The 450985-nt window shown below is 59.8% G+C and carries 419 protein-coding genes, 11 tRNA genes, 3 rRNA genes and 13 pseudogenes (2 of these 446 only partly in view); 226 read left to right on the forward strand and 220 right to left on the reverse strand.

The window, feature by feature from the left end:
• On the reverse strand, nucleotides 1-577 hold the 5' end (the start) of the coding sequence (gene eat, locus C4J89_RS08105; protein ID WP_124366347.1) for an ethanolamine permease. The gene continues 788 nt to the left of window position 1, outside the view; 577 of the gene's 1365 nt are visible here — the first part of the coding sequence; it begins with the start codon at nucleotides 575-577; its stop codon lies off the left edge, out of view.
• A gap of 412 nt (nucleotides 578-989) precedes the next feature.
• Here eat and kdpF point away from each other — a divergent pair, with 412 nt between their 5' ends.
• The 6 genes from kdpF (at nucleotide 990) to C4J89_RS08135 (ending at nucleotide 9060) form a co-directional block, all read left to right on the forward strand.
• Nucleotides 990-1079, forward strand: coding sequence for a K(+)-transporting ATPase subunit F (gene kdpF / locus C4J89_RS08110; protein WP_124414193.1), 90 nt, complete (start codon nucleotides 990-992; stop codon nucleotides 1077-1079).
• Between the two features lie 9 nt (nucleotides 1080-1088).
• Nucleotides 1089-2783 carry a potassium-transporting ATPase subunit KdpA gene (gene kdpA, locus C4J89_RS08115; protein ID WP_124414194.1) on the forward strand — a complete coding sequence of 565 codons (1695 nt, stop codon included), beginning with the start codon at nucleotides 1089-1091 and terminating at the stop codon, nucleotides 2781-2783.
• A 9-nt stretch (nucleotides 2784-2792) separates the two neighbouring features.
• On the forward strand, nucleotides 2793-4856 hold the full coding sequence (kdpB, locus tag C4J89_RS08120) for a potassium-transporting ATPase subunit KdpB (RefSeq protein ID WP_124414195.1): 2064 nt from the start codon (nucleotides 2793-2795) through the stop codon (nucleotides 4854-4856).
• Nucleotides 4857-4897: 41 nt separating this feature from the next.
• Nucleotides 4898-5443, forward strand: a complete 546-nt coding sequence (gene kdpC, locus C4J89_RS08125) for a potassium-transporting ATPase subunit KdpC (protein WP_124414196.1) — start codon at nucleotides 4898-4900, stop codon at nucleotides 5441-5443.
• An 83-nt stretch (nucleotides 5444-5526) separates the two neighbouring features.
• Nucleotides 5527-8178 carry a sensor histidine kinase KdpD gene (locus tag C4J89_RS08130; RefSeq protein ID WP_124414197.1) on the forward strand — a complete coding sequence of 884 codons (2652 nt, stop codon included), beginning with the start codon at nucleotides 5527-5529 and terminating at the stop codon, nucleotides 8176-8178.
• A gap of 192 nt (nucleotides 8179-8370) precedes the next feature.
• The gene (locus C4J89_RS08135) at nucleotides 8371-9060 is read left to right on the forward strand and encodes a response regulator (RefSeq protein ID WP_124370103.1); all 690 of its coding nucleotides are present in this window, start codon (nucleotides 8371-8373) and stop codon (nucleotides 9058-9060) included.
• 140 nt (nucleotides 9061-9200) lie between these two features.
• On the opposite strand, the gene C4J89_RS08140 is transcribed toward C4J89_RS08135, so the two are convergent.
• Nucleotides 9201-10238 (reverse strand): patatin-like phospholipase family protein, encoded by a 1038-nt coding sequence (locus tag C4J89_RS08140; RefSeq protein ID WP_124361881.1) that lies wholly within the window; start codon nucleotides 10236-10238, stop codon nucleotides 9201-9203.
• Between the two features lie 217 nt (nucleotides 10239-10455).
• On the opposite strand from C4J89_RS08140, the gene C4J89_RS08145 reads away from it, so the two are divergent.
• From C4J89_RS08145 to C4J89_RS08155, 3 genes are all read left to right on the forward strand, one after another.
• Nucleotides 10456-10734 (forward strand): hypothetical protein, encoded by a 279-nt coding sequence (locus tag C4J89_RS08145; RefSeq protein WP_003238638.1) that lies wholly within the window; start codon nucleotides 10456-10458, stop codon nucleotides 10732-10734.
• Nucleotides 10735-10779: 45 nt separating this feature from the next.
• The gene (locus tag C4J89_RS08150; protein ID WP_124414198.1) at nucleotides 10780-11541 is read left to right on the forward strand and encodes a CHAD domain-containing protein; all 762 of its coding nucleotides are present in this window, start codon (nucleotides 10780-10782) and stop codon (nucleotides 11539-11541) included.
• A 90-nt stretch (nucleotides 11542-11631) separates the two neighbouring features.
• Nucleotides 11632-12429 (forward strand): acyl-CoA thioesterase II, encoded by a 798-nt coding sequence (locus tag C4J89_RS08155; protein WP_124361883.1) that lies wholly within the window; start codon nucleotides 11632-11634, stop codon nucleotides 12427-12429.
• A gap of 3 nt (nucleotides 12430-12432) precedes the next feature.
• Here the strand turns inward: C4J89_RS08155 and C4J89_RS08160 are convergent, their stop codons facing one another.
• From C4J89_RS08160 to C4J89_RS08180, 5 genes are all read right to left on the reverse strand, one after another.
• The gene (locus tag C4J89_RS08160; RefSeq protein WP_124361884.1) at nucleotides 12433-12795 is read right to left on the reverse strand and encodes an Mpo1-like protein; all 363 of its coding nucleotides are present in this window, start codon (nucleotides 12793-12795) and stop codon (nucleotides 12433-12435) included.
• Nucleotides 12796-12912: 117 nt separating this feature from the next.
• Nucleotides 12913-13317: an Imm50 family immunity protein gene (locus C4J89_RS08165; RefSeq protein WP_124414199.1), complete on the reverse strand. Its 405-nt coding sequence runs from the start codon at nucleotides 13315-13317 to the stop codon at nucleotides 12913-12915.
• Nucleotides 13317-18029 (reverse strand): RHS repeat-associated core domain-containing protein, encoded by a 4713-nt coding sequence (locus C4J89_RS08170; RefSeq protein ID WP_124414200.1) that lies wholly within the window; start codon nucleotides 18027-18029, stop codon nucleotides 13317-13319. The genes C4J89_RS08165 and C4J89_RS08170 overlap by 1 nt, the downstream gene beginning before the upstream one ends.
• A 198-nt stretch (nucleotides 18030-18227) precedes the next feature.
• On the reverse strand, nucleotides 18228-19709 hold the full coding sequence (locus C4J89_RS08175) for a methyl-accepting chemotaxis protein (protein WP_124414201.1): 1482 nt from the start codon (nucleotides 19707-19709) through the stop codon (nucleotides 18228-18230).
• 96 nt (nucleotides 19710-19805) lie between these two features.
• Nucleotides 19806-20612 (reverse strand): TatD family hydrolase, encoded by an 807-nt coding sequence (locus C4J89_RS08180; RefSeq protein WP_124414202.1) that lies wholly within the window; start codon nucleotides 20610-20612, stop codon nucleotides 19806-19808.
• Nucleotides 20613-20848: 236 nt separating this feature from the next.
• On the opposite strand from C4J89_RS08180, the gene C4J89_RS08185 reads away from it, so the two are divergent.
• The 3 genes from C4J89_RS08185 (at nucleotide 20849) to C4J89_RS08195 (ending at nucleotide 23374) form a co-directional block, all read left to right on the forward strand.
• On the forward strand, nucleotides 20849-22270 hold the full coding sequence (locus C4J89_RS08185; RefSeq protein ID WP_124361888.1) for a transglycosylase SLT domain-containing protein: 1422 nt from the start codon (nucleotides 20849-20851) through the stop codon (nucleotides 22268-22270).
• A gap of 103 nt (nucleotides 22271-22373) precedes the next feature.
• On the forward strand, nucleotides 22374-22808 hold the full coding sequence (locus C4J89_RS08190) for a DoxX family protein (RefSeq protein WP_124357637.1): 435 nt from the start codon (nucleotides 22374-22376) through the stop codon (nucleotides 22806-22808).
• 257 nt (nucleotides 22809-23065) lie between these two features.
• A complete protein-coding gene (locus tag C4J89_RS08195; protein WP_124414203.1) occupies nucleotides 23066-23374 on the forward strand; it encodes a class I SAM-dependent methyltransferase in 309 nt (102 codons plus the stop codon).
• 17 nt (nucleotides 23375-23391) lie between these two features.
• Here the strand turns inward: C4J89_RS08195 and C4J89_RS08200 are convergent, their stop codons facing one another.
• From C4J89_RS08200 to C4J89_RS08210, 3 genes are read right to left on the reverse strand one after another with little or no spacing between them, the layout of a single operon-like run.
• A complete protein-coding gene (locus tag C4J89_RS08200) occupies nucleotides 23392-25131 on the reverse strand; it encodes a Gldg family protein (protein ID WP_124414204.1) in 1740 nt (579 codons plus the stop codon).
• A 15-nt stretch (nucleotides 25132-25146) separates the two neighbouring features.
• Nucleotides 25147-25872: an ABC transporter permease gene (locus C4J89_RS08205; protein WP_124414205.1), complete on the reverse strand. Its 726-nt coding sequence runs from the start codon at nucleotides 25870-25872 to the stop codon at nucleotides 25147-25149.
• Nucleotides 25869-26795, reverse strand: coding sequence for an ABC transporter ATP-binding protein (locus C4J89_RS08210; RefSeq protein ID WP_124414206.1), 927 nt, complete (start codon nucleotides 26793-26795; stop codon nucleotides 25869-25871). Before C4J89_RS08210 ends, C4J89_RS08205 begins: the two co-directional genes overlap by 4 nt.
• Before the next feature lie 239 nt (nucleotides 26796-27034).
• Between C4J89_RS08210 and C4J89_RS08215 the strand changes: the two genes are divergently transcribed.
• Together C4J89_RS08215 and greB are read left to right on the forward strand one after the other, a co-directional pair.
• On the forward strand, nucleotides 27035-28048 hold the full coding sequence (locus C4J89_RS08215; RefSeq protein ID WP_124414207.1) for a hypothetical protein: 1014 nt from the start codon (nucleotides 27035-27037) through the stop codon (nucleotides 28046-28048).
• 125 nt (nucleotides 28049-28173) lie between these two features.
• Nucleotides 28174-28647 (forward strand): transcription elongation factor GreB, encoded by a 474-nt coding sequence (greB, locus tag C4J89_RS08220; protein ID WP_065892558.1) that lies wholly within the window; start codon nucleotides 28174-28176, stop codon nucleotides 28645-28647.
• Between the two features lie 45 nt (nucleotides 28648-28692).
• Here the strand turns inward: greB and C4J89_RS08225 are convergent, their stop codons facing one another.
• Nucleotides 28693-31203, reverse strand: coding sequence for an ABC transporter permease (locus C4J89_RS08225; protein ID WP_124414208.1), 2511 nt, complete (start codon nucleotides 31201-31203; stop codon nucleotides 28693-28695).
• Complete coding sequence (locus C4J89_RS08230) at nucleotides 31203-31886, reverse strand: ABC transporter ATP-binding protein (RefSeq protein ID WP_065885127.1); 684 nt, start codon at nucleotides 31884-31886, stop codon at nucleotides 31203-31205. The genes C4J89_RS08225 and C4J89_RS08230 overlap by 1 nt, the downstream gene beginning before the upstream one ends.
• Before the next feature lie 10 nt (nucleotides 31887-31896).
• Between C4J89_RS08230 and C4J89_RS08235 the strand changes: the two genes are divergently transcribed.
• The 3 genes from C4J89_RS08235 to C4J89_RS08245 all read left to right on the forward strand — a co-directional run bounded on the left by C4J89_RS08235 (nucleotide 31897) and on the right by C4J89_RS08245 (nucleotide 33900).
• Nucleotides 31897-32502, forward strand: a complete 606-nt coding sequence (locus C4J89_RS08235) for an arylesterase (RefSeq protein ID WP_124361895.1) — start codon at nucleotides 31897-31899, stop codon at nucleotides 32500-32502.
• A gap of 58 nt (nucleotides 32503-32560) precedes the next feature.
• The gene (locus C4J89_RS08240; RefSeq protein ID WP_057722836.1) at nucleotides 32561-32854 is read left to right on the forward strand and encodes a hypothetical protein; all 294 of its coding nucleotides are present in this window, start codon (nucleotides 32561-32563) and stop codon (nucleotides 32852-32854) included.
• A gap of 80 nt (nucleotides 32855-32934) precedes the next feature.
• On the forward strand, nucleotides 32935-33900 hold the full coding sequence (locus C4J89_RS08245; protein WP_124414209.1) for a L,D-transpeptidase family protein: 966 nt from the start codon (nucleotides 32935-32937) through the stop codon (nucleotides 33898-33900).
• A 114-nt stretch (nucleotides 33901-34014) separates the two neighbouring features.
• On the opposite strand, the gene oprI is transcribed toward C4J89_RS08245, so the two are convergent.
• Nucleotides 34015-34266 (reverse strand): outer membrane lipoprotei OprI, encoded by a 252-nt coding sequence (oprI, locus tag C4J89_RS08250; RefSeq protein ID WP_003172710.1) that lies wholly within the window; start codon nucleotides 34264-34266, stop codon nucleotides 34015-34017.
• Nucleotides 34267-34878: 612 nt separating this feature from the next.
• Between oprI and C4J89_RS08255 the strand changes: the two genes are divergently transcribed.
• On the forward strand, nucleotides 34879-35160 hold the full coding sequence (locus tag C4J89_RS08255; RefSeq protein ID WP_003233387.1) for a GNAT family N-acetyltransferase: 282 nt from the start codon (nucleotides 34879-34881) through the stop codon (nucleotides 35158-35160).
• A 62-nt stretch (nucleotides 35161-35222) separates the two neighbouring features.
• Here the strand turns inward: C4J89_RS08255 and C4J89_RS08260 are convergent, their stop codons facing one another.
• Complete coding sequence (locus tag C4J89_RS08260) at nucleotides 35223-36299, reverse strand: 3-deoxy-7-phosphoheptulonate synthase (protein ID WP_124361897.1); 1077 nt, start codon at nucleotides 36297-36299, stop codon at nucleotides 35223-35225.
• Between the two features lie 131 nt (nucleotides 36300-36430).
• Nucleotides 36431-36865, reverse strand: coding sequence for a PilZ domain-containing protein (locus tag C4J89_RS08265; protein ID WP_124361898.1), 435 nt, complete (start codon nucleotides 36863-36865; stop codon nucleotides 36431-36433).
• Between C4J89_RS08265 and C4J89_RS08270 the strand changes: the two genes are divergently transcribed.
• From C4J89_RS08270 to cysB, 5 genes are all read left to right on the forward strand, one after another.
• Nucleotides 36864-37250 (forward strand): thioredoxin, encoded by a 387-nt coding sequence (locus tag C4J89_RS08270; protein WP_124414210.1) that lies wholly within the window; start codon nucleotides 36864-36866, stop codon nucleotides 37248-37250. The genes C4J89_RS08265 and C4J89_RS08270 overlap by 2 nt on opposite strands.
• Nucleotides 37247-38209, forward strand: coding sequence for a putative 2-dehydropantoate 2-reductase (locus C4J89_RS08275; RefSeq protein ID WP_124361900.1), 963 nt, complete (start codon nucleotides 37247-37249; stop codon nucleotides 38207-38209). Before C4J89_RS08270 ends, C4J89_RS08275 begins: the two co-directional genes overlap by 4 nt.
• 15 nt (nucleotides 38210-38224) lie before the next feature.
• Nucleotides 38225-39142, forward strand: coding sequence for a 5'-nucleotidase (locus C4J89_RS08280; RefSeq protein ID WP_124414211.1), 918 nt, complete (start codon nucleotides 38225-38227; stop codon nucleotides 39140-39142).
• A gap of 65 nt (nucleotides 39143-39207) precedes the next feature.
• A complete protein-coding gene (locus C4J89_RS08285) occupies nucleotides 39208-39714 on the forward strand; it encodes a universal stress protein (RefSeq protein ID WP_124361902.1) in 507 nt (168 codons plus the stop codon).
• Nucleotides 39715-39811: 97 nt separating this feature from the next.
• On the forward strand, nucleotides 39812-40786 hold the full coding sequence (gene cysB, locus C4J89_RS08290; protein WP_124361903.1) for an HTH-type transcriptional regulator CysB: 975 nt from the start codon (nucleotides 39812-39814) through the stop codon (nucleotides 40784-40786).
• A gap of 39 nt (nucleotides 40787-40825) precedes the next feature.
• On the opposite strand, the gene C4J89_RS08295 is transcribed toward cysB, so the two are convergent.
• Nucleotides 40826-41308: a GreA/GreB family elongation factor gene (locus C4J89_RS08295; protein WP_124414212.1), complete on the reverse strand. Its 483-nt coding sequence runs from the start codon at nucleotides 41306-41308 to the stop codon at nucleotides 40826-40828.
• Between the two features lie 5 nt (nucleotides 41309-41313).
• Nucleotides 41314-41682: a hypothetical protein gene (locus C4J89_RS08300; protein WP_124414213.1), complete on the reverse strand. Its 369-nt coding sequence runs from the start codon at nucleotides 41680-41682 to the stop codon at nucleotides 41314-41316.
• A 132-nt stretch (nucleotides 41683-41814) separates the two neighbouring features.
• On the opposite strand from C4J89_RS08300, the gene earP reads away from it, so the two are divergent.
• Nucleotides 41815-42948 carry an elongation factor P maturation arginine rhamnosyltransferase EarP gene (gene earP, locus C4J89_RS08305; RefSeq protein ID WP_124361906.1) on the forward strand — a complete coding sequence of 378 codons (1134 nt, stop codon included), beginning with the start codon at nucleotides 41815-41817 and terminating at the stop codon, nucleotides 42946-42948.
• Nucleotides 42949-42997: 49 nt separating this feature from the next.
• Nucleotides 42998-43570 carry an elongation factor P gene (locus C4J89_RS08310; RefSeq protein ID WP_003172723.1) on the forward strand — a complete coding sequence of 191 codons (573 nt, stop codon included), beginning with the start codon at nucleotides 42998-43000 and terminating at the stop codon, nucleotides 43568-43570.
• A 65-nt stretch (nucleotides 43571-43635) separates the two neighbouring features.
• Here C4J89_RS08310 and C4J89_RS08315 read toward each other — a convergent pair whose 3' ends face one another.
• From C4J89_RS08315 to C4J89_RS08330, 4 genes are all read right to left on the reverse strand, one after another.
• Complete coding sequence (locus tag C4J89_RS08315) at nucleotides 43636-44652, reverse strand: alpha/beta hydrolase (RefSeq protein WP_124414214.1); 1017 nt, start codon at nucleotides 44650-44652, stop codon at nucleotides 43636-43638.
• Nucleotides 44653-44677: 25 nt separating this feature from the next.
• On the reverse strand, nucleotides 44678-45097 hold the full coding sequence (locus C4J89_RS08320) for an organic hydroperoxide resistance protein (RefSeq protein WP_124414215.1): 420 nt from the start codon (nucleotides 45095-45097) through the stop codon (nucleotides 44678-44680).
• Nucleotides 45098-45327: 230 nt separating this feature from the next.
• On the reverse strand, nucleotides 45328-45780 hold the full coding sequence (locus tag C4J89_RS08325; protein ID WP_124406691.1) for a MarR family winged helix-turn-helix transcriptional regulator: 453 nt from the start codon (nucleotides 45778-45780) through the stop codon (nucleotides 45328-45330).
• 81 nt (nucleotides 45781-45861) lie between these two features.
• A complete protein-coding gene (locus tag C4J89_RS08330) occupies nucleotides 45862-46812 on the reverse strand; it encodes a LysR family transcriptional regulator (protein WP_124414216.1) in 951 nt (316 codons plus the stop codon).
• Between the two features lie 108 nt (nucleotides 46813-46920).
• On the opposite strand from C4J89_RS08330, the gene C4J89_RS08335 reads away from it, so the two are divergent.
• Nucleotides 46921-47670 carry a sulfite exporter TauE/SafE family protein gene (locus tag C4J89_RS08335; protein ID WP_124414217.1) on the forward strand — a complete coding sequence of 250 codons (750 nt, stop codon included), beginning with the start codon at nucleotides 46921-46923 and terminating at the stop codon, nucleotides 47668-47670.
• On the opposite strand, the gene C4J89_RS08340 is transcribed toward C4J89_RS08335, so the two are convergent.
• The gene (locus C4J89_RS08340) at nucleotides 47660-48541 is read right to left on the reverse strand and encodes a LysR family transcriptional regulator (RefSeq protein ID WP_124361912.1); all 882 of its coding nucleotides are present in this window, start codon (nucleotides 48539-48541) and stop codon (nucleotides 47660-47662) included. The genes C4J89_RS08335 and C4J89_RS08340 overlap by 11 nt on opposite strands.
• A 70-nt stretch (nucleotides 48542-48611) precedes the next feature.
• Between C4J89_RS08340 and C4J89_RS08345 the strand changes: the two genes are divergently transcribed.
• Complete coding sequence (locus C4J89_RS08345) at nucleotides 48612-48818, forward strand: DUF1127 domain-containing protein (protein WP_256681786.1); 207 nt, start codon at nucleotides 48612-48614, stop codon at nucleotides 48816-48818.
• Nucleotides 48819-48863: 45 nt separating this feature from the next.
• Complete coding sequence (locus tag C4J89_RS08350) at nucleotides 48864-50093, forward strand: winged helix-turn-helix domain-containing protein (protein ID WP_124414219.1); 1230 nt, start codon at nucleotides 48864-48866, stop codon at nucleotides 50091-50093.
• Nucleotides 50094-50188: 95 nt separating this feature from the next.
• On the opposite strand, the gene C4J89_RS08355 is transcribed toward C4J89_RS08350, so the two are convergent.
• The gene (locus tag C4J89_RS08355; protein WP_124361915.1) at nucleotides 50189-51535 is read right to left on the reverse strand and encodes a class II 3-deoxy-7-phosphoheptulonate synthase; all 1347 of its coding nucleotides are present in this window, start codon (nucleotides 51533-51535) and stop codon (nucleotides 50189-50191) included.
• 125 nt (nucleotides 51536-51660) lie between these two features.
• Between C4J89_RS08355 and C4J89_RS08360 the strand changes: the two genes are divergently transcribed.
• Complete coding sequence (locus tag C4J89_RS08360; protein WP_124414220.1) at nucleotides 51661-52416, forward strand: spermidine synthase; 756 nt, start codon at nucleotides 51661-51663, stop codon at nucleotides 52414-52416.
• 101 nt (nucleotides 52417-52517) lie between these two features.
• Here C4J89_RS08360 and C4J89_RS08365 read toward each other — a convergent pair whose 3' ends face one another.
• Nucleotides 52518-53309 (reverse strand): crotonase/enoyl-CoA hydratase family protein, encoded by a 792-nt coding sequence (locus C4J89_RS08365; RefSeq protein ID WP_124403523.1) that lies wholly within the window; start codon nucleotides 53307-53309, stop codon nucleotides 52518-52520.
• A 424-nt stretch (nucleotides 53310-53733) separates the two neighbouring features.
• Between C4J89_RS08365 and C4J89_RS08375 the strand changes: the two genes are divergently transcribed.
• A complete protein-coding gene (locus tag C4J89_RS08375) occupies nucleotides 53734-55407 on the forward strand; it encodes a DEAD/DEAH box helicase (RefSeq protein ID WP_124366387.1) in 1674 nt (557 codons plus the stop codon).
• Nucleotides 55408-55495: 88 nt separating this feature from the next.
• On the opposite strand, the gene C4J89_RS08380 is transcribed toward C4J89_RS08375, so the two are convergent.
• On the reverse strand, nucleotides 55496-56263 hold the full coding sequence (locus C4J89_RS08380; RefSeq protein ID WP_124361918.1) for a class III extradiol ring-cleavage dioxygenase: 768 nt from the start codon (nucleotides 56261-56263) through the stop codon (nucleotides 55496-55498).
• Nucleotides 56264-56367: 104 nt separating this feature from the next.
• Here C4J89_RS08380 and C4J89_RS08385 point away from each other — a divergent pair, with 104 nt between their 5' ends.
• The gene (locus C4J89_RS08385) at nucleotides 56368-57024 is read left to right on the forward strand and encodes a thiopurine S-methyltransferase (protein ID WP_124414221.1); all 657 of its coding nucleotides are present in this window, start codon (nucleotides 56368-56370) and stop codon (nucleotides 57022-57024) included.
• 57 nt (nucleotides 57025-57081) lie between these two features.
• Here C4J89_RS08385 and htpX read toward each other — a convergent pair whose 3' ends face one another.
• Both htpX and C4J89_RS08395 read right to left on the reverse strand, forming a co-directional pair.
• The gene (gene htpX, locus C4J89_RS08390; protein WP_124361920.1) at nucleotides 57082-57969 is read right to left on the reverse strand and encodes a protease HtpX; all 888 of its coding nucleotides are present in this window, start codon (nucleotides 57967-57969) and stop codon (nucleotides 57082-57084) included.
• 304 nt (nucleotides 57970-58273) lie between these two features.
• Nucleotides 58274-59485, reverse strand: a complete 1212-nt coding sequence (locus tag C4J89_RS08395) for a pyridoxal phosphate-dependent aminotransferase (protein WP_124414222.1) — start codon at nucleotides 59483-59485, stop codon at nucleotides 58274-58276.
• A gap of 202 nt (nucleotides 59486-59687) precedes the next feature.
• On the opposite strand from C4J89_RS08395, the gene msrB reads away from it, so the two are divergent.
• Both msrB and C4J89_RS08405 read left to right on the forward strand, forming a co-directional pair.
• Nucleotides 59688-60080 (forward strand): peptide-methionine (R)-S-oxide reductase MsrB, encoded by a 393-nt coding sequence (gene msrB / locus C4J89_RS08400; RefSeq protein WP_124414223.1) that lies wholly within the window; start codon nucleotides 59688-59690, stop codon nucleotides 60078-60080.
• A 150-nt stretch (nucleotides 60081-60230) separates the two neighbouring features.
• Nucleotides 60231-60716 (forward strand): glutathione peroxidase, encoded by a 486-nt coding sequence (locus C4J89_RS08405; RefSeq protein ID WP_124414224.1) that lies wholly within the window; start codon nucleotides 60231-60233, stop codon nucleotides 60714-60716.
• Here C4J89_RS08405 and C4J89_RS08410 read toward each other — a convergent pair.
• Entirely contained in the window at nucleotides 60709-63021 is a 2313-nt protein-coding gene (locus tag C4J89_RS08410) for a response regulator (protein ID WP_124365121.1), read from the reverse strand. The two genes, C4J89_RS08405 and C4J89_RS08410, sit on opposite strands and share 8 nt — an antisense overlap.
• 167 nt (nucleotides 63022-63188) lie before the next feature.
• Between C4J89_RS08410 and C4J89_RS08415 the strand changes: the two genes are divergently transcribed.
• The gene (locus C4J89_RS08415; protein ID WP_124361923.1) at nucleotides 63189-64079 is read left to right on the forward strand and encodes an ATP-binding protein; all 891 of its coding nucleotides are present in this window, start codon (nucleotides 63189-63191) and stop codon (nucleotides 64077-64079) included.
• The gene (locus C4J89_RS08420) at nucleotides 64076-64558 is read left to right on the forward strand and encodes a GAF domain-containing protein (RefSeq protein ID WP_124414225.1); all 483 of its coding nucleotides are present in this window, start codon (nucleotides 64076-64078) and stop codon (nucleotides 64556-64558) included. Before C4J89_RS08415 ends, C4J89_RS08420 begins: the two co-directional genes overlap by 4 nt.
• 211 nt (nucleotides 64559-64769) lie before the next feature.
• On the opposite strand, the gene C4J89_RS08425 is transcribed toward C4J89_RS08420, so the two are convergent.
• The 7 genes from C4J89_RS08425 to C4J89_RS08455 all read right to left on the reverse strand — a co-directional run bounded on the left by C4J89_RS08425 (nucleotide 64770) and on the right by C4J89_RS08455 (nucleotide 72399).
• Entirely contained in the window at nucleotides 64770-68405 is a 3636-nt protein-coding gene (locus tag C4J89_RS08425) for a transporter substrate-binding domain-containing protein (protein ID WP_124414226.1), read from the reverse strand.
• Between the two features lie 8 nt (nucleotides 68406-68413).
• Nucleotides 68414-69040, reverse strand: coding sequence for a response regulator transcription factor (locus tag C4J89_RS08430; RefSeq protein ID WP_124361926.1), 627 nt, complete (start codon nucleotides 69038-69040; stop codon nucleotides 68414-68416).
• 264 nt (nucleotides 69041-69304) lie between these two features.
• The gene (locus C4J89_RS08435; RefSeq protein ID WP_124414227.1) at nucleotides 69305-69691 is read right to left on the reverse strand and encodes a response regulator; all 387 of its coding nucleotides are present in this window, start codon (nucleotides 69689-69691) and stop codon (nucleotides 69305-69307) included.
• Between the two features lie 167 nt (nucleotides 69692-69858).
• The gene (locus C4J89_RS08440) at nucleotides 69859-71190 is read right to left on the reverse strand and encodes a deoxyguanosinetriphosphate triphosphohydrolase (protein ID WP_124361928.1); all 1332 of its coding nucleotides are present in this window, start codon (nucleotides 71188-71190) and stop codon (nucleotides 69859-69861) included.
• Nucleotides 71191-71352: 162 nt separating this feature from the next.
• Nucleotides 71353-71694, reverse strand: coding sequence for a hypothetical protein (locus tag C4J89_RS08445; RefSeq protein ID WP_124361929.1), 342 nt, complete (start codon nucleotides 71692-71694; stop codon nucleotides 71353-71355).
• Nucleotides 71691-72080: a phage holin family protein gene (locus C4J89_RS08450; protein ID WP_124361930.1), complete on the reverse strand. Its 390-nt coding sequence runs from the start codon at nucleotides 72078-72080 to the stop codon at nucleotides 71691-71693. Before C4J89_RS08450 ends, C4J89_RS08445 begins: the two co-directional genes overlap by 4 nt.
• A gap of 4 nt (nucleotides 72081-72084) precedes the next feature.
• Entirely contained in the window at nucleotides 72085-72399 is a 315-nt protein-coding gene (locus C4J89_RS08455) for a YqjD family protein (protein ID WP_124361931.1), read from the reverse strand.
• Nucleotides 72400-72744: 345 nt separating this feature from the next.
• Between C4J89_RS08455 and C4J89_RS08460 the strand changes: the two genes are divergently transcribed.
• From C4J89_RS08460 to C4J89_RS08475, 4 genes are all read left to right on the forward strand, one after another.
• Nucleotides 72745-73953, forward strand: coding sequence for an ammonium transporter (locus tag C4J89_RS08460; protein ID WP_124414228.1), 1209 nt, complete (start codon nucleotides 72745-72747; stop codon nucleotides 73951-73953).
• Between the two features lie 67 nt (nucleotides 73954-74020).
• Complete coding sequence (locus tag C4J89_RS08465; RefSeq protein ID WP_124370142.1) at nucleotides 74021-74257, forward strand: glutaredoxin family protein; 237 nt, start codon at nucleotides 74021-74023, stop codon at nucleotides 74255-74257.
• Between the two features lie 73 nt (nucleotides 74258-74330).
• A complete protein-coding gene (locus tag C4J89_RS08470) occupies nucleotides 74331-74666 on the forward strand; it encodes a transcriptional regulator (RefSeq protein WP_124403534.1) in 336 nt (111 codons plus the stop codon).
• 75 nt (nucleotides 74667-74741) lie between these two features.
• A complete protein-coding gene (locus C4J89_RS08475; protein ID WP_124414229.1) occupies nucleotides 74742-75632 on the forward strand; it encodes a pseudouridine synthase in 891 nt (296 codons plus the stop codon).
• A gap of 53 nt (nucleotides 75633-75685) precedes the next feature.
• Here the strand turns inward: C4J89_RS08475 and C4J89_RS08480 are convergent, their stop codons facing one another.
• Nucleotides 75686-75907, reverse strand: coding sequence for a YgdI/YgdR family lipoprotein (locus tag C4J89_RS08480; RefSeq protein WP_124361936.1), 222 nt, complete (start codon nucleotides 75905-75907; stop codon nucleotides 75686-75688).
• 79 nt (nucleotides 75908-75986) lie between these two features.
• A complete protein-coding gene (gene mobA, locus C4J89_RS08485) occupies nucleotides 75987-76589 on the reverse strand; it encodes a molybdenum cofactor guanylyltransferase MobA (RefSeq protein ID WP_124414230.1) in 603 nt (200 codons plus the stop codon).
• 76 nt (nucleotides 76590-76665) lie between these two features.
• Here mobA and moaB point away from each other — a divergent pair, with 76 nt between their 5' ends.
• From moaB to C4J89_RS08505, 4 genes are all read left to right on the forward strand, one after another.
• Complete coding sequence (gene moaB, locus C4J89_RS08490; protein WP_048729884.1) at nucleotides 76666-77205, forward strand: molybdenum cofactor biosynthesis protein B; 540 nt, start codon at nucleotides 76666-76668, stop codon at nucleotides 77203-77205.
• Nucleotides 77189-78415: a gephyrin-like molybdotransferase Glp gene (gene glp / locus C4J89_RS08495; RefSeq protein ID WP_124414231.1), complete on the forward strand. Its 1227-nt coding sequence runs from the start codon at nucleotides 77189-77191 to the stop codon at nucleotides 78413-78415. The genes moaB and glp overlap by 17 nt, the downstream gene beginning before the upstream one ends.
• Nucleotides 78416-78545: 130 nt before the next feature.
• Nucleotides 78546-78815: a hypothetical protein gene (locus C4J89_RS08500; protein ID WP_164487592.1), complete on the forward strand. Its 270-nt coding sequence runs from the start codon at nucleotides 78546-78548 to the stop codon at nucleotides 78813-78815.
• 166 nt (nucleotides 78816-78981) lie between these two features.
• Nucleotides 78982-79230 carry a CsbD family protein gene (locus tag C4J89_RS08505; RefSeq protein WP_124361940.1) on the forward strand — a complete coding sequence of 83 codons (249 nt, stop codon included), beginning with the start codon at nucleotides 78982-78984 and terminating at the stop codon, nucleotides 79228-79230.
• Nucleotides 79231-79472: 242 nt separating this feature from the next.
• Here the strand turns inward: C4J89_RS08505 and C4J89_RS08510 are convergent, their stop codons facing one another.
• Nucleotides 79473-79802, reverse strand: a complete 330-nt coding sequence (locus C4J89_RS08510) for an EscU/YscU/HrcU family type III secretion system export apparatus switch protein (RefSeq protein WP_124414233.1) — start codon at nucleotides 79800-79802, stop codon at nucleotides 79473-79475.
• Complete coding sequence (locus tag C4J89_RS08515; protein ID WP_124414234.1) at nucleotides 79799-81376, reverse strand: flagellar hook-length control protein FliK; 1578 nt, start codon at nucleotides 81374-81376, stop codon at nucleotides 79799-79801. The genes C4J89_RS08510 and C4J89_RS08515 overlap by 4 nt, the downstream gene beginning before the upstream one ends.
• A 200-nt stretch (nucleotides 81377-81576) precedes the next feature.
• Here C4J89_RS08515 and ccmA point away from each other — a divergent pair, with 200 nt between their 5' ends.
• The 10 genes from ccmA to C4J89_RS08565 all read left to right on the forward strand — a co-directional run bounded on the left by ccmA (nucleotide 81577) and on the right by C4J89_RS08565 (nucleotide 88934).
• A complete protein-coding gene (gene ccmA, locus C4J89_RS08520; protein ID WP_124361943.1) occupies nucleotides 81577-82212 on the forward strand; it encodes a cytochrome c biogenesis heme-transporting ATPase CcmA in 636 nt (211 codons plus the stop codon).
• Nucleotides 82209-82877, forward strand: coding sequence for a heme exporter protein CcmB (gene ccmB / locus C4J89_RS08525; protein ID WP_124361944.1), 669 nt, complete (start codon nucleotides 82209-82211; stop codon nucleotides 82875-82877). The genes ccmA and ccmB overlap by 4 nt, the downstream gene beginning before the upstream one ends.
• An 84-nt stretch (nucleotides 82878-82961) precedes the next feature.
• Nucleotides 82962-83717, forward strand: coding sequence for a heme ABC transporter permease (locus C4J89_RS08530; protein ID WP_124414235.1), 756 nt, complete (start codon nucleotides 82962-82964; stop codon nucleotides 83715-83717).
• The gene (gene ccmD / locus C4J89_RS08535) at nucleotides 83714-83890 is read left to right on the forward strand and encodes a heme exporter protein CcmD (RefSeq protein WP_057722744.1); all 177 of its coding nucleotides are present in this window, start codon (nucleotides 83714-83716) and stop codon (nucleotides 83888-83890) included. Before C4J89_RS08530 ends, ccmD begins: the two co-directional genes overlap by 4 nt.
• Nucleotides 83887-84354, forward strand: coding sequence for a cytochrome c maturation protein CcmE (gene ccmE / locus C4J89_RS08540; protein WP_124414236.1), 468 nt, complete (start codon nucleotides 83887-83889; stop codon nucleotides 84352-84354). The genes ccmD and ccmE overlap by 4 nt, the downstream gene beginning before the upstream one ends.
• Nucleotides 84355-84357: 3 nt before the next feature.
• Entirely contained in the window at nucleotides 84358-86343 is a 1986-nt protein-coding gene (locus C4J89_RS08545) for a heme lyase CcmF/NrfE family subunit (protein WP_124414237.1), read from the forward strand.
• Nucleotides 86340-86876, forward strand: a complete 537-nt coding sequence (locus tag C4J89_RS08550; protein WP_124414238.1) for a DsbE family thiol:disulfide interchange protein — start codon at nucleotides 86340-86342, stop codon at nucleotides 86874-86876. The genes C4J89_RS08545 and C4J89_RS08550 overlap by 4 nt, the downstream gene beginning before the upstream one ends.
• Nucleotides 86873-87346, forward strand: a complete 474-nt coding sequence (locus tag C4J89_RS08555; RefSeq protein ID WP_124361950.1) for a cytochrome c-type biogenesis protein — start codon at nucleotides 86873-86875, stop codon at nucleotides 87344-87346. The genes C4J89_RS08550 and C4J89_RS08555 overlap by 4 nt, the downstream gene beginning before the upstream one ends.
• The gene (gene ccmI, locus C4J89_RS08560) at nucleotides 87339-88523 is read left to right on the forward strand and encodes a c-type cytochrome biogenesis protein CcmI (RefSeq protein WP_124414239.1); all 1185 of its coding nucleotides are present in this window, start codon (nucleotides 87339-87341) and stop codon (nucleotides 88521-88523) included. Before C4J89_RS08555 ends, ccmI begins: the two co-directional genes overlap by 8 nt.
• 15 nt (nucleotides 88524-88538) lie before the next feature.
• On the forward strand, nucleotides 88539-88934 hold the full coding sequence (locus tag C4J89_RS08565; protein ID WP_124361952.1) for a hypothetical protein: 396 nt from the start codon (nucleotides 88539-88541) through the stop codon (nucleotides 88932-88934).
• A 167-nt stretch (nucleotides 88935-89101) separates the two neighbouring features.
• On the opposite strand, the gene C4J89_RS08570 is transcribed toward C4J89_RS08565, so the two are convergent.
• Nucleotides 89102-89377: a DUF6124 family protein gene (locus C4J89_RS08570; RefSeq protein WP_124361953.1), complete on the reverse strand. Its 276-nt coding sequence runs from the start codon at nucleotides 89375-89377 to the stop codon at nucleotides 89102-89104.
• A gap of 477 nt (nucleotides 89378-89854) precedes the next feature.
• Here C4J89_RS08570 and phnN point away from each other — a divergent pair, with 477 nt between their 5' ends.
• From phnN to C4J89_RS08585, 3 genes are all read left to right on the forward strand, one after another.
• Nucleotides 89855-90421 (forward strand): phosphonate metabolism protein/1,5-bisphosphokinase (PRPP-forming) PhnN, encoded by a 567-nt coding sequence (gene phnN, locus C4J89_RS08575; RefSeq protein ID WP_124414240.1) that lies wholly within the window; start codon nucleotides 89855-89857, stop codon nucleotides 90419-90421.
• 195 nt (nucleotides 90422-90616) lie between these two features.
• Nucleotides 90617-90790 carry a type II toxin-antitoxin system HicA family toxin gene (locus tag C4J89_RS08580; protein WP_124361955.1) on the forward strand — a complete coding sequence of 58 codons (174 nt, stop codon included), beginning with the start codon at nucleotides 90617-90619 and terminating at the stop codon, nucleotides 90788-90790.
• An 11-nt stretch (nucleotides 90791-90801) separates the two neighbouring features.
• Entirely contained in the window at nucleotides 90802-91206 is a 405-nt protein-coding gene (locus C4J89_RS08585) for a type II toxin-antitoxin system HicB family antitoxin (RefSeq protein ID WP_048729935.1), read from the forward strand.
• Here C4J89_RS08585 and C4J89_RS08590 read toward each other — a convergent pair.
• The 9 genes from C4J89_RS08590 to gcl form a co-directional block, all read right to left on the reverse strand.
• Nucleotides 91203-92399 (reverse strand): MFS transporter, encoded by a 1197-nt coding sequence (locus tag C4J89_RS08590; RefSeq protein WP_124414241.1) that lies wholly within the window; start codon nucleotides 92397-92399, stop codon nucleotides 91203-91205. The genes C4J89_RS08585 and C4J89_RS08590 overlap by 4 nt on opposite strands.
• 240 nt (nucleotides 92400-92639) lie before the next feature.
• Nucleotides 92640-93644, reverse strand: a complete 1005-nt coding sequence (locus tag C4J89_RS08595; protein WP_124414242.1) for a sulfate ABC transporter substrate-binding protein — start codon at nucleotides 93642-93644, stop codon at nucleotides 92640-92642.
• Nucleotides 93645-93740: 96 nt separating this feature from the next.
• Entirely contained in the window at nucleotides 93741-94565 is an 825-nt protein-coding gene (locus tag C4J89_RS08600; RefSeq protein WP_124414243.1) for an ion transporter, read from the reverse strand.
• A 31-nt stretch (nucleotides 94566-94596) separates the two neighbouring features.
• A complete protein-coding gene (locus tag C4J89_RS08605; protein ID WP_124414244.1) occupies nucleotides 94597-95472 on the reverse strand; it encodes an urea transporter in 876 nt (291 codons plus the stop codon).
• 136 nt (nucleotides 95473-95608) lie between these two features.
• A complete protein-coding gene (pyk, locus tag C4J89_RS08610; protein WP_124361961.1) occupies nucleotides 95609-97024 on the reverse strand; it encodes a pyruvate kinase in 1416 nt (471 codons plus the stop codon).
• Entirely contained in the window at nucleotides 97014-98294 is a 1281-nt protein-coding gene (locus tag C4J89_RS08615; protein ID WP_124414245.1) for a glycerate kinase, read from the reverse strand. The genes pyk and C4J89_RS08615 overlap by 11 nt, the downstream gene beginning before the upstream one ends.
• Nucleotides 98295-98486: 192 nt before the next feature.
• The gene (locus C4J89_RS08620) at nucleotides 98487-99377 is read right to left on the reverse strand and encodes a 2-hydroxy-3-oxopropionate reductase (RefSeq protein WP_124414246.1); all 891 of its coding nucleotides are present in this window, start codon (nucleotides 99375-99377) and stop codon (nucleotides 98487-98489) included.
• Nucleotides 99378-99543: 166 nt separating this feature from the next.
• The gene (gene hyi / locus C4J89_RS08625) at nucleotides 99544-100326 is read right to left on the reverse strand and encodes a hydroxypyruvate isomerase (RefSeq protein ID WP_124414247.1); all 783 of its coding nucleotides are present in this window, start codon (nucleotides 100324-100326) and stop codon (nucleotides 99544-99546) included.
• Between the two features lie 10 nt (nucleotides 100327-100336).
• A complete protein-coding gene (gene gcl / locus C4J89_RS08630; protein ID WP_124406717.1) occupies nucleotides 100337-102112 on the reverse strand; it encodes a glyoxylate carboligase in 1776 nt (591 codons plus the stop codon).
• A gap of 254 nt (nucleotides 102113-102366) precedes the next feature.
• Between gcl and C4J89_RS08635 the strand changes: the two genes are divergently transcribed.
• Nucleotides 102367-102807, forward strand: a complete 441-nt coding sequence (locus C4J89_RS08635) for a heme-binding protein (protein ID WP_124403553.1) — start codon at nucleotides 102367-102369, stop codon at nucleotides 102805-102807.
• A gap of 148 nt (nucleotides 102808-102955) precedes the next feature.
• Here the strand turns inward: C4J89_RS08635 and C4J89_RS08640 are convergent, their stop codons facing one another.
• Nucleotides 102956-103561, reverse strand: coding sequence for a TetR/AcrR family transcriptional regulator (locus tag C4J89_RS08640; RefSeq protein WP_124361967.1), 606 nt, complete (start codon nucleotides 103559-103561; stop codon nucleotides 102956-102958).
• 135 nt (nucleotides 103562-103696) lie between these two features.
• Here C4J89_RS08640 and C4J89_RS08645 point away from each other — a divergent pair, with 135 nt between their 5' ends.
• Nucleotides 103697-104611: a DUF808 domain-containing protein gene (locus C4J89_RS08645; protein ID WP_124414248.1), complete on the forward strand. Its 915-nt coding sequence runs from the start codon at nucleotides 103697-103699 to the stop codon at nucleotides 104609-104611.
• 104 nt (nucleotides 104612-104715) lie between these two features.
• Here the strand turns inward: C4J89_RS08645 and C4J89_RS08650 are convergent, their stop codons facing one another.
• On the reverse strand, nucleotides 104716-105504 hold the full coding sequence (locus C4J89_RS08650) for a VacJ family lipoprotein (protein ID WP_124361970.1): 789 nt from the start codon (nucleotides 105502-105504) through the stop codon (nucleotides 104716-104718).
• The gene (locus C4J89_RS08655; RefSeq protein WP_057722697.1) at nucleotides 105497-106795 is read right to left on the reverse strand and encodes a serine/threonine protein kinase; all 1299 of its coding nucleotides are present in this window, start codon (nucleotides 106793-106795) and stop codon (nucleotides 105497-105499) included. The genes C4J89_RS08650 and C4J89_RS08655 overlap by 8 nt, the downstream gene beginning before the upstream one ends.
• A gap of 234 nt (nucleotides 106796-107029) precedes the next feature.
• Between C4J89_RS08655 and C4J89_RS08660 the strand changes: the two genes are divergently transcribed.
• Nucleotides 107030-107398, forward strand: a complete 369-nt coding sequence (locus C4J89_RS08660; RefSeq protein ID WP_124366426.1) for a hypothetical protein — start codon at nucleotides 107030-107032, stop codon at nucleotides 107396-107398.
• A 105-nt stretch (nucleotides 107399-107503) separates the two neighbouring features.
• Here the strand turns inward: C4J89_RS08660 and C4J89_RS08665 are convergent, their stop codons facing one another.
• Nucleotides 107504-109057, reverse strand: coding sequence for a glycosyl hydrolase family 17 protein (locus tag C4J89_RS08665; protein ID WP_124414249.1), 1554 nt, complete (start codon nucleotides 109055-109057; stop codon nucleotides 107504-107506).
• 333 nt (nucleotides 109058-109390) lie between these two features.
• On the opposite strand from C4J89_RS08665, the gene C4J89_RS08670 reads away from it, so the two are divergent.
• From C4J89_RS08670 to C4J89_RS08680, 3 genes are all read left to right on the forward strand, one after another.
• Complete coding sequence (locus C4J89_RS08670) at nucleotides 109391-110242, forward strand: glycine betaine ABC transporter substrate-binding protein (protein WP_003233255.1); 852 nt, start codon at nucleotides 109391-109393, stop codon at nucleotides 110240-110242.
• 261 nt (nucleotides 110243-110503) lie between these two features.
• Entirely contained in the window at nucleotides 110504-110815 is a 312-nt protein-coding gene (locus C4J89_RS08675) for a DUF485 domain-containing protein (protein ID WP_124361973.1), read from the forward strand.
• The gene (locus C4J89_RS08680) at nucleotides 110812-112470 is read left to right on the forward strand and encodes a cation acetate symporter (protein WP_124361974.1); all 1659 of its coding nucleotides are present in this window, start codon (nucleotides 110812-110814) and stop codon (nucleotides 112468-112470) included. Before C4J89_RS08675 ends, C4J89_RS08680 begins: the two co-directional genes overlap by 4 nt.
• Before the next feature lie 239 nt (nucleotides 112471-112709).
• Here C4J89_RS08680 and gltA read toward each other — a convergent pair whose 3' ends face one another.
• Nucleotides 112710-113999 (reverse strand): citrate synthase, encoded by a 1290-nt coding sequence (gene gltA, locus C4J89_RS08685; RefSeq protein WP_124361975.1) that lies wholly within the window; start codon nucleotides 113997-113999, stop codon nucleotides 112710-112712.
• A gap of 365 nt (nucleotides 114000-114364) precedes the next feature.
• On the opposite strand from gltA, the gene sdhC reads away from it, so the two are divergent.
• From sdhC to C4J89_RS08740, 11 genes are all read left to right on the forward strand, one after another.
• A complete protein-coding gene (gene sdhC / locus C4J89_RS08690) occupies nucleotides 114365-114739 on the forward strand; it encodes a succinate dehydrogenase, cytochrome b556 subunit (RefSeq protein WP_124361976.1) in 375 nt (124 codons plus the stop codon).
• Nucleotides 114733-115101, forward strand: a complete 369-nt coding sequence (gene sdhD / locus C4J89_RS08695; RefSeq protein WP_003233245.1) for a succinate dehydrogenase, hydrophobic membrane anchor protein — start codon at nucleotides 114733-114735, stop codon at nucleotides 115099-115101. The genes sdhC and sdhD overlap by 7 nt, the downstream gene beginning before the upstream one ends.
• Before the next feature lie 3 nt (nucleotides 115102-115104).
• On the forward strand, nucleotides 115105-116877 hold the full coding sequence (sdhA, locus tag C4J89_RS08700) for a succinate dehydrogenase flavoprotein subunit (RefSeq protein WP_124361977.1): 1773 nt from the start codon (nucleotides 115105-115107) through the stop codon (nucleotides 116875-116877).
• Between the two features lie 11 nt (nucleotides 116878-116888).
• A complete protein-coding gene (locus C4J89_RS08705; RefSeq protein WP_003172807.1) occupies nucleotides 116889-117593 on the forward strand; it encodes a succinate dehydrogenase iron-sulfur subunit in 705 nt (234 codons plus the stop codon).
• Nucleotides 117594-117849: 256 nt separating this feature from the next.
• Nucleotides 117850-120681 carry a 2-oxoglutarate dehydrogenase E1 component gene (locus C4J89_RS08710; RefSeq protein WP_124361978.1) on the forward strand — a complete coding sequence of 944 codons (2832 nt, stop codon included), beginning with the start codon at nucleotides 117850-117852 and terminating at the stop codon, nucleotides 120679-120681.
• A 44-nt stretch (nucleotides 120682-120725) separates the two neighbouring features.
• Complete coding sequence (gene odhB / locus C4J89_RS08715; RefSeq protein ID WP_124366429.1) at nucleotides 120726-121952, forward strand: 2-oxoglutarate dehydrogenase complex dihydrolipoyllysine-residue succinyltransferase; 1227 nt, start codon at nucleotides 120726-120728, stop codon at nucleotides 121950-121952.
• Nucleotides 121953-122060: 108 nt separating this feature from the next.
• Nucleotides 122061-123497, forward strand: a complete 1437-nt coding sequence (gene lpdA, locus C4J89_RS08720) for a dihydrolipoyl dehydrogenase (RefSeq protein ID WP_124414250.1) — start codon at nucleotides 122061-122063, stop codon at nucleotides 123495-123497.
• Between the two features lie 204 nt (nucleotides 123498-123701).
• Nucleotides 123702-124868, forward strand: a complete 1167-nt coding sequence (gene sucC, locus C4J89_RS08725) for an ADP-forming succinate--CoA ligase subunit beta (protein ID WP_003190011.1) — start codon at nucleotides 123702-123704, stop codon at nucleotides 124866-124868.
• Entirely contained in the window at nucleotides 124868-125749 is an 882-nt protein-coding gene (gene sucD / locus C4J89_RS08730) for a succinate--CoA ligase subunit alpha (RefSeq protein ID WP_048729999.1), read from the forward strand. The genes sucC and sucD overlap by 1 nt, the downstream gene beginning before the upstream one ends.
• A 427-nt stretch (nucleotides 125750-126176) precedes the next feature.
• The gene (gene brnQ, locus C4J89_RS08735) at nucleotides 126177-127490 is read left to right on the forward strand and encodes a branched-chain amino acid transport system II carrier protein (protein ID WP_124361981.1); all 1314 of its coding nucleotides are present in this window, start codon (nucleotides 126177-126179) and stop codon (nucleotides 127488-127490) included.
• A gap of 143 nt (nucleotides 127491-127633) precedes the next feature.
• Entirely contained in the window at nucleotides 127634-128374 is a 741-nt protein-coding gene (locus C4J89_RS08740) for a DUF599 domain-containing protein (protein WP_124366431.1), read from the forward strand.
• 83 nt (nucleotides 128375-128457) lie between these two features.
• On the opposite strand, the gene C4J89_RS08745 is transcribed toward C4J89_RS08740, so the two are convergent.
• Entirely contained in the window at nucleotides 128458-128715 is a 258-nt protein-coding gene (locus C4J89_RS08745) for a hypothetical protein (protein WP_124361983.1), read from the reverse strand.
• Nucleotides 128716-128869: 154 nt separating this feature from the next.
• Between C4J89_RS08745 and C4J89_RS08750 the strand changes: the two genes are divergently transcribed.
• From C4J89_RS08750 to C4J89_RS08765, 4 genes are all read left to right on the forward strand, one after another.
• On the forward strand, nucleotides 128870-129316 hold the full coding sequence (locus C4J89_RS08750; protein WP_124414251.1) for a PaaI family thioesterase: 447 nt from the start codon (nucleotides 128870-128872) through the stop codon (nucleotides 129314-129316).
• A complete protein-coding gene (locus C4J89_RS08755; RefSeq protein ID WP_124414252.1) occupies nucleotides 129313-129765 on the forward strand; it encodes a PaaI family thioesterase in 453 nt (150 codons plus the stop codon). Before C4J89_RS08750 ends, C4J89_RS08755 begins: the two co-directional genes overlap by 4 nt.
• 89 nt (nucleotides 129766-129854) lie before the next feature.
• Nucleotides 129855-131759, forward strand: a complete 1905-nt coding sequence (htpG, locus tag C4J89_RS08760; protein ID WP_124414253.1) for a molecular chaperone HtpG — start codon at nucleotides 129855-129857, stop codon at nucleotides 131757-131759.
• Nucleotides 131760-131825: 66 nt separating this feature from the next.
• Nucleotides 131826-132554 carry a dienelactone hydrolase family protein gene (locus C4J89_RS08765; RefSeq protein WP_124361987.1) on the forward strand — a complete coding sequence of 243 codons (729 nt, stop codon included), beginning with the start codon at nucleotides 131826-131828 and terminating at the stop codon, nucleotides 132552-132554.
• Between the two features lie 98 nt (nucleotides 132555-132652).
• On the opposite strand, the gene C4J89_RS08770 is transcribed toward C4J89_RS08765, so the two are convergent.
• Nucleotides 132653-133519: a pirin family protein gene (locus C4J89_RS08770; RefSeq protein ID WP_124414254.1), complete on the reverse strand. Its 867-nt coding sequence runs from the start codon at nucleotides 133517-133519 to the stop codon at nucleotides 132653-132655.
• Between the two features lie 63 nt (nucleotides 133520-133582).
• Complete coding sequence (locus C4J89_RS08775; RefSeq protein ID WP_124361989.1) at nucleotides 133583-133999, reverse strand: OsmC family protein; 417 nt, start codon at nucleotides 133997-133999, stop codon at nucleotides 133583-133585.
• Nucleotides 134000-134170: 171 nt separating this feature from the next.
• On the opposite strand from C4J89_RS08775, the gene C4J89_RS08780 reads away from it, so the two are divergent.
• Entirely contained in the window at nucleotides 134171-135163 is a 993-nt protein-coding gene (locus C4J89_RS08780; RefSeq protein ID WP_372238980.1) for an amidohydrolase family protein, read from the forward strand.
• A gap of 724 nt (nucleotides 135164-135887) precedes the next feature.
• On the opposite strand, the gene fabB is transcribed toward C4J89_RS08780, so the two are convergent.
• From fabB to C4J89_RS08810, 5 genes are all read right to left on the reverse strand, one after another.
• The gene (gene fabB, locus C4J89_RS08790) at nucleotides 135888-137108 is read right to left on the reverse strand and encodes a beta-ketoacyl-ACP synthase I (RefSeq protein ID WP_124361992.1); all 1221 of its coding nucleotides are present in this window, start codon (nucleotides 137106-137108) and stop codon (nucleotides 135888-135890) included.
• Between the two features lie 11 nt (nucleotides 137109-137119).
• Nucleotides 137120-137635: a 3-hydroxyacyl-[acyl-carrier-protein] dehydratase FabA gene (fabA, locus tag C4J89_RS08795; RefSeq protein WP_003210552.1), complete on the reverse strand. Its 516-nt coding sequence runs from the start codon at nucleotides 137633-137635 to the stop codon at nucleotides 137120-137122.
• Between the two features lie 249 nt (nucleotides 137636-137884).
• Nucleotides 137885-139786 (reverse strand): ATP-binding protein, encoded by a 1902-nt coding sequence (locus C4J89_RS08800; RefSeq protein WP_124414256.1) that lies wholly within the window; start codon nucleotides 139784-139786, stop codon nucleotides 137885-137887.
• A complete protein-coding gene (locus C4J89_RS08805; RefSeq protein ID WP_124414257.1) occupies nucleotides 139783-140712 on the reverse strand; it encodes an ABC transporter substrate-binding protein in 930 nt (309 codons plus the stop codon). The genes C4J89_RS08800 and C4J89_RS08805 overlap by 4 nt, the downstream gene beginning before the upstream one ends.
• Nucleotide 140713: 1 nt before the next feature.
• The gene (locus C4J89_RS08810; RefSeq protein ID WP_124414258.1) at nucleotides 140714-142846 is read right to left on the reverse strand and encodes a TonB-dependent siderophore receptor; all 2133 of its coding nucleotides are present in this window, start codon (nucleotides 142844-142846) and stop codon (nucleotides 140714-140716) included.
• Between the two features lie 195 nt (nucleotides 142847-143041).
• Between C4J89_RS08810 and C4J89_RS08815 the strand changes: the two genes are divergently transcribed.
• The 8 genes from C4J89_RS08815 to C4J89_RS08850 all read left to right on the forward strand — a co-directional run bounded on the left by C4J89_RS08815 (nucleotide 143042) and on the right by C4J89_RS08850 (nucleotide 149194).
• Nucleotides 143042-144067, forward strand: a complete 1026-nt coding sequence (locus tag C4J89_RS08815) for an NAD(P)H-dependent glycerol-3-phosphate dehydrogenase (protein ID WP_124361996.1) — start codon at nucleotides 143042-143044, stop codon at nucleotides 144065-144067.
• Nucleotides 144068-144077: 10 nt separating this feature from the next.
• Nucleotides 144078-144425: a DUF4389 domain-containing protein gene (locus C4J89_RS08820; protein ID WP_124361997.1), complete on the forward strand. Its 348-nt coding sequence runs from the start codon at nucleotides 144078-144080 to the stop codon at nucleotides 144423-144425.
• On the forward strand, nucleotides 144422-144871 hold the full coding sequence (gene sixA / locus C4J89_RS08825) for a phosphohistidine phosphatase SixA (protein ID WP_124361998.1): 450 nt from the start codon (nucleotides 144422-144424) through the stop codon (nucleotides 144869-144871). Before C4J89_RS08820 ends, sixA begins: the two co-directional genes overlap by 4 nt.
• A 72-nt stretch (nucleotides 144872-144943) precedes the next feature.
• A complete protein-coding gene (locus tag C4J89_RS08830; RefSeq protein WP_124361999.1) occupies nucleotides 144944-145387 on the forward strand; it encodes a hotdog fold thioesterase in 444 nt (147 codons plus the stop codon).
• A 97-nt stretch (nucleotides 145388-145484) separates the two neighbouring features.
• Entirely contained in the window at nucleotides 145485-146288 is an 804-nt protein-coding gene (locus tag C4J89_RS08835) for an alpha/beta fold hydrolase (RefSeq protein WP_124362000.1), read from the forward strand.
• Nucleotides 146285-147139: an alpha/beta hydrolase gene (locus C4J89_RS08840; protein ID WP_124414259.1), complete on the forward strand. Its 855-nt coding sequence runs from the start codon at nucleotides 146285-146287 to the stop codon at nucleotides 147137-147139. Before C4J89_RS08835 ends, C4J89_RS08840 begins: the two co-directional genes overlap by 4 nt.
• A 102-nt stretch (nucleotides 147140-147241) precedes the next feature.
• Complete coding sequence (locus C4J89_RS08845) at nucleotides 147242-148060, forward strand: DUF4892 domain-containing protein (protein ID WP_124362002.1); 819 nt, start codon at nucleotides 147242-147244, stop codon at nucleotides 148058-148060.
• A gap of 72 nt (nucleotides 148061-148132) precedes the next feature.
• Nucleotides 148133-149194, forward strand: coding sequence for an AI-2E family transporter (locus C4J89_RS08850; protein WP_124362003.1), 1062 nt, complete (start codon nucleotides 148133-148135; stop codon nucleotides 149192-149194).
• On the opposite strand, the gene C4J89_RS08855 is transcribed toward C4J89_RS08850, so the two are convergent.
• The gene (locus C4J89_RS08855) at nucleotides 149191-150225 is read right to left on the reverse strand and encodes a HAMP domain-containing sensor histidine kinase (protein ID WP_124362004.1); all 1035 of its coding nucleotides are present in this window, start codon (nucleotides 150223-150225) and stop codon (nucleotides 149191-149193) included. The genes C4J89_RS08850 and C4J89_RS08855 overlap by 4 nt on opposite strands.
• A complete protein-coding gene (locus C4J89_RS08860) occupies nucleotides 150225-150989 on the reverse strand; it encodes a response regulator (protein WP_124414260.1) in 765 nt (254 codons plus the stop codon). Before C4J89_RS08860 ends, C4J89_RS08855 begins: the two co-directional genes overlap by 1 nt.
• A gap of 259 nt (nucleotides 150990-151248) precedes the next feature.
• Between C4J89_RS08860 and pyrF the strand changes: the two genes are divergently transcribed.
• Entirely contained in the window at nucleotides 151249-151947 is a 699-nt protein-coding gene (pyrF, locus tag C4J89_RS08865) for an orotidine-5'-phosphate decarboxylase (protein ID WP_124362006.1), read from the forward strand.
• Nucleotides 151948-152052: 105 nt separating this feature from the next.
• Here the strand turns inward: pyrF and C4J89_RS08870 are convergent, their stop codons facing one another.
• The gene (locus C4J89_RS08870) at nucleotides 152053-153060 is read right to left on the reverse strand and encodes an NADP-dependent oxidoreductase (protein WP_124414261.1); all 1008 of its coding nucleotides are present in this window, start codon (nucleotides 153058-153060) and stop codon (nucleotides 152053-152055) included.
• Between the two features lie 229 nt (nucleotides 153061-153289).
• Between C4J89_RS08870 and C4J89_RS08875 the strand changes: the two genes are divergently transcribed.
• The 4 genes and pseudogenes from C4J89_RS08875 to C4J89_RS27390 all read left to right on the forward strand — a co-directional run bounded on the left by C4J89_RS08875 (nucleotide 153290) and on the right by C4J89_RS27390 (nucleotide 157748).
• Nucleotides 153290-154051 carry an SDR family oxidoreductase gene (locus C4J89_RS08875; protein ID WP_124414262.1) on the forward strand — a complete coding sequence of 254 codons (762 nt, stop codon included), beginning with the start codon at nucleotides 153290-153292 and terminating at the stop codon, nucleotides 154049-154051.
• A gap of 203 nt (nucleotides 154052-154254) precedes the next feature.
• Nucleotides 154255-155667: a PLP-dependent aminotransferase family protein gene (locus C4J89_RS08880; RefSeq protein ID WP_124414263.1), complete on the forward strand. Its 1413-nt coding sequence runs from the start codon at nucleotides 154255-154257 to the stop codon at nucleotides 155665-155667.
• Nucleotides 155668-156662: 995 nt separating this feature from the next.
• Nucleotides 156663-156839 (forward strand): annotated as a pseudogene (locus C4J89_RS27385) (HAMP domain-containing protein); the annotation flags it as partial.
• A 204-nt stretch (nucleotides 156840-157043) separates the two neighbouring features.
• Nucleotides 157044-157748, forward strand: coding sequence for a methyl-accepting chemotaxis protein (locus C4J89_RS27390; RefSeq protein ID WP_372238981.1), 705 nt, complete (start codon nucleotides 157044-157046; stop codon nucleotides 157746-157748).
• Between the two features lie 36 nt (nucleotides 157749-157784).
• On the opposite strand, the gene C4J89_RS08890 is transcribed toward C4J89_RS27390, so the two are convergent.
• On the reverse strand, nucleotides 157785-158597 hold the full coding sequence (locus C4J89_RS08890; protein ID WP_124414265.1) for an alpha/beta fold hydrolase: 813 nt from the start codon (nucleotides 158595-158597) through the stop codon (nucleotides 157785-157787).
• 160 nt (nucleotides 158598-158757) lie between these two features.
• On the reverse strand, nucleotides 158758-159516 hold the full coding sequence (locus C4J89_RS08895) for a hypothetical protein (RefSeq protein ID WP_124362012.1): 759 nt from the start codon (nucleotides 159514-159516) through the stop codon (nucleotides 158758-158760).
• Between the two features lie 370 nt (nucleotides 159517-159886).
• Between C4J89_RS08895 and C4J89_RS08900 the strand changes: the two genes are divergently transcribed.
• The 4 genes from C4J89_RS08900 (at nucleotide 159887) to C4J89_RS08915 (ending at nucleotide 160301) form a co-directional block, all read left to right on the forward strand.
• A tRNA-Glu gene (locus C4J89_RS08900) sits at nucleotides 159887-159962 on the forward strand.
• A gap of 3 nt (nucleotides 159963-159965) precedes the next feature.
• Nucleotides 159966-160041 (forward strand) — tRNA-Gly (locus tag C4J89_RS08905).
• Between the two features lie 105 nt (nucleotides 160042-160146).
• A tRNA-Glu gene (locus C4J89_RS08910) sits at nucleotides 160147-160222 on the forward strand.
• A gap of 3 nt (nucleotides 160223-160225) precedes the next feature.
• Nucleotides 160226-160301 (forward strand) — tRNA-Gly (locus tag C4J89_RS08915).
• A 69-nt stretch (nucleotides 160302-160370) separates the two neighbouring features.
• On the opposite strand, the gene C4J89_RS08920 is transcribed toward C4J89_RS08915, so the two are convergent.
• A complete protein-coding gene (locus C4J89_RS08920; RefSeq protein WP_124414266.1) occupies nucleotides 160371-161861 on the reverse strand; it encodes a PLP-dependent aminotransferase family protein in 1491 nt (496 codons plus the stop codon).
• Between the two features lie 80 nt (nucleotides 161862-161941).
• Here C4J89_RS08920 and C4J89_RS08925 point away from each other — a divergent pair, with 80 nt between their 5' ends.
• A complete protein-coding gene (locus C4J89_RS08925; protein WP_124414267.1) occupies nucleotides 161942-163597 on the forward strand; it encodes a M24 family metallopeptidase in 1656 nt (551 codons plus the stop codon).
• A gap of 67 nt (nucleotides 163598-163664) precedes the next feature.
• Here the strand turns inward: C4J89_RS08925 and C4J89_RS08930 are convergent, their stop codons facing one another.
• Complete coding sequence (locus C4J89_RS08930) at nucleotides 163665-165404, reverse strand: dipeptidase (protein WP_124414268.1); 1740 nt, start codon at nucleotides 165402-165404, stop codon at nucleotides 163665-163667.
• Between the two features lie 96 nt (nucleotides 165405-165500).
• Nucleotides 165501-165773: pseudogene (locus tag C4J89_RS08935) on the reverse strand (phospholipase D-like domain-containing protein); the annotation flags it as partial.
• Here C4J89_RS08935 and C4J89_RS08940 point away from each other — a divergent pair.
• Nucleotides 165763-166146, forward strand: a pseudogene (locus C4J89_RS08940) (alkaline phosphatase D family protein); the annotation flags it as partial. The pseudogenes C4J89_RS08935 and C4J89_RS08940 sit on opposite strands and share 11 nt — an antisense overlap.
• Before the next feature lie 128 nt (nucleotides 166147-166274).
• On the opposite strand, the gene C4J89_RS08945 reads toward C4J89_RS08940, so the two are convergent.
• Nucleotides 166275-166901, reverse strand: a complete 627-nt coding sequence (locus tag C4J89_RS08945) for an alanyl-tRNA editing protein (RefSeq protein ID WP_124414269.1) — start codon at nucleotides 166899-166901, stop codon at nucleotides 166275-166277.
• 92 nt (nucleotides 166902-166993) lie between these two features.
• Between C4J89_RS08945 and C4J89_RS08950 the strand changes: the two genes are divergently transcribed.
• Both C4J89_RS08950 and C4J89_RS08955 read left to right on the forward strand, forming a co-directional pair.
• On the forward strand, nucleotides 166994-167926 hold the full coding sequence (locus C4J89_RS08950; protein WP_124365122.1) for a LysR family transcriptional regulator: 933 nt from the start codon (nucleotides 166994-166996) through the stop codon (nucleotides 167924-167926).
• Between the two features lie 278 nt (nucleotides 167927-168204).
• Nucleotides 168205-169568 (forward strand): IS3 family transposase gene (locus tag C4J89_RS08955; protein ID WP_124414103.1). Its coding sequence is split into 2 segments (ribosomal slippage): nucleotides 168205-168670 and nucleotides 168670-169568, totalling 1365 coding nucleotides; the frame shifts between segments, so codons are not numbered across the junction.
• A 430-nt stretch (nucleotides 169569-169998) separates the two neighbouring features.
• Here C4J89_RS08955 and C4J89_RS08960 read toward each other — a convergent pair.
• Together C4J89_RS08960 and C4J89_RS08965 are read right to left on the reverse strand one after the other, a co-directional pair.
• Complete coding sequence (locus C4J89_RS08960) at nucleotides 169999-170406, reverse strand: PA2817 family protein (protein WP_124362017.1); 408 nt, start codon at nucleotides 170404-170406, stop codon at nucleotides 169999-170001.
• A 75-nt stretch (nucleotides 170407-170481) separates the two neighbouring features.
• The gene (locus C4J89_RS08965) at nucleotides 170482-172929 is read right to left on the reverse strand and encodes an acyl-CoA dehydrogenase (RefSeq protein ID WP_124414270.1); all 2448 of its coding nucleotides are present in this window, start codon (nucleotides 172927-172929) and stop codon (nucleotides 170482-170484) included.
• Nucleotides 172930-173014: 85 nt separating this feature from the next.
• Between C4J89_RS08965 and C4J89_RS27130 the strand changes: the two are divergent.
• From C4J89_RS27130 to C4J89_RS08985, 4 genes and pseudogenes are all read left to right on the forward strand, one after another.
• Nucleotides 173015-173182: pseudogene (locus C4J89_RS27130) on the forward strand (cysteine protease); the annotation flags it as partial.
• 103 nt (nucleotides 173183-173285) lie between these two features.
• Nucleotides 173286-173903 (forward strand): glutathione S-transferase family protein, encoded by a 618-nt coding sequence (locus C4J89_RS08975; RefSeq protein WP_124414271.1) that lies wholly within the window; start codon nucleotides 173286-173288, stop codon nucleotides 173901-173903.
• A gap of 134 nt (nucleotides 173904-174037) precedes the next feature.
• Complete coding sequence (locus C4J89_RS08980) at nucleotides 174038-174970, forward strand: ABC transporter ATP-binding protein (protein WP_124362020.1); 933 nt, start codon at nucleotides 174038-174040, stop codon at nucleotides 174968-174970.
• Nucleotides 174967-175746 (forward strand): ABC transporter permease, encoded by a 780-nt coding sequence (locus C4J89_RS08985; protein WP_124370200.1) that lies wholly within the window; start codon nucleotides 174967-174969, stop codon nucleotides 175744-175746. Before C4J89_RS08980 ends, C4J89_RS08985 begins: the two co-directional genes overlap by 4 nt.
• Before the next feature lie 133 nt (nucleotides 175747-175879).
• Here C4J89_RS08985 and C4J89_RS08990 read toward each other — a convergent pair whose 3' ends face one another.
• Entirely contained in the window at nucleotides 175880-176419 is a 540-nt protein-coding gene (locus C4J89_RS08990) for a TetR/AcrR family transcriptional regulator (RefSeq protein WP_124362022.1), read from the reverse strand.
• Nucleotides 176420-176510: 91 nt separating this feature from the next.
• Here C4J89_RS08990 and C4J89_RS08995 point away from each other — a divergent pair, with 91 nt between their 5' ends.
• From C4J89_RS08995 to C4J89_RS09005, 3 genes are all read left to right on the forward strand, one after another.
• Nucleotides 176511-177695, forward strand: coding sequence for an MFS transporter (locus tag C4J89_RS08995; RefSeq protein WP_124414272.1), 1185 nt, complete (start codon nucleotides 176511-176513; stop codon nucleotides 177693-177695).
• An 84-nt stretch (nucleotides 177696-177779) separates the two neighbouring features.
• Nucleotides 177780-178928 carry a TDT family transporter gene (locus C4J89_RS09000; RefSeq protein WP_124414273.1) on the forward strand — a complete coding sequence of 383 codons (1149 nt, stop codon included), beginning with the start codon at nucleotides 177780-177782 and terminating at the stop codon, nucleotides 178926-178928.
• A 57-nt stretch (nucleotides 178929-178985) separates the two neighbouring features.
• Entirely contained in the window at nucleotides 178986-180860 is a 1875-nt protein-coding gene (locus C4J89_RS09005; protein WP_124414274.1) for an MFS transporter, read from the forward strand.
• Nucleotides 180861-180967: 107 nt separating this feature from the next.
• On the opposite strand, the gene sugE is transcribed toward C4J89_RS09005, so the two are convergent.
• The 3 genes from sugE to rdgC form a co-directional block, all read right to left on the reverse strand.
• Nucleotides 180968-181282, reverse strand: coding sequence for a quaternary ammonium compound efflux SMR transporter SugE (sugE, locus tag C4J89_RS09010; protein ID WP_124362026.1), 315 nt, complete (start codon nucleotides 181280-181282; stop codon nucleotides 180968-180970).
• Nucleotides 181283-181387: 105 nt separating this feature from the next.
• A complete protein-coding gene (locus tag C4J89_RS09015; RefSeq protein ID WP_124414275.1) occupies nucleotides 181388-182353 on the reverse strand; it encodes a bile acid:sodium symporter family protein in 966 nt (321 codons plus the stop codon).
• 147 nt (nucleotides 182354-182500) lie between these two features.
• Nucleotides 182501-183421 carry a recombination-associated protein RdgC gene (gene rdgC / locus C4J89_RS09020; RefSeq protein ID WP_124357762.1) on the reverse strand — a complete coding sequence of 307 codons (921 nt, stop codon included), beginning with the start codon at nucleotides 183419-183421 and terminating at the stop codon, nucleotides 182501-182503.
• A gap of 159 nt (nucleotides 183422-183580) precedes the next feature.
• On the opposite strand from rdgC, the gene C4J89_RS09025 reads away from it, so the two are divergent.
• The 9 genes from C4J89_RS09025 to C4J89_RS09065 all read left to right on the forward strand — a co-directional run bounded on the left by C4J89_RS09025 (nucleotide 183581) and on the right by C4J89_RS09065 (nucleotide 189344).
• Nucleotides 183581-183656: transfer RNA gene (locus C4J89_RS09025), tRNA-Val, on the forward strand.
• Nucleotides 183657-183675: 19 nt separating this feature from the next.
• Nucleotides 183676-183752, forward strand: a tRNA-Asp gene (locus C4J89_RS09030).
• Nucleotides 183753-183929: 177 nt separating this feature from the next.
• A tRNA-Val gene (locus C4J89_RS09035) sits at nucleotides 183930-184005 on the forward strand.
• A 19-nt stretch (nucleotides 184006-184024) separates the two neighbouring features.
• Nucleotides 184025-184101: transfer RNA gene (locus tag C4J89_RS09040), tRNA-Asp, on the forward strand.
• 158 nt (nucleotides 184102-184259) lie between these two features.
• Complete coding sequence (locus tag C4J89_RS09045) at nucleotides 184260-185171, forward strand: LysR family transcriptional regulator (protein ID WP_124414276.1); 912 nt, start codon at nucleotides 184260-184262, stop codon at nucleotides 185169-185171.
• Nucleotides 185172-185278: 107 nt separating this feature from the next.
• Nucleotides 185279-186208, forward strand: coding sequence for a hydroxymethylglutaryl-CoA lyase (locus C4J89_RS09050; RefSeq protein ID WP_124414277.1), 930 nt, complete (start codon nucleotides 185279-185281; stop codon nucleotides 186206-186208).
• 25 nt (nucleotides 186209-186233) lie between these two features.
• Complete coding sequence (locus C4J89_RS09055; RefSeq protein WP_124414278.1) at nucleotides 186234-187424, forward strand: CaiB/BaiF CoA-transferase family protein; 1191 nt, start codon at nucleotides 186234-186236, stop codon at nucleotides 187422-187424.
• A 12-nt stretch (nucleotides 187425-187436) separates the two neighbouring features.
• Nucleotides 187437-187961, forward strand: a complete 525-nt coding sequence (locus C4J89_RS09060; protein ID WP_124414279.1) for a gamma carbonic anhydrase family protein — start codon at nucleotides 187437-187439, stop codon at nucleotides 187959-187961.
• A 66-nt stretch (nucleotides 187962-188027) separates the two neighbouring features.
• A complete protein-coding gene (locus C4J89_RS09065) occupies nucleotides 188028-189344 on the forward strand; it encodes an MFS transporter (RefSeq protein WP_124414280.1) in 1317 nt (438 codons plus the stop codon).
• Nucleotides 189345-189403: 59 nt separating this feature from the next.
• Here the strand turns inward: C4J89_RS09065 and C4J89_RS09070 are convergent, their stop codons facing one another.
• From C4J89_RS09070 to C4J89_RS09080, 3 genes are read right to left on the reverse strand one after another with little or no spacing between them, the layout of a single operon-like run.
• Entirely contained in the window at nucleotides 189404-190270 is an 867-nt protein-coding gene (locus C4J89_RS09070; protein WP_177413007.1) for a GNAT family N-acetyltransferase, read from the reverse strand.
• Between the two features lie 13 nt (nucleotides 190271-190283).
• Nucleotides 190284-191450 carry a catalase family protein gene (locus C4J89_RS09075; protein ID WP_124414281.1) on the reverse strand — a complete coding sequence of 389 codons (1167 nt, stop codon included), beginning with the start codon at nucleotides 191448-191450 and terminating at the stop codon, nucleotides 190284-190286.
• Complete coding sequence (locus tag C4J89_RS09080; protein WP_124414282.1) at nucleotides 191447-193255, reverse strand: di-heme-cytochrome C peroxidase; 1809 nt, start codon at nucleotides 193253-193255, stop codon at nucleotides 191447-191449. The genes C4J89_RS09075 and C4J89_RS09080 overlap by 4 nt, the downstream gene beginning before the upstream one ends.
• A gap of 246 nt (nucleotides 193256-193501) precedes the next feature.
• On the opposite strand from C4J89_RS09080, the gene C4J89_RS09085 reads away from it, so the two are divergent.
• From C4J89_RS09085 to C4J89_RS09100, 4 genes are all read left to right on the forward strand, one after another.
• Complete coding sequence (locus tag C4J89_RS09085) at nucleotides 193502-194242, forward strand: FKBP-type peptidyl-prolyl cis-trans isomerase (RefSeq protein ID WP_124362036.1); 741 nt, start codon at nucleotides 193502-193504, stop codon at nucleotides 194240-194242.
• 346 nt (nucleotides 194243-194588) lie between these two features.
• On the forward strand, nucleotides 194589-195044 hold the full coding sequence (locus C4J89_RS09090; protein ID WP_124414283.1) for a YkvA family protein: 456 nt from the start codon (nucleotides 194589-194591) through the stop codon (nucleotides 195042-195044).
• Between the two features lie 96 nt (nucleotides 195045-195140).
• Complete coding sequence (locus C4J89_RS09095; RefSeq protein ID WP_124414284.1) at nucleotides 195141-195479, forward strand: helix-turn-helix transcriptional regulator; 339 nt, start codon at nucleotides 195141-195143, stop codon at nucleotides 195477-195479.
• A complete protein-coding gene (locus C4J89_RS09100) occupies nucleotides 195476-195847 on the forward strand; it encodes a hypothetical protein (protein ID WP_005786715.1) in 372 nt (123 codons plus the stop codon). The genes C4J89_RS09095 and C4J89_RS09100 overlap by 4 nt, the downstream gene beginning before the upstream one ends.
• Here the strand turns inward: C4J89_RS09100 and C4J89_RS09105 are convergent.
• From C4J89_RS09105 to C4J89_RS09140, 8 genes are all read right to left on the reverse strand, one after another.
• A complete protein-coding gene (locus C4J89_RS09105; RefSeq protein ID WP_124414285.1) occupies nucleotides 195844-197607 on the reverse strand; it encodes a bifunctional diguanylate cyclase/phosphodiesterase in 1764 nt (587 codons plus the stop codon). The two genes, C4J89_RS09100 and C4J89_RS09105, sit on opposite strands and share 4 nt — an antisense overlap.
• 117 nt (nucleotides 197608-197724) lie before the next feature.
• Nucleotides 197725-199806 carry a carboxy terminal-processing peptidase gene (locus tag C4J89_RS09110; RefSeq protein ID WP_256681668.1) on the reverse strand — a complete coding sequence of 694 codons (2082 nt, stop codon included), beginning with the start codon at nucleotides 199804-199806 and terminating at the stop codon, nucleotides 197725-197727.
• Between the two features lie 366 nt (nucleotides 199807-200172).
• The gene (locus C4J89_RS09115; RefSeq protein WP_124414286.1) at nucleotides 200173-200826 is read right to left on the reverse strand and encodes an HAD family phosphatase; all 654 of its coding nucleotides are present in this window, start codon (nucleotides 200824-200826) and stop codon (nucleotides 200173-200175) included.
• Nucleotides 200827-200856: 30 nt separating this feature from the next.
• Nucleotides 200857-201846: an ABC transporter ATP-binding protein gene (locus tag C4J89_RS09120; RefSeq protein ID WP_124403602.1), complete on the reverse strand. Its 990-nt coding sequence runs from the start codon at nucleotides 201844-201846 to the stop codon at nucleotides 200857-200859.
• Nucleotides 201843-202643 (reverse strand): ABC transporter permease, encoded by an 801-nt coding sequence (locus C4J89_RS09125; protein ID WP_124414287.1) that lies wholly within the window; start codon nucleotides 202641-202643, stop codon nucleotides 201843-201845. Before C4J89_RS09125 ends, C4J89_RS09120 begins: the two co-directional genes overlap by 4 nt.
• Nucleotides 202630-203466 (reverse strand): ABC transporter permease subunit, encoded by an 837-nt coding sequence (locus tag C4J89_RS09130; protein ID WP_164487593.1) that lies wholly within the window; start codon nucleotides 203464-203466, stop codon nucleotides 202630-202632. Before C4J89_RS09130 ends, C4J89_RS09125 begins: the two co-directional genes overlap by 14 nt.
• A gap of 5 nt (nucleotides 203467-203471) precedes the next feature.
• On the reverse strand, nucleotides 203472-204278 hold the full coding sequence (locus tag C4J89_RS09135) for an alkaline phosphatase family protein (protein WP_124414289.1): 807 nt from the start codon (nucleotides 204276-204278) through the stop codon (nucleotides 203472-203474).
• Nucleotides 204279-204466: 188 nt separating this feature from the next.
• The gene (locus C4J89_RS09140) at nucleotides 204467-205543 is read right to left on the reverse strand and encodes an ABC transporter substrate-binding protein (protein ID WP_124366480.1); all 1077 of its coding nucleotides are present in this window, start codon (nucleotides 205541-205543) and stop codon (nucleotides 204467-204469) included.
• A 347-nt stretch (nucleotides 205544-205890) separates the two neighbouring features.
• Between C4J89_RS09140 and C4J89_RS09145 the strand changes: the two genes are divergently transcribed.
• On the forward strand, nucleotides 205891-206604 hold the full coding sequence (locus tag C4J89_RS09145) for a UTRA domain-containing protein (RefSeq protein ID WP_124362047.1): 714 nt from the start codon (nucleotides 205891-205893) through the stop codon (nucleotides 206602-206604).
• 15 nt (nucleotides 206605-206619) lie between these two features.
• Here the strand turns inward: C4J89_RS09145 and C4J89_RS09150 are convergent, their stop codons facing one another.
• The 8 genes from C4J89_RS09150 to C4J89_RS09185 are packed head-to-tail and all read right to left on the reverse strand — an operon-like array spanning nucleotide 206620 to nucleotide 212776.
• On the reverse strand, nucleotides 206620-207582 hold the full coding sequence (locus C4J89_RS09150) for a metal ABC transporter solute-binding protein, Zn/Mn family (protein ID WP_124414290.1): 963 nt from the start codon (nucleotides 207580-207582) through the stop codon (nucleotides 206620-206622).
• Nucleotides 207582-208481, reverse strand: a complete 900-nt coding sequence (locus C4J89_RS09155; protein WP_124362049.1) for a metal ABC transporter permease — start codon at nucleotides 208479-208481, stop codon at nucleotides 207582-207584. The genes C4J89_RS09150 and C4J89_RS09155 overlap by 1 nt, the downstream gene beginning before the upstream one ends.
• A complete protein-coding gene (locus C4J89_RS09160; protein ID WP_124362050.1) occupies nucleotides 208478-209221 on the reverse strand; it encodes a metal ABC transporter ATP-binding protein in 744 nt (247 codons plus the stop codon). Before C4J89_RS09160 ends, C4J89_RS09155 begins: the two co-directional genes overlap by 4 nt.
• Entirely contained in the window at nucleotides 209218-210138 is a 921-nt protein-coding gene (locus C4J89_RS09165; protein ID WP_124362051.1) for a metal ABC transporter substrate-binding protein, read from the reverse strand. The genes C4J89_RS09160 and C4J89_RS09165 overlap by 4 nt, the downstream gene beginning before the upstream one ends.
• Before the next feature lie 19 nt (nucleotides 210139-210157).
• Nucleotides 210158-210718: a DUF6162 family protein gene (locus C4J89_RS09170; protein WP_124414291.1), complete on the reverse strand. Its 561-nt coding sequence runs from the start codon at nucleotides 210716-210718 to the stop codon at nucleotides 210158-210160.
• Nucleotides 210715-211026, reverse strand: coding sequence for a hypothetical protein (locus tag C4J89_RS09175; RefSeq protein ID WP_256658985.1), 312 nt, complete (start codon nucleotides 211024-211026; stop codon nucleotides 210715-210717). Before C4J89_RS09175 ends, C4J89_RS09170 begins: the two co-directional genes overlap by 4 nt.
• 14 nt (nucleotides 211027-211040) lie before the next feature.
• A complete protein-coding gene (locus tag C4J89_RS09180; RefSeq protein ID WP_124362054.1) occupies nucleotides 211041-211577 on the reverse strand; it encodes a thiamine pyrophosphate-binding protein in 537 nt (178 codons plus the stop codon).
• The gene (locus tag C4J89_RS09185; protein WP_124414292.1) at nucleotides 211577-212776 is read right to left on the reverse strand and encodes a PepSY domain-containing protein; all 1200 of its coding nucleotides are present in this window, start codon (nucleotides 212774-212776) and stop codon (nucleotides 211577-211579) included. The genes C4J89_RS09180 and C4J89_RS09185 overlap by 1 nt, the downstream gene beginning before the upstream one ends.
• Nucleotides 212777-213436: 660 nt before the next feature.
• On the opposite strand from C4J89_RS09185, the gene C4J89_RS09190 reads away from it, so the two are divergent.
• From C4J89_RS09190 to C4J89_RS09205, 4 genes are read left to right on the forward strand one after another with little or no spacing between them, the layout of a single operon-like run.
• On the forward strand, nucleotides 213437-214591 hold the full coding sequence (locus tag C4J89_RS09190) for a KamA family radical SAM protein (protein WP_124414293.1): 1155 nt from the start codon (nucleotides 213437-213439) through the stop codon (nucleotides 214589-214591).
• Nucleotides 214592-214621: 30 nt separating this feature from the next.
• A complete protein-coding gene (locus C4J89_RS09195) occupies nucleotides 214622-215989 on the forward strand; it encodes an acetyl-CoA carboxylase biotin carboxylase subunit family protein (protein WP_124414294.1) in 1368 nt (455 codons plus the stop codon).
• A gap of 4 nt (nucleotides 215990-215993) precedes the next feature.
• Nucleotides 215994-216719: a 2OG-Fe dioxygenase family protein gene (locus tag C4J89_RS09200; protein ID WP_124362058.1), complete on the forward strand. Its 726-nt coding sequence runs from the start codon at nucleotides 215994-215996 to the stop codon at nucleotides 216717-216719.
• Nucleotides 216716-217963 carry an MFS transporter gene (locus C4J89_RS09205; RefSeq protein ID WP_124414295.1) on the forward strand — a complete coding sequence of 416 codons (1248 nt, stop codon included), beginning with the start codon at nucleotides 216716-216718 and terminating at the stop codon, nucleotides 217961-217963. Before C4J89_RS09200 ends, C4J89_RS09205 begins: the two co-directional genes overlap by 4 nt.
• 64 nt (nucleotides 217964-218027) lie before the next feature.
• On the opposite strand, the gene C4J89_RS09210 is transcribed toward C4J89_RS09205, so the two are convergent.
• On the reverse strand, nucleotides 218028-219176 hold the full coding sequence (locus C4J89_RS09210) for a DDE-type integrase/transposase/recombinase (RefSeq protein WP_124360843.1): 1149 nt from the start codon (nucleotides 219174-219176) through the stop codon (nucleotides 218028-218030).
• A gap of 114 nt (nucleotides 219177-219290) precedes the next feature.
• Nucleotides 219291-219731 carry a redox-sensitive transcriptional activator SoxR gene (soxR, locus tag C4J89_RS09215; protein WP_124414296.1) on the reverse strand — a complete coding sequence of 147 codons (441 nt, stop codon included), beginning with the start codon at nucleotides 219729-219731 and terminating at the stop codon, nucleotides 219291-219293.
• Nucleotides 219732-219830: 99 nt separating this feature from the next.
• Between soxR and C4J89_RS09220 the strand changes: the two genes are divergently transcribed.
• Nucleotides 219831-220196, forward strand: coding sequence for an antibiotic biosynthesis monooxygenase (locus C4J89_RS09220; protein ID WP_124362061.1), 366 nt, complete (start codon nucleotides 219831-219833; stop codon nucleotides 220194-220196).
• Here the strand turns inward: C4J89_RS09220 and C4J89_RS09225 are convergent.
• Nucleotides 220185-221288 (reverse strand): sigma-54-dependent Fis family transcriptional regulator, encoded by a 1104-nt coding sequence (locus C4J89_RS09225; protein WP_124414297.1) that lies wholly within the window; start codon nucleotides 221286-221288, stop codon nucleotides 220185-220187. The two genes, C4J89_RS09220 and C4J89_RS09225, sit on opposite strands and share 12 nt — an antisense overlap.
• Nucleotides 221289-221299: 11 nt before the next feature.
• On the reverse strand, nucleotides 221300-222487 hold the full coding sequence (locus tag C4J89_RS09230) for an acyl-CoA dehydrogenase family protein (RefSeq protein WP_124414298.1): 1188 nt from the start codon (nucleotides 222485-222487) through the stop codon (nucleotides 221300-221302).
• A gap of 268 nt (nucleotides 222488-222755) precedes the next feature.
• On the opposite strand from C4J89_RS09230, the gene C4J89_RS09235 reads away from it, so the two are divergent.
• From C4J89_RS09235 to C4J89_RS09245, 3 genes are all read left to right on the forward strand, one after another.
• On the forward strand, nucleotides 222756-223025 hold the full coding sequence (locus C4J89_RS09235; protein ID WP_124362064.1) for a hypothetical protein: 270 nt from the start codon (nucleotides 222756-222758) through the stop codon (nucleotides 223023-223025).
• A 233-nt stretch (nucleotides 223026-223258) separates the two neighbouring features.
• Entirely contained in the window at nucleotides 223259-224419 is a 1161-nt protein-coding gene (locus C4J89_RS09240; RefSeq protein ID WP_124414299.1) for a cysteine desulfurase family protein, read from the forward strand.
• A 49-nt stretch (nucleotides 224420-224468) separates the two neighbouring features.
• Nucleotides 224469-226277 (forward strand): aminopeptidase P family protein, encoded by a 1809-nt coding sequence (locus C4J89_RS09245; RefSeq protein ID WP_124414300.1) that lies wholly within the window; start codon nucleotides 224469-224471, stop codon nucleotides 226275-226277.
• A gap of 69 nt (nucleotides 226278-226346) precedes the next feature.
• On the opposite strand, the gene C4J89_RS09250 is transcribed toward C4J89_RS09245, so the two are convergent.
• Both C4J89_RS09250 and rhtA read right to left on the reverse strand, forming a co-directional pair.
• Nucleotides 226347-226628 carry a hypothetical protein gene (locus C4J89_RS09250; RefSeq protein WP_124366501.1) on the reverse strand — a complete coding sequence of 94 codons (282 nt, stop codon included), beginning with the start codon at nucleotides 226626-226628 and terminating at the stop codon, nucleotides 226347-226349.
• Nucleotides 226629-226796: 168 nt separating this feature from the next.
• Nucleotides 226797-227684, reverse strand: a complete 888-nt coding sequence (gene rhtA, locus C4J89_RS09255; RefSeq protein WP_124414301.1) for a threonine/homoserine exporter RhtA — start codon at nucleotides 227682-227684, stop codon at nucleotides 226797-226799.
• Nucleotides 227685-228305: 621 nt separating this feature from the next.
• Between rhtA and C4J89_RS09265 the strand changes: the two genes are divergently transcribed.
• The 6 genes from C4J89_RS09265 (at nucleotide 228306) to mrdA (ending at nucleotide 235690) form a co-directional block, all read left to right on the forward strand.
• Nucleotides 228306-229842: ribosomal RNA gene (locus tag C4J89_RS09265) — 16S ribosomal RNA — on the forward strand.
• Between the two features lie 122 nt (nucleotides 229843-229964).
• Nucleotides 229965-230041, forward strand: a tRNA-Ile gene (locus C4J89_RS09270).
• Nucleotides 230042-230051: 10 nt separating this feature from the next.
• Nucleotides 230052-230127: transfer RNA gene (locus C4J89_RS09275), tRNA-Ala, on the forward strand.
• A gap of 239 nt (nucleotides 230128-230366) precedes the next feature.
• Nucleotides 230367-233257, forward strand: a 23S ribosomal RNA gene (locus C4J89_RS09280).
• Between the two features lie 165 nt (nucleotides 233258-233422).
• Nucleotides 233423-233538 (forward strand): 5S ribosomal RNA (rrf, locus tag C4J89_RS09285).
• Together the 16S, 23S and 5S rRNA genes with 2 tRNA genes alongside form the textbook arrangement of a ribosomal RNA operon.
• Before the next feature lie 259 nt (nucleotides 233539-233797).
• Nucleotides 233798-235690 (forward strand): penicillin-binding protein 2, encoded by a 1893-nt coding sequence (mrdA, locus tag C4J89_RS09290; RefSeq protein WP_124362069.1) that lies wholly within the window; start codon nucleotides 233798-233800, stop codon nucleotides 235688-235690.
• Nucleotide 235691: 1 nt separating this feature from the next.
• Here the strand turns inward: mrdA and C4J89_RS09295 are convergent, their stop codons facing one another.
• Complete coding sequence (locus C4J89_RS09295; protein ID WP_124414302.1) at nucleotides 235692-236093, reverse strand: GFA family protein; 402 nt, start codon at nucleotides 236091-236093, stop codon at nucleotides 235692-235694.
• A 99-nt stretch (nucleotides 236094-236192) separates the two neighbouring features.
• Between C4J89_RS09295 and C4J89_RS09300 the strand changes: the two genes are divergently transcribed.
• The gene (locus tag C4J89_RS09300; RefSeq protein ID WP_124362071.1) at nucleotides 236193-236660 is read left to right on the forward strand and encodes an SRPBCC family protein; all 468 of its coding nucleotides are present in this window, start codon (nucleotides 236193-236195) and stop codon (nucleotides 236658-236660) included.
• 43 nt (nucleotides 236661-236703) lie between these two features.
• Here the strand turns inward: C4J89_RS09300 and C4J89_RS09305 are convergent, their stop codons facing one another.
• Complete coding sequence (locus tag C4J89_RS09305; RefSeq protein WP_124414303.1) at nucleotides 236704-238905, reverse strand: TonB-dependent siderophore receptor; 2202 nt, start codon at nucleotides 238903-238905, stop codon at nucleotides 236704-236706.
• A gap of 208 nt (nucleotides 238906-239113) precedes the next feature.
• On the opposite strand from C4J89_RS09305, the gene C4J89_RS09310 reads away from it, so the two are divergent.
• The 3 genes from C4J89_RS09310 to C4J89_RS09320 all read left to right on the forward strand — a co-directional run bounded on the left by C4J89_RS09310 (nucleotide 239114) and on the right by C4J89_RS09320 (nucleotide 242876).
• A complete protein-coding gene (locus C4J89_RS09310) occupies nucleotides 239114-241471 on the forward strand; it encodes a DNA polymerase II (RefSeq protein ID WP_124414304.1) in 2358 nt (785 codons plus the stop codon).
• Nucleotides 241472-241519: 48 nt separating this feature from the next.
• Nucleotides 241520-242152 carry a glutathione S-transferase N-terminal domain-containing protein gene (locus C4J89_RS09315; protein ID WP_124414305.1) on the forward strand — a complete coding sequence of 211 codons (633 nt, stop codon included), beginning with the start codon at nucleotides 241520-241522 and terminating at the stop codon, nucleotides 242150-242152.
• 151 nt (nucleotides 242153-242303) lie between these two features.
• Nucleotides 242304-242876 carry a DUF4174 domain-containing protein gene (locus C4J89_RS09320; protein ID WP_124414306.1) on the forward strand — a complete coding sequence of 191 codons (573 nt, stop codon included), beginning with the start codon at nucleotides 242304-242306 and terminating at the stop codon, nucleotides 242874-242876.
• A 146-nt stretch (nucleotides 242877-243022) separates the two neighbouring features.
• On the opposite strand, the gene C4J89_RS09325 is transcribed toward C4J89_RS09320, so the two are convergent.
• The 13 genes from C4J89_RS09325 to C4J89_RS09385 all read right to left on the reverse strand — a co-directional run bounded on the left by C4J89_RS09325 (nucleotide 243023) and on the right by C4J89_RS09385 (nucleotide 259473).
• Nucleotides 243023-244066 (reverse strand): acyltransferase family protein, encoded by a 1044-nt coding sequence (locus tag C4J89_RS09325; protein WP_124414307.1) that lies wholly within the window; start codon nucleotides 244064-244066, stop codon nucleotides 243023-243025.
• Between the two features lie 22 nt (nucleotides 244067-244088).
• On the reverse strand, nucleotides 244089-245498 hold the full coding sequence (gene murJ / locus C4J89_RS09330) for a murein biosynthesis integral membrane protein MurJ (protein ID WP_124362077.1): 1410 nt from the start codon (nucleotides 245496-245498) through the stop codon (nucleotides 244089-244091).
• On the reverse strand, nucleotides 245498-246931 hold the full coding sequence (locus tag C4J89_RS09335) for an O-antigen ligase (RefSeq protein WP_124406788.1): 1434 nt from the start codon (nucleotides 246929-246931) through the stop codon (nucleotides 245498-245500). The genes murJ and C4J89_RS09335 overlap by 1 nt, the downstream gene beginning before the upstream one ends.
• Nucleotides 246928-248031 (reverse strand): glycosyltransferase family 1 protein, encoded by a 1104-nt coding sequence (locus C4J89_RS09340; protein WP_124414308.1) that lies wholly within the window; start codon nucleotides 248029-248031, stop codon nucleotides 246928-246930. The genes C4J89_RS09335 and C4J89_RS09340 overlap by 4 nt, the downstream gene beginning before the upstream one ends.
• Nucleotides 248022-249239, reverse strand: coding sequence for a glycosyltransferase family 4 protein (locus C4J89_RS09345; RefSeq protein ID WP_124414309.1), 1218 nt, complete (start codon nucleotides 249237-249239; stop codon nucleotides 248022-248024). The genes C4J89_RS09340 and C4J89_RS09345 overlap by 10 nt, the downstream gene beginning before the upstream one ends.
• Before the next feature lie 8 nt (nucleotides 249240-249247).
• A complete protein-coding gene (locus tag C4J89_RS09350; RefSeq protein ID WP_124414310.1) occupies nucleotides 249248-250576 on the reverse strand; it encodes a cellulase family glycosylhydrolase in 1329 nt (442 codons plus the stop codon).
• A complete protein-coding gene (locus C4J89_RS09355) occupies nucleotides 250566-251756 on the reverse strand; it encodes a glycosyltransferase (protein ID WP_124414311.1) in 1191 nt (396 codons plus the stop codon). The genes C4J89_RS09350 and C4J89_RS09355 overlap by 11 nt, the downstream gene beginning before the upstream one ends.
• Nucleotides 251756-253747 carry an exopolysaccharide transport family protein gene (locus C4J89_RS09360; protein WP_124362083.1) on the reverse strand — a complete coding sequence of 664 codons (1992 nt, stop codon included), beginning with the start codon at nucleotides 253745-253747 and terminating at the stop codon, nucleotides 251756-251758. Before C4J89_RS09360 ends, C4J89_RS09355 begins: the two co-directional genes overlap by 1 nt.
• Before the next feature lie 14 nt (nucleotides 253748-253761).
• Entirely contained in the window at nucleotides 253762-254538 is a 777-nt protein-coding gene (locus tag C4J89_RS09365) for a polysaccharide biosynthesis/export family protein (RefSeq protein WP_124362084.1), read from the reverse strand.
• A 29-nt stretch (nucleotides 254539-254567) separates the two neighbouring features.
• Nucleotides 254568-255479 carry a glycosyltransferase family 2 protein gene (locus C4J89_RS09370; RefSeq protein ID WP_124362085.1) on the reverse strand — a complete coding sequence of 304 codons (912 nt, stop codon included), beginning with the start codon at nucleotides 255477-255479 and terminating at the stop codon, nucleotides 254568-254570.
• Between the two features lies 1 nt (nucleotide 255480).
• Entirely contained in the window at nucleotides 255481-256941 is a 1461-nt protein-coding gene (locus C4J89_RS09375; RefSeq protein ID WP_124366517.1) for a mannose-1-phosphate guanylyltransferase/mannose-6-phosphate isomerase, read from the reverse strand.
• Nucleotides 256941-258380, reverse strand: coding sequence for an undecaprenyl-phosphate glucose phosphotransferase (locus C4J89_RS09380; RefSeq protein ID WP_124403636.1), 1440 nt, complete (start codon nucleotides 258378-258380; stop codon nucleotides 256941-256943). The genes C4J89_RS09375 and C4J89_RS09380 overlap by 1 nt, the downstream gene beginning before the upstream one ends.
• A 412-nt stretch (nucleotides 258381-258792) precedes the next feature.
• Nucleotides 258793-259473, reverse strand: coding sequence for a DJ-1/PfpI family protein (locus C4J89_RS09385; protein ID WP_124414312.1), 681 nt, complete (start codon nucleotides 259471-259473; stop codon nucleotides 258793-258795).
• Nucleotides 259474-259564: 91 nt separating this feature from the next.
• On the opposite strand from C4J89_RS09385, the gene C4J89_RS09390 reads away from it, so the two are divergent.
• On the forward strand, nucleotides 259565-260530 hold the full coding sequence (locus C4J89_RS09390) for a GlxA family transcriptional regulator (protein ID WP_124414313.1): 966 nt from the start codon (nucleotides 259565-259567) through the stop codon (nucleotides 260528-260530).
• Here the strand turns inward: C4J89_RS09390 and C4J89_RS09395 are convergent.
• The 3 genes from C4J89_RS09395 to C4J89_RS09405 are packed head-to-tail and all read right to left on the reverse strand — an operon-like array spanning nucleotide 260519 to nucleotide 264037.
• Entirely contained in the window at nucleotides 260519-261430 is a 912-nt protein-coding gene (locus C4J89_RS09395; protein ID WP_124414314.1) for an alpha/beta fold hydrolase, read from the reverse strand. The two genes, C4J89_RS09390 and C4J89_RS09395, sit on opposite strands and share 12 nt — an antisense overlap.
• A complete protein-coding gene (locus C4J89_RS09400) occupies nucleotides 261418-263244 on the reverse strand; it encodes a glycoside hydrolase family 15 protein (protein WP_124414315.1) in 1827 nt (608 codons plus the stop codon). The genes C4J89_RS09395 and C4J89_RS09400 overlap by 13 nt, the downstream gene beginning before the upstream one ends.
• Nucleotides 263237-264037: a glucose 1-dehydrogenase gene (locus C4J89_RS09405; RefSeq protein WP_124362092.1), complete on the reverse strand. Its 801-nt coding sequence runs from the start codon at nucleotides 264035-264037 to the stop codon at nucleotides 263237-263239. Before C4J89_RS09405 ends, C4J89_RS09400 begins: the two co-directional genes overlap by 8 nt.
• Before the next feature lie 411 nt (nucleotides 264038-264448).
• Between C4J89_RS09405 and C4J89_RS27135 the strand changes: the two genes are divergently transcribed.
• Both C4J89_RS27135 and C4J89_RS09420 read left to right on the forward strand, forming a co-directional pair.
• Nucleotides 264449-265246: a hypothetical protein gene (locus tag C4J89_RS27135; protein WP_256681791.1), complete on the forward strand. Its 798-nt coding sequence runs from the start codon at nucleotides 264449-264451 to the stop codon at nucleotides 265244-265246.
• A gap of 610 nt (nucleotides 265247-265856) precedes the next feature.
• Complete coding sequence (locus C4J89_RS09420) at nucleotides 265857-266801, forward strand: hypothetical protein (RefSeq protein ID WP_256658942.1); 945 nt, start codon at nucleotides 265857-265859, stop codon at nucleotides 266799-266801.
• Between the two features lie 54 nt (nucleotides 266802-266855).
• Here the strand turns inward: C4J89_RS09420 and C4J89_RS09425 are convergent, their stop codons facing one another.
• Nucleotides 266856-268007: an MFS transporter gene (locus C4J89_RS09425; protein ID WP_124362094.1), complete on the reverse strand. Its 1152-nt coding sequence runs from the start codon at nucleotides 268005-268007 to the stop codon at nucleotides 266856-266858.
• 228 nt (nucleotides 268008-268235) lie between these two features.
• Between C4J89_RS09425 and C4J89_RS09430 the strand changes: the two genes are divergently transcribed.
• From C4J89_RS09430 to C4J89_RS09450, 5 genes are all read left to right on the forward strand, one after another.
• Nucleotides 268236-269219, forward strand: a complete 984-nt coding sequence (locus C4J89_RS09430) for a diaminopimelate epimerase (protein WP_124414316.1) — start codon at nucleotides 268236-268238, stop codon at nucleotides 269217-269219.
• Between the two features lie 292 nt (nucleotides 269220-269511).
• A complete protein-coding gene (gene tssI, locus C4J89_RS09435) occupies nucleotides 269512-271530 on the forward strand; it encodes a type VI secretion system tip protein TssI/VgrG (RefSeq protein WP_124414317.1) in 2019 nt (672 codons plus the stop codon).
• Nucleotides 271530-272366 carry a DUF4123 domain-containing protein gene (locus C4J89_RS09440; protein WP_124416010.1) on the forward strand — a complete coding sequence of 279 codons (837 nt, stop codon included), beginning with the start codon at nucleotides 271530-271532 and terminating at the stop codon, nucleotides 272364-272366. The genes tssI and C4J89_RS09440 overlap by 1 nt, the downstream gene beginning before the upstream one ends.
• Complete coding sequence (locus tag C4J89_RS27140; protein WP_124414318.1) at nucleotides 272359-273138, forward strand: hypothetical protein; 780 nt, start codon at nucleotides 272359-272361, stop codon at nucleotides 273136-273138. Before C4J89_RS09440 ends, C4J89_RS27140 begins: the two co-directional genes overlap by 8 nt.
• Nucleotides 273139-273153: 15 nt before the next feature.
• On the forward strand, nucleotides 273154-275292 hold the full coding sequence (locus C4J89_RS09450) for a lipase family protein (protein ID WP_124414319.1): 2139 nt from the start codon (nucleotides 273154-273156) through the stop codon (nucleotides 275290-275292).
• A gap of 9 nt (nucleotides 275293-275301) precedes the next feature.
• Here C4J89_RS09450 and codA read toward each other — a convergent pair whose 3' ends face one another.
• The 4 genes from codA to C4J89_RS09470 all read right to left on the reverse strand — a co-directional run bounded on the left by codA (nucleotide 275302) and on the right by C4J89_RS09470 (nucleotide 279622).
• A complete protein-coding gene (codA, locus tag C4J89_RS09455; protein WP_124414320.1) occupies nucleotides 275302-276537 on the reverse strand; it encodes a cytosine deaminase in 1236 nt (411 codons plus the stop codon).
• A 65-nt stretch (nucleotides 276538-276602) separates the two neighbouring features.
• Nucleotides 276603-277871 carry a cytosine permease gene (codB, locus tag C4J89_RS09460; RefSeq protein WP_124366530.1) on the reverse strand — a complete coding sequence of 423 codons (1269 nt, stop codon included), beginning with the start codon at nucleotides 277869-277871 and terminating at the stop codon, nucleotides 276603-276605.
• Between the two features lie 238 nt (nucleotides 277872-278109).
• Entirely contained in the window at nucleotides 278110-278466 is a 357-nt protein-coding gene (gene queD, locus C4J89_RS09465; protein ID WP_017736453.1) for a 6-carboxytetrahydropterin synthase QueD, read from the reverse strand.
• A 76-nt stretch (nucleotides 278467-278542) separates the two neighbouring features.
• Nucleotides 278543-279622: a patatin-like phospholipase family protein gene (locus C4J89_RS09470; RefSeq protein ID WP_124414321.1), complete on the reverse strand. Its 1080-nt coding sequence runs from the start codon at nucleotides 279620-279622 to the stop codon at nucleotides 278543-278545.
• Between the two features lie 183 nt (nucleotides 279623-279805).
• Between C4J89_RS09470 and C4J89_RS09475 the strand changes: the two genes are divergently transcribed.
• The 4 genes from C4J89_RS09475 to C4J89_RS09490 are packed head-to-tail and all read left to right on the forward strand — an operon-like array spanning nucleotide 279806 to nucleotide 282397.
• Nucleotides 279806-280108, forward strand: coding sequence for a PepSY domain-containing protein (locus C4J89_RS09475; RefSeq protein ID WP_124414322.1), 303 nt, complete (start codon nucleotides 279806-279808; stop codon nucleotides 280106-280108).
• A complete protein-coding gene (locus C4J89_RS09480) occupies nucleotides 280108-280419 on the forward strand; it encodes a PepSY domain-containing protein (RefSeq protein WP_124362103.1) in 312 nt (103 codons plus the stop codon). The genes C4J89_RS09475 and C4J89_RS09480 overlap by 1 nt, the downstream gene beginning before the upstream one ends.
• On the forward strand, nucleotides 280419-281087 hold the full coding sequence (locus C4J89_RS09485) for a response regulator transcription factor (protein WP_124362104.1): 669 nt from the start codon (nucleotides 280419-280421) through the stop codon (nucleotides 281085-281087). The genes C4J89_RS09480 and C4J89_RS09485 overlap by 1 nt, the downstream gene beginning before the upstream one ends.
• Complete coding sequence (locus C4J89_RS09490; protein ID WP_124362105.1) at nucleotides 281084-282397, forward strand: sensor histidine kinase; 1314 nt, start codon at nucleotides 281084-281086, stop codon at nucleotides 282395-282397. Before C4J89_RS09485 ends, C4J89_RS09490 begins: the two co-directional genes overlap by 4 nt.
• A 697-nt stretch (nucleotides 282398-283094) precedes the next feature.
• Here the strand turns inward: C4J89_RS09490 and C4J89_RS27395 are convergent.
• Nucleotides 283095-283850 (reverse strand): methyl-accepting chemotaxis protein, encoded by a 756-nt coding sequence (locus C4J89_RS27395; protein WP_372237494.1) that lies wholly within the window; start codon nucleotides 283848-283850, stop codon nucleotides 283095-283097.
• A 150-nt stretch (nucleotides 283851-284000) separates the two neighbouring features.
• Nucleotides 284001-285269, reverse strand: a pseudogene (locus C4J89_RS27400) (chemotaxis protein); the annotation flags it as partial.
• A 213-nt stretch (nucleotides 285270-285482) separates the two neighbouring features.
• On the opposite strand from C4J89_RS27400, the gene C4J89_RS09500 reads away from it, so the two are divergent.
• The 3 genes and pseudogenes from C4J89_RS09500 to C4J89_RS27410 all read left to right on the forward strand — a co-directional run.
• A complete protein-coding gene (locus C4J89_RS09500; protein WP_164484581.1) occupies nucleotides 285483-286802 on the forward strand; it encodes a Na+/H+ antiporter family protein in 1320 nt (439 codons plus the stop codon).
• Nucleotides 286803-286978: 176 nt separating this feature from the next.
• A pseudogene (locus C4J89_RS27405) lies at nucleotides 286979-287752 on the forward strand (cache domain-containing protein); the annotation flags it as partial.
• Nucleotides 287753-288067: 315 nt separating this feature from the next.
• Nucleotides 288068-288658 (forward strand): annotated as a pseudogene (locus tag C4J89_RS27410) (methyl-accepting chemotaxis protein); the annotation flags it as partial.
• Nucleotide 288659: 1 nt separating this feature from the next.
• Here C4J89_RS27410 and yegQ read toward each other — a convergent pair.
• The gene (gene yegQ / locus C4J89_RS09510; protein WP_124406810.1) at nucleotides 288660-289973 is read right to left on the reverse strand and encodes a tRNA 5-hydroxyuridine modification protein YegQ; all 1314 of its coding nucleotides are present in this window, start codon (nucleotides 289971-289973) and stop codon (nucleotides 288660-288662) included.
• A gap of 175 nt (nucleotides 289974-290148) precedes the next feature.
• Between yegQ and C4J89_RS09515 the strand changes: the two genes are divergently transcribed.
• Nucleotides 290149-291216, forward strand: coding sequence for an AI-2E family transporter (locus C4J89_RS09515; protein WP_124362109.1), 1068 nt, complete (start codon nucleotides 290149-290151; stop codon nucleotides 291214-291216).
• On the opposite strand, the gene C4J89_RS26890 is transcribed toward C4J89_RS09515, so the two are convergent.
• From C4J89_RS26890 to C4J89_RS09525, 3 genes are all read right to left on the reverse strand, one after another.
• On the reverse strand, nucleotides 291213-291389 hold the full coding sequence (locus C4J89_RS26890; protein ID WP_164484521.1) for a hypothetical protein: 177 nt from the start codon (nucleotides 291387-291389) through the stop codon (nucleotides 291213-291215). The two genes, C4J89_RS09515 and C4J89_RS26890, sit on opposite strands and share 4 nt — an antisense overlap.
• 91 nt (nucleotides 291390-291480) lie before the next feature.
• Nucleotides 291481-291675: a hypothetical protein gene (locus tag C4J89_RS09520; protein ID WP_033899765.1), complete on the reverse strand. Its 195-nt coding sequence runs from the start codon at nucleotides 291673-291675 to the stop codon at nucleotides 291481-291483.
• Between the two features lie 232 nt (nucleotides 291676-291907).
• Nucleotides 291908-292267 (reverse strand): hypothetical protein, encoded by a 360-nt coding sequence (locus C4J89_RS09525; protein WP_124362110.1) that lies wholly within the window; start codon nucleotides 292265-292267, stop codon nucleotides 291908-291910.
• Nucleotides 292268-292423: 156 nt separating this feature from the next.
• On the opposite strand from C4J89_RS09525, the gene C4J89_RS09530 reads away from it, so the two are divergent.
• Nucleotides 292424-293242 (forward strand): shikimate 5-dehydrogenase, encoded by an 819-nt coding sequence (locus C4J89_RS09530; protein ID WP_124414324.1) that lies wholly within the window; start codon nucleotides 292424-292426, stop codon nucleotides 293240-293242.
• A gap of 162 nt (nucleotides 293243-293404) precedes the next feature.
• Here C4J89_RS09530 and C4J89_RS09535 read toward each other — a convergent pair whose 3' ends face one another.
• Nucleotides 293405-294055: a YceH family protein gene (locus tag C4J89_RS09535; RefSeq protein ID WP_124414325.1), complete on the reverse strand. Its 651-nt coding sequence runs from the start codon at nucleotides 294053-294055 to the stop codon at nucleotides 293405-293407.
• Between the two features lie 115 nt (nucleotides 294056-294170).
• On the opposite strand from C4J89_RS09535, the gene C4J89_RS09540 reads away from it, so the two are divergent.
• Nucleotides 294171-294680: a DUF1993 family protein gene (locus tag C4J89_RS09540; protein WP_124362113.1), complete on the forward strand. Its 510-nt coding sequence runs from the start codon at nucleotides 294171-294173 to the stop codon at nucleotides 294678-294680.
• 64 nt (nucleotides 294681-294744) lie between these two features.
• Here the strand turns inward: C4J89_RS09540 and sstT are convergent, their stop codons facing one another.
• Nucleotides 294745-295965, reverse strand: a complete 1221-nt coding sequence (sstT, locus tag C4J89_RS09545; protein WP_124414326.1) for a serine/threonine transporter SstT — start codon at nucleotides 295963-295965, stop codon at nucleotides 294745-294747.
• A gap of 161 nt (nucleotides 295966-296126) precedes the next feature.
• Nucleotides 296127-297029 (reverse strand): transcriptional activator NhaR, encoded by a 903-nt coding sequence (gene nhaR / locus C4J89_RS09550; protein ID WP_124362115.1) that lies wholly within the window; start codon nucleotides 297027-297029, stop codon nucleotides 296127-296129.
• Between the two features lie 134 nt (nucleotides 297030-297163).
• On the opposite strand from nhaR, the gene C4J89_RS09555 reads away from it, so the two are divergent.
• From C4J89_RS09555 to mnmH, 4 genes are all read left to right on the forward strand, one after another.
• Complete coding sequence (locus C4J89_RS09555; protein WP_124362116.1) at nucleotides 297164-297415, forward strand: hypothetical protein; 252 nt, start codon at nucleotides 297164-297166, stop codon at nucleotides 297413-297415.
• A gap of 28 nt (nucleotides 297416-297443) precedes the next feature.
• Nucleotides 297444-298193: a TerC family protein gene (locus C4J89_RS09560; protein WP_124362117.1), complete on the forward strand. Its 750-nt coding sequence runs from the start codon at nucleotides 297444-297446 to the stop codon at nucleotides 298191-298193.
• A gap of 93 nt (nucleotides 298194-298286) precedes the next feature.
• Nucleotides 298287-299321, forward strand: coding sequence for a selenide, water dikinase SelD (selD, locus tag C4J89_RS09565; RefSeq protein ID WP_124362118.1), 1035 nt, complete (start codon nucleotides 298287-298289; stop codon nucleotides 299319-299321).
• A complete protein-coding gene (gene mnmH, locus C4J89_RS09570) occupies nucleotides 299321-300424 on the forward strand; it encodes a tRNA 2-selenouridine(34) synthase MnmH (protein WP_124414327.1) in 1104 nt (367 codons plus the stop codon). Before selD ends, mnmH begins: the two co-directional genes overlap by 1 nt.
• A gap of 242 nt (nucleotides 300425-300666) precedes the next feature.
• On the opposite strand, the gene C4J89_RS09575 is transcribed toward mnmH, so the two are convergent.
• Nucleotides 300667-301722, reverse strand: coding sequence for a permease (locus C4J89_RS09575; protein WP_124362120.1), 1056 nt, complete (start codon nucleotides 301720-301722; stop codon nucleotides 300667-300669).
• A 57-nt stretch (nucleotides 301723-301779) separates the two neighbouring features.
• Nucleotides 301780-302481 carry a histidine phosphatase family protein gene (locus C4J89_RS09580; protein ID WP_124362121.1) on the reverse strand — a complete coding sequence of 234 codons (702 nt, stop codon included), beginning with the start codon at nucleotides 302479-302481 and terminating at the stop codon, nucleotides 301780-301782.
• Nucleotides 302482-302735: 254 nt separating this feature from the next.
• On the opposite strand from C4J89_RS09580, the gene C4J89_RS09585 reads away from it, so the two are divergent.
• The 3 genes from C4J89_RS09585 to hemB all read left to right on the forward strand — a co-directional run bounded on the left by C4J89_RS09585 (nucleotide 302736) and on the right by hemB (nucleotide 305360).
• On the forward strand, nucleotides 302736-303434 hold the full coding sequence (locus tag C4J89_RS09585; protein ID WP_124362122.1) for a glutathione S-transferase N-terminal domain-containing protein: 699 nt from the start codon (nucleotides 302736-302738) through the stop codon (nucleotides 303432-303434).
• Nucleotides 303435-303437: 3 nt separating this feature from the next.
• Nucleotides 303438-304268: a PhzF family phenazine biosynthesis protein gene (locus C4J89_RS09590; protein WP_124414328.1), complete on the forward strand. Its 831-nt coding sequence runs from the start codon at nucleotides 303438-303440 to the stop codon at nucleotides 304266-304268.
• Between the two features lie 117 nt (nucleotides 304269-304385).
• A complete protein-coding gene (hemB, locus tag C4J89_RS09595) occupies nucleotides 304386-305360 on the forward strand; it encodes a porphobilinogen synthase (RefSeq protein ID WP_016977356.1) in 975 nt (324 codons plus the stop codon).
• Nucleotides 305361-305448: 88 nt separating this feature from the next.
• Here the strand turns inward: hemB and C4J89_RS09600 are convergent, their stop codons facing one another.
• The 4 genes from C4J89_RS09600 to C4J89_RS09615 all read right to left on the reverse strand — a co-directional run bounded on the left by C4J89_RS09600 (nucleotide 305449) and on the right by C4J89_RS09615 (nucleotide 312074).
• On the reverse strand, nucleotides 305449-305898 hold the full coding sequence (locus C4J89_RS09600) for a hypothetical protein (protein ID WP_305955549.1): 450 nt from the start codon (nucleotides 305896-305898) through the stop codon (nucleotides 305449-305451).
• A 235-nt stretch (nucleotides 305899-306133) separates the two neighbouring features.
• Nucleotides 306134-306520, reverse strand: a complete 387-nt coding sequence (locus tag C4J89_RS09605; protein ID WP_124414329.1) for a hypothetical protein — start codon at nucleotides 306518-306520, stop codon at nucleotides 306134-306136.
• A 323-nt stretch (nucleotides 306521-306843) separates the two neighbouring features.
• Nucleotides 306844-307209, reverse strand: coding sequence for a hypothetical protein (locus tag C4J89_RS09610; protein ID WP_256681792.1), 366 nt, complete (start codon nucleotides 307207-307209; stop codon nucleotides 306844-306846).
• 23 nt (nucleotides 307210-307232) lie between these two features.
• Nucleotides 307233-312074, reverse strand: a complete 4842-nt coding sequence (locus C4J89_RS09615) for an RHS repeat-associated core domain-containing protein (RefSeq protein ID WP_124414331.1) — start codon at nucleotides 312072-312074, stop codon at nucleotides 307233-307235.
• 235 nt (nucleotides 312075-312309) lie between these two features.
• Here C4J89_RS09615 and C4J89_RS09620 point away from each other — a divergent pair, with 235 nt between their 5' ends.
• A complete protein-coding gene (locus tag C4J89_RS09620) occupies nucleotides 312310-313401 on the forward strand; it encodes a DUF1615 domain-containing protein (RefSeq protein ID WP_124414332.1) in 1092 nt (363 codons plus the stop codon).
• Nucleotides 313402-313541: 140 nt separating this feature from the next.
• Here C4J89_RS09620 and C4J89_RS09625 read toward each other — a convergent pair whose 3' ends face one another.
• Genes C4J89_RS09625 through C4J89_RS09635 form a run of 3 tightly spaced genes read right to left on the reverse strand, consistent with a single transcriptional unit; the run spans nucleotide 313542 to nucleotide 316126 of the window.
• Nucleotides 313542-314723, reverse strand: coding sequence for an acetyl-CoA C-acetyltransferase (locus C4J89_RS09625; RefSeq protein ID WP_124414333.1), 1182 nt, complete (start codon nucleotides 314721-314723; stop codon nucleotides 313542-313544).
• A gap of 11 nt (nucleotides 314724-314734) precedes the next feature.
• Nucleotides 314735-315394: a CoA transferase subunit B gene (locus C4J89_RS09630; protein WP_003211625.1), complete on the reverse strand. Its 660-nt coding sequence runs from the start codon at nucleotides 315392-315394 to the stop codon at nucleotides 314735-314737.
• A gap of 33 nt (nucleotides 315395-315427) precedes the next feature.
• Nucleotides 315428-316126: a CoA transferase subunit A gene (locus C4J89_RS09635; RefSeq protein ID WP_124362130.1), complete on the reverse strand. Its 699-nt coding sequence runs from the start codon at nucleotides 316124-316126 to the stop codon at nucleotides 315428-315430.
• Between the two features lie 188 nt (nucleotides 316127-316314).
• On the opposite strand from C4J89_RS09635, the gene C4J89_RS09640 reads away from it, so the two are divergent.
• On the forward strand, nucleotides 316315-317217 hold the full coding sequence (locus C4J89_RS09640; protein WP_124414334.1) for a LysR family transcriptional regulator: 903 nt from the start codon (nucleotides 316315-316317) through the stop codon (nucleotides 317215-317217).
• Nucleotides 317218-317276: 59 nt separating this feature from the next.
• On the opposite strand, the gene C4J89_RS09645 is transcribed toward C4J89_RS09640, so the two are convergent.
• The 6 genes from C4J89_RS09645 to C4J89_RS09670 all read right to left on the reverse strand — a co-directional run bounded on the left by C4J89_RS09645 (nucleotide 317277) and on the right by C4J89_RS09670 (nucleotide 325006).
• Nucleotides 317277-317606 carry a hypothetical protein gene (locus C4J89_RS09645; RefSeq protein WP_057725643.1) on the reverse strand — a complete coding sequence of 110 codons (330 nt, stop codon included), beginning with the start codon at nucleotides 317604-317606 and terminating at the stop codon, nucleotides 317277-317279.
• Nucleotides 317607-318132: 526 nt separating this feature from the next.
• Nucleotides 318133-318975, reverse strand: a complete 843-nt coding sequence (locus C4J89_RS09650) for an NAD-dependent protein deacetylase (protein WP_124414335.1) — start codon at nucleotides 318973-318975, stop codon at nucleotides 318133-318135.
• Nucleotides 318976-318983: 8 nt separating this feature from the next.
• Nucleotides 318984-319424 (reverse strand): CBS domain-containing protein, encoded by a 441-nt coding sequence (locus C4J89_RS09655; RefSeq protein ID WP_124409504.1) that lies wholly within the window; start codon nucleotides 319422-319424, stop codon nucleotides 318984-318986.
• Nucleotides 319425-319556: 132 nt separating this feature from the next.
• On the reverse strand, nucleotides 319557-321506 hold the full coding sequence (locus C4J89_RS09660) for a DNA topoisomerase III (RefSeq protein WP_124416012.1): 1950 nt from the start codon (nucleotides 321504-321506) through the stop codon (nucleotides 319557-319559).
• Nucleotides 321507-321671: 165 nt separating this feature from the next.
• Nucleotides 321672-323294, reverse strand: a complete 1623-nt coding sequence (locus C4J89_RS09665; RefSeq protein WP_124414336.1) for an MFS transporter — start codon at nucleotides 323292-323294, stop codon at nucleotides 321672-321674.
• A gap of 65 nt (nucleotides 323295-323359) precedes the next feature.
• Nucleotides 323360-325006, reverse strand: coding sequence for a GMC family oxidoreductase (locus C4J89_RS09670; RefSeq protein ID WP_124362135.1), 1647 nt, complete (start codon nucleotides 325004-325006; stop codon nucleotides 323360-323362).
• Nucleotides 325007-325135: 129 nt separating this feature from the next.
• Between C4J89_RS09670 and C4J89_RS09675 the strand changes: the two genes are divergently transcribed.
• Entirely contained in the window at nucleotides 325136-326029 is an 894-nt protein-coding gene (locus C4J89_RS09675) for a LysR family transcriptional regulator (protein WP_124414337.1), read from the forward strand.
• 147 nt (nucleotides 326030-326176) lie between these two features.
• Here the strand turns inward: C4J89_RS09675 and C4J89_RS09680 are convergent, their stop codons facing one another.
• On the reverse strand, nucleotides 326177-327523 hold the full coding sequence (locus C4J89_RS09680; protein ID WP_124414338.1) for a glutamine synthetase family protein: 1347 nt from the start codon (nucleotides 327521-327523) through the stop codon (nucleotides 326177-326179).
• An 11-nt stretch (nucleotides 327524-327534) separates the two neighbouring features.
• Nucleotides 327535-328092 carry a helix-turn-helix domain-containing protein gene (locus C4J89_RS09685; RefSeq protein WP_124414339.1) on the reverse strand — a complete coding sequence of 186 codons (558 nt, stop codon included), beginning with the start codon at nucleotides 328090-328092 and terminating at the stop codon, nucleotides 327535-327537.
• Between the two features lie 164 nt (nucleotides 328093-328256).
• Between C4J89_RS09685 and C4J89_RS09690 the strand changes: the two genes are divergently transcribed.
• Complete coding sequence (locus tag C4J89_RS09690) at nucleotides 328257-328565, forward strand: RcnB family protein (protein ID WP_124414340.1); 309 nt, start codon at nucleotides 328257-328259, stop codon at nucleotides 328563-328565.
• A gap of 89 nt (nucleotides 328566-328654) precedes the next feature.
• Nucleotides 328655-329848: an MFS transporter gene (locus tag C4J89_RS09695; protein ID WP_124414341.1), complete on the forward strand. Its 1194-nt coding sequence runs from the start codon at nucleotides 328655-328657 to the stop codon at nucleotides 329846-329848.
• Here C4J89_RS09695 and C4J89_RS09700 read toward each other — a convergent pair.
• Both C4J89_RS09700 and C4J89_RS09705 read right to left on the reverse strand, forming a co-directional pair.
• Nucleotides 329811-330083: a DUF1652 domain-containing protein gene (locus C4J89_RS09700; RefSeq protein ID WP_124414342.1), complete on the reverse strand. Its 273-nt coding sequence runs from the start codon at nucleotides 330081-330083 to the stop codon at nucleotides 329811-329813. The genes C4J89_RS09695 and C4J89_RS09700 overlap by 38 nt on opposite strands.
• 102 nt (nucleotides 330084-330185) lie before the next feature.
• The gene (locus C4J89_RS09705; RefSeq protein WP_124362142.1) at nucleotides 330186-331682 is read right to left on the reverse strand and encodes a helix-turn-helix transcriptional regulator; all 1497 of its coding nucleotides are present in this window, start codon (nucleotides 331680-331682) and stop codon (nucleotides 330186-330188) included.
• Nucleotides 331683-331896: 214 nt separating this feature from the next.
• On the opposite strand from C4J89_RS09705, the gene C4J89_RS09710 reads away from it, so the two are divergent.
• From C4J89_RS09710 to C4J89_RS09745, 8 genes are all read left to right on the forward strand, one after another.
• Nucleotides 331897-332517: a hypothetical protein gene (locus tag C4J89_RS09710; RefSeq protein ID WP_124414343.1), complete on the forward strand. Its 621-nt coding sequence runs from the start codon at nucleotides 331897-331899 to the stop codon at nucleotides 332515-332517.
• Between the two features lie 203 nt (nucleotides 332518-332720).
• Nucleotides 332721-333065 (forward strand): FKBP-type peptidyl-prolyl cis-trans isomerase, encoded by a 345-nt coding sequence (locus tag C4J89_RS09715; protein ID WP_124362144.1) that lies wholly within the window; start codon nucleotides 332721-332723, stop codon nucleotides 333063-333065.
• A 20-nt stretch (nucleotides 333066-333085) separates the two neighbouring features.
• Nucleotides 333086-333685, forward strand: a complete 600-nt coding sequence (locus C4J89_RS09720) for a GNAT family N-acetyltransferase (RefSeq protein ID WP_124416013.1) — start codon at nucleotides 333086-333088, stop codon at nucleotides 333683-333685.
• 562 nt (nucleotides 333686-334247) lie between these two features.
• Nucleotides 334248-336953, forward strand: a complete 2706-nt coding sequence (gene mgtA / locus C4J89_RS09725; protein ID WP_124414344.1) for a magnesium-translocating P-type ATPase — start codon at nucleotides 334248-334250, stop codon at nucleotides 336951-336953.
• A gap of 28 nt (nucleotides 336954-336981) precedes the next feature.
• On the forward strand, nucleotides 336982-337698 hold the full coding sequence (locus C4J89_RS09730) for an MgtC/SapB family protein (RefSeq protein ID WP_124414345.1): 717 nt from the start codon (nucleotides 336982-336984) through the stop codon (nucleotides 337696-337698).
• A gap of 303 nt (nucleotides 337699-338001) precedes the next feature.
• Nucleotides 338002-338628: a response regulator transcription factor gene (locus tag C4J89_RS09735; protein WP_124362148.1), complete on the forward strand. Its 627-nt coding sequence runs from the start codon at nucleotides 338002-338004 to the stop codon at nucleotides 338626-338628.
• Between the two features lie 6 nt (nucleotides 338629-338634).
• Nucleotides 338635-342249 carry a transporter substrate-binding domain-containing protein gene (locus C4J89_RS09740; RefSeq protein WP_124414346.1) on the forward strand — a complete coding sequence of 1205 codons (3615 nt, stop codon included), beginning with the start codon at nucleotides 338635-338637 and terminating at the stop codon, nucleotides 342247-342249.
• A gap of 133 nt (nucleotides 342250-342382) precedes the next feature.
• Nucleotides 342383-342805 carry a chemotaxis protein CheY gene (locus tag C4J89_RS09745; RefSeq protein ID WP_124414347.1) on the forward strand — a complete coding sequence of 141 codons (423 nt, stop codon included), beginning with the start codon at nucleotides 342383-342385 and terminating at the stop codon, nucleotides 342803-342805.
• Between the two features lie 43 nt (nucleotides 342806-342848).
• Here the strand turns inward: C4J89_RS09745 and C4J89_RS09750 are convergent, their stop codons facing one another.
• Complete coding sequence (locus tag C4J89_RS09750; protein ID WP_124414348.1) at nucleotides 342849-343928, reverse strand: 3-deoxy-7-phosphoheptulonate synthase; 1080 nt, start codon at nucleotides 343926-343928, stop codon at nucleotides 342849-342851.
• Between the two features lie 616 nt (nucleotides 343929-344544).
• On the opposite strand from C4J89_RS09750, the gene C4J89_RS09755 reads away from it, so the two are divergent.
• From C4J89_RS09755 to C4J89_RS09790, 8 genes are all read left to right on the forward strand, one after another.
• A complete protein-coding gene (locus C4J89_RS09755; RefSeq protein WP_124414349.1) occupies nucleotides 344545-345294 on the forward strand; it encodes a carbon-nitrogen hydrolase family protein in 750 nt (249 codons plus the stop codon).
• Nucleotides 345295-345732 (forward strand): GNAT family N-acetyltransferase, encoded by a 438-nt coding sequence (locus tag C4J89_RS09760; RefSeq protein WP_124414350.1) that lies wholly within the window; start codon nucleotides 345295-345297, stop codon nucleotides 345730-345732.
• A 141-nt stretch (nucleotides 345733-345873) separates the two neighbouring features.
• Nucleotides 345874-346239: a helix-turn-helix domain-containing protein gene (locus tag C4J89_RS09765; protein WP_124362154.1), complete on the forward strand. Its 366-nt coding sequence runs from the start codon at nucleotides 345874-345876 to the stop codon at nucleotides 346237-346239.
• A gap of 151 nt (nucleotides 346240-346390) precedes the next feature.
• Complete coding sequence (gene uvrY / locus C4J89_RS09770) at nucleotides 346391-347032, forward strand: UvrY/SirA/GacA family response regulator transcription factor (RefSeq protein WP_017530522.1); 642 nt, start codon at nucleotides 346391-346393, stop codon at nucleotides 347030-347032.
• 1 nt (nucleotide 347033) lies between these two features.
• Entirely contained in the window at nucleotides 347034-348857 is a 1824-nt protein-coding gene (gene uvrC, locus C4J89_RS09775; RefSeq protein WP_124362155.1) for an excinuclease ABC subunit UvrC, read from the forward strand.
• A 32-nt stretch (nucleotides 348858-348889) separates the two neighbouring features.
• A complete protein-coding gene (gene pgsA / locus C4J89_RS09780; RefSeq protein WP_034119069.1) occupies nucleotides 348890-349450 on the forward strand; it encodes a CDP-diacylglycerol--glycerol-3-phosphate 3-phosphatidyltransferase in 561 nt (186 codons plus the stop codon).
• Nucleotides 349451-349509: 59 nt separating this feature from the next.
• Nucleotides 349510-349585 (forward strand) — tRNA-Gly (locus C4J89_RS09785).
• A 235-nt stretch (nucleotides 349586-349820) separates the two neighbouring features.
• The gene (locus tag C4J89_RS09790) at nucleotides 349821-351656 is read left to right on the forward strand and encodes an integrase arm-type DNA-binding domain-containing protein (RefSeq protein ID WP_124362156.1); all 1836 of its coding nucleotides are present in this window, start codon (nucleotides 349821-349823) and stop codon (nucleotides 351654-351656) included.
• 82 nt (nucleotides 351657-351738) lie between these two features.
• Here C4J89_RS09790 and C4J89_RS09795 read toward each other — a convergent pair whose 3' ends face one another.
• The 5 genes from C4J89_RS09795 to mobH form a co-directional block, all read right to left on the reverse strand.
• Nucleotides 351739-352410, reverse strand: a complete 672-nt coding sequence (locus tag C4J89_RS09795) for a hypothetical protein (protein WP_124403688.1) — start codon at nucleotides 352408-352410, stop codon at nucleotides 351739-351741.
• A complete protein-coding gene (locus C4J89_RS09800; RefSeq protein ID WP_124403689.1) occupies nucleotides 352407-352784 on the reverse strand; it encodes a hypothetical protein in 378 nt (125 codons plus the stop codon). Before C4J89_RS09800 ends, C4J89_RS09795 begins: the two co-directional genes overlap by 4 nt.
• 181 nt (nucleotides 352785-352965) lie before the next feature.
• Complete coding sequence (locus C4J89_RS09805; protein ID WP_124409517.1) at nucleotides 352966-353544, reverse strand: hypothetical protein; 579 nt, start codon at nucleotides 353542-353544, stop codon at nucleotides 352966-352968.
• A complete protein-coding gene (locus C4J89_RS09810; RefSeq protein ID WP_124362159.1) occupies nucleotides 353537-354514 on the reverse strand; it encodes a hypothetical protein in 978 nt (325 codons plus the stop codon). The genes C4J89_RS09805 and C4J89_RS09810 overlap by 8 nt, the downstream gene beginning before the upstream one ends.
• Before the next feature lie 223 nt (nucleotides 354515-354737).
• Entirely contained in the window at nucleotides 354738-356465 is a 1728-nt protein-coding gene (mobH, locus tag C4J89_RS09815) for a MobH family relaxase (RefSeq protein WP_124403691.1), read from the reverse strand.
• A gap of 221 nt (nucleotides 356466-356686) precedes the next feature.
• On the opposite strand from mobH, the gene C4J89_RS09820 reads away from it, so the two are divergent.
• Nucleotides 356687-356884, forward strand: a complete 198-nt coding sequence (locus C4J89_RS09820; protein WP_007901093.1) for a hypothetical protein — start codon at nucleotides 356687-356689, stop codon at nucleotides 356882-356884.
• 131 nt (nucleotides 356885-357015) lie between these two features.
• Here C4J89_RS09820 and C4J89_RS09825 read toward each other — a convergent pair whose 3' ends face one another.
• On the reverse strand, nucleotides 357016-357978 hold the full coding sequence (locus C4J89_RS09825; protein WP_124403692.1) for an ArdC family protein: 963 nt from the start codon (nucleotides 357976-357978) through the stop codon (nucleotides 357016-357018).
• A gap of 132 nt (nucleotides 357979-358110) precedes the next feature.
• Nucleotides 358111-358439 (reverse strand): annotated as a pseudogene (locus tag C4J89_RS09830) (hypothetical protein).
• A gap of 437 nt (nucleotides 358440-358876) precedes the next feature.
• On the opposite strand from C4J89_RS09830, the gene C4J89_RS09835 reads away from it, so the two are divergent.
• The 3 genes from C4J89_RS09835 to C4J89_RS09845 all read left to right on the forward strand — a co-directional run bounded on the left by C4J89_RS09835 (nucleotide 358877) and on the right by C4J89_RS09845 (nucleotide 360764).
• Nucleotides 358877-359608, forward strand: coding sequence for a hypothetical protein (locus C4J89_RS09835; RefSeq protein WP_011334428.1), 732 nt, complete (start codon nucleotides 358877-358879; stop codon nucleotides 359606-359608).
• Nucleotides 359608-360201 carry a hypothetical protein gene (locus C4J89_RS09840; protein ID WP_124403693.1) on the forward strand — a complete coding sequence of 198 codons (594 nt, stop codon included), beginning with the start codon at nucleotides 359608-359610 and terminating at the stop codon, nucleotides 360199-360201. The genes C4J89_RS09835 and C4J89_RS09840 overlap by 1 nt, the downstream gene beginning before the upstream one ends.
• A gap of 179 nt (nucleotides 360202-360380) precedes the next feature.
• Nucleotides 360381-360764 (forward strand): DUF3742 family protein, encoded by a 384-nt coding sequence (locus tag C4J89_RS09845; protein WP_124403694.1) that lies wholly within the window; start codon nucleotides 360381-360383, stop codon nucleotides 360762-360764.
• A gap of 9 nt (nucleotides 360765-360773) precedes the next feature.
• On the opposite strand, the gene C4J89_RS09850 is transcribed toward C4J89_RS09845, so the two are convergent.
• From C4J89_RS09850 to C4J89_RS09870, 5 genes are all read right to left on the reverse strand, one after another.
• Nucleotides 360774-362318 (reverse strand): conjugal transfer protein TraG N-terminal domain-containing protein, encoded by a 1545-nt coding sequence (locus C4J89_RS09850; protein ID WP_124403695.1) that lies wholly within the window; start codon nucleotides 362316-362318, stop codon nucleotides 360774-360776.
• A 10-nt stretch (nucleotides 362319-362328) separates the two neighbouring features.
• Nucleotides 362329-362637: a hypothetical protein gene (locus tag C4J89_RS09855; protein WP_124403696.1), complete on the reverse strand. Its 309-nt coding sequence runs from the start codon at nucleotides 362635-362637 to the stop codon at nucleotides 362329-362331.
• 3 nt (nucleotides 362638-362640) lie between these two features.
• Complete coding sequence (locus C4J89_RS09860; RefSeq protein ID WP_124403697.1) at nucleotides 362641-364023, reverse strand: integrating conjugative element protein; 1383 nt, start codon at nucleotides 364021-364023, stop codon at nucleotides 362641-362643.
• On the reverse strand, nucleotides 364020-364976 hold the full coding sequence (locus C4J89_RS09865; protein WP_124403698.1) for a TIGR03756 family integrating conjugative element protein: 957 nt from the start codon (nucleotides 364974-364976) through the stop codon (nucleotides 364020-364022). Before C4J89_RS09865 ends, C4J89_RS09860 begins: the two co-directional genes overlap by 4 nt.
• Before the next feature lie 105 nt (nucleotides 364977-365081).
• On the reverse strand, nucleotides 365082-365336 hold the full coding sequence (locus C4J89_RS09870) for a helix-turn-helix domain-containing protein (RefSeq protein ID WP_093432220.1): 255 nt from the start codon (nucleotides 365334-365336) through the stop codon (nucleotides 365082-365084).
• 169 nt (nucleotides 365337-365505) lie between these two features.
• Here C4J89_RS09870 and C4J89_RS09875 point away from each other — a divergent pair, with 169 nt between their 5' ends.
• From C4J89_RS09875 to C4J89_RS09885, 3 genes are all read left to right on the forward strand, one after another.
• Entirely contained in the window at nucleotides 365506-365778 is a 273-nt protein-coding gene (locus tag C4J89_RS09875; RefSeq protein ID WP_124403699.1) for a LasR-specific antiactivator QslA, read from the forward strand.
• A 248-nt stretch (nucleotides 365779-366026) separates the two neighbouring features.
• A complete protein-coding gene (locus tag C4J89_RS09880; protein ID WP_124403700.1) occupies nucleotides 366027-366596 on the forward strand; it encodes a hypothetical protein in 570 nt (189 codons plus the stop codon).
• On the forward strand, nucleotides 366590-367315 hold the full coding sequence (locus C4J89_RS09885) for a hypothetical protein (protein ID WP_124403701.1): 726 nt from the start codon (nucleotides 366590-366592) through the stop codon (nucleotides 367313-367315). Before C4J89_RS09880 ends, C4J89_RS09885 begins: the two co-directional genes overlap by 7 nt.
• Nucleotides 367316-367515: 200 nt before the next feature.
• On the opposite strand, the gene C4J89_RS09890 is transcribed toward C4J89_RS09885, so the two are convergent.
• Genes C4J89_RS09890 through C4J89_RS09930 form a run of 9 tightly spaced genes read right to left on the reverse strand, consistent with a single transcriptional unit; the run spans nucleotide 367516 to nucleotide 374983 of the window.
• Nucleotides 367516-370269 carry a conjugative transfer ATPase gene (locus C4J89_RS09890; RefSeq protein WP_124403702.1) on the reverse strand — a complete coding sequence of 918 codons (2754 nt, stop codon included), beginning with the start codon at nucleotides 370267-370269 and terminating at the stop codon, nucleotides 367516-367518.
• On the reverse strand, nucleotides 370269-370685 hold the full coding sequence (locus C4J89_RS09895) for a TIGR03751 family conjugal transfer lipoprotein (protein ID WP_124403703.1): 417 nt from the start codon (nucleotides 370683-370685) through the stop codon (nucleotides 370269-370271). The genes C4J89_RS09890 and C4J89_RS09895 overlap by 1 nt, the downstream gene beginning before the upstream one ends.
• Nucleotides 370648-372165 carry a TIGR03752 family integrating conjugative element protein gene (locus tag C4J89_RS09900; protein ID WP_124403704.1) on the reverse strand — a complete coding sequence of 506 codons (1518 nt, stop codon included), beginning with the start codon at nucleotides 372163-372165 and terminating at the stop codon, nucleotides 370648-370650. Before C4J89_RS09900 ends, C4J89_RS09895 begins: the two co-directional genes overlap by 38 nt.
• Nucleotides 372155-372967, reverse strand: coding sequence for a TIGR03749 family integrating conjugative element protein (locus C4J89_RS09905; RefSeq protein ID WP_124362172.1), 813 nt, complete (start codon nucleotides 372965-372967; stop codon nucleotides 372155-372157). The genes C4J89_RS09900 and C4J89_RS09905 overlap by 11 nt, the downstream gene beginning before the upstream one ends.
• On the reverse strand, nucleotides 372964-373605 hold the full coding sequence (locus tag C4J89_RS09910; protein WP_124362173.1) for a PFL_4703 family integrating conjugative element protein: 642 nt from the start codon (nucleotides 373603-373605) through the stop codon (nucleotides 372964-372966). Before C4J89_RS09910 ends, C4J89_RS09905 begins: the two co-directional genes overlap by 4 nt.
• Nucleotides 373602-374015, reverse strand: a complete 414-nt coding sequence (locus C4J89_RS09915) for a TIGR03750 family conjugal transfer protein (protein ID WP_124362174.1) — start codon at nucleotides 374013-374015, stop codon at nucleotides 373602-373604. Before C4J89_RS09915 ends, C4J89_RS09910 begins: the two co-directional genes overlap by 4 nt.
• Before the next feature lie 7 nt (nucleotides 374016-374022).
• A complete protein-coding gene (locus C4J89_RS09920; protein ID WP_124362175.1) occupies nucleotides 374023-374394 on the reverse strand; it encodes a TIGR03745 family integrating conjugative element membrane protein in 372 nt (123 codons plus the stop codon).
• 17 nt (nucleotides 374395-374411) lie between these two features.
• Nucleotides 374412-374651 (reverse strand): TIGR03758 family integrating conjugative element protein, encoded by a 240-nt coding sequence (locus tag C4J89_RS09925; RefSeq protein WP_124362176.1) that lies wholly within the window; start codon nucleotides 374649-374651, stop codon nucleotides 374412-374414.
• Entirely contained in the window at nucleotides 374648-374983 is a 336-nt protein-coding gene (locus C4J89_RS09930; protein ID WP_124365133.1) for an RAQPRD family integrative conjugative element protein, read from the reverse strand. Before C4J89_RS09930 ends, C4J89_RS09925 begins: the two co-directional genes overlap by 4 nt.
• Before the next feature lie 329 nt (nucleotides 374984-375312).
• Between C4J89_RS09930 and C4J89_RS09935 the strand changes: the two genes are divergently transcribed.
• The 4 genes and pseudogenes from C4J89_RS09935 to C4J89_RS09950 all read left to right on the forward strand — a co-directional run bounded on the left by C4J89_RS09935 (nucleotide 375313) and on the right by C4J89_RS09950 (nucleotide 377812).
• Nucleotides 375313-375531: a hypothetical protein gene (locus C4J89_RS09935; RefSeq protein ID WP_124403705.1), complete on the forward strand. Its 219-nt coding sequence runs from the start codon at nucleotides 375313-375315 to the stop codon at nucleotides 375529-375531.
• 244 nt (nucleotides 375532-375775) lie between these two features.
• Nucleotides 375776-376105, forward strand: coding sequence for a hypothetical protein (locus tag C4J89_RS09940; protein ID WP_124362178.1), 330 nt, complete (start codon nucleotides 375776-375778; stop codon nucleotides 376103-376105).
• A gap of 107 nt (nucleotides 376106-376212) precedes the next feature.
• A pseudogene (locus C4J89_RS09945) lies at nucleotides 376213-376853 on the forward strand (transposase); the annotation flags it as partial.
• A gap of 14 nt (nucleotides 376854-376867) precedes the next feature.
• Entirely contained in the window at nucleotides 376868-377812 is a 945-nt protein-coding gene (locus C4J89_RS09950) for an MFS transporter (RefSeq protein ID WP_256657463.1), read from the forward strand.
• Here the strand turns inward: C4J89_RS09950 and C4J89_RS09955 are convergent.
• Nucleotides 377725-378636 (reverse strand): LysR family transcriptional regulator, encoded by a 912-nt coding sequence (locus C4J89_RS09955; RefSeq protein WP_124403706.1) that lies wholly within the window; start codon nucleotides 378634-378636, stop codon nucleotides 377725-377727. The genes C4J89_RS09950 and C4J89_RS09955 overlap by 88 nt on opposite strands.
• 143 nt (nucleotides 378637-378779) lie before the next feature.
• Between C4J89_RS09955 and C4J89_RS09960 the strand changes: the two genes are divergently transcribed.
• From C4J89_RS09960 to C4J89_RS09970, 3 genes are read left to right on the forward strand one after another with little or no spacing between them, the layout of a single operon-like run.
• The gene (locus C4J89_RS09960; RefSeq protein ID WP_124403707.1) at nucleotides 378780-380177 is read left to right on the forward strand and encodes an amidohydrolase family protein; all 1398 of its coding nucleotides are present in this window, start codon (nucleotides 378780-378782) and stop codon (nucleotides 380175-380177) included.
• Nucleotides 380178-380188: 11 nt separating this feature from the next.
• A complete protein-coding gene (locus tag C4J89_RS09965) occupies nucleotides 380189-380662 on the forward strand; it encodes a DMT family transporter (protein WP_124362181.1) in 474 nt (157 codons plus the stop codon).
• A gap of 39 nt (nucleotides 380663-380701) precedes the next feature.
• Nucleotides 380702-381517 carry an SMP-30/gluconolactonase/LRE family protein gene (locus tag C4J89_RS09970; protein WP_256657465.1) on the forward strand — a complete coding sequence of 272 codons (816 nt, stop codon included), beginning with the start codon at nucleotides 380702-380704 and terminating at the stop codon, nucleotides 381515-381517.
• A gap of 413 nt (nucleotides 381518-381930) precedes the next feature.
• Here the strand turns inward: C4J89_RS09970 and C4J89_RS09975 are convergent, their stop codons facing one another.
• Nucleotides 381931-382119 (reverse strand): hypothetical protein, encoded by a 189-nt coding sequence (locus tag C4J89_RS09975; RefSeq protein WP_124403708.1) that lies wholly within the window; start codon nucleotides 382117-382119, stop codon nucleotides 381931-381933.
• On the opposite strand from C4J89_RS09975, the gene C4J89_RS26895 reads away from it, so the two are divergent.
• Complete coding sequence (locus C4J89_RS26895; RefSeq protein WP_164484523.1) at nucleotides 382118-382381, forward strand: hypothetical protein; 264 nt, start codon at nucleotides 382118-382120, stop codon at nucleotides 382379-382381. The two genes, C4J89_RS09975 and C4J89_RS26895, sit on opposite strands and share 2 nt — an antisense overlap.
• Nucleotides 382382-382901: 520 nt before the next feature.
• Here the strand turns inward: C4J89_RS26895 and pip are convergent.
• Nucleotides 382902-383882 carry a prolyl aminopeptidase gene (gene pip / locus C4J89_RS09985; RefSeq protein WP_124362182.1) on the reverse strand — a complete coding sequence of 327 codons (981 nt, stop codon included), beginning with the start codon at nucleotides 383880-383882 and terminating at the stop codon, nucleotides 382902-382904.
• A gap of 120 nt (nucleotides 383883-384002) precedes the next feature.
• Nucleotides 384003-384677: an SOS response-associated peptidase family protein gene (locus tag C4J89_RS09990; RefSeq protein WP_124362183.1), complete on the reverse strand. Its 675-nt coding sequence runs from the start codon at nucleotides 384675-384677 to the stop codon at nucleotides 384003-384005.
• A 274-nt stretch (nucleotides 384678-384951) separates the two neighbouring features.
• On the opposite strand from C4J89_RS09990, the gene C4J89_RS09995 reads away from it, so the two are divergent.
• Entirely contained in the window at nucleotides 384952-385950 is a 999-nt protein-coding gene (locus tag C4J89_RS09995; RefSeq protein WP_124403709.1) for an NAD(P)/FAD-dependent oxidoreductase, read from the forward strand.
• Nucleotides 385951-385987: 37 nt separating this feature from the next.
• Here the strand turns inward: C4J89_RS09995 and C4J89_RS27145 are convergent, their stop codons facing one another.
• Together C4J89_RS27145 and C4J89_RS27150 are read right to left on the reverse strand one after the other, a co-directional pair.
• Nucleotides 385988-386407: a hypothetical protein gene (locus tag C4J89_RS27145; RefSeq protein WP_256657894.1), complete on the reverse strand. Its 420-nt coding sequence runs from the start codon at nucleotides 386405-386407 to the stop codon at nucleotides 385988-385990.
• Nucleotides 386408-386564: 157 nt separating this feature from the next.
• The gene (locus tag C4J89_RS27150) at nucleotides 386565-386870 is read right to left on the reverse strand and encodes an alpha/beta fold hydrolase (RefSeq protein WP_256657469.1); all 306 of its coding nucleotides are present in this window, start codon (nucleotides 386868-386870) and stop codon (nucleotides 386565-386567) included.
• Between the two features lie 294 nt (nucleotides 386871-387164).
• Between C4J89_RS27150 and C4J89_RS10005 the strand changes: the two genes are divergently transcribed.
• Nucleotides 387165-388340 (forward strand): hypothetical protein, encoded by a 1176-nt coding sequence (locus C4J89_RS10005; protein WP_124403710.1) that lies wholly within the window; start codon nucleotides 387165-387167, stop codon nucleotides 388338-388340.
• Nucleotides 388337-389062 (forward strand): ferritin-like domain-containing protein, encoded by a 726-nt coding sequence (locus tag C4J89_RS10010; RefSeq protein WP_124362185.1) that lies wholly within the window; start codon nucleotides 388337-388339, stop codon nucleotides 389060-389062. Before C4J89_RS10005 ends, C4J89_RS10010 begins: the two co-directional genes overlap by 4 nt.
• Before the next feature lie 359 nt (nucleotides 389063-389421).
• Here the strand turns inward: C4J89_RS10010 and galE are convergent, their stop codons facing one another.
• Nucleotides 389422-390447, reverse strand: coding sequence for a UDP-glucose 4-epimerase GalE (gene galE / locus C4J89_RS10015; protein ID WP_124362186.1), 1026 nt, complete (start codon nucleotides 390445-390447; stop codon nucleotides 389422-389424).
• 310 nt (nucleotides 390448-390757) lie between these two features.
• On the opposite strand from galE, the gene C4J89_RS10020 reads away from it, so the two are divergent.
• From C4J89_RS10020 to C4J89_RS10055, 8 genes and pseudogenes are all read left to right on the forward strand, one after another.
• Nucleotides 390758-391927, forward strand: coding sequence for a glycosyltransferase family 1 protein (locus C4J89_RS10020; protein WP_124362187.1), 1170 nt, complete (start codon nucleotides 390758-390760; stop codon nucleotides 391925-391927).
• Nucleotides 391915-393108 carry a UDP-galactopyranose mutase gene (gene glf, locus C4J89_RS10025; RefSeq protein ID WP_124362188.1) on the forward strand — a complete coding sequence of 398 codons (1194 nt, stop codon included), beginning with the start codon at nucleotides 391915-391917 and terminating at the stop codon, nucleotides 393106-393108. The genes C4J89_RS10020 and glf overlap by 13 nt, the downstream gene beginning before the upstream one ends.
• On the forward strand, nucleotides 393105-394307 hold the full coding sequence (locus C4J89_RS10030; RefSeq protein ID WP_124362189.1) for a beta-glucosidase: 1203 nt from the start codon (nucleotides 393105-393107) through the stop codon (nucleotides 394305-394307). Before glf ends, C4J89_RS10030 begins: the two co-directional genes overlap by 4 nt.
• Nucleotides 394304-396064, forward strand: a complete 1761-nt coding sequence (locus C4J89_RS10035; protein ID WP_124362190.1) for an ABC transporter ATP-binding protein — start codon at nucleotides 394304-394306, stop codon at nucleotides 396062-396064. Before C4J89_RS10030 ends, C4J89_RS10035 begins: the two co-directional genes overlap by 4 nt.
• A gap of 148 nt (nucleotides 396065-396212) precedes the next feature.
• Nucleotides 396213-396638 (forward strand): HPF/RaiA family ribosome-associated protein, encoded by a 426-nt coding sequence (locus C4J89_RS10040; protein ID WP_124403711.1) that lies wholly within the window; start codon nucleotides 396213-396215, stop codon nucleotides 396636-396638.
• An 11-nt stretch (nucleotides 396639-396649) separates the two neighbouring features.
• Nucleotides 396650-397777: a hypothetical protein gene (locus C4J89_RS10045; protein WP_124362192.1), complete on the forward strand. Its 1128-nt coding sequence runs from the start codon at nucleotides 396650-396652 to the stop codon at nucleotides 397775-397777.
• Between the two features lie 35 nt (nucleotides 397778-397812).
• Nucleotides 397813-398106, forward strand: a complete 294-nt coding sequence (locus C4J89_RS10050) for a hypothetical protein (protein ID WP_124362193.1) — start codon at nucleotides 397813-397815, stop codon at nucleotides 398104-398106.
• 27 nt (nucleotides 398107-398133) lie between these two features.
• Nucleotides 398134-398828, forward strand: a pseudogene (locus C4J89_RS10055) (malate:quinone oxidoreductase); the annotation flags it as partial.
• Between the two features lie 365 nt (nucleotides 398829-399193).
• On the opposite strand, the gene C4J89_RS10060 reads toward C4J89_RS10055, so the two are convergent.
• The gene (locus C4J89_RS10060; RefSeq protein WP_124362194.1) at nucleotides 399194-399496 is read right to left on the reverse strand and encodes a DUF6555 family protein; all 303 of its coding nucleotides are present in this window, start codon (nucleotides 399494-399496) and stop codon (nucleotides 399194-399196) included.
• 631 nt (nucleotides 399497-400127) lie between these two features.
• On the opposite strand from C4J89_RS10060, the gene C4J89_RS10065 reads away from it, so the two are divergent.
• Together C4J89_RS10065 and C4J89_RS10070 are read left to right on the forward strand one after the other, a co-directional pair.
• Nucleotides 400128-400418: a hypothetical protein gene (locus tag C4J89_RS10065; RefSeq protein ID WP_124362195.1), complete on the forward strand. Its 291-nt coding sequence runs from the start codon at nucleotides 400128-400130 to the stop codon at nucleotides 400416-400418.
• A 40-nt stretch (nucleotides 400419-400458) separates the two neighbouring features.
• Nucleotides 400459-400658: pseudogene (locus C4J89_RS10070) on the forward strand (hypothetical protein).
• On the opposite strand, the pseudogene C4J89_RS27155 reads toward C4J89_RS10070, so the two are convergent.
• The 27 genes and pseudogenes from C4J89_RS27155 to C4J89_RS10205 form a co-directional block, all read right to left on the reverse strand.
• A pseudogene (locus C4J89_RS27155) lies at nucleotides 400642-400836 on the reverse strand (site-specific integrase); the annotation flags it as partial. The pseudogenes C4J89_RS10070 and C4J89_RS27155 sit on opposite strands and share 17 nt — an antisense overlap.
• A gap of 232 nt (nucleotides 400837-401068) precedes the next feature.
• Nucleotides 401069-401800: a TIGR03747 family integrating conjugative element membrane protein gene (locus C4J89_RS10080; RefSeq protein ID WP_124362196.1), complete on the reverse strand. Its 732-nt coding sequence runs from the start codon at nucleotides 401798-401800 to the stop codon at nucleotides 401069-401071.
• 88 nt (nucleotides 401801-401888) lie between these two features.
• Nucleotides 401889-403994, reverse strand: a complete 2106-nt coding sequence (gene traD / locus C4J89_RS10085) for a type IV conjugative transfer system coupling protein TraD (protein WP_124362197.1) — start codon at nucleotides 403992-403994, stop codon at nucleotides 401889-401891.
• A gap of 9 nt (nucleotides 403995-404003) precedes the next feature.
• A complete protein-coding gene (locus tag C4J89_RS10090) occupies nucleotides 404004-404519 on the reverse strand; it encodes an integrating conjugative element protein (RefSeq protein WP_124362198.1) in 516 nt (171 codons plus the stop codon).
• Nucleotides 404516-405064 (reverse strand): lytic transglycosylase, encoded by a 549-nt coding sequence (locus C4J89_RS10095; protein ID WP_124362199.1) that lies wholly within the window; start codon nucleotides 405062-405064, stop codon nucleotides 404516-404518. Before C4J89_RS10095 ends, C4J89_RS10090 begins: the two co-directional genes overlap by 4 nt.
• Nucleotides 405046-405765 (reverse strand): TIGR03759 family integrating conjugative element protein, encoded by a 720-nt coding sequence (locus C4J89_RS10100; protein ID WP_124362200.1) that lies wholly within the window; start codon nucleotides 405763-405765, stop codon nucleotides 405046-405048. Before C4J89_RS10100 ends, C4J89_RS10095 begins: the two co-directional genes overlap by 19 nt.
• 9 nt (nucleotides 405766-405774) lie before the next feature.
• Nucleotides 405775-406446, reverse strand: coding sequence for a chemotaxis protein (locus tag C4J89_RS10105; protein WP_124414351.1), 672 nt, complete (start codon nucleotides 406444-406446; stop codon nucleotides 405775-405777).
• Nucleotides 406443-406985 carry a PilL N-terminal domain-containing protein gene (locus C4J89_RS10110; RefSeq protein ID WP_124403715.1) on the reverse strand — a complete coding sequence of 181 codons (543 nt, stop codon included), beginning with the start codon at nucleotides 406983-406985 and terminating at the stop codon, nucleotides 406443-406445. Before C4J89_RS10110 ends, C4J89_RS10105 begins: the two co-directional genes overlap by 4 nt.
• Before the next feature lie 106 nt (nucleotides 406986-407091).
• Entirely contained in the window at nucleotides 407092-407829 is a 738-nt protein-coding gene (locus C4J89_RS10115) for an ABC transporter substrate-binding protein (RefSeq protein WP_124406840.1), read from the reverse strand.
• 52 nt (nucleotides 407830-407881) lie between these two features.
• A complete protein-coding gene (radC, locus tag C4J89_RS10120; protein ID WP_124403717.1) occupies nucleotides 407882-408376 on the reverse strand; it encodes a DNA repair protein RadC in 495 nt (164 codons plus the stop codon).
• A gap of 99 nt (nucleotides 408377-408475) precedes the next feature.
• Complete coding sequence (locus C4J89_RS10125; RefSeq protein WP_124403718.1) at nucleotides 408476-408733, reverse strand: hypothetical protein; 258 nt, start codon at nucleotides 408731-408733, stop codon at nucleotides 408476-408478.
• A gap of 70 nt (nucleotides 408734-408803) precedes the next feature.
• The gene (locus C4J89_RS10130; protein ID WP_124414352.1) at nucleotides 408804-409385 is read right to left on the reverse strand and encodes an STY4534 family ICE replication protein; all 582 of its coding nucleotides are present in this window, start codon (nucleotides 409383-409385) and stop codon (nucleotides 408804-408806) included.
• Between the two features lie 1051 nt (nucleotides 409386-410436).
• Entirely contained in the window at nucleotides 410437-411351 is a 915-nt protein-coding gene (locus C4J89_RS10135; protein WP_124406841.1) for an SGNH/GDSL hydrolase family protein, read from the reverse strand.
• A 233-nt stretch (nucleotides 411352-411584) separates the two neighbouring features.
• Nucleotides 411585-413552 carry a DNA topoisomerase III gene (locus C4J89_RS10140; RefSeq protein WP_124403721.1) on the reverse strand — a complete coding sequence of 656 codons (1968 nt, stop codon included), beginning with the start codon at nucleotides 413550-413552 and terminating at the stop codon, nucleotides 411585-411587.
• A gap of 227 nt (nucleotides 413553-413779) precedes the next feature.
• The gene (locus C4J89_RS10145) at nucleotides 413780-414235 is read right to left on the reverse strand and encodes a single-stranded DNA-binding protein (protein WP_124362207.1); all 456 of its coding nucleotides are present in this window, start codon (nucleotides 414233-414235) and stop codon (nucleotides 413780-413782) included.
• Nucleotides 414232-414750, reverse strand: a complete 519-nt coding sequence (locus C4J89_RS10150) for a DUF3158 family protein (protein ID WP_124406842.1) — start codon at nucleotides 414748-414750, stop codon at nucleotides 414232-414234. Before C4J89_RS10150 ends, C4J89_RS10145 begins: the two co-directional genes overlap by 4 nt.
• Nucleotides 414747-415502: a PFL_4669 family integrating conjugative element protein gene (locus C4J89_RS10155; RefSeq protein WP_124406843.1), complete on the reverse strand. Its 756-nt coding sequence runs from the start codon at nucleotides 415500-415502 to the stop codon at nucleotides 414747-414749. Before C4J89_RS10155 ends, C4J89_RS10150 begins: the two co-directional genes overlap by 4 nt.
• Nucleotides 415503-415720: 218 nt before the next feature.
• On the reverse strand, nucleotides 415721-416908 hold the full coding sequence (locus tag C4J89_RS10160) for an STY4528 family pathogenicity island replication protein (RefSeq protein ID WP_124403723.1): 1188 nt from the start codon (nucleotides 416906-416908) through the stop codon (nucleotides 415721-415723).
• Nucleotides 416905-417453 (reverse strand): DUF2857 domain-containing protein, encoded by a 549-nt coding sequence (locus C4J89_RS10165; RefSeq protein ID WP_124403724.1) that lies wholly within the window; start codon nucleotides 417451-417453, stop codon nucleotides 416905-416907. Before C4J89_RS10165 ends, C4J89_RS10160 begins: the two co-directional genes overlap by 4 nt.
• Nucleotides 417450-419036, reverse strand: coding sequence for a ParB family protein (locus tag C4J89_RS10170; protein WP_124406844.1), 1587 nt, complete (start codon nucleotides 419034-419036; stop codon nucleotides 417450-417452). The genes C4J89_RS10165 and C4J89_RS10170 overlap by 4 nt, the downstream gene beginning before the upstream one ends.
• 14 nt (nucleotides 419037-419050) lie before the next feature.
• Nucleotides 419051-419260: a hypothetical protein gene (locus C4J89_RS10175; RefSeq protein WP_124403725.1), complete on the reverse strand. Its 210-nt coding sequence runs from the start codon at nucleotides 419258-419260 to the stop codon at nucleotides 419051-419053.
• An 84-nt stretch (nucleotides 419261-419344) separates the two neighbouring features.
• Nucleotides 419345-420190 carry a ParA family protein gene (locus tag C4J89_RS10180; RefSeq protein WP_124362214.1) on the reverse strand — a complete coding sequence of 282 codons (846 nt, stop codon included), beginning with the start codon at nucleotides 420188-420190 and terminating at the stop codon, nucleotides 419345-419347.
• A 4-nt stretch (nucleotides 420191-420194) separates the two neighbouring features.
• A complete protein-coding gene (locus tag C4J89_RS10185; protein WP_124362215.1) occupies nucleotides 420195-420419 on the reverse strand; it encodes an AlpA family transcriptional regulator in 225 nt (74 codons plus the stop codon).
• 115 nt (nucleotides 420420-420534) lie between these two features.
• Nucleotides 420535-421284 (reverse strand): hypothetical protein, encoded by a 750-nt coding sequence (locus C4J89_RS10190; protein ID WP_124362216.1) that lies wholly within the window; start codon nucleotides 421282-421284, stop codon nucleotides 420535-420537.
• A gap of 317 nt (nucleotides 421285-421601) precedes the next feature.
• Entirely contained in the window at nucleotides 421602-422165 is a 564-nt protein-coding gene (locus tag C4J89_RS10195) for a cytochrome b (protein ID WP_124362217.1), read from the reverse strand.
• Between the two features lie 98 nt (nucleotides 422166-422263).
• Nucleotides 422264-423718 carry an aldehyde dehydrogenase gene (locus C4J89_RS10200; protein WP_124362218.1) on the reverse strand — a complete coding sequence of 485 codons (1455 nt, stop codon included), beginning with the start codon at nucleotides 423716-423718 and terminating at the stop codon, nucleotides 422264-422266.
• 38 nt (nucleotides 423719-423756) lie between these two features.
• The gene (locus tag C4J89_RS10205; RefSeq protein WP_124362219.1) at nucleotides 423757-425133 is read right to left on the reverse strand and encodes an aspartate aminotransferase family protein; all 1377 of its coding nucleotides are present in this window, start codon (nucleotides 425131-425133) and stop codon (nucleotides 423757-423759) included.
• Between the two features lie 212 nt (nucleotides 425134-425345).
• On the opposite strand from C4J89_RS10205, the gene C4J89_RS10210 reads away from it, so the two are divergent.
• On the forward strand, nucleotides 425346-426308 hold the full coding sequence (locus C4J89_RS10210) for a helix-turn-helix domain-containing protein (protein ID WP_124403726.1): 963 nt from the start codon (nucleotides 425346-425348) through the stop codon (nucleotides 426306-426308).
• A 66-nt stretch (nucleotides 426309-426374) separates the two neighbouring features.
• On the opposite strand, the gene C4J89_RS27415 is transcribed toward C4J89_RS10210, so the two are convergent.
• The 3 genes and pseudogenes from C4J89_RS27415 to C4J89_RS10220 all read right to left on the reverse strand — a co-directional run bounded on the left by C4J89_RS27415 (nucleotide 426375) and on the right by C4J89_RS10220 (nucleotide 430106).
• The gene (locus C4J89_RS27415; protein WP_372237495.1) at nucleotides 426375-427130 is read right to left on the reverse strand and encodes a methyl-accepting chemotaxis protein; all 756 of its coding nucleotides are present in this window, start codon (nucleotides 427128-427130) and stop codon (nucleotides 426375-426377) included.
• A 150-nt stretch (nucleotides 427131-427280) separates the two neighbouring features.
• A pseudogene (locus C4J89_RS27420) lies at nucleotides 427281-428513 on the reverse strand (chemotaxis protein); the annotation flags it as partial.
• Nucleotides 428514-428615: 102 nt separating this feature from the next.
• Complete coding sequence (locus C4J89_RS10220) at nucleotides 428616-430106, reverse strand: MFS transporter (RefSeq protein ID WP_124362222.1); 1491 nt, start codon at nucleotides 430104-430106, stop codon at nucleotides 428616-428618.
• 263 nt (nucleotides 430107-430369) lie between these two features.
• Between C4J89_RS10220 and C4J89_RS10225 the strand changes: the two genes are divergently transcribed.
• The 3 genes from C4J89_RS10225 to C4J89_RS10235 all read left to right on the forward strand — a co-directional run bounded on the left by C4J89_RS10225 (nucleotide 430370) and on the right by C4J89_RS10235 (nucleotide 434752).
• Nucleotides 430370-431818, forward strand: a complete 1449-nt coding sequence (locus C4J89_RS10225; RefSeq protein ID WP_124362223.1) for an APC family permease — start codon at nucleotides 430370-430372, stop codon at nucleotides 431816-431818.
• A gap of 97 nt (nucleotides 431819-431915) precedes the next feature.
• On the forward strand, nucleotides 431916-433337 hold the full coding sequence (locus C4J89_RS10230) for an aldehyde dehydrogenase family protein (protein WP_124403728.1): 1422 nt from the start codon (nucleotides 431916-431918) through the stop codon (nucleotides 433335-433337).
• 92 nt (nucleotides 433338-433429) lie between these two features.
• Entirely contained in the window at nucleotides 433430-434752 is a 1323-nt protein-coding gene (locus C4J89_RS10235; RefSeq protein WP_177412824.1) for a hypothetical protein, read from the forward strand.
• Nucleotides 434753-434778: 26 nt separating this feature from the next.
• Here C4J89_RS10235 and C4J89_RS10240 read toward each other — a convergent pair whose 3' ends face one another.
• Complete coding sequence (locus C4J89_RS10240) at nucleotides 434779-435537, reverse strand: IclR family transcriptional regulator (protein WP_124406846.1); 759 nt, start codon at nucleotides 435535-435537, stop codon at nucleotides 434779-434781.
• A gap of 291 nt (nucleotides 435538-435828) precedes the next feature.
• Between C4J89_RS10240 and C4J89_RS10245 the strand changes: the two genes are divergently transcribed.
• From C4J89_RS10245 to C4J89_RS10285, 9 genes are all read left to right on the forward strand, one after another.
• Nucleotides 435829-437370, forward strand: a complete 1542-nt coding sequence (locus C4J89_RS10245) for an acetolactate synthase large subunit (protein WP_124362226.1) — start codon at nucleotides 435829-435831, stop codon at nucleotides 437368-437370.
• Nucleotides 437371-437381: 11 nt separating this feature from the next.
• Nucleotides 437382-438872: an aldehyde dehydrogenase family protein gene (locus tag C4J89_RS10250; RefSeq protein ID WP_124362227.1), complete on the forward strand. Its 1491-nt coding sequence runs from the start codon at nucleotides 437382-437384 to the stop codon at nucleotides 438870-438872.
• Between the two features lie 27 nt (nucleotides 438873-438899).
• Nucleotides 438900-439694: an SDR family NAD(P)-dependent oxidoreductase gene (locus C4J89_RS10255; RefSeq protein ID WP_124362228.1), complete on the forward strand. Its 795-nt coding sequence runs from the start codon at nucleotides 438900-438902 to the stop codon at nucleotides 439692-439694.
• Nucleotides 439695-439706: 12 nt separating this feature from the next.
• Nucleotides 439707-440747 (forward strand): YCF48-related protein, encoded by a 1041-nt coding sequence (locus C4J89_RS10260; RefSeq protein WP_124362229.1) that lies wholly within the window; start codon nucleotides 439707-439709, stop codon nucleotides 440745-440747.
• A gap of 11 nt (nucleotides 440748-440758) precedes the next feature.
• Nucleotides 440759-441226 (forward strand): VOC family protein, encoded by a 468-nt coding sequence (locus tag C4J89_RS10265; protein WP_124362230.1) that lies wholly within the window; start codon nucleotides 440759-440761, stop codon nucleotides 441224-441226.
• Nucleotides 441227-441241: 15 nt separating this feature from the next.
• A complete protein-coding gene (locus C4J89_RS10270) occupies nucleotides 441242-441844 on the forward strand; it encodes an amino acid synthesis family protein (RefSeq protein WP_124362231.1) in 603 nt (200 codons plus the stop codon).
• Nucleotides 441845-441904: 60 nt separating this feature from the next.
• Nucleotides 441905-443512 carry a bifunctional 3-(3-hydroxy-phenyl)propionate/3-hydroxycinnamic acid hydroxylase gene (locus C4J89_RS10275; RefSeq protein ID WP_124403729.1) on the forward strand — a complete coding sequence of 536 codons (1608 nt, stop codon included), beginning with the start codon at nucleotides 441905-441907 and terminating at the stop codon, nucleotides 443510-443512.
• Nucleotides 443509-444288 carry a 2-keto-4-pentenoate hydratase gene (locus tag C4J89_RS10280; RefSeq protein WP_124362233.1) on the forward strand — a complete coding sequence of 260 codons (780 nt, stop codon included), beginning with the start codon at nucleotides 443509-443511 and terminating at the stop codon, nucleotides 444286-444288. Before C4J89_RS10275 ends, C4J89_RS10280 begins: the two co-directional genes overlap by 4 nt.
• A 75-nt stretch (nucleotides 444289-444363) precedes the next feature.
• Nucleotides 444364-445305: a helix-turn-helix domain-containing protein gene (locus tag C4J89_RS10285; protein WP_124362234.1), complete on the forward strand. Its 942-nt coding sequence runs from the start codon at nucleotides 444364-444366 to the stop codon at nucleotides 445303-445305.
• Here the strand turns inward: C4J89_RS10285 and C4J89_RS10290 are convergent.
• The 6 genes from C4J89_RS10290 to C4J89_RS10315 all read right to left on the reverse strand — a co-directional run bounded on the left by C4J89_RS10290 (nucleotide 445294) and on the right by C4J89_RS10315 (nucleotide 449678).
• Entirely contained in the window at nucleotides 445294-446214 is a 921-nt protein-coding gene (locus C4J89_RS10290) for an ABC transporter six-transmembrane domain-containing protein (protein ID WP_124362235.1), read from the reverse strand. The genes C4J89_RS10285 and C4J89_RS10290 overlap by 12 nt on opposite strands.
• Nucleotides 446202-446564, reverse strand: coding sequence for a hypothetical protein (locus tag C4J89_RS10295; protein ID WP_124362236.1), 363 nt, complete (start codon nucleotides 446562-446564; stop codon nucleotides 446202-446204). Before C4J89_RS10295 ends, C4J89_RS10290 begins: the two co-directional genes overlap by 13 nt.
• 42 nt (nucleotides 446565-446606) lie before the next feature.
• Nucleotides 446607-446816, reverse strand: a complete 210-nt coding sequence (locus C4J89_RS10300) for a hypothetical protein (protein WP_124362237.1) — start codon at nucleotides 446814-446816, stop codon at nucleotides 446607-446609.
• A 48-nt stretch (nucleotides 446817-446864) separates the two neighbouring features.
• On the reverse strand, nucleotides 446865-447956 hold the full coding sequence (locus tag C4J89_RS10305; RefSeq protein WP_124362238.1) for an ATP-binding protein: 1092 nt from the start codon (nucleotides 447954-447956) through the stop codon (nucleotides 446865-446867).
• A complete protein-coding gene (locus C4J89_RS10310; RefSeq protein WP_124362239.1) occupies nucleotides 447953-448681 on the reverse strand; it encodes a response regulator in 729 nt (242 codons plus the stop codon). Before C4J89_RS10310 ends, C4J89_RS10305 begins: the two co-directional genes overlap by 4 nt.
• 169 nt (nucleotides 448682-448850) lie before the next feature.
• The gene (locus C4J89_RS10315; protein ID WP_124408606.1) at nucleotides 448851-449678 is read right to left on the reverse strand and encodes a helix-turn-helix domain-containing protein; all 828 of its coding nucleotides are present in this window, start codon (nucleotides 449676-449678) and stop codon (nucleotides 448851-448853) included.
• Between the two features lie 185 nt (nucleotides 449679-449863).
• Here C4J89_RS10315 and C4J89_RS10320 point away from each other — a divergent pair, with 185 nt between their 5' ends.
• Nucleotides 449864-450985: the 5' portion of a tyramine oxidase subunit B gene (locus tag C4J89_RS10320; protein WP_124403730.1), read on the forward strand. The gene runs 18 nt beyond the window's last position; only the first 1122 of its 1140 coding nucleotides appear in the window; it begins with the start codon at nucleotides 449864-449866; the stop codon falls past the right edge of the window.

Here is a 450985-nt window from a genome sequence, read left to right on the forward strand (position 1 = left end):
TGCCGGCAATCGCCGGGGCACCGAAGGTGTCGGAGCCGGCCCAACCGTTCAGGGCGAAGTTGCTGAAGCTGAATGCCGGGGCAACGACGCCCATGAACACCAGCAATTCGGCGACGGCGAGTACGCACACCACCAGTTCGAAGGTAGCGGCGAGTTTCACGCCGAGGATATTCAGGCCCATGAACACGAAGTAGGCGCCGACGGCGGCGTGTTTCGGGTCCAGCGCTGGAAACTGCACGTTGAGGTAGGCACCGATGGCCAAGGCGATGGCGGGTGGGGCGAAGACGAATTCGATCAGGGTCGCCAGGCCGGCAATCAAGCCGCCTTTTTCGCCGAAGGCGCGGCGGCTGTAGGCGAAGGGGCCGCCAGCATGGGGAATCGCGGTGGTCAGCTCGGTGAAGCTGAAAATGAAGCAGGTGTACATCGCGGCGACCATCAGTGAGGTCACCAGGAAGCCCAGCGTGCCGGCCACGCCCCAGCCATAGCTCCACCCGAAGTACTCGCCGGAAATCACCAGCCCGACGGCGATGCCCCAGAGATGGAGGGTGCCCAAGGTGGGTTTGAGGTGTGTGTTCATTGTGTGGTGCTCCCTGAACGGTTTGGAATGATTCAAGGTGTTGCAGTGGACATGCCACTTCCCAAAGCCGTGTCGTAAAGCACGTCCACTGTCGCCTGGAAGATGGTTTGGCGTTTGAATAGTGGCGACGTCGCACCAGATAAGTGCGAGGGTGTCTTGACTGGCGCCATCGGGGGCAAGCCCCCTCCCACACTTGACCGAGTTGTCATGCCGAGCGCAGATCAATCTGTGGGAGGGGGCTTGCTCCCGATAGCGCCCGCCCAGGCGCCGAAATCACTCGTGTAAACCCCGCATAAAGCCACTCTTTACGCCATCTTTACGCCCCACGCCCCGCCTCGCTCTCGTTCCTTTACACCCCTTCTGCGGACAATTGCCCCACACGCGGCACTCGCCGTTAAACGGAGAAACTTCCATGAGCGTTCTGGACGGGGTGTCACTGCTATTGGCTGTGGCGCTGTTCATTTATCTGCTGGTTGCGCTGTTCCGCGCGGATCGGAACTAGGAGCAGGCTATGCACAGTTATGACTATTGGCTGATCATCGCCTTCTTCGCCGTGGTACTGGTGCCGGCACCGTTTCTGGGGCGGTTCTATTACAAGGTGATGGAAGGCCAGCGCACCTGGCTGACGCCGGTGCTGGGGCCTGTCGAGAAAGCCTGTTATCGCCTTTCGGGTGTGGACGAGCAACAGGAGCAAAGCTGGCAGAAATATATGCTGGCCTTGCTCGCGTTCAACCTCGCGGGTTTTTTGCTGCTGTTTGCAATCCTGTTGTTCCAGAACTATCTCCCACTCAATCCGCAGAAATTGCCGGGCCAGGAATGGACGCTGGCCTTCAACACCGCGGTCAGTTTCATGACCAATACCAACTGGCAGAACTACAGCGGTGAAGCGTCCCTGAGCTACCTCAGCCAGATGGTCGGCCTCACTGTGCAGAACTTCGTCAGTGCCGCCACCGGCCTGGCAGTCCTGGTCGCGCTTTGCCGTGGGATCGGTCGCAAATCCTCCAAGACCTTGGGTAACTTCTGGGTCGACATGACCCGCGCCACGCTCTACGGCTTGCTGCCGTTATGCCTGGTGCTGGCATTGTTTCTGGTATGGCAGGGCGTACCACAGACCTTCGCCCATTACGTTGATGCCGTGACGATGCAAGGCGTGGATCAGGTCATCCCCCTCGGCCCGGCGGCCAGCCAGATTGCGATCAAGCAATTGGGCACCAATGGCGGCGGTTTCTTTGGAGTGAACTCGGCGCATCCGTTCGAAGACCCGACAGCCTGGGCCAACCTCTTCGAAGTGGCCTCGATCATTCTGATCCCGGTGGCCTTGGTGTTTACCTTCGGCCATTACGTCAAAGACCTGCGTCAGAGCCGCGCCATTCTCGCCTGCATGCTGGCCTTGTTCCTGATCGGTGGCGCGACCTCGCTGTGGGCCGAATACCAGCCCAACCCAACTTTGAACAACCCGGCCGTTGAGCAAACCGCGCCGCTGGAAGGCAAGGAAACACGGTTCGGCACCACCGGCACGGTGCTCTGGTCGGTGACCACCACCGCAGCGTCGAACGGCTCGGTCAATGGCATGCAGGACAGCCTTAACCCTCTGAGCGGGATGGTGGCGCTGGTTAACATGATGGTCGGCGAAGTGATCTTCGGCGGGGTCGGTGCCGGTATGTACGGCATGTTGCTCAACGTGTTGATCGCGGTGTTCCTCGCCGGCCTGATGATCGGCCGCACCCCGGAATACCTGGGCAAGAAACTCCAGGCCAAGGAGGTGCAACTGCTGGTGGTGACCCTGCTGGTGATGCCGGTGGGTGTGCTCGTGCTGGGTGCCATTGCCGCCAGCCTGCCAGGCCCGGCCGGCGCCATCAGCAACCCTGGCCCCCACGGCTTCAGCCAGTTGCTCTACGCCTACACCTCGGCCAGTGCCAACAACGGTTCGGCGTTTGGTGGGTTCAGCGGCAACACCGCGTTTCACAACCTGATGCTTGGCCTGGGCATGTTGATCGGCCGTTTCGGCTACATCCTCCCGGTACTGGCCCTGGCCGGTAGCCTGGCGATGAAGAAGACCGCACCGATTGGCCAGAACAGTTTCCCGACCCACGGCCCGTTGTTCGTGACCTTGTTGACCGTGACCATCTTGCTGGTGGGCGGCCTGACTTTCCTGCCGACGCTGGCGCTGGGCCCTATTGCTGAACACCTGAGCATGGGCTTCTAACCAAGGGATATGAAAATGAATATGCCTGTAAAAAATGCGGCCCCGGTCAAACCCCAGGAACCTGCCAAAACCGCGATCTCGGCCCTGTGGCGCGCGGCGTTGGTCCAGGCGTTCGTCAAGCTGGACCCACGCCAACTGCAACGCTCGCCGGTGATGTTGGTGGTCGAGCTGACCGCCATCCTCACCACCGTGCTGTGCTTTGTGCCCGACACCGCCGTGCCGACCTTCGTGGCTGTGCAAATTGCTGTGTGGCTGTGGTTCACCGTGTTGTTCGCCAATTTCGCAGAAGCCTTGGCCGAAGGCCGTGGCAAGGCCCGCGCCGACAGCCTCAAGGCCGGCAGTGAGGGCTTGAGCGCTCGCCGCAAGGAAGCTGACGGTAGCTTCAAGGTGGTACCGGCCACCAGCCTGCGCAAAGGTGATGTGGTGCGCGTCGCCGCAGGTGAAATGATTCCTGGCGACGGCGAAGTGATCGAAGGTATCGCTGCCGTCAACGAAGCGGCGATTACCGGCGAATCCGCTCCGGTGATCCGCGAATCCGGCGGCGACCGTTCCGCCGTCACCGGCAACACCCGCCTGGTGTCGGACTGGCTGCTGATCCGCATCACCGCCAACCCCGGTGAGTCCACCCTGGACCGCATGATCGCCCTGGTGGAAGGCGCCAAACGCCAGAAAACGCCCAACGAAGTCGCGCTGGATATCCTGCTGATCGGTCTTACCCTGATCTTCCTGCTGGTGGTGGTGACCCTGCAGCCGTTCGCTCACTTCGCCAATGGCAGCCTGCCCTTGGTGTTCCTGGTCGCACTGCTGGTGACGCTGATTCCTACGACCATTGGCGGCTTGTTGTCGGCCATCGGCATCGCCGGCATGGACCGGCTGGTGCGGCTCAATGTGATCGCCAAGTCTGGCCGCGCGGTGGAAGCGGCGGGGGACGTGCATGTGTTGCTGCTGGACAAGACCGGCACCATCACCTTCGGTAACCGTCGTTGCTCGGCAGTGGTTGCGGCGCCCGGTGTCAGTGGTCGGGAAGTGGCGGAAGGTGCGCTGTTCGCCTCCCTGGCGGATGACACCGCCGAAGGCAAGTCCATCGTCGAATACCTGCGCGCCTTGCACCCCCAGGCAGAGCCGACGCCGGACGAACTGACTGCGGTCCCCTTCAGCGCCGAAACCCGTTTGTCCGGTGTCGACTATCAGGGCCGCGTATTCCGCAAGGGCGCGGTGGACTCGCTGCTGGCATTTATCGGCCAGCAACGCGGCGACCTGCAGCCGGCGTTGTCGCGGGAAATCGACAAGATCGCGCAAAGCGGCGGCACGCCGTTGCTGGTATGCGCCGATGGCAAATTGCTCGGTGCGATCCATCTGAAAGACGTGGTCAAGCCCGGCATCCGCGAGCGTTTTGCCGAGCTGCGCAAGCTCGGGATTCGTACCGTGATGGTCACCGGCGACAACCCGTTGACGGCCGCCGCGATTGCCGCTGAAGCCGGCGTGGATGACGTGCTGGCTGAAGCCACGCCTGAGAAAAAACTCGCACGTATTCGCCATGAGCAGAACGACGGCCGCCTGGTCGCCATGTGCGGCGACGGTGCCAACGACGCGCCGGCACTGGCCCAGGCCGACGTCGGCATGGCGATGAACGATGGCACCCAGGCCGCACGCGAAGCCGCCAACATGGTCGACCTCGACAGCGATCCGACCAAGCTGCTGGACGTGGTGCAGATCGGCAAGGAGTTGCTGGTGACCCGGGGCGCGCTGACCACCTTTTCCATCGCCAACGACGTGGCCAAGTACTTCGCGATCCTGCCGGCGCTGTTCGCCTCGATCTACCCGCAATTGGGCGTGCTCAACGTCATGCATTTGCAGAGTCCCCAGAGCGCGATCCTGTCGGCAATTGTGTTCAACGCGCTGATCATCGTGGTGCTGATCCCGCTGGCCCTGCGCGGTGTGCGCGTGCAGGCGGCGAGTGCGGCGGCCTTGTTGCGACGCAACCTGCTGATCTACGGCCTGGGTGGGCTGCTGGTGCCCTTTGTGGGCATCAAGGCGATCGACATGCTGCTGACGGCGCTGCACCTGGTGTAACCCTGCGGTCTTTTGTGGCCCGATTTATTGAGGATTTGACGATGACTAATACAATCCGCCCGGCCCTGAGCCTGCTGGTACTCATGACCCTGATCACCGGCGTGGCTTATCCGCTGGTGGTAACTGGCGTCGCTCAGGTTGCCTTCCCGGATCAGGCCAATGGCAGCCTGGTGCGCGATGTCAGCGGCAAGGTGCGCGGCTCCAGCCTGATCGCCCAGGATTTCAGCGGTGACGGCTGGTTCCATCCGCGTCCCTCGGCCGGGGCGTTCGCGACGGTCTCCAGCAGTGCCAGCAACCTTGGTCCGAGCAATCCTGCGCTGGCCACGCGCATCTTCGATGACGCGGATAAACAACAGATGCCCGGCCAGGGGCCCGTACCGTTGGCCTCGCTGACGACCTCCGGCAGCGGACTTGATCCACACTTGCCACCCGCGGCAATTGCCTATCAACTGGCGCGAGTGGCGGCAGCACGGAATGTGCCGGTGTCGACCTTGCAGCGGATGTTGGATGAACACATCGAAAGCCCGTTGGTGGGGCCGCCGGTAGTCAACGTACTGGCACTGAACATGGCCTTGGAAAAACTCTGAACCCCTGTGGGAGGGAGCAAGCCCCTCCCACATGTGATTGACATTGAACCTGACTGCTTTGATACCTGAAGGACACTACCCGCATGAGCGACTCCGGCCGCGCCGATGCCTTGTTAGCCGATCTACCCCGCAACGGCCGTGGCCGGCTCAAGGTTTTCCTCGGCGCCGCGCCCGGCGTGGGCAAGACTTACGCCATGCTCCAGGCGGCCCACGCCCAACTGCGCCAGGGCGTCCCGTTGATTGCCGGGGTGGTCGAGACTCACGGCCGTGCCGAGACGGAAGCCTTGCTCAGCGGCCTGCCGCAACAACCGCTGTTGCGCAGCGAATACCGTGGCGTGATGCTCGAAGAAATGGACCTCGACGGCCTGCTTGCGGCCAAGCCCAAGCTGGTGCTGGTCGACGAACTGGCCCATAGCAACGCCCCTGGCAGCCGGCATGAAAAGCGCTGGCAGGACATTCAGGAATTGCTCGCTGCCGGCATCAACGTATTCACCACCGTCAACGTCCAGCACCTGGAAAGCCTCAATGACCAGGTGCGTGGCATTACCGGTGTGCAGGTGCGTGAAACCCTGCCGGACTGGGTGCTGCAAGAGGCCGACGAGTTGCTGCTGATCGACTTGCCGTCCCGCGAACTACTGGAGCGCCTGCGCGACGGCAAGGTGTATGTGCCCGAACAGGCGCGCGCGGCCATCGATGCGTTTTTCACCCAGACCAACTTGATGGCCCTGCGCGAACTGGCCATGCAGACCGCGGCCGCCCACGTCGACGACGATCTGGCCCAGGGTTACCGCCAACTCGGGCAAGCTGCGCCGGCGGTGCGGGGGCGTTTGCTGGTGGGGGTCGATGGCGACGCACAGGCCGAACGCCTGGTGCGCCATGCCAGCCGGGTCGCCCAGCGGCGGCATTTACCCTGGAGCCTGGTGCATATCGACAACGGCCACGCGCGAGATGAACAGTCACGGCTACGCCTGCAAAATGCCCAGCAACTGGCGGAGCGTCTGGGCGGCGAGGTGGTGTTGCTGCGGGCGGGCGAGGTGGCTAAAACGTTGATCCAGCATGCCGCCGAGCGCCGCGCCAGCCTGGTCCTGGTCGGGCAGTCGCGCATGCGCTGGCGTCGACGGCTGTTCGGCGGTGGCCTTGCTGCACGCTTATTGCGCAGTGCGCGGGGCCTGGAAATCAACGTGCTCGACAGCGACGACATGCCTGCTCCGCCGCGCTTGCCGGATGCGCGTGGGTTGCGCTGGTTCGACTACGCCTTGGCCGTGGTGGCAACCGTTGTTGCGGCCGGCTTGGCCTGGGGCGTGTCCAGTGTATTGCCGCTGCCGAATATTTCACTGGTGTTTCTCGCAGCGGTGCTGCTGGTGGCGGTGCGCAGCAGTTTGGGGCCCTCGCTGGTGTGCGCCGCGTTGTCGTTCATGACCTATGACTTTCTGTTTATTCCGCCGAATTTCTCCTTTGCCATCCAGCGTGAAGAGGACGTGCTGACCCTGTTGTTCTTCCTGTTGATGGCAGCGCTCACGGGCAACCTGGCTGCGCGCCAGCGTCGCCAGTTGCAGGCGCTGCGCGATACCCAGGAAGAAACCAGCGAGCTGCTCGACCTGTCGCGCAAGCTCACTGCAGCCACGGATCGCCAGGCCGTTATCAGTGCGGCGGCTCACCACCTGCAAGGTTGGAATGACTTGGATGTATGCCTGGTCAATCGTGACGGCGAGGGCGGCTGGACAATCGAGACCGGTGGCCCGTTGACCCTTACCGAAGCCGAACGCGCTGCCGCCGATTGGGCCTGGCAGCACGATCAACCCGCCGGCATGGGCACCGGCACCTTGCCGTTTGGGCGCTGGTGGTGGTGGCCGTTGTCGGGCGAAGAGGGGCCCTTGGGTTTGCTCGGTGTCAGTGCCAAGCCGGGCTTGGAGTTGAGCGGGCAACGCCGCCGCCTGCTCACCGCCTTGAGCCAGCCGCTGGCCCAGGCGCTGGCGCGGGCGCAGTTGGGACAGGAGTTGGAGTCGGCGCGTTTGCACGGCGAAACCGAACAACTGCGCAGCGCCTTGCTCGCCTCTGTATCCCACGATCTGCGCACGCCGTTGACCTCCATGCGTGGCAGTATTGACAGCCTGCTGGCGCTGGGCGAGGCGATCCCTTTGGAGGATCGTCGCGAATTGCTCGAAGGCACCCGCGATGAAGCCGAGCGCCTCGACCGCTACATCCAGAACCTGCTGGACATGACCCGCCTGGGCCATGGCGCGTTGAAGCTGGCGCGCGATTGGGTCTCGCCCGGCGATATCGTCGGCAGCGCCCTTGGGCGTTTGCGCGCGGTGCTGGCACCGTTGCAAGTGAGTACCGATGTAGCGCCGCAGCTGCCGTTGCTCTACGTGCATGCGGCATTGATCGAGCAGGCGTTGGTCAATGTAATGGAAAACGCCGCACGTTTTTCACCGCCCCAGGGCCGTTTGCAGTTGAGCGCCGGCGTAGCGGACAACCAGCTGTTTTTCTCCGTGGCCGATGAAGGGCCGGGGATTCCCGAGGATGAACGTGCGAAGATCTTCGACATGTTCTACACCGCTGCCCGTGGTGATCGGGGCGGGCAGGGCACCGGCCTTGGCCTGGCGATCTGCCAGGGCATGGTTGGCGCACATGGGGGGCATATCAGCGTGGCGGATGGCATTGAGGGGCGCGGCACCTGCATCACCCTGTTTCTGCCGCTACAATCTCAGCCGGGCTTGGACACTGACCTTTGAAAACGTATGCCTACCGTGGCGAGGGAGCTTGCTCCCGCTGGGCTGCGCAGCAGCCCCAAAACCATTCGGTCGCGACGCATCACCTGCCTGACTAGTTTGGGAGCGCTTCGCACTCCAGCGGGAGCAAGCTCCCTCGCCGCAACAGGTTCGTTTCTACAATGGTTTGTTTTTAATGGATTTTAATTGGACACCATGAGCCAGACCGCGACGATTCTAGTCATTGATGACGAACCGCAGATCCGCAAATTCCTGCGCATCAGCCTGGCCTCCCAGGGCTATAAGGTGATCGAGGCCGGCACCGGCAACGAAGGCCTGGCCCAAGCGGCATTGAGCAAGCCGGACCTGCTGGTGCTGGACCTGGGCTTGCCCGACATGGACGGCCAGCAAGTGCTGCGCGAGTTTCGCGAGTGGTCGACGGTGCCGGTGCTGGTGCTGTCGGTGCGGGCCAGCGAGAGCCAAAAGGTCGATGCCCTCGACGGCGGCGCCAATGACTACGTGACCAAGCCTTTCGGTATCCAGGAGTTTCTCGCCCGTGTGCGTGCGTTGTTGCGCCAGGCACCGACGGGCGAGTCTCAGGAAGCCGCCCTGAGTTTCGGCCCGCTGACGGTAGACCTGGCCTACCGCCGCGTTCTACTGGACGGTGCCGAGGTGGCGTTGACCCGCAAGGAATACGCGGTACTGGCGCAACTGGCACGGCATCCTGGGCGAGTGATTACCCAGCAGCAATTGCTCAAGGATATCTGGGGGCCGACCCACACTGAAGACAGCCACTACCTGCGCATTGTGGTGGGGCATTTGCGGCAGAAGCTGGCGGATGATCCGACGCAGCCGAGGTTTATCGTGACTGAGGCGGGGGTGGGGTATCGATTGCTGAATACTTAGGGTGGATAGAGTTTCGCTGCCTCAACAAGCGTCATCGCGGGCAAGCCCACTCCCACATTCGACCGCATGCTCATGTTGAACTCAGTCTAATTGTGGGAGTGGGCTTGCCCGCGATGAGGCCACCAGCAGCGCCTACAATCTCAAGACTGCTCACTCTCATACCGATCCAACGTATCACTGGCAATTTCCCGCCCCAGCGCGATCAACTCCGGCGCCTTGTAGAACTCGAAAAAACGGCACACCCGCTTGGGCACGTTGATCAGCACATCCGGCGGGTAGCCGGCGATTTTGTACTGTGCCAATGACGTCTGCATCACCTCGAAACTCTGGTTGATCAGGTCCAGCAGCGATGCAGGCCCGACGTTATCGATAATGAACGAGCCTGTGGCTGACTTCGGCGTGCCGGGTTTTTCCGGCGCGGCGGCGGGTTGCTGGGATTCGGGCTCGGCCGACTCCAGCCATGGGTTGATCTCGGCGGCCTGGGCCTGCAACGCTTCCTGCTCAAGCTTCATCAACTGCTCGGCCTGTTTGCGTCGAAACGGCAGGTGCGAGCCCAATGATTTTGCCAGGCTGTTGAAGCGGCTCTTGAATGCCGGCGGGCGCTGGATCACCGGCAAATGATAGTGCTTCTGGTTGGTGGCGTTGAGGTTGACCGCGATGATCAAGTCGCAATGGCTCGACACCACCGGCACGATGGGCAACGGGTTGAGCAAGCCGCCATCCACCAGCATGCGGTTGCCCTGCATCACCGGCGTGAACAGGCTGGGGATCGCGGCCGACGCGCGCATGGCCTGGTGCAGGCAACCTTCCTGGAACCAGATTTCCTGCTGGTTGGTGAGGTCGGTAGCCACGGCGGTGTAAGGGATGCGCAGCTCTTCGATATTGATTTCGCCGACGATCTTGCGGATCTGCCCGAACACCTTTTCACCGCGAATCGCGCCCAGGCGAAAGCTCACGTCCACCAGGCGCAACACGTCGAGGTAATCGAGGCTTTCGATCCAGTTTCGGTACTCGTCCAGCTTGCCGGCGGCATAGATCCCGCCGACCACGGCGCCCATCGAGCAGCCGGCAATACAGGCGATGTCATAGCCGCGTCGTTCGATCTCTTCGATCACCCCGATATGGGCGTAGCCCCTGGCTCCGCCGGAGCCCAGCACTAAGGCAACACGTTTCTTCATGACCAGATCCTTCGTGAAACAGGTGCCCACAATGCACCCATCAAGGGGGCCGCCACAATCCTCGGTAAGCCTTGGCAATATTTTTCCAGAGTCGCGACTAGGCTCGGGTATGCTCTGGCAATAGGTACTACTGATTTCAGGCTAAGGACAAGGCACTTTTCCCTGTGGGCAACGTCTACAGGCTACGACAGATTTTGTATATTTTGAGGTGTCATCGATGAAAGCCTGGATGTGTGTTCCCGTGATCCTGTTGGCCCTGGCTGGCTGTGCCGGGAAAACCGCGTATCGCGACAGCTGCGGGTCGCAGTTGGATGCCGCCTGGAAAGAACTGGACCTGGCCAAGGCCGAGGGCTTCGCGGGCACCGTCAGCTACTCCAAGGCTTTGTCGTTGTTGACCGGGGCCAAGACCCAACAGCAATTCGAAGCGTTCGAAGGGTGCTCCAACAAGGCCGAGAAAGCGCGCTTCTATATCCGTGAGTCACGCGCCGGGCGTTGATTCGCTAGCCTCGAGTAGGCTGTTTCATCACACGGGGAGGGCAGGATGTCAGCGCTGGTCAATCAGTTGGTCGCTCAGGTCATTGGCCTGGAAGTAGGGTTACTGAGCTGTCAGGCGCGTCTTGCCGCCGTCACCGATGATGAAGCCTTGCATGATCTGCGCACTACCGTGCGCCGCTTGCGCAGCTTGTTGCGCCCCTTGCGCGGGTTACCGGGTGTCGAACAGCTTGAATCGGCCGCCCGCGCGGTCGGCCAGTTGACCACACCGTTGCGTGATCGTGAGGTGCTGGCGGCGTACTTGCAGCAGCAAGGTCATTATGAGGCGGCTGAGCGGCGTCTGCGCCTGCAGCCTGAGGCCTATCGCCAGGTGGCGCAGAGCTCGCAGCTCGCACACTTGTTGCAGATCCTCGATGCGTTTCCACGGTTCATCCGCGCTTCCCAACGCCAGAAATTGCTCAAGGGCCTGCGCTCGCGCATCCAGAAACGCCTGACCAAGCAATGGAAGGTTCTCGATCATGCGCTGAATGACCCCGAGCATGATCGCCACCGTTTGCGCCTGTTGATCAAACGCGTGCGCTACGCCGCCGAGGCGTATCCCGAACTGGATAAATTGCCCGCCAAGGCCCTGTCCGGTCTGAAAAAAGCCCAGGGCGCCCTGGGTGACTGGCACGACTGCTGGCAGTGGTTGATGCTGGCCGAGCATCAAGCCGATCTTGAGCCCTTCGTCGCCACCTGGCGTCAAACCATGGTCAAGGCCGAACGGCAAGCGGACCGGGTACTGGACAAGCTCAGCGCCGATTGTTTCTGAGCCGGTCCGGTTTTTGGCCGGAATAGGTGCTGTATCTGGCGGGCTTGGTGGTTAAGATTCCCTCATCGATTTTCTTGATGTGAGGTCGCCATGCGCTTTAGTGATTTGCTCGACGCTGCCCGTCAAAACCCACAGGATGTCACCATTCCTGCCGAATGGGCCCAAGGCCGCGCCACCTTTGGTGGCCTGGTCGCCGCGTTGCAATACGAAGCCTTGCGCGCCCACGTGCCGGCAGGCCGGCCGCTACGCTCACTGGCAATCACCTTCGTTGGCCCGGTAGCACCGGATGTACCCGCTAGCTATCAGGTTGAAGTGCTGCGCGAAGGCAAGGCTGTCAGCCAATTGCTGGGCCGTGTGGTGCAGAACGGTGAAGTGGCGACCTTGGTCCAGGCCAGTTTCGGTGCGCCCCGCACCTCGGAAATTGACGTCGCGAGCGAGCCGCCACCCATGTTCAAACATTGGGATGAATGCCAGGAGCTGCCCTATATCAAGGGCGTCACCCCTGAATTCATGCGGCATCTGGCAATGCGCTGGAGCGTCGGCGGCCTGCCGTTTACCGGCAATAAATCCCGCGACATGGGCGGTTGGGTACGGTTGCGTGGGGACGTGAAAGAAGAGCCTCTGACCGAGGCGCACATCCTCGCACTGGTCGACGCCTGGCCGCCGGCGTTACTTCCGCATTTGAAGAAACCGGCGCCGGGCAGCACCCTGACCTGGACCATCGAATTCATCCAGCCGTTGCAGCACCTGACCACCCTCGACTGGTGCCAATACCACGTCAACATCGAACACGCCCGCGACGGCTACGGCCATGCCGCCGCCGCGCTCTGGAGCCCGACCGGCGAGTTGATCGCCCTCAGTCGCCAGACCGTGGTGGTCTTCGCCTGACCCTCAATGCCGGTGACGCTGGCGCCACGCCCGCCACCAGCCGCCGCTGAGCACAAAGCGCGGAAACGTCACGAACTGCTCGACCACCAGGCGCTGCACCGCGTCGTTACGATCACTGAACGGCTCGCTCGCCTGGGCTTCCAGGCTGTGACCGTGACGCTGCAGCGCCAAGCCCGCCAAAATGCCGATCACGCCTACGGCAAAACTCACCAGGCTCAGGCTGAACACACCGGAAACGATCAACAGAAAGCCGATGATGAACAGCGGCACGGCAATCAGGTGCAAAGCCAGATTGGTGGGGTGCTGATGGTTTTGTGGGTAATTACGCCATTGCCAGGCGGGGAGATTGGGGTGACGTTTGCCCATGGTGGTGAATCCTCTGTCCGTTTAAACAACTTGGAGAGAGTTTAGGTGTAGATGGGCAAGGGTACGAATTAAGGCTAACTATGGAGTTCATAGGGGGCGCACGCAGAATTTTTAGGGCTAGAAAAAATAATCATCTGGTCCATTTATGTATACATTTGGATCGCAAATTGAAATGGATTTGGCTTTGAATTCAATTAAAGAGTTTTCGTTGGTCGCTTTAAAGTGGAAATGATTATTTTCTTTAGTCATAACGACAAAGAATACTTCTCTAACAGGAATGTTGTGTATTTTTAACTCGCGAATGCCATGACAATCAATGCCCATTCTGCAGGTGTTGTAGCCTTTTCCTTCCCATTTTTTTGGCAAGATATCTGGAAACTCGGGTATGTCGAATCCTAATCCCACAGAAGGTCGATCATTTTCTATTTGTAAAGAAAAAAGAGCGATTTTTCCGATTTCTATGGGCATACTAAAAATCTTTTCAAAAAAAATATTATGATCTAGTTCATTCCAATACTTCATCAGTTTTTCCTAAAGTTGTAATGATCTCTGCCGCCGTCTACGGTTCCGTTTCGAGGCTTTGCAAATGGTCGCAAATTGAAGTGAGCTTTTTGGTCTCCTATACCGTCCGCCCTGCCAAATTTATGCCCGGCAGAATGGTCTTGAATAAGAACCTTAGAACCGTCTGCTCTCGTGAATTGATACACCCTTGAGTATATAGGTCTACCACTCTCATCCAATATGTTCTCATCATTCAAATCAGTCATTTTTTCTATTTGGTACTGTTTCGTCCTTCCTGACTTCGGATTTTTCATCACATCAGGATTTTGGGTTATCGGTATATTGGCGTCCCTTTTTGCTTGCCTAAACGCACCTTTGCGAGAGTGATCAGGTATATCCGGTTCAGCAAGCAAAGAGCAGGTCGGTTTTTTCTTGCCTGGACCGGGACAATTCGCGTTCAGTCCCAGGGGATCAATCCATCCCGTAGGGTTGGGCACGTACTGGTACGCGTTGATCCCGCCCGCCAGCTTCACCGGGTCGGACGTCAGGTAACGACCAAAATCCGGATTGTAGTAGCGATGGCGGTTGTAGTGCAGGCCGCTTTCCGGGTCGAAGTATTGGCCTTGGAAACGTAGCGGGTTGTCGACTTTGCTTATGTCGAGTCGGCTGATTTCGCCGTAGGCGCGGTAGTGGGCGGACCAGACGATTTCGCCGTCGGGCGTGGTGAGTTCCTGCGGTGTGCCGAGGTGGTCGAGTTGGTAGTGGTAGGGCTTGGTTTCTTCTGGGCCGAAGCCTGCCAGCAGTGCCAATGGGTGGAAGCTGTCCGGTTCGTAGATGTAACTGCGATGACGATCCGCGTGGTGCTCAGCGACGATTTTGTCGCCTTGCCAGAAGAACTCGGTGGTTTTCCCATCCACGGTTTTGCTAATGCGCCGACCGAACGGGTCATAGCGATAACTGGCGGTTTGGCCGTTGGGTTTCGTGACGCCGATCAACCGGTGCTGGCAGTCGTAGCGGTATTCGGTGACGAGTTGATGGCTTTTGCCGCGCCGTTCGCGGGTCAGGTTGCCGAAGGCGTCGTAGTCGTAATGGTGATCGCCTTGGATCACTAGGCGGTTGCCCGCGACGATGTCCGGGCCAGGCCTGTCTTGCATCAGCAAGTTGCCGGCAGGGTTGTGGCCGAAGCGTTCCTGGACATCTTGCGAGTGATCGGCGCGGGTCAGGCGGTGGAGCGGGTCGTAGCGGTAAAGGTGTTCGCCTTTGCGGGTGTCGTGCAGGCGGGTGAGGTTGCCGGTTTTGTCGTAGTCGTAGTGGCGTTGGTAGAGGTGGTTTTCCTGCTGCGTGACGGTGTGGGCGTGCAGGCGGTTTTGCTCGTCATAGTGGTAATGGCTGAGCAGTTGGCCTTGTTGGCGTTGGTGTTCGCGACCGGCTTTGAACAGGTGTGAGGTCAGCAGCGAACCGTTCAGTTCGACGGTGGCGAGGTGGCCGCCTTTGTCGTGGTTGAAGGTGAGGCGATTGTTGTCCGGTAGGCGTAAATGCTGAAGTTGGCCGCAGGCGTCGTAGCCGTAGCGCAAAGTGCCCCAGCCTTGGTGTTCGGCAGTGAGGCGGTTTTGGCGGTCGTATTCGTAGGCCAGGAACCAGTGGCCGTCGTCGACGCTGAGGAGGTTGCTTTGGCGGTCGTAGGTGTATTCAACCGTATTGCCGTCGGGCAGGGTTTTTCCTACGAGGCGACCGGCATGGTCACGCTGGTATTGAGTGACGAGCTGACTGCCATCGTCGCCGTATTCGGTTTTCTCCAGCAGGTTGCCGTTGAGGTCGTAGGCGTACGCGGTGCGTTGGCCGTCAAAGCCGGTTTCCTGTTGGATCAGGCCGTTGGGGTGATAGTCGAGTTGGTAGGTTTCGCCGACTTCGTTTTCGATGGCGGTGAGCAGTAAGCGGGCGTTGTCGTAGCGGTAGTTGACCTGGGTGCCATCGGCATTGATGCGGCGGCTGATCAGGTGCAGGCTGTCGGCGTATTCGTAGCGGGTGACGTGGCCGAGTTCGTCGCGCTCGGCGATGATTTTTCCGTAGGGGTTGTAGCTGAATTCTCGTGTGGCACCGTCCGGCACTACCAAGCGAGTTAACCGACCCACGGCGTCCCATTGATACTGGGTCAGCGCGCCCTGTTCATCCTCACGCGCAACCTGCCGGCCCTGGTCGTCATAGCGATAGCGCTTGATCCCACCATTCGGTAGCTGTTCTTCAACGAGTTGCCCGCGTTCATTCCACACCAAGCGATGGCAGCTGTTGTCGGGATACCAAACCCCGGTCAGTTGCCCCTGTTTGTCGTAGCTGTAGTCGGTCGCGTTGCCATCCGGATCGATCTGGCGAATGACATCGCCCTGTTCATTACGCTCGTATTTCCAGACCGCCTCACCGCGCCTTACAACCCGTACGAAACCGTTGTCATGCTCGTAGGACGTCGGCTCATCATCCCCCGGAAACAGCGCGACCAAGCGTCCGGCGTCGTCGTATTGATAGGCCGTCACCGCGCCCAGCGGGTCTTGCTCGACCGTCAGGCGGCCCTTGTCATCGTAGGATTTGAAATGCTGGGCGCCGTCTGGGTCGATGCGCTGTACCAGCCGCGCCCGCTGGTCATGTACGTAAACTTCCTGGCTGCCGTCGGCGTTGTGCACGGTGACGCGACCGTCATCGCCCCAGGCATACCGCGTGTCCATCTGCGAGAAACTGGCCCAATGCCGGACACAGCGCGCCGCCTTGCCGGAACCTTCCCACTCCCAAAAGAAACTCGCCCCACCGGCCAGTTGCCGTTCAAGAATGACGTGCTGCTCGTCGTACCGATAACGCTCACATTCACCGACAGCATTGGTCGCTGAAACCAGTCGTCCACTGTCGTCATAGGCGTAGGCAACGACGTTCTGCTCGGTCACCCAGACGAACGGTTCACGCCCCGTGGCGCGATGAACTTGGTAGTCCACCGCGACAATGCGATCCAGCTCGTAGCGCAAGAGCAAAGAGCGGCCCACGCCGTTATCCAGCCGCTCAATCCGCCCCAACCGATCCCGGACAACCAACAACCGGTTGTCATACGCATCGCTGATCGCCGTTAGCACACCGTCGCGAAAGTGGTAGAAGCGCGACGCCTGGGCCAGCACCAACTCATCAGGCAACGACCCCAAGTAAATCGCAGCTTCCGCCAGGCTGTTGGTAATCGCCGGCCGAGCAGCTGTCGGCAAGGGCAGGGTGGTCGCGCGATTCTCATGGTCGGTCCACACCACCGAATCGCCCACAACCACGAGCCGCTGCGCCAGTGCATGGCTCCAGCCAAACCCCAAGCCACAGTCCACTTCCACCGCACTGCTGCGATACAAGCGCGTCCACTCGAACGGCAAGACCCCATCCAGCGCGCCATCGGTAAGTGTCAGCAGTTCCTCGCCAGTGACCATCGACACCGGGCAGCCGTTCGTAACGGTTTTATCCGCAGAGGCCGCCGCATCACCCTTCGGGTTCGAAGCCACGGCAGGCACATCATCCACCGCCTCCTGCCGCACCAACGCCGTACGCTGGGTCTTGCTGCGCACCGCCGGCACCGCGTTCGAAACCAGCGTGTCACCCGCCTTCAACGGCGCCACCGGCACCGCCTTGACCGCCGTCGCCGCACTGTTCAGCAGCAACGGCTTGGCCGCCTCCACATGGCTTTCCAGCCCAGGCCCCACAACCTGCTTGGCCAGCAGCTCCAACAACGCCCGCGCCCGCCCGGATTTGACGTGGCTGAGCACTTGAGCCCCCAACCGAAGCTGTACCCCAATCCCCCGCGTCGCCCATATCAGCAACAGATTGATCAACACTTCGCCGGTAATCTCACCCAGCAGTTCATACATCTCGGGCGGTGGCAGCATGCGTATCCAGGCCACCGCCGCGGAGAGATAAATGAACAACAGCGGCTCATCACTGAACACCAGCAAACCCTGGGCGAGCGTGTCTTTACCCAGCTTGAGTAACTGATCCAGTTCGGCTTGAGAAAGGTACTGCAGCAACTTCTCGCTGTTGGACTTAAGGTTCGCCAGCAGGTCGTACAGCTCGGTAATGTTGTCCCACAGGTTGTAAAAGGCCTTGCCAATCCCGGTTGCAAAGGCCGCTCCCTGTTTCGCGCTGCGCGTGAAGGGCGGGGCGTTTGCAAAATCTGTCCACTGAAGCTTGAAGCGCTCGTTCCATTGCTGGCGCAGGTCAGCTTCCAGCCCGACGATCACCGACTGATAGGATGCATACAGCGCCTTGACGTGATCCTTGGAAACGTTGGGGTAAAAGGTGACCTGGTACTGCTGGTCGCGAGTGCATTCTGGGACTTCAAGAATGCCGCTGGGGCCGATGGTTCGCTGCAGCGACGCGCCAATGGGAGTGCCGTCCTTGGCGATGGCTTGCAACGTGACCGGCGTGTTGCCGATCGGCACGAACCGGGTGCTTTCGAACAGGTGCACCAGGGTCAGCCCACCCTGGGCTTTGCACATGGCGACGGTGCGACTGGGCATGTCGGAAGAGATCGGCGCGACCAGTGCGACGTCTTCCCCGACCTTGAACACCTGCTCCACTTCCAGTGCCGAGCCACTTAAAAAGCTGTCGGCCCAGTCGTCGAACGTATTCAGGCAGTCGCGCAAATTCCGAAGAATGCTTTCAACATCTGGCGCTTCGGGGTCCATGGGGGCCAGCACAAAGCTGGCGATCACCGGAATCAAAACAGGGCCCCGGCGACCTGGGCCCTAACGAAAAAAACCATCTGCACTCCCTCGCACTGTTTGATCAGGCGAGGGACTTTGCAGAGGTTCGTCGGTAAAAGAAGTCGGCGTTATTCGCAGGAGTGGCGAGGAAGTTTCGTCTTAATCTCAGGTAGGCTGTGGCTTGGTCGTAGGAATCGGATTACGGTCTGAACGGCCCTACAGCTTCAACTGCCCAATCGCTGTGCTCAATTCTCCCGCTAACGCCGCCAGTGCATGGCTGGTGGTCGCCGAATCCACTGTCTGCCGTACGGTGTTCTCGGTTACATCACGAATACTCACCACTGCGCGGTTCATCTCTTCGGCGACATGGCTTTGTTGTTCGGCGGCCACCGCGATCTGGGTGTTGCTCTCGCGCATCTGCGCCACGGCGCCGGTGATGTCGGCGAGCGCGGCACCGGCTTCCTGGGCCTGTTTTACGCAGTCGTCCGCCTTGAACGAGCTTTCCTGCATGAAGTCCACCGCGTCGCGGGTGCCGGCTTGCAGCGCCGAGACCATGCGGGTGATTTCGTCGGTGGAGCTTTGTACGCGCTTGGCCAGGTTGCGCACTTCGTCGGCGACCACCGCAAAGCCACGGCCCATTTCTCCGGCGCGGGCAGCTTCGATGGCGGCGTTGAGGGCGAGCAGGTTGGTCTGTTCGGCGATGCTGTGGATCACCCCGACCACGCTGTTGATTTTCTGGCTGTCTTCGGCAAGTTTCTGGATCATCTCAGCGGTCTGTTGCACGCCGCTGGACAGCCCGGCAATCGAACGCTGCACGCGGATGACCACTTCCTGGCCGCTGCCGGCGAGGGTGTCGGCAGTTTGCGAGAGGTCGCGGGTGGCACCGGCGTGCTGGGCAATGTGGTAGACGGTGGCGGTCATTTCGTTGATCGCCGTGGCGGCCTGGTCGGTCTCGCTTTGCTGGCCGAGCATGCCGCGCTGCACCTCGTTCATGCTGCTGGCCAGCCGCGCGGCGCCCTCGTCCAATTGCCTGGCAGTATGGGCCACGGTGTTGACCACCCGCTGGTAGCCGGCCTGCATGGCGTTGAAGGCGCTGGCCATCTGCCCGACTTCATCCTTACAGGCCAGGGGCACGCGGGCGGACAAATCGCCGGTCTTCTCCACATGCAGCATCACGTCCTTGAGAGTGTTGAGCTGGCTGAGCAGGAAGCGGATCAGCAGTTGTGAGGCGCCAAGCATCGCGAGCATCAGGATCGCCACCGCCAGCGCATAGTTGACGAAACGTTCGCCGAACACCTGGCGCAGGCTTGGCGCGTAGGCGAGTACGGCGACTTGCTGTCCGTCGGCACGGCGGATGACCTCGGCGCCCACCAGCGGATTGACGCCGAACAATGGCAGGTGACTGAGCTCGATCCAGCCGCTCGCGTCTTGCAAGGCTGACAGATCCTCGCCTGCGCGTTGTGGGACTTGGCCACGGGTGAAGGTCAGCCAGTTCTCGCCAGTGGGCAGTGGCTTGTCAGCCGGCCAAGCGTTGAGCAACTGCGCCTGGGCCTGGGCCGACACCTGGGACGCATGGCTGCGCGCCTGTTGTTCGAGCTGGACGGCATACAGCACCAGCAACAGGGTGGTGATGAAGGCCACCGCATTGACGGCCCAGAATTTGTATTTAAGCGAGATATTGCTAAGCCAGGCACCCATGGAAGGTTTTCTCTGATAGCGGAAACAGCATTGGCAAGGTGCCATTATTGTGCCGCTACTCAGGAAAGCGTTTTTGACATGGGTCAATGCGCCGCATCACTCCACGGCAGGCAGGCCGAAAAAGGCGCGGGCACAGGCGGTGCTGTGCATCGCCAGCTCTTGCATCGTTTCATTGCGATGCAGGGCAACCTCGCGCAGCACTTCGGTCAGGAACGCGGGTTCATTGCGGCCGTTCTTCGGCTTGGGGCGCAGCGTGCGGGGCAGCAGGTAGGGCGCGTCACTTTCCAGCATCAGACGGCCACGGGGAATTTCCCTGACCAATGGGTGCAGATGCGTCCCACGGCGCTCGTCGCAGATCCAACCGGTGATGCCAATGTGCAGGTCAAGGTCGAGGTAGCTGAAGAGCGCCGCTTGTTCGCCAGTGAAGCAATGCACCACGGCGGCGGGCAGATGGTCACGGTAGTCCTTGAGAATCTCCAGCAGGCGTTGGTTGGCGTCGCGCTCGTGAAGGAACACGGGAAGTTGCAGCTCGACGGCCAGGGCCAGGTGTTCCTCAAGGACTTTTTCCTGCTGCGGGCGCGGCGAAAAATCACGGTTGAAATCCAGTCCGCACTCGCCGACGGCGCGCACGCGTGTTTCGCTGAGCAAACCGCGCAAACGCTGGGCGCTGTCGCGGTTCCAAGCGCTGGCGGAGTGGGGGTGGATGCCGGCGGTGCTGAACAGGCGTTGTGCGCTTTCATCGAGTTTTACGCACAGTTCCAGGGCCTGCTCGCTGCCTTCGACGCTGGTGCCGGTGAGCACCAATTGTTGCACGCCAGCGGCGTAAGCACGCTCGAGAACGGCTGAGTGCCTCTCGTCGAAACTGGGGTTGGTCAGGTTGACGCCGATATCAATGAGTTGCATGGTGCTATCTCCGCCTGCGGCCGGAAAGCATATCAGAGCTGTAGATTTATAAGAAAAACGAAGAACTACAACGCGTTATCGCTGTCTTTGAACGTCGCAAGCGACATTGTGCGGGGCCCGCTGCCTCTCACCGTGTCGCCGTTGCGCGCCTTGCCAGCGCTTAAAGCGCTCTGTTTCTGACGCCCAACACCTCGTTTTTCACGAAGGCGTTGGCCAGTATTCTTTCCGGAGAGCGGATGATCCGACCCTCGGCTTTGCTTGTAGTGTGCGTGACGTTGCTGCTGCCCATGGCGGCGGTCGCGCGTCTGGATGGGCCGCTGGAAGTGACAAAGCCCGGCAAGGTGCGTGACCTGGCAGACATTCGTTCCAGTCGCACCCTGCGTGTACTGGTCAACCAGAGCCGTAACAGCTCCGGTGAAGTGCAGGGCCAGGCCATCGGTGTCGAATACCATCGCCTGCGTGCGTTCGAGCAATACCTCAATGGCCATGCCCGTGATGGCCAGCAAATCAACCTCAAGATCATCCCCAAGGCCAAGGAGCAATTGCTTGGCGCACTGGCCCGTGGCGAAGGCGACCTGGTTGCCCCTGGCGAATTGCTGGACGTGAAGGCCGCGCACAAGATCAGCGCCAGTGCCCCGATCGCCAGTGATGTGCCGTTGTGGCTGGTCGGCGTCAAGGGTGAACGCCGGTTTACCAGGTTGGAGCAGTTGTCGGGCCGTACCCTGACGCTGACCACCGGCAGCGCGGCGGCGGATGCGATCAGCCAGGTCAATCAGAAGCTGGCCCTGCACAAGCAGCCGCCGATCAAGGTGGAATGGGTCGACCCGAGCCTGGCGGTGGAAGACGTGCTGGAGATGGTGCAGGCCGGGATCTTTCACCTGACCATCGTTGAAAAGCCGATTGCCGAACGCTGGTCGAAAATCCTGCCCAAGTTGCGCTTTGACAAGCAGGTGGCCATCAGTGAGCCGGGTGACGAGTACTGGTTCGTGCGCCAGGATGCGTCGATGCTGCGGGCGAGTATCGATCGCTTCCTCAAGACCTATCACACCCCCTCCGACCAGGATGTGGCGTTCCAGCGTATCTATCGACGTCTCTATCAAGTGCGCAACCCGTTGGCCCGCGCCGATCGTCAACGCCTGGAGAAACTGCGCCCGATCCTGCAAAAGCATGCGCGCGAGCAAGGCATGGACTGGTTGAACCTGGCTGCGCTGGCCTTCAAGGAGTCTGCGCTGGACCCTGGCGCACGCAATAGCGGTGGGCCTACCGGTTTGATGCAGATCACGCCTTCGGCGGCGCAGCGGGTGGGCGTCAACAATATCGAGAATCTGGACAGTAATGTGCAGGCGGGTGCGCGCTACCTGGCGATGATCCGGCGCAAGTTTTTCGCCAGCCCCAAGCTCAATGAGCGCGAACGCATGGCCTTTGTGCTGGCGGCGTATAACATGGGGCCGGAGCGAGTGCAGGGCATGCGTACCGAAGCCAGGCGCCGGGGGCTCAACCCCAATCAGTGGTTCTTTCAAGTTGAACGCATTGCCATGGAGCAGGTGGGGATGGGCGGCGTCAGCTATGTTAATAGTGTCAACAAATACTACCTGGCGTTCGATCGGGAGCGCGAGTCCCTGGAGCCGCCAGCGCCGAAAGTCGCGTCTCGAAAATAATCGATTTTATCGATGTTGATAAGGCAATTTTTCGGCTTTTATCATTGTTTAAACTGATTAATATAGCGGCCAACCAACCCCTACCTGAAAAAGGATTTACCCCATGAGCCCACTGATCACCCGCGTCCTGTCGACCCGTGCCGGCTACGGCCTGACTGTTCTGCGCATCTTCGTCGGCATTATCTTCGCTGCCCACGGCTCGCAAAAACTTTTCGGCTGGTTTGGCGGCGGTGGTCTGGCGGGAACCGCCCAGTGGATGGAAAGCATCGGCCTGGCGCCGGGCACGCTGATGGCCGTGCTGTCGGGTGGCACCGAGTTCTTTGCCGGCCTGGCGCTGATCATCGGCCTGCTTGCACGCCCAGCAGCATTGGGCCTGACCTTCCTGACACTGGTGGCGATTTTTTCGGTGCACATTCATAACGGGCTGTTCATGGCCAACAATGGGTATGAATTCGCCCTGGCCCTGCTTGGCGGCTCGCTGGCGGTGCTGTTCGAAGGTGCCGGCAAACTGTCGGCCGACCGCGCCATCGCCAACTGAGCGTTTCGCACCTCATGAGAGGCCCGCCCTGTGCGGGCCTTTTTCGTTGCTCGGGATTCTTGACACTGCCCCGCCAGCTTCTCTAGGATGCTGCTCATGCGCCGATTTAAACAGCTAATTGCGGGGCGCCACTGGACTCGATGCAGTCCGACAGAACCATGCACTCGTCAGGAGGCACGGGTCGAAATACCGCTAAAGCGCTGGTTCGGTGTTGCCTCTCACCTGCCCGCAGACTTTTGAGGCAGAGACACGACACGATGAATGCACTAAGCCCCCTGATACGCCTGGCCCCGATCACTGCGGACCTGACTCAACGCAACCCGAAAATCCTCCTGGGCGGCAAGCACCAGCCGACGCTGCTGCGTTACCTGGACGGCTGGCCACGTCGCACCGGGCGGCCTTCGGCGTTCTTGATCCAGTTCGTGGAAGATGGCGACTCCCTGGCCCGTTTTTCCAGTAACAGCTTTGACCTCGCGGTGATCCAGGCGCCGAGTGCAGACAACGCCGAAGAAGTGATCCGCCAACTGACGCGGATTGCCCGGCAAGGGCTGATTGCCCGTCGCTGATTTCCAACCCCAAATGTTCAGCTGAAGCCTGCGGGCGGCCATCGGCGTCGACACAGCCAGCGATAACGTACCCAGGCGATCAGGCATAACACCAGCGGTACCGTTACGATCATCAGCAGCTTTAGGTTCCGCTCGAAGCGGTGCAGCGGCGCGTACGCCTGAGTCTTGAGGGCATGAAGTTCCATGGGCAGGCGCAGGCGCTCTTTGTTGAGCGCTTGCAATTGGGTATTGGTGTCCACGGCCTGGGTGCCCAAGCGTGTGGCCTGTGGATTCAACCGCTGCCACGCTTGCTCGGTACGCTCAAGACGACGTTCCAGTTCTGCGGCCGTTTCCCGATAGGCCTGTGCGGCGGCTTCGCGCATGGGTTCCAGGGTACTGAGTGAATGCGAAGTGAGGCGCGGACGAATATTCGCCAGTTCTGCGGGAGCCGCCAGGTTATCCAGGGTATTCAAAACGAACTGCACGTTGCTGTTGGCCGTTGTCTGGCTGACAGCGTCCGCGAGTAAATCGGTATCGGCAACTACCACCACCTCGATTCGGGCAGCCTTTTGTAAGCCTGGCGGCTGCCCCCTGAGACCGTCAGGAAATGCCGAGTAGGCCGGCCCCTCCAGGCGAGCGGCGATCACATGGCGCTGACCTGAGGTGGAAGCTTCGTCGATGAGTGAATCGAACGCCGTCGCTGAAGCGAAACGCCCGGCGTCCAGCAGCGCAGACTGCCGGGAGCTTTGTAGCAGCGGGGTAAACGTCATCCGGCTTTTTCGAGTGCGCAAGAGTGCGCCACTGCTTGATACGCTCAGGCTGTCGAGTTTCCAGGTGCTGACGTCGTGCGCGGTCATTGCCAGGCGTGGCAGTTTTAACCTGGCTGGGTGCAATACGGTAGGCAAGCCTGGCCCGAGCGAGGCCGAGGAGGCGTAAAGACTGTCAACCAACAGCTTGTTCGCGGGCATCCGTATGCCCCATGTGGTCAACAGGCCATCCAGCTCGGAGTCTACCGCTACGGTTTCGGCCCCCATCTCGCTCACCGGGTCGATGAAAATCATCAGCTTGCCGCCGCTTAAGGCAAACTGCTCGATGGCGTAAAGCGTTTGTTCGGCTAACGCCCTTGGCTGCACCACCATCAAGCTACCTATTGATTGAGGTACCTGAGTGATGTTCGCTGCCAACTCCACCAAGTTGAAATGCTCGCGCATCTGCTCCAGAAGATGTCCGGCGGACTCATTCAACGGCAACCCGGACAGGAGGCCGACGCTGGAACGCTGGGGGTGCATCAATTTATGGATCAGCTGGCTGATTTGATACTCGAGCAACGGCTCGTCGTCGGGGTTGAACGCTTCGATACGTTGCGTGCCCTGGCCGGCACGCGTGCCGATAAGTCCGAGGTATCCCTGTGTGTCATCCAAGCCGAATAAGCTGGCTTTGTAGGCGTCTTCTGAAAAAGGAGTGGGGTCAATAATGTGCAAATTGATCATGCCCTCGGCGGCTGCTTCGAATTCCTGGAGCACGTCTTCTACGCGTTGGCCGAAGCGTTTCATAATGTGGCTTTTCTTCGGTGCAGTAAGCGAGTTGAAATAATACAAGTCCAGCGGGCTATCAAGTGTTGCGAGCAGTTGCCGCGTGGATGGCGATAAGGTGTGAATTTTCTGTTGTGAAAAGTCCCAGCGAATATCGGATAGTTTGTTTATCCAGACCAGATTGAATGCCAGGAACAATAATGATATGACGATCAATGTCATACCCGTACGAAGAGCGGATCGCATCAGCGACTTTCCTTCTCAGCTGTTTTTATAGTTGAGTGTGACAATGGATGCAGAGAGAAAAGCAAGGATCATGCTGACAAAATATAAACAGTCATGAAGTGTTATTTTGCCGTTGTCCATTGAGCTGAAGCGGGAAATCGGGTCAAGCCTCATCACGCTATCAACTATCCAGATCGGTGCCTGATGTTCCAGTGCATCCAGGATTGAAGAAAGCCCGCTGATGGTCAGCAGCAAGCCCATCGTCAATAGGAAAATAACAAGGCGCTGGTGCGTGAGTACACAGATAAAACAACCGGCAGCTAGATAACTTCCTGCCAGCAGCCAGCTTGCCAGAAACTGTGATGCGATTACCCCGTTATCAGGCGTTCCAAGATAATGGGCGGCGATCACTATAGGAAAATTCAACAACAGCGCAGCACTGCATACCGCCCAGGCTGCCAGGAATTTTCCGATCACTCGTTCTGCTGAGGTGACGGGCAGGGTTTTGATCATATTGGAAAATCCGGCGCTGTGTTCATCGGACCACATGTGCATGGATAAGCTGGGTATCAGTAGCAGATAGAGCCAGGGGTGCAGCTCGAAAAAAGCCTGCAAGTCGCTGCTGTCTCGCTCCATCCAGCGGTAGGTGTGCAATCCCAGCGCCGCACATAGCACCAGGAAAAACGCCACGCTCAGGTAAGTGATGGGGGTGCTGGCATAACTGGCGAGTTGGCGTTTGAAAATGAGGGGCAGCAGGTTCAAGGCGATACCTCGTGGCTCAGAGGGTGAACGACATCGTTCAAGCGACCTGGCTCCAGATGCAGTGACGTTATGTTCCAGCCGCGATGGGTAATGAGCGAATTGATGGCGGGGAAGATGGCGTGCCCGGGCATGGCCAGAACCGTCACTTTGCCTGGGTTTAGACGGTCTTCTTCGATGCCTGCAACCCCAGGTAATACCGCAAGCGCGAGTAAATCCAGGGGCGGATCCGCTGCGAGTGTCACCGCCTGGAAGTGCCGGGAACTGCGCTGCAAATCCTCCAGCGAAGCGTCGATAATCAATCGCCCGCTTGCGATGACCAGGGCGCGGGTGCAGATGTCGGACAGCCAGTCGTAATGGCGGGAGGCAATGATGACGCTCATTTCCTCGTTAAGGGACTGAACAAGCGCCCTGAATTTGAGCCGTTGCTCGGCGTTCATCCCTTCCATAGGCTCGTCCAGCAGGAGCACGCTGGGGGAATGCACAATGGCTTGCGCAATCGCGACTCTGCCCTTCAAGTCCTGGCTGAGCACATCGATGGGGCAGTTGAGTACGGGAAGTAGCTCCAGTCGTGTGGCGACCCGGTCCACGTGCCTGCGTTTTTCGGCGCCGCTGAACCCTCGAGCGGCGGCAACGAAGTTGAGGATGCTTTTGACCGACAGCGTGTGATGGGTGATTCCCCCTTGAAGCTGGTAGCCAACGGCTTGCCTGGCGAGAACTGAATCGGTCTGGGTACTGAAACCCTGAATACTGATATGCCCACTGGTGGGCTTGATCATGCCGGAAAGCAAATTCAGCAATGTTGTTTTACCGGCGCCATGCTCGCCCAGCAAACCCACGCATTCCTTGCGTTGGGCACAGAACGAAAAGTCGCTGATCACGCTTTTTTTGCCCAGGTACTTTGTCAGGTTGCTGACCTCGATCATAGGATTACCGAATCTATTGGGCGATGCCTGAAGAAAGTTTCGTTAGTGTGTGGCGGTGCCTTAAAAAGACTACGTTCAATACCCGTGCTTGGGAACGCTGGGTGCACTTAATAAGTAAAGTCCTACGTTTGAGTTGATTACGTACTGAAACAATTGTTGTGTGCTGAGTACTTAATAATGGTCGGATATTTGTCTGATATTTATATAAGGTTTTCTTTTTATAATGAGGCCTGACTGCCATGATGCTTCTACGTACCCTTGTTCTTGAGCGCAGCGGCGAGAATGCCCCGGTCAACGGCGCACTGCTGTGTGGGTTCGCTGTCGAACAGACTGCTTCCAACTTCCTGGTGTATAGCCTTGATGAAGAAGCCGAGCCTGGTCATTCCAGGGTGTATATCGCGGCCTTGCGCAAAAAGCTCGAGCGGTATTTCCTTGGTGGCGTCGAGACCAAAGAGGATTTGCAAATAGCGATGCAAGTCTTCAAGCAAATCCTGATGATGGCGGCGGCATCGGGCAATAAGGACAGCGCCCTCAGCGAATCTCAGGTTCCGTTTCATTTCATTGACCTGAAAGGCTGCAGGTTGCCGCCTGCCAGGCCCGAGGACCATCACTCAGTGATCGTCAAGAAAGCGCTGGTGATGAAGGTGATTACATTGGGCATGTCCGCCCCTGCTGCGCCTGCGATCGAAAGCAGCGCAGTCATCGTGCCGTCCATTCGCTTTTCATCGCAAATGGTTGCACCGCCCCGAGGCAAGAGCCCGCCCAAGTCCGCCCCGCCGCCAGTGGAAGAAGCCCTCGTTGATGAGCCACCTCATTCACAGGTCACGGAACCCGAGGTGCCGGAGGTACCGCAGGTGCCAGCCGAACCCCTAGCGCAGTCCGTTCAGGCAGAACACCTCGAAACCCCGTCGTCCTCCCTCTCTCCGAGAGAGCATACCTCCATGCTCGAGATAGACAGTACGCTGAGCAATCTCGCAAGGGTTGCCCAGGAACTGACGCAGAAAACACAGGCCGTTACCGAACGCGAAGAGATGCTTGAACAGTGGCAGGCTCGACTGCAACAACAGCAGACCCAGCAGGATGAAAAAAGCCGGGCGTTGGACCAACGCCATTCGCGACTGCAGGAGCAAGAACTGGAGGTGAGTCAAAAGACCGAAAAAATGGTGCTGATGATGTCGCAGCTATCGCTGATGCGACAGCGCCTGCAAGGCACGCTCGTTGAACTGGACCAGGTGCTCGATGGGCAGGGCTGAGTCGATGAAGTTGTCGATCTGGAAACTTTGCGCCGTTGATTTATCATCGCTCCCCGCCAGACGACGCCAGGGTATGATGCCGTGGCCTGTCGACACTAATGGACATTGCCTGGGGATGTGCGCGTTTGAGTACCAAGCTGATTACCAAAGAAGGCCATGAAGCGCTGAAAAAGGAGCTGGACTACCTTTGGCGTGAGAAGCGCCCGGACACGACGCGCAAGGTGACGTGGGCGGCTTCTCTGGGAGATCGCAGCGAAAACGCGGATTACCAGTACAACAAGAAGCTGTTGCGTGAGATCGATCGGCGGGTGCGCTACCTGCGCAAACGCCTCGAAGATATGCGCGTGGTGGAATACATGCCCGAGCAGGAGGGCAAGGTGTTTTTTGGGGCGTGGGTCGATGTCGAGAACGAGCAGGGTGAGACCAAGCGTTTTCGCATTGTGGGGTATGACGAGATCTACGACCGGATGGATTACATCTCTATCGACTCTCCCATGGCGCGTGCGCTGCTGCGCAAGGAGGTGGACGATGAAGCCATCGTGCAGACTCCCGGCGGTGAGGTGTGCTGGTGGATTACCCGGATTGAATATGTGAAATAGCAACGAATGGCGCTTGTTCCGAGTGGAGCAAGCGCCATTCGTGTTTCAGCCCTCGCGCAGCACCGTCAGCGGGCTGGCGTTCAACGCACGGCGTGTACCGAACACCCCGGCGCCACCGATCAGCACCGCACCGATCACCGGCAGCAGCAACAGCCAGGGGTGAGGGTGCCAGGCCAGATCGAAGGCATAGCGGTACAACACCCAGGTCACCAGTTCCGTGCCCAGTGCCGCCAGCAAACCACTGACCGCCCCCAGCAGGCCGAACTCGATGCGCCGGGCCTTGATCAGCAGCCTGCGCTCGGCCCCCAGTGCACGCAGCAGCGCACCTTGGCGGATTCGCTCGTCCAGGGTGGCCTGCAAGCCGGAAAACAGCACGGCCATGCCCGCGGCGAGCACGAACAGCAGCACGTATTCCACCGCCAGGGTCACCTGGGCGAGGATGCTGCGCAGCTGTTCCAGCAGGGCCTCGACCTGCAGGATAGTGACGGCCGGAAAGGCTCGGGACAGGTCCACGATCTGTTGGTCATGCCCAGGCGCCAGGTAGAAGCTGGTCAGGTAGGTGGTCGGCAAATCCTTCAAAGTGCCCGGTTGGAAGATCATGAAGAAGTTGGGCTGGAAGTTGTCCCAGTTGATGGTCCGCAGGCTGGTGACCCGTGCCTCGCGATTCTCCCCGCCGATGGTGAATACCAGATGGTCGTTGAGCTTGAGTTTCAGGCTTTCAGCCACCTTGGCTTCCACCGACACCCCGGGAATGTCATCGCCCGGTTGCGCGGTCCACCAGGTACCCGCCGTCAGTACGTTACCTGGGGGCAAGTCGGCGGCCCAGGTCAGGCTCAGGTCCCGTTGCACGGCGCGATCACCGCTTGAATCCTTGCTGACAATCTCTTGTACGGGTTCGCCGTTGATGCTGATCAGCCGACCGGGCACGACGGGATAGAGCGGTGCCGATTGCGCCTGGACTTCCAGAAGGCGGGCGCCAAAGGCGTCTTTGTCGGCTGGCAGGATATTGAGCGCGAAGTAGTTGGGCGCATCCTTGGGCAATTGGTTCTGCCAGGTGTCGAGCAGTTCACCGCGTAGCAGGGCGATCAAGCCCATGGACAACAGGATCAAGCCAAACGCCAGGGACTGGCCGGCGGCCGCCAGTGGATGTCGCAGCAATTGGCCCAGGCCCAGTCGCCACGGCAAGGAGGCGCGCGCAAGTAACCGGCGCAGGCTTTGCAATAACAGCAGCAACAACCCGCCGAGGATCAGTGCGGCTACCACGCCGCCGCCCAATAACGCGAAGGTCAACACCAGGTCGAGGCTCAGGCGCCACATGATCAGGCCCAGGGCGAAGAGCGCCGCCCCATAAACCATCCAGGTGCTCGAGGGGATAGGCAGCAGGTCACGACGCAGTACCCGCAGCGGCGGCACCCGGCCCAGTGCGGCCAGGGGCGGGAGGGCGAAGCCAGCGAGGGCGACCAGCCCGGTGCCGATCCCTGCAACGGCCGGTAGCATCCCGCCGGGTGGCACGTCTGCGGGCAACAGGTCGTGCAGGAAGTAGAACAGACCAAATTGCGCGAGCCAACCGAGCAAGGCGCCGGCCAGGCTCGCCAACAGGCCCAGTACGCTCAGTTGCAGGCTGAACAGCAGCATGGTTTCGCGTCGTGACAACCCCAGGCAGCGCAGCAGGGCGCTGGCGTCGAAGCGGCGGCTGGCAAAGCGGTTGGCCGACAGCGCCACGGCCACGCCGGCCAGCAACACCGCCACCAGGCTGGCCATATTCAGGTAACGCTCGGCCTTGCCCAGGGCACCGCCGATCTGCTGGTTACCATCGCGCGAGTCCTGCAGGCGCTGGTTGGCCGCGAGGCCCGGCTTGACCAGGTCGCGATAGGTTTGCAGCGCCGTGCTGCCCGGTGGTGCGCGCCACAGTTCGCGATAGCTCACGCGGCTGCCAGGCTGGACTATGCCGGTGGCGTCCAGGTCCGCCAGGTTGATCATTACCCTGGGCGTGAGGCTGTAGAAATTGCCGGCGCGGTCGGGCTCGTACGTCAGTATGCGTGCCAGGCGCAGGGTCTTCATGCCCACGTCGATGCTGTCGCCGACCTTCAGGTCCAGCGCTGTCAGCAGCCGCGCTTCCACCCAGGCTTCACCGGGTTTGGGGCCGCCGCCTGGGCTTTCGGCGCCAAAGGGCTCAGCCGTGCTTTTGAGTTCGCCACGCAGCGGATACTGCTCGTTGACCGCCTTGATACTGGAGAGCTGGATGCCGTTGTCCGCAGCGATAACGCTGGAAAATTCGACGATGCGCGCATGATCCAGGCCCAGCTCGGTGCCGGACCTGACTTGCTCGGGACGGGCCGGCGAGCTGCCTTCGAGTATCAGGTCCGCGCCCAGGAACTCGGTGGCGCGCAACAGCATGGCGCCGTTGAGGCGCGCGCCGAAATACCCGATAGCGGTGCTGGCGGACACGGCCACCAGCAGGGCGAAGAACAATACACGCAGTTCACCGGCGCGGGCATCGCGCAGTAATTGGCGCATGGCAAGGCTGAACAGACGTAACAACGGCAGGCGTGCCATCAAGGCTCCAGGGGCGCGACCATCAGGCCGGCTTCAAGGCGGATCAGGCGTCGGCAACGATGGGCCAGGCGCTCGTCGTGGGTGACCAGTACCAAGGTCGTGCCGCTCTCTTTATTGAGTTCGAACAGCAGGTCGCTGATGCGCTCGCCGGTGTGGCTGTCGAGGTTGCCGGTGGGCTCGTCGGCAAATAGTACGTCCGGCTCGGCGGCAAACGCGCGGGCAATCGCCACACGTTGCTGCTCGCCGCCGGACAGCTGGCGCGGCGAATGGGTCAGGCGCTTGCCAAGGCCGACGCGCTCCAGTAAGTGCGTGGCGCGCTCGCGGGCATCTTTGCGGCCGTCGAGCTCCAGTGGCAGCATGACGTTTTCCAGCGCATTGAGGCTGTCGAGCAACTGAAAGGACTGGAACACGAAGCCCACGTGTTCGGCACGGATGCGCGCGCGCTGGTCTTCGTCGAGGCTGCTCAACGCTTGACCCGCCAGGGTGACTTCACCGCTGCTGGGCAGGTCAAGGCCGGCCAGCAGGCCGAGCAGGGTGGATTTGCCGGAACCGGAGCTGCCGACGATAGCCAGGCTATCGCCCTTGTTCAGTTCCAGGCTCAGTTCGTGCAGGATAGTCAGTTCACCTTCCGCGCTGGGAACCACTTTGCTGAGGTTTCGCGCGGTGAGAATGCTTGCGCCCATGGAGAATCCGATGCGAATGTGGTTTTTGAGTGCTGGCCTGGCCTTGATGTGCATGGCCCAGAACGCAGCGGCGGGTACAGTCCTGATCGTTGGCGATAGTATCAGTGCCGGTTTCGGCCTGGATACCCGCAAAGGGTGGGTTGCCCTGCTGGAGCAACGGCTCAAGCAGGAGGGTTTCGACGATAAAGTGGTGAATGCTTCGATCAGTGGCGACACCAGTGCCGGAGGCCTCGCGCGGTTGCCTGCGGCGCTTGCAGCGCATAAACCGGATGTGGTGGTGATCGAGTTGGGCGGCAACGATGGGCTGCGTGGTCAGCCGCCGGCGCAATTGAAACAAAATCTTGCTTCGATGATTCAGGCGTCTCAGGACAGCGGTGCCAAGGTGCTGCTGCTGGGCATGCAGATTCCTCCCAACTATGGCAAGCGTTACGTCGAAGCGTTCGCCAAGGTATTCGGCGAGGTAGCAGAGGAAAAAAAGGTACCGCTGGTGCCGTTTTTCCTGGAGGGGGTGGGTGGACATCCCGACCTGATGCAAGCGGACGGCCTGCACCCGGCAGTCCCCGCCCAGAGCAAGTTGCTGGAAAATGTCTGGCCAACGCTAAAACCGCTGTTATGACGCTTTTCTACCGGCAGGCTTTCGGCTAAGGTGGCGCCCCCCCGATTTGGAGCCCCTGATGTCGCGTCCTGCCTGGTCCCTGTTTAATTACCAACTGATCGAGCCGGACGAACAGCTGGATCTGTTCGCCTGCCAGGAAGTCCGGGTGCATCTGGTGGCGCGTCAACTGGAGTTGGGCGGCTCGATTGACCGCACGCTTTGCGGCACCTTATTGCCGGCGCAACCGCTCTGGTCCTCGGTGGATCGTTCGATCTTTCAGGACCAGCGGCTGTGCCCGTTGTGCAGGGCGATTCTCGAGTCGCAAAAGCGCGGTACACCGCCGATCTGGCCAGAGCTGCGCTTCGAACTCTAGCGCGGCCGGCTTGATGCCAGGCGCTCGCTTCACGTATACAATCAGTTTTTTCCTACCGTCGTCTGCGAAGGATTTTCCGGATGTTGTCGCGCCTCTCCGTCGTTACCTGCTGCCTGTCTCTTGCTGCGCTTTGTGCGGCCGGCTCGGCGCAAGCCTTGCAGTTGCCGTTGCCGCACCCTGGTGAGGACATAGTCGGTCAGGTCCAGGTGATCAAGGCCAAATACGAAGATACGTTTGCCGACCTGGGCACCACGTATGACCTGGGTTATTCGGAAATGGTCGCGGCCAACCCGGGCGTCGATGCCTGGCTGCCAGGTGCGGGGACGGACATCGTGCTGCCGACGCGTTTCATTCTGCCGCCGGGCCCGCGTGAAGGCATTGTGATCAACCTTGCGGAATATCGGCTGTATTACTACCCCAAGGGCCAGAACGTGGTCTACACCTTTCCGTTGGGGATTGGTCGTGAAGGCTGGGGATCGCCCATTGCCCATACCAGCATCATCGCGAAGACGCCAAACCCCACCTGGACACCGCCTGCCTCGATCAAGGCCGAACACGCCGCCAACGGTGACCCGCTGCCCAACGTGGTGCCTGCCGGCCCCGACAACCCGCTGGGCCCGTTCAAGTTCACCCTGGGCACGCCGGGTTACCTGATTCACGGCTCCAACATGAAATTTGGTATCGGCACGCGTACCAGCCACGGTTGCTTCCGTATGTTCAACAACAACGTGTTGGAAATGGCCAGCATGGTGCCGGTCGGCACCTCGGTACGCATCATCAACGACGCCTACAAGTTCGGCAGCGCTGGCGGCAAGGTCTACCTGGAAGCTCATACACCGTTGAACGATGATGGCACGCCGTCGGTGGTCGACAAGCACACGGCGGTGATCAATGCCTTGCTCAAGCGTGAAGACCTGGCCAATAGCCTGCGGGTGAATTGGGATCAGGTGCGTGATGTGGTGGCGGCGGAGGATGGTTTGCCGACTGAAATCGGTGTGCCTGGCGTCGCGCCTGTAGCGTCCAGCGCGCCGGTGGACTTTCAATAAAACCCTGAAGCCGGCGCTCGCTCAAGCCCGCGCCTGCCGTCAAGCGCAGCGGATTTCAGGTAAAAAAAAGCCGACCCATAAATGGATCGGCTTGATAACAACCCCGAGGGATTATTACTTGCGGCTTGCTTTTTCAAGCATGCGCAGAGCGCGCTCGTTAGCTTCGTCAGCAGTCTGTTGTGCTTTTTGAGCAGCAGCCAGCGCTTCATCAGCTTTACGGTAGGCTTCGTCTGCACGAGCCTGGGAGCGAGCTGCTGCGTCTTCCGTTGCAGTCAGACGAGCTTCGGTTTCTTTGGAGACGCTGCTGCAACCGGTAGCCAGAACTGCGGCCAGAGCCAGAGCAGAGAATTTCAGAACGTTGTTCATCGTGTTCCCCTTCAAGGACTTTCTATTAGATGGCTACTGTCTCAGAGTGAGCTAATAGCCGGCGTACATACTACCCATTACTTGTAGTAAGTAAACTGACGTAGCGCAAGAAGCAAAAAAAATTCTTGCACCGAATCTATTTTGGCTAATCTTTTGAAGGTTTGTATAAAAACCCGCCAGATTTTTCCATTCTGCCGAAGATTGGATCCAGGCTGAAAGGGCCGGCCCGCATGCGTCCAGCGGTGTATATAGATGAAATTTTATATATCCAAGCCGGCACTTCCGTTGCGGCGGGTTGTCTCGCACCGGGCATCTTTTGCTCATCTAGAGGTGACTTTAACGGCGCCAGTTCGTCTCACGCTTCAACTGCCGGCAATGTTCAGGCGTTCGGTCACCGGGTGATCGAGGCCCTTTCTAATATTCCACCTGTGGCAGGGGATGACGAGTGTGCCTTGAGCAATTGCTGGATTGGTGCCTACTATTCCCTACGTGCAGGTGTGAGCGCTCAGGGTTTTCTCGTTGTCGAAACCGGCACGGGGTGGCGTAGATGTTCCTTCGCCGGAAAAACATCGGTAAGGTAGGGTCAATATTCAAGACCCGCGAGGAGTAGTGATGAGCGAGGCGTTGTCCATCCACCATGACCAGGCTGGTCATCAGTTCGAGACCAATGTGGACGGTCATCGTGCCTATCTGACCTACATGGACCTCGGGAAACAGACCCTGGATATCTATCGTACGTTCGTGCCCAACGCGTTGCGTGGGCGTGGCATTGCGGCCGCGTTGACTGAAGAAGCGTTGAAATTCGCCGAAGAGTCAGGCTACACGGTCATCCCGTCCTGCTCTTATGTGGAACGCTACATGGAGCGCCACCAGCGCCACGCCGCAAAGCTCTGAACGAGCAGCCATAAAAAAACGCCGGGTTTAGCCCGGCGTTTTTGTGTGTGCCTGATTCAGCTTCAGGTGCGTTTGCGATTGGGCAATACGTCCTTGAGCTTGGCGTGCATGCTGCGCAGGGTGTTCTCGGTAGCGGCCCAGTCGATGCACGCATCGGTGATCGACACGCCGTACTGCAAGTCGGCCAGGTCTTTTGGAATGGCCTGGCAACCCCAGTTCAGGTGGCTCTCGACCATCAAGCCGATGATCGACTGGTTGCCTTCGAGGATCTGGTTGGCGACGTTTTCCATCACCAGCGGCTGCAGGGCCGGGTCCTTGTTGGAGTTGGCGTGGCTGCAATCAACCATGATGTTGGGCTTGATCCCGGCCTTGTTCAGCGCCTGTTCGCACAGTGCGACGCTGACCGAGTCATAGTTGGGCTTGCCGTTGCCGCCGCGCAGTACCACGTGACCGTAGGCATTGCCCTTGGTCGTGACGATGGACACGCCGCCTTCCTGGTTGATGCCCAGGAAGCGGTGAGGGCTGGAAACCGATTGCAGCGCGTTGATCGCCACCGTCAGGCCGCCGTCGGTGCCATTCTTGAAGCCCACGGCCGAGGACAGGCCGGACGCCATTTCGCGGTGTGTCTGGGACTCGGTGGTGCGGGCGCCGATGGCCGACCAGCTGATCAGGTCCTGCAGGTACTGCGGGGAAATCGGGTCCAGCGCTTCGGTAGCGGTGGGCAGGCCCATTTCCGCCAGGTCCAGCAGCAGTTGACGACCGATGTGCAAGCCGTCCTGGATCTTGAACGAGTCGTCCAGGTACGGGTCGTTGATCAAGCCTTTCCAGCCGACCGTCGTGCGCGGCTTCTCGAAATACACGCGCATCACCAGGTACAAGGTGTCGGACACTTCCGCCGCCAGCACCTTGAGGCGTTCGGCGTATTCGTGGGCCGCCTTGAGATCGTGGATCGAGCAAGGCCCGATCACGACGAAGAGGCGGTGGTCGGTGCCGTCGAGAATGTCACGGATGACTTCGCGGCCCTTGGTGACGGTCTGCAGGGCAGCGTCGCTCAGGGGGATTTCGCGTTTGAGCTGATCGGGCGTGATCAGGGTCTCGTTGGATTCAACGTTAAGGTCATTGATCGGTAAATCAGCCATCGTGTTACTCGTCAGGGTCACGGGTGCCGGCCGCCAGCCATCCCCGTGCGGCGGAGCACAGCATGATTTGGATGCAGGGGGGAGGAACCTTAGCGCGTAACACGGGCCCGCGACAATGGGCAAAGCCCGCTTTAATCCAGCACTGGCTGCACAACCGTCTCATGGGAGAACTCATTGGCGTGGCGCGATACCCAGTCGCGAGCCAAGGCTTCGAGTTGCTCGGGCGTGGGCTCGGCGGCGTCGTGCAGGCGGCAGTAGCGTTCGATCTGGCACACTTGCTCACCCATTCGTGCGCCGAACAGTGCATGTTCGTCGGCAAAACAGATGCCGATGCGATAGCCGGCCTCCACCCTGCGGCACCACGCGACATAGCCTGGATAGCGGGCGCTGGCGCCCAGGGAGGGGATATGCAGGTCGACCGCGGTGCCAGGGCGCCAGGCACGCGGCCAGTTGCAGGCAATGCCACCACGGCCGATAGTGCGCAGGCGTTGGGAGGGCAGGGCAGGAGAGGGACGTTGGATCAACTCGACAGCGACATCATCAGGGTGAGGTAGAAAACGACCCATGTACACGGACTCCGAACACCGTCCAATGGACGGCAGTGGCAGCAGTATAGTGAAGCAACTGGAATTGACCGACCTGGATATCGACCAGCAATTGCTGGGGTTGCCAGGGTGTTCGCTGGTCGTGTTTACCAGTGTCGGTTGTTCCAGTTGCCGCTGGGCGCGCCAGCAGTTGCCGCGCTGGCGCTTGCCGGTGGACCGGCTGTGCTGGGTGGATGCCGGGCACAACGGCGGCGCGGTCGAACGTTACCAGATCTTTCATTTGCCCGCGTTGTTCCTCGTGTGCGAGGGTCAATTTCTTGGGCAATTACAGACGCGTCTTACACCGCCCGACCTTGTCGACGCGATAAACCAGGCGCTCACCCGCACACCAGAGGATTTGCCATGACCGCACTTGCACACCCTTCGCCACGCATTGGCATCATTGGCACCGGTGCCATTGGCGGTTTCTACGGCCTGATGCTGGCGCGTGCCGGGTTCGATGTGCATTTCCTGCTGCGCAGCGAATACGCGGCGGTCCGCGAGCACGGCCTGCGCGTCAACAGTAGCGTGCATGGCAACCTGCACTTGCAGCCGGTGCAAGCGTATGCCAGCCCTGCCGACATGCCGCCGTGTGATTGGCTGTTGGTGGGGACCAAATCCACCGGCAACCCCGAGCTGGCCCCGACCATTGCCCAGGTCGCGGCGCCGGACGCCAAGGTGGTGCTGCTGCAAAACGGACTGGATGTGGAAGACAGCCTGCGCGAGCACCTGCCATCGTCGCTGCATTTGCTGGGTGGCCTGTGCTACATCGGCGTGCATCGCGCCGCGCCGGGCGTCGTCGAGCATCAAGCGCTGGGGCGGGTCAATCTTGGCTATCACAGTGGCATGGCGGCCAACGATCAAGCGCGCCAGCAAGCGATTGTCGAAGAAGGGGCCGCTCTGTTTCATCAAGCGGGCATCGAATCCCAGGCCATGGCCAGCGTGCATCAGGCGCGCTGGCATAAGTTGGTGTGGAACGTGCCGTTCAACGGCCTCTCCGTCTTGCTGGGCACGGGGACCCGCGCGCTGATGGCGGATGAGTCCAGCCGCGCGCTGATTCAAGCGCTGATGGCCGAAGTGGTTCAGGGCGCTGGCGCTTGCGGCCATGACATTGCGGCAAGTTATGCCGAGCAGATGTTCGCCATGACCGAAACCATGGATGACTACCTGCCCAGCATGTACCACGATCACGCGCACAAGCGCCCGTTGGAACTGGAGGCCATCTACGCCCGACCGCTGGCTGCCGCCAAAGCAGCCGGCTGCGAATTACCGCGCATGCAGGCGCTTTACCAGGCCTTGAGTTTTATTGATCGGCACACTCGCTGATTCGGGGGCAAGCACATGGCGACAGGATTGAGCGACAAACTGGTGCTGGCGATTTCATCGCGGGCCTTGTTCGATTTGAGCGAGAGCCACACGGTGTACCTCGCCGAAGGGGTTGAGCCCTATCGCAAATACCAGATCGAGCACGAGGAGGAAATCCTCGAACCCGGCGATGCCTTTCCGCTGGTCAAGAAACTGCTGAGCCTCAACGCCAGCCTCGGGCGTGCCCGTGTCGAGGTGGTCTTGGTGTCACGCAACAGCGCCGATACCGGCTTGCGAGTGTTCAACTCGATCCAGCATTACGGCCTGGATATTTCCCGCGCCGCTTTCGTCGGAGGGCGTAGTCCCTATCCGTATCTGGCCGCCTTTGGTTGTCATCTGTTTCTATCGACCCATGCCGAGGATGTGCGCAGTGCCCTCGACGCCGGTTTTGCGGCGGCGACTATTTTGTCCGGTGGTGCGCGTCGGGCGTCGAGCGAGGAATTGCGCATCGCCTTCGATGGTGATGCGGTGCTGTTTTCCGACGAGTCCGAGCGCGTCTACCAGGCTGGCGGGTTGGAAGCATTCCAGGCCAGCGAGCGCGAGTCGGCGCGCCAGCCCTTGCACGGTGGCCCGTTCAAGGGGTTCCTGGCGGCACTCAACCTGTTGCAGCGTGAGTTTGCTGATGAGGCCTGCCCGATTCGAACCGCACTGGTCACCGCGCGCTCGGCGCCGTCCCACGAGCGGGTCATTCGTACGTTGCGCGAATGGGATATCCGCCTGGATGAATCGCTGTTCCTGGGTGGCCTGGATAAATCCGCGTTCCTGGAAGCATTCGCCGCCGATGTGTTCTTCGATGACCAGGCCGGCCATTGCGAAAAAGCCAGGCAGGTCGTGGCCACCGGGCATGTGCCGCACGGCATCAGTAATGAGTTGAAAATCCAGGGCGAGCGCTGAGTCGTACCCCCTGGGCGCTGCTAAGCTGATTTAATCTCCGCCATCCTGGCAGTCCAGGGGGTTCTATGATTCGTTCGATACTGTACGCCACGGATCTTGGCCTGTATGCGCCGTACGTCATGCAACATGCCCTGGCGTTGGCGCGAACGTTCAAGGCAGATTTGTATGTGATTCATGTGGTGGAGCCCATCGGGCTGTTCGCAGAGTCGGTGTTGCAGAGCTACCTTGATGAAAAGGCGCTCAGCGAATGGCAGAGCCAGGGGCTGAGCACGGTCATGGCAACGATCGAGCAGCGGGTGCTCGACAGCTTTCGCGAGGAGTTGGGGGACGGGGAGCAGGACTTGAAGTTTATTCGTTCGGTGCGGGTGATCCAGGGCGACCCTTGCGAGGTGATTCTCGACCAACTGCATAAACTTTCCGTGGACCTGTTGATCGTAGGGAGTCATAGCCAAGCCAGCGCGGCGGCGACACCGCTCGGGCGTACCGCCGCACGGTTGCTGCAGCTGGCGAGCGTGCCGGTTTACCTGGTGCCGTCGCTGCAACGTCGACGCAGCGATGATATGGATCGGTAAAAAACGATAAAAAGTTCTAGATTTATATATCTTACCTTTAATATAGTTATATACCGTCGCTGATACCCGTGGCGTCTATCTGCTTTGAGGGATTCATATGAAGCTTCAACAACTGCGCTACATCTGGGAAGTGGCGCACCACGACCTCAACGTTTCCGCTACCGCTCAAAGCCTTTACACGTCGCAACCCGGTATCAGCAAGCAGATCCGCCTGCTCGAAGACGAGCTGGGCGTCGAAGTGTTCGCGCGCAGCGGCAAGCATCTGACCCGCGTCACCCCGGCCGGCGAGCGCATCATCACCACCGCCGGTGAGATTCTGCGCAAAGTCGAAAGCATCAAGCAGATCGCCCAGGAATTCTCCAACGAGAAGAAGGGCACCCTGTCGATTGCCACCACCCACACCCAGGCACGCTACGCCTTGCCGCCGGTGATCCGTGATTTCATCAAGCAATACCCGGACGTGGCGTTGCACATGCACCAGGGCTCGCCGATGCAGATCGCCGAGATGGCCGCTGATGGCACCGTCGATTTCGCGATCGCCACCGAAGCCCTGGAGCTGTTCGGTGATTTGGTGATGATGCCGTGCTACCGCTGGAACCGTTGCGTGGTCGTGCCCCAGGGGCACCCACTGGCCAAGTTGCCGAAGTTGACCCTGGAAGCCCTGGCGGAATTCCCCATCGTCACCTACGTGTTTGGTTTCACCGGCCGTTCGAAGCTAGACGAAGCCTTCAGCCACCGTGGCCTTACGCCGAAAGTGGTGTTCACCGCAGCCGACGCCGACGTAATCAAGACTTACGTGCGCCTGGGCCTGGGCGTGGGCATCGTCGCCAAGATGGCGGTCGACACCCAGCTCGATAAAGACCTGGTGGTGCTCGACGCCAGCGAGCTGTTCGAGTCCAGCGTGACCAAGATCGGCTTCCGCCGTGGCACCTTCCTGCGCGGTTTCATGTGCGATTTCATCGAGAAATTCGCCCCGCACCTGACCCGCGAAGTGATGGCCAAGGCGATCCAGTGCCACAACAAGCAGGAACTCGAAGAGCTGTTCGACGGCGTTGAACTGCCGGTTCACTGATCCCTGTGGCGAGGGAGCCAGCGCCCTCGCCACCGCGCGTTATTTGGCCTCGGTAACCGTGAAATGTTGCCGGGCGGCCGCCACCAGAATCTCTACCTCATCCTCGACACGCTTGCCCAGCAGGCTTTTGCCCAAGGGCGAGCGCGGGGTGATGACGGTTACCGGCTGCCCGACCACTTCAACCTTCAACCCCGCAGCATCCGGCGCCAGGAACAGCCATTGCTGGCGACCGTGCTCGTCTTCCAGGCCCAGCAGCGTACCCACTTCGATCCCGCGTTGGTCATCGTACGCACGCACCTGCAGGTTCTGGCACAGCGCCAGTGACTGCTTGATCTCTTCGACCCGCTTGGCCTGGCCGGCCGCCAGATACGAAGCCTCCAGCCCCAAGGTGTCGTACTTGTTTTCTGCGATGTTCTCCTCGTGTGTCGCCGTCTCGTAGGCGGTCTGCGCGGCGCGCTGGGCGATGTCGAGGTCGGCGGAGAGTTTTTCCAGGATCAGCTGGAGGACGGCGTGTTTATTCATGATCTCTAATCGCAGAATTGCAGGACATTGGCTTTGGATTTTTCATTTGGAGCGTTCTGATCCTGTTGCAGCCAGAACTGGCATTTGGGGTTGGCCAGGTTGCGCGCATTGCTTCGGGCCTGGTCCAGGGCTTGTTGCTGCTCCTGCTTTTGCAGGTTCTGCTGGTACTGCTCGAACATACGGTTCGGCGGCTCCGGCGCGACCACGGTCGGCTTACCCAGTTGCTGCACCGCCTGGGCCACGGGTGCCAGGCTCTGCGGGAACAGGTAGCGCGATGCCAGCCAGCTGGTCAGTGCGATGGCGATAAACCCCAGCCACACGCCTGCGGCAATGGCGATAGACAGCTTGAACAGCGACAGCGGACGGTCAGACATGGTGGCCTCCTGGCAGGCATTGACGGCGTGGCAGCGATTGTCGCACAGCCACTGCGCAGAATAATCGCGATCAAGCCTTCTGCATCGGCGCATTTATGCGGACAATCGAGCCTTTGAGTCGTGGAGCCCGGAATGAAAGCCCGCTGGGATATTTTTTGCAGCGTCGTCGATAACTACGGCGACATCGGCGTGACCTGGCGCCTGGCCCGGCAATTGGTCGCGGAGCACGCCTGCGATGTGCGCCTGTGGGTCGATGACCTGCGCGCCTTCGAGCGCATGTGCCCACAGATCGATGTAAACCTGGCGCAGCAATGGCAAGCGGGTGTCGATGTGCGCCACTGGCCGTTTGACTGGTCGACAACGCCTGCGGCCGATGTGGTGATTGCCGCGTTCGCTTGCCAGCTGCCGCCTGACTACATGGAAGCCATGGCCGCGCGTGAACGCACGCCGTTGTGGATGAACCTGGATTACCTCAGCGCCGAGGACTGGGTGGTGGGCTGTCACCGCCTGCCGTCGGTGAAGTTCAAGGGTGTGCAGAAGTACTTCTTTTTTCCGGGCTTTCGTCCAGGCACCGGCGGGCTGTTGCGTGAGGCGGGGTTGCTGCAACAGCGTCAGGTTTTTCAGCAAGATGCCGATGCGCAGCGACAATTCCTGCAAAGCCTGGGCGTATTTCCGCTTGCCGATGCGCGCCTGATCTCACTGTTCGCCTACGAAAACGCCGGGCTCGGCAGTTGGCTGGACGTGTTGTCGACAGACGGGCGTGCCACTCATCTGTTGGTGCCGGAAGGGCGCATCCTGGGTGACGTGCAGCGCTGGCTGGGCGAGGAGGGGTTGACGGCAGGGGCTGTTCACCAGCGCGGGGCCTTGACCGTGCAAGTGCTGCCGTTCGTGCGCCAGGCCCAGTACGACCTATTGCTGTGGTGCTGTGACATCAATGCCGTGCGTGGCGAAGATTCGTTCGTGCGCGCCCAGTGGGCCGGGCGCCCGTTGCTGTGGCACATCTATCGTCAGGACGAAGACATCCATCTCGACAAGCTCGATGCGTTCCTCGAGCTATACACCGCCGCCTTGTCGCCGGCGGCCAAGGCGGCGCTGGTTGCACTCTGGCAAGCCTGGAATACCGAGGGCGATATGGCCCAACCCTGGAAAATGCTGCTGGAGCACTGGCCGGAACTCAGCCAGCATGCGCAAGACTGGTGTCTGGAACAGGGCTTGCAGGCCGATCTTGCGACGGCGCTGGTACAGTTTTATGAAAGTTGGATATGATACGCCACCTTGATTTTTGTAAATCCCATCCAAATTTCGGATATATGCAATGAAAACTGGTAAAGAACTGAAACCCGGTACAGTGATCCGTCTCGAAAACGACCCTTGGCTGGTTCAGAAAGCTGAGTTCACCAAGTCTGGTCGTAACAGCGCCATCATGAAGACCAAGCTGAAGAACCTGCTGACCGGTTACAAGACCGAGATCGTCTACAGCGCCGATGACAAACTGGACGACGTGATCCTCGACCGCAAGGAAGCGACCCTGTCCTTCATCAGCGGCGACACCTACACGTTCATGGATACCACCGACTACACCATGTACGAGCTGAACGCTGAAGATATCGAAGCCGTTCTGCCGTTCATCGAAGAAGGCATGGAAGACGTCTGCGAAGCGATTTTCTTCGAAGAGCGCCTGGTTTCCGTAGAACTGCCGACCACTATCGTGCGTAAAGTGGCCTACACCGAAGGCTCCGCTCGCGGTGACACTTCCGGCAAGGTGATGAAGCCTGCCAAACTGAGCAACGGTACCGAGCTGCAAGTAGCCGATTTCATCGAAATCGACGACCTGATCGAGATCGACACCCGCGAAGGTGGTTCGTACAAAGGTCGCGCCAAGAAGTAATTCTGGCCCTGCCTTACGAATGGAAAAGCCCGACCATGCGTCGGGCTTTTTTGTGCCTGCGGGGTTTACTTCAGGTGCTGCTTGAGTTCGTCCGACGCTTGCAGCAATGCCGAGCGCACCGCCGGTACCTGGCTGACCACGTTCAGCAAACCGTAGTCGTGGATCATGCCGTTGTAGCGTACGGCAGTCACCGGCACGCCGGCCTGATCGAGCTTGCGGGCGTAGGCTTCACCCTCGTCACGCAGTACATCGGCGCCAGCGGTTTGCACCATCGCAGGTGGCAACCCCTTGAGTTGATCAGGGGTGGCTCGCAGTGGCGAGGCGTAGATCTCAGCCCGCTGGTTGGCGTCGGTGGTGTAATTGTCCCAGAACCATTTCATCATGTTCCGGGTGAGGAAGTGCCCTTCGGCGTACTGGTTGTAGGAACCCGTGTCGAAGTTGGCATCGGTCACCGGCCACAGCAGCAGTTGGAACTTGATCGCCGGCGTACCCTTGTCCTTGGCCATCAGGCTGACCACCGCTGCCATGTTGCCGCCGACACTGTTGCCCGCGACCGCCAGGCGCTTGCCATCGACGTTGATCTCTTTTCCGTGCTCGGCCACCCATTTTGTTGCGCCATACGCTTGGTTGATCGCCACGGGGTAATGCGCTTCCGGTGACGGCGTGTAGTTGACGAACACCGCCACTGCCCCCGAACCCACCACCAGGTCCCGCACCAGGCGTTCATGGGTGGGGTAATCCCCCAGCACCCAGCCACCGCCGTGGAAGAACATGAACACCGGCAAAGCGCCCTTGGCCCCGGCTGGACGCACGATGGTCAGGTCCAGCGGCTGGCCATCGACCTGAATGGTCTTCTGGCTCACGTCTGCCCTGGGCAGGCTCAACTTCACCCCGGCCTGGGCACCTGTCAGCACCGCACGGGCCTGCTGGGGCGTCAATTGCTCGATCGGCTTGCCGGTGCCGGCGTTCAGCGCATCCAGGAAACCCTGGGTGCTGTGCTCCACATCACCGCTAGCGGCGAAGGCGGTGCTGATGGACAGGGCAAGCAGGCTGCCGGTGAGTGCTTTAGCAAAGGTGTTCATGGTCTTCTCCGATCAGGGCGCGTGGTTAAACGGTTACGTGCAGGCGCACATCAACGTTGCCGCGAGTGGCGTTGGAGTACGGGCAGACCTGGTGAGCAGCGTCGACCAGGCTTTGCGCATCGTCTTGCGCCAGGCCTGGCAGGCTGATGTGCAGGTCGATGTCCAAGCCGAAGCCACCGGGGATCTGGCCAATGCCGACATGGGCGGTGATCGAAGCGTCATCCGGGATTTTGCGTTTGGTCTGGCTGGCGACGAATTTCAGCGCGCCGATAAAGCAGGCCGAGTAGCCGGCAGCGAACAGCTGTTCAGGGTTGGTGGCCTGGCCGCCAGTGCCGCCCAATTCCTTGGGAGTGGAGAGTTTGACGTCGAGGATGTTGTCGCTGGAGATAGCGCGACCATCACGGCCGCCGGTGGCGGTGGCTACTGCGGTATAGAGCGTTTGCATGGTGTCGTCCTCTGGTTTGTTAGTGCTAAATATTTGCGCGCTAAATAGTTGATGAGGTGAATGTATAGCGCTAATGTTTAGTGTGCAAGATAAATTTATAAATATTTTTTTGCGATGGGAAAACAATGTGGGAGGGGGCTTGCTCCCGATGACGGTGGGCCAGCCACTCAATGCGTATATGGCTCATCGCTATCGGGAGCAAGCCCCCTCCCACATGTTCAGTTGCGTCTTTAGATTGCGTTCTGCAGGTTGCTGCGCAAAGCAACCAAATCCGCCTGCAGCTTGCGTAGCTGCTCCAGTTCCAGTCCGCTGGCACCCAGGATGCACTGGGGAATACCCATCGCCCGGTCCTGCAGCGCCCGCCCGGCGTCGGTCAACTCCACCACCACCACACGCTCATCTTCGCGGCTGCGGGTGCGGCTCAACAGGCCTTCGGCTTCAAGGCGCTTGAGCAGCGGGGTCAGGGAGCCGGGGTCGGTGAGCAGGCGATTGCTGATTTCACCGACGGTCAAACCATCCTCTTCCCACAGCACCATCATGGCCAGGTACTGCGGATAGGTCAGGCCGAGCGCCTGGAGGAGAGGTTTATAGACCTTGGTCATCAGCAGCGAGGTGGAATGCAACGCGAAACATAGCTGGTTATCCAGCATCAAGGATTCGCAGGGTGTGGGATTCTTGCTCATGGCGGTGCCTCGAAAAAAGCCTGTATGGACTGGAATCTAGCGGGCAAATCTTTAATGCACCAGATAATTCTAGCCGGACGGTCAGGCCATCGTGCCTTGCAGGGCCAGATCCCAGGGCGGCACCGGGCTGAAACGGGACTTCAGGTATTCCAGCAGCAATCGGCTGCGCGCATTGGGTCGTTGTTCCAGGCGTAGCGCGTAAATGCCGGTGGTTTCCGGGCTGGGCAAGCCGTTTTCACAAAACAGGGGCAAGAGTTCACCGCGCACCAGGTATTCGCTGGCCAGCCATGTCGGCAGGTGCGCAATACCCAACCCCGCCAGGGCGCCGCTGAGCAGGGCTTCGGCGTTGTTGGCACTCATGCGGATACGGCGAGGGCGGTAGATGGCACGGCGCCCGTCCAGTTCGAAGCGCCAGGCGAACATCGGCGCCAGACCGTCCCAATCCAGGCCGTCATGTTCGCTCAGCTCCCGCGGGTGCGTCGGCGTACCGCGGCTTTTCAGGTAGCCCGGACTGGCGCAGGCGATGCGCACAATACTGGCGAGCGGCGTGGCGATCAGCCGGGTGTCGGCAATATGCCCGGCGCGCAGCACCAGGTCGACCTTGCCCAAATGCGCGCCCTGCATATCAACAAAGCTGTCGATCAAATGCAGGTGCACATCCAGCCCAGGGTACAGCTTCAGGAAATCTGCAATCACCGGCGCCAGGTGCCGTCGCCCGAAAGCCGCCGGTGCATCCATGCGGATCAGGCCTTCCGGCGCATGGCTCAACGACACTGCTTCGGCGCGCGCCAGTTGCAATTCACTCACAATCCGTCGCGCCCGCTCGGCAAACGCCAGGCCAGCCGGGGTGGGCACCACGGCATGGGTGCTGCGCTGGAACAGGCGGCTGCCGACTGAGTTTTCCAGGCTGTCGATACGCCGTGCCACGGCCGAGGGGGTCAGCGGATGGCGGCGTGCAGCGGCGGAAAAGCTGCCGGTTTCGAGTACATCGAGAAACAGGCCCAGTTGGTCGGTGAGGGTATTGGGATTCATCGGCTCATGCTTATGCGAGGTTGGCACAACCATTGTGCGTTGCTGTGCGTTTCCGTGCCAGGGCCGACTGCGTAGCATGCAAGGCTTGGGATGACGGAGTAGCGAGCGGTGTTGGATTTAGCGATGTACCTGGTATTGGGCGCGGCCCTTGGCACAGTGGGCGGCTTGTTTGGCATTGGAGGCGGGCTGATTGCCATCCCCGTGCTGGGGGTGCTGTTCGGCCTGGACCAGCAGATCGCCCAAGGCACTGCGCTGGTCATGGTAGTACCCAACGTGATGCTGGCCCTGTGGCGCTATCACCAGCGCAACCGCATCGAGCTGCGCCACGCCTTGCCGCTGGGTGTGATGGGCTTCAGCTTTGCCTGGCTGGGATCGATCTGGGCGGTAGGCCTGGATGCCGGGGCGATGCGGATTGGGTTTATCGTGTTTTTGGTGGTGCTGGCGGCCTATAACCTGTTGCGCATGTTCACCCGTAACGCACCGCCGACCGCGCAAATGCGTTATTCCTGGCCCTGGTTGGGCGTACTCGGCGCTGCGTCGGGCGCCATGGGCGGATTGTTTGGTGTGGGTGGCGCGGTGGTGGCCACGCCGGTGCTGACCAGCGTTTTCGGCACCACCCAAGTCGTCGCCCAAGGCTTATCCCTTGCGTTGGCGCTGCCCAGCACCGGAGTAACCCTGGTCACCTACGCCTGGCACCACCAGGTGGACTGGCTGATCGGCGTGCCGTTGGCGGTGGGAGGCCTGCTCAGTATCAGCTGGGGCGTGAAAGTCGCTCATGCGCTGCCCGAGCGCGTATTGCGTGGCCTGTTCTGCGGCTTCCTGGTGGTGTGCGCGATGATGCTGACGTTTAAAGTCTGAAGCCTTCGAGGATGTAGTCGGCCAGGCATTCGGTGATGGGCGACGTCATCTGCGGATTGCGCAACAAGCGCAGGTGCATCGACGGCAAGGGTGGGAAGCCTTCGTCGCTGCCGAGTACGCGCAGGTCCTGGGGCACCAGGCTTTCCATGCTGATCATCGCCGCCAGGCCGGCACTGACGACTGCCAGGATCGCCGCGCCGTTGGAGCTGTGATAGGCCAGGCGATAATCCCGCCCGGCCGCATCCAGTGCCGCCCGCGCCCACTGCGTGTAAACGCAGTCGTCGCCGGAAACCGCCAGCGGCATGGCGTCATGCTCGTCCACGCAGAAACACGGCGAGGCGGCCCACACCATACGCTCAGTGCGCAAGAATTCACCGAGATCATTGCCGGGCTCGCGGCTGATCACGGTCAATGCCAGGTCCCGACGCTGCACCAGCACCGTTGACGACTCGCAGTGCAGTTCGATCTGGATCAGCGGGTAAGCCTTGGAAAACTGCTTGAGGATGCCCGGCAGGAAGCGCATCACGTAGTCGTCCGGCGTGCCGATGCGCACCAGGCCCACCATATGCGGCTCGCGCAGGGTGTTGAACACTTCGCTGTGCAATTTCAGGATGCGCCGCGCATAACCCAGCAACACTTGGCCCTCGGGGGTCAGCCGCACCTGACGGCCGTCGCGTTCGAACAGCTTGCGCTGCAGCACATCCTCTTCCAGGCGTTTCATCTGCATGCTCACCGCCGACTGGGTGCGGTTGACCAGCTCGCCGGCCCGGGTAAAACCGCCCTGATCGGCGATGGCGACGAAGGTGCGCAGCACTTCGGTGTCGATGCTGGGGTACGTGGACAATTGATCAATCTCCGAGATGTATTTCATAAGAAACATTCGTTGGATTGATCATAAGCCCAGGCACACACTGGCGTCATCCCCACTGGAGGGCGAGAAGATGAAAGGTCAAACAGATGTTGTATTGATGGCAAAGTGGCCGCTTTCTGGGCTTCTTCATACGATTTCGCGTTGGCAGGCGCTGCATCGTGAACGCCAGATGCTGGCGGCCATGAGCGACGACGCGCTCAAGGATATCGGTCTTAACCGTATCGATGTGGAGCAGGAAATCCATCGGCATTTCTGGGAAGACCCGCTGCGAAAGTAACCGGGAATGCAGTAGGGTAGGACGCGCGTATTCAAGGAGCTACCCATGCCCGCCGTCCTGTCCTTTTCCCTCAAGCAAGCACGACGCATGGCGCTGGCAGCCCAGGGGTTTTCCGGGCGCCAGCCGCCGGCACAGATAAAAGCCGCGCACCTCAACCGTGTGATCGAGCGCCTCGGTGTGCTGCAGATCGATTCGGTCAATGCCGTGGTGCGCTCCCATTACCTGCCGCTGTTTTCCCGGTTGGGCCGTTATTCTCCCTTGATGCTCGAACAGGCCGCCTGGAGCCAGGGGCGGCAGCGCTCGCTGTTCGAATATTGGGGGCACGAAGCCTCGTTGCTGCCCATGGCGCTGTACCCAATGATGCGCTGGCGCATGGAGCGGGCCAAACAAGGGCAGGGGATCTACGCGCAAATGGCGCGATTCGGGCGTGAGCAGCAGAGCACTGTCCAGCGCGTACTGCGCGCCGTTGAAGAGCAGGGCGCCTTGGGCGCGGGCAGTTTGTCGACCCGCGAGGTGCGTGCCGGGCCCTGGTGGGATTGGAGCGACGAGAAGCACGCGTTGGAATGGCTGTTCGCGGCCGGTCTGGTCACCGTTGCCGGGCGGCGTGGCTTTGAACGCCTCTATGATTTGCCCGAACGGGTGCTCCCCGCCGAAGTCCTTCAAGTCAACCTGAGCGAAACCCAGGCCCAGCGGAGTTTGTTGTTGCACAGCGCAACCGCCCTGGGAGTGGCCACTGAAAAAGACCTGCGCGATTACTTTCGCCTCGACCCCGTCGACAGCCGCCAGCGCCTGGCCGAGCTGATCGAGGATGGACAGTTGCTGAACTGCCAGGTGCAAGGCTGGAAGCAGCCGGCGTATTGCTTGCCGGCACCCAAAGTGCCACGCAACGTGCCGGCCAGCGCCTTGCTGTCGCCCTTTGATTCGTTGGTCTGGGAGCGTGCCCGCACCGAGCGCCTGTTTGATTTCCGTTACCGGCTGGAAATTTACACCCCGCAACACAAACGGGTGTACGGCTACTACGTGCTGCCGTTTTTGCACAACGAGCGAATCGCTGCGCGCGTCGATTTGCGCGCCGAACGAGCCAACGGTTGCCTGGCGGTGCATGCGCTGCACGAGGAAGAGCCGGGCCTGGATGAGCGGGGGATGTCGGCGTTGGCGCTGAACCTGCGGCAGATGGCCGATTGGTTGGGGCTGCAACAGGTCGTGCTCAATTGCCAGCGGCCGAGCGCCGCGCGGTTACGGGTGGCAATGCTCGGTCTGGAGGCTGGTCTTTAGGGCGCCATCGGGGGCAAGCCCCCTTCCACATGTGAAATGCATTCCCTGTGGGAGGGGGCTTGCCCCCGATTGGCGTCAGTCCAGTCGACAACAATCTAACGCTTGACCTGTTTCAAGGTTTCGGCAATCAAAAACGCCAGTTCCAGCGACTGATCAGCATTCATCCGCGGGTCGCAGTGGGTGTGATAGCGGTCCGACAAGCCGTCCTCGGTGATCGGCCGTGCGCCGCCGATGCATTCGGTGACGTTCTGCCCGGTCATTTCGATATGAATGCCGCCGGCATAGCTGCCCTCAGCCTGATGTACCTGGAAGAACTCCTTCACTTCGCCGAGGATCTGCGCAAAGTCGCGGGTTTTGTAGCCGCTGCTGGCCTTGATGGTGTTGCCATGCATCGGGTCGCAGCTCCACAGCACGTGCTTGCCTTCGCGCTGCACGGCGCGAATCAGGTCTGGCAGGTGGTCGCCGACCTTATTGGCGCCCATGCGTGCAATCAGGTTCAAGCGGCCAGGGTCGTTGTCCGGGTTAAGGATGTCGATCAGGCGGATCAGGTCGTCCGGGTTCATGCTCGGGCCGACCTTGACCCCGATCGGGTTGTTCACCCCGCGCAGGAATTCGACGTGGGCGCCATCCAGCTGACGGGTACGGTCGCCGATCCAGAGCATATGGGCCGAGCAGTCGTAGTAGTCGTTGGTCAGGCTGTCACGGCGCACGAAGGCTTCTTCATAGTTGAGCAGCAACGCTTCGTGAGCGGTGAAGAAGCTGGTCTCGCGCAGTTGCGGCGAATCGTCCATGCCGCAGGCGCGCATGAAGGCCAGGGTCTCATCGATGCGGTCGGCCAGTTGGCTGTACTTTTCGGCCAGCGCGGAGTTGGCAATGAAGTCCAGGTTCCACTTGTGTACCTGGTGCAGGTCAGCGAAGCCACCCTGGGCAAACGCGCGCAGCAGGTTGAGGGTGGCGGTGGACTGGTGGTAGCTCTGCAGCAGGCGGTCCGGGTCCGGGACGCGGCTCTTTTCGTCGAAGCCGATGCCATTGACGATATCGCCGCGGTAGGCGGGCAGGGTGACACCGTCGATGGTTTCATCGTTGGACGAGCGCGGCTTGGCGAACTGGCCGGCCATGCGCCCGACTTTCACCACCGGGCAGCCGGCGGCGAACGTCATGACGATCGCCATCTGCAGCAGCACCTTGAAGGTGTCGCGGATTTTCGCGGCGGAAAACTCGGCAAAGCTCTCGGCGCAGTCGCCGCCTTGCAGCAGGAAGGCGCGACCCTGGGTGACTTCGGCAAACTGACGACGCAATTCGCGGGCTTCCCCGGCAAACACCAGCGGCGGGTAACTGGCCAGGCTCTGCTCCACTTGCAGCAGGTGCGCAGCATCCGGGTACCGGGGTTGTTGCTGGATCGGCAGGGCACGCCAGCTGTCGGGGCTCCAGGGTTGGCTCATCATGCACTCGTTGGGTAGGTTGACGTTCGGGCGTCAATGTTAGCAGCAATTAGTGCGTGACCTGCTGCCGTCGCTTGGCCGACAATCGCGCACTTTGCCCCGCAGCCAACCCGTTAGGAGTAGTGATGAGCGAGGAGCGTGTCGAGCGCCTGCTGGCCGAAGTCCATGATGATTTCGGCATGATCCGTGTGTTGGAAGTGGCCGATTACCGTTTTCTCGAATTTGGTGATGCCATCGAGCAAAGCTGTGTGTTCACTGCCGACCCAAGCTGGCTGGAGTACGACTACACCCGCGCCATGTTGGTCGGTGCGTTGTGCCATGAACAGCCGGAGAGCGCGCTGTTCCTTGGCCTTGGCGCCGGCACGTTGACCCAGGCCTGTCTCAAGTTCCTGGCGCTTGAGGACGTCGAAGCCATCGAGCTGCGCCCCGACGTACCGCGCCTGGCGATTGAATATCTGGGCCTGGACGATGATCCACGCCTGTATATCCGTATCGGCGATGCCCTGGAGTTGCTCGACAGCGCCGAATCGGCCGACCTGATCTTCGTCGACCTGTACACCGACGTGGGGCCTGGCGTCGGTCACCTGGCCTGGACGTTCCTGGAGAATTGCCAGAAAAAGCTCAATCCCGGCGGTTGGCTGGTGATCAACCAGTGGGCCACCGATGATGGCAAGCCGCTGGGTGCGGCGCTGTTGCGCGGGTTGTATCACCGGCATTACTGGGAACTGCCGGTGAAGGAGGGCAACGTGATCCTGCTGGTGCCTTCGGAGCTGGATCAGGAGCTGGACCTGGAGGCGCTGTCCTTACGGGCTGAAGTGCTGGCGCCGCGACTGGGGTATTCGTTGCAGGCGTTGATCAAGGTGATTCGGCCGGCGACCTAGGCGTCTGTTCGTACGCCATCGGGGGCAAGCCCCCTCCCACATTTGGAACGCATTTCAACTGTGGGAGGGGGCTTGCTCCCGGTGAGGCCGGCACTGCCCACTCAAATACCCTTGAACACCCCAGGCCGCTTCTCGATCATCGCCCGCACGCCCTCCTTGGCGTCTTCGCTGTTCAGCAACTTGTTCACCATCGGCGGCAACGCGGCGGCCGCCACGGTCTCGCCTTCCTTGTGCGCCAATCGCGCCGACATCAACGTTGCCTGCACCCCAAGCGGCGCCTGGCGTGCGATGCGATTGGCCAGCTCGATGGCGCGCGGCAGCAGGTCTTCGCTGGCCATCACTTCCTGCACTAAGCCCAAGCGCAGGGCTTCATGGGCGTCGAACTCGTCGCCGGTCAGCAGCCAGCGCATCGCATTGCCCCAGCCAGCGATCTGATGAAAGCGTAATGTCGCGCCGCCAAACGGAAAGATCCCACGCTGCACTTCCATCTGCGCAAAGCGCGTGTTGCTCGCGCAAAGATTGATGTCCGCCGCCAGCATCAGCTCGATGCCGATGGTCAGGCAGTAGCCATGGGCGGCCACGATTACCGGTTTATTGACCCTGGGACCGGCGAACACGCCCCAGGGGTCGCAGCCGCCCAGGGGCGGTTGCCAACCTCCCGCCATGACGCCGCTGACATTGGCCAGGTCGAGCCCGGCGGTGAAGTGGTCGCCATGGGCAAACACCACGGCAACCCGCGCGTCATCGTTTCGATCAAAATCGCCATAGGCCATGCTCAGTTCGTTAAGCAGGTCGAGGTCGAAAGCATTGCGCTTTGCCACTCGGTCCAGCCCCAGCAGCAGGACATGGCCCTGGAGTTCACGGGTGACGCGGCTGGTGCTGGCTTGATTCATCTGGGGTGCCCTCGGGGCGCGGATTAAGGTTTCAGACCAAGGGGCAGGCCTGGACAGGTGAACCGTTTAAGCGTGATGACCAACAGGGCCGGGCCTTTGCAAAATAGACCCTGGCGCAGTTATCTGCAAAGGCTGTGACGCAGCACGGTTTATCGGTGCTTTGCGATAAAAAAAGCTCCCTTTTTCAGCTATTTCCGGTATAGTGCGCGCCGGCCTTTAACCGGGCCGCGTTTAGGTAGCGCAATTCCCCGAAGTCAGCTTCGGCTGCACGTCCGCACAGCGGACTCTTCCTTGACGAATCTTTTTCATTCATTCGTTTTCGCAAATCCCCGCCGACAAAGCAGCCAGGGCGACTCTTGAGTCTCAACACGGCATGCGCAGCTTTGGAGCATGGGTCTTTGCGGATGCACTTAGAGGCAGACCCATGACCCAGGAAACCGGCGGCTTCGCCGCTTTTAATCTTAATCCGAACATTCTCGCCGCCGTCATCGCGACTGGCTACGAAGAACCTTCGGCTATTCAGCAGCAATCGATCCCGATCATCATGGCCGGCCAGGACATGATTGGCCAGGCGCAGACCGGTACCGGTAAAACCGCCGCGTTCGCCCTGCCTATCCTGCACTGCATCGATCCTGCCAAGCGCGAGCCGCAAGCCCTGATCCTGGCGCCAACCCGTGAGTTGGCGCTGCAAGTAGCAACCGCTTTCGAAACCTACGCCAAGCAAATGCCAGGTGTAACCGTTGTGGCCGTTTACGGCGGCGCGCCTATGGGCCCACAACTGAAAGCCATCCGTAACGGCGCACAGATCGTTGTCGCCACCCCGGGCCGTCTGTGCGACCACCTGCGTCGCGACGAGAAAGTCCTGTCGACCGTGAACCACCTGGTTCTCGACGAAGCCGACGAAATGTTGAAGCTGGGCTTCATGGATGACCTGGAAGTCATCTTCAAGGCACTGCCACCAACCCGTCAGACCGTACTGTTCTCGGCCACCCTGCCGCAGTCGATCCGTGCCATTGCCGAACGCCACCTGCGCGATCCGCAACACGTGAAGATCCAGACCAAGACCCAGACCGTTACCGCGATCGAACAGGCTCACCTGTTGGTTCACGCTGACCAGAAGACCTCGGCTGTATTGAGCCTGCTGGAAGTCGAAGACTTCGACGCGCTGATCATGTTCGTGCGCACCAAGCAAGCGACCCTGGACCTGGCCAGTGCCCTGGAAGCCAAAGGCTACAAGGCTGCTGCGCTGAACGGTGACATCGCCCAGAACCAGCGTGAGCGCGTGATCGACTCCCTCAAGGATGGCCGCCTGGACATCGTTGTAGCGACCGACGTTGCTGCTCGTGGCCTCGACGTTCCACGTATCACCCACGTGTTCAACGTTGACATGCCTTACGACCCAGAGTCCTACGTTCACCGTATCGGCCGTACCGGCCGTGCGGGCCGCGAAGGTCGTGCACTGCTGCTGGTGACTCCACGTGAGCGCCGCATGCTGCAAGTGATCGAGCGTGTCACCGGTCAGAAAGTGGCCGAAGTCCGCCTTCCGGATGCCCAGGCCGTTCTCGATGCCCGCATCAAGAAACTGACCAACAGCCTGGCGCCACTGGTGGCTGACGCTGAATCGACCCACGGCGAACTGCTGGACCGCCTGACCGCCGATATCGGTTGCACCCCGCGTGCCCTGGCTGCAGCGTTGCTGCGCAAAGCCACCAACGGTCAGGCCCTGACCCTGGCAGCGATCGAGAAAGAACGCCCACTGGTACCGAACAACGCGCCACGCGGTGATCGTCCAGAGCGTACCGGCGACCGTCCGGACCGTGGTGATCGCGAGCGTCGTGCTCCGGTTCCATTGGCTGAAGGTCGTGCTCGTTGCCGTACTGCGCTGGGCGCGCGTGACGGTATCGCTGCCAAGAACCTGCTGGGCGCTATCCTCAACGAAGGTGGCCTGGCACGTGAAGCCATCGGTCGCATCCAGGTCCGTGACAGCTTCTCCCTGGTGGAGCTGCCGGAAGACGGTCTGGAAAAACTGCTGGCCAAGCTCAAAGATACACGCGTTGCCGGCAAGCAGCTGAAGCTGCGTCGCTACCGCGAAGATTGATCCGCCCTTGGGCTGATTGATCGCACATAAAAAATCCCCGACTGGTTCGGGGATTTTTTTGCCTGGGATTTCAGGCAGTGCACCTGTGTTAGCCAAAGCGATAGATGTCCATGCCCAAGGCGCCGAGGGTGAAGCCCTGATGCGCCACGCTGAAATCACCGCCGGCACCTCGCGCAAAGTAAAGCGGCAACAAATGCTCGTCGCTGGGGTGGCTGCGCACTGCATGGGGCGCCAGGAGGCGATAGTCATGCAAGGCTGTTTCGTCACCGGCAGCGAGTTTTTCGACTACCCAGTCGCGAAAGGCTTGCGCCCATGGCGTGATGGTTTCCGGCCCGGCGCGCCAGTCCAGCTCACCGAGATTATGGGTGATGCTGCCGGAGCCGATCAGTAGCACACCTTGATCGCGCAGACTGCAGAGGGCATGTCCAACCCGGGTTTGAAAAGCCGGACCCATGCGGCTTGGCAGGGAGACTTGCACCACCGGAATATCCGCCGCCGGGTACATCAGCGACAGGGGCACCCAGGTGCCATGGTCGAAGGGCCGTCGGTTGTCGACCTGTGCAGTCAGGCCGTCAGCCTGCAATAACTCGGCAATTTCATTCGCCAGCCGTGGATCACCCGGCGCAGGGTATTGCACCGCAAACAGTTCGCGAGGGAAGCCGCCGAAGTCGTGCCAGGTTTCGGGCGCGGCGCTGCCACTGACCAGCAGTCCTTGGCTTTCCCAATGCGCCGATACCACCACAATCGCCTTGGGCCGTGGCAGCGCGGCTGCCAGAGCCTGCAGCGCCGGGCCGCTGGCACCGGGTTGCAGAGCCAGCATCGGGGAGCCATGGGAGATAAACAGGCTGGGGAACATAAGAAGAGTCCTGAAGATTAATATCGGGCTATCTTCATTCAGATCATTAATCGAGATCTAATATAAGATCTAGTGTCTTTTGATCGATTTTTTCAGGGTGATGCATGGACGCAAAAATTTGGCAGGAACGCTGGGCAACCAATCAGATCGGTTTTCATCAGACCGACGTTAATCCTTACTTGCAGCGGCATTGGTCAACGTTGGCCCTGGTCGATGGTGCCAGGGTTTTCGTGCCTTTGTGTGGCAAGAGCCTGGACATGAAGTGGTTGGCGGATCGCGGGCATCGCGTGATGGGTGTGGAGGTGTCGGATAAAGCCGTTGAGGCATTCTTCAGCGAACAGGGATTTACACCGCAGATCGATCACAGAGGCGTGTTCAAGGTGTATCAGGCGGGCCTGATCGAAGTGTGGTGCGGTGACTTCTTCGCCCTTGACGCAAGTGCTGTGGCTGATTGCGTGGCGTTGTATGACCGTGCGGCACTGATCGCCTTGCCGCAGCCAATGCGCTCGCGATACACCGAGCATCTCGATACCCTGCTGACCCCCGTCTGTGAGGGGCTGTTGATCACTGTCGACTACGACCAGGCGCAAAGGGCTGGCCCGCCCTTCGCTGTCCCGGATGAGGAAGTGCAGGCGCTGCTGGGCCCGCACTGGAATGTGGTCACGCTGCAAGAGCGGGACATTTTGAGTGAAAGCAGCAAATTCAAGGCGGATGGCGTTACTCGGCTTGATGAGCGTGTTTATCGGCTGACCAGGCGGTAAATCACGCCCACGAAAAAGGGGCGATCCAATCGCCCCTTTTTGTGTTGCCCTGCGCTATCAGCCGCGACGACGCAATGCGTCAATCCGCTCTTCCAGCGGTGGGTGGCTCATGAACAGGCGAGCCAGGCCCTGCTTGACGCCACCGTTGATGCCGAAGGCGGTCAGGCTGTCCGGCATGTGCACCGGCAGGCCTTGTTCGGAGCGCAGGCGTTGCAGTGCGCCGATCATCGCGCTGGTACCCGCCAAGCGTGCGCCGGCTTCGTCTGCGCGGAACTCACGTTTACGCGAGAACCACATCACGATGGCGCTGGCCAGGAAGCCCAGGACCAGCTCGGCGAAGATGGTTGCCACGAAGTAGGCGATACCGCGGCCTTCTTCGTTCTTGAAGATTACCTTGTCGACGAAGTTGCCGATGATTCGCGCAAAGAACATCACGAAGGTGTTCACCACGCCCTGGACCAACGCCAGGGTGACCATGTCGCCATTGGCCACGTGGCCGATCTCGTGGGCCAGCACCGCCTTGACTTCGTCGGGCGAAAAACGCTCCAGAAGCCCCTGGCTGACAGCGACCAGCGCGTCGTTCTTGTTCCAGCCGGTGGCGAAGGCGTTGGCCTCATAAGCAGGGAAAATCCCCACCTCGGGCATTTTGATGCCTGCTTCTTGAGACAACTGCTCCACGGTTTGCATCAGCCATTGTTCATGGCGAGTGCGTGGTTGAGTGATGATCTGGGTGCTGGTGCTCATTTTCGCCATCCACTTGGAGATGAACAGCGAGAACAGCGAACCGGCAAAACCGAAGACCGCACAGAAAATCAGCAGCTGATTGAGGTTCAGATCAACCCCGTTGGCCGCCATGAACCCGTCGAAGCCAAAAAGGCTCAGGGTGACGCTGGCAATCAATACGACCGCCAGGTTAGTGGCCAAGAACAGCAGGATGCGCATCATGGTTGTAGAGTTCTCCTCATGCTTAATATGTCGCTTACTGCGGGGTATATAAGGTGCGGCATGGGGTGATTCAACCGAGCGACTATTTCAAACTGTGTCCTACAGCGAAAATGTAGCGCCTTGAAGGGTTTTTCCCACAACAATTACCCTTGTCGGTTAGCCGTCAAGCGTGTCGCACCCCCGTTAACACTAGGGGCAGAGCGGCTGGCGTGGTGCTATCACCCGTTCAAGGCCGCCCGTGCCAGAGAAGTGTTGCCAGATAATCGCCGTACGACCAAATGCAGGCCGTACGGGATCATTTGCGTTACTGGCGATAGGACTTCAGGAAGTTGCCGATGCGACCGATCGCCATATCCAGCTCATCCACGCGTGGCAACGTCACCACGCGGAAGTGATCCGGCCACGGCCAGTTGAAGGCGGTGCCTTGCACCACCAGCAGCTTTTCCGACAGCAGCAGGTCGAGCACGAACTTTTCGTCGTTGAGGATGGGGCAGACTTTCGGATCGATCCGCGGGAACGCGTACAACGCACCCATGGGCTTCACGCAACTGACGCCCGGGATCGCGTTGAGCAACTCCCAGGTGCGGTTACGTTGCTCCAGCAAACGACCTTGGGGCAGTACCAGGTCGTTGATGCTCTGGTAGCCGCCGAGGGCGGTCTGGATCGCGTGCTGGCTCGGCACGTTGGCGCACAGGCGCATGTTGGCCAGCATGTCGATGCCCTCGATATAGCTCTGGGCGTTGTGCTTGGGCCCGGAAATGGCGATCCAGCCGGAGCGGAACCCCGCCACCCGGTAGGACTTGGACAGGCCGTTGAAGGTCAGGCACAGCAGGTCTGGCGCTAGGGAGCCGGTGCACACGTGGACGGCGTCATCGTAGAGGATCTTGTCGTAGATCTCGTCGGAGAACACCACGAGGTTGTGTTGGCGCGCCAGTTCGAGCATGCCCAGCAGCACTTCCCTGGAGTACACGGCGCCGGTGGGGTTGTTCGGGTTGATGATCACCAGAGCCTTGGTGTTCGGGGTGATCTTGGCCTTGATATCGGCCAGGTCCGGGAACCAGTCGGCCCCTTCGTCGCACAGATAGTGCATCGGGTGGCCACCGGCCAGGGTCACGGCGGCGGTCCACAACGGATAATCCGGCGCCGGCACCAGCACTTCGTCGCCGTTGTTGAGCAAGGCCTGCAGCGACATCACAATCAGCTCGGACACGCCATTGCCCAGGTAGATGTCTTCAATCCCGACACCTTCGACCTGTTTTTGCTGGTAATACTGCATCACCGCCTTGCGCGCGCTGAACAGGCCCTTGGAGTCACTGTAGCCTTGGGCCGTGGGCAGGTTGCGGATCACGTCCTGGAGGATTTCGTCTGGCGCTTCGAAACCAAAGGGCGCCGGGTTGCCGATGTTCAGCTTGAGGATGCGATGGCCTTCCTCTTCCAGGCGTTTGGCGTGCTTGAGCACCGGGCCGCGAATGTCGTAGCAGACGTTGGCGAGCTTGTTCGATTTGCTGACCTGCATGGTGATGTGATCCTGAAAATGAACGATCCAGACGGCACAGGCACTACCGTACTGTGAATCCCGTGCGGCGCGCACCCATAAATAGGTTTGAATGGTGATGGCGCGGGTGCCAGACTGGCGTTTTGAAGAGGCGCAATCATACGTGCCGCCTGATCCACGGAAAAGACACAGATCAGAGTTTTTCAGTTGCCGAGGTGTACCGATGGAAAAGCTGCAGAAACCCATTGAAGAATGGAAAGCGATGCTCGACCCGGAGCAATACAACGTGTGTTGGCTCAAAGGCACCGAGCGGCCGTTCTCCGGCAAGTACAACGAGACCAAGACCGACGGCGTGTACCACTGCATTTGCTGCAATGAACCGTTGTTCGATTCCAGGGCCAAGTTTGACTCGGGCTGCGGCTGGCCCAGCTTCTACGAGCCGATTGCCGATAACGCGATGGTCGAGATCCGTGACGTCAGCCACGGCATGATCCGCACCGAAGTCACCTGCGCCAAGTGCGACGCGCACCTGGGGCATGTATTCCCGGACGGTCCGCCACCGACCGGCCTGCGCTACTGCATCAATTCGGTATGCCTGGACCTGGTGCCGCGCTAGGCGAGTACCCGCGCGGTCAAAATGTGGGTGGGGCTTGCTCCCCCACGTTAGGCCCTGGGTTGATTGCACATCATCATTGCCGTCAATTGAGTTGACGCTATTGAATGGCAAGCTACCTTTCTGCTTCTTCTCTTAATCAAAGGCACTGCCATGAGCGACAACTTGCTGAGCATCCCTTGCACCACCATCAAGGGTGAGCAAAAGACCTTGGCCGATTTCGCCGGCAAGGCCATTCTGGTGGTCAACACCGCCAGCAAGTGTGGTTTCACCCCGCAGTACAAGGGCCTGGAGCAACTCTGGCAGCAATACAAGGACCAGGGCCTGGTGGTGCTGGGCTTTCCGTGCAATCAGTTCGGCAGGCAGGAGCCGGGCAACGAAGGCGCGATCGCCGAGTTCTGCGAGTTGAACTTCGGCGTCAGTTTTCCCTTGTTCAAAAAGATCGACGTCAATGGCAGCGATGCCCACCCGCTGTTCGTGCAGCTCAAAAAGGCGGCGCCAGGGCTGCTGGGCTCGAAGAACATCAAGTGGAATTTCACCAAATTCCTCATCGGGCGTGACGGCAAAGAGGTCAAGCGTTTCGCCCCAACCACCAAGCCCCAGGACCTGAGCCAAGAGATCGAAGCCCTGCTCAAATGAGACTCGTCGTCTCAGGCACCCACAGGTCCAGCAGGGCCTTGAGTTCTTCGCGGCGAAACGGCTTGGCCAGGTAATCATTCATCCCCGCTGCACGGCAACGCTCACGCTCTTCGGACAGGGCGTTGGCGGTCAAGGCGACGATCGGCAAGTCCGGCCAGCGACCGCTCTGGCGAATCTGCCGGCTGGCCTCATAGCCGTCCATCACCGGCATGTTGCAGTCCATCAAGACCAGATCGAAACGCTGGTCCTCGAGGAACTTGAGGGCTTCGCCACCATGGGCGGCCACGATGACCTCGCAGCCGAGCTTGCCGAGCATGCCCTTGGCCACCAGTTGGTTGACCGGGTTGTCCTCCACCAGCAGGATGCGCGCGCGATGGCTGAGGGGCGCGGCGTCGATTTGGACCGGGTCCAGAATCGGTTGCGTGTCGCTGCGCAAATTACGCTGCAGGATTTGGTACAGCGCGTTACGGCTCAGCGGGCGGGCTTGTTGCTGCAGCGGTGCCAGGGCGACGACTTCTTCGCTGGGCATGAAATTGCCATAGGCGGTCACGACCAGAATCGGCGCGCTGATGCCCGGCCTCAGGCGGAACAGGCACTCCGGGCAGTCGGTGATCAACAGGTCGGGAGACTGTCCGCTCAGGTCGTCTTCCATGGAGTAGCAACGCGGCGCCAACCCCCAATGGGGCAGCAGGGTCGTGAGCAACTCCCCCAGGCCACTGCTGTGGTGGGTGATGACGATCACATCCCCCGCCAATGGAATTCGGGCTGCCGCCGGCAGGTGGGTGGGCAACGGCAGGTCGGCGCAGAACTGGCTGCCGAAGCCGACCTCCGAACTGATGCTCAAGCGGCCCTGCATGGCTTCGCAGAGGTTATGGGTCAATGCGAGCCCCAAGCCGGTGCCGCCGAATTGGCGCGTAATACCAGCGCCGGCCTGGGTGAACGGCTGGAAAATCTTGACCTGTGCATCCTGGGCAATCCCGATACCGGTATCACAGACTTCAATGCGCACTCCGTCGCCGTGGTGGCGCAGGCGCACATCCACCCGGCCGAAGCGGGTGAACTTCAAGGCATTGGACAGCAGGTTACTGACGATTTGCCGTACCCGCGTCGGGTCGCCAATGACTTGGGCAGCAAATAGCGGGTCGATCAGGCAGGTCAGTTCCACGCTGGGCGCGGCGTTCTGTGACAACAGGTTGGCGGTGTCTTCCACCAGTGAGCCGAGGTCGAACGGGATTCGTTCAAGCTCCAGTTGGCCCGCGTCGAACTTGGACAGGTCGAGGATATCGTTGAGCAACTCCACCAGTACCTTGCCGGAGTCATGGGCAATGGACAGTTGCTGGCGCTGCTCGGCGTTGAGCGGGCTGTCCAGCGACAGGGCAATCATGCCCAGCAGGCCATTGAGCGGGGTGCGGATTTCATGGCTCATATTGGCCAGGAACGCCGCCCTAGCCTGGGCCATGCCCAGGGCGGTCATCCGCGCTGCTTCCAGCTCATCATTGATCTGGCTCAAGCGTTGGTTGCTGGTCTTGAGCTCAAGGGTGCGGGCAGAAACGATGTCTTCCAGTTGGCCCAGGTATTCGGTGAGACGATCTTCGGCATGGCGGCGCTGCTGGATCTCGGTTTCCATGTTTTCGAATTGCTGGTTGGCAACGTTGACCAGCACGCCGATTTCGTCGTGCTCATGCCCTGGCGGGCAGTCCAAGCGCGCCTGTTTGCGCGTGCTCAACGCGCGAATAATGCGCACCAGCGGCTGGGTGAGCATGATGTAGAACAAGCCCAGCAAGATCCCGGTCAGCAGCAGGCTGCGCACAAAACCATTGAGCAACGTGACCTCGGCGCGGCGCAGGAAACGGCTGCCAAACGCGTAGGTATCGACATCAAGGCGCAGCACTCCCAGGGATTCGTTGGGCATATGGCTGAGGTACAGACGGTCTTCGAATTGACGGTTGGCACCGAACAGAAAATCGCTGACAGGCCGATAATGGCTTTCCTTGCGCGGCCGGTCGACGTCGGCCAGCACCATGCCGTTGTTGTCGACCAGCTGTGCGTGGGCAATGGCAGGAGAGTGCAGCAGGCCCAGGGTCAGTTCCTGGGCAAGTTCGGCATCGATGTTGTAGGCAATACGCGAGGCAGGGTTATGGCTGATTTCGATCAGCGAGCGTATTTCGCGGTTGATGGATGCGTCTTCACTGGCATAATCAATGCCGATTTGGATAAAACTGAGCAAGGTTCCCAAGACGAAACCGACCAGCACAGTCAATCTGGCTTGTTTATAAGACAAGCGGTGGGCGAACTTGATATCCATCGAGTGTTGAACCACTTCACGTTTCCCTTCGCCCGGCAAGCATAGCTGAACATCCCACCAGCGCTGACTTGCCCGGCATAAATCGATTTTCTTGACGCAGCCTTGTGCGGTCTGCCACAGGGTTGCCAATACGCCATCTTTTACAAGAACTTGCCAGAGGAATAGATGTGGATTCTCGATTGAATGCCTTTCTTGAGCGGGCTGACGCCGTGCTGGCGCGCCTGGAGCCCCTGTTACCCGCACCACGCCAAGCCATCGACTGGAACCAGTGCCTGGCCGCCCGCTGGCAGCGCGAAGGCCGTACAGGCTTCCTGTTGCCGCTGGAAGTCAGCCTGGACATGCGCCTGTCGGACCTGATTGGCGTCGACAAGCAGCGTGAACAGCTGGCGCGTAACACCCAACAGTTTCTTGACGGCTTGCCTGCCAATCATGCGCTGCTGTGGGGTTCGCGTGGCACTGGGAAATCATCCATGGTACGCGCCTTGCTCGCCCAGCACGCCAAGGCCGGCCTGCGCTTGATCGAAATCGAGCGTGACCACCTGGCCGACCTGCCGCGCGTGGTCGAGCAACTGCTCAAGCTGCCGCAGCGTTTCATCCTGTTCTGCGATGACCTGTCGTTCGATGCCGGGGAAGGCGACTATCGCGTGCTCAAGAGCGTGCTGGATGGCTCCCTGGAGCAGGCGCCGGAAAACGTGTTGCTGTATGCCACCTCCAATCGTCGTCACCTGGTGCCGGAGAACCAGAGCGACAACGACAATTGGAAGCGCGTGGATGGCGAACTGCACCCGAGCGAGGCGGTAGAAGACAAGATTGCCTTGTCCGACCGTTTTGGCTTGTGGCTGTCGTTCTACCCGTTTACCCAGGAGCACTTCCTGAATGTGGTGGAGCACTGGATCGGCGAATTGGCCGGCAAGACCGGCCTGCAGTGGCAGCGTGATGAACAACTCGACATTCTCGCCGTGCGCTGGGCGACCGGGCGCGGCAACCGCAATGGCCGCTGCGCCTATCAGTTCGCCCGTTACTGGGTGGGTCTCAAATTGCTGGAGCGTCAACCATGATCAATTTACAACAGGCCGGCACCGGCCTCGAGGGCTATGCGCTGCTGTGTGCGCAACTGGAGTCGCTGCTGGCGGATGAGCGGGATTTCATCGCCAACAGCGCGCAATTCTCCGCGTTCCTGTTCAATCAGTTGGACGACCTGAACTGGGCGGGTTTCTACCTCAATCGCAATGATGAGCTGGTTCTTGGCCCCTTCCAGGGCCAGATCGCCTGCGTGCGCATCCCTTTTGGTCGTGGCGTGTGTGGTGCCGCCGCAGCGTCCCGGCAAACCCAGCGAGTGGAAGACGTGCATGCGTTTGCCGGGCACATTGCCTGTGACAGCGCCTCGAACAGTGAGTTGGTGGTGCCGCTGGTCAAGAACGGCCAATTGATTGGCGTGCTTGACCTCGACAGCCCGTCGCTGGCGCGTTTTACGCCTCAGGACCAGGCGGGTATCGAACAACTCGCGGCTATTTTCCTGCGCTTGACCGATTGCTGAGCGAGCGAGGCGGGCAGGGCAAACCCTAATGCCAGTGAGTTAAGAAGTAGAAAGGGTAAAAAGTAACCTGTGGCGAGGGAGCTTGCTCCCGCTGGACTGCGCAGCAGTCCCATCTTTGGGGCCGCTTCGCGGCCCGGCGGGAGCAAGCTCCCTCGCCACAGGTACAGTGTTCGCCCTTAACTGACTGGCATTAGGGCGAACCCCCTGCCTCCTATTGGCCGTCCAGGTCATGCAGTTGAACCTGCAGTGCCCGTTCCAGCTCCAGCATGAGCTTTTCCAGGGATTTGACCCCCGTTTCGATCACTCGCCGATCATCGTTGCGCGAGCAGGCCTGCTCCAGTGTTTCGCACTGCCCGGCCAAGGCATTGGCTTGGACGATGCGTGCGGCCCCCTTGATCTTGTGGGCCTGTTCGATTATGTCGGTGGATGAAGCCTTGCGATCCAGCAGCGCAATGAGTGCCTGACGATCATCAACGCTGCTGGTCAGCAGTTCTTCGAGCAGGCGTCGACTCAATTGCGAATCCCCTCCGGTCAGCGCGTCCAGGCATCCCAGGTCCAGTTGCGGGCTCGTGGGTTGGGGAATGATCTGTGCCAATTGCCGCTCCAGCACGGTGAGGCTGATAGGTTTGAACAGACAGTCGTCCATGCCCGCTTCCATGCAGCGTTGTCTTTCCTCCGGTTGTGCATTGGCGGTAAACCCCAGTACCACGCAGTGCGCCAACTGTTCGCGTTGCTCGTACTCACGGATGGAACGGCTCAACTCGTAGCCATTCATGATGGGCATGTTGCAGTCGGCGATCACCAGGTCGAACTGTTCCTGGCGCCAGGCCTGGAACCCGGCGGCACCATGCTCGGCGGCAGTGAATTGATGGCCCAGGTAGCCCAGTTGCTGGCACATCAGCAAGCGGTTCGCCGGATGGTCGTCTACCACCAGCACATTGAGCACCGGGGTGGAGGCCGGCTTCGCAGGCGTGTGCTCGCCCTGGGTGGTGATCGGATGCAGGCGCGGCATTTTCAGGCTGATGTGCACCTGGGTTCCGACCATGGGCACGCTGCTCAGGCTCAGTTGGCCGCCCATCATTGCGCAAAGGCTGCGGCAGATCACCAGGCCCAGGCCGGCACCGCTTCTGGCCAGGTGCCCGGAATTATCGGCCTGGGCGAACGGCTCGAACAGACCCAGTTGGTCGTCCCGGTTGATGCCGATACCGGTGTCTTCCACGACCAGCTTCACGTCGACCTGTTCCTGGGTCTGGCTCGGTTGCACCTCCACCTTGATTTTCACCTGGCCGTGTTCGGTGAACTTGATGGCGTTGCTCACAAGATTGGACAACACTTGCTTGAAGCGCAGCGGGTCTATGAGGACTTCGATGTCGTTCAGGTCCGGCTTGAACTCCAGTAGCAGGCTGAGGGTTTTCTGGCGCGCAAGACCGTCAAACACGCGTACCACGGACTCGATCACCTCGCGCAGATTGACGCGTTCCGGCGCCAGGCTCAGACGGCCGGACTCAATGCGCGCGATGTCGAGAATGTCGCCTATCAGCTCCAGGAGATCCTTGGCCGAGTTGTAGGCCACTTCTATCGCCGGACGGTCGAGATGCCCTTGGTCGGCCCGCTTGAGCGTCAGTTCGAGCATGCCGATCACGGCGTTCATGGGGGTGCGGATCTCGTGGCTCATGGTGGCAAGGAACGTGCTTTTGGCGCGGTTGGCCTCGTCGGCGCGCTCTTTGGCGGCGCGCAGTTCATCGAACAACTGACGCCGTTCACTGATGTCGATCCAGCCGCCGATGATGCCCTGGACTTCGCCAGTGGAATCGCGGTAGGGCAGGATCCAGTGGTAGATCGTCAGCTTCCTCTCCTCGATATGCAGGGTGCGGTCCAGAATCAATGGATTGCCCTCAGCCACCACCCGCAGGTAGTCGGCATGGTACTGCGCTGCTTCGGGCGCCAGGGCCATGCTCATCTGGGTCACGCTTTTGCCGATCACGTCCTCCCGCTTGACGTCGAAGGTCTGCAGATAACTGTCGTTGCAGGTTTGCAGCAAACCATTACGGTCGCGTACATAGATGGGGTGTGGTGTTTCGTTGACCAGCGCGCGCATGAACTCGAACTGATCGTTGAGGGCGCGCTCGGTCATTTTTCGTTGCCTGATCTGGCGCCGCATGTAGGCATTCCAGGCCAGGGAAATCAGGAGCAGCAAACCGGTACCGATGACGATCCTGGCAATCAGTTGGTTGTAATTGCGCCAGTAGCTATCGGATTCGACCGTGTAGCCACGCCAGCGACTGTTGATCACGCTCATTTCATCCGGGGCGATACTGAGCAGCGCTTTGTCGAGGATCGAACCCAACTCGGTGGCATGGCGCGAGGTGGCCAGCGCGAACGTCGCCGGCGTTGTGCCGATACTGGTGGTGATCTGCAGCTTGCCCTGGAAAACCTTCGAAGACAGGAAATAGTTAGCGATCAACAGTGTGTTCACAGCGCCGTCCACTTGCCCTTGTGCAAGCAACTCGGCTGCCCTGAAGGCATCGCCGGTTTCCACCAGTTGAATCTGGGGAAAGTCCTTGCGCAGGGCCTCGGCCAGCGGAGTGCCCAGGGTTATCGCCAGGCGCTTGCCCGCCATCTGCTCCAGGTTCAGCGGTGCTCCGGGCTCTTTGCGGGTCAACAGCACATACGAATTTTCCAGGTAGGGACGGCTGAAATTCAGCTGCGCCTCGCGTTGGTTACTCGGCACAATGGCCCCGATCATATCGACTTTTTGCGTGGCAACCTGCGCGATCATATCGTCGATTTCACGGCCGCGCTGCACCGCAAAACGCAAGCCGGTCCGCAAGCGAATGAGTTCAAGAAGGTCGGCGGTGATGCCGCGAAAGTTGCCTTCCGCATCGAAAAAGGTGAGCGGGGCAAAGGTTTCATTGACGATGACCGTTACCACCGGGTGCGCCTTCAACCAGCGTTCTTCGCGCGGGGTCAGTTGCAGTTTCTTGTCGGTCAGCAAGATATCGCTGCCGGCGCTCCAACGCTTGGCGATGCTGTCCCGTTCGTTGATGGGCACAGCCGCCAGCACCGTGTCGACAATGCTCAGGAGAACGGGGTTGTCGTGGCGCAATGCAAAGCTGAAACCATAGGCTTCATGCTTGCCGAAATTGGCCATGCGGATGTTTTTGAGGTAGCCCTTGTTAATCATGAAATGCGTGGAAATCGTGTCGCCAAGAAAAACATCCGCCTGGTCGAATGCCACTGCATTCAGCGCATTTTGATAAGAGGGGTAGGTGTGGATATCTGCCTTGGGGTACAGCTTCTCCACTTCATCGAGCGGCAGGTAATGATAGACGAGGCTCAAGCGCAGCCCTTCAAGGCCATCGCTGAGACTACGGGTTTCCCCCTCGCGAGTGACCAGTACCGGCTGGTCCACGGCGTAAGGTGCCGACAATCTGAGATTGGGGTTCGCGGCCTCAAAGCCATTGGAGGAGCCCAGAAAATCGATGTCGCCAGCCTCGAGGGCTTGAATGGCGGCCACCCGGGTAGGGTAGCGCAGGACCCTCACCGGTATGGCCAGTGCCTTGGCCAGCAGGCCTGCATAATCTGCGGTAAGGCCTTCGTAATCGCGACCACTGGAGGTGAGGTCGAACGGCGGGTAGTCAGGCGCGGCAGTACCCAGGACCAGTTCGCGCTTGTATTGCAGCCACTGGCGCTGGGTCCTGTCCAGTTGAGTGTCCAGTTGAACGATTCCGGCGCGGCTCAGTAAGGTGAGGTGTTGCGGGTTGGTGGAGTCGTCCGCAAGCACGGTAGTGCTGAAGTACAAACCGGCACTCAATATGATCAAATAGTCCTTGATACGGCTGGGCATCCGTTTTCTCACACTAGCGCGTTTCGTTTTGCCATCTCGATGAGCTCGACTAAAGACTGAGCTTTTAGTTTTTGCATTAGTCGCTTTTTATAAGTGCTGACTGTTTTGTTACTCAGGAACATGCCCTTGGCTATTTCTTTGTTGGTGCGGCCTTGTGCAAAAAGTTGCAAGACCATGAGTTCTCGGTCGTTAACTGCCTTGAACAAGTCCAGCTCCTGCGTTTCCATACCTTCCGCTCCATTTGCATTCAATGCCTGGCTGGGGAAGTAGTTGTATCCGGATAGTACGGCGCGGATAGCACTTAGTAGTTCACTCAGGTCGCCTTCCTTGCAGACGTAACCGTCCGCACCCGAACGCATGCAGCGCGTGGCAAACAGCGTCGGGCATTGGGCGGTAAGCACCAGAGTTTTCATCGAAGTGTTCATGGCATTGAATCGGCAGAGAACTTCGAGGCCGTCAAGTTTCGGAATGCTGATATCCAGGATTACCAAGTCCGGCAGGCATTCGCGGACCATTTGTATGGCGTCGCATCCGTTATCCGTTTCTCCAACGACTTTGTAACCTTCGTGTTCCAGTAACATTCTGATGGCGAGCCGTATGACGGGGTGGTCGTCGATAATAAAAACGGTGTTCATAATCACATTCCATGCAGGTGCAAATAAAGCGTTCACATTAGCGCAGAAGAAGAGGCAGCAGCATGAAGCGTGGGGGGGACAAGCGCAAAACAGGAAGTTTCCTACATAAAGAAAGGTATAGGCCTACGAGTAGCTAGGTAATTGTGACACTAAGTGTGTGTGTTTTCAGGGCAGTTGGCGTAGCCAACGGTCACGGGTATTTTGCGACAGCTCTCACCTTGTTTTTCGCGATTGCTAAGGTTTAAATTCCTACACTTATAACGATTAATTTGAATTCATTAAACTCGCAAGTTCATCTTTGTTTAACGGCTTTGATAAACAACCCAGGAGTGGCAGATTGCGCTGCGCAGCTTGTGCGGTCAGTTTGAGCAATTCCGTGGTTGGTAGCCCGCTCAATAGAATCGCTCGCATAATGAACTGACCACGGCTGGCGATTTCTACCAACTCAAGTCCGGGCAGATCGGGCAGGCATTGGTCGCATAACATCAAGTCGAAGGGGAATTCAGACTGGGTCATGGTGCGTATGGCCTGTTCGGCATTTTCGACGGGAGTGAGTTGGTGGAAACCGAAGCTTCTAAGCAAGCATTGGGTGGCGAGGAGTTGAAAAGGGTGATCCTCCACCAAGAGAATACGAAGGGGATAGTTGGGCATAGAGAGTACACAGTGAGTCAAGCGTCGATGGGAGCGTAGGAATTGCTCGTCTTGTCTGCGATGGCGCGCGTGATTATTCCTCGGGAATATGTACGAATTCGATCAGGCCGCTCTGTTCCCATCGTAGGGCAATTCGTTTCAGGCAACAGAGCGACTCGATCGAGTCGTTATTGAGGGCTGGAGCGCCCGGTCATCTCTCGCGCCATCTCGGTGGCATAGCTGTCGGTCATGCCGGCGATGAAATCGATCATGCGCAGGAACGAGGCGTGCAATGGCCAGGCAGGGTCCGGCGCGCTGTTGCCCAGCAAGTCGAGAATGCGCCGGTGCTTGAACGACGGCGTACGCCCGCCGTGCTGCTCCAACGCCGCACCGCAAAAAGCGTTCAGCAGAATTTCCAGGGTGGTGTAGGCGCCGATTTCATGCAGGGTCTTGCGTTTGTCCTGGAAGATTTTCTTGCGCGCCATGTCCTTGGCATCCAGTACGCAACGCTTCGCCGGACCGTGCATATGCTCAACCAGGTCGCCAGGCAGGGTGCCGGCAAGCAGGGCGTCCTGTTGTTCGACGAATGCGCGCGCCGCTGCGTTGGTCAGGTGCTCGATGGCCTTGCCGCGCAGGATCGCCAGCTTGCGCCGACGGGAATCCTGCGGGCCCAATTGCCGATACGTCTGCGGCAGGTCATCACCCACCAGGTCGAGCAGCAGTGACTCGACTTCGGCGTACTCCAGCAAGTCCATCTCCAGGCCATCTTCCAGGTCAATCAGCGCATAGCAGATGTCGTCGGCGGCTTCCATCAAGTACACCAACGGGTGGCGGGCCCAGCGTTGCTCCTCCAGTTGAGGCAGGCCGAGTTTATGCGCGATCTGTTCCAGAATCGGCAACTCGCTCTGGTAGCAGCCGAACTTGTGTTTCTTGTAGCCCAGCGAGTCCGCGTGGCGGGCAGTCCAGGGGTACTTGAGGTAAGTGCCCAAGGTGGCATAGGTCAGCCGCGTGCCGCCGTCGAATTGATGATATTCAAGCTGGGTCAATACGCGGAAACCCTGGGCGTTGCCTTCAAAGTTGAGGAAGTCATTGCGCTCGGCGTTGCTCATGTCATCCAGCCAGCCGCGCCCGGCGGCCTGCTGGAACCAGTGGCGAATGGCGTCTTCGCCGGAGTGCCCGAATGGCGGATTGCCGATGTCATGGGCCAGGCAGGCCGATTGCACCACCATGCCCAAATCGCTTGGATCGCACCAGTCGGGCAGGGCGCCGCGCAACGTTTCACCGACGCGCATGCCAAGGGAGCGGCCCACACAGCTGACTTCCAGCGAGTGGGTCAGGCGCGTGTGGATATGGTCATTGCTCGAAACCGGATGCACTTGGGTCTTGCGGCCCAGGCGACGGAAAGCGCCGGAAAAAATAATGCGATCATGGTCTTTGTGAAAAGGGCTGCGGCCCAGCTCTTCAGGGCTGTGCAGGGGCTTGCCAAGACGTTCGCGGGTCAGCAGGGTAGGCCAATCCAAGGCAGGTACTCTCCGTACGGTGAATGACACCTGCAGCTTCCCGTTTCCGCGCGGGCGGGGCAAGCGGAAATCTTCAGGTCGACAGCGGCTGATAACAGGCGCTGACCGCCGTTGCGCAGTTGCCCGGCGGTCAGGTTGTAGCGTGGGACCAGCGAGCGGGGCTTATTTTCTGCGAGAAGCGCCTTGCATGGCCAGTTTGATCAGCGGGATCAACCCTGCCCCCAGCCGCACCAGGCGCGTCACGCTGCTGATGCTGCCGCCCTTGGCGCCCTTGCCGGTAAAGAACCCCATCAGTGTCACCGCCGCCACGCCCCACAGTGGTGCGTGCTTGATGCCCAGGCTGTCTTGCCAGTTGTGACGCAGGTCGCGCACTTTGTGCAGCGGCGCCATCAGTTGCTGGGACTCGTGACGGATTTCCTGACGGTGCATTTCCATGCGCAGGCGGATCAACGCCTTGCGCATCTCCCGACGGGACGAGTTTTGCGGGATTTCAGGCAGGCTCATGGCAGCAGGCGCTCCCGGTCATTGGCCAATTCTTCGAGGGTGGCGTGGAAGGGTGTGGACTCATCGAACACGGCCGCCTTCAAGCGTACCCCGCAGAATGCTGCGGCCAGGCTGTAAAACACGCACAGACAGATGATCCCGGTCAGGCGGTAGCCGGTGTCCCATACCAGGATCATCACCAACGTCGATAGGCCTACCAATAACAGCAGGGCAAACACTAACGCCAAGCCGGCAAACAGCAGCAAGCTGACCGTACGTGCCTTCTGTTCCTGTAACTCGATGCCAAACAGTTCAACATGGCTGTGCAGTAAGCCGAGCACGGCAGCGCCCAGGCGGCGGGAAGTGGTACCTGCGCCCTTTGACGAGCTGAATTCGTCGATAGCCATGATATTAGCGCCTGGTAGCCAGCAGACCGATCAAAAAGCCCACGCCCGCCGCAATGCCGACAGACTGCCATGGGTTGGCCTGCACGTAATCTTCGGTTGCGGTAATGGCCGCCTGCCCGCGCTCGCGCAGGGAGTCTTCGGTCAATTGCAGGGTTTCGCGGGCCTTGAGCAGACTTTCGTGGATCTTGGTGCGCAGCTCATCGGCCTGGTCACCGGCCAGGATGGCAGTGTCGTCCAGCAACCTTTCGGTATCGCTGACGAGGGTCTGAAAATCCGCCATCAGTATTTCTTGAGCAGTCTTTGCTGTTTTGCCGGCCATGGTTATCTCCGTGTGTGGCTGTTCTGTACGTGTGGTTTCGAGTCGCCGGGTTCGCCGAAGGTTCACTGCGATTGTGTGGTACAGCTTTTGCTTTGCCTTGGTGCGCATGCCCTGGGGCCTGCGCTGAATCCGGGCGGTCTAGGTGAAAACCTTGAAAAACCTTACCCTAATTAACTGAAACTCGCGCAAATACCCCGTCGGGGAGCGCCGGTTGTGTTGATCGCTGCGCTAAAGCAGTTCACGTCCTCTGAAGAAGGACGGCGGCTTTGGTGCCAATTTGGTGCGGGCAACCCCGGCTTGAACCGCTTTGGTGCTGTTTGCCTTACCGCAGGCCTGCCAACCTCCATGGAAAATCTGCAAAGTGCGGTGGACACCCTTGTCCATAGCTCCAATACCCTGTTCATCCTGATTGGCGCGGTCATGGTCCTGGCCATGCACGCCGGTTTCGCCTTTCTGGAAGTCGGTACGGTGCGCCAGAAGAATCAGGTCAACGCGTTGTCGAAAATCCTCAGCGACTTCGCGATCTCTACCCTGGCTTATTTCTTTATAGGCTATTGGATCTCCTATGGGGTCAGCTTCATGCAGCCGGCGGCGGTGATCAGCGCGGATCATGGCTACGGCCTGGTGAAGTTTTTCTTCCTGCTGACCTTTGCCGCCGCGATCCCGGCGATCATTTCCGGGGGGATCGCCGAGCGCGCGAAGTTCGCGCCGCAGTTGTGCGCGACGGCATTGATTGTGGCGTTCATCTACCCGTTCTTCGAAGGCATGGTGTGGAATGGCAACTTCGGTGTGCAAGCCTGGCTGCTTGCGACCTTTGGCGCCAGCTTCCATGACTTCGCCGGATCCGTGGTGGTCCATGCCATGGGCGGCTGGCTGGCGTTGGCAGCGGTGCTGCTGCTCGGCCCGCGCAACGGACGTTACCGCGAAGGACGCCTGGTGGCGTTTGCTCCTTCGAGCATTCCGTTCCTGGCGCTGGGCTCGTGGATCCTGATCGTGGGCTGGTTTGGTTTCAACGTGATGAGCGCGCAAACCCTCAATGGCGTAAGCGGTCTGGTGGCGGTCAACTCGTTGATGGCAATGGTCGGCGGCACCGTCGCCGCGCTGGTGATCGGCCGCAATGACCCCGGCTTTCTGCACAACGGCCCGCTGGCCGGGCTGGTGGCGATCTGTGCCGGTTCCGACCTGATGCATCCGGTGGGCGCGTTGGTCACCGGCGTGGTCGCGGGGGGCTTGTTCGTCTGGTGCTTCATGGCGGCCCAGGACCGTTGGAAAATCGATGACGTGCTGGGCGTATGGCCACTGCATGGCCTGTGTGGGGTATGGGGCGGCATTGCCTGCGGCATCTTCGGGCAGACGGCGCTGGGTGGGCTGGGCGGTGTGAGCCTGGTCAGTCAGTTGATCGGCACCGCCCTCGGCGTCGCCGTGGCGCTGGGTGGCGGCCTGCTGGTGTACGGTGTGATCAAGCGCGTGTGCGGGCTGCGCCTGAGCCAGGAAGAGGAGTATTACGGGGCGGACTTGTCGATCCACAGGATCGGCGCGGTCAGCCAGGATTGATCGGCGCGCCGGTTGCCCAATGTTGGGTTTAGAATGGTGGCGTGTTTTCCATTCGAGTTGATTTGCCATGCTTCCTGAATGCCAGCTGTTCGGCACCCTGGGTTGCCATTTGTGTGAAATTGCCGAAGCCGAAATCATGCCGCTCGTCGAACACGGGTTGCTCGTGGAGCTGGTGGATATCACTGATCCCGACGACTTGACCGAGGTCTACGGCCTGCGGATTCCGGTGCTTAGACGGGTGGACACCGGGGCTGAACTGGATTGGCCGTTCGACGCCGAGCAGGTGGTCGCTTTCCTGCGCTGATGTTTAGGCCATGGCGGGGTTTCCAATATTACGTTACTGTATGTTTGTACAGCGATGAATAGAGGGAACGCCCGTGGTGAATGTCGAACAACTGAAAAGCAGCGTCAATCGCATGTCCGCCGACGTCGTGCGCGATGCGGTGAGCGAGCTGCGCCTCGATGGCCTGGTCACGGAAGGCAAGACGCCCTTCAACAAAGTGCATTTCAATACCTGCTTTGCGGAAATCGAGGCGCTGTTCCAGCGTGCCGGTTATCACAAGCAGTTGGACGTGGTGGGTTACCAGGGCTTGCTCTACGCCCTGTACGATCCGGGCCGTTGGGAGGCCGTCGACGTGCTGCGCTGGCTCAAGGAGTTTACCGAGGCGGCGAGCGCTTCGAAGGTTTTGCGCGCGCAATTGGTCAAGGCCTGAGATCTCTCCTAGGCTCCATCCCGCGCCATGCGGGATAATGCCCGCCTGTTTTTATTCCAGGCTTTGAGCATCTGCATGTCCACTTCCGGTTTTTCCCCGTCCCAGCACCAAGCCAGCACCTTGTACCTGCCGCCTGGCCCGTGGGCAACGGTGTTCGATTGCCTGTGCGATCATTTCCCGGCAATCGCCCGTCAACACTGGCTGGACCGCATTGCCCGTGGCCGGGTGCTGGATATCAACGGTCACCCCATCCGCCTGGATCTGGCGTACAAGGAAGGTCTGTGCATTTATTACTTTCGCGAAGTGCCTAACGAGAAAGTGATCCCGGTACAGGAAACCATCCTGTACGCCGATGAACACTTGGTGGTGGCCGACAAACCGCATTTTCTGCCGGTGACCCCCGCCGGCGAGTACGTCGAACAGACGCTGTTGCGCCGTTTGATCCGGCGTCTGGACAATCCCGCCCTGGTGCCCCTGCATCGCATCGACCGGCATACCGCAGGGCTGGTGCTGTTCTCGGCCAATCCCGACAGCCGCGCGGCCTATCAGCAGCTGTTTCCCACGCGGCGTATTGATAAATTCTACGAAGCCATTGCTCCGGCGTTACCTGGCCTGACCTTCCCGCTGGTGCACAAGAGCCGGCTGGTGGATGGCGAACCGTTCTTCCGCATGCAGCAAGGCCCCGGTGCCAGCAATACCGAAACGGCGGTGGAAGTGCGCGAGAAACACGGCGATTTATGGCGCTATGGCCTGTTCCCGGTCACCGGCAAGAAGCACCAGTTGCGCGTCCACATGACTGCGCTCGGGGCGAGCATCTGCAATGACCCGTTCTATCCCAACGTAATCAAGGACGCGGTGGACGACTACGCCAACCCGCTCAAGTTGCTGGCCCAGGGCGTACGTTTCATCGACCCGGTCAGCGGCCAGCAACGCACCTTTCGCAGCGAAATCACCCTGGACTGGTAAACGCCAGAAACAACAAGGCCCGCGCGAGGCGGGCCTTGTGTGCAAGCGATGGCTTACAGGTCTTTAACGGTACGAACCTGATCTTTGTTGATACGGGTGTGTTTGCCGTCCAACTGTTCGAATTCGTAGAAGCCCGAATCTTCATCGAATTTCGGGGTGTCGACGGCCTGGATTTCGCGACCGTCATTCAGGGTGATCACTGTTGGCGAAGCGCAACCGGCGAGGGTGGCGAGGCCCAGTGCAAGCATGAGAGCGGCGATGGTCCGTTGAGTCATGAGTGTGTCTCCGAGAGAATACTTTTGAAATGCTGACCTTGTGACGTGTGCAACGCCGGCAAAGTTCCTGATGCAAGGCTCATTCTGACACGCCAGCCTGTGGGTGCAACAGCTCGGGGGTATTAAGATTGGCCAGGCGCGGGTCATCGGTGGCGCATTCGAGCGCCACGCCACCCAGTTGCAGAAAAATTTTCCGCGGGCTGCGTTCGCCCGCTTGCCAGGCTCGTTCCACTTGTTCTTTCAGGGCGGTGGGGAGGATGCAGAGCAAGGGTTCCCAGAACTCGCCGTGGCGAATCATCACCGGAACCTGCTGGTTGCAGTGCGCTGTGGCGCGCAAGTCGGCCAGCAGTCGCGCATCGATGTGCGGCACATCGCAGGGCAGGATCAGCAGATGCCCATGGCGTGCGGCGAACAGTCCCGCGCGGATGCCGGCAAGTGGCCCGGGAAAGTCCGGGCTATCGTCGCTCACCAGTTGGTCGGCATAGGGCGCATACCGCGCGTGGTTGCGATTGCACGAGATGATCAGGTCGTCCGTCAGCGGCCGCGCCAGGCGTTGCAGGTGCGCAATCAGGGGCTCGCCGCGCCATTCCAGCAGCCCCTTGTCCTGGCCGCCCATGCGTTGGCCACGCCCACCGGCCAACAATAAAATCGAGCAAGGCAGGGGTGAAGATTCAACAGACATGGCGGTTCCGCTGCGGCATGGAAATAGGGGCCTGTGATATAACATCGGGCTGTTCCTTCGACAACCGGACCGTGCCATGAACGCCAAGGCCGATGCGCCCTTCGTACCCCTGAATATCGCTGTATTGACCGTCAGCGACACCCGTACCCTGGACACCGACACGTCGGGCCAGGTCTTCGTCGACCGCCTGACCGCCGCCGGCCACACCCTGGCCGAACGGGTGCTGCTCAAGGACGACCTCTACAAAATTCGCGCCCAGGTTGCCCATTGGATCGCTGAGGACGTGGTGCAGGTCGTGCTGATCACCGGCGGCACCGGCTTCACTGGCCGCGACAGCACGCCCGAAGCGGTGAGCTGCCTGTTGGACAAGCAGGTCGATGGTTTCGGCGAGCTGTTTCGCCAGATATCTGTAGCCGACATCGGCACGTCCACGGTTCAGTCCCGCGCCTTGGCCGGCCTGGCCAATGGCACCCTGGTGTGCTGCCTGCCGGGTTCCACCAATGCGGTGCGCACCGGTTGGGACGGCATCCTGGCGGAACAGCTGGATAACCGTCATCGGCCGTGCAACTTCGTCCCCCATCTGAAACAGGCCGAGCCTTGTGAATCGCGTGGATAAGCCCGGCAAGTCCGGTGCCTTGATGCCGGTGGAAGTGGCCTTGCAGCGTTTATTAGACATGGCCGACGCGTCGCCGATCCGCGAGCACGAAAGCATGCGCCTGGCCGAGTGCGATGGCCGCGTATTAGCGCAAGACCTGGTCTCCACCCTCGACCTGCCGCCCTGGCCCAACAGCGCCATGGACGGCTACGCGCTGCGAGTGGCGGATTGGGCCGGCGAACCCTTGCCGGTCAGCCAGCGCATTTTCGCCGGCAATGCGCCAGAGCCTCTGGCGGCCGGCACCTGCGCGCGCATCTTTACCGGCGCGCCGGTGCCCCAGGGTGCGGACTGCGTGGAAATGCAGGAAAACGCGACCCTTCACAGCGATGAGCGCGTGAGCTTCAGCGAGCCACTGCAAGCGGGCCAGAACATCCGCCCACAAGGCCAGGAAACCACGGTCGGCGAGTTGGTGTTGCCCGCGGGCACGCGCCTGGGCCCGATCGAGTTGGGCCTGGCCGCTTCGCTTGGGCGCGATCGCCTGGACGTGGTGCGCCGGGTGCGGGTGGCCGTGCTGTCGACCGGCGATGAGCTGATCGAGCCCGGTTTGCCGCTGGGGCCAGGCCAGATCTACAACAGTAACCGCCGCGTGCTGTGCAGTTGGCTGACGCGAATGGGCTGTGAAGTGATCGATGCCGGCATCTTGCCGGACGACCTGGAACAGACGCGCACGCGATTGGCTGGCGTGGGCGGCGTCGACTTGATCCTGTCCACTGGCGGTGTGTCGGTGGGTGAGGCGGATTTCCTCGGCATTGCCCTGCGTGAAGAGGGCGAGCTGGCGCTATGGAAATTGGCGATCAAACCGGGCAAGCCGCTGACCTTCGGGCATTTTCGTGGCGTGCCGGTGATCGGCCTGCCGGGTAACCCCGCGTCGACCCTGGTGACGTTCGCCCTGTTGGCGCGGCCTTACCTGCTGCGCCGCCAAGGTGTGCAAGACGTTGCACCGCTACGTTTCAATGTGCCGGTGGGGTTCGTATGGCCCAAGCCAGGCAACCGCCGTGAGTATCTGCGCGGGCGTATCGAGCAGGGCCAAGCGGTCATCTACGGCAACCAGAGTTCCGGCGTATTGCGCAGTGCAGCGTGGGCGCAAGGGTTGGTGGAGGTGCTGGAAGGGACGACCTTGGCGGTTGGCGATCAGGTCAACTTCATTCCGCTGAGTGACGTCCTGAATTGAGACCCGAGCTGAAAATCGCTCACCCTGTTTCGACGCAGCAAAAATTTGAACCGCCCGTGAATGCGCTTACCTAATGATTAGCTTGTGACGAATCGCACAGGCAATTTGCCAATATCGGCATATCCGAGAGGTGGGCAACGTGGCTAAAGACGAGAAGAAAAGCAAAGGTGAAGGTTCGAAAGCCAGCAAGGAATTGAAAGACAAAAAGTCTTCACCGGCAAAAAAATCCGCGGCGGCATCGACTCTTTCAAAATCTTCGGAAAAGAAAGACAAGAAAAAAGATGCCGAACCCAAGAAGCCCGTAAAAAAAGCTGATAGCAAGCCAGAAAAGGCGAAGAAGCCGGAGAAGGCAGAGAAGAAGTCAGAGAAAGCAGAAAAGCCGGCGAAAAAGAAAAAATGATACCTGCTAGGGCCTTGCGCCCTAGCTTCTCCACGCTCAGGGCCTTCGATTCCGGAGGCTCATCAACTTTGAACTAATCATAATGCCCGTCCCCCTAACGCTGTGCAGATAATCCCTGGCTTGGGTCGATCCTGAGCTGATCAATGACACGCAAAGGTGGTGAATCATGAAGAGTGAACAAGTAGAAGGTGTGGCTGAAAAACTCGCCGGCAAGGCACAAAGTGCGGTCGGAAAGTTGTTGGGTGATTCGAAGATCGAAGCAGAAGGTGCTGGACGACAAGCTGCCGGTCAGCTGACCCAGACCTATGGCGACGCACTGGACAGCGTATCTACATTCGTTAAAGAAAAACCAGTCGCCGCACTCGCGATTGGGGCGGTGGCCCTGCTGGTGCTCGACCGTCTGCTGCGCCGCTGAGGTTTATCGGCTGGGTCCGATAGCGGAGGTTCAGGTGACTGATACACCGCTATCGGGGCAAGCCTCAACGCCGATCAGTTAAGCGAAAGGGACTCATTGTAGGAGCGAGCTTGCTCGCGAAAAACGTCCAGGCAACGTGTTTATTCTGGATAAACGCGGGGGCTCTGAGTCTTTCGCGAGCAAGCTCGCTCCTACATAGCAAGCCCCCTCACACATTTGAATCGGTGTTGGCCTGGCTTTATTCAGTAGTCGTCGCCGCGCTCCGTCACATCCCGCTCCACCGGCCCCGCGTTGGGGTCATAGCCCACCGGAAACTTGCCCTTCAGGGTCCAGGCAAACGCGATGATTTCGGCGATCGTGCGGTACAACTCTTCCGGAATACTGTCCCCCAGTTCCATGCGCGCCAGCAGCTTCACCAATTCGGCGTTTTCATAGATGGGCACTTCATTTTCCCGCGCCAGCTTGAGGATCGCTTCAGCCAGGGCCTCATCGCCCTTGGCGGTCAGGGTGGGGGCTTGCTGGCCGTCGTACTTGAGGGCGATCGCCTGGCGGGGCGGTGAGGGGTTCTTCATGCGGTCTCATCCACCCAGCGTTGTTCCAGTCCGGTTTTAGGCCCGCGCGGCGGGGTGCCGAGGTGGCAATCCAGGTCGCCAACGTTAAGCCCGGACGCCACCAGGCGTTCGCGCAGGCTGCCCAGGTGGTTTTCGATCAGGCTGGCGGTAAAGGGCCGGGTCGCCCATAACTGGCTGGAGAGTTTGCCCTGAGTCAGCTGCGCTTGCACTTGCAACGGCCCCAACGGCTCCATATCGAACGCCAGTTCCACGCGCCAGAGCATCTGCTTGGGGTCTTTGCGCTCTTTGCGGTCGGGCTGCTCTTTATCCGCGGGCGGCTCCTCGCGCTGGAATTTCACCTGCAGCGGCACGATGTCCTGCAGGTTGCGCATGGGGATTTCCAGTTGCCAGGTGGTTTGCAGGCGGCCATCGGCGGTGGTGCCGGTCTGTTCCAGGCTCGACAGTTGGTGGCTCTGTAAGCGAGCGATCGCCCCGGCGGCCAGGCGCAGCAGGTTTTCCAGGTCGCCTTCGCCTTCCAGTTTGGCCATCAGCCGCTCGGGCAGTGGGAAACTCGCGGGCGTCTGACGCGCACTGACCTGACCGAGGGTGCCCAACGGGCTGCGCACAAAATTGGGCAATACCTGGGCCAACGTATTGGCGGCGAGGATGGCATTCAGATTGGTGCTGGCGGGCAGGGCAGGCAGTAGATCCGCGACCAGGCGCAGCAGCGCGCCCTTCATGTCCAGCGGTGGTATTTGCGGGTTCTGCCCGGCAAGCAGCTTCGCCTCCAGAAAGGCCCCGCTATTCTGCACCAGTTGCGCCAGCACCTTGGGATTGCTGACTTGTGCCAGGTCGGGGAGGGCCGCCAGTAAACGCTCGGCCGCCCCACGCAGGTCGGCGGAGGTGCTGTCGCCACGGGGCAGGTTTTGCAGGGCGGTAAACACCGCATCCAGCGAGCCTTGGCGACTTTGCTGGGTCGAGAGCTGCTGCGCCACAGCCAGTTGGTCCTTCAGCCCGCTCAGCGGCACAAAGCTCAGGGTCTGCGCGTCCTGCACCACCGCGCTGAGCAAGCTGCCAACCCTCAACGGCTGCGGGCTTTCCACGGTGAGGGTGGCAGTGGTCATGGCGCTATTGAGCACGCTCACCAGCGAGCGATAGACCGCCGGCTGCGCGGTGCCCTGGGGCAGCATCTGGGTGGTCAGCACCTTGGCTTGCAGCAGCGTGCCCACCGGCATTTGGGTAGTGTCGATGCGGGTGAGGGCGGCGACATTGGCGCTCAACGCCTGCTGCAGCGAGAGGGTAAGGTTGCCCGCTGGCGTCTGGCCCACAGCCACGTTACTGCCCAACGGCAGCGGCTGGGTGCTGCTGGCCTGCACCAGGGTCTGGCGACCACCCTCAAGCGTCAACTTCAACAGTAACTGAAAAGCTTCGCCGCCTTGTTTAAGCGCGATGACCTCGGCGTTGACGGTTTTTCCAGGCGCGATCAAGCCGGTCTGCGGCTCCAGCAGCTTGAGCAACTCGCCGGCCGCAGGCAGCGGGGCGGGGCCTGAAGTCGCGGTTGGCGGCAGGGTAGGAAGGTTGATCTCACCGGTCATCGTGCGCATCGTCTCTGGGGAAATTGCCCTCTTTAGAGTAGGGCATCGCATGTATAATGCCGCCCGTCTGCAACGAGAGCGGTAAAAACCTCACAACTATTTGATCCAGCTCTCTAAAATCGGTCGCCAAAGCCGTTATTGTGCATTTCTCTATAACGGCCGCTGCACCGCCGACTTGAACCGTAAAGGCCCGCGATCTCTTGACCAGCCCTCTTCTTGAAGCCGTAGCGCTTGCCTGTGAACGCGACCTGCGCCTGCTGTTCGAACACCTCCAATTGCGCCTGGCGGGCGGCGACATGGTGCAAGTCAGTGGCCCCAACGGCAGTGGCAAGACCAGCCTGCTGCGCTTGCTGGCAGGGTTGATGCAACCGACGGCGGGTGAGGTTCGGCTTAACGACAAGCCCCTGCATGAACAGCGCACCGAGTTGGCCCGCAACCTGATCTGGATCGGCCACGCCGCCGGGATCAAGGACGTACTCACCGCAGAAGAAAACCTCAGTTGGCTCAGCGCCCTGCATCATCCCGCTGGCCGCGATGCAATCTGGCAGGCGCTGGCCGCTGTCGGTCTCAAGGGCTTCGAAGACGTGCCCTGTCACACCCTCTCCGCCGGCCAGCAGCGTCGTGTCGCGCTGGCGCGCCTGTACTTGCCGGGCCCGCCGCTGTGGATTCTCGACGAACCATTCACCGCCCTCGACAAACAAGGCGTGGCCCAATTGGAAGAACACCTGGCCCGGCATTGCGAGCAGGGCGGGTTGGTGGTGCTCACCACCCACCACACCCTGGCGCGCAGGCCCGCCGGTTACCGTGAACTGGATCTGGGGCGGTGGTCGGCATGAGCGTCTTTGCGCTGCTGGTCGCCCGCGAAGCACGCCTGTTGTGCCGTCGCCCGGCAGAGCTGGCCAACCCGCTGGTGTTCTTCGCCATCGTGGTTGCCTTGTTCCCCCTGGCGGTCGGTCCCGAGACTAAACTGTTGCAAACCTTGTCCCCGGGACTCGTGTGGGTAGCGGCGCTTTTATCCGTGCTGCTCTCGCTGGACGGGCTGTTTCGCAGTGATTTCGAAGACGGCTCCTTGGAGCAATGGGTCCTTTCGTCGCACCCTTTGCCCCTTCTGGTATTGGCCAAGGTACTGGCACACTGGGCCTTTTCCGGCCTCGCGCTGGTCTTGCTTTCGCCGCTGCTGGCGCTGATGCTGGGTTTGCCGGTTGAATGCTTGCCGGTGTTGCTCCTGTCCTTGTTACTCGGTACGCCAGTGCTCAGCCTGTTGGGGGCGGTGGGCGCAGCGTTGACCGTCGGGTTGAAGCGCGGTGGCCTGTTACTGGCCCTGCTGATTCTGCCGTTGTACATCCCGGTTCTGATCCTCGGCAGCGGTGCTTTGCAGGCTGCGCTGATGGGCATGCCGGCGACCGGTTACCTCCTGTGGCTTGGCAGCCTGGCCGCCCTGGCGGTAACCCTGACACCCTTTGCCATAGCGGCCGGCCTGAAGATCAGCGTCGGCGAATAATGAGGTCTGGTCAGGCTTTACACGCTTGGCCAGTAAAGACCCTAAGCTGCTTGCCACGACAAGCAGCAACCGTGAGAAACAGCAATGAACTGGACCTGGTTTCACAAGCTCGGCTCGCCCAAATGGTTTTATGGCATCAGCGGCAAGCTGCTGCCGTGGTTGAGCGTCGCCGCCGTGCTGCTGATCGGCACCGGCCTGGTTTGGGGCCTGGCCTTCGCACCGCCGGACTACCAGCAAGGCAACAGCTTTCGCATCATCTATATCCATGTGCCCGCCGCCATGCTGGCGCAGTCCTGCTACGTGATGCTGGCGGTATGCGGCATCGTCGGTCTGGTCTGGAAGATGAAGCTTGCCGACGTCGCCCTGCAATGTGCCGCGCCGATAGGTGCGTGGATGACCGCCGTGGCGCTGGTCACCGGCGCGATCTGGGGCAAACCCACCTGGGGTTCGTGGTGGGTGTGGGATGCGCGGCTCACGTCCATGTTGATCCTGCTGTTCCTGTACTTCGGCCTGATTGCCCTGGGCAGCGCGATCAGCAACCGTGACAGCGCCGCCAAGGCCTGCGCGGTGCTGGCGATTGTCGGCGTGATCAACATCCCGATCATCAAATACTCGGTAGAGTGGTGGAACACCTTGCACCAGGGCGCCACCTTCACCCTCACCGAAAAACCGGCAATGCCGGTGCAAATGTGGGCGCCGTTGCTGTTGATGGTGCTGGGTTTCTACTGCTTCTTCGGCGCGGTGCTGCTGCTGCGCATGCGCCTGGAAGTGCTCAAGCGTGAAGCCCGCACCAGCTGGGTCAAGGCCGAAGTTCAAGCCAGCCTGGGAGCGCCTGCATGAGTTTTGCTTCATTCAGCGATTTTCTCGCCATGGGCCATCACGGCCTGTATGTCTGGACCGCCTACGGCATCTGCCTGGCGGTGCTGGCCCTCAACGTCGCCGCGCCGCTGCTGGCGCGCAAGCGTTACCTGCAACAAGAGGCGCGTCGTCTGCGCCGGGAGACCGATAAGTGAATCCGTTGCGCCGAAAGCGTCTGTTGATCATCCTTGCCATCCTCGCCGGCGTCGCCATTGCCGTGGGCCTGGCCCTGAGTGCCTTGCAGCAGAACATCAACCTGTTCTACACCCCGACCCAGATCGCCAATGGCGAAGCGCCGGCGGACACGCGCATCCGCGCCGGCGGCATGGTGGAGAAGGGTTCGCTGAAACGCTCCGGCGATTCCCTGGACGTGACCTTCGTCGTCACCGACTTCAATAAAGCCGTGACCATCACCTATCGCGGCATCCTCCCGGACCTGTTCCGCGAAGGCCAGGGCATCGTCGCGCTGGGCAAGCTCAACGCCAACGGCGTGGTGGTGGCCGATGAAGTGCTGGCCAAGCACGATGAAAAATACATGCCGCCGGAAGTCACCAAAGCGCTGAAAGACAGCGGCCAATCCGCGCCTGGCTCAATGCCGGCACCTGCCAAGGAGGGCTAAGCGATGACGTCCGCACTGTTTATTCCTGAGCTGGGCCAGTTGGCGATGATCCTCGCCCTGTGCTTCGCCGTCGTCCAGGCCGTGGTGCCGCTGCTCGGTGCCTGGCGCGGCGACCGCCTGTGGATGAGCCTGGCGCAGCCGGCCGCCTGGGGCCAGTTCGCGTTCCTGCTGTTCGCCTTCGGCTGCCTGACCTATGCCTTCATGACCGACGATTTTTCCGTCGCCTATGTGGCCAATAACTCCAACAGCGCGCTGCCCTGGTACTACAAGTTCAGCGCCGTGTGGGGCGCCCACGAAGGGTCGCTGCTGCTGTGGGCGTTGATCCTTGGCGGCTGGACCTTTGCCGTGTCGGTGTTCTCGCGCCAATTGCCGCAAGTGATGCTGGCGCGGGTGCTGGCGGTGATGGGCATGATCAGCATCGGGTTCCTGCTGTTCCTGATCATGACGTCCAACCCGTTCAGCCGCATCCTGCCGCAGGTTCCGGTGGACGGGCATGACCTCAACCCACTGCTGCAAGACATCGGCCTGATCGTGCACCCACCGATGCTTTACATGGGGTATGTCGGCTTTTCGGTGGCCTTTGCCTTCGCCATCGCCGCGTTGCTCGGCGGGCGCCTGGATGCGGCCTGGGCGCGCTGGTCGCGTCCCTGGACCATCGTCGCCTGGGCCTTCCTGGGTATCGGCATCACCCTGGGGTCTTGGTGGGCTTACTACGAACTCGGCTGGGGCGGCTGGTGGTTCTGGGACCCGGTGGAAAATGCGTCCTTCATGCCCTGGCTGGTCGGCACCGCGCTGATTCACTCCCTGGCTGTCACCGAAAAACGTGGCGTGTTCAAGAGCTGGACCGTGTTACTGGCCATCGCGGCATTTTCCCTCAGCCTGCTCGGCACCTTCCTTGTGCGTTCGGGCGTGCTGACGTCAGTGCACGCGTTTGCGTCGGACCCTGCGCGCGGCGTGTTCATCCTGATCTTCCTGCTGTTTGTGGTCGGTGGTTCGCTGACGCTGTTTGCCCTGCGCGCGCCTGTGGTCAAGAGCCAGGTCGGCTTTAACCTGTGGTCGCGGGAAACCTTGCTGCTCGGTAACAACCTGGTACTGGTGGTGGCCGCGTCGATGATCCTGCTCGGCACGCTGTACCCGTTGGCGCTGGATGCCTTGAGCGGTGCCAAGCTGTCTGTCGGCCCGCCGTACTTCAACGCCTTGTTCATTCCGTTGATGGGCCTGTTGATGGTGGTGATGGCGGTCGGCATGCTGGTGCGCTGGAAAGACACCCCGGTGAAATGGCTGGCCGGCATGCTGATGCCGGTGCTGCTGGGCAGTGTGGCCTTGGCCGTGATCGCCGGGGTGGCCTACGGCGATTTCAACTGGGCGGTGCTCGCCACGTTCCTGCTCGCGGCCTGGGTACTGCTGGCCGGTGTGCGCGACATTGCCGACAAGACCCGTCACAAGGGCTTGATCAAAGGCTTGCCGACGTTGACCCGCAGCTACTGGGGCATGCAGATCGCCCACCTCGGCATCGCGGTGTGTGCCTTGGGTGTGGTGCTGTCGAGCCAGAACAGCGCCGAGCGCGACCTGCGCCTGGCACCGGGTGAGTCCATGGACCTGGCCGGTTATCACTTTATCTTTGAAGGCGCCAAGCATTTCGAAGGGCCGAACTTCACGTCAGACAAAGGCACTGTGCGCGTCGTGCGCAACGGCAAGGAAATCGCCGTGCTGCATCCGGAAAAACGCCTGTACACGGTGCAGAGCTCAATGATGACCGAAGCCGGCATCGACGCGGGTTTCACTCGTGATCTGTATGTGGCGCTCGGTGAACCGCTGGGCGACGGCGCCTGGGCGGTGCGCGTGCATGTGAAACCGTTCGTGCGCTGGATCTGGTTTGGCGGTTTGTTGACCGGTTTCGGTGGTTTGCTTGCCGCGCTGGACCGGCGCTATCGGGTCAAGGTCAAGAGTCGGGTGCGTGAAGCCCTCGGTATGGGAGCGGCGGTATGAAGCGTTGGTTGATGGTGTTGCCGCTGGCAGCGTTCCTGGTGGTGGCGGTGTTCCTCTATCGTGGCCTGTACCTGGACCCGGCCGAGTTGCCGTCGGCAATGATCGGCAAGCCGTTCCCGGAGTTTTCACTGCCGAATGTGCAGGGCGACAAGCAGCTGTCCCGCGCCGACCTGTTGGGCAAACCGGCGCTGGTCAACGTGTGGGGCACCTGGTGCATCTCCTGCCGCGTCGAACACCCGGTGCTGAATAAACTGGCCGAGAACGGTGTGGTGATCTACGGCATCAACTACAAGGACGACAATGCCGCGGCCTTGAAGTGGTTGGCCGAATTCCACAACCCCTACCAGCTGGATATTCGCGATGAGGACGGCAACCTCGGCCTGAACCTGGGCGTGTACGGCGCGCCGGAAACCTTCTTTATCGATGCCAAGGGCGTGATCCGCGACAAGTATGTCGGCGTGATCGACGAAGTGGTCTGGCGCGAACAACTGGCCGCCAAATACCAGGCCCTGGTTGATGAGGCCAAACCATGAAGCGCCTGTTAGCTGCCGCCGTCCTGGCGCTGGGGCTGGCCGGTGTGGCCCACGCCGCCATCGACACCTATGAATTTGCCAACGACGCCGAGCGTGAGCGTTTTCGCGAGCTGACCAAGGAACTGCGCTGCCCCAAATGCCAGAACCAGGACATCGCTGACTCCAACGCGCCCATCGCTGCCGACCTGCGCAAAGAGATCTTCCGCATGCTGGGGGAGGGCAAGGACAACCAGCAGATCATCGACTTCATGGTCGACCGCTACGGTGATTTCGTGCGCTATAAACCGGCCCTGACCGGCAAGACCGCGCTGCTCTGGTTCGGCCCTGCCGGGCTGTTGCTGGCCGGCGTGGTGGTGATGGCCGTGATCGTGCGCCGCCGCCGTGCCGCGCCTGCCGATGGCTGCGATGCGCTGTCCCCTGAAGAGCGTAAACGTCTCGACCACTTGCTGGACACCAAGACTGATGATTGATTTCTGGCTCGCAGCCGGCCTGCTGCTGTTGATTGCCCTGAGTTTCCTGTTGATCCCTGTTTTGCGCGGCCGCCGCGCCCAGCGTGAAGAGGACCGCACCGCGCTGAACGTGGCGCTGTATCAGGAACGCGTCGCCGAGCTGCAAGTGCAGCAGGACGAAGGCGTGTTGAATGCCGCGCAACTCGATACCGGCCGCGCAGAAGCGGCGCGTGAGTTGCTGGCCGACACCGAGGGCCTGGAAAAGCCTCGCGAATCCCGCCTGGGCAAACCGCTGCCATTACTGGCGGCGGTGTTGGTACCGGTGCTGGGCTTGGGCATGTATCTGCATTTTGGCGCGAGTGACAAAGTCGAACTGGCCCGTGAGTTCTCTCAACCGCCAGTGTCCATGGCCGACATGACCCGACGCCTGGAGCGCGCCGCCGCCGCGCAACCGGATTCAGCAGAAGGGTTGTACTTTCTGGGGCGCGCCTACATGGCCCAGGACCGTGCGGCCGATGCCGCCAACGTCTTCGAGCGCACCGTGGCCCTGGCCGGGCGCCAGCCCGAGCTGCTCGGGCAGTGGGCTCAGGCACAGTATTTTGCTGACAACAAACAGTGGTCGCCCAAGGTTCAGGCGCTGACCGACGAAGCCTTGAAGCTCGATCCAAAGGAAGTCACCAGCCTTGGCCTGCTCGGTATCGCCGCCTTCGAAGGCCAGCGCTACCAGGAGGCTATCGATTACTGGAATCGTCTGCTGGCGCAACTGCCCCCCGAAGACAATTCCCGTGTTGCGCTGCAAGGCGGTATCGACCGCGCGGCGCAAAAGCTCAGGGAGAGTGGCGGCACTGTCGCGCAAAAGGCCGTGCTGAAAGTGCGCGTGGACCTGTCCGCCGAAGTGAAAGCCAAGGCCCTGCCCGGCGACAGCGTGTTCATCTTTGCCCGCGCCGTCAGCGGCCCGCCGGCGCCATTGGCGGCCAAGCGTGTCAGCGTTGCCGAGCTGCCCGTCACCGTGGAACTGGGCGATGCCGACGCGATGATGCCGCAGTTGAAACTGTCCAACTTCCCTGAAGTCCAACTGGTTGCGCGCATATCCCGGGCAGGTGTTCCAACCGCTGGCGAGTGGATCGGCCGCAGCCAACCCCTGGCCAGCAACACCACTGCACTGCAGCAGCTGACCATCGACAGTCCGGATAAGTAATTCGAGGAAACGCCCATGACCGCATTTGCACGTATCACCCTGCTCAGCCTGGTAGTGGGCCTGAGCGCCTGTGCGGTCCACCGGCCACCTCCCGGGCCCACTGGGCCGACCATTCCACCGTCCGGCCCGTCGACGCAACCGACGACCAAACCCTCCGGCCCGGTCACCCCGCCGCCGAAACCACTGCCAACCAAATCGCCAACCTTCGCCCCACCTCCCGGCGCCGCCAGCCACTGGGACGGCAAGATGCAGGTCTACGTACTCGACGACCAGCCCGACACCTTCTATCGCCAGCGCACCTACTACCGCTGGAGCAACGGCTGGAGCCGCTCCATCAGCCCGAACGGGCCGTGGGAAGAAACCAACGTGCAAGGCGTGCCGCCGGGGTTGAGCAAGCAGTACGCGCAATGACAACAGGCGACCTTTATAGGTCGCCTTTTTCATGACTGTAAAATGATCGTTCCCTCGCTCCGCGTGGGAATGCATCCCGTGACGCTCCGCGTCACCAGTGCGCAAAAAGCAGGACGCGGAGCGTCCAGGGTGGCATTCCCACGCAGAGCGTGGGAACGATCCTATTATCAAGCGACAGGACACTCCCGGTTCAACGCTTCATCCACCAATAACTGCGCAATTTCCATCATCTGCACGACCGCCAGCACCTGCTTGCGGCCTGAGCCATCCAGATGCTCGGCGCAGTCGTACGCACATACAGTCGCCGACCCCAGCATCTCGCTGGCATTGCTTAACGCCGCTTCGGTGCTAAGGCCGGGTCGTACGGTGAAGATGAGGTTGGGCGGGGTTTGTGGGATGTCATCCGGACGGGATGGTGGGGGATTTGGCGTAACCTTTTTCATGCAGTCAGTCTCCATTCAGTTGGAGCTCACCACATCCGCGACCAAGCAGAAGGGTGGCGAGCTGTACGCAGGTTGGTCGACCAGGGAATGGAAACCCGGCAGGGCCCTAAGCCCTCCCGCGCACAGCTCGCCATAACGCGAGCACAAGAATGCCGCTTGCGCGGCACTGTGCGCCATTCTAACCCAGGCGACCAAGCCTGATCGCTGATGAGCAGCGATTGCGAGAGGCTAACGGCGCCTTATAGCAACTGCAAGCCACGCAGATCGTAGGAAAATTCCTGTCTGGATCAAGCGTTGCGCCGTCTGAGTTGTGCCCAGTAAGCACCGCAGCTATCACAGCTGTCATGGCTCACCCTTTCCCGGTAAGGTGACCACCGCTGGCCTGGCTGCCTAGCAACCGCTGGATATACTCTGCTGTACCGGGCAAACCGGTACAGTGGGCCAATGAGTGGGAAAACAAGCAAAGAGGGTGTGGTGATGGCAGGCAGGTTGATCTATCTCATCGGGCCTTCCGGTTCGGGCAAGGACAGCCTGCTCGAGGCCGCACGCCCAGGGTTGGCCGAGCACGGTTGCCGCATTGTGCGCCGCGTCATCACCCGGTCTGCGGAAGCGGTGGGTGAAGCGGCGCTGGGAGTGAGCCCGGCGCAGTTTGCGGCGATGCAGGCGCAAGGCGAATTTGCCCTCAGTTGGCAGGCCAATGGGTTGTCCTACGGCATTCCCAAGCAGATCGATGAGTGGCTGGCGGCTGGGGAGGACGTGCTGGTCAACGGCTCGCGCGCGCACCTGGCGCAAACCCGTGAGCGTTATCCGACGTTGCTGGTGTTGTTGCTGACGGTCGATCAGGTGGTGTTGCGCCAGCGTTTGATCGCACGCGCACGTGAGTCATTGGCCGATATTGAGGAACGCCTGGCACGCAACGTGCGGTTCACCGAGGAACTGATCACCGCCAATGGCGAAGGGTTATTCGTGTTGGATAATTCCGGCCCGTTGGAACATACGGTCGAGCGCTTGCTCTGCTGCCTGGCCCACGGGCACTCGGCCTGAGCCCGATACTGCGTCGAAACGCCTACCCCAGATCTCTTTGATATCACCCACCGCGCCACCAGGCGCGCCTTCCGTTGTGCATATTCAGTAAAACAACCGCCAGTCAGACCAGTCAATTCTGTGCTTGAGTAAAGATAACTCTAGGGTTATTTTTATTCAGTCCAAGCCAAGGAGGCAGGGGGGCAAAGCAGGCTATTGATCAAAGAGCTGCAAGAGGCGGGTTGGGTGCTGGATCGTGTCACCGGCAGCCATCACATTTTTACCCACCGCTATAACCCGTACACGATCCCGGTGCCTCATCCGAAGAAAGATCTTCCCTTGGGCACCGTCAGAAGCATCAGGAAACGCGCCGGGCTGTTTCAGTTTTAAGGAGAGCATGCATGCAATACCCAATCTGTATCGAATGGGGCGATGACTTTACCGCCACCGGTATCCAGATCCCCGATATTCCGGGCGCTGTCACCGCTGGGGACAGTTTTGAAGAGGCGTATAACGCGGCCGTGGAGGTTGCGCACATCATGCTGCAGGAGATCGCCGCCGAGGGCGGAGTGATTCCGATGCCAACCTCGGTCGCCAATCATCACGCCCATGAAGACTACGCCGGCATGGGCTGGGGCATGTTGGAGCTGGATATCTCGCCCTATCTGGGCAAGACCGAGAAGGTCAACGTGACCTTGCCCGGCTATGTGATCCAACGCATCGACCGTTACGTGCGCGAGCATAAAGTCAAAAGCCGCTCGTCATTTCTGGCGGACGCGGCTTTGGAGAAGTTGGTGCGTTCTTAAGCGGTTGCCGCCGCCACCTGGCGCGACGCACTGAGAAACCGCAACAACGCCACCAGCGGGAACGCACTGCCCACCAGCATCACCCCCAGCCAACCGCCGTGTTCATACACGCTGCTGGCAATCGCCGAGCCGAAGGCGCCGCCAATGAAGATGCTGGTCATGTACAGCGCGTTCAGGCGGCTGCGGCTTTGAGCGTCGAGGGCGTAAACGGCGCGCTGGCCGAGGACCATGTTCATCTGCACGCAGAAGTCCAGCACCACGCCGGTCACCGCCAGGCCGATCACACTGTACAGCGGGTGCACGAAGGCCGGCAGGAAGCTCAACGCGGCAAACAGCATCGCCAGCAGCGACGCACGGTGGGTGTGGCCGGCATCGGCCAGGCGCCCGGCGATGGGCGCCGCGATGGCACCCAGGGCACCGACCAGGGCGAACAGCGCGATTTCGCTCTGGGTCAGGCCATGATTACGTGCCAGCTCCAGTGGGGCAGCGGTCCAGAACAGGCTGAAGGTGGCGAACATGCAACCCTGATAAAACGCGCGCTGGCGCAAAACCGACTGGTGGCGCAACAGGCTGCCCAGCGAGCCCAGCAGTTGACCGTAGCTGGCGCTATGATCCGGCTGGCGCTTGGGAATGGTCAGCATCAACACCACGCTGATGAACACCATCAACGCCGCCGCCGCCATGAACATCGCACGCCAGCCGAAGTGGTCCGCCACCACGCTGGACACCGGTCGCGCCAGCAGAATGCCAAGCAGCAGGCCACCCATGATGCTGCCGACCACCCGGCCACGGGACTCGGCAGGCGCCAGGTGCGCGGCCAACGGGATCAGGATCTGCACCGACACCGAGCTGAAGCCGATCAGCAGCGACACCAGCAGGAACAGGTTGGGCTGCTCGGTGAACGCGGCGCCCAGCAGGCTGGCGATGGCCACCACGGTGGTGAAGATCATCAACCTGCGATTTTCCAGCAGGTCGCCAAGCGGCACCAGGAAGAACAGGCCCAGGGCATAGCCGATCTGCGTCAGCGACACAATCAGGCTGGCCATGGCCGGCGTGAGCCCGATGTCCGGGGCAATCAGTTCGATGATCGGCTGCGCGTAATAGATGTTGGCGACGATGGCACCGCAGCAAAACGCAAACAGCATGACCATGCCTCGGGTCATGGTGCCTGTCGCCTGGGAGGTAGCGTTCATGGTGTTCTCATAAAAGCGAAGGAAGATGGCGTGAGAGGGTAAAGACAATGGCCGGCAGTGAGTAGGCCGCTCGTAGTGATAACGGTCATGCCGCGAAATAATGACACTACACAAAACCAATGTGGGAGGGGGCTTGCTCCCGAAGGCGGTGGATCAGTCAATGCCTGTGCTGGCTGACCCACTGCTATCGGGGGCAAGCCCCCTCCCACAGTTTTTAGCGCGTATATCCGACCGGAACGCTTACTGGCCGGAGTAAATCTGGTCAAACACGCCGCCATCATTGAAGTGGGTTTTCTGCACTGTACGCCAGTCACCAAAGGTTTTCTCTACCGACAGGAAGTCGACTTTCGGGAAACGGTCGGTGTACTTGGCCAGCACTGTCGGGTCACGCGGGCGCAGGTAGTTGTTGGCGGCGATTTCCTGGCCTTCGGCCGACCACAGGTACTTAAGGTAGTCTTCAGCGGCCTGGCGGGTGCCTTTCTTCTCGACCACTTTGTCCACCACCGACACCGGCGGCTCAGCTTCGGCGGAGACGCTTGGGTAGATCACTTCGAACTGATCGCGGCCGAATTCGCGGGCGATCATTTCCGCTTCGTTTTCAAAGGTGACCAGCACGTCGCCGATCTGATTGGTCATGAAGGTGGTGGTGGCGGCACGGCCACCGGTGTCGAGTACCGGCGCCTGTTTGAACAGCTTGCCGACGAAGGTCTTGGCTTTTTCTTCATCGCCGCCGTTCTTCAGCACATAGCCCCAGGCCGACAGGTAAGTGTAGCGGCCGTTACCCGAGGTTTTCGGGTTGGGCACGATCACCTGTACGCCATCCTTGAGCAGGTCCGGCCAGTCTTTCAGGGCTTTGGGGTTGCCCTTGCGCACGATGAACACCGTGGCCGAGGTGAACGGCGCGCTGTTGTTCGGCAGGCGGGTGACCCAGTTGTCCGGTACCAGTTTGCCGTTGTCGGCCAGGGCGTTGATGTCGGTGGCCATGTTCATGGTGATCACGTCCGCCGGCAGGCCGTCGATCACCGAGCGCGCTTGTTTGCTGGAGCCGCCGAAGGACATCTGCAGGGTCAGCTTGTCATTCGGGTGTTCGGCATCCCAATGCTTCTGGAAGGCGGCGTTGTAGTCCTTGTAGAAATCACGCATCACGTCGTAGGAGACGTTGAGCAGGGTAACCGGTGCCGCCTGGACGGCGCCGGCCAGGGCCAGGCCGGCGGCCAGGAGAGAGGCGCTGAGGATGTTTTTCACTGCTCATTCCTTGTTGTTCGAGAGAAGGTGGGAGGCACAATGCCAGCGACTATAGCCGGGGCCGCATAGTCGCTTAAAGATTAAAAAGAACTTTGCTTATTCCACTTTCTTAAAGAGATTGCTGCCACAGCGTGAGCAAAACGCTGCATTCGGCTCGTGGCTGTTCTTCTGGCACACCGGGCAGTCGGTTTGCAGCTGCTCACCGCGCATGGCGCTCGCCAGCTCTGCGGTGAATATCCCGGTGGGCACGGCAATGATCGAGTAACCGGTGATCATCACCAGCGAGGAAATCACCTGGCCCAGGGGAGTCTTGGGCACGATGTCGCCAAAGCCCACGGTGGTGAGCGTCACGATCGCCCAATAGATGCCCTTGGGAATGCTGGTAAACCCGTGTTCCGGGCCCTCGATCACGTACATCAAGGTGCCGAACACCGTCACCAGGGTGCACACGCTCACCAGGAACACCACGATCTTCTGCTTGCTGCCGCGCAGCGCCGCCATCAGGTAGTTGGCCTGCTTGAGGTAGGGGCTCAGCTTGAGTACGCGGAAGATCCGCAGCATGCGGATGATGCGGATAATCAGCAGGTACTGCGCGTCGCTGTAGTACAGCGCGAGGATGCCGGGAACGATGGCGAGCAGATCCACCAGGCCATAAAAGCTGAAGGCATAGCGCAATGGCTTGGGCGAGCAGTAAAGCCGCAGGCCGTACTCGATCAGGAAGATGAGGGTGAAGCCCCACTCGATATACGCCAGCACGTCGGCGTAGTTCTGGTGGATCTGGTCGATGCTGTCGAGCATCACGATCACCAGGCTGGCGAGGATGATCAACAACAGGATGCCGTCAAAGCGCCGCCCGGCGACGGTGTCGCTTTGAAAAACCATGACGTAGAGCCGCTGGCGCCAGTCGTTGTTGCTGTCCATAAGTCCCGCCTGAGGTGAATATCGGCAAAGCCTAGGGGGATTCGAACGGCCTGTCCATGCGCGGTGTGCGCAGCATTCGCTGGCTGGCGCGCACCAGCCAGCAGCTGAGAATGAACGGCGCGGTCAGTGCCGGCAGGTGCAGGGCGGCAAAACCTGGGGCGAGCACAATGGCCAGCCCGATGCCGAGCAGCGGCAACCAGGGTTGGCGCCGCGCCTGGCTCAGCGCCAGGGCGGCGAGCGCCGGGTTGTAGCTGTGCAGGCCGAGCACGGCGCCGCTGGTTTCGCCGAGCAGCAAGGCGACCAGTACGCCAGCGCTGGCGCCGATCACTGCCCACAAGGCGGCGCGCCGCTCAGCCAGCAGCAGGCCGAGCGCGATCAAGGCCCCGGCCAGGGGCTGGTCGAGCAGCATCACCTGGGCCAGGCCGGTGAACGGGGCGCCGAGTAGCGCCAGGGTATCGGGCTCGATCAGGGCCAAGGTAGCGGGCGCCATGGTGCCCAGCAACAACCAGCCCAGGCCGACAAAGGGTGCGGTGTAGGCGGGCAGGTCCTGGGGGTGCGAGGCCAGTTTCAACCACTGCCGCACCAGCATCGCGCTCACGCCGCCGCACGCCAGGATCAGTGGCGGCACCAGAGCCGACCAGGCGAAGTGCTGGCTGATCAACAAGCCCAGCAAGACGCCGTTGTAGCTATACAGCCCGGCCTGGCGTTCGGCCTTGGGGTAACCCCGGCGCTGGGCCGTGAGCAAACCCGCGACGCCGCCCAGCAAGGCGCCGCCGAGCAACGCCGGGGCGCCGATCAGGATCGCCAGCAGGCACAGCAGGCCGCACAGTGGATGGCGCTGGAGAAAAATCTGGCTGAAGCCGTTGAGCAGGGCTTCGGCCCAGTCGGGGCAGGTGGAGTTGTGCATGATGGGTATTCAGGAGGACCGAGTTGTTCCCATCGGGGGCAAGCCCCCTCCCACACTTGATTGGGTTCACAAATTTACAGATGTGAACGCGTCCAATGTGGGAGGGGGCTTGCCCCCGATGAGGCCCGAGCAAGCGCTAAATCAACGTCTCTATACGCAGCGAGTTGGTCGACCCCAACTGCCCAAACGGCACCCCGGCGGTAATCACCAGCGTATCCCCGCGTTGCGCCATCCCTTGGGCCTGGGCGATCTCCAGCGCCGTCGAACACACCTCATCCACCTGGCGCAGCCGATCGTTGACCACCGAGTGCACCCCCCACGCCACGCTCAAACGCCGCGCCGTGGACAGGTTCGGCGTGAGGTTGAGGATCGGCGCCACCGGCCGCTCCCTGGCCGCACGCAGGCTGGAGGCGCCCGACTCGCTGTAGTTCACCAGCACCGCCACCGGCAGGATGCTGCTGATACGCCGGATCGCACAGCTGATGGCGTCCGACACCGTGGCGTCCGCCCTGGGCCGGCTGACATCCAGCTGGGCCTGATAGTCCGGGCCGTTTTCAACTTGGCGGATAATCTTGCTCATCATCTGCACGGCTTCCAGCGGGTACTCGCCCGACGCGGTTTCCGCCGACAGCATCACCGCGTCCGCGCCTTCTGCCACCGCATTGGCCACGTCGGTGACTTCGGCGCGGGTCGGCGCCGGGGAAAAGCGCATGGACTCGAGCATCTGTGTCGCCACCACCACCGGCTTACCCAATTGGCGGCAGGTTTTAATGATGTCCTTCTGGATCTGCGGCACGCTTTCGGCCGGCACTTCCACGCCCAGGTCGCCGCGGGCCACCATGATCGCGTCGCTCAGTTCGGCGATTTCCCGCAGCCGTTGCACCGCCGAGGGCTTCTCGATCTTGGCCATCAGGAACGCCCTGTCGCCGATCAGCTCGCGGGCTTCGCGGATATCTTCCGGGCGCTGCACGAACGACAGCGCCACCCAGTCCACGCCCAATTCCAGGCCGAACGCCAAGTCGCGACGGTCCTTGGCGGTGAGCGGGCTGAGTTCCAGCAGCGCCTGCGGCACGTTCACGCCTTTGCGATCGGACAACTCGCCGCCATTGAGCACCGTGGTGTCGATGGCATCGGCATGCTTGGTGAGCACGCGCAGGCGCAGCTTGCCGTCGTCCAGCAACAGCTCCATGCCCGGCTCCAGTGCCGCGATAATTTCCGGGTGGGGCAGGTTGACCCGACGCTGATCGCCCGGTGTTTCATCCAGGTCCAGGCGCAGCGCCTGGCCGCGCACCAGTTGCACCTTGCCCTCGGCAAAGCGCCCGACGCGCAGCTTGGGCCCTTGCAGGTCCATGAGGATGCCCAGCGGGTAGTTCAACTGGCGCTCCACCTGGCGAATCCACTGATAGCGCTGCGCGTGATCGGCGTGGTCGCCATGGCTGAAGTTGAGGCGAAAGATATTCACCCCGGCTTCCACCAGCTCGCGGATGTCATCGATCCCATCAGTGGCCGGGCCCAGGGTGGCGAGGATTTTGACCTTCTTGTCAGGCGTCATGTTTGGCAGTCTCGAGGAGCAGGATGGCGCGGAAGTCGTTGACGTTGGTGCGGGTCGGCTCGGTGACGATCAGCCCGTCGAGCGCGGCGAAATAACCGTAGCCGTTGTTGTTGTCCAGCTCGTCGCTGGCGCTCAGGCCCAGGGCTTCGGCGCGGCGGTAGCTGCATGGGGTCATGATCGCGCCGGCGTTGTCTTCCGAGCCGTCGATGCCATCGGTATCGCCGGCCAGGGCATAGACGCCGGGCAGGCCCTTGAGGCTGTCGGTGAGGCTGAGCAGAAACTCCGCGTTGCGCCCGCCACGGCCATTGCCGCGCACGGTGACGGTGGTTTCGCCGCCGGAGAGAATCACGCACGGCGCCGCTAATGGCTGGCCGTGCTGCACGATTTGCCGGGCAATGCCGGCGTGCACCTTGGCCACGTCGCGCGCTTCACCTTCGAGGTCGCCGAGGATCAGCGGGCTGAACCCGGCCTGGCGTACTTTTACCGCCACCGCTTCCAGGGATTGCTGCGGCCGGGCGATCAACTGGAAGTGGCTGCGGGCGAGTAGCGGGTCGCCAGGCTTGACGGTCTCCGACGCGGGGTTCTGCAACCAGTTGCGCACCGAGGCGGGCGCGTCGATGCCGTAGCGCTTGAGAATCGCCAGGGCCTGTTGCGAAGTGCTCGGGTCGCCGACCGTGGGGCCGGAGGCGATCACCGTGGCCTGGTCGCCCGGCACATCGGAAATCGCGTAGGTATAGACCGTGGCCGGCCACGCGGCCTTGGCCAACCGCCCGCCCTTGATCGCCGAGAGGTGCTTGCGCACGCAATTCATCTCGCCAATGGTGGCGCCGGATTTGAGCAGGGCTTTGTTGATGCTTTGCTTGTCGGCCAGGGTGATGCCTTCGGCGGGCAGGGCGAGCAACGCGGAACCGCCGCCGGAGAGCAGGAAAATCACGCGGTCGTCTTCGGTCAGATGGCTGATCAGGTCCAGCACGCGCTTGGCCACGGCGAGGCCGGCAGCGTCGGGCACGGGATGGGCGGCCTCGACCACTTCGATTTTCTGGCACGGCGCACCATGGCCGTAGCGGGTGACGACCAGGCCGCGAACCTCGCCCTGCCAGCAGTCCTCCACAACCAGCGCCATGGCGGCTGCGGCCTTGCCGGCGCCGATCACGATCACCCGGCCGCTGCGGTCGGCGGGCAGGTAAGGTTCAAGGACTTGCCGGGGGTGGGCGGCGTCGATGGCTGTGGCAAACAGCTCGCGAAGCAGGTGTTGCGGATCGACCGACATAAGCAGGCTCCCGAGGGAATTTTTGTTATTAGAGGTGCAACAACCCAGCTATGAAATGAGGGCCAAATGTGGGAGGTGGCTTGCCCCCGATAGCAGTGTTTCAGTCACCTCATCCATAACCTGACACACCGCAATCGGGAGCAAGCCCCCTCCCACCTTTGAATGCATTTCAACAGGGGAGAGTGGTGTGGGTTATTTATCGCGAATCGAGAAATTCGCCATATGCTCCAACCCCTTGATCAATGCCGAATGGTCCCAGTTACCGCCGCCAAGCGCCGCGCAGGTGCTGAACACTTGCTGGGTGCCGGCGGTGTTCGGCAAGTTGATCCCTAACTCTTTCGCCCCGGCCAGGGCCAGGTTCAAGTCCTTCTGGTGCAGGTTGATACGAAAGCCTGGATCAAAGGTGCCCTTGATCATGCGTTCGCCATGCACTTCCAGGATCTTCGACGAGGCAAAGCCGCCCATCAGCGCTTCACGCACCTTGGCCGGGTCGGCGCCGTTTTTCGAGGCGAACAGCAGCGCTTCGGCCACCGCCTGGATATTCAGGGCCACGATGATCTGGTTGGCGACCTTGGCGGTCTGGCCATCCCCGTTACCGCCTACCAGGGTGATGTTCTTGCCCATCGCCTGGAACAGCGGCAGCGCGCGCTCGAAGGTCTGCGGTTCGCCGCCGACCATGATGCTCAGGGTGCCGGCCTTGGCGCCGACTTCACCACCGGACACCGGGGCATCCAGGTACTGCGCGCCGGTCTCGTTGATTTTCGCAGCGAACGCCTTGGTGGCGGTGGGGGAGATCGAGCTCATGTCGATCACCACCTTGTTCGGCGACAGGCCGGCGGCCACGCCGTCGGCGCGCAACAGCACGTCCTCGACCTGCGGGGTGTCGGGCACCATGACGATGATGAACTCGGCTTCCTGGGCGACTTGCTGGGGGTTGGCCAAGGCCACCGCGCCGGCGCTGATCAGTTCAGCCGGGGCCTTGCCATGATGTTCGGAGAGAAACAGTTGGTGACCTGCTTTCTGCAGGTTCGCGGCCATGGGTTGGCCCATGATGCCGGTGCCGATAAATCCGATTTTAGCCATGATGAAGTCCTCTTTTTTATTAGATATGGCGCGGTCTTTTAGACGCTGCCAAGCCAATGTGGGAGGGGGCTTGCTCCCGATAGCGGTGCATCAGTCGACACACCTGTTGAATGAACGATTGCTATCGGGAGCAAGCCCCCTCCCACATTGTTTGGTGTTGTGTCTGCTAGATGGCGTTGTGGCTTTTGAGCCAGCCAAGCCCCGCTTCGGTGGTGGTCAGCGGCTTGTACTCACAGCCGACCCATCCGGTGTAACCGATGCGGTCCAGGTGCTCGAACAGGAAGCGGTAGTTGATCTCACCGGTGCCCGGCTCGTTGCGCCCTGGGTTGTCGGCCAGTTGAATGTGGTTGATCACACCCAAGCGCGTGGCCAGGGTGCGGGCCAGATCGCCCTCCATGATTTGCATGTGATAGATGTCGTATTGCAGGAACAGGTTGTCACTGCCCACCTGCTCGCGGATCGACAGAGCCTGCGCGGTATTGTTGAGGTAGAAACCCGGAATGTCGCGGGTGTTGATCATCTCCATCACCAGCTTGATACCCGCTGCCTGCAATTTGTCGGCGGCGTACTTGAGGTTGGCGACGAAGGTTTTCTCAATGGTTTCGTCATCCACGCCTTGCGGCCGGATGCCCGCCAGGCAATTGACCTGGGTATTGCCCAGCACCTGGGCGTAGGCGATAGCCAGCTTGACCCCGGCGCGGAATTCTTCGACCCGGTCGGGGTGGCAGGCCAGGCCGCGTTCGCCTTTGGCCCAGTCGCCGGCCGGCAGGTTGAACAGCACCTGGGTCAGGCCGTTGGCGTCGAGCTGCGCCTTGATCTCAGCTGAGCTGAATTCGTACGGGAACAGGTACTCCACCCCTTCGAAGCCGGCATCGGCGGCCGCTTTGAAGCGGGCAAGGAAATCCTGCTCGGTAAACAGCATGGACAGGTTGGCGGCAAAGCGCGGCATAGGGTTCTCCTTAATCGAGCAGGGAAATGGCGGTCGGTGCGTCGTTGCCGACCAGGGCCAGGTCTTCGAATTCGTTGACGGCGTTGATCTCGGTGCCCATGGAAATATTGGTCACGCGCTCCAGAATAATCTCAACGATCACCGGCACCTTGAATTCTTCAATCATTTCCTGAGCGCGGCGCAGCGCCGGCTGGATCTGGCTCGGCTCGAACACGCGCAGGGCTTTGCAACCCAGGCCTTCGGCAACCGCGACGTGGTCCACGCCATAGCCGTTGAGTTCGGGGGCGTTGAGGTTGTCGAAAGACAGCTGCACGCAGTAGTCCATTTCAAAGCCGCGTTGCGCCTGGCGGATCAGGCCAAGGTAGGAATTGTTCACCACCACGTGGATATACGGCAGCTTGAATTGCGCGCCCACGGCCAGCTCTTCGATCATGAACTGGAAGTCGTAGTCGCCCGACAGGGCCACCACTTTGCGGCTCGGGTCGGCCTTGACCACCCCGAGCGCCGCCGGAATCGTCCAGCCCAAGGGCCCGGCCTGGCCGCAGTTGATCCAGTGGCGTGGCTTATACACATGCAGAAACTGCGCGCCGGCGATCTGCGACAGGCCGATGGTGCTCACGTAGCAGGTGTCTTTGCCGAACACCTGGTTCATCTCTTCGTACACCCGTTGCGGCTTGACGGGCACGTTGTCGAAGTGGGTCTTGCGGTGCAGGGTGGCCTTGCGCTGCTGGCAATCATGGAGCCAGGCGCTGCGGTCCTTGAGCTTGCCGGCGGCTTTCCACTCGCGGGCGACTTCAATGAACATCGTCAGCGCGGCGCCGGCGTCGGACACGATGCCCAGGTCTGGGGTGAATACGCGGCCAATCTGGGTAGGTTCGATGTCGACGTGGATGAATTTGCGGCCCTCGGTATACACCTCCACCGAACCGGTGTGGCGGTTGGCCCAGCGGTTGCCGATGCCCAGCACCACGTCCGACTTGAGCATCGTCGCGTTGCCATAGCGGTGGGAGGTTTGCAGGCCGACCATGCCCACCATCTGCGGGTGATCGTCGGGAATGGTGCCCCAGCCCATCAGGGTCGGGATCACCGGAATGCCGGTCAACTCGGCGAATTCCACCAGCAACTCGCTGGCGTCAGCGTTGATCACACCGCCGCCGCTCACCAGCAGTGGGCGTTCGGCCTGGTCGAGCAGGGCCAGGGCCTTTTCCACCTGGATGCGTGTCGCCAATGGCTTGGCCAGGGGCAGCGGCTGGTAGGCGTCGATGTCGAACTCGATTTCGGCCATCTGCACGTCGAACGGCAGGTCGATCAGCACCGGGCCAGGACGGCCGGAGCGCATTTCATAGAAGGCTTTCTGAAACGCGTAGGGCACCTGGCCGGGTTCGAGCACGGTGGTCGCCCACTTGGTCACCGGCTTGACGATGCTGGTGATGTCGACGGCCTGGAAGTCTTCCTTGTGCATGCGGGCACGGGGCGCTTGCCCGGTGATGCACAGGATCGGGATCGAGTCGGCCGAGGCGCTGTACAGGCCGGTGACCATATCGGTGCCCGCCGGGCCCGAGGTGCCGATGCACACGCCGATATTGCCGGCCTTGGTGCGGGTGTAGCCCTCGGCCATGTGTGAGGCGCCTTCAACGTGGCGAGCAAGGACGTGATCGATGCCACCCACCTTCTGCAAGGCCGAATACAACGGGTTGATCGCGGCGCCTGGGATACCGAAGGCGGTGTCCACCCCTTCACGGCGCATCACCAGGACGGCGGCTTCGATTGCTCTCATTTTGCTCATGGTTTTGGTGCCTCTTGCGTTTTGTAATTGTATACAAGTGGTGTCTGGACAAAGTGTATTCACGGCGACTAGCGCAGGTCAATGCATTTTGTAAACTGGCCTTTGCGTTCGTCGGAACGGCTTTTTTCGACGTATGGACGGTTTGTTTGGAAATATTGTATACAAAAATAAATATCATTGTGTTCTATTTGTTCGATCAAGCATCTGATCAAACAGACCTCCACCGCATTCCCAATAAAAAGAAGGACGGCACCATGAGCGCTTTAACCTTGAAACTTGCCACCCAACTGGCCAGCCAGGCCCTGGCCGCAGGCCGCACCATTGCCGCCGCGCCACTGACCATCGCGGTGCTCGACAGTGGCGGCCACTTGGTCACCCTGCAACGCGAAGACGGGGCGAGCCTGCTGCGCCCGCAGATCGCCATCGGCAAAGCCTGGGGCGCGATTGCCCTGGGCAAAGGCTCACGGCTGCTGGCGCTGGATGCGCAGCAGCGTCCGGCGTTCATCGCGGCGCTGAACAGCCTGGGCCAGGGCAGCGTGGTGCCGGCGCCGGGTGGGGTATTGATTCGAAATCAGGACGGCGTGGTGCTGGGGGCGATCGGGATCAGCGGGGATACGTCGGATATTGATGAGCAGTGCGCGATCACGGCGATCGAGGGGGTGGGGTTGATGGCGGATGCGGGGGTGTCAGCTTGATCTTTGGGTAATCTTGAAAAGCATCGGGGGCAAGCCCCCTCCCACACTTGATTGGGTTCACAGATTTCGATTTGTGAATACGGTCAAATGTGGGAGGGGCGGTGCGACGGTTCGACTTGCCCCCGATTAGCCCAGGCACTGCGGTCTTTCAGTCCGGCTCACACCCCTTGAGCACCAACCGAATAATCGTCTGCGCCGCCGCCTCATAATCCGCCTCATCCAGCTTGGCCTTGCCGGTCACCGCCGAAATCTGCCAGTCGAAATCGGCATAGGTCTGGGTCGCGGCCCAGATGCTGAACATCAAGTGGTTGGGCTCGATCGCCGCGATCAGGCCGCGTTCCACCCAATGCTGGATGCAGTCGATATTGTGCTTGGCCTGGGCATTGAGCTGTTCGACCTGCTCGGCACTGAGGTGGGGAGCGCCGTGCATGATTTCGCTGGCGAACACCTTGGAGGCAAACGGCAGGTCGCGGGAGATGCGGATTTTCGAGCGGATATAGTTGCTCAACACTTCCTTGGGCTCGCCCTCGGGGTTGAACGGCGTGGAAGCGGCCAGGATCGGCTCGATAATGCTCTCGAGCACCTCGCGGTAGAGGTTGTCCTTGGACTTGAAGTAGTAATAGACGTTGGGCTTGGGCAGTCCCGCCTTGGCGGCGATGTCGCTGGTTTTGGTCGCGGCGAAGCCCTTGTCGGCGAACTCCTCGCTTGCCGCCCGCAGGATCTTTTCTTTGTTGCGCTCGCGAATGGTGCTCATAAACCAGGAACTTCCTTGCCAGGACAGGCGGTTGCGCATGGTAGCACCGGCCATCCGCGGGCCTCAACAATGTGCCCGCAAAGCGTTGCGCCGCGCTATGCTCGCGCCATCTCTCACTTTACGGATACCCGATTCATGGCAGGAAGCAGCTTGTTGGTTCTGCTCGACGATATCGCCGCTGTACTCGATGACGTTGCACTGATGACAAAAATGGCGGCGAAGAAAACTTCGGGTGTGCTCGGCGATGACTTGGCGCTGAACGCCCAGCAAGTGTCCGGGGTGCGCGCCGAGCGCGAAATTCCCGTGGTGTGGGCGGTGGCCAAGGGCTCGTTTGTCAATAAGTTGATCTTGGTGCCGACGGCGCTGCTGATCAGCGCGTTTGCACCCTGGGCGGTGACGCCGTTGTTGATGCTGGGCGGCGCTTACCTGTGCTTCGAAGGTTTTGAAAAACTCGCGCACAAGTTTCTGCACAGCAAGGCAGAAGACCAGGCCGATCACGCGCAGTTAAGCGAAGCCGTGGCCGACCCGGCGACGGACCTGGTGGCCTTCGAAAAGGACAAGATCAAAGGCGCGATTCGCACCGACTTCATCCTGTCGGCCGAAATCATCGCCATCACCCTGGGCATCGTCGCTGACGCACAGCTTACCCAGCAGGTGATCGTGCTGTCGGGCATCGCCATTGTCATGACCGCAGGCGTTTACGGGTTGGTCGCGGGTATCGTCAAGCTCGACGACCTTGGGCTGTGGCTGACACAGAAGCCGGGCCAAGTGGCGCGCAGTATTGGCGGCGCCATCTTGAGTGCGGCACCGTACATGATGAAAAGCCTGTCGGTGATCGGCACGGCGGCGATGTTCATGGTCGGCGGCGGGATCCTGACTCATGGCGTGCCGGTGGTGCATCACTGGATCGAAACCGTGAGCCAGAACGCCGGGGCGCTGGCTTGGTTGATGCCGACATTGCTGAATGCGGTGGCGGGGGTTATTGCCGGGGCTGTGGTGTTGGCAGTGGTCAGCGTGGTCGGCAAAGGCTGGAAAGCGCTCAGGGCATGAACTAACAGGCATAAAAAAGGCCATTCAGTCGAATGGCCTTTTTTGTATGAGAGAGATGATCGTTCCCTCGCTCCGCGTGGGAACGATCTTGTAAGGGGCGCTGTTTACTCGGCAATCTGCAATTTGCGCGATTCCGTGTAGATATAGCGCACCTTCTCATACTCGAACGGCGAGTTCATCTGGCCGTAGCGGAAGCTGGTCTGGTAGCGCTTGTCCACGGCGCGCAGAGCCCAGATTTCCGGGTGGTTGGAGCTGACCTCGGACACGTTGAGGAAGTTGATCTGCGACTCGGCGGTGTAGTCCACCAGCAAGCCTGCGGTATCGCGCAGGTTCGACGGGCCGAAGATCGGCAAAACGACGTAGGCGCCGCCCGGCACACCGTAGAAGCCCAGGGTCTGACCGAAGTCTTCGCTCTGGCGCGGCAGGCCCATGGCGGTAGCCGGGTCCCACAGGCCGGCGATGCCGATGGTGGTGTTGACCAGCAGGCGTCCGGTGGTCTCCAGGGAGCGATGGCCCTTGAGTTGCAGCAGGCTGTTCAACAGGTTGGGCACGTCGCCCAGGTTGTTGAAGAAATTGCTCACGCCGGTGCGCAGGAAGCTCGGCGTGACGTAGCGGTAACCGTCCACCACCGGCAGGAACACCCATTGGTCGAAGCGATAGTTGAAGTGGTACACGCGGCGGTTCCACGACTCCAGGGGGTCGTAGACGTTGAGCGCGGTCAGCGACGAGCGCTCGAATTCACGCTGGTCCAGGCCGGCGTTGAACTTGAGTTTGGTCAACGGTTCCTTGAAACCGTCGGCACCGACCTTGACCGGTTCATGGGCCTTGCTGTTGTCGGCATTGGCCACGCCCGCGCACATCAGTGCGGCAAGCAGCAGAAGATATTTAGCCACGGAAGAACTCCAGCATGGCGTCGGCGTTGACGCGGTAATTGAGGTTGCCGCAGTGGCCGCCCAGCGGGTAGACGGTCAAGCGATCGCCGAAGGTTTTACGCAGGAAACCCAGGTCGCCAGGGCCCAGGATCACGTCGTCGGCGTTGTGCATCACGGCGATCTTCGGGCTGGCGTGCAGGTAGTCCTTGAGCGCGTACAGGCTGACCTGGTCAACCAGTTGCAGCAGGCTGCCGCCGTCGGAGCGGGCGCGCCACATCGGGATCACCTGTTCGGTGAGGTAGCAGTCGAAGTCGCACTGCAGGGCACGCTTGAGGAACGGCGTGAGGCTGGTGCCTTCGGTGATCGGGTATTTCGGCGGGATGATCAGGCCGCGACGGTTGATCAAGTCCGAGGTGAAGGCGATGTCGGCAGCGGAGAAACGAAACGAAGTGCCGATCAGCATGGCCATCTGTTCGTTGGTCAGGTGCTGCTTGGATTGCTGGAAGTCGTAGAGCAGGGCGTCGTTGAGGTCGATGTAGCCCTTTTGCTGGAAGTAACGGGTCAGCTTGCTCAGTACCAGCTCATAGAAGGTGGTGGTGTTGTTGATGCCCTTAACCTCGGTCTGTACCAACTTGTCGAGGTTGGTGATCGAGGTGTAGAGGTTGACCGGTGGGTTGAGCAGCAGCACTTTCTTGAAGTTGAAGCTGCGACGGGTTTCGTCGAGCTTGCTGACAAACGCCGCGTCCAGGGCGCCCAGGCTGTAGCCGGTCAGGTAGAAGTCAGTGACCGGCAGCGAGGCGTTCTGCGCGCGCACGGCTTGCATCACGCGGTACATGTCTTCGGCGTCTTCCTGGGTGATACCCGGAGTGGCGAAGCGCGACGCGGCGCTGATGAAGTCGAAGCTGGTCGGCGAAGACAGCTGCACCACGTGATAGCCGGCCTGGTAATACAGTTTCTTCAGGTATTCATTGATGCTGCTGTCAAACCGCGCACCGGTGCCGGCGATCAGGAAGATCAGCGGCGCGGCGCGGTCCTGCTTGGCAATGCGGTAGGTGAGTTTCTTCACCGCCCAGAAGTTGTCCGGCAGGCTGAACTCGCGCTCGGGGCGCATGTTCAAGGTGTAGTCGGATTGATTGATCTCGTCGTCAGTCGGCAGGGTTGGCCGAAGATCGGGCGGCGTGGTGGCGATGGTCGCTTCGAACGGGTTCGTCAAAGGGTAGCCATAGCTGGCCTGGTCGATATCGACGGCCAGTGCTGACGCACTCAAAAAAAGGCTGCCCAGCAAGGCAGCACAGCGCAAGGAACGGAGCATGACTTAATCCCTAGGAGGAAAGGTGCTGAATGAAATTCGCAGGCTATGACCACCGCGTTGCCACCGAAGTGCCAGCCCTCGGCACGAAAAGTCGGAAAAAACGTCGGAATCGGAGTAATAGCTGGCAGAAGATACACTTTGCCACGCATTGATGAACAGATATCTGCGCAGACACCTTGCTAACGGCCGCCGTGGGATTAAGCTGAGCGCCGTTTTTGCCTATCGGAGTGCCCCATGTCCCGTCGTTTGCCGTTGATCCTGCTGCTTATCGCCCTGCCGTTATGGTTGGCGGCCAGTTACGCTGCGCGTTATGGCTTCATGGAAGACGGGCAGTGGGTTGGCATCTGTGCGGATGAGGCCAGCCGTTGGGAATGCCAGGTGCGTTCGAACCTGGGCTTGATGATTCATTTCAAGGTACTGGGCTGGGCCGCGCTGGTGACCTCGGTGCTGGGGTTTTTCGTACCGGGCCGGGCGGGATGGAGCTTGGCGGTGCTGGGGCTGGTGTTTGGGTTGCCGGCCCTGGCCTTGTATAACACCACGTTTGCGGTGTTTGCTGTGGTGATTGCAGGGTTGCGGTTGGTCAGGAAGCCTCGCGCCGCCTGATAAGGCCAATCGGGGGCAAGCCCCCTCCCACATTTGACCGCATTCACAAATGGAAATGTGTGAACCCAATCAAGTGTGGGAGGGGGCTTGCCCCCGATGGCATTCTTAAGCCTTGCGCACCCGCAAGCAACGCCACAAAGCTGCAACCATCATCACACTCACCACCGCCCACCCCCAGGCCTGCTGATTCAACAAACCTTCCCGGAACAGCTGCGGCGCAATGCCGGCACCGATGATGAAGGCCAGCAACGCAATCTCTCGACGCGGCCCGCTCACCGGGCGCACCAGGTACACCAGGGCCGGCAGCACCAGTGCCGCGCTGGGGAAGCTGCGATAACGCGGGTCGAACACCAGCGCCAGCATCATCACCGCACCGGCAAAGCCGGCAATCGCCACCAGCCAGCCCGCACGTTGCTGCAGCCAGTTGAATGCGCGTTCACGCCAGCCGTCCCTGGCGCTGAGTGCCAGGGCGGCGTGGGCCAGTACCAGCAGGTTCAACACCACCAGCAAGCCGGCCCACACCCATTCATCATTAAAGCGCGCGGTGACGCGGGTCAATTCGGCCCAGGTGCCGAGGGAGCACGCGGCAATCGCACCCAGCAGCGGCAGTGCGAGGGCCGCGCGGGTTGTGCGCACGCGCCCGCCCAACACCAATGTACCCAGCAGAATCATCCCACCAACGCCCAACCACAGCGGCCAGTACGGTACGTTGCTGACTGGCCCGGCGAGGGTGCCCTTGTCCTGGCGATCAGCATCGAACAGGCCCCAATAACCGCCCACTGCGCCTTCACTGGCGCGCTTCCAGGGCTGGTCAAAGGCTTCGATCAGGTTGTAACGCCAGCCATTGGCTTCGGCCATGGCGACAAAACCACGCATGAACTTGGCTTCGTTGACCCGGCTCGGCAAGGCGGTTTCGCGCTGGCGGCCTTCACTGGGCCAACCGGTTTCGCCGATCAGGATGTCCTTGGGCGCGAACTTGTGGCCGAAGGTCTGGCGTACATCGCCTACGTGCTTGAGCGCCTGGTCGATGCCGGACGGCTCATCTTCCCAATACGGCAGCAGGTGAATGGTCAGGAAATCCACCGCCGGGGCAATTTCCGGATGCTGCAACCAGAACTCCCACACATCGGCGTAGGTGACCGGTTGCTTGATCTGGCGCTTGACCGTTTGGATCAGCGTCACCAGTTGTTTGGCGGTGACTTCCTTGCGCAACAGCGCTTCGTTACCGACGATCACCGAGGTCACTACGTCCGGGTTGGCATTGGCCGCCGTGATCAACTCGTCGATTTCCTTTTGAGTGGCTACCGGGTCACTGCTGACCCAGGCGCCGGCCATCACCTTCAAGCCATGCTTGCGCGCCATGCCCGGCAAGGCTTCCAGGCCGGTCATGGAATAGGTGCGGATGCATTCAAAGCGTGTGGCCAGCAGGGCCAGGTCGGCGTCCATGCGCTCGGGGCGCAGCTGGAATGGCTGGTCGAACGGCGACTGGTCCTTGTCGAACGGCGTATAGGACGCGCATTGCAGCTTGTGGCTGGCGCTCGCCACATCCGGCAGCACCACCGGCCGGCCGAGGCCATACCAGTAGCCGACGAGGGCAAGCAAGCCAATGAACAAGGCGAAAACATAGGGCAGGGCAGGGAGGCGGGCAGTCGCGGGCATGGTCGGCTTATCTGGGGGAGCAAAGGCGCGCATCTTACCCGTAATTGTCGCGTTCCAGTGGGGCCGCATACTTTTGACATGCAAAGTTCGGGCGGGAATAGGTGGGCAAGTCCTACAAAGTGGTCTGCTGGCGATGTGATGTCGTTTCTTGCTCAACCAAGGTCGCTGACAGAGCAGGGCAAAGGCCTACGCAGGTTGATGATAAAACTGTCAGTACTCCACTGATGCCTCAGCAACCGGATCGATGCGCGTGAAGGGGGCGCGGTGCACCGTATAACAACAGGTTGACGTCGCTCGGCATTCGTCGGGCGCAGCACTTTCGGGGAAGTACATATGAAGATGCGACGACTCTTGGGCGCAGCTGCCACTCTGGTAGTTGCGATGGGCTCCACACTGGCCAGCGCCGACAGCAAAACCCTGAGCATCGGTTACGTGGACGGCTGGTCCGACAGCGTTGCCACCACCCATGTGGCGGCAGAAGTGATCAAGCAGAAGCTCGGCTATGACGTCAAACTGCAAGCGGTCGCCACCGGGATCATGTGGCAGGGCGTTGCCACCGGCAAGCTCGACGCCATGCTGTCCGCCTGGCTGCCGGTGACTCACGGTGAATACTGGACCAAGAACAAGGATAAAGTGGTCGACTACGGCCCCAACTTCAAGGATGCAAAAATTGGCTTGATCGTGCCGGAGTACGTCAAGGCCAAGTCCATCGAAGACCTCAAGACAGACACCACGTTTAAAAACAAGATCGTCGGCATCGACGCCGGTTCAGGCGTGATGCTCAAGACCGACGAAGCCATCAAGCAATACGGCCTCGACTACAAACTGCAAGCCAGCTCGGGCGCCGCAATGATCGCCGAACTGACCCGCGCCGAAGACAAGCAGGAATCCATCGCCGTCACCGGTTGGGTGCCGCACTGGATGTTTGCCAAGTGGAAACTGCGTTTCCTGGATGACCCAAAAGGAATTTATGGTGCTGCTGAAACCGTCAACAGCATTGGCAGCAAGGGCCTGGAGAAGAAAGCGCCGGAAGTCGCGGCCTTCCTGAAGAAGTTCCAGTGGGCCTCCAAGGATGAAATCGGTGAAGTCATGCTCGCTATCCAGGAGGGCGCCAAGCCTGATGCAGCGGCCAAGGATTGGGTGGCCAAGCACCCTGAGCGTGTCGCTGAGTGGACCGCTAAGTAACTTTCCCTGTTGATGCAATACCCTGTGGGAGGGGGCTTGCCCCCGATGGCGATGGTTCAGTCAGAGCATTCTTGGCTGACCTACCGCCATCGGGAGCAAGCCCCCTCCCACATTAGTTTCGCACCGCCTCAAATTTTTCTGTGCCCCAGCAATCCCTCGCTACACTCGATCTACTACTAAGGTCGTCTGGAACCCTTTCCACAGCCGCATACAGTGGATACGTTCCAATAATAAAAAAGCTGTGCTGCGAGGATAAAAACAATGAACGACAGCATTTACCTCTCGATTCAAAACAGCCCGCGCTTCAAGGAGCTGGTCAGAAAAAGAGAAAAGTTCGCCTGGATTCTCTCGGCGATCATGCTAGGGCTTTACTCCGGTTTCATCCTGTTGATTGCCTACGGGCCACACGTGCTGGGGGCCAAGATCAGCCCCGGTTCGTCGATTACCTGGGGCATTCCCCTGGGCGTCGGACTGATTGTGTCCGCCTTCATCCTGACCGGCATCTACGTACGCCGGGCCAATGGCGAATTTGACGACCTGAACAATGCGATTCTCAAGGAGGCTGCGCAATGATTCGGCGTCTATTGGCGGTACTCGGCGCTTCGCTGTTTGCTCCGGCCCTTTGGGCGGCCGACGCATTGACCGGCGAAGTGCAAAAGCAACCCCTGAATGTCTCGGCCATCGTGATGTTTGTCGCGTTCGTCGGCGCTACCCTGTGTATCACCTACTGGGCGTCCAAGCGCAACAAATCGGCGGCCGACTACTATGCGGCCGGCGGCAAGATCACCGGTTTCCAGAACGGCCTGGCGATTGCCGGCGACTACATGTCGGCGGCGTCCTTCCTGGGGATTTCCGCGCTGGTGTTCACCTCCGGCTACGACGGCCTGATCTATTCGATCGGCTTCCTGGTGGGCTGGCCGATCATTCTGTTCCTGATCGCCGAGCGCTTGCGCAACCTGGGCAAGTACACCTTTGCTGACGTGGCGTCCTATCGCCTCGGGCAAACCCAGATCCGCAGCCTGTCGGCCTGTGGTTCGCTGGTGGTGGTAGCGTTCTACCTGATCGCGCAGATGGTCGGCGCGGGCAAGCTGATCCAACTGCTGTTCGGCCTCGATTACCACGTTGCGGTGATCCTGGTAGGTATCCTGATGTGCATGTACGTGCTGTTCGGCGGCATGCTGGCGACCACCTGGGTGCAGATCATCAAGGCGGTGCTGTTGCTGTCCGGTGCCTCGTTCATGGCGCTGATGGTGATGAAGCACGTCAACTTCGACTTCAACATGCTGTTTTCCGAGGCGATCAAGGTTCACCCCAAAGGTGAAGCGATCATGAGCCCAGGCGGCCTGGTGAAAGATCCGATCTCGGCGTTCTCCCTGGGGCTTGCGCTGATGTTCGGTACTGCGGGCCTGCCGCACATCCTGATGCGCTTCTTCACCGTGAGTGATGCGAAAGAAGCGCGCAAAAGCGTGCTGTATGCCACCGGCTTTATCGGCTACTTCTATATCCTCACGTTCATCATCGGCTTTGGTGCGATCCTGCTGGTCAGCACCAACCCGGCGTTCAAGGATGCAGCAGGCGCCTTGCTGGGCGGTAACAACATGGCGGCGGTGCACTTGGCCAACGCGGTGGGCGGCAGTATCTTCCTGGGCTTCATCTCGGCCGTGGCCTTCGCCACCATCCTTGCGGTGGTTGCCGGCCTGACCCTGGCCGGTGCCTCGGCGGTGTCCCATGACCTGTATGCCAGCGTGATCAAGAAGGGCAAGGCCAACGAGAAAGATGAGATTCGCGTGTCGAAGATCACCACGGTCGCCCTGGCAGTGCTGGCTATCGGCCTGGGTATCCTGTTCGAAAGCCAGAACATCGCGTTCATGGTCGGCCTGGCGTTCTCGATTGCCGCCAGCTGTAACTTCCCTGTGCTGCTGCTTTCCATGTACTGGAAAAACCTCACCACCCGTGGCGCCATGATCGGCGGCTGGCTGGGCTTGATCAGCGCCGTGGGCCTGATGATCCTGGGCCCGACCATCTGGGTGTCGATCCTGCACCACGAGAAGGCGATCTTCCCGTATGAATACCCGGCGTTGTTCTCGATGATCATCGCGTTCGTGGGTATCTGGTTCTTCTCCATCACCGACAAGTCGGCGGCGGCAGAGAAAGAGCGTGCGCTGTACTTCCCGCAGTTTGTGCGTTCGCAGACTGGCCTGGGGGCGAGTGGGGCGGTTAACCACTAAGCCTGTAACTGGATGAGAAATGCCCCGGTCGAAAGGCTGGGGTATTTTTTTGCCTTGGATTTAGTGGTGTCTGGGTGATGGTCATCGGGAGCAAGCCCCCTCCCACAGTTGACCGAGTTCCAACATGAGAATGCGGTCAACTGTGGGAGGGGGCTTGCTCCCGATAGCGGTATGTCAGGCGACCCAAACAAAAACGGCCTCCACTAAGGGAGGCCGTTTTCAATACAGCTGGGCAATGCTTACTTGCGATCTTCCAGCTTGGTAATGTCACGCGACTCGTAGCCGGTGTATAGCTGGCGCGGGCGGCCAATCTTGTACGGGCTCGAGAGCATTTCCTTCCAGTGGGAGATCCAGCCCACGGTCCGCGCCAGGGCGAAGATCACGGTGAACATGCTGGTTGGAATGCCGATCGCCTTGAGGATGATCCCCGAGTAGAAGTCGACGTTCGGGTACAGCGAGCGTTCGATGAAGTATGGGTCGGTCAGGGCGATCTCTTCCAGGCGCATGGCCAGTTCGAGTTGCGGATCGTTCTTGATGCCCAGTTCCTTCAACACTTCGTCGCAGGTCTGTTTCATTACGGTGGCGCGCGGGTCGCGATTCTTGTAGACCCGGTGACCGAAGCCCATCAACTTGAACGGATCGTTCTTGTCCTTGGCCTTGGCGATGAAGGTGTCGATGTTGGACACATCGCCGATTTCATCGAGCATGGTCAAGACGGCTTCGTTCGCACCGCCGTGGGCAGGCCCCCACAACGCGGCGATACCGGCGGCGATACAGGCGAACGGGTTGGCACCCGACGAACCTGCCAGGCGCACGGTAGAGGTGGAGGCGTTCTGCTCGTGGTCGGCGTGGAGGATGAAGATCCGGTCCATTGCCTTGGCCAGCACCGGGCTGATCGGTTTGATCTCGCACGGGGTGTTGAACATCATGTGCAGGAAGTTTTCCGCGTACGTCAGGTCGTTGCGCGGGTACATCATGGGTTGGCCCATGGAGTACTTGTAAACCATCGCGGCCAGGGTTGGCATCTTGGCGACCAGGCGGATCGCGGAAATTTCGCGATGCTCGGCGTTATTGATGTCCAGGGAGTCGTGATAGAAGGCCGACAGGGCGCCGACCACGCCGCACATGACGGCCATCGGGTGGGCGTCGCGACGGAAGCCGTTGAAGAACGTCTTCAACTGCTCGTGAACCATGGTGTGGTTCTTCACGGTGCTGACGAACTGGGCCTTTTGCTCAGCTGTTGGCAGTTCGCCATTTAGCAGCAAGTAGCAGGTTTCCAGGTAGTCCGACTGTTCAGCCAGTTGTTCGATCGGGTAGCCGCGGTGCAGCAGGATGCCATTGTCGCCGTCGATATAGGTGATCTTCGACTCGCAAGAGGCGGTCGACATGAAGCCTGGGTCGAAAGTGAAACGGCCCGTGGCCGTCAGGCCCCGTACGTCGATAACATCGGGACCAACGGTGCCGGTTAAAATGGGCAGCTCGACGGGGGCTGCGCCCTCGATGATCAACTGCGCTTTTTTGTCAGCCATGTGGCCTCCTATTTATGCTTCAAATCATCAGACAGACCCCCCACGCAGGGCCCGCACCACTATAGTGAGATAAATTCAGATGTCAATTTGCCTAAAGTCTTGCTCCAGAAGGCTTTAACCGTACTTTTTCGTCGAAATTGCCTGCCATTTACGCCTTTTATCGCGTCAGCGCAATCAGCTATTAGGGTGAGGTGCGCGCGTTGTCATTAGTAACCTAACTGTCTATACTCGGCCACCGACCGCCAAGGGCTTTTGGGCTTGCTTTCATTGGGGGTCGCACTCCCTGGGTGGTGCTTACCTGACCAGTCGCACTCCCCAACAACTTTGCCCTGATTGTTAGGGGCTCTTCAGTGTGAAAAAAAGCCGTGAATAGCCAACGACCTGTAAACCTAGACCTAAGGACCATCAAACTCCCCATCACCGGCGTTACGTCGTTCCTGCACCGTGTTTCCGGCATCATCCTGTTCCTGGGCCTGGGCATCATGCTTTACGCATTGAGCAAATCCCTGGGTTCCGCGGAAGGTTACGCCGAGGTGAAGGCAACCTTGACCAGCCCACTGGCCAAGTTCGTAGCGTGGGGCCTGCTGTCCGCTCTGCTGTATCACCTGGTAGCCGGTGTGCGCCACTTGATCATGGATGCGGGTATCGGTGAGACGCTGGAAGGCGGCCGCCTGGGCTCGAAAATCATCATCGCCATTTCCGTGGTGCTGATCGTTCTGGCAGGAGTTTGGATATGGTAACCAGCGTAACGAATCTGTCGCGTTCGGGCCTCTATGACTGGATGGCACAGCGTGTGTCTGCGGTCGTTCTCGCGGCTTATTTCATTTTCCTGATCGGATACCTCGTCGCAAACCCGGGCATCGGCTATGAGCAATGGCACGGCCTGTTCGCCCACAATGCGATGCGAATCTTCAGTCTGCTGGCCCTTGTGGCCCTGGGCGCTCACGCCTGGGTCGGCATGTGGACCATCGCGACCGACTACCTAACGCCAATGGCGCTGGGCAAGTCCGCGACCGCAGTCCGTTTCCTCTTCCAGGCAGTATGCGGCATCGCGATGTTCGCTTACTTCGTCTGGGGTGTGCAGATTCTTTGGGGTATCTGATTCATGGCTAACATTCCTACTATTTCATTCGACGCCATCATTATTGGTGGCGGCGGTGCCGGCATGCGCGCTGCGCTGCAGCTGGCCCAGGGTGGGCACAAGACCGCCGTGATCACCAAGGTGTTCCCGACGCGTTCGCACACCGTATCGGCCCAGGGTGGCATTACCTGCGCCATCGCTTCTGCCGACCCGAACGATGACTGGCGCTGGCACATGTACGATACCGTCAAGGGTTCCGACTACATCGGTGACCAGGACGCTATCGAGTACATGTGTCAGGAAGGCCCGGCTGCGGTGTTCGAGCTGGACCACATGGGTCTGCCGTTCTCCCGTACCGAGCAAGGCCGTATCTACCAGCGTCCGTTTGGCGGCCAGTCCAAGGACTACGGTAAAGGTGGCCAGGCTGCCCGTACCTGCGCCGCGTCCGACCGTACCGGTCACGCGCTGCTGCATACCCTTTATCAGGGCAACCTGAAAGCCGGTACCACGTTCCTGAACGAGTACTACGCTGTCGATCTGGTGAAGAACGGCAAGGGCGAGTTCGTCGGCGTGATCGCCATCTGCATCGAAACCGGTGAAACCACCTACATCCGCGCCAAGGCTACCGTGCTGGCGACCGGCGGTGCAGGCCGTATCTACGCGTCGACCACCAATGCCCTGATCAACACCGGTGACGGCGTCGGCATGGCACTGCGTGCAGGCGTACCGGTGCAAGACATCGAAATGTGGCAGTTCCACCCGACCGGCATCGCCGGCGCCGGCGTACTGGTGACCGAAGGTTGCCGTGGTGAAGGTGGCTACCTGATCAACAAGCACGGCGAGCGTTTCATGGAGCGTTATGCGCCGAACGCGAAAGACCTTGCTGGTCGTGACGTCGTGGCCCGTTCGATGGTCAAGGAAATCATCGCCGGCAACGGCTGTGGCCCGAACGGCGACCACGTACTGCTCAAGCTCGATCACCTGGGCGAAGAAGTGCTGCACAGCCGTCTGCCAGGTATCTGCGAGCTGTCCAAGACCTTTGCTCACGTTGACCCGGTGGTTGCGCCGGTGCCAGTGGTTCCGACTTGCCACTATATGATGGGCGGCGTGCCGACCAACATTCATGGCCAGGCAATCACCCAGAACGCCGATGGTGTGGACGAGATCATCCATGGTCTGTTCGCGGTAGGCGAAGTGGCCTGCGTATCGGTTCACGGTGCCAACCGCCTGGGCGGCAACTCGCTGCTCGACCTGGTGGTATTCGGCCGCGCTGCCGGCCTGCACCTGGAAAAAGCTCTGACCGACGGCATCGAATACGATGACGCCACCGACGCCAACATCGAAGCCGCCCTGGCGCGCCTGAACGCTCTGAACGAGCGCACTGACGGCGAAGACGTGGCAACCCTGCGTCGCGAGCTGCAAAGCTGCATGCAGAACTACTTCGGTGTGTTCCGTACCGGCGAATACATGCAGAAGGGCATCGCCCAGCTGGCCGACCTGCGCACGCGCATCGCCAACGTCAAGATCAACGATAAGAGCCAGGCGTTCAACACCGCGCGTATCGAAGCCCTTGAGCTGCAAAACCTGCTGGAAGTGGCAGAAGCGACTGCGATCGCCGCCGAGGTTCGTAAGGAATCCCGTGGCGCCCACGCTCGTGAAGACTTTGAAGACCGCGACGACGAGAACTGGTTGTGCCACACCCTGTACTTCCCGGGTGACAAGCGCGTAACCAAGCGTGCCGTGAACTTCTCGCCGAAGACGGTGCCGACGTTTGAACCGAAGATTCGGACTTACTAAGGGTGGCTGCCATGTTGAAAGTCAGTGTTTACCGCTACAACCCTGATCAGGACGCCGCGCCGTTCATGCAGGAGTTCCAGGTCGATACCGGTGGTAAAGACCTGATGGTGCTGGATGTACTGGCACTGATCAAAGAGCAGGACGAAGGTTTCTCCTATCGTCGCTCTTGCCGTGAAGGTGTGTGCGGTTCCGACGGCATGAACATCAACGGCAAAAACGGCCTGGCGTGTATCACGCCGCTGTCCGCCGTGGTCAAGGGCAACAAGCTGATCGTTCGTCCACTGCCAGGTTTGCCGGTTATCCGTGACCTGGTTGTCGATATGAGCATCTTCTACAAGCAATACGAGAAAGTTAAGCCATTCCTGCAGAACGACACGCCGGCTCCGGCCATCGAGCGTCTGCAGTCCCCGGAAGAGCGTGAAAAACTCGACGGCCTGTACGAGTGCATCCTGTGCGCTTGCTGCTCGACGTCCTGCCCGTCCTTCTGGTGGAACCCGGACAAGTTCCTGGGCCCGGCTGCACTGCTGCAAGCCTACCGCTTCCTGGCAGACAGCCGCGACACCAAGACGTCCGAGCGTCTGGCTTCACTGGATGACCCGTTCAGCGTATTCCGCTGCCGCGGGATCATGAACTGCGTCAACGTATGTCCCAAAGGCCTGAACCCGACTAAGGCCATTGGTCACATCCGTAACATGCTGCTGCAAAGCGGCGTGTAACTGACGTAAAAGCAGGACCGTTGTGCCCGTAAATGCTGCGGCGCAGGCTTCAACCGGCGCCGTAGTTTTAACTTGAGCAGCGACTTACAAAGCCGCGGCTCTTATTTTGAAGAAATGAGACAAGCAGGGGCATTCGGGTTGGTACCCGAACTATCAGCGTGATCCTAAGTGGCTTGTTTTGGTCGCTGCACTTGGCCTTTTGCAAGCAAACTCGGTGTTTTCGCCGGTGGTGTCCCCAAATCGAGGGTGACCAAGCATGCAAGAAAGCGTGATGCAGCGCATGTGGAACAGCGGCTATCTTTCAGGTGGTAACGCTGCCTATGTGGAAGAGCTTTATGAGCTCTACCTGCACGACCCTAACGCTGTGCCAGAAGAATGGCGCACCAAATTTCAGACGTTGTCTTCAGACGGCAACGCTGCCACCGATGTATCGCATGCTGCGATTCGCGATCATTTCGTGTTGCTGGCAAAGAACCAGCGCCGCGCCCAACCGGTTTCCGCCGGCAGCGTGAGCAGTGAGCACGAGAAGAAGCAAGTTGAAGTACTGCGACTGATCCAGGCTTACCGGATGCGTGGCCACCAGGCGGCCCAGCTTGACCCGCTGGGGCTCTGGCAGCGTCCTGCACCTGCTGACCTGTCGATCAATCATTACGGCTTGACCAATGCCGATCTTGATACGACCTTCCGTGCCGGCGACCTGTTCATCGGCAAAGAGGAAGCGAGCCTACGCGAAATTCACGAAGCGTTGCAGCAGACATATTGCCGCACCATCGGCGCTGAGTTCACGCACATCACCGATTCCGAGCAACGCCAGTGGTTCCAGCACCGCCTGGAAGGCGTACGTGGCCGTCCGGTATTGTCCGCCGATGTGCGCAGCCACCTGCTCGAGCGCGTGACTGCCGCTGAAGGTCTCGAAAAATACCTGGGTACCAAATACCCGGGCACCAAGCGTTTTGGCCTGGAAGGCGGCGAAAGCCTGATTCCGATGCTCGACGAGCTGATCCAGCGTTCCGGTTCCTACGGCACCAAGGAAGTCGTGATCGGCATGGCTCACCGTGGCCGCTTGAACGTGTTGGTCAATACCTTCGGCAAGAACCCGCGCGAGCTGTTCGACGAGTTCGAAGGCAAGAAGAAGGTCGAGCTGGGTTCCGGTGACGTTAAATACCACCAGGGCTTCTCGTCCAACGTCATGACCACCGGCGGTGAAGTTCACCTGGCCATGGCCTTCAACCCCTCCCACCTGGAAATCGTTTCTCCAGTGGTCGAGGGTTCGGTGCGGGCTCGCCAGGATCGTCGTAACGACACCACCGGTGAAAAGGTGCTGCCGATTTCCATCCACGGTGACGCGGCGTTCGCCGGCCAAGGCGTGGTCCTGGAAACGTTCCAGATGTCGCAGACCCGCGGCTTCAAGACCGGCGGTACGGTTCACATCGTCATCAACAACCAGGTTGGCTTCACCATCAGCAACCCGCTGGATGCGCGCTCCACCGAGTACGCCACCGACGTTGCCAAGATGATCCAGGCGCCGATTCTCCATGTGAATGGCGATGACCCGGAAGCCGTACTGTTCGTGACCCAACTGGCTGTCGACTACCGCATGCAATTCAAGCGTGACGTGGTGATCGACCTGGTTTGCTACCGCCGTCGCGGTCACAACGAAGCGGACGAACCAAGCGGCACCCAGCCGTTGATGTACCAGCAGATCACCAAGCAGCGCACCACCCGTGAGCTGTACGCCGAAAGCCTGACCAAGGCCGGCGTGCTGGATGATGCGCGTGTTCAGGCGAAAATCGATGAATACCGCAACGCGCTGGATAACGGCCTGCATGTAGTGAAGAGCCTGGTCAAAGAGCCGAACAAAGAGCTGTTCGTCGACTGGCGTCCGTACCTGGGTCACACCTGGACCGCACGCCATGACACCAGCTTCGACTTGAAGACTTTGCAGGAGTTGTCTGCCAAGTTGCTGGAGATCCCTGAAGGGTTCGTGGTTCAGCGCCAGGTTGCGAAGATCTACGAAGACCGTCAGAAGATGCAAGCCGGCGGCCTGCCGATCAACTGGGGTTACGCCGAAACCATGGCGTACGCGACCCTGGCGTTCGAAGGTCATCCGATCCGCATGACCGGCCAGGACATCGGCCGCGGTACGTTCTCGCACCGTCATGCCGTGTTGCACAACCAGAAAGACGCGGGCACCTACATCCCGTTGCAGAACCTGTACGAAGGCCAGCCGCGTTTCGACCTGTACGATTCGTTCCTGTCCGAAGAAGCTGTACTGGCGTTCGAATACGGCTACTCCACCACCACGCCGCAGGCGCTGGTGATCTGGGAAGCCCAGTTCGGCGACTTCGCCAACGGTGCCCAAGTGGTTATCGATCAGTTCATCACCAGCGGCGAGCACAAGTGGGGCCGTCTGTGCGGTCTGACCATGCTGTTGCCCCATGGTTATGAAGGCCAGGGTCCGGAGCACTCCTCGGCCCGTCTGGAGCGTTACCTGCAGTTGTGCGCCGAGCACAACATCCAGGTGTGCGTACCGACGACCCCGGCGCAGATCTACCACTTGCTGCGTCGCCAGGTAATCCGTCCGCTGCGCAAGCCGCTGGTCGTGTTGACTCCCAAATCGCTGTTGCGTCACAAATTGGCCGTTTCGACCCTGGAAGACCTGGCCGAAGGTTCGTTCCAGACCGTTATTCCAGAAATCGATACGCTGGACGCCGCCAAGGTCACTCGCCTGATCCTGTGCAGCGGCAAGGTCTACTACGATCTGCTGGAAAAACGCCGTGCCGAAGGCCGCGAAGACATCGCCATCGTGCGTATCGAGCAGCTTTACCCGTTCCCGGAAGATGACCTCATGGAGATCATCGCGCCTTACACCAACCTCACGAATGTCGTGTGGTGTCAGGAAGAACCGATGAACCAGGGCGCCTGGTACAGCAGCCAGCATCACCTGCGTCGCAGCATCGGCAACCACAACAAGGCTTTGGGCCTGGAGTACGCCGGTCGTGATGCATCTGCTGCACCTGCTTGTGGCTACGCGTCGATGCACGCCGAGCAGCAGGAAAAACTGCTGCAAGATGCTTTCACTGTTTAACGCCTTCGCGCTGACTGAAACCGAATTTTAAGGACCTACAGATAATGGCTATCGAAATCAAAGCCCCGTCATTCCCGGAATCGGTTGCCGATGGCACCGTTGCCACTTGGCACAAGAAACCAGGCGAGGCCGTCAAGCGTGACGACCTGATCGTCGACATCGAGACCGACAAGGTTGTGCTGGAAGTGCTGGCCGAAGCCGACGGCGTGCTGGGCGCGATCGTTGCAGAAGAAGGCGCTACCGTTCTGTCGAACCAGGTACTGGGCTCGATCGAAGAGGGCAGTGCTGCTGCCGCGCCTGCTGCTGCCGCACCGGCTGCCGCTGCCTCTGCTGCCCCGGCCGCCGCTCCGGCTGCAGGTGGCGAAGACCCAATCGCTGCACCGGCTGCGCGTCAACTGGCTGAAGAGAACGGTATCAACCTGGCTTCCATCAAAGGCACCGGCAAAGACGGCCGTGTTACCAAGGAAGACGTGGTTGCTGCTATTGAAGCCAAGAAAAACGCTCCGGCTGCCGCACCTGCCAAGGCCGCTGCTCCAGCTGCCGCCGCGCCTGTATTCGCCGCTGGCGACCGCACCGAGAAGCGCGTGCCGATGACCCGTGTACGTGCCACCGTGGCCAAACGCCTGGTTGAAGCTCAGTCGAACATGGCGATGCTGACCACGTTCAACGAAGTCGACATGACCGAAGTCATGGCCCTGCGTTCGAAGTACAAGGATCTGTTCGAGAAGTCCCACAACGGTGTGCGCCTGGGCTTCATGTCGTTCTTCGTGAAAGCAGCCACCGAAGCGCTGAAGCGCTTCCCGGCAGTCAACGCTTCCATCGACGGCGCCGACATCGTTTACCATGGCTATGCAGACATCGGCGTTGCCGTGTCCAGCGACCGTGGCCTGGTGGTTCCGGTTCTGCGTAACGCCGAGCTGATGAGCCTGGCCGAAATCGAAGGCGGCATCGCCGGCTTCGGCAAGAAAGCCCGTGACGGCAAGCTGACCATCGACGAGATGACCGGCGGTACCTTCACCATCACCAACGGTGGTACCTTCGGTTCGATGATGTCGACGCCGATCGTCAACCCGCCACAAGCTGCGATCCTGGGCATGCACAACATCATCCAGCGTCCGATGGCCATCAACGGCCAGGTCGTGATCCGCCCAATGATGTACCTGGCGCTGTCTTACGATCACCGCCTGATCGATGGTAAAGAAGCCGTGACGTTCCTGGTGACCATCAAGAACCTGCTGGAAGACCCGGCTCGCCTGCTTCTGGATATCTAAAAAGCAGCTGCAGGTCGCAAGCTGCAAGCGCCAAGCCCAAAGCGGCGAGCGGTGCTTTCAACTTGCGGCGTGCGGCTTGTAGCTTGCAGCTAAAAAGGGAACCTTTTTATGACACAGAAATTTGACGTTGTAGTGATTGGTGCAGGCCCTGGCGGCTATGTTGCCGCCATCAAGGCCGCACAACTGGACCTCTCGACTGCTTGCATCGAAAAGTACACCGACAAGGAAGGCAAACTGGCGCTGGGCGGTACCTGCCTGAACGTGGGTTGCATTCCGTCCAAGGCGCTGCTGGACAGCTCCTGGAAATTCCACGAAGCCCAGGATGGCTTCGCGATTCACGGTATCAACCATGCTGGCGTGACCATGGACGTGCCAGCGATGGTCGGCCGTAAAGCCAACATCGTCAAAGGCCTGACTTCCGGCGTTGCCACCTTGTTCAAGGCCAACGGCGTTACTTCCCTGCAAGGTCACGGCAAACTGCTGGCCGGCAAGAAAGTTGAAATCACCAAGCCGGACGGCTCGGTTGAAGTCATCGAAGCCGAGAACGTGATCCTGGCACCGGGTTCGCGTCCAATCGACATTCCACCGGCTCCAGTCGATCAGAACGTGATCGTTGATTCGACCGGCGCCCTGGAATTCCAGGCCGTACCTAAGCGCCTGGGCGTCATCGGCGCCGGTGTCATCGGCCTGGAACTGGGTTCGGTATGGTCGCGCCTGGGTTCCGAAGTGACCGTGCTCGAAGCCTTGGACACGTTCCTGCTGGCTGCCGACACCGCCGTGTCCAAGGAAGCCTACAAGACCCTGACCAAGCAAGGTCTGGACATCAAGCTTGGCGCCCGTGTTACCGGTTCTAAAGTCAACGGCGAAGAAGTGGTCGTGACCTACACCGACAAGGAAGGCGAGCAGACCATCACCTTCGACAAGCTGATCGTAGCCGTTGGTCGCCGTCCAGTGACCACCGATCTGCTGGCTTCCGACAGCGGCGTGAGCATCGATGAGCGTGGTTTCATTCACGTTGACGATCACTGCGCAACCACCGTGCCGGGCGTTTACGCGATCGGCGACGTGGTTCGTGGCATGATGCTGGCCCACAAGGCTTCCGAAGAAGGCATCATGGTTGTCGAGCGCATCAAGGGTCACAAGACCCAGATGAACTACGACCTGATTCCATCGGTTATCTACACCCACCCGGAAATTGCATGGGTCGGCAAGAACGAACAGCAGTTGAAAGCTGAAGGCGTTGAAGTTAACGTCGGCACCTTCCCGTTTGCCGCTTCTGGCCGTGCCATGGCAGCCAACGACACCGGTGGTTTTGTCAAAGTCATCGCTGATGCCAAGACTGACCGCGTATTGGGCGTCCACGTGATTGGCCCAAGCGCTGCAGAACTGGTTCAGCAAGGCGCTATCGGTATGGAATTCGGCACCAGCGCCGAAGACCTGGGCATGATGGTCTTCTCCCATCCGACCCTGTCCGAAGCGTTGCACGAAGCAGCGTTGGCTGTGAATGGCGGCGCCATCCACATCGCCAACCGCAAGAAGCGCTAAGCGAGATAATAAGAAACCACGGCGGAGTTGCCCGTCGTGAGCCTTGCGCGCAAGACTCACCGCGGAATATCCGCTGGACGCAGCCTTGCGCAGCTTTACGGGCCATAAGCCCCGCAAGTTGCGCAAGCAGCAGTCACAGGTGGCGCGGCACTCATAATGAGCGCAGCGCCGAATGCGCAGTACCTAACGAAGACGGTAAAAAGCATGAATCTTCACGAGTATCAGGGTAAGCAGCTGTTCGCTGAATACGGCCTGCCAGTTTCCAAGGGCTACGCAGTAGACACCCCGGAAGCAGCAGCAGAAGCTTGCGACAAAATCGGCGGCAGCGAGTGGGTTGTCAAAGCCCAGGTCCACGCCGGTGGTCGCGGTAAAGCGGGCGGCGTTAAGCTGGTTCGCAGCAAAGAAGACGCCAAGGCCTTCGCACAGCAGTGGCTGGGCAAGCGTCTGGTGACTTACCAGACTGATGCCAATGGCCAGCCAGTCACCAAGATCCTGGTTGAATCGTGCACTGATATCGCTAAAGAGCTGTACCTGGGCGCTGTCGTTGACCGTTCGAGCCGTCGCATTGTGTTCATGGCCTCCACCGAAGGTGGCGTGGACATCGAGAAAATCGCTCACGAAACCCCAGAAAAAATTCTGAAAGCCACTATCGATCCACTGGTTGGCGCTCAGCCATTCCAGGGTCGCGAGCTGGCTTTCCAGCTGGGCCTGGAAGGCAAGCAAGTTGCCCAGTTCGCCAAGATCTTCGTCGGTCTGGCCAAACTGTTCCAGGATCACGATCTGGCCCTGCTGGAAGTGAACCCGCTGGTGATCAAGGCTGACGGCGATCTGCATTGCCTCGACGCCAAGATCAACATCGACGCCAACGCCATGTACCGTCAGCCTAAGCTGAAGACTTTCCACGATCCGTCCCAGGACGATCCGCGCGAAGCGCACGCTGCCAAGTTCGAACTGAACTACGTAGCCCTGGAAGGTAACATCGGTTGCATGGTCAACGGTGCCGGCCTGGCCATGGGTACCATGGACATCGTCAACTTGCATGGCGGCAAACCAGCCAACTTCCTCGACGTAGGTGGTGGCGCTACCAAGGAACGCGTTACCGAAGCGTTCAAGATCATCCTGTCCGACTCCAACGTCGCTGCAGTACTGGTCAACATCTTCGGCGGCATCGTTCGTTGCGACATGATTGCCGAAGGCATCATCGGTGCAGTGAAAGAAGTTGGCGTTAAAATCCCGGTTGTTGTTCGCCTTGAAGGTAACAACGCTGAACTGGGCGCTAAAGTACTGGCAGAAAGCGGTTTGAACATCATCGCGGCTACCAGCCTGACCGACGCTGCTCAACAAGTTGTCAAAGCTGCGGAGGGCAAATAATGAGCGTCCTGATCAATAAAGACACCAAAGTTATCTGCCAGGGTATTACCGGTTCGCAAGGTAGTTTCCACACCCAGCAAGCCATCGAATACGGCACCAAGATGGTTGGCGGCGTAACTCCGGGCAAAGGCGGCACCGAGCACCTGGGCCTGCCAGTGTTCAACACCGTGAAAGAAGCTGTAGAAACCACTGGCGCTACCGCCAGCGTGATCTACGTTCCAGCACCTTTCTGCAAAGATTCCATCCTGGAAGCGGCATTCGGCGGCATCAAGCTGATCGTGTGCATTACCGAAGGCATTCCTACCCTGGACATGCTGGACGCTAAAGTTAAGTGCGACGAGCTGGGCGTTGTCCTGATCGGCCCTAACTGCCCAGGCGTGATCACTCCAGGCGAATGCAAGATCGGCATCATGCCAGGTCACATTCACTTGCCAGGCAAAGTCGGTATCGTTTCCCGTTCCGGCACCCTGACCTACGAAGCTGTGAAGCAGACCACTGACGCCGGTTTCGGTCAGTCGACTTGCGTCGGCATCGGCGGTGACCCGATCCCAGGCTCCAACTTCATCGACATCCTGAAGCTGTTCCAGGAAGACCCGAAGACCGAAGCGATCGTCATGATCGGTGAGATCGGCGGTTCGGCTGAAGAAGAAGCCGCTGCCTACATCAAGGCACACGTGACCAAGCCGGTTGTTTCCTACATCGCTGGTGTGACTGCCCCTGCGGGCAAGCGCATGGGCCATGCTGGCGCAATCATTTCTGGCGGCAAGGGCACTGCAGACGAGAAGTTTGCTGCCCTGGAAGACGCAGGCGTGAAAACCGTGCGTTCGCTGGCAGACATCGGCAAGGCTTTGTCCGAGCTGACCGGTTGGGCTGTCAAGTAAGCTTCGCGCTTAGCTGACGCTTTACCTGCAAAGGCCACCTTCGGGTGGCCTTTGTGCATTTGGGCCGCCCATTTATTGAAATGTACTCGGTCCCATGTGGGAGGGGGCTTGCTCCCGATGAAGGTGAATCAGTCACTGATATATTGACTGGCACACTGCCATCGGGAGCAAGCCCCCTCCCACATTTTGTCTGTATGCCAAATTAAGTATGAAAACACGACATTGAAATGTCGCTTATCGGACAGTTCGCCCTGCAACAGTGCGTTTGTCAGGCTAATTCTGTACCCTGGCCGCCTCTTTATGCGTGCGCCTCCCAAAAGGAAGCCCCGCGCTGGACCGGTCGGTCCCGATCAGGACCGGCAGCCTTTCCCTCATCCATAGGGAAGCCCTCTCTAAATTCCGATTCAGTAGTGTGGTATTTCCTCAAATGAAAGTGTTGAAAAGCCAGGATATCCTGGCGTTGGGCTTTATGACCTTTGCCCTGTTCGTGGGCGCCGGCAACATCATCTTCCCGCCCATTGTGGGCTTGCAGTCCGGGCCACACGTCTGGATGGCCGCCTTAGGGTTCCTGATTACGGCAGTTGGCCTGCCGGTCGTCACCGTGATCGCACTGGCCAAGGTCGGCGGCGGTATGGATGCGCTGAGCAGCCCGATCGGCAAGATCGCCGGCGGCCTGCTCGCGGCGGCGGCGTACCTGGCGGTCGGGCCGCTGTTCGCCACGCCACGTACCGCCACCGTTTCGTTCGAAGTGGGCCTGGCGCCGCTGACCGGCGAAAGCCCGCTGGCGCTGTTCCTGTACAGCTCGGTGTATTTCCTGGTGGTGTTTTTCGTGTCGTTGTACCCAGGGCGCCTGCTGGACACCGTGGGGCGTTTCCTCGCGCCGTTGAAGATCATCGCACTGGCCATCCTTGGCATCGCCGCGTTTGCCTTGCCGGCCGGTGAAGTCGGTGTCGCCACGCCGGAATACGTCGCTGCGCCATTCTCCCAGGGCTTTATCAATGGCTACCTGACCATGGATACCCTGGGTGCGCTGGTATTTGGCATTGTCATCGTCAACGCGATTCGCTCCCGTGGCGTGGAGTCGCCCAAGCTGATCACGCGTTACGCGATCATTGCCGGGCTGATTGCCGGCGTGGGTCTGGCGCTGGTGTACATCAGCCTGTTCCGCCTCGGCTCGGGCAGCCATGCCGTGGCCGCAGGTGCCAGCAACGGTGCCGCAGTGCTGCACGCCTATGTGCAACATACCTTCGGCTCACTGGGCAGCGGTTTCCTGGCGGTGCTGATTTCCCTGGCGTGCCTGGTCACCGCCGTGGGCCTGACCTGCGCCTGCGCTGAGTACTTCAGCCGTGTGCTGCCGCTGTCCTACAAGACCCTGGTGGTGATCCTCGCGCTGTTCTCGCTGTTCGTGTCCAACCTGGGCCTGACCAAGCTGATCGCGTTCTCCATCCCGGTGCTCACCGCGATCTACCCGCCGTGCATCGTGTTGGTGGCCCTGAGCTTCTGTAAGGATTTCTGGCAGGAGCAGGGCCGTATCGTTGGCCCGGTCATGCTGGTGTCGTTTATCTTTGGCTGCATCGATGCGCTCAAGGGCGCGGGCCTGGCGGATTGGATGCCGTCGCAACTGATGCACCTGCCGCTGAGCGAGCAGGGCCTGGCGTGGTTGGTGCCATCGGTGATGATCCTGGTGGTGGCGGTGGTGGTGGATCGCATGCTGGGCAAGCGCAGCGAAGCCATCGCGTAGTACCGGTTTCAACGCATTGATGAAATGCCCCGTATCAATCGATACGGGGCATTTTTTATGGGCGTCATGCAGTGTCTTTTTGCTTGAGCTAGCGTCGAACAGGTGACTCATTTCTCAAATGAAAACTGTGAACAAGGGCCCACATGTCGTTTGTCGAAACCAATCAAGTCCACCTGCTTGCTGCCCTATGGTTCATCCTGTGTTGGGGCGGTTATACCCGTTACGCCACTTGGAAGGCCCGCGACACGGCCTGCCTGGCCAGCGTGTTGCATCTGTATCGCGAAGACTGGATGCGCCGCATGTTGCTGCGCGATAACCGCATCGCCGACGCCAGCGTGATCGGTAACCTGGAGCGGAACGCCTCGTTCTTCGCCTCCAGCACCTTGATTATCCTCGCCGGCATCCTCACCGTGCTGGGCGCCTCCGAGCGGGCGGTATCGCTGCTGGCGGATATCCCGATGGTGCAGCAGGCCTCTCAGGGTATGTCGGAGATCAAGTTGCTGTGCCTGGCGCTGGTGTTCGTCTACGCCTTCTTCACCTTCAGCTGGTGCATGCGTCAGTACAACTTCGCCGCAGTGCTGGTGGGTTCGGCACCGATGATCGGTGAGCGGCATGTGTCGGAGCAGGAGCGCAATGCATTTGCCTTGCGGGCGGCGCGGGTGATTTCGATGGCGGCCAACCAATTCAACTTTGGCCTGCGCGCTTATTACTTCGGCATGACCATGCTGGCCTGGTTCGTCAGCCCGTGGTTGTTCATGTTGATGAGCAGCGGGGTGGTGTTAGTGCTTTACCGTCGTGAGTTCCATTCCGACGTTCTACAGGTGATGGTGTATACCCCGACGGAGATGCACGCCCCGGATCCGGCAAAAGACAACGTGTCTTGAACGTCGGATAAAACAACAGGCAAAGAAAAGCCCGCTTTATAAGCGGGCTATCTTTTGCAGCACTACAGCTTTACACCGTGCAATTACTGCTTGGCAGGCTCTGCAGGTGCGGCAGGTGCAGCTTCTTTCGCGGCGGCAGCGTTCGATTCGGCCTGAGCTTTGGCAGCATCGGCGTTTTCTTTCGCAGCGTCGTTCACTTTATCCTGTGCTTTCGCCATGTCTTGCTGAGCTTGCTCAGAATGTGCAGCGGCGTCTTGGGCTTTGTCTTCGGATTTCTTGTCGCAGGCAGCCAGGCCGAGGGCAGCGGCCAGCATCATGGAAATAGCTAATGTGTTGCGCATGGTGTTTCTCCTTATTGAAGATATCTACTGGCCTTTCGAACTCAAGGGGCCAGCATTAGTTCCTTTTGTTCCACAGATATATAAAGCTTTTCGCCAGGAACTTTCCAAATTATTACCTATCCGGCCCACTCACACTAATAAGAATTTAAAAACAATGACCGAAACCCCCTTGTTAGACCGCGCCACTCGCTTTGCTTCGGCGCTTCGCCATTGCCAGGTACTGGGGATTACGGTCCATGCTGCGACGAAGGAGGGCATGACGTTGGTGTTGCCCTACGGCGCGCATATCGTCGGTGATCCCCGCACCGGAGTCATCCACGGTGGCGCGCTGACTTCGTTGATGGACACCGCCTGCGGCATGGCCACCCTGTGCGTGCTGCCCGAGTTCGAGGTGTGCCCGACCCTGGATTTGCGCATCGACTATATGCATCCCGCCGAACCGCATAAACCGGTGTATGGCTTCGCCCAGTGCTACCGGGTAACCACCGATGTGATCTTCACCCGCGGCGTGGCCTATCAGGACGATCCACAGCAGCCCATTGCCCATGTAGTAGGCACCTTCATGCGCATGGGCAAGCACCTCAAGGGGATGCCAGCATGAGTCATCGATTCAAGACCCGCCTGGAGCAAGCACTGGAGCACGGCGATTACGCGGCACTGCTCGACCTGGTTCCCTACGCAAAGCTGATCGGCGTCGAATGCACGCGCTCAGGGGACGAATTGCTGTTTCGCCTGCCAGCCAACAAGGACAACATTGGTAACCCTATATTGCCGGCGCTGCATGGCGGGGTGATCGCCGGCTTCATGGAACTGTCAGCGGCGTTGCACTTGCTCGTATTTACCGGCGCCCCGGGCCTGCCGAAAATCATCGACTTCTCCCTGGATTACCTGCGCGCTGGCCAATTTCGCGACACCTACGCCACCTGTCAGGTGTGGCGCCAGGGCCGGCGTGTCGCCAACGTGGCGATCACCGCCTGGCAAACCACGCCAGCGGAACCAATTGCCACCGCTCGCGCACATTTCAAGATCGAGGAACCGCCGCGCCCTTGAAATCCAGGTTGGAGCCCCCAACTTTGATGACAACCCGCCGCCAACCCTTTCGGGCGCGGCCATTGCCATCCAATTGGAGTTTGATGACCATGAGTGTGGAAACTCAAAAGGAAACCCTGGGCTTCCAGACCGAGGTGAAGCAACTGCTGCACCTCATGATCCATTCGCTGTATTCCAACAAGGAAATTTTCCTTCGCGAATTGATCTCGAACGCCTCTGACGCTGTCGACAAATTACGTTTCGAAGCCCTGTCCAAGCCTGAGTTGCTGGAAGGTGGCGCCGAACTGAAAATCCGTGTGAGCTACGACAAAGACGCCAAAACCGTCACCCTCGAAGACAACGGTATCGGCATGAGCCGTGACGATGCGATCACCCACCTGGGGACCATCGCCAAATCCGGCACCGCAGACTTCATGAAGAACCTGTCGGGCGACCAGAAAAAAGATTCCCACTTGATCGGCCAATTCGGCGTGGGCTTCTATTCGGCTTTCATCGTTGCCGACAAGGTAGAAGTGTTCAGCCGCCGCGCCGGTCTTGACGCCAGCGAAGGTGTGCACTGGGCTTCCAAAGGTGAGGGCGAGTTTGAAATCGCCACCCTCGACAAGCCTGACCGTGGCACCCGTATCGTGCTGCACCTGAAAGATGGCGAAGACGAATTCGCCGATGGCTGGCGCCTGCGCAACATCATCAAGAAATACTCCGACCACATCGCCCTGCCGATCGAGTTGCCGAAGGAACAAGCGGCTGCCGAAGGCGAAGAAACACCGGCCGTCGAATGGGAAACCGTCAACCGCGCCAGCGCCCTGTGGACCCGTCCGCGTACCGAAATCAAGGACGAGGAATACCAGGAGTTCTACAAGCACATCGGCCACGATTACGAGAACCCGCTGAGCTGGAGCCACAACAAGGTCGAAGGCAAGCTGGAATACAGCTCGCTGCTCTACGTGCCGGCCCGTGCGCCGTTCGACCTGTACCAGCGCGAAGCGCCGAAGGGCCTGAAGCTTTACGTACAGCGTGTGTTCGTGATGGACCAGGCGGAATCGTTCCTGCCGCTGTACCTGCGCTTCATCAAGGGTGTGGTTGATTCCAACGACCTGTCGCTGAACGTGTCGCGTGAGATCCTGCAAAAAGACCCGATCATCGACTCCATGAAGTCGGCGTTGACCAAGCGCGTACTCGACATGCTGGAAAAACTGGCGAAGAACGAGCCTGAGAAATACAAGGGCTTCTGGAAAAACTTCGGCCAGGTCATGAAAGAAGGTCCGGCAGAAGATTTCGCCAACAAGGAAAAAATCGCCGGCCTGCTGCGTTTTGCCTCGACTCAAGGTGAAGACGGTGAACAGGTTGTGTCGCTGGCCGACTACCTGGCACGCGCCAAGGAAGGTCAGGACAAGATCTACTACCTCACCGGTGAAACTTACGCTCAGGTTAAAAACAGCCCGCACCTGGAAGTCTTCCGCAAGAAAGGCATCGAAGTGCTGCTGCTGACCGACCGTATCGATGAGTGGCTGATGAGCTACCTCACCGAATTCGACGGCAAGTCGTTTGTGGACGTGGCGCGTGGCGACCTGGACCTGGGCAACCTGGATTCCGAGGAAGACAAGAAAGCCGCTGAAGAAGTCGCCAAGTCCAAAGAAGGCCTGGTTGAGCGGATCAAGGCGTCCCTGGGTGAAGCCGTCAGCGAAGTGCGGGTTTCCCATCGTCTGACCGATTCGCCGGCGATCCTGGCCATCGGCGAGCAGGACCTGGGCATGCAGATGCGTCAGATCCTCGAAGCCAGCGGTCAGAAGGTTCCGGATTCCAAGCCGATCTTCGAATTCAACCCGGCGCACCCGCTGATCGAGAAGCTCGACGGTGAGCAGAGCGAAGAGCGTTTTGGCGACCTGTCGCACATCCTCTTTGACCAGGCGGCCCTGGCCGCTGGCGACAGCTTGAAAGACCCGGCCGCTTATGTGCGTCGACTGAACAAGCTGTTGGTTGAACTGTCGGTTTAACACCGTTGTAGAAAAACCCGCTTCGGCGGGTTTTTTCGTTTTAGCGCACCTCAACTGGAGTGAATCATGAGCCAAGTCACACTACGTTCCGTGGTCTATCAGATTGATGGCCAGACTTATGAAAGCCGCTTGGCGTTCGATGCCAGCCACAAAGGCCCGTTGCCGGGGCTGTTGATGGCGCCGAACTGGATGGGCGTGAGCGCAGGGGCCGAAGAGATCGCCAAGAGCGTGGCCGGCCAAGGCTATGTGGTGTTGATCGCCGACCTCTATGGGCAAACCGTGCGCCCTTCGAACGGTGATGAGGCGGGTGCGGCGATGATGCCGCTGAAGAACGACCGTGCGTTGCTGAACAAGCGTATGCAAGCCGCCTTCGAACACCTGCAAAGCCAGACTGAAGCGGCTGTGGATACGTCGAAACTGGCGACCTTCGGCTTCTGCTTCGGTGGCTGCTGCTCCCTGGAGCTGGCCCGTACCGGTGCGCCGTTGAAAGCGGCGGTATCGTTCCATGGCACCCTCGACACACCGAACCCCGCAGATGCGAAGAACATCAAGGGTTCAGTGCTGGTGCTGCACGGCGCCTCGGACCCGCTGGTACCGAAAGAACAACTGCCGGCGTTCGAAGATGAAATGAACGCGGCGGGTGTGGATTGGCAATTGCTGAGCTACGGTGGCGCGGTGCATTCCTTTACCGACCCCGAAGCCAATGTGCCGGGCAAGATGATGTATGACGCCAAGACCGCAGCGCGGGCTTTCCGGTCGATGCATAACTTGCTGGATGAGGTGTTCAAGGGCTGATTTTTTAGTGTCTGTTCGGACGCTATCGGGAGCAAGCCCCCTCCCACACTTGGATTGTGAATACAGTGCAAATGTGGGAGGGGGCTTGCCCCCGATGACTATCTAACAGGCAACTCAATCCTTTCAGACTCCCCCGGCACCGTCGGCCAATCCCCAGCCGCCCAGCGCTGCCGTGCCTGTTCGATCACCGCCGGATCGCTGGCCACAAAGTTCCAGTTTATCCGCCGTGGCCCATCCAGCGGCGCGCCGCCAAGTATCACCAGGTGGCAGTCACTCTCGGCGGACAGGGTCATCTCCTGCCCAGTCGGTAAGACCACCAGGCTGCATACCTCCAGAACCTCACCGTCCAACTGCGCGTCACCCTCCAGTACATACACCGCGCGCTCCTCGTGCTCATCCGGGATCAGCAGGGTAGTGGCCGTCTGCATCCGCACGTCGGCGTACAGCGTGGGCGACAACACCGGTACGGGCGACTTGAGACAGAACCCGCTGCCGGCGATCAGGCGCACCTGCACGCCCAGGTTATCGCTGACCGGCAAACTGGCCGCCGGGTGATGACTGTAGTGGCCCGGCCCGGTTTCGTGGTGCTTGGGCGATGCCAGCCACACTTGCAGCCCATGCAGCGTAAAACCACTGGCCTTGACCGCCTCAGGCGTGCGCTCGACGTGGGCAATCGCGCTGCCAGCAGTCATCCAGCTGACCTCTCCGGCTTGCACCACCTGGTCCGAGCCCAGGCTGTCCTTGTGCTGCAAGGTGCCTTCGAACAGATAGGTGAGGGTCGACAGCCCGATATGGGGATGCTGGCGGATATTCATCCCACTGCCCGGCGCGTAACGGATCGGCAGCATATGGTCGAAAAACACGAAAGGCCCGACGCTGCGGCATTCACGCGAGGGCAGTGGGCGCAGGATAGGCTGGCCCTCGACATCTTCGGGGCGAGGGCGGATCACGGTGAGCGTGGTCATGGGGGCATCCCTGTCTGAGCGGGTTGATGACGCTGAGCATAACCCGCTCGGACAGAGTTGGCGTTATTGGCTGAAGGCGCCTTCCGAAAGTGTGGTCTCGATGCTGACTTCGGCGGTGGTCATCAGTTTGTGCACCGGGCACTTGTCGGCGACACGGTGCAACTCATCGCGCTGAGCGTCGGTGAGCACGCCCTTGAGGGTCAGCTTGACGTTGAGCCTGTACTTACCTTTTTGCTCTTCGGCGGCGTCGTGGGTAACTTCTACCGTCACCCCGGTGAGCGGAATGTCTTTCTTCTGCGCATAGAGCCTGACGGTCAAGGCCTTGCACGATGCCAGCGCAGCATCGAAGTAATCATGGGGAGAGGGCGCTGAATCGTCACCTCCCAGGCTCTTGGGCAGGTCGGTAAACAGCTCGTGGTTGTTGATAGCGACGCTGTGACGGAAATTCTCAGCGTTCAACGTATTGACGGTAACAGGCATGGCGAACCTCACAAGGCTGTGGATGACGGTCATGCAGTAATAGAACATGCCGACGCTGGGGGCGTTCCAGGTTTTTGTCCGTGCTGAACCCTGACGCGTGGCGTAGGGTCTACCCGTATCAGCCCCTATCGAGGTATCACCGTGCTCTGGACCCGTGTGAGTTTTGCCCTGATGCTCGCCGCCAGCAGCCTTGCCGCGCAGGCTCGCGAGTATGCCTACAGCGATGCGCACCTGCATTACGTGGACTTTTTCCAGGAAACCGCGGGCATGGACAAGTTGCTCAAGGCCATGGGGGAGAATCGCATCGAACATGTGATGATTTCCGGTATTCCCGTGGCCAAGAAATGGCATGAGGACGAACCCAAGCGCCCGCGCTATTACGCAGGCGATGACGCCGATGCCTATTGGTACAGCGCCACCGATGTGATCGTCGCCGCCGCGGTCAATAAGCTGACCCCTGAACAGCGCCAGCACTTTCACCCGTTCCTGGCCGGTTTCAATCCTAACGACAAGAACTCCGCTGCCCACATCCAGCGCATGCTCGACCTCAACCCAGGGCTGTGGCAGGGCATAGGCGAGGTGTTTACCCGCCACGACGACCTCACCGCGCTGACCTCGGGTGATACACCGCGCGCCAACAACGAAGCCATGACGCGCATCTATCACTTGGCGGCGGAGAACGACCTGCCGGTGATGGTGCACTCCAACATCACCTCCAAGCGCGAGCGCAACCCGTTGTACCTGGCCGAAATCGAGCAGCCGCTGCGCAACCATCCGCACACGCGCTTTATCTGGGCCCACGCCGGCACCAGCAAGGAAATCCATCGCCATCAGGTGCAAATGGAGTTCTTGCTGCCCACCTTGAATCGCCTGCTGGAAACCTACCCCAACCTGTATATCGATCTGTCGTGGAGCATGCTCACGCCCTATCTGCTGGATGATGCGGGCAAGCCCAGGCCGGAGTGGGTCAAGCTCGTGGAGCGCTTCCCTGATCGCTTCATGTTGGGCTCTGATGTGGTAGGACGCTTCAACAAGCTGGGTAAGGAAATGCGCCGCTTTGATCCCTTCCTTGATGCATTGCCTGAAGACGTTGCCCACAAGGTCGCGCGGGATAACTTTTTGGCCATCCTGCCCAAGTCGCCTCGCGATGAGGAAGCGCATTGATAGCGGGTTTTGGTTTTGTGTAATGACGTAAGGCGCCGTTAACCTACAGCGGTGGCGCGGTTTTTGGTGTAGGGTTGGGGCTGAGGTGGCCCTATCGGGGCATAGGTACCTACGCAATTTTGGCACGCCCCTGAACCTGTGACGGCTCAGGAGCCGAAACCTCTCTAACTGACGCCCCGCGACCAAAATGTGGGAGGGGGCTTGCCCCCGATGGCGGCCTGACAGCCGACCTGAATGCTGGATCAGAACGAGTACATATCCGTTCCTGCGGTAACGGCGGCTGGCGGTTCCGCTTTTACAGCGTGTCACTTTTGGAAGGACCGGAATGCCGGCCCAGCCAAAAGTAACCAAAAGGTCCTCGCCCCACCACTCGGCACCTCGCCTAGGCTCGGTGTGCCCGTAATCCGACATTGATTTGGGGGGCCGCCGCCACGCGCCATCCATGGCGCGGGGCGGCTAAACCGGCATCCCTGCCGGTTTACCCCCCAAATCACTGTCGGATTCCGGCCAGCGTGGTTTAACGGGGCGCCTAAGATCAAGAGCAGGAGCAAGATCAAGAGCGGCTCGCTTCGCATCGTGGTTACCGTAGGCTGCTACAAAAGTTGTGTAGATACCTATGCCTATCGGGGACAAGCCCCCGATGCAGGTGACCCGGTCTCATTCAATGGCTCACAAAAAAGCCCCGAACCAGTCGGGGCTTTTTCATGTGATCAGCCTGCGGGCCTTACTTGCCCTGCCAGCGTTTCAGCACCAGGGTGGCGTTAGTGCCACCAAAGCCGAAGCTGTTGCTCATCACGGTGTCGATTTTTACATCTTCAACGGTCTTGGTCAGGATCGGCATATCGGCGACGACCGGGTCAATCTCGTCGATGTTGGCCGAACCGGCCATGAAGTTGCCTTCCATCATCAGCAGGCAGTAGATCGCTTCGTGAACGCCAGCGGCGCCCAGGGAGTGACCCGACAGGCTCTTGGTGGAGCTGATTTTCGGCGCATTGTCACCGAATACCGCACGCACGCCTTCCATTTCCTTGGCGTCGCCAACAGGAGTCGAAGTGCCGTGGGTGTTCAGGTAGTCGATCGGGGTGTCCACGGTGGACATCGCCATCTGCATGCAACGAATGGCGCCTTCACCGCTTGGCGCAACCATGTCGTAGCCGTCGGACGTCGCACCGTAGCCGACGATTTCCGCGTAGATCTTGGCGCCGCGGGCCAGGGCGTGTTCCAGTTCCTCGACCACGACCATGCCGCCACCGCCGGCGATGACGAAACCGTCACGCTTGGCGTCGTAGGCGCGGGAGGCTTTTTCCGGGGTTTCGTTGTACTGGGTGGACAGCGCGCCCATGGCGTCGAACAGGAACGACTGGCTCCAATGTTCTTCTTCACCGCCGCCGGCGAATACGATGTCCTGCTTGCCCAGTTGAATCTGCTCAACGGCAGTGCCGATGCAGTGGGCGCTGGTGGCGCAGGCCGAGGAGATCGAGTAGTTGACACCCTTGATCTGGAACGGCGTGGCCAGGCAAGCCGAAACGGTGCTGCCCATGGTCCGCGTGACACGGTACGGGCCAACGCGTTTCACGCCTTTTTCGCGCAGGATGTCCAGCGCTTCCATCTGGTTCAGGGTGGATGCGCCGCCGGAGCCGGCGATCAGGCCGGTACGTACGTTCGACACCTGGTCTTCGCTCAGGCCGGAGTCGGCGATCGCGTCTTTCATGGCCAGGTAGGCGTAGGCGGCAGCGTGGCCGACGAAGCGATAGATCTTGCGATCGATCAGTTCTTCGAGGGGCAGGTCGATGGAGCCGGAAACCTGGCTACGCAGACCCATTTCGGCATATTCCGGGTTGAAGCGGATGCCAGGGCGACTTGCACGCAGGTTAGCGGTGACGGTCTCTTTGTCATTGCCCAGGCAAGAAACGATGCCCAGACCAGTGATAACGACGCGGCGCATGCGGATAACCCTTAAAAGTTGTCAGTGGAAGTGAATACGCCGACCCGAAGGCCTTCGGCAGTATAGATCTCGCGACCGTCGACAGTCACCGAACCGTCGGCAATGGCCAGGTTCAGCTTGCCCTTGAGGACGCGCTTGATTTGAATGTTGTAGGTGACTTTCTTGGCGGTCGGCAGGACCTGGCCAAAGAACTTCACTTCGCCCGAACCCAGGGCGCGACCGCGACCCGGCAGGCCTTGCCAGCCCAGGTAGAAGCCGACCAGTTGCCACATGGCATCGAGGCCCAGGCAGCCCGGCATCACCGGGTCTCCTTCGAAGTGGCAGGCGAAGAACCACAGGTCAGGGGTGATATCCAGCTCGGCGACCAATTCACCTTTGCCGTACTTGCCACCCTCTTCGCTGATATGGGTGATGCGATCCACCATCAGCATGTTCGGGGCGGGCAGTTGCGCGTTACCTGGGCCGAACAGCTCACCGCGACTGCAGCGCAGCAGGTCTTCCCGAGTAAAGGCGTTTTGTTTGGTCATGCGAGCTCCTCAATAATCCCATGCGGCAGGGTAGGGCAAATCTTCCCGAACCGAATGAAGCGTTCATGCCTCATAGCGGTAGCCTACACATAGACTATTGCGTTGTAGTGAAAGTCACAGCGGCAAGGTACTCAATGTACACTTGTTCACTGAAATGTTAAACCGGACCTGTTTATCGGTCCGTTCGGGTGCCTAAGACTGCCGCACTTTCGTCTTCCACGCCAGTCGGACTTGGCTTGAACGCGACAGCTAATGTACCCAGCGCTGTAGGATTTGCTGCAAATCCGTGCGTTTGAACGGTTTGGCCAGGTAATCGTTCATTCCGGCTGCCAGACAGGCTTCGCGGTCGCCCTGCAAGGCGTTGGCGGTCAGGGCGATAATCGGCAGATCGGCGCAGCCCGGCAGCTGGCGGATGCGCCGGGTGGCCTCGTAGCCGTCGATCAATGGCAGGCGGCAATCCATCAGGATGGCCGTGAAAATCAGGCTTTCGGCGCTGCGGATCGCCTCGGCGCCATCGGTGGCCAGGCTGACTTCGAAGCCCAGGCTGCGCAGCATGGCCTCGACCACGGTACGATTAACCGGGTTGTCTTCCACCAGCAGTATATGCCGCCCGTCGCCTGCACTGGTTTTACCCACGGCGTCCTCGGCGATGGCGGGCAGGCTCTGTTGATCGATAGCCAGCGGAATTTCCAGGGTGAACACGGAGCCCCGGCCTTCTTCGCTCTGGGCGCGCAGGGTGCCACCCATGCGTTCGGCCAGCGTACGGGCAATCGGCAGGCCGAGGCCGGTGCCGCCGTAACGTCTTGAAATGGAACTGTCGGCCTGCTGGAACGCGTCGAACATCAATTCCAGGCGCTCGGCGGAAATGCCGATACCACTGTCGCGCACGGTGCAGGTGAACCACACCAGTTCATGGTCGAGGGTTTGCCAGTGGGGCTGCACGTGTACCGTGCCGTGCTCGGTGAACTTCAAGGCATTGCCGATCAGGTTCACCAGAATCTGCCGGATACGCGTCGGATCACCGCGCACCCGCAGGGCTTCCATGCCCGATGGAATCGGCAGCTCCAGGGCCAGCCCGCGTTGCTGCGCACTGTGCTGGAACGCCTGGGCGCAACTGCTGATCAGTTCAGCCAGGTTGAAGGAAATATGTTCCAACTCCAGCGCGGCCCGCTCGATACGTGAAAAATCGAGGATGTCATTGATCACCTTGAGCAGGTGCTCGGTGGACTCGGAGGCCAGCGCCGCGTACTCGGCCTGTTCTTCGGTCATCTCGGTGGTTTCCAGCAGTTGCAGCATGCCCAGCACGCCATTCATGGGCGTGCGCAGCTCATGGCTCATCATCGCCAGGAAGTCCGACTTGGCATTGTTCGCGCGCTCGGCTTCTTCGCGGGTCTGGATCAGTTGAGCCATGGCCTGCTGTTGTTCACGGCTGGCCTGGTTGAGGCCGGCGGCCAGGTTGTTGATGTGCCGCGCCAGATCGCCCAGTTCGGAGTCATCGACAATCGGCAGCGGTGTCTTGTAGTCACCCTGCTGGATAGCCTTCACCGCGTTCCCCATGGCGCTGATCGGCTGCGACAGGCTGGCGGCCAGGCGTCGCGCCAGCAGGCAGGTGAACAACAGCGCGAACAGCGCCAGGATGCCGGCCTTGAACAGGATTTCCTGCTGGCGCTGGCTGAACGCATCGTTGGACATCCCGACGATCACTCGGCCCAGGTAATCCGCGCGCGGCGCTGTGGGTTCGTTGAGGTTGTCCTGGAAAAAGTCATTGCCCAACTGGATATGTTGCAAGCGGATCGGTGCCTGGAACACCTTCACCGACAGTGAGCGGTCGTGTTTCTCCGACGGCTGCTCCACGTACACCAGAATGTTCTCGGCGCTGTCCTGAATCTCCAGGAAACGCACGTGCGGGGTAGCCAGCGTCGCGCGCAACAGGGTGTCGAGCACCTCGTTGTTGCCGGAAATAACGCCGTACTCGGTGGCCGGCGCCAGTTGGTTGGCGATCAACTGGCCGGTGTGGTCCAGCTCCTGGCGCAAGTCCTGGATACGCACGAAGGTAAAGAAGCTGATCAACAGCAAGGTCAGCAACAGCGCGGGCCCCAGGGTAATGAGCTGGGTGCGGGTGTTGATGTCCCAGCGACGGCGCAAGGTCATGGGCGTCTGTCTCCTTCGGCCAAGCGGGCGGCGACGGCAGCTTCGTCGACCTGTTCGATGCCCAGTGAGCGCGCGACTTGCGGGTTGCCCACCACTTTGAAGTGTTCCGGGTAGAGCGTGCGCGGCCAGTTGGCCGGCGGGTGGTCCAGCAGCCGATCGAGTACCGCGAGCCAGTCAGGCTGGTCGCTGTAGGTGCTGGCCAGGCTCCCAGCGCGGACAAACCCGGCATTGGGCCCCACCAACGGCAATTGCTGGGCATAGCTGCTCAATAACAGGTTTTTGGCTGTTTTAGGGTTGTACAGTTGCGGATCGTCCAGGCCCAGCAGCACGTCACTGTTCTTGAACAGGGCTTGCAGGGGGCGGCTGTCATTGGTGTTGTCCCAGCGTTGCGGCACGATTTCCAGGCCCAGCGGCGCCGCGTACCGGTCAAGCTCAGGCAGCAGGAATTCGCTGTCGGCACCGTAAAGCACACCGATGCGCCGGGCCTGGGGCACGATGCTGGCGATCAGGCGCAACTGGCGCGTCAGCGGCGGATCGCTCCACAACAGGCTGATTTTTGCCGGGTGCGCGCCACCCAGGCGTTGCTGGGCTTGCAGACGGCTGATGCGCAGCACCAGGGTCGGCGGGCCCTGGCTGTCCTGCAAGCGCCAGTCGAGGCCGGGCAGGTCGAGCAGGATCAGGCGGGTAGTGGCGGGCAACTGGCTCGGCGCCGGCAGGTTTTGCAGCAGGGTGAAGGAGACATGGTCTTCGGGGCGCTGCTGCGCGAGGGCCTGTGTAAAGGCTTGGACGCCGGCACCGTCCTCGGCGGCGGTCAGCAGGATTTCCGCGCTCCACACGGGCCTCGTGAACAGCAGGCACACCAGCAGCAAGCCTTTGCGCCACAGCCTTGAAACGACAGGGAGGGTCATCCGTGACGGGTCGCCCATGTCAGAACTCTAACTGCGCGCTGAAGTAGAGCACATGGCGATGGTCGTAATGGTTGTCGGGCCAGGTGGTCGGCTGGTTATCGAGGCGTTGTTGCAGCATGCCAGCCAGCTCCACGTTGGTTTTGCCCAGGGCAATGCGCTTGGCCACCCGCAGGTCGACCCGTTCGAAGCGATACTCGTTGAGTGCGTCGTCACCATAGTAGAACAAGGCGCTGGACCAGCCGTGGCCCCATTCGCGCAACCAGCCGGCCGAGCCGCTGTTACGTGCGGTCTGCGCCTTGTCGAGTGGGTTGCTGGTGCTCGCGTCGACGTAAGCGTAGGTCAGGCGCAGGCGGTCGGCGTTGCTCACGCGCCAGTCGAATTGGGATTCGGCACCGGTAAAGCGCGAGCTGTTGGCGTTGCTGGCGATGTATTGGTTGTTGCGCAACGGCGAGCTGATCATGTCGGTGATTTCGTCATAGAACAGCTTCACGTCGACATTCAACCCGAGGTCGGCAAAGAAGCCGTTGTAGCCCAGTTCGCGCGAGCGCATCAACTCTTTATCGAGATTGCCCGGGCCGCGTGTTACCACAAAATATTGCCCGGAATTCTGCCCATACACCGGCGAACTGAGGTTGGTGACGCGGTAGCTCCAGTTGACGTTGTTCTCGAACATGTCCGGTGAACGGATCGCCTCGGAGTACACCGCCCGCAGGCCGTGGCGCGGGTTGATCAGGTAGTTGACCGCCACGCGGGGTGTCAGCGAGTTACCGCTCAAGTGGGTGTCTTCGTACATTGCGCCGCCTTGCAGCAGCCAATGTTCGCTGGCGCGCCATTCCAGGTGGCCGAACAGGCGCCAGGTGGTGTCGTCCAGCGTTCCGTTGAAGTAGGTGTCGGAGTCGGCGCGGTCGTAGCGGTAATTCATTCCGCTGACCAGGCGCAGGCTGTCGGAGAGGCTGAGGGTGTCTTGCAACTCCAGGTCGTAGCGGCTTTCCTGGGTGCTTTGGTCGATATCGCCGCACACGCTTTGGCTGGCGCCGTTGCGCCATTGGTCCAGTACCTGGTTGCCCAGCGCCTGTTCGGCGGCGCTGCCGGGCGGGGCGCTACCCTGGCTGAACTGATCCATGTGCCGCGCCAGTTTTTCGGCGTAGTTGGGGTTGAGCTGCCACAGCTGGGTCAGTTCAGGGCTGAACGAGACCTTGGCGTCACAGGCTTTCCAGATCTGCCGACGGTTCCATTGCTGGGCCGACCCCTGGATATACAGGCTGTGGTCGGGGTTGAAGTCGAAATTCCAGCGCATTGAACCCGCGTAGTCCTTGGCGGTGACGTCGGAATTGGTGCCGCCTTCGGTAATCCCGGCGAACACCGGAGTGTAGGTATAGGGACGCTGATTGGTGCCTTCCTTGGCATCCAACTGCCAGTCGATGCTTTGTTGCGCATTCAACGTCTGGCTGACGGCCAGGCTGAAACGGCTGAGGCGGCGGCTGTCTCGGCGGTCGGCACCGGCGGCATCGCTATCAAAACCATCGTCCTGTTGCCCGGACAGCGACAGGCGCAAGTCGCCGGTGTCCCAGCCCACGCCCTGGCTGGCATAGACATCGTTGATCCCGCGTTCACCGCGTATGACCTTCACCCGCGTGCCCTGGCTGTTGGCCGGTGAACGGGTGAGGATATTGACCACCGCCATCAGCGCATTGGCGCCGTAGCTGACGGTATTGGGACCACGAAACACCTCGATGCGCTCGATGTCTTCCATGGCCACTGGAATATCGCTCCAGTCCACCGTGGCCAGGCCTGCGCGGTACACCGAGCGTCCGTCGATCAAGACCTGCATGCGCCGTGCATCGCTGGCGCTGGTACCGTGGTAGTTCACCGCCGCCTGATTGCCGGTGGTGTAGCCGACCATCATCCCGGGCACCAGGCGCAACAGCTCGGCAATGTCACGCGCACCGCTGGTCTTGATCAACTCGCTGTCGATCACGGTCATGCTGCCGGGTACGGCCGCGGCCGATTGCTTGAGACGGGTGGCGGTCAATACCTGCGGCAGCGGTTGGCTGTCGAGGAACAGATCGTCGGCCGACGCACTGGCGCTGCACGCCAGGGTCAACGGCAGCATCAACAGCAGGGATGAGCGGGGAGGAGGGCCCAGGTACACGGCGCGGCCTTGATAATTGCGGATAGCCGCCCATGTTAACTGAGGTGAGGCCTTTTGCCAGTCGTGAGACCTGCAATAACTTCATTCAAGTGTGGCATTTTCCGACAAGCGCACGAATTCACACGGGGGCTGGCCGCAAGCAGGTCGCCCCGTATAATGCCGCCATCGCCACTGGTATGGATTAACGGATTGCATATGACTGAACAGCGCCCTATCGCGGTCCTGGGAGGCGGAAGTTTTGGTACCGCCGTGGCTAACCTGCTGGCCGAGAACGGCCACGCCGTGCGCCAGTGGATGCGTGATCCCGAGCAGGCCGAGGCCATTCGCGTGCATCGGGAAAACCCGCGTTACCTTAAAGGCATCAAGATTCATCCGGCGGTCGAACCCGTTACCGATTTGTTGGCAACCCTCACGGCCTGCGACCTGTGCTTTGTCGCGCTGCCTTCCAGCGCCTTGCGCTCGGTGCTGGCGCCCCACGCCGAACGCCTGGCGGGCAAGCTGCTGGTCAGCCTGACCAAGGGTATCGAGGCGCAGACATTCAAGCTGATGAGCGAAATCCTCCAGGAGATCGCCCCCCAGGCGCGCATTGGCGTGCTGTCCGGGCCGAACCTGGCGCGGGAAGTGGCCGAGCATGCGCTGACCGCCACGGTGGTCGCCAGTGAAGACGAGCAACTGTGCGAGCGCGTCCAGGCGGTGCTGCACGGTCGCACCTTCCGCGTCTACGCGAGTGCCGACCGGTTCGGCGTCGAACTGGGCGGTGCGTTGAAGAACGTCTACGCCATCATCGCCGGCATGGCCGTGGCCTTGGGGATGGGCGAAAACACCAAGAGCATGCTGATTACCCGCGCCCTGGCGGAGATGACTCGTTTCGCCGTGAATCAGGGCGCCAACCCGATGACCTTCCTGGGCCTGGCGGGCGTCGGCGACCTGATCGTCACCTGCTCGTCGCCGAAAAGCCGTAACTATCAGGTCGGGTTCGCGCTGGGCCAGGGGTTGAGCCTGGAAGAGGCCGTGACCCGTCTGGGCGAAGTGGCCGAAGGCGTCAACACCCTCAAGGTGCTCAAGGCCAAGGCCCAGGAAGTCGGGGTGTACATGCCGCTGGTTGCCGGGCTGCACGCGATCCTGTTTGAAGGGCGCACCTTGAACCAGGTCATCGAGCTGCTGATGCGCGCCGAGCCGAAAACCGATGTCGACTTTATTTCCACCAGCGGTTTCAACTGAGGAACACGGCATGAACGATTCGAAAGCAGCCCCCAAGTATGAGTCCATTGTGCTGCGCATCCTGTGGATGCTGGTATTTGCCCTGGTGTGGCAGGTGGCGCAGTTCGTACTCGGCGCCTTGGTGGTGGTGCAACTGATCTACCGGTTGATCTACGGCGCACCGAACCTGAGCCTGATGAACGTTGGCGACAGCCTCAGCCAGTTCCTTGCGCAGATCGGTCGCTTCGGCAGCTTCCACACCGAGCAAAAACCCTGGCCGTTCGCTGATTGGCCAACCCCGCGTGCACCGGAAGGCGAAGCCGCCCATAGCGTGCCGCCAGCACCGCACCCGGTGCGTGATGAAGAGCCCAAGCTATGAAATTGTGGATCCTGCGCCACGGGCAAGCCCAAGCTCATGCGCCAACTGACGCCGAGCGCAACCTCACCGAGCACGGCCGGGCTGAAGTGTTGCGCAGTGCAGCGCACCTGATCGGCCAGCCGCTCAGTGCCATCATTGCCAGCCCTTATGCGAGGGCGCAGCAGACGGCGCAGTTGGTGCGCGAGGCGTTGGGTTTCGAGCCGCCGGTCTGCACGGTGCCGTGGCTGACGCCAGAGGGCAGCCCGGCGCAGGTGCTGGAAAAACTCGATACCGATGACAACGTGCTGCTGGTCAGCCATCAGCCGCTGGTGGGCAACCTGATCAGCTTTTTGCAGCACGGTCACTCGCGCCAGCCGCAGCCGATGCATACCGCCAGCCTCGCGCTGTTGGAGGGTGACTTCCCATTGGCAGGGTTGATGAGCCTGGTCAGCGTTGAAAATCCATAAGCTATAGCGCTTATCTGGAATGCCGTTGTGTGGCAGGATTAGGATCGTAATAAAACCAATAAGGACAGTCCCATGAGCCTGTGGCGCACGCAACCGAATATCGAACAGCTCAACGCGAGCCAGAAAAACACTATCGGTGAATTGCTGGATATTCGCTTCGAAAGCTTTGACGACGAATCCATCACCGCCAGCATGGTAGTCGATCACCGCACCCATCAGCCCTACGGCCTGTTGCATGGCGGCGCCTCCGTAGTACTGGCCGAAAGCCTGGGCTCCGTGGCGGCCTACCTGTGCGTCGATGCGAGCAAGTTCTATTGCGTGGGCCTGGAGGTCAACGCCAATCACCTGCGCGGTGTGCGCAGCGGGCGCGTCACGGCGGTGGCCAGGGCCATTCATATCGGCCGCACGACCCAGGTGTGGGACATCCGCTTGACCAACGACGAGGGCAAGGCCAGTTGCGTATCGCGCCTGACCGTGGCCGTGGTACCCCTGGGCGAACAGCCTCCGGCGCGATAGACATGGCGTGAGTGTCATCATTCCTGGCGGTTACGGTCATTGCCGTGAACGCCAGGCATGGTGACAATCAACCTCTGTTCCTGAAGAGCGCGCCGCTATGTCGCAGCATGTGTTTTTCGCCCACGCCAATGGCTTCCCGTCGGCCACCTACGGCAAGTTGTTCGCGGCCCTGGCTCCCGAATATACGGTGGGGCATTTGCCGCAGCACGGCCACGATCCCAGGTTCCCGGTGGACGATAACTGGCAGAACCTGGTAGATGAACTGATCCACCATCTGCAGCAGCAACCGGAGCCGGTGTGGGGCGTCGGCCATTCCCTGGGCGGGGTCTTGCATTTGCACGCCGCCATGCGCTGCCCGCAGCTGTACCGTGGCGTGGTGATGCTGGACTCGCCGGTGTTGACCCGCGCGGATCGCTGGGTGATTCGCGCCGCCAAACGCTTTGGTTTCATCGACCGCCTGACCCCGGCCGGACGCACCCTGGGCCGTCGTGAAGAATTCACCGACCTGGAGGCCGCGCGCGCTTACTTCGCCGGCAAGACCCTGTTTCGCGGTTTCGACCCCGAGTGTTTCGAGGCGTATCTGCAACATGGTCTGCTGCCAGTGGGCGACCGTCTGCGTCTGCGTTTCGACCCCGCGACGGAAATCAGCATCTATCGGGGCGTGCCTCACACCAGCCCCGGCCAGGTGCGCCAGTTGAAAGTGCCGCTGGCGGTGGTGCGCGGCCAGCAGAGCCGTGTGGTGATGCGCCATCATGTCAGCGGCGTAGGTCGCCTGCCCATGGGTGAGATGCTCACCATGCCCGGCGGCCATATGTTCCCCCTTGAGCGACCCCAGGACACCGCGACCTTGATCAAGCACCTGTTTACCCGCTGGCAGGCCCGTGAGCGCAGTTGCGCATGAGCGCGCCCGTGGAAGAAGTACGCCTGAGCCTGCCGCATATCGAGCTGGCGGCGCATCTGTTCGGGCCTGAAGACGGCTTGCCGGTCATCGCCCTGCACGGTTGGCTGGACAACGCCAACAGCTTTGCGCGCCTGGCGCCGAAGCTGCAGGGTTTGCGCATCGTCGCGCTGGATATGGCCGGGCACGGGCACTCGGCACATCGTCCGGCCGGGGCCGGTTACGCCGTGTGGGATTACGTCCACGATGTGTTGCAAGTGGCCGAGCAACTGGGCTGGCAACGTTTTGCATTACTTGGCCATTCCCTCGGCGCCATCGTTTCCCTGGTGCTGGCCGGAGCCTTACCGGAGCGCGTAACGCACCTGGGGCTGATCGACGGGGTGATCCCGCCGACCGCCCGCGGCGAGAACGCGGCCGAGCGGCTGGGCATGGCATTGCAGGCGCAATTGAGCCTGCAGGGCAAGCGCAAGCCGGTCTATGCCAGCCTGGACCGGGCAGTCGAGGCACGCATGCAGGGCCTCGTCGCGGTCAGCCGCGAAGCCGCCGAACTGCTGGCCCAGCGCGGTTTGATGCCGGTGCCGGGTGGCTATACCTGGCGCAGCGACAGTCGCCTGACCCTGGCATCACCGATGCGCCTGACCGATGAACAAGCCATGGCGTTCGTACGACGCGTGAGTTGCCCTACACAGCTGGTGGTCGCGGCTGACGGCCTGTTGGCGAAACATTCCGAATTGCTTTCACAGCTGCCCTTTACCGTGACGACGCTGCCGGGTGGCCATCATTTGCACCTGAATGACGAGCCCGGTGCGGTTCTTGTTGCAGACTGTTTCAATCGGTTCTTCTCCGCGCCTTGACTTGGCGCGGTCAACTGCCGAGGCTGGGCGGATTGAAAGGGAGTCAACCATGAACCATCTTGAAACCGCTGCGACCCTCCATGGCCACGGCTCATCGATCCGATGAGCCTGGGTAAAGGCTGTATCCGTGCCTTTGGGCTGTGCTGTTTCAGCCCGCTGGTGTTCGCTGCCGATGTAGCGGGAAGCCAGGACTTACCGGCCATCGCCCGCCAGGTGGACGCGCAGATCGTCGACTATCGCCCTGCTGAAGAAAAGGAGCGCATCTACCCCATGGGTGCGATCCGCAAGATCAGCGGTCAATTGCGCTCCGAAGCCCAGGCCACCGCACGCGGTCCAACCACCGCGATCACCTACGAATTGCCTGCCGAGCACAGCTCCAGCGCCGCCTTTACCGCCACTCGCGAAGCCTTGCAGGCTCAGGGCGCGCAGCTGTTGTTCTGGTGCCAGGCCCGCGATTGTGGCGAAAGCAGCCTGTGGGCCAACGAGGTGTTCGGCAACGCCAAGCTGGTGGGGGCCGATGGCCAGCAGGAGTACCTGCTTTTGCGCCTGGCGGCCCCACAGGACAACTCGCTGGTGGCGCTGTACGGCATTACCCGTGGCAATCGACGCGCCTATCTGCATGTCGAGCAACTGGATGCCAGCACGCCGCTGGGCACTCTTCTGCCCACGTCGGCAACGCTGTTGCGTGAGCTCAAAAGCACCGGCGAGCTGGACTTTCCTGCATTGGGCGCCGAGCCCGACGCCACCTGGTTGACCTTGATTTCCCGTGGGCTGAACCTCGACACCAACCTGCGCGTCAGCCTGACCGGGCCCAGCGCCGAAGCCTGGCGCCAGGGCCTGATTGACAGTGGCGTGCGCGCCGCGCGCCTGGAAACCGGCACAGGCAAGGCTGAAGGCCTGCATGTGCATCTGATACGCTAAGCGCCACAGGGCGAACGGACCCGCGCCGTTCGCCTAAGCTGTCTTCCTACATGACTCTTTTCGAGATACCCGATGCTCAATAACGATCGCCTGCTGGTGCAAATCCTGCTGCTGGTGCTGTTCGGTGCCAGCTTCTGGGTCATGGCGCCGTTCTGGTCGGCGCTGTTCTGGGGCGCGGTGCTGGCGTTTGCCAGTTGGCCGCTGATGGTACTGCTGACCCGTGGGCTGGGCGGTCGCGAATCACTGGCGGCCGGTATCCTGACATTGGGCTGGATGTTGCTGGTCGCGCTGCCGCTGGTGTGGCTGGGGTTCAACCTGGCGGACCATGTGCGCGATGCCGTCGTATTGATCAAGGATATCCAGGTCGACGGCTTGCCCAATGCGCCCACCTGGCTGGGCTCGATCCCGCTTATCGGCGAGCGGCTGGTGGCGACCTGGGACAGCATCGACCAACAGGGCGCGGCGCTGATGCTGAGTATCAAGCCTTACCTGGGCCAGGTCGGCAATTGGTTGCTGGCGCGCAGTGCGCAAATCGGCGGCGGCATTCTCGAGCTGACCTTGAGCCTGGTCTTCGTGTTCTTTTTCTACCGCGACGGGCCGCGCCTGGCGATGTTCGTGCACCGTCTGCTGGAGCGCCTGATCGGCGACCGCGCCAGCTATTACATCGAGCTGGTGGCCGGTACGGTGCAGCGGGTGGTCAATGGCGTGATCGGCACGGCTGCCGCCCAGGCCGTGCTGGCGCTGATCGGCTTCCTGATTGCCGGCGTGCCTGGCGCGTTGCTGCTGGGCGGCGTCACTTTCCTGCTCAGCCTGATTCCCATGGGCCCGCCGCTGGTGTGGATTCCGGCCACGGCCTGGTTGGCGTGGAAGGGTGACTACACCTACGCGGTGTTCCTTGGCGTGTGGGGCACCTTCATCATCAGCGGCGTCGACAACGTGCTCAAGCCTTACCTGATCAGCCGTGGCGGCAACCTGCCGTTGGTGATCGTGCTGCTGGGCGTATTCGGCGGCTTGATCGCGTTCGGCTTTATCGGCCTGTTTATCGGCCCGACCTTGCTCGCGGTGGCCTACAGCTTGTTGACCGACTGGAGCGCGACCCAGGCCCAGGCGCGGCGCGAAGACAAGCCGCTTTAAACCCTCGGCAGCCACACTACGGCGGTCAAACCGCCGCCTGGCGTATCGTCCAGGCTCAGGTGGCCGCCGAGGCGTTCGACCGCTTCCTTGGCGATCGTCATGCCCAGGCCGACGCCGCCGGAATTACGGTTGCGCGAGCCCTCCAGGCGAAAGAACGGTTCGAACACCGCTTCGCGCTTATCGGCCGCGATGCCGGGGCCGTGATCGATCACCCGAATCACCAGGGCGCCGCGGCTGTCGGCCAGTTCCACGCGCGCCGAGCCGGCATAGCGCAGGGCATTGTCGATCAGGTTGTTGAGGCACGAACGCAGCGCCATCGGCTGCACCTGCAAGGGCGCGCAGGTGCCGCACACCTGCACATCGCTGCCCTGGTCCTGGGCGTTTTCGCTGAGCGATTCCACCAGCGCCTGCACGTCGAGCCAGTGGCGGGTCTCGCTGGTGCGCTGTTCGTGCAGGTAGCTCAAGGTGGCGTCGAGCATGCCGATCATGTCGTTGAGGTCCTGGCGCATCTGGCCTTGCAGCTTGGTGTCTTCGATCTGTTCCAGGCGCAGTTTCAGCCGGGAGAGCGGCGTGCGCAGGTCATGGGAGACTGCCCCGAGCATGCGTGCGCGCTGGCTGACTTGTTCGCGGATGCGCCTTTGCATCAGGTTGAAGGTTGACGCGGCCTGGCGTGCCTCGCGAGGCCCGGATTCGTCCAGCGGCGGGCTGTCGAGGTCGAGGCTCAAACGCTCGGCCGCCGCGCTCAGGCGCTGGATCGGCCGGCTCAACAGCTTGGCGCCGTACCAGGCGGCGATGATCAGCGAGATGAACTGAAACGTCAGCGGCACCACCGGGCCACCGAACCAGGGTCGCTGATGCTTGGCCAACGGCTTCATCGAGCCATCCGGCTGTTCGACGAAGGTTTCCGGCGGCGGTGGCGGCGGTGGGCCGTAATGATGGAACCAGAAGAACGCCAGCACATGCGCCAGCACGATGGCCACCAGCAACACGCCGAACAGCCGCCCGAACAAGGTATTGAAGGTGGCGCGCATCAACCGATATCCCGCGCGTCGAACAGATAGCCTTCGCCGCGCACGGTCTTGATCAAGCGGGGGGCCTTGGGGTCGTCGCCCAGTTTCTGGCGCAGGCGCGACACCAGCAGGTCGATGCTGCGATCGAAGGCTTCGATGGAGCGACCGCGTGCGGCATCCAGCAATTGTTCGCGGCTCAACACGCGGCGCGGGCGTTCGATGAACACCCACAGCAGGCGGAACTCGGCGTTGGACAGCGGCACCACCAGGCCATTGTCGGCCACCAATTGGCGCAACACACTGTTGAGGCGCCAGTTGTCGAAGCGGATGTTGGCGCGCTGCTCGGTACGGTCATCGCGTACACGGCGCAGGATGGTCTGGATACGCGCCACCAGTTCGCGCGGTTCGAAGGGTTTGGACATATAGTCGTCGGCGCCCAGTTCCAGGCCGATGATACGGTCGGTGGGCTCGCAGCGGGCGGTGAGCATCAGGATCGGGATGTCCGATTCAGCCCGCAGCCAGCGGCACAAGGTAAGGCCGTCTTCGCCCGGCAGCATCAGGTCGAGCACCACCACATCGAAGGTTTCGCCTTGCATGGCCAGGCGCATCGCCGCGCCGTCGGTCACACCCGTGGCTAAAATATTGAAGCGCGCCAGGTAATCGATCAGCAATTCACGAATCGGCACATCGTCATCGACGATCAGCGCACGGGTGTTCCAGCGCTTGTCGTCGGCGATCACCGCGCCTGGGTGCTCGTCGTTTACCGGGACGGAAGGAGTCTGCATAGTGCGATCATCTACCTGATTGTTACGGCCAGCATAGGCGCCCAGCCCCATGGCTGGAAGTGCTGGACGGTCGGTCATGCGGCGAGGCTAACGGTGGGGCGTGTTGGGCGCATGTCGTGAATGTATCGGCGTTGAAATAATTGCCGTAAACCGGTGCCTATCAACGCCGAAATCAGTATTTACCGATCATCGGATCCCGCAACGGCGCCGCTTGCGCTACAATCCGCGCCGATTTCGACTTGCCTGAGAGCCCATTCCAATGCCCGTCTGCCAGACTCCTATCATCGTCGCCCTGGATTACCCCACCCGTGACGCCGCACTGAAGCTGGCTGACCAGTTGGACCCCACGCTTTGCCGGGTCAAGGTCGGCAAGGAACTGTTCACCAGTTGCGCGGCGGAAATCGTCGGCACCCTGCGTGACAAGGGCTTCGAAGTGTTTCTTGACCTGAAATTCCACGATATTCCCAATACCACCGCCATGGCGGTCAAGGCAGCGGCCGAGATGGGCGTGTGGATGGTCAACGTGCATTGCTCTGGCGGCCTGCGCATGATGAGCGCCTGCCGGGAAGTGCTGGAACAGCGCAGCGGGCCGAAACCGCTGCTGATCGGCGTGACTGTGCTGACCAGCATGGAGCGCGAGGACCTGGCCGGCATCGGCCTGGACATCGAGCCGCAGGAGCAGGTGTTGCGCCTGGCCGCGCTGGCGCAAAAAGCCGGCCTCGACGGCCTGGTCTGCTCGGCCCTCGAGGCCCAGGCGCTCAAGAGCGCTCACCCGACGCTGCAACTGGTGACCCCGGGGATCCGCCCGGCGGGCAGCGCTCAGGATGACCAGCGCCGTATTTTGACGCCGCGCCAGGCGCTCGATGCCGGTTCCGACTACCTGGTGATTGGCCGTCCGATCAGCCAGGCGGCCGATCCGGCCAAGGCGCTGGCAGCCGTCGTTGCCGAAATCGCCTGATACTGAATGTGGGAGGGGGCTTGCTCCCGATAGCGGTGTGACAGTCAACAGATGTACTGGCTGATCCACCGCCATCGGGAGCAAGCCCCCTCCCACATTTATCTATCAGCTGACCTTCAGCACCAGCTTGCCGAAGTTCTCGCCGTTGAACAGCTTCATCAACGTCTCGGGAAACGTCTCCAGCCCTTCAACGATATCTTCCTTGCTCTTGAGCTTGCCCTGCGCCATCCAGCCGGCCATTTCCTGCCCGGCAGCGGCAAAGTTCGCTGCGTGATCCATCACCACAAAGCCTTCCATCCGTGCGCGGTTGACCAGCAATGACAGATAGTTGGCCGGGCCTTTCACGGCTTCCTTGTTGTTGTACTGGCTGATGGCCCCACAAATCACCACCCGCGCCTTCAGCGCCAGGCGGCTGAGCACCGCGTCGAGAATGTCGCCGCCAACGTTATCGAAGTACACATCCACGCCTTTGGGACACTCACGCTTGAGGGCGGCGGGTACGTCTTCGTGTTTGTAGTCGATGGCGGCATCGAAGCCCAGTTCGTCGACCAGGAACCTGCACTTGTCAGCGCCCCCGGCGATGCCCACCACGCGGCAGCCCTTGAGTTTGGCGATCTGCCCGGCAATGCTGCCGACCGCACCGGCCGCGCCGGAGATCACGACAGTCTCGCCGGGCTTGGGTGCGCCGGTGTCCAGCAGCGCGAAGTAGGCAGTCATGCCGGTCATGCCCAGCGCAGACAGGTAGCGCGGCAGGGGCGCGAGTTTCGGGTCGACCTTATAGAAACCGCGCGGCTCGCCCAGGAAGTAATCCTGCACGCCCAAGGCGCCGTTGACGTAGTCGCCGGCCGCAAAGTTCGGGTGCTTGGAGGCAATCACCTTGCCTACGCCCAATGCACGCATCACTTCGCCGAGGCCGACAGGTGGAATGTAGGACTTGCCCTCATTCATCCAGCCGCGCATGGCGGGGTCGAGGGACAGGTACTCGTTGTGCACCAGCACTTGCCCGTCCTGCGGCGTGCCTACCGGGACTTCCTGGAAGGTGAAGGTGTCCCGCGTGGCGGCGCCGACCGGGCGTTTGGCAAGCAGGAACTGGCGGTTGGTCTGGGCAGTCATGGCGGCAACTCTTTAGAAGGGGAGTATGAGTGATAGACAAGGAACCGCCTGTGAGCAAGGTTGTTCGAGCCACGCGAATGCTTGCCGATAGACGGGGTTGATAGTCAGCCCGGTGGCCTTATCACCCAGACGCATGCAGCACCAACCGGCCTTCTGATAGTGCTGACGCGTCGCTCCCCTGATTGACTAGACTCGCCCGACGGCTATCAACCCCCAAAGGACATTCCCCATGAGCATGACGTTTTCCGGCCAGGTTGCCCTGGTGACCGGCGCCGCCGCCGGTATTGGCCGCGCGACCGCGTTGGCGTTCGCCGCCGAAGGCTTGAAAGTGGTGGTGGCCGACCTCGATGTGGCGGGCGGCGAGGGTACGGTTGCGTTGATTCAGCAAGCGGGTGGCGAAGCCTTGTTTGTGCGCTGCAACGTCACCTTGGAGGCGGATGTGCAGCAATTGATGGCGCAGACCGTCGCCGCCTACGGCCGCCTGAACTATGCCTTCAACAATGCCGGGATCGAGATCGAGAAGGGCAAGCTGGCTGACGGCAGTCTGGATGAGTTCGATGCCATCATGGGGGTCAACGTCAAGGGCGTGTGGTTGTGCATGAAGTATCAACTGCCGCTGTTGCTGGCCCAGGGCGGTGGCGCCATCGTCAACACGGCGTCGGTGGCGGGGCTGGGCGCGGCGCCGAAAATGAGCATCTATGCGGCGTCCAAGCATGCAGTGATCGGCCTGACGAAGTCGGCAGCCATCGAGTACGCGAAAAAGAAAATCCGCGTCAATGCGGTCTGCCCGGCGGTGATCGATACCGACATGTTCCGCCGCGCCTATGAAGCTGACCCGCGCAAGGCCGAATTTGCCGCAGCGATGCACCCGGTCGGGCGCATTGGCAAAGTTGAGGAAATCGCCAGCGCGGTGTTGTACCTGTGCAGTGATGGTGCGGCCTTCACCACCGGTCAGGCCCTGGCGGTGGACGGCGGTGCCACGGCAATTTAAGACTTCACACTGCAACCTGTTCGAAAAGGACTGGGGGTGTTGTGGGGTGTTTCCGTAGCTGGCACAAAGCCGCGATCGAATGTGTATCACTAGGTAAAAAACTCAATAAAATCAATACTTTAATAAAATCTGAGAACGGGTTTTATTGGGCTTCTGTGCTTAACTGTTTGGGTTGAATAACATACAGTTGAAGTGAGTGGCTCATGGATTTAGGGATTGATCGACAAGCCCCGGTACCGGTGGTGCAGCAAATCATCAGCGCAGTCGCGGGATGGATTCGCAAGCATGGGGTGAGCCCCGGCACACGCTTACCGTCTGTGCGGCAATTGGCCCTCGACAACCTGCTCAGCCAGTCCAGCGTGATCGAGGCATTCGAACGGATGGAGGCCCAAGGCATGCTGGCCTCGAAAAAAGGCTCGGGGTTCGTCGTGGCGCAGCCCGCGAGCATTCAGGAGAACCAGTGGTACGAAGGCGCCGAACAGGGCTGGGGCAGGTTTACCGACAGCCCTTTAGGCGAGCTCAAGCTCAGCTGTGGCTGGCTGCCGGACGCCTGGCGCGAGAGCGATGACATCAGCTACGCGATCCGCGAAGTCAGCCGCACCGACACCGCAGGCCTGTTCAACTACAGCACGCCTCTGGGCTTGCCGGCCCTGCGTGAACAATTGCTCAAGCGCCTGACCCAGATTCACGTGCCCAGCAGTCTCGACTGCATTCTCACCACCCATGGCGCCAGCCATGCCCTGGACCTGCTCATCCGCACGCTGCTCAGGGCCGGCGATACGGTGGTGGTCGAGACCCCCGGGTATGGCAACCTCTACCGGCAACTGGCGTTTCACGGGGTAACGTTGCTGGAAGTGCCCCGCACGCGCAGCGGCCCGGATATCGAGGTGCTGGAGGCGCACCTGCAATGCCATCGGCCCAAATGCCTGTTTATCAACAGCCTCTATCACAACCCTACCGGCACCAGCCTGTGCCGCGCGGTAGCCGAGCGTTTGCTGGCGCTGGCACGCAGTCGGGATTTTCTGATCATCGAGGAAGACGTCTACGGCGATCTGCAGCATGCCAGTTGCACGCGGTTGTCGGCGTTGCCCCATGATGACCGTGTCATCTACGTCTCCAGTTTTTCCAAGACGCTGAGCAGCGCCTTGCGCGTGGGCTACCTGAGCGCCAGTGCGGCGATCATCGCACAACTGGCGCAACTCAAGACCCTGACGGGCATCGGCACCTCACGCTTTGCCGAAGCGATAGTGGCCACTTTGCTGGTCAACGGCGCCTACCGCAAGTGGGTGCAGCGCCTGCGCAAGCGCCTGAATACACAAATGGCCGCCACCTTGCAGGTGCTGGAGGATGAAGAATGGCAAGTGTTTGCAGTACCCGCCGGCGGCATGTTCCTGTGGGCGCGGCCTGGTGCGCAAAACCCTTCGCGCGTGCAGGCGTGTGCCCGCAAGCTCGGTGTGCTGCTGGCGCCGGGAATGCTGTTCAACCCGGCGGGTGAGTGCTGCGAGTGGCTGCGCATCAACGTGGCCTACGCAGCTGATCCGCGAGCACTGGCGCTGTTTCGTGCCCTGGGTCCCGCCAGATCGACCTCGACCATTCTGAAAACGACGGGTGTGTAGCTTTTTGCCATTATTGTGGAGCCCACGACTTGTGTTCAGTGCCCCGTGATTGCGACTCTCGCTGCTGGTAAGCGGGTTTATGGCATCTGCCATTGCAAGAGGACTCAAGTGCAATGATTTCGGGCGCGCAACGACGTTTCGCCAACCTCGGTATGGCGAAAAAACTGGGCTTGGGTTTTACCCTGGTGCTGCTGCTGACGGCAGTGATTGCGGCCATTGGCGTATGGTCGCTGCAAACCGTTGGCCAGCGCTTCGAAGGCCTCAAGCACATGTCTTCGCTCAACAGTGGACTGCAGAAGGTGCGCCTGATCGAACAGGATTACGCCTTGCACGCCGACCCCAAGGCTGTTGACGCCCTGCATGAAAGTGTCGACGCGCTGGCCGCGCTGGCGGCCAGTCTCAAGGCCCAGTCCGCTGCCAACGCGCCGGTCATGGCCGATGTCGAGCAAGCCCTGGCGGCCTACCGCAAGGCGTTCGACGAGTTCGTCGAACTGACCCAGGCCAAGGACCTGGCCCTGGAAATGGCCAGTTGGTCGGTGTCCAGCGTGGCCAATAACCTCGATGTGTTGCAGGCCGGCCTGGCGGACGATGGCGCCTATGGCCTGAAGGAAAGCCAGGGCAAGGCGGGTGCCGAGTTTATCGAGCAGGCAGGGCAGGTGAGCCAGGTGTCGCGGTTGATGCTGCAGGCGATGAACGAAGCGCGGCTACGCCTGGATCAGAGCCGCAAGACCGATGCGGAGGAGGCCGAGCAGGGCAAGATCGAACAGGCCGACCAGGCGCTGGCTCAGGCCGAACAACTGAAAACCTCGGTCAAGGACCCCGGCTACCAGACTGTGCTCAATGAAGTGTCCGGGCATATCGCCGCATTCAGCGAAAAGCTCGGCGAGTACACCGGGCTGTTGGCCCAGGAAAAACTGGTTTACAAACAACTGCATGATCGCGCCGATCAGGTGGTCAGCCGAGTCAACCTGGCCTATGACGCCGAAGACCAGTCGATGCAGGCGCAACTGGGCAAAAGCACGCTGCTGATCATCGGTTCATCCGCCCTGGCGCTGCTGGTGGGGCTGATCGCGGCCTGGGTGATTACCCGCTTGATCGTGGCGCCGCTGCGCAGTGTGATCGCAGTGGCACAGCAGATTGCCTCTGGTGACCTGAGTGGGCGCATGGAGGTCAGCCGCCGCGACGAAATCGGCCAACTGATGCAGGCGATGCAGCAGATGGGCAACGGCCTGAGCCATATGGTCAGCGGGTTGCAGGCCGGTATCGAGCAACTGGCCAGCTCGGCGCAGACGTTGTCCAGCGTTACCGAGCAGACCAACGTCGAAGTCAGCAGCCAGAAGGAAGAAACCGAACAGGTAGCCACGGCGATGAACCAGATGACCGCCACGGTGCACGACGTGGCGCGCAACGCCGAAGAGGCCGCGCAAGCCGCACAGACGGCGGATGACAAGGTCGACAGCGGCCAACGAGTGGTGCGTCAGAGCTTGCAGCGCATCGAATTGCTGGCCACGTCCAGCAACAGTGCCAGCGCCAGTATCGAAAGCCTCAGCGCGGAGATCCAGAACATCGGCACGGTCCTGGGCGTGATCAAGAGCGTCGCCGAGCAAACCAACTTGCTCGCCCTGAACGCCGCGATCGAAGCGGCCCGCGCAGGGGAGCAAGGGCGCGGCTTTGCGGTGGTCGCCGATGAGGTGCGGGCGCTGGCCAAGCGCACCCAGCAATCGACCGAAGAAATCGAACGCCTGGTCAGCACCTTGCGCAGCGCGGCGCAGTCGTCGGTGCAGCAGATTCAACAAAGCGGTGAACTGGTGAAGCTGGCGGTCAGCGATGCGTTGGAAACCGAGAGCGCCCTGGGCAGCATTGCAGCGGCGGTGTCATTGATCCAGCAGATGAACCAGCAGATTGCCGCAGCGGCTGAAGAGCAAAGCTCGGTGGCCGAAGAGATCAACCGCAGTGTCACCAGCATCCGGGCAAGTGCCGATCAGTCGGCGTTGAGCATGCAAGGCAATGCCGCCTCGAGCATCCAGCTGGCGCAGCTGGGCGCGGAACTCAAGGGCATGGTGGGGCACTTTCGCCTCTGATCGCGGCCGGGGCGCCGCGATCAGAGGGGAAGGCGATCAGGCGTTGTTGGCGAGGAACGTCAGCAGCGCCTCATTGACGAAGTCCGGATTCTCCCGGCTGGAGATATGCCCGGCGTCGGGAATCAACGTCAGGGTACAGCCGATCAGCTCGGCCATTTCCTGGGATTCTGCAGGTGGCCGCGGCTTGTCCTGCTCGCCGCACATCACCAGGGTGGTGTCGCAATCCAGGCGAGGAAGCTGATCGAGAATGTCTGCGCGGCTGAAAATCAAGCGGCCCAGGGGCACTACGCTGTCCAGCAGGCGTTCCCGGGGGAAATCCTGCAGCGACTGACGAAAACCCTGATACAGCGCTGATTCGCGGTCGATTTCCGGCCTGAAAAAAATCGGCGCGATCACATCCAACAGCGGCGGCGGGATAGCGCCGGCGTCTTCGATCATCTTGAACAGCGAGAAGTAATACTGGCGCGTGGCGTCCGGCTCGGCGCCCAGGTAGGTGTCCATCAGCACCAGGCTGTTGATGCGTTCCGGTGCCAGCAAGGCGAGGCGGGCGCCCCACATGCCGCCGACCGACAGGCCCACCAGGTTGACCTGTGAGATGTCCAGTTGGTCGAGCAAAGCCAGGTTGTGACGTGCCAGGTCATCAAGGGACAGGGTTTGCGCAGGCAGCGTGCCCGACTCGCCATGGCCCCACAGTTCAGGGACGATCACACGGTATTGCTGCGACAGCGCTTCGATCTGCGGTGCCCACATGTCGCGGTCCCACAGGTAGCTCGAACCCAACAAGACGACCGGGCCGGTGCCCTGGTCGATATAGTGCAGCGGTTGTCCATCAATCACGGCGACAGGCATAGCAGGCCTCTAACTTCACGGAGTGAGGGGCACTTTTTTACGCTAGTCGGGGGCGGGGGGATAGATGCAAACTGATGGCACCGTCATGTGCGGCGCAGGCAGGAGCGAGCAAGCTCGCCCCTGCACTCGGAAGGCCGGCCCATGACGGGGCCAGCGGCACTCAATCGTAAATGGCTTTCTTTTTCCACTCGGCATCGGCGTCGACGACCTTCAGGCCTTCGGTCAGTTCGTTGACTTCGTCTTCAGCCGGCGCGCTGTTGGTCAACACCGTGGAGTTGGCGCGGGCCAACTGTGATTCCAGCAATTGCAGCTGTGCGCTGTACAGCACGGGCTCCGGTTGTTTGCGCAGGTACTGTACGCCACGCTCGAACGCCAGGCGCGCCTGGCCCGGCTGACCTTGCTGCAGGGCATGCTGGCCCAGGTTGTTGAAGAACTCGATGTGCAGCAGCACCAGGATATGGCGGATTTCCTTGATCCAGTGCTTGGCCTCGTTGGTCGGCAGAAAGCCGTCCTGGGCTGCCCGGGTGACCTGACCATGCAGTGCTTCGAGCAGGAAGCGCACATCCTTGGCCTTGGCTTCGGTCTGGATCGGCGCGGGTGGGTTGGCCACTGGAATCGATTCGCCCTGGGCGATCATTGCATTCAGCTCGGCGATCCGCGCCTTGAGCGCGGCGCTGGACTTGTTGAGGTTCAGCAGGCGTTGGTTGACGTTGAGTTCCAGGCGGGTCAGCAACAGCTTGAGCGCCGGCGTCATCAACTGGCCGGGAAAGGTCTCGGTGATTTCACCACAGCGACGCAGCCGATCATTGAGCTCGATCTCGGTACGCTTCTTTTCCAGCTTATTGTTTTCCACCACATGGTTCATGTAGCCAATGGCGATCAGTATTACGATCCCGGCTACTACCAGCAGGGTGATCATGAGTGGTGTCACCGGTGTGACCTCTTTATAGGGTTTGCTGTGGAGTGTAGTGACTGCGCTAACCGGCGGATAGGACTGTTCGACCAGTTGCCCAGGTAGTTTCTTCTATATAGGTAAAGTGATCCTGCGTGGATGCACATTGCCATCATTTGCCTGTGGCAACTATAGCGCCTTGTGGCGCGTCAGAATATAGGCGCCAGGGCTTGGGCGCAGCAGAATGCCCGCGCAGGCCGCTCAACGGGGCGAAGTCATTGATTTAAATAAATTTATCCTTGGGGGTTGACGACCTTTCAATCCATCCATAGAATGCGCGCCACTTACAGCGTAAAGCACACAGCGAAACGCGGTAGGGAGTGAATGTTGTACGTGTGTCCCCTTCGTCTAGTGGCCTAGGACACCGCCCTTTCACGGCGGTAACAGGGGTTCGAGTCCCCTAGGGGACGCCATATGCGGGAATAGCTCAGTTGGTAGAGCACGACCTTGCCAAGGTCGGGGTCGCGAGTTCGAGTCTCGTTTCCCGCTCCAATTTACAAGCAGTGTGGCTCTCGGGCGGCATTGAGTGAAACCAGGACCACGTCTTCGGACGAGGCCTCTGGGCACTGAAATACACACCATGTGTTTCAGTAGCGTGTCCCCTTCGTCTAGTGGCCTAGGACACCGCCCTTTCACGGCGGTAACAGGGGTTCGAGTCCCCTAGGGGACGCCATTTGCGGGAATAGCTCAGTTGGTAGAGCACGACCTTGCCAAGGTCGGGGTCGCGAGTTCGAGTCTCGTTTCCCGCTCCAATTCAAAGAAAAAGCCACTCAAACGAGTGGCTTTTTTTTGTCTGCGAAAAACAGCGCCCACCTCTGAAGTCATTGGCGCTGAAGGCTGTTGGCCGCTTGGGCCAAGCGCAAGGTGGCTTGACGGATTTCCTCCTGATTGAGCGACGCAAAACCCAACCGCAACGCATTTTCCGGCTGGCCCAGCGGCGAGAACTGCCGACCGCTGCGCACCACCAGTCCGTGGTCCAAGGCAGTGTTTACCATTCGATCTACGTCTAGTTCATCCTCGAAACGCACCCACAGTGCCAGGCCGCCTTCCGGCTCGCGCACCTGGATACGAGCGCCCAGCGACTCATGCAGACAGGTCTGCAACGTCTCTCGACGCACTCGATATTCTTTCGACACGCGGCGCAGATTCTTCTTCAATTCACCGTCATTGATCAGGTCGGCCAGCATCTTCTGGGCGACGGCGTCGGCATCTCCCAACATCAGCGCCGCGTTGCGGTGCAGGGCCTCTATCACGTGGTTGGGGGCCACCACATAGCTGCATCGAAACGTCGAGCCCAGCGCCTTGGACAACGAACCGATATAGATCACATGGCGCTGAGAACGGTCACTGGCAAGCGGCAGGTAAGGGCGCCCGTTAAAGTGGAATTCGTGGTCGTAATCTTCTTCGATAATGCAGAAGTCGTGCAGCGCTGCGAGCGTCAACAATTGTTGTCGGCGCGCGGCGTGCAGGCTGACGGTGGTCGGGAACTGGTGATGCGGCGTGACATAGATCATGCGCACTTTGTGCTGCTGGCATAGACGGTCGATCTGGTCCGTGCGACAACCCTCGTCGTCCACGTCCACCGTGACCAGTTGCGCGCCCAACTGCCGGAAAATTTCCCACGCCGGCGGGTAACTCAGACGCTCCACCAGTACCACGTCCCCCGGTGTGAGCAGCAGGCTGGCGCTCAGGTACAGCGACATCTGCGTGCCCTGGGTCAGGCAGATATTGTCGGCGTTGACGGCCAGCCCGCGCTCGCCGCGCAGCATCTCGGCGAGGGCACAGCGCAGGTGATGGCCGGTGCCTTCGCTGCCGTAGCGTACGGTGTTGGAGGCAAAGCTGTTGCGCAGGGCGTTGCGGTAGTAGCGATGCAGCACGGCCTGGGGCAGCAGGCGGTGGTCGCTGGTGCCATTGTCGAAAAACAGCGCGTCATGCCGATGGCGCAGCGCGGTGACTTGAGCGTTATGGGCAAAATACGGCACCACCGGCTGCGCCAGCAGGGGCGGTGCAAAGGTCTGCGGCGCGCTACCAGGCAGTTGCTTGGGCTTCACCTGGGCATTGACGAACGTGCCGCGACGCGGCTCGCTGATGAGCCAGCCTTTGGTCGCGGCTTCTTCATAGGCCAGGATGACCGTCTTGCGGTTAACGTCGAGCAATTGCGCCATTTCCCGCGTACCTGGCAGCAAGGTGCCGGGCGGCAGGCGCCCTTCAAGAATCGCGGTCACCAGGCCCTCGGCAATCTTGCGATAGGACGCTTGTGATGCGTTCTCATCGAGCTTGAGTAAAGGGCGCCATTTACGCATCTGGACCATCTGAAGTATCCAAAACTGGAGGTTCTTATGGGCCCAGTCTAGCGCAACAATGCAGCTTCACATTCTGAGGTCCTGAGCACATGCGCCATGTCATCGAACTGTCCCCTTCTGGGAAAACCTTTGAAGCCGGCGACGAGCTGTTGCTTGACGCCATGCTCGCCAGCGGCCTGTCGGTGCCGTTCTCCTGCCGCCGTGGTGCATGCGGCTCATGCAAGGTAACGGTCGCTGAAGGCGAGTATCGGGCCAAGCGCCTGGCACCGGATGCGCCGGCGCCGTGTTACCCACTGGCCGCCAATGAAATGCTGTTGTGCCAGAGCCATGCGTGCTCCGACATGCGCCTGGAAATTCCTGGCTGGTCCCTGGATACCCCCGCGTTGGTCATTGATGCTCAGGTACTCGACAAGCGCGCACTCGGACCCGATGTCATCGAACTGGTCCTCAAGCCGGATACACCGTTGGTGGCGCGGGCTGGCCAATACCTCAAGTTCCGCCTGGCGGACGGTGACACGCGCTGTTTCTCGATTGCCAACCTGCCTGCAGAGGACGATGGGCGTCTGGTCTTCCAGATCCGTCGGGTCAGCGCCGGGTACTTTTCCGACGGTATGCTGGGTCGCCTGGCGGTGGGTGAGCGCTTGCAACTGGAAGGACCGTTTGGCGCCTGTACCTGGCAGGACGATACCGCCACCGCCGTCGTCCTGTTCGCCACGGGCACCGGTTATGCGGGTATCAAGCCGATCTTGTTGAGCGCGCTCAAACAGGATATCGAGGTGACGTTGTATTGGGGCGGCGCGCAGTCCACGGACTTTTATGACAGCGCCTTCCTGGACCAATCGACGCTCGATCATCCACGTTTTCGCTGGCATGCCGTGCGCTCATCCGAGGGCAGAGTGCAGGAGGTTGCGTTAAGCCATGGGCATCACTGGGAAACGGCTCAGGTCTATGCGTGCGGGAACGGCGCTATGCTCAGCCAGGTACGGACCCAGTGCCTTGCGGCGGGGTTGCCGAGCCATCGGTTTGTCGCGGAGGCCTTTGTCGCCAGCGGTCGCGCGAATGCTGTAACGGTTTCCCCATCGTTCGACCCGGTCTGGGAGAAAGTCGGCCCGCGTTATTCCCTGGATGGCATGCTGGCGGCGCGAGACAAATCCATACGCGCCCTCGCGGCCATCGTCAGCCAATTGAGGGTCGGCATGACCACCGGCGAAGCCCTTGAGATGGCCGCCGCACAATTGCAGGCCATGGGCGCGTCGCACACCTGGCATCCCACCTACATCCGTTTTGGCGCCGACACGGTGCGGCCACCTCGCGAAGGCATCGATCGTCAGCGCAGGCTGCGCGCCACGGATATCGCCGTGGTCGACCTTGGCCCGGTGTGGGACGGCTACGAAGGTGATTATGGCGACACCTTTGTATTCGGTGACTCGCCGCTGTACCTGGCCTGTACCACCGCGCTGCATGAAGTGTTCGATGAAACCCGCCAAGCGTGGTTGCGCGGCCTGACCGGGCGCGAACTCTATGACTTCGCCGAACAGTGCGCCGTGGCCAAAGGCTGGAGGCTGGCGCGGAACCTGGCGGGGCATCGCCTTGCGGATTTTCCCCATGCGTTGTTCGAAAGCAAGCAACTGGCCGACCTGGAAATCGCACCGAGTGAGATGGCTTGGGTGCTGGAGATCCAGCTGTGCCATCCCACTGAGCCGGTCGGTGGGTTCTTTGAGGATATGCTGATGTTACAGGCCTGAAAAACCCATCTGCAGGACGAAGCAGAGCCCAATGTGGGAAGGGGCAAACCCTTCCCACATTGGATATTCACAGCTTAGGCAACTGGCCGACACGCCCCATCATTTCCGTAACGATCTGCAGGTCCAGCAGGAACTGCTCGACGGTCTTGAACTCACCGTCGGTGTGCCCGGTGTATTTCTCTTCCGGGCGGGCCAGACCGAATTGCACGCCATTGGGCAGGTCGTGCACGGAGGTGGCGCCAGCGGATGTGCCGAACTTGTGCTGCATGCCCGGGTTTTCAGTGGCCACCGCCAGCAACGCTTTTACCCATTCGCCCTCGGGGTTGCGGTACATCGGTTTATCCAGCGAATAGGTGAAGTTCACGTTGACCTTGGCGTGTGCGTTCCAGGCGTTCAGTTTCTGCTCGAGCTGTGCCTTGAGTGCCTCCGGGGTTTTACCCTTCGGCGCGCGCAGGTTCACCGCCAGCTTGAAGGCTTTGTCATCCAGGCCGACAAAGGTCGGCGAGGTGGTCAGCGGCCCCATGAAGTCATCGGCAAAGCCCACGCCCAATTTGCCGCCCAGGTAATCCAGGCCCCAGTTGTCCGCTGCATACTTCGCAGCATCGGTGATGTGGTTGTGCTGGAGGGCAATCTTGCCATCGACGCTGTGGATCAACTCCAGCATACGTGCCACCGGGTTGACCCCGGATTCGGGCTCGGAAGAGTGGGCCGACACGCCGGTGACGGTGAGTTTGACGTTCTTGCCGTCGACCTTGGCGGCCACCTGGAAATTGCCGCCATTGCGCTTGGCATAGTCATCCCCGGCCTGCTGCAGGCTGGCCGCCAATTCAGCAGGGTTATCGCTGAGCAGCGTGGCGACCGATACCGATGGAATCTGGTTGGTGGCCTTGCCGCCGGTCATTGCGATGATCTGCGCGCCGGTGCCTTCACCCTTGCGCACCGGGAAGGTGGCCATGACGGTGCCCGAGCCTTTCTCGGCAATCACCACCGGGTAACCGCCATCCAACGCCAGGTTGTATTGCGGCACGGGGTTGCGTTCAAAGTAGTAAGGAATGGCGTCACCGGAGGTTTCTTCAGTGGTGTCCACCAGCAGCTTGAACGTGCGCGCCAGCGGCAGCTTTTCTTCCTTGATCACTTTCATGGCGTACATCGCCACGACAATCGCGTTCTTGTCGTCCTCGGTGCCACGGCCATACATGCGGTCGCCGATCAGCGTGACCTTGAACGGATCGAGCTTGGTGCCATCCTGCAGCACCCAATTTTCCGGTGTCACCGGTACCACATCGGCGTGGGCATGCACGCCGACCACTTCTTTACTGCTGCCTTCCAGGGAAATTTCATACACGCGGTTATCGACGTTACGGAAGTTCAGGTTGAAAGACTTGGCCAGGGCCTGGATTTTGTCAGCGATCTTGAGAAATTCCGGGTTTTTATACTGCGGTAACCCGTCGACGTTGAACGTCGGGATTTCCACCAGCTCGCGCAGGGTCTCGAGCGCGGCTTTGCCGTACTTCACGCGGGTGTAAATGCCCAGCAGGCGGTTGATCTCGTTCTGCTGGTCGGCACTCAGGGTTTTGTTATCGAGAAAGGCGCTGATGGCCGGGGCGATGTCACCGGTTTTGCCCGGGTCGCCTTTAGCCAGGGTACCGAGGAAACTGCGAAAATCGCTGACCGATGTGTCGCTGAAACTCTTCAGAATTGCGGTGTTCTGTTCAGGCGTGATGTTGGCAAGCGCAGCTGGGGTGACGGCTGCAAGGCTGGCGGCGAACAGGGTGGCGGCCGCGAGCTTTTTCAGTGGAAAGTGCATGGTTAGAGGCATTCCTTTGCAGGGAGTGAGTAGGGGTGTTTCTGACCGATAAGGCAGAAACATTTCTACACACTACCATTACCCAGATGCCCCAGGTCAATGCTGGCCAGGATGAGGCGCGGGGTACTCATCCGTCACGTTCAAGGCTCTAGCGTAGGGGCTGTCCCACAATTGCTCATGCAATTGCCCTACGCGCTTGGCCATCGCTTCACTGCGCATCACTACTTCCAGATTGCGCGAATTATCCAGGTAGCCGCCCAACCAGTTGCTGGTACCCACCCACGCTACCTGCCCGTCGATCTCCATGGTCTTGCTATGGATCACCCGTGCATAGGGGATGAATCCTTGTTTGGCCTCGGTCAGTGTAATGCTGGCCTCTATCCAGCGAAATCGCGTGCATAACCCGGTGTTCTGGGGCGGGGATATTCACTCGTTCTGGGCTACGGACCTGCACGCGGATGCCAATGATCCCGACTCAGCGATTGTGGCGACCGAGTTCGTCGGCTCTTCGGTGACTTCCGATGGCCCGCCTTATGAGGCCTTCATGAAGATCCTGCCGCTCAACCCCCATGTGAAGTTTTTTGATAGTCGCCAGCGGGGGTATGTGTCGGTGGAAGTGGACGCCCAGCAGATGCTCACGCATTTTCGCGTGATCAGCGACCCACGCGACCCGGCGGCCACGGTGTCGGCGTTACAGTCGTTCGTGGTGGAGCCGGGCAGGGCGGGGGCAATTGCTGTGTAGCCGGATGTCTTTGTAGTGCACAGTTTAAATGTGGGAGGGGGCTTGCCCCCGATAGCAGTGTGTCTGTCAGCTTGTCTGTCACTGATACACCGCCATCGGGGGCAAGCCCCCTCCCACATTTTTGAGTGTCAGTTGATTTCGTAGCGCACCGACAACGCGCCTTTTTTCTCCGACAGGGTCAGGATCGTCACTTGGCCCACTTCCCCCAGAGCCTGCACATGGGTGCCGCCACAGGCGTAAGCCGGCAGTTCGCCGAAGCCGACTTCGCGTGTGCCTTCATCCAGCCACATCTGCCGTGAGTAGTCAGCGGCGATCCACTGATTGACTTGCTGTTGGAGCGCCTCGGCGTCCATGGCTTGTGCGGTTTCGCCACGGATAAAGGTGATCTTGCTTTCCCCCGGCCAATGGTGAGCCTTGATCGGCATCCAGCCCAGGCGTTCGCCGGCATTGCCAATCAAATGCCCCGCTGAGTGAAGGCGGCTGTGCAGCGCGCGGCGTTGTGCATCGACCCGGGCAGTGATCGGGCCGGGTTCCACAGCTTGATTGACGTAGTGCACCACATGCTCGGCTTCCTGCATGACGCGCAGCACCTGGCTGTCGCCGAGCCACCCGGTGTCGAATGGCTGGCCGCCGCCCTGGGGATGGAAAATCGTCGACTGCACAACAACGGCGAATTGCTCAGCGTGCGGGGTACAACTGAGCACTTCCAGTTCGGCAGTCAGGTGATCGTGGGTGAAAAACAGGCGCTGGGTCATGGTCGTCTACATCCGCATTCAGGTTCTGCGGGCAGTATAAATACTGCGCTGATAGGTGATAATCCATGCAAATATCAATGGACCTGTGCGTCATGAGCATGAATCTTCCTTTGCCGCTGCTGGGTGAAATGGCGATTTTCGTCAAAGTGGTGGAAACCGGCAGCTTCTCCGAGGCGGCGCGGCAGCTGAGCGTTTCACCTTCGGCGGTGAGCCGCAGCATTTCGCGCCTGGAACAGGCCTTGGCAACCCGGTTGTTGCAGCGCACCACGCGCAAGCTGCGCCTTAGTGAGGGCGGCGAAGAGGTGTTCAAGCGGTGCCAGGAGATGGTCAACGCGGCGCGCTCGGTGATGGAAATCAGCGGGCAATTTACCCATGAAGCCGAAGGCCTGGTGCGAGTCAGCGTGCCCAAGGCGGTGGGGCGGTTTGTGGTGCATCCGCATATGCCGGAATTTCTGCGGCGCTATCCCAAGGTGGATGTGCAACTGATCCTTGAGGATCGGCATGTGGATTTGATCGACGACAATGTCGACCTGAGCATCCGCATCACCGACAGCCCTCCACCCGGTCTGATCGGGCGGCAGCTATTGCCGATTGAACATTTGCTGTGTGCAACGCCGCAGTACCTGGCCGAGCATGGCACGCCGAGTCACCCCCATGATCTGCTGGAGCACAGCTGCATCTACCTGGGTGAAACCCCAGGGGACTCACGCTGGAAGTTCCGCCAGGCCGGCAAGGCGGTGACGGTCGGTGTACGCGGGCGATATGCGGCGAACCACACGGGCGTGCGGCTGGATGCGGTGTTGCAGCATGTGGGGATTGGCAGCTTGCCGTATTTCACGGCGCGACACGCCTTGGAGGCGGGGCAGTTGGTGCAGGTATTGCCGGGGTGGGATTTTATTGCGTCGTATCATGGGGAAGCGTGGTTGCTGCACTCACCGACGCGATACTTGCCGCCGAAGTTGCGGGTGTTTATTGATTATCTGGTGGAGTGCATGGCGAAGGAGCCGACACTGCGCCGCCGTTAAAAATGTGGGAGGGGCTTGCCCCCGATGGCCATAGGTATCTACACAACTTTCGTGCGGCCCTAAACCTGTGACGGCTCAGCAGCCGAAGCCTCTCTAACTGCCGCCCCGCGCTCCAAATGTGGGAGGGGGCTTGCCCCCGATGGCGGCCTGGCAGCCGACCAGGATGCTGGATCAGAGCGAGTACATATCCGTTGCTGCGGTAACGGCTGCTATGGGTTCCGCCCTTACGTGAACTGCCCCCCGAATGTTGGACATCTGACCCCACGGGAGGGTGTTCCATGACGAAATACAACCTAGCACTCAAGCAATCACTGATTGAAGAGTGCCTGTCTGCCAGTAGCGTTCATGAGGTGGCCCTCAAGCATGGCTTGAGTCCATCGCTGCTGCGGCGCTGGGTCAAGGGTTTTGAAAAGCACGGCGCCTCTGGCTTGATTGCCAAATACAGCCATTACGATGCCCAGTTTAAATTGAAGGTTTTGCAGTGCATCGAACAAGACGGACTGTCGGACCAACAGGCCTGTATACGGTTTGATATCCGTGGTCCAAGTAGTATCAGGCAGTGGCGAAAGCTGTACGATGAAGGCGGTGTAAGAGCACTACAACCGCATCGTCTTAAAGAGCCCAGCATGCCCCGCAAACCTTCCAGGCAACCCAAAGCAAGTCCTGCTCTTCCTGCGGACGCAGAACTGACCCCTAAACAAATGCTCGCAGAACTGGCCTATCTGCGCGCGGAGAATGCCTATCTAAAAAAGCTCGATGCCTTAATCCAAGCGGATCCCCGTACTGCGCAGCTAAAAAAACGCAGGTCGTCCAAGGATTGAGGCATGAGCATCCACTTGCTCTGTTGCTACGTGCTGCGGGACTTGCACGCAGCACCTTCTATTACCAAAGCAAAACACTGCTAACCGACAAGCATGCCGACCTTAAAGATCGCATCCGCAGCGTCTATCACGGGCATAAGGGGCGTTACGGCTACCGCCGCATTACCGTGACCCTTGGAAACAGTGGTGAGTTGATCAATCACAAGAAGGTGCACCGGCTGATGCAGATGATGGGCCTCAAGTCGCTGGTCAAAGTGAAGAAATATCGTTCTTACCGAGGTGCTGAAGGGCTTGTTGCGCCCGATCTGCTAAAGCGAGAATTCAAGGCAGAAGCCCCTAACCAGAAATGGACAACCGACGTGACGGAGTTCAAGGTGAACGGGCAAAAGCTGTTTCTCTCGCCTCTCATGGATTTGTACAACGGCGAGATCCTGGCTTACCAGATCAACCGACGTCCCGAATTCAGTATGGTTTCGATGATGCTGGAAAAAGCCTTCGGGCGACTGAGTCGAGATGAAAAACCAATACTGCACTCTGACCAGGGTTGGCAGTACAGACAGCCTACCTACCGACACATGCTGGCCGAAAAGGGCATCGAGCAGAGCATGTCTCGCAAGGGTAATTGCTTGGACAATGCCGCCATGGAAAGCTTTTTCGGCACGCTCAAGAGCGAGTTTTTCTATCTGGAATCATTTGAGAGTGTGGAGCAGCTGGCATCAGGCATAGAGGATTACATCGCCTACTACAACCAAGACCGCATAAGCCTCAGACTGAATGGCTTGAGTCCGGTACAGTTTCGGACCCAGGCACTAAATCAATAGCGTCTCCCGTCCAACTTTTGGGGGGCAGTTCAACGGCGGCTCACTTTTGAAAAGCGCAAAAGTAAGCAAAACGCTCTTGCCCCACCACTCGGCACCTCGCCCAGGCTCGGTGTGCCCGTAATCCGACAGTGATTTGGGGGGCCGCCGCCACGCGCCATCCATGGCGCGGGGCGGCTAAACCGGCATCCCTGCCGGTTTACCCCCCAAATCACTGTCGAATTCCGGCCAGCGTGGTTTAACGGGGCGCCTAAGATCAAGAGCGGCTCGCTTCGCATCGTGGTTAGCGTAGGCTGCTGCTACACAGTTGTGTAGATACCTATGCCCCGATGGCGGCGGATCAGTGACAGGTAAGCTGACTGACACACTGCTATCGGGGGCAAGTCGAATCGTCGCACCGCCCCTCCCACATTTGGATTGGGTGTTCTGCAAGTCAGTGCTTGCTCTGGTCGTCCGGCATGGCCAGCAGCTGCTTTTCCTGATTCCAGTCGAACGGTTCGTCGTTCAGCTCGGCTTCATGGCGACGCTCTTCCAGGGCCTGGTACAGGTCCAGTTCTTCGTCGGGCATGAAGTGCAGGCAATCGCCGCCAAAGAACCACAGCAGGTCGCGCGGTACCAGGTGCGCGATTTGCGGATAGCGCAGGATGACCTGGCTCATCATGTCCTGGCCAAGGTACTGGCTTTCGATCGGATCGATCGGCAGCAGGGCGCGCAGTTCGTCGAAACGTTCCAGAAACAACAAATGGCTTTCCTCGGGTACCTGTTCGGCTTCGCCGACGGCAACCAGGATGCTACGCAGGTGGTCGAGCAAGACGAGATGATCGGCAACGACGTTGGACACGAGATAAGTCCTCTAAAGCAAAAACGGGCGCGAGAGTATAGGCCTCTCACGCCCGTTTTTATATGACCGCTGGTATCAGCGGACTTTACCCTCAGCCTGCAGCAGCTCTTCCTTGCTGAAATCATCCACGTCGATCACCTTGCGGCGAGCCGCTTCGGCGTCACGCAGGGTTTGCGCTTCGGCGGGTTGCAGCACGCCAGCGTGCAGCGCGGCGTCGATGGCATGCTCGCCGGCAGTCGGTTTGACTTGCCCGCTCTTGAGCGCGGCGTGCAGTTTTTTCTGCAGCGGATGGCTGGCACCGAGCAGGTCATAGGCATGTTGCAGTGCGCCCACCGGGTCATGCGCCGATTGTGGGCGATAGCAGCCAGCCAGCAACTCTTCCAGAGTCGGGTCGCCCTTGGCACGGCCGATCACGGCTGCAACCTCGGCATCCAGGGCATCGGACGGCCCGGTATGCCGACGCCCGAACGGGAACACGATCACCCGCAGCAGGCAGCCGAGGAATTTATTCGGGAAGTTGCTCAGCAATTCATCCAGTGCGCGCTCGGACTGGCCAAGGCTTTCTTCCATGGCCCAAGCGAACAGCGGTTCCAGGTGATCCGGCGAGTCCAGGTCGTGGTAACGCTTGAGCGCCGCTGACGCCAGGTACATGTGACTCAGCACATCGCCCAGGCGCGCCGACAACCGTTCACGGCGTTTCAATTCGCCGCCCAACAGCATCATGCTCAGGTCTGCAAGCAGGGCAAACGCCGCGGCCTGACGGTTGAGTGCGCGGAAATAACCCTGGCTCAAACGGTTGCCCGGGGCTTTTTCGAAGTGGCCGATGCCCAGGTTCAGCACCAAGGTACTGGCGGCATTGCTCACGGCGAATCCGATGTGTTGCATCAACAGCCCATCGAACTCCTTCAATGCCTGGTCATGGTCTTCACGACCGGCCAGGGCCATTTCCTTGAGCACGAACGGATGGCAGCGAATCGCCCCCTGGCCGAAGATCATCAGGTTACGCGAAAGGATATTCGCGCCTTCCACGGTGATGAAGATCGGCGCCCCTTGCCAGCTACGGCCCAGGTAGTTGTTCGGGCCCATGATGATGCCCTTGCCGCCATGAACGTCCATGGCGTGGCTGATGCATTCGCGGCCGCGTTCGGTGAGGTGGTACTTGAGGATCGCCGACAGGACCGAGGGCTTCTCGCCCATGTCCACGGCATTGGCGGTGAGCATGCGGGCGCTGTCCATCAGCCAAGCGTTGCCGCCGATGCGCGCCAGGGCTTCCTGGATACCTTCGAAGGCCGACAGCGGCACGTTGAACTGTTCACGCACTTGCGCGTATTGGCCGGTCACCAGGCTGGTGAACTTGGCGGCGCCGGTGCCTACTGCTGGAAGGGAAATCGAACGGCCCACGGACAGGCAGTTCATCAGCATCATCCAGCCCTTGCCGAGCATCTCCTGGCCGCCGATGAGGAATTCGAGCGGAATGAAGACGTCCTTGCCCGAGTTGGGGCCATTCATGAACGCGGCGCCTAAGGGCAGGTGACGGCGGCCGATTTCGACGCCGGGGGTGTCGGTAGGAATCAGCGCGAGGCTGATGCCCAGGTCTTCTTCCTCGCCCAGCAGATGGTCCGGGTCATGGGCCTTGAACGCCAGGCCGAGCAAGGTCGCGACCGGGCCGAGGGTGATGTAGCGCTTTTCCCAGTTCAGGCGCAGGCCGAGGGTTTCCTTGCCTTCCCACTCGCCTTTGCAGATGACGCCGGTGTCGGGCATGGCGCCGGCATCGGAGCCGGCCAGCGGGCCGGTCAGGGCGAAACACGGAATATCGTCGCCACGCGCCAGGCGCGGCAGGTAGTGGTTGCGTTGCTCGTCGGTGCCGTAGTGCAACAGCAATTCGGCAGGGCCCAGGGAGTTGGGCACCATGACGGTGGAAGCCAGGTCGCCGCTGCGGGTGGCCAGTTTCATCGCGACCTGGGAGTGGGCATAGGCTGAGAAGCCTTTGCCGCCATATTCCTTGGGGATGATCAGGGCGAAGAAACCATGGGTCTTGATGTGCTCCCAGGCAGCGGGGGGCAGGTCCATGGCCTGGCCGATTTCCCAATCACTGACCATGGCGCAGAGTTCTTCGGTGGGGCCGTCGATGAAGGCCTGTTCTTCCTCGGTCAATTGCACCTTGGGGTAGGCCAGCAATTTGTCCCAGTCAGGCCGCCCGCTGAACAGTTCGCCGTCCCACCACACGGTGCCCGCGTCGATGGCATCGCGCTCGGTTTCGGACATCGGCGGCAGGACTTTCTGGAACCAGCTGAACAACGGCTTGGTGAAGTATTGGCGGCGCAGGTCGGGCAGCAGCAGAGGCACGGCCACGATGGCGATCAGCACCCAGAAAATCAGCAGCAGCCAACCCGGTGCATGGCTCCAGGCGCCCATCGCCAACAGGTAAACGGCGACCACACCCAGGGCGGGCAGGGGCGCGGTGCGGCGGTGTGCCAGGTAGGCAATGCCGACCACCAGAACCAGTATCCACAACAACAGCATATTCAATCCTCCGTGAAACCAGGGGCGAAACCACCAGGGAGCTTAGACGGCGTCCGGCCAAGCGGGGTGATCAGGGTGTTACAAGTTGTACTGGGGATACCTGAGTCCCAGCCGCTTCATCGATAGTGACCACCCTGCGGGGGTGGAGTTCGCCGGGAAACATCGTGGAACCCGCGCGGATTTATATGACCAGGCAGTCAATCTCGACGGCGACGTGCATGAGGCGGTGCGCTGCAACCCCTGCACCTTGAACACCCAGGCTTGCCGGGCGACGGGCAGAGTGATTCAAGGCGCGTGTGAACCGGCGTATGCTGCGATGCTCATCAAGCCATGTTCACCAACGATAAGGCGCGGTCATGCTGAAGATCTGGGGTCGTAAAAATTCATCAAACGTCAGGAAGGCACTTTGGTGCGCCGAGGAACTCGGCCTGGACTATGAGGCGATTGATGCGGGCGGCGCTTTTGGTGTGGTCGACACGCCGCAATACCGAGCCTTGAACCCCAATGGCCGGGTGCCGATGATCGAAGACGGCGACTTCGTGCTGTGGGAATCCAACACCATCGTGCGTTACTTGTGCGCCAAGCACGCGTCGGACTTTTACCCAAGTGACCTGCAAATCCGGGCCAGCGCCGAAAAATGGATGGACTGGACCACGTCCACGCTCGCCGATCCCTTCAAGGCCGTGTTCTGGGGCATCGTGCGCACACCGCCGGAAAAACAAAACTGGGACAGCATCAATGCCGGGCGCCTAGCCTGCATCGATGCACTCAAAACGGTCGACCAGGCTCTTGCCGAGCAACCTTACCTTTCCGGCAAAACCTTCGGCATCGGTGATATTCCCTTGGGCTGCTTCATCTATGCCTGGTTCGAGATGCCCATCGAACGCCCGGCAATGCCCAACCTGGAGGCGTGGTACCAGCGCCTGAAGCAACGTCCGGCCTACCGCAAGGCAGTGATGACCGCGTTGACCTGATACACACTATTAACAAGGGTGACTGTACTTGTACGGCGCGGGCACGCACCATGCTGGAACACATCGCAGGTTGAACTACCTGCGCTGTGCCCTCATCTATTGTTTCTATTCTTTTCCTTGGTGCGTAATCCGATATGAGTTCCGCTCTGTCCATCCGGCAGCTAACCAAAACCTACGGCAACGGTTTCCAGGCCCTGAGTGGTATCGATCTGGACGTCGCCGAAGGTGATTTCTTCGCCTTGCTCGGCCCCAACGGTGCCGGCAAATCCACCACCATCGGTATCCTCTCCACCTTGGTCAACAAGACCAGCGGCACGGTGAATATCTTCGGCCATGACCTGGACAAATCCCCGGCGGCGCTCAAGCGTTCCATCGGCGTGGTGCCTCAGGAATTCAACTTCAACCAGTTCGAAAAGACCTTCGACATTGTCGTGACCCAGGCCGGTTACTACGGCATCCCGCCGAAAATCGCCAAGGAACGCGCCGAGCAGTACCTGACCCAACTGGGCCTGTGGGACAAGCGCGATGTGCCTTCGCGCTCGTTGTCCGGCGGCATGAAGCGGCGCCTGATGATTGCCCGCGCACTGGTGCATGAACCGCGCCTGCTGATCCTCGACGAGCCCACCGCTGGCGTGGACATCGAGTTGCGTCGTTCGATGTGGACCTTTCTCACCGAGCTGAACGAGAAGGGCATCACCATCATCCTCACGACCCACTATCTGGAAGAGGCCGAGCAGTTGTGCCGCAACATCGGCATCATCGACCACGGCACCATTGTCGAGAACACCAGCATGCGTAATCTGCTGGGCCAGTTGCATGTGGAAACTTTCCTGCTCGACCTGAAAAACAACCTGTCGGCGCCGCCGAATCTGTTGGGCTACCCGAGCCGCCTGGTGGACAGTCACACGCTGGAAGTGCAAGTGGACAAAGCCATGGGCATCACGGCGCTGTTCAGCCAACTGGCGGCCCAGAACATCGAAGTGTTGAGCCTGCGTAACAAAACCAATCGCCTTGAGGAGTTGTTCGTGTCCCTGGTGGAGAAAAATCTGGCGAAGGTGGCGGTATGAGTTCCGAACTGCAACCCAACCTCGTCGCGCTGCAGACCATCGTCTACCGCGAAGTGAAGCGCTTTACCCGGATCTGGCCGCAGACCTTGCTGCCGCCGGCGATCACCATGGTCCTGTACTTCGTGATCTTCGGTAACCTGATCGGCCGGCAGATCGGTGACATGGGTGGCTTCACCTATATGGAGTACATCGTGCCGGGCCTGATCATGATGTCGGTGATCACCAACTCCTACGGCAACGTGGTGTCGAGTTTCTTTGGCAGCAAGTTTCAGCGCTCTATCGAAGAGCTGATGGTGTCACCGGTGTCGCCGCACACCATCCTGATCGGCTACACCTTGGGCGGCGTGCTGCGCGGCTTGATGGTGGGGGTGATCGTGACCCTGCTGTCGTTGTTCTTCACCCACCTGCAAGTGCATCACCTGGGGGTCACCATTCTGGTCGTGGTACTCACGGCGACGATTTTCTCGCTGCTGGGGTTTATCAACGCAGTGTTCGCGCGCAACTTCGATGATATCTCGATCATTCCGACGTTCGTGCTGACGCCGCTGACCTACCTGGGCGGGGTGTTCTACTCCATCACGCTGCTGCCGCCGTTCTGGCAGACCGTGTCCCTGGCCAACCCGGTGCTGCACATGGTCAACGCTTTCCGCTACGGCATCCTGGGCGTGTCGGATATCAAGATCAGCGTGGCGATCACGTTCATGGTTGTCGCCACCATCGTCTTGTATATCGGCTGTGCGCGGTTGCTGGTAAGCGGGCGTGGGATGCGTACGTAACCACTGACGATACGCGGTAAGAAAATGTGGGAGGGGGCTTGCTCCCGATAGCGGTCTGTCAGCCACCTTTGTACTGACTGATCCAAAGCTATCGGGAGCAAGCCCCCTCCCACATTTGGTTTTGTATAAGGCTTCAGTTTTTCAGCGCGAAGTCGATCAGCGTATGCAGCTCTTCAACAGCCAACGGCTGGGTCGAAAACAGAATACGAAACACCGTGGGGGCCGCGAGCAGATTGATCAAACGATCCACGCTGGGGGCTGGCTGGTCCGGGTAACGATCAACGATCACCTGCAACTGCCCGCTCAGAATGCTCACGCAATACCCCGGCGTCACGCTGCATTGCACGTCGCGCATCATGTTGCGTCCAGGCTCCGAACTCATTTCATCCAGATATTGTTCCGCCCAGGCTTGCAGGTCGCCGCGCAGGCTGCCGGTAATGGCCGGCTCGCTGTCCGGGCGCATGCGCGCCAGGGCCACGTCGGCCAGCAGCGCAGAGAGGTCACCCCAGCGCCGGTAGATGGTCGAGGGCGTGACGCCCGCGCGTGTCGCAATCATCGGCACGGTGACGCTGGCGCGCTCATGGGTTTCCAGCAGTTCGCGGACGGCCGAATGCACGGATTCTTGTACCCGGGCACTACGGCCCCCCGGGCGAAGGCCTTCTTTGATCGCCATGGGTAAAACCTTAACACAAAGAATTTGCTTTAAGCGTCGACGGGTAGCACACTCCACAAAAGCAAAATATTAGCTTTAGCGGAGCGTGCCTATGCCCAGCAACCTGTCTCAACGGTCCAGCCTGACATTTCTGGTGATCACGGTACTGACCTTTCTCGCCGCCTCCAGCGCGCCGACGCCGTTGTACCAGGTGTATCAGGACAACCTGCATTTCTCCGCAGCGATGCTGACGCTGATCTTCGGCGTGTATGCCGTGAGTCTGCTGGCGGCGCTGCTGACGGTGGGATCGCTGTCGGATTACATCGGGCGCAAGCCGGTGATTTTCGTCGCGCTGCTCCTGAATATCGTGGCGATGCTGTTGTTTATCAACGCCGACAGTACCGCCTGCCTGATTGCCGCGCGGGGTCTGCAAGGCTTTGCCACGGGGACGGCGACGGCAGTATTGAGTGCGACGCTGCTCGACACCGACCGTCTGCGCGGCCCGATGCTCAATAGCCTCGCGCCGATGCTGGGGATGGCCAGTGGCGGTTTGGGCAGCGGTTTGCTGGTGGAATACGCGCCATGGCCGACCCAGTTGATCTACTTCACCCTGCTCGGATTGATGGTGCTTCAGGCGTTGTATGTCTGGCGCTTGTCGGAAACCGTCAGTCGCATACCGGGTGCCTTGAAATCCCTGGCGCCGACCCTGCATGTGCCGAAGCAGGCGCGCCGGGCCCTGGGCTTGGCGATGCCGTTGAATGTGGCGGTATGGGCGCTGGGTGGGTTCTATTCATCCCTGGCGCCGTCGCTGGTGCGGGCAGCAACGGGTTCGACTTCGCACCTGATCGGCGGCGGACTGGTGGCCGTGATTACCTTGAGTGGCGCAGTGATGATCTACAGCCTGCGCGAACACCCGGCGGATAAGGTCATGCGCCTGTCTGCGATGTTGCTGGCGGCGGGCGTGGCACTGTTGCTGACGGCTGTGCAAAGCGCCAGCCTGTGGTTGTTCTTTGTCGCCAGTGTGGTGGCCGGCCTGGGTTTTGGCGGCGGGTTCATGGGCAGTGTACGCAGTATCGTCGGGTTGGCATTGCCCCATGAGCGCGCGGGATTGATGTCGGCGTTCTACGTGTTGAGTTACCTGGCGTTCTGCTTGCCGGCACTGCTGGCCGGTAACTTGAGCAGGGAGTTTGGTTTGATCGCTACCACTGATGCGTACGGCGCACTCCTGATTCTGCTGGCCTTGGGGGCTTTGGCCGGAATGCTCTGGCAGCGCTCTGTATATCTGCATAATAGATAATGTATAGAGATATTACCCGTTATATAGATATTCGATTCGCTCCTATGATGGTCTCACCCTCATGCGAGGAAGAGGATTGCCATCATGACCTGCTTGACCCCCATCAGCTATAAACCCTTCAGTCACCTGGCCCGCCCACGGGAAGTGATTCGTCAGTTCACCCCGAACTGGTTTGCCGCGACCATGGGCACCGGCGTGCTGGCGCTGGCCCTGGCGCAACTGCCGGTGGCCCTGCCCGGCGTGCATGCCGTCGCCGAGGGGCTGTGGATGTCTACCATCGGCTTGTTCATCCTGTTCAGCGCGCTGTATGCCGCACGCTGGGTGATGTTTTTCCACGAGGCGCGGCGGATTTTCGCGCACTCCACGGTCTCGATGTTTTTCGGCACCATTCCCATGGGCCTGGCGACCCTGCTCAATGGTTTGCTGCTGTTTGGCCTGCCACGCTGGGGCAACGCTGTGATCCCCCTGGCCGAAGCCCTGTGGTGGCTGGACGTGGCCATGGCGTTGGCCTGCGGCGTGTTGATTCCGTTCATGATGTTCACCCGCCAGGAGCACAGCATCGACCAGATGACCGCGGTGTGGCTGCTGCCGGTGGTGGCCGCCGAAGTCGCCGCCGCCAGCGGCGGCCTGCTGGCGCCGCACCTGGCGGATGCCCATGGGCAACTGGTGATGCTGGTGACCAGCTACGTACTCTGGGCGTTCTCCCTGCCAGTGGCCTTCAGCATCCTGACCATCCTGATGTTGCGCATGGCTTTGCACAAACTGCCCCACGCCAACATGGCAGCCTCGAGCTGGCTGGCGCTGGGGCCCATCGGCACCGGTGCCCTGGGCATGTTGCTGCTCGGCGGCGATGCGCCCGCGATTTTTGCCGCCAATGGCCTGGCGGGTGTCGGCGAAATGGCCAACGGGCTCGGCCTGGTGGCGGGCATCACGTTGTGGGGGTTCGGCTTGTGGTGGATGTTGCTGGCGGTGTTGATCACCCTGCGTTACCTGCGCGCCGGTATTCCGTTCAACCTCGGCTGGTGGGGCTTTACCTTCCCGCTGGGGGTGTACGCGCTGGCCACGCTCAAGCTTGCAAGCCTGCTGCACCTGGGGTTCTTCAGCGTATTGGGCAGTGGGCTGGTGGTGGCCCTGGCGCTGATGTGGCTGATCGTGGCCACGCGCACGGTGCAGGGCGCCTATAAAGGCGAGCTTTTTGTTTCACCTTGCATTGCAGGGCTAGCGAATAAGTAAGCGGGATTAGGTAAAGTCGTGGCCTGATCAATAACAGGCCACGCAGGAACACGGACGATGAGCCACCCCTCACAATTCACCTTGCTGCGCACGCGGCGTTTCCTGCCGTTCTTCATCACCCAGCTCCTGGGCGCGTTCAACGACAACATCTTCAAGCAATCGCTGATCCTGGCGATTCTCTACAAGCTCACCCTCGACGGTGACCGTTCCATCTGGGTCAACCTGTGCGCCTTGCTGTTCATCCTGCCGTTCTTCCTGTTCTCGGCGCTGGCCGGGCAATTTGGCGAGAAATTCAACAAGGACGCGTTGATCCGCGCGATCAAGCTTGGTGAGATCGTGATCATGGCGGTGGGGGCCACCGGCTTTCTGTTCGATCACCTGGAATTGATGCTGCTGGCGCTGTTCGCCATGGGCACCCACTCGGCGCTGTTCGGCCCGGTGAAGTACTCGATCATGCCCCAGGCGCTGCACGACGATGAGCTGGTCGGCGGCAACGGCCTGGTGGAAATGGGCACGTTCCTGGCAATCCTCGCCGGCACCATCGGCGCGGGCATCATGATGTCGTCCACCCATTACGCGCCGGTGGTGGCCGTGGCGATTGTCGGCGTGGCGCTGCTGGGTTACCTCGCCAGCCGCAGCATTCCACGGGCGGCGGCTTCTACGCCGCAATTGCGCCTGGACTGGAACATCTTCACCCAGTCCTGGGCCACGCTGCGCATGGGCCTGGGACAGACCCCGGCGGTGTCGCGCTCGATCGTCGGCAATTCATGGTTCTGGTTCGTCGGCGCGATCTACCTGACGCAGATTCCGGCCTACGCCAAGGAATGGTTGTATGGCGACGAAACCGTGGTCACCCTGATCCTTACCGTGTTCTCGGTGGGGATCGCCCTTGGTTCGATGCTCTGCGAAAAGCTTTCCGGGCGTAAGGTGGAAATCGGCCTGGTACCGTTCGGCTCGTTCGGCCTGACGGTGTTTGGCCTGCTGCTGTGGTGGCATTCCGGCGGCTTCGTGCAGAATGTCCAGCCCAACGACTGGCTTGCGGTGCTCGGCTACGGGCAAGCCTGGTGGGTGTTGTTCGATATCCTCGGCCTGGGCGTGTTCGGGGGCTTTTACATCGTGCCGCTGTACGCGCTGATTCAGTCGCGCACCGCCGAGAACCAGCGTGCGCGGGTGATCGCGGCCAACAACATCCTCAATGCGCTGTTCATGGTGGTGTCGGCGATTGTGTCGATCCTGCTGCTGAGCGTGGCCAAGCTGTCGATCCCCGAGTTGTTCCTGGTGGTGTCGCTGCTCAACATCGCGGTCAATACCTACATCTTCAGGATCGTGCCCGAGTTCACCATGCGCTTCATGATCTGGCTGCTCAGCCATTCCATGTACCGCGTCGAGCACCGCAACCTGGAGCAGATTCCGGATGAAGGTGCGGCCTTGCTCGTTTGCAACCATGTGTCGTTTGTCGATGCGCTGCTGATTGGCGGCGCAGTGCGTCGGCCGATTCGGTTTGTCATGTACTACAAGATCTACCGCTTGCCGGTGCTCAACTTCATCTTCCGCACCGCCGGGGCGATTCCGATTGCCGGGCGTCACGAAGACATCCAGATCTACGAAAAGGCCTTTACGCGGATCGCCAAATACTTGAAGGACGGTGAGCTGGTGTGCATCTTCCCGGAAGGCAAGTTGACCGGCGATGGCGAGATGAATGAGTTTCGCGGTGGCGTGACGCGGATTCTGGAAGAGACGCCGGTGCCGGTGATTCCGATGGCGTTGCAGGGGCTGTGGGGGAGTTTTTTCAGTCGCGATCCGGATAAGGGGTTGTTCCATCGGATCTGGTCGCGGGTGGTGTTGGTGGCGGGGGCGCCTGTTCCTGTAGAGGAGGCGACACCTGCGCAGTTGCAGGCTGTGGTCGGTGTTCTGCGTGGGAGTGTCAGGTAGTTCTGTGCTGGATGTACTGGCCTCATCGGGGGCAAGCCCCCTCCCACATTTGAATGCGTTCACAAATCAAAAGTGGGAGGGGGCTTGCCCCCGATGGCGGTAGTGGCCTAGGTGGAGATCTTGAGGCCAATAAGCCCGCAGATAATCAACGCCACGCTGGCCAACCGAAACAGCGCCATGGATTCCCCAAACAGGATAATCCCGGCGATCACCGTACCCACGGCACCCACCCCGGTCCATACGGCGTAGGCGGTGCCCAGCGGCAGCTCCTTAACCGCCATCCCCAGCAGGCCAAGGCTGATGGCCATGGCGGCAATGGTCAGTGCGGTGGGCAGGGGCTTGCTGAAACCGTCGGTGTACTTCAGGCCGACAGCCCAGCCGACTTCGAACAACCCGGCAAAAAACAGAATGATCCAGGACATGATGACCTCGCTTCTTCAGGCGGGGTCGTCCCCGGATTCAACGCTCGTTGGCGTCGCGGGGTCGTCCCCGCGAAGCGCTTAGAGTGCCGAACATGCACCCCACGATCAAGTTTGCGGGGTGTTCTCCAGCGCGCGGCGGTCTTCCTTCTCGCTCATGCGGCGAAAATAGGTCGAGAGCAACGCCCCCGAAATATTGTGCCAGACGCTGAACAGCGCACTGGGCACTGCCGCCAGCGGCGAGAAGTGCGCGCTCGCCAGCGCGGCGCCGAGCCCGGAGTTCTGCATACCCACTTCCAGCGCCAGTGACTTGCGTTGGGCCAAGGGCAATTTGAACAGCCGCCCGGTGAAGTAACCGAGCAGGTAGCCGAAGCTGTTGTGCAGCATCACCACCGCCATGATCAACAGGCCCGACTCGGCAATTTTCGCCTGGCTGGCGGCAACCACCGCTGCGACGATGATCACGATGCTGACCACCGAGACCAACGGCAACACGTCGACCGCATGCCGTACCCGACTCCCCAGCAGCCGCTGCGCGACCACCCCGAGCACGATAGGCAGCAGCACCACTTGCAGGATCGACCAGAACAACTCCATGAACGACACTGGCAGCCAGGCCGAGGCCAGCAACCAGATCAACGCCGGCGTGAGCAGCGGGGCGAGGAGGGTGGTGACGGCGGCGATGGCCACCGACAGCGCCAGATCGCCACGGGCCAGCCATGTCATCACGTTGGATGAAGTGCCGCTTGGGCAGCAGCCGACCAGAATCACCCCGACGGCAATTTCCGGCGACAGGTGAAAGACCTGGCACAACAGCCACGCCACGCCCGGCATGATCACAAAGTGCGCGACCACGCCGAGGGCGACGCGCCAGGGATGGCGGGCCACCTCAGCGAAGTCTTCAAGTTTCAAGGTCAGGCCCATGCCGAACATCACCAGGCCCAGCAACGGCACAATGGCGCTTTTCAGGCCGATGAACCACGCGGGTTCCAGGAAGGCGAGCACCGCGAAAATCAGCACCCAGTAGGCGAAGGTATTGCCGACGAAGCGGCTCAGGGCGGCGAGTGCGCGCATGGGGTAGTCCTTGTTATAGAAATTTGTAAATGCGGTCGAATGTGGGAGGGGGCTTGCTCCCGATGGCGGTGGTTCAGTCAAAGATACCTTGGCTGACACTCTGCCATCGGGAGCAAGCCCCCTCCCACATTTTGCTCTTCACCCGGCTTAGATGCCTTGTGGCGTCTCTTCACCGCCCAGTGCTTCGATCAGCGCTGGCAGGAACTCGCCGAAGGTCAGCATCATCAGGGTAAAGCTGGCATCCAGCTGCCCCAGGGCTTCGTCGCCGCCGTCCTGTTCGGCCTGGTCCTGCAGCAGGTCTTCGAACTTCAGGCGCTTGACGGTCATTTTGTCGTCGAGCATGAAGGACAGCTTGTCCTGCCAGGCCAGGGACAATTGGGTCACGACTTTGCCGGTGGTCAGGTGCAGCTGGATTTCTTCGCCGGTCAGGTCCTGGCGCTTGCAGCGCACGATGCCGCCGTCTTCGTGGGTGTCGCGCAGTTCGCATTCGTCGAGCACGAAGAAGTCGTCGGCAGGCTTCTGGGTGGTGACCCAGTCGGTCATGATCGCCGTCGGTGCGGTTTTCACGGTCAGTGGGCGAACGGGCAGGGTGCCGATCACTTCGCGCAAGGTGGAGAGCAGGTCTTCGGCGCGTTTCGGGCTGGCCGAGTTCACCAGGATCAGGCCCTGTTTCGGCGCGATGGCGGCGAAGGTCGACGAGCGACGAATAAAGGCGCGCGGCAGGAACGCCTGGATGATTTCATCCTTGATCTGGTCGCGTTCCTTTTTATAGACCTTGCGCATTTGCTCGGCCTCGATCTCCTCGACCTTCTCTTTAACCGCATCGCGCACCACGCTGCCCGGCAGGATGCGTTCTTCCTTGCGTGCGGCGATCAGCAGGAAGTCGCCGCTGACGTGCACCAGGGGCGCGTCTTCACCTTTACCGAAAGGTGCGACGAAACCGTAAGTCGTCAACTCCTGGCTTGCGCACGGGCGCGCCAGTTTGGTGGCCATGGCCGCTTCCAACGCCTCGGCATCAACGGGCAGATCTTGGGTCAGGCGATAGATAAGCAGGTTCTTGAACCACATGGGGTGAGTCTCTCCTCTATACAAAGGGGGGCATTATTCTCTTGATCACGCCCCAGGCCAACCCTGCGTAAGCCATTGGAAGGGCTGAAAAAAAAGATTTAAGAAAGTGCTTGCCAGACCTTGGGTCGCTCCGTAGAATGCGCGCCACACCGAAACGAAGGGTGATTAGCTCAGCTGGGAGAGCATCTGCCTTACAAGCAGAGGGTCGGCGGTTCGATCCCGTCATCACCCACCATTCGCTTCAAGTGTTACGCGCAGCGGTAGTTCAGTCGGTTAGAATACCGGCCTGTCACGCCGGGGGTCGCGGGTTCGAGTCCCGTCCGCTGCGCCATATTCGGTAACCTGGAACGCTGAACGCCAGGTCGCCACAAGAAGCCCGCTCATTGAGCGGGCTTTTTATTGTGCGAAATATGGCAAAAAGTCGTGCGGTAAACTTTTTTTAAATAAACTGCATTTAAATCAAGACATTACGATTTTTTGATGTATGATGCGCCCACACCGAAACGAAGGGTGATTAGCTCAGCTGGGAGAGCATCTGCCTTACAAGCAGAGGGTCGGCGGTTCGATCCCGTCATCACCCACCATTCGCTTCATGTGTTACGCGCAGCGGTAGTTCAGTCGGTTAGAATACCGGCCTGTCACGCCGGGGGTCGCGGGTTCGAGTCCCGTCCGCTGCGCCATATTCGGCAACCTGGAACACTGAACGCCAGGTCGCCACAAGAAGCCCGCTCATTGAGCGGGCTTTTTTTCGTCTGCACATTTCGCTGGAACTCCATCTCCAACCACGGTTTTTAATAAGACGGTTAAGCTGCGTCGTTAGAACAACGGGAGGGGCGTCATGCAGCACCTGGATCACTTATCTTTGCACTTGTTCATTCTGGTCTGTGAAGGGGGCACGATTGCACGCGCCAGCGAGCGGGCATTCATTGCGCCGTCGGCGGTCAGTAAACGTATCTCCGATATTGAGGCGCGGTTTGGTACGCCGCTGCTCAACCGCAGCAAGCGCGGGGTCGAACCGACGCCGGCGGGGTTGGCGCTACTTCGGCACGCTCGGTCCCTGACGCGGGCCATGGAGCGGCTCGATAGCGAGCTTAGCGAATACGCTGAAGGCGCCCGAGGACATGTACGAGTCTTGGCAAACATCTCATCAATCATGGAGTTCCTGCCCGAGGAACTGTCGGACTTCATGATCGAGCATCCAAGAATCCAGGCAGACATCGAAGAGCGTTTCAGTCCCGACGTGGTGCGCGGGGTAGCCGAAGGCAATGCCGATTTAGGTATTTGTCGACGATCAATGGCCGTGGGCGATCTGGAATTTCTGCCCTATCGCCGGGATCACCTGGCGGTCGTAGTAGGGGCGAACCATGCCCTGGCCGGTCGTACCCATATTGCGTTCGCAGAGACCCTGGCCTTTGATCACTTGGGGCTGTCGGCTTTCGCCACGTTGAATAACTTCATGCGCAGTGAAGCGACGAAGGAGGGCCATGAGCTGCGGTTTCGCTCCTATGTGTCGTCATTTGACGCAGCTTTTCGGCTGGTGCAATTCGGCTTGGGACTTGCCGTATTCCCCCTGGAAGCAGTGGAGCGGTATGCGCGGTTGTTTGACTTGCGGATTATCCCTCTGACCGACGATTGGGCATTGGGTGAGTTTGTTATCTGCGTCCGTGACCGGGATGCACTGTCGCTGTCGGCCCGGCGATTGCTGGATCATCTGCTTTTGCGCGCGACACCGCCTGCGCCCCGCACCTGACTGTATCCGTCGCCGTTGGCGATGGATCACCGCGTAAATGACGTCTTTTTGCTGACTCCCTGGCTCTCTAATCTGAAGGTGCGCTTCAGCCTGTGAGAGCTTTTTTCATGACAACAATAACAATCAACGAAGTCGGCATGCGTGATGGTTTGCAAAGCCTTCAAGCCACTATGCCGACATCCGCCAAACGACAATGGATTGATGCCGCCTATGCCGCAGGTGTGCGGTACATGGAGGTCGCGTCCTTTGTTCCCGCCAAACTGTTGCCGCAGATGGCCGATGCCAAAGAAGTCGTCGCCCATGCCTTGAGTTTTCCGGATCTGGTTGTCACGGTCCTGGCGCCTAACCTGCGCGGCTGTCGCGATGCGCTGGAATCCGGCGCGCACCGTATCATTGCGCCTGTGTCCGTCAGCGCAGCCCATAGCCTGGCCAATGTGCGCCGGACTCCGTTGGAAATGGTCGAAGAGCTGGCGCGAATGTGCCAGCTGCGTACTGAATCCGGCTTGCACAACGTTCAAGTGATCGCCGGCATGTCTGTGGCGTTCGGCTGTACCCGCCAAGGTGATGTGCCATTGAGCGATCTCTGCGCGTTGACCGGGCATGTGTTGCAAGCCGGCTGCGATCTGGTGTCCCTGGGAGACACCACGGGCTACGCCAATCCCGGCCAGGTGGCGACCACCTTGCAGGCGGTTCGCGCCATCGCGGGTGACAAGCTCAGGGCCGCGCACTTCCACGACACCCGAGGCCTGGCGCTTGCCAATAGCCTGGTTGCCGTTCAGCAAGGTATCACCGAGCTCGACTCATCACTGGCCGGGTTGGGCGGTTGTCCGTTCGCACCGGGTGCATCCGGCAATACGGTTACAGAAGACTTGGTGTTCATGCTGCAGAGCATGGGCTACGAGACGGGCATCGACCTGGCAGCCCTGATCGCTTCCCGCCATGTGCTCAGCGAAGCACTGCCGCACGAGACGCTCTACGGCTGCATTGCACGAGCTGGCCTGCCACTCAATTACGCATCAGTCGCCGGTCGCGTCTGAACCTGCCAGATCAAGGAGAACCCTAATGTCCAGGCTTCCATTGGACGGCATTCGTGTCGTTGAAATTTCTCACATGGTGATGGGCCCGACCTGCGGAATGATCCTGGGTGACCTCGGTGCCGAGGTGATCAAGATTGAACCGATCCGTGGCGACGGTACACGCCGTCTGCTAGGCGCCGGTGCCGGTTTTTTTCGCACGTTCAACCGCAACAAACAGTGCATCGCCATCGACGTCAATACTCAACAAGGACGAGATGCGGTACTGGAGCTGATCGATACCGCTGACGTATTCATCGAGAATTTCAAGCCCGGGCGCATGAGCGAGCTGGGCTTCGGTTACGCGGCGATTCGAGCGCGTAACCCGCGCATTATCTACGCCTCGCACAAAGGCTTTCTCAACGGCCCCTACGACAATCGCCTGGCCCTGGATGAAGTTGTGCAAATGATGGCAGGCCTGGCCTATATGACCGGCCCGGTAGGCAGGCCTCTGCGTGCCGGCAGTTCGGTGAACGACATCATGGGCGGCATGTTCGGTGCTATCGGTGTGCTTGCTGCGCTCAACGATCGTCATGTCACCGGCGTCGGTCGTGAGGTGCAAAGCGCGCTTTACGAAAACTGCGTATTGCTCGCTGCTCAGCATATGCAGCAATACGCCGTGACCGGCCAAGCGGCTGCACCGATGCCAAACCGTATCAGTGCATGGGCCATTTACGATGTATTCGAGTTTGCCAATGGGGAGCAGATGTTCGTCGCCGCCACGGGTGAAGGTCAGTGGACCGCCCTGTGTCAATTGCTCGGCCAGACCGCGTTGCTGGACGACCAGACCCTTGCTACCAACAATGATCGCGTGCTGCAGCGGCCACGTCTGCTGGCTCACTTGGCTGAAGTCTTTGCCAGCATGGACGCTCAAGCGCTGGCCCTGGAACTTGAGGCAAACAGTATTCCGTTTGCTCCGATTCGACGGCCCGAGGAACTGTTCGAAGATCCTCATCTGCTGCACAGCGGTGGCCTGGCAAATCTTGAACTTGAAGACGGATCGTTCACCGCCATGCCACTGCTGCCGTTGTCCCTGGATGGCGAGCGACTGCAACCCCGTCGATCTATCCCACGCATCGGCGAGCACACCCACAAAGTCATGCGTGAACTGGGCTACAGCGACGAACACATTGCCGAGCTGTGTGCCGCTGGTGTTCTGAAAACCGACGCTCAGCCTTGAGGAAGAACTGCCATGGCTATTTATCAATACGACACCCTTATTCCTGTCATTCACGCTGAAACTTTCATCGCGCAAGACGCTACCGTCATCGGCAATGTCACGCTGGCGCAGGGCGTCAGTGTCTGGCCCCAGGCTGTTCTGCGGGGTGACAACGAGCCGATTCGCATTGGTCAGCACAGCAATGTGCAGGAGGGAGCGGTGCTGCATGCCGATCCGGGATTTGCGCTGACGGTGGGCGAGGGCGTCACTATCGGCCACCAGGCCATGTTGCACGGTTGCACCGTCGGCGACGGAGCGCTGATCGGGATTCAGGCTGTTGTGCTCAATGGCGCGGTCATCGGCAGCAATTGCCTGGTCGGCGCCGGGGCGGTTGTGACCGAAGGCAAGGTGTTCCCGGACAACTCACTTATTCTCGGCGCACCTGCCAAAGTCGTGCGCGAACTGACACCTGAAGCAATTGCCGACATGCATCGAAACGCCGCTGACTATGTCGTCAAAGGTCAGGCTTACAAGGCCAAACTTATTCTGATCGGCTGAACCCATTGAGCAGGGTTCCTCAAGAGCCTTGCCTCTCTCCAATAATTACAACAATGGAGAAACATCATGGTTGCCATGACTGGCGAAATCGCGCTTGCGCGCAACGCAGAAACGATCAACGAGCTGCTGCTCTATCGGCGTGTGGCCTGGCGAATCATGCCGCTGGCCATTATCTGCTTTCTCTTTTCCTATTTTGACCGGATCAACATCAGCTTCGCCAAGACCCAGATGCAGCAAGAATTGGGTTTGTCCGACGCGGCGTACGGCCTGGCCGCGAGCATGTTTTTTTTCGGCTACGTGCTGTTTGAAGTTCCCAGCAGCCTGGGGCTCAAGCGCTATGGCGCGCCTGCCTGGATCTGCCGGATCATGATCTCCTGGGGGCTGGCAACGGCGGCGTTAATGTTCGCCTACACGCAATACACCCTGTACTTCCTGCGTTTTCTGATCGGCGTCATGGAAGCCGGTTTTGGCCCGGCGATCCTGTTTTACCTGGCGTGCTGGTTTCCCAAGAAGCACCTGGCGAAGATGAATGGCCTCTGGTTCCTCGCTGTACCCCTGGCAGGCGCGGTCGGGGGGCCAGCGGCGGGAATCCTGTTGGGCACGATGGATGGCGTGTTCGGTCTGGCTGGCTGGCACTGGCTGTTCCTGATGTCCGGACTGCCCTGTGTGGTACTCGGCCTGCTAGTGCTGTGGAAGCTGGACCGGGACATCGAATCGGCCAAATGGTTAAGCCGTAGCGAGAAGGATCTGCTGGCGGCGAACCTGGCGCATGACAAAGTCAACGATAAGCCGGTATTGGGGTCCTTGTGGCGTGTGTTGCTGACCCGGGAAGTCGCGATCATGGCGTTCATCTACTTTGTGATCAAGACAGCTTCTTATGGCCTCAACTTCTGGATGCCGCACCTGATCAAATCGTCCGGTGTACAGAGCCTATTCTGGATAGGGATGCTTTCGGCGCTGCCTTACATCGTGGCCTGTATCGGCATGATATGGCTGACCCGGCGTTCCGATCGTACGGGTGAGCGCAAGACTTACCTTGTTCTGTGCCTGGCGGCGGCAGCCGCCGGCTATCTGTTGGCTTGCCTGTTCTCGGATTCATCCTGGGCCATGATGGCAGCGCTCGTACTCGCTACTACGGGTACCTTTATTGCGATCCCGATTTTCTGGACCATCCCGCAATCGACCTTTTCGGGACTGGCGATCGCCACGGGGACTGCGGCGATCAACTCCATCGGTCAGCTGAGCGGTATGGTTGCCCCGGTGATGGTGGGGAAAATCAACGATCTGACCGGCTCTACCTACATGGGCATGCTCTCCATCGCACCGCTGATTCTGGTCGCGGGTTTCGTGGTCCTGCGCTACGTCAAGAATCCCGGGGCCTGACCCCGTTATTCAATCCTGCAAGGGATAATCCGCTGAATCCGCCCGGCAGGCTTTGTGCCTCAGCCGATCGCCTGGGTCACCAGCGCAAACTCGGTGACCCCGGCGCTTGATCTGGGCGGCACACCGCGCACCATCCGTGGCGCGTTATCCACGCAGGGCAGCCCCAGGTTTTCCAGCCAGTCGGCCAACCCGCATGCGATGGGAATATCCAAACGCACGAACGCGCCCGGGATCAACCGAAGAAGGTAAGTGATCAAGTGTCGGGCCTGCTCCGGGTGTTGCGCGACGACGGGGCCAATGAGGTGGCCGCGACCAAATTGGCGGAGCAGGGCGCACCCTTGCAGGTGCTCCTCTACCTCGAGGCCCACCACGTGCTCGGCTGTCGGCAGCAGGTCGTTGAGTACACCGGTGCGGTCCAGGCCACTGGCGGCATTGGCCAGTTCGATTACCTTGGGGTAGTCGGCCCGGTTCAGTACGCGACAGTGCGCGTGGCGCGTCTCGGGTAGGGGCTCCGGCGTCTGCGGCACGCCCTGATGTTGCTGAATCCGTGCAAATTCAACGAATCCCATGCTGGCGTACAGCGGCGCGCCTGACTCGGTGGCATTGAGGATCGGCGTGCGCGGGCCCACGCTGTCCAAGCACAGATTCATCAAGCGACGTCCGATGCCTTTGCGCTGGTGCTGATGACTGACGATCACCAGGCCTATGGACGAATAGGCCCCCTGATGGCAGGCGAATGCGACGCCTGCCAAGACACCGTCCTGTTCGGCGACGAAGCCCTCGGATGTGCGCTGCACCATCGCCCAGTCTTGCTCGCGATGCGGCCATTTTAGGTGTACGGAGAGTGCATGGGCGGCGGGCATGTCGGCGGCGGTTGCCGGGCGATACAGGTAAGCGCAATTCACATCGGTTTCCTCTGCTGGCATGCAGGCACCGAGTCTACGGTGCGTTGCGGCTGTGGCGGTAATCGCTGACGGCCTCGTACACCGCCTTGCGCAGGCGGTTGATGCCGCCGATGGGGCGGTGTTCTTCCACGCCGAACCAGGGGTTGAATGACTGGTTGTCACACGCGAGATTCAGCGCGGGCGTGTCGAAGTCCTGCGCCGGAACCCGCACCTTGGCCACGGTTTCAAAAGGTGCGTCGCTTTCCTTCCATTCGATGCTGGTGTCTTCGATGGGCATGAATGTCTGCGGGTTCTGTCGCTGGATCTGCAACACGAAGCACGCCGGTACGCGGTCGGTGGAGAGCTGCTGGTTCAGGGCGCTGCGCAGGAAGTTCGGCAGGTCCAGGTTCTGTTTGGGCAACGTATATTCCGGGCAGCTTTGCGGGTCGGGGGCGACGCGGAACTTGGCGTTGGCCGCACCGAACTTGTAAGGCGAAACCGAAAAGTAGGTGGTCTGCGTCGGGCTGGCCGGGGCGGGGGCGAGGGTTGCCAGGGCGATGAACAGGTGGCGTATCTGCCAGGTGCGTGGGTCGGCCTTGGGGAAGAACGCCAGCACTTTCTTGCCATCCGCCTGGGCCCCGATGTTCTGCGCATATTCGGCCACATCGCTGACAAAGAAGTTCGGGTGGCTGAACATCACGAAGTCCTGTTCCGTGCGCGCTTGCTGATCGGCCATCAGCTGTTTGCCCGGTACATCCAGCAGTTTGATGGCCATGCCGCGGGCATCGCGGATGCTGTCGAATTGCGGGTAGGCATTGCCGTTGGACAGCCGCATCGTCGCCTGCCAGGTTTTACCCGGCGTGGCGAACACGCCCTGGCGCAGTGCCGGGTCGAGGTCGGCCAGCACGCTGACTTCGGCCTTCACACAGCCGTGGGCCTTTGCATGGGCATCGCGCAGGTAGCGCGTGCCTTCGCGGTGCTGGTCGACGATGCGCACGGCGGTCTGGATGATGCCCTGGGTCATGGCGGCCTCGCCGGGCGGAATCTGCTCATTTGGCGACACCGGGCCGCTGTGTTGCCAGGCGTACCAGGCGCTGGCGCCGAGCCAACCGAGCAGGCCAAGGCCCACCAGCCACAGCAAGGTTTTACCGAGAAACCCGCCGAGACGCAGCCAGAGGCGGGCGAGCAGGGAAGGTCGGTCATAGCGGGATCGAATCATCATGGCAGTTGTTGCTCCAGCGGGCCGCCCAGTACTTTGAGGTATTCCAGCAGCGCCCAGCGTTCCTGCGGCAGCAAGCCACGGCCGATGACGCCGTTGCCACGCTGGCCGGCACGGAATTCGTGGCCGCTGTTGTGGTTGCCGGTGATTTTGGTATCGAACACAAAGGCATTCTTGAACGCGTCGGTCTCAAAGCCGAGATGGCGCGGATCATAGTTGAAGGTGCCTTTATAGAAGGTGGTGCTGCGCTCGTCCTGAGGCGAGAGCAACTGGTAGATTGTCGGCACCGAACCGTTATGCAGGAACGGCGGCGTTGCCCAGACGCCAGCCAGTGGCCGCGCTTTGTAGGCGCGCAACTCGCGCACACCGATGGGCAGGCCGTAACCGTCCAGGCGCGGGCGCTCGGCAGGGGTCACGCCGGCGGCGCGGTAGGCGTGGTCCTCGACAAAGGCCGTGACGTAGGCCAGGCCCTTGGCCACGGACATCTTTTTAAGGTCCAGTGGCTCGGTCGGCGTGGGGTGCAGTTGAACGTTGAGCCCGGCCAGCTCCGCCAGGTCCCATTGCAAGGCGCTGAGGTCGTAACGCTGGTCGGCGATGTTGTTGGCCGTGCCGGGGTCGGTGCCGATGTAGTCCACCGGCAGCATCTTGAGTTGCTGCACCGGCCGGCCGCCTTCTTCAGTCACGGTAGGCACGTGACAGCCGGCGCAGTTCTCGGCGAACAATGCACGGCCCTGGGCGGCAAGGGGCTTGTCGATGGCGCCGAACAGATCTTGCGGCCAGGTGGGCGGCTTGAGGCGCTGCAAGGTTTCTTCGATCAGGTTCAGATCGCGCACGCGTACGCTGGATGGGTAGCGCGCATCGCCCTGCAGAGGCTGGCCGGCAGCGTCGAAGAAGTCCAGGGTCGCGCCCACGCCGAGGGCTTCACCGATATTGCGTGCCATGGGTTGCTGGGCCGAACCGTTCCATTGCACCCAGTCGAAGGTCCAGATATCCCACAGCTGCGGGTAGTCCACCGGGGCGTTGGCGATGCGGTAGTTCTGCGGAGAAATGGCATCGCCGAAGCTGGCATTGGCGATGCGGCCGAAGGCGTCGGTGCGCCCCGGTCCTTCTTCGGTGGGGTAGAGGCCCCGGTGGGTATCGTTCCAGGCGACCTTAATGAATTTGTCCAGCGACTGTTTGTAGTCCCGGCGCAGTTGGCTGTGCTCGGCTTCGTAGCGGTCGCCCAGAACCTGGCGGGCGAAGCGCTCGAACTTCCATGGGTTGTAATAAGTTGCCGCAAGGCTGGCGACCAGGGCCTGGCCGAAACTGCCGCCGCGCAAGGTCGGCACGCTCGACGGCAGCACATGCTGGGCTGAGCCGCCGTCGATGCGCAGGGCCTGGCCCTTGAAGTGCAACTCGCCGGTGTGGCAGGCGGCGCAGGTGATATCCAGGTATTCAACGTTGCTGCCGGCATTTTTATGCCGGGCGAAACCTACAGGCAGATTGCCGGGGTTTTGTGGGGTGGACACTTGCCTGGGGTCGACCAGGAAACCGAAACGGGCCAGGTACTCAGGCGTGGCAAAACGGCGCTCGGAAAACGGCAGCTCCAGGGCGCTGAACCAGTCGTAGTGCAGGCCTTTGACCTGGGTGCCCTGGGGGGTGAAGTAATAGGTCTGGCGGTCGGCGGCGCTCCATTGATCCTGGTAGTGCACCTGCTCCACGGGCACGTAATCCGGCAGCTTGGGGTTAACGATGTAGTAGAGCACCACGGCCAGAAGCAGGCCCAGGGCTATGAGGATCAAGAGGAAAACACGGGAAAAAATGCGCAAGTTAACTATCCTTGTCGAGTTATCACGTTGTTATGCCACTACGCCAAGGGTGCGGCAAGTGGCCATGAGCCTGGTAGTGGCCGTCCCACGATCCGTCGCGGGCCTTCATCATGGATGAAATTGCTTTTAAACACGTGAACTTATCAGACGTTTCCTGCTCACATGCCGGTAGCCATTGGTCGTGGCCGCCTGATAAGCTCGCGACTTTATTCGAATGCCCTTTTGGCGCATGAACAAGGAAATAGCATGAAACAGCATCGGTTGGCGGCGGCGGTGGCCCTGGTTAGCCTGGTACTTGCGGGTTGTGATTCGCAGACCAGCGTAGAGCTGAAAACCCCGGCGCAAAAAGCTTCCTACGGCATCGGCCTGAACATGGGCAAAAGCCTTGCCCAGGAAGGCATGGATGACCTGGACTCCAAAGCGGTAGCCCAAGGCATTGAAGATGCGGTCGGCAAGAAAGAGCAGAAGCTCAAGGACGACGAACTGGTTGAAGCCTTTGCCGCGCTGCAAAAGCGCGCTGAAGAGCGCATGACCAAAATGAGCGAAGAGTCGGCGGCAGCCGGCAAGAAATTCCTCGAAGACAACGCCAAGAAAGACGGCGTCGTCACCACCGCTTCCGGTCTGCAGTACAAGATCGTCAAGAAAGCCGACGGCGCCCAGCCCAAGCCGACCGACGTGGTGACTGTTCACTACACCGGCAAGCTCACCAACGGCACCACCTTTGACAGCTCCGTGGACCGTGGCAGCCCGATTGACCTGCCGGTCAGCGGTGTGATCCCAGGTTGGGTCGAAGGCCTGCAACTGATGCACGTAGGCGAGAAGGTCGAGCTGTACATCCCGTCCGACCTGGCTTACGGCGCCCAGAGCCCGAGCCCGACGATTCCAGCCAACTCCGTGCTGGTATTCGACCTGGAGCTGCTGGCCATCAAGGACCCAGCCAAGGCTGACGCCGCTGCCGCACCTGCTGCACCTGCCGCCAAGAAGTAATCGGCGCTTGAACAGACAACGCCCCGTTTCGACGGGGCGTTGTCGTTTATAGGGTTTGAAGCGCTGTAAACCCCCTGTGAGGCTCGCCAGCTGCCGCATAACGCCCGGGCAAATCCAAACGAACGTCCGCAACCTGAAGCAGTCTGATATAAAACTCGAGCACGGGTAGCCGTACACGCCTGCCAAGTCAATGAAATCTTGGGTTTTTTTGATGTGCGCAAAAAACGCCCGATCTGACTGCAAGCCTTGTAGTTCGTGGCTTTCAGCCATGAAAAAAGGCTCTGTTCACAAGGTTATCCACAATTTGTGTGGATAACCTTTCTGTCGTATGGAACTGGAGTGACCCATGAAACCACCCTTCAATTTCACCCGCTTCCTGCCGATGGCCGCACGTCTGCTCGGGCGTGGCCGTTTGCCGACGCTGCTGTTCGCGGTCGCTGCCAAGGGCTCAAGCCAGGGCAATCGCCTGGGCCAGCTCAAGGATGATCTCAAGTTGCTCCAGGCCCTGTGCCTGGCCTACTGGCGCGGTGAGTATCGGACGATCAGCCCCAAGGCGTTGATCTCGGTGGTGGCGGGGCTGATGTACTTCCTCAGTCCGATTGACGCGATCCCGGACTTTATCCCAATGTTCGGCATGCTCGATGACATCGCCGTGCTGGCATGGGTCATGAAGACCCTGAGCGGCGAGCTGAGCGCGTTTCGTGCCTGGCGTGACGCGCAGCGCCCGGAAAAGCTGGCCGTGGTCGAGCGCCTGCCCGCCACGCCCGAGCTGCTCGCCCGGGAAAATCCGCAAAAAAACTAATGCTATGGACTATCCTCTGCGACCTCTGTGGCTGTTAGGATTACACTTCTAAGGAAAGAACTTACTTAGTAAGTGTTTTTATCCTACGGGGCAGTCATGGATATCCAGATCATTTCACGCAATGGCGAACCCGAATATGCGGTGTTGCCATGGGACCAGTACCAGGCGCTGCTAAAAGCGGCCGGTCAGCAACCCCCCACATTCGCTTCCTCCCCTGCAGCACCCACTGCTACCGACCAGGACCTGCATCCGCTCGCAGCCCTGCGCGGCCTGCGTGAAGCCAAGGGCCTGGCCATCGAAACCCTGGCGCGCACGGTGGGTATCAGCCCCTCGTATCTGGGTTTGATTGAAACGGGTGAACGCCAGCCGGATGCCGCCATTCGCCGCAGCCTGGCCTGGGAATTGGGCGTTGCAGGTTGGAGGGAAGAATCGTGAGCCTACGTATCAGCCGTCAACATTGGGATGGGTTACTCAACGAACTGGACCAGGCACGCCGCCAGCGCCATCTGCTGACCTACCGTGCGCTGCTTGAGCGCCTGCAGTTCCCGACGCCGGCGATGCAGACCCTGGCCGCCGCCCTGGAGCACCTGGCGGCGCTGGACGCCAAGGCCGAGCAGCCGCTGCGCAGCTCGTTGGTGATCAGCCAGGGCGCCAGCCGCTTGCCGCGTACGGGGTTCTTTGAGTGTGTGGAGCGCCTGGGACGTTTCAGCGGGCCCTCCGACGGCGTGGCCGCCGCCTCCTGGCACGCTTCGGAGGTGGTGCGGGTGTTCGAGTACGAGTACCCGGAATCCGCCGAAGCCTAAGCGGGCAGCAGGTCCAGGCTGTCGATCACGTGGATGCTGTAGCCCGTCACTGCTTTGGCGTGGTGCTTGGCCTGCGACGCCAGCTCCGCCAACTGGCTGGCATCAAGTTGCGCACAGGCCTGTGGATACAAATGCACCACCCCAATCGACAGTGAAAGCAATGCGAACTCTTGGCGTACGCCCTGGCGGTTGAGTGCGACGAAGCAGCCGGCGTCGAGGTGCTCGGCGCGGTAGAAGCGCCGGCATTGGGTGTGAAAGTCATCCAGCAGTTGATTGAGGCGTTTGCGCCAATCCTGTGGGCCCAGCACCAGTAAAAAGTCATCGCCACCGATATGCCCGACAAAGTCGCGGCTGGGGTCGACCCGATCGTTCAGACACTGCGCCAGGCACAACAGCACCTCATCCCCGCGCCCATAACCGTAGATATCGTTGAATGGCTTGAAGCTGTCGATATCCACGTAGCAGATCACCGATTCACGCTGCTGCTGCAGCAGACGCGTCAGGCACTGCTGGATCGGCACGTTGCCCGGTAGCAGGGTGAGCGGGTTGGCGTAACGCGCCTGCTGGATTTTCAGCTCGGTGATCAGCTTGAGTACATCGATGACCCGGCCCAGGCCCAGGTAGTCGCCGTTCACGGTAATGATGAAATCTTCTTCAATGCGTTGCCGCGCGCGGCTGGTCAGCAAGCGGCTGACCTGCTGCAGGGACTGGCTCAACTCCACGGCCAGGAAGTCGTCGCTCATCAGGCGGCTGATGGGTTTGCGTGCGAACAGGTCGGTAGCGAAGGGTTTGAGCAGCGCGTCCGACAGCGAGTGTCGATGCACAATGCCGACCGGGTGGCCGCGGCTATCGAGCACCGCCAGTGAGTTGAGATTGGCCTGGCGGCGGAAGGATTCGAGCACCTGGGCGGTTGCGGTGTTTTGGTCCACCGCCGGCTGTTCATTGAGCAGGGCGCTCAGGTCACTGCCTTCTTCACTGAGGGCGATATTGGCGTTATCCGGCTTGGGCAGCATCAAGCGTGCCTCGTGCGGCGGCTGTTCCTGGGGCCGGCAAAGCAGGTAACCCTGGACCAGATCGACGCCCATGTCCGTCAACACCGCCAACTCTTCCGGCAATTCGATCCCTTCGGCGATCACTTGGGCGCGGGACGCCTTGGCGATCTGCATGATCGAACCGACGAATTCGCGCTTGAGGGCGTCCTGGTGAATGCCGTCGATAAAGTGCCGATCAATCTTCACATAATCCGGGCGCAGCTCCGACCACAACCGCAGGCTGGAGTAACCGGCGCCCAGGTCATCCAGGGCGATGGCAAAACCCATGTCGCGATAATGATGCAACGCGGTCTGCAACAGCTGGAAATCATCGGTGGGGGTCTGCTCGGTGAGTTCGATCACCACCTGGCTGGGGGCAATCCCGAAGTCGCGCAGCAGCTGCAGCGTGCGTCCGGGTTGGTGCGCTGTCTCCATCAGGGATTCCGGCGAGATATTGAGAAACAGCTTGCCCGGCAGCTTTTGTTCGCTGAAGCGTCGGCAGGCGCTCGCACGGCAGGCCATTTCCAGTTCGCTCAGGCGCCCGGCGTGGCTGGCAATGGAGAACAGCGCGACGGGGGAGTGCAGCGGGCTGTTGGACGGGCCGCGACTGAGGGCCTCGTAGCCGAGAACGCGCCGTTCAGACAAGCAGATGATGGGTTGGAACAGGCTGTGCAAACTGCCTTGAGCCAGGATAGAGCCCAGTGCATCCAGCTGTTCGGTCATGGTCATGGCGATCTCGAGCGAAAAAAAAGGACCGCAGGCTTGAAGCCTGCGGTCCTTTATTTCACGACAGAATGATGTCTATATGATGACACTCCGAGGAGCGGTCACATTAATTGCCATCATTTACTGCTTGGCCACCTGCTTGGTGATTTTCAGGTAGTCCAGCAGGATGCGACCGGTCTCGGCTAGATAGGCGTCGTCTTCCGGCTTGGTTTTATCTGCCTCGGTGGGCAGCGCATCCTCATCTTCTTTCTTCAGCTCCTTGAGCGGCTCTTCGCCCTTGGCCTTGCGGCGCACGTTTTCCAGGACAAGCTGTTGATTTTCAATGTCGGCGTGCTGCTTGCGACGATCCGCCTCGTTGAGGCTGACGGTTTTCTCTTCCATCAACTTCTTGGCCAGGGCCAGCTTGTCGCGGATGAAGACGAACTCGGCGTCCTTGGCGGAGCGCGTATCGTGGTCAGCTTTGAGCTGGGTCAGGAACGGTTTGAACGGGTCCGACGCCGGCTTGATCGCAGGACGGATGGTGTCCCACGGCATGGCTTCGGGCAGGGCGCTCTCGCCGATTTCCTTGGTGTCGATGATCGACGGGAAGTCGATGTCCGGCAGTACACCCTGATGCTGGGTGCTCTGCCCGGAAACCCGGTAAAACTTGGCCAGCGTCAGTTTGAGCTCGCCATGGTTCAGCGGCTGGATGGTCTGCACGGTGCCTTTGCCGAAGGTCTGACCACCGATGATCAACGCGCGGTGGTAGTCCTGCATGGCGCCGGCGAAAATCTCCGAAGCCGAGGCCGAGAGACGGTTGACCAGCAATGCCATCGGCCCTTTGTAGAAGGCGCCCGGGTTCTCGTCTTCCAGCACGTCCACACGGCCGTCAGCGTTGCGCACCAACACGGTCGGGCCCTTGTCGATGAACAGGCTGGTCAGCTCGGTGGCTTCCTGCAGGGAACCGCCGCCGTTGTTGCGCAGGTCGATGACCACGCCGTCGACTTTTTCCTTCTGCAGTTCCGTGAGGATTTTCTTCACGTCGCGGGTGGTGGACTTGTAGTCCGGGTCACCGGCGCGGAAGGCCTTGAAGTCCAGGTAGAAGGCCGGGATTTCAATCACGCCCAGCTTGTAGTCCTTGCCATCCTGCTTGAGGCTGAGGACTTTCTTCTGCACGGCCTGGTCTTCGAGTTTCACCGCTTCTCGGGTGATCGACACGATCTTGCTGGTCTGGTCGTTCGGTGCATTGGTGTGCGGAATCACTTCCAGGCGCACCACGCTGCCTTTGGGGCCGCGGATCAGCTTGACCACTTCGTCCAGGCGCCAGCCGACCACATCGACCATCTCTTTGTCGGCCTGGGCCACACCGATGATCTTGTCGGCCGGGGCGACCTGCTTGGTCTTGTCCGCCGGACCCGCCGGTACCAGGCGCACGATCTTGACCTGGTCATTGTCGCTTTGCAGGACGGCACCGATGCCTTCCAGGGACAGACTCATGTTGATATCGAAATTTTCCGCGTTATCTGGCGACAGATAATTGGTGTGCGGGTCGTAGGACATCGCGAAAGTGTTGATGTAAGCCTGGAAGATGTCTTCGGCACGGGTCTGGTCCAGGCGCGCCAGTTGATTCTTGTAGCGCTTGGTCAACAGTTCCTGGATGGCCTTGGGCTCTTTGCCGGCGATCTTCAGGCGCAGCACCTCGTCCTTGACGCGCTTGCGCCACAGGTCGTCGAGTGCGGCGGTGCTGGTCAGCCACGGCGCGTCCTTGCGATCCACCAGAAGGGTTTCCTTCTCGGTGAAGTCGAGCTTGTCGATGCCTTTGTTCAACTCACCCAAGGCGAAATCCAGGCGCGCTTTGACGCGGTCCAGATAACGCTTGTAGATGGTGAAACCAGGCTGCAGGTCGCCGCTCTTGAGGAAATCGTCGAACTGGGTCTTCCATTTGTCGAACTCAGTGATATCACTGGCCAGGAAGTAGCTGCGCGAGGGATCCAGCAGCTTGAGGTAGCTGTCGTAGATGATCACCGAGCGCGCGTCGTCCAGCGGCGGCTTGCTGTAGTGATGGCGCTTGAGCAACTCGACGACGTTAAGGCTGGCAATCACCTCATCGCGATCAGGCTGAAGATTGTCCCAGCTGTTGGCTGCGAACGTATTGGTCGACATCGACGCGAAGCCGAGACCAATGAAAAAAGCGAGGGCGGTGCTGGGGAACAGATGCTTCATGCTGATTCGACGCGGGGGCAATTGATAACGCATATTAGGCCGTCTTTGAGGGAGCCGGTTCCATATGGTCCGGTCGCATAATGCAAAAAGCCCGGCGCTACTGCTACGGGCTCAGTCCGGACTCACTATGGAGGCACTGTGAAAGCATTGCAAGGCGTTGAGGGTCATGTCGAGCGGTGGAATAGCTCGCTCCTACATGCAATGTAGTCGCAGTTCGCATCCGTGAGGTGGCAGCGAACTCTTATCGCGGTGAATTCCAGAGTGGGAGGGGGCTTGCACCCGATGGCGGTGTGTCAGTGAAGAATGTTTCATCTGATAGACCGCGATCGGGGGCAAGCCCCCTCCCACAGGGGTATCTTGGTGGGTTCAGACCCAATGGTGGATCGGCCAGCCGGCCTTTTCTGCGTGTTCGTGCAGTACCGGGTCCGGGTTGACCACCTGCGGATGGTCCACCTTGAGCAATAACGGCAGGTCATTGCGCGAATCCGAATAGAAATACGCGCCCTCCAGGTTTTCACCTTCCTGCTCCAACCACGCCAGCAGCCGTGTGATCTTGCCTTCGCGGTACGTCAGCACGCCTACCGTACGGCCGCTGTACACGCCATGGCTGACATCCAGCTCGATGCCCAGCACTTCGTCGATACCGATGCGCGCCGCGATCGGCCTGACCAGGTGTGTACCCGAGGCGGAAATCACCAGGATCCGGTCGCCATTGGCGCGGTGCCGGGCGATGGTCTTGGTCGCGTCGCTGTAGATCAGCGGCTCGATCACGTCCTCGACCCAGGGCTCCACCAAGTGTTCGATTTCTTCCGGGGTGCGGCCGATCATCGGCTCCAGGCTGAAATCCATGAAGTCTTCCATGCGCAACTCGCCCCGGCTGTAGGCCGCCATCAGTTCGTCGTTCTTGCGCATGAAGGATTCAGGATCGACCCAGCCCAGGCGGCCCATCTGTGCGCTCCATAACGTGGCGCAGTCGCCGTGGATCAGGGTGTCGTCCAGATCAAAAATTACCAATGCCATCCGTCTGCTCTCTCAGTCAATCGTCGCCCGTCAGGCTACTTCACACAGGGCGCTGGGGTCGATGGAAAGTGCCAGGCGCTGGCCGTCCGGATGCAGATCGTCGGCGCTGCGGTTGAGCACATCCACCACCAACTCCACGCCACGCGCTTCAATGCGGTAGCGAATCACGTTGCCCAGCAGGCTGTGGCTGCGCACCAGCGCATCGAGTTCGCCGCTGCGGCTCAGTTCGATGGCTTCGGGGCGAATCGCGATGCGCCCGCTGATCGGACGTTGCAGCAGTTGGCTGGCCTTGTCGGCATCCAATAGGTTGTAGTTGCCGATAAAACCGGCGGCGAAGACATCCACCGGCGCGGTGTAGAGGGTCTCGGCATCGCCGCTCTGCACGATCTTGCCCTGGTTCATCAGGAAGATGCGGTCCGACATGGTCAGGGCTTCTTCCTGGTCGTGGGTGACGAAGATGGTGGTCAGCCCCAGTTCGCGCTGGATCTGGCGGATCTGCTCGCGCAGGTGCTTGCGAATCCGTGCATCCAGCGCCGACAGCGGTTCATCCAGCAGCAACAGGCGCGGGCGGGTCACCAGGGAACGGGCGAGGGCGACGCGCTGGCATTGGCCGCCGGACATCTGATGCGGGTAGCGGCCGGCGAGGTCCTTGAGTTCCACCAATTGCAGGACGTCCTGCACCCGCTTGTGGCTGTCATCGGCGTTGACCTTCTGCATGCGCAGGCCGAAGGCAACGTTCTGCTCCACGGTCATGTTGGGGAACAGCGCATAGCTTTGGAACACCATGCCGATGTGGCGTTTCTGCGGGCTCAGCGGGACGATGTCCTGGCCGTCCAGCAGGATTTTCCCACTGTCCACCGAGGTCAGCCCGGCGATGCAGCGCAGCAGGGTCGACTTGCCGCAACCGGACGGGCCGAGCAGGGTGACGAACTCGCCCTTGGCGATTTCGCAGTTGATATCGCTGAATACCGGTGTGCCGGCGTAGCCTTTTTGCAAATGTTGGACGCTGACGAAGCTCATTGGCTTTTGTCCTTGTTCAAGATATTGGCGGCCCAGGTCAGCACCAGCACAAAGAAGAAGTAGGAGATGACGACGGCGCTGGTGAAGTGGCCGCTGCTGTTGCGCATGTTGTTCAGGTACACCTGCAGGGTTTCATAGCGGGTGCCGACCAGGATGTTGGCGAACACGAACTCACCGAACAGGAACGAGAACGACAGCAGCAGTGCCACCATCAGGCCTTTGCGCAGATTGGGCAGGACCACGAAGATCGCGGCTTGCCAGGTGCTGGCACCGAGCAGTTGCGAAGCGTCCATCAGGTCGCGCAGGTTGATGGCCTGCAGGTTATTGGTGATCGCGCGGTACATGAAGGGCAACGCCACGGTGAAGTAGCAGCCGATCAGAATCCACGGCGTGCCCACCATCGCCAAGGGCCCGGAACCGTACAACTGCAGCAGGCCCACCGACGACACCACCGGTGGCACGGCGAACGGCAGCAGGATCAGGATGTTCATCAGCGCATCCAGCTTGGGGAAGTGGTAATGCACCACGAACAGCAACGGCAGGATCAACACCACCGAAAGGATCAGCGCGCCCACGCACACCAGCAACGATTGCGCGAAAGCCATCAGGAAGCGCGGGTCGCTCCATAGCTGCGTGTACCATTTCAAACTGAAACCGGCAGGCAGGATGGTGGCCGACCAACTGCTGGAGATTGAATAGACAAAGGTGCCCACCAGCGGCAGTACCAGGATCAGGAACAGTATGTACACCACCACCCGGTGGTAGAGCGACGCCGGGCCGCCTTCAGCGCGAGACATGGTAGCTCCTCTTGAGTAGCAGTTGATGGACCACCGTAACCACGGTCATCAGCGCCACCAGCACCACGGCCAGGGCACTGGCCAGGTTCGGGTCCAGCGACACGTCGCCGGAAACCAGCCCCGCAATGCGGATCGGCAGCACGTTGAAGTTGCCGGTGGTGAGGGCGTACACGGTGGCGTAGGCACCCAGGGCGTTGGCCAGCAGAATCACGAAGGTGCCGAGCAGCGCGGGCGTCAGGACCGGCAAGCCGATATGCCGCCAGAAGTGCCAGCCACTGGCGCCGAGCAGGGCGGCCGACTCACGCCAGTCTTCGCGCAATGCATCGAAGGCCGGGTACAGCAGCAGCACGCCGAGGGGAATCTGGAAATACGTGTAAAGAATGATCAAACCGGTTTTCGAGTACAGGTTGAAGTCCTGAATGATCCCCGCCTGCTTGAGCATGATGGTGATGCTGCCGTTGAACCCCAGCAGGATGATGAACGCGAAGGCCAGGGGCACGCCGGCAAAGTTGCTGGTCATGTTGGCGAAGGCGGTGACGAAGTTGCGCAGCGGCGAATCGACCCGGCGCAGGGAGTAACTGCCCAGCGTGGCGATGATGATGCCGAAGACGCTGGAGTAGAAACTGATTTCGAGGCTGAACTGGATCGCTTGCAGGTAGAACTTCGAGCTGAAGATACGCGTGAAGTTTTCCAGGCTCCAACCGCTGTCTTCGGTTTGCAGGCTGTTGATCAGCACCCAGGCCAACGGCGCGATTTCGAACACGATAAAGAACAGCGCGAACGGCACCAGGCACAGCAGGGCCAACCATTTGCCGCGATTCATGGCATTCACTTGAGCAACTCCCGGCAGACAGGCTTGTCGTGGGGCACGCCGAGCAGCTCGCAGACGGTACCGCACAGCTCGGTCTGTTTCGGCGCGGCGTTGGCATCCAGGCTGAAGGCGTCGCCAAGCACAAACAGCGGCACTTCGCGCTCTTCCGGCAGCAGGCCGTTGTGGGAGCGGTCGTTGTTCATGCCGTGGTCGGCGGTGACCAGCACTTGGTAACCGGCGTCGAGCCAGCCCTGCAGGTAGTCGGCGAGAATGATGTCGGCCGAGCGTGCGCTGTTGCGGTACTGCGCGCTGTCGAGGCCGTGCTTGTGGCCGGCGTCGTCGATGTTCATCGGGTGCACCAGCAGAAAGTCCGGCGCGTGCGCAAGGCGCAGGCTTTCGGCGTCGGCCAGCAGGTGGGAGTCCGGGTAGTGGTCATTCCAGTAAAAATGCCCATGCTGGATCGCCAGCGTCTGGTCGTCGGTATGACGATCTCGAGCGGCGAGAAAGGGGCTGCGGTTATACAGTTCGCTCACCCAGTGGTAAGCCGCCGCTGCGGTGGTCAAGCCGGCATCGCGGGCGTAATGAAAAATGCTGCGCTGGTTGGACAGGCGCGAGACGTTGTTGTGGACGATGCCGCTCTGGATCGGCGCAACGCCGGTCAGTATGCATTCATACAGCGGGCGGGACAGGGCAGGCAGTTCACATTCCAGTGTGTAGAGGGCTGCGCGTCCTGCGCCAACGTAAGCCTGCAAATGCCCCATGGCGTGCCGGGCGACCTCGAAGTTCAGGCCGTCGAGCACGACAAGGATGACAGGGTGCTTCATGGGGAGAGCGCTCCGCAGCAATAGGCTTGACTCAATTCACCTGGAGGAACGAGGTCAAAAGTGTGGGAGGGGGCTTGCTCCCGATAGCAGTGGATCAGCCAATGAATCTGTTGAATGACACACCGCTATCGGGAGCAAGCCCCCTCCCACATTGGATCTCCAGTGGATTTCCAATGTGGGCGACAGGCTTACTTCATTTCTACGATGACCTGCTCGTTCCACAGTTGCGGCAGCTTTTTGGACGTGGCTTCCCAGGCATCGGCATCCTTGATCGGCTGCGGGTTGGCCTTGGTGTACTGCTCACCCGGGATCAGGTTCTTGGCGATGTCAGCCGGCAGTTTCAAGTCGGTTTCGGCGCGGATCGGGCGTGCATTGCCTTTGGCCAGGTTGATCTGGCCGGCATCGCTGAAAATGTATTCGCGCGTCAGCTTGGCGGCGTTCGGGTGTTTGGCGTACTTGTTGATGATGGTGGTGTAGCCGGATTTCACCGAGCCATCCGACGGGATCAGCACCACGTAGTCATCCGGGTTGGCCATCTTGGCTTTATAGCTCAGGCCGTTGAAGTCCCAGACGATACCCACTTCGACTTCGCCTTTTTCCATGGTGGCGATGGTCGGGTTGGACAGCGAGAGGCGACCTTGCTGGGCGATCTTGGTGAAGAATTGCAGGCCCGGCGCGATGTTCTTCTCGTCGCCTTTATTGGCGATGGCGGCTGCCAGCACGGCGTTGGAGGCCTGGGCCGCGGTGCTTACGTCACCCACCGAGACCTTGTACTTGCCGGTTTGCAGGTCGGCCCAGCTGGTGGGCACTTCGGAGCCGTGCAGCAGCTTCTTGTTGACGATAAACGCGATGGTGCCGGTGTAGGCCAGCGCCCAGTGGCCGTCCTTGTCTTTCGCCCAATCCGGCACCTGGGCCCAGGTGGACGGTTTGTAAGGCTGGGTCACTTCCTGCTTCACCGCGATGGGGCCGAAGGCCGCGCCCACGTCGCCGATATCGGCGCTGGCATTGTCTTTTTCGGCTTTGAACTTGGCGATTTCCTGGGCCGAACTCATATCGGTGTCGATGTGCTTGAGGCCATAGGTCTTGGCCAGGTCTTCCCAGGTGCCTTTCCAGTTGGCCCAGTCATCGGGCATGCCGACGCTGTTCACGGCGCCCTCGGACTTGGCGGCGGCTTCCAGGGTTTTTAGATCGGTATCAGCGGCCATGGCTGCGGTGCACATGGCAATGGTCGAGCCTAACAGTGATGCCAGGAAAAGCTGTTTCATCCGAAGCTCCTTTGGGCGTTTTCAACGCGGCGTTTTATGCAGGCGGTGTGGTTGGTCTAGGTCAGAGCAATACCTGAGCCAATCTAGACGCGATGGATGACAGTTTCATGTCGATGTCGTTTTTGAGGCGCTGATGTCGTTCGGCGCAGACATAGCGTAGACCATGCCCAAGTGCCCGTAACGCCTGGACTTGGCCGATGTATTGCAGGGTGTGGTGCACGAGGGGGATGCGGCTGTCATCTGTCGGTCATCTGCAATGCCTAGGCTGGCGCAACATTGAGGTGGGACGTTTATGCAGCTTTATGTGCACTTGAATGGTGCTGGTCTAGTCCAGATAGGTAACGTTGATGCGTGACGAGGCAATCAAAGCGGTAACCTCCATCGGGCTGGCGCTGCAGGAGCAGATCGACCACGGCCTGTTGCCGCCCGCCAGCAAACTGCCCGCCGAGCGCAAGCTCAGCGAGTTGTTTGGTACCACTCGCATTACCGTGCGGGAAGCCTTGTTACAGCTTGAAGCCCAAGGGCAGATCTATCGCGAGGAGCGCCGAGGCTGGTTCGTCTCGCCGCCTCGGTTGGCTTACAACCTGATGCAGCGCAGCCACTTTCACGCGATGGTCAACGACCAGGGCCGGGTGGCATCGACCCAGGTGATTTCTGCGCGCCTGCAACCGGCATCGGCGGCGGTGTGCGCCTGGTTACAGTTGCCGGCGCTGTCCAGCGTGATCCAGATCTGCCGGGGACGGCGGATCGATGGGCGGCTGGTGCTGTACGTCGAGCACTACCTGAACCCGCAGTATTTTCCTGGGATCCTGGCGTGCGACTTGAATCAGTCGATGACCGAACTGTATGCGCGCAAGTACGACTTGCACTATGGACGGGTGCGTTTCGAGATCGTACCGACCTCACTGCCGGTGGAGGCCGCCGCTGCGTTGCGCGTATCGGTGGGCAGCCCGGGCTTGCGGATCGCCCGGGTCAACTATGATCAGCACCAGCGCTTGATCGACTGCGACCTGGAGTTCTGGCGCCATGATGCGATTCATGTGGGGGTGGACGTGGTTTGACGCTGGGCGAGGGGCTCAGGGCGTGAGTGCCTTGATCACCTGATCCACATTGGTTTGCAGCTCTGTCACCGGGTCGGCACCGTCCACATTCAATACCAGCAGGGTGGCGCCCCCAGCCGTGACCGCCGCTTTCACCGCCTCACTCGGCTGGCGGTGGTGCAGCACCGTCGCCACATCATTGGTTTTCAACTGCGCACTGAACTGTTGCAGCGCTTCAGGCGTCCAGTCCGCATCCGGTCGTGCATCGGTACTGACCAGTTCCAGGTTCAGGCTGCTGACCAGATAGGCAAAGTGATCGCTCAAGCTGACCACACTCAGGTTATCGGCCTGGGCCAGGCGCGCCTCGCTGTCGGCGGCGAGCTTGAGCAGGCGCTGCTTGAGCGCGGCCAGGTTCGCGTCGATCTGCGGTTTGGCGCCCGGCGCCAGGCGGCTCAGGTCGGCCGCCAATACATCGGCCATGCGCCCCATGTTGTTGCCCGACTGCCACGGTTGGCTGTTCAAGCCATCGCTGACGCCCGGCTGCACGGCGATGCCCGGTAAGCCGCCATCCACCGGGCGCGCAGCGTCCACTTCGACAATGCGGATATTGCTGCGCCGAGCCACGGGGTAGAGCGGGTCGTCCGCCCACAGCGAGCGCAGGCCGATGGCGGCATCGGCATCCTGGGCGAGTTGGCTCAGCGCTGGCGCACCGCGCCCGGTGAAGTACGACACTTGCCGCGAACCGGGCAGGTTGGCGGGGGCGGCGCGTTCGAGCTGCACATCGGTGCCTTTAAGCAGCACTTGCGCGAGGCCGTAGGTGATCGGCAACGAGGCCAGCACCTTGACCGGTTTTACTGTGTTGGGCTTGGTCAGCGCAGCATGGCCAAGGCCATGGTTGGCGACGAAGTCCCTGGTTTGGAAGCCATCCACGACAGCGAGCGACGGGGTGCTGATCAGGCAAGCCATGGCCAGGGCCAGTGGGCGAAAGTCAGGGCGCATTATCCAAGATTCCCTTTGAGGCTGGGCACTGTACCGCGCGCGATCGCGGCGAGGGCGAAGGCGATACCGGCGACCAGGATGATTGCGGCGCCGGAAGGCACCGGCAGGTCGAAGATGATCGGCAGCAGGATGCCGCACAGGGTGCTGACGGTCGCAATCGCCACCGACACCCAGAAGAACCCTTTGAGCGACTGGCTCAGCAGCCGCGCCGCCGCCGCCGGAATCACCAGCAGCGCACCGACCAGGATGGCGCCGATCACCTTGACCGCCGCGACGGTGATCAGCGTCACCAGAATCACGAACAGATAGTCCAGGGTCTTCACCGCCACCCCGCGCACCGCCGCCAATTGCGGGTTGAAGCTGGCGAGCATGATGCGGTTGTACAGCGGCAACGCCAGGGCCATCACCAGCGAACCGACGACCGCGAGCACCAGCAGGTCGTTGCCATTGACCGTCAGCACCGAACCGAACAGCACGTTTTCCAGAATGTGCACATTGATCTTGCCGGCCAGGATCAGCAGCAGGCTTGCGCCCAGCGCCAGGGACACCGACAGGAATACGCCGATCAGCGTATCCGGCGCCAGGCCGGTACGGTTGCGCAGGTAGTTGAGCAGGATGCCGAACAGCAGGCAGTAGCCGAACAGGCTGCCGTAGGGCCCGGTGTAGGGTTCCCCGAGCAGAATGCCCACGGCCACGCCGGTCAGCGCGGCATGGCCGACCGCTTCGGAGAAAAACGCAAAGCGCTTGACCACCACCAGTGTGCCCAGGCCGCCCAGCACCGGGCCGATCAGCAGGCCGGCGAGCAGGGCGTTGACCACAAAGCCGTAGGCCAGTGCCTCGGGCAGATAACCGGCAGAGGCCCAGCCCTGGACCATCAGGCGAAACGCTTCATAACTCATTGCGCCAGGCTCCGAGGGTGGGTGGAGAACAGGGTCAGCAGGCGGTCGGGGGTGAGGGCCTGTTTCGGCGTGGCGTCGAACAGTACGCGGCGGTTCAAGCCGGTCACGCGGTCGGCCAGGCGCCCGACTGCCTCGAGGTCGTGCTCGATCCACAGCACGGTAATCCCGGCCAGTCGCCAGTCATTCAACAGTCGCTCGAACACCTGGATACCGGCCTCATCGAGGGCCGACATCGGTTCATCCAGCACCAGCAATTGCGGCGCCGGAATCAGCCCCTGAGCCAGCAATACCCGTTGGCGTTCACCGCCGGACAAGGCGCCCATGCGCCGCTTGCGCTTGTCCTGCATGCCGACCCGTTCCAGCGCCTCGCCAATCGCGCCGGCGTAGTGCCGGGACAGGCCGAGAAACGCCGGCCGCCGCTGGCACATGGCGGCCATGAAATCATCCACGGTCATCGGCAAACCCCGGTCGAACTCCAGGGCCTGGGGCACATAGCCAATGGTGCCGGGGCTGCCCGGCCACTCCAGGCTCAAGCGGCCCTGGTGCGGCGTTTGCCCGAGCAGGGTCTTGATCAGCGAGCTTTTGCCGCCGCCATTCGGGCCGACCAACGCGTGAATGCTGCCGGGCCGTACCTGAAAGCTCACCTCATCGAGAATAACGGTGCGGCCCAAGGTCAGCGACACCTGGTCAAAGTCGAGGGTCGGGCCACAGGCCAGGTTCAGCGGTTGCGCCGCCGTCATGTTCCCGACTCCTGGATCGCGCGAACCACGGTGTCGAGGTTGCCGGTCATTTCCACCTCATACTTTTGCGCGCTGTATTCACCGTAGGAAATATGCGACAGCGGATACAGCTTGACCCCGGATTCCCGTTGGATTGTGTCGACATAGGAAGACGGGAAATCCATTTCCGAGAAAATCACTTTCACGTCCAGGGCGCGCAGTTCATCAATGGTTTTTTTCAACTGGCTGGGGCTGGGCTCGATACCGTGGGCCGGTTCGACCACGGCGGTGACTTCCAGGCCGAACTCGCGCAGCAGGTAGTCGTAGGCCGCGTGTACCGTGGCCACGCGCAGGTCCGGGTTGGGCGCACTGGTCAGCTTGGCCAGGGCATCGGCGCGCATCTGGCGCAGGCGTTTGCCGTAGGCGCGGGCGTTCTGGGTGTAGGTCTTGGCGTTGTCCGGGTCGAGCTTGCCCAGCTCGCGGGCGATGTTGTTGACCTGGGCAATCGACGCACTGATCGACAGGAACGTGTGCGGGTTGACCACCTTGCCCGCACCGCGCGCGGCATTGCCGGTGGCGGCCAGCAAAGGCACGTTGGCGTTGGCTTCGATCACCGGGATGTCCGGGCGCTCGCTGGTGGCGATCATGCGGTCGGCGAAGTCATCATGCCCCACGCCATTGAGCACGATCACGTCCAGGGTGCCGATGCGCTTGATGTCTTCGGCGCGCGGCTCGTAGGCATGGGGGTTGAACCCGGCCGGAATCAGTGGCACCACCTCGGCCTTGTCGCCGACGATGTTTGCCACGTAGCTGTAGTAAGGATGCAAGGTGATGCCGATGCGCAGGCGTTTACCCGCCTCGGCGTTCGCCAGGGGCGCGAGCATCAGGCTGAACAGGCCAACCAGCAACAGGCGCAACAGGGGAGATGAAATGGACATGGGCAATCGGTCTTCTCGTTCAGTGGCGGTGCTGGCGGGTCACGCCAGCATCGAATTGCGCGACCACTTGCCGCCAGCCGGCAGCGATCAGCGCCTGGTCAGTGAGGTCGGAGGGGGCAGCCAGGTCGTTGCCACGGTTGAGCCAGATATCCGGCTCGGTGCCCTGCACGCGCATCAACAGCGAACCGCTGGTGCCCGGTGCCTGGCTCAAGCCCAGGTAGGCCGAGGGGGCGAGCAGCCGCCAGCGATGATCGCCACGGCTGACGGAACTGGCGTCCTGGGCAAACGGCGCAAAGCCCTCCTGGGCCAACTGGTTCGGTGTCGGCAGGGCGTTTTGCTCCTGCTGCAGCAAGTGGATTTCATCCAGGGTCACGCGCAGGTCGGCGTAGATGCCCTGTTCGGCGGCGCTCAGGTCGCGTCGGGCATCCAGTTGGTGGCTTGGCACCGTTGCGAGCTGCTGGGTCTCACCGTGCAAGGCCACCACCGTTCCCGACACCGCCAGGATGATCAGGCACAGCAACAGCACGTAAAGGGTTTCATGACCCGCGCCGGCCGGGCGCACTACTTGTACGGTACTCATGGCGCCTGGATATCCGCTTGGTCGATTTCCACCACATGACCGGGGCCGGCATCGAACAGCACATAGAATTCGGCCGCGGGTTTCTTGAAGGTCAGGGTCGAATCCTCACCGAGCTTGCCCGGCACCAGGATGGTCTCGTCGTAGCCGATCACATCCAGGGTCACGCCCGGAGCGCCGCTGCCATCGGAGAACCCCCCTTTGCACTGGATCTGCTCGCCGGGGATTTCCTTGCATTCGCACATCGGGTTGTGGGCGAAGGCCACGTCAGTGAAGCCGGCGCTCAGCACTAGCACGCCAGCGGCGCGCATCAGGCGCTTGAACATCATGGTTTGACTCCTTGCTTGTTCAGCCAGGCAACAGTGGCGGGCGAGGCCTGGCTCAGTGGAATGGAACCCTGGTGCATGCTGCCGTCCCAGCCTTCCATGGTGACCCACAGTTCAGCGTCGACCGGCGTGCGTTCCGGCACCGGCAGGACGGCGCCCATGCGGTAGGGCGTGCCAAAGAAGATCACCCCGGCGGCCCGCAGGCTGCGCGGTTTGCCGATGCGCAGGTAAGTCGCCTTGACCTGCTCGGCGCAGGTGGCGCACAGGGCGGCGTTAAAGGTTTTCATCGGGCCGGCCGGGTCCGGGCGCGGGCCTTCGTTGCGAAATTCCGCGAGGGTCAGGCTCCAGGGGCCGACTTGAACGTCCCCGGCGACCCGCTCGCCGATGCCGGCATCGCCGCGAAACAGCGCGGCATCGGCGAAATACTTGGGCATAAACCCTAGCGGCACCAGCAGCAGCAGGATGTTTATATGAAAACGCCACTTCAGCCAGCATGCGCGCAGGGGTGAAGAGGGTTTGGCCGCGACCTTGCTCATCAGTGCGTCTCCGAGGTTTCAGCCTGCAGGGCAGGGATGGGCACAGGCGGGCGCTGGGTCTTGGCCTCGCGTTTGAGAGCGTGGAGGGTGGCCAGGGCGGTGCGCTTGGTCCAGATCAGCAAGCCGCTCAGCACCATCATGCTCAGCACCAGGCCGAAGAAGGCCCAGATCAGCTTGATCCACAGGCCACCGAAGTCACCGGTGTGCAGCGGGCGCATGGACTCGGTGACGAACTCCAGCGTGGTGCGGTCGGACAACAGGTGCGAGACCGCGATTTCACCGCTGTAGGGGTTCAGTTGCGCGGTCTGGAACATCAGCGGGTACCAGCCGCGCCCGCCGATCTGCAGGTGGCTGTAGGCATTGAGGGGCAGGAAGGCAAACGTGGCCTCCAGCCCGGGAATGCGCTGGGTGGCGATCTTGATCGCTTCGTCCAGGGCAATCATCGGGGCAGGCACGCCGGGGGCGGACAGCGGTACCTTCTCCCGGGCAATCACCGGCACGATGGGCTCGCTGGAGATGGAAATCTGATTGTCGGCCAGGGTCGCCTCGATCAGGAACCAGGTGCCGGTAATGGAAATGACGGCGATGAACCAGATCGACCAGATACCGCTCAGGCGGTGAAAGTCACCCCAGAAGATGCGCGCGCCGTGGCGGATGCGCAGGGTGGGGCGCAAAAAGCCTTTCCAGAAACGCTTGTACACCACCAGACCGGTGACCAATGAGGCCAGCAAGGGCAGGCCGAGCAGCGACACCAGGTACCAACCCCAGCTGTAGCCATTGGTGAACGGCACCAACCACCAGCCGTGCAGGGCACGGGTAAATTGCTTGAAGTCGAACGACGGGCTGATGCCCTGGATGGCGCCCGTGTAGGGGTTGGCATAGGCCTCGACCGAACGCCCGTCCGGGTAGCTGAGACCGACGGTCAACGCGAAGTGTGATTCGTCGGGGCGGATGATCGAGCGCACGATGACTTGGGGCTCGTCGTGCTTGATGGCGGCGATTACCTGGTCGAAGCTCAGCGGCTGGGCATCATCCGACGGCTTGGTCGCCCGGATATCCGGGTTGGCCAGCCAGACGATTTCCTGGCTGACCACCGCCAGGGTGCCGGTGACGCAGACGATCAGTACAAAGAACCAGATGGGCAGCGCCAGCCAGCTGTGTACGAGAAACCAGAGTTTTGAGCGTGACTTCTTCGACATGTGAATGAGGGTCTTGATCGGAGGGGGCGATGGAAGCCCGGAAAAGGCCAGTCGTAGCTTTTGCTGACGCGACGGGCTGTATCTAAGTTAAGACGGATGAGAATGAGAAATCCCCAAGGGGGAAATGAAAGAAAATGTTTCAGGCTCACCGGGGGTGGCCTGCGCAGGGGCAATGATCGTGCCTGATTGCACTGAGGGATGGGGTGCAAGCGAAGCGCACGGCGAGGCTGAGTGGCTAGCGTTGAAGTACGTAGTTACATAAGTATAAAAATAATTTGGCGGGTTATTTGCTGTGCTATTTACTTTTTAAATTAACCCATGTGAGCGGCTGGATACCCATGCCTGCGGGGGTAGGCAAAGGTGCGGTTTAAAACCAGAAAAAAACAAAGGATATTGTATTGACGGTATCGGAAGCTTCGGCTTAAGTAGGTATCGGCTTGGAAGTCAGATAATTTTAAAAAAAAGGAAGTTGCTATATGACCGTATTCATCGTTTATCCGAACCCTCAGATAATAAATTCCTGTCACTTTCCAGCGGGGCTGATTGCATCGGCCAGCTGATCGTCGCCTGTCACTTAAGTCGATTGTCATTGTTGCGAATATCGCTGTTCCCGAGAGGGAAGGGCACGCATTCATATGCCTGAACAGAGAGTACCCACTCATGTCGATTTTTGATCAAGAAATTCACCGCTCGGTACAGTGGCAGGACTGGCGCTGGCAGCAGAAGAACGCCCTGCGTGATGAACCGACGCTGCGCGCCGCCTGCGGTGGTTGGGACGAGGAAACGACTGCGCACATCGAACATAACCTGCTCGGGCGCAAAATGCAGATCACGCCTTACTACATCGATCTGATCAAGCGCTCCCTCACTACCGGCACGGTCATGGACCACCCGCTGTGGCGGCAAGTGGTGCCGTACTGGAGTGAACAGGTCGAGGGCGATTACGACGGCACTTCCGAGAACTGGGAGTTGGGCCATGAAATGAAGACGCCCATCTGCCAGCACAAATACGACAATCGCGTCATCCTGCGCACCACCAATACCTGCAACGCCTATTGCCAGTTTTGCTTCGAAGCGCTGCGCACGCTGCAGGTGGGCACTGAAAAGGCCAACGCCAGCAAGGATTCCTTCATGGAATCGGTCGAGTACATCCGCGCCAACCCGGCTATTGAAGAAGTGATTCTCAGTGGCGGCGACCCGTTGATGCTGGCCGACCGCAAGCTCGAAGAATACCTGGCCGCCCTGCGCGGGATCAGTGATGACTTGCTGATCCGTATTCACTCGCGGGCTCTGAGCTTCAACCCGTTTCGCGTGACCGATGAGTTGATCGCGATGCTGGAAAAGTACAAGGTCAATGCGTTCGGCGTGCACGTCTGCCATCCGCTCGAACTCAGCGCTGACTTTGCGGTGGCGGTCAAACGTATTCAGGGCGTGGTGCCGATCGTGTTTTCCAATATGCCGTTGTTGCGCGGCGTCAACGACGATGAAGCGACCCTGCATAAACTGTTTATCGATCTTTATCGTCTGGGCGTAAAACCGTATTACTTATATCACTTCATGCCGTTTTCACCCGGTGCGTCGGAATATAAGGCCTCGATCAGCCAGGCCATCGCGATCATGGATCGCCTCAAACGGCGAGTGTCTAATATCGCCCTGCCTGAATATGTTCTACCGCACGCACAAGGCAAGTTCACGGTGCCGTTGTTGGACTTTGAAAAACCTGAGAATTTACCGCACTTCGAAGTTCGCGATGGGCAGCGCCATTATCGTTTCCGTAACTGGGAAGGGCAGTGGTGCAGTTGGCAGGATGCCTGAATCAACGTATGGACTGAGGCGGTATAAGTGATGAAACAAGACGCCATTCTTTTTATTGATGTCGATGACAGTATTGCTGTCCGTTATAACTACCGAGAGCCGCATTTTGCGGTTGCCCGTGCTCAGGGCCTGGTGTGCCTGACGGCGGGGGTGACTGGGCGCAGGCATCTGCAACGGCTCAGGGATGATAGTGATGCGGTGTTCCTGCTCGACGCACTCAACGAGGAGGCCATCCTCGACCTGGTTGGCCAGCTCGATGAGCAGTATCAGATTCGCGCAATTTTCTGCCAGGCCGGTCATCCGTCTGCGCAAGGTGAAGTCGGCTGCATCGTGGCACGGGCGTCCCGGCGCCTGGGCCTGGTGCACAGTAGTCCCGAGGCGATTGCCGCGTGCAACAACAAGTTCCTGATGCGCAGGGTATTGAAACAGCACGCCATTCGTTCCGTGCCGTTTGCGCTGTGCAATGACGAACAACAACTCCAGCAGAATGCCGAGCGGGTGGGTTACCCGCTGATCGCCAAACCGCCGTTTGGCGGGGCTTCGGCGTTTATCAAGAAGTGCGCCAATTGGGCCGAGCTGCGCAGCCACTACGTGCTGTTCGTCAGGGATCACGCTGGCGCCGCGTATGCGGATTTCTACGGCTGTGTGCACACCCTGCCGGAAGACGACGGCCAACGGCACGACTACATTCCCGGGCGCAGTCTGTTATTGGAGGGGTACATCCCCGGTATCGAAGGCAGTGTGGAATGTGTCGTGGCCGGCGAGCGTGTGCACCCGCTGCTGATCAACGAGAAGCTGCTGTTGACCGAGCGCAGTGGCACGGTCCTGGAAAACCTGCTGATTACCCCACCGACGTCCTTCACCGACAGCCAGTGCGCGCAGATCCGCGAGTACGCCGTGGCGTGCCTGCACGCGGTCGGCCTGACCAACGCCGTGGTGCATTTCGAGTTCCGCATGACGGAGCAAGGGCCGGTGGTGATCGAGATCAACCCACGCGTGGGCGGGCTCTATGTGAACGCGGCGTTGCGTGACCTGGCCGGTATCGATCCCTACCAACTGTATCTCTCGTTGTTGACGGGCGGGCAGGATGTCACTGCGCAGTTGGAGGCGGGTGCACGCAAGGTGGCCGAGACGGGGCAGCATTACGCGATGCTGGCGATTTACCCGCAGCACAGCGGCCGGTTCGAGGGCATCGAAGGCATGGAGTACCTGGAGCGTAACGCTGCGGTGCTGGAGTACGCCCAGCAGGAGCCGGGCCATATGATCGATGCGGACATCGAGGAGCACTATCTGCTCAAGTGCTGGGCCAAGGTCGACGACGCTGCCGACGCCCACGCGCTGCATGACGCGGTCAGTCAGCATCTGCGCGTTATCATCGACCCCCCAGTGGCAGGCTAGCGATATGGACATCCCACGAATTAGCGCGCAGTTGCGCGAGCAGCATTACTGCCATCGCCGTGACTTTGGCGAACTGATCAATGTCGAGCCCGCAGAAGAGCAAAGTTTCCGGGCCTACTGGGCCAACCTGGTGCGCGACGAGGCGTTCAAGGCGTACACCCATCGTGAACGGCGGATTCTGCGCTATCGTTTATCACCTTCACGGCAGTTGCAGATCGACAGGAGCACCGCGTTCAAGTCGCCGGTCACCTACGCCGTCAACTATCGTCAGGGGGTGAACCACTTGAGCTATAGCGAGGAAGGCTTTATCGAGCATCCACTGATGCGCAAGCTGCTGACCACAGACTTGGCGGTGATCGCACCGCACCTGGGCGAACAGAGCTACACCATCGACATCCACCAGTTCCGCGTGCGTGCGGATGCCCAAGCGAGCAGCCCCACCACGTCGGGGATTCATCAGGATGGCCTGGATTGGGTGTTCATGCATTTTATCGGCGAGCACAATACGGTGCCGGTGGTGTCGGAAGTGTTCACCGGTGAAGCAGAGCACAGTCGGGTGTTGAATGTGCCCATGGAGCACTTCCTGGAAACCCTCGTGGTCAACGACCGCAGGCTCTACCATCGCGCCGGGGATGTACGGCCCAAGGTCGATTCGACACCCGCGTGGCGCGATATGCTGTTGGTCAGCCTGCGCAGCGTGCCCGCCGATCAAGAGGCGCCGCCCGCATGAGCCTCGATCAACAGCTGTACCTGTCGACCCGCAACGCGCGGCTGATCATTTTTGCTCGCGGCGTTTCGGACTTTGGCGCCTTTCTCAACCTGGTGGCCCTGTCCACCTATGTCTACTGGCTCAGCCAGAGCGTGGTGTTCGTCAGCATCTTCCTGGCGTGCCGCGTCACCGGTGGCATTGTCGCCAGCCTGTTTGGCATCCCGTTTTTCCGGCGCTTTGCCGGGCGCGGCACGTTGGCGGGGCTGGACCTGGCGCGAGCGTTGTTGCTGACGCCGCTGTTGCTGCTGATTCCCACCCATCAACTCAGCCTGTTGCCGTTCATTGCCTTTGGTATCGGCCTGTGCAATTCGCTGTTTGCCATTGGCCTCAACAGTCAGTTGCCCACCTGGGTTGCCCCTGAACAGCGGGTGAACACCAACGCCTGGATCACCTCGGCGGCCGCCACCGGCGCGGTGTTCGGCAGTTTGCTGTCGGGGTTGCTGATTGCCACCGGGGGATTCGAGGCGGTGTTCGCGGTGAATATCGGCACCTATGTGATTGCCGCTTGCCTGGTGCTGCCATTGCGCGGGTTGTACCGCGTCGCCATCGCCGCCCATCGCGGGCTCTCGGCCGAATGGCGCGAGTTGACCAAGGGGCTGCGCGCCGCGCCGGTATTGGCCGCGATGTTGTTGATCAGCATGCTCGACACCCTTGGCAGTGCGGCGCATAACGTCGGCTGGCCGGTGCTGTCCCAGTACATTTCCCCGGACACGGCCAAAACGGTGATGGGGTATCTGCTGGCGGTCTGGGCCTGCGGCAAGTTTATCGGGGCACGTATTGCCAGTGCGCTGTTGAAAGGTCGTGGCACGCCGAGCATGGAACGCCTGTTCATGTTCGGCGTGGCGCTGATGTCCAGCGGCTTTATCCTCACCTTCCAGCAAACCCAATTGTGGCTGGCGCTGCTGTTGGTGGTGTGGGCGGGGTTGGGAGACGGGCTGTCTGAAGTGGCGTTGGTCTCGCGTGCGCAAAGTGAGCCGGATAGCCTGCGCCTGCCGCTGTTCAGTTTATTGACCCTGATTCAAATGGCGGGCTTCGGCGTGGGGATGCTGGTGGTCGGGCCGTTCTACCTGACGTGGACGCCGGCCCAGGTGATTGTGCTGTTCCATGGGCTACCGCTGACGGCGCTGGCGGTAATGACCCTGTGGCTGGGGTGCACGGCTTACCGAAGCCGGCCGGACGTGTCGCGCACACCGCCCGCGCGTTGATAGCGACCGGTGGGAGGGGTGTAGAACCGTAGACATCGTTTACATCTGAAACCGGGGACATCGTTTACACATTTGAGGCTTGGACGCGGGTCATACCTCGCCCAAGCCTTCCCAGGGGATAATCACACAAGTACAAATCCCAAACATCATCCTCAGCCTCTTTAAGCCCTATCTGCTCCCCTGACAGCGCCTCGCTGATAAATACCAACTTGCCGTTCCACTTGATCGACCCGTCCTGTCTGACGCTTCGAACCTTCATTTCGGACGGATACTCCACATCCGGCAAGCATCCTGGGTAAGGCCGGGTAGACGGCACATACACGTCCCCTGGACGCTTCATACTGAGCGCTTCATGAGGGCGCACGTAATTGAACTCATGCCTGAAATGCTCCAGCAAAAGCTGCTGCTCGATTAAGTTTTCTCCTAAGGGCAGCTCCAGTTTCAAGCTACGGTGCATCCGCTCATGGCGACCATTTTGGGCCGGTCTTCCTGGCATGGTGCGCTCCGGATAGATGCCCAGACGTATCCACCAAACTGCCAGCGTGGATATTCTTGCCAGGCCAGGAGAGGCAAACGGAACACCGTTGTCCGACCGAATAACTTCGGGCATGCCATACTCCTGAAACAGTCTCTCAAAGGCTTGTTTAACAGGTTCAGTCTTGATCTTTGAATGAGCCCTGCACGCCAAAATCATCCGGGAAGCGTGGTCTGTGATGGTCAAAGGGAAGCACATCTGCGCGTTATGCATTTTGAATTGCCCTTTGTAGTCGGCGCACCACGTCTGGTTAGGTTCGTTGGCCTCGCGCATTACTACAGGGGAAGTACCGTGTCTGCGCTTGAAGCGCCGCTTTTGGACGAGCCCAAGTCGATCAAGCCATTGGCCTGCTGTACTTGGGGAAGGCCAGGCGATGGAGGGATCTTCAAGTCGCAATAGCTCGAGAAGCTTCTTCGGACCCCATTTATCGTGCGCCTCCTTCATCGCCACCACACGGGCCAGGATTTCATCGTCGGTTTTATTGGGGCTGTTGTGAGGGCGTCGGGACAGTTCGGCTAACGACTTTAAATCACCATTGTGCCGGCCGATCCATTTGTCGACGGTAGGCCGACTTACGTTAAAGCGGCGCGCCAGCTGGCTTTTGGTGTAATTACCAGAAAGCCAGTCAGCGACCAGTCTGATTCGTTGATTCATCGGAGACTCTTGGTTCCAGGGCATGATCAGTTACCTCCTGATCATGCGTATTAACCTGTAAACCATGTCCCCGGTTAGAAATGTAAACGATGTCCCCGGTTTGTACCGGGGTGAGCCCCTTCCCACCTGGGTAGCGCCTCAACTGGGTTCAAGCAACTGCGCTCCCGGCCCACGCTCACCGAGTTGGTCACCCTGGTTGCGCAACGGGCAGGCGTCCATCGACAAGCACCCGCAGCCGATACAGCCATTGAGCTTGTCGCGCAGTTGCACCAGCTTGTTGATCCGCTCATCCAGGTCTTCCCGCCAGCGTGCCGACAGGCGTGCCCAATCCTTGGCCGTCGGTGTGCGGCCTTCAGGTAATGCTTGCAGCGCCTCGCCGATGGTGGCCAACGGAATGCCCAGGCGTTGGGCGATCTTGATCACTACCACTCGCCGCAACACGTCACGCGGGTAGCGCCGTTGGTTACCGGCGTTGCGATTGCTTTTGATCAGCCCCTTGGTTTCGTAGAAATGCAGGGCGGTGACGGCCACGCCGCTACGGGCGGCCAACTGGCCAACGGTGAGTTGCTTGTCGAGCATACAAACTCCGATTCATCACTTGACCTTGACTTAACTAGAGGTTTTACCCTGCGTGGCACTGAATCGCAAGATTCTGCCTACAGAGAAAGGGGAGTGTTCATGCAGGTATCAGAGAAGAATCGCAGCTTCACGCAGTTGATCGAATTTCAGATCGACCCCCGCCAGCAGTCTGCCCTGGTGGCGGCCCTGACCGTCCAGAGCGAGCGACTGGCCGAGAACCATGGTGGCTTTTTGAGTGCGAGCGTGCAGGTCAGCGATGATGGGCGGCGGGTGCTCAACTGCCTGCAATGGCAATCCCGCGAGGATGGCGAGGCGGCCTTCCGGCGCTTCGAGCAAGGCGGCGAAGACCTCTGGACGCTGATCCGGATGCACCAGGCCAGGGCGGTGACCTTTGATTCATTTCAGGTGCTGCGCAGTTTTGAGCGCAGCCATGACGACGCCTTGCACTGCCGCCTAAATGGATAGGTGCAGCATCCGCTCGCCCTGCAGGTTTCCCCCAGGCCGACGCTTGTTGACTGCCAGCTCGCCGATCTTGATCAGCCGTGTGCGCGTGACGTTGCGGCTCAAGCCCAGCAGGCTGGCGGTGTGCACCTGGTTGTAATGGCTGAAGCGGTACGCGGCGCGTAACAGCGCATCCTCGACCTTTTCGTGCAGGGCGCCGGCCTGTTCCTCGAACAGCTTTTGAAAGGCGCGCGCCAGCAACGCTTCGGCGCTGTTGTCGGTGCCGTGCTGGCTGTCGTCCTGGCGCTCGATGCGCAGGTTCGACAGGCGCAGATCATCGCGTTCGATCACGCTGTTGCGGCAGATCAGCAGGGTATGGTGAATCACGTTTTCCAGCTCGCGGATATTGCCCGGCCAACTGTAGCTGCGCAGTTTTTGCTCGGCCTCACGGCTGATGGTGATCGGACCGTAGCCCAGGCGTTGGCTGTAGGCTTCGATGAAGTGTCGGGTCAGTGGCAGGATATCGCCGGGACGCTCGCGCAGGGGGCTCAGCTCCAGGCTGACCACGTCGAGACGGTAGTAGAGGTCTTCGCGGAAGTGCCCGGCATTGATGGCCTTTTCCAGTTGCACGTTGGTTGCCGCCAGTACCCGGACGTTGATCGGAATGCTCTTGCGCGAGCCCAGGCGCACCACTTCGCGCTCCTGCAGCACGCGCAGCAGCTTGACCTGAATGGCCATGGGCAGATCGCCGATTTCGTCGAGGAACAAGGTGCCGCCGTCCGCCTCTTCGAACCAGCCCGCCTTGGCGCTGAGGGCGCCGGTAAAGGCACCTTTTTCGTGGCCGAACAGCTCGGCTTCGACGAGGGATTCAGAGAACGCCCCGCAGTTCACCGCCACGAATGGCCGGTTGCGCCGCGCGCTGAGGTTGTGGATATGGCGCGCCACCAGTTCTTTTCCGGTGCCGGTTTCGCCGATGATCAGCACGCTGGCTTCGCTGGGCGCCACTTGCTGGATATGGTCGAGCAGAGCCTGGGATTTCGGGTCTTCGAACACCTGGGCCGTGGCACGGATCGAGGTCGCGAGGGCAGGCGAGGGTGGGAGGGTCAACAGCTGCATGGGCACCTCTCTTAGGAATAGAACGTGGGAATCGGCAGGGCCTGGTTTAACGCCCAGTCACCCAGTTCGTGGAGTTTGTAATCCAGCGGGTCGTGCAGGGTTTGCGTGCGCAGGTTGCGCCAGTGGCGGTCCAGGCGCAGTGACGCGTGGGTGGACCGCGCGCCGGTGACGTCGAACAGACGGGTACACAGGTCCAGGCCCTGGCGCGTCGCGGCCACTTTGGCGGTGGCGATGGCAATGGCCAGCTGGCCGCGTTCCTGTTCGCTGAGGCTTTGGCCTTTGGCCCATGCCTGGTCGAACAGCTCTGCGGCGCGTTCCACCAACAGGCGCACGCCTTGCAGCGCGACCCAGAAGTCGCCGTAGTGGTGCAGAACGTAAGGGTCCTGGCGCACGTCCTCGGCCATGGATTTATGCCACGCACGGGTTTCGGTGAGCGTGTAGTGGCGCGCCTCTTCGAAAGCGCCTTCGGCAATGCCTAAAAACATATGGGTGAAGGTCAGTTGCGCGATCAACGGCCGCAGGCAGGCGAAAGGCGTGCTCAGTGGGCCCGGTTCGAGCAGTAATTCCGACTCCTCAACGCGCACCCGTTCAAAGCTGGCGCTGCCGCTGTCGGTCTGGCGCTGGCCGATGGTGTTCCAGTCATTGTGCAAGGTGATCCCGCTGCGCCCGCTGGGAATGGCGGCAATCAGCAGCTTGCCTCCGGCGCTTTCATCCACCGCCGAGGCGATGAGCATTTCTGAATCGTTGGCGCCGGAGCAGAAACTTTTCTTGCCGGAAAATTCCCGCCAGCCGCCGAAGTCCCTGACTACCGTGCGCGTGTCCAGCGGGTTGAGAGCATTGCCCCAGAACCAGTTCTTGCGCGCGGTTTGTTCGAACCAGGGTTGCCATTGGTCCGGGCGGGCAAACAGGCGCACGGTGGCGAGCATCAAGTGGTGGAAGCCGAAGACATGGGCGATGGAACTGTCGACCTTGGCGAACTCGCGCACGATGCCCAGCGTTTCGCTCCAACGCGCACCGAGGCCGCCGTATTGGCGGGGAATACTCAGGGCGAGCAGGCCACTGTGGCGCAGGGCGTCACGTTCGGCCTTGGGTGTGCCGCCGCGTTCGTCACGCTCGACGGCGCTGAGGGCGAATTCGGCGGCCAGCAGTTTGGCGGTCTGCAGTGCACTGGGCAGGACGCTTTGGGGGTTGGCGGTCAAGGGAGAACCTCAATCTTGTTTGGCAATGCAATCGGATGTGGGTTGGGCCTCGTCTGGCGGGCAGCGTTGTGGTGTTTATAGAGGGATTCTTATATTCCGTAAATTAATTGATTCACATATTTATATATCTTAAAAGAATATAGCGTTGTGCCTATTGAGACTGCCGCCACGGTTGATAGCCACTATCGAGGACGGTGATTTTTCCCTGGGCAGGGGCGGGAGTAGCCTGTGTTCATTGACTCGACACCTCCTTCGCAGGGCTACCGCCATGAACCGTTCACTCGCTGTTTCGCTGATGCTTGTCACCGCTGTCCTCGCTGGATGTGCAACCCATCCGGCGCCTGAATTGCGGCCTTACACGGAACAGGAAACCAGACAGCTGGCGTTGGAAGCGCTGAGCCGCCGCGGATTGTCCTTCGATGAATATCAGCAGCAGCGGGCGGCATTGACCGGCCAGCCACAAAAAACCTTTGGTTTTGATCACCAGGGCGAAATGAACGCCGAGCGCAGCGTAGCCCTGAAGGATCGCCCCAGTTGAGCGGCGCTGGTACGGTGAAGAACCCGAGTGTTCCCATAAGGAAACTCGGGTTTTTTGTTTTCCATGGCGTGACTTCAGCCTGTTAAGCTGAATTTCAGGAGCGTTCCTACGCACATTTTCATAAAGTGGTCCTTCTATAACGGCATCCGATCAGTTAAACCTGACGACCTCTGTTCTGTTCGATGCCCCCGCGACACTGTTCTCGGGAACACGCTCTGCGAGTTTTTAACGCCATGAATAAACGTCCGTTGTATTTCGACTACGCCGCCACCACACCGGTGGATGAGCGGGTCATCCAGGTGATGGTTGAGTGTCTGGGTTTCAATGCCAATTTCGGTAACCCGGCGTCCAGTTCCCACGCCTTCGGCCAAGCGGCGCGGCAAACGGTCGAGCAGGCGCGTCGCCAGGTGGCCGAACTGGTTGGCGCCCAGCCCGAGCAGATCGTCTGGACCTCCGGCGCCACCGAGTCCAACAACCTTGCACTCAAGGGCGTGGCCCAGGCGCGTGGCGTGGCGGGCGGGCATATCATCACCAGCCAGATCGAGCACAAGGCCACACTCGACACCGCGCGCCAATTGCAGGAAGCCGGGGTGGCGGTGACGTATCTGGTGCCTGATGCCGATGGCTTGATCAGTGTCGAGGCGGTCAGTGAAGCACTGCGTGAAGACACCTTTCTGGTCTCGCTGATGCTGGTCAATAACGAGCTGGGCACGTTGAACGACATCCCGGCTATCGGCGCACGGGTGCGCGAGCACGGGGCGTTGTTTCACGTGGACGCGGCGCAAGGGGCGGGCAAGGTGGCCATCGACCTGGCGCAGTGGCCGGTGGATTTGATGTCGTTTTCCGCCCACAAGCTTTACGGTCCGAAGGGCATCGGCGCGTTGTATGTAGGACCGCGTGCGCAGCAGAAGGTGTTGGCGCAGATTCATGGTGGCGGGCATGAGGGCGGCTTGCGTTCGGGTACCCTGGCCACTCACCAGATTGCGGGCATGGGCACGGCGTTCGCCCTGGCAGCAGCGTCTTTCGCCGAGGAGAAGGCACAGATCGTAGCCTTGCGTCAGCGTCTGCTGGATCAATTGGCGTCGATCGCGGGTCTGCGCCTCAACGGCAGCCCCACACAGCGAATCCCCCATACCCTTAGCCTTACGTTCAATGAAGGCGAGTTCAACGCGGCTGCGTTGAGTGCAGGGATTGCCTTCTCGGCGACTTCAGCGTGCAATTCGGCCAGCAACGCGCCGTCCCATGTGCTTCTGGCCCTCGGGCATGACGCCCGCAGCGCCGGCCGTACCATTCGCCTGAGCCTGGGCCGGTTTACCACCGAGCGGGATATCGACGAAGCGGTACAACTGATCAAGTCGGCACTGGCCAGCGCACCGGCGTTCTGGGCCGTCTGAAACTTCATTCGCAGTGCATAACAATTATTAGCGGTTAGCAGGAGACACAATGACTACGCAGCCTTTGACCCATGGAACGGTTCCCCAGCGCCTGGCGCAAACCCGTGAGCTGATGAGCCGAGAGGGGATTCATGCCCTGCTGGTACCGTCTGCGGACCCGCATTTGTCCGAGTACCTGCCCGGATACTGGCAGGGGCGTCAATGGTTGTCCGGGTTCCATGGTTCGGTGGGGACGCTGATCGTCACTGCGGAGTTTGCCGGGGTGTGGGCCGACAGCCGCTACTGGGAACAGGCGACCAAGGAGCTCAAGGGCAGCGGTATCGAACTGGTGAAACTGCAACCGGGCCAGCCCGGACCGCTTGAATGGCTGGCTGAACAAACCCCGGAAGGTGGCGTTGTGGCGGTGGATGGCGCGGTAATGGCCGTGGCCTCGGCGCGCACTCTGGGTGACAAGCTGGCGCAGCGTGGCGCGCGCTTGCGCACGGACATCGATCTGCTCAATGCTGTCTGGCATGACCGCCCGGCGCTGCCGAACCAGCCGATCTATCAGCACCTGCCGCCGCAGGCGACCCTCAGCCGCAGCGAAAAACTCGCGGCCCTGCGCGCCAGCCTCAAAGACAAAGGCGCTGACTGGCATTTCATTGCGACCCTGGATGACATCGCCTGGTTGTTCAACCTGCGCGGTGGCGATGTATCGTTCAACCCAGTGTTCGTATCCTTTGCCCTGATCAATCAACAGCAGGCCACCTTGTTCGTGGCGCTGAGCAAGGTCGATGCCGAGTTGCGCGCTGCGCTTGAGCGCGATGGCGTGAGCGTGCGCGACTACAGTGATGTGGCTGATGCGCTGCGAGCCGTACCGTCCGGAGCAAGCCTGCAGATTGATCCGGCGCGCGTGACGGCCGGTTTACTGGAACATCTCGACGCCGGCGTGATGCTGGTAGAAGGCTTGAACCCCACCACACTGGCCAAGTCGCGCAAAAGCCTGGCCGATGCCGAACATATCCGGCAGGCCATGGAACAGGATGGCGCCGCCTTGTGCGAATTTTTCGCCTGGCTGGAGTCGGCCTTGGGACGTGAACGCATCACTGAACTGACTATCGATGAGCATCTGACGGCAGCGCGTGCCCGCCGTCCGGGGTATGTGTCGCTGAGTTTCAATACCATTGCTGCCTTCAATGCCAATGGCGCGATGCCGCATTACCACGCCACGCCAGAAGAGCATGCCGTGATCGAAGGCGATGGCTTATTGCTGATCGACTCCGGTGGCCAGTACCTGGGCGGTACCACGGATATCACGCGGATGGTGCCCATCGGTACGCCGAGCGCAGAGCAGAAACGTGATTGCACGCGGGTGCTCAAGGGCGTGATTGCCTTGTCCCGCGCTCAATTCCCCAAAGGCATCCTGTCGCCGTTGCTGGACGCCATCGCGCGTGCGCCGATCTGGGCCGAGGGCGTGGATTACGGCCACGGTACAGGTCACGGTGTAGGGTATTTCCTCAACGTGCACGAAGGCCCGCAGGTGATCGCCTACCAGGCTGCAGCTGCACCGCAAACGGCGATGCAGCCGGGCATGATCACGTCGATTGAGCCGGGCACCTACCGCCCTGGACGTTGGGGCGTGCGCATCGAAAACCTGGTGTTGAACCGTGAAGCGGGGACCACCGAATTTGGTGATTTCCTCAGATTCGAAACCCTGACCTTGTGCCCGATCGACACCCGTTGCCTGGAGCCTTCCTTGCTCACGGCGGATGAGCGCGAGTGGTTCAACGCTTATCACGCCCAGGTGCGTGAACGCCTGAGCCCGCTACTCAGTGGCGAGGCGCTCACGTGGTTACAGGTGCGCACAGCGGCGATTTGATCGCGGGCTGACTGAGGGCTTCGCGCTGTGCTGCCTTGATCGCGACCGATCAGGGCAGCACTCAGGCGGCTACTTACAAATGACGATCATACTGCGACTGGTGTAGCCGGCAGGGTTGAGGCCGAAGGGGTAATCGCCGGGTTCTTCGGCGTTATCGCCGGATTTTGCGATAACCCGATAGCCCTTGGTGCCGCAGGAATCGGCCGCACTGGTGTAGCACTTATCCCAGGAGGAGGACAGGCCCGAGCAGTTGATATGCAGCCCTTTCTTGCCTCGCTTCACTTCTGTTTTCGTGGTCGCGGCACAGCCGGCAATGCCTACGACCAGCAACAGTATCAAAATTCGTTTCATTCCCATCCTTAAATAGCCGCTTCGCAAAAGAAACGAAGCCGGCCTTTACTCGCTCTCGAGCGTAGCGTTCATGCTGTCCGTGTCGAGTTTCTCCATGAAAGACCTTCGTTTACGGCCTAAACATGGCCTAAATGAGCAGTAAATACCAGCGCTGCCTTTTTAAAGAGCTCAGTCGGCGGGCACCAGCGGTTTGGATTCGTTGCGCATTGTCAGTGTGGCCCCAACGGAGGCCAGAATGATGCAGGTGATCGCCAGCCATTGCGCGAGCGTCAGGTGTTCATGCAGGAAGAACAGCCCGGAGAGGGCGCCGAACGCCGGCTCGATACTCATCAGGGTGCCGAACGTACGCGCGGGCAGGCGGGTGAGCGCAACCATTTCCAGTGTGTAGGGCAGCGCTGTCGATAAAATGGCGACACCGATGGCGATGGGGATCAAGCCGGGAGTCAGCAGCGCGGTCCCTGCGTGCACGATGCCGATTGGCGCGACGAACAAAGCGGCAATCATGACGCCGAGCGCGGCGGTCTGCACACCGTTATCGTTACCAGCCTTTTGGCCGAACAGAATATAAAGCGCCCAGCAGACACCAGCGCCGAGAGCATAGGCGGCACCGATCGCGTCGATGCCACTGCTGGTTTCGCCCGTCGGTATCAGCAGGAGTAAACCGACGACTGCGAGCGCGATCCACAAGAAGTCCACTGCCCGGCGCGATGCATACAGGGCGACGGCGAGCGGGCCGGTGAATTCCAGCGCTACCGCAATACCCAGGGGCACGGTGCGCAACGACATATAGAAGAGAAAATTCATGCCGCCCAGCGCCATGCCGTAGACAACTACAGTGCGCAAGGACTTGGCCGTCAGCTTGGCGCGCCATGGGCGTAATAGAAGCAGCATGATCACGCTGGCGAAAATCAAGCGCAGGGTGGTGGTACCTTGCGCGCCGATGACAGGGAACATGCTTTTGGCCAGCGAGGCGCCGGACTGGATGGATGCCATCGCTATTAACAGCAGGCCAACAGGGAACAGTATGGAGGCCAGGCTGCGGGGTGGGGTGGTCATTGAAGGTTTTCGTCCGAAGTCTTTCATATAAAGGGCAGAGCGCTGATGCGCTTAACGGGCACGTAATGCGCAATATACTGCTCAAGTGCAGAGGATTTAAAGAGTTTCGGGCTGTTTGATAGGAAATTCAAATTAAACGTTGACGGCAGATTTTGTGCGCCTATAATTCGCCCCACTTCCGGCGCAGTCGAAACGGAAAACTTCTTGGTAAACAATGAGTTAAGTAGGTTTCGACGGTAAGTTGCTTCAGTTCATCGAAGCCAAAAGGAAGTTGAAAAAGAGGTGTTGACAGCAGCGAGTAACGCTGTAGAATTCGCCTCCCGCTTACGAGAGATCGCAAGCGCAAGTGGTTGAAGTTGTTGAAGAAATCTTCGAAAACTTCTGAAAATAACCGCTTGACAGCAAATGAGGCTGCTGTAGAATGCGCGCCTCGGTTGAGACGAATAGCTCTTAACCAACCGCTCTTTAACAACTGAATCAAGCAATTCGTGTGGGTGCTTGTGGAGTCAGGCTGATAGTCAACAAGATTATCAGCATCACAAGTTACTCCGCGAGAAATCAAAGATGTAACCAACGATTGCTGAGCCAAGTTTAGGGTTTCTTAAAAACCCAAAGATGTTTGAACTGAAGAGTTTGATCATGGCTCAGATTGAACGCTGGCGGCAGGCCTAACACATGCAAGTCGAGCGGTAGAGAGAAGCTTGCTTCTCTTGAGAGCGGCGGACGGGTGAGTAATGCCTAGGAATCTGCCTGGTAGTGGGGGATAACGTTCGGAAACGGACGCTAATACCGCATACGTCCTACGGGAGAAAGCAGGGGACCTTCGGGCCTTGCGCTATCAGATGAGCCTAGGTCGGATTAGCTAGTTGGTGAGGTAATGGCTCACCAAGGCGACGATCCGTAACTGGTCTGAGAGGATGATCAGTCACACTGGAACTGAGACACGGTCCAGACTCCTACGGGAGGCAGCAGTGGGGAATATTGGACAATGGGCGAAAGCCTGATCCAGCCATGCCGCGTGTGTGAAGAAGGTCTTCGGATTGTAAAGCACTTTAAGTTGGGAGGAAGGGCAGTTACCTAATACGTGATTGTTTTGACGTTACCGACAGAATAAGCACCGGCTAACTCTGTGCCAGCAGCCGCGGTAATACAGAGGGTGCAAGCGTTAATCGGAATTACTGGGCGTAAAGCGCGCGTAGGTGGTTTGTTAAGTTGGATGTGAAATCCCCGGGCTCAACCTGGGAACTGCATTCAAAACTGACTGACTAGAGTGTGGTAGAGGGTGGTGGAATTTCCTGTGTAGCGGTGAAATGCGTAGATATAGGAAGGAACACCAGTGGCGAAGGCGACCACCTGGACCAACACTGACACTGAGGTGCGAAAGCGTGGGGAGCAAACAGGATTAGATACCCTGGTAGTCCACGCCGTAAACGATGTCAACTAGCCGTTGGGAGCCTTGAGCTCTTAGTGGCGCAGCTAACGCATTAAGTTGACCGCCTGGGGAGTACGGCCGCAAGGTTAAAACTCAAATGAATTGACGGGGGCCCGCACAAGCGGTGGAGCATGTGGTTTAATTCGAAGCAACGCGAAGAACCTTACCAGGCCTTGACATCCAATGAACTTTCTAGAGATAGATTGGTGCCTTCGGGAACATTGAGACAGGTGCTGCATGGCTGTCGTCAGCTCGTGTCGTGAGATGTTGGGTTAAGTCCCGTAACGAGCGCAACCCTTGTCCTTAGTTACCAGCACGTTATGGTGGGCACTCTAAGGAGACTGCCGGTGACAAACCGGAGGAAGGTGGGGATGACGTCAAGTCATCATGGCCCTTACGGCCTGGGCTACACACGTGCTACAATGGTCGGTACAGAGGGTTGCCAAGCCGCGAGGTGGAGCTAATCCCAGAAAACCGATCGTAGTCCGGATCGCAGTCTGCAACTCGACTGCGTGAAGTCGGAATCGCTAGTAATCGCGAATCAGAATGTCGCGGTGAATACGTTCCCGGGCCTTGTACACACCGCCCGTCACACCATGGGAGTGGGTTGCACCAGAAGTAGCTAGTCTAACCTTCGGGAGGACGGTTACCACGGTGTGATTCATGACTGGGGTGAAGTCGTAACAAGGTAGCCGTAGGGGAACCTGCGGCTGGATCACCTCCTTAATCGACGACATCAGCTGCTCCATAAGTTCCCACACGAATTGCTTGATTCATTGAAGAAGACGATAGAAGCAGCTTTAAGCTCCAAGCTGATAGCTCTTAGCTAATCAGTTGCGCTCGAAATTGGGTCTGTAGCTCAGTTGGTTAGAGCGCACCCCTGATAAGGGTGAGGTCGGCAGTTCGAATCTGCCCAGACCCACCAATTTTGTTATGGGGCCATAGCTCAGCTGGGAGAGCGCCTGCCTTGCACGCAGGAGGTCAACGGTTCGATCCCGTTTGGCTCCACCATTAACTGTTTCTGCTGTTAGAGTTTAGAAATGAGTATTCCGCTGTGAATATTGATTTCTAGTCTTTGATTAGATCGTTCTTTAAAAATTTGGGTATGTGATAGAAAGATAGACTGAACGTTACTTTCACTGGTAACGGCTCAGGCTAAGGTAAAATTTGTGAGTCGCTCTTAATTGAGTATGATCGAATTTTCGGCGAATGTTGTCTTCACAGTATAACCAGATTGCTTGGGGTTATATGGTCAAGTGAAGAAGCGCATACGGTGGATGCCTTGGCAGTCAGAGGCGATGAAAGACGTGGTAGCCTGCGAAAAGCTTCGGGGAGTCGGCAAACAGACTTTGATCCGGAGATGTCTGAATGGGGGAACCCAGCCATCATAAGATGGTTACCTTACACTGAATACATAGGTGTATGGAGCGAACCAGGGGAACTGAAACATCTAAGTACCCTGAGGAAAAGAAATCAACCGAGATTCCCTTAGTAGTGGCGAGCGAACGGGGACTAGCCCTTAAGTGGCTTTGAGATTAGCGGAACGCTCTGGAAAGTGCGGCCATAGTGGGTGATAGCCCTGTACGCGAAAATCTCTTAGTCATGAAATCGAGTAGGACGGAGCACGAGAAACTTTGTCTGAATATGGGGGGACCATCCTCCAAGGCTAAATACTACTGACTGACCGATAGTGAACTAGTACCGTGAGGGAAAGGCGAAAAGAACCCCGGAGAGGGGAGTGAAATAGATCCTGAAACCGTATGCGTACAAGCAGTGGGAGCCTACTTGTTAGGTGACTGCGTACCTTTTGTATAATGGGTCAGCGACTTATTTTCAGTGGCGAGCTTAACCGAATAGGGGAGGCGTAGCGAAAGCGAGTCTTAATAGGGCGTCTAGTCGCTGGGAATAGACCCGAAACCGGGCGATCTATCCATGGGCAGGTTGAAGGTTGGGTAACACTAACTGGAGGACCGAACCGACTACCGTTGAAAAGTTAGCGGATGACCTGTGGATCGGAGTGAAAGGCTAATCAAGCTCGGAGATAGCTGGTTCTCCTCGAAAGCTATTTAGGTAGCGCCTCATGTATCACTGTAGGGGGTAGAGCACTGTTTCGGCTAGGGGGTCATCCCGACTTACCAAACCGATGCAAACTCCGAATACCTACAAGTGCCGAGCATGGGAGACACACGGCGGGTGCTAACGTCCGTCGTGAAAAGGGAAACAACCCAGACCGTCAGCTAAGGTCCCAAAGTTATGGTTAAGTGGGAAACGATGTGGGAAGGCTTAGACAGCTAGGAGGTTGGCTTAGAAGCAGCCACCCTTTAAAGAAAGCGTAATAGCTCACTAGTCGAGTCGGCCTGCGCGGAAGATGTAACGGGGCTCAAACCATACACCGAAGCTACGGGTATCACGTAAGTGATGCGGTAGAGGAGCGTTCTGTAAGCCTGTGAAGGTGAGTTGAGAAGCTTGCTGGAGGTATCAGAAGTGCGAATGCTGACATGAGTAACGACAATGGGTGTGAAAAACACCCACGCCGAAAGACCAAGGTTTCCTGCGCAACGTTAATCGACGCAGGGTTAGTCGGTCCCTAAGGCGAGGCTGAAAAGCGTAGTCGATGGAAAACAGGTTAATATTCCTGTACTTCTGGTTATTGCGATGGAGGGACGGAGAAGGCTAGGCCAGCTTGGCGTTGGTTGTCCAAGTTTAAGGTGGTAGGCTGGAATCTTAGGTAAATCCGGGATTCTAAGGCCGAGAGCTGATGACGAGTTGTCTTTTAGACGACGAAGTGGTTGATGCCATGCTTCCAAGAAAAGCTTCTAAGCTTCAGGTAACCAGGAACCGTACCCCAAACCGACACAGGTGGTTGGGTAGAGAATACCAAGGCGCTTGAGAGAACTCGGGTGAAGGAACTAGGCAAAATGGCACCGTAACTTCGGGAGAAGGTGCGCCGGTGAGGGTGAAGGACTTGCTCCGTAAGCTCATGCCGGTCGAAGATACCAGGCCGCTGCGACTGTTTATTAAAAACACAGCACTCTGCAAACACGAAAGTGGACGTATAGGGTGTGACGCCTGCCCGGTGCCGGAAGGTTAATTGATGGGGTTAGCTAACGCGAAGCTCTTGATCGAAGCCCCGGTAAACGGCGGCCGTAACTATAACGGTCCTAAGGTAGCGAAATTCCTTGTCGGGTAAGTTCCGACCTGCACGAATGGCGTAACGATGGCGGCGCTGTCTCCACCCGAGACTCAGTGAAATTGAAATCGCTGTGAAGATGCAGTGTATCCGCGGCTAGACGGAAAGACCCCGTGAACCTTTACTATAGCTTTGCACTGGACTTTGAATTTGCTTGTGTAGGATAGGTGGGAGGCTTTGAAGCGTGGACGCCAGTTCGCGTGGAGCCAACCTTGAAATACCACCCTGGCAACTTTGAGGTTCTAACTCAGGTCCGTTATCCGGATCGAGGACAGTGTATGGTGGGTAGTTTGACTGGGGCGGTCTCCTCCTAAAGAGTAACGGAGGAGTACGAAGGTGCGCTCAGACCGGTCGGAAATCGGTCGTAGAGTATAAAGGCAAAAGCGCGCTTGACTGCGAGACAGACACGTCGAGCAGGTACGAAAGTAGGTCTTAGTGATCCGGTGGTTCTGTATGGAAGGGCCATCGCTCAACGGATAAAAGGTACTCCGGGGATAACAGGCTGATACCGCCCAAGAGTTCATATCGACGGCGGTGTTTGGCACCTCGATGTCGGCTCATCACATCCTGGGGCTGAAGCCGGTCCCAAGGGTATGGCTGTTCGCCATTTAAAGTGGTACGCGAGCTGGGTTTAGAACGTCGTGAGACAGTTCGGTCCCTATCTGCCGTGGACGTTTGAGATTTGAGAGGGGCTGCTCCTAGTACGAGAGGACCGGAGTGGACGAACCTCTGGTGTTCCGGTTGTCACGCCAGTGGCATTGCCGGGTAGCTATGTTCGGAATAGATAACCGCTGAAAGCATCTAAGCGGGAAACTAGCCTCAAGATGAGATCTCACTGGGACCTTGAGTCCCCTGAAGGGCCGTCGAAGACTACGACGTTGATAGGTTGGGTGTGTAAGCGCTGTGAGGCGTTGAGCTAACCAATACTAATTGCCCGTGAGGCTTGACCATATAACACCCAAGCAATTTGCGTCGGCTCTTTAATCCAGAGCAACCAGATTGCGGTGTGTGAAGACGCAATGAACCGAAAGTTCGAGGCTCACAAAACACCGACTTCTATCGCATACCCAATTTGCTGAAGCGAGGCCATCTGGCCACGACTCAGTACCCGAATTTCTTGACGACCATAGAGCATTGGAACCACCTGATCCCATCCCGAACTCAGTAGTGAAACGATGCATCGCCGATGGTAGTGTGGGGTTTCCCCATGTGAGAGTAGGTCATCGTCAAGATTAAATTCCGAAACCCCATTTGCGAAAGCAGATGGGGTTTTGTTTTGCGCGGTCGAAAAGACGACGGCGCTCCCAATGCACACCATCACAGCGCGTTCGCCGCCCTTGCCTCACTTTCTCAATGATGAAATAACCCGCCGTTAAGGGAAATCGATGCAAAGTGTTTCTGCATTTTTGGTATGGTGCAGCACATTTTCACAAGGATTGACCCTTATCCGCAGGACGCGGCGTCGACCTTTTTCAACGAGATGCTGTAGAAATGCCTGAACCGATACCCATCAAGGACCACGAAAAAGAACACCGTCTGGTCAACAAACGTTTGCTCGCCTGTGCCCTCCTGGTGATCGGCATCACCTGCGCCCTGGTAGGGCGCATGTACTTCCTGCAGGTCGTGCAATACGACTATCACGCCACCATTTCCGAAAACAATCGCGTTCACGTGCTGCCCATCACCCCTACGCGCGGCTTGATCTATGATCGCAACGGTGTGGTCCTGGCTGACAACCGACCCAGCTACAACCTGACCATTACTCGCGAACGCACCACCGACCTCAAGGGAGAGTTGGACGCGATCGTCAGTCTGTTGCACCTGCCCGCCGAAGATCGTGCCGTGTTCGACAAAGCGCTCAAGCAGGCCCGCCATCCGTTCGTTCCTGTCACGCTGTTTTACGAGCTGACCGAAGAGCAAATTGCCGTTCTGGCCGTCAACGAGTTCCGTCTACCGGGTGTAGACGTTGAACCTCAGTTCGTCCGCCACTACCCGCTGGGTGCGCACTTCGCTCACTCCATCGGCTATGTCGGACGAATCAACGAGAAAGAATCCAAGGCCCTCGATTCGGTGGAATACCGCGGCACCCAGTCTATTGGCAAAACCGGTATCGAACGCTTCTACGAGTCTGAACTGCATGGCCACGTGGGTTATGAAGAAGTCGAAACCAACGCCCAAGGGCGGGTATTGCGCGTGCTCAAGCACACGGACCCTATCCCCGGCAAAAACATTGTCCTGAGCCTCGACGTCAAGCTTCAGGAAGCCGCCGAAGAAGCCCTGGGTGACCGCCGTGGCTCGGTGGTTGCCCTGGACCCGCAAACCGGTGAAGTGCTGGCCATGGTCAGCAAGCCGAGTTTCGACCCGAACCTGTTCGTCACCGGTATCAGCTTCAAGGAATATGCCGCGCTGCATGATTCCATCGATCGCCCGCTGTTCAACCGCGTGCTGCGCGGGCTGTATGCGCCCGGTTCAACCATCAAGCCTGAAGTGGCCATCGCAGGGCTCGACAGCGGCGTTGTCACCCCGCAAACCCGCGTGTTTGATCCCGGTTACTACCAGTTGCCGGACTTCGATCACAAATACCGCAACTGGAACCACAGTGGCGACGGCTGGGTAGACATGGACGCCGCCATCATGCGTTCCAATGACACCTACTTCTATGACCTGGCCCACAAGCTCGGCATCGATCGGCTGCATGATTACCTGGCCGAATTCGGCCTGGGTCAGAAGGTGTCCCTGGACATGTTCGAAGAATCCGCCGGCCTGATGCCTTCCCAGGCCTGGAAACGCGCGACACGTCGCCAACCCTGGTTCCCGGGCGAAACCGTGATCCTGGGTATCGGCCAGGGTTATATGCAAGTCACGCCGCTGCAACTGGCCCAAGCCACTGCGCTGATCGCCAATAAGGGTGTATGGAACCGCCCGCACCTGGCCAAGACCATCAACGGCGTGCCTCCGGTGGATGAGAATCCGATGCCCAACGTAGTGCTCAAGGATCCGCGTGATTGGGAACAGGTCAACCACGGCATGCAATTGGTAATGCACGACCCGCGCGGTATCGCTCGGGCCGCAGCGCAGGGTGCCCAATATCGCATCGCCGGCAAGAGCGGTACCGCCCAGGTGGTGGCGATCAAGCAGGGTGAGCGTTACAACCGCAATAAGACCCTCGAGCGTCACCGCGACAACGCCTTGTTTGTTGGCTTTGCGCCAGCCGAACACCCCAAGATCGTGATTTCAGTGATGATTGAAAACGGTGAGGCCGGTGGCCGTGTAGCCGGCCCGGTGGTGCGACAGATCATGGACGCCTGGCTGCTCGACCAGGAGGGGCACCTGAAGCCCCAATATGCGACGCCGGCCAAAGCGCCCGGCGATCCGCACGTTTAAGTCACACCTGCCATTCGCCCCAGCGCTCTATGTCGTCATAAGCGAGCCAGGGCACATCATGGGCTGTCCAGATATGCGCGGTGGGCCTGGCGCCCGGATCATCGTCCAGCGTCGCCACCCGCACGATGACGTGGGGCTGGTGCGCGCGCTCGGCGATCAAATGCGAGCCACAGCGCGAACAGAAATGGCGCCGTTTGCCTGGCGATGACTCAAACGACGACAGCAATTCTTCACCGTGCGTCCAGCGAAAGTGCTCGCGCATCACCCCGGCCGTGGCGACAAACGCTGCCGCATGCGCCTTGCGACAGCTGGCGCAATGGCAGTGACTGATGGGCATGTCCAAACGCTCCACCCGATAGCACACACCTTTACACAAGCAACTTCCATTCAACGGTTCAGTCATAACTTATGGCCAGGTCAAGGATGGGGTCATCATCATTGCGCATAACCAAAGGTTGCGCATTGGTCGATGTCGCCTAGTGTTCAATGGAGGAGGTGACTTATGCACGTATTAGATCGCATCGAACGGAAAGTCCTGCTCAACGCATCGCGTAAACACGTCTGGGAAGCGCTCACGAATGCCGAGCAATTTGGCGAGTGGTTCGGTATTGCCCTCAAGGAAAAAACCTTTGTTGCCGGAGAAACCATCGAAGCGCCGATCACCTACCCAGGCTACGAACATGTGGTGTGGAAGGCCAGGATCGAACGTATTTTGCCGCAAACCCTGTTTTCTTTCTGGTGGCATCCCTTCGCGGTAGAGAAAGACGTCGACTATGACCAGGAAACCCCGACGCTGGTGGAGTTCACCATCGAGGACCGCGCGCCGGGCATTCTGTTGCGGGTGGTCGAGTCCGGTTTTGACAAGGTGCCCCAGACCAGGCGCCTGAAAGCGTTCAAGATGAACTCCCGTGGCTGGGACGAGCAAATGGGCAATATCGAAAACTATCTGGATAAGGCCCAGCGAGCCTGACGCTGGGCATCATGGCGGATGCCCAGCGTCAGTCACCGTGACGTTAAAAATCGATCGTCGCCGACAGCTTCGCCACCCGCGGATCACCCTGGCTGAGGAAACCGCCCTGGGCCGATTCCCAGTACTTTTCGTTGGCAACGTTCTCCAGCGTAGCGCCGAGTGTGACTTCACGTTGGTCCAGCGCAAAGGTGTAGCGCGCGCCCACGTCGAAGCGGTTCCAGGCCGGCAGGCTCAGGTTGTTCGCCGCGTCGGCATATTGGCCGCCGGTGCGCAGCATGCGACCATTGAGGCTCATGCCTTGCAGGCCGGGCACGTCCCAATCCACGCCGGCGTTGAGCTGGAATGAAGGCACACCAATGGCGCGGTTGCCGTCGTTGGCACCGTTGAGGGTGCCCTTGAGTTCCGTCTTCATCAGGGTCACCCCACCCAACAGGCGCAGGCCGCTCATCGGTTCGCCGAACATGTTCAGCTCAACGCCCTTGTTGATCTGCTGGCCTTCACGCACATAGCGCGCCGTGGTTGCATCGATCACTTCGGCGTAACCCGCGCCAGGCTGCTCGATCCGGTACACACCGAGGGTTGCGCCATAGCTACCCATGTCGACTTTGACACCCGCTTCGATCTGCTTGGAGCGCGCGGGGGCATAGGCCTGCCCGCCGCCGATGATCGTCCGGTCGCCGGATTTGAGCGGCGAGGTCGGGCCCTGGGCCAGGCCCTCGATGCGGTTGGCGTACAGAGACACATGCTCCCACGGCTTGAACACGATGCCGTAGACCGGCGTGGTGATCGATTCGTCATAGTTGGCCGTGCGCGTACCGCTCATGTAGTTGTAACCCTGCACTACCATTTGCTGACGACGCGCGCCCAGCGTTACCAACAAACGGTCATCGAACAAGCCAAACGTGTCGGATACTGCGGCGCTGCGCACGAAGGTCTTGTCGGTAACGGTCGGGTCGCTGAAGTCGGTGCCAGGGGTGTTGCGCGGCGTGTTTAGCGTAGGCGGTGCGCCGGTCACCGGGTTGTAAATGTTAGTCGTGCTGGGTGAGCCGTTGAACACATAAGCGTTGCGCGCCTGGGTCCAAATGCCGGCGAGGCCGATGTTGAGTCGATGGCTCACCGGGCCGGTCTGGAATTTGCCGTTCAAGCCGGCCATCAGACTGGTGTTGTCTTCCTCGTGCGCGATGGTCGAGCGGCTGGAGGTGGCATTGCCCAGGTTATCGGTCAGGGTAATCGAAGAATATCGGCCCATTTCTCGGCTGTGTTTGATGCCGCCTGCGGCGTAAGCCGTCCAGTTTTCATTCAGGTCGTACTCGGCGCGCAGCATGCCCAAGGTGTCCTCAAGGTTGGTGCTGCTCCAGCTGGGTGCATAGTTGGTATCCGCCGAAGGTGCATCCGGAACCTGGGTCGCGGTACCCAGGAACACCGAGTTTCGTCCGCCATTGATGCGCTGCTTTTGATACACAAAATCCCCCGACAGGCGCAACGCCTCACCACGGTAATCCAGGCCGACCGCGAACAGTTTTGAACGCTGGTTTTCGTCGTCGATGCCGGTATCGCCTTCGCGCTGGGACAGGTTGACCCGAGCGCCAAACCGCTCGTCTTCACCAAACCGCTGGCCGATGTCCAGATGCTCGCCCACCCGGCCATCGCTGCTGATGTCCGTGCTGAACCGCCGCAGCGGCACCTCACCGGCGCGCTTGGGTTGCAGGTTCACACCGCCGCCGATCCCCGAACCGCCTGGCGTTACGCCGTTGATGAACGCGTTGGGCCCCTTGAACACTTCCACGCGTTCCAGCGCGTCAGTAGACATGATCTGCCGTGGCAGGATGCCGTACAAACCGTTGTAGGAAATGTCGTCGCCATTCAACGGTAAGCCTCGGATCATGAACGTCTGGGCCTGGTTGGCAAACCCCGAGGCCTGGCGCACGGACGAGTCATTGAGCAGCACGTCGGCGAGGGTTTCCGCCTGCTGGTCGCGAATCAATTGCTCGGTGTAGGAGGACATGCTGAATGGCACGTCCATGATGTCCTGGTTACCCAGTACACCCAGTTGGCCACCGCGCGCCACTTGTCCGCCGGCATACACCGCAGGCAACGCGTCGGGCGCCGGGGCTTGGGCATCGATGCGCGTCGCATCCAGTTCCAGCGTGTTACCCGTATCTGCATGCGCAGCAACGCTCAGCGAGCAGCAAAGGGCGAGCAGGGTGGGGCGAAAGGGCGCAGCAAGTCGGGCACAGAGGGGCATGATCGATCCTGACGGCGAACCGTCAACTATGAGCAAGGGGGGGCAACAACGATGCGCTTCCTCCTTGCGCGGATACGACTCCGGTGCAAATGATAGTGATTGTTATTAATGTAGCGCAACAAATTTGTGAGATCACAGTTAACCTGCCGCGTTTGCTCGGATGCCGAGTAGAATCACGCCCTGAAAGCGATTCCTGAGGTGCGGTACGGTGGATTTACAGCAGGGGTTTGTCCTGACCCGGCATTGGCGCGACACCCCGGCGGGTACGGAGGTCAGCTTCTGGTTGGCGACCGACCAAGGGCCACGGTGTATTCGCCTACCCGTGCAAACCTCGGTGGTATTCATTCCCGAGGCCTATCGCAAGCCGCTGGACTGGCTGCTCAAAGGCGAGCGCGATATCGAATTGCGTGAGTTGCAGTTGTGCGATTTCCATCATCGTCCGGTCCTGGGCCTCTACGCCCGGCAGCACCGCCAGATAATGGATATCGAAAAGCGCCTGCGCGCTGCCGGGGTGGATGTCTACGAAGGCGATGTGCGCCCACCCGAGCGCTACATGATGGAACGGTTCATCACCGCGCCTGTGTGGTTCGGCGGCACGCCGGATGCCAGCGGCACGTTGCTCGATGCGCAGATGAAGCCCGCTGCCGATTACCGACCGACCCTGAAACTGGTATCCCTCGATATTGAAACCACCGCCCAGGGTGACCTGTATTCCATCGCGCTCGAAGGGTGTGGCGAGCGCCAGGTGTACATGCTCGGTCCGCCCAACAAAGCCTGCGCGGTGGATTTCAAGCTCGACTATTGCGACACCCGCGCCCAACTGCTCGAACGCCTCAACCAATGGCTGGCGACCCACGATCCGGATGCGATCATCGGTTGGAATGTGGTGCAGTTCGACCTGCGCGTACTCCACGAACATGCCCAACGTCTGAACATGCCATTGCTGCTGGGTCGTGGCGGTGAAGCCATGGTCTGGCGCGAACATGGCAGCCGCAATCATTACTTCGCTGCGGCAGCCGGCCGGTTGATCATCGACGGCATCGAAGCCCTGCGTTCAGCGACGTGGAGTTTCGAGTCGTTCAGCCTGGAAAATGTCGCGCAAACCCTGCTGGGTGAAGGCAAGGACATCTCCACGCCGTACCAGCGCATGGACGAAATCAACCGCATGTTCGCCGAGGACAAGCCCGCCCTGGCGCGCTACAACCTCAAGGACTGCGAGTTGGTCACGCGGATTTTCGAGAAGACCGAACTGCTCAAGTTCCTGCTGGAACGCGCCAGCGTCACCGGGCTGCCTGCCGACCGCAATGGCGGTTCCGTCGCGGCGTTCACCCATCTCTACATGCCGTTGATGCACCGCCAGGGCTTTGTCGCGCCGAACCTCGGCGACAAGCCGCCCCAGGCCAGCCCCGGCGGGTTTGTCATGGACTCGCGCCCAGGCCTGTATGAGTCGGTGCTGGTGCTGGACTACAAGAGCCTGTACCCGTCGATCATCCGCAGTTTTCTGATCGACCCGGTGGGCTTGATCGAAGGCCTCAAGCACCCCGACGACAGCGACTCGGTGGAAGGCTTTCGCGGTGCGCGTTTCTCCCGCACCCGGCATTGCCTGCCGTCTATCGTCACGCGGGTATCCGAAGGCCGCGAAGTGGCCAAGCGCGAACACAATGCACCGCTGTCCCAAGCCCTGAAGATCATCATGAATGCCTTCTACGGCGTGCTCGGTTCCAGCGGTTGCCGGTTCTTCGATACCCGGCTGGCGTCCTCGATCACAATGCGCGGGCACCAGATCATGCGCCAGACCCGCGAGCTGGTGGAGGCCCAGGGTTATGAAGTGATCTACGGCGACACCGACTCCACCTTCGTCTGGCTCGGCGGCGCCCACTCTCTTGAGGACGCCAGCCGCATCGGCCAGGCGCTGGTGCAGCACGTCAACGACTGGTGGCGCAGCCATCTGCATACGGAATACGGTTTGCAAAGCGCCCTGGAGCTGCAATACGAAACCCATTTCAGCCGCTTCCTGATGCCGACCATTCGCGGCGCGGAGGAGGGCAGCAAGAAGCGCTACGCCGGCCTGGTGGTGCGCGCCGATGGTAGCGAAGAAATGGTCTACAAGGGCCTGGAAACTGTGCGCAGTGACTGGTCGCCTTTGGCCCGGCAATTCCAACAGGAGCTCTACCGGCGCATCTTCCATCGCCAGCCCCATCAGGATTATGTACGCGACTATGTGCGCCGTACCTTGAGCGGCGAACTCGACGAGCTGTTGATCTACCGCAAGCGCCTGCGCCGACCCTTGCATGACTACGAACGCAACGTCCCGCCCCATGTGCGCGCCGCACGCCTGGCCGACGAATACAACGACCGCCTCGGACGCCCGCGCCAGTACCAGCGCGGCGGCTGGATCCGCTATGTGATCAGCGTCAATGGCCCGCAGCCGCTGGAAGTGCAGCAAGCGCCTATCGACTACGATCATTATGTGACGCGCCAATTGCAGCCCGTGGCTGACGCCATCCTGCCGTTCGTGAACGATGATTTCGCCACCCTGGTGGGCGGGCAGATGGGCCTGTTCTAGGCAATCGGCCACAATCCCCGTTACACCTGAAGCTTAGGAGGAACGCCCATGTACACACTCTATGGCACCGACGAATCCGGCTCCTGCATGATCGAGATTGCGCTGCAGCGCTGCGCCGTACCGTGGCATCGCGTGGATGCCAGCTCCTGGCATGAAGGCGAGGGCAGCGAAGCACTCGCGCGCATCAACCCGCTCAAACAGATCCCCACCCTGGTCACCCCCGATGGCCAGGTGCTGACCGAAAGCGCCGCCATCCTGATCCACCTGGGCCTGGAGTTTCCCGACGCGAACCTGCTGGCCGGCAACCGCGCGCAGATCCTGCGCGGCCTGCTGTACATCGCGGCCAATTGCTATTCGGCCATCGGCATCATCGACTATCCGCAACGCTGGCTGGGCGACGCCGGTGAAAGCCTGCAAACGCAACTGACCACCGGCACGCGGCGTTATCTGCATCAGGCCTGGGTGGTGTTCGCCGATCAGTTTGCCGACCAGTTGTTCACGCCCGACAACATCCCTAATGCACTGGGCATCATGGCGGCGGCGGTGTCGCGCTGGGACGAGGGACGCGAGGTACTCCGCAGCCTGGCGCCGGGCTTTGCCCACGCCCTGGAGCGCGTGGATGCCGACCCGGTCGTGGCGCCCGTGTTCGCCCGGCATTGGCCGCAGTGGCAGGTCTCGTAATCAGAAGAAACAATGCCCCGCCGCCCGCCAATCCCTTGCGGCGCGGGCATCCTGACCTACGCTTCTCAATGTGGCGTAGGAATCATCCTTGAATTTGACTGTCGCAGACATGAAACTCAAGAACCCTGCATGGAATTCAAAGGAGGTGCGCATGCTCATCCGGTCGCTGACCCTGGCTACCTTGATGGCTTTTACGGGGCCGTTGTTGGCTGCTGATGATAATCCGCTCAAGCTGGAGTTGGGCAAGACCCGCCCTCTGGTGGTGGTGGAACTCGATGCGGGTAACCCGACGTTGGCCACGCTCAGGAAACAACTGGAAGAGCCTGCCACCAAGCAGTCCTTCGAAGAACGCAGCATGGTGTTCTACACCGTGAAGTTCGGCAGCATCGGCGCCGAGGGCGAGAAGTTCGCCAAGGATCCCAAGGACAGCAAAAAGCTCACCCCGCCGGAAACCAATGCACTGATCCGCGCCCTCAAGCTCGGTGTCGGCAGCGGCACCAAGGTGATCCTGATTGGCAAGGATGGCGAGAAAAAACTCGAGAAGACCGTGCCGCCCGATAGCCTTGATCTCAAAGAGTTCTTCAGTGCCATCGACCAGATGCCGATGGCCGAGAAAGAAGCGGCGGCGGCGCCGGAACCTGCGCCCGTTGCACCTGCACCGGCCAAGGGCGCCAAACCGGTCAAACCCGGCAGCAAGCCGGCGCCGCAACCCCTCGACGATTGAATACATAACCCTGTAGGAGCGAGCTTGCTCGCGAAGAACTCAGGGCCACCACGTTTATCCAGAATGAGCGCGGTGCCTGGGGGTTTTTCGCGAGCAAGCTCGCTCCTACATCAGGGCTAGCCGCTGCACGGTGGTTAGACGCGAAATCAAGGCTTTGGCGCTTTACGCACCGGAAACGGAAAGTAGAAAAACCGCAGGAATGCCACCCGCTTGATCACTTCCCCGATCAGCAACGGCACCACCACCGCCACCACGAAACCCACGCACGCGGCCATGAACGGATGCAAACCCAGGCGCTCCATCAGGTCGAAGGTCTTGTGCTGGATCTCGCCGTGGAAGATCAACAGGATCAAGGTGGATTGGCCGATGTAGGTCATCGCCCGTGTCAGCAGGGGCGACACCATCAACACCCGCGCCAGCGCCCAGCACAGGTACACACCGATCACCGCCAGCAGGCTGGTCCACAACCAGTGGTCGTAGCGACGTTGCGCCAGGTCCATGGTGTCGTGGCTGTAGAGGAACACGGCGGCGAACAGCACCAGCGAAATCAGCAGGGTCAGCAGCGAGCCTTCGTGCCGGCGCAGCCAATCACGCAGCAGGTAGCCGTAGATGAAATAGGTGCTGCTGATCAGGGTCACGTCGAGGCTGAAGGGCAGGCCGGGCAACGTCCATGTTTGTTCGCCGAGGGTAACCGGCACTTGCCAGAACCACTTCAACATCCAGATGCCGAGCAACAGTTGCGCGCCGATCAGCAGGCAAGCGGCCAGCAACGGCAGCTTCAGGCGCTGAATCAGCCGCAGCATCAACCAACTGAACAGGATCGCCACCCAGAAGTGCGGCAAGAACCACAACGCCTGCCACGGGATGGTGTCCACGGAGGCGTACAGCACGCCGCCGATATCCCCCAGCAACGGTTGCCCGCGCAGCACATCGCGCACGATCACATACACCAGCATGGTGAAGAAGAACGGCTTGAGCAGACCATCGGCCTTGCGCACCGCCATCTCCACGAATGGCTGCTCGGGCTTGAAGAACACCCCGGACAAAAAGAAGAACAACGGCAGTACGAACGACGCCAGGATCGGGTACATCAAGTCCAGCGAGGTGGCGACAAACCAGCTGTGGCCATACACGATAATCAGGATGCCAATGCCCTTGGCGATGTCCATTTGAATCCAACGATGCTTCATGTGAGTCTTCCCGAACGATCATTCACGCCTTGCGCCACGGCGTCAGCCACAGCCCCATACCCAGCAACACCACGGCGCCTGCCAGGGTGCTCAGCCCCACTTGCAGCCACACGTCTTCGATTCGAAACAACACCAGCGCCGCCAGCCCCATCAGCACCGTACTGAGCAGCCATTGCCGGGCCCAGGGCAGGGCGCCGAGCAACGCCTGGCGCTGCATCAGCAGCAGCGCGGTGCAGATCACCCCCGCCAGTGCCGCCAGTGGAATGCCGGCCAGGCCAAACGCAAACGGCAATACGCCCAGCAGCAACACATTGACCAGGCTGCCGAGCAGTTCGCAGCGCAGCGGCTGGCGCGTGTCGCCGGCGGCGTAGGCGTAGCGCGCGAGCAGGGCGTTCCAGGCACCGAATACCAGCGGCACGGCAAACCAGGCGAGCAACAGCGGCAGTGGCGAGTCTGCCGATTGTGCGGGCAGCAGCAGCGCGACCAGGCTCGGCGCCGCCGCCACCAGGCCGACGCCGGCCGGCAAGGTCAGCACGCTGGCGGTTTCCAGGCCGCGCTTGAGCAGGGCCAGGCGTTCATCGCCCTGGCGTCGGCTCATCATGCCCAGCAGCACTTGATTGAGGCTCATCAGCGCAATCAAGGGCAGGTTCATCAGCTTGCGCGCCAGGTTGACCCAGGTCACCGCGCCTTCCCCCAGCAGCGACGCCACCAGGCGCTCGATCAACGCCAGGCCCTGGCTGGCGCCATTGCTGAGTAACAAGGGGCCGATACGTTGGCCCAACTCCCGCAAAGGCGCGAGCGACAGTTGCACGCGCCAGGGTCGCCAGCCCAGGCGCCAGAGCGACGGCAGCAGCGCCAACGGCATCAAGCCGCTGCCGACCAAGCACGCCAGCGCGAGGCTGTGCGGCTGGCTGGCGGTGCCTGCCAAGGCGAGGTACGCCACCGGCGGCAGGTTGAACAGCAGCGAGCCCAAGCCCGCCAGCACAAAGCGCTCGCTGGCCTGCAAGGGCACACTGAACAGCGCATGCAGCAGCAGGCCCGGCACGCACCACGCCACGATCTGCAGATTGCTGCCGGCCAGGGCCGTGGCGCTGGCCGCCAACCCCGGGCCGAGCAGTTGCACCAGCCAAGGCGCCAATAGCATCAGCAGCAGGCTGGTGACCAGCGCAATCAACAGCAACGCCGGGAACAATACGGCCAGCCAGTCCAGGCGTTCGCTGTCCTTTCGTTGCAGATACAGCGGCAACGCGGCGGCGCTCAACACGCCGCCGGCCAGTGACATGCGCAGCGCCTCGGGCAAGAACAGCGCGATCAGGAACGCGTCACTGCGCTCCCCGGCGCCCCAGGCTGCCACCAGCAACCACTCGCGCGCAAACCCCAGGCACAGGCCCAGCAGGGTCGCCACGGTCAGCCATACGGCAGAACCCAGCATCAGGGCCGCGCGCCATCAAGCATCGGCTTGCGAAACGCCAACGCCTTGACCTGGGGCAGGCGCGCCGGGAACAAGCGCCGCGCCTCCAGCACGTTAATCCCCACCATCAGCCAGAACAGCGCGACCATCACCACGGCAAAGCTGAAGTAGTGGTCAAACAAACCGCTGACCAGCGCTGACAGAATCCCGGCGGTGCTGCCCAGCCACAGCGCGTTGTCCTTGGTCAGGCGGATCGGGCCCTTTTCCGGCCGGGCTTCACGCCACCAGCGCACGGTGACTGCGATAAACAACAGCATGCCGACAACGCCGGTCTTGTAGATGAAGTTCAGCCACAGGTTGGAGATCCCCAGCAAGTGCGTGCCCGGTACCGGCGGGTCGACCTTGAAACCGATGCCGAACGGGTACGCCGCCACGGCCTGCGGGAACATGCGGTATTCGTCGAAACGCACCTCGGTGCTGGCGTTGCTTGAGGAGAAGATAGTCGCCAGGCGTTCCTGCAGCGGCGGATAAGCCATCACCAACGCCACGGTCAACGCCGCGCCGATCATCAGTAAACGTCCGGTGTAAGGCACGCGTCGCGTGGCCAGCCACATCAGCACCAGCGCCAGGCTGACCATCGCCCCGCGGCTACTGGCCAACAGCAACGCCGCCGCACCCAGGCACGCCACGCTCAGGCCCAGTGCGCGTTTCCAACCTTGTTCGGTCATGCCGTAGCAGAACGCCAACGGCAGCAGCAGTGCCATGATTCCGCCAATGGCATTCGGGTGCATCCACGGCGAGCCCATGCGTGACGACATGGCTTCCAGGCCGAATTTCAATGTGTCGAAGTTGCCATAGTTGAGCAGTGCCAGGATCGGCGCAATCCCCGCCCCGGAGCGTGTGCGCACGAACACCGCAATCGACATCACCAGCATCGCCAGGGTGCCTAGCAGCAGGGCGATCACCAGGCTTTCGCGGTGTTTGTAGTCCACCAGCAGCTTGGCCGTGAGAAATACTCCCGAGAGGTTCAGCAACCAACGCAGCCAGTTGGCCACGCCGCTGCTTTCGGCGTGGATGCTGACCTGGCCGACGATAAACGGGAACACGCTGAACAGCATCAGCCACAGCAGCATCTGGTCGGTGGGGCGAAGCGCCAGGCGCGGCGCGTCCGGCAGGCGCGACAGAAAGCCGTGCCACAGCACCGCGCCCCAGGTCAGCGCAAGAATGGCTTCGCTCACCGTACTGCGGATGCCCAGATTAAGCGTGGAGTAGGGCATGAAGGTCGCGACCAGGGCGAACAGCAGCAAGCCCCAGAAGGGAAAGCGCAGGATGGTCACGGCCGCCGCCAGGCCGATCACGGCGAGAAACGCCTTGGCCGGTGACAGCGCCAGGGCGACCACACCGAACAGCACGCCGAAGAGGATCGCGACGAGGCTTGCCAGGGAGAGTCTCATTTCAGTTCCTCGATCAGTTCGGCCAGGCGCTGGCGATAGGCGTGTTGGTTAAAGCGTTCGGCCCATCGGCGGTGGTGTTCGGGCGTGGCTTCATCGGCGCGCTCACCCAGCTTCAGCATCAACTGGACCAACGCGGGGCCATCGGTGGGTGAAAAGCGCGGTGCCGACGGCGGGGTGATTTCGTCCAGCGAGGTGCCGCTGGCCACGGCGACCGGGGTGCCGACGCTCAACGCTTCAATCACCGGCAAACCAAAACCTTCCGCGTAGGACGGTTGCCACACACGTGACGCCTGGCGGTACAGCGCCTGCAACTCGGCGTCGGAGACGCCACTCAACGCATGAATCCCCGGCAGTTGGCGCTGGGCTTCGGGCAAATGCTCAAGGCTGCCCACCAGGACCAGTTCCGGCACGCTGGGGGAGTCGCGCCGCGCCTGTTGCCAGGCATCCACCAGGAACGGCACGTTCTTGCGCAGTTCACGGGTGCCGACCAGCAGCCAGAAGCCTGTGGGCAATTGGCGCGCGGACAGGTCCGCTGGCGGTTCGTTGAAACCCTCCACTTGATTGGGCAGGACGCGAACCTTGCCTGCCGCCTTTGGAAACAACCGCACGGTTTCGTCGGCACTGTACTGGGAAGGCGTCCACACCCGGTCGGCGTTGCGCACCGCGTAGGCAATCGACAGGCGATCGGTGGTCTTGTACACCAGCGCCTTCAGGCGGCTGGCGTGGTAGTTGTCCAGGGTGATCTGAAACAGGTCGTGCAGCAGCACCACGGTACGCAACCCTTGAGGCTTGGGCGGTAACGGCAGGCCCATATTGAAGGTGCTGATGTACAGATCGATGTGCTGTTCGCGCAGCGCGCGGGGTAAAAAACCGGCTTCGAAACGCAGGCGATTCTGTGGCTGGTGCATCGCCGTTTTCGCGCAGCCCCAGGCCGGGCAGTGTGCCTGCAAGCGGGTTTGATCGCCCAGGGGCGCGACGGTAAATCGCTCCAGTTCGATGTCCGGCAGGCTGCGCAGAGCGCTTTCCAGCGCATACACCTGGCGGCTGATGCCCGATTGCGGTGAGGTGCCGACGGTGCGGTAATCCAGGCCTACACGCATGCGGGCTCCTTTTGATTGAGCGGCGAAAGGGTGGCGTACACTTGCTCCAGTTGGCTGGCGGCAACGCTCCAGTCATGGGCTCGCCGCGCATAGGCGCGGCCGGCTTCACCCATGGGCGCGGCGGCTTCGGGAGCGTGCAGCAGGCGCACCACGGCGTCGGCCAGGCCGACAGCAGTTTGCCCGCCCAGATAATCCAGGCCCTCGACCAGGTCCAGGCCCGACACGCCCTGTTCGGTACTGGCCAGCGGCAGGCCGGCGGCCAACGCTTCGAGCACTTTGAGCTTGGAACCGCCGCCATGGCGCAACGGCGCGAGAAACACTGAACAGCTCGATTGCAGGTTCAACAGGTTTGGCACAAAGCCCTGCCACTCGATGCGCGGGTCCGGCCAGCGCTCGCGCCAACCGTCGGGCATGCCGAAGCCGCACACGCTCATGCGCGCGTCGGGGCAGCGCTCCCAGACTTTCGGCAGGATTTCATCCAGGGCCCATTCGATGGCATCCACATTGGGGGCGTATTCATAGTTGCCGAGGAACAGCACGCGACGGGTCGAGGGGTCAGGGCGGGCGCCGGCGAAGTGATCGCAATCAACACCGTTGACCACCACCGGCACCGGTTTGCCGGCGATGTTTTCCAGCACCCGCGCATCGCTGTCGGTGACGGCCACCACTTGGCTGGCCTGGCGCATCACGCGACGCTCCCAGCGCGTGTAGCGCCATTGGTCGTAGCGAATGAACGGCAGCGCCCAACGCGGCAAACGGTCGTACGTCGCTGCGCCGAGCGCCGACTCAACGTTATGTTCAGTCAACACGAAGGGTTGGGATTTGCGCGCCAGGGCATCTTCGTAAGGTTGGAAGGTATAGGTGTGCTCGATCTGCACCACGTCCCAATGTTCGTTGAGCAGTTGGTTGAACCGGTCCTCCAATTGCCCCGACAGGCCATTCACGCTGGCCAGCAGCGGGTAGGGCGCAAACAGCCCGGCCAGCAGGGTTTTCAGGCTGCGCAGTGGCCGACGCGGCAGGATGATCAACTGCTCGAGAAAGCCTTCCAGCACTTGGCGATCGCTCAGCGACACCGGGTGCTTGTCATGCAAAAGCAACGTGATCCGGTGCCCACGCGCCGCCAGGCTGCGCAGCAGGTGGAACTGGCGCGTCTTGCCGCCGCTGGTGGCAGGCCAGGGCGAATAAGGCAGGATCCATAAAATGCGCATGGCGGGCTTCAATCCCATAACAGAATTTGCAGGTTCGACTTGACCGGGACAGTCAACCCGTTAGTGCCGCTCACCGGTGTCTGTGTGCCGCGCAACGGGTCATACAGCGTCGCGCTGGCGAGGCCGGGCAAGTGCGCGTTACCGCCACGGGCCGACCAGAAAAACCACAGTTTGCGCCCGTCGGCGCGGGTCCAGCCGATGCTGAACAGGCCGTCGGGCAACTGGTCGGCGGTGGGCGGGTCGCCGGGGGTCAGCTGCGGCCCACTGATGTCGAGGAAATTCTTCAACGCGGTGTAGACCGGCTTGGGCTTGGCGTCGATATCGAGCAGGCCGTAGGCACGGTCGCGCACGCTGGCGCGCTGGTCGAGGTCGCTCAAGGTAAACAGGAAGATCTTGTCGAAATCCAGCGCGCTCATCAGCGCCAGGCGGCGTATCACATAATCGGCCTGGCCCTGCTGGGTGATGATGTCCTGCGCTTCCTTGGGCCCGACGTAGTTCGACCAGCCCCACTCGGTGCTCCACAGGGTCTTGACGCCATTGCTGCGCAGTTTCTGGTTGAGCGCGCTGGTCTTGGCCACGAAGTCGAGGTTGGCCGGGTCGTTGCCCTCAGGCAGTTGCGTGTAAGGGTGGTAGGACACCACGGTGTTCAGCTTGGGCACACCGAGGGCGTCGAGGGCGTCGAGCATGGTCTGCCCGTTGGGCATTTCGCTGAAAAACGCCATGCCGGCGGCCACCACCGGTTTGTTCGGGGCGACGGCGCGCAGTGCGGCGGCGGTGGTGCGCAGCAACCTGGCATAACCGGCCGGGTCCGCCGCCGGGCGCCAGAAGCCCAGCAGGTTCGGTTCGTTCCACACCTGCCAGGCGTCGACGCTGGGGTAGCGTTGGGCCAACAGGGCCATGCGGATCGCAAATACATTCGGGTCCTGCGGCGGGTACTGGTCCTGATAGGGCGCACCCGCTGGCGCGGTGGTGATAAAGGGCGCCGAGCCGACCAGGTAAAACACCGACTTGAGCTGGTTGTCCTTGAGCTTGGCCACCAACTCATCCAGGGTCGCCACTTGGTACTGGTCGGCGGCTGGCTCCAGCCGGTCCCAATGCAAATCCAGGCGCACCCATTCCAGGCCCAGGTCCTTGAGGCGGTCGATCTGCAACTGGTAGCGCTCGGGGCTGAACCACAGGAACTGCGCGTTCACCCCGAGGAAATCCTTCCACACCACCACCTTGTTACCCTTGAGCACATGGTTCTCGGCGTCGGCCGGGCGCCCCCAGATAAAGGCAGTCAGGCCCAGGGCCGCGACCAGCGCAAGGGTAGCGAAGTAGGTCCATTTACGCGTCATACGGGGCACCCGCGATCGCCTGTTCGAAGAGCTGCTTGAAGCGCTGCGCCGTCAGCGGCCACAAGCGTTCGCGGCCGATTGCGCCGGCGCGTTCGGCCCAGTCCTGGGCCAATGTGGGCGTGCGGGCCAGGCGCAACAATTGCTCGCCCAGCGCGGCCACATCGCCTTCGGGGTAGATCGCGCCGTTACCGCTGGCGACTTCCTCGGCAAACGCCCGGGCATCCGAGGTAATCGCCCCACGCCCGCACGCGGCGGCCCAGGACAGCGCGCCACTGGTGCCGCGCTGACGGCCGAGCAGGCCGAGTTTTTTCGATTCGCGATACGGCAGCACCATCACATGGTGGGCTTGGATCGTTTGCGCAATCTCGTCGGCCGGCAGGTTCAGCCGCCAATCAATGGAGCTCGCCAGGCCGAGGTCGGCGATCTGGCGGTTCAACTGCTCCAGGTAATTACCGCCCGCGCCAAACGCCATTTCGGCGGCGGTGCCACCGGCCAGGGTCAGGCGCACACGGTCACGCAATTCGGGGGCTTGCTTGAAAACGGCGGCCAGGGCCTGCAACAGGTCTTCAATGCCTTTGCCACGGTAGATAAAACCGAAATACAGCAGGTGCAGCGTGTCCAGCGGCGGCAGCGCTACGGCTGCAATCGCCAAGTTGGCGTGGTGGATCACCGCCACTTTGCCGGCGGGCAATTGCATCCGCTGGCTGAGGCAGTCGGCGCCCAGGCGAGTGAGGGTGATCAGCCTCGTCAGGCCACGGGCGACATGGCGTTCTTCGCGCAGGGTCAACGGGTCTGCCAGCACCACCGCCGCCTGCGGCAATGGGCTGGGCAGGCGCTGCAGCAGGTTGAGCGGGAAGGGCAGGTGCTCGCGCCGCCATACGATGCGCTCGGGGTCATGCACGGTGGCCGTCAGCGGCAGGTTCGGGTAGGCGCTGCGCAACGCGCGCAACGCCAGGAACTCCCCCAGGCGCCCGCCGCCCAGCTCGGCGTGGACCAGGTCCACGCTGTGCCAGTCGAACGCGGCGACGGCCTGCTTGATCGCCGCGCTGGTGCCTTCCACGCCGCTCAACGGTGTCAGCACCGTCACGCCCAGCTGCTCCAATGCCGTCTTGAAATGATTCGCGTAGTCGGCGATCCCATTCTTTTCCGGTGGCAAAGGTGCGAGCAGGGCAATGCGCATCAGAACGCCCCCCGATATTTGGCGATGCTGTGCAGCACCTTGGCTGGCACTTCGAATTTACGCCGGTTGATGATGATGCCATCGACTTTGCCGAACGCCGTATTGAGGATCGACAGCGCGTGCTCCACCACCGGCACCGTGCTTTTCTGCGCTTCCACCACCAGCGCGATCAGGTCAGCGCGCCGCAGGTTGACGAACGCATCGCGGTTGTCCAGCAGCGCCGAGGCGTCCAGCAGCACCACTTCGCCCGGTGCTGCGGGCGCCGCCCCGCCGACGCGCACGGTAATGCCGTTTTCCTGGAGCAGTTGGCGCAGTTGCTCCACCACGAAGGTCACCCCTTCACCGTGGCGCGCCGAGGTCAGCCCGAGGGTCAGGCCGCGTTCGGCGACGCGGTCCAACTGCAGCAGACCGTACAGCCGGTAGATGCTCGCATTGAACGCATTGGTGCCTTGCGCGGTGCTGGTGTCCAGCTCCGGCAGGGTCGTCCACAGCGGCAGGCCGAATTTGCGTTCCACCAGGCCGCCATCGTGAATGCGCTGGTCAAGCAGGTAGCACAGGTAAATCACCAGCAGGCCGACGACAATGGCAAACGGGATCGCCAGCAACAGCATCAGCAGGGTTTTGGGGAAGATGCGACCTGGGTTCAGGGTCGCTTCCTCGATCACCGCGATGTTGCTGATCTGGCTGTTGTCCAGTTCACGGTCGATGCGTGATTTTTCCAGGTTGTCCACGTACAGCGCATAGTTACGCTCGGTGGCACTCAGCTCACGGGACAGGCGCGCCAGCTCCGGTTCAATCTCCAGAGCTTCCTTGCGTTGCGCTTCGAGGTTGACCAGTTGCTTTTGCTGCTGCACCAGTTGTGTGCGCAACGCCAGGTTGTTGCTGGACTCATCGAGCAGCACGCGCTGCAAGTGGATTTCCAGGGTGTTCGGTGCGCGGTTTTCCGAGCTTTGTACGGTGTTGCTTTCACCGGCGACCTGGGCCTGCATTGCCCGAATCGACGCATCCAGGGCTTTGACCGGCGGCGCGTTATCGGTGTAGGTGCGCATCATGTCGGCTTTTTCCAGCAGCTTCTGGTTAAGCAAGCGACGTAAATCCTGCTGCTGCGGGTTCAGCGCAATCTGGCGAACCGTGGTCACTTCCTTGGGCTGGGTCTTGAGCTGGGTGCGTGTGCTCTCAAGGGCGCTGTCCGACGAGGCAATCAAGCGCGTGGTGTTGAAGGTTTCGCCGCGCAGCACGTTGATGCGCTCGGACAAATCTTCCAGGCGATCGGTGATGCTCGCCGCGCCGATCTGGTTCAAGTGAGTCAGGATCTGCTGCTTGTAGCTCTTGATCTCGGTGGCGCTGTTGGACACCTGACCTTCATAGAACGCATACAGGCTCTTGCGCCCCAGGGCCTGGGTGCGTTCGTTGATGTAGGTTTCGACCCAACTCTTGACCACCGCCTGGGCGATCTCGGGGTCGCTCCACTTGAAGCTGATGTCCATCACCGTGGACCCGGCCGCATGGCTGACTTCGAAATTCTTCTCCAGGCTCGCGGCGAGGCGTTCCACCGGCGTGGTTTGCTCAATCACGCCCACGGTTTCCAGCACCACGCGCACGCCGTCGAACACCGCGCCGATAGCGTTTTTGACGTAGTACTTGGTGCGCTTCCAGACACCTTCCGGCGGCGGCATTTTGTCGATGACTTCCAGGTAATGCTCGGCCACCGCGCGTACGATCGGGCGGCCGGTCAGCAGGCGCTCCTCGTCGACAATCGGGTCGCGCTGGGTGCTGGGCATGACCAGCGCCTGGCGGTTGCTGATTTCGATCGGCAGCGTCGAATCACGCCCCGGCTTGACCAGCAGGCGCGCGGTGGATTCGAACTTGGCGGGCAGCAGGAAGGCGCCCAGCAAAATGATCACCAGCGCCGCGATGGCCGCCAGCTTGAACTCGTGCCGGAAGATGAAGAACAGGCGCAGAAGATCGCGAAAAGAACGGATCTCGATCATGGGATGTCGCTCCTTTAGTTACTGCCGCCGCTGGTTCGGGTGTAGTTGTAGCCAACCCCGATCGACTTGGTGAATGGGATCAACTGGTTCAGGTAGGTATCCACGCCCTGGATGCGCTCGCCCACATTGGATTTGGGCACGAACACCACATCACCGCGTTGCAGGGGCACTTGTTTGCGCCCGTTGGGCCCGGTCTTGAGGTATTGGCTGAAGTCCAGGAAGTAGGCGCGATAGACGCCTTGGGTATCTTCGCGCAGCAGCGCAACCATGCTGGCATTGCCTGCCGGGTTGACCCCGCCGGCGCCGACAATGGCTTGCTCCAGGGTGTTGGCCGAGGCGATCGGCACCGTGGTCGGGTTGTTGACCGCGCCGCCGACGATGATCGAATTGCCCGGCGCCTGGTTGATGTTCACCGTCACCCGTGGCTCGCGATACACCGGCGCAAGCTTGCTGCTCAGCTCATTCGCAACCTCGGACGGGGTGCGCCGGGCCACCTGGATCGGGCCCAGGAACGGGTAGTTGATCTTGCCGTCGGTTTGCACCGTGTACAGCGTCAGCTCGTAGATGGTGCTGACGTTGAACGCCGACAGAGTCGGCATTTCCCCGGCATCGCGCACGATGCGCAACTGATCGCCGATGCGGATGCGTTCCACCGCCGGCGGCAGTTGGGCCAGTTGGTCGAGGGCGCGCTTGCCGTCCTCGACGGTCTTGCCGTCAGGCGCGACGATGCGCGCGGGGGTATTGCAGGCGGCCAGGGCCATCATGGCCAGGACGAGCAGGGTTCGTTTCATCAAATAGGACTTCCTGTAGGTCATGATGCTCACCTCCAATAACCGGGGAACATGCTGATGCGCCGCTTGAGGGCGAGGGGTAGCCGGCGTTCCTGCTGGCCCAGCCGATAGCCGAGCAACTTGAACGCGCTGCGCACCAGTACTTCGGGTACGCGATGCAATGCACCGGCTGCGCGCAATGCCGCGAGTTCAGCCAGTACATAGCGTTTACCTTCACCGCCGGCATCGCCAAAGGCCTGGCGTATCCAGGGTTCGCGACCGTAGAACACGCCAATGTCGAAGTAGCGGTGAAACTCATCCATGAGTCGGTAATCGTGGGAGTGGTACACCTGCGCGGAGGCGGCGTAGCGCACGGTGTAGCCTTCGATCAGCATGCGCGCCGCGACATAGGCGTCTTCGCTACCGATGACATCGGCGGGGAAACCACCTACGGCTTGCAGGGCGCTGCGTCGGTAAACGGAAAACGAGTCGGAGCTGAAACAGGTCTTGATCCCCAGCTGCGGCGCATCGGCCAGGCGCTTGCTGCGGCTGTCGGCCGGGTAATTGAAGTGGCGCGACTGCGCGCCCAGCACACCGGCATCCGGGTGCGGCAGTTGGCGACCATAGGCCACGCCGTTGAGCGGGTCCTGCTGCAATTCAGCGAGCAGGTTGGCGAAGGTCTCGGGCGCGGCGGGAATGGCGTCCTGGGTCATGACGATCAGGGCATCGCCGCTTACCTGTTCGCTGGCCCAACGCCGCGTGCCGCCGTGGTTGAAGGCGCGGGCGTCGATCACCTCGACCCGCGCGCCGTATTCGCGAAAGCGCGCCACGGTGTCATCGCTGGACGCGCTGTCAACCACCAGCATCTCGTCCGGTTGCAGGGTTTGCATTTTCAGCGCAGGCAGCAGCCGCGCCAGGTGGCTTGCGGCGTTACGGGTCGGGATGATCAGCGAGGTGCGCATGTCACGGCTTCACTTCGGCAGGCGCACGCCCATAGATGTCATCGAAGCGCACGATATCGTCTTCGCCCAGGTACTCGCCGCTCTGCACCTCGATCATCACCAGGTCGATGATGCCGGGGTTGGTCAGGCGGTGTTTGTGCCCCGCCGGGATGTAGGTGGATTCGTTGGCGTTGATCAGAAATTCGCGCTCGCCATTGGTGATCTGTGCCGCGCCGCTGACCACCACCCAGTGTTCGCTGCGGTGATGGTGCATTTGCAGCGACAACGACGCCTGGGGCTTGACCACAATGCGCTTGATCTTGAAGCGGGTGCTTTCCTCCAGCACGGTGTAGGTGCCCCACGGCCGGGTGACGGTGCGGTGCAGGCTGAAGGCCGGATGGTTCTGGCGCTTGAGCTCGGCCACGATGTAGCGCACGTCCTGGCTGCGGTGGGCGTCGGCGATCAGCAGGGCGTCGGGGGTGTCGACGATGATCAGGTCACGCACGCCGACCGCACCGAGCACGCGCTTGGGCGAGTCGATGTAGCAGTTGTGCACGTCATGCAAAATCGCTTCGCCATTGACCTGGTTGCCCTGGGCATCGCTGGGGGTGAGCTGGCGCAGGGCTTCCCAGGAGCCGATATCGCTCCAGCCGATGTCGCACGGCACCACGGCCACTTGCGTGGACTTTTCCATCAGCGCCACGTCAATGGAAATGTCCGGCGCGCTGCCGAAGGCGTCACTGTCCAGTTCGCGCTGGCGCGAGGTTTTGTTTTGCAGGTGCTGGCTGTGCTCAAGGGCGGCACGCGCAGCGATCAGCACGTCGGGCGCGTGGGTGTTCAGTTCATCCACCAGGGTGCTGGCCTTGAAGCAGAACATGCCGGCATTCCACAGGTGTTTGCCGCCGTCGAGGTAGGCTTGGGCGGTGGCCAGGTCGGGTTTTTCGACAAAGCGTTTGACAAGGTTGCCCTGGCTCAGCGCTTCGCCTTTTTCGATATAGCCGAAACCGGTCTCCGGGTGGTCGGGTTGAATGCCGAAGGTCACCAGGTAGCCGGCATCGGCCAGCTCGCGGGCCTGGGCCACGGCGTCGGCGAATGCGGTCTCGTTGAGCACCAGATGGTCGGCGGGCATTACCAGAAGTTGCGCGTCGCCACCGAAATGTTCCTGCACATGCAGCGCCGCCACGGCGATCGCCGCTGCGGTGTTGCGCCCGAAGGGCTCGAGCAGCAGGTCCAGGGGCAAGTGGGCCTTGTTGACCCCACGGTAGTCATCCAGGGTGCGAAACAACAGGTCGCGGTTGGTCACCGTGAGCACGCTTTCCACGCCGGGCAGGCGGGCGGCGCGCTGGAAGGTTTTCTGCAGCAGGCTCTGGCCGTCGCGCATGCGCATGAACGGCTTGGGCATGTTCTGCCGGGACACCGGCCACAAGCGCGTGCCCGAACCACCGGAAATGATGCAGGGAATTAATCCGTTGAGGGTATTCATCAATAGACTTCCTTGGTGGAAAGGACGGCCGGGACCGTCATGAAAACGATGTACAAGTCAAACCACACCGACCATTTGGAGATGTACTCCAGGTCGTACTCGACGCGTTTCTGGATTTTGAACAGGGTGTCGGTTTCGCCCCGGTAGCCGTTGATTTGCGCCCACCCGGTGATGCCTGGCTTGACCCGGTGGCGTGAGCTGTATTCGCTGACCGCCACTTCGAAAGGAATGCCCGCCGCCTTGGTGGCGGTGGCATGGGGCCGGGGGCCGACCATGGACATGTTGCCCTGCAGGACGTTGAACAACTGCGGCAGCTCGTCGATGCTGGTTTTGCGGATGATGCGCCCGACTCGGGTGATGCGCGGATCCTCGCGGGTGGTTTGGCGTTCGGCGGTGAAATCGCTCTGGTCGGTGAACATCGAACGGAACTTGAACACGCGGATTTCATTGTCGTTATAGCCATAGCGGTTCTGGCGAAACAGCACCGGGCCCTTGGAATCGAGCTTGATCGCGATCGCCGTCAACAGCATCACCGGCGACAGCACCACCAGGGTGATGCTCGCCAGCAGCAGGTCTTCGCAGCGCTTGATAAAGGGCGACCAGCCGCGCAGCGGTAACTGCGAGGTGTTGAACATCAAGATGCCGCCCACATCGGTGATGCGGCTGTGGCCGTAGCGCAGGGCGGCCATGTCCGGCACCAGCATCACGTTCACCGACATCTGCCGCAAGCGATTGACCAGCCCGTGGATACGCTGCTCGGCGGCCCACGGCAGGCAGATCATCACTTGGTTGACCTGCTCGGCGCGGATGAGTTTTTCCAGGTCGCGGGTGTTGCCCAACAGCGGCAGGCTGCTCAGCTCCTTGGGAATGCGCTCGGTGCGGTCGTCGATAAAACCGATCAGGCCGGAGCGGATATCGCCATTGCGCTGCAGGTGGTCGGCGACGTGCACGGCGGTGTCGGTGAAGCCAAGGATCACCGTGCGTTGCAGGAATTTGCCCTTGCGCATCAGGTTGCGGTACAGGCGCAGCATCACCAGGCGCTCCAGGCAGAACAGCCCGAGGCTGGCGAAGTACCACACCACCAAGTTGCGCGGGTTCAATTGCGGGAACACCTGCAGGATCTGGTACATGAACAGCAGGATGCAGAACGCCGACGACCAGGCCACGATATTGGCGCGCAGGCGCAAGCGGTTGCTGAACAGCTCTTCGGAATAGATGCCCAGGGCCTGGAACAAAATAACCGTCAACACCGCAAAAAACAGCAGCAGCCCCAGGAAATGCGAGCGCATCTCGGCGTCCATCGGGTCGAGGAAAATAGCCAGGACCAGCGGTGGCAAAATGGCGGTCAGGCCATGCACCAACTTGACAAAAACAACAAAAAACTCAACGAAGCCGGCCCGGGTCAGAAACAAACTGACCACTGATGATTTCTCGCGCATACAACCATCCCTCATTGCACACCAAGTTTGCGCCGCAGCTGTTCAACGGAGCAGTCAACGGGCCACATCTGGTTAAAACGCAACCATTCATCCAAGTGAAACCATCCAAATGAAGGAATTTTTGCGGAGCTAGTGGCTAAAGGAGTTCCTTTTTACGGCATAGTCAATAAGTTGACCATTCTGCGAAGATCGTATTATAGGCATGTTAATTGAAGTTTTGTGTGCCATTTTTATGACGGTCGTAGTGCTGGCACTTGGGCATCTGGGTGTGATTTTGAGTGTAGGAACAAATGTCAGAATTTTCCTGTTTGGCAGGAAAAGGTTTTTTTGGCGGGGGGTCAGGAAGAGGGCAGTTGGCGGGACGCGGAGCGTCCCAGGAGGCGTTCCCACGCAGAGCGTGGGAACAATCCATTCAACCCAGGCGCGCCGCCGCCCGCGCAACAATCTCTGCGCGCACCCTGCGCGATTCTGCCGTGCGCTTGTTGGCTTCCTCCAGAACGTGCCTGGGCGCCGTATCCGGGCGGCCCGCATCAAATGGCGGGGCCGGCGCATATTCGATTTGCAGCTGCACCAATTGCGCTGCCGCTTCGCTGTACAGCTCCGCCGCCAGGGTCAGCGCAAAGTCGATGCCCGCCGTAATTCCACCGCCGGTAAACAGGTTGCCGTCACGTACCACGCGCGCCTGTACCGGGATGGCGCCCAATGGCGCGAGCAAGTCGTGGTAAGCCCAGTGCGTGGTGGCTTTACTACCACGCAGCAAACCCGCCGCGCCCAGCACCAGCGCACCGGTGCACACCGAGGTCATGTAGCGCACGGTGTGCGCTTGAGCCCGGAGGAAGTCCAGCGTGGCGGGGTCTTCCATCAGTGCGCCGACACCGGCACCGCCGGGCACACACAGCACGTCCAGCTTCGGGCAGCCGGCATAGGTGATGGTCGGCGTGAACACCAGGCCGGTGCTGGAGGTGATCGGCGCCAGGTCTTGCCAGACCAGGTGCAGTTTCACGTCCGGCAGCGAACCGAGCACGTCATAGGGGCCGGTAAGGTCCAGTTGCTGGATGCCGGGGAATAACAGGAAGCCGATGTGCAAGGTCATGAATGAAACTCCAATCAAGAGGGTGGACGGCTTCACTGTAGAGGCCTAGGCTTTGGCGCATACGCCATTGAACCCACAGATCACGCCAATCATGCCCCGACTCATTCATGTGCTCGCTTTTGATAATGCCCAGGTGCTCGATGTCACCGGGCCTCTGCAGGTGTTCGCCTCGGCCAATGACCTGGCTCGCCAGCGCGGCTTGCCCGCGCCCTATGCGGTGAATGTGATCGCTGACCAGGCCAAACCGGTGATGACCTCCGCAGGCCTGGCGCTGGTGGCCGAGCCGCTGCCCGCCGTCGATCAGCCGTGTGACACCTTGGTGATCGCCGGTGGCTGGGGCGTCTACGGTGCCGCCGAAGACCCGGCGCTGGTGCACTGGGTACGCGAGAAATCGCGGCACACACGGCGCATGGCCTCGGTCTGCACCGGTGCTTTTCTGCTGGCCGCCAGTGGCCTGCTCGACGGATGCCGCGTGGCTACGCACTGGACGCGCTGTGAGGAACTGGCGCGCAAGTTTCCCGCGCTGACGGTGGAGCCCAATCCGATCTTTATTCAGCAAGGCACGCTGTGGACCTCGGCCGGCGTGACCGCCGGTATCGACCTGTGCCTGGCCCTGGTGGAGGAGGACCTGGGCCGCGCCGTCGCCTTGGACGTGGCACGGCAGTTGGTGGTGTTTCTCAAGCGTCCCGGCGGGCAATCGCAATTCAGCGTGACCTTGTCCCTGCAAAAGAGCGACAGCCGCTTTGCCGAGTTACACGCCTGGATCGCCGACAACCTGACGTTGGACTTGAGTATTTCCACCCTGGCCGCCCAGGCTGGCATGAGCGAGCGCAGCTTTGTGCGCCACTACCGAGCCGAAACCGGCCAGACCCCGGCGCGGGCCGTGGAGCTGATACGGGTCGAAAGCGCACGCCGGCAATTGGCGGACAGCAGCATTGCGATCAAACGCATCGCGGTGCACTGCGGGTTTGGTTGTGAAGAAACCTTGCGCCGCAGTTTTCTGCGGGCCCTGTCGGTAACGCCCCAGGCCTATCGCGAGCGGTTTTCACCGGTGTAGCAACTCCAGCAGCGCCGCCAGGGTGGCCTCGGGCGCTTCTTGCGGAATATTGTGGCCCACGCCGGGCAACACCTGGCGTCGATAAAAACCGCTGAAGTGCTCGACATCGTCGTCCTCTTCCGGGGGCGGCCCCACGCCGTCATCGGCGCCGCACAGGGAAATGCTCGGCACCGAAATCGGTGGTTGCAGCGCCAATGCCTGCTCGATGAATTCCAGCCCAGGGTCCCCCGGCGCATATCCGAAGCGGTGGCGGTAGGAGTGGATCACCACCGCGACGAAATCCGGGTTATCGAATGATGGCGCGGTGTGCCCATACAGGCTCGGCCCGCGCGCCCACGACGGTGACCACAACGCCCACAACAGCTGGCACAGTTCGCGGCGGTTGGCGGTCAGGCCGTCCACGCCGCGCTGGGTATGAAAGTAATACTGGTACCACAACCGATGCTCTGTGGCAGGCGCCCGTGGCTTGGGAGACTTGGCGATGTCCTGGATGTTGTAGCCCTCTGCGGTCACCAACCCACGCACCCGCTCCGGCCACAGCGCCGCGACGATACACGCGGCGCGCCCACCCCAGTCATAACCGGCCAGCGTGGCGCAGGGAATGGCCAGCGCATCCATGAAGTCCAGCAAGTCCTTGGCCAGCGCTGCCTGCTGACCGGAACGCATGACTTGATCGTTGATAAAACGCGTAGGCCCATAGCCGCGCAGGTACGGCACCAGCACCCGGTAGCCACGCTGCTCCAGTACTGGCACGATTTCGTCGTAGCTGCGCGGGTCGTAGGGAAAGCCATGCAGCAGGATGACGGGCTCGCCATCGACAGGGCCGTGGGTTTCGTAAGCCACATCGAGCATGGACGTGCGCACATACAGCAGCGCGGCAGGTGGTATCAGGGTTGCCATACGGTTTTCTCCCCACTGAGCTTACGGTCCAGAAACGTTGCCGCACTGATCAACGCCAAATGGCTCAAGGCCTGGGGTGTGTTGGCCAGGTGCCGGGCCTGGCTGTCGAACTCTTCGGCGTACAACCCCAGCGGGTTGGCGTAGCGCAGCAACTGTTCGAACTCCAGGTGGGCTTTTTCCACTTGCCCGGCGCGGGCCAGGCATTCGACGTACCAGAACGAACATGCGGTAAACGCGCCTTCGGTGCCTTGCAGCCCATCGATCTGGCTGTCGTCGTTGCGGTAGCGGTAGACCATGCCGTCACGTACCAGGCTTTTCTCGATCGCCTCCAGTGTCGACAGCCAGCGTGGATCAGTCGCGGCAACGAAGCGCACCAGCGGCATCAACAGCATCGAGCCGTCAAGGGCAGTGCTGTCGATGTGCTGCACGAAATGCCCACGTTCTTCGTTCCAGAAGTTGCTCCAGATGTCTGCATAGATGGCCTGGCGCGTCTGGTCCCAACGCGCGAACGGCGCCGGTAGTGAGCGCTTGGAGGCCAGGCGGATCGCGCGGTCCAGCGCCACCCAGCACATCAGCCGCGAGTGCAGGAAGTGATGCTGCTCACCGCGCATCTCCCAGATACCGACGTCTTTCTGGTTCCAGATTTCGCAGACCTGGTCGACCACTTCCACGGTGTGTTTCCAGCCTTCGTGGGAAATGGCTTCGCCGTATTTATTGACCAGGTACACCGCGTCCATCAGTTCGCCGTAGATATCCAGCTGGATCTGGTCGAACGCTTCATTGCCCACGCGCACCGGCTGGGCGCCACCATGACCACGCAAGTGGTCCAGTGTGGTTTCCGGCAGTTCCTGGCGGCCATCAATGCCGTACAGGATGTTGATCTTGGTGGTTTGGCCGCAGCAGTCGCTGACCCGTCCTCTGAGCCAGCGCATATAGGCATTGGCTTCCTCGATGAAGCCCAGGCGCATGAAGGCGTAGACGGTAAAGGAGGCGTCGCGGATCCAGGTGTAACGGTAGTCCCAGTTGCGCTCGCCGCCAGGGCTTTCCGGCAGGCCGAAGGTGGCGGCGGCGATGATTGCGCCCTGTTTGCGCGAGGTCAGCAGCTTCAGCGCCAAGGCCGAGCGGTTAACCATTTCGCGCCAGCGCCCACGGTAGTTCGATTGGCTGATCCAGCCGCGCCAGAACTTCAAGGTGCGTTGCAGGTAAAGGTCGGTGCAGGCATTCGTCACGCGCGGGTCGTCCTGGCCGCCGAGGACGAATTCGGCGCTTTCGTCCTGGGCCAGGCTGAAGCGGGCCACCGCCACATTCTCGTCCAGCGTCAGCGCGTGGCTGCCGGTCAGGCGCAGGCCAGGCTGGCCGTCAGCGCTGAACACTGCGCCGGTGTCGCAGGCTGTGGCGTGCGTGTTGGCGCGGGCGTAGTCATGGCGTACGGCGCAGCGCAGGTGGAATGTCGCCGTGCCGCTGACCACTCGTACGCGGCGGATCAATAGCGGCAGGTCGTCGACCTCTTCGCTGACGGCCAGCAAATCGGTGACTTCCACCACCGCCGCATCGCTCAGCCAACGGGTCTGCAGCACATTGGTGTCGGGCAGGTAAATCTGCTCGCGGCGCGCATTGGGCAGGTCCGGGGTGAGCTGGAAGGTGCCGGCGTCGGGGGTGTCGAGCAACGCACAGAAAATCGACGGGCTGTCGAATTCCGGCCAGCAGAAAAAATCGATGCTGCCCTGGTCATTCACCAACGCCGCGCTGCGCATGTCGCCAATGATGCCGTGCGCACCGATGGGGCTTTGTGGCTCGTTCTTCAAATCAACCATTGCCACGAAACTCCGGATAAAGGCTCATGCCGCCATCGATGAACAGCGTGCTGCCGACCACGTAATCGGACGCGTCGCTGGCCAGCCACACTACTGCGTTCGCCACGTCTTGCACATCACCGACCCGGCCATAGGGAATCAACTTGAGCAGCTCTTTTTGCGCCGCGCCTTCGGTGGCCGCACGGTTGATTGCCGTGCGAATCGCGCCTGGCGCAATCCCGTTGATTCGAATGCGCTGCTCGCTGACTTCCTGGGCGAGGGTGCGCATCAGCATCTCCACACCGCCCTTGGACGCTGCGTAATTCGCATGCCCGGCCCAGGGAATCAATTGGTGCACCGAGCTCATATGAATGATCTTGCCGGCCGCGCGGGACACGCCAGCGCGCACGCCTTGCCGGTTGAAAATACGCACGGCGGCGCGTGCGCAGAGAAATTGGCCGGTGAGGTTGACGCCGATCACGGTGTTCCAGTCGTCGAGGCTCATGTCGACCAGGTTGGCGTCTTTTTGCAGGCCGGAGTTGGCCACGAGGATATCCAGGTGGCCGAAGGCATCGAGGGTCTGGGCGAACAGGCGTTCGACGTCGGCTTCTTTCGATACATCGCCACCGATGGCAATCGCCCGGCCGCCGTTGGCGTTGATCTGCGCGGCGAGGGCTTCGGCCGGTGCCGCCTGGGAGTTGTAGTTAAGTACGACGGCCGCGCCGGCTTCGGCCAACGCCTTGGCCGCACCGGCGCCGATGCCGGAGCTGGCACCGGTGACCAGGGCCACTTGTTGCTGCAAGGAAATCTGCATCGCCCACCCGCTGTTTAATGAGAGTCTTTTGTGCTGACTGATGCGCGGTGATGGAAGTTCAGCACGCCGCTGTGCATTTGAAAGGGTCGCGGACCAATGCAACTGTAATTTCTGACAGTAGACGCGTCTTTATCCTCAAGTGAACCTGCGAGCGTTGGCGTGCCCGGGGATGGATGTCATGGACATAAGGCGATTTGCGTTGCCGTGGCAGGGAAATTTCCCGGTTCGCTCTTCGTTACGCAAGACCTCCTTCCTACCCCTAGTTGGATGTTTTCAGCACGTCGAGGAACCTATTGCCATCGCTCTACCACACAGCAAAGGCCTGCTGGTGCAGACCTGCGCCACGATTCATCCATCGTTGGCAAGGCTGCGGCAGCAAGGTATCGCCCTAAATCAGCACTGGAGTACCCCATGTCGGTATCCGCATCCAATCAAGCGTTCGCCTCATCAACTGACAACCTGGCGCAGACTCGCGCAGACGCACAACCCAGCGCGGTGGCCAAGGCTGCGGGCGCGGCGGGCCCGAGTTTCGAGCAGTCGGCGAGTCAGTCCGGCCCGGTTTTCGACAGCGCAGCGCAGTCGCGCAAACCAGGCTTCAATCCAGGCCCGCCCCCACGTCCCAACCCCACCCTGCCGGATCCTCTTTACGGAAAACAGAGCAACGAGGTGTTGGCTCAGGGGCTATTGAATAATTACAACGCGTTCAAACCTTGGTACGCACCGACCGTCACGCCTGAGCATATAAATAATATGGCAGGTCGACCCTTGACCGGGTTTTCGAAGGTGGATGAGAACATCAGGCTTGCCAGGGAATTGCTCAAGCGCCCGGGCCTGATGCAGGCCCTCGATCGAAATAATGGGACGGGGGCTCAGGATAAATCCCTGTCTAAACAAGACATCAGCAAATTCATTCTTTCGTCGAACCCACTCAAGCTTCAAGACGACAGGCAACTTGCCCAGAATGTCTTGAATAACTTCAACGCGTTGAAAGGGCCGTGGTGGAGCGCCGATAGAAACGCCATCGACGTCAACACCTTCGCAAAGTTTGCGTCGCGTCCGCTTTATGGTCATGGACCCACCGACAGCATTACCCAGCTATCGCGAGAAGTCATGGCGCGTTCTGAGTTGAAGGGCTCGATGGATAACGTCTTCGGGTTCCTGCGCGATGGCAAGATCACCCGGGACGACCTGTATCGGCTCCTGCGCTAATACCTGGCCCAATGCGTCGCATCGGTTGGTAGATACTTGGCCAGGAAATCGCTCCGCAGTGATGCTGGAACCATTTGCAAGTATTTACCACGAAGAAAGCATCCATTGGTGTGACCCATGGATGCCTTCGTTTACTGGAACAGGTAATGGCCTATGAATTCGACATCATTTGAACCTCGCCAATCTCACTCCCAGTACGCTGTTGCAAACCTGCCCGCTCCGGCAACTACGCTACACGGCCTGGGCTCATCTCAAGCAAAGGGGCTCAATCTCACGTCGTCACCCAAGTTCAGTTTCAAGGCGCCTACGACTGAAGACTTCGATAGGGGCTCGCGAGCCGTAGAGGACGGGCCGGCGCCTCGGTCAGCAGTGTCATTGCTCGAAGCGCTGTGGAGCAAATTGTCACGCCGTCAATGACAGTCAACCCACTGACGTCGCTGGCTGGTTACAAATGTTCAAGGTTTACCGGGAGCAGGCTGGCGGCTTGCCGGAACCATTATTTTTAGGTTGCCACATATTCGATACTTGCCTCGCGCTGACCGTCACCGCGCTTTTGAAGACGGAGCACTCGAGGTCCAAGTAATGCAATCTAAATAAGGTGGGAATCAACATGACTAATGGGATAAATACTTCAGGCTCTGGATTACCGCATCTGCAGAATTGGACTGCCGGTGCGAATCAGGCGCCTGCTCCAGCCGGGGGTGGTTACGCGCGGCTCAGCGTCGTGGACAAGGCGTTGGGAACCCAGCAGCCGCTCGGAACGACCTCGAGTTTTGCCCCCAACAGCTTGATGGTCAATGGCGCCAGCCGGCATTTTGACGGCCAAGGGTTGTATGGCGGAATGTCAAAGGTGGGAAATCCCTATATCAGTTCGGACGACCGCCTGCTGGCGACAGATCTGAATAACAACTTTTCCATGCTGGATAAGTTCAAGAAAGATGGCCACCTGACCCAGAGCGGACTGCAACAAATTGCCGCTGAAGACGTGCACAAAAGCAGCGTCTCTGAACGCACCATCATGTTGGCCAGGGAGATACTCAATCGCCCCAGGCTCAACGAGGCGATTCTAGTCGATGGCGGTAAAATCACGCCTGAAAGCCTGGCCAATGCATCTGACCTGGTCGTTGGCAACACCAACCCCAATACCCAAAGTGTGGATCCATTCCATTCGAAAACCAATGCACAAGTCGTGCAAGCGTTCAGGGGCATGTTTGATCAACTGCGGGATAAATCCGAAGACTACACCTTCTTTTTCGAGAAGCACCGATACGTCAAGACAGACACACTGATCGAAATGAGCAAAGATCCTGACGAGACCGACAAGAACGGTAATGTCGTACGGGATCCGGCGACTGGGTTCCCCAAGAAAAAATACAGCGAGCAGCAGGTATACGTCGCCAAGAACATTGTTGAGCGACCAGGATTGCTCGACTCCCTGGACAGCAACAAAGCGAACGGCACCAATATTTTTGGGAGCCACAACATTGATGGCTGGTTGAAGAACTACAGCATCGATCGATGGTTGGAAAACGATAAGAAAGAAAAGGGTAACTGAAGGCGTCGCAGGTATGAGCGGGTGGATAATCAGGCCGCTCATACCGGCGAGCGTTTATACACGCACTATCCTGCCGCTGATCGCCACCGCTGCCAGCAACCCACCGATCAGCAGGAACGCGGTTGCCACGCTGCTGGCATGGGCAATGAAACCGATCACTGCCGGCCCGGCCAATATGCCCGCATAGCCCAGCGTGGTGATGGCGGGCACGGCAATATGTTCCGGCATCACCTTCTGTTTGCCCACGGCGGTATAAAGCACCGGGACGATATTGGAGCAGCCGGCGCCCACCAGCGCATACCCAAGCAGCGCCATTTCCCAGGCAGGGGACAGCGTGGCCAGAAACACACCGGCCGCTGCCAACGTGCCACCGGCCACGATCACCCAGGTAGCGCCCAGGCGCCGCACAATCACGTCACCGGTCAAGCGCCCGGCGGTCATGGTCAGGGCGAATGCCGCGTAGCCGAGGCCCGCATAAGCTTCGTCCAGGCCGCGTTCGGCACTGAGGAACACCGCGCTCCAGTCCAGTACTGCGCCTTCGGCCAGGAAAACGATGAAACACAAGCAGCCGATAAACAGCACCACGCCATGAGGAATGGCAAACGCCGGCCCTGAGCTTTCACTGCCATAGGGGAGCAGATGCGGCCTGGCCTTGAGCAGTGCCACTGCCATGATTACGATCACCACCAGGGTTGCCTGCAGCGGCGACAAGCCCAGCCCCAGCAAGCCGGAGACTCCCGCCGCACCGACGATCCCACCCAGGCTGAACAACCCGTGGAAGCCCGACATCATGGTTTTCCCGCTGGCGCGTTCAACGATCACCGCTTGCAGGTTGACCGTCGAATCCACCGTGCCCAGCCCTGCGCCAAACAGGAACAACCCTGCCATCAGCAGCGGAATCGAACTGACGGTGGCCAGCATCGGCAACGCCAGGCAAATCAAGACCGTGCCGGCGGTCAACACGCGCCGGCAGCCAAAGCGTGACGCCAACACCCCGGCCACGGGCATGGCGAGGATCGATCCTACCCCCAGGCACAATAGCAACAGGCCAAGTGTGCCTTCGTTGAGTTGCGCGCGCGCCTTGGCGTACGGCACCAGCGGTGCCCAGGCCGCGATGCCGAAGCCAGCGATGAAAAAAGCGATACGGGTCGACATTTGCTCCAGCCGCCCGGGAACCACGGGGGCGGAAGTGGGGATGGCAGTCATGAATAATCCTTGGTGTTGCGTTCAACGAACGATGTCCGGCGTGACATCCTTGCACATCAGGCCTCGTCGGGCGAGCCGGGTTCCCTTGGGATTAGCGAGCGGCCCGTGACGGTATTTCCAACCTGAAGGTGTCGCGTGTGTAGAAGTGGGCGTTCTGTAATACGCTGTTGCTCTCTCTTTCAGGCTACCGACGAACAGACCGATGACTTTTTTCAAGCAGCTTACAGCGTGACTCGGTTCTATGACGCGCGCGGCAATATCTATGGGGTAGTCAGCCCCGATTATTTACGTCGCCGGGGTGTTGACCTGCCCGATGGCGCCGACCTCGCCGCGAGTGCGCGCCAGGCATGGAGCGCATCGGCCATTGCTGCCGAATGCGGGTGGGGAGCGGTGTCGCCGGCGCCCGGTGCCAAGGCTCATCGCTGCGACGGGTTGCTGGTTGGGCCGTTTCAGGCTGCGCCACCTTTCGATCTATTGATCGTCAATACTGACGGTAGCCTCGCCGAGCGCAGTGGCAACGGGTTAACCATCTTTGCCCAGGCATTGACCGACCAAGGCGTTATGTCAGAAGGCTGCGAGTTGCGGGTGCATCACGATAAAGCGGATGCAGTTTCACCGGTGGTCACGCGGGTGGAGCCTGCGGTGTACCAGCAGGTCGAGGGCTTTTGGCTGGACCTGGGGCAACCGGGTTTCGGCCCATCGGCAGCCGGTGCGGGAGTGGATAGCGGTGTGGCGCAGCAGGGTGAGTTCAGTCACGTGGCCGCGTTGGCGGCGATAGACCCGCAATGGGATAGAAGCCAGTTCGTGCGGGTGGGCAATCCCCATTGCGTAACACTTGTCGAGCAGATGGCGGCATTGCCCACCTATCTCGCCATGCATCAATTGGCACTGTTTGAGCGATTGCAAGCGATCGCCTTCGCTCCGCCTGTGGGCAGCGGTCGTCCCTGTGTCGCGGGGGTCAATTTGCAATGGGCCGCGCGTGCTTCGGGTAATAAGGTAATCGCGCGGGTGTTCGAGCGCGGCGAAGGGCCTACTGCGTCTTCGGGTACCAGCGCCAGCGCGGTGGCCTGTGCGGCATGGCGAGCAGGTTGGGTCGGCGCCGGGGAGGTGGCGGTGGTGATGCCGGGCGGCACGGCGCCAGTACGTTTGCGGGTTGAAGCTGAAACGTTGTCGAGCGTCAGTCTTTTCGGGACCGCGCATTCACTGGCGTAAGCAATTGCCATGGTGATGTGGGTCAGCTATTTTCTTAATGGATAGTTCTATTTGGAAGTGTCGAAGTAAGAATTTTCTTATTGTTGATAATTTGTTTGTTAAACGAATTTCTTATTTTGTAAAAGACACTTCCAACCTTGTCGTACGAAACTTCTTTTTTATTTTCCAAGGGCCGAATTTTCCCTGAGATCGCTAAGCTTCAAGGCGTTCAGGCGCTTTTTCTCGGCCAGTATTCGGCAGTCAACGAGGAGAGCTTTTAATCAGCGAGTTATGGATTGGCGGGTAACAACGGATGGTTGATGCGTTTGTTTCGTCACGTTTCAAATTAATGATCCAAGGCGTCACTGCCCACTTGCAGGTACTCGCTTTCAACGGCAGTGAGTGTCTTGATCAACCGTATTTCATCCAGGTGCAATTCGTCAGCGAAAGCCCTGACCTGGATCTGGAGGCGTTGCTTCATCAGCCGGTCTATCTGTACCTGGGCGAAACGGAGCAAGGCCTGCACGGGTTGGTCTATACCATCGGCCGCGATGCTCCGGGTGCCCGGCTCACCCGTTATCACCTTACCCTCGCGCCCCGCCTGGCCTGCCTTGCCCATCGCCGCGACCAGCGGGTTTTCCAGCAGCGTAGCGTGCCGCAGATGATTGCCAGCGTTCTTGAACAGCACGGCATCCTGGCAGATGCCTACGCCTTCGAGCTCGGCCCGGTGGTTTATCCGCTTCGGCTCTTTTGCGTGCAGTATGCGGAAACGGACCTGCACTTCATCCAGCGCTTGTGCGAGGAGGAGGGTATCCATTACCACTTCCGCCATAGTGTCGACGGTCATCTGCTGGTGTTTGGGGATGATCAAACCGTATTTCAGCGCCTGCCGATGCAGCGATATTGCTCGACGATCGATCCACTGGCCGCAACGAAGGGTATTCACCGCTTCGATGTACGCCTGCAAACCCGCAGCCGGCGAACGGTGCGCCGCGACCATGACTTCGAACACCCGTCGCTGCGGTTGCAGGATACCGCTGGCGGTATACCGGACGCAGCGCTTGAAGACTACCGTTACCCAGCCGGTTTCACCGGCCATGCACGGGGGGCGCAACTGGCGCGTCGCAGCCTGGAGCGACATCAATCCGACCGCCATTGCGCGTCAGGCAAGAGCGACCAGCCCCTGTTGCGCAGTGGCCATTTTCTTGAGTTGCAAGGCCATCCGGATCCGGTCTGCAACGACCTGTGGCTGATCACCTCGGTGCGTCACGAAGGCTATCAGCCGCAGGTGCTGGAGGAAGTGGTAGTCGATACGGACACCTTCGTCGGGTATCGCAACCGCTTCATTGCGACCCCCTGGCGTGCGGTGCATCGACCCCCGCTCAAACATCCCAAGCCGTCCATCAACGGCAGCCAAACGGCGACTGTTACAGGACCTGCGGATGAAGAGGTGCACTGCGATGCCTATGGTCGAGTGAAGGTGCGGTTTCATTGGGATCGCCTGGACCAGACGGATGACAAGAGCAGCTGTTGGGTAAGGGTTGCCTCCGGGTGGGCCGGTGCCGGGTTTGGCGCCATGATGATTCCACGGGTGGGCATGGAGGTGTTGGTGACCTTCCTGGAGGGCGATCCGGACCAGCCATTGATCAACGGTTGCCTGCCCAATGCGTCGCAGATGCCGGCTTATTCCCTGCCGCAGCACAAGACCCGCAGCGTGTTGCGCAGTCGCAGCGTCCCCGGGGGAGCGGGCAGCAATGAGCTGCATCTTGAAGACCGCCGTGGCGAAGAGCTGATCTACCTGCGAGCCCAGCGTGACCTGGAGCAGCAGGTGGGCCATGACAGCCGTTTGGAGGTGTCTGGTGAGCGCAGTGAAATCATCCGAGGCTTGAGCACGGTGCGTCTTGAGAGCGGAGAGCAGCGCCACATCACGGGAGACCGCAGTATTGCGCTGACGGCAAACGACCATCTGGCCGTGCAAGGCGACAGCCACACCCAGGTGACACAGGTGATGGTGATCGAAGCCGGTCAACAGATTCACCTGAAGGCGGGTGCCAGCCTTGTCATCGATGCAGGCGCGCAGTTGAGTTTCAAGGCCGGCGGCGAGCATTTGCAGATTCAGGCCGGCGGGATTTTCAGCAGCCGGCCCATCACCGTCGGTGGCGCGCCATCCGCTGCAAGGTCGGCCAGCCCAGCGTCTGTTGCGGCTACGCCTGAAGTCTCTGTTGTGCAGGGCCTCATCATGGACATGGCCCGCCAACTGGACGCGGATTTTTGCCCGATCTGCGAGCGTTGTCGCGAAGGCCAATGCGATTTCGCCGGGAGAGCCGCATGATGCAAGACTTGGCTTATCAATGGATGGCGCAGCAGCAACAGGCGGGGCGTCGTTTATGCCTCATGCTCGAAGCAAATAATGAGAACTGCCAGTCGCTGATGGCGGCTCGCGACCCCTCGCAGTATTGCCCGCTCTATGGGGAAACAGCGGCAGCCGGCCTGGCGAGCAGGGGCCCCGTGATCCTGATGTTGGAGCAGATAAGAGAGCCTGCGCTGGTCAACCATCTGCAAAGTCCGGAGGCAAACCGGGGATGGCTGGGCAGTTTACCCAGCGATGACCTGGGTGTTGTGATCCGACATTGGCGTGAGCGACTGCTGGTCGGGCCAGAAGGCGAAAAGGCCCTGTACCGTTTTCACGACAACCGCACCCTGGCCCGTGCCATGGCGTATCTGCCGGCAGAACAATGGCCCATCTACTTGGGCCCGCTGACCAGCGTGTGTTACTGGCATGAAGGCCGCTGGTGCAGCCGCGACAATCCCGCGCCGGGTGAGTATCCGGTGCCCGACCCCGCCCCCTGGTTGCAGGCGCCCAACCCTCAGACCGCGACCATTCTGCAGGCCAATATCCTGCGCTACCTGCTGGCCGAGCACAGTGAAGACCTGGCTGCTCTGGTGGAGTTTCACGACCCCAGGATCTGGCTGGCCCAAGTATTGGAGCAGGCCCGAAGCTGGCAATGGTGTTCGCCCGAGCAACTTGAGTTTCTGGTGGTGGGCCGGTTGGAAGAGGCGACTCGGGGCAGTGTCATTCGGTGGCAGCCGTTGAAGGGGGAGGCACCGACACAGCATTTTGAACGTGTGCTGGAGCAGTGGCGCAAGGAGGGACTCGGGGATGAGTAGGTGGATGAGAGGTGCATTGCTGGCTGTTGGAGTGGCGTGGCTTGCGGGCTGTGCGGGGAGGGCGTCGGATAGCTTTACGCTGGAGGTGGATTTGCCGGCGGGATTTGACGTGTTAGGCGACGCTTCATATGCACCTGCATCAGGCGAAGTCTGCAAACTGCCTAAAAGAAATGGCAGGCGTCCTGAGCTCAAGATATTCAAGGCTGCCAGCAAGCCCGTCGGCAACAGGGCTAGTTTTGAAGTGCCCCTCACGGAGCAAGTAAATGGCTGCCCCTTAGTATTGCGCCGCCTTGTTTTCGCAATTAATGCCAATTGGGGGCAGCGTTGGTCGGACATCGGAAGGGACTATGCCCTCATCTACTTCCACGATAGATGGGAGGCTGGAATGCCTGTGATGCCTGAGAACGGAGTCCAGGAGCTTCCCGGGCAATGCCAGTGGTTATTTCGTACCGCTGGCCCTAAGCACGCCATTCTTAAAATCCTTTGGTGCAAATCACTGGATGCTGCTGGAAAACTCAAGAGGGCCCGGCCTGGCGGGCATGTGCACCGTGACGGATTGTCCGGGAAGACGTTAAGAATGGTATTGGCATTTACAGAGGAAGAAGAACCGGCTGTGGCTGATAACTGGGTAAAGGCTGCCGGTGGCTGGAGGCGTTGCAGGGGTGAAAGCGAGGAGGATCTATTCGCGTTTTGTCGCGGGAATGTAGTCGACTTCAAGCGTTTCAAAATGCCAGATGGCCGCCTATGCGACGTTTATCCAGCGTGTAATTAATAATGGAGAAACCTCATGAAACAGAATGCATGGAAGCGACAGTTTTTTAACGACAGGATGCCTGCTTGCCCGTTGCGCGGCGATTGGTTGTCCTTTTGCCTGGTAGATGAAACGGGGAACGGCAAGGCCTATGGCGGCCTGCCTTACACTCTCCTGGACAGTGCAGGGCAGCAATATAAAGGGCGTTTGGATGGGAGCGGGTTTGCCAAGCTAGAGGGTATTTATTGTGGCCCGGTAATCCTTTTGATGGACGAGCCTTATTCGGGAGGAGAAGCGCCTTACCGCCGGCTTATGTCGCGGCCTAATTACGCGTTACCTATTACGGAGCTTCAAGTACGCGCAGAGCAAACATGTTTTCAGAACAAGGATGGTCAGCGTGTCGAAAATAACCCGGCACGGCAAAAAGCAGATCGTTTTCATCAGGTGGAGGTCAGTGATCTGGTTCGGTACAAAGCCCACTTACCTCCGCCGTCGTCTGAAGCTCGCCGTCCCACGCACAATACGCTCAGGCTGATGGCGGACCTGGGGTTCGGTCCTCCGGAATCCTTATTCAAGGGGTTGGCGCTATTGCCGAACCAATTTACGGCATTGGAGATACGTCCTCTACGAGCGCTACGGCCGATCATTTCCACGGATGATCAGTTTTGTGCATTGAACCTTTACCAGCTGGCGCTTATGGCCACATTGAGTTACTGCGAATTTGGCCAGGATCCTCCAACGGGAGATGGGGATACGGTCAGTTTTCCGCTGAACCCAAGTATAGGAAACGTGTTTGTAGAGCAGTTGTCGTGTTACCGGGAGGCTTGGAAGTTCGACTCAGAACAAGTGCAGCGGTTTTATCCATTGTATGAAGACGTCGCCTACTCCCGTCGCTTTGAGATTTTGCCCTTTGATCCTCTTTTGTATGAGCGCAATCAACCGCCTGGTGAGCATCCGGAGCGTATACATTTTTTTAACGACGTTGAATCCGGCACTGACACTCAAGCTTTCATCTGTCATCACGATGAGGTTGTACTTATAGCTGTGCGTGGTACGGCCAGTGGCGCAGATGCTTTGCGCGACGCAGATGCTCATCAAGTCCCTTTCGTCGAAGGTGCAGGTAAAGCTCATCGAGGTTTTTACCAAGGATTTAAGGCCCTGTATCATTTTGTCCTGGATTACCTTTCGCGATACCACATTGATCAACGCGTGGTCATCTGCGGCCACAGCCTCGGCGGGGCGATTGCCTTGCTACTCGCTGAAGGGCTGCGGCGCATCCCGGACGCCAACTACAACATCCTGCTCTACACCTACGGTGCGCCCCGCGCCGCCGATTCCGAATTTACCGCAGGCGCCCGCGCCCTGGTCCATCACCGAATCGTCAACCACAATGATCCCGTCCCCAGTGTGCCGGCGCCGTGGATGAACACCACTGCCAAACTCTGGGTGCCAGGCGCCGTCACCTTATTCAGTGCCCCCACCGCCGGCGGTTTGTTGTTTGCCGCTGGCCTGGTACGCGTCGGTGGGAGTGCCTACCAGCACCATGGTGAACAGCAGCACTTCATGCCGATTAGACTTGCCGATGGCACACACGCTTCGGTGTTGTGGAAACCTGGCTGTGAGTCGATCCAGGAGGCTGGTTGTAATCGAGCGCTGCAGTTACACGGCGACATGCCCGACCGCGACAACCTGTTGCGGCAACTGTTCCAGGCCAACCAGCACTTCATGACCGCCAGCTATATTCCCGCAGCCTGGGCGACATTGCGGCGCTGGCAGCAAACCCTGGAGAGCCAGGAGCCTCTGGTGACCGCGAGGGAGTTCGAGCTGGTGGATAGCGCGCTCGCAGACATGCGCGAGCAGTTAAGGACCAAACGCCGCGACCTTGCCCGTTCGCGCCCGGCCAATGACCGTAGCCATGAGCACAACGACGCCTTGAACGCCGAGATCGACCGTTTGCACACCAGTCGCGAGCGCCTGGCCAGCCTGCGCTGGCGCCGCCTCGATGCGCGCGATGTGTACGGTAGCCATGCCCACAGTGCCAATCTGCAACTGGGTCTCAAACGCTGGTTCACTCACCGGGAAAACCGCGCCTTGTCCCAGGTGGCCAGTGTTCCGTCACCCCTCCACAGCGACCGGGGAAAAGCGCAAATACTGGACATCGACGCGATCGTCTAGCTCAGTGCATTACACAAACTCCACCTGCGCCGGCTGACGTTTCATCAGCACCTTGCCGTTGCGGATCGAATACAACGGCAGGCCCTGGCTGCGAATCACCTCATAATCACTGTCTGCAGAGAGGACCAACAGGTTGGCCGGTCGACCGGGTTCCAGGCCGTACCGGTCGCCGAGGGCCATGGCCTTGGCGCTGTTGTCGGTGACCAGGTCCAGGGCGTTCTGCAGGTTGCGGTAGCCGAGCATATGGCAGATGTGCAAACCGGCTTCCAATACGCGCAGGATGTTGCCGTTGCCCAACGGGTACCAGGGGTCGACGATGGAGTCCTGGCCGAAACATACGTTCATGCCGGCTTCGAGCAGTTCGTTGACACGTGTGACGCCCCGGCGTTTGGGGAAACTGTCAAAGCGGCCTTGCAAGTGGATACTTTCGGTGGGGCAGGAGACGAAGCTGATGCCGGAGTGACCCAGCAGGCGAAACAGTTTGGCGCAGTAGGCGTTGTCGTAGGAGCCCATGGCCGTGGTGTGGCTGGCGGTGACGCGAGCACCCATGTCGCGGCTGCGTGCTTCCTCGGCCAGCACTTCGAGAAAGCGTGAGTGCGGGTCGTCGGTTTCGTCGCAGTGGACATCCACCAGGCAGCCGGTGCGTTCGGCCAGGTCCATGAGGAACTTCACCGAATTCACCCCTTGATCGCGGGTGTACTCGAAGTGGGGGATGCCGCCGATGACGTCGGCGCCCAGGCGAATGGCTTCTTCCATCAACTCACGGCCATTGCGGAAAGACTCGATGCCTTCCTGGGGAAAGGCAACGATTTGCAGGTCGATCAGGTGCGAGCTTTCTTCGCGCACTTGCAGCATGGCTTTGAGCGCGGTGAGGTCCGGGTCGGTCACGTCGACGTGGGTGCGCACATGCTGGATACCGTGGGCGGCGAGGGCCTGGATGGTTTTTTTGGCGCGGGTTTTGGTGTCTTCCTCCGTGATGGTGGCTTTGCGTTCCCCCCAGCATTCGATGCCTTCGAACAGGGTGCCGCTCATGTTCCAGCGTGGTTCGCCGGCGGTAAGGGTGGCGTCCAGGTGAATGTGCGGTTCGACGAAGGGCGGGATCACCAGATTGCCGGCGGCATCCAGGTCGCCGGTCATTAAGGCCCGTATGCTTGTTTGTGCAGTGATGCTGGCGATCCGGCCATGTTCCAGGTGCAGATCATGCAGGCCTTCACGGTTGCGCAGGCGGGCATTGATGATGTGCATGGGCAAGTTCCTCTTGGCTAAATTCAATCAGGCGGCCATCAGGTTACCATTGGCAGTGCTCAGGCTCATGCAGGGGCGTCTGCCAGAGGTTCGCGCACGCGCAGTAAAGCAATGAGCAGCATGTAGGTGAGTGACGCGGCAGCGATCCCCACCAGCGGTGCAACCCAGGGTGAGTTGAACGCCAACAGCGTGCCCACCGCGTACGCCGCCAGCCCGGGCCAATTGAACGCGGGCAGGCGGGCATCCGCCAGGCGTGGGTATTGGCCGCGATAACGGTAGAAGAAGTCCGCCATGATCACGCCGCCAATCGGCGGGATCACCGTGCCCAACAGAATCAGGTACGGCACGAGCATGTCGTACATGCCCAGCAAGGCGAGCAGGGTGCCGATCACTGCACCGGCCAGGGTCACGGTTTTGCGCCGCCGGGTGCGCAGCAGGTTGCAGCCGGCGACGGCGAAGTTGTAGATGGTGTTGTCCTGAGTGCTCCAGATATTGAGCAGCAGCATGGCCATCGCCGCCATGGCGAAACCCTGCAGCAGCAAGACTTCCACTACGTCCGGCTGCTGATAAACGATGGCGCCATAGGCTCCGATCAACACCATCAAGCCGTTGCCGATAAAAAAGCCGATCAGGCTGGCCAATACCGCGACCTTGGCCGAGCGAGAAAACCGCGTCCAGTTGGTGGCCTGGGTCGCGCCGCTGACGAAGGTGCCGAACACCAGGGTGATCGCCGTGGACAGGTCCAGCTCGGCGGTCGGCACCACCGCCAGCAGGCCGTCCAGCCCGCCAACCTTTACGGTCGCGACCCACATCGACAGCACCAGCAGAATGCCCATGGCGGGCACCGCGATGTAAGACAGGATTTCCAGCCCGCGATACCCCACGTATGCCGTGGCACAGAACACCAGGCCAAACACCACCATCAGTGCCAGCACGCTGCCCTGGCTCAGCTCGAAATACTTGCCCAGTACCACGGCGGCCGTGGCGGTGCCCCAGGCATACCAGCCAATCTGGGTGAAACCGAGGATCAGGTCACTGAGCTTGCTGCCGATTTCACCAAAGCAGAAACGCCCCATCAATACCGAGTTCAAACCGCTCCTGAAGGCGATGTAGCCCAGGCCCGCGGCGTAGATACCCAGCAGCAGGTTACCCAGGGCCACAACGCCGAGCATGCCGGTAAAGCTGAAGGCCACCCCCAGCTTGCCGCCGGCAAACATGGTCGCCGTAAAAAATGTGAACCCCAGCAGCACCATGGCCGTGGAGGCCAGGCCCTTGCGTGCGTGCAAGGGCACTTCGCTGAGCGGGTAATCGTTACCGGATTCTTGCTGAGTCATGTGCCTTGCTCCCTGGATAATGACGCAGGCCTGTTGCACCGTGCGTGCCAAAACGGCGGCGCGGATGCATGCGCCCTGGGGCGCCCGGTAGTTATAGCCAATGGCAGGGAAGTCGTCGGCGCAAGGGGAACTGCTGGCCCATCAAGCGCGAAAGCGGTGCAGCCGTGATACAAATCGGATCAGTCGAGGGCAGGCATAAAAAAACCACCCGCAGGTGGTTTTTTCAACAGTCCAGGACTTACTCGCCGCGATAGATACATCCGCTGGTGCACGTCTCATGGATGCGAATCGCGCTGAGTTCCGGCAGCAAGGGTTTCAATTCAGTCCAGATCCACTTGGCCAGCACTTCGCTGGTGGGGTTTTCCAGGCCGGGGATGTCGTTGAGGTAGTTGTGGTCGAGACGCTCGTAGAGCGGCTTGAAAATCGCCTTGATTTCCGAGAAGTCGCGAATCCAGCCGGTATGGGGATCCAGGTCGCCGCTCAAGTGGATCGCCACCTTGAACGAATGCCCGTGCAGGCGCCCGCATTTATGGCCGTCGGGGACGTGGGGCAGGCGGTGGGCGGATTCGAACGTAAACTCTTTGAAGATTTCCACGGTATTTTCAGCTCGGTCAGGTATCTGGCAGGCGGCGAGTTTAACAGCTTGACCCGTCGCCGCGCATACCGCTGGGTCAAAGTGCTTGCAAACGCTCGCCCAGTCCACCGTTGTCCGCCAGCTGCAGAAACTCGTCGCCCAACCGCCGACTCTCGCTCATTGCCGTCTGCCAGTATTTGTTGCGACTTTTGTCGTCGCCCATGAAGCGCTTGAAGTCGCTACGGTCCGGCAATTTGCCGTGAGGCAGGCGGGCCAGGTAGTCCCTGGACGGTGCCAGCAGCAAGACATCCTGCAAACCCTGTGGATTGCTGCGCCGCCATGGCAGGCCTTTGTCGAACCAGCCGGGAATGACCCGGTCGGTAAAGTGCGGGTACAACACGATATCGTCGCCGCAGTAGGGCAGGTCGAGGTGGTAGTCCAACAAGCCGCCGTCGCGGTAGGTTCCGGCGCCTGCACCGGGCAGGTCGCGTACGCCCTGCATCACCATGGGAATCGAGCCGGACGCCAGCAGCGCCTGGCGCAGGTTGCTCATTTCCAGTGCAAGGAAGCGCGACGGAAAATCCTTCAGCGGGTGCACCGGGGGCGCCTGGCGGGGGTCGTGGACGATCAGGCGTTCGAAATGCCGCGACAATCGTGCGCGGCCGCGCAGGTTATCGGCGATCACCGAGGACAGGCCCAGGCCCAGCCGGCCTCGGTGGTCATCGGCGAGCAGGCCATGGCTTTTCACCACCATGATGTTCAGGCGATAGTCGGGGTTGTCCAGCACCTGTGCATCGCGGCCGGCCAGCAGGTCGTCGAGCATACGCTCGCAGCTCTGGCTGACTTCGGTCATGGTCACGCCTTTCGAAAAACGCTGCTCGTTATACAGGCGGCCCAGGTCGAGCAAGCCTTGCACCGGGTCGGGCAGGCAAGCGCTGGCAAATCGCCAGGAACCGATGGACGCACCGATCAGCGCGCGCTCCCGAGGCGCACGCGCCAGCCAGTCGCCGAACAGCGCCAGGTCAAGGCCCTGAATGCCCAGGGCCTTGGGGCCGCCGGCCGCGCCGGGAAGGATGCCAACGTCAGCAGGCGCAAGGCCTTGCTCGCGAATACGAGTGAAGGCGCGCGTGCCGGCCTTGAGCGTCAGCGCGGGGAATTTGATGTGAATGGCGGTCATACACGTCTCGGGCAGGGGCGAGGGTGCTCGCGAAAAACGTTAACGATAACGGTTGTATCCAGAGTAAACAGTATGGCGTGGGAGATCGAAGCGAAATTGCCATGGTGGCAATTCAGTTTCAGTTAAGTTGCCGCGCGTACCGTGATCAGGTGTAGGAAAAACATCCTGAAACGGAGACTCATCATGAAGCGCCTTACAGCGCTGGTCGCCGCCGGTATCATTGCATCCTTGATCACGCAGGGCTGGGCAATGGACCCCGACAAACCGCTGAAATTGCCTGGCACTGTTACCATTGTCGCCTTCGATCAGCTTGAAGCCACGGCCCTGGCCTTGCATCCGGGTTCCACCTTGCTGGGCACTGACCTGGACGAGGAGTACGGCAAGTACGTCTACCAGGTCGAACTGGAAGATGCCCATGGCCTTGAGTGGGACGTTGAATTGGATGCGCTCACCGGGCACGTTCTCAAGAATCATCAGGACACGTAATGACGCTATATCGACGCGCCGGTAGTCTGGTGCTGCTGGCGCTCCTGGCCTTTTGCTCAAGCCTGGCCGCTCGCGACCTCAATCAGGATGAAGCCTTGGCGCTGCGCCAGCAGGGGGTGATCCTGCCGCTGGAGGACCTGTTGCATACGGCCATGTCACGCTACCCTGGAGCCCGGCTGCTGGAGGCGGAGCTGGAGAAAAAGCACGGCGAATATGCCTATGAAGTGGAACTGGTGACCACCGAAGGCGTAGTGCGCGAAATCAAGCTCGACGCAACCAACGGTACATTGATCAAAGATAAGGAAGACTGATGCGCCTGCTCCTGGTGGAAGACAACGTCCCGCTGGCCGATGAGCTGCTGGCCGGCCTGCAGCGCCAAGGCTATGCGGTCGACTGGCTGGCCGATGGGCGCGACGCGGCGTACCAGGGCCGCAGCGAACCCTATGACCTGATTATCCTCGACCTTGGCCTGCCGGGTTTGCCGGGGCTGGAGGTGCTGGCGCAATGGCGCGCGGCAGCCCTGGCCACGCCGGTGCTGGTGCTGACGGCGCGTGATTCCTGGGCCGAACGTATCGAGGGGCTCAAGGCCGGAGCCGATGATTACCTGAGCAAGCCGTTTCACCCCGAAGAACTGCACCTGCGCATTCAGGCGCTGTTACGAAGGTCTCACGGGCATGCCAACCAACCGACCCTGCAAGCCGCCGGCCTGCACCTGGACGAAGGCCGCCAGTGCGTGCTGCGCGACGGTGAAGAGATCCAGCTCACGGCAGCCGAGTTCCGCCTGTTGCGTTATTTCATGCTGCACCCCGAACAGATCCTGTCGAAAAGCCATCTGGCCGAGCATCTTTATGACGGCGAGACCGAGCGCGACTCCAACGTGCTGGAAGTCCACGTCAATCATCTGCGCCGCAAGCTGGGGCGCAGCGTGATCGAAACCCGGCGTGGCCAGGGCTACCGGTTTGGCGCCAGCCCTGCATGAAATCGATCCAGCGGCGCTTGAGCCTGGGGTTGATCAGCGTGCTGGTGATCGTCGGCGTGGTGCTGGCGCAAACCAGCCTGTGGCTGTTCGAAGCCGGGTTGCAGCGTTATCTGGAGGCCGGCCTGCGCAACGACAGCGAAAACCTGCTGGTGGCGTTGGTGCGCGGGCCCAACGGCGTACAGTTGGATGAGCATCGCCTGTCGCCCGCCTATCAACGACCCTTCTCGGGGCATTACTTCCGCATCGATTTTGCCGACACTCACTGGCGCTCCCGCTCCTTGTGGGACCAGGAACTGCCGACGCTCCCCGAGGCCGGGATCAAGGGCAACCTGCAACTGGGGCCTGAAGGCCAGAAACTGCTGGTATTGCGCTCCGACTACAAACGCTTCGGCCTGCCGATCTCCATCAGCGTGGCGCAGGACTACACGCCGGTACGGGAAAGCTTTCGCCTGATGCGCCAGATCGGCCTGGTACTGGGGCTGGCGGCATTGCTGGTGGTGCTGGTATTACAACGGATCACCGTGCGCCGCGCCTTGCGCCCGTTGGAAACTGCTCGCAATCAGATTGCTCAGTTGCAACAGGGCCAGCGTTCGCAACTGGACACCCAGGTGCCGCTGGAGCTGGAGCCGCTGGTGGCGCAGATCAACCATTTGCTGGCACACACCGAAGACAGCCTCAAGCGCTCGCGCAATGCCCTGGGCAACCTGGGGCACGCGCTGAAAACCCCATTGGCGGTGATGTTGAGTGCGGCGTCGAGCGAGGCACTCAGGGATCAGCCGCAGTTGAGCAAGTTGTTGCGCGATCAGCTTGAGCAGGTGCAGCAGCGCCTCAACCGCGAGCTCAATCGCGCGCGTCTGGCTGGCGAAACTCTGCCGGGGGCGTTGTTCGACTGTGAAAAAGAACTGCCGGGGCTGTTGGCTACCCTGAACATGATCCACGGCGAACACCTGGACCTGCGCTACCACGTCGCCCCCGGCCTGCAACTGCCCTGGGACCGTGAAGATTTGCTCGAGTTGCTCGGCAACCTGCTGGACAACGCCTGCAAATGGGCGGATGCCGAAGTACGACTGAGCGTGAGTGAGACGCCGCACAGCTACCTGCTGGCCGTCGAAGACGATGGCCCCGGCATTCCCGAGACCCAGCGTGACCAAGTGTTCAGCCGTGGCGCACGCCTGGATGAGCAGGTCGACGGCCACGGTCTGGGGCTGGGCATCGTGCGCGATATCGTCGAGGTGTGGGGCGGGACGTTGCAGTTGCAGGAAAGCGAGTTGGGCGGGCTCAAAGCGTTGATCGAATTGCCCAGGCGGTAGTGCCGATTTAAAAATGTGGGAGGGGGCTTGCCCCCGATGGCCATAGGTATCTACACAACTTTTGTAGCATCAGCCTACGGTAACCACAATGCGAAGCGAGCCGCTCTTGATCTTGCTCTTGATCTTGCTCTTGATCTTGCTCTTGATCTTAGGCGCCCCGTTAAACCACGCTGGCCGGAATTCGATAGTGATTTGGGGGGTAAACCGGCAGGGATGCCGGTTTAGCCGCCCCGCGCCATGGATGGCGCGTGGCGGCGGCCCCCCAAATCACTGTCGGATTACGGGCACACCGAGCCTAGGCGAGGTGCCGAGTGGTGGGGCAAGAGCGTTTTGCTTACTTTTGCGCTTTTCAAAAGTGAGACGCCGTAAGGGCGGAACCCTAAGCCGCCGTTACCGCAGCAACGGATATGTACTCGCCTTGATCCAACATCTTGGTCGGCTGTCAGGCCGCTATCGGGGGCAAGCCCCCTCCCACATTTGGATCGCGCGGCATCAGTCAGATAGCTATAGGCCGCCAAGTCGCCACGGGCGCAAGCTCCCTCGTCACAGGTTCAGGGCCGTGCCAAAGTTGTGTAGATACCTATGCCCCGATGAGGGAGTGTCGTCAACACATCAGTGACTGACCCACCGCCATCGGGGGCGAGTCGAATCGTCGCACCGCCCCTCCCACATTGGATCTGCGTCAGGATAAGAGTGGTTACACCCTGAACTGATCCATCAACCCCTGCTGCTGATTCGCCAGGCTGTTCAACGCCCGGCTCACCCGCGCCGATTCATTGGCCTGTTCCGACAGCGACTCAGTCACATCCCGAATCGTCGCCACGTTGTGGTTGATCTCTTCGGCCACCGCGCTTTGCTCTTCGGCGGCGCTGGCGATTTGCAGGTTCATGTCGCTGATCACGGTCACGGCGTCACCGATCTGGCGTAGCGCGGTGACGGCCTGGCCGACCTGTTCGACGCTGCCTTGGGCCTGGCGGTAGCTGTTGCCCATGGCACCGACCACTTCCTCGGTGCCGCTTTGCAATTGTTCGATCACCACGCGGGTTTCTTCCACCGACTCCTGGGTACGCCGTGCCAGGTTGCGCACTTCGTCGGCCACCACGGCAAAGCCACGGCCAGCCTCACCGGCGCGGGCTGCCTCGATGGCGGCATTGAGCGCCAGCAGGTTGGTCTGCTCGGCGATGCCGCGAATCACTTCCAGGACCGAGCCGATTTTTTCGCTGCTGCTGGCCAGGCCTTCAACCTGCGCCATGGCCGTGCTCATGTCAGCGGCCAGCAAGCCGATGTTGCTGGTGGTCTGATCGATCACGGTCAGGCCATCGCGGGTCGATTGGTCGGCATCGCGGGCGGCTTGCGCTGCCTGGGCTGCGCTGCGGGCGACGTCCTGGGCGGTGGCGCTCATTTCGTGGGAGGCGGTGGCCACTTGGTCAACCTGGCGATACTGCTGCTCCATGCCGGCACTGGTTTCGCTGGCAATCGCGGCGGATCGGTCGGCCGTGCCACGGGCGTCCTGCACCGAGCGTTTGACCTCGGCGATGATCGGCTGCAGCTTGTCGAGGAAACGGTTGAACCAGCCCGCCAGTTGGCCCAGCTCGTCCTGTTTGTCGTAAGCCAGGCGGCGGGTCAGGTCGCCTTCGCCGCTGGCGATGTCCTCGAGCATGTGCGCCACGCCGAGGATCGGCCGGGTCACGCTGCGCGCCATCAACCACACCAGAATCAAACCGACCACGGCGGCCAGCAGGCCCAGCCCGAGTTCCAGCAGGGTGCCCCGGGTATTGTCGGCATCCAACTGGGCCTTGAGCGCCTCGGCCGGCGCCACCAGGACTTTTTTCGGCACGTCCAGCAACACGCCCCACGGCTTGCCGCCGGGGATCGGGGCAAAGGGCGCCAGCACTTTGAGTTGCTGATCGCTACGCAGGCTGTGGGTCTGTGTGCTGCTGGCCAGGGCAGTGATCAACTCTGCGCCATTGGCCGTGTCGACCTGGTCCAGGCGCTGGCTGAGCTTGCTGGCGTCCGGGCTGTAGCCGGCGAGCAAGCCGGTGGGGCTGAGGATGCTGACGTGGGTCTGGCCGTCGTACAGTTTCTGGCTGGCCTGTTGGCTCACGGCCTGCAGGCTGTTGAGGTTGATGTCCACCGACAACGAGGCAATGACCTTGCCGTTGACGATCAGCGGGAAGACGATACTGGTCATCAGCACATTCTGCCCGTCGATCACATAAAAGTAAGGCTCGATCACGCAGGGCTTGAGGGTGGTGCGCGGGCAGGTGAACCAGGCGTTGGCTTTTTCGCCGCTGGGGCCGACGGAGGTGTCGCTCATGTCGCTTTCGGGCAGCGCCATGGAGGTGATTTTGCCGGGCGTCGGCTGCGACCAGTACAGCGCGAAGCGGCCGGTGTCGTTACTGCCCAGTTCCGCCTGGTTGGCGAACAACTCATCCTTGCCGTCCAGCGCATTGGCTTCGAACACCAGGGACAAGCCGAGCAGGTCGGGGTTGGCCTGGAGCGCGGCCCTGACCTGACGGGTCAGGTCTTCGCGGGTGTCGAAGGCGTCGAGAAAGCGTTTTTCCGCCTGCTCGCGCAAAAACAGCACCTGGCGGGAAAACCCATGGCCGTACTGGTAGGCATCCATGAACTGCTGGCGAATGCCCAGCGCCTGCACTTCACCTTGAGCCTCGATGCGCGCCTGGGCGGCCTCATCGAGCATCTGCATGCTGGACGCTTTGACCTGCTCGGAACTCTGCGCCATGCGATACAGCGACAGACCCACCAGCAGGGTCACGATCCCCAGCAGGCAGAGGCCCGCGAGCAGGGTGATTTTCCATTGAATGGAGAGCTGCCTGAGCGACATCGGGACATCCTTTACCTGAATACACATAGAAAACCGTTATCGGCTACGCTGGTTTTTTCTTTATTCAAACATTCAATTTAACCCTCAAAACGGCGTCGCTTTTTGACATGGCCGCCCGGCTGCTGCAAAGTGCGCGCCCTCTAATAAGACCTCTTTGAGCCCGTACGCCGGCAGCGCCTTCAATGGCCGCTGAGGCGCGGGCATGCCTGTCTTTTATGTTTATGTCCTGAGGTAACCATGATTAACGCTGTTATCGCCGCGGTCGGCACCATGCTGGTGCTCAGCCTGTCCCGCGTGCATGTGGTCATCGCCATCATCGTGGGCGCCCTGGTGGGCGGCTTGACCGGTGGCCTGGGTATCGACGCCACGCTCAAAGCGTTCAACAGTGGTTTGGGCGGCGGTGCGACGGTGGCTTTGTCCTACGCCTTACTCGGCGCTTTCGCGGTGGCGATTGCCAAATCCGGCCTGGCCCATGCCCTGGCGGACAAAGCGCTGTTGCTGGTCGATCGCCAGGAAGCCAGCGGCGGCAATCACGTCAAATGGCTGTTGATCGGCCTGTTGTGGGCGGTGGCGATTGCTTCGCAGAACATCCTGCCGATCCACATCGCGTTCATCCCGCTGCTGGTGCCGCCGCTGTTATACGTGTTGACCAAGCTGCAACTGGATCGTCGCCTGATCGCTTGCGTCATGACGTTCGGCTTGATCACGCCCTACATGTTCCTGCCGGTGGGCTTCGGCAATATCTTCCTCAACCAGATCCTGCTGGCCAACGTGGCCAAGAGCGGCGTGGACATCAGCCAGGTCAACGTAACCCACGCCATGAGCCTGCCCGCGCTGGGCATGGTGGTCGGCCTGCTGGTGGCGGTGTTTATCAGCTACCGCAAAAAGCGCGTGTACGACCTTGAAAAAATCGAGCGTGTCGAGCAGGTGGCGGTGCAGTACAACCCGTTGACCCTGCTGGTCGCCGGCCTGGCGATTGCTTCGGCGTTCATCATTCAGCTGTGGCTGGACTCGATGATCATCGGTGCGCTGGCCGGGTTCCTGATTTTTTCGGTGTCGGGCATCGTGCGCTGGCGCGACACCGATGACCTGTTCACCGAAGGCATGAAGATGATGGCGATGATCGGCTTCATCATGATCGCCTCGTCGGGCTTTGCCGAAGTGCTCAAGGCCACCGGTGATGTGCGCTCGCTGGTGGAGGCCTCGGCGGCGTTCATCGGCCATAGCCGTGGGGTAGGGGCGCTGTTGATGCTGCTGGTGGGGCTGTTGGTGACCATGGGCATCGGTTCGTCGTTTTCCACAGTGCCGATCCTGGCGGCGATTTTTGTGCCGTTGTGCGTGCAGCTGGGTTTCAGCCCGCTGGCGATCGTGTGTATCGTCGGCACCGCCGGGGCCTTGGGCGACGCCGGTTCACCGGCGTCAGACTCCACCCTCGGGCCGACCTCCGGCCTGAACATCGACGGCCAGCACCATCATATCTGGGATACCGTGGTGCCGACCTTCCTGCACTACAACCTGCCGCTGCTGGCGTTCGGCTGGCTGGCGGCGATGACGCTCTGACAGCCGGGCCCATACCTTACTGTAGGAGCGAGCTTGCTCGCGAAAAACGTTTAGATAATGCGTTCATCCAGAATGCACGTGTTAGGGCGGAGACCTTCGCGAGCAAGCTCGCTCCTACAGAAATCACGCGTTTGGCCGCTAACCTCTCAAGTCGCCCCTAATAAGAGAGAAAAGCCATGCGTCTGAGCCTCAAGGCCAAAGTCCTGACCCTTGCCATAGTGCCGGTGTTGCTGTTCGCCCTGGTGATCAGCCTGACCACCGTGTGGATACTTCAGGGCCAGGCGCGCAACGAAGTGGATGAAACCCGTCAACGTCTGCTCAATGACGCCAAGGCCACGCTGCACAGTTATGTCGAGGTGGCCCTGACCACCATCAAGCCGTTCTACGACGCGGCCGCCCCCGGTGATACGGCAGCGCGGGCGCAGGTGGTCAAGTTGCTGTCCAACACCAGCTACGGCAAGGACGGTTATTTCTTCGGCTACGATTCCGAGACCATTCGCCTGTTCAAGGGCAACAGCCCGGACGGCGTGGGCAAGAGTTTCAAGGACAACCGCGACCCCAACGGCGTCTACGTCAACCGCGACCTGGTCAAAGTCGGCAAGGACGGTACCCACTACCTGCAATACAGCTCGACCCAGCCCGGCCAGACCGAGCTGGTGCCCAAGCTCGGCTATACCGAATACCTGCCCAAGTGGGACATGGTCATCGGTACCTCGGTCAACCTGGATGGCATCGATGCTCAGGTTGCGGTGGTCGAGGCCAAGGTAGAGAAACGCATGGAAGGCGTACTGTTGAGCATTCTCGGTCTGGCGGTTGTGGTATTGCTGGTGATTGCTGCCGTCGGCCTGCTGGTGGCCAACACGATCCTGCGCCCACTGAGTCTGATGAAGGCCAACCTGGACGATATCGCCGCCGGTGAAGGTGACTTGACACGCCGCCTGGCCATTACCAGCCAGGATGAGCTCGGCGACCTGGCCGGCGCGTTCAATCGGTTTGTCGACAAGATCCACGGCCTGGTCCGCCAGATCACCGAAATGACCGCGCAACTCACCGGCCTGGTGAGCCAGGTGTCCGAGCAAGCCCAGCGCTCGGAAACCGCCATGGAACGCCAGCGTCACGAAACCGATCAGGTCGCCACCGCGATCAACCAGATGTCGTCCGCCGCCCATGAAGTGGCGCGCAGTGCCCAGGGGGCCGCCGTCGCCGCGCAGCAGACCGATGCCGAGGGCCAGGCCGCCAAGCGTGTGGTGGACGGCAGCATCGCGCAGATCCATGCGCTGGTGAACGATATCCGCAGCAGCGGTGTGTCCCTCGACAGCCTGCAGCAGGACGTGTCGTCGATTGTCAGTGTGCTTGGCGTGATCCGCTCGATTGCTGAACAAACCAACCTGCTGGCGCTCAACGCGGCAATTGAAGCTGCGCGGGCAGGGGAGGCCGGACGTGGGTTTGCGGTGGTCGCCGATGAAGTGCGCGCCCTGGCCAGCCGCACCCAGACCAGCACTCAGGAAATCCAGGGCATGATCGACCGCCTGCAAAAAGGCACCGAAGCCGCCGTGGATGCCATGCGCCGCTCCAGCGATGCCGGGGACGGCACATCGGCCCAGGCCAACCAGGCCGGCGCGTCGCTCGACACCATGGCCCAGTTGATCGGCACCATCAACTCCATGAACGCGCAAATCGCCAGCGCCGCCGAGGAACAAACCGCCGTGGCGGAAGAGATCAACCGCAGCGTGCACCAGATTGCCGTGGCGGTGGACAGCGTGGCCGATGAAACCCAGCTCGGCGCCCAGACTTCCCGCAGCCTGGCGGACTTGGGCCAGCGCCTTGGGCAGTTGGTGGGCCAGTTCAGGATCTGACCTACACGTCGCGCATCAGCAAACCAAACGCAAGGTCCAGCTCGGCCGGCAGGGGCACATACACCGTGTGCCCATCCCCCGGCGCTACCTCGATGGCGTCGCCCTTGGCGTTATGCAAGGTGGCCAGGGCAAAGTGAAAGTTGCCGGCCGGCGTCATCAGTTCCAGCTGATTGCCCACGGCAAAGCGGTTCTTCACCTTGACCTCGGCCAGCTCGCCCCGGCGTTCACCGGTCAACTCACCCACAAACTGCTGGCGCTCGGAGACGGAGCTGCCGTTCTGGTAGTTCTGGTATTCGTCGTGCACATGGCGGCGTAGGAAACCTTCGGTGTAACCGCGCTGGGCCAGGGATTCGAGGTCGGTCATCAAGCGGCGGTCAAAGGCGCGACCGGCCATTGCATCATCAATTGCGCGGCGATACACCTGGGTGGTGCGCGCGCAATAGAAGTGCGATTTGGTACGGCCTTCGATCTTCAGTGAATGCACGCCCATGCGGGTCAGGCGCTCCACGTGCTGCACGGCGCGCAGATCCTTGGCGTTCATGATGTAGGTGCCGTGTTCGTCTTCGAACGCCGGCATCTGCTCAGTGGGGCGATTGGCTTCCTGCAACAGGAATACCTGGTCGGTCGGCGTGCCGATGCCCAGCGTCGGTTCGAATGCCTGGACGATGTCACCCGTGGCGTTTTCCACCGCCGGGGTGGCCTGGTATTTCCATCGACATGCATTCGTGCAGGTGCCCTGGTTGGCGTCGCGCTTGTTCATGTAGCCCGATAGCAGGCAACGCCCGGAATAGGCCATGCACAGGGCGCCATGGACGAACACCTCCAGTTCCATGGCCGGCACGTGTTGGCGAATCTCGCCGATCTCTTCCAGCGACAACTCCCGTGACAGGATCACCCGGCAGATGCCTTGTTGTTGCCAGAACGCCACACTGGCCCAGTTGACGGTATTGGCTTGAACCGACAAGTGAACCGGCATCTGCGCAAAATGCTGGCGCACCAGCATGATCAGCCCTGGGTCAGACATGATCAGCGCGTCCGGGCCCATGGCGACCACGGGGGCCAGGTCCTTGAGAAAGGTTTTCAGCTTGGCGTTGTGCGGCGCGATGTTCACCACCACGTAGAAACGCTTGCCCTGTGCATGGGCTTCCTGGATCCCGAGGGCCAGGTTGGCGTGGTCGAATTCATTGTTGCGCACGCGCAGGCTGTAGCGCGGCTGGCCGGCGTACACCGCATCGGCGCCATAGGCAAAGGCGTAACGCATGTTCTTCAACGTGCCGGCGGGCGCGAGCAGTTCGGGGGCGATCAGTGGGAGCATGGAGGTGTGAGCCGCAAAAGGCGCGAGGGTAGTGCAGGCCTTGGCGTGGTGCATTGATCCACGTCTAGATAAGCCGATCTATGCTTGTTCGAACAACCAGGGCACTCCCAGGTTTCGCTGCGGACTAAGCAACAGGGCCGACACCGGCCCTGTGCTTTTTTGACATGGATCGGACATGAATCAAACCAACCTGCAATTCAAGACCCTGCTGTTACTGCTGGCCCTGGTGACCGTCGCCTTCATCTGGATATTGCTGCCGTTTTACGGCGCGGTGTTCTGGGCGGTGATCCTCGGCATCATCTTCGCGCCCATGCAGCGCCGCCTGCAGCAGCGCTTTGGCTGGAACCGCAACCTGACTTCCCTGACCACCTTGACGGTGTGCCTGGTGATCGCGATTTTGCCAGTGATCATTACCAGCGCCTTGCTGGTGCAAGAGGGCGCCACCCTTTACAAGAACGTCGAAAGCGGCCAGTTGGATGTGGCCGGTTATATCGAGCAGTTCAAGCATTTCCTCCCGCCATACTTCCAGCACCTGCTGGACCGCTTCGGCATGGGCAACCTGGAAGGGCTGCGGGAAAAGGTGGTGAAAGGCGCGATGCAGGGCAGCCAGTTCTTCGCCACACAGGCGTTCAGCTTCGGCCAGGGCACGTTCGATTTCCTGGTGAGCTTTTTCATCATGCTCTACCTGCTGTTTTTCCTCCTGCGCGACGGCCCGGAACTGGTGCGCAAGGTGCGCACGGCGGTGCCATTGGCCGAGCCGCAAAAGCGTCGCCTGCAACTCAAGTTCAACCGGGTGGTGCGAGCCACGGTCAAGGGCAACGTGCTGGTGGCCGTCACTCAAGGTGCGCTGGGGGGCTTTATTTTCTGGTTCCTGGATATTCCCAGTGCGTTGCTCTGGGCGGTATTGATGGCGTTTCTATCCCTGCTGCCTGCGGTGGGTGCCGGGATTGTATGGGGCCCGGTGGCCGCCTACTTCCTGTTGAGCGGTTCGATCTGGCAGGGCGTGGTGCTGGCGCTGTTCGGCGTGTTCGTGATCGGCCTGGTAGACAACGTACTGCGCCCGATTCTGGTGGGCAAGGACACCAAGATGCCGGACTACCTGATCCTGATCTCGACGCTGGGCGGCTTGTCGGTATTCGGCCTGAACGGCTTCGTGATCGGGCCGCTGGTCGCGGCGCTGTTCATTTCCTGCTGGGCGTTGTTCGTGGAAACCAAGCCGCGCGTCAAATTGCCGTTGCCCTAGGCTTCAAGCCTGTAGTTGGCAGCCAGTTGCAGTTGGGCGTCGGATAACGAAGTGAGCGGGCCGCTGATAGGCTCGCCATCGCGTACTACATACCAGCAGGCGAGCAAGCCCAGCTTGCGAAGAGGGGCGGGAACGGCGCTGCCGATGACGGACATGATCTGAACAGTGGGCATAAGTACCTCCAAACGTTATGGAGGTCACCTTACGGTGCGGCGGCGCGTAGGAAAAATCACCTGGCTCGATAGTCAATATCAACGCCGGGCGTCAGTCCACCACTTGGTCGAGCATGTGCACCACTTCCTGTTCGCTGAGCAGGCCCTTGCGCACCAGGTTCTCTGCCAGCAATGCCAGGAACTTCGCGCTGCGGTGGCCTTCCAGGTGCTTGAGTTCGGTCAGGGCGCTATAAACCTTGCTGGAAGTGCAGAGGCCAGCGGTGCGATGCGGATTTTGTGTGGGCATGGTCAATCGTCCGTAATTGTTATTGGGTGGACAGGGTCGATAGTGAAACGGGCTCATGACACAAACATGACAGCGTTCGTACCGGTCGAGCAAGAGGAGATCCCAACCGGATCATGTGGGATTGCCGCCCGAGCATTGTCCTCACAACGACCTTTGCAAGATAAATCCAGACGTTCCAGGCAAAAAAAAGGCCCCGCGTGTGGGCGAGGCCTGTTGCATGTACAGCAATGTGTTACCAGCCGTGGCGGTAGTAGCCGTGGGGCGGGCCATAGTAGCCATAACCCCGTGGCGGGCCGTAATAGACCGGCGCCGGGCGGTAATAAACCTGTTGCTGCACGTACACCGGTGGCGGCGGTGCGTAGTAGACCGGCGGCGGAGCGGCATACACCGGCTGCGGCTGGACGTACACCGGTTGCTGCACATAAACCTCACGAGGCTGGCTGGCAACCACGGAGCCGACAACGGCTGCACCGACAAGAGCACCCAATACGGCCGGGCCGCCCCAACCACCACCGTGGGCGGAGGCTTGGCCTGCCATCGCGAGTGCGCCAATAAGCAAGGCGATCCTGGGGACTTTACGCATCATGGTCATTCCTCGGTTAGCCCCTGCGCTTGTGGTCTGCAATCAATAGACTCAAGGATTGTCGCGGGGATACTTTTAAGACAACGTATTTCTGAAAAACAGCACAGCCGATAGGTAAAGGTTGTGTAAGGTCTGTACCGATTTGCTTACTTCAAGGAGCTACCCATGCAGATGCACCCCAACAAGGACACCCAACTGTGCATGTCACTGTCGGCGCGGCCCGGGAATTTCGGCCTGCGTTTCCATAACCATCTGTATGAGCAGTTGGGCCTGAATTTTTACTATAAAGCCTTCAGCAGCCAGGATCTGCCCGGCGCGATCGGTGGCATACGGGCGCTGGGCATCCGGGGTTGCGGCGTGTCGATGCCGTTCAAGGAGGCTGCCATCGCTTTAGTGGACGAACTGGACGATTCGGTTCAAGCCATCGATTCCCTGAACACCATCGTCAACACCGGCGGCAGTCTCAAGGCCTACAACACGGACTACATTGCCGTCGAGCAACTGCTGAAAAAACACCAGGTGCCGAAGGACTCAAGCTTCGCCCTGCGCGGCAGCGGCGGCATGGCCAAGGCCGTGGCCAGCGCTTTGCGTGACGGCGGTTACGCCAATGGCGTGATCGTGGCGCGCAATGAGGTGGCGGGCAGGGCGCTGGCACGTAATCTGGGGTATGAGTGGCAAGCTGAACTGGGCGGGTTGCGCCCGCGCATGCTGGTTAACGTGACACCGATTGGCATGACCGGCGGGGCAGAGGCGGATCAGTTGGCATTCGAGGCCGATGCCGTTGATCAAGCCGAGACGGTGTTCGATGTCGTGGCGATCCCCGCTGAAACCCCGTTGATCGTGCGCGGGCGTGCCCAGGGCAAGCGGGTGATTACCGGCCTTGAAGTGATTGCGATCCAGGCATTGGAGCAGTTTGTGCTGTATACCGGCGTGCGTCCTACACCGGAGCAATTTCAGGCGGCCGTGGCGTTCGCCCGGACCTGACGGTTTAAGCGGGGAGCGATGTAGGAGCGAGCTTGCTCGCGAAAAACTCAAGGCCGCCGCGTTTATCCAGAATAAATGCGTTGCCTGGGCGTTTTTCGCGAGCAAGGGCTAGCCGCCCGCCTCGCTCCTACAACTGGCAGCATGTTCCAAGTTGGATGCTCGTCAGGCCTGTTCCAACTGCGCCAGGCGTTCTTCCAGCGCCGCAATTCGCGCTTCCAGCTCTTCGATACGCTCGACGGAGACGCCCCCGCCGCCGCGCTCCACCGGGTTACCGCGCGCGGCAATAATCGTTTCGATATCCGCCGGGTCCCCCAGCGCATGGGTATACCGGTCCTCGCGCTGCCCCGCCTGGCGCGGCACCAATAGCGCCAGGCCCCGTGCAATCAGGCGTTCGAGTTGGTGCACCACCTGCTCGGCGTCCTCAAAGTCATGCATGCGCCCGCTGCGCGTCAGCAACTCATTGACCGTCTGCGGGCCGCGCAGGAACAGCAGCCCGATCAGGATCATTTGCGCGGGCACCAGTTCCAGCGCCTTGTCCACGCGGTGTTCCCAGCGGTCGGCGCGGCTGCCCATGACCAGCCGGGTATAACCCTGACCTTCCAGTACGCGCAAGCTCTGGCCAACCTGGCCTTGGCTGAGATTGGTCACCGGTTCCCGGCTGGTTTTCTGGTTGCACGCCAGCACCAGGGCGTTGAGGGTCAGGGGGTAGGTTTCCGGGTTGGTCGCCTGTTTCTCGATCAGGCAGCCCAGGATGCGGATTTCCGTGCTGTTCAGGCGCGGCTCAGGCGTGTCGGTGTCGTGCTCGGCGGTCATCGCGCTTTCCCTATGCAGTGAATCCACTAGCCTAAGCTGGAAAAAATAAAAGACAAGCGGCAGGCATGGCTATAATCGTCGCTGGTTCCAACCCTGCCATTACTACGAGACTGACATGACCATTTCCCTGTATGCCGCTTCTATCCCAGTCTTCAAGCAAATGCTCAACGCCCTCAGCGATGTGCTGAACAAAGCCGAAGCCCACGCCACCGCCAAGAACATCGAGCCGAACGCTCTGCTGCAAGCGCGCCTGTTCCCGGATATGTTCGCGCTGGTGCGCCAGGTGCAGATCGCCGTCGACTTCGCCAAGGGCGTTTCCGCGCGCCTGGCCGAGATCGAAGTGCCGAAGTACGAAGACAGCGAAGTCACCTTCGCCGACCTGCAAGCGCTGATCGCCAAGGTGCTGGCCTTCGTCGATACCATCAAGCCCGAGCAGATCGACGGCAAGGAAGGCATCGAAATCGTCACCCGCCCAGGCACCCCGAAAGAGAAGCGCTTCAGCGGCCAGTCCTACTTGCTGACCTACGGCCTGCCGCAGTTCTTCTTCCACGTCACTACCGCTTACGCCTTGCTGCGCCATAACGGCGTTGAAGTGGGCAAGCGTGACTACATGGGCGCTTTCTAAGCACCCACTAAAAAGCCCGGGTGCGTTCGTCAATGAACGGCCCGGGCTTTTTTACAGCCGGCGTTCAAGCCAACTGTTTATCCTTGTCCAGGCACGCCGCCGCGGTAAACAGCACATCGGTGGACGAGTTGAGCGCGGTTTCCGCCGAATCCTGCAGCACACCGATGATGAAGCCTACAGCCACCACCTGCATGGCGATCTCGCTCGGAATGCCGAACAGGCTGCACGCCAGCGGAATCAACAGCAGCGAGCCACCGGCCACGCCCGAAGCCCCGCAGGCGCAAATGGCCGCGACCACACTGAGCAGCACGGCGGTGGGCAGGTCTACGGCAATGCCCAGCGTGTGCACGGCCGCCAGGGTCAGCACCGTAATGGTGATCGCGGCGCCGGCCATATTGATCGTGGCGCCAAGCGGGATCGACACCGAGTAGGTGTCTTCATGCAGGCCCAGGCGTTTGCTCAGCGCCAGGTTCACCGGAATATTCGCCGCCGAACTGCGGGTGAAGAACGCGGTAATACCGCTTTCGCGCAGGCACAGCAGCACCAGCGGATAAGGGTTGCGACGCAGTTTCCAGAATACGATGGCCGGGTTGATCACCAGCGCCACGAACAGCATGCAGCCGATCAGCACCACCAGCAGGTGGGCGTAGCCGAGCAGGGCGCCGAAGCCGGAGGTGGCCAGGGTCGAGGCGACCAGGCCGAAGATCCCCAGCGGGGCAAAGCGGATCACCACGCGCACGATCAGCGTCACACCGTTGGACAGGTCATCGAGCACCGTGCGGGTCGTTTCGCCGGCATGGCGAATGGCAATGCCCATGCCGATGGCCCAGGCCAGAATGCCGATGAAATTGGCATTCATCAGCGCGCTGATCGGGTTATCGACCACGCTCAGCAGCAGGCTTTGCAGCACCTCGCCAATACCGCCGGGAGCGCTCACGGTCGCGTCATGGGTGGCCAGTACCAGGGACGACGGAAACAGCATGCTGGCAACCACCGCAACCACGGCAGCGGCAAAGGTACCCAGCAGATACAGGAACAGGATCGGCCGGATATGGGTTTCCTGGCCGTGTTTATGATTGGCGATAGACGCCATCACCAGCACGAACACCAGGATCGGCGCGACGGCCTTCAGCGCCGTGACGAACACTTTGCCGATAAACCCGGTGGCCTTGGCGGCCTCAGGCAAGCACAGGGCCAGCAGAATCCCGGCGATCAGGCCGATGATAATTTGGGTGACCAGGCTGACGCGCATTAAACGTTGCAGCAGGGAAGGGGCAGCAGTCATAAACAGTTGTCTCTGGTTTTTTTAGTAGGGCACAGCATTGCAAGGAGAAAGTACTGTAGGCAGCAGGCGCGAAGTCTAACATGCTGTAGGACGGGTCCCGTTCGCTGCGTCATTCCGTCACCCGCACTGTCGGATTTGGATTCATCGGCGCGGGCGTGTCATCAGGGCAGGGTGGTAAACAGTTCGCGTCGGGCGCCCTCGGTAATCGCCACGATGCCAGGGTGCTTGACCTTGCGCTCCACCGAGATGGCATAAAACGACTCGGTCACCGCGTCGGTCTGGCCGATCAGCGCCACGCCGTATTGGCGCACCACCTCATCGGCGATCACGCTGGGGGCGATAAAGATGCCGCTGCCCGATTGCCCGAAGGCCTGCATCAATGCGCTGTCGTCGAACTCGCCGATGATCCTGGGTTGAATCTGCTGATCGGCAAACCAGCGTTGCAGACGGCTGCGCACCACGGTCTCTGCGCCGGGGATCAGCAACGGTGCGCCGTGCAAACACCCTGGGAAATCGCCGCTATGTTGGTCAGCCAATGCCTGGGTGGCGAAAAAACTGATGCCACATTCCCCCAGCTTCTGGCTGTAGCCCTTGATGTCCAGGTGCGTGGGCATCGGGCTGTCGGAGATCACCAGGTCCAGGCGCTGGATGGCCAGGTCGGCCAATAACCGTTCGAGTTTGTCTTCACGGCAGGTGATGCGGATCGGTTCGCTCAGCTCCATGGTGGGGGCAATCAGCCGGTACACGATGGACTTGGGCACCACATCCGCCACGCCGACGCGAAATACAATCTGCTGCTCGTTGGGTTGTGCGCGCAGCATCGCCTCCAATTCATTGCCGGTCTGGAACATCTGCTCGGCATAGGGCAGCGCCTGGCGTCCGGCTTCGGTCAGCTCCAGCTGGCGGCCGACACGCTGAAACAGCGCGATGCCAAAGGTATGTTCCAACAGGCTGATCTGCCCGCTGATGGTCTGGGGGGTGAGGTTCAGTTGCTCGCAGGCACGCACGATGCTGCCGGTCTTTGCCACCACCCAGAAGTAATGCAGTTGTCGATAATTGAGCATCGCTGTGTACACTTCGTAAAAATCGAAGTATACGCGAGAAAAATACGAATTTTCCTGAACTGTTTGCCTGCATAGAATGCGTCGCTATCGCGGGGCTACTATTTGGACCCAAGCGTTCTAACGAGGAATACATCATGAAACTCAATTCCCTGGGCGCGGCTGCACTGCTTGCGCTTTCATTGGTAATGATCGGCGGGTGCGATCAAGTCGAGAAAAGCGCGCAGCAGGTATTGGGCAAAGCCACCGAAACGGCCAAGCAAGCAATCGATGACACCCAGAAAGCCGCTGAACAGGCATTGAGTGAAGCGACCCAGGGCCTGATCAATCCGCAGAAGAAGGATGATCAGCCAGAAAAAGATGCAGAATCCGATACCCAAGAAACCTAATTCCCCAGCACAACGTCAGGACTGACCTATGGATTATCTTTTACAACTGGCCGCCAGCCCCACCGCCTGGATCGCACTGGCGACCTTGATCGTCATGGAAATCGTGCTGGGCATCGATAACCTGATCTTCATCTCGATCCTCACCAACAAATTACCGGAGCAGCACCGGGCCAAGGCGCGGCGCATTGGCATCAGCATGGCGTTGGTGTTGCGCCTGGGCCTGTTGAGCACCATCGCGTTTATCGTGCAATTGACGACGCCGGTCTTTGAAGTGTTCGGCCAGGCGTTCTCGTGGAAGGACATGATCCTGATTGCCGGTGGCCTGTTTCTGGTATGGAAGGCAACCACCGAGATCCATCACAGCATGGACCCGGAGCCCGAAGACAAAGCCAGCGTTGGCAATACGGTTGCCATCGGCTTTGCGGCCGCCATCGGACAGATCCTGCTGCTCGACCTGGTGTTCTCCATCGACAGCATCATCACGGCAGTTGGCATGACCGAACACTTGCCGATCATGATCATCGCCGTGGTGACCTCGGTGATCGTGATGCTGGTGGCGGCAGAACCCTTGGCCAAGTTCATCAACGACAACCCGACCGTGGTGATGTTGGCCCTGGGCTTTTTGATCATGATCGGCATGACGCTGATCGCCGAAGGCTTCGGCGCCCATGTGCCCAAAGGCTACGTGTATGCGGCCATGGCGTTCTCGGCGGCTATCGAGTGCCTGAATATCGCACGGCGTAACCGCCACAAGCGTTTGCTCGCTGCCCGCCAGTAAGCGCTGTACCAAAAGGCCGGCTGCGCTCATATGAGCCCAGCCGGCCTTTTGCTGTCTGCTAGAATCGGCGCACTTGATAGCTTGAGGTCCACCATGAACGAGCCGATTCGCCTTACCCAGTACAGCCACGGTGCGGGTTGCGGCTGCAAGATCTCGCCCCAGGTGCTGGAAGTGATCCTTGCCGGCAGCGGCGCGCAGAACCTCGACCCCAACCTGTGGGTAGGCAACGCCTCCCGTGACGATGCGGCGGTGTACGCCATCGACGACGAGCGCGGCGTGGTCTCCACCACCGATTTTTTCATGCCGATCGTCGACGACCCCTTTGACTTCGGCCGCATCGCCGCCACCAATGCCATCAGCGACATCTACGCCATGGGCGGCGACCCGTTGATGGCCATTGCCATTCTCGGTTGGCCGGTGAATGTGCTGGCGCCGGAGATTGCCCGCGAAGTCATTCGTGGCGGCCGCGCGGTCTGCGACGCTGCCGGTATCCCGCTGGCCGGTGGGCACTCCATCGACGCCCCGGAGCCGATCTTCGGCCTGGCCGTGACCGGCATCGTGCACAAGCGCCATATGAAGCGCAACGACACCGCCACCGCCGGGTGCAAGCTGTATCTGACCAAACCCTTGGGCATCGGCATCCTCACGACCGCCGAAAAGAAAGGCAAGTTGCGCGAAGCGGATATCGGCCTGGCCCGCGACTGGATGTGCACCCTCAACAAACCCGGTAGCCGTTTCGGCAAATTGGCCGGGGTGACGGCGATGACCGATGTCACCGGTTTCGGCCTGCTTGGTCACCTGGTAGAGATGGCCGACGGCAGCGGCCTCACGGCCCGCATCGAGTATGCAAAAGTGCCCCGTCTGCCGGGCGTCGAGTACTACCTGGAGCAGGGTTGCGTACCGGGCGGGACCTTGCGCAACTTCGACAGCTACGCCAGCAAGCTCGGGCGTGTGCAGGAGCTGCACAAGCGCGTGCTGTGCGATCCGCAAACCAGCGGCGGCCTGCTGATCGCCGTCACGCCCGAAGGCGACGCCGAGTTCCACGCGGTGGCCGCTGAACTGGGCCTTACCCTTGAGCCGATCGGCGAACTGCTTGAGCGACAGAGCAACGCGGTAGAGGTGGTTTGATGGCGACTGACATCACCGATTACCGCGACATCTTCCTCAACGACCGGCCGATGATGGATACCCGCGCGCCGGTTGAATTCACCAAAGGCGCATTTCCCGGTGTGGTCAACCTGCCGTTGATGACCGACCAGGAGCGCCAACGTGTAGGCACCTGCTACAAGCAGCAAGGCCAGCAAGCTGCAATCGTGCTGGGCCATGAGTTGGTGTCGGGGCCGATCAAGGCCGAACGCATCGCGCAGTGGGCGCAGTTCGCCCAGGCCAATCCAGACGGCTACCTGTATTGCTTTCGCGGCGGGCTTCGTTCACAGATCGTGCAGCAATGGTTAAAAACCGAGGCGGGTATCGAATACCCCCGCGTCGGCGGCGGCTACAAGGCCATGCGCACCTTCCTGCTGGACACGCTCGAGCAGGCCACCGTCCAATGTGATTTCGTCTTACTCGGCGGCATGACCGGCACCGGCAAGACCGAAGTGCTCGGCCAACTACGCAACGCCCTGGACCTGGAAGGCCACGCCAACCATCGCGGCTCCAGCTTCGGCAAGCGTGCCACGGCGCAACCGTCCACTATCGACTTCGAAAACCGCCTTGCGGTAGACCTGCTGAAAAAGCGCGCGGCAGGCATCGAGCAGTTCGTGGTCGAGGATGAGAGCCGCATGATCGGCAGTTGCGCGCTGCCGCTGCCGTTGCACAAAGGTATGCAGGCGTTTCCAATGGTGTGGCTGGAAGACAGCGTTGAAGGCCGCGTGGAACGCATCCTGCGCGATTACGTGGTCGACCTGTGCGCCGAGTTCATCGGGGTATGGGGTGAGAATGGCCAAGCGATGTTTGCCGAACGGCTTACCCAGAGCCTGGCCAATATCCATAAGCGCCTGGGTGGCGAACGCTTCCAGCGGCTGCAGGCGATTTTGCAGGACGCCCTGGCGGAGCAGGCGCGCACTGGCGCCGTGGATGTGCACCGGGTGTGGATTGAAGGGCTGTTGCGTGAGTATTACGACCCGATGTATGCGTTTCAGCGTGAGAGCAAAGGCGCACGAATCGAATTTTCCGGGGAGCAGGGCGCGGTGGTGGAGTATTTGCGCGCGCGGGCTGCTCGGGTGGGGTGAGTTTTCGGATGCCATTGAGCTCACAACAGGTTGAGCCGGTTTCTTCAGTTAATGCCGGGAAACAGGAGTTTTGGCTCTCGAGCGCCGGATGATCCAGTCCAAACGCCGCAGGCCCAATGTGGGAGGGGGCTTGCCCCCGATTGCGGTGCAGCAGTCACCCATTTTTTAACTGACAGACCGCCATCGGGAGCAAGCCCCTTCCCACACTTAGGTCGCGGGGTGCGATAAAGCCTTCCCAAAACCTAAAGAATCACCGCCCCGATCAACCCGCACACCACCCCCATCAGCATGGTCAGCCCGGCCACCGTCACCAGCACCCGCGCATCGAAATCCTTACGCAGCATCAGCAACGACGGCAGGCTCACGCTCGGCAGGGTCATCAGCAAGGCGACGGCCGGGCCGGTGCCCATGCCCAGGGTCATCATGGTTTGTACGATGGGAATCTCCGCCGCCGTAGGAATCACGAATAACGTGCCGACAATCGCCAGCGGTACCAGCCACACCAGGCTGTCGGCCATCGCTCCGTCCACATGGGGGAACAGCCAGACCCGCGCCGCGCCAAGGATCAGCACCGCGAGGATATACACCGGGATGGTGCTCCAGAACAGCTGCCACAAGGTCCGTAACCAGCGCGCCAGGAAGGATTCGGACTCAACAGTGCTGACTTCGGCCACAGCCTGCAGCGCCGCTTCCGGCACTTGCTCCGGACGTGCAATGCGCTGCGCCACCAACGACACACCCACCACCAGCACAATCCCCGCCACCAGCCGCAGCGCGGTAAAGCCCCAGCCCAGCACAAACCCCATGAACACCAAGGTGGCCGGGTTCAAGACCGGGTTGGCGATCCAGAATGCCAGCGCAGCGCCGACCGATACCTTTTGGCGCCGCATACCCGCCGCGACAGGCGCCGCGCAGCAGCTGCACATCATGCCCGGCAAGGCGAACAGCCCGCCACGCAGGGTCGAGCCCAGGCCGGCGCGGCCAAACAGGCGCAACAGCCAGTCGCGAGGGATCAACACCTGCAGCAGCGAACCGAGGATTACCGCCAGTACGGCGGCCTTCCAGATCGCCAGGAAATACACCTGGGCATAGGCCAGCGCCGCCGCGAGGGGCGAGCTTTGCTGGTCATTGAGAATCGACGCGCCGATGCTGTGGTTATCGGCCGCTACAAAAGCCTTGAGGTAGTAGGGCGACCATTTCACATAGTAGAGGCCGATGCAGGCCACCAGTAGAAACAGCGCAGGTTTGCACCAGAACGACCAGCCCCGGTTGGGCTGGGCAGAAGCGAGGTTGGACATGGAGATGATCCGCAGATGAGTCAATAGCGGCCATCATACGCGCCTGACGCCCAACCTTCAGGTATCTGCGCTGACCTGGGTCGGATCCGGGCAGGTTTCCTCACCATTATTGAGCCCCTGCTTGTAGTTGCGACTGAGCAGCGAGGCCTTGCCGTTGTGCCAGGTCAGTGTCAGCACGTACAGCGAGTCATAGTCGTTACCGGACCAGTCTTCGGTGATGGTGTGCTTTTCGCCGGCCGCTTCACTGGCGACTTTGTTGATCAACTCCGGCAGGTAACCGTGAGACCAGGCGGTATAGATCGTTGCGTTGTGGTACTTGTCCTCGACCAGCTCATCGGCCAGGGCACTGGTGTCGTTCGCGGAAAACTTGATGTTGACTGGCAAACCCAGCTTGATTGCGCTGGGACTGATGGTCATCAGTGGGCGGATATAGCTGTAGGAGTTATCCAGCTCGCCTTCCTCGACATTGCGCGTGGGGTTGGCGGCGAATACGAAATCGGCCTTGCCGAATTTTTCCGGCAATACACTGGCCAGGTTCATGGCGCGGTTCAGGCCCTGGCAATTGAGCTGGCCCAGGCCGCCGGCAGGTTTTTCGCCGTGGCGCAGGAAGACCAGGGTTTGCACGCCGTCCACCGGTTGTGCGCGGCTTTCGCGGGCATCCAATGCCGTAACAATGCCGGCGGTGACCAGCAGCAGCGGTAACATCATGTATGAATGGCGTTTGAATTGTTGCACAAGGCGCAGAGGCTTGATCTTCATTATGGGTTCGAGTCTTCGTGCGTCGGTTTAAGGCGGACAGGCCCGGCCCAATGGCGCAGTGTGCGTCCTGGGGGTGTTCCTTGTCGGTATAGCCAGGTGCCTCCATTCACCCTGCGAGCGCATTTAAGAGTGCGCTTGAGCGTTTTGGTTCGCCCGTGTGGGATTCTAGCCAGGCAATGTTGCTTAATGATGACCCATGCAGGGTGGCGAACAGATGACTATCATGGGGGCTTTCCGCCCAGGGATGTCTTTTGATGAACGCACTTGCCGCTTTCCCGATCAACAGTAAATGGCCCGCCCAGCACCCTGAGCGCTTGCAACTGTACTCGTTGCCTACGCCCAACGGTGTAAAAGTATCAATCATGCTTGAAGAGCTGGGCCTGCCCTACGAGGCACACAAGGTCAGTTTCGACACCCAGGACCAGTTGTCTCCCGAGTTCATGTCCCTGAACCCCAACAACAAGATCCCCGCGATCATCGACCCCAATGGCCCAAGCGGGCAGCCGCTGGCGTTGTTCGAGTCCGGCGCGATCCTGATTTACCTGGCGGAAAAAACCAGCCGGTTGCTTTCCGAAGATCCGGCCACCCGCTATGAAACCCTTCAGTGGTTGATGTTCCAGATGGCCGGGATCGGCCCGATGTTCGGTCAGGTGGGGTTCTTCAATAAATTCGCCGGCAAGGCTTATGAAGACAAGCGCCCGCGTGACCGCTACGTCGCCGAGTCCCGCCGCTTGCTCCAGGTACTGGAGAAACGCCTGCTGGGCCGCACGTGGATCATGGGCGATGACTACAGCATCGCTGACATCGCCACCTTCCCCTGGATTCGCAACCTGATCGGCTTCTATGAATCGGGCGACCTGGTGGGTATCGCCGACTTCCCCAATGTACTGCGCGCGTTGGATGGCTTTATCGCACGCCCAGCGGTGATCCGTGGCCTGAACATTCCGAGCTGAAGCATGCCGACTTTCGATTTCAAGCAACTGGATGTATTCAGCAGCGTGCCCCTCAAAGGCAACCCGCTGGCCGTGGTGCTCGGGGCCGACAGCCTGACGGACCAGCAGATGGCTGACTTCGCCAAGTGGACCAACCTCAGCGAAACCACGTTTTTGCTGAAGCCCCGTGACCCACGCGCCGATTACCGAGTGAGAATTTTCACCACCTTGCAGGAACTGCCGTTTGCCGGGCATCCGACGTTGGGCAGTTGCCAGGCGTGGTTGCACGCAGGCGGTGTTCCGCGTGGGCATGAGGTCATTCAGGAGTGCGAAATCGGTTTGGTCCGCATCCGACGTGAAGGCGAGGAACTGGCGTTTATCGCGCCACCGCTGTTGCGTTCGGGCGTTGTCGAGGCGCCGCTGCTGGAGCGTGTGCGCCTGGGGTTGGGCCTGGCCCCTGACGCGATTGTGCGCAGCCAGTGGGTGGATAACGGCGCGGGTTGGCTGGCGGTGATGCTGGCTGATCGCCGGGCCGTGCTGGAGGTAAGGCCTGACTACGCGCAACTGCTCGGGTTGGCCGTTGGTATCATTGCTCCTTGCGATGGGGAGGACGCACAGTTTGAGGTGCGCGCCTTTATCGCCGGCGACGGTGCCCAGGAAGACCCGGCCACCGGCAGCTTGAATGCCGGCCTGGCCCAATGGTTGCTCAGCGAGGGCCTTGCGCCGGAGCGCTATGTGGTCAGCCAGGGCACGGCCATGGGACGCGCCGGGCGTATTCGTATTGAGCGCCAGGGTGATGAAGTCTGGGTCGGTGGCGCCGTTGCGGTATGCATCGAAGGCCGTCTACAGCTCTAGATCAATGCAATTGTTACGTGTCGCGCAATACACTGTTGGGCCCTCGGCATTTGTGCTGCGGGTGCTTGGGGCATAAGCTTTGGTCCCAAAGATTTCAGCCATTTTTTCAGGAAAGCCATGACCAGCCAGTTCCCCCAAGCCCGCCCCCGTCGCCTGCGCCGCTCCCCGGAGCTGCGTGGCTTGTTCCAGGAAAGCGAATTCACGCTCAACGACCTGGTGCTGCCGATTTTCGTCGAAGAAGAAATCGACGACTTCGTACCGATCACCAGCATGCCGGGCGTGTTGCGTATCCCTGAGAAAAAACTGGCCGGCGAGATCGAGCGTTATGCCCGTGCCGGCATCAAGTCGGTGATGACCTTTGGCGTATCCCACCATCTTGACGCCAGCGGCAGCGACACGTGGAAAGAACGCGGGCTGGTTTCGCGCATGTCATCGATCATCAAGGACGCCGTGCCGGAAATGATCGTGATGTCCGACACCTGCTTCTGCGAATACACCGACCACGGCCACTGCGGCGTGATGCATGGCGCTCACGTCGACAATGACGCGACCCTGGTTAATCTGGGCAAACAAGCCGTGGCCGCCGCCCGCGCCGGAGCCGACGTGATCGCACCCTCGGCAGCGATGGACGGCCAGGTCCAGGCCATCCGCCGCGCTCTGGACGACGCCGGTTTTACCCACATCCCGATCATGGCCTACTCCACCAAATTCGCCTCGGCCCTCTACGGCCCGTTCCGAGAAGCCGGCGGCAGCGCCCTCAAGGGCGACCGCAAAAGCTACCAGATGAACCCGATGAACCGCCGCGAAGCCGTCCGCGAATCGCTGCTCGACGAGCAGGAAGGCGCCGACGCGCTGATGGTCAAACCGGCCGGCGCTTACCTCGACATCATCCGCGACATCCGCGAAGCCTCACGCCTGCCGGTGGCGGCGTATCAGGTGAGTGGTGAGTACGCGATGATCAAATTCGGCGCCCAGGCGGGGGCGATTGACGAAGACCGCGTGGTGCGCGAGACCTTGGGCTCGATCAAACGGGCGGGGGCGGATTTGATTTTTACGTACTTTGCGATGGATTTGGCGTTGGCGGGGATTTAAGGGCGCCATTTATCCCTGTGGTGAGCGGGTCGGATTTGCTTGCCACAGGGGTAGGAGGGCGACCTTGTATATTGATTTTGAACAGCGCTCAATTAAATTTTTCGTAATCTTCCGCACCTAATGACTTTAACCATTTCTTGAAGAAATCAATTTGATCCTGTGGGTTGTTTGTTAGGTTTTCTTCTTCATAGTCGAATAAATGGACAATGTTGTCGTTGGTTGCTTGTTGGCCTAAAGTCATTTCGTATGCCACAAGCCCAGCGCTCATCTGAGAGGCCATTCTTGATGGTTTTACATTTATTTTGGCCCCTTTACATAGAAAGGTGATGTGCGGAAAATCCGCTCTAATATTTGCGAAGCAGACGTACAGGTCTCTTCCTCTATAAATTTTCTTAAAGTTTTCGGCTTCTGAAAATGTCATGGTGAGTTTTGTTGGGTCATATTTGACGGTGACTTGTTTGTGTTCATTGTTGATTATTACTTTTATATTTTTTGTTTCCATTTTATTTTCTGTTAGGGTTTGGTATGAAATATTCAATGCGGCTAACCTCCCCTTGGAGCTAGATCAGGTGTTGGCAGAAATTTAAGAACGCCGTAATTCTGCGGTGGGCGAACTTGCTCGAGTGGGGCTGGGCGGCAGCAACTTAACTGGCTACACGGATCTAATTGACTGAGCGGGCCATACTGATTAGTTTTATTCCCTGAGTAAGTAACTGTCGAATTTTTCTATTATGCTCTGTGGCTCGGGGTTTGCTTGTTACATGGTCGTCGAGCTAAATTTGCAGTGATTCGGCCCATTTTTTGCGGTAAGAAATCTGTTCGTTGATGTCATTTGTAAGTTCGTTTTCTTCATAGTCGAATATACGAACGAGTTTTGCATCGGAATCACCTATTTGCGTTTCATAAGCTACAATTCCGCTGGACATTTGTGATGCCATGGCTGAAGGATAAACATTTATTTTTGAACCTTTACATAGAAATTTAATATCGCTAAATTCTTTTCTCAATGAGTCAAAGCATAGATAAATATCTGCTTCGCTATACGTTTTTTTCAGTCCGCTGGCAAAAGTTATTGAAAGTGTTGCTGTTCTTCCGTCGCATTCTATTGTGGCTGTTTCTCGAGTTGAATTTTTGATTACGAATATCTCTAGTTCTTTCATTTTTCAGCTTCTATTTGGGTTGATTACTGGGTAGACCGACGCTGGGGTTGGCGCCGTGCCAGAAAGCCGTGCCATTTTCAAAAGGTGAGCTGAATTCCACATATAAAATTTATCGTTCGGAAAAAACATCGATAGTTCGTATTTTCATTTCACTTCGTCGTTAATGGGACTCGTACAACAGTATTGTCTACATTCGCCGTGTTGTCTTTAGCTCAAACGTCCATGTTTCCTCATGGTAATGATGCTTGCTCGGCTTGCTGTTCATTTCATGAAGGCCGTAACGGATGCTTCTTTTTGCTTCGCCGGAAACAATTCTGTCGCGATCAGGTCCGCCGGTTCGTGGGTTGTTGTTCGTTTGTGACGACTTCTGGGTCGTAATGTTGTAAGCAGCTTAGTAATACCCTCATGAATTCTTGCTGGTCGAGTACTTCGGCGCCGAAATAAGTTGTCATTTTTTTGAATACATCATCAAAGCTATCACCAGTCATTAAGAAGTGCTCAATTGAATCAATAAACCAATTTTGCTCGGATTTGGTGTATTCCAGAAATTCTGGTTTTGTCAGTTTGTTAAAAAGCTCGACGAGTTCTTTTTTGCTATTTACGTCTTTTGATGCGATGAATTCTTCTCTTTTGGGGTCGTCGGTATTTTCGATGTCATACGTAAATAGCAGTCCGCGAATTATTGACATGCTGGGTGCTCTTTTATTCATAATCATAATTCCGCATAGGCTGTTTTGGGATTGCCGTCTCTATTCAGTATTACTCGAGCTTTAGATTGTTGGCTGTATTTCATCTCGTCGCCAGAGTATCCTTCGCCTACAATTTTTCCCATATTCATGGGTTCTAATGATTGGGCAAGTCCGTTCCTTCTGAAAATGAGTTGTGCTCGATATATTGCATTTAATTGATCCCGATGGCTAAGAAAGTGGGTTGCAGCAGGTGGGTATTTAGGTTCCCCGATTTTTGGTCCTGAGGTGAAATATTCAACTACTCCTGTTGTTGGATTCTTTGCTGTTTGTAATCTTTCCAGTTGAGACACGAGCGTTGTCTGTTTTCCGTGTTTTTCTAAAAAATGTGCGCCGGATGTTGCTTTTTCAAGCTCGTCTAAACGCCTATAGGCGTTCGCTTCAGCAAGCTCATCAATTCTAGCCTGCCGTTCCGCACGGGTCAGTTGCGGTAAGCCTGGCTCTCCGTGGTTAACACTCTCGGTAGGGTTTTGAGCACTAACGCTGGGTTTACATCCGTCGCCGCCTGGGCATGTATTCAAGCCTAGCGGGTCTACCCAGCCTGTCGGATTGGGCACGTACTGGTACGCGTTGCTCCCACCCGCCAGCTTCACCGGGTCGGGCGTCAGGTAACGACCAATATCCGGATTGTAGTAGCGATGGCGGTTGTAGTGCAGGCCGCTTTCCGGGTCGAAGTATTGGCCTTGAAAACGAAGCGGGTTGTCGATTTTGCCTACGTCGAGGCGGCTGATTTCACCGTAGGCGCGGTAGTGGGCGGACCAGACGATTTCGCCATCGGGCGTGGTGAGTTCTTGCGGTGTGCCGAGGTGGTCGAGTTGGTAGTGGTAAGGCTTGGTTTCTGCTGGGCCGAAGCCTTCCAGCAGTGCCAATGGTCGGAAGCTGTCCGGTTCGTAGAGATAGCTGCGATGGCGTTCCGCATGGTGTTCTGCGATCAGCTTGTCGCCTTGCCAGAAGAACTCGGTGGTTTTCCCATCGACGGTTTTGCTGATGCGCCGACCGAACGGGTCATAGCGATAATTAGCGGTGTGGCCGTTGGGCTTGGTGATGCCGATCAACCGGTGCTGGCAGTCGTAGCGGTATTCGGTGACGAGCTGATGGCTTTTGCCGCGCCGTTCGCGGGTCAGGTTGCCGAAGGCGTCATAGTCATAATGGTGATCGCCTTGGATCACTAGGCGGTTGCCCGCGACGATGTCCGGGCCAGGCCTGTCTTGCATCAGCAAGTTGCCGGCCGGGTTGTGGCCGAAGCGTTCCTGGACGTCTTGCGAGTGATCGGCTCGGGTCAGGCGGTGGAGCGGGTCGTAGCGGTAAAGGTGTTCGCCTTTGCGGGTGTCGTGCAGGCGGGTGAGGTTGCCGGTTTTGTCGTAGTCGTAGTGGCGTTGGTAGAGGTGGTTTTCCTGCTGCGTGACGGTGTGGGCGTGCAGGCGGTTTTGCTCGTCATAGTGGTAATGGCTGAGCAGTTGGCCTTGTTGGCGTTGGTGTTCGCGACCGGCTTTGAACAGGTGTGAGGTCAGCAGCGAACCGTTCAGTTCGACGGTGGCGAGGTGGCCGCCTTTGTCGTGGTTGAAGGTGAGGCGATTGTTGTCCGGTAGGCGTAAATGCTGAAGTTGGCCGCAGGCGTCGTAGCCGTAGCGCAAAGTGCCCCAGCCTTGGTGTTCGGCAGTGAGGCGGTTTTGGCGGTCGTATTCGTAGGCCAGGAACCAGTGGCCGTCGTCGACGCTGAGGAGGTTGCTTTGGCGGTCGTAGGTGTATTCAACCGTATTGCCGTCGGGCAGGGTTTTTCCTACGAGGCGACCGGCATGGTCACGCTGGTATTGAGTGACGAGCTGACTGCCATCGTCGCCGTATTCGGTTTTCTCCAGCAGGTTGCCGTTGAGGTCGTAGGCGTACGCGGTGCGTTGGCCGTCAAAGCCGGTTTCCTGTTGGATCAGGCCGTTGGGGTGATAGTCGAGTTGGTAGGTTTCGCCGACTTCGTTTTCGATGGCGGTGAGCAGTAAGCGGGCGTTGTCGTAGCGGTAGTTGACCTGGGTGCCATCGGCATTGATGCGGCGGCTGATCAGGTGCAGGCCGTCGGCGTATTCGTAGCGGGTGACGTGGCCGAGTTCGTCGCGTTCGGCGGTGATTTTTCCGTAGGGGTTGTAGCTGAATTCTCGTGTGGCACCGTCCGGCAGTACCAAGCGAGTTAACCGACCCACGGCGTCCCATTGATACTGGGTCAGCGCGCCCTGTTCATCCTCACGCGCAACCTGACGGCCCAGGTCGTCATAGCGGTAGCGCTTGATCCCGCCATTCGGTAACTGTTCTTCAACGAGCTGCCCGCGTTCGTTCCACACCAGCCGATGACAGCTGTGATCCGGATACCAAACCCCGGTCAGTTGCCCTTGCTTGTCGTAGCTGTAGTCGGTCGCGTTGCCATCGGGATCGATCTGGCGAATGACATCGCCTTGGTCATTGCGCTCATATTTCCAGACCGCTTCACCCCGCCGCACCACCCGTACGAAACCGTTGTCATGCTCGTAGGACGTCGGCTCATCATCCCCCGGAAACAGCGCGATCAAGCGTCCGGCGTCGTCGTATTGATAGGCCGTCACCGCGCCCAGCGGGTCTTGCTCGACCGTCAGGCGGCCCTTGTCATCGTAGGATTTGAAATGCTGGGCGCCGTCTGGGTCGATGCGCTGTACCAGCCGCGCCCGCTGGTCATGTACGTAAACTTCCTGGCTGCCGTCGGCGTTGTGCACGGTGACGCGACCGTCATCGCCCCAGGCATACCGCGTGTCCATCTGCGAAAAGCTGGCCCAATGGCGGACACAGCGCGCCGCCTTGCCGGAACCTTCCCACTCCCAAAAGAAACTCGCCCCACCGGCCAGTTGCCGTTCAAGAATGACGTGCTGCTCGTCGTACCGATAACGCTCACACTCACCGACGGCATTGGTCGCTGAAACCAGTCGTCCGGCGCCGTCATAGGCGTAGGAAACGACGTTCTGCTCGGTCACCCAGACGAAGGGTTCATGCCCCGTGGCGCGATGAATCTGGTAGTCCACCGCCACGATGCGGTCGAATTCATAACGCAACAAAAGCGAACGGCCCACGCCGTTATCCAACCGCTCAATGCGGCCCAATCGATCCCGGACAACCAACAACCGGTTGTCATACGCATCGCTGATCGCCGTCAGCACGCCGTCGCAAAAGTGATAAAACCGAGAGGACTGGACCAGCACCAACTCGTCTGGAACCGAGCCTAAATAAATCGCCGCTTCCGCCAAGCTGTTGGTAATCGCCGGTCGAGAAACCGTCGGCAAGGGCAGGGTGGTCGCGCGATTCTCATGGTCCGTCCACACCACCGAATCGCCCACAACCACAAGCCGCTGCGCCAGCGCATGACTCCAGCCAAACCCCAACCCGCAATCCACTTCCACCGCACTGGTGCGATACAAGCGCGTCCACTCGAACGGCAAGACCCCATCCAGCGCGCCATCGGTAAGTGTCAGCAGTTCCTCGCCAGTGACCATCGACACCGGGCAGCCGTTCGTAACGGTTTTATCCGCAGAGGCCGCCGCATCACCCTTCGGGTTCGAAGCCACGGCAGGCACATCATCCACCGCCTCCTGCCGCACCAACGCCGTACGCTGGGTCTTGCTGCGCACCGCCGGCACCGGATTCGAAACCAGCGTGTCGCCAGCCTTCAAAGGCGCCACCGGCACCGCCTTGATCGGTATTGGGGCACTGCCCAGCAGCACCGGCTTAAGCGCTTCGGTGTGTCCTTCCAAGCGAGCGGCCCCGAACTGCGCGGCTATCTGCTCCACCCACCTGCGCACCCGGCGTGACTTGATGCCGGCCAGCACTTTGGTGCTGATGCGCACCACAACCCCCATGCCGGCCGACGCCAGTCCCAATAACAGGGTGATGACGACTTCGGCGCCAATCGCCCCGAGCATTTCGTTCATATACGGCGGTGGCAGCATGCGCATCCAGCTGACCAGGGCCGCCAGGTGAACGAACAGCAAAGGCTCATCGCTGAGCACCAGCAAACCCTTGGCGAGGGTCTCGGCACTTAACGCGAATAACTTTTCAAGCTCGTCCTGGGAAAGGTAATGCAGCAGCTTTTCAGCGTTGGCCAGCGGGTCGGACAACCACTGGAGTAACTGCGTGATGTTGTCCCAAACCGAGTAAAGAACTTCGCCAAAGCCTTGGGCATAAGCTCGGTGCAGCGAGAGGTAACGCTGGAGAAAATTCGCTTCGCAATAGTTCTTCCATAGCGGTTCAAAGGTGGTGTCCCACTCGCTGCGCAGCCAGCCTTCCAGTGGCGTGATGACCGACTGATAAGAGGCGTACAGTGCCTTGAAATGCTCGCTGGAAACGTCGGGGTAGAAACTCACCCGGTACCGCTGGTTGCGGTCGCACTCGGTGACTTCGAGGATGCCGCTTGGGCCGATGGTTTTATGGATCGGCTCGCCCAGCGGGCCACCGTCTGGATCGATGCGCTGCAACATCACCGGCGTGTTGCCGATCGGCACGAACCGCGAGCTCTGGAACATATGCACCAGTGTCAATGTGCCGTTGGCCTGGCATGTAGCGACGGTGCTGCTGGGGAAGATCGAACGGTTGATCGGGGCGACCAGAGCCACCTCATTCCCGACCTTGAACACCTGCTCCACATCCAGTGCCGAAGAGCTGAAGAAGTTCTGCGCCCAGCTGTCGTAGTGGTTGAGGCAACCGCGGAAATCGCTGAGCACGGATTCGACGTCCCGCGTCTTAGAATCCATCGCGGCCAGCACCAGAAAGCCGATGGCTCGGCCGGTTGCTTCGATCATGGGCGAGCCCCATCGATCAGGGCTCTCACTGGAAAAACCATCTGCACTCCCTCGCACTGTTTGATCAGGCGAGGGACTTTGCAGAGGTTTTCAGGGCAGGGGAGTAGAGCTTATCTGGCGTTAACGTGGGAATTTTCAACCAGCGCCGCACCACGTTCGGCATAGCAGCGAACCCCGGTTAGACTTGCCTGTCGATATCCCCATTGCCCGGCCCGCCGTTCACCAAGGAAGCCTCATGTCTTCAAGCCGCCTGATCCTCTGCCTCGCCACCTTGCTGCTGCTGCTGCTGGCCGGTTGCTCCACCTCGCGAGGGCCGCAACAACCCGAGCGCAGCGAGGCCGAGGTGAAGGCGCAGATCGTGCGCCTGCTCCCCGCCAAGGTCGCGGACCGCGACGGTTGGGCCCAGGACATCTACACCGCGTTCGACGCCCAGAAGATCTACCCCAGCACCGAAAATATCTGCGCCGTGCTGGCGGTGACCGAGCAGGAGTCCACCTTTCAGGTCGACCCACCGGTGCCAGGCATGGGCAAGATCGCCCAGGATGAAATCCTGCGGCGTGCCGGGAAAGTTCATGTACCGGCGTTTGTCGTACGCAGCGCCTTGCAAGTGCGCTCGCCCACCGGCAAAACCTATGCCGAGCGTTTGAACGCCGCACGTACGGAGAAGGACCTGAGCGCGATCTTCGACGACTTCATCAGCGTGGTGCCCTTGGGCAACACACTGTTTGGCGGCTTCAACCCGGTGCACACCGCCGGTCCGATGCAGGTCAGCATCGACTTCGCGCAAAAACAGGCACGGGGTTATCCCTACACGGTGGACGGCACGATTCGCCGCGAAGTATTCACTCGCCGTGGCGGCATGTACTTCGGCATCGCTCATTTACTCGGCTACCCGGTGAGCTATGACCAGCCGCTGTACCGCTTCGCCGATTTCAACGCGGGTTGGTACGCCAGCCGCAATGCCGCGTTCCAGGCCGCAGTCAGCCGTGTCTCAGGCAGCGAATTGACGCTGGATGGGGATTTGATTCGCTATGGTTCGCTGCTGCCCGGTACCACCGAACTGGCGGTGCGTTCACTGGGAGCGAAATTGGATATGCGCAATCCCAGCATCCGCAGCCAACTGGAGCAGGGCGATCAGTTGGATTTTGAGGACACCACGCTCTACAAGCGCGTATTCGCCCTGGGCGACAAAGCCGCCGGCAAGCCGCTGCCGCGAGCCATCCTGCCGGGCATCGTGCTCAAAAGCCCGAAGATCACCCGCAACTTGACCACGGCCTGGTTCGCCAAACGCGTGGATGAGCGGTATCAGCGCTGTATGAAACGTTGATCAGGTGCGGCGCGTCGGACTGAAGCGTTGCCATCGCCGGCAAGCCAGCGCCTACATGTTGATCGAGTTTTTCCAGGGGATCGATAAAGAAAAGGCCCGGCTTTTCGTGGAGCCAGGCCCTTTCCGTGTTGCTCGTTGAATCAGTTGCGTTCGAGGGCCAGCGCCACGCCCTGGCCGCCGCCGATGCACAGTGTCGCCAAGCCTTTCTTGGCGTCGCGCTTGATCATTTCATGCAGCAGCGTCACCAGAACGCGGCAGCCTGAAGCTCCAATAGGGTGGCCGATGGCGATGGCGCCGCCGTTGACATTGACCTTGTCAGCGTCCCATTTCAGCTCTTTGCCCACCGCCAGGGATTGCGCGGCGAAGGCTTCGTTGGCTTCGATCAGATCCAAGTCGCTCAATTGCCAACCGGCCTTGTCCAGGCAGCGGCGGGTGGCCGAAACCGGGCCGATGCCCATGATTGCCGGGTCGACCCCTGCGTTGGCATAGCTGGCGATACGCGCCAGCACCGGCAGGCCAAGGGCCTTGGCTTTGGCGGCGCTCATCAGCAGCACCGCAGCGGCACCGTCATTAAGGCTGGAGGCGTTGCCGGCGGTGACGCTGCCGTCTTTTTTGAAGGCGGGCTTGAGCTTGGCCAGGGACTCGGCGGTGGTACCCGCGCGCGGTTGTTCGTCCACCGCAAAGGCCAGCGGGTCGCCTTTACGCTGGGGAATCAGGATCGGCGTGATTTCATCGGCAAACCGTCCGGTTTCGATAGCGGCGATAGCTTTTTGCTGGGAGGCGGCGGCAAAGGCGTCCTGCGCCTCGCGGCTGATGCCGTACTTGTCCACCAGGTTTTCGGCGGTGATGCCCATGTGGTAGTCGTTGAACGCATCCCACAGGCCGTCGGTGATCATGCTGTCGATCATCTTGGCGTGGCCCATGCGCAAACCGGTGCGCGCGGCGGGCAGCACGTACGGCGCGAGGCTCATGTTTTCCATGCCGCCGGCGATGATGACGTCGGCGTCGCCGCAACGGATCGCCTGTGCGCCCAGGTGCAGGGCCTTGAGGCCCGAGCCACAGACCTTGTTCAACGTCAGGGCGGGAACGGCGTGGGGCAGGCCGGCGAGAATCGAGGCTTGGCGCGCCGGGTTCTGGCCGCTGCCGGCGGTGAGTACCTGGCCGAGGATCACTTCATCCACTTGCGCCGGGTCGAGGCCGGTCTGCTCCAGCAGGCGACGGATTACCGCAGCGCCCAGTTCAGGGGCCGGGATACTGGCCAGCGAACCTTGAAAGCTGCCCACGGCGGTGCGGGTGGCAGCAACAATCACGACGTCTTGCATGGAATCTGTCCTCACTGGAAATGCATTTCTGGAACATGGTCCGGGACGATCAGTTTACCGGCGGTCTTGCTCACAATCTCTTCAACGCTGACGCCAGGTGCGCGTTCCTTGAGGACAAAAGCGCCATTTTCGATTTCCAGGTAGGCCAGGTCCGTGAGCACGCGCTTGATGCAGTTGGCGCCGGTCAGCGGCAGGCTGCACTGGCTGAGCAATTTCGACTCACCGTCCTTGGACGCATGGGTCATGATCACGATGATATTTTCCGCACCAGCCACCAGGTCCATCGCGCCGCCCATGCCCTTGACCAGCTTGCCGGGGATCATCCACGAGGCGATGTTGCCCTGTACGTCCACTTCGAACGCGCCGAGTACGGTGAGGTCTACGTGGCCGCCGCGAATCATCGCGAAGGACTCGGCGGAGGAGAAAATCGAGGCGCCGATGCGTGCGGTGACGGTTTGTTTGCCGGCGTTGATCATGTCGGCATCGATGGTTTCTTCGGTCGGGAACGGGCCCATGCCGAGCAGGCCATTTTCCGACTGCAGCATCACTTCCATGCCTTCGGGAATGTAGTTGGCCACCAGGGTCGGAATGCCGATGCCGAGGTTGACGTAGAATCCGTCCTGCATTTCGCGGGCGACGCGTTGAGCCATTTGTTCGCGGGTAAGAGCCATGTCATGAGTCCTTATTGTTCGGGCCGGGGCGGATTACTTGCGCACGGTGCGCTGTTCGATGCGCTTCTCGAAGGTGCCGCAGATGATCCGGTCGACGTAGATGCCAGGGGTGTGGATCTGCGCGGGGTCCAGCTCGCCCGGTTCGACGATTTCCTCGACTTCGACCACGGTGATCTTGCCGGCGGTGGCGGCCAGTGGGTTGAAGTTCTGGGCGGTGTGCCGATAGATGACATTGCCGAAGTGGTCGGCTTTCCAGCCTTTGACGATGGCGAAGTCGCCGGTGATGGACTCTTCCATCAGATAGGGACGGCCCTTGAATTCGCGGGTTTCCTTGCCTTCGGCAACCGGGGTGCCGACGCCGGTGGCGGTGAAGAAGGCCGGGATGCCAGCACCGCCTGCACGCATTTTTTCCGCCAGGGTGCCTTGGGGGGTCAGCACCACCTCTATTTCGCCGCTGAGCAGTTGCTTCTCGAACAGGGCGTTTTCACCGACGTAGGAGGCGATCACTTTGCTGATCTGCTTTTCTTCCAGCAGGATGCCCAGGCCGAAACCGTCGACGCCGCAGTTGTTGGAAACCACGGTCAGGTCACGGGTGCCTTTGCGCTTGATCTCGGCGATGAGGTTTTCCGGAATGCCACACAGGCCAAAACCGCCGGAGAGGACGGTCATGCCATCTTCCAGGCCTGCCAGCGCCTCTTCATAGGACGCCACGCGCTTATCGAAACCTGCCATATGCACCTCGTTATTATTAGTGGGCCAGCCAATGGACCGAGTGTTGCGCCGACTGATTGATTTGTTAAGTTGTTTTTTTAGGTTGATTGGTTTGAAAAACAGCATAATCAGCTCCAAGCGGCAAGCTACAAGTATTGCCAGTGGCCGCTTTCACTTGCAGCTTTCAACTTGCAGCTCGGAGCTAACCTATGACCGTTAAACAGATGCGTGCCTTCCTGGCCGTGGCCCAGAGCCTGAGTTTTGCCGCTGCCTGTGAGCGCCTGCACCTGTCCCAGTCGGCGCTGAGCTTGACTATCAAAGGCCTCGAGGAAGGGCTGGGTGGACGCCTGTTCAGTCGCAATACGCGCAATGTAGCGCTCACGCCTGAGGGCGAATCGCTGCTCCCGCTGGCTCGCCGTTTGATTGCTGACTGGGACAACGCGGAGGACGAACTGCGTCAACGCTTCACCTTGCAACGTGGGCGCGTGACGGTGGCGGCAATGCCGTCATTTGCCGGTAACCTGCTGCCGCCGATCCTGAAGATATTCCGCGCCCGTTACCCGCAGGTGAACGTGACGGTGCATGACCTGATCAACGAGCAGGTGCTGGAGATGGTTCGCGACCGCCAGGTGGAATTGGGCGTAGCGTTCGAACCGTCCGACGGTTCGTCATTGGCATTCACGCCGTTGTACCTGGACCGATTCATTGCCGTGGTACCGGGAGATTCGCCGTTGGCGCAATTGAACGAGATCGACTGGAAAAGCCTGTTGGAACACCCCTTCATTACCCTTCAGCGCCCATCGACCGTACGGGTAATGCTCGAAGAGCACCTGGGTGCCTTGCAGATGAAACTGCCGGTTGCGCTGGAAAGTCATCAACTGGCCACAGTGGGCAAGATGGTTGCCAGCGGCTTGGGCGTCAGCGCTGTGCCCGCGTTGTGCGCGCGGCAGATGGAGGAGGCGGGCGCCCATTGCATCACCTTGACCGGCCCGGTGATCGAGCGGCCCATTGGGGTACTGACCAAACCAGGGCATGAACTGTCGGCGGCGGCGCAGGTATTGTTTGATATCTTTCAGGATGAAGCGAAGAAGGGGCGGTTTCCGACGTTCTGAAGTTCACATAACAAAAGTGGGGGCTGGCAAGCCAGCTCCCACAATAGATCAAGTACTACTTAGTAGTAACGGTCGATCACTTTAACTTGCGAGCTGTCTTTGAAAGAGGCCCAGGCATTGTTAAGTGTGTCGAACACCTGCTCGATAAAGTTGCGATCGGCTGCGGCTTTCTTGCCGACATAACCCTGGCCACGACGGTACATCTTCAGGCGCGCCGCCAGTTCGCGGTGATTGCGGTCGAACTCGGCTTCTTCGGTGTGGGGCGCCAGGCAGTCAAGTTGAACTTCGCCCGATTTGCCAATCCACAGGATATGGTCGTCGAGTGTGTCTTTCTGCGCTGCGAACATCTCAGCCAATTCATCGATAGTTGGTTGGTTGTTCAGATTCATGTGTAAGCCCCTTGACCAGTTGGCGATCTATCAATTGATTCATTGAAACTTCAAGTTGTCTCCGGCTCAGAAAACCGGGCGTCAGTGACGGTCTGCCGAATACGGGCAGGGTCTTGAACCTGATGCATGTAGTCTTGCTGATGAACTGCTACGCAATGCTTTCATAACGAAGACAAGCAGCGCTTAAGCTCCTTGTACCGAGCCCCTTCGGGGCCAGTCAGCTTCATCAATCTGCCTTGTGGGCAGTGCACATCCGGAAAACAGCTCGGCGGTCAGACGAGCCTGTTCAAAACGCGTGTTACCAACACTCCCGATCCGGGAGACGTCTCGATAATGCAAGGGCAAAAAGCTTACGTCAACGATTATGTAGTGATTATTTTCAGACACTACATAAATCGCTGTGAGGGCGGGAAGATGCGGGAAATCGTGACTTGGGCGTCATTTTTTGGGGCGGCTGGTCTCAGGAGTAACTAGTGTTTCCTGGGTGCACATTGCGACTGTAAGTTTTTCGCGAGCAAGCTCGCTCCTACAGTCGTTTGGCCAGCAAGGGCAGTAATTGCTCGCACGACGCTTCGATTTTCACCTGCAGCAGCTCATCCCCACGGGTCTTGCCCAGGTTGATCGCAATCACCGGCTTACCCTGTTCCACTGCCGCCTTGCACAGGCGAAACGCCGAGTAAGCCATCAGCGATGACCCCACGACCAGCAGCCCCTCGGCATCGTGCACGGCAGCCATGGCCCTGGCGGCGATAGCGGGAGCTACGTTCTCGCCAAAAAACACCACGTCCGGCTTCAGTCGTTGGCCTTCGCAATGGGGGCAGCGTGGCACCTGGAAGTGCTCCTCAAGCGTAGGGTCGAGCAAGGTGTCACCGTCAGGCGCTTGCACCGCATGGACGTGCGCAAAGTGCGGGTTGTCGATTTCCATCTGCCGCTGGACCACATCGCGCTCGCTGCGCTGCTGGCAATCCAGGCACAGCACCCGGTGCAAACTGCCATGCAACTCGATCACATCATGGCTGCCGGCCTGATCGTGCAGCGTGTCGACGTTTTGCGTGATCAGGCCGCTGATGACCTGCCGTTGCTGCAAGGTCGCCAGCGCCTGATGAGCCTTGTTCGGCCGGGCCAGGCGCACCCGTGGCCAACCCAGCATTGCCCTGGCCCAATAACGGCGCCGTGCTTGCGCGGTGGCGAGGAACTCCTGGTACATCATCGGCGCCTTGCCCCGGCGCACCCCTTCGCTGTCGCGGTAGTCGGGGATGCCCGATGAGGTGCTGATCCCCGCACCGGTCAGCACCAGAAAGCGTTTTTCGGCCATCGCCCGATGCAAGGTGTCGAGGTGGTCCTCTTGATGTTCCAGCGTGTCGAGCATGAAGTCTCCTATTCGCCGCGGATGTACTGCTCCAATTGTTTAATCAGGTCAGCCTGTTCGGCGATGGCCTCTTTGACCAGGTCACCGATGGACAAAAGCCCCAGCAGTTTGCCGTCTTCCACCACGGGCAGGTGGCGTAGGTGACTGTCGGTCATGATGTTCATGCACGCTTCAACCGTTTTGTGGGTATCTACGGTGATGACCGGCGAACTCATCACATCATCCACCCGGGTAGTCACCGACGACAGACCCTTGAGGATAAGTTTACGTGCGTAATCGCGTTCGCTGATGATCCCGACCACGGCGCCATCCTTGACCACCGGCAAGGCCCCGACGTTTTTCTCGGACATCCGCACCAGCGCCTCGAATACGGTGTGGTCCCACTGGATAGTGTGGACGTCCTGGTTCTTCTGGTCCTTGGCTTTGAGTAATTCTGCGACGGTTTTCATGGCGGCCACTCCGGTGTTGTTGTTAGTAGTCAGCGATTGCCCCTACAGAATCCTAGACGGGCCACGTTGCAGCAAGGTCCAAAGCGGCGTTAAACCCGTCGAAAAGCGTCATTCGCCGGTTTTTTTTGCGTTTTATCCGGCTTTTACCGGCTTTTTCGCCCTTTTGGGGCTGGCCGTCATCTTGCGTGGCGCGCTCTTGCGCTTGTTTTTCCACGGTGTGGCGCCTTTGCCTGCCGGGCTGGCGGGACCGGTGATGGTCATGCGCATGCCATGACAGCGAGCCACCTGCTTGCTCATCCACGCCGCTTGTTTGGCGACAAACTCTTCCAGGCTCATTTCGCCGCTTTGCACCATATCCAGCGCCTGCTCCCAGATGGCGGTGGTGCCGGGGTCGGCGATGGCGCGAGGCACCGCGTCAATCAGGCTGAAAGCCGCTGCGGTGGCCGACAGCGCCTTGCCGTTCTTCACCAGGTAGCCTCGGTCCAGCAGGCCCTGGATGATCCCGGCGCGGGTGGCTTCGGTGCCGATGCCGGTGGTGTCCTTGAGCTTCTGCTTGAGCAGCGGGTCTTCGACCAGCTTGGCGACGTTTTTCATCGCTTTGATCAGGTCGCCTTCGGTAAAGGGCTTGGGCGGTTGGGTCCACAGGTCCTTGAGATTGACCTTGGCCACTGCACAGTCCTGGCCTTGCACCAGCATCGGCAAGGCTTGAGGCGCAGGCGTTTCCCTGCCTTTGGCGGGAGCAAGGGCTTCGGGCAGCGCGCGTTTCCAGCCCGATTCGATGACGACTTTGCCCACCGCGCGCAACGCCTGGCCGGCACAATCGAAATCCGCCTGGGTACGGTCGTATTCATGGTTGGGCAGGAATTGCGCCAGGTAGCGCGCGCGAATCAGCGTGTAGACCGCACGGTGCTTCCCGGTGAGTTGCCCAACGTCCTTGCCGGCCCCTGTCGGAATAATGCCGTGGTGGGCGCTGACCTTGGCGTCGTTCCAGGCGCGTGAGCGACGATTGGGGTCCATGTAGGCCATCAGCTCGGCCACGGCTGCATCCGCGCGGCCGAGTGCGGCGAGGATCTTCGGCGCTTCGCTGTGCTGGCTCAACGGCAGGTAGCCGCAATCGCTGCGCGGGTAGGTGATGACCTTGTGGGTTTCGTAGAGGGATTGGGCGATATCCAGGGTTTCCTGGGCGCCGAGGCCGAGCTTCTTGGAGCAGATTTCCTGCAGGGTGCCGAGGTCGAAGGGCAGGGGCGCGACCTCACGCATGCGCTCGGTGCGCAGCTTAACCAATCGCGCACTGGCAGCGCGGGACATGGCGTCAGCGGCGTCCCGGGCCAGTTGCGGGTTGAGGCAACGGCCCTGGTCATCGCAGGCATCGTCGACGGCGCGCCATTGGGCAGTAAAGGTCATGCGCTCGTGGAGCAGGTCCACGTCGATGGCCCAATACGCCACGGGTACGAAATCGGCGATGCTGCGGTCACGGTCGACCACCAGGCGCAAGGTGGGGGTTTGCACCCGGCCCACCGGCAATACGCCCTGATAGCCGGATTGTCGCCCAAGCAAGGTAAACAAGCGGCTCATGTTCATGCCGATCAGCCAGTCGGCGCGGGAGCGGCCCAGGGCCGAGTGATACAGGCTGAAGGTTTGCGCACCGGGCTTGAGGGCGGCCAGGGCCTTGCGGATGGAGGCCTCGTCCAGTGCCGACAACCACAACCGCTGGATCGGCCCGCGATAACGGCAATGTTCTACCAGTTCACGGGCGATCATTTCACCCTCACGGTCGGCGTCGGTTGCGATCACCAGTTCCCGGGCTTCCCCCAGCAAGCGCTTGACCACCTTGAACTGGCTGGCGGTCTTGGGCTTGACCTGCATTTTCCACGTTTGCGGGACGATCGGCAGGTCGGCGAGCACCCAGCGTTTGTATTTAGCGTCATAGGCGTCAGGCGGGGCGGTTTCCAACAGGTGGCCGATGCACCAGGTGACTGTGACCCCGTTGCCCAGCCAGCATCCATCGCCCCGGCGGCTGGCGCCGAGCACGGCCGCGATGTCCTTGGCCTGGGAGGGTTTTTCACAGAGGTACAGCTGCATGGTCATCACATCAGATCGGGTTGATGCCTGGCAGGATGCTTAGTCAGAGAGATTTGAGCAACCATTATCTGTATGGATGTACAGCTTAAAGTTTCAAGCTACAAGCTACAAGAAAGAGCCGAGTGGCTTTTACTTGCCGCTTGCAGCTTGCCCCTTAAAGCTCATTCAGTTGTTATCGATATCCACATGCCGGGTTTCCTTGAGGCAGAACAAGCCGACCACCAGGCTGACCCCGGTCACCACCACCGGGTACCACAAGCCATAGAAGATATCGCCGGTGTACACCACCAAGGCAAACGATACGGTCGGCAGGAACCCGCCAAACCAGCCGTTACCGATATGGTAGGGCAGCGACATCGAGGTGTAGCGGATGCGTGTCGGGAACAGCTCCACCATCAGCGCCGCCAGAGGGCCGTAGCACATGGCGGCGATCAGGATCAGTGCCACGATCAGCACCACCACCATCACCTTGTTGACCTGGGCCATGTCCGCCGAGCTCGGGTAACCGGCCAGGGTCACCGCGCCGCGCAGTGCCGCTTCATCGAAGCCATCGATACGGACGTCACCGACGCTAACTTGCACCGGCGCGCCGGCCGGCGCCGCGACGCTGCTGTACGGCAGGCCTTGCTTGACCAGGAAGGTCTTGACCTTGTCGCACGGGCTGTCAAAGCGCGCCTTGCCCACTGGGTCGAATTGGAAGGTGCAAGTGGCCGGGTCGGCCAGCACGGTAATCGGTGCCTGGTGACTGGCCTGGTCCATCGCCGGGTTGGTGTAGTGCGCCAGGCCCTTGAAAATCGGGAAATACAGCACGGTCGCCAGCAGCAGGCCGAGCATCAGCACCGGCTTGCGCCCGACCTTGTCCGACAGCCAGCCAAACAGGATGAAGAACGGCGCGCCAATCACCACACTGATGATCAGCAGCATGTTGGCCAGGGCCGGGTCCATCTTCAGGAACTGGGTGAGGAAGAACAGCACATAAAACTGCGCCGCATAGAAGGTCACCGCCTGCCCGCCGTTGATGCTGAACAGCGCGATCAATACGACCTTGAGGTTTTCCCATTTACCGAACGACTCGCGGATCGGCGCCTTGCTGGCCTTGCCTTCCTCTTTCATTTTCAGGAACGCCGGCGACTCGTGCAGGCTCATGCGAATCCAGGTGGAGATGCCCAGTAGCACGATGGAAAACAGGAACGGAATACGCCAGCCCCACACCTCGAACTGGTCGCCGGTGAAGTAACGGCAGGCCAGCACCACCAGCAACGACAGCAGGAGGCCGAGGGTGGCGGTGGATTGAATCCAGCTGGTGTGCAAGCCGCGTTTGCCGAGGGGCGCATGTTCGGCGACATAGGTGGCGGCGCCACCGTATTCACCGCCCAGGGCCAGGCCTTGCAGCATGCGCAGCACGATCAGAATGATCGGCGCAGCGATGCCGATGCTGGCATAGGTCGGCAACAGTCCCACGCAAAAGGTTGCCACGCCCATCAGGATGATCGTGACGAGGAAGGTGTACTTGCGCCCGATCATGTCGCCCAGGCGGCCGAATACCAGCGCGCCGAAGGGGCGCACCACGAAGCCTGCGGCGAACGCCATCAATGCGAAGATGAACGCCGTGGTGTCGTTGACCCCGGCAAAGAACTGCTTGCTGATCACCGCCGCGAGGGCGCCGTAGAGGAAGAAGTCATACCATTCGAACACTGTCCCGAGAGACGAGGCGAAAATGACTTTCTTCGAGTCGTTGCGGGTGCTCGCATGTATCGCCGAGCCCAGGGGTTGAGCATGTTCTGACATCGGGTAGCCCTCACAGTGATTATTTATTGTTGTTCCACTGTCGGCGCCAGGTGCGGCGCCGCTATTCAGATTGCGTGAACCGTTTCTCTCTGCGGGGCGAGGCTCCTTGTATTCGGTGAAAGGATCAGTTGCGCGGCCTTCTCGGCGATCATCAGCGTCGGTGAGCAGGTGTTGCCGGAGGTAATGCGCGGCATGATCGAGGCATCGGCGATGCGCAGGCCCGGCACGCCATGCACGCGCAACTGCGCGTCGACCACGGCGTCCTGGTCATTGCCCATGCGGCAAGTACCCACCGGATGGAAGATCGTCGTGCCGATACGCGCCGCCGCTTCGTGCAGTTGTTCTTCGGTTTGCAGGGCGTCACCGGGCAAATATTCAACCGGTTTGAACTGGCTCAGGGCCGGGGCGGCCACGATCCGCCGTGTCAGGCGAATGGCGTCGGCGGCTACGCGCAGGTCTTCGGGATGGCTGAGGTAGTTGGGCCGGATCAGCGGTGCGTCCGCCGGGTTGGCCGAGCGTATGTCGATGCGCCCGCGACTGTGCGGGCGCAGGTCGCAGACCGATGCGGTAAAGGCCGGGAACACGTGCAGCGGCTCGCCAAAACGCTCCAGGGACAGCGGCTGCACATGGTATTCAAGGTTGGCCGAGGTCTGCTCCGGCCCTGAGCGGGCAAAAGCGCCAAGCTGGCTGGGCGCCATCGACAGCGGCCCGCTGCGGTCGTACAGGTAGCGCAGGCCCATGCCCATCTTGCCCCAGAGGGTGCCGGCGATCTGGTTCAGGGTGCGGGCGTTTTCCAGCTTGTAGATCAGGCGCAGTTGCAGGTGGTCCTGCAGGTTGCCACCCACGCCCGGCAGTTCATGAACCACGTCGATGCCCAACGGCTTGAGCACATGGGCGGGGCCGATACCCGAGCGTTGCAGGATGCCCGGCGAGCCGACGGCGCCGGCGCACAGTACGATTTCCCGGCGCGCTTTCCAGCTCAGTGGTTGGCCGTGTTGGCGCCCGACGACCTGAGAAGCGCGACCGTTCTCCAGCACCACGCGATCGACCTCAACATCGGTCAACACGGTCAGGTTGGGCCGTTGGCGCACCGGTTTGAGAAACGCCTTGGCCGCATTCCAGCGCACCCCGGCCTTCTGATTGACCTGGAAATAGCCGCAGCCTTCGTTATCGCCCTGGTTGAAATCGCTGATGTTGGCGATGCCGCTTTGCTTTGCGGCCTCGCGAAACGCATCCAGGATCGGCCACGACAGACGCTGCTGCTCGACACGCCACTCGCCGCCGTCGCTGTGGAATGGCGAGGCGCCGGCAAAATGGTTTTCGCTGTGCTTGAACAGTGGCAATACGTCGTTCCAGGCCCAACCTGGATTACCTTGCGCCGCCCAGCCGTCATAGTCCTGGGCCTGGCCGCGCATGTAGATCATGCCGTTGATGGACGAACAGCCCCCCAGCACTTTGCCGCGCGGGTAACTCAATGCACGACCTTGCAGGCCTGCCTGGGCTTCGGTCTTGAAGCACCAGTCGGTGCGCGGGTTGCCGATGCAGAACAGGTAACCGACTGGAATATGGATCCAGGGGTAGTTGTCGCGACCACCGGCCTCCAGCAGCAGCACGCGATGGGCCGGGTTGGCGGACAGCCGATTGGCCAGCAAGCAGCCGGCGGGGCCAGCGCCGACGATCACGTAATCGTATTCAGCAGGTGCAATGGGCATTGGGGGGCTCGCTTGTTTTTCTTATTGGCTCCATCCTAGTTGTTAGTTTTCGTCTTAAAAATGTTAGTTTTTGCCCAGCTGCTGTGCGTTTTTAAACAGCGCTGCCCACGCGTGCGCAACGGAGGCGATATGTTCGACTGGAATGACCTGCGGTTTTTTCTCGAGTTGCAGCGCAGCGGCCGTTTGCTCACCGCCGCGCAACGTTTGAAAACCACGCACGCCACGGTGGCCCGGCACATCGAGGCCATTGAAAAAAGCCTCGGCACCGTGCTGTTCGTGCAGCACGCCCAGGGTTATGAGCTGACGCCGGCCGGCGAAGCCCTGCTCAAACATGCCGAAGCCATGGAAAACGTGGCCCTGCTGGCGGAAGACGAACTTACCCATTCTGCAGCGCCCCTGGGCAAGATTCGTCTCGGGGTGGCGGAGGGCCTGGGGGTGATGTTCCTCGCCAGTCGCATGGGTGGCCTGTTTGAACGGTATCCCGGCTTGGAAGTGGAATTGGTCGCGGTGCCGCGCTTTGTCAGCATCCTCAACCGCGAAGCGGAAATCAGCATTCATCTGGAACGCCCCAGCGTCGATCAGTTGGTCACCCGCAAACTCACCGATTACCGCCTGGCGCTGTATGCCAGCCGCGCTTATCTGGAGCGTCATCCGCCGATTGAAAAACGCGAAGACCTCGCGGCTCATTCATGGATCGATTATGTCGATGATCTGCTGTTCAGCCAGGAACTGAAATTTCTCAGCAGCTTCTGTCGCAACCCCAAGGTGGTCTTCCACAGCACCAGCGTGATTGCGCAACACCAGGCCGCGCGGTCGGGCTTGGGCATTGCGGTATTACCCTGTTTCATGGCAGCGGGCGATGCGGACCTGGTGCCGTTGTTGCCGGGGGAGAGCATCCAGCGCAGCTATTGGATCAGCTCGCGTCGGGAGTTGCACAAGTCGGTGCGGTTGCGGGTGTTGTGGGATTACGTGGTGGAGTTGTGCGCGCGCGAGCAGAAACTGTTGCTGGGTGAAGCTGACTGACGAAACCGAATCAACACTGTGGGAGGGGGCTTGCTCCCGATGGCGGTGTATCAGTCAGCAAATTCGAAGCTGACCCACCGCTATCGGGAGCAAGCCCCCTCCCACATTGGATTTGGGCAGGGGCTTAACTTGGGGCGGGGCCTTTTTTTAAAGAAACCAGCGATATTCCCGCGCAGAAATCTCCTGCTGGAACGCCAGATGATCCTGGCGTTTGTTCTCGCAATACACATCGACGAATTCCGCGCCCAGCTTGTCGCGCACCACCGACTGATGTTGCATGGCGCGCACGGCGTCGAGCATGTCCACGGGGAAGTCGGTGCCACTGCTGCGGTCTTCGTTCAGCGGCGCGATGGGCTCCTGCCTGGTTTCAAGGCCATGCTCCAAACCGGCGAGGATCGCCGCCAGCACCAGGTATGGGTTGGCGTCGGCGCTGGCCAGGCGATGCTCGATTCGCAGGTTGCGTGGGTCGGACTCGGGGATGCGCACGCACGCATCACGGTCTTCGAAGCCCCAGCTGGCGCGGGTAGCGGCGTTGACCGTACCGCCGAGGCGGCGGAACGCGTTGTGGTTGGGCGAGAAGATCGGCATGCAGTGGGGCAGCAACGCCAGGCAACCGGCCACGGCGTGGCGCAGCGGTTGCTGCTGGTGCGCCGCCAGCACGTTATTGCCCGCGCCGTCATACAGGCTGACATGCACATGCATGCCGCTGCCGGGAAACTGCAGGTAAGGCTTGGCCATGAAGCTGGCGCGGTAACCATGTTTGAGCGCCACGCCACGCGTGCTGCGGCAGAACAGGGCGGCCCAGTCGGCGGCGCGCAGGCCGTCATCGCAATGGCCAAAATTGATTTCGAATTGGCCCGGGCCGATCTCGGCGGTGATCACCGTGATATCGATGCCCTGGGCCTTGGAGGTTTGTGCCATGTCGTCCAACACGTCGCTGAAGCGTGACAGCCGCTCTATATGCAGGGTGGGCTGGTCATCGGCCTCGTCGCTCAGCGGGTCGCGGGCGAATTGCGGCAGGCCGTTGTCGAGCTTTTTGTCGAACAGGTAGAACTCCAGCTCAAACGCCACCACCGGGTGAATGCCCTTGTGATGCAGGCGCTCCAGCACCTTGGCCAACACTTCGCGGGGTTCGAATTCGATGGGCGCTTCGGTGCCGTCGGAAGTGATCAGCATCTGCCCCAGCGGCTGCGACTCCCAGCTCACCGGCTTCAGCGTACCCGGCACCAGGCGCCGATTGGCGTCCGGGTCACCGTCGTTGAAGCAGTAGTCGCCGATCTTGAACAGCCCGCCTTGTGCCCCCAGCAACACGGCGTTCTGCGGCAGCTTCAACGGGCTGCCGGCGGCGACTTTTTCAAGCATCTCCACCGGGTAGCGCTTGCCGTAGAAATGCCCCGGAATGTCCAGGGCGATCAGGTCGACGTAGCGCACCTCGGGATGGTTCTGGCGGAAGGTCCGTACTTCGGCCAGCAAGGTTGCAGATGGGCTTTTCACGGGTGCAGCTCCTAGTTGTAAACCCACAGCACGCGGGCGGGCAGGTCAGTCAGGTTGGCATAGCGGCAGTGGGCGAAACTGGCCAGATGAAAGCTGTCGCCAGGGCCAAGGGTGACCGCATCGGCCTCGCCTTCAACCCACAGCGTCAACTCACCCTCCAGCACAAAGCCGGCCTGTTCGGCACGGTCGCTCATGGCCTGCTCACCACTGTTGGCGCCGGGTGCCAACAGGCTGTCGAGCATCGAAAACGCACCGTTCATGCTCGGCGAGACGAGGATGTCGGTGATGCCATTGGCGTAATACAGCGTGCGCCGCTCGTTGGGCCGCGTGACCCAGTCCACCGCCTTGGGTTTAAGCAGGCTGTAGAAGTAAGTGGTAGGCACGTCGAGGGCGTGGCTGATGGCGGTCAGGTCGGCCACGGTCGGGCGCGACAAGCCACGTTCCACTTGGGACAGGAAACCCACCGAACGTTGGATCTTGTGCGCCAATTGCGCCAGGGTGAGTTTCTTGTGCTTGCGCAGGTCGTGGATCAGGGCGGCGAGGGTGGCGAGTTCATCTTGAGGTGTCATGAAATTTAATTCGAATAATTTCATGAAAAATTACAGGATTAATTTCATGGGGGCAATGGGTGTGGAGATTCTTAGTGGCGAGCACCGGATGAGGTTTTGACCTGAATGTTTTCACGCCCCTGCGGTCGGAACCTGGGTACGCACTCAAAATTGAAGGAGCACCCATGAAGTCCAGATCCCTCGTTGCCTGTGTTCTCGTTGTGGCAGGCCTGTCTACCGCCAGTTTTGTGGTGCAGGCCGGCGATACGCCCCAGGAGACCGTGCAGCCTTCCAACATCAATACCCGTGATTTGAAGGAAGGTGACCGCGCCCCGGATATCCTCATGCGTAAGGAGTCGGCCCTCAGCGACTGGAAAAAACGTGGCCTCAAGCAGCCCGAGGAAGAGAGCCAGTGGGCGCGGGTCGGCGATAAATATGTGCTGCTCAAGACCACCAACGGCACCATTCTTGAGATCACACCGGTCAAGAAATAATCCTGCCGCACCACCTGCTCGTTTCACCTTTCTTGCGTTAAGGTAACCGACCGCAATGGTCGCGTTATCTTCAAAGAAAAGAGAGCAGGATGCTTGCCACCATCAAAAACTACCCCCGCACGGTGAATCTGTTGCTGTCCGCCACGTTGCTGCTGACGTTGGCCAAGGCGATCACCTTTCCGTACCTGGTGATCTACCTCACCCGCCACTTTGCCCTCGACATCAGCCAGGTCGGCCTGGTGATCGGCAGTTCGCTGATTGTCGGCTCGTTGCTCAGCGTCTATGGCGGGTTCCTTGTCGATCGCGTCAACAGTTACCGTTTGCTGCTCGGTTTGAGCCTGGTGTTTGTGCTGGGTTTTATCGGTACGGTTGTGGCGCAGGATATCTGGGCGTTCTACAGCTGCCTGATCCTGATCAACCTGGCCTATGCGGTCATCGATATCGCGATCAAGGCCGGCTTCGCCAGCTTGCTGCCCGAGGATGGGCGCAGCGAAGTGTTCTCGATCAAATATACATTGACCAATATCGGCTACGCGGTGGGGCCGTTTTTTGGCGCGATGGTGGCGACGCTGGATATCAGCCTGCCGTTTATACTGTCGGCGCTGTTGGGCGTGGGATTTTTCCTGCTGTACTGGCGTTTGGGCGACCGCACATTGACCTCCGTCGACGCCACGCAAAAACCGGTGCCGTTCCTCGCCGTAGGCCGGGTGCTGCTCAGGGATCGCCGCTTGGTGTGCTTCACCCTCGGTGGCCTGCTCAGTGCGGTGGTATTCGGCCAATTTACGGCCTACCTATCGCAATACCTGGTGACTACCACCACTGCCGAATATACCTACACTGTAATCAGCGCCGTGCTCACCACCAACGCCGTGCTGGTGATTGCCTTGCAGTACCTGATTGGCCGGCGCATCTCGCACCGTTACCTGAGTCAATGGCTGATCGCGGGTTTAGGCATGTTCATGCTGGGGCTGATTGGCTTTGCGTTGGCCACCAGCGTGGTCTGGTGGGTGGTCGCGATGGCGGTGTTTACCTTGGGGGAAATCATCGTGTTCCCGGCCGAGTACATGTTTATCGACCGAATTGCGCCTGCCGCCCTGCGCGGCATGTATTACGGCGCGCAGAACCTGTCCAATCTCGGCGCCGCCTTGGGGCCGGTTTTATGCGGGATGGTGCTGGCCAGCCTGCCGGCGCATTACATGTTTTATATGCTCGGAATGTTTATTGTCGGCGGCGGGGTGTTCTATTTCATTGGGGCGAAGATGAAGGCAAGTCATCCAGCGTGAGCTTGCCGACGTTGTTGCTTTGCAGCTCATAGCGCAATTCATCCACCATTTTCGCCACTTCCTCCGGGGTCTGCAGCCGTTTGGTGCTGATCCCGGTGACCACCAGGTCGACCCGTCCGGTTTCGGCGTCGAATACCTTGAGGGTCAAGGATGCGTCCCGGCACAGGGTGAATTCGCAGGTCAGCGGCGACAAGCCTTCTTCGATGCAATTTCGCAGTTGAGAGAGGGTAAACATGCAGGTTCCTTCAAGGCACAGAGACGATGCCTTAAAGGTTATTGATTAGCCTGCTGCCTCATAAGGCGAATTAGCACTAGCTGCACTAGTGCATTTGCACTCTTAACGCTTGTTCTTTATCCGTACTTCACCGGCAAACAGCCCGCGTTCGCGGGCCCAGACGATGGCCGTACTGCGGCTGTGCACGCCCAGCTTGGAGTACACCGTCGCCACGTGGTTGCGCACGGTGTTGGGTGCCAGCTTCAGGCGCGAGGCGATCTCCTTGTCGGCCAGGCCCTCGCAGATCAACCCCAACACGTCGCGCTCACGGGCGGTGAGGTCGGTGAAGGAAACGTTCGGCAGGTTAGGGCTGTTGACGCTTTTGGCATTGGCGAGTTTTTCGATCAGGGTCTGGCTGAACCAGGACGCGTCCTGCATGACTTCCTCGATGGCCGCCACCAGTTCCAGCTCCGAGCGTTTACGTTCGGTGATGTTCATGAATACCAGCAGGTAGCACGGCATGTCCTGGATGATCACGGTGTCGGCAGACACCACGCAGTCGATCACTTCATCGCCTTTCTTGCGCACCTTGAGGTCATGACCTTCCAGGTTTCCGGCTTTCTCCAGGGTCGCGAACAACTGGGCGCCGGCCTGGGGGCTGTCGATGAAGTCGATGTCTTCGATGGATTTGCCGATCAGTTCTTCACTGATATAGCCGGTGATACTCATGAACGCTTCGTTGATATCCACCACCTGGCGATTGGCGGCGTTGCACACCAGGGTTGGCACGGGCGTCAGGCGGAAGGACTTGGCGAAGCGTTCTTCACTCTGGCGCAGGGCAATTTCCGCTTTGCGTCGCGGCTCCAGGTCCATGAACGAAAACAGCATGCAGTCCTCTTCGTTCATGTCCAGGGGCTGGCCGGCGACAATCACCAGCTTGCTGCCGCCTTCGGGCAGTCGCAGCTCTGCCTGCATCTGTGGAATGGTCGAGCCTTGCCCCAGCCGCTCAATGGCCAAGTCCTTGCGTTCGGCCTGTTCGAGCACGTCCAGTTCATACACGGATTTACCGATGACCTGGTCGCGGTTGTAGCCGGTCATCTCCAGGAAGCCCTGATTGACCTTGATGTAGCGCAGGTCGCTGAGGCGGCAGATCACGGCGGGCGCGGGGTTGGCGTTGAAGGTTTTCTCGAAACGCTGCTCGGCGCTCGCCCATTCGGTGGCGTCACTGAGGATCAGCACCAACAGTTCCGGCTCGCCGTGCGAGTCGGTAATCACCAGGCTGCGCAGGCGGTGAACCCAGGTCTTTTCTTCATCGGCCGTAGGAATGACCTCCACGATCACGTCGCTGAACTCATCACCCGCCGCCGCGCGGGCCAGGGGGTAGTTATCCAACTGCAACGGGTGGTAATTGCGATAACGCAAGGTGAAGCGCTCGGCGTATTCCTGCCCGTTGGCGCCCAGCCCCATGACGTCGGTGACGCCGTGCATGGTCAATGCGGCTTCGTTGGCCCAGAGAATGGTCTGGTCGACCTCGGCCAGGATCACGCCGTCGGACAACCCGGAGATGATTTGCTGCAGTTGGCGGCGGTTGGTTTCTTTGGCAAGAACATCCTGTGTCATAGGTTCTCCAAGGTGTGGACGCATGGGTTTTACGACATCCCCGGTTCAGGATAGTGCAGAGAAGTTGACTGAGTGGGAGTGCGAATGGACCAGGCAGGGTAGTGCATATGGGCCCCATCGCGTGCCATTGGCTTGATATGGTTTGCAGTAAGGACGCCGCCTGTATGAGTGCGTAAAATGCCGGGATTTTACGCGTTTCACGCAAGGGTGCCCTTTGAGCGCAAGCAAAACCGTCGGACTGTTACTACTCTCTTCCCTGCTGGCGGCGTGCGGCACCTCGCCGCCACGCACGGCCAATGATATCTGCGGCATCTTTCGCGAAAAGGATGACTGGTACGACGCGGCCAAGGTCACGCAAAAACGCTGGGGTGTGCCGATCCAGGTGCCCTTCGCGATCATGTATCAGGAGTCGGGCTTTCGCTACGACGCCAAGACGCCGCGTAAATACCTGTTGTGGATCATCCCCTGGGGGCGCGTGTCCACCGCTTCCGGCTATGCTCAGGCCAAGGACGAAGTGTGGAATGACTACCGCAAAAGCACCGGCCGCAGCGGCGCCGATCGCGAGGATTTCGACGACGCCATCGACTTTATCGGTTGGTACATGGACAAGACCTACACCATCAATGGCGTCTACAAGTACGACGCCTACGGCCAATACCTGAACTACCACGAAGGCTGGGGTGGTTATCGTCAGCGCACCTATGCCAGCAAAGCCTGGCTACTGCCGGTGGCGAGCAAGGTGCAGGCCCGTTCGCAGATGTATGCGCGGCAATATGCCGGGTGCAAGGATGAATTGGGGCGGGGGTTTTGGAGCCGGTTCTGGCATTGGTTATAAATGCCGATTGCGGGAGGCATGCAGATCGAAATGTGGGAGGGGGCTTGCCCCCGATAGCAGGGTGTCAGTCAATGATGGAGTGACTGATGCACCGCTATCGGGAGCAAGCCCCCTCCCACATTTGGATCGCGTGTTCATGACACTTGCCAAACCCACCCGGTTCTGGGAAAACCGCAGCCTTTCACGCATTCAATGAGAACCCCATGAGCAACGACGAATTGCAGATCACCGACACCCGCGTGGGCGCAGGCAAAACCGTGGTCAAGGGCGCGCTGATCACCACTCAATACACCGGCACCCTGGAAGACGGCACGGTGTTCGATTCGTCTTGGGAGCGGGGCAAACCGTTTCAGTGCGTGATTGGTACAGGTCGCGTGATCAAGGGTTGGGACCAGGGATTGATGGGCATGCAGGTTGGCGGTATACGCACGTTGTATGTACCGGCGCACCTGGCCTATGGCGAACGCTCGATGGGTGCGCATATCAAGCCAAACAGCAACCTGCGTTTCGAGATTGAATTGCTGGAAGTGCTGACGCGGGATGATTGAAAGGATTGAAAGGATTGAATATGGACGTTGATCCACATGTGTTGCCCAGGTGCACCCTCGAAGGCATTCGGGTGGTTGAGCTACTTGGTTGTGACGAGGCTGAGCTGCAAGATTTTTTTGAACAAGCGCCGGATTACTTCAAGGCGGTTAACGGCGAACCCGCTACCCCGATTGAGGCTCGGGAAGAGCTAAACGGCCAATTGCTCGCAGGCTGGCATTGCAGCCGTATGTACTGGCTGGGTTACCGCGACGCGCAAAACCAATTGGTCGCCGTGGTGAATATTGCCGCAGATTTGCTTGCCGTCGGAGTGTGGCATATCGGATTGTTGATGGTGCATACACGTTGGCATAGCAGTGGGCTGGCGCAGCGGCTGCACGCGGACCTCCAGGCATGGGCGGTGGGGAAGGGTGCCCACTGGCTGCGGTTGACGGTTGTGGTTGGCAATACCAAGGCCGAGCGTTTTTGGCCCAGGCTGGGGTATGTGACGGTGCGCATTCGAGAGGGAATTGCAATGGGGCGGCAGGTGAATAGGGTGCTGATTCAGGTCAAGCCGATTGCCGAAAAGGGTATTGATGCCTATCTGGCCTTGGTCGAGCGCGATCGTCCCGGTGCTCCTTAGCCTGGAACTTACACCGAGCCCATGTTGTGGGCTTGCCTGCGAATGCAGAGTGTCAGGCATGAATTAGTAGCTGACACACTGCCATCGGGAGCAAGCCCCCTCCCACATTGCTCATTGGTGTGGTCGAGAAAGGGGTTCCTGAACCCATCCTGAAGAAATTTCTTATTCATCATGTGGAAACTTTCCTACGGTTTACTCTGCATAAATCGCGGCGTAAGCTTCGCGCGTTTTCATCAATAGCGGAGACCCTCAGTGGGTACTTGTTCGAGTGACAGTAGTCGGCCGGTTTCAGTAACCGGCACATACTTGGCAAGGTAACGCGCATTTTTTCGATGCCGTTATCTCGCCAGAAAAGCGAGAAGCGGCTTCCCGGCAGCAGCCATTCCTGGCGCCTGCCTGATCCCTCTCATCGACGCTGACCAGCACCCGAGTTGCCTCGGGAGGCTACGGACACGCCTGCCTTTTACGGTGGGCGGGCCAGGTTCGGCTGCGCCTGTTCGGCAGGCGCGGTGCGGATGGGCGGTACCTGCACGAGGGTTTTTCATCGCGCAGGAGTAACACCATGAACCTCACGCTGCTCAAAGAGTTCTTCGCCGGTTTTCTGCGGACCCGGCATATCGCCCGGCATTTTCGGCGCCTGACGATGCTGGAGACCGTGACCGACGCCAGTGTCAGCCGCGAAGTACCGCCTAGCCTTGCGCAAACCCTGGTGGCCGCAGCCAACGGCAGTGCCGTGCAGTTGCTGGGCATGCTGGGCAGCCACGCCGAGGGTTTGAACGCCCAAGAGGCCGACGCGTTGCGCGGGCAATACGGGCTCAATGAAGTCGAGCACGAGCAGCCGCTGCCTTGGTGGGTGCACGTGTGGCACTGCTATAAAAACCCGTTCAACCTGCTGCTGACGTTGCTGGCGGTGATCTCCTGGCTGACCGACGACATGAAGGCCGCTTTGGTGATTTTCTCCATGGTGGTGCTGTCGACCCTGTTGCGTTTCTGGCAGGAGGCCAAGTCGAACAAGGCTGCCGACGCCTTGAAGGCCATGGTCAGCAACACGGCCACAGTGATGCGCCGGGATGCGGCCAAGCGCCTCGAACTGCCGATCAAGCAACTGGTACCGGGCGATCTGATCGTGTTGTCGGCCGGCGACATGATTCCTGCTGATTGCCGCGTACTCAGTGCCAAGGACCTGTTTGTCAGTCAGGCGGCGATGACCGGTGAATCGATGCCGGTGGAGAAGTTCGTCCAGCAACAGGATGCCCAGGTTCGCAACCCGCTGGACTTGGAAAACATCCTGTTCATGGGCACCAACGTGGTGTCCGGCGCCGCCACGGCGGTGATTCTCGCCACGGGCAATCACACTTACTTCGGCGCCCTGGCGCAACGCGTCACAGCGACCGACCGTGCCACCACCTCGTTCCAGCAGGGGGTCAACAAGGTCAGCTGGCTGCTGATCCGTTTCATGTTCGTGATGGCCCCGCTGGTGTTGTTCATCAACGGGTTCACCAAGGGTGACTGGACCGAAGCCTTGCTGTTCGCATTGTCGATTGCCGTGGGCCTTACCCCGGAAATGCTGCCGATGATCGTCACCTCGACGTTGGCCAAGGGCGCGGTGTTCCTGTCGCGCAAGAAGGTCATCGTCAAGCGCCTCGACGCGATCCAGAATTTCGGCGCCATGGATGTGTTGTGCACCGACAAGACCGGCACGCTGACCCAGGACAGGATTTTCCTGGCGCGACATGTGGATGTGTGGGGCCAGGAATCCGAGGATGTACTGGAAATGGCCTACCTCAACAGCTACTACCAGACCGGCCTGAAAAACCTGCTGGATGTGGCCGTGCTTGAGCACGTCGAAATCCATCGTGACTTAAAGGTCGGTACCGCGTTCCAGAAGGTCGATGAGATTCCATTCGACTTCAATCGGCGTCGCATGTCGGTAGTGGTGGCGGAGCAGGACCAGCCGCATCTGCTGATCTGCAAAGGCGCGGTGGAGGAGATTTTGGCGGTGTGCAGCACCGTGCGCCACGGCGAGGTCAACGAGGCGTTGACGGACGAGCTGTTGGCACGCATTCGCCAGGTGACCGCAGCGTTCAATGATGAGGGCCTGCGCGTGGTGGCCGTGGCCGCGCAACCGATGGCGCCAGGTCGCGACACCTACAGCCTGGCGGATGAAAACAACCTGACGCTGATCGGCTATGTGGCCTTCCTCGACCCACCCAAGGAAAGCACCGCGCCTGCGCTCAAGGCCCTGAAGGCCCATGGCGTAGCGGTCAAAGTGCTGACGGGCGACAACGAACGGGTCACCGCAAAAATCTGCCGTGAAGTCGGCCTGGAGCAGCAAGGGCTGCTGATGGGCAACGACATCGAGGACATGACCGACGCCGAGCTCGCCCAGGCCGTGGAAACCACCAATGTGTTCGCCAAGCTCACGCCCAGCCACAAGGAGCGCATCGTGCGCCTGCTCAAGGCCAATGGGCATGTGGTCGGGTTCATGGGGGACGGCATCAACGATGCACCGGCACTGCGTACGGCGGATATCGGCATTTCGGTGGACAGCGCAGTAGACATCGCCAAGGAAGCCGCTGACATCATCCTGCTGGAAAAGAGCCTGATGATCCTGGAGGAGGGCGTGCTGGAAGGCCGCCGCACCTTCGCCAACATGCTCAAGTACATCAAGATGACCGCCAGCTCCAACTTCGGCAACGTGTTCTCGGTGCTGGTGGCGAGCGCGTTTATCCCGTTTCTGCCAATGCTGCCGATGCACCTGCTGGTGCAGAACCTGCTGTATGACATCTCGCAGATCGCGATTCCGTTCGACAACGTCGACGAGGAGATGCTCGCCAAGCCGCAACGCTGGCAGCCGGGAGATGTAGGCCGCTTCATGCTGTTCTTCGGGCCGATCAGCTCGATCTTTGACATCACGACGTTCGCACTCATGTGGTACGTGTTCGATGCCAACACCCCGGACCACCAGACCCTGTTCCAGTCGGGCTGGTTCGTGGTGGGGCTGCTCACCCAGACGTTGATCGTGCACATGATCCGCACCCCGAAAATCCCGTTCCTGCAAAGCCGTGCGGCGATGCCGTTGATGGTGATGACGGGCGTGATCATGGCGGTCGGGATCTTCCTGCCGATGGGGCCACTGGCGCATTACTTCAAATTGCAGGCGCTGCCGTCGCTGTACTTCGTATTCCTGCCCGTGATCTTGCTGGCGTACATGGCGCTGACCCAGGCGGTGAAGGGCTACTACATTCGCAAGTTTGGCTGGCAGTAGTTGCCGCAGCAGTCATGGAGATTTTTTTATGCAGGCAATCAATAACATCAACCTCGACTCTCTGGTGGATACCGTTGTCAGCCTCACGGCGGCGTTCCTCCTCGGCGGCTTGATCGGCTTCGAGCGCCAGTACCGCCAACGCACCGCAGGCTTGCGCACCAATGTGCTGGTGGCGGTCGGCGCAGCGATCTTTGTCGACATGGCCAATCGCCTGGGCGGTGCGGAAGGCGCGGTGCGCGTGGTCGCGTATGTGGTGTCGGGCATCGGCTTCCTGGGGGCCGGGGTGATCATGCGTGAAGAGGGCAATGTGCGCGGGCTCAACACAGCCGCCACCCTCTGGGCGTCGGCCGCAGTGGGAGCCTGTGCGGGGGTCGACCTGATCCTCGAGGCGTTGCTGGGGACGCTGTTCGTACTGGCCGCCAATACGTTGCTGCGGCCGATCGTCAACAACATCAACCGCCAGCCTCTGGACGTGGTGTCGGCCGAGGTCACCAACATCCTCTATGTCATCGCGCGGCGCAGCCAGCAACAGGCGGTCATGGTGCTGCTGGAAGCCGAGCTGGCGCGATGCAACTACCCGGCCAGTGATGTCGACGTAAGGCCGTTCGGCAGCGAAGAAGTTGAAATCGAGGCCACCCTGGCCGCGACGTCGGTCGACGGTGACGAGCTGGATGCGTTGGTGGCGCGTATTTCCACCTCCAGCCTGGTGGTGCAGGCGTTCTGGAGCCCAAGTACCACCGACTGACCTGCCTGTGCGCAACCCCGTCGAGCAACGTCGGCTAAGCTTTTTTGTGGAGGAAAAATCCTACAGATAGTCAGGAATATCCCTTCAATCAAAACGTCATTGCATTGTTAAGGTTGGGCACTTACGGCTGGACGCTCGTTCTCTTCCAGCCGTTATTGCTCGTGATGTTTCAATGCGAGGGGCCTGGCTGTGAGTGGTTATCGTCCTGAGAGTTTGCAGTACCGTTGGTCGGAACTGTCATTTCTCACAGGTGACGAGGTCCCATTTGATCTGTAAGGGTACGTTGACCGCCAAGGGGTGTGTATGAGCAAGGCATTAATCGTGGATGACCATCCGTTTATACGTGCGACGGTCAAGCATTTGCTGAAGTTGGAAGGATTCGATGACATTTATCAGGCGGGTGACGGTGCAGATGCAATGCAATTGGCGCGGGAGCAACGTCCCGAACTGATCATCCTCGACCTGGCGATGCCCAAGCTGGGTGGGTTGGAAGTTATCTGTCGGATCAAGTCCCTGGGCCTGCCGTGCAGGATCCTGGTGCTGACCTCTTACCTGGCCGTATTCTTTTCCACCCGTTGCATGCGGGCCGGAGCCATGGGGTTCGTGGCCAAGACCGGCGAGCTGGACGAACTGCAAAAGGCCATTAGAGCGATCCAGTCCGGCTACAGCTGTTTCCCCAGCCTGCCGACCAGCTCGGTACGCCGTGACGATCTGCAAGAAACAGAACGGCAGATGATCGAATGCTTGTCGGACCGTGAACTGACTGTGTTGCAGAAACTGGCCCTGGGGCTGGGCAACAAGGAAATTGCCGAAGACATGCTGTTGAGCCACAAGACGATCAGCACCTACAAGACTCGCCTCAAGGAGAAATTACGTATGTCCTCAGTGGTGCATCTGTCCAAATTTGCCCAGCGCAATCATCTGATCTGATTTGAAATGACCGCCATCGCGTTCAAGCGGTTCGCCACGATCCTCTGGTTGAGCCTGTTGCCCATGGTCGCGATGGCGCTTGATGAGCCCAATGTCTTGCGGCTATTGGGCCACTCCCGTATCACCCCTCCGACCGTCACGCTGCAAGAGGCTGACTGGAGCTGGTTGCGCGAACGGCGCACATTGCTGATGGGGGTGTCCGCTCCTGATTACGCCCCGTTTGACCTGACCAATAACCGTGAAGAACTCGAAGGCATCACCGCCGACTTTGCAGCGCTGATCAGCCAGGCCCTGAATATTCCCATTGAGGTCCGGTGTTACGAAACTCGAGATGAAGTGATTGAAGCCCTCAAGCGGGGTGATGTGGACTTCCTCGGCTCGGCCAATGGCTATGAAGCGGCCGACCCGCAACTGGTCCTGTCCCGTTCCTACGCCAATGACCAACCCACTCTGGTGACCCGCACCAGCGATAGCCAGGCGCTGACCGAGGACTTGGCGGGCAAGCGCGTGGCGATGCTCTATCACTATCTGCAACCTGAAGTGGTGCGGGCGTTTTACCCCCATGCCCAGGTAGAGTTGTTTTCTTCGGCCTTCGAGGCCATGGGCGCAGTGGCGTTCGGCCGCGCCGATGTGTATCTGGGCGATGCTATCAGCACCAATTACCTGATCCACCGAAACCAGCTCAATGTTGTACGCATGGCGGATTTTTCAACCCTTGAAGTCAACCCGTTTGCCTTTGCGTTCACCCAGCGGAATACGCGGTTGCCGCCGATCATCAATGCTGCGCTGGAGGCAATTCCCGCCGGTGAGCAGATGGAAATATTGCGCCGCTGGAGCGGCGGCAACCTCGGGATTGTCGGGGCCGGTCGTTTGCACCTGAGTGCCAGCGAACAACGTTGGCTCCTCAAGCATCCACGGGTCAAGGTCGCGGTACTCGACAAACTGCTGCCGCTGTCGGTCATCGACGACCAGGGGCAGTTCGAGGGACTGAGTGCCGAGGTGCTGGCGCGCATCAGCCTGCGCACCGGTTTGAAGTTCGACGTGGTGCGGGGCAACTCGATACCGCGTCAGATCGACCAGGTCAACGTGGGCGCGGCGGATATGATGGCGGTCGTGACCCCCAGTGTTGAACGCGCCGAAAAGGTGCGGTTTACCCGTCCCTACCTGACCAACGCCTTGGTGCTGATCACCCGAGGTGATCAACACAGCCCGGTCACCTTGGAAGATATGATAGGTAAACGCCTGGCGATGATCAGCGGCAATGGGCTGCGCGATACGATCTCACGGGACTTTCCCGGCATCGTGTTTATCGATGTCGAGAGCGCGGAGCAGGCGATGGCGATGGTGGCGAATGGCGAAGCGGAGGGGACGGTCAACGCCCTGATCAGTGCGCGCTATATGATCGCCCGGTATTACCGCGACCGGCTGCGAATCACCAGTACGGTCGGCTCCGAGCCTGCGCGAATCACGTTCGGGGTCAACCGCAGTCAGTTGGAGCTTTATTCGATCCTCGACAAAGCGCTGCTGAGCATCACCCCGCAGGAAATGGATGAGATGATCTCTCAATGGCGCAGCGAGGTGATCATCGAAGACAGTTATTGGCTCAGGCACCGCAACATGATCATCCAGGGGTTCGGGCTGGCCGCGTTACTGCTGATCATCACATTGAGCTGGGCCATCTACCTGCGCAGCCTGATTCGCAAGCGCGTCCAGGCCGAACGGGCCTTGAGCGACCAGATGCGCTTCATGAGCGTGTTGATCGACGGCACGCCGCACCCAATTTATGTGCGTGACCGGCAGGGGCGATTGATGGCCTGCAATAACGCTTACCTGGACGTATTCGGTTATAAGCTCGAAGACGTGATTGGTAAAACCGTGGTCGAAACCGACGCCGACAACCTGCCCCAGGCTCAGTCGTTTCATCAGGATTACCTGCGCCTGATGGCAGAAGGCGAGCCGCAGATTCATGATCGAATACTCAAATTGCCCAACGGCGATGCCCTGACCATCTACCAGTGGATGCTGCCCTATCGCGACGGTGACGAGAAAGTGGTGGGCATGATTGCCGGTTGGGTGGACGTCAGCGAGCGCCAACAGTTGTTGGGTCAGCTGCAAGAAGCCAAGGACGAGGCTGACGCCGCCAACCGGGCCAAGACCACCTTCCTGGCGACCATGAGTCACGAGATCCGTACGCCGATGAACGCGGTGATCGGCATGATCGAGCTGGCCCTGAAGAATGCCGAGCGGGGCGTGGCCGACCGGGATGCCCTGGAAGTGGCGTCGGAGGCTTCGCGTGGCATGCTGGAGTTGATCGGCGATATTCTCGACATCGCACGGATCGAGTCCGGTCATCTGTCGTTGGCCCTGGAACCGGCCAATCTGCACGAGTTACTGACCTCGGTGGCGCGGGTGTTCGAAGGTCTGGCGCGGGCCAAGGGGCTGGCGCTGCAGGTTGAACTTGATCCGTTGATCGACCGCGTGGTCCTGATTGACCCACTGCGTTTCAAGCAGGTGGTGTCGAATTTGTTGAGCAATGCCATAAAGTTTACCCACGAGGGCGAGGTCAGGCTCGGTGCTCATGCGGTGATCGAAGGGGAGCATCTGGAGCTGAAATTCTGGGTGCAAGACACCGGAATTGGCATCAGCGCCCACGACCAGCTGCGCCTGTTCAGCCCCTTTATCCAGGGCAGCAATGGCGAACAGTCGGCACGTAGCGGCTCCGGCCTGGGGTTGGTGATCAGCCGCAACCTGTGCGAAATGATGGGGGGGCGACTGCACTTGAGCAGTGTGCTGGGGCAGGGCTCGCGGGTAGATGTAACGTTGGCCTTGGTCATGACCGCTGTATTGGCGCAGGAGGGGGCGTCGGCAAACCCTCCGGCAGAGCCGCCCGATGCCCTGAGTATCCTGGTGGTGGACGACTACCCGGCCAACCGCTTGCTGCTGGCTCGGCAGTTGAGTTTCCTGGGCCACCGTATCACCACGGCCGAGGACGGGATTCAGGGGCTCGAGCAATGGCGTGCCGGGCAGTTCGATGGCGTCATCACCGATTGCAACATGCCGTTCAAGAATGGCTACCAGTTGGCACAGGACATCCGCGTATTGGAGCGTGAACGAGGCCTGGCGCCGTGCCTGCTGCTGGGGTTTACCGCCAACGCACAACCCGAAGAGGCCGAGCGCTGTCGGCAAGCCGGTATGGATGGGTGCCTGTTCAAACCCACCGGGCTTGACGATTTGCGCGTGGCGCTGGCGTCGCGCTCCACTTACGCCCTGAGCCCAGAGGCGGCAGCGTTTGATTTGAGCACCTTGATCGCGTTGACAGGCGAGGACCATCACGCGCTTACCGAATTGTTGACCCCCTTGCTCGACAGCCTCGAGGCGGACCGGGCGCTATTGCCGACGCTGCAGCGCAAGGCGGACTTCGCCAGGCTGCACGACCTCGCCCATCGCGCCAAGGGCGGTGCCCGCATGGTCAAGGCACAGGTGTTAATCGCTCGCTGTGAAGCACTGGAGGCAGCCTGTGAAAGCCAGGACCGCAACGCGCTGGGGGTGGCGATCGATGAGGTGGCGCAGGCGATGATCGCTTTGCATGAGGGGTTGAGTCTCCATTGCAATCAGCCTTGATCCCGATAACAACCATTCGGAGCTTTTGGGAGAAGTCCTACGTGCTGGGGGAACATGCCTGATTTTGTCGTCGGGATTTGTCTGGAAAATGGGCCACGCTCACTGACGAGCGCTGCCTGCCCAGGGGTTTGCCATGCCGAACAAAGCACTGACCGTCCTGCTTGCCGATGATCTGCACTTGCAGCGGCTCTACATCGAAAAGATGCTTAACCAGTTGGGGTATTACCGGATCGTGCCGGTGCAAACCTTCGAAGAAGTCCAGATTCTCACCGCCATTCCGGCCGAACCCTTCGATGTGCTGATCATCAATGCGGGGCTGGCGGCCCATGCGCGTGGGCCCCACCCTCAGGCACGCCATGTATTGATCTACGACGACCTTGACCTGGGTGGTCCCGGCGGCGCAATGCCGACGGTAGCGGTACGCCTGCCGGGCGTACCGGATAACGTCAATCTCGAACATTTCATGGACATCATCGACCCCCCCGAGGCCATGACCGGCTTGCGGGTTTTGCCGTGGCTAAGGGCGCTGTCCCGCGGACCGGTGGTCGGCGTCTAGGCCCACGTAACTGCCCAAGTGGCTTGTGCCCGATGACGGCCAATCATTGGGTATGGCTGTGTTCACGAAGGCGCTCGGCGGCACTGCGCAGCAACTGCTCGGTGCCCGCCCAACCCAGGCAGCCATCGGTTACCGACACGCCGTATTTCATTGACGGGCTCAGAGGCTGGCAACCTTCGAACAGGTGGCTTTCGAGCATCATGCCGATCAGCGACGTATCGCCTTGCAAGCGTTGCTCCAGCACCTCGCTGAACACCGCCGGCTGGCGCAACGGGTCTTTGCCGCTGTTGGCGTGGCTGCAATCGACCATGATGCGTGCCGCAACGTTGGATTTGGCCAGGTCATGTTTGACTTGGGACACGCTCTGCGCATCGTAGTTTGGCCCGCGGTGACCGCCGCGCAGCACCAGGTGGGTGTCGGGGTTGCCAGACGTCTGGATGGTCGCCGGATGGCCCTGGCTGTCGACGCCGAAGTGGCGGTGCGGGTGCGAGGCCGAGCGCATCGCGTCACAGGCAATCGCGACGCCGCCGTCGGTGCCGTTTTTGAAGCCAACGGGCATGCCCAGGCCGCTGGCCATTTCGCGGTGGATCTGCGATTCGGTGGTGCGCGCACCAATCGCGACCCAACTGAGCAGGTCATCGAAGTAGCCGGCGGCCATGGGTTGCAGCAGCTCGGTGGCGACCGGCAGGCCCAGGCGCAGCATTTCGCGCATCAGTTCCCGGGACAGGGTCAGGCCTGCGGCCATGTCGTCGCTGCCATCGAGGTGCGGATCGTAAGCCAGGCCTTTCCAGCCAACGGTCGTGCGCGGTTTTTCGACGTAGGCGCGAATGACCAGCAGCATCTGGTCGCTGACTTCAAGCGCGAGCTTCTTCAGGTTGCGCGCGTATTCCAGGGCCGATTGCGGGTCGTGTATCGAGCACGGGCCGACAATCACCAGCAAGCGTGGATCATGCCCATTGAGGATGGCGCGCACGGCTTGGCGGTGGGCGTGCACCTGTTCATTGAGGAACGGGCTGAGGGGCAGTTGATGCTTGAGCTCAAGGGCGCTGGGCAGGCGCTGGGTCAGGGCTTCATTGGCGCTGTCCAGGGTGGAGACGGGCAAAGCGGCGACAGAGACGTTCATATTCTAGATTTCCTGGGCAAGCGGCGGGCAATTCCCGCGCGCTTGGCCTACTGGGGTGTTCGACAATTGGCCGTATCGGCTACGTGTGTTGGCTTGCCACCAAGAGGTGACCGGTCGGAGGCGGCAGGCTGTCCCGAACGGGGCTGGCTAAATCGCCATGCAGCGCAAGTGTCGTGGCGGTAATAGGTGATGGTGTTCATGGCGTGATTCCTTTATTTAAGTGTGCTGATCAAAAAAATTATCAGGGCCTGAAAAAACAAAACCCCCGGTCGGGGAGCCGACCGGGGGTTAGATTTCTCTGGCAGGCGACCCCTTGAGTAGTGGGCGCCGATTTCAGGTATCAGGCGCGCCAGCGGCTAAACCAATACCCAAAATAAAAGCTGACCAGTGTGCTCGAACCGTTCACACGGGTAGCCGACACCGAGCGCGATGCGCTGGCAGCGGGGCAAACCTGAGTGTGGGTGAGTTGCAACATGGCATGTCTCCAAATGATGCGGGGAGCTTACTAGAGCGGCGCAGGTGGATTCAATCAGTAATTTCTATCGCATGGGGGGACTTACGGCTATGGGGGGAGTGTCGATATGCTGAACGCACTTAAGATTGCCAGGACGCAACCATGACTGCCTTGACCCTTGCTGCGGCGCAAACCCTTTCCATCGCAGGCGACGTAGCAGCCAACATCGCGCGACATCTCGAGTTCATGCAGGCTGCAGCTGCACAGGGCGTGCAATTGCTGGTGTTTCCAGAGCTGTCGCTGACCGGCTATGAGCCCGCGCTGGCAGCCAAGCTGGCCATTGCGCCTGAAGACCCACTGCTGATGCCATTACGCGAGATGGCGCGGGAGCTGCAGTTGACGGCGGTGGTGGGTATGCCGATCCGCCTGGCGCCAGGGTCGGATGTGCTGATCGGCGCCTTGGTGCTGGGGGCTGATGGCTCGGTGGCGGTCTATACCAAACAGCATCTGCATCCGGGCGAAGAACTCGCGTTTGCGGCCGGGCAGGGCGGTGCGGCGCTTGAGTGGGGGAAGGATCGTATTGCGCTGGCTGTGTGCGCTGACTTTTCCCACGCCAGTCATCCGCGCCAGGCGGCGCTGGCGGGCGCCACGGTCTATGCCGCAGGCGTATTGATCAGCGAGAGCGGCTACGCCACGGACAGCGCGCTGCTCCAGGGGTATGCGGCCGAGCATCGCCTTCTGGTGTTGATGGCTAACCATGGTGGCCCGTCGGGCGGCTGGGCTTGTGCCGGCCGCAGTGCGATATGGGCGGATGATGGTCGTTTGCTTGCGGCGGTGCCTGGCGTCGGCGAAGCGCTGGCGATTGCCCGTCGCGATGGCGAGCGCTGGGTTGGGCACGTGGTGGCTGTGTAAATGCCTTTCTACCTGCGCGCTGCGACGGACCACGACCTGCCTTTTGCACGATCCCTGACTCACCGGGCGATGGACCGTTATTACGTGCAAAACCAGTTACTGTGGTCCGACGATGGCTTTGATAGGGCCTGGGCTGCTCGAGAAAACTGGCTGATTTACGCGGATGACTGCGTTGTCGGGTTTATCAGCCTGAGCCGTGATAGCCACGCGCTCTATATCCGCGAACTGCATATGCTCGAGGCCTATCGCGGGCTCGGTGCGGGCACTTGGGTGCTGGAGCAGATGGCGCTCAAGGCCCAAGTGCCGGGCCTGTTGCGTTTAACCGTGTTCAAGACCAACCCGGCCAAAAGGCTTTATCAGCGCACGGGGTTCAGCGTTGTCGGTGAAGAGGCCGGATTCTGGCGGATGGAACGCGTTTGTCGCTCAACATCCTGTTGACGGTGCCGTTCCTTGATGTTTCAGCCTGGCCTTGTGCAGGGGTACGCATTGCGGGCATAGTTCAAAAAACCGTTTAATTTGTTTAACGAAGTGATAAGCCTGTCACCTCTTGCGGTGTGCCAAATAGGATCATGCATCCAGATGAGTGGAATCGGTTCGCGTTTAAGGCAAGAAAGAGAGCGACTTGGCCTGTCGCAAAAAGTGTTTGGTGAAATCGGAGGCGTCGAAGCCAACGCCCAGGGCAAATATGAAAGCGGTGGGCGCGCGCCCAAGGCCGACTACTTGTCTCGCGTGGCCGGCAGAGGCGTGGATGTGCTGTACGTGTTGACCGGGACCGCGACGCCGACTCCACTGGAAAATCTGAGCCAGCTTGAAGAAAAAGTGCTGGTTGATTACCGGGCATTGTTCAAGGAAGACCAAGAGGCAATCCGCCGCCTGACGTCGACCCTGGCCGAGCATTCCCTTTCTCGCCATGGAAAAACCAAGCCTGCGCCGCAGGATTCCTGACCTTTTGCCCAGCAAATCCGGCCGTTCGCCGCTCGATAGAGGCGTGCCGAGCGCTCAAACTCCACATATATGACGCTTGCAGCTAGGTCTGCGCCCTGGTTTTTTGCTAAGGTGTTCAGCAACCTATAAGACCATATCGCGAGGTGTCTGCTTGATTAGGGTGCTAGTAGTCGATGACCATGATCTCGTTCGTACAGGCATTACACGAATGCTGGCTGACATCGACGGCCTGCAAGTAGTCGGCCAGGCCGAGTCGGGGGAGGAATCTCTGATCAAGGCCCGGGAATTGAAACCCGATGTGGTGTTGATGGACGTCAAGATGCCGGGAATCGGCGGTCTGGGCGCCACTACCAAATTATTGCGCAGCCATCCGGATATCAAGGTTGTGGTAGTAACGGTGTGCGAAGAGGACCCATTTCCTACGCGTCTGCTGCAGGCGGGAGCCGCGGGTTACCTCACCAAAGGCGCCGGCCTGGCGGAAATGGTGCAAGCCATTCGCCTGGTATTTGCCGGCCAGCGCTACATCAGCCCGCAGATTGCCCAGCAGCTGGCCATCAAATCCTTTCAGCCCACCAGCGACTCGCCGTTTGACGCGCTGTCGGAGCGGGAAATCCAGATCGCCTTGATGATCGTCGGTTGCCAGAAGGTGCAGTCGATCTCCGATAAGCTGTGCCTCTCGCCCAAGACCGTCAACACCTACCGCTATCGCATCTTCGAGAAACTCGCCATCAGCAGTGATGTTGAATTGACCCTGCTCGCGGTGCGCCACGGCATGGTGGACGCTAGCGCCTGACATGACCACACCGTTTGATCCAAGTGCCTTTCTCTCGACCTGCAGCGGCCGCCCCGGCGTGTACCGTATGTTCGACAGCGAGGCGCGCCTGCTCTACGTAGGCAAGGCCAAGAACCTGAAAAACCGTCTGGCGAGCTATTTTCGCAAGACCGGTCTCGCGCCGAAAACCGCCGCCCTGGTTGCGCGTATCGCCCAAGTCGAAACCACCATTACCGCCAATGAAACTGAAGCGCTGCTGCTTGAGCAGACGCTGATCAAGGAATGGCGGCCGCCGTATAACATCCTGCTGCGTGACGATAAATCCTACCCCTACGTGTTTTTGTCGGATGGTGCCTTCCCGCGCCTGAGCATCCACCGGGGTGCGAAGAAGCAGAAGGGCAAGTATTTCGGGCCTTACCCCAGCGCCGGCGCCATTCGCGAGAGCTTGAGCCTGCTGCAGAAGACGTTTTTTGTGCGCCAGTGTGAAGACAGCTTCTACAAGAACCGTACGCGCCCGTGCCTGCAGTACCAGATCAAGCGCTGCAAGGCGCCCTGTGTGGGCCTGGTGGAGCCGGCGGAGTACGCCGAGGATGTGCGTCACTCGGTGATGTTCCTCGAGGGGCGCAGCAACGCGCTGACCGATGAACTGTCCGGGGCCATGGAGCAGGCGGCCAGCACCCTGGATTTCGAGAAGGCTGCCGAGCTGCGCGACCAGATATCGCTGCTGCGCCGCGTCCAGGACCAGCAGAGCATGGAAGGCGGCACCGGCGACGTCGACGTGATCGCGGCGTTCGTCAACCCGGGCGGCGCCTGTGTGCACCTGATCAGCGTGCGTGGCGGGCGGGTGCTGGGCAGCAAGAACTTCTTCCCGCAAACCGGGATCGATGAAGACGTCTCCGAGGTGATGGCCGCGTTCCTCGGCCAATATTATGTGAGTAGCCCTGAGCGCGACTTGCCGTCGGAGCTGATCGTCAACGTGGTCCACGAGGATTTCCCGACCCTGATCGAGGCGATCCATGAACTGCGCGGTCGCGAGCTAGACATCAGCCACCGCGTTCGCGGCACCCGTGCCCGCTGGCAGCAGCTGGCCGTGACCAACGCCGAACAGGCCCTGGGCGCGCGCCTGGCCAATCGACAGCACGTCGCCGCACGCTTCGAAGCCCTGGCCGAAGTGCTCAACCTGGACGAGCCGCCCCAGCGCCTGGAGTGCTACGACATCAGCCACTCCAGCGGCGAAGCCACCGTGGCCTCCTGCGTAGTGTTCGGCCCTGAAGGCCCGATCAAGGCCGACTACCGGCGTTACAACATCGAAGGCGTTACCGCCGGCGATGACTACGCCGCCATGCACCAGGCCCTCACGCGGCGCTTCAGCAAGTTGAAGGAAGGCGAGGGCAAGTTGCCCGATATCCTCTTGGTGGACGGCGGCAAGGGCCAGTTGTCCATGGCCCGCGACGTCCTCAATGAACTCGCCGTGCCCGACCTGATCCTGCTCGGGGTGGCCAAGGGCGCCACGCGCAAGGCCGGTTTCGAGACGTTGTACTTGAATGATGCCGCGCATGAGTTCACTTTGAAGGGCGACTCCCCGGCGCTGCACCTGATCCAACAGATTCGTGACGAAGCCCACCGCTTCGCCATTACCGGCCACCGTGCACGACGCGGCAAAACCCGCCGAACCTCAACCCTGGAAGGGGTGGCAGGGGTCGGCCCGACGCGGCGTCGCGACTTGCTTAAACATTTTGGTGGCTTGCAGGAGCTCTCCCGTGCCAGCATTGACGAAATAGCCAAAGCACCCGGTATCAGTAAAAAGCTCGCTGAATTGATTTATGCCAATCTGCACAGCGAATAGAATGCCTTCTCACCTCGTAGCCAGTTGTGCCGATGAATATCCCTAATCTGATCACCGTTCTACGCGTCCTGCTTATCCCGATTTTTATCCTGCTGTTCTATTTGCCGTATGAATGGAGCTATGTCGCCTCCAGTTCGGTATTCGCCTTTGCCGCCGCCACCGACTGGCTTGACGGCTACCTGGCGCGCCGCCTGGAGCAAAGCACCCCGTTTGGCGCGTTCCTTGACCCGGTGGCCGACAAACTCATGGTCGCCGTGGCCCTGGTGCTCTTGGTGCAGGAACATGGCAACTTGTGGCTGACCCTGCCGGCTGCCGTGATCATCGGTCGCGAGATCGTTGTCTCGGCCCTGCGCGAATGGATGGCCGAAATCGGCGCCCGCGCCCACGTCGCCGTATCGAACATGGGCAAATGGAAAACAGCCGCGCAAATGCTCGCGCTGGTCATCCTGCTGGCCAATCCGTCGGACTTCTCGTTCTGGGTCCTCACCGGCTACGCCTTGTTGCTCATCGCTGCAGGCCTGACGCTGTGGTCCATGCTGCAATACCTGCGCGCCGCCTGGCCCCACCTGCGCACCACCGTTGAAAAGAAATAAACTTTTTTGAATCAAGGGGTTGACGGGTGCTGGGGATTCTATAGAATGCGCATCACCAAGCGGGAATAGCTCAGTTGGTAGAGCACGACCTTGCCAAGGTCGGGGTCGCGAGTTCGAGTCTCGTTTCCCGCTCCAAATATTGCGCTGCAGAGTTCCACTGAATTCTGTAAGTGATTGAAATCAGGGCCTTTAGGCCCTTTTTTCGTTCCAGCGGGAACCACTGAAATCCAGCTCCATCCAGTGCTTTTAAGTCCCGATTTAAGTCCCGAATGAGGATCTTGGATTTGGATGTGCACTGAATCGGTTTTTTGCTGGAGCAGCTTGGATAGCGAGACGAGCATCTGGCCCTGACTCTGTTCAGGAGCTCGCTATGGCACTCTCGGATACTACCGTTCGGCAAGCCCGAATCACCGGCAATGACTACACGATAGGCGACACGGATGGGCTTGCGCTCAACGTGACGGCTCGCGGCGGAAAAATCTGGCGTTTCAGATACTACTGGGCGGGCGTGCAGAAGCGCATGTCTCTGGGTAGCTATCCGCAAATCAGCCTCAAAGAAGCCCGCGTCCGACGTGACGAGGCGCGAGCCTTGGTCGCCCAAGGCATCAATCCCTATGAGCACCGTAAGCAGCAGCGTCGTGCTGTTCGTTTTGCGGCAGAGCACACCTTTGAGGCTGTGTTCAATCAGTGGGTGGAGTTCCGTAGGCTGAGCCTGAAGGAAGGGCGCCAGAGTACGCTCTCGCAAATCCTGCGAATCTTCAATAAGGACGTTCTGCCCACGCTCGGTGTGCGGTCTATCTACGATATCAGTCGTCATGATTTGCTGGATTTGCTGAGCAGGATCGAACAGCGCAAAGCCTTAACGACCGCCGAAAAATGCCGGACCTGGTTCAACCAATTGTTCCGCTATGCGCTGGTGAAGATCGAGGGGCTGGAACACAACCCAGCTTCAGACCTTGATGTGGTTGCACTCCCCAAACCTCCGGTTACGCATAATCCATTTCTTCGTATGGACGAGCTCCCGGCATTGATGGCTGCTCTTCGAAACTACGGTGGCGCCAACCAAACTCGGCTTGGCCTTCGGTTGTTGCTGCTGACCGGTGTCCGCACGGGCGAATTGCGGTTGGCAACACCCGACCAGTTCGATCTGGAGAAACGGTTGTGGGTGATACCCGCGGAGGTGGTGAAACAGCTCCAGCTAGCCATGCGAAAGCCAGGTAAGCAGACCCAAAGTGTACCGCCTTATATCGTGCCGTTGTCGGTTCAGGCTCTGGAGATTGTGCGTCACTTGCTGGAACAGGTTGTCCCCGCACAACGCTACTTGTTTGCGCATCGAAGCGATCTGAGCAAGCGTATCAGTGAGAACACGCTGAATGGCGCGTTACGCCGGATGGGGTACGCCGATCAACTCACCGGTCATGGCATGAGAGCGACGATCTCGACGGCGCTGAACGAGATCGGATACCCGAAGGTGTGGGTGGATGCCCAGCTTTCTCATGCCGATCCAGACAAGGTGAGTGCGGCCTACAATCACGCGGAGTATGTCGAGCAACGCCGGACGATGATGCAGGACTGGGCGAATCGTCTCGATCTTTGGGGGCAGGGCCAGCTGAAAGCGGCAAGCTCTCCGCTTACCATCCGATTGGAGGGGGCCGCTTCGCTGCCGTCGCTGGAAAACGTGAAAACGAATTCCATTCAATTCAACGGCGCCTTTCCGATGACAACCGTCTCGGCGCCCAAGGCTTCGGTTAGCAACGAACCAGCTCTGATTGTGTCGCACCAGCCGCCTGTCGTACCTCTTTCGGCCCCGACTGAAACGCCGCATAAATCTCACGTGTCTGACATCCAGCGCGAACGCGCCGAGATGCTTGCCATTTATGAGGCCGCTAGTAATTTGCCGTTACTGGTTTTCGCGAAATTGGCTGGCAAATCCCGAGATCAGATCAACCGTGATATCAAGGCTCGCCGTCTGCTGTCCCTGAGCCTGGGGAATCGCGGTCAGCGCATTCCGGATTGGCAGCTTGATCCGTTGCGGCATAAGTTGGTACTCGTATTGCTTGAGCGGTTTCCAGATGTAAATGCTTGGACGCTTTATCGGATGCTCTGTGAGCCCCATGAGCGACTAAAAGGCTTTTCACCTATTGATGCTCTTACTCCCGAAAATTTCAATCAAACTACAAGAAAAGTGGTCCAATGCTTAAGCTAAAAACTGTGGTGCTATATCAACGCGGTGACAAGGACTGCGTCGCGTGCTTGAGTGATGAGCGCTCTTGCTATTAGAGCGCTTGTCAAATAATAAAAATTTCAGATTTTAGAAACTCTATAAGCCGGTTGGAATCTTTTCCTGCGGTTTTGAGCCCTCCATCTCTTGTTATAACAAAGCTCGCAACAAAATCCCGAGTGGTTGATTTAAATGTCAATGCCGATATGTAGTAGGCTCTTCCGGCGATCAACTGCTCAACCGTTTCTTTGATGTTCAATCCGCCAGTTGCAGTGATTTTTGCAGAGGTACCCTCGCCAAGGTCTATCTGCGAGATACTTATTGAGGTGTTTTGGAAATTCGAAGCTAAGAAATTATTGGTATAAGTGAGTTTTCTAATGTCCAAAGAGATGGGTTCGATGGAAAAATTAAAACCACTAGCTTCGCCAAGTTTCATTATAAATGTGTTTAAGTTTCTTCCTGGATTGATGATTTCCAAAGTGTTACTGCTAAAAAATATCTTAAACTGTGTGTCCCTATATACGATTCTGCGGGTGGTTATGGTTTCGCCAAATGGATCTTTTTGGGATTCGTCATATTCAATTCTTTCGATATATCTTGCCTCGATTCTATCCTTGCGAAAACTTGAGATTTGAAAACCATCGGAAGAATATTGATTGAACTTTATCTTGTTGATTTTTGAGTTCAAAGTTTCGGCGTCTAAACTAGAGGAAAACTTGTACCATTTTATTCTGGTCATTGCTCGTCTTCCTTTTGGCTGCCATTGGTGTACGAGGTTTGCTCTGTCTTTAAGTTATGGATCACAATTTGAGCTGTCTGCTCAATTAGTGCAATATACTCTCGTTTTTCATCGTCTTTGAATGATCTAATGCTTTTTGTGTATTCAAGGCTGCTAAAGTTGTAATACCCTTTGATACTGAATTTAAAACCTTCCCCAGTTTCAGGTTTCTCAAATCCAGCAAAAAATTCTACTCGCTCTCTTTTTCCTGAAGTTTTATCGGACCTCCATACGATAGAGGCTATGTAGAATCCTCCGTTTTTGAGATCTTGGTATTGTTTAGAGCTGAGAAGGCTTTCTCCACGTAGTGCTGCGTTTTTTACTACGCCTAACATCTCATCCCGGGCTTCATCACTAATGTCCGCTTCCTCCTCGTCATCGCTAGGCAGATTGTTCTTTGTGTGGCTGGACTCAACTTTTATATTGGTAACATTGCTAAGTCTAAATCCGGGTAGTGATGTGATAAGTCGTGTGAAAAATTCAGTTTTTGCGAGATGTCCCGAAATGTCAATTAGCTCAATTTTTAAGATAGGAATGATTTCTTTCTTTTTTTCTTCTATCCTGTTTGTTAGTTTTTTTTGCTATAGATTCTCCTTTGCTGTTTGCTGGGAATCTCAAGATTGTATTTTTTGAATTAACCTCAAACTCAATGTCGGCTTCTTTTTTGATGCGTTGCATCAGTCTGCTTTTGGCGTAGTTCAAGTCGGAATATTCTATCTTTACGGTGATCTTGTTTCCGTCTTGAACTATCTTTACTTTCTCATCCTCCTCAGGACTCTCTTGGAACTCCTTGGCAATTTCCTTGATCTCTTCAATAGTCAGACTTCCATTAAGCGTTTCACTCTTGATTTTGTCACTTCTATTGTTTTGCTCACGCCTAGAGAGCAAAACATTCAGGTCGTAATAATCATGCGGGAGAAGTGAGATTTTTTCTGCAAGATCATCTCTATCTTCATTTGCAGAGTAGAAAATCCCTTTGTCTTTTGCGAGCTCTAAAAGAACGTGTTCAGTTAATCGTTGCTTGGCTGATTTTAGAACGTCAAAAATTTCTTTATCAGTAGCACAATAATAGAGTGGATTTTTTTTATCAGTCATCACGCATACCTATTTCGACCTCTGAAAATGTTTGGGTGGTAGTCGTCATTTGGGAGAATTCTATGCTGTTCAATATTTTTCCGATTTCTCCACCGCCGCAACGTTCCGCATATTCGTCGACAGCTAGCTTGAATTTAGCGTTTGCTGATTGATGGGGGTCAAGAATTTTTATTGTCACTTTGTTTCCGCTGACTAGAACCTGATAATGCATAAGGCAGTCGATCAGGTATAAAAACTCGGCTTGTTCAAAGCCTCGTTTCCTATAAAAGATTACAAAATCATTTTTGGGAGCGTCGGGAACCATAGAGTACTGCATGATGATCCAAGAAGAGGTAAGCATTTCAAGTGTGGCAGCTGGGGCCTTTTCAAGCTTAACGTTTTTTTTGTTTGATAGATGAGGGTAGAAAAATTTGCATTGATTGCGAGATGGTAAGTCTTCACTGCCTCGCATTCTAAGTATTTCATCCTTGACATTGTTAAGCCAGAATATATCCGCAGGGCTTAGTACGACGAGCTTAGAACCTTTGGGGATGTTGAGCTCTTCGCTTTTTATATTTTCAATTCTTTTGGAGAAATCCGCATCGAACTTCCCATCATGGTTGTAAATAAAAAGCAATCCGCAGATATTTTTTGCGACATGTTCGTGAGTGTATTCAGATTGCCACGGTTGGCTTTTTTCTGCACACTCCAAGCTGTTGGCCAAACTCTTTACGGCCACTTTAACTTTTTCAGTCGTAATTGTTTCTTTCTTGTAGCTTTTTAGGTCGCAGTTGATATAGGTTCGAGCTTGTGAATACGGCTCTTCGTACCAAAAAACAATATCGGTTGGGTGGGTCGAAACGCTATGTTTTTCAGGTTCTTCGCAAGTCCAGTTCCTATCGTGCGGGCCAACTCTGTTCCATAAAAACTCTCCGAATATACCTTTCGAGAGTATTTCCGCCATTTTTGCAATATTAGCTGTCTCAGCCATGTCATTCCTTGATTATTGATTTTAAAATATCACTGTACTGTCTCATTGCTATTGCGTCCATCGTAGTTAAGTCGATTCTAAAGCTCTAGGCAAGTCCGGAGGCGCACGCCTATGAAGTTTCAGGAGTGTGCCGCACGACGGTTCGGGAGGAGGCACTGGAGGCCTATCGGGAGGAGTCTGGAGGGCGCCAATTTTTATGGTGACGTTGTCGAAATCTCTACATTTAGGTACTGCCGGTTATTTCTAGGAACGGGTTATCCTCTGGTAGTTTCTCGAATAGGTAGTCGGGGCTTTGTAAGATATATCCTTGTATTTTCGAGGTTTTTCGTGGCCCCCTCACCGTACATACCCAGATATTCATACCGTTGCCACGCTTTCTATGAACCCTCAGTTTCTCAAACTGCTTCTGCACCCAACGCCATTCTTCGATCTCTTGGCAGGCGCCCAGAGAGATGCCGGGGAACTCCTGCGTATAGCGTTGAAAGAGACCAGGGGTGACCAGAAATACGTTCCCACCCACCGTGTGGATTTTGGCCTTGCTGTCATTGATGATCAGCCTGTGACTCCGGATGCCTTCTTTGACCCAATTCAGGAATGCCTGGCCAGGGTCATCCGACGAGGGATTTGAGATTTCGAGAATGTGTGCTGACGATTCGTCGCTGACCTCAGGCTCTTCCAGCTCGAACATATCCAACAGCGTGCCGAGAGAGTCAGCGTCTTCCATCGCCATGGGATTTGTCAGCGAAGAGCTTTGACGCGATCCATTACTGACAGTCTTAGGCGCTGGAGGTGATGCCGAAGCGTCAGACGGATGGTCATCGGTTACCACGCTCACTGTTCCGCTGAAAGTCTCAGGCCGGTCTTCGTTCCCCCAAATCAGTGCCGGTTGAAGGCGCAGAAAGGTGAAATGCTGCTGCCAATTTCCCTGTGCCACAAGCGCGGTCCAGATGGCTTTTCCTTCCGGCGTGGACTCAACCAATCCGTGCGACTGCAGCTCATCGAACACTGCGAGGTTGGACGAGGGAATGCCCTCAATCGATTGCGACAGTAGATAGGCTCGCAGCTTGTCCGTGACCGTCTTGTTGACGAGCCAGAGCGCGTCCTGGGTCAGCCATCCCGCGGCACCTGGCTGGTTGAGTTTCAGTTCGTGCTGAACCAGATGACGCAATCCGCTGATCAAGTGATGTTGCAGCGAATGAATCGGTGCTTGCAGCGCCTTGCTCGGGTTACCACCGATGTTCTGTGCGGTGGAAACGCGGTCGGCCTGCATCACCAACTCACCGAGCACGCCGGCACGTTCGTACTGGCCCGCCAGGACATACAGCAGATTGGCCCACAGAGGCGGAAATCCACTGAGCCAATCGAGAATTGGCCGGTCGATAATCTGGTTGTAGAGCAAGCCTGCGGCCGCGCCGTGCAAGTGGTAGTCGCGCCCCTTGAGATAGCGGAAACGATACGGCTGATCCAGGGAACCCTGCCAAGGATGCCAAACACGGCCATCCTGGCGTTCGACAAACAGGTCCACGGCAATCTTGCCGATGTCATGGAGCAACGCGCCATAGGCGATGCCAGCGGACCAAGCGTCAGTCTGGGCGGCCTGGTCTTCGGGCGCCGCACCAGTGGGAAGCAGATAGGATTGGCGCAGTTTCAAACTGCAGGCGACCAGTTCCAGTCCATGGTCGAGCATGCCGCCGAGATACGCATGGTGGTGCGTCTCGCTGGCCGGGAGTTGCTGGACCTGTTCGGCGTAGCGATGGATCGGATTTAAATAGAGCTGGATGAACTGCGCGTGGGAGAGGGCGGTGTACTGCCAGATGCGATCGAGCAGCTGGCGGCGGTGCTCCGCGGCTAACAAGTTGTGAGCCGACTCGATGGACAGGTAACCTTCGGCGACGTTGACGGTCGGTGGCAGAGGGGGCTTCTGCCTTTTGCGGCGAAACAGGCTGAGCATCGTGACCTCCGGAAAGTGGCTGGGTCAGTGGCCTTTTAGCCTTTTCGGATAGCGCTCTTACCCTTGAGTCCCCATTCCCTTCCAACCCTTACCCGTCCTTTTGGCTCGTGTCCCTTTGCATGGCAATCGGAATATGGATACGGCTAGGCATCGTTTTGTTGGGGCTAGTACGGCAAAGACAAGAGTCGGTACACTGCGGTGCATATTTTTTGGGTCTAGCCATGAACCTCACTGACGCCACGCTCGTGCTGCTGCTCGCGGCACGTATCCATGGGACCGACGAAGCCGTCCGGGCCTCGGCGAAGAGCGTGGTCAAGAAGTTACCGCGCAGTAAACGCGATCTGATCTACAAGGTGATCGATAGCCGGAGTCCGCTCGAGCTGGTGGATTTTCTGGCGCAGAACCTGGATGCGGAATGACAGGCTGCGGGTGTGTGCCCATCCCTGACTCTTTGCGTCAGTGCCGGCGGCAAAAGTTTTTTTCTGGGCGCAGAAAAAAGGGTCCAACTCGTGTTGGACCCTGTGAGGCGTTTGCAGCGGAGAGGTAACGATCAAGCTCCATCGTTCATGCAGAGTGAGTCGTCCAAGACCGCTCGCTTCAGTTGCTGCTCCAGGTTGAGTACATATTCCGAGGCGCTTCGGGCCTGACCACTGGCGCGAAAGATCGCGCGTTTGTCAGCCTTGAGCAGGCCGAGCCAGGAGTCGATATAGCCCTCGTGCCGCACCTCTCCCTGAATGCCGGCGTAAGCACATAAAAAAGCAGCGCCCATTTCGGCGATCAACTCCTCAAACGCGTAGCCTGGCGAGCCGAACGGACAGGATGAAGTCACCCCCTCGCGCTGCAACCGAGCGTGATGCCCGGTCCAGTGCGTCAGCTCGTGAAGTGCGGTGGCGTAGTACCCACCTTCATCGTGAAATTGCGCTTTTGTCGGTAGTTGGATGAGATCCCTGATCGGGTGGTAAAAGGCTTCGTCGGCAGATCGATGAACGATGTGTGCACCCGAACTTAACAGCAGATTCTCCGCGGCGCCGTTGGGCTGGAAGGGATCACTCTGTTCCGTCTCGATCAGGGTGTCATTGAGCATTTCGAGCCCTTCCGTTTGCTCGATGTTGAACAGAAAATGTGTCCTGAGAATGCCGAAGTGAGCGACCTTGGGCTGACCGTTTTCATCGAGTACGGGTTGGCCTGACTCGGTCTGTTCCTCGCGCTCCATCGGCTTGTAGAGTACCGCCAGGGCGCTGTGCTCACCCTTACGGATGTGCCCGCCGGCCTTTTTGGCTTGATTGAAGGTCAGCCAACGATCTTGAGTGAATCCCCGCAACCTGGCCTCGGCCCAGAGCAGCGGTAAATTGATGCCCGAATACGGACGTCGCGTGATGGCGTTGATGGGGTAGGGTTGATGATGACCGACGTCAGCGGAGCCACTTGAGGACCAGGGTTTGATCCAGGGAGCAACGCCTTGGACTAACGCGGTAACGATCTTGTCAGTTACGTCTTGGTAGATATCGCGCATGGCAATTTCCTCGAGAGAAAAACGGAGGAACGCCTTGCCCGTCGGGGGAGGGTTCCCCGGTTGGGTGATGGGTTGGATTGATGCAGGTCTTGCATGCCGTCCAAATGTGGAGGTGGGCGCCGCCAATTGCGCTTAGAGCAGGTGTTCTCCTGCAAGCGCTATCAACAAGGCGTCAGGCTGGTCCGGCTCTTGGAGCAGACTGAGGCTCAGTTGCAGCAGCGGGTCATGGTGTGGATGACCCGTTGGCGCGATGTGGGCTACCTCGAACAGCACATAGGGCTCGTGTGGATAGGCCAGGTGAGCCTCGAAAGCTGCGCGCAATACGTGGCTCAGCCGATCGACCTGCAGCCTCTCAGGACGACCTGAACGCTCGAGCAGTACTGCGCATTGCCACGCGCCAGCGTGAACACAATGGGCAACCGAAGGGTGTTCAGTGTTTCCGGTGTAAGTGAGTCGGGCATGGAATGTCTCCGTTGAAACGCGAAGAAACCTGTCCCGTGGGGGAAAGAATTTCCCCGCTGTGGGTTGAAGAAAAACAAGAAGGTTTGCCTGGCGAGCAGAGCTCGAAAGGCGCTCAGGAGAGCAGTAGGCGTTCATCACCGTAGAAACGGTCACCGTGCGAGCCACCGAACGCTAATCGCACTTGGGGAGAACCATCACCGAAGTGACGTAGCCTTGAAGGTTCTGGCTACCTGGGAAAATGCTGTCGATAACAGCGATCCGTACCCGGGTTTAGCCGAGCTGTTCGCGAATAGCAACGAGATAAACCAACGCTTTAGACGAACTGAGTCTACTGAAAGCCAGCCTTGTTTTTCGACCGGATTGACTGACAAACGGTTAGGCTTGGAGCGCTACCGGCAAGCTTCTAAAGGGCGTGATACTAGGGTGATGATGTTCAATGAAGTTGTATGAAAATGTGGTTATCGGAAATTTTCTCTACGGGCTGGGGTTCGCTCTTGGTTCACAGCTGAGATCCGGTCAGTTACCAAGTATGGTGAACTTGCTTCAACAAACGCCAGACGATAAACGATTGGGGGATTTGCTGATGGCATTCCCTGGCACAGTACGTTTGATCGAGTTTAAGACTGAGGCTAACAAGTCAAAAAAAGAGGCTGGTCGTCACCAGTTTCTATCTCGAATTTTTTCCGAAAAATTGGACGAATTGCCTGACCTGCCAGGTACTTCGCGGCGGGTGCATTGGTACATCGAAACGGCGCCTCTTCCCAGCGCTGCACTGTCGGCACGCATTGAGCCCTATCTCGATGCATTTGGCGAAGGCGCCAGGCAACGGCCTAAGTCAAGCGAGAGGTTCCAAAATTTTATCGAGGAGCTGGCTGCTGGCATTCTGCAACGCAGATCGGCTGAGATTACAAGGGCTGAGCGCGACTACATCGATCTGGTGCGGCTTGCTCAAGGGCCAGAGGAGACCGGAACAGGCGGATTGGTGCTGGTGGCCGGCAGCGGTGGAGGTCTGCATTTCGCCGCCTTACAGGATTTGATGGATTTGAACCTGTCCCACAAACAATGGATCGAGTACAGCCAGGAGCGATATCTTTCCCTTCAGAGAGAGATGAAGCAACCAGATCACGAGATGCCCGATCTAAAAGGTCCAACTTTAGGAAGATATTGATGGCCGGAACAAGTCAAGAGCAAGCGCACGATCGAAATTTTCAGGCCCTCTTTGGCGCGGCTCGCAAAGTTCTCGAAGCTGTAGAGATCGATGAGAGCAAGTCTCGACGGGCTACTGAGGCGTTGCGTGAGCTGCAGGATAGCGTCGAAAAGAAGCTGGTTCGACTGGAGGCGGGCGTCAAACAGAGCATCGAGAGTTCTGCACAGTCAACTGCGAATCAAGCCGCTGAGCTGTTGAGCAAGAGATTCACGGAGGCAGATGCTGCCGCTCAGCGGGCTGCTGAACTGTACAACATGGCAGCAAAGAAATTGAATAGCAGGCGTTGGCTCTACTTCCTGTCGGCGCAGGCTACGATCCTTACATTGGTAGTAGTGTCTCTCTATCTGTGGGTGCCGTCGTTAGACGAAATAAAAGCGCGTCGAGGCGAGGTGGCGAGGCTGGACGAATTACGCAGTCGGGTTGAGTGGTCGAAATGCAACGTTGGGAATGGTCAGACGCGCGATTGCATACGCACGGACGAATCGGAGCATGCGGACTTTTTCGAAGACCGCACAAAAAAGGGCAAGACCTATCGCATACCGAAAGGTTACTAGCCGTTTACGGGTCCTATTCTTGGCGGACTAGGATATGGGGGCTGTTTTCAACGCGCAGCCCATATCAACGCTCGCGGCGCCGTCTGAGCAAACTGATAAACGGTCAGATATCGACCGCTTTCAGTAGTAGGCTAATACTCTTGCCTCAACCATGAAAACGCTCAGAAGAGGGCGAGACCATGCCGACTCAGCAACCTGTTCAAAGTTTACGTGCCCACCGCTGGGCGTACGCCTGTGGTCTGTCGGTGAAGCGTGGTTATCGTAAGGTGAAAGCGTTTGAATCCCGCGTGGTTGAGAGTGCGGAGACGGCAGGAATGCCCGCAGGTAAATTACTTGTTCGCGGGAGTTTTCTAGTTATCAAGTTGGCAATAGCCGCCGGACTCCTTCTAGTTAGCTTATGGTTCACAGTGTCGGTGATGATCCTTATTGTCTTGTGTTGGGCCATCGCCAATGGAACGCCTATCAAACCTAAGGATGCTCTCCGGTACAAGGCATATGGCGACCCATATGGTGAGTATGAGTATGGCCGCGCACCCGGTCAGCCTGATTTAAAAGACCTGTAGTGGAGTTCTTCACCCCTTCCTTAAGGCTTTTCCAGCAGATATCAGAGCTCCAGCGCCCCTTGCACCGGCGTCCTGCGCTTGAGCTGCTCCTTTGCTAAGCATGCCGTCGGCAATTGAGCCAACGCTATATCCTGCCCAGCTCATTGCAGCCAAAAACAACATCGGAAGCACGACGAACATTGCCCCCATCACGTACTCGATCACCTGCGCGGTGACCGTCCCATCCATAAGTCCGGATGTGGGCAGCGACAACAGCACCTGATTTGAAGCCGAAACCTGGTTGTACAAGGTATCGAGCATACTGGAGTCGACCCAACGCGCCAGTTCCCACCAGAAGCTCAGCATGTGTAAGGTGAACAGCGCGAACGTCACGGTCATGACGGTCTTCAACTGGTAGGTACTGACCAACAGAATCAGCGGCAAGCTGATGATGACGCCCATGATCAGGAAAGCCTGCACCATCGGTAGGGCGGCGCGTAGCGCATTCATCGCCGGAAAGTTGCTGAAGGAGCCGAGGGCCAGCCCGGTGTTGGTAGCCAGGTTATTGAGACTCTGATTGATTGAGCCCCCGCGGGCGCTGGAGCCATAGTCCTGGTACACCTGTCCGGGCGACATGGACATCGTTTGCTGGCGCGGGCTGACCAGTTCGCGCAGGGTGGCATCTTCGATCTCGTTGCTCGAGCGGCCAGTCAACCAACCTTTCAGCTGAGTCAGCAGCGATGGATCGACCTGCTCGATCAAGCGCTCGCGCAACCCGACACCGCTGTCGCTCCACCACTGCTTGCAGGTGGGGTAGCCCGCACCATTTTCTAACCGCGGCAAGGATACATCGCGGTTGTCGTCATACGGCCAATTGACGCGCGGTGTGCGTGAACGATCCGTATCGTAGTAGCCGGGCGTATCGAGCAAATAGCTTGAGCCGATCCAGGAGGCGTCATGACTTTGTGCCTTGTCCAACTGCGGACGGTTGGTGAACAGCCGAGAACGGGAATAGCCGTAGCAGTCGCGGGTGAAATCGGCGACCTCTTGCAGCAGCACCTGGCTGTCGATGCGCGAGCTGTCGATCTCCATGCGCATTTGCCGGATATCCGGTGCGCAGGGGATGGAAGCGGTGGCCGCCGCGGTCACGCCTTTGCTCAAGGCATGCACCAGAAACCACCAGATCGGTACGTTGGCGGAGCGTTCGCCGATAGTATTGAAGGTCATCCCCCAGGCGGTTTCCGTCGGTTGGGCCACACTGACGCCGCAGCGCTGGCTTGCCGCATCATTGAACGCCATTGATGAGAGGCTCAACGGAAACACAGGCGCGCAACCGAACAAGACGACGATGTAGGCCAGCCACAAACGGTTCTCTATCCGTGGCACCGAGAGCAGCCCCTTGTTACCTTCGTCCGCGCCTTGCTGACGGGCCGACAACCATTCCTGGAGGATGATTGCACCAAAGGGCGCGGCGAACAGCCCGGTGTCGGACAGGACACTCCAGAGGCCGTTGTTGATGATCCAGGCCAGCAGAGAGAGGTAAAACTCCAGGTAGCTGTTGGTGCTCATAAGCATGGTGCTGACCTCACAGTCGGGTGAGTTCGACGCAGGTAAAGAGCACGAGCCCTATTGTCCCGATGCGTTTCAGGCGCAGTCGATCCTGTGGTCGATGTCGGTAGCGCCGAAGCAGGTCCCACCAGAGCGCAAAGAGGGCGGCGTAGAGCAGGGCGCGCCACCACCGCAGATAAGGTCGTGCGGATTCGAATGTCTGCTGCCAGACCTCGAAACTACCCAGCGCAGTGCGGCCAATCCAGGCGACCAGTGCGGCGGTCAGGATCATCGCCGCGGCAATCCCCAGACTCGAAAGCAAAGTGAATAGCGGTGAGCGTTTCATGGCTCACTTGCGCCTGGCGTCAGCATCATTGAGTCGACCGGGCTCGGGGTCGCCTTGCTCGACGGTGCGCGAAGCATCGGCACCACCGGCATGCCGATCGAGCACCAGGCTGGCGGTATTGGTCGTCAGCATCTGCCTGACCTGCAACTCGGTCTGCAGCAGGCGAATTTCGCGCTCCAGGGTTTCGATATTTTTCGTCAAGGCGGTTTGGGCTGGCTCGGCGGAGGCGATGTTCGGTTCGTGACTGCCTGCCAGCAGCGTGCGCAGTAGCAGCAGTGCTTTGTCGAGCACACTGGACAAGGCCGTCTCGCTGGCCAAGCGCCGTGTCAACAGATCCTGGTCGGGATCGTCGCGCAGGGCTTCAATCACGCCACGGGTCACCGGCAGCATTGGGCTGGAGGCTTTAGTCAGATTGTCAGAAGTAGGCGGCAGCGCGCCAGACAACAGCCCTTGCAGGGCCTTGAGGCGCTCGTTATAGGCCTCCTGGATCAGCGGCGTCAGTCCGCTGCCAGCGGTCGCACGCAGAGTTTCGCAGCTGTCGCAGGTCGCGACTTCGTTCTCGCCCAACACCCGAACGGCCCAGTCGGACTCCTCCTGGGGCGAAGCCCATGTCTGACAAATAGCCCCTCCCAGGCAATCACTGCTACTGATCGAGGCACTGTCATCCACCGACCGGTTATGCAGCAGGTTATAGCCTGCGCGGACCACGTCGGCGGTCACCCGAATGGGTGTCTGTCCGTTACCTCCGGCTTTCGAACCGCCGACCCAGGACACCCCATTGTTGCCGTTATGGGCCTCGGTGTTTTTCACCGCTGCCACCGCATCACCGCCGGTTTGCTCCAGATTGCCCTGCATCTCCTGGTTTTTGGCCAGCGCACCCCAACCGGCTTGACCGACCTTATCCGCCATCTTTTCGGCCATGGCCTGGCAGGTTAGCTTGGAGCGGTCGAAGTCGATCCGACCTTGCATCACCCCGTTACTGAGCAACTCATAGAGACCGGGGTTGGCGCGTTGGATGATCAACGCCGGCAGCGACATCACCGCTTGGGTCGCGTTCTGCACGATGCTGCCCATGATCTGCTGGAAACCTTCGGTGACGCCGTTCAGCTGGTTTTGCAGGGTGTTGGTGAGGCTCATGTTTCCGCACATCATGTTCGCTCGCCAGGAGCCGCCGACACCGAGACCACTGGGTCGGTAGAGCGAACTCGGTGAGCCGACTGCCGAGCCGCCACCAATGGTGTACATCACTCGGTCATCGAGCACTTCGCCTTGAGTGCCCAGGCGGTAATCGCCTTCGGCGGCGTGGGCATGCGTGGCCATGGCGAGCAGTCCACAGAGCAACAGACTTATCATGCCCAACCAGGATCGTACGAGAAACCGACTCATGAAGCACCTCCTTCGAAGTCAATGCTGAACAGGAAGGTCTGCCCCTCACGCTTGCAGCAGCTATAGGGGCGCCACAACGACCAGGCGTAGCCGCCATCCGTGCTCTGGACCGGATCGCTGGGGAAGATGGCGCACGTGGGCTGAACCTGGGGGTAGAGCAACTGCCATTTGTGGGTTGAGGCGTCGTTTTCGACGATCGGGCCAGGCGGCCAGTAGCCGTCGCGTGGTATGGGTGTGAGCGGTACATACACATGCGGCTGCCAGCTGCGGGTCATCACATCGCCGGCCCGTTGCGCCATGACCGCGGCAGCCTTGAAGTCGTCGGGCTGTACCAGAAAACCCTGCCGGGGATAAACGTTACCCCACATGTTTCCCGTGGCCTGACGTCCGATTTCACGGATCCCCGGCACGAGCGACTCGGGGTAGAAACTTTCCGGGATGCCATGGCGCCAGGCCAGTGAGTCCAGGGTACTCAGGTAGTAAGGCATGAGTGCAGTTGCACCGCTGGCGCAGGCATAGCCGGATTGCGAAGCCAGTTGCGTTGCGATCCAGCCACCGGGGTGGCCGATCCCGTCGACGTTCTTAAAGCGGGGCAGGTTGTCGCGGTGGGTGTTCGGGGTGATCAGGTTGCCGCCACCTTCCGCACCGCTGATGGGAGATGAGAGGGCAGCCATCTCGGCCCAGGGATTGTTGCCGGTGGTGGTATAGCTCGAAACCACCAGTTCAGGAATGAAATGACGAACCTTGGTTGAGGTTTTGACCTTGCAGCCGAAGGGTGTGCAGAGGAGCCAGAAACAAATGCCTACGACCTTGTATGCGAGGCAATTTGGCGAAAGCACAGAGGCGGTGATGCTGCCGGTATCCAGCGCCATGCTTGGGCCGCACGCCAGCAGGACGCCCAGCGCCAAGGGCCGTAGCTTTGTGGGCGTGATTGACGAGCAGGCAACAGGCATGATCCAGGCTCTCAGTGTATGGCCTGGGCAGGTTCGGTTAGGAACCGAAGACTGTCAGTGGAAATTATGAAGGCGGATGTATCGGGTTTGTGAGACGTGAGACTATTATTTGACGTGAAGGGAGCTGCGCAGGATATCGGGTTCCACAAGTAACTGATCTGCGGTAATTTCGAAAATATTGGCGAGTTTGCACAGGACCAACAGCGACGGATTGCCCGTGCATCGTTCGATTTGACTGACGTAGGTGCGATCCACCTCGGCCATGAGCGCGAGCTGCTCTTGGGTAAGGTTTTTTACGCGTCGCATCCAGCGGATGTTTTCCGCCAGCTGCAGACGAAGCTGTTCGTAGTCTTGAGTCATGCGCGCAAATTGCGCCTTGAGGGACTCTCAATCCACGGGATATAGTCTACATTGGTATTGATCTAGGCCATTTGAGGCTTATGCCTGTTATCGAGCGTTCATTTGGTGTCGTTAAGATTTCGAGGCTGGGTCCAGCGTCTAACAATAAAATCAGACATCTAGGGTGTGTATGGACGAAAACTACATTTCAATTCCCGCGGCGGATGGTTGCCCAAGTCTTCTGACACCTTGGGGTAGCGAATTTTCGCCGATGATCGAGCTTGGTGTGCAATGTGCCCAGGCTTGGCTTGAGGCAACGACCGATACTCCTTTGTGGTGGGAACTGGTTCAAACCCGCAAGACCTTTCCTGTCGGTGACTGCCAAGATGCTTTTGAAGCAGGATTCTTGTTGAGGATTCAGCAGCGGCTTCAGCGCGGTACACGGATACCTGTATCGACTTGACCACCCGTTTGCATTTAGCCTGGCCTATCGCATTGGCACAGTCCAGCAGGTTGCGGTCCTAAATTACTTTTGGTTTTTAGGTGCGGCGTTTTGTCCCGATGTTTGCTCTGCGACTCGCGCTGCCCTCGACGAAAGCGAGCGGGCATCAGGTTGCGCAAGGAGTCCAGATATGTGGCAGCAACCCACCGATCTCTCTCATTCTCCGCGTCGGTAACAGCACCAGCATATCTTCAAGAGGGCACATCACTATGGCAAACAAACTCGATCTGCATCACGAAATGAAAAAGATGCTACGCGTAAAGACTGCCATTCTACGTCGCTCACCAGGTGATTCCCTCGCAGACATCGTCGCTTCTGATCGTGAAGCGTTCTCGGGCATTCGTGTGTTGTTCGCGAGCGATGAGGGAGGGGTTCCATTGCAAGCTTTGGGCCGGTCAGATAATCCAAATGTGCCCGTGGTTCCTCTATTTGCTGGAAAGGGCATTTTTGCGTTTTCCGATGCAATCGAGAGGCAGATGAGGAGCGGTAGTGCGCCTTTGGAGTTTCCCTTTTTCTCACTACTCGATACAAACTTTCTTACTGAGTTACCTGGTTTTTTTCGTCATGAAGATTCGAGTCACCGCGAAAAGGTGCGGGCGACCTTGCAGTTCATTGAAGATCAAGGCGGGCGTGGTTTTGATTGGATGTTTGCGGCACTGGAAAACCTACGTGAGGTTGTAAAACCTAATAACCCTTGGCCGTACCAGAAAGTTGCGGCGGCAAAGATGTTTGATGCCATGATGCATATCCCCGAAGTTAGGGGAAGGGAAGGGTGCTGAACGGGCATGCCGAACAGATTCAGGACTACATACCGGCAGCTGAGGAAATGTGGGATGCATTCTTGACCAATCGGGAGGTATGGGCCTGTATCCAGCGGCGAGATATGATGCAGTCGATAATTTTACGCGCGATGCTAGAGTGCTGGAGTGGCCAAAGCGTAGATGATGGTATTCGCTGCTTGGTGGATTTTTGTCTTGATAATTTTGACGTCATACCCCTAAAGGAACTTTACTTCGGATGGAAGGCCCTGAGCGGATTCGCTGATAAGCAGAATAGAATGCCTATCTTTGACGAGCCAGCATTGCGGAACCCGAACGGAGATTCGAATAATAGGATTTCCGCGCTTGCGTGGGACCTTTATATGTTTCGACATTGCGAAACGCTTATGACAGAAAAGAAGGGTAATCAATTCATGATTCCTGTTGTAACTACGCTTGATGATGGTTTGTTAAAAGCCATTAAGAGCTGTCCACTGAGGGCGCTTTTGATTCATGATGAGGCTCGAAAAGTAGAAGCTATATTTGATGATGAGATGGAATTTTCCACTTGTCTAGATCGCGCGCTTTCGGATAAAACAAAGGTGCGAATAAATGACCCAGTACGTATGGCCAGACCGAAGCGTATTTCGAAGCATGATTTGAGTTATCTGATAAACAGCTTGGAATCAGAAGTGAAGAAGGCTGCTAAAGCAAGGTCACAACCAGGGTCGCATCATTAATCATAGAAAGTGGTGTTGCATTTTGCGGATATAAAAAATATTTGAAGTGGCCCCGCGCGGGCGATGGCCAGCAACAGACCGCCCGGTTAAGTGTGGAATACGAATGCAATCAACTGTTCAGTTGCCGTGCAAACGTCTGGTCAGTTGCGATGCAATTTCATAGTTCACTCTCTGGAAGAGCAATGCCTGAATAGCTATTCCTATGTTGATTCTATTCCTCGCGCTCTATCGATCCGTTCAGCTACCCGGTAAGCCGCTTCCAACTCTGAGCAAACGTTCTCCTGCATCAGTGTCCAGCGCTCGGCTTTTTCCTCGGGCTCCGTCATGGCCAGGGCGAGATAGAGGCTGGGTGGCACGGCCCGAAACAGCGTTTCGAGCTTCTTCGATAGCACGACCCCCTCAGTGTATTTACCCGGCTCCTTACTGGCGGAGAGCAGCAAGGCTTTCTGTGCCGGCGTGAGTTTCTTGAACCGTGCGATCTCTTCGATTTCCGCGGGCGGCATGTTCAAACAAATCCACCATTCGATCATGTTGAGCATGGTCTGCGCGGCAGCGGGAAAGTCGGCAAGGTTTTGCGTCGCCAGCCAGAACCAAGCGCCGAGCTTGCGCCACATCTTCGTCCCCTTGACCACGAATGGCGCCAGCAGCGGGTTTTTGGTGATGATATGGCCTTCGTCGGTGACCATGATGATCGGCCTCCCCAGGTACTGGTCGCGTTCGGCGAGGTTGTTCACGGTGTTCATCAGGCTGAAGTAGCTGATGGACATCTGTGCCTCGTAGCCTTCGCGAGCGTAAGTGGCCAGATCGACAATGGTCACATCGCTCTCAGGCCAAGGCGTCCCCTCGCGATCGAACAGTTCACCCTCGAAGCCCTGGCAAAACAGGTCGATGGACTCGCCCATTTCCTGGGCACGCTCACGACGTTTCTCCGGCAAGTGCGGGTCAGCGGCGACGCGCAGCAAGGCATTGCGCACGTCGCGGGTCAGCACCTGGCGATCCGCAGCGACACAGGTATGCGCCGCATCCAAGATGCACTCGCGAATCAGACTGCGATCGGCCCGGCTCAGGCGCGCTTCTTCCTTGGCCTCACCGCCGGTGATCATCAGCCGGGCGGTGATTTCCAGTTCGCCGAGGACATCGCGCTGGTCTTCGCGATTGGTTACCACCTCATCGTCCAGCTCATCGATCGACAGACTCGCCACCTGATCCGGCTGCTCGACCAGGCGCCAAGCATCGGCAAAGGGGGCGAGACTGACCGAAGCGCCAGGTTTCAATTGGACCTTATTGACCGAGAGGCCCTGTGTCGCGAAGTAGTCACCCTGCAAACCGAATGAGTTACCGGCCTCGACGATAAACAGGCGAGGGCGGTACACCGCCATGACCTGCATCAGCAGGGTGACCAGGGTGGCCGACTTGCCGGCACCGGTGGGGCCGAACAACAGTAGATGGCCGTTCATGGCCCGGTCTAGACGTGACAACGGATCAAAACTCAACGGCGAGCCACCACGATTGAACAGGGTGATGCCCGGGTGGCCGGTGCCGGTACTGCGGCCCCACACCGGAACCAGGTTAGCCAGGTGCTGGGCAAACATCAGGCGGGTGTACCAGTTTCGCGTGTCGCGGGCCGGGTTGTAAGCCATCGGCAACCAACGCAGGTAACTGTTGCAGGCGGCGACTTCATCGCCTTCGCGTACCGGCTGTAGGCCCGCACCCAGTAGTGTGTTAGCCAGGCTGACCGAACGCTGGTGCAATTGCTGCTCATTGTGACCGCGCGCGTAGAACGCCAGGGTGCCGCGGTACAGCTTGTGCTGGCGACCGATGATCGCGCGAGCCTCTTCAACATCTTGGCGGGTCTGGGTCGAGGCCAGGTTTTCACCGATGGCTTTGCGCGCCAGGCGGTTCAACTGGTCCTCGAGCACATCCTGGGGTTTGACCACCAGGGTCAGGCTCATCACCGTACCTTCGGGTAACTGGTCGAACAGTGCATTCACCGCGTCTCCCTTGCGGATTTCGCCAGTGAGTTGACCAATCAATGGCGCCCGGCGCAGCTTGTCCACCACCATGACCCGGTGGGGCTGACCATCAAAAAACCAGAGTCCCTGCTGCACGTCCGAACGCGGTTCGTTGAAGAACAGGCGTTCGGCAAAGTCATGATCGAAGGGCAGTTCCAGCGACTCGCTCTCGCCAGACTCCGGATAGGCCACACGGCGGTAGAAATCTTCGGGCGATTCGTCTGTGAGCTTGGGGGCTGGATTGAACCAGGGCAACAACCAGGCATACAAACCTCGGCCATCGACGCGCGTCGATTGCACCCCGCACGCCTGCAACGAAACAGCGACACGTTCGCAAGTTTGTCGCAGCGATTGCACTGGCTTGAGTCCCGCTTCCTCACCGTCAGACTCAAGCCAGCGATAGATCACCAATCGCACCCGACGGTTGTTTCCTCGCCAGGGCAGGCGCGTGACTGCCTTGTCCTCGAACAGGCCGCCAGGCTTGGAGATGGCTTTCAGATGTCGGCGAATGAGTTCCAGGTACGCTTCGGTGAAAACCGTGCCTCGGGCGCTGTCATGAATATAGTCGGTGAGCCGGGTGAGGTAGGGGGTGAAGTCGTTGTCGTCCTGGCAGAAAAACTGCGCCACCCAAGGTGCTTGGTCCAGCTCGTCAAAGCTATCCTGCAGGGCATCCTCAAGGGCATCGCGGGCTGCCGTTAGCCAATCGGGTTCACGCCCTTCGGTGCCGATGGGCAGTAACTCGAACACCGCACCCACAGAGCGATTGTCATCTAGTAGAAAACACTGCTCGGTTTCGAGGTATTCGACCCACGGCAGGTGATCGGCGAAGCTGGGATTGTGCGCATAGAGCGCAGCTTCATCGGCCAGTGTCGCGCGGGGGCGCGATGGGTTGCGCCAGTCTTTCCATGCAGACGTGCGGTCGCCCGTATCGTCGCTACACATTACAGATCTTCCTGACGTTCACCCGGCAGTGCGTACTGCACCCGCTGGTAGAATGGAAAGACGGTCGAGTACCCCGGCACTGGTGCCTGCTCGGTACCACTCAGATGCGGATACACGTACATCACCAAATCAGGATTGGGCAGGCGAGGGAACAGGTTGCGAATTTCATTCGCTGCTGTACGCGTATACGGTTCCTGGAGCGCAGTGGAGAGATCTGTTTGAGCCAACGGGCGACGCAACTGTCGCCGAGCATCCAACAGTTGCTGTTGAATACCCTGTGAGCCGGCGCCGTTCCAGATATCCAGCATGGTTTGCTCGCCATGGGGCAAAAGTGTGTCCTTGTCGGTGGAACACCCCGTCAGGACCCCGCAGATCAAGCTAATCCAGGTTAGGCAGAGAAGCATGGTCTTTTTCATGGCGAACACTCCGGCCCTTGGGCTCGTAGTCGATGGTGATCTCATGGTCGAGGTGAAGGGCGACTTCTGCTGCCGGTGGTACGTACACGGCAGCAAAGGCTTCGCCATACAGTTTGTTGACCCACTCTCGAATGTCGCTGGCCCCACTACTGAGAATTGAGGTCAGTGCGCTATTACCACTGTTGTTAGTGACCCCGAAGGCACTGCCGCCCGAACTGATGACGCTGCTGTTGTTCTGTTCATTCCCGAGCAGGGCGGCGACGCCAGCACCGGCGGCAGTGATCAGAGTCTGACTGCCCAAGTACTGCTGAGCATTCGAGCGACGCTCGCCGGCAATGCAAGGAATGCCATACGGATCGGAGAGGTAACCGAGTCCACCGCGGATCTTGTCGGTATTTGAGCTCTGGGTGGTGGAGGCATTGCGGCTGGAGACCGTCTTTGGCTGAGGCACCGTGCGGATGGTGCCATCCGTAAACACAAAGGTGATCGACTCGACCTGTCCGCGTACGCAAGACAAGGTCCAGTCACCGGAGGCTGTGCCGCTCATCACGGCCCCTGCGACGTCCGGCAGGTCGATGCCGTTGGCCGTTAGGTTCTCGGGGCCGACCAGCACCTTGAAGGGATAGGGATCATTCACGGTGCCGTCCACAGGGACTCGGCCGATCAGCGCGGTCATGGCGACCGAGCCCATCAATGTCGCATTTTCGGGAATGGTGTAGACCGGCTGCGCACCTTCGGTACGATCACCGGATCGCGTCAGGTCACGCTCACCCTTGGTGACCTCGCGTAACTGCTTTTGGCTGCGGTTGATGGCATTGTCCTTCAAGCCCTCGAGCGAGTTGAAGGCATTAGGCAGACTCGGTGCGGAAGAGGTCTTGGTTTTACCTCGGGCTTCGGTGGAGGGAGCATCCGAGGGTTCAATCCACTGCAGCGCATCGTTGGCAGTATGCCGCCCTTCGAACTGGTCCCCATCGCCCGGTTCAAGACCCAGTCCGATCGGCATATCCTTGCCTTTGCCGGTCAGCCCCGACAACTGTTCCTGCAATTGCGTCAGCAGACCGCTAGCCTGACGACTGTCTTGTTCCGCTTTGATGCGTGCTTCATTGGCTTGCCGGCGGCCTTCGTCTACCTGCTGGGTCACACTGCCAAGTGCCGTCTGAATACGCGAGTCGACGCTGTTTTCCCGCTCGCGCAGGCGGTTGTTCTCCGTCTGCAGCGAATCGTTGTGTTTCTTCAAACCTAGCATGTCGCTGCGCATGGCCTTCACTTGGCCTACCAAGGTGGCGACCGTGTCGCGTGGGGTATCGCCCGCAATGCCGAGCGACTTGGCTTGCTCGGCAGATAATTGAATATCGCCCTGATGAACTGGGTGCTCTGGAGACGGCTTGCTGCCTCCCGCGACCCAGCTTTTCATGATGATCAGTACCACGGCCAGCAGCGCAGCCGGTACCAGCCATTTGAGCAAGGCGTTAGCCTTCATCGTCAGCACCCCGCGCAACGGGCGGAAGCATCAGGGCGTGTTCGAGGCCGGCACCGCGAGTGATGAGGTAGGCAATCGTGGTGTCTTCCGCGCTGCCGACCGGCCCGAGGAAAGCATGCTGGAAGGTCGCGGCGAACAGCTTTGCCTGCAGTCCACGTGGATCTAGTTGCACCGTAGCTGTACCTCGATTGCGCAACTTCACGGTCGTCACCCAATAGTCACCAAGCCGCCAGGCGGCGATAGGTGTGCTGGAAACGTTTTCGCTCGGCAGCAGGGTCGGCAGTTCGGTGCGCAGCTTGAGCGGGACGCGGCGTACACCGGGCAGGGACTCCACGGTGCGCAGCGGCGCGTACAGGCTTTGCGCGGCGTAGCGCGTCAACGCGTCCGGGATCGGTGTACGTTCGGGAACGGGGACGGTGCTCGATTCAGACTCGATAGCTTGCATCGGAGCATTCTTGAGAATACGCACGGGCTCCAGGGGTTGATCGCCAGGCGTGGCCGCGATATCCAAGAGGATGATCTCGCCCGTCTTAACCGATTGCAGCTGCAGTCGTGTCGGTGCAATGGCTTCCGACGCGCGCAGGTACAGCGTGCCTCCGGTTGATTGCACGCGCAGTTTATCCTTCAGAGCGGAAGGCACGCCGACACGAACAGCTTCATCGATAAAGACCACTCGTTCCTGATTGATCACCAGTGGGACCGCGAGCGGTAGGCGTTCCCAGTGCATCAGTTCGATGGCCTGCGCGGCTGCGCCCGATAGCATCAGTGTGAGGCTGAGTCCCAGGGTAGAAATCCGCTTCATGGTTCACCTCCAGGCGGGGAGATTTTTTGCGGCGTGCCCTGATAGCAATCCAGTGCAAGGCCCCACTTATTGCGTTCGGGGTCCAGATCGAACCGCACCACCCGTAACGGATAACGCACGACCACCCGTTTCACCGGTTCGGCGGCGTAATACTCATCAGCGTTGAGGTCGAGTGTGACCAACCAGCTGTCGCGATCAAGTTGCTTGACCCGCAGTTCCGGATCTTCACTGTAGCCTCGGCCTAGAATTTCGTAGACGCCACGCACCCGTTGACGCAGTTCGCCTGCGGCCTTGCGATACTCGTAGTCGCCATCGAGGAAGGCCTTGCAGGCGGGTGTCAGGTAGGACTGCAAGCCATAGATCGCGCGGCGATAATCCTGTTCGCCATCCGAGGGCCAGCGGTTGAGTTGGCCAAAGATGTACAGGGCAAAGGCATACACATTCTCTGGGGGAACATCCCACCACTTGCGCGTGCTGCCCGCGCGCAGATCAGGGGGGACATGCACGGTCAGATCGGTTGGTGCTGAGCGCCAGCCATACCATAGTCCGGCGCTGAGCAGGGCGAGCGTCACTATCGCCAGACGTAGGCTGAAGATATGGGCCTGTTGGGCATCGACCTTGTTTCGAAATCGACTCATGGCTGCCACCGAGACAGGGCAGGGCGCAGTCGACGCGAACGGCGAACTGTCCAGGCACCGGAGTGGAGAATCAAACTTCCACGCCCCAGGCGCCAACGGCTGGCGAGTATCCATTCGAGCTTGCGGTACAACCAGGTCTCCGGTCGAGCCCGTTTGGCCCGACGCAGTAGCGTGCCCCCAACCAACAACACCACTGTCATGCCTGCGATCATGCTGGTCGGCGCCATGGCAATCGAGGCGGTGGCGATTGCCAGAGGAACGCCCACCAGCAGGCCAATGACGGCGCCGGTGCCTAGGGCCACCCACATTTCATCATTGGTTAAACCGCGCAATACGGCGGGATCACGATTGAGTCGCTCCGGCAGAAAGACCAAAGTGCCGTCGGCAAGGCGTTCGATAGTGTCGTTCATGCCAACCTCAGAGAATCGCGGAAGCTTTGGTGAGGAACCAGATGATGATCACCACCAACAGGGCGCCGATACCAACTACCGCGCCGAGGTCTTTCCAGGTCTTGCGCTGGTTTTGGACGTCGGCAAATACGGTCAGGGAATGCCAAGCCACGCCGAGAAACGCGAGCAGGGCAATCAGCAGACCTAGTAGAATGCCGGCGTCGTAGGCGTAGTTTTTGATCGTCTCGATCAATCCCGAACCTTCGCCTCGGGAAGGCGCCTCCATGGTCGGTAGCTCGGCAAAGGCTAGGCCTGGCCCAAGGACCAGCAGCAGACCGATCAGGCGTTGGCTTGCACGATCACGCAGGTTGTTTTTAAGGGGGACAAGGCACTTGAGCATGATGGCGATCTCCGGTGTTAGGACAGGGTGAAGAACATCAAAATCAGCAAGGTAAGCAGTACGCGCGCAGCGTTTCCGCCGAAGGCTCCAAAACGCACATTGCCGGTGGCCCAACCTCGGTAAGCGGTCCACATCACCCAGGCACACCACAGCAACGCCAGGACCATAACCATGGAAATCCAAAGCGCCGAACTGCTCTGTGCCGAGAAGCCGGAAGCGTTTTGAAAGGCGGCGGTCTGAGCGTCAGTCATGCTCATGGCGAAGGCTCCGCAGACGGGGTATCAAGTCGGTAATCACCGACCATTTCACGGGGATCGCGAGGTTGAGCGCGGGAGGGGGAGAGATAGTCCTGCACACCCTGGCGGATGCGCTGGATGTCTCGAGTTAGGTGGGGATAGTCGAAGCGATAACGCTCGGTTGATTCATCCTGGCTGGCTGTCTGGGCTCTTGTCGCAAGATGTTCGATAGCGTCGAGTTGCTGCAAAATCAGACTCAACTGCTCCTGTTCATGAGCAGATGCGGCATAGCTGCCACTATTGAACGTGGTCAGTACGAGCAGGCAGCAGATTCGGCAAAATACAGTTGGCATGTGCATAGCCCATTTGGTTATGGGGCTAGCATCCAACTGACGAATAGGGCTCAGCAGTAAAAAATACGAAGTGCGCGACGTCATTTTATTTCGATACCGGCGCTGACGATGTAGCGAGCTTGTTCCCTGTGTCGAGGTTATGTCGCGGAGAAAGGAAGTGAATTGGAGCGCAAATACGAGCTCGATTTATGAGGGCTTACTGAGGTCGTGCAAATGAGTCGTTAAGTCAGTGCAAATACCTCCAGGTGTCAGCGGGTCTGGGAGAAATAGCTCCAGCCAACGGTGTGTTTAACTAGTCTTCCAATACCACTTACTCAAGGATGATCCCCATGTCAGATAACTCTGAAGCCAACATAGCCACAGCGGACGCTCTCACACTGCTCCTGCACAACCAGCACGCCCTAGCAGCCGCCCTTGAAGAGGTGACCAAATGGATCTCAGAGAATGGAGTGGAAAGTGTCGCCGTTAACGCAATCGGGACCATGGAAACGCTCGACCAAAATGCCCGAGCCATCACTGATGCGATTATGCGGCTACGTCAGTTATAGGCATCCTCTAACGCCCGCTACACGCTTGCAAGTACCGAAGTGATTCTGTTGAATTAACCTGTAACCTGTCGCTTTATTCGTTGGATCTGATCATTTGAGATGTGGGGAGTCCGATGCGAATTGACCAGCCTTGTTCCCCACCGGAGAGTAGTGTTCAGGAAACATTCCGGTAGCTGGAAACTGCCTCGCCAAGATTAGCTGTTAGAATTACACCGGTTTAGTGATCAGGCGCTTGAGAACCAGCATGAACAAAAAATTGACCGAAGAAGAGATGCGCCAAGCATTGTTCGGCAACGCTGAAATAGCTGCGCCGATGAGCACCGTTCCCGTGGAAAAAATCCAGCCGGACTTCGTTGCCGCACCCGTATCAAAAATGGCGAAAAAGAAAGCCCCCAAAGCCTTTACCCCAAGGCTTCGGGTAACTCTTCGTGTGAGCAATGAGTTTGAAGGAAAGACGCTTGAGATCGCCCATGAAGCCGATACTCTCAGTACGTTGCTGGCAGAGCAGGAAGCCACCAAAGCAGCCAGAAAAAAATTCCGGTATGTAGAAGTGGCGTCGGTCCAGTCGATGTAAACCATATTTCCGAGTATGCGGTAAGTCAGTCTGCTTCTGGCCCAGAGTGTGTAAAAACGCCTTCGCGAACACTCGCTATGATTTCAGAATTCATCGCAAGGATCGCCATGACTTTTATCCAAGGGGAATATCGAGGCCAAGGCACGTTACTTCCCGAAAGCCTTGACGATTACGTCAGCGATACAAATCCGGTGCGCATAGCCGACGCCTTCGTCGATGAACTCGACGTGGCCAGTCTGGGTTTTGACGGTGCTATTCCTGTTGATACAGGCCGGCCTGGTTACTACCTCGCAATCCTGCTGAAGATCTATATCCACGGTTATCTCAACCGCATCCAGTCGAGCCGACGTTTGGAACGAGGAGCCCAGCGCAACGTCGAGCTGATGTGGCTGCCCTGGCGTTTGATGCCAGATTTCAAAACCATCGCTAACTTCCGGAACGACAACAGCAAGGCCATCCAAGGCGTCTGTCGCCAGTTCGTTGTGCTGTGTCAGCAGTTGGGACTGTTCGGAGAAAATTTGATCGCCATCGATGGCGGTAAATTCAAAGCAGTCAACAACCGCGACCGCAATTTTACCAGCGCCAAGCTGAAGCGGCGAATAGAAGAAATTGAATCGAGTATCAATCGTTAGCTGGCGGCACTCGACTCTGCCGACCAGCAAGAACCCACAGCTTCCGAGCCCAGCGCCGTGCGGCTGGAAGAGAAAATCGCCAAGCTTAAATGCAAATGAAGGAGCTTCAAGCGATGGCAGCGCGTGGGCGTTGTACGCCAGTACGATATTGATAGGCACTGGGGTCGCCCTGGGCAACGTGCTGCTGCCCGGCCTGATCAAACGCGACTTCCCGACAAAAATGGCGTCCATGACCGGCCCTTATTCCATAACGATGGGCGCAGCGGGCGCTGTCGGTTCAGCCGTAATAGTGCCGCTGACCCAATCATGGGGATGGCCGATGGCCCTGAGTTTGTTGGTCGCAGCCCCATTATTGGCGCTGGTGGTGTGGCTGCCGCAGTTGAAAAAACACGGACACGTAAATCTGTCCGGTCCGAAACAAGCGCCAACCGTGGCCGTCTGGCGTTCGCCGCTGGCATGGCAGGTCACACTCTTCATGGGACTGAACGCGATGCCTTTTTATGTCGCCGTCGGCTGGCTGCTGACGATTCTGATAGACCATGGCATATCCCCGGAGCCAGCAGCCACCGTACACGGCACGCTTCAACTGACCACGGCCATTCCCGGCCTGATTCTAACGGCCACGCTTCGCCGTCTCAAAGACCAGAAACTGGCAGCCGCTACCGTCAGCCTGTTAACCGCCTCATCCCTGATCGGGCTCATTTACGCGCCAGACTACGCCATGTTGTGGGCCGCGTTCCTGGGCTTGGGCTCTGGTGCCATCATGATGCTCGGTCTGACCTTCATCGGCTTGCGCACAAAAAATGCCGGTGACACGGCGGCACTTTCAGGAATGGCGCAGTGCGTCGGCTACCTGATGGCAGCTGCAGGCCCCTTGCTGCTGGGCCAACTGCACGATTGGACCGGTGGCTGGACAGCACCGCTGCTGATCACAGCCGCAATCTCCGTAGCCGGCGCATTCACTGGCATGCTGGCCGGGCGCAACGTTCAACTTGAACATGCTGAATCATCGTCGCGAACAAGCCCGGCAATCCAGTCAGCGAATGCACTCACGGCTGGCGAAAGAAAGCGCTGATGAGGGTATAGCAGGTGCACAGGAACCGATGCAGGCTGCCAGTCAGCAAGCACTTCGACCAGCCGCCCTTCTCGCAGATGCTCGCTGACCACGTTCTCGGCGAGCTGCACCAACCCAAAACCTTCAAGGCACATTTTGATGTAGAGCCCAGTCTCGTTGACGGCCGCTGTGCCGTTGACCGGGACTGAGACCTTTTCAGTGCCACGGGCAAAGCGCATTTCACCTGCTTGCCTTGCGCGGCCTGATAAGTAATGAATGGATCGATGGTGAGACAAATCTTGCGGGGTTTGCGGAGTACCGTTCTCTTCGAGATAGGCGGCAGACGCACAGGTCACCCAGCGAAACCGTCCGAGTGGGCGCGCAACGAGCGTTGAGTCATCGAGCTCGCCTGTACGAATGACGCAATCGACACCCTCCTGAATCAGATCAACCTGCCGGTCATTGACGCCTATCATCAGATAGATATCCGGGTAGCGCCGGTAAAAGTCTTGCAGATTTGGCATGACGATGAAGTGTGCAATGCCACCCGGCATATCGACACGCAAACGCCCCTGTGGCCGTTTTACGGAATCCGTCAGGCTGTTCTCTGTGTGTTCGATCAGCTCCAATATTTCCCTGCATTGCGCCAGATATTGAGCGCCCTCAGGCGTCAGGCTGACTCGCCGCGTTGTTCTGTTCAGCAGGCGCACCTGCAAGTACTTCTCAAGATTTTTAACGCTGCTGGTAACTGTCGAGGCCGGCAGAGAGAGCGTCTGCGCCGCCTGGATAAAGCTTCCTGCTTCAGCCACACGGACGAAAACCTGCATCGCTTGAATACGGTCCATGACTGTTAGCAGCCTCAAAGCAGTGATCGGGAAAGGTCTTATTATTCGTAGAAATTGAATAACTAAAACAGTTTTACACCTTTTTCCCGCAGTATCGCCTTGCGTACATTGCTTCCAACGAAATTTGAAGAGGTGTACAGAAAATGGCTGAATATAACCGCAGCATCGTGCAAGGCCCAGCCGCTCCGGCCGGCCGCACACTTATCCGTGGCGCCACTGTGCTGAGCATGGATGGCGATATCGGCAATCTGGCGCGCGGCGATATCCTTATCGAAGGCAGCACCATCACGGCCATTGGTGAAAACCTCGAGGCAGGCGATGCTGTTGTTATCGAAGCATCCGGCATGATCGCCATGCCGGGCATGGTCGATACGCACCGTCACTCCTGGGAAGGGCAACTGCGTCGAATCAATCCAAATGCCGAAACCCTTGAAGACTACTGCAACGCCACGCACTTCTCGTTCGCTAAATACTATCGCCCGGCTGACATGTATATCGGCAACCTGCTGACTGCATTGGGCTGCATCGATGCCGGCATCACCACCGTGGTCGATAACTCGCACAACAGCCGTACCGGCGCGCATTCTGACGCCGCAGTCGAGGCATTGCTCGATGCTGGTATCCGCTCTGTACACGCCTCCGGTGCGCCAGTTTCCGGTGAGTGGGACAAAGCCCACTGGCCCGGCAACCTGGAGCGCCTGCAGGAAAAATACGTCAAGAACGGCGACAACCCACTGCTCTCGCTGGCGGTGATGGCGCAGCTGGAGCTTGAGCTGTGGGCTGAAGCCCGGCGTCTGGGGCTGCCGATCATTACCGAATTTTTCGGTGGGGACATGGCAGCTGAGCTGGAGGGTTTGCATCGCGAGGGTCTGCTGCGCCCCGATAACATCTTCAACCACTGCACCTCGCTGCCGGACGCCGGCTGGAAAATCCTTCGCGAGGCTGGCGTGCGGGTCAACGTATGCCCGCGTTCAGATGCCCACTACGGCATTGAAGATGGAATGTTCGCCATGCAGTCGGCCCAGCGTCACGGCATCAGTCCGGGGCTGAGTGTCGATAACGAAACCTCCTACAGCGGTGACATGTTCATGGAGATGCGGGTGGCGTTCTACCTGCAGCGCGTCATGGGCATGCACCAGCAGCGCTGCTGCGGCGCAGAACATCATCCGGTGACCCTACCTGCTCATGGCCTACTGAAAGCCGCCACTCTCGACGGCGCTACCTGTGCCGGATTGCAGGACAAAGTCGGCAGCCTGGCCCCCGGCAAACAGGCCGACCTGATCCTTATAAACGCGCAGGACATCAACCTTTACCCGTCAGGCAACGCATTCGGCACCGTTGTACACGCGGCCGAACGCAGTAATGTCGATACCGTCATTATTGGCGGGCGCATCGTCAAGCAGGGCGGCAAGGTGCTGGGCGTGGACAGCGAAAGGCTGCGTGCGGCGATCGACGAATCCCGTGAGCATCTGTTTGCTGCTGCAGGCTATCAGCCGGATATGTTTGCCGAGAAATTCCTGCCGCTTGAGTCAGCCAAGTAAGGAGGCGTGAGATGAACGCAGCCTACTACCTGCTGGCCGTCTGCGCAGGGCTTGGCATCACCCTGCAGACCACGCTGAATGGCCAACTCGCTAAAGGCGTGGGTGGAGATTCGGTCGCGGCGGCGCTGTTCTCTTTTACTGCCGGTGCGTTATGCCTGAGTATCTTTTCATTGATGCGCGGCGGGATAGTGGTCTCACTGGCGGCTATACCTGCCCAGCCCTGGTGGAGCCTGCTGGGCGGTCTGCTGGGTGCCGGCGCGTTGCTTAGTTATGTGGTGCTTGCGCCAAAAATCGGTCTGTCAGCCCTGCTGGGCCTCGCTATCGCCGGGCAGATTATTTCGTCACTGGTTATCGATCACTTCGGCTTGATGGGGGCATTGGAAAGGCCGGTGTCTCTCGTCAAGTTGGCCGGGGCAATGGTGATGCTCGCAGGCCTGGCCATCGCTCTGTTCGGTGACAGGTGGTTAGCGCTTTTCTCCAACTGACTGCCTTGTTTATCCCATCCTGTTTCGTAGGACGCAACCATGTTTAAAGCCCTAACCGACACGACCAGTCTTCTTGGCGAGTGTCCTGTCTGGTGTGAAAGAACCGAACGCCTGTTCTCGACCGACATCCCCGGCCGCGAGTTGCGTGCTCTGGACCCCGAAAACGGCGAAGTGCAGCGATGGTCCCTGCCAGAGCCGCTAGGGTCATTTGCCCTCACGGCAGACGAAGACATATTGCTGATGGGACTGGCATCCTGCTTGGGCTACTACAACCTGAGCTCCGGTCGTTTCAGCAAAGTCACAGCCACCCCTGGCGTGGCAGGAACCCGGATCAATGATGGCCGCTGCGACCGTATGGGAAACTTCGTATTCAGCACGATGGACACCGGCGAGCCGGTGCAAACCATAGGCAGATTTCACCGGCTCAATGCCGCGACGCTCGAGACAGAAACGCTGGACCTTCCCGAAGTGGCGATCCCGAACAGCATCTGTTTTAGCCCGGACGGTTTCACCATGTATTACGCGGACTCCCTGCAAGGATGCATTTTCTGCTGCGATTACCCATCGCTAGAAAACCAGCGTGTATTCACTACAGTCAACGGTCAGGGTGCTCCAGACGGTTCTTGTATTGATGCGCATGGTTTTCTCTGGAGTGCGGAATGGGGCGGTAGCAGAGTCGTGCGTTACGCGGCAGACGGCAAAGTTGACAGCGTGATCGGCTCCCCGTGTATTCAGACCACTTGCCCGGTCTTAGCGGGACCTGGTTATGAAACGCTTTACTGCACCAGCGCAAGGATAGGGCTGGATAAGCCGGCAGATTTCGATGGCACGCTGATAAAGCCGAAGCCGTTTTAGCTGCCGGATTGCCTGAAGAGCGATTTGCAGGACGACTGCACTGAATAGTGGGTTCTAGCCTGTCGCGCCGTTCTGAATGCCAATTGGTAGACGCGTATGAATGACCGCTTCTGGCCGAGGCTGTGTAAAAACGTTTTTGAGCGCGCCATGTGCCCAAAACCGGACTGAAAATCGCGTTTCTACGCAAAATCCACATCTTCAGACGTGCCGATAAATTTCAGATTTAACGTAGACGCGCACACTTCAATTTTGGCGAAGCGTTTTTACACACTCTGGGCCGAAAGCTGCCTTTCCTGACCGGCAGAAATCGGCGAGCAGCGGCCGTAATTCTCCTATAGTCAGAGAGCCCCCGTTGCCCAAACGCCTCACGTGCGAACTCCAAAAAGCTGCTCAGCTTTGGGGGCAGTCTTTGGTCAGGGGCGTAGAGCATATGCGTCCTTCACTGTCTCGATGCCGAAGGCGAAGCCCTCGGCCCGGTCGGCGGCGTGCAACGTATCGGCCACGGTGCTCGCTTGGGCAATACTGTTCAGCAACTTAAGGGCTCGGACATGCACCGCTTGCGGGAAGTCCAACGCCACGAAGGGGTCGATCACGCTGTTCATGCCCATTTCCAGCATTGAAGCTCGCGGGCTGCTCGACCGCAAGGTCGTATTGTTCTGCCTGGATCAACAGCCAGCCACCCGGCTCGTTGCGCCCGTCGGTGATCGGTCCTTGCAGCAACAAGCCACCCGGCAGGATCACGCGCAAGGCGTTCGCTTCATTCGGGCCCTGCAGGTAACGGTCGAACTCGTGCGAAACCGTCCGGTACCGACATTACGCACGCGGGCGTTCAATTCCAGCATGGTGAGGTCCTTCGACGGCTGACCCAAGTACAGTGACAGCACGGTGGCGGTCGCCAGGCCTTCATAGGCGTATGACATGGGGCAGCGTCCGACGCATTGACCAGAAAGTTAGCGTGGCAGACCAGCACCGGGAGAGTGGTTGCCGCCAGCGCAAAAAAAGGCCCCCACGCCTGAGTCAGGTGTTGGGGGCCTGTTGAACATAAACGGCGCATCAAAAAAGCCATCAATCGCGCTAAAAGGCTAACGCGACTCCTTGGCGTTGAGCATCCCAGCCGGCGGCGTACGGCGACGTTCGAGATCGTCCCACTGCTCAGGCCTGCGCTGCTCTCCACAATACGTGCAGACATATTCCTCCGGATTTAAGTCCAGGTAGTAACCCTTGCGTATATAGGGATGACCACACTTTTTTTTGAAGTCTTCACTCCGCTTTTCGAGTTCTTCAGAGACATTCCGAATTCCCTCTCAGACACGATGTTCCGCGCGTCTACTCACTACATATTTCACTGTTCAGTCAACCCGTATGAGCGGACCACGCCTTCGCTTCAATAGAACTTCCCCATTTCCTTGAACTGCTCGGTCGCCTCGATCAGCGCGCTGATAATCCCTGGTTCAGACGGCGCATGGCCTGCGTCGTTTATGATCTTCAGCACCGAGTCTGGCCAAGCTTTGTGCAAGCGGAAAGCGGAATTGGGCGTGGCAATCATGTCGTGTCCACCCTGGATGATTTTGCACGGGAGATGCTTGATCGCCTCAATGTTGGCTATCAGTTGGTCTTCTTCAAGAAACAGACGGTTTTTAAAATACCAAACGTCAAGGCGCCCCATGCCGGTACTGGTTGTTTGATCGGCGGCTTGTTCTTCAACCCCGTCCGGATCGTGGCGTAACAACGAACAACTTGCCGAGTAGCGAACCCAAGCGCGAATGGCTTCTCCGCTTGATTTCTCGTCGTCGCTCGTCATTCGATCGAGATAAGCCTGCAGCAGATCCTGGCGCTCCTCCTCGGGAATGAAGTTCACGAAATCCTCGTGTGCTTGTGGGAAAAACCGACGCATGCCATGGATGAACCAGTCGATCTCATCTTCGGTGCCAAGGAATACGCCCCGTAAGATGAAACCCAGACAGCGCTGCGGATGAGCCTCACCATAAGCCAGAGCGAGCGTGGTGCCCCACGAGCCACCGGTTATCAGCCAGCTTTCGATATCCAGATGCTTGCGAAGTGTTTCCAAGTCGTCGACCAGCGCCTGTGTCGTGTTGTTGCGCAATTCTCCCAGTGGCGTCGAACGGAGGGCGCCACGTTGATCGAACAGCACGATGCGGTAGTGATCGGGATCCCAGAACTGGCGCTTGCCGGGTGGCGCACCTTCACCGGGGCCACCGTGCAGGTACACCACTGGGACTCCGCCAGGGTTGCCGCTTTCCTCCCAATAGAGGGTATGAGGTTCATCGACTTGCAACGTACCGCTGCGTCGCGCTTCTTCGATGGCAGGGAACAAGTTGTAGGTGACTTCACAAGGAGCTTGCATTATTCATCCTCTCGGCAAACTGCTGGTGCCTCATAGATTCCTGACTTCGGCACCGAGTCGATGGCGGGCCGCTCGGAGTGGCCTTGTGAGGTTCCAAGCGGCCCAAGGTCATGTCGGTACTCATCGGCCACGCAGGCTGCGCGTGGAGGTCAGAACATGCTCCAGTTGCGGTTCTGCCAGCGCCATGTGCATGGCCAGGTCCTGCGCCTGTTCCCATTGCAGATCGGGGCGTAACCATACCTGCGCATCCTCGGCAGTGAACGCCAGCAGGCGCTGCTGTCTTGTGGAACTGTCGTTGTGCATGACCAATACGAGCCCGTCACAGCCATTGAAGTGTTCACTGACCTGCGCCAGCGCCGCGAGGAAGATCGGCCCGTTCTCGCGTGACGTGGTGTAGCTGAGGCGGTGGCTGTTTTTCAATTGCTCGGGTTCGCAGGCTTCATACCAACCGTCAACCGCTACTAGCATGCGTCCGTCGCGCTTCACCCGGTCGAATACCCTCGAACGCATTACAAGATGGAGTGGCAGATGAGTCATCGGCGGCATTGTTCCCATCGACCAGAACGGTTTCCAGCCCCAACGAACCTTGATGCATTCTAGGACGCCGTTGCGGCTGTGTATGGCATTGACCTGCATGTTCGGTTTGATCACGTTTCGGCTGTCCTGCGGTTCAAAGGTTCGGTGCAGGCTACTATCCGCAATGCCAGTTGCATTCCCCACGCCTTGGTTTTGCACCTTGGCAAACAGCGCTTCGAAACCCTCGGCTACATCATATTGAACAATGTATTCACACATCGCGAAATTCCTGGCAGTGGCACTTCTAAAGAGTCTGCCGCGTCGCGTCTTATCAATTTTTACGGATTGAATGCGGCAGATTATGTAAATGCGAACCAAGGTGTTGCCTGGCGGTTCGAAACTCCTTTTGTTGAGCAGACGAACGGCAAAAAGAATTTGCGTTTCATCGGCTTAGGTGACCACTCATCGGATGCTGCCGTTTAAAAACTGAGGTGATAGCTCGATCTTTTTGTCGTCATTCAATCGGCTTCCAAGCAAACCAGGAGGGCAGCGGATGTCAGTTAAGTCAGACAAATACCGGGACGTTCCAGAGCGCCCCGAATCACCGTCAGCAGGTCATATCGAGGTCGATTGCTTGATTGTCGGCGCCGGCCCTGCAGGGTTAACGGCGGCGGTTTATTTGAGTCGTTTCCATCGGCGAGTCGTGGTCGCCGACGGGGGGCAAAGCCGTGCAAGCCTAATTCCGCTTTCGCACAATTATCCCGGCTTTGCGCCAGGCATATCGGGCAACGATTTGCTCGATCGATTGCGCGAGCAGGCCGTGTCTTACGGGGCGACGATTGAAGCCGGAAGCGTGGAATGTCTGCGCAAAGACCACACTGGTTTCGTTGCGCAACTCAACGGACGAGCGCTGAGCGCGCGGCGTGTGGTGCTGGCAACTGGAATGGTCGATACCTTGCCGCAGATGGATCGACCCTACGATGGCATTGCACACTCGGTGATTCGGCTGTGCGCCATATGTGATGGCTACGAAGTCAACGGTGACAACGTGGCGGTATATGGCGAAGCACACTGTGCTGTTGAGCACGGGCTATTTTTGCGCAACTTCACCGACCACGTGACGGTGCTGGCCGAGGGTGATAGCGAAGCTGGTGAGGACGTGAGCGCGAGAGCGCGGTGCGCCGGTATACGTTTGATTAGGGACCGGGTCGAGTACATCGAAGTGAGGGGCGGCAAAGTCTACGTAAAAGCGGGGAAAGGTGAAGATTACTGCTTCGATATCGTCTATCCATCGCTGGGCTCACGGTATCGCTCGGAGCTAGCGGTGCAACTGGGCGCGCAGGTGGACGAGGAGGGCGCTTTGTGCGTTGACAACCATCAGCGCACATCGATTGACGGGCTTTACGCTGTCGGGGATGTCGTGGACTCGCTCAAGCAAATTAGCGTCGCTACAGGCCAGGCGGCGGTCTGCGCGACTGCTGTGCATAACAGCCTGGAACTACGTCTTTGGGATCGGTTACGGGACGAAAGAACCGTTCGGGGTACCGCTTGAGTACATAAGCGGAATAGCGTCTTCGGTCAAAATAGTTTCAGCCTAACCAGCGTAACACCGCGAGCTCCACGGTAGAGGTCATCGGACACTTCAATTCACCGTTTCGATCTCTAAATCCTGATAGCACGTATTTATTCGACGTGGAAGTCAGGCAACCCGCGATGGGGGGGCTTGCTATGATGATTTTCAGCACCGAGTCTGTCCAGGCTTTATGCAAGCGAAAAGCGGAGTTGGGCGTGGCAATCATGTCGTGCCCCCCTTGAATGATCTTGCACAGTAGGTATTTGACTGCCTCAATGTTATTTATCAGTTGGTCTTTTCCAAGAAACATCCAGTTCTTGAAATACCAAACATCAAGAAGTCCCATGCTGGTGCTGGTCTTTTGATCGGCGGCTTGCTCTTCAATGCCGTCCGGATCGTGGCGCAATAATGAACACTGGCCGAGTAACGAACCCAAGCGCGAATGGCTCCGCCGCTTGAAACCTCGTCATCGCCTGTCATTCGATCAAGATATACCTGCAGCAGATCGTGCCGCTCCTCCTTGGGAATGAAGTTAATGAAATCCTCAAGTGCAAGGGGAAAACCGGCGCATACCGTGGATGTACCAGTTGATTTCATCTTCGGTGCCCATGAATACGCCCCGGCAAGATGAAACCCAGACAGCGCTGCGGATGAGTCTCGCCATAAGCCAGAGCGAGCGTGGTGCCCCACGAGCCACCGGTGATCAGCCTGCTTTGATGCTCGCGAAGTTTTTCCAAGTCCCCGACCAGCGCCTGCGTCGTGTTGTTGCGCAGTTCTCCAAGTGGCGTTGAGCGAAGGGCGCCGCGTCGATCGAACAGCACGATGCGGTAGTGATCCGGATCCCAGAACTGACGTTTGCCGAGCGGCGCTCCTTCACCACGGCAGCCGTGCAAGTACACGACTGGAACGCCGCCAGGGTTGCCGCTTTCTTCCCAGTAAAGGGAATACTTGGGTATGCGGCGGTGCGCTGATGCTGCTGGGAATTGCCCTTTACGGGTGCAACCGCTTGGCGACTACAGTTGCGGAGTCTGGTTGCATGTGCGACTAGCCGTCGTAGCTAACCGTTCGTCTGAGGATGATCAAAAAATTTCGATGCCCTCCTCAGATCTCTTTGTCATCAATTAGAGCGGAGAATTCAGGTGCCGGCTCGTTGAAACATTCACTTGGTGATGACTGATGAAGGAGATCGACCAATGTCCAAAATCGATAATCTGCTGGACAACAAGGGCACGCCCTTGGACAAGCAGAGCTTTACCTGGCGCGATCTGGCCGGCAAGCCGATCAGTAAGCTGGACGATGATGCATTCACCCGGGTACGGGTGATTTTGATGAACGGCGTTGAATCCGACGCCTTACGACTCAAGCACTTCGGCTCGCGGTTTCACAAAGAGTTGCAGCTGCCGCTGGCACAGATCCGCCGTGTCGAGCAGCACCAGATGACGGCGGTCAACTGGCTGCTGTCCGCGGATCATTCTCCCTTGGAAACCACCGTTGCCTACGAGCAGGTAGCGATCGAGGTGACCGCCGCCGTCGCCCAGAATGAGCCCGACCCCTACCAGGCCCAAACCTATCGCTTTGGCTTGCTGGAAGACTTCGACCACCTCTACCGCTACGCCGCTATGCTCGACCGGCTAGAGGGAAAGGACGCCAACAATATTCTGCAGGGCTACACCGACCTCGTACCCGGCAGGCCTACCAGCGAACATCACCGCGCCCCCGGCGATGACCTGCGAGACAACTATCAGAAAGACAGTGCCGCACTGATCACCAAGATTCACGCCGCACTGATCACCGGGGCCGAATACCAGACACACGACTATTACATGAACATCGGTCCGCTGTTCGCCGACCCGGTGGCTCGCGCGCTGTACGCCGAAATCGCCTCGGTCGAGGAGCAACACGTGACCCAGTACGGTTCGTTGCAGGACCCCAGCGAAACCTTCATGGAAAAGTGGCTGGTGCATGAGGCGATGGAGGTCTACACCTACGCCAGTTGCGCCGAGCAGGAAGAAAATCCGCGCATCAAGGCGCTCTGGGAACGCTTCGTCGACTATGAATTGGGACACCTGAACCTGGCCTGCGAGTTATTCAAGCAATATGAACGCCGCGATCCCGCCGAGGTATTGGCCGGCCCGCTGCCGCGCATGATCGAGTTCAAGAGCCAGCGCGATTTCGTGCGCGAGACCTTGTCTCGCGAGGTCGACCTGCGCGCCCATGGTATCAATTACTTACCAAAGGAAAGGGAAGGGCAGGCGTCTCTGGATCAACGCGCACGCCTTAACAGTGAGGGCGTTCCAGCCAACGTGGTGTCAGCTGGCTACGCCTTCAAACCGGGCACCGAACTCAACCCAGCGGGAGAACAGCAATGAGCGAACGTCAAGTGATCATCGGCACCAACCGCACCGGCGCGCAGATGTCGCCTGAAGGCACTGCACGCCAATTGGAAGCTACGCGCATGTTTCCCGCCGATGTCCCGGGCGACATGGGCGCCTACACCGCCGCGCGCGAGAGTGCTATTCGCGAAGCCGACCTGATCGGTTCGGTGCCGTCTCCAGGTAGCGCTAAGGGTGTGGTCAAGACTGCGCTGGACAAAACTATAGGCAAGGCGCCTGAAGTGCTGCTCGACAAGCTCGGCGAGCGCCTGGCTTTCGAGCGCACTGGCGTACGTTTATATGAAGCGATGGTGGCCAAGGCCATGTCCGCACCGGGCGCCAACCCCGCATTGGTGGGCACCCTGCGCCAGATCCAGGCCGAAGAACTAGAGCACATGGACCTGGTGCGCGAAGCCATCGAAACCCTGGGCGCCGACCCCACCGCCATGACGCCGTGCGCGGACGTGGCCGGGGTCAAGGCCATGGGTGTTCTGCAGGTACTGACTGACCCACGCACGACTGTGTCGCAGTCGATGAGTGCGATCCTGACCATTGAATTGGAGGACAACGCGGCGTGGGATTTGTTGATTGAGCTCGCCCGCGCAGGTGGCCATCCGCTGATTGCGAAGCGCTTCGAGCATGCGTTGCAGCAGGAGGAAACACACTTAGCGACGGTTAGCCAATTCATTCGCGACGACCTGCTTGCCCAAGTGAGCTGACGGTTTGCGCGATGCGTAGTTTCGCGCCGGACATGGGCGTGAAACTACGCGCACTGCCTCAGGGTTCATCGGATAGGTCAGTAGAAACGACGGGTCGAGCTCGCCTTTCTGGATGTGCTCAAACAGCATGGGTGCGCAACGCTGCCCTTGGTTGCTGCCCGTCTTCAGGGTTTATATCTTATTTGGAGCAGGAGGGCCGCATTTGACTCCCAGTTCACGAACGGCGCTACATTTGCAGGGAAATTGCGGAACCCAGTCCCACGCGCTTCGAGCCAAAAGATGACTTCTTGAGACATCTCCTCCATTCCAGCGCTGACTCCGGTGTGTCTGAATCAATGTTCCCTGCCAATGTGTGCGCTTCACTTTGTCTGCCAAATCGCCTTATGCTCACGCTGGTTGATTTGCCAGCGCCACGCGTCGTAGAGCATTTGCTCCAGTGAAAAGCGCGCTTGCCAGCCCAGCTCGTCGATGGACTTTTGGGGGTCGGCCCAGCAGCAGGCTATGTCGCCTGGGCGACGCGCTTCGAAATTCAGCGGGATCCTGACGCCGCTCACCTTTTCAAAGGCGTTGATCACATCCAGCACCGAATACCCGCGCCCCGTTCCCAGGTTCCAAATACTGACGCCACAGCGTTCGCGCAACGCTTCTAGCGCGCTGATATGCCCCAACGCTAGATCGACGACATGGATGTAATCGCGAACGCCGGTGCCGTCCGGGGTCGGGTAGTCCTTGCCGTACACTGACAACGCTTGCCGCTCGCCACTGGCAACCTGAAGCAGATAGGGCAATAGATTGTTCGGTGTGCTGGTCGGCGCTTCGCCCAGCAGGCCGGAGGCATGGGCACCGATTGGGTTAAAGTAGCGCAGCAGGCCTATCGACCAGCGCGGGTCAGAGCTAGCCACGCTTTTCATAACGTTTTCACACATCAGCTTCGACATCCCGTACGGGTTGGTCGGTTGCCCGGTGGCGCACGCTTCGTTGATTGGCATGCGGGTGCAATCCCCATACACCGTTGCGGATGAGCTGAACACCAACCGGAATACGCCGGCCTTTGCCATGGCCTGGCAAAGCACCACGCTGCCGCCGACATTGGTGTCGTAGTAGCGCAATGGCTCGCGCACGCTCTCGCCGACGGCTTTCAACCCCGCGCAATGCACTACGGCGTCGATGGGGTAGTCACGCAGCAGCCTGTCGAGCAACCGTCGATTACGCACGTCGCCATAAATGAACTCCGGCCGCTTGCCCGCCAAGGCGCTTACCCGGTCGATCGTCGAGCGACGGCTATTGCACAAATTATCCAGTATCAACACTTCTTCGCCTCGGACCATCAATTCCAATGCGACGTGCGCACCGATGTATCCCGCACCGCCCGTAATCAAAATCATGCGCTCGCCCTCGTTCGCCTGGCATCTACCCGATGCCTGTTTCCTCAGTTCGGTCAGCGCTGTTTGTGCAGCTGACTGTTCAAGGTAGGGGTCGCTTTCTAGGAGGAGTTCAAGCCGTTTGACTGATCGGTATATGCAGTTCATCGGCTGCGCTGATTCTTGCACTGAACGACCTGCGACGACCGTGCTTCCAACTTTCAAGAGCCGAATAGCCTGGATAAAGACTGTTGTGCACTTGCCGTATCGACACGGTATGGCCAAAGGGCTCGATGCATGAGCCGTCATCTTTTCGCTTGATAAGGACGTTGATATGAACCTTTCGGAACAGCCCGTGCCGTTTGCCCAAGTAAGTGGGCTAAGTCCTGTTGAATCCGCCAGCCAGGCCCGTCCTACGCTGGTGTGCCTATCCCATTTGCGCTGGGAGTTCGTCTACCAGCGTCCGCAGCATGTGATGTCGCGCCTGGCGAAAGACTACGACGTGATCTTCTTCGAAGAACCGGTGGTAGGCGGTGGCGAGCCTCCTCGCCTGGAAACGTCGAGCCCGGCGGCGGGCATCCGGGTGGTCGTCCCGCACCTGCCTGAGGGCCTGGGTGAGCAGGCGATGATCGAGGCGCAGCGACGGTTGCTGGATGAGCGTCTTGCCAAGGCCGTGCAAGGTGATCTTCTGCTCTGGTATTTCACGCCCATGAGCCTGGCGTTTACCGACCACCTCCAGGCGCGGGTCACGGTGTTCGACTGCATGGATGAGCTGTCTGCGTTCAAGGGCGCGCCGGCCCAACTGGTGCACATGGAGCGGCTGCTCATGGACAAGGCCGACGTGGTGTTCACTGGCGGTTTCAGCATCTGGGAGGTCAAGCAGCACCAGCACGGCAATGCGCACCCTGTGCCTAGCAGCGTCGACATTGGCCATTTTGCGCAGGCACGAAACGCGTTGGCGGACCCTGCCGACCAGGCGCCGGTCGCGCGGCCACGCCTAGGCTTTTTCGGTGTGATCGATGAGCGCTTCGACATCGAGCTGGTTGACCATGTGGCGGCGTTGCGTCCCGACTGGCAGATCGTATTGGTTGGGCCAGTGGTCAAGATCGATCCGCAGACCCTGCCGCGACGCCCCAATATTCATTATCTGGGCGGGCGGCAATACGCCGAGCTGCCAGCTTACCTGAACGGCTGGGACGCGGCCCTGATGCCGTTCGCGCTCAATGCGTCCACCCGTTTCATCAGCCCAACCAAGACCCCCGAGTACCTAGCCGGCGGCTGCCCCGTGGTCTCGACGCCGATACGCGATGTAGTCAATGGCTACGGCCAAAGCGGTGCCGTATTTATCGCCGACACTGCCGACGCGTTTGTCAGCGCCATCGAAGGCGCTCTGCGCCTGAAAGGCACGCCCGATTTCCTAAAACGTGCCGATGCGGCGCTTGAGGGGATGTCTTGGGACAACACGTGCCGCTTTATGAAGGAGCAGATCGAATGCCTCAGATAAACCTTGAAACCGCCAAGTCCGGACCGTCCTGCCAACCCGGGCGCGGGGTCTATGACTACCTGGTCGTCGGTGCCGGGTTTGCCGGCAGCGTCATCGCCGAACGGCTGGCCCAGGGGCTGGGGCGCAACGTGCTGTTGATCGACCGACGCGCGCATATCGCCGGCAACGCATACGATCACCCGGATGCGGCGGGGGTACTGGTGCATCGTTACGGTCCGCACATCTTTCACACCAACGCGCAGCGGATCGTCGACTACCTGTCGCGCTTTACCGAGTGGCGGCCCTATGAGCACCGTGTGCTGGCGCAGGTCGATGGGCAACTGGTGCCGATCCCCATCAATCTCACCACGCTTAACAAACTGTACGGTTTGTCGATGACGTCCGAGCAAGCCGAAGTGTTCTTGGCCGAGCGCGCGGAGCCGGTGGCCACGATTCGCACGTCGGAGGACGTGGTGGTCAATCAGATCGGGCGCACGCTCTACGAGAAATTCTTCCGTGGCTACACCCGCAAGCAATGGGGCCTGGACCCTTCCGCGCTGGACAAGTCGGTGACCTCGCGGATCCCCACGCGCACCAATGAAGACGACCGCTATTTCACCGACACCTTCCAGATGATGCCCCGCGATGGCTACACGCGCATGTTCGAGCAGATGCTCGATCACCCCCGGATCGACGTGCTGCTGGATACCGACTTCAAGGACGTGCGCGATGAGGTGAAGTTCAACCACGTGATCTATTGCGGCCCGATCGACGAGTACTTTGATTTCCAGTTGGGACGCTTGCCCTACCGTTCGTTGCGGTTCGAGCACCAGACGCTCGAGCAGGAGCGCTATCAGCCGGTGGCGGTGGTCAACTTCCCGGACCCGGAGGTGCCCTACACGCGCATCACCGAGTACAAGCACCTGACCGGTCAGGTCCACCCCTGCACCAGCATTACTCGCGAGTTTCCCTGCGATGAGGGCGACCCTTATTACCCGGTTCCACGCGCCGAAAACGTCGAGCTGTACAAGCGGTACAAGGCCCTCGCGGAGCAGACGCCGAATGTGACGTTTCTCGGGCGCCTGGGTACTTACAAGTACTACAACATGGACCAAGTGGTGGGCCAGGCGCTTGCGTTGTACCGCGACATTGAAGCCGCGAGCAGCGAAGCCACCGTTGCAGCCGGGCTCGATGTGTTATGAGCGCGCCGCCGGAGCAGAGCCAGAGGGAGCCCCGCGAGCGCGGTCATCACGCGCTCTTCAACAGCTTCGTGATGGCGGGCTATGAGTGCTCCAGCCAGCGCCGCCAGGATGGTCGGCGCCTGGACTTGCTGGCCGCCACCGGGCACGCGCGCTGGGCACACAAGGACTACGCGCAACTGGCGGGCCTGAATGTGCGTTGCGCCCGTGACGGCCTGCGTTGGCACCTGATCGAGCGCAGCTCCGGTCGCTACGACTGGAGCAGTTTCCTGCCGATGCTCAGGGCTGCGCGCGATCACCAGGTGCAAGTGATCTGGGACCTTTGCCATTACGGGTATCCGGATGACCTGGACGTCTGGCGCCCGTCGTTTGTCGACCGGTTCGCACGTTTTGCCGGCGCGGTGGCAGGGCTGATGGCGGATGAAGGTATCAGCGTTCCGATCTATTCGCCGGTCAACGAGATATCGTTCTGGAGCTGGGCGGGGGGCGACGTCGGTTATTTCAACCCCAATGCCCACGGGCGCGGCCAGGAGCTCAAGCACCAGTTGGTGCGCGCCAGCATCGCCGCGATCGAGGCGATTCGCGAGCGCGCGCCGGCTGCGCGTTTCGTGCAGTGCGACCCGCTGATCAACGTGGTCTCCGAGTCGCAGCGCAGCGAGGACATTGAAAACGCCGAACGCTACCGGGTGGCCCAATTCGAGGCCTGGGACATGCTGATCGGGCGCCAGTGGCCGGGCCTGGGCGGGCAGGAGGATTACCTGGATATCATCGGCGCGAATTTCTATCCGCATAATCAGTGGTATTTCCACGGCGGGCGCATTGCGCTGGGTGAGTCGGATTACCGCCCACTCGCCGGTATGCTCAAAGAGTTGCACCAACGCTATCAGCGGCCGCTGCTGATCTCCGAAACCGGGGCGGAGGACCAGGAGCGTTTGCCCTGGTTGAGCTATGTCGTGGACCAGGTGCTGATGTCGCTGGAACGGGGGGTGCCGGTGCAAGGCATTTGTTGGTACCCGTTTCTCGATTACCCCGGCTGGGATGATGGCCGTTATTGCCCCACCGGCGTGTTTGGCTACGCCGACGGAGAGGGCGAACGCGCGCCTTTCCACCCGTTGCACCTGCAGCTCAAAGCCCTGCCCGAGCGTATCGAGGCACGCTTGCGCGAGCTTGATGCAAGGCGGGCGCAGAGGCTGCGCACATGATCTTCCAGCGCTTGCGCGACGAGCCTTTGCCGACGACAGCCAGCGCGTTTTTATGGCGCTACGTGAGGGTGCGCCCGCTGCATTTCAGCGCGATGTTGTCACTGGTGATCGGCGCGGCCTGCTGCGCGGTGGCGGTGCAGTACGGCATGAAGTTGCTGGTGGACGCCATGGCCGGAGAGTCGCAGGCCGACCAGGTGTGGCATGCGTTCAGTCTGTTCATTGGGTTGATCGTGTTGGAAAACGTGCTGTGGCGGTTGGGCGGTTGGGTCGGCTGCCATACCGTGGTGGGCAGTTGCGCCGACCTGCGCGTTGACCTTTTTCATCACCTGACCGGTCATCCGATGCGCTATTTCAACCGGCATTTCGCCGGCTCGCTGGCTAATCGAGTGTCGGCGGCCGGTGCCGCCGCCAACACGGTATACGGCGGCCTGGCCTGGCGCATCGTACCGCCGTGCGTGGATTTTATCGGTGCCGTAGTGGTGTTGTTCGCCGTGCGCGGCTCAATGGCATTGGCCCTGATCGCGTGTGTGGTGCTGGTGGCCGCGTTGATCACTGTGGTCGGCGTGCGTGGCAGGAACCGGCATATCGCCTTCGCCTCGCAGTCGGCGCAGGTCGGGGGCGAGATTGTCGACCTGGTGTCCAATGTCTGGACGATCAAGGCGTTCTCCGGGCGCGAGCGCGAGCGCGTCAGGCTGGAGCGGGAGATAGGCGTCGAGGCGGGCGCGCATCGGCGCAGTTGGATCTACCTGGAAAAGGCACGCGTGCTCCACGATATCTGCCTGTCCATCATGGCCGGGTCAATGCTGGGCTGGGCGATCCTGCTGTGGCGCCAGGGCCAGGTTACGGCGGGCGATGTGGTCATGGTCAGCGCGTTGACGTTTCGTATCCTCCACGGCTCGCGCGAATTGGCGCTGGCGCTGGTGGAAGCCAGCCAGCAGATGGGCGTCATCACCGAAACGCTCGGCATCATCGCGCAGCCGCACGAACTCAGCGATGCGCCGGAAGAACTCGCGCCGACCCGGGGCAGCATCAAATTGCTGGACGTCAGCTATGCATACCCCGGCGGGCGCCAGGTGTTCAACCATTTATTCTTGGACATTCCTGCGGGCCAGAGCGTCGGGATTGCCGGTACCTCGGGTTCGGGAAAATCCACGCTGCTCAGCTTGCTCCAGCGTCTGGACGATGTGCACAACGGCGCGATCCTGATCGACGACCGGGACATCCGCTCGGTCAGCCAGGACAGCCTGCGCCGGCAAATCGCCGTGGTACCCCAGGAGCCGGCGCTGTTCAATCGCAGCATCCTGGAAAACATCGGCTACGGCCAGCCGCGCGCGACTGAGCAACAGATTATTGATGCCGCCCGGCGAGCCTACTGCGATGAGTTCGTGCAGGCGCTGCCTGATGGTTATCACACGCTTGTGGGGGAACGTGGCGTGACGCTTTCCGGCGGGCAACGCCAGCGCCTGGGGCTGGCGCGGGCGTTCCTGAAGAACGCGCCAATCTTGATCCTCGACGAGGCGACCTCCGCACTGGATTCCGATTCCGAGGCCATCATCCAGTGCGCGCTGATGGACCTGATGCGCGGCAGGACGGTACTTGCGGTGGCTCACCGACTCTCGACCATCGCCAGCTTCGACCGGGTGCTGGTGCTGGAAGAGGGGAAGGTGGTTCAGGACGGTGCACCCGATGAACTGCGTCGCCGCCAGGGACGTTTCCGCACGCTCTGGCAGATGCAGACGATGGTCCAGGACCACTGATGCCTGAGCGTGCTCGGAGCGGAGTACGCCGTTGATCGGCCTGCGCCGTTTGCCGAACGAACGCGTGAGAATAGCCTCGGTTCGAACCTTACATGGCCGTTGACGCCCTTGGGCGAGCCTACTTTTCAGGACAGAAGAGGAATTGACCATGCTGGTACAGGTAGACAGTAATCATATTGAAGGCAGTGCCGATCTTCAGGCGTGGGTAGGCAGTACAGTGGTTGACGAGGTCGAGCGCTACAGCTCGATGCTGACGCGCGTGGAAATCCACGTGGGCGACGTGAATGCGCAGAAGTCCGGTCCGCAAGACAAACGTTGCCAGATCGAAGTGCGCCCCAAGGGCCACAGCTCGTTGTCCGTTACGCATCAGGCGGAAAGCCTGGAGCTGGCCGTCGCTGGCGCCGCGCGCAAAATCCACCACGCGCTGGAACATCTGATGGGACGCTTGTCGCCCAAAGTCGAATCCACCGGGCATCTGACGGCGCCTCCGGTCCAGGAAGAATCGCCGGCGCAAATCGACGCGCTGCTCGAAGACGATTTCCTGGCCAGGCAGGCTGATCTGGACAAACACTGAGGAGGCTCCCCATGGTCCACGTTCAAACCTTTACCCGCGACACTCTGGACACGCTTCTGGCCCTGGCGGATCGCACCAACCTGAGTGTCTACATGCCCGCCCAGCAGACGTTTCCCGAGCGCACGCAAAACCCGATTCGTTTGAAGAACCTCATCAAAGACCTCGAAGGCCTGCTGGCTGATCAGGCGCAGGCCGAGACGCTGCTTGCACCGTTTCATGACCTGGTGGCCGACACCGAATTCTGGAATAGCTGCCCGCCTTCGATCGCGATCTTTGGCGGCGCCGAGTATTTTCTGGTGGTGGGGTTGCATCGGATGGTCCAAGAAACCGCCATCGTCAACCGCCACCCCTATCTCAGGCCGCTGCTGCGCCAGGCGCCAATGACCGAACGCTACCAGGCGCTGTGCCTGACGCGGGACAGCGTGCGGGTTTACGAGGGTGCCGCGCAGACACTGCAGCAAGTCGAATTGCCGGAGGCGGTGCCCACTTCCCAGGCCGATGCCTTGGGCGATCAACTGACCTCCCGTGACCAGCAAGGCCACCCCGACGGGTTCAGCGGCGCGGGTGAGCGCGGCGATCCGATGATGCATGAGTCGGGCGGTGGCGGTAAGCAGGACGAAGTGAACCTGGACCGCGAGCGGTTCTTCCGTGCCGTCGACAAAGCGATCACCGAGCACTGTTCGCGCGTCTGCAAACTGCCGTTGGTGCTGGTGGCGCTGCCCGAGAACCAGGCCGTGTTCAGGGCGCTCAGTCACAACCCCTTCCTGCTGGCGGACGGCGTGCGTAAAGACCCCGCCACGCTCTCATCAACCGAGTTGGCGCAGGCCTGCACCGCCGTGATGAGCAAGCGCTACGAGGATTCGCTGAACACCGCGTTTGATCGATTTGGCGTGGCCGTAGGGCAGCGGCTTTATGCCTCGCGGCTGGTGGACATTGAGCATGCGACGCTGGAAGGCCGGGTGGCGTTGTTGCTGGTGGAGGCTGACGGCAGCGAGCCAGGCGCCCAGGTCGCCGAGGAAGACGCTGCGCTGGACGAGCTGATCCTGGCCGTTATCCGCCAGGGCGGCGAAGTGGTGGTGGTGCCTGCCGAGCGCTCGATGCCCACCGACACCCGCGCGGCGGCTGTATTGCGTTACTGAGGCGCACGGGCTTTTTACTCAGCAGGAGCGCGAGCATGGAAAAAAGCGAAAAAGCGATGGAGATTCGGGCCTGGCACCTTTTGCTTGAAGACGATAGCTACCGCCTGGATCAGCTTGACGACTTTTATCGGACCCTCATCAACCGCGCCGACGAGCTGGTGCTGCGCGAGATCATCAGCCTGGAGGAGTGGCAGCGGCTCAAGGACGCCGCAGACGCGGTCTACGCAAAAACGCTGCAAAGCCTTGCAGCCCAGGAACGTGATCGACTCGACACCGTGGCCATCGACCTGTGCATCGATGCGGCGCAGTCGACGTCCTCCCCGAAATAAACCGACCGTCGTGTCTTGGAGGCAACCATGAACAACCCGACACTCAAAGGGGCACTGACTGCCCTGGCCCTGTCGCTGGGCATCCCGCACGCGTATGCCGCCGAAACCAAGCGCGTCGATGTGATGCTGGTGGGGGGCGGGATCATGAGTTCGACCCTGGCGGTGTGGCTCAGTGAATTGGAGCCGGGTTGGTCAATGGAGATGGTCGAGCGCCTGGACAAGGTCGCCGAGGAGAGCTCCAACGGCTGGAACAATGCCGGCACCGGCCACTCGGCGCTCGCCGAGCTGAACTACACCCCGGAAAAAGACGGCAAGATCGACATCACCAAGGCCGTGGAAATTAACGAAGCGTTCCAGATCACCCGGCAGTTCCTGGCCTGGCAAGTCAAAACCGGCGTGCTGCACAACCCGCGCTCGTTCATCAACTCCATGCCGCACATGAGTTTCGTGTGGGGCGACGACAACATCCGCTTCCTGAAAAAACGCTACGAGGCGTTGCAGGCCAGCCCGCTGTTCCGGCCGATGCAGTATTCCGAAGACCCGACTCAGATCAAACAATGGGTGCCGTTGATGATGGAGGGCCGCGATCCCTCGCAAAAATCGCCGCGACCTGGACGCCCATCGGCACTGACGTCAACTTCGGCGAGATCACCCGGCAATTCGTCAGCCACCTGCAAACCCGCCAGAACTCCGCCCTCAGGCTGTCGACGGAAGTGCGCGACAGCTAGCTAACTAATCTCCGAATGCTGGCATTAGGGTGGCAAGTAAGCGCTTGTTTGAATCTTCATCAGCGTTTTCATTGAATACATGGCGTTTATGGTCGATGGTATATGTTCGACTATTCATGGACGACCCGATATGTTTGCTAACTACGACGATCACAAGTGCATCAAATGTGATGCACCGCTCGAACTTGGCGAGAGCGAGGTCACCTACATGGTTCCATCCGCATCTGAACAGCGCTGCCCAAAGTGCCGACGCAAGTACTCCGTGCGGGTCATGAACACCGCACTTAGCCAAAGCGTTAAAAGGATGTACATCATGGTGGACAACCGAAAAAATTAGAACGCGTTATAGCTAAGCGCCATCAGTCATCGTGTAGTTGGGTCGCTTTCTCGCTCAAATCTGGTGGGGGCGGTACATATGCTTGGGCGATAAACGGGATATCACCCGACGGACGCCACCTCACGTTTGTAAGGCCGTACCGCTCACCCATTGGCTTGCTGATCCGTTTTATTTTTTCGTTCCGAAACCTAGGGATGATCCCTATCCCTACATCGCACGCTGCCCAGTGCCAAGCTTCCGCATTGTTCATGACCTCCGCTCTTACGATGAAAGATTTAGGTACGTCATGGATTTCGTATTCGATGATATATAAAGAATTTTTCATATCGCTTCTCCCTGAACTTTTTTGTTACTTCATCAGAAAGAAGGTTCAGAATTTTTGTGTTGTACAAAATAGTTCGGGTTGTACAATTCCGTCTCGCTTGTTATTCGCCGTTCGTCGACAGCGACAAATAAAAACTAAACTGACTCTGCATCCTTTGGCTCTCAATACTGAGCCTGTTCGCTCAATCAGTCTCAAGGTATTACTCCTGTTTTGCCCGCACTAAGTGCGGGCTTTTTTTAGGTTTTTATATGATGACTGAATCGTATGAAGTTAATGGCGGGTATCCATCAAGCCAATGCCCCCATCCCTATATCAGAAAGGGCTACTACCTAGGGTTGAGCCCGGATGTATACGTGTGCATGCGCTGCGGAGAACAGCGCAGGCGCGAACACTGGGAAGCTTTCGAACGTCGGCGCATGCCCCCTGCGGGATTACTCAACGTATCGGACGCAACGGTATCCCGCGGCTAACAACGCGAAGTATTCTGATATCGCCGCTTATGTTCAAAAGGCCCCCACACTTTGACCAGGTGCGCGGGCCTTTTTGTTTGCCTGCGTAAACCAGGCCCCGGCAGGCTGGTCTACCATTACCGCTGCGCTTGGTCGAAGCGTGCTTACTAAGGAAGAGCGACGTGTCGCTACCCATCACTGCGCGGCAGATGAATGCGCTAAAGGCGCTTCAGCGGCAGGACCCGGACCTGGGCGAACTGGCCATCGCTATCGCACAGGCCTTCGATGCCGCGAGGGTCGAAAACCCGGAGCTGGCCGTGTTGATCCTGGACAAGACCTGCCGGCGCATGGTCGCCCGTGAACCCGGCAGTCAAGAAGCAATGATCCAGCACCTGGCGACCTTCGGTAAGTTGAATTGCCTGATACCCACCCAGGTCAGCGACTTTACCGATCGAGTCAGGAGGCACGCTTAATCATGAACAACGGATTCAGGAAGAAGCACTGCGCGCCCTGATGGAGGCGGCGCGGTGCGCGATACGCTGGTCAGCCGACAAGAGGAAAAGTGGACGCTGGCTATCCGCCTAGGCGGCTCTGGCAGTAGCTGGTTGGCGGTACGCTCGCGCCGTGAGGCGTTGCGCATTTGGACCAGCCTGACGGCTGTAGGGCGCTTTGCCGATGGGATTGAGTTGCGTAGCTTTAATGTTGAGCTGTGACGGGCGAAAGCTTCAAGGCCAGTTGCAGCATACCCACCACGTCCGGGCCGTCCTCGTTGATCCATGTGCATAGTGCTGGCGGATCATGTGCTATTGGTGTGTCCCATCTGTTCGGCAATCCAGTCGATATAGGAATTGGCCGTGGTCGGCATTGACTGGCGTATGTGTACCGGCATTGGATAAGCCCTTGTGTAGTATCCTTTTGGCCGATTACTGCCGAAAAGTGGTCTATTACAGCCCGCTGCAGGACTTTCTCACACGCCGAGGATGGCTTGGAATGCCTAAACCTACAGGCCTGACAAAACGGAGCCATCAAGCATCCTTACCGCCACAATCCCACGCACCGAAGCCCGGTTCCTTTCTCTCTGGCTATAGCAACCTCGTGCATTACATTCAAGCAGTACGTTCTATCAAAGGTGTTTTTTGAACGTTGCCGCGGTGATAGCAGTTGCTATTCCGACCATCACCGCGCAAGGCAAGTAAATCGCCATGGGATTGAGCGAAAACGGTAGGAATAGGTAGATAATCCAGGGCACGATTAGCAGTGGTAACACTGCTCGCTTAGCACGGTGATAGACAAAACTGCTTTCTTGCCCAGCGCCAAATTTGCGCAGATCACGGCGCATTAATCCATCAACAAAACCAGTGAGCATGCTCAGTAAGAACAGCGGCGTGGCTAAGACCAGAATGGTCAGGCGCACTACGAAGGTGAAGGTAACGTACACCGCGGCCAGCACGAAATCCTCAATACTCACGTAGAGCTGATTGGTCCAGTGCCAGAACCCGTGTCCCTGGCTCGACACCCGGGCCTGATGAGCGAAGTCCGCAAATCCAGTTTTGACCAAAAGCCACTGGGTGAGGATATCCAGTATCTGGACAATCATCTGCCCGGGTTGTTGAAGAATGAGTGAAGATTTGAAGTGCGCGCTAAGCCACCCCAGTTCATTAGTCAGCATGCCTTGGCTGTGCCTCCAGCCTTGATCCCCCCAAAAGAAAAGCAGGCCAGCCCACTCGATCAAGATCGAGAACAGCAATGAGGCAATTAACAAACTGATAGTGCGCAGTACTAAGCCGATCGCCGAGATGAGCAATCCTGAGCGCTGGGTCTGTTGTGGCGGCGTGTTCCGGACGGAAGTCGCCATCGTTCACTCCATTGTGCTTTGCATTTGGTATCGTCACGAAACTTTCTGAATAGCTTGCTGCTGCATCGACTCCTGTGGTGAGACCGGGCTAGCCCACCTGATCCAAATCGAAGTTTGTAGTCGGGCCACCACCGCTAGCCCTCCACCATTGACCCGCCTGCTGGTTGTAAGTCGCCCGCATCATCTGAGTGAGCTCCTGCAGGTCCTTGGGCATGGCGTCGTCGTTAGAAGGTTTCGGTAACGGCATACGAACTTTCCAGAGCTGGCCACCGGCCTGGAAGGAGAACATCTGCCCTTTGGGCAAACTAACGATGTGTGCTGGCTCGATCAGCGGCACACTGGTGCTGCTGACACGGTCCTGTGAGGACGAGGTGAAGTCCGTGTTGGCCCCCGGATCGGAGGTGTCGGTCGCACCCGAGACCAGGGTCTTGGTCAGCACATTAACCTTGGGCAACTGCTGGGTGAGCAGTTCCGCGGTCGCGGTTTCGCGTACCCGTAGCATCTGTAGGGTGTTGAAATTGCCGACCACCTGGCCGGCCTTGGCGCGGTTGCCGATACGTGCTTCGATGTCGCTGAGGGTTTGGGTGTAGGCGGTTACCTGGATACCGGCACCGCCCCCCTTGTTGATCAGCGGAATGAACTCATCGCCCATCAACTCGTTGAACTCATCGGCATGCAGGTTGATTGGCAGTTTGTCACCAGCGTTGCCAGATTGAGGCAGCCCATGGTCAATGCCATGTTTGTAGATATGTCCCGCGACCGAGACCAAGTCGGCGAACATTGAATTGCCCACGGCGGCGGCCACTTCGGCATCAGTCAGCGCATCCAGGCCAACGTAGACGATGCCGCGTTTTCGGATGATCTGCATCCAGTCGAAGATCGGCCGCGGGTCATCCAGGTCGGTGTAGTTGGGAGCCAGTAACTGAGCGGTCTTGCCGGTGGTGAGTTTCTCCAGCAGCGGCAGTAGCGAGGCCACGATTTTGTCGAAGTAAGTGCGGTCGTAGCGCACCGCCGAACGCAGTCCGTCCATTACCGGATCAAATACACGCTTCACCGCCAGGTATTGCTCGATGGCCACCACCCGCTTTTCGCGTCCTATCATATGCCGGGGAATGTTCTTCTCTGTGAGCTTGCCTTCGAGCTGGACGATCACTTCCCACGCCTTCGGGTCGGTCTTGGCGAAAAACTGCTGGGCGTACTCGATGAACAGGGCGTCGATGTTAACCACATGTCGCTGGATCTGCAGGTAGTCCGGGCGCCGGCCCAGCTCGATCAGAGCGCGAGCTATGATGTTGACGAAACGCCAGGCGAACTCACGGAAGGCCGCCGAGTTGCCTTCACCGCTGAGCTGCCCGGCGATGCGCGACGCCACTTCCGAGATGCGCCCGAAACGTCCCACCGCGTTGTAGCGCGCGGAGATTTCTGGCCAGCCAAGATGGAAGACATAAAACTCTTTCTCCCGACCGGCGTGTTTGGCTTCGACGTACATGCGCTTGAGCAAGTCGGCATCGCCCTTCGGGTCGAAGACAATCACTACCTCATGTTCAACGCGGTGAATGTCTTGAGTGATGTATACCTCGGCGAGTCGCGTCTTGCCGACGCGGGTCGTGCCCAGCACCAGGGTGTGACCGACCCGTTCGCCCAGAGGTAGACTGACTTCCGTTTCATCGGGCTCGACCCCATGCAGCAGCGGTGAGCCTCCTACCGGAGGTAAAGGGCGCAATGGATTGAAGGCACTGTCCCAGGCAGTGACACGGGCCAATGTCGAGAGCGGAAACGGTGCCTGCTCAAGGGACCGTTCGAGTCCACGGGCTAGGCGATAACGGGCTGGTTGGTCGACATAATGGGCGACCGCTGGATCCTGAGCCTCGACCAAGCGCTGGGTGTGCAGGCGCGTCCAGCGAAATCCTCTGCCCATAAACAGACGCTTGCGGCTGACCGGGATTTCCCCACTAGTCAGTTCGTATCGGGGCAGTCTGCGAATATTGCGCCGATAGCGCAGTACCTCCCATGCTTGTCGCAGGCGTATCAGGCCGAATAGTGTATAGGCCAGCGCCGCAACCAGCCCGATCTCGGGTGACAGGGCCACAGCCCAGGGCGAGTACACGCACAACACCGCGGCGGCGATGCAGATCGCTACGGTGTACAACTCCACCGCCGGTCGGAGCTTGGACTCCATCGCATGCTCGGCCATGACCTGGACTCACTGTTCCAGTGAGGTGGCGGTGATCAAGACGGGGTAGTGCTCGATCTGCAAGCGGGTGGCGATGTCGTTACCGTTGACCGGCAGGATGGTGATGCCCGGCGCGGCGGCTCGAATCCGGGACAAAGCTTCGGTATCGGTTACTTCAACCGCTAGACCGGCTGCGCCCATTTCCTGCAGTTCAGGCGCGCGTTGACGCAACCAAGCCAGTGAGTGGGTATCCTCACCCACCAGGAAAAATGGCCGTAAGCCTGGCATGTTTAGGGCGCGAGACGTGATTTGGCCGGGGCTCAAGTGAGCGCTGCGAACGGGTAATATCCAGGTTTCATCGGCAAACGTGGATAAGTCCGCATGCATGGCGCGACCAGGCTGGAGATTGTTGTTCATGGGCGGCCTGGCAACTTGAAAATGGGGACGGTTGAAGCCGCCAAACTGGTCCTCTGCAACGGATTGTTTCGACTGGGCGAAAGCAGCCAAGAGCAGGGAGAAGTAATAGGTAATAGGAATTCGTTTCATGGTGGTGTGCCTTGTTCAGCGGAAGCTTGTAGCCGTGCGAGTTGCCGGGAGAATCCATCGCGGTAACGCGCTGCGGGTAAACCTCCCCTAGGGCGGTGATAACGCCCAGCGGCTGAAACCCAATCACCGGTGACCGCGTGATGCTCTTGCAGCAGGGCGGCAGTCACAGCCAGATTGCGGTAGGGTTCGAGAGCTTCGCAGGGACTGGAAAAACGTTGTCCGTGATAACCCAGGTTGGTTTGCCCAAGTCCGGCGTCGACCCGTTTAGCGTCATATTGTTTGAGCGCCTGGAGCAAGGCGTGACATGCGGCCTGGCGAGTGGCGAAACGGTAGGGTGTTCCGGCTATATTTAGGGTCCACGGCCACGGCAGCAGTCGACCACGGACGCGAATACCGCTCTCCTGTAAGGCAATCGCGAACAACACCGTAGACGGGATGTCGGCATCATGCGCCGCCAGTTGATAAGCCGGAGGCGGAAGTTCGTCAGCCCGAACCGCGTGCACTGCCAGTTGGAGCGCAATAGCAATCAATCGAGACTTTGCCATTGTCCATTCACCTGTTGAAATGTGACGGGTAATGGTCTTGGGGCGCCCAGGCTGAACCAGCGACCACGGTCATGGTTCAGGGTGATCTGCCGGCGTTGAACCTTGGCCGGATCAATGTCCGCTTGCCGAGCCCAGCTGCGGACGCGTTCATCCTCGCCTTGGCTGCCCACCAGGTAGATATCGAACGCCGTATCACTGCTTTGCAGACGCTGTGCTTCGGCGGTGCACGCAGAGCAGTGATCTTCGACAAACAGAGCTCGGCGCGGCTCTACCGGTGAGCTAGACGAGGGCGGGGATGCCATACCCTGAACCGGCAACAGCCCCGGAAACAGCTTGGCCCAGGCCGCTGTGTAAGCGTTTTGGTAGGCCAATTCACGCTCGGCGCGCTTGGCTTCCAGTGCTACCTGTAATTCGGCATATCGCTGGCGCTCTTGGTCGGTCTTGGACTCAACCCCGAGGGCGGTTAACGGATCGAGGTTCGGGCTCCAGAAACCGCGTGGACCGGCTTGGATCTGTTCGAAGCGTGTCCATTCCTGCTCGGTCAGGCCCCAACTCGCTGCCTGTTCAGAGTCAGAGCGCCCCAAGGGCGCGACCTGCGTGTCCTGGTTCCTTGACGGTGTCGTGACGGGGTTGCCCATCGCAGCGCCTATGGCCAGTAGCGAAGCGAGACAGACGATGGGGAGTAGTGAGGCTCTGTTCATGATCGCTTCTCAAGGGAGTTGCACTGTCTGGTCTGGCTGAGCAGCCACTGCGAAGATGGCCGCCTCCGGCTCCAGCACTTTCAGTCGCCATGTGCCAAGCTGCTCGCCGGTGTGCAGCAACCGGGTATCGTTGAGCGAGCGACTATCAGGAGGCGCGACCGCCAGAAAGCGCTCGCCACCACGGGACTCGACACTCAACACTGAGAATGGCGGCGGGAGCGGTACAGACTTGGGGCGAGAGGTTTTCTTCGGTTTGGCCGGGGAAGATGTCGGTGGAGGAAGTGTTGGCTGTGGCTTGAGGTCCAGGAGTTGCTGCTCGACGTGCTCAAGTCGTGCGCGTAGCGCGTTCATGTCGGCTGTGGTGGCTCGGTCTGCCAGACCGTCGCGTAGCTCCTGTATCTCTTGTGCCCATTGATCCAACATAGGGCCGAGTGTGTTGGCCTGTTGTTCACCGGAATCCACCATCTGCTTCAGGTCCTTCAGTGCATGCTGCAGCTTCTCCTGCGCGTCTTTGAGATCGCTCGAATCACGTTGCAAGGTTTGCAGGATCTGTAGGTGTTGGGCGTTCGCATTTCCCAGCTCGGTCACGCGTTGATGCTGGTCATACAAACCACCACTCAGTCCGGAGACCGCCAGGCAAAGTAAGCCAACAATGATGGTTTGAAACGTCGAGGCTTTCATGGCCGTGCCTCCGTCTGATGGGACGAGTCTGGTTTAGCCGGCACGATGCCGACATCAGCTTTCTGCTGTTCGAAGCAGACCGAACGGCTGACCTCATTGGTCATGAGTTGCCAGGCGGAGCCAGCCAATACCTGTAGTGCGCTGCGTAACGGAACCGGGCCGAGCCGGTAATGGGCTGCAGGCAGAGGTCGAGTGAAAAGTGTCTTTACTGGTTCGGTGGCAGGGCAGAGCGAATAACCCGAGCGCTGCAGCGCGTAGTGCATCGCCTCCTGTACCGAGGGATTAAAGTTGGACGGTATGTTCACATCAATGATTTGAGCGAGAAGATCACGTTGCTCCGTGGTGGGCTCGGTGCTCACCAGCGTATAGCGACCATAACGGATTTCCGCCGGATGGCTTGCTTCGGCTGGGCTCCTTGATAACTGGGTCCGATTGGAACCACTGTCGATCTTTGGATTAGTCGGCAATGGGGTGGGGATTTGCGCGCTGCAGGCACTCAAAAAACCCAGCAGGCAGACAGGCGTAAAAAAACGCTCCATGAAAAAAACCTCATGTCAGATTCAGTGCAGAACCTGACATGAGGTGAAGGAGCGATTCAGTGAGAAAGTCGATTTATGGCGGGTCGTGTTAACGCTAAATGCGTTGCTATTCATCAAAAATGGCGAGCGTGTCCAAGACGGCAGCGTCGGGGTCGAAAATCAACAAGCGCACATCCGCCAATGCCGCCAGATACAGTACGTTGACCAAGGCTGCCGGTGTACCGGCATCGAGTTGCTGTTGCCTCAGCGATGAGTAAGAACAGCCCTCGATTTTGACCAGGTTATCGTCGGTCCAGGGCGTGCCGATCAGCTTACACCCGACGCCATTGCAGTCCTTCAGGGCAAAGGGTTCGAACAGCAGACCGGATGGTCTGGAGTCGAAATTGCCAGCCCGGCGCTCCACGTAACGCAATGCTTCTTCAGTGAGGTGTGTGGTACTGATCTCCCAGATTCGACTGTAGTGTCCTGTCTCGAAGCTCAAGCGACGGATCACAGCTTCGGCATCTTCCAGGGAGTACAGATCGCCGACATGATGCCGCTCGTTGAGCATTTCTCCCATTACGGCGTAGATCACTTGGCGCACCAGTCCGGTGGACTGACAGCGTTCTTCCAACTCATCCGGAATGAATTGACCTTCGCTGATCAAGGCGAAATCTTCATTGAAGATGCAGAGGAACATCTGTAGTTCATCGTCGGGCAAATGGACCTGTGAGTAGTGCAGGGGGCGAAAGCAGGGAGGGTAGTTGTTTTCGTAGGTGATCAGTAGCAGCCGTTCGATATGAAGGTTGTCATAACCGCGAGCAAATGGGTTTGAAGCCGGGAGCAGGGCTAGGGTTTGGTTCATGAGGGTTCTCCAGAATTGAAATGAACAAGGCGCCCGTAGGCGCCTGTGAGGGTTAAATCCAGCCGTATTCGGCAAGGGAGAGCGGGCGACCTTCACCCACGATGAAGTGATCCAGTACGCACACGTCGATCAATGCCAAGGCCTCTTTCAACCGTGCGGTCAAAACACGGTCCGCCTGGCTGGGCTCTGTGCACCCTGAGGGATGGTTGTGAACAAAAATGACGGCTGCAGCGTTATGCGCGAGGGAACGCTTAACGACTTGGCGGGGGTAAACGCTGGCGCCATCAATGCTGCCGTGAAAGAGGATTTCGAACGCCAGCACCCGGTGCTGGGCGTCAAAAAAAATCACACCAAAGACTTCATGGTCTTGTTGCGCAAGACGCAGTTTTAGGTAAGCCGCCACGGTGTCAGGCGACGTCAGGATAGGCCCGCGGGCGAAAAACCGACGATCCAGAATATGCAGCGCTTCGTCGATCAGCTGGTTTTCTTGGACAATGCGATCAGCCTCGAAATCCGAGGTCTCAATCAGTGTGAGTTGGGGGCTCATGGCGCTACCTCCGAAGGGAATAATCAGGGGTACACGCCCGAGGGGAGTGGTATCCCCAGGGTGGGTATGGAGTTGCAGGCGTTTGCAGGTGATGCAGGTTTACAGCCGATTGTATCGGTGGCGTTGACCGTGCATAGGTGAACCACAACTGTCGCAAGGCAACGGAGAAAAGGCTCTTATGCCCCAGCCGGTTTCGGGATCGAAGTCGGCACTGATGGGCATTAAGCGAACCAGCCCACGATGTATCGCGGCGATGCGTTGTTCGATCTCATCTGGCGAGTGATACAGCGATAACGTGCTGTAGTCCTCGTAAGCCGCACCGAACAGGCAGTCGTCGCAAAGCCAGAAGCATTCCATATTGGTTCTCCTGTGCTGTTTGAAGAAAAGGCGCTCGATCGAGCGCCTTGATGTAAAAAGCGTGGATTGTTCAGGCGGACTGAACAGCACGTGTGGCGACACGGCGGGCCGTGGGGGGAGTGGTTGGAGATTCAGGTTCAATCCTGGGCTCTGTAGGGGTGTCGGTATCCTCAGCTTTGGCATCAGCCGACGTTGGAGAGGGTTCATTGATCGGCGCTGGCTCAGCAGGTGCTGTTGCTTCCTGCCTGGCGGGCGCTTTGTATTCGAACTTGCCATTGACCTTGATCCAGTCGATGAGCAGCAAACGACCTTTCAGACTGGCGCCCGGTTGGCCTTGTTTCGCGCCTTTCTCATAGAGAAATGGGTCGATCCACAGGTCACCAATACGGAACGACAGCAAGACCTTTTTCTCGGCCTTGACGGCGTCCATATAGAGACGAATCAAGCGGTCAGCTTCGCCACCAGCGACTTTGCAATCAAAGCGGGTGTACTCCACTGCATCGGAGGCACCATGCAAGGCTGCGATATCGCAGGCCATGAATGGCTGACCGCGGCGGACCTGTACTTCACGAACACGGTTGAGGTAGCCGATACCGACGGTGTGCAGGTTGAAGTAAGAGGTCGCTTCTTGGGATTGGTTGGCGTAGGCCATGGTGGTTCTCCAGTTTCAAGGGAAAACGGCGACGCACAGCCCCTGGCAGGGAAGTGAGCCCCGTCAGGGTGGGTAAGATGAAGGCGAGCGATGAACGACTCGCCACCGGCAAGCCGATGACCATCAGAATGAAGCTTCTGGGTGAGTAGCTGTGCAGCAGAGGAGAGTCTGCAGTGGTAACCCGCAGGCATGGAGTAGTCGGCATTCATTACCGCTTAAGCGGCAACCGCGCGAGCTTCCGAACGCTGATCGCACTTGGGTAAACCACCACGAACGTGGCGTAGCCTTGAAGGTTTTGGCTACCTGGGCTGTCAACGACAGCGAACCACGCCCTTTGTATAAGCCTGTCACCGGGGAGCGTCAAGACGCTACAACCCGATTTTTTAAGGCCGGAATACGGTGGTAGCCACTGGAGTTAAGAAAATGAAAAAAAAGAAGAGTGGGCCTGGCGGTGTGCCAGGCGAGGAAGAGAAAAACCACCTTTGACGGTCTTACGCAGTCGACAAGCTCCTCGCAAAACTTGGTTGAACTGCGCAATGATTCGCCAACCGACCCTTGTCGTGGCCTGGGTCGGAACATGCTGGCACGCATCCGCGCACAAAGGGTGCCCCTTGTTTCCCCGGTGGGCTCCGGGACTGAATACGATCGCCGAAGCGGATGACCGCTATTGCCGGGTAGAGGCAACAGTGGTCATCCGCCACCACAATCAGGTCGAGCACAAAACGGGAACGAGATCCCGCAGAAGAGGAGGCTCCGAACTCCGGGAGTCCGACCGAGCTACCCGGAGCGTATCGGTCTTGGGTTGCTGTTAGCGATCATCCGAAGGCACTACAGCAGACCGGGAAGGCTGACGTCAAGGCGTAATCGTCCGACGAACACACCTTCTAGATCTCAACGCTAAGCGCAAGGGTTTCCGCGGAGTTTACCCGATAGCGTCCAGATCAGAAGCGCGAGGGGCAGATAGCCCCAGACTGACTGTCCATCCCTGCCTTGGCCATGATTTGCGCGCGCACCCCTGAGCCAGATCGCTGGCTACAACCTGATAGAAACCTCAGCGACTAGCTTTTAACGTTTCAAGCATCGCCTCGGCGGCCAGAGTGTGGACTTTGCGGGTCGGGTGCCATTCATCCCAGTAGTAGTGGGCATCTGGATTTTTACACACGGGCTTGACGGCCGGATAGGTGGCTTGGCACGGGGTATCCAGATCCTTAAAACCCGCAACATCGGGCGCCGCGCGAAGCTTGTCGCTGAAGGCCAGGTGGTCAAAGTAACTAATACTGACATGATGGGTTTTAGCCAGTGTTGTTAGCACGTTTGGCAGTTTTTGTTCGAGTATCTGTTGGTATTCTGTTGCGCTCTTGACTTGATTGCCCTGCACCACAGCCGGCACATGACTCAAATCTGTAGTTCCCACGACCATCATGTGCTTGGCGCCTGCTGCAATCAGCGTCTCGGCGGCCCTCTGTATCTTCGCCACACTGTTCTGGCTTAACACGTCAATCGACTCTGGGTGCGAGAAGTCGGCCCATTCAAAAAAGTCGTTGGCTGAGATGAAAATGAAATAGAGCGAATTTGGATCCGCTTTGTGTGTTTTAGCGGCTTTCAGATGATCGGAGATTTGACCGAAAATCCCAGTGTCGCGATATTGCTCCATCCAGGCATAGTAGTTGCCGTTGCCGCTCTTGGCACCGCCAATCCCGTAGTCAGTCAAGGGGGTTTTCAAGGCGAGAGCCAAGTCCTCGACGGCGGTAGGGCCATTGCTCCAGCGCCCCTTCCAATACAACGCACCGGGTAACTCCTGCGCATCTTTGACCTTCTGCGTGGCCAATTGGCTAGTGAAGGTTTGACCCGCACCATTGTCAGAGTAGCTGTCACCGAAAGCATAGAGATGATCGTAGCTAGGGGCGCCAAAGGCGGTTGATGCAGTTAGTGTCAATAGAGCGGCTAAGCGAGCGCGTCGAGTCATTGAAAGTCTCCCTGGTTATCGCCTCAGACTACCGGCGGCGACATTCTTTCCTTGCCACGGTTGCGACGTATGTTTAGCCATGTGCGCAAAGACTGTCCTGTTCGCGACTGGTGTTGGCGGGTAGCGACAAGGCTGTCTATCGGCTCAAAGAAGATTCTGCTCACCTGAAAGCGTTTAATGAACTGGAGCAGATATGGGTTTCGACCGGCAATTCGCGTGATCAGTAAAGTGCGTTATGTACGACGCGTGCTTTTGCTGGTTGGCATTGTGCCCTTGCAGTCCGGATAGTCTGAGCATGACCAGAACGGCCCTGTTTTCCCTTTTCGCTTACACATGGAGGCGTTGCATATGGGGCAGGTTGGACCGGCTTCAACAGGCAACGCTAACGTAAGGGAGCTGCAATTTGCGATCAACTGTGCAATCCAACTCGCCTGCTTGGCGACGAACGCATCGAGGCTTAGACGTCCCGCCTCGATTTCATCCAGAGCCTGCTCCCAGATCGCGGTCATACCTGGATCCGTAACTGCAACGGGTACCGCCTCTATTAAGGTATGGGCCGCGGCGGAGGCCATTAAGGTGCGTTTTTTCTTGAGCAAATATCCGCGATCAATCAACCCTTTGATAATCCCGGCGCGTGTAGCTTCAGTACCGATACCGGTGGTGTCCCGAAGTTTCTGTTTCAGGCGTGGGTCGCTGACCAGTTTGGCCACGTTTTTCATCGCTTTGATCAGATCGCCCTCGGTGAGAGGGTTGGGAGCGGCAGTGCGCATGGACTTGAGTTCGACATCGTCCACGGCGCACTGAGTCCCCTGCTGCAAGCCGGGTAAAACTTGGGATTTATGCGTCGGCTCATTATCCTTGGGAGAGTCGGAGAGTATGCCTTTCCATCCCTGAACCAGTATCTGTTTGCCGACAGCGGTCAGCTGTTCTTCGCCACATTCCAGTTCGACTTGGGTTCGATCAAACTCATGATGCGGAAGAAACTGCGCAAGGTAGTGGCCACGGATAAGTTCGTAAACGTGGCGCTCGTGTTCCGACATTCGCGCAAGATTTGCCGGTTCGGTGGTAGGGATTATGGCGTGGTGAGCCGTGACCTTGGCATCGTTCCACGCTCGTGAGTGCAAGGATTGGTCTAGGTTTCCGAGCGCAGACTTTAGTGCGGGATCGGTTTGGCGCAGGGCATCGAATACTGTGCATACCTCGTTGAACATACTCTCTGGCAGATAGCGACAATCGCTGCGCGGATAGCTAGTGGCTTTATGGGTTTCATACAGGGATTGAGCGATGTTCAGGGTTTCCTGAGCGCCGAGTCCCAGTTTGCGTGAGCAGGCTTCTTGCAGAGTACTCAGGTCGAAGGGCAGGGGCGGCGCTTCCCGGAAATGCTCAGTTCGAAGAGAGAGTACTGTCGCGGTCTTGGTACCCGAAATTGCTTCGACGGTCTCACGGGCAAGCGCCTGTTGCAGGCAACGACCAGCATCATCTCGCGCGGAGTGGTGTGGTAGCCACGACGCGATGAATGGTTGCCCTTTTGAGGAAAGGTGCACATCCACTTCCCAGTAAGAAATTGAAACGAAGCTGGCAATCGCACGATCACGATCAACCACCAAACGTAACGTGGGTGTCTGGACACGTCCAACCGACAAGACACCGTCGTAACCCGCCCGCCGACCAAGAAGGGTAAACAAACGACTGAGGTTCATGCCGATCAGCCAGTCGGCACGGCTGCGGGCGAGGGCCGAGTGATAGAGCGGGAAGGTCTCCTGACCCGACTTCAGCGAGGTCAGCGCTTTGCGAATCGACGCCTCATTGAGTGCGGACAGCCAGAGGCGCTGAACAGGGCCTCGATATTGGCAGAGCTCCAGCAACTCGCGTGCAATCATCTCACCTTCGCGGTCGGCGTCGGTTGCGATGACAATGGTGGTAGCTTCGCTGAGCAGGCGTTTTATGATTTTGAACTGCGCGGCAGTCTTGGGTTTGACCTCCACTTGCCACTGCGCCGGAATGATCGGTAGATGATCCAACGACCAATTCTTGTACTGAGTGCCGTAGGCTTCAGGCGGGGCCGTCTCCAGTAGGTGGCCGATACACCATGTGACAGTTGTCTCGGGGCCGATCAGGCAACCATCACCGCGCCGAGTGGCTCCGATAACCTTGGCGATGTCACGACCCTGGGAAGGTTTCTCGCAGAGGAAGAGGCGCATATATCTACTCCGGATTGAGTTCGGAGCAGCGTTGTTCGAAGTAGCAGGGGCGAGATATGAGAAACCTGAATGGCAGGTTCCTCATATTAGTCGGTGAGGGCGGCCTTGAATGAGCTGAAGCTGCTACCTTATTGGAGCGTTCGTAGCTGGGTGGGGGGCTTCATGAGCCGCGAGCAATGGCAGGCCTGGAACTTCGCGCAAAGGCGCAATTTTTATGCCTGAAGTCGTCAGGCCTTAGGTGATTGCCCTCTGTGTTTCTTGGGTTTCGACGTCGGCGAGCTGGCCTGCTCAGCATTTTGAGCGGCCGTCGGTTCACTGGAGCGTTCCCGCATGACCACGCTTTGTACCCGGTGAGGCAGGATGCCGACTCGACGGGCCTCGATCTTGAAGGTCACCCGCGCATTGTCTTCGCTGTCCTCCCACTCATCGCGCACCGTACGACCTTCGACCAACACGCGCATGCCTTTCTGGTACAGCGTGCTCCAGTGTTCAGCCTCACGGTGCCAGAGCTCAACCGGCGCCCAATAGCCGCCCCGATCTTCATAGCTGCCCTCGCGTGGGATGGGGTTGTCGAAGTACACATTCAGCCTTAGCAAGCGCCGTGGCTCGTCATTGCCTGAGGCGAACTCCTGGAACTCTGGCGCACTGCCGATATTGCCTTCGCCGACGAAAAAAGTACTCATCGTGTTGCCTCCACTGCGGGTGTGAACTGGCGCAGCAACTGTTCGGCACTGGCCATGTTGATCGCGCAGGTCGTAGCCTGGCGGTAGAGCGAATGCACCACACTCATCTGAAGGTTTAGTGCGATACGCGCGCATTCGAAACGGTGCAATTCATCTCGTACGATCTGCGGCAATGCTTTGTTGGAGATCTGACGTTCCCAAACCGCCACACCCATGCGAGCAAAATCACGGGTGCGCCAACGCAAAAATGTGGTGCCAGCACCGGTCTTCTGCAGTACCAATCGTATATCTAGTAGTGAATACGGCGGCTGCCCGGCTTGCTGCACCACAGCCTCCATCAGGCGACATAACTGCGCCTCGATTTCCCTCGCCACCTGCGCCAGGTGCTCCAACTCCCCCTTACCCTTAAAAGGTTTTAAAAGGCCTTTTAGGGAGGCAGCGTGTTCGAGCTGCCGGTAGGCATTCTGTGTCAACGCTTCGAAGGGCATTGGCTGAATCGGGATCATGGGATTCATACATCAGCCTCCGACTCATCTACGCTCGCAGACGGACCGTCCACTACCTCTGCCAAAGCGTCAGCGTCATCCACTGCTACAGCACCACGGCGAATGATCGGCGGCGCAAACTGAGAACGGCGATGACCCTCAAGGATGTCCATCGGGGGCAATCCATACTTCTCCACGGCCGCCAGGGCGCGGGCATTATTTGCGGCCATATCATCGCGTGTGACGCCGGCATGTCGATAACGTTGCGCCTGACCGAACAGGCTGCGTAGCAGATGGGCGCCGTCGTCGATCCAGGCTTCCATGTCTCTTCGACCGATCAAGGCGGTGTGATGGGCGAGTAGGGTATGGCGTACCAGCGTGTCGTAGTCGGTTAGCAGGTAAACCGCCAGAAAACCCAGTTGGCTGCCGATATACAACGGCAAAGTCACAGGGTGGATGTTGAGGTTGTCCCCCATGTCGATCTGTGTTGGCAGGTCCTGTCTGATTCGGTCCAGCTGTTGGGTCAGTTCTCCCATCCCGGCCTTCGCCTGCATCAATTTTTCTTCGAGCTGCACGATGGCCCAATCAGCATAGGGATCGTCCTGGGCGGCCGTTTGTTTGATCAGGTTGGTGACACTGATGTAACCGGCCATACCCATGATCGAGTGGACGCCTTCGCGTGCGGCTCGACCTTGCCAGATACGGGCTGCATGGTGGGTATGCAGGGTCAGGGTGATGCTGCTGCGCAATGAACCCAGATTGAGTTGATAGTGATCGGCCATGGTGTTGTCCTCGCATAGGCTTGGACGGGAAGTTGCGACAGATGAGGGGCAAGGGCAGCCAAAAAGCTGAACGCGGTCTGTTCGGTTTGATGAGAAAGAGAAATACATAACGTCTACGTTTAGTTGAGTACGTCCCGGTGTTCCTCTAAAAGCTCCATGGCCCGGTACGACATTTCGTAGACTGGAGCTCTATGGATTTGATGCCACTGGCATCAACTCTACTGAGTTCCACCGCGTCCACGCAGTTGGCGCAGCTCATTCAGACACGCTTGGGCGAGGGCTGATGCGGGTTCGCCCTTTTTCCGAGTCGGCCGCGAGGGAGCGGATGGGGGCGGCTCTGCGACGGGTGACGGTTCGACCTGACTTGCCCAAGGACGAAAGTCGCCTTTCAGCGCACGCTGGATCAGGCCCATCAGATAGGCCGCTGGCTTGCGGATACCGCCGGCCTTACAGCGTGCCCCCGCCTCGTTGAGCACAGCCTGCTGATCCGCTGGGTTAAGCTTGATCAGCGCCGCCGCGACGGCCTGACGTTCGCTGGGACTCAGGTGTAGCGCAGTGGGCCAGCGCAGGTTATCCACAGTAGAGGTCGCGCGCGGTACTGTACATTTACTTTCTTTTAATACAGTACAGGCAGCGTTCGGATTCCGAACGGTGCTGGAAACGTTAGGGTTCAAGCCTGATTCGGAATCCGAACGAGAGCCTGCACGATTCCGAACGCGGTGATCTTCCCTCTGTTCGGAATCGTGGAGTGCATCACCGGGTGGCTGATCCAAGCCTTGCTGCGTCCACTGTTCGCCCCAGCTGTCGAGCCGCGTCGGTAACCGACCCTGATCGATATTCGTGTCCTGTCGGACCTCCTCCACAATGTGTTGAGCGACAATCCGCACCGCCTTCGTCGCATGACCGAGGGCATGTCCGACCAGTTCTAGATAATCCTGATCCAGCTCCATGGCTTCGGCGGGGGTTAACGGCTCATCGTGCAGAACATACAAAGAACCTTGTAGCCGCCCGCTGATTTGATCGCGACCGCGGCTAACCAAGCTGAGCCAACGAGTGAGCCTGAGCATCGTCAACACGCGAGCAATGGTTTCACGCGAGGCTGACGCACCGTAGGGCACGCTCGAGAGGTAAGGCTGCAAATCCTCATAGCGCGGCGTGACCACGCCCTGGCCTTGCAGCATGAGTCGAAATACCTGCCAGGCATTTCGCTCCAATGGCGTCAGCCGATTGTCCAATAGCAGCCGACGTGGCACGACCTCGTGTGATTGGCCGCTAAACAGAAAGCCAGCCTGTAGAGCCTGGTTGGAGGGCTGTTCAGTGGTAGGGCGTGCTGGCCAGCGCTCATGCAGCTGCTGTGTGCATTGCTGCAGGACACGTTGCCAGCGACTGGCAGGACCAGCATTCATGTTTTGTTGCTGTACTGGTCGATTTGCTGCCAAACGATGGTCAAGCTGATCTGCTGTTCTTCGGCAAGCATCATCATGGCGTCGAGTTTATCCTCGGTGCCGTCCTCTGTTCGTATTTGTCGCCAACGTTGCCACAACGCATGCTCCTGCGCTTCGCTTAAATGTTGGGGGCGGCCTTTACGGGTTTCTATCTTGAGTAGACGCCGGCGCATGGCTGTTTCCGAATGCGCCAAGCCAAAACACTGGTACATAATGGTGCTGCTGGCGCCGAGTTTGAGCGCTCGGTTGATCAACCGTTCGTTCTGTTCGTCGCGTTCAGCTTGTTCAATCAAACGATGCAGCACTGGCGAGTCAATCTTGACCTCAAGCCAAGGGACTGTGGCATGGGCCAGGCGCGATAACGTGGTCGGTGGTAAGGATTGCAGCACGAAGATGTCATCCTCACTGAGTCCAAGTGCCTTGCAGCGTTGCAGGTTGCCCAGGCGTAGTTCGTGCAGTACCTGGGTTAGCATGGCTTGATTGAGCATATTGAAGGACAGGTTCATCTCAGCTCCTTCGGTAAGTTTTCTTCAGAGGTGAGCGTTAAGTCGATTAGTCTCCGGGCCAAGCGGATCAGGCGAAACAGTTTGATTAGCAGATTGTCAGGCAGTCGCTCCAGCCCCACGTCTGTGACTGGTCGATCTGGTAGAGGGAGTTGATAGACCCCTAACAACAGTTGCCCGAACAGTGCGGAAGGTATTTGCTTGCGATCTTCCCAGTTCACCTCGTCTTGAGCACGTAGCAGGGCCAGGAGCATTAGGTGAACGCCGGTCGAGCGAGGCGCTGAAAGATCGAGTCGCTCAATGTCCAACGCGAAGCCCAAGCCAAGCTTTTGATCAATGATGCACTCGGCATCTCCGGCATAGGCCGCCATTTCACGAGCCAGTCCGGCAATGGCTAAACGCAGTTGCTCGGGGGTATCCATCAGTGGTTTGATGATCCAAAGGTCGTCGATTGGGCAGGTTTCGACTGGGGACGTCGTTTCGGTGGCTATCTCGCGATCGATTTGCTCACGAATCTGTTGAACGCGTGATCGAGGACTGGCCGCTGGTAAAGCATTTGTTTCGGGTTCTGCGAGCAGTTCTTCTGAAATTGGCTCTATCCTGCTCTCGGCCTCGATTGATTTTGATTCCGCATCGGAGGAGGGCGGTTCTGCCGCGGCTTCATGCTCGCTTGGCGGATGACTGCTTTCTGAAGGCGTGGTGACGATAGCCCCAGGCGTGCGGGCGCCCCGTTGGGTATCGCTCAGCTCCAGGGCCAGCATACGGTAGGACTGTCCGAGCAAGCTGCTCATGCGTTCGAGCAGTTCGTCCTGGATCTGCTCAAGATCAAACGAGTCAGGATCACCATCGAAGTAGCCCATGGTTTCCAGCCAGAACTCTGCAAACGCAACTGTGGCAGTTGGATAACGGTTCCAGGTTCGTTCAGCCTGACTACGTAGACCGATCAGACGCTCTATCTGAGGCTTACCCAATCCGGCATACAGAGTTTGTGGAATGGCGGGTAATAAGTGTTCGAGGGTGTCCAGCATGCGGCTGATATGCGACTGCGAAATCGGATAGCCTCCAGCGGCAAGGCGTCGAGCCAGCTCCCGTTGTGAGAGCTCTGGGCCATCCGACTCAAGCATGGTTTTGAGTTTGGCTACCGCCAGAGCCCGTTCGATGAACGTGAGTTGACCGTGCAGATCGCTTTCAGCCAAATGACCGAGTAGGGCGGTGATTTCATTGCTCCAAGGTCGGAACAGGCAGTGGATCCGAAAGAAACGCTCGTCGCGAGTTTCCTGCCACAGCTCGCCGAGAATTGCCAAGCGCGTATTACCGCCGTTGCGGATGATGAAAGAGGTTTCACCCGGCCGGCGGGTAATCGGTGGCGGTTGATCCAGCCCGCGTTCACGGATCGATGCCTTGATATCGTCATAAAGCGGGTTACGTATGAAGCGTGGGTTGTGTTCGTAGGGACGTAACTGTTCCAGAGTGACCAACATGGGAGTGTCGATGACTGGATCGGACAGTCGCTCCAGTCCAGGACCTTGAGTGAAGTGGTCCTGGCGCAGCTTGTCGGTGATTTCCTCCTGACTGAGCTTCTTCATCGGAACCGCCTCGATTAACGCCGGCTACGCAAATGGTCACCGACCTCGAATTTCACGATTTCGGCAGTCCCTGAACCTTCGAAATGTTGGGAGAGTTCTGCGAGGAACCACACCATGGCCGAGCGCCCCCCTTGCAAATGAAAAACCACGGTGCAGTACTCCTCGCAAGCCGCGTCGCTGGGTCGAATGGAAGGCTGAACAACGATAGGAAACTGATCCAACATTAGAAAACTCCTTACCAAGCCCTGTTGGCTTCAAGGTCGATCAAACAAAAGTAATTGGGTGAAATGCTGATTGGGCAATTTGTTTTATTGAGGTTCCGCACACCTCATTACCGATGAGATCGCTTCGCGCCATTCCGGAAATAATTCGATGGCCAGCGCCTGCATGATTTCTAGCGCAGACTGCGAGCGTCGACGTTTACTCGACGGGCGTGTATCTATTCGGTGGACCGGTAAGCCGAGGGAGGCGGCATTGAGATAGGCCACTCGGTCCGGGATTACGGTGTCTAGCACCGAGATATTGGTAGCCTCTGCGAAAGTCTCGCGCAGGCTTCGGATGATCATCCGGGTGTCCACTCGATTGACGTTTACCTGGTTCAGTAAGAGCCGTAAGGGCGGCGGGTCGATGCCCAGGTGGCGAAACGGCTCGAGCTCACTCAATAGCTTCAAGGTGCCACGGCGCATTTCGCGGGCAGCGAGCATTTCTGGCGTGATGGGAGAGAGGGCGAGATCGGAGGCCAGGATGGCCATCTCCAGCAGTACACTGCGTGCTCCCTGAGTATCGATCAAAAGCAGGTCATAATTGAGACACAACTCGTTGAGCAAATTGTGCAGGCGTAGTCGTCCGTCAGGGGCATGCAGCAACAAGGTGCTCAGTCGACCTTGATCGTCGTTGGAGAAAATCAGGTCGAGACCGACGACTGCAGTCCTAGATATTATTCGCTCAGGTATTGTTAGCTTGAGTGCAATGAGTTCGTACGCACCTGCATGAGCTTTTTGGCTCAATGAGTAATAACTGGATAGGGTGGGTTGGCTATCTAGATCCAACAGCAGAACGCGCAAGCCAGCATCGGCCAACAGACCACCGAGATTGGCCGCTACTGTCGTTTTACCTACCCCGCCCTTAGTGGAAACCACCGATATCACGTGCATCCCCTCACTCCTGTTGCGAAAGGCGTTCTGCAATCCAGTGCTCGATTTCCAGTGAGTCCCAGCCAACTGCGCGCAGTCCGATACGCTTCGCCCGCGGAAACTTGCCTTCCTTCATCAGGTTGTAAATGTGCGCACGTTTGAAGCCGGTTTTTTGTTCAACCTCATCACGTCGCATGATGTGGCGTTGGGGTTGAGGTGCTTCAACTGAGGTGACAGATTGGTTGGACATGCTAGTCACTCCTGGCGCCGATTGGCGCGTGGTGGGAAGTGACATGGATTGAATCGCACAAGGCGGGATGAGTCATTGCATTGCAATCAAGCCTATTGCAACGCAATTGACTGGATCAGTTGTTTTTTTTGAGGCTACGATTGGCCACGGCAAACTTTTCATCCAGCGTGCGCTTGCTGAGGCCGGGCACATCTTTGTGACGAGCGACAATGGCATCAACGATGGCTGCTTGATTCGTGAATACCGAAAGAGGTTTTCCGGCGGGCGAATGGTCCAAGAGAAGGCTGACCAATGCCCCAATGATGTTGTGATAGGTCAGTTCGCTGCGCTCGCTGAGTTGACCATTCGTTTTGGCCAAGGCTTTGAGATCATCTCTCTCAAGTCCAATCGACTGGAGTTCTCCCAAGATTTCTTGAATGAGCTGCTGTTGCGCTTTGAACGCTCTCGATAACTCATCTCGATCTGCTTTCAACGAGAGAAAAGTTCCGAGGCTCACCTTTGCAGGTGCATCCTCACCGGACTCGAATAAAAAACTGGGCTTATGGTCGGGATAATGAATCTCCATCCAACGGCGTAAGTCTGAATGGCGGATGGTAAGCTGATAGGGCTCTACATAGCTTCCCAAAGGAACAGAAATGCCGAGGCAACCATAAGGCAGTTCTCCATTTCGTAAAGCATCACCGATCTTTTCTACGGCTGCCTGAAGACTTGGCCATCGACAAAACAGCTGAGGCAGGTTATTTGGCTGCAGCCAAGCGGCTTTCAATATTTCAGACTCATGATGAATAAGATTACACCAGCGCAGAGCCGCTTCTATGGGCCTATAGAAGAGCTTGGTTTGCGGATTAGAAAAGTTAGTAGGCATCTACTGGTAGACCTCCATTTCTGGATGGATGGGCCTCCCGTAGTACCTTCTTACATCGCGAACCTGCTAATAGCTGATTTGCAGCGACGGATTCACTCAAGTTGACTCGGTGAGGTCATTCCATTTGACTGATTATATTGCCGGCGCAGTTTTTATATCCCGATTTGAAAGTATAAGTTAGTTGGAACAGTTGCAGCGAGGATGTCTTATGCGCTACACCTCGGCCGATATCTAAGGGCACCGACCGGTAGCAACTGTTATTACATGCTCTACAGGGGGGTGGCGCATCCTGTGCTTGCATCGAGAAGGTTATTAATTCATAGCATGCGGCGCAACACATTGTTACGAGGGTCGCGGTCGAAGAGTCGGTGCTTGAGCGCACCCGCGATATGCAGCACGATCAACACCAGCAAGGTATAGGCCAGTACCTTGTGTAGCCATTGGAACACGACAAACCAATCGTCATTCTTTGTCAGCAGCTCCGGCAGGTTCACACCGAAAAAGAATACCCCGTCGCTCATGGTGTAGGTGCTTGACATCGAGTACCCCATCAACGGGACGGCCACGATCAGCACGTACATGGAGCGTTGTACAAACCGTGAGAGGAAACGCTCATGCGCCGCCAGTGTTTGCGGTGGCTGCGGAAGGGCGGGGGTGCGAACACGCAAGGCGATCTGTACTAACACCAGCAGAAACGCCAGCACGCCGAACGATTTGTGCCACGGGTAGTAGAGCGTGTATTTACTCACGACTTCATCATCGAGCCCGGTCATGTGCCAGCCGGCCCAGAGCAGCCCGGCTATGACGACGGCACGCACCCAGTGCAGGATGCGCAGGGACACGGGATACCGATCGATTGCCGTTTGTGTTTGGTTGTTCATCGCAGTCTCTTCATTGATCATCAAGGCGTTGAAAACGCACGATTGAATGCCACCCTCCGCGGCCATGGCCGCGAGGATGGCAAGTGCAGTGACTGCTCTCAGGCAGGCAGCAGCACGGTGATCACTTTCTCCTCGGTGTAGACCAGCGCGCCGCTCAGCCCGCCTTCGCGGCCGATGCCGCTGGCCTTGACGCCGCCCCACGGCAGGTTGGCGTCCAGCGGGCTCCAGCAGTTGACGCCGATGGCGCCGACCTTTACCGCTGCGGCCACGCGGTGCGCGCGCGCTAGGTCGGTGGTCCACACCGTGGCGGCCAGGCCGTAGGCGGAGTCGTTAGCCAGTGCCACGGCTTCTTCTTCGCTGTCGAAGGTGATCACCGTGCCGACAGGGCCGAAGATCTCGTCCTGGGCGATCGTCATGTCATTGCGGGCATTGGCGAAAATCGTTGGGCGTACGAACCAGCCCTGGTTAGGGGTGGATACGCCGCCGGCCAGCAGCGAGGCGCCTTGGTCGATACCGAGCTGGATGTAACGGTTGACGCGATCAAATTGCGCTTTCTTGGCCACCGGCCCCATCTGCACGTCAGGCTGGCGAGGATCGCCGACCTTGACCGCGCGCGCGGCGTCGGCCAGTGCACCAGCGAATCTCTCGGCGAGGCTGCGCTGGACCAGGATGCGCGAGCCGGCTGCACAGATCTGCCCCTGGTTGGCGAACAGGCCCAGGGTGCAGCCGAACAGCGCCTCATCGAAAGGCGCATCGTCGAACACGATCTGCGGGCTTTTGCCGCCCAGTTCGAGTGCCACACGCTTGAACAGCACACCCGCGGTGCGCTGGATCTCACGCCCAGCCTCGGGGCTGCCGGTGAAACTGATCTTGGCCACATGCGGGTGTTCGCATAAGGCGCGGCCTACCTGGGCACCGTAACCGGTGACTACGTTAATCACGCCGTCAGGAAATCCCGCTTCCTGCGCCAGCGCCGCCAGATGCAGGGCCGATTGCGGGGTTTCTTCCGAAGGTTTGATAACCACGGTGCAGCCCGCCGACAGCAATGCGGCGAGCTTCCACACGGTGATCATCAGCGGTGAGTTCCACGGCACGATGGCGCCCACGACTCCCACTGGCTCGCGTACGGTGTACGAGAGGGTCTTGCGACCGAAGTAGCCGCCGGTGGGAATGGTGCGTCCTTCAAGCTGGTTGGCCCAGCCGGCGGCGGCGCGCAGGTTGGCGATAGCGTTGGGCAGGTCCATCCGGCGCGGTTCGAGCGGTGAACGGCCGATGGCGTCGGCGTCCATGTCGGCCAGTGATTCGCTGTCGCGCTCCACCAGGTCAGCGAGTTTCGATAACAGCCGGCCGCGCTGGGCGCCGTCAAGCCGGCTCCAGGCGCCACCTTCCAGCTGGGCGCGCGCCGCTGTCACGGCCCGGTCCACATCCTCGGCGGTGCCGCTTGCGCAACTGCCGTACACCTGTTCGGTCACGGGATTGATAAGGGGGATGCGCGCGCCGTCGCTGGCTTCGAAGGGCGCGCCCTGGATAAAGTGGTTCAGGTGCTGAGTCATGTGGATGTCCATGCGTGATTGTTCGGAGGTGACACGCCTCATGCCTTGAGGGAAGCCAGCGCATCACCAAAGATGTCCAATGCCTTGAAGAACAGCGAGCGTGTGATCGTCAGCGAGGGCATCACACGCATCACGTTGCTGTAGCGCCCGCAAGGGATCATCAGTACGCCATGGTTCATCAGGTAGCCCATGAGTTGGCCAATCTTGGCGCCCTCGAGCGGTGTCTTGGTGGCGGCGTCTTCCACCAGCTCGATACCGATCATCAAACCGCGGCCGCGGACTTCGCCAACGAACGGGCTGTTGAACCCACGGATACGTTCCTGCGCTTCCAGCCCCAGGGTGTGGGCGCGATCGAGCAGACCGAGTTCCGGGTCCTGCAAGATACTGATATTGGTCAACGCCACGGCCGCAGACAACGAGTTGGCGGCGAAGGTATTAGGCATCGAGCCGTCGGGAATCTGGGCGGCGAGGTCCGAACGCATGATCAACCCGGCCATTGGCAAGTCGCTGCCAATGCCCTTGCCGAAGGTCAGCATGTCGGGTTTCACACCGGAGTGTTCGACCGCCCACATCTTGCCGGTGCGGCCCGCACCGGACTGTACTTCGTCAACGATCAGCAACGCGCCGGCGCGGTCGCAGGCCTTGCGCAACAGTTGCAGGAACTCGGGGGAGGGCGGCACGTAGCCGCCTTCGCCCTGCACCGGTTCCACAATCACCGCGGCCACGTCATCGGCGGCGGTGTAAGGACTGTTCAGCAGGTAGTCCACATAGTCGCCAGCAATTTGCTCGGCACTTTTTTGCCTGGTGTCGAAGGGAAAGCGGTAGGCGTATGGGTAGGGCGCGTGAATCACGCCGCCCATCATCGGGCCGTAGCCCTTGCGGTAGGCTGTGCCGGTGGTCAGGGCGCCGGAGGCGTTCCACACGCCGTGGTAGCCGCCGTGGAAGGCGAGGATCTGGTGGCGCCCGGTAATGCGTTTGGCGAACTTGATCGCAGCTTCCAGCGCATCGCTGCCGCTTTGCGTGAAGAACGTGATGCAGTCGCCGCGCAGGCCGTCGGGCGCGATCTCGGACATCTTGGCGGCCAGTTCGGTGCGGCGGGTGCTGTTGATTTCCAGGGCATGCATCAGCACTTCGGACTGTTCGCGGATGGCTTGCACGACTTTCGGGTGGCAACGACCGACGCTGCTGACGCCTACGCCCGCAGACAGGTCGATGAAGGTGTTGCCGTCGGGATCCTTGAAGGTCGCGCCGAACGCGCGGTCCATGGCGATAGGCATGCGGCCGCCGCCACGCGCCATTGATTCGGTGCTCGCCGACAACGCCAGGGCCTCGCGGGTCAGGGGGCCGGGCAGGGTGCTGGAAATAATTCGCGGGGCATCCGCGAAGTGCAGGGATTCTAGTTTGGACTCGATCATGACGCACTCTCTGGGGTAGCGGTTTCAGTGTGTGGATCATTCTCATGGAGTGTCCTTGACCGTTAGCCCGAATCGGCAAATAGATGAATCGGCCGTCCGCAGTTTTCGACAAAGGGGATTTGAGAAGAAATTTCGCGGGATTTGAACTTTGTGCGAATATCGCAAAGGAATGCGAACTAAAAACAAAAATTGGCAGAGGCTTTTCGCACATCATGAGAAACCACCACATAAGCCATTTTCGTGATATCCATGCCCATGCGGCCACCGTTCAGGAGTGGAACCAGGATTACAGCCAGTTAACCGCCGGTCTGGCCGAAAGTTCGCTGATGCAGCTGACCACTGCGCGTTGCCACGTTTTCCGCGAGCAGATCAACCAGCGGGTGGTGCAGCGCGGTGTGGCGCCGCGCGGCAAGATGTGCTTCGCCGTGCCGATCAGCGTGCCGGGTTCGACGCGCATGCAGGGGCGCGAAGTGGATGACAGCAGCCTGTTCTTTCTGCAGGGGGGCGAGGAGTTCATGTTCCATATGCCGATGGGCATGGAGCTGCTGTCCATCACTTTCGAACGCGATTGGTTCGAACAGGCGCTGGCGCAGACGGCGTCGGCCAGTGAGATCACTCGGTTGCTGCGCCAGCCAGTGATCCGAGTGTCCGCCCAGCGCTTCACCCAGGCTCGGCTTCGATTGCTCGCGATGCTTTCCCTGGCTGAGATCGATGACGAACTCGACAGCGTGCGCGAGCAGGGGCTGGAACGGGCCTTGCTCGGTGAGTTGTTGCAATTGCTTACCGACCCGGCCTGTGACAAGCAGCAACGCAGTCCGAGTTCCACGCGCAGCTTCATTGTCGAGAAATGCCACCGGCTGACGACTGCCGAAATGATCAACGTGCCCAGCGTTAACGAGTTGTGCCAACGCCTGCAGGTAAGTCGGCGCACCGTGCAAAACAGTTTCCGCTCGGTAGCCGAGACCACGCCGCTGAACTACTTGCGCTCGGTCCGGCTCAACGGTGTGCGCCGCACCCTGATGTGTACCCTCGCGTCCCACCTTTCGATTGGTGATGTCGCCGCTCAATGGGGTTTCTACCACCTCAGCCATTTTGCCGAAGAGTACCAGACGCTGTTTGCAGAGTTGCCGTCCCACACTCCTCGCGCTGCCATCCCCGTCTGCGCGCGCGCCTGAACACCAGCGCGGCGGTGGAGCTGAGCGTACGCCTGGCCGCGCAGTGCGGTCGATGCCCGCTACGTTCTAGGCGCGGAACTGGTCCATCAGTTTCATTTGCTGGTTGGCCCGTTCGTTGAGCTGACTGCTGATCTGCGCCGACTCGGCGGCCTGTTCAGTCAGTGTCTCGGTCACGCCGCGGATGGTCGAGACGTTGCGATTGACCTCCTCGGCCACCGCGCTCTGCTCTTCCGCCGCGCTTGCAATCTGCAGGTTCATGTCATTGATGACCGTAACCGCGTTGCTGATTTTACCGAGCGCCTCCACGGCCTGATGGATCTGGCTGGCGTTGCTCTGGGCTTGAGTCTGGCTTGAGTGCATGGTTGCCACTACGCCACGCGTACTGGTCTGGATACGCTCAATCACCAAACGGATTTCCTCTACCGAATCCTGAGTTCGCTTGGCAAGGTTGCGTACTTCGTCGGCAACCACCGCAAAACCCCGGCCGCTTTCCCCGGCCCGTGCGGCCTCGATCGCGGCGTTGAGGGCGAGCAGATTGGTCTGTTCGGCGATGCTACGGATCACTTCCAGCACCGAGCCGATCTGTTCGCTGTTGATCGCCAGAGCTTCGACTTCAGTTACGGCCTTGCTGACATCACTGGCCAGCGCGTTGATGTCACGGGTGCTTCGCTCAATGATGGTTATGCCTTCTTTGGACGCCTGGTCTGCGCCCCGGGCCGCCAGGGCTGCGTTTGACGCGCTGTTGGCGACTTCGTGCGCAGTAGCGCTCATTTCGTGGGAAGCGGTTGCCAATTGATCAATCTCGCGAAATTGTACCTGCATCCCTTCGCTGGTCTGGCGCGCGATTTCCGAAGACTGGTCGGCGGTGCCGCGCGCTGCGGTGATGCTCTGCTTGAGCTGCGCGATGGTGGGTTGCAGTTTGTCGAGAAACCGGTTGAACCAGTTCACCAGTTCGCCCAGTTCATCTTTCTTGCGGTAATCCAACCGCTGGGTCAGGTCGCCGTCGCCGCTGGCAATCGCCTTGAGCATTCGAGCGACACTGTTGATGGGGCGTGTCACACCGGAGGCGGTGAACCAGATTAGTAGCAGGCCCAACAACCCTGCGCCGATGGCGACCAGCAGCGACTCCAGTATGTCGCGGGTTTGCGTCTGGTCAAGCAAGGCCTGAAGCTTCATTGAGTCCGCCAGCAGGACGCCCTTCGGCAGGTCGATAGCCACTCCCCACGCCGCCGCTTCGGGCATTGGCGCAACGGGGTAGACAGCGCGAATCAGGTCATCACGTGCCAGCACTACCGGCTTTTGTTGTTTCAATGCGGTGAGCACTGCTTTGCCATCCTCTGCCGAAGGAACGCTGATGTTTTTTCCGATCTGACTCGCGTCCGCGCTGTAAGCGGCAAGTACACCACTGTCGGAAACAATCAGCATGCGCCCTGAACCGTTGAACAGCGTACGCTGAGCATCGCTGGCGGCAGCTTGCAGAGCGCCGAGCGCGAGATCGACCCCAAGGGTGCCGACGACCTTGCCATCGGCGATCAGGGGCATCGACAGCGTGGTCATCAGTTGAACCTGTCCGGCCTGGGTGTCGGCATAAGGGGCCATCAGGCAAGTGCTTCGGGTATCTCGTGGGCAGGTGTACCAACTGTTATAAGGCGTGCCGCTGATGCTCAGTTCGGTTTTCTGCAAGTCGCTTTCAGGGATCAGGATATTCATCGCTTCGCCTGCGCCGCGATTCCAGGCGCTGGCAAACCGTCCATCTTCGTTGGAGGCGCGTGCGGCGTCGTTGGCGAACTCACGGTCTTTTCCATCCAGCGCATCAGGTTCGTAAACCAGCCAAAGCCCTAGAACCTGCGGATTGCGTTCGAACGTCGTCTTGAGCGCCAGGTTAAGTTCCTCACGCAATGTAGCGGCCGCCAACCCCCGCTGGGCGGCCATGGTGCGTAAGTTGGCCGCCTGGTCGGAAAAAGCGCTGATGATCTGCAGGCTATTGCCGAAGACTCTTTGCAGGTTCGTTGCCTGCTCCGCGGCCCTGGCCAGCAGCAGGGTTTCGCCGCTTTCGGTCAGCATCCTGCTGCTCGAGGTGCTGATCAACCGGTTGTTCTGGTTACCCTGATAGAGGTTCATGCCGACGATCAGGCCGATCACGCCAAGCAGGCACAAACCGGACAAGAGGACGATTTTCAAGCGGATGGAAAGGGCGTCGAGCATTTGGCTATCTCACAGGTGAACAGCGTGTTGATCGATCATCGGTTGGTTTGGGACCACCGACTTTTTATTGGATGTGTCACTACATCGGCTGCTGTCACCTATTCATGACAACAGTTTACGTGGCCTGACCAGCAGCGCTGCCATTAGCAACAATGCCGCACAGGCCGCCAGCACGGCGACGAAACCTGCGTCGAACGCCGCACGGGCTAACTCGGTCAGCATCGTGACGTGTTCGGGCGAAGACGTCGCGGCAACCACCAGCGCATCGTCGAGGCTCTCGAAGATCATGGGATTCAGGGCCAGCCATGGCGCAATCGTCTGGCTCGCCGAGTACGTGTAGATTGCCGATAACAGGCTGCCCGCCAGCGTCACGCCCGCGGCGCCGCCCAGTTCAAAGGATACTTCCTCAAGGGAGGCGGCCATGCCGGCTTTGTCGGCGGGCACGCTGAGCATGATCGTGCTGGACGCTGCGGTCAGCGCTGCGCCCATCGTAAAGCCCAGCAGCGCAAGGCTGACGATCTGCACTGGCGCTGCGGCGTTGTGCGCCAGCAAATAGGTGAGCATCGCAGCGGCTGAGAGCAGCAGCGTCCAGAACAGCATACGCTGCTCTCCCAGGCGCGGCAGGTAATGCCCGGCAAGCGGTCCGGCGACGAACGAACCCAGCGGCAGCGGCAGGATGAACAGCGCCGCCTCCAGCGGCGACAGGCCCAGCACCAGTTGCAGGCGCTGGCTGAATACCAGTTCCATGCCGATCAAGGCGGCGGCTGATACCACTGCTGAAATCACTGCATTTCTGAAGCCTGACGCGCGGAACAGCGTCAGATCAAGCATCGGCTGATCGGCACGCCGCTGACGTCGAATGAAAAGCGTCAGAAATAACGTGCCCAAGACGAGCGCAATCAGCATGGCTTCGAAGGAGGGGTGCCGTTTACCCAGTTCCTTGACCGCATAAGCTACGCTGATCAAGCCGATCATGACCTGCAGCGAACCCAGCCAGTCCCAGCGTCTTTGCGCATTCCCCGGGTGATCGGGAATCACTGTCGCTGCGAGCAGCAGAGCCAGCAGCACAATCGGTACATTGATGAGAAACACCGAGCCCCACCAGAAATGCTCCAGCAAAAGCCCACCCACTACGGGGCCGAATGCGGCGCCCCCGGAGGCTACTGAGGCCCAGATACCGAACGCCATGGCTTGCTCGCGCGGGTCGGTAAACGTCAAACGCACCAGCGCCAACGTAGCGGGCATCATCATCGCTGCGCCGACCGCGAGGAAACCACGGGCGCCGATCAATACGCTGGCCGACGGCGAGAATGCAGCGATCAGCGAGAACAGGCCGAAAACGCCCAGGCCACCGATAAACAGGCGTTTGTGCCCAAGGCGGTCCCCGAGGGTGCCCATGCCCAACAACAGTCCGGCGGCGACCAGCGCGTAGATATTAATGATCCAGAGCTTTTGTGACGCCGTGGCCCCTAGCTCTCGTGTCAGTGTGGGCAAGGCGGTATACAGCACCGTCATGTCAATGACGATAAGCAGTAATGCGCTGGAGATTATGGCCAGTATCAGCCAGCGGCGCTTGGAGTCAGTAAAGGGCATGGCTGGCATCCAGAATAGGGGGCTGGACCTAGCATGCCTGAATGCAGAGGGGCTCCGTTATCCCAAATCGGTCCTGAAGGCCGGTATCTGTCGGTCTGATGTGACACCGGCGATGTTACCGATTTGGGATAGCGGGTTGTTCGTGGGGGGGCATAGCATCGAATACAGCGTGCAATCCCAAAAACAAAAGCGCTACCTGGTACCGATAGCGCCTTGATCGGACCTACACCACAGCGACTGCCTCATACAATAAGGTTAAGAACATGAGTCTATCTATCCCGGTCAACAGCTCCACGGAGCTCAAGCGTGGCGCCTTGGGTGTCGGCTTTATCATCTTCTTCGTGATTTCGGCGGCGAGTCCGCTCAGCGTCATCGCAGGAGGATTCCCGATTGGCATCATGCTGGGCAATGGTGCCGGTACCCCGGCGTTGTTGTTGCTCGCCTTGCTGGTGCTGGTGGCGTTCTCGGTCGGCTACACCACCATGGCTCGCCACGTCACCAACGCCGGTGGTTTCTACGCCTTTACCTCGCGTGGCTTGGGTGGCCTGGCCGGAGGGGCGGCGGGTGTGCTGGCGATGTTTGCCTATAACATCCTGCAAGTTGGCCTCTATGGCATGTTCGGTGGTGTGGTCAGTGGCACCATGGAGAGCGTGTACGGCTTGGTGTTGCCCTGGTGGTCCTACTCGCTGATGGCGATGGTCAGCATCGCGATCCTCGGCTATCGCAAGATCGATCTGTCGGCCCGCGTATTGTCGGTGGTGGTGATTGCCGAATACCTGGCGATCCTGACCCTGGATGTCGCGATTCTCAAGACCGGCGGCGACAGCGGTGTCAATCTCGACTCCTTCACCAGCCGGCACGTGTTCAGCGGTACTCCGTCGATCGGCCTGCTGTTCTGCTTCGCGGCCTTTATCGGCTTCGAGGCCACTACGATTTACGGCGAAGAAGCGAAAAACCCACACCGCACCATTCCGATTGCCACCTACAGCTCCGTGCTGCTGATCGGCGGGTTCTACGCGCTGTCAGTCTGGTCGATGGTGGTGGGCGTAGGATCGGATAAAATCGTGCCGATGCTGCAAGCCTTGCAGGACCCGACCACCTTCATCTACGGCATGTCGGACCACTTTGTCGGCCCCTATCTGACGCAAATTATCCGCGTGCTGTTCATGGTCAGCATCTACGCCGGGCTGCTGGCGTTTCATAACGCCGCGGCACGCTATTTCTACGCCATCGGCCGGGACGGTCTGCTGCACAGTTTGCTGGGTACCACCCACCGTGTGCACCAAAGCCCGCATATGGGTTCGGCGTTGCAAAGTCTGATCGCCGCAGTCGTGGTGCTGATCTTCGCCGCCATGGATGCGGATCCGATCCTGCAACTGTTCGCCTGGTTCTCCAACCTCGCCACGCTGTGCGTCATTTTGCTCATGGCGATGACTTCGATCTCGGTGTGTGTGTATTTCCACCGGCATCCCGAACTCAACGTCGGCATCTGGCGGGGGCGTATTCTGCCGATTTTCTCCTGCCTGGCCTTGCTGATGGTGCTGGTGCTGGCGGTGGTGCATTTCGATGTGCTTACCGGCGCGAGCCAGCTCTTGTCCTACGCCTTATGCGCAGTCATTCCAGCGGCGCTGCTGGGCGGGGTTTTTCTCGCCGCGCGACTGCGCAAGGTATCGCCGCAGCGTTTTCTGGCGCTGGGCAGCCACAAACTCTGAGGCATTGAGCGATACCGTCTCACTGCACCTTGCACACTATAGACTGTTCGCTTGCCGGTGTCCGGCAAGGCTCGCCAGCGTTAAAGGAAGATGACACATGCACCACTACAAGATGCTTATCAATGGGGTTCAGGTTGCCGGTGAAAACGGACAGTTCGAGGTGATCAATCCGGCCACCGGCGCCGCATTTGCCCAATGCCCGGCCGGCTCGCTGGCTCAACTGGACGATGCGGTGGCCGCCGCCCAGGCGGCTTTCAAGGAATGGCGTCATGTTTCGCATGCTCAGCGCTGCGAGCGTCTGTTGGCGATTGCCGAGGATATCGAGCAGGGCGCCGATGAGTTGGCCCGGTTGATCGTGCGCGAACAAGGTAAGCCGCTGGAGCTGGCATTTTCCGAAGTCATGGGCGCCGCCGCCTGGACCCGCTATGCCGCCGAACAGCAGATTGGCGTGGAACTGGTGGAAGAAACCCCGACCCAGCGCATTGAGCTGCACCGCAAACCCTTGGGTGTGGTGGCTTCCATCACTCCGTGGAACTGGCCGTTCATGATCGCCGTGTGGCACATCATGCCGGCACTGCGCGCCGGCAACTGCGTGATCAGCAAACCGTCGAGCCTGACGCCGCTGAGCACCCTGCGCCTGGTGGAAATCATTGCGCGGCATGTGCCCAACGGTGTGATCAACTGCGTGACCGGCGAGCAGGGGTTCGGCAGTGCGATCACCTCGCACCCGGGGATCCAGAAAATTGTCTTCACCGGTTCCACCGCCACCGGCCAGAGCGTAATGCGCGGCGCGGCCACCAATCTCAAGCGCCTGACCCTTGAACTGGGCGGCAACGACGCCGCGATCGTATTGCCCAGCACCCCGGTGGAGGAGGTGGCCGAGGAGATTTTTCAGGCCGCCTTCCTCAACATGGGCCAGACCTGCGCTGCGCTCAAGCGTTTGTACATTCACGAATCCCAGTACCAGGCCTTTGCCGATGCGCTCACGCTAATTGCTGAACGCCAGGTGGTGGGTGATGGCTTGGAGCCCGGCGTCAACTTTGGGCCGGTGCAGAACCTCGATCAATTGCAACTGGTTGAAGCCTTGGTCGCCGATGCACGGGCCCAGGGCGCACGGGTGTTGTGCGGCGGCGCACGTCTGGACCGTCCTGGGTTCTTTTATCCGCCTACGTTGGTCGCGGATGTGACCGACGGCCAGCGTCTGGTGGACGAGGAGCAATTCGGACCAGTGCTGCCGCTGATCGCTTACAGCGACGTCGAGGATGTGCTGCGCCGTGCCAACGCCGGTGACATGGGCCTGGGCGGCTCGGTATGGGGACCGGAAGTCGAACAGGCCCAGGCCTTGGCCAGTCGCTTGGAAAGCGGCGTGGCCTGGGTCAACTGCCACGCCCGGATCCAACCGAACACGCCGTTCGGCGGCAGCAAGATGTCCGGCTTCGGCGTCGAGTTCGGCCTTGAAGGTCTGTTGGAGTTCACCGGCCAGCAGTTGCTGTTCGTCAATAAGCGCGCGGGCGAGTAACGCCTCGGCGAACCTGGCGCAGCGCGGCTGCGCCCCTGTTATGCCAATTACCTGAGACAGCCTTTAAAGGCGCACTTCAAGGAGCTTCGATCATGCGGTATCCCTCCACTTCATTTCTCAACGGTACATTGGCCTGTACCCTGACGCTCTGCGCCATCAGCCAGGCCCAGGCCTACGAGCTGTACAGCGATGAGAGCCGCCATTTCAACGCAGACATGACCGCCGTATTCGGTATGTTCAACAGCCGCAAGAACTATGACGGCACGTCGGGTGGCTCAACCTGGCGCGAAGGCTTTATCAAATACGGCTTGAGCGGCGACCAGTCCCTGGCGGGCAACGGCACCGCCTATGGTGCGTTCGCCCTGCTCAGCTCCGCCACTTGGGGCGACGGCGACCCGGCCGGCAACACTCTGGGCACCGAACGCACCACCAAAATCGAAGACGCTTACCTAGGGTGGCGCTCCGGCGATCTGTTCCCGGCATTGGGCCAGGACGGTGTGGATATTTCCGGTGGGCGCCAAGTGGTCAAGCTCGGCAGTGGCTTCCTGATCAACGACGACGGGCCGAACCTGGGCAAGGGCCCGGCCGATGGCAAGCTGAACCGGGGCGGTGCTTACTACCTGGCGGCGCGCCATGCTTTCGATCAGACCGCGTTCCTGCGCTTGGGCGGCAAGGATGGCCTGCATGGCAGCCTGTTGTGGCTCAAGTCCGACAACCGCGCCCAGGCTGAAACCGAAGTGGCCGCCGGTACGCTCGATTACACCACCAAGCCCGGCACCCTGGGGTTGACCTGGGTGCGTGGCATTGATGTGAATGATCGCTGGGCGAGTGATTTTCAGCGCCAGCGCAAGGGTATGAATATCTATAGCGTGCGCGGCGAAGGCGATGCGGGCCTGCCGAACGTCAGCCTGGCATTCGAATACGCCTGGCAGGACAAAGACAGCGGACCGGAAAAAGCCTGGTACGGCGAAGCCGGTTATACCTTTGCCGATGTGGCCTGGGCACCGAAGGTTACCTATCGTTATGCCCGCTATTCACAAAAATGGGATTCGCTGTTTACAGGTCTGAGCTCCGGCTACGGCACCTGGCTGCAAGGCGAAGTCGCCGGCAACTATGCCGGGCCGTTCAACAGCAACACGCGCATCCAGCATGTGGGTCTCAAAGCCACGCCGCTGGAAAACCTGACCCTGGGTGCGTTGTACTTCGACTTCGACACGCTGCGCAAAAGCGATGCGCTGAATCTCAGTGCGCGGGAGCTGGACCTGTACGCCGAGTGGGCCGTCAACCCACACTTGATCATCACGCCGCTGATCGGTCTCTACAAGCCAAAACAGGACTCCACTACGGGCGGAAACCAGGCTGTCGGCAATGGCACCAACCTATACAGCCAGGTGACCGTCGCCGTACCGTTCTGATCCACCCTGGCTGTCGCGCCTCAACTTCAGGGCGCGGCGGCGCCCGGCTGATTGCGCATGTTCTCGGCAATCCGTCGCGTGGTGTCCATCACCATCTCGATCACGGTTTCCTGGCGCAGCAGCCTGAAGCTTTGAGTACTGCCGACGGCGGATAAGCTGCCCACCACTTCGTCCATATCCGGCTGGATGATCGGCGCCGCGATGCCGGTCAGGCCCAGGTTGAGTTCATCGTGGGTCAGGCAATAGCCGTCCTTGCGAATCTTCTTCGTGGCCTTTGCAAAGCTTGCCCAGTCAAAGGCACTTTCCGGGTCGCCGGCCATATGTTCTTCGAACAGGCGTTGCAAGCGCCGACCTTTCTGATAGGCGATTAACACCTTGGATTGCGCACCGCGAAAAAACGGCAGCGGGTGCCCGCGCCCGAAGGAGAAGTGGTAAGTGTCAGTCGGTTCGGCGATGTAGGTGTTGATGATGCGCCCGTCATAGAAAACGCTGGCGAACACCGCAAGGCCGGTCTGCGTCGACAGTTCATGCATCAGTTCGCGCCCGGCGAGAAGGATGGGGTCGTACTGGCGCATCATCCAGTCCAGCTCGATCACGCGGGGCCCCAGGCCGTAACTGCCGGCGTCCACGCGCGTCAGCAGCCCGGCGTCACACAGGTCCTTGACGTAGCGATACGCCGTGGCGCGCGACAGGCTCATGCGCTCGGCGATGGTGTCCGGGTCGATCTTCAACGTCTGTGGACCGAACAGGTCCAGGACACTCAACAACTTACTCAGACTGCTCATTTCGTTCCTAGAGAAGGGGAGGCGTGCGGGTAAGCACTATAGGCGAAAACGCCCCAGATCCAATGTGGAGCGGGGCTTGCTCGCGAAAACGGTACTTCAGTGACGGCTGTGTGGACTGACATGCCGCTTTCGCGAGCAAGCCCGCCCCCACACGTCATCACTCTATATTGAGAACGTATTAATTGCATATAATCTCAAAATAAGAGATTTAACTTAAATTAAATCTTGTTATGAGTGTCTTTATATGTGATAAATCTCATCAAAGAAAACGCTCAAGTGAGAGGGCTGACAATGAATGGCGCACAACTAATAGTGAATGCGGCAGCGGCAAGTGGTATCGAATACTGCTTCGCCAACCCGGGAACCACCGAGATTCCGCTGGTGGCCGCCATGGCCAGTGCACCCGCCCTCAAGCCGGTGTTGTCGTTGTTCGAAGGGGTGTGCACCGGCGCGGCGGACGGTTACGGTCGTATCGCCGGCAAACCGGCAATGACCCTGACGCACCTGGGCCCGGGCTTTGCCAACGGCATCGCCAACCTGCACAACGCACGGCGCGCCAACACGCCCATCGTCAATGTGATCGGCGACCACGCGTCATGGCACGTCAATTACGACCCGCCTTTGGCCAGCGACATCCAGGCCCTGGCCGGTACTGTTTCCGGTTGGGTACGCACCTCGCGCACCGCGTCCGGTGTGGGCGAGGACTTGCAGGAAGCCATGCGCGCCGCCTGGCAAGCCAAAGGCCAGATCGCCAGCTTGATCCTGCCCATGGACCTGCAATCCAATACGGCGACCCACAATGGGCAGTTCAGCCCGCTACGTGCGCCGGTCCGGCGCTTTGCCGGCGACCGTATCGAAGCCGTGGCCCAGGCGCTGCGCGATGGCCAGCGCCTGGTCTTCATCGTCGGTGACCAAGGCTTGTCAGTGGCCGGCCTGGAAGCGGCGGGGCGCCTGGCGCAACTGCCCGGCGTGCGGATGTTTGCCGAGACTTTCCCGCGCCTGAGCTACCGCGGCGGCGGCTTGCCCGACCTGGATCGCTTGCCGTATTTCCCGGAAGTGGCAATTGAGATCCTCGAGCAATACGACAAGGTTGTGTGCGCCGGTGTCGTGGAGCCCATCAGTTATTTCGGCTACGAAGGTATTCCGTCACGGTTGGCTGAGCGTGAGCGTCTGCTGTCGCTGGCCGAAGTGGGCGACGATGTGGCCGGGGCGCTGACCGCGCTGGCCGATGCGCTGGATGCGCCGGCCTATGTACCGACGCCGCAGGACATCCAGCTGCCGCCGGGCGAGGCGGCTTTGAGCCCGCAGTCGGTGGGGCAAGTGTTGGCCGCCGCGCTGCCGGACGACTGCATTGTCTCGGTGGAGGGCGGCACCTGCGGCTATCCGTTTTTCACCGCTTCTGCCCGTGCCGCGCGGCACCGTGTATTGACCAATACCGGTGGCGCCATCGGCCAGGGCATTCCGGTGGGTTTTGGCGCCGCACTGGCCGAGCCTGGCAACCGGGTGTTTTGCCTGCAATCGGACGGCAGCGCCCAGTACACCATTCAGACCCTGTGGAGCATCGCCCGCGAGCAATTGCCGGTGGTGATCCTGATTGCCGCCAACCACCGCTACGCGATCCTGCAGAACGAACTGCGCCGTTTCGGCATGACCGAGCTCGACCCGCAGGCGCTCAAGCTGACCGTACTCGACAGTCCGCGTATCGATTGGAAGGCCCTGGCCAAAGGGTATGGCGTGCCGTCCTGCACCGTACACACCAACGCCGAATTGCAACGGGCGCTGGCCAACGCCGCCGCCAATGCCGGGCCTTGCCTGATCGAAATGGCGCTGTGAAGGAGTCGACCATGAACCTGCTCCAATTATTGCCTGCCGTCCAGGCGTTCCTGGACCAGCCCGGCCGCCTGTTTATCGGCGGTACCTGGCAGGACGCCGCCGGCGGTCGTCGCTTTGCCGTGGAAAATCCGGCCACTGAACAGACCCTGACTGAAGTCGCCCAGGGCGATGAGCGCGATGTGAATGCGGCCGTGGCAGCTGCCCGCGCAGCCTTCACCGGCGCCTGGGCCTTGCAGTCACCGGCGCAGCGCGGTTTGTTGCTGTTTCGCCTCGCCGATCTGTTGGACCAGCACCGCGAGGAGCTGGCGCAACTGATCACCCTGGAGAACGGCAAGCCGATCGCCAATGCGCGCGGTGAAGCGGCCAGCGCGGCGAACATCATTCGCTACTTCGCCGGCTGGCCCACCAAGATCGAAGGCAGCACGCTGCCCGTCTCGCCGGCCAGCGGCGCGCCGATGCTCAACTACACCCTGCGCGAGCCGGTGGGCGTGTGTGCGCTGATCGTGCCGTGGAACTTCCCGTTGACCATGTGCGTGTGGAAGCTCGGTCCGGCGCTGGCCACCGGTTGCGTGGCGGTGCTCAAGCCCGCCGAGCAGACGCCGCTGGTGGCGATTCGTCTGGTGCAACTGATTGAAGCGGCAGGCTTCCCGGCGGGCGTGGTCAACCTGATCACCGGCCTGGGCGTCGACACCGGCGCGCCACTGGCGCAGCACCCGGACGTCGACAAGATCGCCTTCACCGGCTCGACCCAGGTCGGTCGGCTGATCGCCCAGGCCGCCACCGGCAACATGAAAAAGGTGTCCCTGGAGCTGGGCGGCAAATCGCCGAACATCATCTTGCCCGACGCCGACATCGTGCGCGCCGCCAAGGGCGCCGCCGATGGGATTTTCTACAACCAGGGCCAGGTGTGCACGGCCGGTTCACGCCTGTATGTGCATGCCAGTGTGCTTGATCAGGTGCTCGAAGAACTGCAGCGTCATGCCGCCGCCCACGTACTCGGCGATGGCCTGGACCCGGCCAGCAGCATGGGCCCGCTGGTGTCCGCGCGGCAATTGAACACCGTCAAGGGTTACCTCCAGCGGGGCCAGGAAGAGGGCGCCGAACTGATCTGCGGCGGCGGCCGTCCCGAACACCTGGAGCGTGGTCACTTCATTGCTCCGAGCGTGTTTTTGGACCGCGCCGAGCGCGCCTGCGTGGCCCGCGAAGAAATCTTCGGCCCGGTGCTGACCGTGATGGCCTGGACCGAAATCGACGAACTGGTGCTGCGCGCCAACGACTCGCCCTATGGCCTTGCCGCCGGCCTGTGGACCCGCGACCTGCGCTCGGCGCACCGCGTGGCCGCGCAGCTCAAGGCCGGCTCGGTATGGATCAATTGTTGGAACGTGGTCGATCCGGCCTCGCCGTTCGGCGGCTACAAGCAATCCGGCTGGGGCCGGGAAATGGGCAAGAACGTGATCGACGCCTACACCGAGACCAAAAGCGTCTTCGTCGATCTCGCCTGAATCGAACAATCACAAGAGGAAATGGCAATGGATCTGGAATTGAAAGGCCGTGTGGCAATTGTGACCGGCGGCGGCATGGGCATCGGCAAGGAAGTCGCACGTTTTCTGTCCGAGGAAGGTTGCAAGGTGGTGATCTGCGCGCGGCGCATGGCGTTCCTGCAACTGGCTGCCGAAGAGATCACGGCACAGACCGGTAATGAAGTGCTGCCGCTGTTCTGTGACACCAATGACATGAAGGCCGTGTCGGAGATGGTCGATGCGGCGTACAAGCATTTCGGCCGCATCGACATCCTCGTCAACGGTGCTGCCGCGCCGTCTGGTGTGGTACGCAATGACATCGAGCACGCCGGCGACGAGGAGTTGCTGTCGGACCTCAACACCAAGGTGATCGGCTACTTCCGTTGCGCCAAGGCCGTGACCCCGCACATGAAGGCTGCCGGCTTCGGTCGCATCATCAACATCGGCGGGCTCACCGGGCGCAGCAGCAAAGTGCTCTCGGGCATGCGCAACCTGGCGATTGCCCACATGACCAAAACCCTGTCCGACCAGCTCGGTCCGTCGGGCATCACGGTCAACCTGATTCACCCCGGCGTGGTGGATACCCCGCATATCCAGGAGCTGTACGAGCGCGAAGCGGTCAAGCAAGGCAAGACCGCGGAACAGGTTGAACAGGCCTACATCGACGCGACGCCGATTCGCCGCACCCTGGCACCGATCGAAATGGGCTGGCTGATCGGCTTCCTGGCGTCGCCGAAGGCTGGCGCGGTAACCGGTGAGTCCATCGGCATCGACGGTGGTTTGACCCGTGGCATCTATATCTGAGGAGTATCAGAGATGAGTAACGGAACCCTTTTAGTCGCCACCGTCGGGCAGGCGGTGATTCGCAGTGCCGACGATGGCAAGACCTGGCATCGTCTGGGCCTGGGGCAAGACCTGGAATTCGACGCGATCACCCGCTCCTTGAGCGTGCATCCCGACACGCCCGAGCGAATCTATGCCGGCACCGACGTGGGCTTGTGTGTCAGCCACGACACCGGTGGGCACTGGCAGCGCGTCGATTCGCCGTTCAACGGCGAGACGGTGTGGAAGGTCGCGGTGGACCCGCAGGATGCCCAGCGGATCTTTGTCGGTACCGGTGCGCCCTCGCGCGCTGTGCTGTGGCGCACCCTGGACGGCGGCCTGAGCTGGGATCGCGCGCCGGTGGAGATCCCGGAATTCTGCGACGGCGTCAGTCGCCCACGTTTGCTGGCCTTCGCCTACGACCCCACCGACCGCAATCAGGTGTGGTTCGGCCTGGAGGAGGGTGGGCTGTTCCATTCCCGCGACGGTGGCGACAGCTGGACTCGGGTTGATGACCGCCTGCTGTGGGACTTCAACTCGGATATCCACAACATCCTGGTGCTGCCCAACCATGGCGAAAAAGTCATCGTGGTGGTGTGCGTCAACGCGGTCTACCGCAGCCTTGATGAAGGCTTGACCTGGACCGGCATTGTTGGCCGGGAAGCGTTCGGCCTGTACTACATACGCGCCATGAACGCGCCGCCGGGCACCGAGGACACGCTGTACCTGAGCATTTCCGACGGCACTCCCGGCACCACCAGCAAAATCCTGATTTCCCGTAACGCCGCCCTCAGTTGGGAGGTATTGCCGCTGCCGCAGCAACCCAACTCCTGCGTCTGGGCCATTGCCTTCAACCCGGCCAACCCGCGCCAGATCGTGGCGGGCACCAAGTATGGGCACTTGTTCACTTCTGACAATGGCGGGGACGGCTGGCAGAAGCACTGGCGTGAATTCAGTGAGATCGCGGATGTGCTCTGGACGCCTGCCGTGGCGCAGATCAAGGCCGGGCATCAATCCATCGTCAAGAAAAACTGAGGAAATCGGTGATGAAAGTCAAAATCCTTCGGACTCACTTATCGCTATTTGTGAGTGATCCTGATGTGTCGGCGCGCTGGTATGCCGACATCCTGGGCATGCACGAAAGTGCCCGGGGCGAAAGCTGGGTCATGATGGCGTTTGGCACCAAACATCACGACATCGCCTTGATTCGTGCAGAACCGGGCGCCCATCAGGGCGGCCTGGGCCTGCAGCACTACGGATTGGAAATCGAAGGTGACATGACCACCTTGCGCCAGCTCTACGGCATGTTGCTGAAGAAGGGGGTGGAGGTGGTGAAAATTACCGATCATGAAATCGGCAACGGCCTGTATTTCAACGACCCCGATTGCAATCGCATGGAATTCTTTCTCGAGACAGAGCATGACGATGCGTGCGGCAAGGCCCGCTTCAAGGCCGCCCGTGCGCCGAGTCGCAACATCACGCTTGACCCCCTTGACCCCCTTGACCCGATTTGAACCGAGGTTCACCTGATGAAAACCGCGAATTTTGCCAGCTATCACATCCGCAAATGGTACAGCTTCATCGAAGAAACCCTGGCCAACGAAAGTGGCCAACTGGCCGATGGCGAGCCGCTGTTCAAATACGCCGTGGCTGCCGTGATCGCCAACCCTTATGCCGGGCGCTACAGCGAGGACCTCTCGCAATTGACTGAGCCGTCGCCGCTGCTGGGCGAAGAGTTCGGCCGGCGCATCAAGGCATTGGCCGGCGCACATGAAATTGTCAGCTATGGCAAGGCCATCCTGGTGGGCAGCGCGGGAGAATACGAGCACGGCAACGCGTTCCTCACCAACCCGGCCGCCGATCCGATCCGCGTCGCCCTGGGCGGTGGCAAGTCGTGGGTGCCCTCGACCGGCAAACGCGGCGGGCCGGGTTCGACCATCGACGTACCGCTGGCCCACAAAGACGCGCTGTACGTGCGTTCGCATTACGACAGCTTCTCCCTGACGTTCGGTGACGGCCCTTCGGCTGATGAGGTAGTGGTGATTTGGGCGTTCGCCACCCGCGGCCGTTTGCATGCGCGGTTGGGCGGCCTGAAGGCCGAGGATGTAAAAGGTATTGACGGGCTGCACTGATAAAGGCGCAGCATCAAGCAGTATTGGATCAAAACCACAACAAGAAAGCGGTGAATAGCGATGAAGCAGGAGAAGACCCAGGTTGTCATCGTGGGCGGTGGCCCCAATGGCATCACGGCCGCGCACTATATGGGAATGTACGGTATCGACTGCATCGTCCTTGAACTGGCCGACGGCATCCTGCCTTATCCCCGTGCCGTGGGCATGGACGATGAGGCATTGCGTGTGTTGCAGGGCATCGGTATCGCCGAACTGGCGGTACGCGACATGATTTGCGATGTGCCGCTGCGCTACTACAACGCGCGCGGCGTGTGTTTCGCCGAGGTCAAGCCAAGTGCTGCCCACTACGGCTGGCCGATGCGCAATATTTTCATGCAGCAACTGCTCGAAGGCACCTTGCGTGAGCATCTCGGGCAGCGCGCCAGCGTCGAGTTGCGCCAGGGCCACGAACTGCTCGAACTTGCGCAGGACGATCAGGGCGTGACCCTGCAGGTGCGCGGTGCCGACGGCGAGACCTACCAGCTTCAAGCCGACTACGTGATCGGTGCCGACGGCGGTCGCTCCACGGTGCGTAAAAAACTCGGTATCGAACTGCTGGGGCTGACCCATCCACGCAAATGGGTGGTGGTCGATACAGCCAACGACACGCTGGACGCACCCTACACCGCGTTGCATGCCGATCCGCAGCGGCCTTTCGTGTGCATCTATTTGCCGTACCAGCAGCGGCGCTGGGAATTCATGCTGATGGAGGGCGAGGACGAAGCGAAAATGTGCGAAGAGGCAACGATTCGCAAGCTGATCCACGGGCATATCGGCGATGCCGTAAACGACCTCAATGTCATTCGCATTCGTGCCTATACCCACCACTCGCGCGTCGCGGCGCGCTTTGTCGAAGGGCGTGTGGCGCTGGTGGGTGATGCGGCGCATATTTCTCCGCCCTGGGCCGGGCAAGGCCTTAATTCCGGCCTGCGCGATGTGGCCAACGTGGCCTGGAAGCTCGCGGCGATTATCCAGGGGCGTGCGGCGCCCTCGATCCTGGCCAGTTACGACCAGGAACGCCGTGGTCACGCCACTGAACTGGTAGCCCTGGCCGACAATATGGGCGCCGTCCTTGGCTTGACCAACCCGCTGATGGCAGGCGTGCGCGACTGGCTGTTCCAGGCAGTCAACAGCGTCGACAACCTGCGTTCGCACTTGCTGGAGTTCAAGTTCAAACCCAAGGCGACCATCACCAAAGGGCTGGTCTATCACGAGCGGGCCGAATTGCGTGAGGATGATCTAGTCGGGCAACTGTTCATCCAACCGAATATCGAAGATGCGCAAGGTCAGCGCCGGCGCCTGGACGAAGTCCTCGGCAACAGCTATGCCGTGCTGGGTTACCGCGTGAATCCGCGCGAGCACCTCAGCGAACCGATGGCGGATTATTGGGCACGTTGGGGCACCTGTTTCATCCAGGTCAACCGGTCGCGCAGCGGCGTGGGCCGAAACCAGCCGTTGACGGCCAGCGACGCCGTGAGTGTGGAGGACGTGGATAACCGCCTGGGCGAATGGTTCTCCAAGGTGCGTGACTGCATCGTGGTGGTGCGTCCGGACCGATTTGTCGCGGCGATTACCACTCCGGAGCGGCTTGATGGCGTACTGCGCAAACTGGCGGAGCAACTTTCATGAGTGGCGCCAACGCACTGCTCGGCCAACTGTACGAGGCCTGGCGCACCGCCCAGCCCATTGCACCGTTGCCGCCCGAGGCGCTGGACCGGCTGGAAGGCTACGGTCTGCAGCTTCAGGGGCTGGCACGGCGCCAGGCCGGCGGCGAGCGGCTGAGCGGTTGGAAGGTCGCCTTTGCAGGCCGCGCGGCGCAAGCGCGCTTTGGCCTCGACGAGCCGGTGTATGGCGGCCTCACGGCGGTCATGGAGGTCGAGCCGGGCAGCACGGTGTCATTTGAGCGGTTGATTCAGCCCAAGCTTGAGGTCGAACTGGCGTTTGTGTTCGGGCGCACGCTGGTAGCGGGCGACTACGGGGATGAGGAGATTCTGGCGGCCATCGCCGAGGTGGCGCCGGCGTTCGAGATCGCCGACTGTCGCTGGCAGGGCTGGCATTTCGGGCTTGGCGCGTTCCTGGCCGATAACGCCGCCGCGGCACTGTACTGTGTAGGGCAGCCTGTGCCGTTCGATCCTGTCCGGCATGCGTGCGTGGCGTATCACTTGGAGCATGAGGGTGTGTATCTGGGCAGCGGCGATACCCAGGACCGAGAAGACAGCCCCCTGTTCAACCTGTGCTGGCTGGTGCGGCGCTTGCTGGCCGATGGTCATCGCGTAGAGGCCGGGCAGGTGGTGCTTTCCGGTGCGCTACTGGCGCCGATGGATATTCACCCAGGCACTTATCATCTGCACATGCTTGGCACGGAACTGGCTTTGGTTTTCCAGGCGGACGTTGCGCCTGTGTAACGCCAACCGATGTCACGGATGACTGAGCCACCTTCAGGCCAAAAGCAAGAACCCGGCCGCCGAGGAATGACGAATATGCTCGCTGAAGTCCGAACCTTCAATGACTCTCAACAGCACGCCGGCTCGATCCAGGGTTGGCAGCAGGTCTATGACCAGCTCGGTCGCGGCTGCCTGACCAGTGAGCTGCGGCAACTGACCGGTGATCGCTTCCAGATCTTCCAGGAGGTGCTGGACAAGCGGGTGGTGCAGCATGGCCGTTCGCCCCAGGGCCGCTTGTGCGCAGCCATGTCACTGGGCAACCCTCCGGTGGTCCAGGGGCAACGGGTAAGCGCGCAAAGCGTGGTGCTGCTGCGTGATGCCGAAGAGTTCGTGCTGCATGCGCCGCAAGGCACGCATTTTTTTGCATTCAACGTCGATGCCGTGCGTTTCGCCAAACTGGCGGCTTTCGAGTTATCCAATGATCAGCTCAAGCGTTTGACCAGCGTGCCCGCGCTTAACGTGGATGAACCGTCACTGCTGCGCATTCGTCAGCGCATTCACCTATTGTTTCGTCACTTTCTGGAACACGCGGACGCCATCAGCCCGGCGTCGGAAAAAATCCTGGAAGATGAGCTGCTCGGTGCGTTCCTCGATCTGTTCACCCACGCAGGCGACGAAGTGCGTGGCCGGCGTGGCAATTTCGCGGTCAGCGCCTATTTGGTCAGACGCAGCCAGGAATTGATCATTGCTAGTGGCGATACCCCGCTGAGCATCCTGGACCTTTGCGAGCAGTTGCGCGTCAGTCGCAGAACCCTGCAGAACAGTTTTCAGGCAGTGACCGGTATGCGGCCAGTAGAGTACTTGCGCAATTTGCGTCTCAACGCGGTCAGGCGACGCCTGATCGCAACCTGCCCGAGCAAGAAAAACGTCGGTGAAATCGCCGTGGCCATGGGTTTTTTTCACCTGAGCCATTTCGCCACGCATTACCGCGAGCTGTTCGGCGAATCGCCGTCGGAAACGCGCAGGTCACCGCGCTGAATCCGCCAGGCCTGGGTCCACCCGCTTGCCGATGTCCTTGAGCCGCGCCAGTTGGTCGATCATCGAAGGCGCTTCATCCAGGCAACTGACGAAGGTCCACAGGTAGGTCATCACCGCGTAGATATGCCCGGCTTTCACCGCTGGCGCCAAGGCCAGTTGGGTGATCGCGACCACGAACAGCAGCGCCGCCAGAATGCCAATGGACAGGAACGCCACTGCTTCACGGTCCGATAGCCCGATGCGCAGCCGCGACAGCACCTGATAGTGGCGGTGCAAGGTATGCGCCCCGACCGTTTCCACCAGGCCGATTTCCTTTTCCAGCCGATTGTTCAAGCGCTCATGCAAGCGTTGGTTGCGCCGCGCGAAGCCCGGCATGAGCGTGACGCATAGCAGCAACGCCAGCAGACAGGCCAGGCCGACCCAGGGCTCGATCACCAACAGCATGCCCGCCGCCCCGACGATCGACACCAGCGCGGTGGCGATTGTCGGCACGTGCTTTTCAAAAAAGTCGACGAAGTCGCGCGCCAGCACCACCCGCGCCGCCGCCTTGGAGGTGCTGTGGCGTTGCAGGCGCTGGTTGAGAATTACCGGTACCGCAAGGTCGGCGTAGATGCGCGTAAAGGTGCGCGTATCCAGCGCCCGCCGCGCCGCGCCAACCACCCAGAAGCCCAATACCACGGCGGCATACCACAATGCACTGGCGGCATCGCCGCGGATGATCGAGTCCACGGCAAACCCGGCGAACAGCGGGTAGGCCAGCAGCAGCGCATTTTCCAGTGCGACCAACGATAAGGTGCCGAACAATTTACCGGGATAGGCCCTGGCGATGGCCTTGAGGGTCTGGCTGGCAGATTGCTGTCCCAGTTTTTTACTTTCTTCGAGCAGAATCGGCGGTGTTACGGATGCCATGGTGCACCTGTGTCGCGCGTTGCGCGTTGATGAAAGTCGCGGGAGATGCCGAGCCGATGACGCGCTTCGTCGGTCATCAACAACAGATCGATCTGGACTTCTTCGATGATGATTTCCAGGGTGATCAGGATGCAGATGGTCGGCGCTGTCAGCAGCCAGTGATAATAGGATTGGGTTATCAGCGATGCACATACGCCCAACAGCCACAGGGCCAAGACACAAGAAGGCGCGTACTTTTGCAGGGGAATACAGAAGCGCTGCACCTTTTTGAGTTTGAATGTGTAGAGCGTCAGTGACGCTTCCAGTTGTTTAAGGGCGATAGGCATCCGCGCTGAATGCAGTGTCGGCATAACAGTTATCCACGTTGGAACGTTAAACAAGGGTGCCAGGCATTACACGGTGTGGCTGATCGCTGCCCGGCGTTCAAGGCCTGGCAGCGTTTGATTGAGCCAGGCGAGATTGACTGCTTCGACTTCCATCCATTCACCTCTGTTGGGGATTTCTTCGCAACTCATGAATGCGATACAACGTCCTTGTAGGTCCAGTAAGGCAAAGTGGCGATATTTAATTGCTCTTTTGAATAAAGAGATACGGAGACGCATGCCATCACCTTGGTGGGTGTTAATAGAGCAAACTTCGCTTCAAGGTTGTCAGGGTTCGATATTCAAAAGGGTTGCCGTTGGCCAACTGAGTTCAAATAAAGTGCCGCCATTTACAAGTGTTCGACAGGCCACGGCGCCGCCATGGGCCAGCGCGATCGAACGCACCACGGCCAGGCCCAGGCCACTGCCGCCCTGGGCGCGGGAACGCGAACTGTCGCCACGCTGAAACGCATCGAAAATAAGGGCGGCGAACGGCTCGTCGACACCCGGACCCTCATCCGCGACCCTCAGGAAATTGCCGCGCTCGTCACTGCCGAGCTGAACGCTGACGTTGCCCGGCGTGGCATGCCGGCGGATGTTGTCCAGCAGTGCCAGCAAGGCCTGGCGGATGCGGGCGGGATCGCAGTGCACGGGGCCCTTGCGCAGGTCCAGCAGCAGGACGAAACCGGCACTGTTCAGGCTGGGTTCGAACAACCGCGCTTCGGCCTCCAGCGCGTCGGCCAGCTCGACATGCTTGATTTCCAGCTTCAGGTAGCCGTTATCCCCCATGCCCACCACGCGCAGATCTTCAACCAGGCGCGTCAACCCTTCGACCTGGCTGAGGAGACTATAGAACTGCGAAGTGTCAGGCTTGAATACACCCTCGGCCAGGCCTTGCAGACGGCCGCGCAGGATGGTCAGCGGGGTGCGCAGTTCATGGGCAATCGCGGCGTTCCAGAAGGCTTGTTCTTCGGCCATGCGTTTCAATCGGTTCGCCATGCTATTGAAGTCATTCACCAGGCGGGCAGCTTCGCCCGGAGAAACGTCTGGCGCCACTGCCCGTGCATCCAGGTCGCCGTCGGCCAGGCTGCGCAGACTGGCCGCCACCGAGTTCAGCGGCATGAGAATGCGTCGGGACAATTTGACGGCCACCGCCACGCCGACGCCCAGGCTGACGCAGGTAATCAAGCTCATCCAGGCCCATTCTACGCCACTGGGCAACCATTCATCCGCCTCCAGCTCCAGCTGCGTCGGGGGCGACAGGGTCCAAAGCAATGCATAGAACACATAGGTGCCGACGACCGCGAGTGCGATTACACACAGCACCACGGCGGTCATCGACAAGATGATCTGCCGGCTCATGCTGTTGCTGACGTTCATGCCTGGCTCCCGAACCGGTAGCCGACGCCCCGGATGCTGGCCGGCACGCCGCGCATGCCGAGGTCTTCGATCTTGCGGCGCAATTTGCTGATATGGCTGTCGACCGTACGCTCCAGGCTGTCGCTCTCAGGTGAGCAGAGCACCAGCAGTTCGGCGCGGCTGAACACTCGACGCGGCGACTTTGCCAACTGCGCGAGCAACCTGAATTCGGTCACCGTCAGTTGCAACGGCTGTTTTTGCGTGCCGATGCGCACGCTTACCTCATGGTTGTCGATGTCGATCTCGAATGGGCCGACGCGCAGCACACTGTGGCCGCTGCCATGTCCCTGATCGGCGCATCGGCGCAGTACTGCCTGGACCCTGGCGATGACCTCCGCCGGGTTGAAGGGTTTGACGATGTAGTCATCGGCGCCTATGCGCAGCCCCATGAGCTTGTCCATGTCCTGATCCTGGGCCGTCAGCATGATCACCGGCGTGTTGCCGCGATGACGAACTTCCGCCAGCACCATCCAGCCGTCCAGCTTCGGCATCAGCACATCGAGCAGCACCAGATCGGGCTTGAGCGCCTGATGCAGCTCAAGCGCGCGCCGCCCGTCCTGCGCATGCACGGTTTTAAAGCCGGCGCGCTTGAGATAGGCCGCGAGGATATCGGCAATCTCCGGCTCGTCTTCGGCGATCAGGATCAGCGCCTGGTTGGCGCTCGATGCAAGGGATGATTCAGTCATGGTCTGCTCGGTCGATGTGCTATGCCGTGGCTCAATGCTGCAACGGTGCGCAGTTTTTCAGCAACGGATTGGATGATGCCTCATCAGCATGCACGTTCAGCGTAGGGTTTATGGAGAAATGATGGAGACCGAAACTTAATTTCCCGGCGAGGGAAGGGAGGGCGGGGTTTCAGGCGAAGCTGATGCGCTCGTTATAGGCGTTTCGCAGCATTGTGCGTTGGTATTCGCAGGGCGTTGTACTGACCAGTTTCTTGAAGTCGCGCAGGAAGTGCGACTGATCGGAAAAGCCCAGGTCCAGGGCGAGTTCCGAAAACGATACATCGTGCTGGGTATTCAGGGTTTCCAGAGCCGCCTGGCAGCGGATGATCCGGCAGAAGGTCTTGGGTGACAGGCCAGTGTCCTGGCTGAACTGGCGATGAATGCTACGGCTGGTGTAGCCACTGAGGTGTTCAAGCTGTTGGATGCGCAGGTCGCCGCGGTGGGCGAGCGCCTGTTGAATGACCATGGCCGTCAGCTTTGAGGTCCTGCCCATCAAGCGCGGGATCAGGTAGTCGTTGAACAGCTTCATTTGCTCCTGCAACTGCGGGGCCTGGACGATGCTCTCGAAAATGCGCTGGGCAAATGCAGACACTTCCAGCAGGTCCCATTCCTGTTCGGTCAGGTCCTCGGCCAAGACGTTGATGAAACCCGGAATCACCCCCGGCGAAAAGCGCACGCCGAAGTAATGATGACCCTGCAGCAACTGGACCCGCTGCGCCTCCAACGGCGTGCCACAAATCCTCACGGTGGGGCGCGTGGCATCACAGTCGAACACGATGTCCACACAGCCATCCGGGACCGCCAGCAGGTCGGCCGAGTCGGCAACGTCAAAGGCATAGAAATGCGAAATCGCCGGGTGATCGGAAGGCACTACCGAATACCGCGATGAGTTGAGCACGAACCAGGGTTGTTCGTACGCGGTGTGGTGCCGCAGCGTCGGCGCGCACAGGTTGACCATCATAGCACCTTCAAGTGGAGACATCCGGGAATAATCACGCATTTATCGCGCCAGTACGTGCGCGCGGAATGCACCGTGATGTCCGAAATTTACAATACCGCCGAAATTCGCCCGCTGATACTCAAGGTCGATAGCGTGGGAGCAGCGCCTACCGCAGCGATATTACCTCCAGTCCGAGAATAATTATGTCCATTACTAAAAAAATAGACTTCATCTACCTGTCCGAGCAGGACATGATCCGCGCTGGCGTGACCGACATGCTCGCCTGTGTGAACACCATGGAAGAGATGTTCGGCCTGCTGTATAGCGGCGACTATCGCATGGCCGGGCCGAACAATGATTCCCACGGCGCCATTGTGATATTCCCGAAGGATTCGCCGTTCCCGAACATGCCCAAGCCCACCGCTGACCGGCGCATGATGGCGATGCCGGCCTACCTGGGCGGCAATTTCTGCACTGCGGGCGTCAAATGGTACGGCTCCAATATTGCCAACCGCGAAAAAGGCCTGCCCCGCTCGATTCTGATGTTCACCCTCAACGACCCCGACACCGGCGCGCCGCTGGCGCATATGTCCGCCAACCTGCTGTCGGCCTATCGCACCGGCGCGATCCCCGGCGTGGGCGCGCGGCACCTGGCCCGCAAGGATTCAACGGTGGTCGGTCTGCTCGGCCCGGGTGTGATGGGCAAGACCACGCTCGCCGCATTCATCGCCGTTTGCCCGCAAATCGATACGTTAAAGATCAAGGGCCGAGGCGAGAAAAGCCTGAACGATTTTATCGCCTGGGTGAAGGAAACCTACCCCCAGGTAACCACGATTAAAGTGGTCGATAGCCTCGAAGAAGTGGTCCGTGATTCCGACCTTGTTACTTATTGTAGCTCCGGTAAGACGGGCGACCCCTCAATCTACCCAATCGTTAAACGCGAGTGGGTCAAACCGGGGGCCTTCATGGCGATGCCGGCATCCTGCTCCCTGGATGAAGGGATGGAGCGTGCCGACGTGCGCAAGGTGCTGGACAACACCGGCCTCTACGAAGCCTGGTTCGAAGAATTGCCCAAGCCTGCCCACCACTGCGTGCCGGTGATCGGGGTGCGTTTCATGGACATGATCGCCGAAGGCACGATGCAACCCGAACAGCTTGAAGACATCGGCAAGATCATTGCCGGCGATGCCCCAGGGCGCAGGAACGATGAAGAAATCATCATCATGTCGGTCGGCGGCATGCCCGTGGAAGACGTGGCCTGGGGCACCGTGGTGTACCGCAATGCAATCGAAAGAGGCATCGGCGTGAAACTGAATCTGTGGGAA

It is taken from the genome of Pseudomonas sp. R4-35-07, from assembly GCF_003852235.1.
Lineage (GTDB): Bacteria > Pseudomonadota > Gammaproteobacteria > Pseudomonadales > Pseudomonadaceae > Aquipseudomonas.

Bases quoted from the DNA above. Each gene is read 5' to 3' on its own strand.
- C4J89_RS08780 (WP_372238980.1), top strand. From the start codon at position 134,171: ATGCTCGCCGCCAGCAGCCTTGCCGCGCAGGCTCGCGAGTATGCCTAC.
- C4J89_RS09635 (WP_124362130.1), bottom strand. From the start codon at position 316,126: ATGGCAGGTTTCGATAAGCGCGTGGCGTCCTATGAAGAGGCGCTGGCA.
- C4J89_RS09325 (WP_124414307.1), bottom strand. From the start codon at position 244,066: ATGAAGCATCGTTGGATTCAAATGGACATCGCCAAGGGCATTGGCATC.
- C4J89_RS10240 (WP_124406846.1), bottom strand. From the start codon at position 435,537: ATGAGCAGTCTGAGTAAGTTGTTGAGTGTCCTGGACCTGTTCGGTCCA.
- C4J89_RS09345 (WP_124414309.1), bottom strand. From the start codon at position 249,239: ATGCGCATTTTATGGATCCTGCCTTATTCGCCCTGGCCTGCCACCAGC.
- ccmD (WP_057722744.1), top strand. From the start codon at position 83,714: ATGAGTTTTGCTTCATTCAGCGATTTTCTCGCCATGGGCCATCACGGC.
- C4J89_RS09490 (WP_124362105.1), top strand. From the start codon at position 281,084: ATGAAATCGATCCAGCGGCGCTTGAGCCTGGGGTTGATCAGCGTGCTG.
- C4J89_RS09800 (WP_124403689.1), bottom strand. From the start codon at position 352,784: ATGTTAGGCGTAGTAAAAAACGCAGCACTACGTGGAGAAAGCCTTCTC.
- C4J89_RS08225 (WP_124414208.1), bottom strand. From the start codon at position 31,203: ATGGCACGCCTGCCGTTGTTACGTCTGTTCAGCCTTGCCATGCGCCAA.
- C4J89_RS09930 (WP_124365133.1), bottom strand. From the start codon at position 374,983: ATGCCAACTGTATTTTGCCGAATCTGCTGCCTGCTCGTACTGACCACG.
- C4J89_RS09245 (WP_124414300.1), top strand. From the start codon at position 224,469: ATGACTACGCAGCCTTTGACCCATGGAACGGTTCCCCAGCGCCTGGCG.
- C4J89_RS08480 (WP_124361936.1), bottom strand. From the start codon at position 75,907: ATGACTCAACGGACCATCGCCGCTCTCATGCTTGCACTGGGCCTCGCC.
- C4J89_RS08605 (WP_124414244.1), bottom strand. From the start codon at position 95,472: ATGCACAACTCCACCTGCCCCGACTGGGCCGAAGCCCTGCTCAACGGC.
- tssI (WP_124414317.1), top strand. From the start codon at position 269,512: ATGGTTGATGCGTTTGTTTCGTCACGTTTCAAATTAATGATCCAAGGC.
- C4J89_RS08315 (WP_124414214.1), bottom strand. From the start codon at position 44,652: ATGAACACCTTTGCTAAAGCACTCACCGGCAGCCTGCTTGCCCTGTCC.
- C4J89_RS09955 (WP_124403706.1), bottom strand. From the start codon at position 378,636: ATGGACCGTATTCAAGCGATGCAGGTTTTCGTCCGTGTGGCTGAAGCA.
- C4J89_RS09370 (WP_124362085.1), bottom strand. From the start codon at position 255,479: ATGCGCACCTCGCTGATCATCCCGACCCGTAACGCCGCAAGCCACCTG.
- C4J89_RS09405 (WP_124362092.1), bottom strand. From the start codon at position 264,037: ATGCAGATTTCCTTGCAGCAACAAGTGGCCCTGGTCACCGGTGCCAGC.
- C4J89_RS09045 (WP_124414276.1), top strand. From the start codon at position 184,260: ATGCAGCACCTGGATCACTTATCTTTGCACTTGTTCATTCTGGTCTGT.
- C4J89_RS10190 (WP_124362216.1), bottom strand. From the start codon at position 421,284: ATGCCTACTAACTTTTCTAATCCGCAAACCAAGCTCTTCTATAGGCCC.
- C4J89_RS09160 (WP_124362050.1), bottom strand. From the start codon at position 209,221: ATGACGGCGGCGCAACCGCTGAACCTGGCCTGTGGCCCGACCCTCGAC.
- C4J89_RS27135 (WP_256681791.1), top strand. From the start codon at position 264,449: ATGTCGGTATCCGCATCCAATCAAGCGTTCGCCTCATCAACTGACAAC.
- C4J89_RS08270 (WP_124414210.1), top strand. From the start codon at position 36,864: ATGTACACGGACTCCGAACACCGTCCAATGGACGGCAGTGGCAGCAGT.
- C4J89_RS09090 (WP_124414283.1), top strand. From the start codon at position 194,589: ATGAAACCACCCTTCAATTTCACCCGCTTCCTGCCGATGGCCGCACGT.
- C4J89_RS27140 (WP_124414318.1), top strand. From the start codon at position 272,359: ATGAGTAGGTGGATGAGAGGTGCATTGCTGGCTGTTGGAGTGGCGTGG.
- C4J89_RS10300 (WP_124362237.1), bottom strand. From the start codon at position 446,816: ATGCGTCTCCGTATCTCTTTATTCAAAAGAGCAATTAAATATCGCCAC.
- C4J89_RS09695 (WP_124414341.1), top strand. From the start codon at position 328,655: ATGCTTGCCACCATCAAAAACTACCCCCGCACGGTGAATCTGTTGCTG.
- C4J89_RS08140 (WP_124361881.1), bottom strand. From the start codon at position 10,238: ATGAAGAAACGTGTTGCCTTAGTGCTGGGCTCCGGCGGAGCCAGGGGC.
- C4J89_RS09755 (WP_124414349.1), top strand. From the start codon at position 344,545: ATGACTGCCTTGACCCTTGCTGCGGCGCAAACCCTTTCCATCGCAGGC.
- fabB (WP_124361992.1), bottom strand. From the start codon at position 137,108: ATGCGCCGCGTCGTTATCACTGGTCTGGGCATCGTTTCTTGCCTGGGC.
- C4J89_RS10245 (WP_124362226.1), top strand. From the start codon at position 435,829: ATGAATGGCGCACAACTAATAGTGAATGCGGCAGCGGCAAGTGGTATC.
- gcl (WP_124406717.1), bottom strand. From the start codon at position 102,112: ATGAGCAAAATGAGAGCAATCGAAGCCGCCGTCCTGGTGATGCGCCGT.
- C4J89_RS09440 (WP_124416010.1), top strand. From the start codon at position 271,530: ATGCAAGACTTGGCTTATCAATGGATGGCGCAGCAGCAACAGGCGGGG.
- C4J89_RS09630 (WP_003211625.1), bottom strand. From the start codon at position 315,394: ATGGCTCTTACCCGCGAACAAATGGCTCAACGCGTCGCCCGCGAAATG.
- C4J89_RS08980 (WP_124362020.1), top strand. From the start codon at position 174,038: ATGAGTTCCGCTCTGTCCATCCGGCAGCTAACCAAAACCTACGGCAAC.
- C4J89_RS08640 (WP_124361967.1), bottom strand. From the start codon at position 103,561: ATGAGCACCATTCGCGAGCGCAACAAAGAAAAGATCCTGCGGGCGGCA.
- C4J89_RS08475 (WP_124414229.1), top strand. From the start codon at position 74,742: ATGTCCACTTCCGGTTTTTCCCCGTCCCAGCACCAAGCCAGCACCTTG.
- C4J89_RS09110 (WP_256681668.1), bottom strand. From the start codon at position 199,806: ATGAAGCATCTGTTCCCCAGCACCGCCCTCGCTTTTTTCATTGGTCTC.
- C4J89_RS08200 (WP_124414204.1), bottom strand. From the start codon at position 25,131: ATGCGATCCGCTCTTCGTACGGGTATGACATTGATCGTCATATCATTA.
- C4J89_RS09690 (WP_124414340.1), top strand. From the start codon at position 328,257: ATGAAGTCCAGATCCCTCGTTGCCTGTGTTCTCGTTGTGGCAGGCCTG.
- C4J89_RS08745 (WP_124361983.1), bottom strand. From the start codon at position 128,715: ATGCGCAACACATTAGCTATTTCCATGATGCTGGCCGCTGCCCTCGGC.
- radC (WP_124403717.1), bottom strand. From the start codon at position 408,376: ATGAGCCCCCAACTCACACTGATTGAGACCTCGGATTTCGAGGCTGAT.
- C4J89_RS08815 (WP_124361996.1), top strand. From the start codon at position 143,042: ATGACTGAACAGCGCCCTATCGCGGTCCTGGGAGGCGGAAGTTTTGGT.
- C4J89_RS10175 (WP_124403725.1), bottom strand. From the start codon at position 419,260: ATGTTGGATCAGTTTCCTATCGTTGTTCAGCCTTCCATTCGACCCAGC.
- C4J89_RS09825 (WP_124403692.1), bottom strand. From the start codon at position 357,978: ATGCGCGATATCTACCAAGACGTAACTGACAAGATCGTTACCGCGTTA.
- C4J89_RS09515 (WP_124362109.1), top strand. From the start codon at position 290,149: ATGAATCAAACCAACCTGCAATTCAAGACCCTGCTGTTACTGCTGGCC.
- C4J89_RS09225 (WP_124414297.1), bottom strand. From the start codon at position 221,288: ATGCAGCTGTTGACCCTCCCACCCTCGCCTGCCCTCGCGACCTCGATC.
- C4J89_RS09105 (WP_124414285.1), bottom strand. From the start codon at position 197,607: ATGACCATGACCGAACAGCTGGATGCACTGGGCTCTATCCTGGCTCAA.
- C4J89_RS08665 (WP_124414249.1), bottom strand. From the start codon at position 109,057: ATGCCCGCGACTGCCCGCCTCCCTGCCCTGCCCTATGTTTTCGCCTTG.
- C4J89_RS27390 (WP_372238981.1), top strand. From the start codon at position 157,044: ATGACCGCCACGGTGCACGACGTGGCGCGCAACGCCGAAGAGGCCGCG.
- C4J89_RS08740 (WP_124366431.1), top strand. From the start codon at position 127,634: ATGTCGTTTGTCGAAACCAATCAAGTCCACCTGCTTGCTGCCCTATGG.
- C4J89_RS10205 (WP_124362219.1), bottom strand. From the start codon at position 425,133: ATGATCGAGTCCAAACTAGAATCCCTGCACTTCGCGGATGCCCCGCGA.
- C4J89_RS08860 (WP_124414260.1), bottom strand. From the start codon at position 150,989: ATGCAGACTCCTTCCGTCCCGGTAAACGACGAGCACCCAGGCGCGGTG.
- C4J89_RS08375 (WP_124366387.1), top strand. From the start codon at position 53,734: ATGACCCAGGAAACCGGCGGCTTCGCCGCTTTTAATCTTAATCCGAAC.
- C4J89_RS10060 (WP_124362194.1), bottom strand. From the start codon at position 399,496: ATGAAAAATTCTTTATATATCATCGAATACGAAATCCATGACGTACCT.
- C4J89_RS08160 (WP_124361884.1), bottom strand. From the start codon at position 12,795: ATGGGCAAACGTCACCCCAATCTCCCCGCCTGGCAATGGCGTAATTAC.
- C4J89_RS08380 (WP_124361918.1), bottom strand. From the start codon at position 56,263: ATGTTCCCCAGCCTGTTTATCTCCCATGGCTCCCCGATGCTGGCTCTG.
- htpX (WP_124361920.1), bottom strand. From the start codon at position 57,969: ATGATGCGCATCCTGCTGTTCTTGGCCACTAACCTGGCGGTCGTATTG.
- C4J89_RS10110 (WP_124403715.1), bottom strand. From the start codon at position 406,985: ATGGAGCGTTTTTTTACGCCTGTCTGCCTGCTGGGTTTTTTGAGTGCC.
- mobH (WP_124403691.1), bottom strand. From the start codon at position 356,465: ATGCTCAGCCTGTTTCGCCGCAAAAGGCAGAAGCCCCCTCTGCCACCG.
- C4J89_RS09140 (WP_124366480.1), bottom strand. From the start codon at position 205,543: ATGAAACAGCTTTTCCTGGCATCACTGTTAGGCTCGACCATTGCCATG.
- C4J89_RS08450 (WP_124361930.1), bottom strand. From the start codon at position 72,080: ATGGCTATCGACGAATTCAGCTCGTCAAAGGGCGCAGGTACCACTTCC.
- C4J89_RS09855 (WP_124403696.1), bottom strand. From the start codon at position 362,637: ATGAAACGCTCACCGCTATTCACTTTGCTTTCGAGTCTGGGGATTGCC.
- C4J89_RS10275 (WP_124403729.1), top strand. From the start codon at position 441,905: ATGAAGCAGGAGAAGACCCAGGTTGTCATCGTGGGCGGTGGCCCCAAT.
- C4J89_RS08215 (WP_124414207.1), top strand. From the start codon at position 27,035: ATGATGCTTCTACGTACCCTTGTTCTTGAGCGCAGCGGCGAGAATGCC.
- C4J89_RS09065 (WP_124414280.1), top strand. From the start codon at position 188,028: ATGGTTGCCATGACTGGCGAAATCGCGCTTGCGCGCAACGCAGAAACG.
- C4J89_RS10265 (WP_124362230.1), top strand. From the start codon at position 440,759: ATGAAAGTCAAAATCCTTCGGACTCACTTATCGCTATTTGTGAGTGAT.
- C4J89_RS09805 (WP_124409517.1), bottom strand. From the start codon at position 353,544: ATGACTGATAAAAAAAATCCACTCTATTATTGTGCTACTGATAAAGAA.
- C4J89_RS08565 (WP_124361952.1), top strand. From the start codon at position 88,539: ATGACCGCATTTGCACGTATCACCCTGCTCAGCCTGGTAGTGGGCCTG.
- C4J89_RS10230 (WP_124403728.1), top strand. From the start codon at position 431,916: ATGCACCACTACAAGATGCTTATCAATGGGGTTCAGGTTGCCGGTGAA.
- C4J89_RS09360 (WP_124362083.1), bottom strand. From the start codon at position 253,747: ATGATCGAGATCCGTTCTTTTCGCGATCTTCTGCGCCTGTTCTTCATC.
- pgsA (WP_034119069.1), top strand. From the start codon at position 348,890: ATGAATATCCCTAATCTGATCACCGTTCTACGCGTCCTGCTTATCCCG.
- C4J89_RS08775 (WP_124361989.1), bottom strand. From the start codon at position 133,999: ATGCCTGTTACCGTCAATACGTTGAACGCTGAGAATTTCCGTCACAGC.
- C4J89_RS08180 (WP_124414202.1), bottom strand. From the start codon at position 20,612: ATGCAACTCATTGATATCGGCGTCAACCTGACCAACCCCAGTTTCGAC.
- C4J89_RS08350 (WP_124414219.1), top strand. From the start codon at position 48,864: ATGCCCGCCGTCCTGTCCTTTTCCCTCAAGCAAGCACGACGCATGGCG.
- C4J89_RS09145 (WP_124362047.1), top strand. From the start codon at position 205,891: ATGCGTGACGAGGCAATCAAAGCGGTAACCTCCATCGGGCTGGCGCTG.
- C4J89_RS09195 (WP_124414294.1), top strand. From the start codon at position 214,622: ATGAAACAAGACGCCATTCTTTTTATTGATGTCGATGACAGTATTGCT.
- C4J89_RS09115 (WP_124414286.1), bottom strand. From the start codon at position 200,826: ATGGCATTGGTAATTTTTGATCTGGACGACACCCTGATCCACGGCGAC.
- glf (WP_124362188.1), top strand. From the start codon at position 391,915: ATGCCTCAGATAAACCTTGAAACCGCCAAGTCCGGACCGTCCTGCCAA.
- C4J89_RS09400 (WP_124414315.1), bottom strand. From the start codon at position 263,244: ATGGTTGATTTGAAGAACGAGCCACAAAGCCCCATCGGTGCGCACGGC.
- C4J89_RS27415 (WP_372237495.1), bottom strand. From the start codon at position 427,130: ATGCAGGTACAATTTCGCGAGATTGATCAATTGGCAACCGCTTCCCAC.
- C4J89_RS09540 (WP_124362113.1), top strand. From the start codon at position 294,171: ATGACCATTTCCCTGTATGCCGCTTCTATCCCAGTCTTCAAGCAAATG.
- C4J89_RS09015 (WP_124414275.1), bottom strand. From the start codon at position 182,353: ATGCGCGCACTCGCCGCCCTGAGCCGCTTCGTCGGCAATACCTTCGCC.
- C4J89_RS08410 (WP_124365121.1), bottom strand. From the start codon at position 63,021: ATGGATATCAAGTTCGCCCACCGCTTGTCTTATAAACAAGCCAGATTG.
- C4J89_RS09715 (WP_124362144.1), top strand. From the start codon at position 332,721: ATGAGCAACGACGAATTGCAGATCACCGACACCCGCGTGGGCGCAGGC.
- C4J89_RS10090 (WP_124362198.1), bottom strand. From the start codon at position 404,519: ATGAAACGAATTCCTATTACCTATTACTTCTCCCTGCTCTTGGCTGCT.
- C4J89_RS09130 (WP_164487593.1), bottom strand. From the start codon at position 203,466: ATGAATCGCGGCAAATGGTTGGCCCTGCTGTGCCTGGTGCCGTTCGCG.
- C4J89_RS08675 (WP_124361973.1), top strand. From the start codon at position 110,504: ATGAACGACAGCATTTACCTCTCGATTCAAAACAGCCCGCGCTTCAAG.
- soxR (WP_124414296.1), bottom strand. From the start codon at position 219,731: ATGCTCGACAAGCAACTCACCGTTGGCCAGTTGGCCGCCCGTAGCGGC.
- C4J89_RS09450 (WP_124414319.1), top strand. From the start codon at position 273,154: ATGAAACAGAATGCATGGAAGCGACAGTTTTTTAACGACAGGATGCCT.
- kdpF (WP_124414193.1), top strand. From the start codon at position 990: ATGAGCGTTCTGGACGGGGTGTCACTGCTATTGGCTGTGGCGCTGTTC.
- C4J89_RS09180 (WP_124362054.1), bottom strand. From the start codon at position 211,577: ATGAGCAAGGTCGCGGCCAAACCCTCTTCACCCCTGCGCGCATGCTGG.
- C4J89_RS08585 (WP_048729935.1), top strand. From the start codon at position 90,802: ATGCAATACCCAATCTGTATCGAATGGGGCGATGACTTTACCGCCACC.
- C4J89_RS09125 (WP_124414287.1), bottom strand. From the start codon at position 202,643: ATGTCTCGCGCTGAAGGCGGCCCGGCGTCGCTCTACCACCGGGTGGTG.
- C4J89_RS10260 (WP_124362229.1), top strand. From the start codon at position 439,707: ATGAGTAACGGAACCCTTTTAGTCGCCACCGTCGGGCAGGCGGTGATT.
- C4J89_RS09175 (WP_256658985.1), bottom strand. From the start codon at position 211,026: ATGCGCGCCGCTGGCGTGCTAGTGCTGAGCGCCGGCTTCACTGACGTG.
- codA (WP_124414320.1), bottom strand. From the start codon at position 276,537: ATGCACATCATCAATGCCCGCCTGCGCAACCGTGAAGGCCTGCATGAT.
- C4J89_RS09305 (WP_124414303.1), bottom strand. From the start codon at position 238,905: ATGCCCCTCTGTGCCCGACTTGCTGCGCCCTTTCGCCCCACCCTGCTC.
- ccmB (WP_124361944.1), top strand. From the start codon at position 82,209: ATGAGCGTCTTTGCGCTGCTGGTCGCCCGCGAAGCACGCCTGTTGTGC.
- C4J89_RS08530 (WP_124414235.1), top strand. From the start codon at position 82,962: ATGAACTGGACCTGGTTTCACAAGCTCGGCTCGCCCAAATGGTTTTAT.
- C4J89_RS09585 (WP_124362122.1), top strand. From the start codon at position 302,736: ATGAACGCACTTGCCGCTTTCCCGATCAACAGTAAATGGCCCGCCCAG.
- C4J89_RS10250 (WP_124362227.1), top strand. From the start codon at position 437,382: ATGAACCTGCTCCAATTATTGCCTGCCGTCCAGGCGTTCCTGGACCAG.
- C4J89_RS08705 (WP_003172807.1), top strand. From the start codon at position 116,889: ATGTTGAAAGTCAGTGTTTACCGCTACAACCCTGATCAGGACGCCGCG.
- C4J89_RS09860 (WP_124403697.1), bottom strand. From the start codon at position 364,023: ATGAGTCGGTTTCTCGTACGATCCTGGTTGGGCATGATAAGTCTGTTG.
- C4J89_RS10095 (WP_124362199.1), bottom strand. From the start codon at position 405,064: ATGGCAAAGTCTCGATTGATTGCTATTGCGCTCCAACTGGCAGTGCAC.
- rhtA (WP_124414301.1), bottom strand. From the start codon at position 227,684: ATGACCACCCCACCCCGCAGCCTGGCCTCCATACTGTTCCCTGTTGGC.
- C4J89_RS09935 (WP_124403705.1), top strand. From the start codon at position 375,313: ATGTCAGATAACTCTGAAGCCAACATAGCCACAGCGGACGCTCTCACA.
- C4J89_RS08310 (WP_003172723.1), top strand. From the start codon at position 42,998: ATGAAAACTGGTAAAGAACTGAAACCCGGTACAGTGATCCGTCTCGAA.
- hyi (WP_124414247.1), bottom strand. From the start codon at position 100,326: ATGCCGCGCTTTGCCGCCAACCTGTCCATGCTGTTTACCGAGCAGGAT.
- C4J89_RS09340 (WP_124414308.1), bottom strand. From the start codon at position 248,031: ATGCGTGTAGGCCTGGATTACCGCACCGTCGGCACCTCACCGCAATCG.
- C4J89_RS10210 (WP_124403726.1), top strand. From the start codon at position 425,346: ATGAGAAACCACCACATAAGCCATTTTCGTGATATCCATGCCCATGCG.
- C4J89_RS09210 (WP_124360843.1), bottom strand. From the start codon at position 219,176: ATGCCCTGGAACCAAGAGTCTCCGATGAATCAACGAATCAGACTGGTC.
- C4J89_RS08425 (WP_124414226.1), bottom strand. From the start codon at position 68,405: ATGCCCAGCCGTATCAAGGACTATTTGATCATATTGAGTGCCGGTTTG.
- C4J89_RS09605 (WP_124414329.1), bottom strand. From the start codon at position 306,520: ATGAAAGAACTAGAGATATTCGTAATCAAAAATTCAACTCGAGAAACA.
- C4J89_RS08455 (WP_124361931.1), bottom strand. From the start codon at position 72,399: ATGGCCGGCAAAACAGCAAAGACTGCTCAAGAAATACTGATGGCGGAT.
- C4J89_RS10225 (WP_124362223.1), top strand. From the start codon at position 430,370: ATGAGTCTATCTATCCCGGTCAACAGCTCCACGGAGCTCAAGCGTGGC.
- C4J89_RS09735 (WP_124362148.1), top strand. From the start codon at position 338,002: ATGAGCAAGGCATTAATCGTGGATGACCATCCGTTTATACGTGCGACG.
- C4J89_RS08550 (WP_124414238.1), top strand. From the start codon at position 86,340: ATGAAGCGTTGGTTGATGGTGTTGCCGCTGGCAGCGTTCCTGGTGGTG.
- C4J89_RS08330 (WP_124414216.1), bottom strand. From the start codon at position 46,812: ATGAATCCCAATACCCTCACCGACCAACTGGGCCTGTTTCTCGATGTA.
- C4J89_RS09475 (WP_124414322.1), top strand. From the start codon at position 279,806: ATGAAGCGCCTTACAGCGCTGGTCGCCGCCGGTATCATTGCATCCTTG.
- C4J89_RS08985 (WP_124370200.1), top strand. From the start codon at position 174,967: ATGAGTTCCGAACTGCAACCCAACCTCGTCGCGCTGCAGACCATCGTC.
- C4J89_RS09250 (WP_124366501.1), bottom strand. From the start codon at position 226,628: ATGAAACGAATTTTGATACTGTTGCTGGTCGTAGGCATTGCCGGCTGT.
- C4J89_RS09660 (WP_124416012.1), bottom strand. From the start codon at position 321,506: ATGCAGCTGTACCTCTGTGAAAAACCCTCCCAGGCCAAGGACATCGCG.
- C4J89_RS08855 (WP_124362004.1), bottom strand. From the start codon at position 150,225: ATGCGCGCCACCTTCAATACCTTGTTCGGGCGGCTGTTCGGCGTGTTG.
- murJ (WP_124362077.1), bottom strand. From the start codon at position 245,498: ATGCTGGGTTCTGCCGTATGGCTGACCGTGGCGACCCTGCTGGGCCTG.
- C4J89_RS09190 (WP_124414293.1), top strand. From the start codon at position 213,437: ATGTCGATTTTTGATCAAGAAATTCACCGCTCGGTACAGTGGCAGGAC.
- C4J89_RS08800 (WP_124414256.1), bottom strand. From the start codon at position 139,786: ATGACCTTGCGCCGTCGCTGGGACATCAACACCCGCACCCAGCTCATT.
- C4J89_RS08765 (WP_124361987.1), top strand. From the start codon at position 131,826: ATGAGCCAAGTCACACTACGTTCCGTGGTCTATCAGATTGATGGCCAG.
- C4J89_RS08925 (WP_124414267.1), top strand. From the start codon at position 161,942: ATGCGCCATGTCATCGAACTGTCCCCTTCTGGGAAAACCTTTGAAGCC.
- C4J89_RS10035 (WP_124362190.1), top strand. From the start codon at position 394,304: ATGATCTTCCAGCGCTTGCGCGACGAGCCTTTGCCGACGACAGCCAGC.
- C4J89_RS09845 (WP_124403694.1), top strand. From the start codon at position 360,381: ATGCCGACTCAGCAACCTGTTCAAAGTTTACGTGCCCACCGCTGGGCG.
- htpG (WP_124414253.1), top strand. From the start codon at position 129,855: ATGAGTGTGGAAACTCAAAAGGAAACCCTGGGCTTCCAGACCGAGGTG.
- sixA (WP_124361998.1), top strand. From the start codon at position 144,422: ATGAAATTGTGGATCCTGCGCCACGGGCAAGCCCAAGCTCATGCGCCA.
- C4J89_RS08995 (WP_124414272.1), top strand. From the start codon at position 176,511: ATGCCCAGCAACCTGTCTCAACGGTCCAGCCTGACATTTCTGGTGATC.
- C4J89_RS10050 (WP_124362193.1), top strand. From the start codon at position 397,813: ATGGAAAAAAGCGAAAAAGCGATGGAGATTCGGGCCTGGCACCTTTTG.
- C4J89_RS09390 (WP_124414313.1), top strand. From the start codon at position 259,565: ATGCCCCGACTCATTCATGTGCTCGCTTTTGATAATGCCCAGGTGCTC.
- C4J89_RS08285 (WP_124361902.1), top strand. From the start codon at position 39,208: ATGATTCGTTCGATACTGTACGCCACGGATCTTGGCCTGTATGCGCCG.
- C4J89_RS09530 (WP_124414324.1), top strand. From the start codon at position 292,424: ATGCAGATGCACCCCAACAAGGACACCCAACTGTGCATGTCACTGTCG.
- C4J89_RS08515 (WP_124414234.1), bottom strand. From the start codon at position 81,376: ATGACCGGTGAGATCAACCTTCCTACCCTGCCGCCAACCGCGACTTCA.
- C4J89_RS10185 (WP_124362215.1), bottom strand. From the start codon at position 420,419: ATGTCCAACCAATCTGTCACCTCAGTTGAAGCACCTCAACCCCAACGC.
- C4J89_RS08620 (WP_124414246.1), bottom strand. From the start codon at position 99,377: ATGGCTAAAATCGGATTTATCGGCACCGGCATCATGGGCCAACCCATG.
- C4J89_RS09555 (WP_124362116.1), top strand. From the start codon at position 297,164: ATGAAACTCAATTCCCTGGGCGCGGCTGCACTGCTTGCGCTTTCATTG.
- C4J89_RS08835 (WP_124362000.1), top strand. From the start codon at position 145,485: ATGTCGCAGCATGTGTTTTTCGCCCACGCCAATGGCTTCCCGTCGGCC.
- C4J89_RS08395 (WP_124414222.1), bottom strand. From the start codon at position 59,485: ATGCAGGTCAGCAAATCGAACAAGCTCGCCAACGTCTGCTACGACATT.
- C4J89_RS08590 (WP_124414241.1), bottom strand. From the start codon at position 92,399: ATGAACGCTACCTCCCAGGCGACAGGCACCATGACCCGAGGCATGGTC.
- selD (WP_124362118.1), top strand. From the start codon at position 298,287: ATGAACGAGCCGATTCGCCTTACCCAGTACAGCCACGGTGCGGGTTGC.
- hemB (WP_016977356.1), top strand. From the start codon at position 304,386: ATGACCAGCCAGTTCCCCCAAGCCCGCCCCCGTCGCCTGCGCCGCTCC.
- C4J89_RS09295 (WP_124414302.1), bottom strand. From the start codon at position 236,093: ATGACTGAACCGTTGAATGGAAGTTGCTTGTGTAAAGGTGTGTGCTAT.
- C4J89_RS09745 (WP_124414347.1), top strand. From the start codon at position 342,383: ATGCCGAACAAAGCACTGACCGTCCTGCTTGCCGATGATCTGCACTTG.
- C4J89_RS09720 (WP_124416013.1), top strand. From the start codon at position 333,086: ATGGACGTTGATCCACATGTGTTGCCCAGGTGCACCCTCGAAGGCATT.
- moaB (WP_048729884.1), top strand. From the start codon at position 76,666: ATGAACGCCAAGGCCGATGCGCCCTTCGTACCCCTGAATATCGCTGTA.
- C4J89_RS09350 (WP_124414310.1), bottom strand. From the start codon at position 250,576: ATGACGCGTAAATGGACCTACTTCGCTACCCTTGCGCTGGTCGCGGCC.
- C4J89_RS08355 (WP_124361915.1), bottom strand. From the start codon at position 51,535: ATGAGCCAACCCTGGAGCCCCGACAGCTGGCGTGCCCTGCCGATCCAG.
- C4J89_RS09940 (WP_124362178.1), top strand. From the start codon at position 375,776: ATGAACAAAAAATTGACCGAAGAAGAGATGCGCCAAGCATTGTTCGGC.
- traD (WP_124362197.1), bottom strand. From the start codon at position 403,994: ATGGCCGAGCATGCGATGGAGTCCAAGCTCCGACCGGCGGTGGAGTTG.
- C4J89_RS09870 (WP_093432220.1), bottom strand. From the start codon at position 365,336: ATGACTCAAGACTACGAACAGCTTCGTCTGCAGCTGGCGGAAAACATC.
- cysB (WP_124361903.1), top strand. From the start codon at position 39,812: ATGAAGCTTCAACAACTGCGCTACATCTGGGAAGTGGCGCACCACGAC.
- nhaR (WP_124362115.1), bottom strand. From the start codon at position 297,029: ATGCTCAATTATCGACAACTGCATTACTTCTGGGTGGTGGCAAAGACC.
- C4J89_RS09355 (WP_124414311.1), bottom strand. From the start codon at position 251,756: ATGCGCATTGCCCTGCTCGCACCTTTGCCACCGGAAAAGAATGGGATC.
- earP (WP_124361906.1), top strand. From the start codon at position 41,815: ATGAAAGCCCGCTGGGATATTTTTTGCAGCGTCGTCGATAACTACGGC.
- C4J89_RS08190 (WP_124357637.1), top strand. From the start codon at position 22,374: ATGAGCCCACTGATCACCCGCGTCCTGTCGACCCGTGCCGGCTACGGC.
- C4J89_RS09525 (WP_124362110.1), bottom strand. From the start codon at position 292,267: ATGACCATGATGCGTAAAGTCCCCAGGATCGCCTTGCTTATTGGCGCA.
- C4J89_RS09480 (WP_124362103.1), top strand. From the start codon at position 280,108: ATGACGCTATATCGACGCGCCGGTAGTCTGGTGCTGCTGGCGCTCCTG.
- kdpB (WP_124414195.1), top strand. From the start codon at position 2,793: ATGAAAATGAATATGCCTGTAAAAAATGCGGCCCCGGTCAAACCCCAG.
- C4J89_RS09560 (WP_124362117.1), top strand. From the start codon at position 297,444: ATGGATTATCTTTTACAACTGGCCGCCAGCCCCACCGCCTGGATCGCA.
- mobA (WP_124414230.1), bottom strand. From the start codon at position 76,589: ATGTCTGTTGAATCTTCACCCCTGCCTTGCTCGATTTTATTGTTGGCC.
- C4J89_RS09520 (WP_033899765.1), bottom strand. From the start codon at position 291,675: ATGCCCACACAAAATCCGCATCGCACCGCTGGCCTCTGCACTTCCAGC.
- C4J89_RS09700 (WP_124414342.1), bottom strand. From the start codon at position 330,083: ATGTTTACCCTCTCTCAACTGCGAAATTGCATCGAAGAAGGCTTGTCG.
- C4J89_RS09625 (WP_124414333.1), bottom strand. From the start codon at position 314,723: ATGCAAGACGTCGTGATTGTTGCTGCCACCCGCACCGCCGTGGGCAGC.
- C4J89_RS08830 (WP_124361999.1), top strand. From the start codon at position 144,944: ATGAGCCTGTGGCGCACGCAACCGAATATCGAACAGCTCAACGCGAGC.
- sugE (WP_124362026.1), bottom strand. From the start codon at position 181,282: ATGTCCTGGATCATTCTGTTTTTTGCCGGGTTGTTCGAAGTCGGCTGG.
- C4J89_RS09925 (WP_124362176.1), bottom strand. From the start codon at position 374,651: ATGAGCATGACTGACGCTCAGACCGCCGCCTTTCAAAACGCTTCCGGC.
- C4J89_RS09765 (WP_124362154.1), top strand. From the start codon at position 345,874: ATGAGTGGAATCGGTTCGCGTTTAAGGCAAGAAAGAGAGCGACTTGGC.
- C4J89_RS09385 (WP_124414312.1), bottom strand. From the start codon at position 259,473: ATGACCTTGCACATCGGCTTCCTGTTATTCCCCGGCATCCAGCAACTG.
- C4J89_RS09795 (WP_124403688.1), bottom strand. From the start codon at position 352,410: ATGACCAGAATAAAATGGTACAAGTTTTCCTCTAGTTTAGACGCCGAA.
- C4J89_RS09155 (WP_124362049.1), bottom strand. From the start codon at position 208,481: ATGAGTTATGAAGCGTTTCGCCTGATGGTCCAGGGCTGGGCCTCTGCC.
- C4J89_RS09910 (WP_124362173.1), bottom strand. From the start codon at position 373,605: ATGAGTCGATTTCGAAACAAGGTCGATGCCCAACAGGCCCATATCTTC.
- C4J89_RS09005 (WP_124414274.1), top strand. From the start codon at position 178,986: ATGAGCCACCCCTCACAATTCACCTTGCTGCGCACGCGGCGTTTCCTG.
- sdhD (WP_003233245.1), top strand. From the start codon at position 114,733: ATGGTAACCAGCGTAACGAATCTGTCGCGTTCGGGCCTCTATGACTGG.
- C4J89_RS10040 (WP_124403711.1), top strand. From the start codon at position 396,213: ATGCTGGTACAGGTAGACAGTAATCATATTGAAGGCAGTGCCGATCTT.
- C4J89_RS08295 (WP_124414212.1), bottom strand. From the start codon at position 41,308: ATGAATAAACACGCCGTCCTCCAGCTGATCCTGGAAAAACTCTCCGCC.
- C4J89_RS08990 (WP_124362022.1), bottom strand. From the start codon at position 176,419: ATGGCGATCAAAGAAGGCCTTCGCCCGGGGGGCCGTAGTGCCCGGGTA.
- mrdA (WP_124362069.1), top strand. From the start codon at position 233,798: ATGCCTGAACCGATACCCATCAAGGACCACGAAAAAGAACACCGTCTG.
- C4J89_RS09580 (WP_124362121.1), bottom strand. From the start codon at position 302,481: ATGAAGATCAAGCCTCTGCGCCTTGTGCAACAATTCAAACGCCATTCA.
- C4J89_RS08965 (WP_124414270.1), bottom strand. From the start codon at position 172,929: ATGCTGTTGTTGTGGATACTGGTTCTGGTGGTCGGCATTGCCTACCTG.
- C4J89_RS08150 (WP_124414198.1), top strand. From the start codon at position 10,780: ATGTCAGCGCTGGTCAATCAGTTGGTCGCTCAGGTCATTGGCCTGGAA.
- C4J89_RS08570 (WP_124361953.1), bottom strand. From the start codon at position 89,377: ATGAAAAAGGTTACGCCAAATCCCCCACCATCCCGTCCGGATGACATC.
- C4J89_RS09740 (WP_124414346.1), top strand. From the start codon at position 338,635: ATGACCGCCATCGCGTTCAAGCGGTTCGCCACGATCCTCTGGTTGAGC.
- C4J89_RS08230 (WP_065885127.1), bottom strand. From the start codon at position 31,886: ATGGGCGCAAGCATTCTCACCGCGCGAAACCTCAGCAAAGTGGTTCCC.
- C4J89_RS08505 (WP_124361940.1), top strand. From the start codon at position 78,982: ATGAAGAGTGAACAAGTAGAAGGTGTGGCTGAAAAACTCGCCGGCAAG.
- C4J89_RS10160 (WP_124403723.1), bottom strand. From the start codon at position 416,908: ATGAATGCTGGTCCTGCCAGTCGCTGGCAACGTGTCCTGCAGCAATGC.
- C4J89_RS10080 (WP_124362196.1), bottom strand. From the start codon at position 401,800: ATGGCGACTTCCGTCCGGAACACGCCGCCACAACAGACCCAGCGCTCA.
- C4J89_RS08670 (WP_003233255.1), top strand. From the start codon at position 109,391: ATGAAGATGCGACGACTCTTGGGCGCAGCTGCCACTCTGGTAGTTGCG.
- C4J89_RS10165 (WP_124403724.1), bottom strand. From the start codon at position 417,453: ATGAACCTGTCCTTCAATATGCTCAATCAAGCCATGCTAACCCAGGTA.
- C4J89_RS09705 (WP_124362142.1), bottom strand. From the start codon at position 331,682: ATGACACAGGATGTTCTTGCCAAAGAAACCAACCGCCGCCAACTGCAG.
- C4J89_RS10045 (WP_124362192.1), top strand. From the start codon at position 396,650: ATGGTCCACGTTCAAACCTTTACCCGCGACACTCTGGACACGCTTCTG.
- C4J89_RS08635 (WP_124403553.1), top strand. From the start codon at position 102,367: ATGAGCGCTTTAACCTTGAAACTTGCCACCCAACTGGCCAGCCAGGCC.
- C4J89_RS09895 (WP_124403703.1), bottom strand. From the start codon at position 370,685: ATGAAAAAGACCATGCTTCTCTGCCTAACCTGGATTAGCTTGATCTGC.
- C4J89_RS09150 (WP_124414290.1), bottom strand. From the start codon at position 207,582: ATGCGCCCTGACTTTCGCCCACTGGCCCTGGCCATGGCTTGCCTGATC.
- C4J89_RS08175 (WP_124414201.1), bottom strand. From the start codon at position 19,709: ATGGGTGCCTGGCTTAGCAATATCTCGCTTAAATACAAATTCTGGGCC.
- C4J89_RS08755 (WP_124414252.1), top strand. From the start codon at position 129,313: ATGAGTCATCGATTCAAGACCCGCCTGGAGCAAGCACTGGAGCACGGC.
- C4J89_RS09920 (WP_124362175.1), bottom strand. From the start codon at position 374,394: ATGCTCAAGTGCCTTGTCCCCCTTAAAAACAACCTGCGTGATCGTGCA.
- C4J89_RS10255 (WP_124362228.1), top strand. From the start codon at position 438,900: ATGGATCTGGAATTGAAAGGCCGTGTGGCAATTGTGACCGGCGGCGGC.
- C4J89_RS10145 (WP_124362207.1), bottom strand. From the start codon at position 414,235: ATGAGTACTTTTTTCGTCGGCGAAGGCAATATCGGCAGTGCGCCAGAG.
- C4J89_RS08880 (WP_124414263.1), top strand. From the start codon at position 154,255: ATGGATTTAGGGATTGATCGACAAGCCCCGGTACCGGTGGTGCAGCAA.
- C4J89_RS10130 (WP_124414352.1), bottom strand. From the start codon at position 409,385: ATGGCCTACGCCAACCAATCCCAAGAAGCGACCTCTTACTTCAACCTG.
- C4J89_RS08280 (WP_124414211.1), top strand. From the start codon at position 38,225: ATGGCGACAGGATTGAGCGACAAACTGGTGCTGGCGATTTCATCGCGG.
- C4J89_RS09810 (WP_124362159.1), bottom strand. From the start codon at position 354,514: ATGGCTGAGACAGCTAATATTGCAAAAATGGCGGAAATACTCTCGAAA.
- C4J89_RS09050 (WP_124414277.1), top strand. From the start codon at position 185,279: ATGACAACAATAACAATCAACGAAGTCGGCATGCGTGATGGTTTGCAA.
- C4J89_RS27395 (WP_372237494.1), bottom strand. From the start codon at position 283,850: ATGGAGCAGCAGTATCGCCAGGTTGACCAAGTGGCCACCGCCTCCCAC.
- C4J89_RS09610 (WP_256681792.1), bottom strand. From the start codon at position 307,209: ATGTCAATAATTCGCGGACTGCTATTTACGTATGACATCGAAAATACC.
- C4J89_RS09900 (WP_124403704.1), bottom strand. From the start codon at position 372,165: ATGAAGGCTAACGCCTTGCTCAAATGGCTGGTACCGGCTGCGCTGCTG.
- C4J89_RS09790 (WP_124362156.1), top strand. From the start codon at position 349,821: ATGGCACTCTCGGATACTACCGTTCGGCAAGCCCGAATCACCGGCAAT.
- C4J89_RS08245 (WP_124414209.1), top strand. From the start codon at position 32,935: ATGTTGTCGCGCCTCTCCGTCGTTACCTGCTGCCTGTCTCTTGCTGCG.
- C4J89_RS08275 (WP_124361900.1), top strand. From the start codon at position 37,247: ATGACCGCACTTGCACACCCTTCGCCACGCATTGGCATCATTGGCACC.
- C4J89_RS08460 (WP_124414228.1), top strand. From the start codon at position 72,745: ATGGAAAATCTGCAAAGTGCGGTGGACACCCTTGTCCATAGCTCCAAT.
- C4J89_RS08850 (WP_124362003.1), top strand. From the start codon at position 148,133: ATGCTCAATAACGATCGCCTGCTGGTGCAAATCCTGCTGCTGGTGCTG.
- C4J89_RS09850 (WP_124403695.1), bottom strand. From the start codon at position 362,318: ATGCTTATGAGCACCAACAGCTACCTGGAGTTTTACCTCTCTCTGCTG.
- C4J89_RS08945 (WP_124414269.1), bottom strand. From the start codon at position 166,901: ATGACCCAGCGCCTGTTTTTCACCCACGATCACCTGACTGCCGAACTG.
- C4J89_RS09655 (WP_124409504.1), bottom strand. From the start codon at position 319,424: ATGAAAACCGTCGCAGAATTACTCAAAGCCAAGGACCAGAAGAACCAG.
- oprI (WP_003172710.1), bottom strand. From the start codon at position 34,266: ATGAACAACGTTCTGAAATTCTCTGCTCTGGCTCTGGCCGCAGTTCTG.
- C4J89_RS10135 (WP_124406841.1), bottom strand. From the start codon at position 411,351: ATGACTCGACGCGCTCGCTTAGCCGCTCTATTGACACTAACTGCATCA.
- C4J89_RS08445 (WP_124361929.1), bottom strand. From the start codon at position 71,694: ATGAGCCTGCCTGAAATCCCGCAAAACTCGTCCCGTCGGGAGATGCGC.
- gltA (WP_124361975.1), bottom strand. From the start codon at position 113,999: ATGGCTGACAAAAAAGCGCAGTTGATCATCGAGGGCGCAGCCCCCGTC.
- C4J89_RS08430 (WP_124361926.1), bottom strand. From the start codon at position 69,040: ATGAACACCGTTTTTATTATCGACGACCACCCCGTCATACGGCTCGCC.
- C4J89_RS10195 (WP_124362217.1), bottom strand. From the start codon at position 422,165: ATGAACAACCAAACACAAACGGCAATCGATCGGTATCCCGTGTCCCTG.
- C4J89_RS09840 (WP_124403693.1), top strand. From the start codon at position 359,608: ATGGCCGGAACAAGTCAAGAGCAAGCGCACGATCGAAATTTTCAGGCC.
- C4J89_RS09750 (WP_124414348.1), bottom strand. From the start codon at position 343,928: ATGAACGTCTCTGTCGCCGCTTTGCCCGTCTCCACCCTGGACAGCGCC.
- C4J89_RS09975 (WP_124403708.1), bottom strand. From the start codon at position 382,119: ATGAACAGCGTGATCGACCCCTTCGTGGCGTTGGACTTCCCGCAAGCG.
- C4J89_RS08325 (WP_124406691.1), bottom strand. From the start codon at position 45,780: ATGAGCAAGAATCCCACACCCTGCGAATCCTTGATGCTGGATAACCAG.
- C4J89_RS10270 (WP_124362231.1), top strand. From the start codon at position 441,242: ATGAAAACCGCGAATTTTGCCAGCTATCACATCCGCAAATGGTACAGC.
- C4J89_RS09320 (WP_124414306.1), top strand. From the start codon at position 242,304: ATGCTCATCCGGTCGCTGACCCTGGCTACCTTGATGGCTTTTACGGGG.
- C4J89_RS08260 (WP_124361897.1), bottom strand. From the start codon at position 36,299: ATGGCTGATTTACCGATCAATGACCTTAACGTTGAATCCAACGAGACC.
- C4J89_RS08435 (WP_124414227.1), bottom strand. From the start codon at position 69,691: ATGCCCAACTATCCCCTTCGTATTCTCTTGGTGGAGGATCACCCTTTT.
- codB (WP_124366530.1), bottom strand. From the start codon at position 277,871: ATGACTCAGCAAGAATCCGGTAACGATTACCCGCTCAGCGAAGTGCCC.
- odhB (WP_124366429.1), top strand. From the start codon at position 120,726: ATGGCTATCGAAATCAAAGCCCCGTCATTCCCGGAATCGGTTGCCGAT.
- C4J89_RS09205 (WP_124414295.1), top strand. From the start codon at position 216,716: ATGAGCCTCGATCAACAGCTGTACCTGTCGACCCGCAACGCGCGGCTG.
- C4J89_RS09085 (WP_124362036.1), top strand. From the start codon at position 193,502: ATGAAACAGCATCGGTTGGCGGCGGCGGTGGCCCTGGTTAGCCTGGTA.
- C4J89_RS09890 (WP_124403702.1), bottom strand. From the start codon at position 370,269: ATGTGTAGCGACGATACGGGCGACCGCACGTCTGCATGGAAAGACTGG.
- C4J89_RS09120 (WP_124403602.1), bottom strand. From the start codon at position 201,846: ATGAGCTTCGTCAGCGTCCAACATTTGCAAAAAGGCTACGCCGGCACA.
- C4J89_RS10305 (WP_124362238.1), bottom strand. From the start codon at position 447,956: ATGAACGTCAGCAACAGCATGAGCCGGCAGATCATCTTGTCGATGACC.
- C4J89_RS10280 (WP_124362233.1), top strand. From the start codon at position 443,509: ATGAGTGGCGCCAACGCACTGCTCGGCCAACTGTACGAGGCCTGGCGC.
- C4J89_RS10150 (WP_124406842.1), bottom strand. From the start codon at position 414,750: ATGAATCCCATGATCCCGATTCAGCCAATGCCCTTCGAAGCGTTGACA.
- C4J89_RS08820 (WP_124361997.1), top strand. From the start codon at position 144,078: ATGAACGATTCGAAAGCAGCCCCCAAGTATGAGTCCATTGTGCTGCGC.
- C4J89_RS09685 (WP_124414339.1), bottom strand. From the start codon at position 328,092: ATGACACCTCAAGATGAACTCGCCACCCTCGCCGCCCTGATCCACGAC.
- C4J89_RS08555 (WP_124361950.1), top strand. From the start codon at position 86,873: ATGAAGCGCCTGTTAGCTGCCGCCGTCCTGGCGCTGGGGCTGGCCGGT.
- C4J89_RS08600 (WP_124414243.1), bottom strand. From the start codon at position 94,565: ATGGACAGCAACAACGACTGGCGCCAGCGGCTCTACGTCATGGTTTTT.
- C4J89_RS09620 (WP_124414332.1), top strand. From the start codon at position 312,310: ATGTCTTCAAGCCGCCTGATCCTCTGCCTCGCCACCTTGCTGCTGCTG.
- C4J89_RS09165 (WP_124362051.1), bottom strand. From the start codon at position 210,138: ATGTCCATTTCATCTCCCCTGTTGCGCCTGTTGCTGGTTGGCCTGTTC.
- C4J89_RS10030 (WP_124362189.1), top strand. From the start codon at position 393,105: ATGAGCGCGCCGCCGGAGCAGAGCCAGAGGGAGCCCCGCGAGCGCGGT.
- C4J89_RS09965 (WP_124362181.1), top strand. From the start codon at position 380,189: ATGAACGCAGCCTACTACCTGCTGGCCGTCTGCGCAGGGCTTGGCATC.
- C4J89_RS08615 (WP_124414245.1), bottom strand. From the start codon at position 98,294: ATGTCGGTCGATCCGCAACACCTGCTTCGCGAGCTGTTTGCCACAGCC.
- C4J89_RS08240 (WP_057722836.1), top strand. From the start codon at position 32,561: ATGTCGCGTCCTGCCTGGTCCCTGTTTAATTACCAACTGATCGAGCCG.
- C4J89_RS08895 (WP_124362012.1), bottom strand. From the start codon at position 159,516: ATGATCACCCTGCTGGTAGTAGCCGGGATCGTAATACTGATCGCCATT.
- sdhA (WP_124361977.1), top strand. From the start codon at position 115,105: ATGGCTAACATTCCTACTATTTCATTCGACGCCATCATTATTGGTGGC.
- C4J89_RS08680 (WP_124361974.1), top strand. From the start codon at position 110,812: ATGATTCGGCGTCTATTGGCGGTACTCGGCGCTTCGCTGTTTGCTCCG.
- C4J89_RS08750 (WP_124414251.1), top strand. From the start codon at position 128,870: ATGACCGAAACCCCCTTGTTAGACCGCGCCACTCGCTTTGCTTCGGCG.
- C4J89_RS10285 (WP_124362234.1), top strand. From the start codon at position 444,364: ATGCTCGCTGAAGTCCGAACCTTCAATGACTCTCAACAGCACGCCGGC.
- C4J89_RS09995 (WP_124403709.1), top strand. From the start codon at position 384,952: ATGTCAGTTAAGTCAGACAAATACCGGGACGTTCCAGAGCGCCCCGAA.
- C4J89_RS08385 (WP_124414221.1), top strand. From the start codon at position 56,368: ATGGACGCAAAAATTTGGCAGGAACGCTGGGCAACCAATCAGATCGGT.
- C4J89_RS09675 (WP_124414337.1), top strand. From the start codon at position 325,136: ATGTTCGACTGGAATGACCTGCGGTTTTTTCTCGAGTTGCAGCGCAGC.
- C4J89_RS09915 (WP_124362174.1), bottom strand. From the start codon at position 374,015: ATGAACGACACTATCGAACGCCTTGCCGACGGCACTTTGGTCTTTCTG.
- C4J89_RS10100 (WP_124362200.1), bottom strand. From the start codon at position 405,765: ATGAACAGAGCCTCACTACTCCCCATCGTCTGTCTCGCTTCGCTACTG.
- C4J89_RS08930 (WP_124414268.1), bottom strand. From the start codon at position 165,404: ATGCACTTTCCACTGAAAAAGCTCGCGGCCGCCACCCTGTTCGCCGCC.
- C4J89_RS08655 (WP_057722697.1), bottom strand. From the start codon at position 106,795: ATGCTCCGTTCCTTGCGCTGTGCTGCCTTGCTGGGCAGCCTTTTTTTG.
- C4J89_RS08465 (WP_124370142.1), top strand. From the start codon at position 74,021: ATGCTTCCTGAATGCCAGCTGTTCGGCACCCTGGGTTGCCATTTGTGT.
- C4J89_RS09970 (WP_256657465.1), top strand. From the start codon at position 380,702: ATGTTTAAAGCCCTAACCGACACGACCAGTCTTCTTGGCGAGTGTCCT.
- C4J89_RS09055 (WP_124414278.1), top strand. From the start codon at position 186,234: ATGTCCAGGCTTCCATTGGACGGCATTCGTGTCGTTGAAATTTCTCAC.
- kdpC (WP_124414196.1), top strand. From the start codon at position 4,898: ATGACTAATACAATCCGCCCGGCCCTGAGCCTGCTGGTACTCATGACC.
- fabA (WP_003210552.1), bottom strand. From the start codon at position 137,635: ATGACCAAACAAAACGCCTTTACTCGGGAAGACCTGCTGCGCTGCAGT.
- C4J89_RS09760 (WP_124414350.1), top strand. From the start codon at position 345,295: ATGCCTTTCTACCTGCGCGCTGCGACGGACCACGACCTGCCTTTTGCA.
- C4J89_RS08360 (WP_124414220.1), top strand. From the start codon at position 51,661: ATGAGCGAGGAGCGTGTCGAGCGCCTGCTGGCCGAAGTCCATGATGAT.
- uvrC (WP_124362155.1), top strand. From the start codon at position 347,034: ATGACCACACCGTTTGATCCAAGTGCCTTTCTCTCGACCTGCAGCGGC.
- C4J89_RS09395 (WP_124414314.1), bottom strand. From the start codon at position 261,430: ATGGCAACCCTGATACCACCTGCCGCGCTGCTGTATGTGCGCACGTCC.
- pyrF (WP_124362006.1), top strand. From the start codon at position 151,249: ATGCCCGTCTGCCAGACTCCTATCATCGTCGCCCTGGATTACCCCACC.
- C4J89_RS08340 (WP_124361912.1), bottom strand. From the start codon at position 48,541: ATGAAATACATCTCGGAGATTGATCAATTGTCCACGTACCCCAGCATC.
- C4J89_RS09665 (WP_124414336.1), bottom strand. From the start codon at position 323,294: ATGTCAGAACATGCTCAACCCCTGGGCTCGGCGATACATGCGAGCACC.
- C4J89_RS09240 (WP_124414299.1), top strand. From the start codon at position 223,259: ATGAATAAACGTCCGTTGTATTTCGACTACGCCGCCACCACACCGGTG.
- C4J89_RS09880 (WP_124403700.1), top strand. From the start codon at position 366,027: ATGGCAAACAAACTCGATCTGCATCACGAAATGAAAAAGATGCTACGC.
- C4J89_RS10170 (WP_124406844.1), bottom strand. From the start codon at position 419,036: ATGAAGAAGCTCAGTCAGGAGGAAATCACCGACAAGCTGCGCCAGGAC.
- C4J89_RS08840 (WP_124414259.1), top strand. From the start codon at position 146,285: ATGAGCGCGCCCGTGGAAGAAGTACGCCTGAGCCTGCCGCATATCGAG.
- C4J89_RS08235 (WP_124361895.1), top strand. From the start codon at position 31,897: ATGCGAATGTGGTTTTTGAGTGCTGGCCTGGCCTTGATGTGCATGGCC.
- sucD (WP_048729999.1), top strand. From the start codon at position 124,868: ATGAGCGTCCTGATCAATAAAGACACCAAAGTTATCTGCCAGGGTATT.
- C4J89_RS10180 (WP_124362214.1), bottom strand. From the start codon at position 420,190: ATGCACGTGATATCGGTGGTTTCCACTAAGGGCGGGGTAGGTAAAACG.
- C4J89_RS09470 (WP_124414321.1), bottom strand. From the start codon at position 279,622: ATGACCGCCATTCACATCAAATTCCCCGCGCTGACGCTCAAGGCCGGC.
- C4J89_RS26890 (WP_164484521.1), bottom strand. From the start codon at position 291,389: ATGCCCACTGTTCAGATCATGTCCGTCATCGGCAGCGCCGTTCCCGCC.
- C4J89_RS09235 (WP_124362064.1), top strand. From the start codon at position 222,756: ATGAACCGTTCACTCGCTGTTTCGCTGATGCTTGTCACCGCTGTCCTC.
- C4J89_RS08805 (WP_124414257.1), bottom strand. From the start codon at position 140,712: ATGGGCGACCCGTCACGGATGACCCTCCCTGTCGTTTCAAGGCTGTGG.
- C4J89_RS09200 (WP_124362058.1), top strand. From the start codon at position 215,994: ATGGACATCCCACGAATTAGCGCGCAGTTGCGCGAGCAGCATTACTGC.
- C4J89_RS08890 (WP_124414265.1), bottom strand. From the start codon at position 158,597: ATGCCTGTCGCCGTGATTGATGGACAACCGCTGCACTATATCGACCAG.
- C4J89_RS09220 (WP_124362061.1), top strand. From the start codon at position 219,831: ATGCAGGTATCAGAGAAGAATCGCAGCTTCACGCAGTTGATCGAATTT.
- C4J89_RS08875 (WP_124414262.1), top strand. From the start codon at position 153,290: ATGAGCATGACGTTTTCCGGCCAGGTTGCCCTGGTGACCGGCGCCGCC.
- C4J89_RS08975 (WP_124414271.1), top strand. From the start codon at position 173,286: ATGCTGAAGATCTGGGGTCGTAAAAATTCATCAAACGTCAGGAAGGCA.
- C4J89_RS09590 (WP_124414328.1), top strand. From the start codon at position 303,438: ATGCCGACTTTCGATTTCAAGCAACTGGATGTATTCAGCAGCGTGCCC.
- C4J89_RS08510 (WP_124414233.1), bottom strand. From the start codon at position 79,802: ATGAAGAACCCCTCACCGCCCCGCCAGGCGATCGCCCTCAAGTACGAC.
- C4J89_RS08920 (WP_124414266.1), bottom strand. From the start codon at position 161,861: ATGGTCCAGATGCGTAAATGGCGCCCTTTACTCAAGCTCGATGAGAAC.
- C4J89_RS09835 (WP_011334428.1), top strand. From the start codon at position 358,877: ATGAAGTTGTATGAAAATGTGGTTATCGGAAATTTTCTCTACGGGCTG.
- C4J89_RS08420 (WP_124414225.1), top strand. From the start codon at position 64,076: ATGATCAATTTACAACAGGCCGGCACCGGCCTCGAGGGCTATGCGCTG.
- C4J89_RS10235 (WP_177412824.1), top strand. From the start codon at position 433,430: ATGCGGTATCCCTCCACTTCATTTCTCAACGGTACATTGGCCTGTACC.
- C4J89_RS10220 (WP_124362222.1), bottom strand. From the start codon at position 430,106: ATGCCCTTTACTGACTCCAAGCGCCGCTGGCTGATACTGGCCATAATC.
- mgtA (WP_124414344.1), top strand. From the start codon at position 334,248: ATGAACCTCACGCTGCTCAAAGAGTTCTTCGCCGGTTTTCTGCGGACC.
- C4J89_RS09730 (WP_124414345.1), top strand. From the start codon at position 336,982: ATGCAGGCAATCAATAACATCAACCTCGACTCTCTGGTGGATACCGTT.
- ccmI (WP_124414239.1), top strand. From the start codon at position 87,339: ATGATTGATTTCTGGCTCGCAGCCGGCCTGCTGCTGTTGATTGCCCTG.
- C4J89_RS08265 (WP_124361898.1), bottom strand. From the start codon at position 36,865: ATGGGTCGTTTTCTACCTCACCCTGATGATGTCGCTGTCGAGTTGATC.
- phnN (WP_124414240.1), top strand. From the start codon at position 89,855: ATGGCAGGCAGGTTGATCTATCTCATCGGGCCTTCCGGTTCGGGCAAG.
- C4J89_RS08365 (WP_124403523.1), bottom strand. From the start codon at position 53,309: ATGAATCAAGCCAGCACCAGCCGCGTCACCCGTGAACTCCAGGGCCAT.
- C4J89_RS09335 (WP_124406788.1), bottom strand. From the start codon at position 246,931: ATGAGACTCTCCCTGGCAAGCCTCGTCGCGATCCTCTTCGGCGTGCTG.
- pip (WP_124362182.1), bottom strand. From the start codon at position 383,882: ATGCAAGCTCCTTGTGAAGTCACCTACAACTTGTTCCCTGCCATCGAA.
- C4J89_RS09420 (WP_256658942.1), top strand. From the start codon at position 265,857: ATGACTAATGGGATAAATACTTCAGGCTCTGGATTACCGCATCTGCAG.
- C4J89_RS09000 (WP_124414273.1), top strand. From the start codon at position 177,780: ATGACCTGCTTGACCCCCATCAGCTATAAACCCTTCAGTCACCTGGCC.
- C4J89_RS08545 (WP_124414237.1), top strand. From the start codon at position 84,358: ATGACGTCCGCACTGTTTATTCCTGAGCTGGGCCAGTTGGCGATGATC.
- C4J89_RS09960 (WP_124403707.1), top strand. From the start codon at position 378,780: ATGGCTGAATATAACCGCAGCATCGTGCAAGGCCCAGCCGCTCCGGCC.
- C4J89_RS09135 (WP_124414289.1), bottom strand. From the start codon at position 204,278: ATGAAGCACCCTGTCATCCTTGTCGTGCTCGACGGCCTGAACTTCGAG.
- C4J89_RS10310 (WP_124362239.1), bottom strand. From the start codon at position 448,681: ATGACTGAATCATCCCTTGCATCGAGCGCCAACCAGGCGCTGATCCTG.
- sucC (WP_003190011.1), top strand. From the start codon at position 123,702: ATGAATCTTCACGAGTATCAGGGTAAGCAGCTGTTCGCTGAATACGGC.
- C4J89_RS10010 (WP_124362185.1), top strand. From the start codon at position 388,337: ATGAGCGAACGTCAAGTGATCATCGGCACCAACCGCACCGGCGCGCAG.
- C4J89_RS09170 (WP_124414291.1), bottom strand. From the start codon at position 210,718: ATGAGTACCGTACAAGTAGTGCGCCCGGCCGGCGCGGGTCATGAAACC.
- C4J89_RS09095 (WP_124414284.1), top strand. From the start codon at position 195,141: ATGGATATCCAGATCATTTCACGCAATGGCGAACCCGAATATGCGGTG.
- C4J89_RS08135 (WP_124370103.1), top strand. From the start codon at position 8,371: ATGAGCCAGACCGCGACGATTCTAGTCATTGATGACGAACCGCAGATC.
- C4J89_RS10200 (WP_124362218.1), bottom strand. From the start codon at position 423,718: ATGACTCAGCACCTGAACCACTTTATCCAGGGCGCGCCCTTCGAAGCC.
- mnmH (WP_124414327.1), top strand. From the start codon at position 299,321: ATGGCGACTGACATCACCGATTACCGCGACATCTTCCTCAACGACCGG.
- C4J89_RS08130 (WP_124414197.1), top strand. From the start codon at position 5,527: ATGAGCGACTCCGGCCGCGCCGATGCCTTGTTAGCCGATCTACCCCGC.
- C4J89_RS08950 (WP_124365122.1), top strand. From the start codon at position 166,994: ATGAGCATGAATCTTCCTTTGCCGCTGCTGGGTGAAATGGCGATTTTC.
- C4J89_RS08300 (WP_124414213.1), bottom strand. From the start codon at position 41,682: ATGTCTGACCGTCCGCTGTCGCTGTTCAAGCTGTCTATCGCCATTGCC.
- C4J89_RS10315 (WP_124408606.1), bottom strand. From the start codon at position 449,678: ATGGTCAACCTGTGCGCGCCGACGCTGCGGCACCACACCGCGTACGAA.
- C4J89_RS10125 (WP_124403718.1), bottom strand. From the start codon at position 408,733: ATGGAATGCTTCTGGCTTTGCGACGACTGCCTGTTCGGTGCGGCTTAC.
- C4J89_RS08870 (WP_124414261.1), bottom strand. From the start codon at position 153,060: ATGACTGCCCAGACCAACCGCCAGTTCCTGCTTGCCAAACGCCCGGTC.
- C4J89_RS09640 (WP_124414334.1), top strand. From the start codon at position 316,315: ATGACCGTTAAACAGATGCGTGCCTTCCTGGCCGTGGCCCAGAGCCTG.
- C4J89_RS09535 (WP_124414325.1), bottom strand. From the start codon at position 294,055: ATGACCGCCGAGCACGACACCGACACGCCTGAGCCGCGCCTGAACAGC.
- C4J89_RS09315 (WP_124414305.1), top strand. From the start codon at position 241,520: ATGTACACACTCTATGGCACCGACGAATCCGGCTCCTGCATGATCGAG.
- yegQ (WP_124406810.1), bottom strand. From the start codon at position 289,973: ATGCTCCCACTGATCGCCCCCGAACTGCTCGCGCCCGCCGGCACGTTG.
- C4J89_RS09645 (WP_057725643.1), bottom strand. From the start codon at position 317,606: ATGAATCTGAACAACCAACCAACTATCGATGAATTGGCTGAGATGTTC.
- C4J89_RS09425 (WP_124362094.1), bottom strand. From the start codon at position 268,007: ATGACTGCCATCCCCACTTCCGCCCCCGTGGTTCCCGGGCGGCTGGAG.
- msrB (WP_124414223.1), top strand. From the start codon at position 59,688: ATGGAAAAGCTGCAGAAACCCATTGAAGAATGGAAAGCGATGCTCGAC.
- C4J89_RS09485 (WP_124362104.1), top strand. From the start codon at position 280,419: ATGCGCCTGCTCCTGGTGGAAGACAACGTCCCGCTGGCCGATGAGCTG.
- C4J89_RS08645 (WP_124414248.1), top strand. From the start codon at position 103,697: ATGGCAGGAAGCAGCTTGTTGGTTCTGCTCGACGATATCGCCGCTGTA.
- C4J89_RS08165 (WP_124414199.1), bottom strand. From the start codon at position 13,317: ATGAAGTATTGGAATGAACTAGATCATAATATTTTTTTTGAAAAGATT.
- C4J89_RS09875 (WP_124403699.1), top strand. From the start codon at position 365,506: ATGGACGAAAACTACATTTCAATTCCCGCGGCGGATGGTTGCCCAAGT.
- galE (WP_124362186.1), bottom strand. From the start codon at position 390,447: ATGATTTTGATTACGGGCGGTGCGGGATACATCGGTGCGCACGTCGCA.
- C4J89_RS26895 (WP_164484523.1), top strand. From the start codon at position 382,118: ATGCCCATTTCCAGCATTGAAGCTCGCGGGCTGCTCGACCGCAAGGTC.
- C4J89_RS09380 (WP_124403636.1), bottom strand. From the start codon at position 258,380: ATGCGCGAGAAATCATCAGTGGTCAGTTTGTTTCTGACCCGGGCCGGC.
- C4J89_RS08345 (WP_256681786.1), top strand. From the start codon at position 48,612: ATGAAAGGTCAAACAGATGTTGTATTGATGGCAAAGTGGCCGCTTTCT.
- kdpA (WP_124414194.1), top strand. From the start codon at position 1,089: ATGCACAGTTATGACTATTGGCTGATCATCGCCTTCTTCGCCGTGGTA.
- C4J89_RS08770 (WP_124414254.1), bottom strand. From the start codon at position 133,519: ATGACCACGCTCACCGTGATCCGCCCTCGCCCCGAAGATGTCGAGGGC.
- C4J89_RS10020 (WP_124362187.1), top strand. From the start codon at position 390,758: ATGAACCTTTCGGAACAGCCCGTGCCGTTTGCCCAAGTAAGTGGGCTA.
- lpdA (WP_124414250.1), top strand. From the start codon at position 122,061: ATGACACAGAAATTTGACGTTGTAGTGATTGGTGCAGGCCCTGGCGGC.
- C4J89_RS08660 (WP_124366426.1), top strand. From the start codon at position 107,030: ATGTCCCGTCGTTTGCCGTTGATCCTGCTGCTTATCGCCCTGCCGTTA.
- C4J89_RS09905 (WP_124362172.1), bottom strand. From the start codon at position 372,967: ATGAAGCGGATTTCTACCCTGGGACTCAGCCTCACACTGATGCTATCG.
- C4J89_RS10105 (WP_124414351.1), bottom strand. From the start codon at position 406,446: ATGAAAGCCTCGACGTTTCAAACCATCATTGTTGGCTTACTTTGCCTG.
- C4J89_RS08155 (WP_124361883.1), top strand. From the start codon at position 11,632: ATGCGCTTTAGTGATTTGCTCGACGCTGCCCGTCAAAACCCACAGGAT.
- C4J89_RS08845 (WP_124362002.1), top strand. From the start codon at position 147,242: ATGAGCCTGGGTAAAGGCTGTATCCGTGCCTTTGGGCTGTGCTGTTTC.
- C4J89_RS09820 (WP_007901093.1), top strand. From the start codon at position 356,687: ATGAACCTCACTGACGCCACGCTCGTGCTGCTGCTCGCGGCACGTATC.
- C4J89_RS09365 (WP_124362084.1), bottom strand. From the start codon at position 254,538: ATGAAACGAACCCTGCTCGTCCTGGCCATGATGGCCCTGGCCGCCTGC.
- C4J89_RS08255 (WP_003233387.1), top strand. From the start codon at position 34,879: ATGAGCGAGGCGTTGTCCATCCACCATGACCAGGCTGGTCATCAGTTC.
- C4J89_RS09615 (WP_124414331.1), bottom strand. From the start codon at position 312,074: ATGATCGAAGCAACCGGCCGAGCCATCGGCTTTCTGGTGCTGGCCGCG.
- C4J89_RS08210 (WP_124414206.1), bottom strand. From the start codon at position 26,795: ATGATCGAGGTCAGCAACCTGACAAAGTACCTGGGCAAAAAAAGCGTG.
- C4J89_RS09185 (WP_124414292.1), bottom strand. From the start codon at position 212,776: ATGTCGAAGAAGTCACGCTCAAAACTCTGGTTTCTCGTACACAGCTGG.
- C4J89_RS10140 (WP_124403721.1), bottom strand. From the start codon at position 413,552: ATGCGCCTCTTCCTCTGCGAGAAACCTTCCCAGGGTCGTGACATCGCC.
- C4J89_RS08405 (WP_124414224.1), top strand. From the start codon at position 60,231: ATGAGCGACAACTTGCTGAGCATCCCTTGCACCACCATCAAGGGTGAG.
- C4J89_RS09070 (WP_177413007.1), bottom strand. From the start codon at position 190,270: ATGCCAGCAGAGGAAACCGATGTGAATTGCGCTTACCTGTATCGCCCG.
- rdgC (WP_124357762.1), bottom strand. From the start codon at position 183,421: ATGTGGTTCAAGAACCTGCTTATCTATCGCCTGACCCAAGATCTGCCC.
- C4J89_RS10155 (WP_124406843.1), bottom strand. From the start codon at position 415,502: ATGGCCGATCACTATCAACTCAATCTGGGTTCATTGCGCAGCAGCATC.
- C4J89_RS08145 (WP_003238638.1), top strand. From the start codon at position 10,456: ATGAAAGCCTGGATGTGTGTTCCCGTGATCCTGTTGGCCCTGGCTGGC.
- C4J89_RS08185 (WP_124361888.1), top strand. From the start codon at position 20,849: ATGATCCGACCCTCGGCTTTGCTTGTAGTGTGCGTGACGTTGCTGCTG.
- C4J89_RS10115 (WP_124406840.1), bottom strand. From the start codon at position 407,829: ATGAACCAAACCCTAGCCCTGCTCCCGGCTTCAAACCCATTTGCTCGC.
- C4J89_RS09990 (WP_124362183.1), bottom strand. From the start codon at position 384,677: ATGTGTGAATACATTGTTCAATATGATGTAGCCGAGGGTTTCGAAGCG.
- C4J89_RS09670 (WP_124362135.1), bottom strand. From the start codon at position 325,006: ATGCCCATTGCACCTGCTGAATACGATTACGTGATCGTCGGCGCTGGC.
- C4J89_RS09300 (WP_124362071.1), top strand. From the start codon at position 236,193: ATGCACGTATTAGATCGCATCGAACGGAAAGTCCTGCTCAACGCATCG.
- C4J89_RS09060 (WP_124414279.1), top strand. From the start codon at position 187,437: ATGGCTATTTATCAATACGACACCCTTATTCCTGTCATTCACGCTGAA.
- brnQ (WP_124361981.1), top strand. From the start codon at position 126,177: ATGAAAGTGTTGAAAAGCCAGGATATCCTGGCGTTGGGCTTTATGACC.
- C4J89_RS09865 (WP_124403698.1), bottom strand. From the start codon at position 364,976: ATGCCTGTTGCCTGCTCGTCAATCACGCCCACAAAGCTACGGCCCTTG.
- C4J89_RS08710 (WP_124361978.1), top strand. From the start codon at position 117,850: ATGCAAGAAAGCGTGATGCAGCGCATGTGGAACAGCGGCTATCTTTCA.
- C4J89_RS09575 (WP_124362120.1), bottom strand. From the start codon at position 301,722: ATGTCCAACCTCGCTTCTGCCCAGCCCAACCGGGGCTGGTCGTTCTGG.
- C4J89_RS09075 (WP_124414281.1), bottom strand. From the start codon at position 191,450: ATGATGATTCGATCCCGCTATGACCGACCTTCCCTGCTCGCCCGCCTC.
- C4J89_RS09650 (WP_124414335.1), bottom strand. From the start codon at position 318,975: ATGCTCGACACGCTGGAACATCAAGAGGACCACCTCGACACCTTGCAT.
- C4J89_RS08195 (WP_124414203.1), top strand. From the start codon at position 23,066: ATGAATGCACTAAGCCCCCTGATACGCCTGGCCCCGATCACTGCGGAC.
- C4J89_RS10290 (WP_124362235.1), bottom strand. From the start codon at position 446,214: ATGGCATCCGTAACACCGCCGATTCTGCTCGAAGAAAGTAAAAAACTG.
- pyk (WP_124361961.1), bottom strand. From the start codon at position 97,024: ATGACGCCTGACAAGAAGGTCAAAATCCTCGCCACCCTGGGCCCGGCC.
- C4J89_RS10005 (WP_124403710.1), top strand. From the start codon at position 387,165: ATGTCCAAAATCGATAATCTGCTGGACAACAAGGGCACGCCCTTGGAC.
- C4J89_RS10295 (WP_124362236.1), bottom strand. From the start codon at position 446,564: ATGCCGACACTGCATTCAGCGCGGATGCCTATCGCCCTTAAACAACTG.
- C4J89_RS08320 (WP_124414215.1), bottom strand. From the start codon at position 45,097: ATGCAAACGCTCTATACCGCAGTAGCCACCGCCACCGGCGGCCGTGAT.
- sstT (WP_124414326.1), bottom strand. From the start codon at position 295,965: ATGACTGCTGCCCCTTCCCTGCTGCAACGTTTAATGCGCGTCAGCCTG.
- C4J89_RS09375 (WP_124366517.1), bottom strand. From the start codon at position 256,941: ATGAATACCCTCAACGGATTAATTCCCTGCATCATTTCCGGTGGTTCG.